Here is a 455,431-nt window from a genome sequence, read left to right as displayed (position 1 = left end):
GGTTCAGCGCGGCGGCGTCCCCGGCGCCGGGCGGTTCTCGGCGTGCCGCAGCAGCTCCGGCAGCCCGGCCAGGTCGGTGCCGATCTTGCGGAAGACGCCCGAGAGCAGCAGCTCGACGGCCCGCTCCCGGATGCCCAGCTCCTCGGCGATGCGGGTGTTCTCCCAGCCCCGCGCCGCCCGGTCGGCCACCGTCTTCTCCTGTGCGGTGAGCGAGTCCGTGCCCACCGCACGCAGCCGCAGCGGGCGCAGCCCCGACGCGGCCAGCTCGTCGCGCGCCCGGGCCGCCAGCGCGTCGGCGCCGCACAGCACCGCGCTCTCCATGCCCCGGATGAGCAGCTCCGAGGCGTCCTGGGGCAGCCCGGCCCGGCTGAGCGCCGTGCCGTGGTCGACCAGCGCGCAGGCCAGCTCGTACGCGGACGGCGAGCGCTCCAGGTGCTGCACCGCCTCCGCGAGGAGCTTGAGGCTCTTCGCGCCGGTGGCCACCTTGGCGGCGGAGTGCAGGGCCCGGCCGATGGCGCCCGCGGTGCCGAACCGGCGGGCCAGCTCGACTCCCTCGTCGGCCACCTTCTGGGCCTCCGCCGGGTCCGCCTGGGCCAGCGCCTCGGCGAGCAGCGGCCGCCAGGGGCACCACGCCGGGTTGCGCATGCCCCTGCGGTCCAGGCGCCGGCCGACCGCGCGCAGCCGCTGCTCGGCGTCGCTGCGCAGTCCCCGGGCGAGCAGCAGCTCGCTGTAGACGGTCTCGGAGTCGGGGTAGACGACGGCGTTGGGGACGACCTGGCCGTAGTTGTACCGGTCGGACAGGTCCTGCGCCTCGTCCACCCGGCCCCTGGCCAGCAGGATCTCGATCAGGATGCCGAGGGCGAACCACTGGGCCGGGATGCGCTGGCCGACCCGGTCGGCGATCCGCAGCCCGCCGTGGACCAGGTCCTCCGCCTCGGCGAGGCGGCCGCGGCAGAACCGGATGTACCCGAGCAGGGTGAGGCCGAACGAGAGGTGGGCGCCGCGCCAGCCGCGGTTCTCGCACTCCGCGATGCCCTTGCTGAACAGCTCGTCCGCGCGGCCCGGCTGGTCGCAGTACATGAAGGTGAGCGCGACCATGACGGGGACCTCGAAGCCCCAGTCCTCGTCGGTCCAGGAGAGCCCGTCGCCCAGTGCCTCCTCGGCGTAGGAGAGCGCGACGGCGGCGGGTTCGCCGCGGACCATGGCGTCCCAGGCGCGCAGCCCGAGGATGTAGCGCTCGGCCATGCCCCGGGTGGTGAGGTGGTCGGCGAGGCGGGCCAGCCTGCGCGAGCGGGCGGCCGAGTCCTCCTCGTCGGCCCGGAACGCGTTCCACTTGAAGCCCTCGGCCTGCATGCGCAGCCGGGTGCGGGGGTTGGTGGAGCTGCGGCCCTCGACGGCGACCAGCTCGGCCGCCTCGCCCATCCGGTCGGTGTGCGCCAGCGCCTGGGCGAGCCGGTAGGTGATCGCCTCGCGCAGGGCGGGGTCGAGCTCCGGCTCCTCCAGGGCCGCCTGGAGGTGGTTGACCGTGGTGGCCGGTTCGTTCAGGAGCGCCGAGCAGCCGAGCTCGAACAGCACCTCGGCCCGCTCCTCCAGGGAGGGCGGTTCGCGCAGGGCGCGGGCCAGACAGCGCCGGGCGGCCTCGGGAGCACCGGCCCGCATGCACTCGCGCGCGGCGGCCCTGAGCTGCTGGACGGCCCAGCGGTCGTCCTCGGGATGCATCTCCAGGAGGTGGCGGGCGGCGACCGTGGGGCCGAGGCCCGCCTCGGTGACGCAGACCGCGGCCTGGCCGTGCATCGCCACCCGCATCGCGGGCGGAATGGCGCGGTAGACGGCCGTACCGACCAGCGGGTGGAAGAAGTCCAGCCGGTCGGAGTCGCCCGCGCGGCCGGCCAGGATGCGGGCCTCGCGCAGCCGCTGGACCGCGTCGACCGACTCCTCGGCGCCAAGGCCGCCCACGCTGCTCGCCATGTACGGGTCGACCGCGGTGCCCAGGATGGCGACGGCCCAGGCCAGCCTGACCGGCGAGGGGCCGAGGCGCTCCAGGCGCTCGACGAGTCCGCTGCCGCGCGCCAGGGAGGCGAGCTCCCGCAGCTCGGCGGCGTTGGCGTAGTGCGGTTTGATGTTCCGCTCGCGGATCTTGGCGATCAGCTCGACCGCCTCGAACGGGTTGCCTCCCGTCAGCGCCCAGCACTCGCGTGAGAACAGGTCGTCGGCGCCGTTCTGCAGCACCTCGTGGACGAGCCTGCCCACGCCGTGCGGGGAGAGCGGCGCGAGGCTCACCGGCCGGGAGCCGTGCCGCTCGGCGAGCCTGCGGAACTCGCTCGCCTGCGCGGGCAGTTCCTCGGGCCGGTAGGCCACCACGATCAGGATCGGGAGCTCGGCGGCGCGCAGCGCGAACGAGCTCAGCCAGGTGAGGGACTCGTCGTCCGCCCAGTGCGCGTCGTCGACGATGAGCACGACCGGCGTGTGCTCGACGGCGAACCGGGTCACCAGCCAGTCGAGGCCGTCGCGCACGCCCTGCGGGTCCGGCGAGCCGCCGCCCGGGACGGCGACCAGGCCGACCGCGGGCGCCACGATGTCGTACCAGGTTCCGAGTATCCGCCGGTGTTCGCTCTCGCCGGCGGCGGCCAGCACGGGCTGCACCAGTTGGCGCACCACGTGGAAGGCCACGCGCTGCTCCTGCTCGCCGCCGCGGGCCGTCAGCAGGGTGCAGCCCCGGGCGACGGCCTCCCTGCGGACCTCTGCGAGCAGACTCGTCTTGCCGAGACCGGCCGCTCCCGAGACGGCGAGCAGCCCGCCGCTCGACGCGGCCGTATCCCCCTCGGCGCCCGCGCCGCACAGGTCGTCCAACATGCCTTCGAGGAGCAGGAGTTCATTCTCCCGCTCGAACAGTCGCCTGCGCGCACCACTGGTCCGCCGGCCTTTCATGTCCGCCACAACCGTCCCCTTTTGACAGTAGGGCCGAGCCTACGCTTTCGGACACGCACCGTGACACCGATGTGACCGTCTTGCAAACCCGGCTTGACTAACTCGTCTGGATCTGCTGGGGGGTTGACGCCGCTCCAGGGGGCGCGAAGCACCGGTCCACACGCCGCTTGTGCGGTTCCGGCCACGGGCGCACTATGAGCTTTCCGGACAGCAGCTCCGCCCAAGGCTGCTCACCCTTCGGCGCAGAGGAGGCGGAGCGATGTCGTCCCCAGCAGGCTCACCGCCCTCGGAGGACCGCACGGGGCTCATCGACATCCCGTTCCCCGCCCGCTGCCATCCGCGCCACGCCGTCGCGCGTCAGCACACGCTCGACTGGCTTCACCGGTTCGGGATGCTCTCGGGCCAGTTCGCCACGGACGAGTACGACGCGATGGGGCTCGAACGTCTGATGGCGTACTTCTACCCGGACGCCACGGACTCGGACCTCGCGCTGGCGACCGACCTCAACGCCTGGTTCTTCGTGTTCGACGACCAGTTCGACGGCCCGATCGGCCGGCAGCCGGACGCGGTGGCCCGGCAGATCGACATCATGCTGCGCACGATGAGCGACCGGGGCCCGGCTCCGGGCGACCCCGCCAACCATCTCGCGGGCACCCTCGCGGAGTTGTGGAAGCGGCTGGGCGACGGCACCCCGCTGCTGTGGCAGGAGCGCTTCCGCGACCACTGGCGGGACTATCTGACGGCCTATCACTGGGAGGCCATCAACCGCACCCGCACCGGGCCGCCGTCGCTGCCCGGGTTCCTGCGCGGCCGCCGTGACTCCATCGGCGTACAGCCCTGTCTGGATCTCGTCGAGCGGTGCGGCCGCTATACGCTCCCCGACGAGCTGCACCGCGGCAGCCCGCTGGCCGAGATGCGCTGGATCACCGCCGATGTGGTGATCTTCGTCAACGACATCGTGTCGGCGGACAAGGAGCTGGCCGCCGGGGACGTCAACAACAGCGTGATCATCCTGCACAAGGGGTCCGGGCTTTCGGTGGACCGGGCCGCCCGCGAGGTCGCCCGGCTGGCCAACTCCCGGGTGGAGCGCTTCCAGACGCTCGCGGTGGAGCTGTCCGAGGCGCTCGCGTTCGCCGGGGTCTCGGGCCAGCTGCGCGCCCATGTCGACGACTACGTGGCGGGCATGCGGGCGCTGATGAGCGGCAATCTGGCGTGGTCGCGCACGACGGCCCGGTACGGCAAGACGGGCATCGAGGCCGCGGGCCGGGGCCAGCGGCCCTGGGCGCACCTCTTCGAGGAGGTGGACGCGCTGGAAGCCTGACGCCGGACAGGCCTTACGGCTCGGAGTGGAGCTGGTGGCGCCGCTGGTGGCGGGCGACCCGGGCGCGGTTGCCGCAGGAGGGCCTGCACCACTCCTGGCGCGGGTGCTCCTTGAGGAAGTACCGCACGCACCGGGGTGCGTGGCAGGCCCGCAGCCTCTCCCGGTCGGGCCCGGCCAGGAAGTCCACGGCCGCGCGGGCGAGCGCGGCGCAGAGCGCCGTGACGGCGTCGGGGGCGCCGGTGCCGCGGTGGACGGCGTACGGGTCGCGGCCCTCGGGCCATTCCAGGCGGGGCACGGTGGGGACGGCGGCTGCGGCCGAGTTCAGCAGCTCCAGGGCCATCCCGGCGGGCAGCAGCCGCTGGGCGTCGGCGGGGCTCGGCGGGTCCGGCCGTACCGCGCGGGCGAAGAGGGCGCGCACGGCGGCCCGCAGCGCGCGCACCGCCGCGAGGGCCTCCTCGTCGGCGCTGAAGGCGTCGGCCGCGAAGCTCCCCGTACCCGTATCCGCGTCCAGCTCCAGTGCCGCCGCGTGCTCGCGCACCCACGCGGTCAGCCCCTCCGGCCCGCTCAGGTCGTCGGCGACCCCGCCGTGTCCGTCGTGGCGGACGGTGAGGGCGAGAGCGAGAACGAGGGAGTGGTCGGCCATGCGGCTAATGGTAACCACGACGGCAAGCGTTAGACCGGGGGCATCCGGGGCCCCGGGCGCTCGCCGCGCTCCGCCCGGCCCGTGGGCCGGGCGGGTGCGCGGACGCTCGCGATCGGCCGGGGCGACTCCGGCCGGCCGGTCCCTCAGGTGAGGTCGAACTCCCCGTCGCGCGCGTTCAGCACGAAGGCGCGCCACTCGGCCGGGCTGAAGATCAGCGAGGGGCTGCCGGGGCGGCCCCCGTTGCGCATCGCGATGAACCCCTCGACGAACGCGATCTGGACGTCTCCCGTCCCTTGGCTGCTCGACCTCCAGTCGGCCTTGCTGAGATCGAGATCCGGCTTGTCCCAGCCCACAAGGGTCTGCTGGGTGGTGCTCTCGGCCACGTCCCTGCTCCTCCCGGTTCCCTGTCGTCCGGGGGCCAGACTAGCGATCGCGTCCGGTCCCGGACAGGCCACGGAAGGAGTACCGCGACCCGCCCGCGACGACGGCCCGGACGGCCCCGGCGACCGGCCGCCCGCGCCCCGCGCCGAGCCCGGCCGGATCCACCGGACAGGCCCTACCGGCTCGGCGGCTCGGACCCGACCAGCCACATGGAGAAGAACTGCGAGCCGCCTCCGTAGGCGTGCCCGAGCGCCCTGCGGGCCCCCTCCACCTGGTGCTCGCCGGCCCGTCCCCGCACCTGGAGGGCCGCCTCGGCGAAGCGGATCATGCCGGAGGCGCCGATGGGGTTGGTGGAGAGCACCCCGCCCGACGGGTTCACCGGGAGGTCCCCGTCGAGCTCGGTGACGCCCGACTCGGTGAGCTTCCAGCCCTCGCCCTCCGCCGCGAACCCCAGGTTCTCCAGCCACATGGGCTCGTACCAGGAGAACGGCACGTACATCTCGACGGCGTCGATCTCGCGGCGCGGGTCGGCGATCCCCGCCTGCCGGTAGACGTCGGCGGCGCAGTCCTTGCCCGCCCGGGGCGAGACGAAGTCCTTGCCCGCGAAGAGCGTGGGCTCGCTGCGCATCGCGCCGCCGTGCACCCAGGCGGGCGGATGGGGCGAACGGGCCGCCCCCGTGCGGTCGGTGAGGACCATGGCGCACGCCCCGTCGGAGGACGGACACGTCTCGGAGTAGCGGATCGGGTCCCAGAGCATCGGGGACGCCTGCACCTTCTCCAGGGTGATGTCCCGCTCATGCAGATGCGCGTACGGGTTCAGGAGTGCGTTGCGCCGGTCCTTGTAGGCGACGAGGGAGCCCACCGTGTCGGGGGCGCCCGTGCGCCGCATGTACGCGCGCACGTGCGGCGCGAAGAAGCCGCCCGCCCCGGCGAGCAGCGGCTGCTGGAAGGGGATCGGCAGCGACAGGCCCCACATGGCGTTGGACTCGGACTGCTTCTCGAAGGCCAGGGTCAGGACCGTGCCGTGGACCCGGGCGGCCACCAGGTTGGCGGCGACCAGCGCGGTCGAGCCGCCGACCGAGCCCGCCGTGTGCACCCGCAGCATGGGCTTGCCGACGGCGCCGAGCGCGTCGGCGAGGTACAGCTCCGGCATCATCAGGCCCTCGAAGAAGTCGGGCGCCTTGCCGATGACGACCGCGTCGACGTCCGCCCACCCCAACTGGGCGTCTTCCAGGGCACGTTGGGCCGCCTCGCGGACCAGTCCGGCGATCGAGACGTCGTGCCGGGCGGCGACGTGCTTGGTCTGGCCGATTCCGACGACGGCCACGGGTTCCCTGCTCACGACGGCTCCCCCTCCAGGACGGCGACGAGGTTCTGCTGGAGGCACGGCCCCGAGGTGGCGTGGGCAAGGGCCCGGTCGGACTCGCCCCGGTGGATCGCGGCGGCCGCCTCGCCGATCCGGATCAGCCCGGCGGCCATCACGGGGTTGGCAGCGAGCGCTCCCCCGGACGGGTTGACCCGTACCGTGTCGTCCAGCCGCAGCGCCTTGCGCAGCACGACCTCCTGCGAGCTGAAGGGGGCGTGCAGTTCGGCGGTGTCGACGGGCCGTTCGAAAGCGCCGGCGCGCTCGGCGGCGAGCCGGGCCGACGGCGAGTCGGTGAGGTCGCGCACGCCCAGGCCGTGCGCCTCGATGCGGTGGTCCATGCCCCGGATCCAGGCGGGCCGCTCGCACAGGCCGCGCGCGGTGTCCCCGGCGGCGAGGATCACCGCGGCGGCCCCGTCCCCGACCGGCGGGCAGTCGCCGGTACGCAGCGGGCGTACGAGATAGTCGCCCTGGGGCCGTGAACCGCGCACCTGGGCATGGGTGTTGGCGGTGGCGGAGTCCCGGCTGCGGGCCGCGATCGCGGCGAGCGCGGGCTCGTCGGTGTCGCCCGCGTCGATCAGCGCCTGCGCCTGGAGCGCGGCCAGCGCGACGGAGTCGGGCCACAGGGGCGCCAGGTAGTACGGGTCGAGCTGGCGCGTCAGTACGTCGCGGACCTCGCCGGGCGAGGACTTGCCGTAGGAGTAGACGAGCGCGGTGTCGGCCTCGCCGGTGAGGATCTTCACCCAGGCCTCGTAGAGCGCCCAGGCGCCGTCCATCTCGACGTGCGACTCGGCGATCGGCGGCCAGGCGCCCACGCCGTCGAGGGCCATGGTGAAGGAGAAGGCGCGGCCCGCGAGGTAGTCCGAGGAGCCCGAGCAGGTGAAGCCGATGTCGCTGGTCTTCAGCCCGGTCCGCTCCAGCACCTCGTGCAGCACCGGCATCAGCATCTCGACCTCGGAGAGCTCGTCCGTGCGGCGCCGGTGGTCGGTCTGCGCGAAGGCGACGACGGCCACATCCCGTGCGGGGCGCATCAGATCAGCTCCTTGTACGTGTCGTAGTCGGCGTCGGGCTCCCCGGTGGGCCGGTAGTGGTCGGGGTGGAGGCGACCCGATGAAGACTCGGCCCACACCGGCTCGACCCGCAGCCCCATCCGCACCTGGTCGTAGGGGATGCCGCCGATCCGGCCGTGCAGGGCGAGGTCGGCGCCGTCGAGGGCGATGTGCGCGTAGACGTACGGCACTTCGATGTCGAGATTCGCCGTATGCGCAGCCTTGATGTTGACAATGCAGTACGTGGTGACAGTCCCGGCCGGGCCGACCTCCACCCGCTCGTCGGTGGCGACCCCGCACGTGGGGCAGGCCCCGCGCGGCGGCACGTACACCTTGCGGCACGCCGGGCAGCGCTCGCCGACGGTGCGGCGGTCGGCCAGGGCCTCGATGTACCGGGTCTGGGCGCGGCCCGGGCTGTAGGTGTAGTCGAGCCGGGCCGGGGCGACGATCCCGGTGACCGGATCCGCGAACTCACCGCTGTGCGGGACGGGTTGACCGGCCGCCTCGCTCTCGTACGGTTCGAAGCACGCGATGTCGGTGATCGCGCCACCGCGTTCCGCCGCCCATCGCACGCGCACCCGCATCCCGGTCCGCACGGCGTCGGGGCCCGGCGCGTCCAGGGCGTGCAGCAGCGCGGTGTCGGCGCCGTCGAGTTGGACCAGGACCCAGGCGAAGGGGTGCTCCAGAGGCTGGCCCCGGCGCGGGGACGGGTTCCAGGCCCAGGTCGTGACGGTGCCGGTGCCGGCGACCTCGACGAGGTCGCGGAGCTCTTCGGCGGTGGCCGGGTCGTACTCGACGGGTGGCACGAGCGTCCTGCCGTCGGAGGTGCGCACACCGAGGACGGTCCGCTCGCGCAGGCCAGTGAGGAAGGCGCTCTGGACGGGGCCGAGCGAGCGGGTGAACGGGAACTCGACCACCAGGGGGGCGCTGAGGACTTCGGGCATCGGGGGCTCCTTCTCGGGCGCGCGGCGGGACCGGATGTGCTCAGGCGCGCCGGTAGACGGGCGGGCGCTTCTCGGCGAAGGCGCGGGCGCCTTCCTTGGCGTCGGCGGTGTCGAAGACCGGCCAGCCGCGCCCCAGTTCGGCGGCCAGCCCCTCGGTCTCGGTCATCTCGGCGGTCTCGTACACCGAGGCCTTGACGGCCTCGACGGCGAGCGGTCCGCAGGCGTTGATCTGCTCGGCGAGGGCGAGCGCCTCCTCCAGCGCGGTGCCGTCGGCCACCACCCGCCCGACGAGCCCGATGTCCCGCGCCTCGGCCGCGCTGTAGGCCCGTCCGGTGAGCAGCATCTCCAGGGCGTGGGTGCGCGGGATCTGGCGCTGGAGCCGGACGGTCGAGCCGCCGATCGGGAAGAGCCCGCGTCGGACCTCGAAGAGCCCGAAGGTGGCGCTCTCGCCCGCGACGCGGATGTCGGTGCCCTGGAGGATCTCGGTGCCGCCCGCCACACAGGGGCCCTCGACGGCCGCGATCACGGGTTTGCGGGGGCGGTGGTGGCGCAGCATCGCCTTCCAGTGCAGGTCCGGGTCGGCCTTGAGGCGGTCCCGGTACCGCTCGCCCTCCATCCCCTTGCCCGCCAGGGCCTTGAGGTCCATGCCCGCGCAGAACGCGCCGCCGGCGCCGGTGAGGACGACCGAGCGGACCGCGTCGTCGGCATCGGCCGCCAGCCAGCCGTCGTAGAGGCCGACCAGCATCGACAGCGAGAGCGCGTTCCTGGCCTCCGGCCGGTTGAGCGTGAGTACGAGTGTGGCGCCCTCGCGCCGCACGGTGAGGTGTTCGGTGCCACCCATGCGCCTGCCTCCCGTCGTCGGACTGGAACAGGTTGCAGGAGCCGGGGGCGCAGTTCAATAGTTTCCTGACAGTCAGTCAGATTCTTTCGCCGGGGCCTCTTCACAGTTGTGGTCGGCTCTGCTCTGATGACGGCCACACGGATGGCGCCGGGGTCAGGAGGAGCGGTGGAGTACAACCTTGCCGACCTGTTCGAGTCGGTCGTCGACGTGGTCCCCGACCGCGAGGCACTGGTCTACCTCGACCACCCCGGCACGGGGGCGGAGCGCCGACTGACGTACGCGCGGCTGGACGCGGCCGCCAACCGGATCGCCCACCACCTGATCGACAGCGGCATCGAGCCGGGCGAGCACCTGGGGCTCCATCTGTACAACGGCGTCGAATACCTCCAGACCGTGCTCGGCTGCCTCAAGGCTCGGATCGTCCCGGTCAACGTCAACTACCGCTATGTCGAAGACGAGTTGGTCTACCTCTACCGGGACGCCGACCTGGCGGCGCTGGTCTTCGACGCGGAGTTCACCGGGCGCGTGGCGGGCGCGCTGCCGCACACCGAGAAGCTGCGCCACCTCGTACGGGTGGGGGAACCGCCCCATGGCGCGCCCGCGCTGGACGCGGTGCCGTTCGCCGAGGCCGAGGCGGCCGGGTCCGAGGGGCGGGGGTTCGCGCCCCGCTCGCCCGACGACCTCTTCATCATCTACACCGGCGGCACCACCGGCATGCCCAAGGGCGTGATGTGGCGCCAGGAGGACCTGTTCTTCTCCGGGCTCGGCGGCGGAGCGCCGACGGGCGAGCCGGTCGCGCGCCCCGAGGAGCTGGCCGAGCGGGTCGCGGCGGGCGGCGAGGGCATCACCTTCTTCCCCACTCCCCCGCTGATGCACGGCACCTCCACGCTCACCGCGTTCATCGGCTTCCACTTCGGCCAGCGCGTCGTCATCCACCGCAAGTTCGTGCCCGAGGAAGTCCTGCGGACGGTGGAGAAGGAGAAGGTCACCAGCATGTCGCTGGTCGGGGACGCGATGCTGCGCCCGCTCATCGACGCCCTGAGCGGCCCGATGAAGGGCACCGACTGCTCGTCGATGTTCAGCGTCTCGTCCTCCGGCGCGATCATGTCGGAGACGGTCCGCGCCCAGTTCAGCGCGCTGGTACCGACCGCGCTGCTGCTCAACAACTTCGGCTCCTCCGAGTCCGGCTTCAACGGCACCGCCACCGACGACTCCGGCCCCGACAAGGGCTTCCGGCTGCGCGTCAACTCCCGTACGGCGGTGGTCGACCCGGCGACCCACGAGCCGGTGAGGCCCGGCGAGCCCGGCCGGATCGCGCAGCGCGGCCATGTGCCGCTCGGCTACTACAACGACCCGGCGAAGACCGCCGAGACGTTCTTCCAGCGGGGCGACGAGCGCTGGGTGCTGCTCGGCGACATGGCCACGGTCGACGAGGACGGCATCGTCACGGTGCTCGGGCGGGGCTCGCAGTGCATCAACACCGGTGGCGAGAAGGTGTATCCGGAGGAGGTCGAGCAGGCGCTCAAGTCGCATCCGGACGTGTACGACGCGCTGGTCGCCGGGGTGCCGGACACCACGTGGGGCAACCGTGTGGCGGCCGTGGTGCAGGTGCGCGAGGGCGCCGAGGCACCGACCCTCGACGACATCCAGAGCCACTGCCGCACCCGGCTCGCGGGGTACAAGGTGCCGCGCCGGCTGGTGATCGCCCCGAGCATCCAGCGCTCGCCCAGCGGCAAGGCGGACTACCGCTGGGCGCGGGCGGTGGCGGCGGGGGCCGAGTCCCCCGCAGGGTGACCTCAGATCCCGAACTTCCGCAGTTCCGCGACGAATTCGTCCGGCCGGACTGCGTGGACCGAGTGGCCGGCGTCGATGGTGACGAGGCGGGCGCCGGGGATGCGGGCGGCCATCTCGGCGATCCTGGCCTGGATCTCGATGCCGCTGGACTCGCCGCCCGCGACCAGCAGGGTCGGCACGGCGAGCTCGGCGAGCCGCTCGCGCCAGGCCGGGTCGGGCGCGTTCAGCTGGGCGTTGGTGTCGGCGACCACCGGCCAGTCGAACGCGAGCTCCTCGTCGGGCCGCGCCACGAACCCGCGCGGCGGATCCAGCGGTACGAACGTGGGCGCCTCCTCCAGGACCAGCCGCCCGATCAGCTCGGGCGCGTCCTGGGCGAGCAGCAGAGCGGCCGCGCCGCCCATGGAGTGGCCTATCAGGTCGGCACCGGCGAGCCCGAGCGCTTCGAAGAAGCCGCGCAGGTCGTCGCGAAACCCCTCGAACGAGTACTGGCCGGGCCAGTCGCTGAGGCCGTGGCCGCGCAGGTCGACCGCGTACACCCGGCGCGTCGCGGCGAGTCGTTCGGCCACCTCCGTCCAGTGCGCGCCCGATCCGCCGCGCCCGTGCGCGAGCACGACGGGCGGCGCCGAGGCGTCGCCCCAGGTGCGGTAGGCGAGCCGGAGGCCGGAGGCGGTCCGGACGCTGTGGACGCCGGGCTCCAGGAACGCGGCGACCGTACGGGCGAAGTCGGGCGCGTCCATCCCCGGGAGGTGGAGCACGGGCGCCTCCACGGCCGCGAGCGCCTCGGCGGGGAGAGCGGAGGCGACCAGGACGAGCGAGCCGGTCCGGTGCGGGTGGGCGGCCGCGTAGAGCGTGGCGAGGTCGCCGGCGGCCGAGTGCCCGAGGAGGTCGACGGTCTCCAGGCCGAGGTGTTCACGCAGCGCCTCCACGTCGTCGACCAGCCGGTCGCGAGGGTACGAGGACACGCCGTCCGGCACCGCCGGGCCGCCCGTGCCCCGCTGGTCGAGCAGGACCAGCTGGCGGTGGGTGCCGAGGCCGCCCAGGTCGACCGGGTGGGCGGAGGCCGGTGCGGGCCCGCCGGGCAGACAGATCAGCGGCTTCCCCGCCCCCACCAGGTGGTAGGCGAGCTCGGTCCCGTCGTACGCGGTGAACTTCGGCATGCCGGTGATCCTCACAGCCCGTGCTGATCGGGGCCAAGGGATTTCGCCGACAGCGCGAACGGCAGCGTGGGCGACAGCGCGAACGGCACGGCGGAAGCGGGTTGTCCACAGGCCTTGACGGTGCGGTTCGGTGGCTGGATTACTGAACCCGAGCAGATCTACCGAATGATCGGTCGTCCGATTTCGGGCGGAGTGACGACCGGCGAAGACGGCGAGGACGGGAGCGGCCCATGGAACCCCTGCTGGACGCGGCGGAACGGCTGAGCCGGGCGGAGCTGGAGGCGCTCCAGCTCGACCGGCTGAGGGCTTCGCTGCGTCATGCGTACGACAACGTGGGCTTCTACCGCGAGGCGTTCGACAAGGCGGGGACACGGCCGGAGGACTGCCGTTCGCTCGCGGACCTCGCCCGCTTCCCGTTCACCACCAAGGCGGATCTGCGCGACCACTACCCGTTCGGGATGTTCGCGGTCCCCGACTCCGAGGTCCGCCGCATCCACGCCTCCAGCGGGACCACCGGCCGCCCGACGGTGGTCGGCTACACCGAGCGCGACCTGGACACCTGGGCGGACGTGGTGGCCCGCTCGATCCGCGCGGCGGGCGGCCGCCCCGGCCACAAGGTGCATGTGGCGTACGGATACGGGCTGTTCACGGGCGGCCTGGGCGCGCACTACGGGGCGGAGCGGCTCGGCTGTACGGTGATCCCCGCGTCCGGCGGCATGACGGCCCGCCAGGTCCAGCTGATCCAGGACTTCCGGCCCGAGATCATCATGGTGACCCCCTCGTACATGCTGACCATCCTCGACGAGTTCGAGCGGCAGGGCGTCGATCCCCGCTCCACCTCGCTGAAGGTCGGGGTCTTCGGCGCCGAGCCGTGGACGGAGGAGATGCGCCGCGAGATCGAGGAGCGCTTCGCCATCGACGCGGTCGACATATACGGGCTCTCGGAGGTGATCGGGCCCGGTGTGGCGCAGGAGTGCGTGGAGACCAAGGACGGGCTGCACATCTGGGAGGACCACTTCTACCCGGAGGTCGTCGACCCGCTCACCGGCGAGGTGCTGCCCGAGGGCGAGCGGGGCGAGCTGGTCTTCACCTCGCTCACCAAGGAGGCCATGCCCGTGATCCGCTACCGGACGCGGGACCTGACCCGGCTGCTGCCGGGCTCCGCGCGGGTCTTCCGGCGGATGGAGAAAGTGACCGGCCGCAGCGACGACCTGGTGATCCTGCGCGGGGTGAACCTGTTCCCCACCCAGATCGAGGAGATCGTGCTGCGCACGCCCGGCCTCGCCCCGCACTTCCAGCTGCGGCTCACCAAGGAGGGCAGGCTGGACGCGCTGACGGTACGGGTGGAGGCGCGCGCCGACACCCCGCCCGAGCAGCGTGACGCGGCCGCGCGGTCGATCGTCTCGGCGGTGAAGGACGGCATCGGGGTCTCGGTGGCGGTGGAGGTCGTCGACCCCGAGACCATCGAGCGGTCGGTGGGCAAGTTCAAACGGATCGTGGATCTGCGCCGGGGCCCTGCGGGCGGGGCGTGAGTGTTGACAGGCGTGCGCCGGGCTGACTGAGTGGCTGGCGGCACCTCGTGTGTCCTGAGCAACCACGTGTCCTGAGCAACCACCTGTGTCACCCACTGAGTTGGGAGGAACGTTGGCTCTCCGCACCCGCACCGCCGCTCGCACTCACACCCGTTCCCGCACCCGTTCCCGCACCCGGGGCAGGCGCCTCGCGCTGGTCGGCATCGCCCTGCTGACCGCCTCGGCGTCGCTGTCCCCGACGGCCTCGGCCGCGTCCGGCGACCGCGAGCACCACCCCTCCGGCGGCGGCCTGTCCGCCGTCATCCGCTACACCGAGTACGGCATCCCGCACATCCTCGCCGAGGACTACGCCGACCTCGGCTTCGGCACCGGCTACGCGCAGGCGGCCGACCAGGTGTGCACCCTCGCCGACGGGTTCGTCACGCTGCGCGGGGAGCGGTCGAAGTGGTTCGGCCCGGACGCGGCTCCCGACGGCTCGCTCTCCGCCGCCGCCAAGAACCTCTCCAGCGACCTCTATTTCACCTCGGTACGCGACTCGGGCACGGTCGAGAAACTGCTGGCCGCCCCCGCGCCCACCGGGCCGAGCCGCCAGTCGAAGGAGCTGATGCGCGGCTGGGCTGCGGGCTACAACGCCTGGCTGAAGCAGCACCGCGTCACCGATCCCGCGTGCAAGGGCGCGGCTTGGGTGCGCCCGGTGACCCTCGTCGACGTGGCCGCGCGCGGCTTCGCGATATCCGTGCTCGGCGGACAGGGGCGCGTCACCGACGGCATCACCGCCGCGCAGCCGCCCACAGCCGCTTCCACGCCCACGGCGCCCGACCCCGCCGGCAGCGCGAAGGCGGCCGAGCGGCTGTTCGCCGCCGACCAGGCCGACATGGGCTCCAACGCCGTCGCGTTCAGCGGCGCCGCCACGGCCGACGGGCGCGGTCTGCTGCTCGGCAACCCGCACTACCCGTGGCACGGCGGCCGCCGCTTCTGGCAGATGCAGCAGACCATCCCCGGCGAGCTCAACGTGTCGGGCGCGGCCCTGCTCGGCACCCCGACCATGAGCATCGGCTTCAACGACAAGGTGGCCTGGAGCCACACGGTCGCCACCGGCGTCACGCTCAACCTCCACCAGCTGACCCTCGACCCGGCCGACCCGACCGCGTACCTCGTGGACGGCACCCCGGAGCGCATGACCCGGCGCACGGTGACGGTCCCGGTGAAGGGCGGCGCGCCGGTGACGCGCACCCAGTGGTGGACGCGGTACGGGCCGGTGGTCACCGCACTCGGCCCGACGGTGCCGCTGCCCTGGTCCAGGACCACGGCGTTCGCACTGAACGACCCCAACGCCCTCAATCTGCGCGCCGCCGACACCGGTCTGGGCTTCTCCAAGGCGCGCGGCACCGACGACATCCTCAAGTCACTGCGCCGCACCCAGGGCCTGCCCTGGGTGAACACCGTGGCCGCCGACTCCCACGGGCACTCCCTGTTCACGCAGTCGCAGGTGCTCCCCCGGATCACCGACGAACTGGCCGCGCGCTGCTCGACGCCGTTGGGCAAGGCGCTCTACCCGGCGTCGGGGGTGGCCGTCCTCGACGGTTCGCGCGGCGACTGCGCCCTCGGCTCGGACCCGGACGCGGTCCAGGCCGGGGTCTTCGGGCCGGCCCGGATGCCGCTGCTCAAGGACGCCGCGTACACCGAGAACTCCAACGACAGCGCCTGGCTGGCCAACGCCGACCACCCGCTGACCGGTTACGAGCGGATCTTCGGCACCATCGCCACCCCGCGCTCGCTGCGCACGCGCGGCGCGGTCGAGGACGTCTCGGCGATGGCCGCGAAGGGCCGGCTCACCGTCGCCGACCTCCAGCGCCAGGAGTTCGCCGACCGGGCGCCCGCCGGGAACCTGGCGGCGGCCGACACGGCCAAGGCCTGCGCCGCGCTGCCGGGCGGCGCCGCGACGGACAGCACCGGCAAGGCCGTCGACGTCTCCGGGGCGTGTGCGGTGCTGGCCGGCTGGGACCGTACGGTCGACGCCGGGAGCCGGGGCGCGCTGCTCTTCGACCGCTACTGGCGCAAGCTGACGGCGGCGGTTCCGGCGGCCGAGCTGTGGAAGGTGCCGTTCTCGGCCGCCGACCCGGTGCGCACGCCGAACACCCTCAACACCGCCTCGCCCGGCGTCGCCCGTGCACTCGCCGACGCGGTGGGCGAGTTGCGCACGGCGGGCATCCCGCTCGACTCGGCGCTGGGCGACCACCAGTACGTGGTGCGCGACGGCAAGCGCCTGCCCGTCTCGGGCGGGACGGAGGCCCTGGGCATCTGGAACAAGGTGGAGGGGATCTGGGACCCGGCCCGCGGCTACGCCGAGGTGTCCACCGGGTCCAGCCACATCCAGGCGGTCGGCTGGGACGGCGGCAGGTGCCCGGTCGCCCGTACCCTCCTGACGTACTCCCAGTCGGAGAACGTCCTCTCCCCGCACTACAGCGACCAGACGAAGCTCTACTCGCAGCAGCGCTGGGTCACCTCGCGCTTCTGCGAGCGGGACATCCGCTCCTCGCCCGCCCTGCGGGTCGTGCGGGTGCGCGAGCACCGCTGACGTCCGCGCGGCCCGCCGTCGGGGCGGGCCGCGCACAGAGGTTCACGCCGGTACGTGGCCGAGCTTGTCGGGGTTGAGCACCGCGTAGATCCCGTGGATCCGGCCGTCGCGGACGTCCAGCATCGTGATCTGGGAGCGGTCGTCGAGCGAGGTGAACAGCGCGGGCGCGCCGTTGGCGTCGACCACCCGGGTGGCACCGATCGCGTACCGGTTGAGCAGGCCGGTGATGAAGGCGAGGACCTTGGCGCGGCCGATGACTCCGGTGGCTCCGGTGACTCCGGCGACGAGTCCACGCATGGGGTTCCTCCTGAGGCCGGTCCTCCGTGGCCGGTGTTCGGCCCCGGAGGAGGTTCGGCATCAGGACGGGCGGGCCCCGCCGCGCGTGACGGTCGCCTGATGTGACGTGGGGCACAGCGCGGGCGACCCGCTGCGCAGACGGCTCACATCGCCCGCTCGTGGCCCTCCCAGTACGGCTCGCGCAGCCGCCGTTTGTAGAGCTTGCCGTTGGGGTCGCGCGGCATGGCCGCGATGAAGTCGACGGACTTGGGGCGCTTGTAGCCCGCGAGCCGTTCCTCGCAGTGGGCGAGGATGTCGGTGGCGAGCGCGTCGCCCGGCTCGTGCCCGGGCGCCGCTTCCACGACCGCCTTGACCTCCTCGCCCCAGTCCGCGTGCGGGATGCCGAACGCGGCGGCGTCGGCGACGGCCGGGTGGGTGAGGAGCGCGGCCTCGATCTCGGCCGGGTAGACGTTGACCCCGCCCGAGATGATCATGTCGATCTTACGGTCGCGCAGGAAGAGGTAGCCGTCCTCGTCGAGGTAGCCGAGGTCGCCCACGGTGAAGAAGTCCCCGATGCGGTTCTTCCGCGTCTTGGTCTCGTCCTTGTGGTAGCTGAAGCCGCCCGTCGACATCTTCATGTAGACGGTGCCCAACTGGCCCGGGGGCAGCCGGTCGCCGTCGTCGTCGAAGACCGCGAGTTCGCTGATGGGCCACGCCCTGCCGACCGTGCCCGGCTTCTTGAGCCAGTCCTCGGCGGTGGCGAACGCCCCGCCGCCCTCGCTCGCCGCGTAGTACTCCTCCACGCAGCTCCCCCACCACTCGATCATCGCCCGCTTCACGTGGTCGGGGCAGGGGGCAGCGCCGTGGATGGCGTGCCGCAGCGAGCTCACGTCGTACCGCGCCCTGACCCCCTCGGGCAGCGAGAGCAACCGGTGGAACTGGGTCGGCACCATGTGCGTATGGGTGCAGCGGTACGCGTCGATCAGGCGCAGCATCTCCTCGGGCGTCCACTTGTCCATCAGGACCAGCGGGTGCCCGATGTGCAGGGACGCGCCCGCGAACTGGAGCACGGCCGTGTGGTAGAGCGGCGAGCAGACCAGATGGACGTTGTCGTCGAACGGCTTGATACCGAAGATCCCCAGGAAGCCGCCGAGGTAGGACTCCTCAGGGAGCTTGCCGGAGAGCGGGCGCCGGATGCCGCGCGGGCGGCCGGTGGTGCCCGAGGTGTAGTTCATGACCCAGCCGAGGGTGCGGCCCTCGGGCACGGATCCGGGCTGTCCGTCGAGGAGTTGGCCGTACGGGCGGAATCCCGCCACCTCGCCCACCGCGTACCGGTGGCTGCCCGGCAGCTTCGCCTCGTCGGCGGCCGCCGTCGCCGTGTCCGCGAACCGCTCGTGGGCGATGAGGACCTTGGCGCCGGAGTCCACGACGATCCAGGCGATCTCGGGCCCGACCAGATGGTGGTTGACGGGCACGAGGTAGAACCCGGCCTGGGAAGCGGCCAGATACGCGGTGAAGAACTCGACCCCGTTGGGCAGGACGACGGCGAACGCGTCGCCCTGTTCGAGTCCGGCCGCGCGCAGCCCGTGCACCAGCTGGTTGACGGCGGCGTGCAGCCGCCCCGCCGTCCAGCGCTCGCCGTCGGGCGCGGTGAGCACCACCCGGTCGGGGTCGGCTGCGGCCTGCGCCCAGAATCCGTTGGGCGGCTGCTGGGATTGGGATACGGTCATGACCCGCTCCTTCGGGCGATGCGGCTGATGCGGTCGACGGCCTGCTCGAAGCCGCGGGTGAGGTCGTCGAAGACCTCCTGGACGCTGCGTTCGGAGTTCATCCGGCCGACGATCTGGCCGACCGGCGTGCCGAGCAGCGGCGCGACCTCGTACTTCTGGATCCGCGACAGTGCCTCGGCGACCAGCAGCCCCTGCAGGGGCATGGGCAGGGTGCCCGGGCCGCTGGGGTCGTCCCAGGCGTCGGTCCACTCGGTGCGCAGCTGGCGGGCGGGCTTGCCGGTGAGGGCGCGCGAGCGGACGGTGTCGCCGGAGCCCGCGGCGAGGAGTTTGCGGGTGAGCGCGCGCGAGTGCAGATCCGCCTCGGTGGTGGTGAGCCAGAGGGAGCCGAGCCACACGCCCTGGGCGCCGAGGGCGAGTCCGGCGGCCACTTGGGCGCCGCTGCCGATGCCTCCGGCGGCGAGCACGGGCAGCGGCCCGACCGCGTCGACGACTTCGGGCACGAGCACCATGGAGGCGATCTCGCCGGTGTGGCCGCCGGCTTCGTAGCCCTGGGCGACGACGATGTCGATGCCCGCCTCGGCGTGGTGGCGGGCGTGCTTGGCGCTGCCCGCGAGGGCCGCGACCAGGACCCCGTTGGCGTGGGCCCGGTCGACGACGTCGGCGGGCGGGGAGCCGAGCGCGTTGGCGAGCAGCCTGATCGGGTAAGTGAAGGCGACGTCGAGCTGGTCGCGGGCGACCTGCTCCATCCAGCCGGTGATCCGCCAGCCGGACGCCTCGCCGTCGGCGAGCTCGGGGACGCCGTGCTTGGCGAGCGTCTCGCGCACGAACTGCCGGTGCCCCTCGGGGATCATCGCCTCGACGTCGGCCTCGGTGACGCCCTCCACCTTCCGCGCGGGCATGACGACGTCGAGGCCGTAGGGCAGCCCGTCGGTGTGGTCCTGCATCCAGTCGAGGTCGCGCGCGAGGTCGTCGGGGGCCGTGTAGCGGACCGCGCCGAGCACGCCGAATCCGCCGGCCCGGGTGATGGCGGCGGCCACCGCCGGGAACGGCGTGAAGCCGAAGATGGCGTGCTCCACTCCCAGTCTTCTGCTCAGCTCCGTCTGCATGGGGCGCAGGATGCCGCAGCCCTGGCGACGAGGGAAGAGATTTTCTGATGCTGCGTCAGATTCTTTACGTGGGCAGATTCTTTACGCGGGCGGCGCACCCGGGCCGGTTAGGCTGCCGCCATGATCCGGAGCGACGGGACGGGAGCCGTACTGCGGTACGGCAGCGCCGAGGAGGCCGGGCTGCTGCCGGGGCCGCTGGGCGAGCTGGCCGCCGTGGCCGAGCGGTTCCTGGGGCCGTCGCCGGTCCACCCCTGGTACGCGGGCGCGGTGGTGCTCGCCGGGCGCGGCTCGACGGTGGCACTGCACCACGCCGTCGGCACGGCCGTGCGCTACTCGGCGTACGACGAGCGGACGGACACCGGCGTCGAACTCCCGCCCCGGCGGCGGATCCCGATGGCCCGGGACACGGTCTTCGACCTCGCCTCCGTCTCCAAGCTGTTCACCTCGCTCCTCGTGGTGCGGCAGATCGAGCGGGGCACGCTGGAGCTGGAGGCCGAGGCGGCCGCGTACCTGCCGGAGTTCGCGGCGGCGGGCAAGGAGGCCGTCACCGTGCGCCAGTTGCTCACCCACACCTCGGGGCTGCGCGCCTGGCTCCCGCTGTACGACGAGCCGACGTACGAGGGGAAGCTGCGGCTGCTGTGGAACGAGAGGCCCGAGCGGCCGCCGGGGAGCGCGTACCGCTACTCCGACCTCAATCTCCTCGTGCTTCAACTGCTCTTGGAACGTATCACCGCTCGCACTCTGGATGCCCTGCTCCACGACGAGATCACTGCTCCACTCGGGATGCACCGCACTCGCTACAACCCGCCCGCCTCCTGGCGACCCCGGACCGCCGCGACCGAGGATGCCCGAAAGCCCTGGTCGGGGCTCGAACGGGGCTTGGTGTGGGGCGAGGTGCACGACGAGAACGCGTTCGCGCTCGGCGGGGTCGCCGGGCACGCCGGGGTGTTCTCGACCGCCTGGGACCTGGCGGTCCTCGCCCGCACGCTCCTGAACGGCGGCGCGTACGGCCCCGCCCGCATCCTGCGCCCCGCCTCCGTCGAGCTGCTCTTCACCGACTTCAACACCGCGTTCCCGGGCAACGCGCACGGCCTCGGTTTCGAGCTCGACCAGCGCTGGTACATGGGCGCGCTCACCTCCCCGCGCACGGCGGGCCACACGGGCTTCACCGGCACCAGCCTCGTCATCGCCCCGGACACCGACACGTTCCTGGTCGTCCTCGCCAACTCCGTTCACCCGGTACGGAGTTGGCGCTCAGGCTCGGCGCCGCGCGTGGCCCTGGCCGACGCCCTGGCCCGGACGATCGCACGCTGACGGCCGGTTCTACCTCCCCAGCACCGCCATCGCCGCGTTGTGGCCCGGGATGCCGCTGACCCCGCCGCCCCGGACCGCGCCCGCCCCGCACAGCAGCACGTTCGGGTGCGCGGTCTCCACGCCCCAGCGGCCCGCGGACTCCTGCGCGTACGGGAAGGCGAGCGGGCGGTGGAAGATGTTGCCGCCGGGCAGCCGCAGCTCCCGCTCCAGGTCGAGCGGGGTCTTCGCCTCGATGCAGGGCCGCCCGTCGGCGTCGATGGCCAGGCAGTCCGCGAGCGGCTCCGCCAGGTGCGCGTCCAGCTGGGCCAGCGTCGCCTCCAGCAGGACCTCGCGCGTCTTGTCGTTGTCACCGGCGAACAGCCGCGCCGGGGTGTGCAGCCCGAACAGGGTCAGCGTCTGGTAGCCGCGCCGCGCCAGGTCCGGGCCGAGGATCGAGGGGTCGGTCAGCGAGTGGCAGTAGATCTCCGACGGGGGCGCGGTGGGCAGCGCACCGGACGCGGCCTGCGCGTACGCGGCCGCCAGCTCCCCGTACCCCTCACCGATGTGGAAGGTCCCGGCGAACGCCTCGCGCGGGTCGACCGAGGTGTCCTTCAGCCGGGGCAGCCGGGTGAGCAGCATGTTGACCTTGAGCTGGGCGCCCTCGGCGTGCTCCGGGGCCGGGTCACCGGTGAGCGCGGCAAGCGCCTCGGGCGACGCGTTGACCAGGACGTGCCGGGCCGCGACCGTGCCCTCGCCCGACTCCGTACGGAAGTCGACCTCGGCCTCGCGGCCGTCGGTGCGCAGCGCGGTCGCCTCGTGCCCGGTGACGAGCTCCGCGCCGGCCGCCCGTGCGGCGCCCGCGAGCGCGTCGGTGAAGGCGCCCATCCCGCCCACCGGCACGTCCCAGTCGCCGGTGCCGCCGCCGATCACGTGGTAGAGGAAGCAGCGGTTCTGGGCGAGGGAGGGGTCGTGGGCGTCGGCGAAGGTGCCGATCAGGGCGTCGGTGAGGACGACGCCGCGCACCAGGTCGTCGTCGAACCGCTCCTCCACGGCGACGCCGATCGGCTCCTCGAAGAGCACCCGCCACGCCGTGTCGTCGCCCAGGCGCTCGCGCAGGGCCGCGCGGGTGGGCAGCGGCTCGGTCAGCGTGGGGAAGATCCGCTCGGCGGCCCGCCGGGTCGTCCCGTAGAACGCCTCCCAGGCCGTGTACGCGGCGTCGGAGCCGGTCAGACGGCGGAACGAGGCCCGGGTGCGCTCCTCGCCGCCGCCGACTAGCAGCCCGGTGGGGCGTCCGTCGCGTACCACCGGGGTGTACGAGGAGACGGTCCGCTTGCGGACGGCGAAGCGCAGCCCCAGGTCGTCCACGATCTTCCGCGGCAGCAGCGAGACGAGGTAGGAGTAGCGCGAGAGCCGGGCGTCGACGCCCGCGAAGGGGCGGGTCGAGACGGCCGCGCCGCCGGTGTGGCCGAGGCGCTCCAGGACCAGCACCGACTGGCCGGCGCAGGCGAGGTAGGCGGCGGCCACCAGGCCGTTGTGGCCGCCGCCGACGATCACGGTGTCGTACACCTGGTGTGCGGGCATGGCCCTTCCTAGCACGCGCGGATCACCGGCGGCCAGGGTGGCGCCGGTGATCCGCCGCCCGCTACCTCCCCCGTGACGCGCCCTGCTGCCGCAGGGCCGTGACCCGCCGGTACAGGGCCGCCGCCTCGGCGCCGCGCCCCAGCCGCTCCAGGCAGTGGGCCTCGTCGTTCCGGCTGGCGAGGGCGTCGGGGTGGGTGGCGCCGAGGACCCGCTCGCGGGCGTCCGCGACCTGCCGGTAGACCGTCAGGGCCTGCGCCCACCGCCCGAGCCAGCCGAGCCCGACGGCGATCTCGCGCCGGCTGACGAGGGTGTCGGGGTGGTCGGGGCCGAGGACGCGCTCGCGCAGCGCGCACACGTCGCGGGCCTCGGCCAGGGCCTCCTCCCAGCGGGCCAGGCGCCCGAGGTTGACGCCCAGGCCGTGCCGGGCGCGCAGGGTCTCGGGGCCCTCGGGGCCGTCGACGCGGGTGCGGTCGGCGACGAGCACCCGGTACAGCTCCAGCGCCTCGGCGCTGCGGCCGAGCCGGCCAAGGGCGATGCCGACCTCGTACCGGGTGGCGAGCGTGTCGGGATGGTCGGCCCCGAGCACGGTCGCGCGCGCCGAGGCGACCTCGCGGTAGAGCTGCAACGCCTCCACCCAGCGCCCCAACTGCCCCAGTACATAGGCGACTTCGGACCGGGTCACCAGGGTGTCGGGGTGCCCCGCGCCGAGCACGCGGGCGCGGTCGGCGGCGACGTCGCGCGCCATGCGGTACGCGTCCTCCAGCCGGCCCAGGCGGCCCAGGTTGAAGGCGAGGTTGTGGCGGCAGCGCAGGGTGGCCGGGTGGTCGGCCCCCATGACGCGCTCCCGGGCGGCGAGCACCGAGGCGTACACCTGGTGGGCCTCGAAGTGGCGGCCGAGGCGGCCCAGGACGTACGCGGTCTCCTGGCGGGCGTCGAGCGCGCCCGGGTCGTCGGGTCCGAGTGTGCGGGCCCGCGCCTGGGCGACCAGGCCGAACTCGCGCAGGGCGTCGGCCTCGCGCCCGGTCCGGCTCAGGGCGAAGGCCACCTCGTACTGGCTGACCAGGGTGTCGGGGTGGTCGGGGCCCAGCGCCTGGGCGCGTTCGGCGGCGACCGCGCGGTGCACCTCGCCCGCCTCCGCCCAGCGGCCGGCGCGGCCCAGGCCCAGGCCTTCGCGGTGCCGGTCGTCGAGCTCGGCGAGCAGCTCGGGCGGGGGCGGCGGCGGCCGGTCGGGTTGGGGCGGGGCGGGCGGCAGGGCGGTCGTCCAGGCGCCGGTGAGGCTGGCGTCGGGGTCGGGCGGGGCCGGGTCCGGGGGCGTGGAGCCGGTCGCCTTGTGGCCGGTGGTCATCCCGCGCGCCCAGGACGGCAGGCCGCGCGGCCGCACGGGCGGCGGCGCCGTCACGGAGGGCGCGGCCGGGGCCGGGACGAGCCCGCGTCCGGCGGCCAGCCGCCGCACCAGCTCCCTCGCGTCCTGGGGCCGCGAGCCGGGCTCCTTGGCGAGGAGGTCGAGCACGATCTCCTCGAAGAACTCGGGGAGTTCGGGGCGCCTGGCGCGCGGCGGCTCGGGCGCGGTGTCGCGGTGGCCGACGAGGATCGCCCAGGGGTCGTCGAGGTCGAACGGCGGCGCCCCGGTGGCCAGTTCGTACAGCACGCACCCCAGCGAGTACAGGTCGCTGCGGTGGTCGACGGGGGCGCCGCCGATCTGCTCGGGCGACATGTAGTGCGGAGTGCCCATGGCGATGCCGGTGCCGGTGAGCCGGGAGGTGAACCCGATGTCGGCGCCGAGGCGGGCGATCCCGAAGTCCAGGATCTTCACCGTGCCGTCCGGCAGCCGCATGATGTTGGCGGGCTTCAAGTCGCGGTGGACGATGCCCTGTTGATGGGTGTAGGCGAGGGCCGAGGACAGCTGCTCGGCGATGTCCACGACGTCCGCCACCGGCAGCGGGTGCCCCTTGCCGTCCTGGAGGAGCTGGCTCAGATTGCGGCCGTCGAGCAGCTCCATGACGAGGTAGAGCCCGCCCTCGAACTCCCCGAAGTCATGGACGACCGTGACGCCCCGGTGCTGGAGCGCGGCCGCGACCCGCGCCTCGCGCCTGAAGCGCTCGCGCAGCACCCGGGCGAACGCCTGGTCGTGCTGCGGCCCCAGCGGCTTGAGGCACTTGACGGCGACCCGCCGCCCCAGCGAGTCGTCGCGGGCCGCCCACACCTCGCCCATGCCGCCGCGCCCGATCAGCTCCAGCAGCCGGTACCGGCCGTGGATCAGCCTGGTGTCCGCCATCGCGCGATGTCGCCCCCGTCACGTCACTCCGCTGCGCCCTCCCCGGCTCCTTCCAGTATGGCCGCCTGTCTGCGGAGTGTGTACGGCGACGGGCGCGTTCCCGGCCCCATCCGGGCGACCGCGCGCAGGATGTGCTTCGGCGGCAGCTGCCAGCGCACGGTCGGCGGAATGAGCCGCAGCAGGCGCCCGGCGCCGGCGAGCCGCCGGGTGACCTCGTCCGGCGCGGGCGCGGGCCGCCCGTACAGCTCGTGGGCGTACGGGGGCAGCGCGTCGTAGGCGAGCCGCGCCACGCGCCGCCACAGCAGCGCGCGCGCCGGTGCCAGCAGCGGGGGGACGGGCGGCCGCCGCAGGAATTCGTCCACGTCGCGCGCGTCGGCACCGGCGGCGAGCTCGGGCCGTACGTCCGCGAAGTAGGCCGCGAGCTGCGCGGTGGACGCCGGGACGACGGCGGGATCGAGCCCGACGAGCCTCGCGGCCTCGCGCTGCTCGTCCACATAGCGGTCGGCCTGCGCGTCGCTGACCGGATATCCCGAGCGGCGCGCGACGTGCAGATAGCTGTCGACCTCCGCGCAGTGCACCCAGAGCAGCAGCGCGGGATCGTCGATCCGGAACCGCTCCCCGGTGACGGGGTCGTCGGCCTTCAGGAACCCGTGAATGCGCCGCACCCGCGCACCCGCCCGCTCCGCCTCGTCCTTCGTCCCGTACGAGATGGTCGCCACGAACCGGGCGGTGCGCAGCAGCCGCCCCCAGGTGTCCTTCCGGAAGTCACTGTTCTGCACGACCCCGCGCACGGCGCGCGGATGCAGCGCCTGAAGATACAGCGCCCGCACCCCGGCGACCCACATGATCGGATCCCCGTGCATCTGCCAGGTCACCGACCGGGGGCCGAAGTAGCCGGGGTCGGGCGTGTCGGATCCAGGACTGCTCTCGGGCATGCGGCGCCACCTCCTGTAGGGCCAGGCTAACGGCGCACCCGCGGCATCCCCAGACCGATCCAGGAGATGATTTCGCGCTGGATCTCGTTGTTGCCGCCGCCGAACGTGAAGATCACGGCCGAGCGGTAGCCGCGTTCCAGTTCGCCGTGGAGCACCGCGCCCGCCGAGCCCTCCTTCATGGGGCCCGCCGCACCGACGACCTCCATGAGCCAGGCGTACGCGTCGCGGCGGGCCTCCGAGCCGTACACCTTGACGGCCGAGGCGTCCTGCGGGGTGAGGGTGCCCTCCTGGACGGCGTTGACCATCTGCCAGTTGAGGAGCTTCATCGCGTCGAGCCTGGTGTGGGTGCGGGCCAGGCGGCCGCGTACCCAGCCGAGGTCGATGACGCGGCGGCCGTCGGCGAGCTTGGTGTCGGCGGCCCAGCGCTGGACGTCGCGCAGGGCGCGGATCGCCATGGTGCCGTGCGCGGCGAGCGTGACGCGTTCGTGGTTGAGCTGGTTGGTGATCAGCCGCCAGCCCTGGTTCTCCTCGCCGACGCGGCGGGAGACGGGGACGCGGATGTTCTCGTAGTAGCTGGCGGTGGTGTCGTGCGAGGCGAGCGTGTTGATGACGGTGCAGGAGTAGCCGGGGTCGGAGGTCGGTACCAGGAGCATGGAGATGCCCTTGTGCGGGGGCGCGCCGGGGTCGGTGCGCACGGCCAGCCAGACCCAGTCGGCGGTGTCGCCGTTGGTGGTCCAGATCTTCTGGCCGTTGACGATGTACGCGTCACCGTCCCGGACCGCCCTCGTCTTGAGCGCGGCCAGGTCCGTGCCCGCGTCGGGCTCGCTGTAGCCGATCGCGAAGTCGATCTCGCCGGAGAGGATCCTCGGCAGGAAGTACGCCTTCTGCTCGTCCGTGCCGAACCGCATCAGGGTCGGGCCGACCGTGTTCAGCGCCATCAGCGGCAGCGGGACCCCGCCCTGGGCGGCCTCGTCGAAGAAGATGAACTGCTCCATCGGGCTCAGCCCGCGCCCGCCGTACTCCTCGGGCCACCCCACCCCCAGCCAGCCGTCCGCGCCCAGGCGGCGCACGGTGTCGCGGTAGAAGCGCTTCTGGGTGGCGGGGTCGGCGTACCGTGCGTACGCGTTGTCGGGCACCAGCTCGGCGAAATAGGCCCGCAGGTCGATGCGGAGCCGCTGCTGCTCGGGCGTGTATTCGAGGTGCACGGGGCCCTCCAGGCTGGTCACGGTCCGTCGGTGCGCGTCGCTGTGCGTCGCGGGACGGCGCGACGTCGCGCGAGCGGGCACACAGTAGAACGTGTTCCAAGAATCTGGAAGGGCGGTGCGGCGGGGAGTGGGCCGTCACCTCGGCCGGTCACCCGTTCGTCTCCATACGGTCGCCGCGCGCCCGGGGCGCGGACAGCATGGCGAGGGCGTACCCGAGCCCAGGACCAACCCCCCTCCGGAGGCCCCCATGACCACCGCCCGCGACCTCATGACCGTTGACGTCCGCTGCATCCCGGCGAGCGAAACCCTCGACCGCGCCGCCCAGTTGATGCGGGACCACAGCATCGGCGCGCTGCCCGTGAAGGGCAGCGACGGCACGCTGACGGGCATCGTCACGGACCGCGACATCGTGGTGAAGGTGCTCGCCGCCGGGAAGGACGCGGCCGACGTGACCGCGGGCGACCTCGCCGACGGCAGACCGCGTACGGTCTCCGCCGACGCGGACGCGGCCGAGGCGGTGCGGGTGATGAGCGACGCGCGCATCCGCCGCCTCGTCGTCGTGGACGACGGCGAGCCGGTCGGTGTGATCACCGAGGCGGATCTGGCCCGGCACCTCCCTGCGGACCAGTTCGCCTCGTTCGCGAGCAGCGTCTACGCGAGGGGCTGAGCCCCGAGGGCCTGTCGTCACATTCCCGTCGTCGCCCGAAGGGCGGCCCGGCGGCGTCTGGTGCGTGCTCTGGGGGTCCCCCCTGCTCGAAGAGCTTGGGGGAGTGCCGGGCGGGAGCCCTCGTACTGGACGTACGTGGGCTTTCGCGCCGGGCAGACGGGAATGTGACGACAGGCCCTCGGGCCGGGCCTCCGCGAGCGGGTCGGGCGCGTGGGTCAGGGCAGCAGCTTGTCGATCGCCGCGGGGCCGTCCTCCGCCAGTCGGCGCTCTGCCCACGCCATGTTCTTCGGGTTGATGTCGCGCCCCGACGCGAGCACCAGGTCCTCGGCGGTGACCTCACCGCCCGCTCCTGTGTGCAGCAGCGCGTCCGGGGTGATCCCCTCCCGCTTCGGCGCGGGATCGGACTGAGCGTTCATGCCGCCTCCTCATTAGTCCGGCGTGGCTCCATTCTGGTACCCGGCCTCGCAGAACGCATCCGCCCCAGAAATGTCACCCGTCCGGCCCGTCCGGTGGCGCCCTGGCTAAGGACGCTGCCGCCGCATGCGCTCGCCGACGACGCCGCCGTCCGACTCCCACCAGGGGCGTACGAGCTCGGGCTCCTCGGTTCCGGGATCCGCGGCGGGGCCGGGCGCGGCCGGCGCGGGCACCAGCTCCGCGTCCAGGCGCCAGTCCAGCGCCGCCGTCCCGGCCCGCTCGGCCCGCACCCACTGGACGAAGACCACCATCAGGAACGGCACCCCGACCAGCTCCGCAAGCGTGACCATCGCGCCGCCGCCGAGCTGCTGGTCCGCGTGCACGTCCGGCGCCCACTCGGGGGCGTGCCGGGTGTACCAGCTGCCCGCGATCAGGCTGCCGCTGGTCATCACGACGATGCCGGGCACCGCGTCGATCAGCCCGTCCAGGAACACGAGCGCCGCCCGGACGGGGTGCCCGCACCAGGACGGGAGCAGCTCCTCCTTGGTGAGCAGCGGGAGCACGAAGAGGCTGCCCGCGAGCAGCAGCTGGAGGTACATGAGCTGGTGCAGGGCGCCGTCGCGCAGGGCCGTCTCGAAGTACGGGGTGAAGTAGACGCACAGCTCGGACGCCAGCACCAGCACCGAGCTGACCAGTGGAAACGCCAGAATGCGGGCCGCGCGGCCGGTCATGGCGCGGCGGACGGGACCGGCGGTGCGCTCCGGGAGGGCCCGCAGGGCGAGCGAGAGCGGGTCGCCGAGTGCGAGCCCCAGCGGCGCGACCAGGTCCAGCAGGACGTTCTGCACGGCGGCGGGCCAGAACAGCACGGTGTCGTAGACGGCCAGCGCCGACATGGTCGCGACCACGATCGTGCCGAGGCCGAGCAGGGCGAAGGCGGCGGTCCGGGCCACCGGCCATGACTCGCCCCGGCGGCGCAGCCGCAGCACCCCCCATCCGTACAGTCCGCCGAGCACGGCGACCAGCGCGAGCGCGGGCAGGTCGAGCTGCCACTGCGAGGGGAAGTCGCCCCAGGTCAGCCGGGGTAGCTCGGCGGCGCCGAACTGCCCTGCGGCGGTCTCGACGACGTGTTGTGCTGCGGACATCCGGCCCGGCCTCCTCACCCGGCCCGCGGGGCTGCGGCGGGCCGGGTAAACCGTAGTCCCGGCCGTTCGGCGGCCCACCGCGGGGCCCCTGGACGGGCCGCGCGGCCGCGTCCGCGAAAGTCACCACGAAAGTCACCCGTACGACACGCCGGAGCCGGGAACCAGCCGCCGCGCTCGCCGCGTTCTCCCCACAGCAACGCGGCACGAAGAGCAGCACGAAGCAGTAGAGCGCAGGACAGCGCGGCGCGGTGGCGGACCGCGGCGGGCCCGTGGACAGGTGGTGTCGATGAGCGAGCTGGTTCCCGGGGGCAACCGGCCCCTTCCGGACGGCGTTCTGACGATCGGCGTCCCGGGGCCCTTCGACCTGTCGGTGCTGATCACCGACGACACCGGAAAGGTCGGCGGGGACGCCGACTTCGTCTTCTATAACCAGCCGTCCGCGCCCGGCACCCGCCTCGACGACGACGTCATCACGGTGGACCCGAGTCGGCTGCGGGCCGGGGCGAGCCGGCTCACCGTGGTCGTCAGCCCCGCCGAGCCGGGTGTTCCGCTCGGCCGGCTGCCGGTGCCGAGCCTGCGGCTCAGCGGTCCCGGCGGCGAGGTCCTGGCCCGGTTCACACCGCTGAAGCCGGAGCGGGAGACGGTGCTGCTGCTGGCCGAGATCTACCGCCGGGGCACCGGCTGGAAGGTGCGCGCGCTGGGGCAGGGGTACGCGGACGGCCTCGCGGGAGTGGCCCGCGACTTCGGGGTGGACGTGGCGGACGAGGACCCGCCGCCGCACGCGCCCACCGTCCAAGTGCCCACCGCGGCGATACCGGTCCCCGCCGCGCGGCGGCCGGAGGCCCAACAGGGCGACGGCTTCGGCGGGGTGGTCAACGCCGAGCGGGTCCGGGCCGGGGCCCCGCCGGTGGCGATCGACGGGCGGCTGGCCTCGGCCGCCGAGTCGCACGCCGCGACCATGGCCGCCCAGGGCCGCCTCAGCGTGGAGAGCCCGGACGGCGTCTCGGTCTTCCAGCGGGTGACCACGCGGGGGTACGCGTATCTGAGCATCGCCGAGCATCTGGTGTCGGGGCCTCGCACCCCGGCCGAGTTCCTGGCGTACTGCCTGGAGGACGCCCACACCCGGCGCCCGCTGCGGGACGCCGCCTTCACGGAGGCGGGCATCGGCCGCGCCACCGACGACCGTACGGGCGAGGTGTACTGGACGGCGCTGTGGGCGAGGCCGTTCAGCGGGGACGGGCTGCACCGGACGGTGTCCGAGGTGGTCGCGCTCACCAACGGCCGCCGCGCCACGGCCGGGCTGCGCCCGCTGGCCGGCGACACCCGCCTGGCCTCGGCGGCCCAGGCGTACAGCACGGACATGGCGGCGCGCGGCTTCTACTCGCACACCTCGCCGGAGGGCCTGGAGCCGTGGGACCGGGCCCGGGCGGCCGGGGCCGCGCACCGGGGCATCGGCGAGAACATCGCGTGCGGGCAGCGCACGGCGGCCGAGGTGGTGGAGGGCTGGATGAACAGCCCGGGCCACCGCGCCAACATCCTCAAGCCCGACTTCACGCACATAGGCGTCGGCTTCGCGGGCGGCGGCCGCGCGGGCACGTACTGGACGCAGCTGTTCGGCCTGGCCTGACGGCTGTGGGCGGGGCGCTGTCCGGCTTCGCCCGGCGGCCGTGGAACGTACGGATGCGCACCCGTGGTGCGTTCGCATGCACACCGTACGGATGCGCCGCGCCTGGGTCGGCTCAGGCGCCCGTCTGCCGGGCCGCCACGTCCGCCAGGCCCACGGGGCGGTCCAGCGTGCCCAGCAGGCTGACGAAGCTGGACTCCAGGAACGCCGCCAGCTCCTCGCGCGCGCCCGGCTCCCCCAGCGGCCAGCCGGTCACCGCCTCCTCCGCGAACGCCATCCAGGCGCGGGAGGCGATGTCGAGCAGGGGCGACTCCGGCATGCCTATCCGCCGCTGGGCGTCGACGACATGGCGGGCCACCGCCTCACGGGTCTCGCCCAGGATGTCCGCGACCGCCGGGTGGCTGCCGGACGCGCCCCTGACCAAGGCGAGATAGACCTGCCGGTGCTCCAGTACGTACGCGACGAACCCATCGATGAACGACCGCAGCCAGGCGACCGGCGCCAGCGCCGGGTCCGGCTCCACGGCCTCGATGAAGCGCGCGCACTCCTTGGCGACCACCGCGCGGTAGAAGTCGCGCTTGGAGTCGAAGTAGTGGAAGAGCAGGCCCCGCGAGATCCCGGCCCGGCGGGCGACCTCGTCCGTGGACAGCTCGTCGAGCGAGCGGTCGGCGAGCATCTCCAGTCCGATGTCGACCAGCTGGGCCCTGCGTTGGTCGGGGGTCAGGCGGGTGATGCGCTTTCCGGACATGCCCGCAGTGTACGAGCGGTGGGGGCGGCGTGTGCCGAGGCGGGGCGGTGGCCGGGCAGCGCTATTGACAATCGCTCAACAGCGGTCGCAAATTTATTGAGCAGCGCTTAACAACAACCGCCCGGGCGACCCCGACCGCCGCCCACGCCTGCCGCTCGGGCGTGGGCGGCGGCGCGCGTTCCACGCCTCGTCACACGCCGAACACGAGGCGCGAAACCGGCCAGGTTTCCCGCGTGAGGGCCGCCACACCTTCGCCACCCCGGCAACAAAATCTTCACAGGATCGGCAGATTCCGCGAAGGATCTGCACTTTCGACGAGCCGGGCGGGCGCGGACAGCAAGATCATCTTCGTTCAACCTTGCACTTCGAATCTGGACATGTCCGCATTGAGCCCAACCTCTTGGGTGACGCTTTGCCGTTCCGTTGCCGGGCTGTAGGCATTTGTCACGACGGTCCCGACGGACGTCCCGGCCATGACCACGCCGGACGAACGTCCGTCAACGACCCGTCAAGCGCGTTGACAGGGCCGCGACTTCACGTCTCCGCGCCCTCGACGCCGCTGGACCACTACCGAGCAATGCCGAACCACTGGGGGTTACCCATGTCCCGACTCACCCGCCGCAGCGCGCTGGGCCTCACCGCGAGCGCGGTGGCCGGCCTCGGCCTGGCCGGTACCGCGTACGCGGCGACCGCGAGCGGACCCGCCAACGGTGTCGTCCCCGCCGCGGGCGACGGCCACACCGGTCACACGGACGGCATGGACCACACGGGGCACGACGCGCCCGCCCCGTTCGACGAGGTGTACCAGGGCCGCCGGATACAGGGCGCGCCCGCGCAGGGAGGTGCGCACGGCGGCCACCACGGGGGCTACCAGGTGCGAATAGACGGCAAGGAACTGCACGTCATGCGGAACGGTGACGGCACCTGGATCAGCGTGATCAACCACTACGAGACGTTCGCGAACCCGCGCGCCGTGGCCCGCGCGGCCGTGGTGGAGCTCCAGGGCGCCACGCTCGTCCCGCTCGCCTGATCCTTCCGCCCCCGCACACGCACCCGCGCAGCACCACCATCTGGAGCATTTCCATGACCGTACGCAAGAACCAGGCGACGCTCACCTCCGACGAGAAGAAGCGTTTCGTCAATGCCGTCCTGACGCTGAAGCGCAACGGCAAGTACGACGCCTTCGTCACCACGCACAACGCCTTCATCATGAGCGACGGCGACGACACCGACCGTGTGGGCCACCGCTCGCCGTCCTTCCTGCCGTGGCACCGCAGATTCCTCATAGAGTTCGAGCAGGCCCTCCAGTCCGTCGACTCGACCGTCGCGCTGCCCTACTGGGACTGGACCGCCGACCGCACCGCCACCTCCTCGCTGTGGGCCGCGGACTTCCTCGGCGGCACCGGCCGCAGCCGCGACGGCCAGGTGATGGACGGGCCGTTCGCCTCCTCCGGCGGCCAGTGGGCCATCAACGTCCGGGTGGACGGCCGCAACTACCTGCGCCGCGCGCTCGGCGCGGGCGTGCCCCAGCTGCCCACCAAGGCCGAGGTCGACAGCGTCCTGGCCATGACGACGTATGACGAGGCCCCCTGGAACAGCCAGTCCACCGGCGGCTTCCGCAACCACCTGGAGGGCTGGCGCGGGGTCAACCTGCACAACCGCGTGCACGTCTGGGTCGGCGGCCAGATGGGCACCGGCGTCTCCCCCAACGACCCGGTCTTCTGGATGCACCACGCGTTCGTCGACAAGCTCTGGGCGCAGTGGCAGGCGCTCCACCCCGCCTCGCCGTACCTCCCGGCCGCCGGGACGGCGAACGTGGTGGACCTGCGCGACACCATGCGCCCGTGGAACAACGTGACGCCGGCGGACATGCTGGACCACAAGAAGTTCTACACGTTCGACGCCGCGTAGTACGCGCCGGTGCGGCCCCGGGCGGCTCCACACCCCGGGGCCGCATCGGCATGTCCGGGTGCGCGCGCCTCGTAAGCTCGGCCGCATGGACGTTCACGAATCAGTGCTCGAACTCGTCGGCGGCACCCCGCTGGTACGGCTGCGCACGCCCGGGGGCGAGAAGTCGGCCGCCCTCTACGCGAAGCTCGAATACCTCAGCGCCGGCGGCAGCGTGAAGGACCGGATCGGTCTGCACATGATCGAGCAGGCGGAGCGGGACGGGCTGCTGCGCCCCGGCGGCACCGTCGTCGAGGCGACCTCCGGCAACACGGGGGCCGGGCTCGCGATGGTGGCGGCGGCCAAGGGGTACCGGGCCGTCCTCGTCGTCCCCGACAAGACGAGCACCGAGAAGATCGCCACGCTGCGGGGGTTCGGCGCGGAGGTGGTCGTGCGACGCAGCGGGCTGCCCGCCGAGGACCCGGAGAACGTGTTCAACACGGCGGCGCGGATCGCCGAGGAGACACCGGGCAGCTGGCTCGCCGGGCAGTACGACAACCCGGCCAACCCGGGGGCGCACTACGCCACGACCGGCCCCGAGATCTGGCGCCAGACGGACGGCCGGGTCACGCATCTGGTGGCGTGCGTCGGCACCGGCGGGACGATCAGCGGTACGGGCCGCTACCTCAAGGAGGTCAGCGGGGGTGCGGTGCGGGTGACCGGGGCGGATCCGGTGGCGTCGGTGTACTCGGGCGGCGACGGCCGTCCGTACTTCGTCGAGGCGACCGGGCACGTGCGCCACCCGGAGACGGTGGAGGACGTCTGGCCCACCTCGTACCACCAGGACGTGGTCGACGAGCTCGTCCCGGTGAGCGACCGCGACGCGCTGTTGACAGTACGTCAACTGGCCCGGGAGCAGGGCCTGATGGTCGGCGGCTCGGCCGGTCTCGCGGTGGCGGCCGCCCAGCGGGTGGCCGCCGGGCTCGGCCCCGAATCGCTGGTCGTGGTGATCCTGCCGGACTCGGGCCGCCAGTACCTCTCGAAGTACTTCAACGACGCGTGGCTGCTGCGGCTGGGGTTCCTGGACGGGGAGTCGGGTGTGGCGCGGGTGGGGGACGCGGTACGGGACTCCTCGCTGCCGTACGTGAACCGGCTCAGCACGGCCGCGGAGGCCCTGGCGGCGCTCCGGGCCCTGCGCGACCGCGGGCTGCCGCCGGTCGCCGCGGCCGGGCCGTGCCCGGTGGGCCCGGACCGCGCGCCGACCGTCCCGGAGCTGGCGGGCTCGCTGTCGTTGGACGCGCTGGCCGCCGCGCTGTCGGACGGCACGATGAAGCCGGACACCCCGGTACGCGACCACCTCGCCGCACCGCTGCCGCACTTCGGGGTGGGCGAGCGGGCGGAGGCGGCGCTGGCGGAGCTGGAGGGGTGCGGGGCGGAGTTGGCGGTGGTGGTGCGGGATGGGCATGGAGTGGGGGTGGTGGGCCGAGCGGGCCTGCGCGCCTTGCTGTGACCCCACCCCGCCCCTTCCCGCTGTGACATTTGCGGCTCCGCCGCGTGGCCTCCGGGGGTGGGGGTGGGTTGAGGTGGCTCTCCCGGGGGCTACGCCCCCGGACCCCCGGGCGGGGCCCGCAGGACGGTGTCCGCCGAGGCTCGCAGGTCGAGGCGGGCCGCGCGGGTGCGGCACTCGCCGTCGAGGCGGAACGTGCCGAGCAGCGTCTCCCGGAACTCCGTGCCCCGCCCGCTTACGCCAGGCCTTCCAGCACGATCCGCTCGGTCGCGGTCAGATAGGCGTCCGCCGCCGCGTGTGCGGCCCGGCCGTCGCCCGCCGCCACCGGCCTCGACGACCGGGGCGAGCCGCGTGTACGCCGCCTCCGGATCGGTGAACGGCCCGACCAGTGCGGCCCGTACGGGAAGGTAGGCGTTGAAGAGGGTGTTGGTGAGGAGGACGTACACCCGGTTGCCGGTGGCGCGGGCCAGCGCCCGGTGCACCTCGGCGTCGGCCAGCTGCACCGCGTCGCCGCCCTCCGACTCCCGTACGGCGTCCAGGAGTCGGCGCAGCTCGGTGACGGCCTCGGGGTCGGAGCGGGCCGCCGCGCGTTCGGCGATCAGGGCGCCGATGCCGCGGCGCACCTCGAAGATCTCGCCGATCCAGTCCGGGCTGTGGCGCACCAGCATCGGCAGCAGATCGGCGCCGCCCAGGCGCGCGTAGTCGCGGACCCGGGTGCCGACGCCGTGGCGGGTCTCCAGGAGCCCCCGCCTGGACCAGTCGGCCGAAGGCGTGCTTGAGGGTGGTGCGGTGACGCCGTAGCCGTCGGCGAGGCTGCGTTCGGGCGGCAGATAGCTGCCCGCCGGATGGCGGCCGGTGAGGATGTCCTCGCGCAGCCGGTGCTCCAGGACGTCGACGATGGTCTCGCGGGGCAGCGTCTCCACGAGGTCCCTCCCCAGGGTGGTGATGCCGGAGCTCGCATGTGGCTCAGTGGCTGAGCCACTGAACCAGTGGCCCGCACGGAGAGCGGGGCGATACGTCCGGAGAGGCCGATACGGACCGTTGCGACCACGAACGCTCCCCCCGTGTCCGCGCCGGATACGGCACCGCCCGTAAAGGATCAAGAGCGTTCGGGAGAGGGCAAGGTCACAGCCCTTCCCTCTGCTGCACCTTTGCGCCACTGCCCTAGCATCTGAGCATGACGGTCCTGCCTGACGACGGGCTTTCGCTGGCCGCCGAGTTCCCTGATGCAACCCATGAGCAGTGGCAGCGCCTCGTGGAAGGCGTGCTGCGCAAATCGGGTAAAGATGTCTCGGGCACGGCTGCCGAGGAGGCACTGTCCACCCCGGTCGAGGACGGGCTCACCACCCGCCCCCTGTACACCGCGCGAGACTCCGCGCCCGATGCCGGTTATCCCGGCTTTGCCCCCTTTGTCCGGGGAAGTCGGGCCGAGGGCAACGCGGCGGACGGCTGGGGCGTACGACAGCGCCATGCCGGAACCGACCCCGCCCGGGTCAACGAGGCCGTGCTGGCCGATCTGGAGAACGGCGTCACCTCGCTCTGGCTGGCCGTAGGCCGGGGCGGCGTGCCGGTCTCCGGACTCGCCCGCGCCCTCGACGGCGTCTACCTCGACCTCGCACCCGTCGTCCTGGACGCGGGCGCCGCATTCGAGCCCGCCGCACGGGAGTTGCTCCGCCTGTACGAGGAGCGCGGCGTCCCCGCCGACTCCGCGCGCGGCAACCTCGGCGCCGACCCGCTCGGCCACGAGGCCCGCACCGGCGAGGCGCTGGACGCGGCCCCCGCGGCCGGACTCGCCCGGCTCTGCGCCGAGCGGTTCCCGGGGCTGCGCGCGCTCACCGTGGACGCCCTGCCGTACCACGAGGCCGGCGGCTCGGCCGCCGAGGAGCTCGGCGCGTCGCTGGCCACCGGTGTCGCCTATCTGCGCGCGCTGACCGAGGCGGGACTGTCCGTGGAGGCGGCCTGTGCCCAGCTGGAGTTCCGCTACGCGGCCGGCGCCGACCAGTTCCTGACCATCGCCAAGCTGCGCGCCGCGCGGCGGCTGTGGGCGCGGGTCGCCGAGGCGAGCGGGGCCCCCGCCGCCGGAGCGCAGCGCCAGCACGCGGTGACCTCGCCGGTGATGATGACCCGCCGCGACCCGTGGGTGAACATGCTGCGCACCACGGTCGCCTGCCTGGGCGCGGGCGTCGGCGGCGCGGACGCCGTCACCGTGCTGCCCTTCGACCACTCGCTCGGCCTGCCCGACGCCTTCGCGCGCCGTATCGCGCGCAACACCTCCTCGATCCTCCTGGAGGAGTCGCACCTGGCCCGGGTGATCGACCCGGCGGGCGGCTCCTGGTACGTGGAGCGGCTCACCGACGAACTCGCCCACAGCGCCTGGGAGTTCTTCCGTACGATCGAGCGCGCGGGCGGCCAGGCCGCCGCGCTGCGCTCCGGGCTGGTCCGCGAGCGGCTCGCCGCGACCTGGGCCGAGCGCAGCGCCGAGCTGGCGCGGCGGCGCGAACCGGTCACCGGCGTCAGCGAGTTCCCGCACCTCGCCGAGCGTCCCGTCGAGCGCGAGGCGGCCCCCGCCGAGCCCTCCGGCGGGCTGCCGAAGGTGCGCCGCGACGAGGCGTTCGAGGAGCTGCGCGCCCGCTCGGACGCCCACCTGGCCGCGACCGGGACCCGCCCGCGGGTCTTCCTCGCCGCGCTCGGCCCGGCCGCCGCGCACACCGGCCGGGCGACCTTCGCCTCCAACCTGTTCCAGGCGGGCGGCATCGAGCCCGTGCACGACCCGGTGTCGGTGGACGCGGCCACGGCCGCCGAGGCGTTCGCCGCCAGTGGCGCCACCGTCGCGTGCCTGTGCTCCAGCGACGCGCTCTACGCCGAGCAGGCCGAGGCGGTCGCCGCCGCCCTCAGGTCGGCCGGCGCGACGCACGTCTACCTCGCCGGCCGCGGCGGGTTCACCGGTGTCGACAGTTACGTCTTCGCCGGCTGCGACGCGGTGGCCGTGCTCTCCTCCGCCCTCGACCGCATGGGAGTGGCGTCATGACGATCCCCGACTTCTCGGAGCTGCCGCTGGCTCCGGGCGCCGGCGCCGACGGCTCCGAAGACCAGTGGCGCACCGCCGTGAAGGAGTCCACCGGGAAGGCCGACGGCGATCTGCTGTGGGACACCCCGGAGGGCATCGCGGTCAAGCCGCTCTACACCGCGCGCGACCTGGAGGGCCTGGACTTCCTGGAGACGTACCCGGGCGTGGCGCCGTATCTGCGCGGCCCGTACCCGACGATGTACGTCAACCAGCCCTGGACGATCCGGCAGTACGCCGGATTCTCCACGGCCGAGGAGTCCAACGCGTTCTACCGGCGCAACCTCGCCGCCGGGCAGAAGGGCCTGTCGGTCGCCTTCGACCTGCCGACCCACCGCGGCTACGACAGCGACCACCCCCGGGTCACCGGCGACGTCGGCATGGCGGGCGTGGCCATCGACTCGATCTACGACATGCGCCAGCTCTTCGACGGCATCCCGCTGGACAAGATGACCGTGTCGATGACGATGAACGGCGCGGTGCTGCCGGTCCTCGCGCTGTACATCGTGGCGGCCGAGGAGCAGGGCGTACCGCCCGAGAAGCTGGCCGGGACCATCCAGAACGACATCCTCAAGGAGTTCATGGTCCGCAACACCTACATCTACCCGCCCAAGCCCTCGATGCGGATCATCTCCGACATCTTCGCGTACACCTCGCAGAAGATGCCGCGCTACAACTCGATCTCCATCTCCGGCTACCACATCCAGGAAGCGGGCGCGACGGCCGACCTGGAGCTGGCGTACACGCTGGCGGACGGCGTGGAGTACCTGCGGGCCGGGCAGGAGGCGGGGCTCGACGTCGACGCGTTCGCGCCCAGACTCTCCTTCTTCTGGGCGATCGGCATGAACTTCTTCATGGAGATCGCGAAGATGCGGGCGGCCCGGCTGCTGTGGGCGCGCCTGGTCAAGCAGTTCGACCCGAAGAACACCAAGTCGCTCTCGCTGCGCACCCATTCGCAGACCTCGGGCTGGTCGCTGACCGCGCAGGACGTGTTCAACAACGTCACGCGTACGTGTGTGGAGGCGATGGCCGCCACCCAGGGCCACACCCAGTCGCTGCACACCAACGCGCTCGACGAGGCGCTCGCCCTGCCGACCGACTTCTCGGCGCGGATCGCGCGCAACACCCAGCTGCTCATCCAGCAGGAGTCGGGCACCACGCGGTCCATCGACCCGTGGGGCGGCAGCGCGTACGTCGAGAAGCTCACCTACGACCTGGCGCGGCGGGCCTGGCAGCACATCCAGGAGGTCGAGGCGGCCGGCGGCATGGCGCAGGCCATCGACGCGGGCATCCCCAAGCTGCGCGTCGAGGAGGCGGCCGCCCGCACCCAGGCGCGCATCGACTCCGGGCGCCAGCCGGTGATCGGCGTCAACAAGTACCGCGTCGAGACCGACGAGCAGATCGACGTCCTCAAGGTCGACAACTCCTCGGTGCGCGCCCAGCAGATCGCCAAGCTGCGGCGGCTGCGCGAGGAGCGCGACGAGGCGGTCTGCCAGGACGCCCTGCGCGCGCTGACGAACGCCGCCGCCTCCGGCACCGGCAACCTCCTGGAGCTGGCCGTGAACGCGGCCCGCGCCAAGTCGACGGTCGGCGAGATCTCGGACGCCCTGGAGAAGGTGTACGGACGCCACGCGGCGCAGACCCGTACGATCTCCGGCGTGTACCGCAACGAGGCAGGCGAGTCCCCCTCCGTGGAGCGCACCCGCGCGCTCGTGGACCGCTTCGACGAGGCGGAGGGCCGCCGTCCGCGCATCCTGGTCGCCAAGATGGGGCAGGACGGGCACGACCGGGGCCAGAAGGTGATCGCCACCGCCTTCGCCGACCTCGGCTTCGACGTCGACGTCGGCCCGCTGTTCCAGACGCCGGGCGAGGTGGCCCGGCAGGCGGTCGAGGCGGACGTGCACATCGTCGGTGTGTCGTCGCTGGCCGCCGGTCACCTCACCCTCGTACCGGCGCTCCGCGAGGAGCTGGCCGCCGAGGGCCGGGAGGACATCATGGTCGTCGTCGGCGGTGTCATCCCGCCGCAGGACGTCCCGACCCTCCTGGAGATGGGCGCCGCGGCGGTCTTCCCGCCGGGGACGGTCATCCCGGACGCGGCGTACGACCTGGTGACGCGGCTCGGCGCGGCGCTGGGCCACGACGAGCTGTAGCCGCCCGTGCGCATCGATCTCGACAGCTACGTCAAGGGTGTGCTCGACGGGAAGCGGGCGTTCGTCGCCCGGGCGATCACCCTCGTCGAGTCCACCCGTCCCGACCACCGCACGCTCGCGCAGCAGCTCCTCACCGAGCTGCTGCCGCACACCGGCAACGCCCGGCGGATCGGCATCAGCGGGGTGCCGGGGGTGGGCAAGTCCACCTTCATCGACGCCTTCGGCACGATGCTGACGGGGCTCGGCCACCGGGTGGCGGTGCTCGCCGTCGACCCGTCCTCCACCCGTACGGGAGGCTCCATCCTCGGCGACAAGACGCGGATGGAGCGGCTCGCGGTGGACCCGGCGGCGTTCGTGCGACCCTCGCCGAGCGCCGGCACCCTGGGCGGCGTCGCCAAGGCGACCCGCGAGTCCATGGTGGTGATGGAGGCGGCGGGCTACGACGTCGTCCTGGTGGAGACCGTCGGCGTCGGCCAGTCCGAGACGACGGTCGCCGACATGGTCGACTCGTTCCTGCTGCTCACCCTGGCGCGCACGGGCGACCAGCTCCAGGGCATCAAGAAGGGCGTCCTGGAACTGGCGGACGTGATCGCCGTGAACAAGGCGGACGGGCCGCACGAGCGCGACGCGAAGTCGGCGGCGCGCGAACTGGCGGGCGCGCTGCGCCTGATGCACCCCGCCGACGCGGCCTGGACACCGCCGGTGCTGTGCTGCAGCGCCCGCGAGTCCAGCGGTCTGGACACCGTCTGGGAGCGGATCGACCAGCACCGCACGCTCCTGGACTCGACCGGGCGCCTCGCCGCCAAACGCCGTGACCAGCAGGTCGACTGGACCTGGACGATGGTCCAGGACGAGCTCCTGGACCGGCTGCGCGCGCATCCGCTGGTGCGCGAGCTCGCCCCCGCCCTTGAGCGGCGCGTCCGCGACGGCGAGCTGACGCCGACGCTGGCGGCGGAGCGGATCCTGGGCGCGTTTCAAGGGGAGCGCGGGGTGCGGTAAGGGCTTGCTCGATCGTTCGGCTGCGGACCGTGCTGGGCTGGTCGCGCCCACGCGGCGGAGCCGCACAATGACACAGCCCCGCGCCCCTGTAAGGCGGCCCGGACCGAAAGCGGTCCGGGCCGTCTGCGTACTCAGGCCGGGGCGCCCACCAGCTCCGCGCCCTCTGCCGCGTGCAGCCGCTCGATCAGTGCCTGGCGGGCCCGGGCCACCCGGGAGCGCACGGTCCCCACGGGGCAGTTGCTGACGTGGGCCGCGTCCGCGTAGGGCAGTCCGAGGAGCTGGGTGAGGACGAAGGCCTCGCGGCGCTCGTCCGGGAGCGCCGCGAGCAGGTCGGCGAGGGCCACCCCGTCGTCGAAGCCGGGCAGCCCCCGGGGCTGGGCCCGCTCGGCGGCCGACTGCCAGTCGTCCGTGTCGGACACCCGCGGCCGCGCGGCGGTGTACCGCAGGTTGTCGATCACCGCGCGGCGGGCGATCGACAGCAGCCAGGTGCGGGCGGAGGAGCGGCCCTCGAAGCGGTGCAGGCTGCCGAGGGCCCGCAGGAAGGTGTCCTGGGTCAGATCGTCGGCGGCCTGCGGATCGGCGCCGAGGTAGGTGACGTAACGGCGTACGTCACGGTGGAGCGCGCGGACGAAGTGCTCGACGGCCACGGGGTCACCGGTGCGGGCGGCGAGCGCCCAGGCCGTTATGACCTGGTCCGTCGACTCGTCGCGCGAGCGGGGCAGGGCAGGAGTGATCACCTGATGTCCTTCTCGGGAATCCGGGATCCGGAACGGCCCGCGGAGCGGGCGGGTCCGGTGAAGGGGTACGGCGGCACGGAGGCGTGCGGCCGATGCCCGGGGCGCCGGAGAGAGGACTCCGGGGACGCCGCGGGGAACCGGCTGTCGTCAGACGACAGCGGTCCCGGCGGGCGGACCCCGTGAGGTGATCGCGTGGACGAGGAAGAGCTGCCGGGGCGTGCGGACCGTACGGTCCGGGCGGGCGCGCGGGCGCGGGGGCCGCGGCGGCACGGCCGAGAGCGGGGTCGGGCGCAGCGGGGCGAAGAGCCAGCCGGCGAAGGCCCGCAGGATCCGGAAGGCCGCGCGCTCGCCGTGCGCGAGCCACAGGCCGCACAGCAGTGCGGCGAGGAGGTGGGCGGCGAGCATGCCGGTGGAGGACATCCCCAGGGGCATACCGGCCATGTCGTGGTCCATGGAGCCCATGTGGCTCATCTGCCCCATGTGCATCCCGCTCATCGACATGTCCATGGGCGGCATGGCAGGGCGCGCGGTGGCCTGGGCCCACGAGAACAGCTCGTGCAGCACCGCCTGCGCCCCCACGGCGACGGCCACGACCGCTCCGAACCCGCGCTCGCGCCCGGCCAGCGCCCACGCCGTGGCACCGGTCGCGACGAAGCCGCAGCCCAGGGCCCACCAGGGCACCGGGGCATCCGACATGAGGGCGTGCCCGAGCGCGGTGAGCAGCACACAGAGGGCCGCGAACATCGCGGCCCGCACAGTGCGGCAAGAGTCTCCGGCAGTCATGGCGCGCTCATCCTCGCATCCGCCCCGGGCGTTCCACCGGCGGGTTCGCACATTGATCCGCCGATTCCGCCCTGAAAAGGTGCGTGATCCAGGCCACACCGACTCGCCGGAACCCGATGCCCGTTCGCACCGACTACTGGGGGGAGCCCAGGGGTGTCAGCCCGACCGGTGGCCGTGCGGGATGAGGCGGCCCATCGCACGCCGGGCGGCGGGGACCAGACCGTGGGGGGTGGCGGCGGACACCGCCACCGCCCCGACCGCGGCGCGCGGGGAGGGCACGGCCGAGCCGTACCACTCGCACGGCGCGCCCGGGTGGCGCGGCCGGGCGTCGCCGTGTGCCTTCAGTGCCACGCTCACCAGACTCAGCAGCAGCTCCACGTCCGCGTCGCAGTCCAGGAGCACGGTGAGCCAGGCGGATCCGGGGGTCACCCGGATCGCGCTGCTGCGCCGGAGCTCGGGCAGCAGCCGCTCTATCGCCGTGTGGGTGAGATGCAGATCGGCGGCGTAGTCGGAGTGGAAGTGCACCACCTCGTACTCCGTCGTGCGGAAGGCTTGCCCAACGGCGCACCGGGGCGGGCCACTTACCAGATTCGGCCATGTCTCCAACTGAGCCATGGCGCGATGGGCCGCGGTCATAACCCCATCCTCGCGCACGATTCACCCGCCGGACACCCCTGTCACCCTTCTCGTGGGCCGCTTGACCAATCCGTGTCCGAAGGGGGTGGGGCGGAATCAGTCCAGGGTGACCGGACCGTCGCCGGTCCTGGCCTGCGAGGTGCCCCCGTCCGTCGACGCCCGCCCCTCTTCCTGCGCACCCTTCTCGGCCGCACCGAGGTAACTCTGCAGTTCCAGCAGCCCGCTCCCCTTGGCGGAGCCGTCGCGTCCGCCCTGCGTCTGGCCGGATCCGCTCAGGTTCTGCCGTACGGAGTCGAGGATCGTCAGGCCCTGACCGACCAGGCCCGCCGCGATCTCGCCGAGGCCGTCGGCCCCGTTGAGCACGTTGACGTTGGCGCCCGCGAGGCCGCCGGCCGCCTCCTTGACGATCTGCGGCAGCTGGTCGATCAGCATCCGGTCGAGCGCGACCCGGTCGTACGAGGCGGCCGCCTCGGCCTGGATCTTCATCCGCTCGGCCTCGGCCACGGCCAGCACCCTGATCCGCTCGGCCTCCGCCTCGGCGGGCTTGACGATCTCGGCCACCAGCTGCTGCTGGCGCAACTTGGCCTGGCGCAGCGCCAGTTCGGTCTGGGCCGCCAGGACCTCCTGCTGGGCGTGGGCCTGGGCGAGCGGGCCGGCCTGGGCGGCCTTGGCCTGGGCGCGGTCGACCTCGGCCGAGTACTCGGCCTTGACGACGGCGGTCTGGCGGGCGTATTCGGCCTGGTTGCGCGCGGCCACCTGCTCGGCCTCGACCGAGGCCTGGGTGGCCTGCGCCTGGGCGATCTGGGCCTGGCGCTGGATGGCCGCCTTGTGCGGGGCCGACATCGCCTCGATGTAGCCGGTGTCGCCGTCGTCGATCGACTGGATCTGGAGCGAGTCGACGATCAGACCGATCTTCGCCATCTCCGACTTCGAGGTGTCCAGGACCTCGGCGGCCAGCTTCTGGCGCTCGGTCACGATCTCCTCGACGGTCATCGAGCCGATGATCGCCCGCAGATGACCGGCGAAGATCCGGCCGGTCAGCACCGACATCTGGTCCTGGTCGGAGAGGAAGCGCTGACCGGCGTTGACGATGCTCTCGTTGTCGTTGCCGACCTTGAAGGCGATGACGGCCCGTACGGTGAGCGCGATGCCCTGCTTGGTCACACAGGTCTCGGTGACCTCGGACTCGCACATCGCGAGGGTGAGGAACCGGGTCTTGCGGAAGATCGGGAGCACGAACTTGCCGTGCCCGGTCACCACCCGGAACGGCGCTCCCCCGAGGCCTCGTCTGCCGCCGGAGATGAGCATCGCCTCGTCCGGGGCGGGCACGCGGTAACCGAACATCTGGGTCTCCCTTGTCTGTTGCTTGCTGTGCTGATGAGCGGTCCCGAGGGGCCGAACGGATTCAGCCGGTGCCGAGGCCCAGCTCGTCCAGCGGGTCGGCCCACTCGATGACGTCGACCTGACGCGTGCCACGGGACTCCACGACCAGGACCCTCGCCCCGCGCGGCAGGGGCTCCTCGGACCAGGCGAGGAAGGTCTCCGAACCGCCCCGGACCCGTACCAGCACCTCGCCGGGGCCACCGGAGCCGCGGGTGCCGATCAGCACTTCGCCGGTGCAGCCGATCACGGCATCGTCCTGCTCCATGGCTCGACCGCCCCCCTTGTCACCGCGGAACCGGCCCTCTACGGTCCGGGGCCGCCCACAGGTTCCGGACGCGCGACCGATCCGGACTTCTGACGATAGCTCCCCGCCCCCGCACAGCCCATCCTCGGGTGCCTGACGGAGTCTGACGTTCGGATGCCAGATGCCCTACACAACCGGCAAGTAATTTGCGAAATCTGACACAACCCTGAAACCAGAGTGTCTTGTTCGGCCAGAGGGCCGCCGGGAGACTGAGGGGCAAGATCTACTGCGTCGCGCCGGGCCCCACCCCGGAAGGGCGCCGAAGCACCATGCGACACCCCGAGGCCGAGCTTCATGAACGAGGTGGGGCTGTTCCCCGGGACTGCCGGTCAGGCGGCGGCGAGCCGATCCACTCGCCGGACCGCGTGACGGGCCGGCGGCGCCTGCGGGTGTGCCCGCACGCCGCCCGCACGATCACTGCCAGGACGCCGCGGGGGCGTCCTCAGCATGTTCTCGCTGGGAGAGTTCTTGATGATCACACGCAGAAATGCGATGAAGGCCGGCGTCGCGCTCACCGGCGCCGTGGGGGGCGCGGGACTGCTGATTCCGGCCCTGAGCAGCGAGGCGCAGGCTCAGGCGACCGACATCGACCCGACCACCATCCCCAAGTTCGCCCAGGAGATGCCGGTCCCGGAGACCCTGAAGCCGGACCGCATATCGGGCACGACGTCGTACTACAGCTTTGAGATGCAAGAGGTCCAGACCGAGATCATCCCGGGCAAGCAGACCACCGTCCGCACCTTCGACGGCCACTTCCCCGGCCCGTGGATCAAGGCCTGTTCGGGCCACCGCGTGGTGGTGACGCAGAAGAACAACCTGCCGACGCCGGTCTCGATCCACCTGCACGGCGGTCACGTCCCGGAGTCCAGCGACGGTACGCCGATGGACCTCATCCAGCCGGGCGGCGAGAAGACCTACACCTACCCGAACAGCCAGCCCAACGCGAACCTGTGGTTCCACGACCACGCGCACCACGTCGAGTCGGAGAACGTCTTCCGCGGTCTGACCGGCTTCTACACGCTGATGGACCTGCCGGAGAAGGCCCTTGGCCTGCCGTCGGGCGCGTACGACATCCCGATCGCCATCCGCGACGCCCGCTTCGACGACACCGGGCAGCTCATCTACCAGATGAACGACTTCCGGGGCCGCAACGTCATCCTCGCCAACGGCAAGGCGTGGCCGTACTTCGAGGTCGCGGCGCGCAAGTACCGCTTCCGCCTGTACAACACGGCCAACATGCGGTTCTTCACCCTGAAGCTGTCGGACGGCTCGACCGTCCAGCAGATCGGCGGGGACGGCGGCCTGCTGGAGGCCCCGGTGACCACCGACAAGATCTCGATCACGTCCGGCGAGCGCGCCGACGTCGTCATCGACTTCTCCAAGTACCCGGTGGGCACCACCCTGGAGATCGTCAACACGGAGAACGTGCCCACGGGCGTGCCCCCCACGCCGGTGCTCCAGTTCCGGGTGACCCGGACGGCCGCGGACTACAGCCGGGTCCCGGCGAAGCTGCGGACGCTGCCCGCGCTGCCGACGCCGACGGTCAACCGCGATGTGGTCCTGCGCGTGGACGAGGGCGTCGCGGACGGCATGGGGTACATCGACGGGAAGGTGTACGACGGCAACCGCGTCGACACCACCATCAAGTACGGCGACACCGAGGTGTGGACGGTCAGCAACGTCAACCAGCGGGTGCCGCACAACTTCCACATCCACCTGGTCCAGTTCCGGGTGCTGGAGCGCAACGGCGTACCGGTGACGTCCGGACCCGAGACCGGGCTCAAGGACACGGTCCGGCTGATGCCGGGCGAGAAGGTGAAGGTGCAGGCCACCTTCACCGGCTACCGCGGCAAGTACGTCTACCACTGCCACATGTTCGACCACGCGGCGATGGGCATGATGGCGACGATGGAAGTCGTCTGACGGCCCGTCACCCAGCAGCGGGGACGCTCCAGGGCCTCCCCGCCCCCCTGGTACGGCCGTGTCGCGACCCCGCCCCCTGCTGGCTCCTGCGCCCCCGCCAGGCAGCCCGGAGGGGCAGCGGGCCGCGGCGCGGTCAGGACGGCGGGCGGATCCGGTTCACCGGGTCCGCCCGCCGTCCGCCCATTTCACCTTGCTACGGCCTGAGTTGACGGTACGAGCGCAGTCGCGTGCGCAGAGCGGCGCGCGAACGCTCGCCAGTCCGTCTCCAGCCGCCACTGGAGGGCGGCCTTGGGGCTGGCGGCCAGGAACGTCCGGCATACGGCACCGGGCCGGTGGTCCGGGTCGGGGGTGTCGTTCCGGCAGGGCGCGGCGAAGGTGTCGTACCGGTCCTGCTCCCGCCACAGGTTCGCCCCCTCGACGAAGGCGTGGTCCAGCGAGGCACGCGCGGAGGTGCGCAGCTCCTCGACGCCCAGATGGTGGTCGGTGACGGCCAGTCGGAAGACGTCCGTGAGGCTGCTCCCGCTGACGCCCGGGTCGTCGGTGGCCAGGGCGAGGGGCACGCCGGCGTCGAGATAGGTGCGCAGGGCGTGCCGGTCGCCGCCCACCCGCAGGATCTGGGCGTGGCTGATCAGGGGAGCCTCGACGAGGACGTGCCGTCTGCGCATCCGGGCGGCCAGGGCCTGGTGGCGACGCTCACCGAGGAGATCGACACCGTGCCCGACGCGGTCGGCACCCGCCACGTCGACGGCCTGGGCGATGTGGAAGGTGAGATCGCGGCCGCCGACCCCGTTCAGGCCCTCGACCAGCTCACCGGCGTGCAGGCTGACGTGCACGGACGGGGCCCGGGACTTGAGGAAGCCGATCATCTTCATGTGCAGGGTGTAGTCCCGCAGGGCGATCGGGGCGTCCTCGGGCTGGACCATGTTGACGCCGACGACACGGCCGATCCGGCGACGGGCGAGTTCGAAGCCGAGGATCTGCTGGGCGAAGACATGGCGGGCGGCCTGGGCGCGGCCGACCTGGTAGTCGAACCGGATGACGACGGAGCACGCCTGCGGTGCGGGCGCGCGGTCGCAGCCGAGGAGTTCGCGGTAGTCGCGGAAGCTCTGGTCGTAGGCGGCCGCGGCCTCCTCGACGATCTCCTGGAACCGGGGATCACGCGTGAGGGCCTGGTGGAACTCCGCCAGGCCGGACGGGCCGGGGTCCGCCGGATGCACCCGGTCGGCCAGCCGCTGGAGCGGCCCGGCCGCCACGGTCACCAGCGTCTCCACATAGGCGGTCCGCTCCCGCGCGGCGTCCCGGGCCACTTCGGCCAGCATGTCGGCATCGTGGCCCGCCTCGGCCTCCGCGAACTTCCCGAAGGTGGCGAAGAAGTGGTCGTGACCGGGCTGCGGGTCGCCGTCGGGCGGCAGGACGAACCCGCGCATCGACCAGGCCCGGACGACCGCGCGACGGAACGGCCCGGGCCGCGCGGCGTCCTGGGCGGGCCGCTGCCCGGCGGCACACGGCTGGGGTCCGGGGGTGACGACGTACGTGGTGGTGTCGATGCACTTGCGGTCGCGGGCGGCGTAACCGATGAGGGATTCCGCGCGGACGGCACCGCCGAGGTGATGGTGGAGGTCACCGCCCTTGGGCAGGTCGCGCAGGAGGCGGGTGAGATCGGCAGGGGTGCGGGCGGCGCGCTCCAACTGGGTTTGGATACGGCGGGGTTGGGCCCGGCCGGGCCCGGTCCGACTCGGCTCTGCCTGGCCCTTTTCGGGCTGGCCCTGTTCGCTCCTGCTCTGGATCCGGCGTTGTTCGGTCCCGCTCTGTCCGGTGCCACCACTGACGCTCACGCGGTCCGGTCCGGCGGCAGCCGCCCCCGGCAGCACGCCCACAGCCAGCCCGAGCGCGGTCGTCCCGGCCAGCACCGACCACCGGAGCCGCAGCCTCTTCTCCATGACCTGTCCCTCTCCCTCCCCCACTTCCGGCCCCATACTCACTACGGGGGCACACCCGAACCGCCCGACGCGCGCACGACAGGCCCCCGTGTGGCCGACACGCGACAGTCGTCCCGCGCCGGGGAGCCCGGCAGTGGCTACGGTGATCCGCGTTCCCGGCCGGTGAACACCGCGCCGGCGGCCGCCGCCACTTCCGCTGACATCACCCGGAGGCACCCATGAAGATGCTGATCAACGTGGCCGAAACCGTCGTCGCCGACGCGTTGCGCGGGATGGCGGCCGCGCATCCGGAGTTGACCGTCGACGTGGAGAACCGGGTGATCGTGCGCCGGGACGCGCCGTTCGCCGGGAAGGTCGGGCTGGTGTCCGGGGGCGGGTCGGGGCACGAGCCGTTGCACGGGGGGTTCGTGGGGCGCGGGATGCTCGCCGCCGCGTGTCCCGGCGAGGTGTTCACCTCGCCCGTGCCGGACCAGATGGTGCGGGCCGCGGCCGCCGTGGACAGCGGGGCCGGGGTGCTGTTCGTCGTCAAGAACTACACCGGTGACGTGCTCAACTTCGACATGGCCGTGGAGCTCGCCGAGGACGAGGGCGTGCAGATCGCCAAGGTGCTCGTCGACGACGACGTCGCCGTGACCGACAGCCTGTACACCGCCGGGCGGCGCGGCACCGGGGCCACCCTCTTCGTGGAGAAGATCGCGGGCGCGGCGGCCGAGGAGGGCGCGCCCCTGGAGCGAGTCGAGGCGATCGCCCGCCGGGTGAACGCGAGTTCGCGCAGCTTCGGCGTCGCGCTCAGCGCCTGTACCACCCCCGCCAAGGGCGGCCCCACCTTCGATCTGCCGCCCGGCGAGCTGGAGCTCGGCGTCGGCATCCACGGCGAGCCCGGGCGCGAGCGGCGGCCCATGATGACCTCCCGGGAGATCGCGGACTTCGCCGTGGACGCCGTACTGGAGGACCTCAAGCCGTCGAGTCCCGTACTGCTCCTGGTCAACGGCATGGGGGCGACACCGCTCCTGGAGCTGTACGGGTTCAACGCCGAGGTGCACCGGGTGCTGGCCGAGCGGCGCGTCCCGGTGGCCCGCACGCTCGTGGGCAACTATGTGACCTCCCTCGACATGGCGGGCTGCTCGGTGACGCTGTGTCAGGCCGACGAGGAGCTGCTGCGGCTGTGGGACGCGCCGGTGAACACGCCCGCGCTGCGGTGGGGTTGCTGACCCCGTGGCCCCGGCTCCGCGTTCCGTCCGTACGCCTCGAGTCCCTGCACCTCAAGTCCGTACACCTCAAGGAGGGCCCGTGCTCGACGCCGCTTTCTTCCGCCGCTGGATGACCGTGACGGCCTCGGCCGTGGACCGGGAGGCTGCGCGGCTGACCGAACTGGATTCGGCCATCGGCGACGCCGACCACGGCGCCAACCTCCAGCGCGGTTTCACCGCCGTCACCGCCGTCCTGGAGAAGGAGGCCCCGGACACGCCGGGCGCCGTACTCGCCCTCGCCGGGCGGCAGTTGATCTCGACCGTGGGCGGCGCCTCCGGACCGCTGTACGGGACGCTGCTGCGCCGCACCGGAAAGGCGCTCGGCGACCGGGCCGAGGTGAGCCGCGAGGAGCTCGCCACGGCGCTGGGCGAGGGCGTGGCGGCGGTGGCCCAGCTCGGCGGGGCCGTCGCCGGGGACAAGACGATGCTGGACGCGCTGCTCCCGGCCGTCGAGGCGCTCGGGGAGTCCTTCGCGGCGGCGGGCGCGGCGGCGGAGGCCGGGGCGCTCGCGACCGTACCGCTCCGGGCCCGCAAGGGCAGGGCCAGCTATCTGGGCGAGCGCTCCATCGGCCACCAGGACCCGGGCGCGACCTCGGCGGCGCTGCTCGTCGCGGCGCTCCAGGAGGCCGCCGCGTGAGCGGGAGCGCGGGCGAGGCAGCCCGCCCGGCGCACACCGGCGAGGCCGACGGGCTCGTCGGGGTCGTGCTCGTCTCGCACAGCGCGGAGGTCGCCGCCGCCGTCGCCGCGCTCGCGACCGGTCTCGCGGGCGGGGGTGGGACCGCTCCCGTCGCGGCCGCGGGCGGCGACCCCGACGGCGGCCTCGGCACCAGCTCCGAGCTGATCGCGGAGGCGGCGGCCGCCGTCGACCGGGGCGCGGGCGTGGCGGTCCTGGTGGACCTGGGCAGCGCGGTGCTCACCGTGAAGGCGCTGCTCGCCGAGGGCGACGAGCTCCCGGCGGGGACGCGGCTCGTCGACGCCCCCTTCGTCGAGGGCGCGGTGGCGGCCGTCGTGACCGCCTCGGCCGGGGCGGACCTGGACGCGGTGGAGGCGGCGGCCTCGGAGGCGTACGGCTACCGGAAGGTGTGATCCGCGCCGCCGAGGGGGTGTGATCCGCGGCACGTGCGCGAGGGCCCGGCGGGACGTTCCCGCCGGGCCCTCGGGCGTCCGGACGGCAAGCGGTCAAGAGGCCGCCCACGACCTTTATGCAACTTGTTGCACAAGCGCGCCCCGTGCTCTACAACTGGAGCGACGACACCGCCGTACCTGGAGGCGCCCCGATGAGCGACTACCCCCACCTGCTGAGCCCCCTCGACCTCGGCTTCACCACCCTTCCCAACCGGGTACTGATGGGGTCCATGCACATCGGGCTCGAAGAGGCCGAGAACGGGTTCGAGCGGATGGCGGCGTTCTACGCCGAGCGGGCGCGCGGCGGGGTCGGCCTCATGGTCACCGGCGGCATCTCCCCGAACGACGCGGGCCGCCCGTACGAGGGTGGCGCCAAGCTCACCACCGAGGCGGAGGCCGCCCAGCACCGCACGGTCACCGACGCGGTGCACGCGGCGGGCGGCCGGATCGCGATGCAGATCCTGCACTTCGGCCGGTACGCCTACCACCAGGACCTGGTGGCGCCGAGCGCGCTCCAGGCCCCCATCAGCCCCTTCGTGCCGCACGCCCTGACCGACGACGAGGTCGAGCGGACCGTCGAGGACTTCGTCCGCGCGGCCGAGCTGGCCAAGTCCGCCGGGTACGACGGCGTCGAGATCATGGGCTCCGAGGGCTATCTGATCAACGAGTTCATCGCGGGCGCCGTCAATCGGCGCACCGACCGCTGGGGCGGCTCGTACGAGAACCGGATGCGCTTCCCCGTCGAGATCGTCCGCCGTACGCGTGAGCGGGTCGGCGCGGACTTCATCCTGATCTACCGGCTCTCCATGCTGGACCTGGTGCCCGGCGGCTCCACTCTGGAGGAGGTCGTCACGCTCGCGAAGGCCATCGAGGAGGCCGGGGCGACCCTCATCAACACCGGCATCGGCTGGCACGAGGCCCGCATCCCCACCATCGCGACCTCGGTGCCGCGCGGCGCGTACACCTGGGTGACCAAGAAGCTGATGGGGTCCGTCTCCATCCCGCTGATCACCAGCAACCGCATCAACACCCCGGAAGTGGCCGAGCGGTTGCTCGCCGAGGGCCGGGCTGACATGGTGTCGATGGCGCGGCCGTTCCTGGCCGACCCCGAGTTCGTCGCCAAGGCGGCCGCCGGGCGCTCCGAGACCATCAACACCTGCATCGGCTGCAACCAGGCCTGCCTGGACCACACCTTCAGCGGGAAGATCACCTCCTGCCTGGTCAACCCGCGCGCCTGCCACGAGACCGAGCTGGTCCTCTCCCCCACCAGGCGCCGCAAGAGCCTCGCCGTGGTCGGCGCGGGCCCGGCCGGGCTCGCCTTCGCGGTCTCGGCGGCCGAGCGCGGCCACGCGGTGACCCTCTTCGACGCGGCCGCGGAGATCGGCGGCCAGCTGAACATCGCCAAGCGGGTCCCCGGCAAGGAGGAGTTCGACGAGACGCTGCGCTACTACCGTACGCAGCTGGAACTCCGCGGCGTAGAGGTCCGGTTGAACACCACGGCGACCGCCGAGGAGCTTTCCGCGGGCGGTTACGACGAGGTCGTCGTCGCCACCGGCGTGACGCCCCGCACCCCCGAGATCCCCGGCTCCGACCACCCCAGCGTCCTCACCTACCTGGACGTGCTGCGCGACGGCGCGCCGGTCGGCGAGCGCGTGGCGATCGTCGGCGCGGGCGGCATCGGCTTCGACGTCGCCGAGTTCCTGACCGACGGCGGCGACGCGGCGAGCCTGGACCCCGAGACGTACTTCCGGCAGTGGGGCGTCGACACCTCGTACGAGGAGCGCGGCGGGCTGCGCGCGCCGGAGCGGCCCAAGCCCCCGCGCACGGTGCACCTGCTCCAGCGCAAGACCTCCAAGGTCGGCGCGGGCCTGGGCAAGACCACCGGCTGGATCCACCGCACCGAGCTCAAGCACCGGGGCGTGACGATGGTGCCGGGCGTCGGCTACGACCGGATCGACGACGCCGGGCTGCACATCACCGTCGACGGCACCTCCACCGTGCTGCCGGTGGACACCGTGGTCCTGTGCGCGGGGCAGGAGCCGCGCCGCGACCTGTACGAGGAGCTGACGGCGGCGGGCGCCACCGTGCACCTGATCGGCGGCGCGGACGTGGCCGCCGAGCTGGACGCCAAGCGCGCCATCGACCAGGGCACCAGGCTGGCGGCGGCCCTCTGACGGCACGCTGACGGCATCGGGCGGCGCGGCGGAATCTAGGATGCGGTCATGTCCCTCCCGCACGCGATCCTGACCGCCCTGCTCGAAAAGCCCTCGTCGGGGCTGGAGCTGACCCGCCGGTTCGACAGGTCGTTCGGCTTCTTCTGGTCCGCGACGCACCAGCAGATCTACCGCGAGCTGGGCAAGCTGGAGCAGTCCGGGGCCATCCGCGCACTGCCGTCCGAGGCCCCGGCGCGCGGCCAGAAGAAGGAGTACGAGGTCCTGCCCGCGGGCCGCGCGGAGCTCGCCGCGTGGGCGGCCGCCGGGCAGGACCCGCGCCCCATGCGGGACCCGCTGCTGCTGCGGATGCGGGCGGCGGCGGTGGTCGGCACGGACGGGCTCGCCGCCGAGCTGCGCCGCCATCTCGATCTGCACGAGCGGCAGTTGGAGATGTACGAGGGGATCGAGCGGCGGGACTTCCCGCCGGAGCGGGACAGCGAGCAGGACCGGCTGCGGCACCTCGTGCTGCGCGGCGGCATCGAGCTGGAGACGTTCTGGATCCGCTGGCTGACGCAGGCGCTGGATACGGTGGACGGGGAGGACGGGCCCGGCCCCGGGTGACGGACGAGCACCGCCCGCACTGGCGTTGTATTATGCAACTAGCCAGTGAGAGGACCAGTCGTGCCCAGCCGAGACCAGTCGGTCACCACCATCCAGCGGGAACTGACCGCGTTCGCCCGCCGCGCCCGGGCCGCCGCCGCGCGGATGCACCCGGAGCTGTCGCTGGTCTCCTTCACGCTGCTGTCCCACATGGAGGACCAGCGGGGGTGCCGCGCGACCGACCTCGCCGCGTACTACATGCTCGACAAGTCGACGATCAGCCGGCAGATCGCGACCCTGGAGAAGCTGGGGTTCATCGAGCGCCGCACCGACCCGGCCGACCACCGCATCCAGCTGCTCCACCTCACCGCCGCCGGCACCGAGAAGCTCGCCGAGGCGGCGGTGCTGCGGCGGCACGCCTTCCACGAGCGCCTCGCGGACTGGGAGGAGTCCGACCTCGACCGGTTCGCCGCGTACCTGCTCCGCTACAACAGCACGGCGCCCGAGGCCGGTTGACGCGCTCGGCGAGGCGCCCCATAAGGGGCGCGGGGAACTGGGCGACCAGCCACGCACGGCCCGCAGCCGAATCCCGACGCTTCCAGACGCTTCCAGCGGAGCTCAGCGCGCTCCGCCACCCGGCGTGACCAGCCCCGACTCGTACGCCAGCACCACCGCCTGGGCCCGGCTGGCGAGGTCCAGTTTGCTCATGGCCCGGTTCAGATGGGTCTTGACCGTCGCCTCGCTGATGAAGAGGTGGTCGGAGATCTCCAGGTTCGACAGGCCGCGCGCGGTGAGCTTGAGGACCTCCGTCTCGCGGGCGGTGAGCACCGCCAGATCCGCCGCGAAGTGCGGCGCATGCTCGACGGGCCGCGCGAAGGCCTCCACCAGGCGCCGGGTGACGCTCGGCGCGAAGAGGGTGTCGCCGCCGCCGACCGCCGCGACCGCCGTGAGCAGCCGCTCCGGCCCCGAGTCCTTGAGCAGGAACCCCGAGGCACCGGCCCGCAGCGCGGAGTACACGTACTCGTCGAGGTCGAACGTGGTGAGGATCAGGATGCGCGGCGCCGGGTCCTCGGCGTCCGCGAGGATCCGCTCGGTGGCGGCGATGCCGTTCATCCCGGGCATCCGGATGTCCATCAGGATCACATCGGGGCGGGTCCGCGCCGCCTGGGCGACCGCCTCCTCGCCGTCGCTCGCCTCGCCGACGACGTCGATGCCCGCCGCTCTCAGCAGCGCGACGAGACCGGCACGTACGAGGAACTGGTCGTCGACCACGAGTGCCCTGGTCATCGCAGCGCGTCTTCCCCCTGTGTCATACGGGCTGGGCCGAGGTCGGCAGGAGCAGCCGGACCTCGAAGCCTCCCTCGCTCCTCGGGCCGGTACTGATCGTGCCGCCGTAGAGCTTGGCCCGCTCCCGCATTCCGATCAACCCGTGTCCACTACCCGATCGGTTTCTGACCGGATTCACTCTCGTACCCTCGTTCACGACGGCGAGCGAGACATGGTTCCGCTCGTAAGAGACTTCCACGGTCGTCCGTGCGCCGGGCGCGTGTTTCAGGACATTGGTGAGCGCTTCCTGTGCCACCCGGTACGCGCACAGGTCGACGCCGGGCGCCAGCGTCCGCGCCTGCCCCTCGACCCGCAGTTCGACCGGCAGTCCGCCGGCCCGCAGCCGCTCCACCATGTCCGAGAGGCGCCCCAGGCCCGGCATCGGGGCCGACGGCTCGCCGTCGAGGTCCTCGGCGCGCAGGACGTGCAGCATGCGCCGCAGCTCTTCGAGGGCCTCCTGACTGGTGGCCGAGATGGTGCCGAGCGCCCCGCGCGCGGTGGGCGGATCGGACTCGAAGACGAAGCGGGCCAGACCCGACTGGACCGATATCACCGACATGTGGTGGGCGATGATGTCGTGCAACTCCCGTGCGATACGGCCGCGTTCCTCGGCCACTTCGCGCCGGGCCCGGGCCTCCTGCTCCTTGGCGAGCTGGTCGGCGAGCTTGGTGGAGCGGCGGGCCACCCGGCCGAACCGCCAGATGACGGCCGGGACGGCGAGGGCCTGGACGACCACGGACGGCATGGAGTCGCTCCCGGCCCGGAACCCCGCGAACAGCCAGATCGCGCCGAGAATCCCGGCGCAGCTGACGGAGGTGCGGGCGGGGCGGGTGGCGGCGACCGTATAACACGCGATCATCCCGCCGTACGTGCCCACGACCGGCCAATTCCCCAGCGCGATGTAGAGCGTCCACGTCGCGATGACGAAGAGGCACACGCCCACCGGCGCCTTGGAACGGAACGCGCACGCCATGTTGATGACCACGGCGAGCGCGTATCCGGCCAGGTCGAGCGGGGGCTGCCCCTGGCTGGACGCCTCGCGGCCAAGGAGCACGGCGACACACGTCTGTGCCAGCGCGATGAACACATCGGCGGCAACGGGGCGGATCCGCATTACCGCAGCTTAATTGCAGGTCAGACGAGCGGCGTCAACCAGTTGCGGTGCACGGACTACCGCAGGAGTTGTAGACGGATCCACTCCTTCCGGAGCGGTCCGAAACCCGTTTGTCACAGCCGCCCGCCGATGTTGGAGTGGGCGCATGGACAACGAAGAAGTGCTGGCCCTGTTCGACCGGCAGATGCGCGAGACCTCGCCGCCCGACGGCCCCGGCACCCGGGTCGAGCGCGCGGGCCGGGTCGTCCGGCTGGTGGGACCGGATCCCGCCTGGAACGGCATCCTCTGGTCGGACCTCGACGAGGAGTGCGCCGACCGCGAGATCGCCGAGCAGGTACGGCACTTCGCCGCGCTGGAGCGCGAGTTCGAGTGGAAGCTGTACGCGCACGACACCCCGGGCGACCTCGGCGAGCGGCTGCTGGCGGCCGGGTTCACGGCCGAGCCCGCCGAGGCCCTGATGGTCGCGGAGGCCGAGGACCAGATGGGTGCGGTGGCGCTGCCCGAGGGCGTCGAGCTGGTGCCGGTGACCGACAAGGCTGGGGTCGCGCTGATGACGGCCGTCCACGAGCAGGCGTTCGGCAAGGACTCGTCCCGGATCGCCCGGGGCATGGAGCTCCAGCTCGCCGAGGCCCCCGAGACCCTGGTCGCGGTGGTGGCGATGGCCGACGGGGTGCCGGTGTCCGCGGCCCGGATGGAGCTCATTCCGGGGACGGAGTTCGCCGGGCTGTGGGGCGGCGGCACCGCCGAGGCCTGGCGCGGCAAGGGCATCTACCGGGCGCTGGTCTCCTACCGCGCCCGCGTCGCCGTCGAGCGCGGCTACCGCTTCCTCCAGGTCGACGCCTCGGACCAGAGTGCCCCGATCCTGCACCGCCTGGGCTTCGCCCGGCTGAGCACGACCACGCCGTACGTCCACCAGCCGTAGCCGGGGCGCCCGTTGGGGTCAGCGGGCGTAGACGGCGACGAAGTCGCGGGTGGCCTGGGTGTAGTAGCGCTCCGGAGGGTTCTCGAAGTCCAGGATGTTGGTGGGCACGGGGTCGTCCGGGGTGCGGCTGCCGTCGTAGCTCATGAAGGACGGCCAGGCGCGGTTCATGTCGAGGGGCATCGCGCGGACCGCGCCCGCGCGCTCCATCAGCTCGGCGAGCGTACGGGCCGACAGGGCCTGGCCGACGACCATGATCACATCGCCCTCGGCGGTGACGCCCACGCCGGAGCGCGCCACGTACATCCTGCTCTGGTCGGTGGCGCCCCACTTGGAGTCGTTGTCGATGTCGGGCACCACCCGGCCGCCGTCGACCATCAGGTCGAGGCACTGGCGCACTCCGACGACCTCCGGCGTCATCCGCACGTCCCGGCCCCAGAGGCCGATGCGGATCGAGCCGTCGCGGTGGAAGACCTCGGAGGCGGCGCCGTCGCGGAGCTCGCCGGCGGTCTTCCCTGCGAGGTAGAAACCGCCTCGTGAGCCCCCGTCGGTGATCTTGAAGCCGCCGTTCCAGGACGCCACCAGACCGGTGCGCTGCCCCTTGGGGATGCTGGGCGGGACGGCGAAGGACCCGCCCGGCTCGCGCAGTCCGGGGTGCAGTCGGAAGCGGGAGTCCTTGGCGCTGATCCAGGCGACGGCCGCCTCGTACGAGGTGTGGGCGGCGTCGGGGCGCACATAGGTACCCTGCACGATCGGGCGGCCGTGGGCCGCGACCAGTGCGCGCCAGACGCCCTCGCCCGGCAGTGCCGGGGCGACCGGCGGCCGCATCGGGGCCCGCAGGGGCAGGCCGCCGCGCGCCGCGACCGGTGGGGCCACGGCCGCCGCGCGCATCCGCGCCAGCGACTCGCTCGGCAGCGACCCGCCGACCTTCGGCGGGTCCATCTCGTACTGGAGGTTCTCCAGCTTGTCGACGACGAAGCCCAGCTCGTGCTCGCGGGCCCAGCCCGCCAGGCGCGCCGCCGTGCCGTCGTCACCCGGATAGGTCAGCGCCTCGCCCACCGACCAGCCCGCGGTCCCGGCGCCGAGCACGCACACCGCCAGCGTGGACCGGACAGCGAGGCGGCGCCGGCGCCGCCGGGGCGGCGTCAGATCGCGGCGGTGTCTCCACGGCAGCAGCCGGCGACTGGCCATGGCGCTCCCTCTCCGAGGCGTGGTTCCGGGCGGACACGTATCCAAAATGCCCAGATAGAGGACTTCTTTCTGCTATAACCTGATCGCCCGGAGCCCAATCAGCCCGCACACTGGTCGCCATGGCCGAGAAACGCAGCGCGGGGCTCCTCCTCTACCGGACCGCACCGACCGGCGTCGAAGTGCTGATCGGGCACATGGGCGGCCCGTTCTGGTCCGGCCGCGACGAGGCGGCCTGGTCGATCCCCAAGGGCGAGTACGGCCCGGAGGAGACGCCTCAGGCGGCGGCCCTGCGCGAGTTCGAGGAGGAGCTGGGACTGCCCGCCCCCGACGGCACCCCGGTGCCGCTCGGTGAGTCGCGGCAGGCCAACGGGAAGGTGGTGACGGTCTGGGCGGTCGAGGCCGACCTCGACCTGGCGGGCGTGGTGCCCGGCACCTTCACCATGGAGTGGCCCCGGGGCTCCGGCATGCAGCGGGAGTTCCCGGAGCTGGACCGCGTCGCCTGGCTCGCGCCCGAGGACGCGTCGCCCCGGCTGGTGGCCGGGCAGCGGGTCTTCCTCGACCGGCTGGCCGCGCACCTCCAGGAGTCCGGGCGGACCTGACGGGCTCAGGCCGCGCGTGGGGCACGGCGGCGAGAGCGGTGACGGTCGCGAAGGCGGCTGCGGCTCGGAGTCCGCGCATGACGGGATCGCCCCTTTCCGGGGTTCCAGAGGTGGTGGGGTTCCAGAGCAGGTTGCGTTCAGGCCCTGAACGGACTCACGCCTTAATTTAGGACGTGGGTTAAGGCCCGAGAGAAGGTCGCGCCAAGGCCCCGCGCGACGGTATGTTGCACGCGGGGAGGGAGCCATATGGCCATGCCGAACAGACGAACCGTTCGTGACCTGCGGCGGGACAACCGGACCGCGGTATTGCACCGGTTGTATTTCGACGGTCCGACGAGCCGTCAAGAGCTCGGCCCCGCCACCGGGTTGAGTTCGGGTTCCATCAGCAACGTGGTCACCGAGCTCGCCGCCGACGGGCTCCTGGAGGACGCCGGGGTCGTCGAATCGGACGGCGGCCGACCGCGCACCCTGCTCCGGGTCACCCCCGACAGCGGCCACCTCATCGGAGTGGACGTCGGCGAGACCCGCGTCCGCGTCGAGATCTTCGACCTGGTGATGAGCGAACTGGCGCGCGCGGAGCTGCCGTTGGAGACCGGCGGCTACGACGTGGACCACATCGTCGGGCTCATCCGCGACGGGGTGGCCGCCGTGCTCCGCGACGCCGCCCTGGCGCCCGAGCGCCTGCTCGGGATCGGCGTCGGGGTCCCGGGCATCGTCGACCGCAGCGGCGCCGAGGGCGCCGTCGTGCACGGGCAGACCATCGGCTGGGACGCGGTCCCGCTGGAGGCCCTGCTGCGCACCGCGCTCGCCACCGAACTCCCGCCGGGCGTCCGCCTCTTCGTGGAGAACGGCGCCAAGACGCTCGGCCAGGCCGAGATGTGGTTCGGCGGCGGGCGCGGCGCCGAGAACGCGGTGATCGTGCTGCTCGGCTCGGGCGTCGGCGCGTGCATCGTCTCCGACGGGCAGATCTACGGGGGCGCGCACAGCAGCGCCGCGGAGTGGGGCCACACCACGGTCCATGTACGCGGCCGCCGCTGCCGGTGCGGCGCGCCGGGCTGCCTGGAGGCGTACACGGGGGCGGAGGCGCTGGTAGCGCGCTGGCGCGAGGCGGGCGCCGCCCTGCCGGACGGCATCGAGGAGGAGACGGCCGTGTCGGAGCTGGTGGCGGCGGCGTATCCGGAGGCCGTGACGGAGGGCGGCGCCGAGGCGGACGTCCCTGCCGGACGGGGCGAAGGCCGCCCCGCCCACGACCCCGTCGCGCGGGCCGTGCTCGACGAGACCGCCGAGTACCTCGGCGCCGGGCTCTCCGACCTCATCAACCTCTACAACCCCGAGCGCATCCTCATCGGCGGCTGGGCCGGGCTCCAACTCGGCCCGTACATCCTGGAGTCGGTGCGCGCGCACGCCACCGCCTATGCCCTGCGGCACCCCGCCGAGCGCGTCACCATCGAGCTCGGGCGGCTCGGCCCGGACGCGGTCACGGTCGGCGCCGCGACCCTGCCGCTGGCCGACTTCTTCGCGCGCGGCGGCCGCCGCGCACCGGCCGACGAGGGGCCCGCCATCCCCGAGCAGCCCGGCTGGCGGGCCTCGGTCGAGGAGCGCGCCGCACGCTGACCGCGGAGGACGGGCTCAGGCCGACTCCCGTACCACCAGCACCCGGCAGGCGCCCCGCGCCATCACGTCGGCGACGGCGTCCCGGCCGCGGGCCTGTTCGTCGAGCACCCGCCCTTGTGACGCGCGACCGCGCCGGAGACCGGTCGGGTCTCCGGCGCGGTCGCCACGGGGTGAGTGGTTCAGTGCCGGGCCGTGCGGCGCCGGCGCGCGGCCCAGACGATGCCGGCGCCCGCGACGAGCACCGCACCGCCCATACCGGCGACGAGCGGGGTGGAGCTCGACGAGCCGGTCTCGGCCAGGTTGGGGCTCGGCGCCGGGGCGGGGGCCGCCGGCGCGGACGTGCTGGGCGCGGGGGCGGGCTCGCTGGGCTTGGCCGACGGGGTCGGGGTCGGCTTCGAGGGCTTGGACGGCTTGCCCGACGGGGTGGGCTTGGTCGGCGGCACCGTGTCGCACACGGGGGACGTCTTGGTCTCGTCGCGCGAGTACTGGTCGCCGTCACCCGCCTTCACGATGAGGTGGAGCGTGAGCTCCTTGTCGTGGGCGGGGAGCTTGAGGTTCTTGTGGAACTCTCCCTTGAACTGCTCGGTGGGCAGCAGGTCCTTGCCGTCCGCCGTCTTGATGGTCACCGTGTTGGTGGCCTCGTCGGAGTACCTGGTCAGGTCCACCGTGACGGCCGAGCAGGTCACCTTCCACACCGGGGTGTGGGCCTGCGCGGGCACCGCGGTCAGACCGACGCCGATGAGGCCCGCAGCGGCTGCCCCTATCAGCGCTCCACGACGACGCCCCGTTCCTCTGATTACGGTCACAGAATCCTCCACTGTTCCGCACCGCCGGACTGACGGTGCGCGCACAGTACCGCTCCCGTCCCAGGGCCGAGCAGCAGTCCCCCACATCACTCACTTCACCTGTCCTGTTCGCGACGGGCCACCCCGTGCTATACACGCGCCACCGTTGTCACGCTCACCACACATGGGGACCGAATGAGACGAACATCCTTGTTTTTCAGGGCAGTTGGGGTGATCGCCGCGACGGCCGCGCTCGCCCTGGGAGTCCCGGCCGCCGGGGCGGGCGCCGCCGCACCGGCACCGGCCGCGACCGCCCTCCCGGCCCTTCCGCAGCCGAATGCGCATGGCCTGACCCTGAAGAGCTGGTCGGCCGTCGCCGGGTACGGCGGCCGGATGGCCGACGCGACCTTCACCACCGGCGCGGTCTTCACCCCGCGCGGCGGCACCCCCTGGATCAGCCCGGTCCAGGTCCCGGTCACGGTGCGGATCTATCTGCCGGCCGGGTACCGGAGCGACCCGGCGAGGCCGTACCCCGTGCTGTATCTGCTCCACGGCGGGGGCGGCGACTTCCAGCAGTGGTCGCAGTCGGACTCCGGGAACGTGGCGGCGACGCTGGCCGGGACGGCGTTCGACGGGATCGTGGTGATGCCGGAGGGCGGCCGGGCGGGCTGGTACAGCGACTGGGCCGGGCACACCGACGGGCACTTCGCCCCGCAGTGGGAGACCTTCCACGTCGAGCAGCTGCTCCCGTGGATCGACGCCAACTTCGCCACGGTGAAGGACCGTTCCGGCCGGGCGATCGCCGGGGCCTCCATGGGCGGGTACGGGGCACTGCGCTACGGCGGCCGCCACCCCGAGCTGTTCTCGGCGGTCGGCGCCTTTTCCGGGGGCACCGATCTGTATCAGGCCAACGCCCAGAAGACCATCGCGGATTCCATGTGGCAGGCGGGTGCGGCGATCGGCTGGACCGGGCTGCTGAATCCGCTGTACCGCGTCACCGGAGACACGCTGTACCGGATGGAGACGGTGTTCGGCCCGCGGAGCGGCTGGCCCTCCGTCACTCCCGCGAGTCTCGCTCTGAACGACGCGTACAGCGGCTACAACGGAAAGCTCGCCTTGTACGCGGGCGGTGCGAACGGGAGCGGTGAGACCGACATCTATGGCTGGAACCGCACGCTGCACGAGAACCTCGACAGCCGCCCCACCCGGCACCGTTACTGCACCGGGCCCGGAGAACACAGCTATCAGTACTGGACCGGGGAGCTGAAGGACTTTGTGGCACTCGCCTACGGGACCGCGCCCGCGCAGTGCCCCAATGGCTGGGGATCGCCCACACCGTAAATGGCCAGCATAAGCGGGCCTTTCAGGAGCTCATAGCGTCACCATTGGGCCATATCGCGCCTTTTCCGGGGGAGTTGAATTTCCTTCAAAGGACCCGGGAAAGGTGCCCCAATCACGCCCGGACGGTGGCCACCAGGCAGGCCGCCGAGAGAATCTCCCATTCCATTTCAGGAATCCATTGACTGAATGGACGGTTTCAGGCCGGGCGGCTCTGCGCCCCCGTCAATGGCGCCTTGTGGACCCCCCGGGGACAAGCAGACGATCGGTCCTCGTTCCTGTGCGACAGCCGTCCAGGCGGCCGACGCTCATGTCTTCGAGGAGGTTCCTGTGGTGAACGACCGGATGTCCCTCAGCCCGGATGCGGCACGGCAACTCGCGAACGCCACCAAGACCACGCCGCAGATGCGCGGCATCACTCCCCGGTATCTGTTACGCGCCCTGCCCTGGGTGGACGTCGAGTCCGGGGTGTACCGCGTCAACCGCCGCCGCACCTTCGTCCTGGGCGACGACCGGATCACCACGTACGCGGACAACGACGGCACCCACCACGTCGTCCCCGGCGACCTGCGCGAGATGCCGTATCTGCGCGACGCCGACGACGCGCTCCTGACCGAACTGGCCGGCGCCTTCACCGAGGTCTCCTTCGAGTCCGGACAGGTCCTGATGCAGAGCGGCGACCCGGCCGACCGGCTGTGGGTGATCGTGCGCGGCCGCGCCGAGAAGCGCATGACCGGCCGGTACGGCGAGGAGGCGCTGATCGAAGTCATAGGCGACGGCCAGTTCTTCGACCTCGACAGCTGGACCCGGTCCGAGCCGATGCCGTACCGCGTGCAGGCGCTCACGCCCGGCGTGGCCCTGGTCGCGGAGCGCAGCGCGCTCGCCGCCCTGACCGACCGGGACGCGGGGGTCCGGGCCGCGATGGACGACTACGCCGCCGGGAACCACATGGTGCCGGGCGCCGAGGTGCCGGTGGACCTGTCCTCGGGCCATGTGGGCGAGCCGGACCTGCCGGGGACGTTCGTCGACTACGAGGACGCGCCGCGCGAGTACCACATGACGCTCGCGCAGACGGTGCTGCGCGTCCACACCCGCGTCGCGGACCTCTACAACGGGCCCATCGACCAGACCCGCGCCCAGTCCAACCTCACCGTCCAGGCGCTGCGCGAGCGGCAGGAGGCGGCGCTCCTGAACCACCCGGAGTTCGGCCTGTTCAACAACGTCTCGGCGGGCCAGCGCGTCCAGGCCCGCACCGGCTCGCCCACTCCGGACGACCTCGACGAGCTGCTCGCCAAGGTCTGGAAGCAGCCCGGGTACTTCCTCGCGCACCCCCGGGCGATCGCCGCGTTCGGCCGTGAATGTACCCGGCGGGGCGTGCCCCCGGTCGTCGACACCCGGTTCGGCAGCCCGCTGATCACCTGGCGCGGAGTGCCGCTGCTGCCGTCGGACAAGGTCCGGTTCACGGGCGGCATGGGCTCCGGCACGACCGAGATCCTGCTGATGCGGATGGGCGAGGCCGAGCAGGGCGTGGTCGGGCTGCGCCCGTCCAGCGTCCAGGACGAGGTCGAACCCGGTCTGGCGATGCGGAACATGGGCACCGACCAGAAGGGCATCACCTCGTACCTGATGACCGCGTACTTCAACACGGCCGTCCTGGTGGAGGACGCCGTCGCCGTGCTCCAGAACGTCGAGGTGTCCAACTACCATGACTATTCCTGACCTCACACGGCAGGTGCCGTCGGTGCCGGTCACGGGGCTGCCCGCGATGCCCCAGCAGGGCGCCCCGACCGAGCAGCCGGCCGCCCCCGAACCGCCTGCGGTACCCGGACAGCCGGGGCTCCCCCGGCGGCCCTCGGTGCCGGGTGCCTACTCGGCCGAGGCGGCCCGCCAGGACTTCCCGATCCTGCACCGCACGGTCAACGGCCGCCCGCTGGTCTGGCTGGACAACGGGGCGACGACGCAGAAGCCCCGCCAGGTCATCGAGGCGCTCGGCGCGTACTACAGCGCCGCCAACTCCAACATCCACCGGGGCGCCCACACCATGGCCCGCGAGGCCACCGAGGCGTACGAGGCGGGGCGCGCGGCGGTCGCCGGGTTCCTGGGGGCGCCCGACCCCGACAGCATCGTGTTCGTGCGCGGCACCACGGAGGCGGTCAACCTGGTCGCCCAGAGCTGGGGCCGGGACAACCTCGGGCCCGGCGACGACATCCTCGTACCGGTCCTCGAACACCACTCCAACATCGTCCCCTGGCAGATGATCGCCAAGGAGACCCGGGCCCGGGTGGTGCCGGTTCCGCTGACGCCGGAGGGGGAGATCGACCAGTTCGCGTACGCGGACCTGCTCTCCTCGCGGACTCAGCTGGTCGCGCTCAGCCACGCCTCCAACGTCCTGGGCACCGTCCCGCCGGTGAAGGAGATGACCGCGCTCGCCCATCGGTACGGGGCGAAGGTGCTGGTGGACGGGGCCCAGGCGGTCGCCCACTTCCCGGTCGACGTGCAGGACCTGGACGCGGACTTCTACGCGTTCTCCGGGCACAAGCTGTTCGCCCCGACCGGCATCGGCGCCCTCTACGCCAAGCCGGAGGTGCTCGCGGAGATGCGGCCCTGGCAGGGCGGCGGCAACATGATCGACTCGGTGGACTTCGGCCTCACCACCTTCGCGCCGGTCCCGCACCGCATGGAGGCCGGCACCGGCAACATCGGCGGTGTGGTGGGGCTGCTTGCCGCCCTTGACTGGCTGGGCTCCTTCGACCGGGACGCGATCACGGCGTACGAGGAAGGGCTGATGGCGTACGCCCAGCAGGCCATGGCCACGGTGCCCGGACTGGAGCTGGTCGGGGCCGCACCCGACCGGATCGCGGTGCTGACCTTCACGCTGGCGGGCCACGACCCGGCGAGCGTCGCCGACTGGCTGGACCGCGACGGGATCGCCATCCGCGCGGGCCACCACTGCGCGCAGCCCGCGCTCGCCCACTACGGACTGGAGTCGGCGGCCCGTGCCTCGCTGGCGCTCTACAACACGTCGGAGGAGGTGGACCAGCTGGTGGCGTCGTTGCGTCAGCTCCAACTGGCGTCCGGCTGACGGACAACCGCTAACAGGTGACGGACGAGAGATTTCAGCATCTGTCGTCCGTCACCCGGACCGCCCGCCACGGCGGGCGATGCGCCTGCGGCGGGACGGTCGGCATCGGCGGCACCGGCGCGCCCGCCGCGTCGAGGCGGCGGCGCAGCAGCTGGTTCTCCACGTACAGGTCGGCCAGGACGCGGACCTTGGAGCGCACCGCCCACTGGTCCACCGGCTTCACCAGGAAGTCCGCGACGCCGAGGTGGTAGGCGCGGGCCGCGAGGTCGTCGTCGCGGCCGATGCCGGTGACCAGGATGACCGGCAGGTTCCGGGTGTGGTCCAGGCGCTTGAGGTAGTCGACCACTTCGAGTCCGTCCATCTGCGGCATCAGCACATCGAGCAGGATCACCGCTATGCCGCCGCGCAGCACGGTCTTCAGCGCCTCGTCGCCACTGCGGGCGCACACTATCGGGCGGCCCACGGGACGCAGCACACTCTCCATGGCGAAGAGGTTGTCCTCGCGGTCGTCCACTACGAGGATCTTCCACGAACTGTCCACGTCCCAACCACACTCCCCTGCAGCCGGACTTTCACAGTAGTGCGCACCGGAGCCGAGCGCAGGAGGCCCCCGGTACCTGCCAACGGCATCTGCGCCCGCGCCCGAGGGGCCCGGTGCCGGGGCGGCGAACGTCTACGGGCGTCCGCCAGCGCAAACGGAGGCCCCGCCCACGCCTCTTCGTGTCCCGGAGCTCTCCGCGTTCGAATAATTCGGCCGGTTGTGGCTCCCTCTTTTGGCTCTTCTGCATGCGTCGACGGGACAGCGGGCCGGGCCCCGGTCGCCTAGCGTGGGGACATGGACGAGGCGCGCGGGGCAGGAGCTAGAGGGTCGTCGGCGGAGCCCGACGACCCCGCGTTCCCCGCCCGCCGGGCGCCGGGCTGCCGCAGCCTCGACGCGCTGGACGCCCAGGTGATCCGCTGCCGGGCCTGTCCGCGCCTGGTGGCCTGGCGCGAGGAGGTCGCCGCGACCAAGCGGGCGGCCTTCCGGGACTGGGAGTACTGGGGACGGCCGGTGCCGGGGTTCGGCCCGCCGGACGCGGCGATGGCGGTCGTCGGCCTCGCCCCGGCCGCGCACGGCGGCAACCGGACGGGCCGGATGTTCACGGGGGACGCTTCCGGCGACTTCCTCTTCGCCGCGCTGCACGCGGTGGGCCTGGCCTCGCAGGCGGAGGCCACGCACGCCGGGGACGGCCTCGAACTGCGGGGCGTACGGCTGGCCGCGCCCGTGCACTGCGCGCCGCCGGACAACAAGCCGACGCCTCAGGAGCGCGACACCTGCCGACCGTGGCTGTCGGCCGAACTGGAGCTGCTGAGCCCGGGGTTGCGTACGGTCGTCGTGCTCGGCGCGTTCGGCTGGCAGGCGCTGCTTCCGGTGCTGGGCGCGGCCGGTTGGCAAGTCCCGCGCCCCCGGCCGAAGTTCGGGCACGGCGTCCAGGTGGCGCTGGCCGCCTCGGAAGACGGCCGCCCGCCGCTGCATCTGCTCGGCTGCTACCACCCGAGCCAGCGCAACACGTCCACGGGACGGCTCACGCTCGCCATGCTCGTCGAGGTGTTCCGCGACGCCGCGCGCCTGTCGGGGCTCTGAAACCGCCCGCTTTGGTTGAACTTTGACCGAAGGCGGGCTTCTAGTGACCGCTTCACGGGCTCCCACCTGCCCAGATCGCACCCCGCGCGGCCCGGGTGTGTGATGGAAGATGGTCACAAGGGGCGGGAGCGACGAAAGGAGCCGGTATGCACACCGGACGGATACGTCGAGCGGCCGCCGCGACCCTGTTGTCGTGCGGTCTCGCCATGGGCGGCCTCGCCACCGCGGCAGCGGCGGCCCCGGCTACCGACCAGGGCGACGGCCACGACCGCGGCCAGGGCAGCGGCTGGTCGTGGGACGTCCACATCAGCGGCTGGATCCGGGACGACCACGGCGGCGGATGGCGCTGGGACGACCACCGCGACGGCCGGAACTGGGACGACCACAACGGCGATCACTCCTGGGACCACCACGACGGCGGCCGCGTCTGGGGCACGGTCACCTCGCGCATCGAGCTGAACGTCCGCGACAACCCGAGCCTGAACGCCGGGGTCGTCGTCGCCCTCAGCCCCGGCAGCCAGGACCGCATCGAGTGCAGGACCCACGGCTCGAACGTGAACGGAACCTCCACCTGGTACTGGCTGAGCGGCGCCCACGGCTGGGCCAGCGCCGCGTTCATGCAGGCCAGCGGCAACGTACCGAACTGCTAGGAGCGATGGCGCGGCCTTCGTTGCACTCACGTGAACAGTGCGCACTCCCGGGAATAGCGACACCGGAATCGACCTTGGAGCTGCTGAGAGCGAGGAGCCAGCAGATGCCCAAGGCGTACGCGTACACCCGGAACGGCGGGCCCGAGACCGAGGCGTTCATCGAGCGGGACCGGCCGCGCCCGGGTCCCGGCCAGTTGCTGATCGCGGTCCGGGCGGCCGGGGTGAACCCGGTCGACTGGAAGCTGCGCAGCGGCCTGCGCAGGCCGGGGGCGCCGGAGCCGGAGCTGCCCGGCGTGTTCGGCAACGAGGTCGCGGGCGTGGTCGCGGAGCTGGGCCCCGGGGTGACGGGTTTCGCCGTCGGGGACGCCGTCTTCGGCAGTCCGGTGGGCGGCGGTTACGCGGAGTACACGCTGCTGCCGGTCCCGGTGGCCGCACACAAGCCGGCGGACCTGTCGTTCACGGACGCGGCGACCCTGCCGGTGGCCGGGGCGACCGCGTACGACGGCGTGCGCCAGCTGGATCTGCCCGCCGGGGCGACGCTGCTGGTCACCGGGGTCGGCGGTGGGGTGGGCGTGGCCGTCGCCCAGATAGCCCGGGCGTTCGGGGTGCGGGTGGTCGGCACGGCGAGCGAGGGCAAGAAGGAGTTCGTCGAGTCGCTGGGCGCGGTGCACGTGTCCTCGGCGGGCGACGGGCTGGCCGGGCGCGTCCGGGCGGCGGCGCCGGACGGTGTCGACGCGGTCTTCGACCTCGTCGGCGGCGAGGCCCTGGAGGCGGTCGCCGCGCTCGTCGACGACCGTACGAAACTGATCACGGCGGCCGACGCGCCGAGGGCGGCCCGGCTCGGCGGCTCACCGGTCCTACGGGCCCGCACGGCCGCGGTGCTCGACGAGGTGGCGCGGCTCGTGGTGAGCGGGGCGCTGCGCCCGTTCGTCACGGCGACGTTCCCGCTGGAGCGCGCGTCCGAGGCGCTGCGCGCGGTCGAGGAGGGCCACGCGCGCGGCAAGGTAGTGATCGAGGTGGCGTCGTGAGCGCACCGCACCCCCTCGACAACCCCGCCCGTGCCTCCCTCACCGGGCCGCACGCCCACTTCGCCGAGCGGCTGGGACGGGTGCTGCGCTATCCGCCCGAGGTGACGCCGTGGCTGGCGCTCCCGGACGACCCCGGGCCCGAGGACTGGGCCGACGTCGCCGCGCAGGCCTGGCCCGGCAACGAGGTGCCGCTGCTCGGGATGAGCCATCTGCCGCCCGCGGGCTGGGAGTTGCTGTTCGACGCGGACGGGGTGCAGCTCGTGGACGACGGGGTGGCGGCCCGTCCGTTCGACGAGGCGGTCACGCTGACCGCGGCCGACGTGCCCGAGATGATGGAGCTGGTGGAGCGGACCCGGCCGGGCCCGTTCCTGCCGCGCACCATCGAGCTGGGCACCTATCTGGGCGTGCGCAGGGACGGCGCCCTGGTGGCGATGGCGGGCGAGCGGCTGCACCCGCCCGGCTGGACGGAGATCAGCGCGGTCTGCACCGACGACGCCTTCCGCGGCCAGGGCCTGGGCACCCGGCTGATCCTGGCGGTCGCGGCGAACATCCGGGAGCGCGGCGAGCGGCCCTTCCTGCACACGGGCGCCCGCAACACCGGCGCCATCCGTCTCTACGAATCCCTGGGTTTCCGGCTCCGCCGGACCACCCGGTTCATGTCGGCCCGGGTGCCGGACGACGAACTGGCAAGCCTCACAACATCATTTCACTCGATCGAGTGATGAAACGGTCGTGTGAATTGTTTCTGCACTTTTGGCGCTCCGGCTAGCGTCTAACGTTCCCCCCGGCGGCCCAAGCCCCCGGCCGTCACACCAACGCTATCTTTGGGGGAGAGATTGTGCGCCGCGACGAATACGTCGACGACGGTCCGCTGGAGCTCGTGGCGGTTTCCCGCCCGCACTACGAGCGGCCGTTCCTGAGGGTCCACACACAGGCCGGAGTGACCGTCGCCGAGCTGCACGGCGAGATCGACATCCAAGCCGTCCAGGCGCTGCGGCCGCGCCTGGACACCCTCACCGGGGACGGGGTGGGTGCGCTGGCCGTGGATCTGCGCCCCATCCGGTTCCTGGACTGCTCGGGCCTCGCCCTGCTGGTGCGGGCCCACCGCCGGGTGACCGAGCGGGGCGGCTCCTGGGCGCTCGTCTGCGACCATCCGCTGACCCTGCGGATCCTGCGGATCACCGCCCTCACGAACGTCCTGGGGCCCGCTCCCACACTGGAGCAGGCCCTGGACTCCGTCAGGCCCCCGAACGGGACCGCGACAGCCGGAGGGTGACCAGCTCGAAGGGACGAAGCGCCAACTCCACGACCCCGCCCACCAGTTCGGGCCGCCACCCCTCGACGAGGGGCCGCTCCAGCAGGTCGGTCGCCACCACGCCGTCCGCCTCGAAGCCCGGGGTGACCCGGGCCCGGGCCCGGCCGCCCCGCGACTCGTAGAGCCGTACGACCACGTCGCCGCTGCCGTCGTCCGCGAGCTTCACCGCGCTGACGACCACCGCGTCGTCGTCGACCGACACCAGCGGCGCCACCTCCGCGCCGCCCGCGACCCGCCGCTCCGGCAGGTTGACCCGGTAGCCCTCGCGCACCGCGTCACCGATCGTCGCTCCGGGGACGATCGCGTGCCGGAAGCGGTGCAGCCCCTGGTCGGTCTCGGGGTCGGGGAAGCGCGGGGCGCGCAGCAGCGAGACGCGGACCGTGGTGGTCGTGCCCGGCCCCTCGGCGGCGTCGCGCACGGTCCGGGTCACGTCGTGCCCGTACGTGGAGTCGTTGACGAGGGCGACGCCCCAGCCCGGCTCCTCCAGATGGACGAAGCGGTGGTTGCAGGCCTCGAACTTGGCCGCCTCCCAGCTGGTGTTGGTGTGGGTCGGCCGGTGGACATGGCCGAACTGGGTCTCCGACGCGTACCGCTCGGCGTGGACGTCCAAGGGGAACGCGGCCTTCAGGAACTTCTCGGTCTCGTGCCAGTCGACCTCGGTGTCGATGTCGAGCCGCTTGGCACCGGGGGCGAGACTGACCAGCTGGGTGACCTTGGAGCCGCCGAAGCTCCGCACGATCCGGACGGCGGCCACGCCCGCGTCCTCCACGGCCACCAGCTGGTCGAGGTCCGTCAGATCGGTCACCGTGTTGCGGTAGAACGCGTCCACGTCCCACGCGTCCCACATGTTCGGGAAGTCGGGGTGGATCTGGAGCAGGTTCGCGGCCTTTCCGGGGGCGATGGTCTCGCGTCCGGCACCGATGTCGTACGCGGACACCACCAGCCCCCGGGCGTCGATCTCCACCGAGAGCAGCCCGTTGTCCAGGACGAAGCCGCCGCCCTCGCGCGGCGCGGCGCGGCTCACGCCGGTGCGGACGGCGGGTGCGGCGGCGCCCGCCGCCACTCCGTCGCGCGCGTGGGGCGCGGAGTTGAAGACCACGGTGGCGGTGCCCTCGCCCGCGAGCACGCGCTGCGAGCCGTCGATGATCGTGTTCAGCTCCTCCGCGACGGCCGCATAGGTCTTCTCCGCCTCCCGGTGCACCCAGGCGATGGAGGAGCCGGGCAGGATGTCGTGGAACTGGTGCAGCAGAACGGTCTTCCAGATCCGGTCCAACTGCTCGTACGGATAAGGGAATCCGGTCCGCACGGCCGCCGTCGCGGCCCACAGCTCGGCCTCGCGCAGCAGGTGCTCGCTGCGCCGGTTGCCCTGCTTGGTCTTCGCCTGGCTGGTCAGCGTGGCGCGGTGCAGCTCCAGATAGAGCTCGCCCACCCACACCGGCGCGTTCGGGTACTCCGCCTGCGCCTTGGCGAAGAACTCCGCGGGGCTCTCCCACTCCACGGTCGCCGAGCCCTCCAGGCTCCGCAGCCGGGCCGCCTTGGCGACCATCTCGCGGGTGGTGCCGCCGCCCCCGTCGCCCCAGCCGGTCGGGGCCAGCGAGTGCCGGGCGTGGCCCTTGTCCTTGAAGTTGCGGGCCGCGTGCGCGATCTCGCTGCCCTTCATCGAGCAGTTGTAGGTGTCGACGGGCGGGAAGTGGGTGAAGATCCGGGTGCCGTCGATGCCCTCCCACTGGAAGGTGTGGTGCGGGAACTTGTTGGTCTGGCTCCAGGAGATCTTCTGGGTGAGCAGCCACTTGGCGCCCGCCGCCTTGATGATCTGCGGGAGCCCGGCGGCGAAGCCGAAGGTGTCCGGCAGCCAGGCCTCGTCGTTCTCCACACCGAACTCTTCGAGGAAGAACCGCTTGCCGTGCACGAACTGACGGGCCATCGCCTCCGAGCCCGGCATGTTGGTGTCCGACTCCACCCACATGCCGCCCGCGGGCACGAACCGCCCGTCGGAGACGGCCTTCTTCACGCGCGCGTACACCTCGGGCCGGTGCTCCTTGATCCAGGCGAACTGCTGCGCCTGCGACATGGTGAAGACGAAGTCCGGCTCGTCCTCCAGGAGCGCCGTCATGTTCGACGTCGTACGGGCCACCTTGCGCACGGTCTCGCGCAGCGGCCACAGCCACGCCGAGTCGATGTGCGCGTGCCCCACCGCGCTGATGCGGTGGGCGGTGGGCCCGGCCGGAACGGCCAGCACACCGGCGAGCTCGGCGCGGGCCGCCACCGCACTGCCGTTCACGTCCTGGAGGTCCACCGCGTCGAGGGCGCGGCCGATGGCCCGCAGGACGTCCCAGCGCCGGGCGCCCTCGACCGGCAGCTCGTGCATCAGCTCGCCCAGCACCTCCAGGTCGAGGACGAGCTGCCACACCGTCTCGTCGAAGACCGCGAGGTCCATCCGGGCCAGCCGGTACTGCGGCTCGGTGCCCGCGGTCTCCTTGTCGCCAAGCGCGGTCGGCACGAAGGGGTGGTAGTCGAGGATGACCGGGTTGGACGCGGCCTCGATGTGCAGCCGCACCTCCTCGCCGCCCACCGCGGGCGCACCGACGCGCACCCACTGGTTGCGCGGGTTGAGGCCCTTCACCGGGGTGCCGTCGGGGCGGTAGACGAGGCCCTCGCACTGGAAGCCCGGCATGTTCTCGTCGAAGCCGAGGTCGAGGAGCGCCTCGACGGTCTTCCCGGCCCACTCGGCCGGTACGGTCCCGGTCACCCGGAACCAGCTGGTGCCCCACGGCGCGCCCCAGGCGTCCCCGACCGCGATCGGCTCGGGGACGCCGGCCAGCCCCTCGGCCACCGGGACGGGCTCGTCCGGCGCGTGCCACACCGCCACTTCCAGCGGGACGGATTCGGGGTACACGGCGGGGCGGATGCGCTCGTCGAGGACTCGCTTGAGGCGGGCTTCGACCAGGCTGCGGTCGTCATGCATGAGGGGCTGCTCCGTGGGTCGAGGGTCGAGCGGGGTGCGGATCGCCAGGAGGTGGAAGGGGTTACCAGCGGTGGACGGTGAAGGCGGGTGCGGAAGCCGTGTAGAGCTCGTCGACGGCCCGTATCTCGAACCGCGCCGACCGCTCGCCTCCTTCCGGCTCCAGTGCGGGAACGAAGAAGGCATTCCCGCACGTTCCCCCGAGGAAGCGGCGGCTTCCCCCGGGCAGCACGCGGTGCAGCTCGTAGTGGCGCACCGCGCCGGGCGCCCGGCGCCACGCGAAGCGCAGCGAGGTGCCCGCGGCGCCGGTCGCGGAAGCGGTGACGCGGAGTCGGGCCGGCGCGGTCGGCCTCGTGGCGGCCGTGTCGCGCACCGCCAGCGCGCCCAGGCGCCACTTGGCGCGGCCCTCGGCGGTGAGCCGGACGCCGAGCGAACGGACCGTCCCGGAAAGGGTGTTCAGCCGCAGGGTCGCGGTGGTCCAGTCGGCGGCGCCCGCCCGCAGCGTGCCCGCCGGGACGTAGGTGTACGGGACCGGGTCGCCGGGGTGGGCGGGCTCGCGCAGGGCGACCGCGAGCTCGACGGTGACCGTGCCCTCGTCGGCCCGGTGGGTGAGCTCGACGACCGTGGACCGGGACAGCGGCAGCCGGGTCGCGTGGAGCTCGACCGTGGCGGGCGCGTCGAAGTCGCCGTCGACCAGGAGGCTGGACCCGCCGCGCCAGGCGTCCGCGAAGTCGAAGGCGACGGCCGGGCGGCGCCCGCTCGTACGGACCACCCAGCGGCGGCCCGGGAGCCGGTCCTGGAGGCCGAGGTGGTTCCACTCGGCGGCCGAGGTCACCTCGCCGCCCTCGTACCAGCGCAGGCCGTGCCCGGTGTTGAAGGAGGTCGCGAACGGCAGCCGGTCGACCGTCGACCGGTCCGCGACCACCGTCGCCGGGGCGCGCCAGCCGTCCGTGTCGGGCTGCGAGGGGTCGAGCGAACGGCCGGTCCAGAACCGGTCGTCGGCCGCGTGGAACTGCGCCGGGGTGCGGCCCGCGGGCAGTTGGTTGCGGGTCCACTCGGGCCGGTAGAGACCGTACGAGACGATGTGCGCCCGGTCCCGGGGCACGATGGCGTCCCAGTCCACGGAACTGTCCCACCCATGGGCCTCGACGTCGACGCCCGCCCACAACTCGTAGCGGCTGCGACCGAGCCGCCCCGCGAGCTCACCGGAGGCAGCGAGGGTCTCGCCCGACCACCGAAAGTCCACGAACATCGAGTCGGCACTACGGAAGAAGTCCTGGTTCCGTTCGTTGAGCGCGCCCTGCCACCCCACAGACCCACCGACGGTCATCGCGTCGTACCAGGTGATCCGCAGCCCGGCGGCCTCGCTGCGGGCCTTGAGGTCCCGTACGAAGGCGAGCATGTCGGCGCCGAGGGCCGCGTCGCCGCCGTCGGTCTCGGCGTTGACGAACCAGCCGTCGAAGCCGTGCGCGACCGCGACCTCGACGAGCTTCGCGGCGAGCGGGAACCGGCCGAGCGAGTCGCGCCGCACCAGGTCGCGGGTCCAGCGCAGCTCGCCGCCCCACGCGGTCGGCGGCAGGAAGACGGTGCCGAGCACGGGCACGCCGTTGCCGTGGGCCGCGTCCACGACCGGCGCGTTGGGCGCCAGGATCAGCCCCTCCCCCGCCGAACCGCCCCAGAAGACCAGCTCGTCGAGGTAGGCCCAGTGGGTGAGCGCGTAGTAGTCGGCGGTGGCCGCGCCCTGGGACGGGTTGCCCGCGGTGTGCTCGAACGACACGAGCGCCTGAATACGGGCCTGCCCGGCCCGCGCGGTGCGGTTCACCGGCACCGGGGCGAACCTCCGGGCGAGCGGCACGGTAGCGGCATTGAAGGGCAGGTCCGGGTCTTCCTCGGCCCGCCAGTCCGTCAGACTCCGCCAGGTGACGCCGGGCCCGGGGCTGCCGGAGGGAAGCGAGTCCGGATACCAGTACGAGGCGTACGGCTGAAGGTCGACGGGGCCGCCCTCGACGGCCCGCGCGGGAAGGGCCGGCACGACGACAGCGGCAGCCGTCCCCGCGCCCGCGAGGACGACGGCGCGACGGGTGGGCCCGGGGAGGTGCTGGGGCATGGGGTCTCCGTTTCGGGTCGGGGATGGTGCGGGGCTGAACTAATGGCCCGGTTGGGCGCCGGGGGCGTGCCAGGCTGAACTCATCGCCCTGCCGGGCCGGGCATTCGTGCTGGGCTGAGCAGACATCGACCTGCCGGGCCGGGCATTCGTGCTGGGCTGAGCGAACATCGACCTGTCGGGCCGGGGATTCGTGCTGGGCTAATCCCATCCCCCTCAAGGGGCGCGGGGAACTGCGCGACCAGCCACGCACGGTCCGCAGCCGAACACACCGCCCCACGCCGAGCGCTCAGCTCACCTCCTCCGGGACCACAACCTCACCAATGCCGCGCAGCGCGAGGTGCTCCTGGTCAGAAGCCCGGCTCGCCAGCACCACCGCAGGCCGAACCCCCTCCGCAACAAGCCGCGCGAACGCCTCGAACACCGGCCCCCCGGGCGCGCACACAGAACGGCGCGGCGCCAAAAGCTCGTCCCCCACGTCCACGACCAGCGCGGTGGTCCGGGGCGCAGGCGCATGCACACGCCCCCGCCACTCCCGGGCCAGCCGGGCCACGACCTCCCCCGCCGGCTTCACCCGCCCGGAAGTGCTCAACAGCCCAAGGCTGTACTCCAGTTCGGGAAAGTCGGCCAGCGACCGGTCCACGTCGTGGGAGCACCACCACGTGACCCCCCACAGATCCGCGCAGTCCAGCGCGTTCACCACCGTCGCCTCGGTGAACGCCGCCGCGTGCCCGGCGGGAATCAAGGGGGCGGGCGCCCCGACCTCCTGGAGCCACACCGGCCGCCGCGGATCGTCGGCCCACGCCTTCGACAGCTCCACGAGGTACGCGGCGTGGTGCTCGGTCGCCGTACCGCTGCGCCCGTGCGCCTGGGCCGTACCGTTGAACACCCAGGAGTGCACGGTGGTCATGGCGCCGAGCCGCGCGGCGTGCGCGGGCGTGAACGGCTGGTCGTCCTGGTACCAGGCGGCGTCGTACTCGGCGTGCACATGCGGCTTGCCGGGCGCGCCCTCCTCGCACGCGGCGAGCATCCGCCCCAGCCACGCCCCGGCCTGCGCGGGCGTGATGCGGTCGGGGTCGGGGTGCGGCCCGGCCGCGAACTGGTTGATCTCGTTGCCGAGCGTCATCCCGATGAAGTTGGGCCGGTCCGCGAGCGCCCCCGCGAGGGTGCGCAGCAGCGCCGCCTGCCCGTCGAGCACCTCGGGGTCGGTGAAGAGGCTGCGCCGGTGCCAGGTCTGGGTCCAGGCGGGCAGGAAGTCGAAGCTCGACAGATGGCCCTGGAGCCCGTCGACGTTGACGTCGAGGCCGCGTTCGCCCGCCGCGTCGGCGAGCTGGACCAACTGCTCGACCGCGCGCGGCCGGATCAGGGTGCGGTTGGGCTGGAAGTACGGCCACACCGGGAAGACCCGGATGTGGTCGAGGCCGAGCGCCGCGATCGCGTCGAGGTCGGCGCGTACCGCATCGAGGTCGAAGTCGAGCCAGTGGTGGAACCACCCCTGGCCGGGCGTGTAGTTGGCGCCGAAGCGCACGGCAGCAGGCATGCGGGCCTGTTCTGAAGGCATGCGGGTCCGTTCTGTGGGCGTACTTGCGGGAGCGGAGGAGCGGTGCCGCAGGGCTCAGCCCTTGACGGCTCCCTCGCCGACGCCGCGGAAGAAGTAACGCTGCAGGCAGGCGAAGAGCACGATGAGCGGGGCGACCGCGATGACCGTGCCCGCCGCGACGAGCCGTTCGTCGTTGGCGAAGGTGCCGTGCAGATAGTTCAGGCCGATGGTGAGGGTGAAGCGGTCCGGGTCGCTGAGGACGATCAGCGGCCACAGGAAGTCGTCCCAGGCGCCCATGAAGGCGAAGATGGCGACCACGGCGAGGGTGCCCTTGACCGCGGGCAGGGCGATCCGCAGATAGCGCTGCCAGGCGTTGGCGCCGTCGACGTACGCCGCCTCCTCCACCTCGTACGGCAGGTTGAGGAAGGCGTTGCGCATCAGCAGGACGTTCATCGCGCCGATGGAGCCGGGCAGCACGACCGCGACGAGAGTGTTGTTGAGGCCGAGGTCCCGCATGGTGGTGAACTGGGCGATGATGATGCCCTCGACGGGGACCAGCATGGCGAGGATGAACGCGAGGGTGGCCGCCCGGCGGCCCCGGAAGCGCATCCGGGCCAGAGCGTACCCGGCGAGCGAGGCGCCCACGCAGTTGGTGACGACGTTGGCGGCGGCGACCTTCAGCGAGTTCAGGGCGTAGTCCCAGACCGGGATGGTGTCGGCCACGCGCGCGTAGTTGTCGAGGGTGGGCTGCCCGGGCAGGAACTTCGGCGGGGAGCTGAAGATGTCCTCGTGCGGCCCCTTGAGCGAGGTGGAGAGCTGCCAGAGGAACGGGCCCACGGTGAGGGCCAGGACCGCCAGGAGCAGCACGTACCGCAGCACGAGCTGCCAGAGGGGGACGCGTCGCCCTTCCTTGTCGGTGACGCCCGCCCGACGGCGGCGCACGGCGGTCGCCGCGCCCGTACCGCTCGCGGTACCGGTGTCGGTCTCGATGCTCACGCGTCCTCCCTCCGGTCCGCCCGCAGCACGAGCAGCATCAGCGCGACGGTGACGACGAAGACGACCACGGAGATCGCCGAGGCGTAGCCGACCCGGCCGGTCAGGCCGGTGCCGACGCGCTGGACGAGCATCACCAAGGTGGTGTCCTCGCCCGCGGGGCCGCCGCTGGGGCCCGCCATCAGATAGACCTCGGAGAAGACCTTGAAGGCCGAGACCGAGGAGAGCGCGGCGACCAGGACCATGGTGGAGCGCAGTGCGGGCACGGTGACGGTGAAGAAGCGGCGCACCGCTCCGGCCCCGTCGACCGCCGCGGCCTCGTGCAGTTCGCGCGGCACATTGGCCAGCGCCGCCAAGTAAATGATCATGTAGTAGCCGAGGCCCTTCCAGACCGTGACCGCCATCGCGCTGCCCAGCAGCAGCCACTGGTCGCTGAGGAAGCCGACCTTGCCGACGCCCACCGCCTCCAGGACCGAGTTGATCAGCCCCCGGTCGTCGAGCATCCACACCCAGATCAGGCCGACCACGACGATGGAGGCCACGACCGGGGTGTAGAACGCGGCCCGGAAGAAGGCGATGCCGGGGATGTGCCGCTGGACGAGCAGCGCGAGCAGCAGCGGCAGGACCACCAGGGCCGGGACCACGCCGAGGACGTACAGCGTGCTGTTGCGCAGGCCGGTCCAGAACATGTCGTCGTGCCACAGCTCGCGGAAGTTGGCGAGGCCCACGTAGTGGCCGGGCACCAGGGTGCGGCGGTCGGTGAAGGAGTTCACCACGGTGCTGACGAACGGGTACAGGCTGAACACGCCGACGACGAGCAGTCCGGGCGCCGCGAACAGCCAGGGGCTGGACGGCAGCTGGCGCCGGATGCGGCGGCCGGACCGGTGCGGACCGGAGCGGGGGCTCCGGTCCGCCGGGGCGGCGGCGAGGGTGCCGGACGGGTCCGCCGGGGCGGCGGTGGGGCTGTTCACGAACGGCTCAGCTCTGCTTCAGCAGCTGGTCACAGGCCTTGACAGCGTTGTCAAGCGCTTCCTTGGGGCTCTGTTTGCCCTGGAGCGCCTTGGCCACCTCGTTGCGCAGCGCAGTCTTCATCTGCTCGCTGAACAGCACGGGCGTGTAATTGACCGCCGTCTTCAGGGACTTGGCGGCGGCGATCCGCACCCGGGTGTCGTCGGTGCCGTCCTCCTTGGTGAAGTACGGGTCGTCGAGCGAGCCCGCGGTGCTCGGGAAGATGGCGACCTTCTTGGCGAACTCCATCTGGCGGGTCGCGTCGGTCACGAAGTGCGCGAAGGCGACGGCCGCGGGCTTCTGCTTGGTCCTGCTGTTCACCATGACGCCCATGACGTACATGTTGGCCTTGCCGGTGCTGGTGATCTGGTCGGTGATCCCGATGTTCTTGTAGAGCGTCGGGGCCTGCTTCTTGAAGTTGGCGAGGTCGAGGGCGCTGCCGGGGTTCATGGACACCGACTCGGTGAGGAACTTGTGGCCGGCCGACTCGGGGGTGGCGGTCAGCGCCTGCGGGTCGAGCGCCTTGGCGTCGTACAACTCCTTGTACCTGGTGAGGAGTTCGACCCCCTTGGCGTCGTTGAAGGCGAAGCCGTCGCCGCTCTTGTTCATCGGCTCGACGCCGTAGCGCCCGAAGTCCTCGATGGTGGGCACGTTGGCGAAGGTCGCGATCTTCCCGTTGCTCTTGCGGGCCATCGCAAGGCCGTCGGCGAAGACCTCGTCGTACGTCCTCGGCGGCTTGGCCGCGTCCAGCCCGGCGTCGTTGAACAGCCGCTTGTTGTAGAACAGCGGGCCGGTGTTGAGGTACCAGGGGAAGGCGTACGTGCCCTGCAGGCCGGGTATCTGGTGGCTCTGCCAGGCGCCGGGCAGATACTCCTTGCGGTACTCGGCCGCGGCCTTGTCGAGGTCGAGCGCGAGACCGGCCTTCGCGAGCGGGGCCACCAGGTCCGGCGAGACGTTGACGACGTCGGGCAGGGTGCCGCCGGCGGCGTCGGCGCTGATCTTGTCGGCGTAGCCCTCGGCGGGCCGGTCGACCCACTTCACCTCGGTGCCGGGGTACTTCTTCCGGAAGTCCGCGATCACGCCGTTGAAGTAGTCCTTGAAGTTCGCCTGGAGGTTCCAGGTCTGGAAGGTGATCTTCCCTTCGACCTTGCCGGACGCGTCGGACGAACCGGAGTCGGAGTCGGAGTCGCCGGAGCAGGCGCTCAGCGGCAGGACGGCGGCGAGGACGGCGGCAGCGGCGAATGCCCTGCGGGAGATGCGCACGGTGTACGGCTCCTTTGCTCGGACCAGACGTGCGGACGGCGGCGGCCGGCCTCGCAGGGGGCCCGGGGGCTGTCCCCCCGGAAAGGCGCGGTACCGGACGCTCACATCGGCAGACTTTGCGGTGCGAATCTTCAAAAAGTCAATAGGCAGCCCTAGTTGGATGATGTACGTGCAGGTCACCGATGTGAATCGGGGTAGTTGCGGCGATCTACTAATGCGCTTTAGGGTCGTGGTGCTCAAGCGCATTAGTACGCTGGGGCATTCACCGGCCGCAGACCGGCCGGATCCAGCGGGAAAGGGGCACGGGTGACGGACAGCCCGCCGTCCGGCAAGGACACGCAGGCGGCCCGGCGCACGGTGGCGCGCCGCCCGACGATGAAGGACATCGCCCAGCGGGCCGGGGTGTCGGAGAGCGCGGTGTCGTTCGCGCTCAACGACCGCCCCGGCGTCTCCGAGGTCACCCGGGACCGGGTCCGCCGGGTCGCCGAGCAGTTGGGCTGGCGGCCGAGCACGGCGGCCCGGGCGCTCTCCGGCGAGGGCGCGGCCACGGTCGGCCTGGTGGTGGCGCGCCCGGCGGAGACGCTCGGGGTGGACTCGTTCTTCCTCCAGTTGATCTCCGGCATCCAGGAGGTCCTGGCGGAGCGTCAACTCGGCCTGCTCTTCCAGGTGGTGGAGGACGTGCGGGCCGAGTGCGCGGTGTACCGGCGGTGGTGGGCCGAGCACCGGGTGGACGGCGTCCTGGTGGTGGACCCGCGCACCGACGACCCGCGCCCGGAGCTGCTCGACGAGCTCGGGCTGCCGGGGGTCGTGATCGGCGGGCTGCCGGGCACGCACCCGAACCTGTCGCAGGTGCGCGCCGACGACACCGGGGCGATGGCGGCGGTCGTCGGCAGGCTGTACGAGCTGGGCCACCGCAGGGTCGTGCACATCGCGGGCCTGGACTCGCTGGCCCACACCGACCGCCGCATCCGCTCCCTGCGCGCCGAGGCGGAGCGGCGCGGTCTGACCGGGGTGCGCTCGGTGACCACGGACTACTCGGACACCGAGGGCGCGGCGGTGACCCGCCGGGTGCTGGGCGGGGAGGCGGCGCCGACCGCGCTGGTCTACGACAACGACGTGATGGCGGCGGCGGGAGCCGCCGTGGTGGCGGGGCTCGGCCTCTCGGTACCGGGCGACGTCTCGATCGTGTCGTGGGAGGACTCGGTGCTGTGCCGGATGGTCCACCCGTGGCTCACCGCGCTCTCCCGGGACACCATCGCGTTCGGGCGGCTCGCCGCGCGGGAGCTGGCCGCGCTGCTCGACGGCGGCGCCGCCCGGTCGGTCCCGATGCCGCTGCCCCGGCTGATCGAGCGCGAGAGCACCGCTCCCCCGCCGCTCACCCGGGCCTGAGCAGCAGCAGCGCCACGTCGTCGCTGCGCCCCTGGGTCTCCTGGACATGGCGTACGAGGCTGTCGGCGACCTCCTCCAGGGGGCGCCCGCCCACGTCCGCGAGCCGGTCGGCGACGGCGGCCACCGACTCGTCGAGGTCGACGCCCGCGATCTCGACGAGGCCGTCGGTGTACAGCGCGAGGACGGAGCCGGGCGGCAGCGGCACCTCCGTGGTCGGGTAGACGGCGTCCGCGTCGATGCCCAGCAGCGGGCCGCCGGCCAGATCCAGTGTGCGCACTCGGCCGTCCGGGTCCCTGAGCAGCGGCTGGGGATGTCCGGCGCGGGCCAGCAGGGCGCGTCCGCGCGCGGTGTCCAGGTGCAGGTAGATGCAGCTGGCGAAGCGCTCGGTGGCGAGGTCGACGAGCAGCCGGTTGGTGGACTCCATGACCCGGCCGGGGGTCTGGCCGACGGCGGTGTAGGCGCGTACGGCGGTGCGGACCTGGCCCATCAGGCCCGCCGCGGTGACGTTGTGGCCCTGGACGTCCCCGATCACGGCGGCGGCCGCGGTGCCGACGGGCACCAGGTCGTAGAAGTCGCCGCCGATGTCCATGCCCTGGGTGCCCGGCAGATAGCGCGCGGCCACTTCCAGCCCGGGCAGGTCCGGCAGGGTGTCCGGCAGCAGGGCCTCCTGGAGGCCGTGGGCGAGCCGGTGCTTGGCGTCGTAGAGCCGCGCCCTCTCCAGGGCCTGCGCGATGAGCCCGCCCACGCTGGTCAGCACCGCGCGCTCCTCGGCCGTGAAGGTGCGCTCCTCGGCGTAGCCCAGCACACAGGTGCCCACGGCGCGGCCGGAGGCGACCAGCGGCAGATAGGCCCAGGCGGCCATGCCGTCGGGGGTGGCGTACCGGATCGGATAGAGGCGCTCCAACTGCCCGCGCGACTCGTAGAACCCCGGTACGCCGGTGAGCAGGGCGCGTACGCCCGGCGTCTGGGCGGTCAGCGGCATCCCGTCGAACCGGTCCACCACCGAGGGGTCCTCGTAGCCGCGCTGGCCCAGTACGTGCAGGCGCCCGCCGGAGGAGCCGAGCATGACGAGGGTCCGGCTGCCCACGGCCGGCATGATCTCGTCGGCGACCAGGTCGATCACGTCCCGTACGCCCACGGCCTCGGTCAGGGCGCTGGCCAGGCTCAGGACGTGCGAGATGGTCACGAGGCGGCCCGGCCCCTCCCCCGCGTCGCGCTGCGGACGGCCTCCCCGGGGCGTGGCGCGGGCCCGGGTGATGCGCACGCTGAGCCCGGTGGTGCCGGGGTAGAGCCGGAAGGAGAGCCAGTCGCCGGGCGGGCGCAGCGCCACGAACGAGGTGATCCGCTGGCTGAGCAGCGCGGCCCGGTAGCGGTCCTCGTACATCGGGTCGTTCAGCCACGGCAGGGTCACCCACGGCGCGGTGCCGAGCAGCCGCTCGACCGGGACGCCGAGCAGGTCGGCCGACGCCTGGTTGGCGTACTCGACCCGCCCGTCGAGATCGAGCGCGCACAGCCCGTACGGCAGGCGCGCGGCCATCCGGGCGGCCTCGGCGGCGCGGACCTCCCCCTGCGGCTCCACCGGGCGCGCCCCGGGCTCCGGCAGCACCGGCCTGCCCTGGCCCGCGGCCCACTCCATGTACTCGGCGAGCCGGTCGCAGGCGGCGCCGAGCCGCTCGCGCTCGTGGCGGGTGAGGTCCGCGGGGTGCGAGCCGGGCCAGGTCGCGTAGACGGCCCCGTAGACGGTGTCGGCGGTGGCCACGGGGAGCGCGGCCAGGGCGAAGGGGTAGGGCAGCACGACCGCGATCCGGGGGTAGCGGCCGGCCATCTCCTCCTCGCCGCCGACCCAGACCAGACGCCGCTCGCGGGCCGCGTCGGCGACCGGGATGGGGGCGGCGAGCCCGACCCGCTCCCAGGGCGCGGCGAACACCCTGGGCAGCCCCGCGATCGCGGTCATGACCAGGACGTTCTCCCCGGGATCGAGCACATAGACGGCGCCGGAGTGCGCCTGGACGTCGTCGAGGAGCCCGGTCAGCACCCGGGAGAGCACCGCCTGGTGCGGGGGCGCGCGGTCGGGCCGGGGCCCGGGCGCATCCCGGTCGGGCACGGCGGACCACCTCCTCCACGGCCGCGCGCGGACACCTCTGGAGGATCCAGGCTGCCCGCTCGCGGCCGTCCCCGCACGGCGAGGGGGCCCGGCGGCTGGGCCCGGGAGCGCGGGGGAGCCGACCGGGGGACAGCGCCGCCGGGGAGACGGCGATTCGCGCGGAAGATCCCTTTGCCTCCGTTATAAATCGGACGAAATAACTGACGGATCGTCCGGTCGGAAGAGGGGACTCCGAGTGCGACAAATGCCCCGGTCGGGGGCACAGCAGCCCTTATGCGAAAGGCAGTTGAACTTCGACCGGGCCAACTACTTCCGGCCTGCCGCCTCGTTCACTCATCAGTGAGAGTCACTTCATGTGGGCAGCGTGTGACGTATCAACGCAAGTCATGTCCACACCATCTAATTTTCGACGCACCTTCCCACCCACGAAGGAAGCCTCATGCGCCGAACCACCCTCGCCGCCGCGCTGTCAGCCGCCGTCGCCCTGACCGCCGCGGTCGCCATGCCGACCGCCGAGGCCGCCCCCCACGGCGCCCTCCGCCCCGCCCTCGACGCCAAGCCGTTCCGGCCGCCGCTGCCGATCACCGCACCCACCGTGACCCGGACCCTGAGCCCCGGGGTCACCCTCAGCACGTACACCTTCGGCAAGAAGAACGCGGACGACTTCTGGACCGTGCACGTGTACCTGCCCGCCGCCCCCGGCGGGCAGGTCGGCAAGGCCACGATCGAGCTGGGCCCCAAGGACACGGCGGACCAGGTCGCCCAGGCCCTGCGCGAGAAGGGCTTCCTGCCGCGGGTCGAAGAGGTCCGCTCGCCCGCGTACGCCGACCTGGAGGCGGGCACGCTGGGCTGGACGGTCCGGGTGGGCGGCTTCGCCGAGCGGCCCGAAGCGACCGCGGCGCTGGCCAAGGTGAAGGCCGCCGGGTTCACCGGCGACACGCGCTACACCGCACAGGACGGCACCGACCTCCAGGCCCCGGAGAAGGTCAACGTCATAAGAGTCGACTTCGGTAAGTTCCGGGGCAAGGTGGACACCGAGTTCGGGCCCACCCTGCACGGCACCGAGCCGGCGACCGACCTCATCGCCCGCGCGGGCGCGATCGCGGGCATCAACGGCCAGTGGTTCTACAACGACGCCCCCGGCGGGTTCTACGTCAAGGACGGCAAGGTGCTCGCCTCGGCGACCCAGGGCCGGGGCGCGATCATCATCACCAAGGGCGGCCGCAAGGTCCGCGTCGACGCCATCGAGGCGCACATCTCGCTGCAGACGCCGGGCGGCGCCATCGAGGAGATCGACGGCGTCAACCGCTTCCCCGGCGACGTCTGGAACTGCGGCGGAGTCGGCGGCGACACCCCGACCGAGGAGCCGCAGCACGACTTCGAGTGCACCGACCCGAGCGAGCTGGTGCAGTTCACCCCCGAGTGGGGCACCCCGCCCAAGGGCGCGGGCGCCGAGGCCGTCCTGGACGCCGACGGCGACGTGGTCGCGGTGAACTCCTCGCGCGGGGCCGCCGTCCCGGCCGGCGGATCCACCATCCAGGCCATCGGGGACAGCGCGGACTGGCTGCTCGACCATGTGCACGTGGGCGACGAACTCGGCATCCGCACCCTCGTCAGCGACAGCTACGGCCGCCCGGTCCCGCTCACCCGGGACACCACGATCATGCAGGTCGGCCCGACCCTGGTGCGCCGCGGCAGGGTGTCGGTGAACGCGATGGCCGACGGCATCATCCGGTTCGGCGCCGACCAGTCGTTCACGTACGACTGGACCAACCGGGCCAATCCGCGCTCGATGATGGGCGTGGACGACCGCGGCCGGCTGATGCTGGCCGTCGTCGACGGCCGCCAGGCGGGCTACAGCGAGGGGCTGAGCATCGCGCGCACCGCGGAGCTGATGCGCCAGCTCGGCGCCCGCGAGGCGCTCAACCTCGACGGCGGCGGCTCCAGCGTGATGGCCACGGCGGCCGACGGCGTCGTCAACCGCCCGTCGGACTCCTCGGGCGAGCGCTCGCTGGGCGACGCCTGGGTCATCAAGCCCTGAGCCCGTACCTCCCGTACGCGAAGGGCTGACCGGTCTGCGGGCCGGTCAGTCCTCCGGGGGCTCCTCCGGCGGGACCACCGGCCGCTCGGCCGACAGGTCCGCCTCGGTGCCCTCCGGCACGAACTCGCACCACACCGCCTTGCCGTCGCCCCTGGGCTCGACGCCCCAGCGGGCCGACACCGCCTCGATGAGCATCAGACCGCGCCCGGAGGTGGCCGCCTCGCCGGGGGTGCGACGGCGCGGGCGGACGCTGGAGCGGTCCTTGACCCACAGCCGTACGCGCCGCACCGGCTCGGGCAGCACCTCCAGGGTGAGGACGGCGCCGCCCTCGGTGTGCAGCAGCACATTGCCCAGGAGCTCGCCCGCGGCCAGCTCCACGTCGTCGACGAGCTCCGCGAAGCCCCAGTCCTCCAGGGCCCGGCGCAGGGCCACCCGGGACTCCGCGAGGCCCTCGGGGTCGGCCTGGTGGATGTACTGGTGGATGCGGGGGGCCTGCGGGGTGCCCGGGTCGGGGGCGCGGCGCAGCACGAGCAGGGCGACGTCGTCGCCGGTGCCCCAGCGCTCCCAGAGGCTGGCCGAGAGGTGGTCCGCGAGCGCGTCGGCGCCCTCGGGGCCGGTCCGGACGGCTCCCTCCAGGGCGTCCATCCCGGCCGCGATGTCCAGTCCCGGCTCCTCCACCAGCCCGTCGGTGCACATCACCATCGTCTCGCCGGGCACCAGGTCGAGCCGGGTCTCGGGGAACTCCTCGTCGTCGAACTCGGTGGCAAGGCCGAGCGGGAGTCCGCCGCGCAGGTTGGGGCGGCCCACCCGGCCGTCGGTGTGCCGGATGAACGGCCCCAAGTGGCCCGCGCGGACGGCCCGTACACCGCCGGAGGAGAGGTCCACCTGGGCGTACGTACAGGTCGCGAAGCGTTCGGTGTCGAGCTCGGCGAGGAAGCGCGAGGCGCGGGCGAGCACGGTCGCGGGCGGGTGCCCCTCCCCCGCGTAGGCGCGGATCGCGATCCGCAGCTGGCCCATGATCGCGGCGGCGTGGGTGTCGTGGCCCTGGACGTCGCCGACCACCACCCCGACCCGCCCGCGGGGCAGCGCGATCACGTCGTACCAGTCTCCGCCGACCTCCCGGCCGCCCCAGGCCGCGTGGTAGCGCACGGCGATCTCGGCGCCGGCGACCTCGGGCACGTGCCGCGGCAGCATCGACGCCTGGAGGCCGGTCGCGAACTCGCGCTCCTGGTCGAAGAGGATGGCCCGCTGGAGCGACTGGGCGACGATGCCCGCGAGCCCCAGAGAGAGGTTGCGGTCCTCGGCCGAGAAGTCGCTGCGCCCGCGGAAGAAGAGCGCGAGCCCGCCGACCGCGCGGGCCTGGGCGATCAGCGGCAGGAAGGCCGCCGCGTCCAGTTCGAGGCTCTGGATGTACGGGGCGAGCCGGGGGAAGGTGTGGCCGAGCTCGTCGAGCGAGGTGACGAACCGGGGTTGGCCGGTCAGCACGGCCTCGGCGAGCGGCAGCGAGTCGTCCAGGCGGTACAGCTTCAGCTCGTCGAGCGTCTCCGTCAGGTCGCCGGCCAGGGCGATGATCTTGAGCACGCCGCCCTCGACCATGCCGAGGACGAGGCCGTCGGCGCCGAACCGCGCCATCCCGTCGGCGCCGGTGAGGACGGCGGCGACGTCGTCGACGGTCACCGCCTTGGAGAGGGCCTCGGTGGTGCCCTGGACCATGCCGGTGATGCGTCGTCGGCCCGCCTCCAGCGGGCTGATCGAGGTGAACTCGGTGAGCTCGGTGGTGGCATTGCGGACGATCCCGAGGACGCGGTACGCGCTGCCCCGGTCGTCCCGCAGGATCCGCCCGCGCACATGGGTCCACTGGCGGTGTCCGTTGCGCCGCCGCAGCTGGAAGTAGGCGCCGTAGGAGGAGCGGCCGGTCTGCATGGCCTCGTCGATCACGGCGTTGACCCGCACGCCCTCCTCGGGGGGCACCCGGGACACCAGCGAGTCGGGGTTCCCGTCGTATTCGTCGGGCCTCAGGTCGAAGACGGCGAGACCCGCGTCATCGAACGCAAGGGTGTTGTTGTCCAGGTCCCAGTCGAAGCTGCCCATGCGGTTGAGGGCCAGCCTCTCGCCCGGCCCGATCTCCCGTCGGTCGCGTCCAGCCACTGCGTCAGCTTAACTTCGCGGGTTTTTCCTCCGCATCACGGAGTCGCGCCCAAGGGGCCCGTCGTGGTGCGGTCGGCCCACAGTCACCCGTTCGGCCGCGCCCGGAAGGCGCCGGGGGCCGGATTGTGCCGCAGCACCGCGTCGATCAGCCCCGAGGTCGCGTCGGGGAAGTCCATGGGCACGATGCCGAGTCCGGTCCGGCCCGGGAGCGCCGAACCGTTGAGGAAGTCGCGCACCCGCGGGTTGAGCCGGGCGGCGTTCCACTCGGGCGGCAGCGCGGCCGCCGTGCTCACATAGTTGACGTAGAGCTTGCCGGGCTGGTCGGCGGCCTTGCGGAACTGGGCCTCGATCTCGGGGTACTTGCCGAAGGGCTCGGCGTTGTAGTCGTCCTGGATGTCGAAGAGCGCCGGATCGCCGTAGCGCACGCCCGGCAGCCCGCCGTTGTCGCCGAGCAGCACCACCTTGCCCCGGGCCTCGCCCAGCGTGGGCAGCGCGGCGTCGAGGCGGAACAGCGGCCGCCAACCCTTCTGGTCGAGGTAGAGGTCGAAGATCCGGCGGAACTCGGCGTCGCTCACCGTCGAGTACTCCTGCTTCACGCGCATCAGCACGGTCTCGCCCGGGTGGGCGGCGAGGAAGTCCCGGCAGGCGATCAGCACGTCGCCGAACATCAGGTTCTGGTAGAAGGCGGCGTGGTGGATGGCGAAGGCGTCGCCGGTGGCCCGGCAGCGTACGTCCAAGAAGCGGATGCCGGCGTTCAACTGCGCGGCGACGACCGCGTTCTGGCACTTCACCCACAGCCCGCCGAAGCGGGCGCCGGTGTCGTGCGTGCCGGGGATCGTCAGCTGCCGCAGCGGGGTCGAGCCACCGAGACCCGCCATCCAGTCGCCGGTGCCCAGGGTGCGGGCCCGGGCGGGCGCGGCGCCCGCGTACGCGAGCAGTCCGGCGGCCGGAAGCACGGCCGCTCCTTTGAGAAAGCCCCGCCGGTCCATTCCCACCCCACGCTCCCCCTGCCGCTCAGCGGCCCCCGGTCATCGCTGTGGCATGGAAGCACAGCGGGCCGCAGGAGAACAGGCGTCGGGCGGCACGGATTACCGCCCGGTAGTCCCGGGCCGCCCGGAAAGCGTGCTACTTTCGTGAAGACGCAAATAAGGATCGGCGGTACGCGGATCCGGCGTCCTTGCCATGCCCGTGCGAGCAGAGGAGGTGTTCGGGATGAGTCCCGACCGAAGTCCTTGCCGCACGCTGCCGACCGGCTGACCCCCTGACGGTCTCCGGCTGACCGCCGCCGCACTCCGGCGCCCGTCCCCGGCTCCCACCGCGGCACGCGGCCGCACCGCGCCGCGGCCATTTTTCCGTACGCCTCCCATGTGTCCGCGTACGCCTTCATACGTTCCTGACCACTCCACGTGACCGCACGGCCGCGCCCTGCCGTCATGCCCGGAGGGAGATTTCGCCATGACCATGCTTACCCCGGAGAAGATCGCTCCGCCGGGCCGGGGACTGCCCGGCCGCCGCGAGAGGAAGGCCGCCGAGCTGGAGGCCCGCACCCGGGCCGCCGGCGAGCGGCTCGTCTCGATCAGCGCCCGGCCCGCCTCCCTGGTCCTCAAGGACCTCGACGCCGACCGCGCAGGCCTCGGCCAGGCCGAGGTCCTGGACCGCCAGGAGCGCTTCGGCCCCAATGTCGTCGCCCACGAGAAGACCCCCAACTGGCTGGTCCAGCTCGCCAGGGCGTACGCGAACCCCTTCATCGGCGTCCTGGTCTTCCTGGCCGCCGTCATGTACTGGCAGGACCCGGCCGACCCGGGCGTCCTCATCCTCTCCGTGATGGTGGGGGTCAGCGGGCTGCTGCGGTTCTGGCAGGAGTACCGCTCGGGCCGCTCGGCCGATGCCCTCAAGAAGCTGGTGACCACGACCACCGCCGTCCAGCGCAGGGCGGGCCGCAGCGCGCTGCCGACCGCCGTCGAGGTGCCGATGGACCAGGTGGTCCCGGGTGATCTGGTGAAGCTGGCGGCGGGCGACCTGATCCCGGCCGACCTGCGGATCCTGTCCGCCAAGGACCTGATGGTCTCTCAGGCCGCGCTGTCCGGCGAGTCGCTGCCGGTCGCCAAGGCCGACACCCGTACCGACGACCAGGGCCAAGCGGCCACTTCGGACCCGGTGGACGCGGACAACCTCTGTCTGATGGGCACGTCGGTGACCTCCGGCACCGCCACCGGCGTGGTCGTCGCCACCGGCGCGGACACCTACTTCGGCTCCATGGCCGGGTCGCTGGCCGGTGAGCGCCCGCAGACCAACTTCGACACCGGGGTGCGCAAGGTCAGCTTCCTGCTGATCCGGTTCATGCTGGTGATGGTCCCGGTGGTGTTCGCGATCAACGGCTTCACCAAGGGCGACTGGGACGAGGCGTTCCTGTTCGCCGTCGCCGTGGCGGTGGGGCTGACCCCCGAGATGCTGCCGATGGTCGTCTCCGCCAACCTGGCGCGCGGCGCGGTCGCCATGTCCCGGCGCAAGGTCGTGGTCAAGCGGCTCAACGCGATCCAGAACCTGGGCGCGATGGACGTGCTCTGCACGGACAAGACCGGCACGCTCACCGAGGACCGCATCGTCCTCGACCGCTACCTCGACGTGCACGGCGACGACGACAACGAGGTCCTGGAGTACGGCTACCTCAACGCGCACTTCCAGACCGGTCTGAAGAACCTGATGGACCAGGCGGTCGTCGACCGGGTCGACGAGGCCGAGGAGGTCGTCGTCGACGCCCGGTTCTCGATGGTCGACGAGATCCCCTTCGACTTCGCCCGGCGGCGGATGTCCGTGGTCCTCAGCCGCAACACCTTCCTCGACCCCGACAGCCTGATCGGGGAGAACGCGCGCCCCGAGCACGTCATGGTCACCAAGGGCGCGGTCGAGGAGGTCCTCGCGCTGTGCACCCACATGCGGAACCACGGCGAGCAGGTGGAGCTGACCGACGCGCTGCGGGCACGGGTCACGCGGACCGCCGAGGAGAACAACCGGCGGGGGCTGCGGGTCCTGGCCGTCGCCACCCGGACGATCTCCGAGCCGCGCGCCGCCTACGGCGTGGCGGACGAGTCCGGGCTCACCCTCATCGGCTACCTGGCCTTCCTCGACCCGCCGAAGGCGGACGCGGCGGCGGCCCTGCGCGGCCTCGCCGACAAGGGCATCGCGGTCAAGGTCGTCACCGGCGACAACGAGCTCGTGGCGGCGCGGGTCTGCGCCGAGGTGGGCCTGGACGTGGGCGAGGTCGTGCCCGGCTCGTCCATCGACCTGCTCGACGACGCCCAGCTGCGCGAAGTGGCCGCACGCGCAACGGTGTTCGCCAAGGTCAACCCGGTCCAGAAGGCGCGGATCGTCCGGGCGCTCCAGGCCGACGGCCACACCGTCGGCTTCCTGGGCGACGGCATCAACGACGCCGCCGCGCTGCGCGACGCCGACGTCGGCATCTCGGTCGACACCGCCGTCGACATCGCCAAGGAGTCGGCGGACATCATCCTGCTCGAAAAGGACCTCACAGTCCTGGAGCAGGGCGTCGTCCAGGGGCGCACCACCTTCGGCAACACCATCAAGTACATCAAGATGACGGCGTCGTCGAACTTCGGCAACGTCTTCTCGGTCCTGGTCGCCTCCGCCTTCATCCCGTTCCAGCCGATGCTGGCGATCCATCTGCTCATCCAGAACCTGGTGTACGACATCGCCCAGCTGGCCACGCCGTGGGACCGGATGGACGAGGAGTACCTGCGCAAGCCGCGCAACTGGGACGCCAAGGGCATCGGCCGGTTCATGGTCACCATCGGGCCGATCAGCTCGGTCTTCGACGTCACCACGTTCCTGGTGATGTGGAACGTGTTCGGCGCCGACAGCGAGGCCCACCAGGCGCTGTTCCAGTCCGGCTGGTTCGTCGAGGGGCTGCTCTCGCAGACGCTGATCGTCCACATGATCCGCACCCGCAGGATCCCGTTCGTCCAGTCCCGCGCCTCCCGGCCGGTGATGGTGATGACGCTCCTCGCGGTGGCGACCGGGCTGTTCCTGCCCTTCTCGCCGCTGGCGGCGAGCCTGGGCTTCACGGCCCTGCCGATGGCCTACTTCCCGTACCTCTTCGGCACGCTGCTCGCGTACTGCGCACTCACCCAGCTGGTGAAGACGTGGTACATCCGGAAGTTCCACACCTGGCTGTGACCGTATGCGTCACCGGTAGTCGGCGGGGTCCGCGTCCAGCCCCCGTTCGCGGTCCGCCAGGAAGCGCCAGATGTCGGGGCGGGAGCCGTCCACGTCGGTGAAGCCGTAGACGCGGGCGAGTTCGCCGGAGCTGACCGACTTCTGGTTCCAGCGGGCCCGGTCGCCGTCGGCCGCCAGGGCGGCGACCGCGCGCCCCACGAACCGCGGCGACTCCGAGAGCGCGAAGTCCGGCGGGGCCGCCGCCTCGTGCCAGTTCTCCTCGGTGACGCCGAAGGCGTCGAGCATCATCTCCGAGCGCAGCCAGCCGGGCGTGAGGGACACGGCGGTGCCTTGGTACGGCCCGAGCTCGTGGCCCTGCGAGAACGCCAGCCGGTTCACGGCGACCTTGGCCAGGTCGTAGAAGACGGAGAGCCGGTAGTGCGCCGCGTTGTAGGCGGCGGTGCCGTCGGTCACCTCGACCAGCAGACCGCCGGGCCGGGCGACGAGCAGCGGCAGCAGGTGGTGCGAGGTGATCAGATGGGTGTCGACGGCGAGCCGCAGGATGCGCAGTCCGTCGTCGAGGTCGTGCTCCCAGACCGGCGTGTTCCAGTCGGCGGGGCCGCCCTTGAGGAGCTCGGCGCCCCAGATGTCGTTGACCAGGACGTCTACGGCGCCGTGCTCCTCGGCGATCCGCTCGGCCAGCGCCTTCACCTGCGCGGGGTCGAGGTGGTCGGCGGCGACCGCGATGCCTTTGCCGCCGAGCCGGGTGACCAGTTCGGCGGTCTCCTCGACGGTCTCGCCGCGGTCGTAGTCGGACGGGAGCGGGTGCGTACGGCTGCTGCGGCCGGTGCACACCACGGTCGCGCCCGCCTCGCCCAGGGCGGCGGCGATGCCGCGACCGGCACCCCGGGTGGCCCCGGCCACCACTGCCACACGCCCGCGCAAAGCCCGCCCGGCCGGTCCGTCCACGCTCCGAGTCTGCCCGCGCCGAAGCCGCGGATTACCCCTTCGGCCCCGTATTCGACAGGATGGGCGCATGACCGAGATCCACACCCCCCGTCTGCTCCTGCGCCGCTGGGACGAGGACGACCTGCCCGCCCTGGCCGACATCAACGCGGACCCGGACGTCATGCGCTGGACCGGGGACGGCTCGGTCCTCGATCTGGAGCAGACGGCCGATGAGATCGAGCGCTGGGAGGAGGAGTGGGACGAGGAGGGCTTCGGGCTCTTCGCCGTCGAACTCCTCGGCTCGGGCGAGCTGGCCGGGTTCACCGGGCTCTTCGTTCCCGAGGACCTGCCCGAGCTGCTGCCCGCCGTGGCGATCGGCTGGCGTCTGGGGCGCCAGTTCTGGGGGCAGGGGTACGCCTCGGAGGCCGCGCACGCCTCGCTGGAGTTCGCCCTCCAGGACCGCGGGCTCGACCGGGTCCTCGCCATCGCGCGCGTGGGCGACGACGCGTCCGCGAACGTGATCCGCAAGCTGGGCATGGTCCCGGAGAAGGTCACGACGGACCCGCGGTACGGCCATCAGCTGGCGGTCCACTCGATCGACCTCACCGAGTACGCGGGATAGGGCCTGTCCGGCCCGGCGCCGAGTGGACGCCGGGCTGGTACTTGGGCAGCCGGACCGTGATCTTCATTCCGGCGCCCACCGCCGTCTCGATGACCAGGCCGTGGCCGTCCCCGTACACCTGGCGCAGCCGGTCGTCCACGTTGGACAGACCGATGCCGGCGGACGGTCCCGCCTCGCCCGCGAGGATGCGGCGCAGCCGGTCCGGCTCCATGCCGACGCCGTTGTCCTCGATGACGACCAGCGCCTCGGACCCGGCGTCCTGCGCGGTGATGCTGATGTGGCTCTTGTCGGTCTTGCCCTCCAGGCCGTGCTTGACGGCGTTCTCGACGAGCGGCTGGAGGCAGAGGAAGGGCAGCGCCACCGGCAGCACTTCGGGGGCGATCTGGAGGGTCACCGAGAGCCGCTCCCCGAAGCGGGCGCGGACAAGGGCCAAGTACTGGTCGATGGCGTGCAGTTCGTCGGCCAGGGTGGTGAAGTCGCCGTGGCTGCGGAACGAGTAGCGGGTGAAGTCGGCGAACTCCAGGAGCAGTTCGCGGGCCCGGTCCGGGTCGGTCCGCACGAACGAGGCGATCACGGCCAGCGAGTTGAAGACGAAGTGCGGGGAGATCTGCGCCCGCAGCGCCTTGATCTCGGCCTCGATCAGCCGGGTGCGGGACCGGTCGAGGTCGGCGAGCTCCAGTTGGACCGAGACCCAGCGGGCCACCTCGCCCGCCGCCCGTACGAGGACCGCCGACTCGCGCGGCGCGCAGGCGACCAGGGCGCCGTGCACCCGGTCGTCGACGGTGAGCGGGGCCACCACCGCCCAGTGCAGGGCGCAGCCGTCGTCGTCGCAGCGGATGCGGAACGCCTCGCCGCGGCCGGTCTCGCGGATGCGGCCGAGCCGCTGAAGGATCTCCGCGCTGTGGTGCTCCCCCGCCCCGTCCCAGGTCAGCACCGAGGACCCGTCGGTCAGGCACAGCGCGTCGGTGCCGAGCAGGGTGCGCAGCCCGCGGACGGCGCGGCGCGCGGTGTCGGGGGTGAGCCCGGCCCGCAGCGGGGGCGCGGCCAGGGACGCGGTGTGCAGGGTCTGGAAGGTGGCGTGCTCGACGGGCGTGCCCAGATCGCCGAGCCCCTGCGGGCGCGCGGTGCGCCGCCCGGCCCAGAAGCCGGCCGCGACCAGTGGGAGGGCCGCCGCGAACATCCCGGCCAGGAACCCGTTCACGCCTGGGCCTCACGGGGTGCGGCGGCGCGGGCCGGTCCGCCGTGCTGCCCGGCGTAGAGCGCCTCCGGCAGGTGGAAGCGGGCCAGTATCGCGGCCGTGCCCGCCGGGATCCGGGCCGCCGTCGCCAGGGACACCAGGATCATCGTCAGGAAGCCGAGCGGCACCGACCACAGGGCGGGCCAGGCGAGCAGCGCGTGCAGCGGCCCGCCGCCGGGCAGGCCCGCCATGGTGGCGGTGACCGCGAGCAGCGCCGAGCCGCCGCCCGCCACCATCCCGGCCACCGCGCCCGGCGGGGTGAGCCCGCGCCACCAGATGCCGAGCACCAGGAGCGGGCAGAACGAGGAGGCGGAGACCGCGAACGCCAGGCCCACCGCGTCGGCCACCGGAAGCCCGCCCACCAGAGCGCTGGCCGCCAGCGGCACCGCGACCGCGAGCAGGGTGGCGAGGCGGAAGTGCCGTACGGCCCGGGTCGGCAGCACGTCCTGGGTGAGGACGCCCGCGACCGCCAGGGTCAGCCCCGACGCGGTGGACAGGAACGCGGCGAAGGCGCCGCCCGCGAGCAGCGCCCCGAGCAGATTGCCGCCGACCCCGCCGATCACCAGGTGCGGCAGGACGAGCACGGCCGCGTCGGACTGTCCGGTGAGGGCGAGTTCGGGCGCGTACAGCCTGCCCAGGGCGCCGTAGACGGGCGGCAGCAGATAGAAGGCGCCGATCAGGCCGAGGACGACGACCGTGGTGCGGCGGGCGGCGACGCCGTGCGGGCTTGTGTAGAAGCGGACCACCACGTGCGGCAGGCCCATGGTGCCGAGGAAGGTGGCGACGATCAGGCCGTACGTGGCGTACAGCGGGCGTTCCTGGCGGGCGTGGGCGAGCGGGGTGGACATGCCCGCGCTGCCCGCGTCGCTGCTGGGGACCGGGTCGCCGGGGGCGAAGACGAGCCGGGTGCCGCGCTCGACTCGGTGGGTGCCGGTGGGCAGCAGGAGGCGCCGGGCGTGGTGGCGCGTGCCGTCGACGGTGCCGGTGGCGGTGACGGTGAGCGGGGCGGCGAGCCTGATGTCGAGGGTGTCGTCGACGCGTACGGTCCGCTGCTCGCGGAAGGCGGCGGGCTCGTCGAAGGCGACGCGCGGGGCGCCGTCGCCGTGCCAGGCGAGCAGCAGGAAGAGCGCGGGCACGAGGAGGGCGGTGAGTTTGAGCCAGTACTGGAAGGCCTGGACGAAGGTGATGCTGCGCATGCCGCCCGCGGCGACGGTGGCGACGACGACCACCGCGACCAGGACGCCGCCGAACCAGCGGGGCGCCCCGGTGAGCACGTGGAGGGTGAGGCCCGCGCCCTGGAGCTGCGGCAGCAGATAGAGCCAGCCGACCCCGACGACCAGGGCGGCCGCGAGCCGCCGCACGGAGCGGGATTCGAGGCGGGCCTCGGCGAAGTCGGGCAGGGTGTACGCGCCGGAGCGGCGCAGCGGGGCGGCCACGAACACCAGCAGGACGAGATAGCCGGCGGTGTAGCCCACCGGGTACCAGAGCATGTCCGGGCCCTGGACGAGGACGAGTCCGGCGATGCCGAGGAAGGAGGCGGCGGAGAGGTACTCGCCGCTGATCGCGGCCGCGTTGAGCCGGGGGCCGACGGTGCGCGAGGCCACGTAGAAGTCGGAGGTGGTCCGGGATATGCGCAGGCCGAGCGCGCCGACGAGGACCGTGGCGAGGACCACGAGGGCCACGGCCGGTACGGCGTAGTTCTGGTTCACGTTCTCACGTTCCTCGGCGGCGCCGGGCGGGCGGTCAGCGGTCCTCGACGAGGCGGGCGAAGTCCTGTTCGTTGCGCTCGGCCCGTTTCACGTACCACCGGGCGAGCAGCACGAGCGGCGGGTAGACGCCGAAGCCGAGCACGCCCCAGACGAGCCCGGGGTTCTGCGGCCGCACCGCGAACACCAGCGGCAGCGGGCCGACAAGCAGCACGAGGACGGCGAGGACGGCGAGCCCGGCGAGCAGTTGGCTGCGCATGAGGGAGCGCACATAGGTGTGACCGAGGGTGGTCTGCTCGTCGATCTCGGTCCGGGGGCGGTAGCCGGTGAGCCCGCGGGTGCGCCGGGGCACCCCGGTGACGACGACACGGCGTTCCGTCGGATCCTGCGGCACGGCTGCCTCCCCCAGAGACTCTGTGTCGCCAGAGACTAGTCGCGATGGCGCGGCAGGAGCAGCCGCGATCTGGATGGCCTCTGGACGCATACCTATGTACCCTAGGCTAAAACCTAGGATCACTAGGAACGACGACGACGGAGGTACGGGGCGCATGGCGCGTGCGGGACTGACGGCAGAGCGGGTCACGGCGGCGGCCGCCGAGCTGGCGGACGAGATCGGGTTCGACAACGTCACCCTGTCGGCCCTGGCACGGCGCTTCGGCGTGAAGGACGCGAGCCTGTACTCCCACGTCAAGAACGTGCGGGACCTGCGCACCCGGGTGGCGCTGCTGGCCGGCGGCGAGCTCATCGACGAGATCGCCGTCGCGGTGGCGGGCCGGTCGGGCCGGGACGCCCTGACGGCGTTCGCCGACGCGTACCGGGCGTACGCGCTGGCCCACCCCGGGCGTTACGCGGCGACCCAGATCCGGGTCGACCCGGCGGCCGTCGCCGACGCGCCCGCGATGCGGCGGACCGTGGAGATCACCTACGGGATGCTGCGCGGCTACGGGCTCGCCGAGCCGGACCTGACCGACGCGGTACGGCTGCTGCGCAGCACCTTCCACGGCTACATCAGCATCGAGGCCCAGGGCGGCTTCAACCACGTACGCGACGTGGAGGCCTCGTGGCGGCGGGCCGTCGAGGCCCTGCACGTCCTCCTCGAACACTGGCCGACCTCATCCACGGAGGAAGCGAACCATGCCTGAACTGCGCGTACCCGGCGCGACCCTGTACTACGAGAAGCGCGGCACCGGTCCGGTGCTGCTGATGATCCCGGGCGGGGGCGGGGACGCCGCCTCGTTCGACCTGGTGGGGGCGGACCTGGCCGACCGGTTCACCGTCGTCGCCGTCGACCCGCGCGGCAAGTCCCGCAGCGCCGCCGGCGAACGGGGCCGGGACCAGCGGGTGGAGGTGCACGGCGACGACATGCACCGGCTGCTCGCCGAGGTCTCGCCGACCGAGCCCGCCTTCGTCTTCGGCAGCAGCTCGGGCGCGGTCATCGCACTCGACCTGCTGGCCCGGCACCCGGAGCGGCTGCGGCTGGTCGTGGCCCACGAGCCGCCGTTGCTGGGGCTGCTGCCCGACGCTGACCGGTGGCGAGCGGCCTTCGCGGGCGTCGCCGAGGCGTTCGGCCGCGACGGGCTCGGAGCGGCGATGGCCGCGCTCGGCGCGGCGGCGGGCCAGGAGGGCACCGACGAGCCGGACGACGAGCGGGACGGGGACGCTTCGGCGAGCGCGGACGCCGAACGGTTCCGGCGCATGCGGGAGAACATGCCGCAGTTCCTGGAGCGCGAACTGAGCCAGTTCAGCGGCCACTTGCCGGACGTGGACGCGCTGGCGGCGCACTCAGGGCGGCTGGTCCCGGCGTGCGGGCGCGCCTCCCGGGGCCTGCTGCTCGCCCGCCCGGCGGCGGTGCTGGCCGAGCGGCTGGGCACCGGCCTTGTCGAATTCCCGGGCGGCCACGTGGGTCTGAGCACGCATCCGGTCCGGTTCGCCAAGGTGCTGCGGCGGACGCTGGCGGGGGTCATGGCCGGGGACGCGGTGTAACCGCCGGACAAGGGGCGCGAAAAAGGTCTGGACCAGACGGTTGACCGTCTGGTCCAGACCTTCTACGTTGCGCAGCGATCCGCCCTGTCCCATCCCCCACGGCACCGCAGGGAGGAACCATGTCCTCGCCCTCGTCCTTACGGGGCCCCTCGCCCCACCGGAGACTCCTCGCACTGCTCGGCGCACTGCTGCTCCCCGTCGCCCTGCTCACCGGCCTCGCCGCCACCCCCGCCCACGCGGCGAGCGGCCTCACCGCCTCCTTCAGCAGCCAGGACAACGGCTCCTGGTGGAAGGGGACATACGTCATCCGCAACACCACCTCCTCCCCCGTCACCGGCTGGACCCTGGAGTTCGACCTGCCGGCCGGGGTCACCATCAGCGGCCACTACAACGGCGACGCCACCGTCAGCGGCCGCCATGTGACGGTGAAGAACGCCTACTACAACGCGACCGTCGCGGCCAACTCGACGACGGAGCCGTACAGTTACTGGTTCGTGGCGAGCGGGCCGATCGGCGCGCCCGGCGCGTGCACGGTCAACGGCGACAAGTGCGACGGCACCCCGGACGTGCCGCCGTCCGCACCCGGCGCTCCCAAGGTCACCTCGGTCACCGCGCACAGCGTGTCGCTCTCCTGGGCCGCGGCGACGGGCGGTGACTACCCCGTGGCCTCGTACGACGTGCTGAGCGGCACCACCGTCGTCGCCACCGCGACCGCCCCCTCGGCCACGGTCACCGGCCTCACCCCGGCCACCTCCTACGGCTTCGCGGTCCGGGCCAGGGACACCCGGGGCAACACCGGTCCGCGGAGCGCGGTGGTCACCGCGACGACCACCGACCCGGCCTCCGACCCGACCCCGCCCACCGCGCCCGGCGGCCTGCGCTCCACCGGCCGGACGTCGACGAGCGTGAGCCTGGCCTGGAACGCGTCGAGCGACAACGTCGGCGTGGCCGCGTACGACGTGTACCGCGACGGGGCGCTCTCCCAGACGCTCCCCGCCGCCACCCTCACCGCGACCGTCGCCGGGCTGAGCCCCGCCACCAAGTACACGTTCACGGTGAAGGCGCGGGACGCGGCCGACAACGCCTCGCCCGCCTCCGACGCCCTGGACGTCACCACCGACGACCAGGCGGGCACCGGCAAGTACCTGAAGGTCGGCTACTTCGCCCAGTGGGGCATCTACGGCCGCCAGTACTTCGTGAAGAACCTCGACACCTCGGGCTCGGCCGCCAAGCTCGACGTCGTCAACTACGCCTTCGAGAACATCGATCCGGGCAGTCTGACGTGTCTGGCCGGGGTCACCAAGGGCGTCGGCGCCAACCCGCAGGACCCCGACCAGGGCACCGGCGCGGGCGACGCGGACGCCGACTACGCCCGGCCGTTCAGCGCCGCCCAGTCGGTGGACGGCGTCGCCGACGACGGCTACGCCAAGCTCCGGGGCAACTTCAACCAGATCAAGAAGCTCAAGGCCAAGTACCCCCACCTGAAGGTCGTCGTCTCGCTCGGCGGCTGGACGTACTCGAAGTTCTTCACGGACGCCGCCTCCACCGACGCCTCGCGCAAGAAGTTCGTCTCGTCCTGCGTCGACGTGTGGATCAAGGGCAATCTCCCCGCCTACAACGGCGCGGGCGGCCCGGGCACCGGCGCCGGGGTCTTCGACGGCATCGACCTGGACTGGGAGTGGCCCGGCTCGCCCGACGGCCACGCGGGCAACCACTACTCCACGGCCGACAAGGCCAACCTGGCCCTGCTGCTCGCCGAGTTCCGCAAGCAGCTCGACGCGCTCGGCGGCCCGCACCGGCTCCTGACCGCGTTCACCCCCGCCGACCCGGCGAAGATCCAGCAGGGCTGGGACCTCACAAAGATCTTCTCGTCCCTGGACTTCGCCAATGTGCAGGGGTACGACTTCCACGGCGCCGGAAGCGACAACTCCTGGGAGCCGAACCGCACCGGCCACCAGGCGAACCTCTACACCGACGCGCAGGACCCGTACGCCACCCACTTCAGCGTCGACGGGGCCGTGAAGACGTATCTGGACGCCGGGGTCAACCCGCGCAAGCTCACCGTCGGCTTCCCGTTCTACGGGCGCGGCTGGCAGAGCGTCGCGGACGGCGGGGCGCACGGCGAGTGGCAGTCGGCCAACGGGGCCGCGCCCGGCCAGTTCCCGGAGGAGGCGGGGGTGCGCGGCTACAGCAACATGATCGGCGGCGTGCCCGGGCTGACCGTCCACCACGACGAGCAGTCCGTCTCCACGTACGGCTACACCGGGGCCGGCGGGCAGTGGTGGACCTTCGACGACACCTGGTCGATCGGCAAGAAGACGGCCTACCTCAAGTCGAAGGGGCTGCTCGGCGCCATGGTCTGGGAGATGTCCGGCGACACGCCCGGCGGCACGCTGATGAGCGCGCTGGCCGGGGGGCTCGGCTGAGCGGTCCCGCTCGGCTCAGCCGATGCTCCGGAAGGCCAGCACCGCGTTGTGGCCGCCGAAGCCGAACGAGTCGCTGAGCGCGATGTCGCCGTCCAGCGGCAGTGAGCGCGGGCTGCGGCGCACGACGTCGAGGGCGATCCCGTCCTCGACGTCGTCGCACCCGACCGTCGGCGGGATCAGCCCGTCCCGCAGCGCCAGGACGGTGGCGACGGCCTCCACGCCGCCCGCGCCGCCCTGGAGATGGCCGAGCGCGCCCTTGTTGGCGGTGACCGGGACGTCCTGGGTGTGCGCGCCCAGGACCCGGCCGAGCGCCAGCGCCTCGGCCCGGTCGCCCTCGACCGTGGCGGTGGCGTGGGCGTTGACGTGGACCACGTCCGCCGCCGTGGCGTCCGCGTCCGCGAGGGCCGCCCGCAGCGCCGCCTCGATGCCGCGGCCGCCCGGTTCGGGGGCCGCCATGTGGAAGGCGTCGGCCGAAAGACCCCATCCGGCGGCCTCGCAGTAGATGCGCGCGCCCCGGGCCCGGGCGTGCTCCTCGGCCTCCAGGACCAGCACGCCCGCGCCCTCGCCGAGGACGAATCCGTCCCGCTTCTTGTCGAACGGGCGGGACGCGGAGGCCGGTTCGTCATTGCGGCTGGAAACGGCCCTCATCGCGGCGAAGGCGGCCAGGATCGCCGGGGTGATCACGGCTTCGGTGCCGCCCGCCACCACCAGGTCGAGGTGTCCGTCGCGGATGCGGTCCACGGCGCGCCCGATGGCCTCGGTGCCGGAGGCGCAGGCCGACACCACGGTGCTGGCCTCGCCCATGATGCCGAGGTCGATGGAGATCTGGGCGGCGGCCGATGAGGGCACCAGCATCGGCGCGGTGTGCGGCGACACCGCGCGCGGGCCCCGCTGCTCAAGGCGGTGCTGGGCGTCGACGAGCACCGGCGCACCGCCGATGATCGACCCCAGCGACACCCCGGCCCGGGCGGGCAGCAGTCCGCTCTCGCGGGCGCCCTCCAGGTCCAGGCCCGCGTCCCGCCAGGCCTCGCGCGCGGCGAGCACGGCAAGTTGCGCGGACCGGTTCATCCGCCGCGCCGCGGGCCTGGGCAGCAGGTCCGCCGGGTCGACCGCGGCCCGCGCGGCGATGCGCACCGGCAGCCCGTCGAACTCCTCGCCCTCCAGCAGCTCCACCGCCGAGCGCCCCGAGAGCAGCCCCTGCCAGAGCCCGGCGACGTCGGGGCCGAGCGGGGTGAGCGCGCCGATGCCGGTCACCACGACCCGCCGTCTGCCGCTGCCGGGGCCCTCGGGCTGGGTCACGTCGGCGGGGTCGACCCGGCCCACCCGCACCACTTGGCGCTCGCGCCGGTCGAGCAGGCGCTCCTGGTCGGGGCCGCCGCCCACCGGGCGCAGGACGAGCCGGGTCCTGGTCTCGCTGGCGGGCGCGGTGCGCATCACGACGTGCCAGCGGTCCACGCCGGTCGCGACGACGTCGCCCGGTACGAGTTCTCCGGTGGTCAGGAGCCAGCACTCCCCGCCCATGACCGACTCTTCGCTCATCGCCGCACCCAGGTTCGCATTCGTGAACGACTTCAGGCGTCACGCCAGCCTCAGGAAGTCGACAAACCGATCTGGAAACATCTTGCCCGTCCCCCCTCGCACCAGCACCTCGGCGGGCCCGGCGCGGCCCCCGGCTCCCGGCCCTCTTCCCCGCTGTCCGACCAGTCGGTACGGTCCCGGCATGCCCTCCATGACTGAGCCCGTACCGCCGGTCCACGGCCACTGCGACGCCCGCTTCGAGGCCGTCCGCACCGCCTTCGAGGAGAACTTCCGCGACCGCGCGGAGCTGGGCGCCGCCGTCAGCGTCCTGGTCGACGGCGTGAGCGTCGTCGACCTGTGGGCGGGCTGGGCCGACGGCGCCCGGACCCGCCCCTGGGAGCGGGACACCCTGGTCAACGTGTGGTCGACGACCAAGGGCCCGACCGCCCTGTGCGCCCACCTGCTCGCCGACCGCGGGCTGCTCGACCTGGACGCGCCGGTCGCCGCGTACTGGCCCGAGTTCGCGGCCGCGGGCAAGGAGTCCGTCCTCGTACGCCATCTGCTCGCGCACCGCGCCGGGCTCGCCGGGCTGCGCGAGCCGCACACCCTCGCCGACCTCTACGAATGGGAGACGACCACCGCGCGCCTGGCCGCGACCGAGCCGTGGTGGGAGCCGGGCACCCGGTCCGGGTACCACGCGCTCACCTACGGCTATCTGGTGGGCGAGGTGGTCCGGCGGGTCACCGGGGTGCTGCCCGGCGAGTTCCTGCACCGGGAGGTGACCGGGCCGCTGGGGCTCGACTTCACCATCGGGCTCGACGCGAAGGAGGCCGGGCGCGCCGCCGAGCTGGTGCACCCGCCGGTCGCCGACAGCAGCGAACTGGCCGCGCTCTTCGCCCGGTTGGAGCCGGTGGCGATCGCCGCGCTCTCCAACCCGCTCGCCGGGGCCGCCGACGCCAACACCCCCAAGTGGCGGGCCGCCGAGATCCCGGCGGCCAACGGCCACGGCACCGCCCGCGCGATCGCCGCGCTGTACGGGATCTTCGCCCGGCAGGGCCGCTGCGGCGACCGCCGGATCCTGTCGCCCGAGGCCGCCGAGCGGGTCCGCGAGGGCCAGGGCGCCTGCCGCGACCTGGTGATCGGCGCGGGCTTCGCGCACGAGACCGAGCTGGGCCTGGGCCTGTGGCTGAGCGGCCTCAACGGCTCGTACGGCCCCAACCCGCGCGCCCTCGGCCACGACGGCTTCGGCGGCTCCTGCGGTCTGGCCGACCCGGAGGCGGGGATCTCCCTCGGCTACGTCATGAACCGCATGGGCTCCCACATCGTGGACGACCCGCGCAAGATGGCGCTGGTCGAGGCCGTCTACAGCGCACTGTGAACCCCGGGTGCGGCGTTCAGGGGCGGCCCACCCCGTTGTCGAGGTGGCGGAACGCCAGCTGCGGTCGTCCTGGATGGGGTCGGCGACCGCCGGCGAGAGCACGGTCCCCCGTCGGGGGTCGGGCCCGGGGCTAACTGAACGGGTCGAGCGTGAGGTACGCCTGCCGCGGATCCCCGTCGTTCACCAGCGACTCGTGGTTGCCGACGTCGTCGAAGGCGAAGGCGTACGCCTTGCCGTCGGCCATCCGGGCATGGATCTCGCGGGCGTACTGGTTGGTCACCGCGTCCTGGTAGAAGGCGCCGGACCCGGTGTCGGGCTGGTTGGGGTTGGCCAGCAGCGTGGAGCGGTTGTAGCCCGCGCAGAGCGTGCGCGAGATCGGGCCGCGTACCAGGTCGTTCGGGGCGTCGAGCAGTTTGTAGCAGCCGAGGACGCTGTCGGAGTCGGGCTTCTGGAAGCTGGTGACGACCGCGCCCGCGCTGTTGGTGAAGTTCATCGTGGAGCCGGAGACCCGGCCGAAGTACTTGGTGTTCGGCTGGTCGGCGAAGGGCGTGACGGTCAGCGTCGAGGTGCTGTACTTCTGCCAGACCCGGTTGATGTAGTCGTCGAGCACGGTCTTCGTCAGGGCGCCCGACTCGATGCCGTGGCCGGGGGCGAGCGCGCGCAGGACCGCTCCGTCGGGCCGGGTCTGGATCAGGTTCGCCCAGCCGCCCGGCTTTCCCCTGAGCGCGGAGAAGAAGCCGTCGTAGCCGCCGGGCTTGAGGTGCCCGGTCGACTTGGTGGTGCCGTTCGCGGTCTTGACGCCGACCGCGTACGGGGCCGAGACCATGTCGACCTGGGTGCTGTTGATCCACAGTCCGGCGTCGTTGAGCGTGTACTCGGACCAGTTGAAGAGGATGTTCCGGTTCGGGTCGCTCGGATTCTGCACCGCCGGCTGCACCAGACCGCCCGTGGTGAGCTTGAAGACGAGCTTCTGGCCGTACGAGAAGTAGACGCGGCCGGAGAACTTGGGTATCCGGATGGTCGTCGACTGCCCGCCGGCGGGCCCGGCGATCGAGGCGTCGGGTGCCGGGGTGGGCGGGTTGCCCCCGGCCGGCCAGGGGTGGAAGGTGCCGTCGGCGTCGGCCCAGCCCTGCCGGCCGGTCGAGAGCAGCGTTCCGAGGTTGTAGATGTAGACCGGTTCACCGCGCCCGGAGTTGTTGGTCACGGTGAGCGGAATGGTCGGGGGCACGGCGGCCGTGGCGGGACCGGCCGTGGCGGGACCGGCCGCGCCGGTGGCCGTGATCCCCGCTGCGACGAGCAGCGCGGCGACCAGGGGCGCCAGGGGTTTTCCTAGGACAGACACGCTCCAACTCCTCATCGGATCCGTCGGGTTACGTGGGGCGCCGCGAGGAGGAACGAGTTCTTCCACCTCGTGAGAGCGCTCTCAGAATCGTCGCGGGAGGAGGGCGTGTCAATGCGCGTGCGTCAACTTCCTTGAGGAAGCAGGGGTGTTGGCGGGGCCCGACCGTTCACTTGGTGTCGCGGCCCCGCCTTCGTCTCCGTACGGCTACGGCCTCGGTGCCGCCGAGGCCACCCGGCCCCGGTCGACCCAGCCGCCGTGGCCGTCGCCGCCCGCCCAGGTGTGTACGGACGCCGCCGTGGCCGAGGGGCCCGCCAGGATGTAGTCGGCGTTGCCGTCCCCGCCGAAGTCCGCCAGCGACACCCGCGCGGCGTCGGTGGTGAAGCCGGTGGTGGTGTTGCCGAGGTCGACCCAGCTGCCCCGGCGGTCGCCGCCCCGGTTGAGGAAGCTGCGGACCGCGCCGTTCGCCGCCACCACGCTGTAGTCGGGGCGGCCGTCGTCGTCGAGGTCGGCGAACCGCACCCGGCTCGCGTCGGCGGTCACCCCGGTGGCGACCCGGCCCCAGTCCGTCCAGCCGCCGCGGCCGTCGCCGCCCCGGTTGAGCCGGACCCGTACCTCGCCGGTGGCGCCGAGGGTGACGTAGTCGGTCCGGCCGTCGCCGTCGAAGTCGGCGAACACCACATGGCCCGCGTCCGCCGTGGTGCCCCCGGTGACCTGCCCCAGCGCCTGCCAGCCGCCGTGCGGGTCGCCGCCCCGGTTGAGGTGGACGCGTACGGCGCCGTTCGCGTCCAGGGCGACGCAGTCGGCGCGGCCGTCGCCGTCGAAGTCCGCGAACCGCACCCGGGCCGGGGCCGCGGGCAGGCCCCGGACGACCCGGCCGAGCGCCTTCCAGCCGCCGTGCCCGTCGCCGCCCCGGTTGAGGCGCACGGACGCACCGCCGCGCCCGTCCAGCGCGAACCGGTCCATGCGGCGGTCGCCGTCGAAGTCCGCCCAGCGCACGGAGTTCGCCCCGCCCGCCTCGGTGCCCGCGCCGAGCGCCGGTCCCCCGCGCTCCCAGCCGCTCCGCTTCACCGTGTCGAGCGGCTTGAAGAAGGCCCAGGCCATCCGCCGGAACCCGGCGTCGTTGGGGTGGAGCTGGTCGACGAACTCGGCGTGGGTGAGCGCGGGCGGCTCCACGTACCGGAACTTCCGCCCCGCCTGGCGCTCGGTCTTCTCCAGCGCCTTGGCCCGTACGTTGAAGGCCTTGGCGGGCTCCTCCAGGCCGCTCGTGGTCGGGATGAGGCCCATCACGAGGACGGTGACGCCCGGCTTGTCCGCGTAGATCCGGTCGACCAGGGCCGCGAGGCGGTCGGGGGCGTGCGGCAGGTCGATGTCCCGGGCGATGTCGTTGATCCCGATGTGGAGCAGCACGACGTCGGGCCGGGCACCCGCCATCCACCCGTCGATGCCGTCGCGCAGCTGATTGATGACGTACCCGCTGTGGCCCTCGTTGGAGAAGTCGGCGAAGCTGCCGGAGGCCTTGGAGCCCACGAACCGTACGGTGTAGCGGCTTTCGAGCCGCATGATCTTCCACAGCGGGCGCCGGTAGGAGGAGAGGGTGGGGCTGCCGCCGCCCCAGGTGATCGAGTCGCCCAGCGGCATCACCCGGAGCACCGGGGTGCCCTTGTGGTCGGCGGCCGAGGGGCTCGCGGGCAGCGTCGCCAGGGAGAGGGCGCCCGCGAGGGCGAGGAGGGAGCGGGTCAACCGGATTCGTCTCATGATCTTCCTCCAGCCGGAAAGGCGCCGGTGACGCCTTGCCTTGACGGGGCATCAGTTGCCACGGCAGTCATGGGATCACTCCCGACCACCGTCTCGCGCGTTCTTGTACAGCAGGAGAACCCGGCCGGAGCAACGGACGGCGCCCGTGTTGACGCACGCTGGACGAAGAACGGGGCGCGGACGCCCCCTTGCCCGCGTGACGAGCCGCGCGCACGGTACTCGCAGGACGACAACGCGCGGATCCCGCGCGCCGGCCCCGACCCCCAGGAGGTGGCTTCGGATGACGGAGCCGATCAGCCCGGCCGTTGAGAAACCCGACACCGACGAATACCGCACCGGCACTTCGGGCACCACCCTGCAGACCGCGCGGAGCGGTGCGGGTCAGCCACCCGCGACCCGGGGCCGGACGACGATCGCCGGGGGCGTGGTGGAGAAGATCGCCGGGCTCGCGGCGCGCGAGGTGCCGGGCATCCACGCGCTGGGCGGCGGGTTCGCCCGTACCATCGGCGCGATGCGCGACCGGGTGCCGAGGGCACGCGGCGCGGCCGTCAGCCGGGGCGTGAAGGTCGAGGTCGGCGAGCGGCAGACCGCCATCGACCTGGACGTGGTGGTGGAGTACGGCGTGAGCATCACGGCCGTCGCGGCGGAGGTACGCGAGAACGTGATCGCGGCCGTGGAGCGGATGACCGGTCTGGAGGTCGTGGAGGTCAACATCTCGGTCGACGACGTCCACCTGCCCGACGACGGCTCCTCCGAGGCCTCCGAGGGCCGCGTGCTGTAGCGGGACCGGGCCATCGGGGCCCGGCTCATTCGTTCGGGGCCGCCGAGGTGGCCCGGCGGCCCCGGACCCGGGAGGCTGGGGAGGACTCCCACCGCCCCGAGGAGAGCCGATGGCCCCGACGCCGTACCGCTACGACGACCTGCGCGCCCTCTACGTCAACTGCACGCTCAAGCGCTCCCCCGAGGTCAGCAACACCGAGGGCCTGATCGACCGCAGCCGCGCGGTGATGGAGGGCAGCGGGGTCGGTACGGAGGTGATCCGCGCCGTCGACCACGACATCGCGACCGGGGTGTGGCCCGACATGACGGCGCACGGCTGGGCGAGCGACGACTGGCCCGCGCTGTACGAGAAGGTGATGGCGGCCGACATCCTGGTGCTCTGCGGGCCGATCTGGCTGGGCGACAACAGCTCGGTCGCCAAACGGGTGGTGGAGCGGCTCTACGCCTGCTCCAGCCTGCTGAACGAGCAGGGTCAGTACGCCTATTACGGCCGGGTCGGCGGCTGTCTGATCACCGGCAACGAGGACGGCGTCAAGCACTGCGCCATGAACCTCCTCTACAGCCTCCAGCACCTCGGCTACACCATCGCGCCGCAGGCCGACGCGGGGTGGATCGGTGAGGCGGGGCCCGGTCCGTCGTATCTGGACCCGGGCTCGGGCGGCCCCGAGAACGACTTCACCAACCGCAACACGTCGTTCATGAGCTGGAACCTGATGCACCTGGCGGCGATGCTCAAGCGGGCGGGCGGCGTCCCCGCGCACGGCAACCAGCGGTCGGCGTGGGACGCGGGCTGCCGGGAGGACTTCGCCAACCCCGAGCACCGGTGAGGGCCGGCGCCGAGGCCGCTCAGATCGTCCGAAAGGAAGCGGTGGAGCGCCGCCGGATCGCGTCGTACGCGGGCCCGTGCGGGGGTGACGCCCCCCGCACGGGACCACGGCTCAGCCGAGCCGGACCGGGATCTCCTGGTAGCCGAAGGCGATGAACGACGGCACCTGGCTCAACTCGTCGGCCTCGGCGGCGAGTCGCAGGTCCGGGAAGCGCTCGAACAGGGTCGGCAGCGCCGCCAGCGCCTCCATCCGGGCCAGCGGCGCGCCGATGCAGCGGTGCACGCCGATGCCGAAGGCCAGGTGGTCGTCGGCAGCGCGGGTGGCGTCGAAGGCCCCGGCGTCCTCGCCGTAGTGGGCCGGGTCGTGGCCGGCCGCCGCGTAGGTGGTGACGATGGCGTCGCCCGCCGGGATGGTGACCCCGTCGACCTCGATGTCGGTGACGGCGAACCGCAGCGGCAGGGTGGCGATGGACGGGTGGACCCGCAGGACCTCGTCGATCACGTTGTCCCAGCTGATCTCGCCGGCGCGGACGGCGGCGAGCTGGTCGGGGTGGTGGAGCAGGTCGACGACGGCGTTGCCGATGAGGTTGACCGTCGTCTCGAAGCCGGCGCCGATGACGAGCAGCAGCGTGTAGAGGAGCTCGTCGTTGCTGAGCCGGTCGCCGTCCTCGTCCCGGACCTTGATCAGCTCGGTGGTCATGTCGTCGCCGGGCACCTCGCTCTTGAACGCGATGAGCGAGGGCAGCACATAGGCGATCTGCTTCTGGACGGACTCGGCGTGCTCGGGGCTGGGGTCCGAGGTGTCCATGATGGCCGCGATCAGCCGGGCCATGTCCTTGACCAAGTAGCTGGGAACGCCGAAGAGTTCGCAGATCAGCCGCATCGGCAGCGGGTGCGCGTAGGCCGCCTTCAGGTCGACCGGCTCACCGGAGGCGGCCGCCTCGGCCAGCGAGTCGAGCAGCTCGGCGGTGATCTCCTCCACCCGGGCGCGCATCGCCTCGGTGCGCCGGGCCGTGAAGCTCGGGGCGACGAGCTTGCGCAGCCGGGTGTGGTCGGCCCCGTACGTGGAGAGCATGTTGATCACGCCGACCCAGCCCAGGATCCAGCCCCAGTCGGGGTGCTCGCCCAGCTCGGACCAGAGCCGCCAGTGCTGACGGGGGTCCTTGCTGACCCGGGGGTCGAGGATCAGGGACTTGAGGGTGTCGTAACCGGTGGGCGCCCAGGCGGGGATGCCCCCTGGCAGCTCGACGGGGACCACCGTGCCGAGCGCGCGCAGCCTGGCGCTCTCGGCGGGGATGTCGGCGCCGAACGGGTCGAGGGGCACACGCGTGGACGGGGTCATGCTCGTTCTCCTGGCTGGTCGGGGGTGCGCGGGGTGAAGCGGACGGGCAGCGACGTGAGCGAACGGTGGAACGGGCCGGGGCGCCAGGTCAGGCGCCCGCGCTCGGTGGTCGGGTCGAGGTCGGGCAGCCACTGGGTGAGCCGCTCGATGGCCTCGGTGGCGATCAGCAGGGTGTGCTGCTTGACCGGGCAGCCGTGGTTGCCCGCGGACCAGGACAGGTGCGAGGCGTCGTGCGGGTGGTGCGCCCCGGCGAACCGGTGCTCCGCGAAGTGGCCGATGGCGCCGTAGGAGACGACCACCGGCACGGCGGCCTGGATCCACACGCCGTGGAAGCTCAGCGACTCGCGGGCGAAGTGGATGCCGTAGTTGGAGAGCGGGGTCTCGTACCGCAGCACCTCGGCGACGGCGTCCGCGACCGGGCGCGAGCCGCTGGTCAGGGTCGAGTAGTAGGCGGGGTTGCCGAGGATGCGCGACAGCGCGTTGGAGACGAGGTTGGCGGTGGGCTCGTGGCCCGCGCCGAGGGTGAGGAACACCTGCCAGGTGACCTCCTCGGGGGTGAGCCCCGCCGGGTGGTCCAGGAGCCGGCTGGTGAGGTCGTCGCCGCGTTGCGCGCTCTTGGCGGCGACGAGTTCGAGGACGTAGCGGCCGTACTCGGCCTCGCCCTGCGCCGCCCGCTCACCGCCCTCCATCATCTGGCCCAGCGAGGCGTCGAGGCGGCCGCTCTCGCTGTCGGGCAGGCCGAACAGGTTGTTGAAGATCAGCGCCATCAGGGGCCGGGCGAACTCCGTGACGAGGTCGGCCCGCCCGGCCGGGCCGAACCGGCCCACCAGGATGTCCACCGCCCGGTGCACCCGCTCGCGCAGGTCGTGCGGCTCGACCAGGTCGAAGGCGTCGAGCAGGGTGCGCCGGTAGCGGATGTGGGCGTCGCCGTCCGCGAAGAGCGCGTTGGGCCGCCAGCGCATCATGCCGAGGATCGGCGAGTCGGCCGCGACCGTGGCCTCCCAGGGCCTCGGGTCGTGCGACCAGGTGTCGGAGTCGTGCAGCAGGTCGAGCGCGGCCCGCCGGTCGGTGACGACGTACGCGGGGACGCCCGGGGCGAGTTCGGCCCAGCCGACCGGGCCCTGGGCGCGCAGCGCCGCGTAGTAGGCGTGCGGGTCGGCGGCGAAGCCGTCCTCCCACAGCCGCACCGGCGCGGAGAGCGAGAAGGCGGCTGCGGGGGCGGGGTAGGCGGGGTGCGGGTTCACCGGGTCTCCGGGCGGTTGCGGGCGATCAGGTGCTGGACGAGCGCGAGCAGCGCGTCGATGGAGGAGTTGGTGTCGCGGGCGTCGCACGTCACCATCGGGGTGCCGGCCTCCAGGTCGAGCGCGCGGCGCAGCTGCTCCTCGGTGTACGGGCGGGAGTCGGGGAAGGTGTTGAGCGCGACCGCGTACGGCAGTCCGGTCTCCTCCACCAGGCCGAGCACGTCGAAGGAGTCGTCGATGCGCCGGGTGTCCACCAGGACGAGGGCGCCGAGCGCCCCGTAGGCGATGTCCGCCCACAGCGAGCGGAAACGCTCCTGTCCGGGGGTGCCGAAGAGGTAGAGCACCACTCCCCCGCCCAGGCTGATCCGCCCGAAGTCGATGGCGACCGTGGTGGTGGTCTTGTCCCGGACGCCGGCGAGGTCGTCCACCCGGGCGGACGCCTCGCTCAGGTGCTCTTCGGTGTGCAGCGGGCGGATCTCGGAGACCGAGTCGATCAGGGTGGTCTTGCCCACCCCGAACGGCCCCGCGACCAGGATCTTCACCAACTCGCGTGCGGTGTCGGGCAGATGGATCCCACGGGCCCCGGCGGCGCCGGTGGAGCCGGGGCTACTGCTTGAGGGCGCGGAGGCCATCGGCCACTCTCTTCAACAGATCGGGGGCGGGCAGTGCGGCGACGGGAATGGGCGGGCGGGCGCTCACCAGGCCCTCGTCGATCAGCTCGGCGGCGAGCACCCGGACGGCGGAGACCGGCAGCTCCAGGAGCGCCGCCGTCTCGACGACGGTGAGCGAGCCGCCGTCGAGCACGTCGAGCAGGGCGTGCTGGGCGGCGGGCAGTCCGGCGGGCTCCGGCCCGCCCCCGCCGGTCAGCACGGACAGCCGCTCCAGGCTGTTGCGGCTGGGCCGCGCGACACCGCCGGTGGACAGATAGGCGGGAACCAGCGGGCGGCCGCCGCGGCGGCCCGTCATGCGTGGGTGGCGCCGTCGGCTCCGCGCGGCGCGGCCGCCATGGTCTTCTCACCGAGCCGGGCCACCTGGGAGTGGACGCGGTGGGCGAGCAGGTCGAGCCGGACGTCCGGGTCGCCGTAGGCGGCCACACAGGTGCCGTGGGCGGTCGGCGCGACCAGGATGTAGCCGTGGTCCGACTCGATGACGACCTGGCGGATGCGGGCGTCCTCCTGGTCCGCGAAGGCGGCCGCCGCGGTGCGGCAGGCGCCCTGCACGGTGCTCATGATGGCGGCGGTGCGCTCGGCGGACGCCTGGGACAGCGCCTGGGTGTAGCCGGAGACGAGGCCGTCCCGGGTGAGCAGGACGGCGGCCCGGACGTGCGGGATCTCCAGGATCGCGTCGAGCACCCACGAGTTCTCGCCGGTAGTGCCGCTGGTCATCGCGGTTCGTTCCCTTCGGTGGGGGCGGCGGAGCGGGCCGCTGCGGTGCCGGACTGCAGTGCGCCGAGCGCGGCGGCCGACTCCTCGGGGGTACGGGCGGGCGCCGCGGCCGTCTCGGCGGGCAGCGCGGCCCGGGCGCGGCGGCGCCGCTGGGGCAGCGCGTCGCCGTCGGGCGCGGGCTCATGGGTGATCGCGCCGGTGTCGTACGCGGCGACGGGCTCGGGTGCGTACGGCGCGGCGGGCTCGGCCGCGTAGGGCGCGACGGGCTGCTGTGCGCTCGGCTCGGCGGCCGTGCGCGTGGAGCGCGGCGCGGCCGCGGCGGGCGGCCGCCGGACCGGGTCGATCCGGCTCAGCAGGTGGTTCTTGACCAGGAGCACCGCGCGGACGCCACCGTAGGGTGACGGCGAGGACAGGTCCACCGAGAGGTCGAACTGCCGGGTCAGCTGGCCGATCGCGGCCAGGCCCATCCGGGGCGGGTCGCCGAGTTCGGAGAGCAGGATCGGCTCGGTCCCGGCCACCATCCGCTGGGCGTAGGCGCGTTCGTCGGGGTTCATGCCGACCCCGGCGTCGTCGATGGTGACCGAGACGCCGTGGTGGGCGCGTTCGAGGTTCACCACGACCTCGGTGTCCGGGGCGGAGTGGCGCAGCGCGTTGTCGAGCAGCTCGGCCACGATGATCGCGACGGGCTCGACGGCGTGCGAGACGAGCGCGGTGCCGGTCTCCAGATGGTTGTGGACCCGGACGCGGTGGTAGCCGACGAGCCGGGACTGACCACCTGTCACCGCGTCCACCAGGTGCGACTCCTCGCGGGCCAGGCCGACCCAGGCGCCGCAGACCACGGCGGTGACCTGGGCGCGCCGCAGCGACTGCTCGTTCTCGTGGTCGAGGGCGAAGAGCGTCTGGGCCAGCTCGGGGTCGTCGTAGCGCTGCTGGAGTCCGCGCAGCTGGTCCTGGAGGCGGTAGAGCCCGGCCTGGATCTCCCGGGTGGCGCCGCGCATGCCCGCGCGGGCGGCGGCGTCGACGCGCTTGCGCTCCTGCGCCACGGCGGTCGCGACGCCCTCCAGGACGCCGTCGAGGCCCGCGCCGAGCTCGGTGCCCGCGAGGTCCGGGTGGAGCGGGCCGGGCACCTGCACGTGCGGATGCGCGGCGCGGGTCGCCTCGGCCGGGACGCGGCGCTGGGCGAGATGGGCCACCTCGGCGGCGTACGCCCGGGACACCCGGCCCGTCTCGGCACGGGCGCCCTCCCCCTGGGAGCGCAGCTCGGCGATCTCCTCCTGCTGCCGGGCTCCCCGGCGCCGGGAGCTCAGCAGACCGCCCGCCAGCACGAACGCGGACAAGGTCCCGGCCGCCAGGCCTCCGGCGGCCAGGTCCGGTATCTCAATCATCTGATGGACCTTCAGGGGAGATCGGGAGAAGGGCATGTGGACGACCGCCCCGGAAGGCGAACGTGGCCAGTACACACTGTCATTGACCGGTCCCGCACTGTTTTACACGAAGATCCTTTCGAACCTGAACGCGGGAGTCCGATTCTTTACGAAACGTCAGCGTGTCGGGAGTGGCTAGGCTGAGCGGACGCCACCGCACCGCACGGAGGAGTCTTGGAGATCAGGACCGCACAGCAGCAGGCCTGGGAGAACAAGATCGAGAAGGGGTTCAACGTCACCGACGTGCCGCTGGAGTTCGGACTGCTCACGGCCGAGGTGGGCGAGGCGTTCACGGCCTGGCGCAAGCGGCTCCCGGACTTCGGCGAGGAACTGGCCGACGTCTTCCTCTATCTGGCGGCGCTGGCCGAGATGAACGGCGTGGACCTGGACGACGAGGTCGCCCGCAAACTGGAGAAGAACCGCCGCCGCGCGTACGTGCGGGACGAGCGCGGGGTCCTGATCCGGGTGACCGAGGGCTGAGGCCTGAGTGCGGACCGGAGCGCAGTCAGCACCCCGGAAGCCCCGCACCCCTTAGGGGCGCGGGGAACTGCGCGACCAGCCACGCACGGTCCGCAGCCGAATCACTCCAGCGAATCACTCACCCGCGGGTGAACACGGCGACCGTCCGGCCCGGGACGGAAAACGTTCCCGAACTCGCCTCGTACGAGGCCGACTTCACCGTGGCATCGCCGCCGGCAGCCTGCACCGGGTGCAAGCCGTACCCATGCCCCGCCACACCCGGCACCCGCTGCACCTGCCGGTCCGGCGTCGCGTTGAAGACCACGACCAGGGAGCCGAGCCGCATCGTGATCACACCCGGTGTCTCGTCCTTGCCCGAGAGCGGGAACGAGAGCGCGGACTGCACCTCGGCCGCGCTGGCCAGCCGGAACGCCGGATCCGTCGTACGGATCTTCAGCAGGTCCCGGTAGGCGGCCGAGGCGGCCGTGATCTCCGGGCACCCCACCGTGAGCGTCGACGCCGTCAACAGGGGCTTCGCATAAGCCCACTTGGACTGGTTGTCCGCCGCCGGAGGCAGTCCGCGGCCGAAGCCGTTCCCGTCCGCGCAGTCCCAGTGGATCGCGTTGAACCAGTCCCCGCTGTCGAACGAGTTGCGGTCCAGCGACTTGGAGCGCAGCAGGTCCGTACCGGCCTGGGAGAGCGCGGGCCCCTGCGACAGCGTGGCGGTGGCCAGCGCGAGCACCTGCATCCTGGCCCGGTCGGCCGCCGGGGTGGCGCGCGGCAGCTTGAACGCGAGCGCGTCGTACAGCGACTCGTTGTCGTGCGCGTCGGTGTACGCGAGCGCGTCGCCCGGGGCGTCGGCGTACCCGGCCGGGGCGCCGTTGTAGTCGACGTCCGCTCCCTTGACCGTACGGCCGGAGGTGTCGGTGAAGGTGTACCCGGCCAGGTTGCCGGAGAGGCCGACCTTGATCAGGTCCTGGTAGTGCAGCAGCCGGGCCCGCTGCTCGGCCGGGGTGCCGTTGCCGGCCGAGGAGTTGGGGTCGGTGTAGAGGCCGGAGGCGAAGCCCTGGACGCCGGGGTCCTCGTCGAAGGGGCCGCCGCCGCGCACCGCGTCGCGCGCCCGGTCCGAGAAGGTCGCGATGCCGGTGCCCGCCATGTTCTTCTGGGTCGCCTGGACGAACCGGGCGTCGTCGGCGACCTCGCCGAAGTTCCAGCCCTCCCCGTACAGGACGATCTTCTTGCCGTCGACGCCGTCCCTCTCGGGCGTCAGCGCGTCGAGCGCCTTGCGGACGGCGAGGATGTTCGCCTTGGGGTGGTGGCCCATCAGGTCGAAGCGGAAGCCGTCGACCTTGTACTGCTTGGCCCAGGTGACCACCGAGTCCACGACGAGCTTGCCCATCATGGCGTTCTCGGGCGCGGTGTTGGCGCAGCAGGTGGAGGTGGCGACCGTGCCGTCGGCCAGCAGCCGCTGGTAGTAGCCGGGCACGATCTTGTCGAGGACGGACTTGTCGGCCTGGCCGCTCGCCACGGTGTGGTTGTAGACCACGTCCATCACCGTGCGCAGCCCGGCGCCGTTGAGGCCCTGGACCATCTGCCGGAACTCGACCGTGCGCCGGGTCCCCTCGGGGTCGCTGGCGTAGGAGCCCTCGGGCACGGTGTAGTGCAGCGGGTCGTACCCCCAGTTGTAGGCGTCCTTGGCGGCGGTCTTCGCCACGCACGCCTGCTGCTCCGGCGAGTCCGGCGCGTACACCTTGAGGTCGCAGGCGGGGACGGCCTGGTCGGACTTCTTCTCCGGGATGGTGCCGATGTCGAACGCCGGGAGGAGGTGGACGTACGAAGTCCCGGATGCGGCCAGCTCCTTGAGGTGCTTCATGCCGTCGGAGCCGGTGTCCGTGAACGCCAGGTACTGGCCGGGGTGGCGTGAGGTGCGGTCCGCGATCGAGAAGTCGCGGATGTGCAGCTCCTGGATCTGCGCGGCGCGCAGCGGCACGGCGGCGGGCTTGCGCAGGGCCGCCCAGCCCTTGGGCGCGAGCTTCGGGTCGGCGAGGTCGACGACGAGGCTGCGGGCCGAGTCGGTGGTCAGGGCCGTGGCGTACGGGTCGGTGACCAGGTTGGTGACGACCTTCTGGACGCTGGGCGCCCACACCGTCACGGCGTACCGGTACGGCTTGCCCGACCAGCTCTTGGGACCCGTCACCGACCAGACGCCGGTCGCGTCGTCGCGGCGCATCGCGACCGTACGGCCGTCGAGTTCGAGGGCGACCCGCTGGGCGGTCGGCGCCCACAGCGAGAGCGTCGGGCGCCCGCCGCTGAAGACGGGGCCGAGCGCGGTCTTGCCGGCCCGTGTGCTGTACAGGTCGTCGAGCACGCCCTGGGTCTGGACGCCGGTGGCGGCGAGCAGGGCGCCGTTGGCGAGGCGCTGGGTGGCGACGACCTGCCCGGTGAGGGCCTGTCCGACGCGGGCGCGGTCGCGCGGGTCCACGGTGAACGCCGCGTACTTCCTGAGGTGCGGGAACCTGGCCTTCTGCGCGTCCGTCAGGCCGCCCGGCACGGGAGTGAGCCGCAGCCAGTGGCCTTCGCCGGTGAGGGCGCCGTCCTTGACGGCGAGGCCGCCGTCCGGCGCGTACACCAGCTGGTGGCTCGCGGCGGTGGCGCCCGTGTCCCAGGCGACGGTGTCGCGGTCGATCCACTGCGCCCGCGACTTCGACAGGTCGAGGTCGGCGGCGGAGCCGGACGTCATGGGCAGAAGGTACTTCTCGACACCGCCGAGGAGCCACACCTCGTGCGAGTACGTCGAGAACTCCAGGGAGCGGTCGGAGCCGAACTCCTTGGTGTCGCCCTTGTGGAGGATGTAGCTCAGGCTGGACGCGCCCTCCTTGAGGGGCACCTCGAAGACCGCGCCGAAGGCGTCGGTGCGCACCGGGGGAAGCGGGCTCGACCAGTCGGTGGGCGTCGCGGCCCCCGTCCAGGTGTGGATGCCCCAGCCGCTGTAGTCGCCGTCGGCGCGCTGGTAGTGGATGACGGCCTTGGTGGTGTCCTGCGGCGGGTAGCTGCCTGCGGGCGGCGCGGTCAGGACCGCGTCCTTGCCCTGCTCGACCCAGATCTCGCCGGTCCGGCCGACGTCGACGGTGCGGTCGGCGGTGACGTCCTTGTTGCCGTCCTTGTCGATGACGAGGAACCCGACACTGGACGCACCCGGCTTGAGCTTGACGTACGCGAAGGCGCCGTAGGCGTCGCGGCCCGTGAAGGCGTGGCCAGCGGGCCAGGTGGTGGACTCGCCGTCGGCCAGGTCGCCCCAGGCGTAGAGCCGCCAGTCGGTGTAGTCGCCCGCCGGGCGCTTGTAGTGGACCACCGCGTAGTCGCGCCGGGTCGCGGTGGGCACCGGGTCGGCGGCGGGAGCGCCGCTGGTGGTCGCGGCGGTCGCGCTCGCGGTGCGCCCGGCCGAGTCGACGACGACGGCCTTGTAGCGCAGGGGCGTTCCGGCCGCGAGGGTCGCGGGCAGGTGCTGGACGACCTTGTACGGGGCGTGGTCGGCGGAGCCGAGGACCTGCCACTCGCCGGTGCCGGTCCGGGCGGCGAACACCACCCGGTTCAGCTGGCCGCCGTCGGTGTCCGCCGCGATCTCGACGTCACCGGTGGCGCCCGCCGCCGGGGCCTTGAGGGTGAGCGAGGGCCGTGCGGCGGGGGCGGCCAGGGGCTTCGCCGCCTTGTAGACGACTGCGGAGAGGGCGGGCACCCGCACCGCGACGCGGCGGTCGGCGGAGCTGGTGAGCGTGCCGGACGCGCCGTAGATCCCCGTGAAGGCGGCGTTCGCCGAGCCGGTCGCGAACTCGGCGGTCTTCTCCTCGGTCGCGTTGTTGACGGCGACGACGTACTCGGTCCCGGTCTTCGCGTCGGTGCGGGAGAAGGCGTAGACGCCCTTGCCCTGCGCCGCGTACCGCTCGGTCTGCACACCGTCGGCGAGCGCCGGGTTCTCCTTGCGTAGCTTGGAGAGAGCGGCGATCGCCTTGTAGAGCGGGTGCTCCGGATCGAAAGCACTGCTCTCGTGCGTACGGGTCGTACCGATCTGGTGGTCGTCCAGGTAGTCGGCGACCTTGGACGGGAACATCGTCTGCCGGGCGTCCTTGTCGCCGCCCGCGCCCGTGAAGCCCTGCTCGTCGCCGTAGTAGACGACGGGGTTGCCCCGGCTGAGGAACATCAGCTCGTGGGCCAGCTCGTCGCGCCGCAGCAGTTCGGCGGCGTCGGCCCGGGGGTTGTCCTGGACCAGGAAGCCGCCGATCCGGCCCATGTCGTGGTTGCCGAGGAAGGTCACCTCCTCGTAGGCGTTGGCCTTGTCGGTGGTGTAGCGGTAGTCCTGGCCGAGTGCCCCGGCCAGGTCGCCCGCGGAGCCGCCCTGCGAGACGTAACTGCGCATGGCCTGCTGGTAGGGGAAGTCCAGGGTCGCGTCGAGTCTGCCCCGGGTGACGTACGGGGAGGTCACGGACGGGTCCGCCGAGTACACCTCGCCGTACAGGAAGAAGTCCTTGCGCCCGTGCTTCGCCGCGTAGGCGTCCAGGGCGGTCGCCCACTGGGTCCAGAAGTCCATGTCGACGTGCTTGACCGTGTCGACGCGGAAGCCGTCCACGTCGAAGTCCTTCACCCACTTCTCGTAGATCTTCTCCATGCCCCGCACGACCTCGGGCCGCTCGGTCCACAGGTCGTCGAGCCCCGAGAAGTCCCCGTACTCCGCGCTCTCACCGGCGAAGGTCGAGTCGCCCCGGTTGTGGTAGAGCGCGGGGTCGTTGAGCCACGCCGGGACCTTGGCGTCCTTCTCGGCGGCGGGCACGGTCGGGGTGTACGGGAAGGAGCCGGGGCCGACGGCCGGGAAGCCCTTGCCGCCGGCCGCGTAGGCGCTGTCGTCGAACGGCACGCCGTCCTTCGTCAGATACGGGAACGCCCCCTTGGAGAGGTACCGGGAGCTCTGCCCGGTGTGGCCGATGACGTCGGCGGTGTGGTTGGTGATGACGTCGAAGAAGACCTTCATGCCCTTGGCGTGGGCCTTGTCGATCAGCCGTGCCAGGTCGGCGTTGGTGCCGAAGTGCGGGTCGACCTGGGTGAAGTCGGTGATCCAGTAGCCGTGGTACCCGGCGCTCTGGTCGGCGCCGGTGCCCTGGACCGGCTTGTTCTTGAAGATCGGCGCCAGCCAGATCGCGGTGCTGCCGAGCCCCTTGATGTAGTCCAGCTTCCGCGTCAGGCCCTTGAGGTCGCCGCCCTGGTAGAAGCCCTTGTCGGTCGGGTCGTACCCCGTCACCGAGCGGCCGCCGGTCAGACCGCCCCTGTTGTTGGCACCGTCGCCGTCCGCGAACCGGTCCGGCAGCACGAAGTAGGGCTGCTCCCGGGTGAGTTCGTGCCGGGCGGGCTCGGCGGCGAGCCGGGCGTCGGACGGCGGGGCCGGGGGCCCGGCGGGCGCCGGGTGCGCCGCGGGCGCGGCCGACGCCAGCAGCGCGAGGGCCACGGCGGCGGTGACGGCGGTTCGGCGCGGAGAGCCGATCACGGGACGTACTCCTTCTCCAGGGTGACTACGGGGTACGGGCACGGGGCACGAGGGGATCGTCGGGCCGGCCGGCCAGAGCCTGTCTTTGAACCCCCGTCGTCCGCCCGGAGGGCGGGCGCAGCGGCGGTCGGTGCGTGCGCTCGGCGTGCGTGCCGGGCGTCGGGGCGCAGACGGGGGTTCAAAGACAGGCTCTGGGTCGCGCCAGGGGGCGTTCACGTCACTTGCCGCCGCACGTCCTGGCGTCGACGTGCAGGGCGAGGGCGGTGTCCGGGGCGAGGGTCGCGGTGAACCGCCCGCTGCCGTCGACCGTGACGCTCCTACCGCTCTGCACGTCGCAGTAGCCGCCCGCGGGCAGCGACGTCTGAAAGGTGCGGGTGAGCGAGGAGCCCTCGTGGTTGATGGCCGCGTACGCCTTGGCCCCACGACCGAACGCGATCGCGTTGCCGCCGTTGTCCCACCAGTCGGTGACCGCCGCTGTACCCGCCGCATTGCGGAACTTGACCATGGAGCGGACCTCGGGCCAGGCGTGCTGGCACTTCCACCCGTCGCTGTAACAGGCGTTCACCTGGCCGTTGTCGGGCGGACCCGCGTCCTTGTCGCTGAACACATAGCCGGAGTGGACGTCCGGGGACCCGTAGGGCCAGGCCAGCATGAAGACGTGGGCCAGGGTGTACCGGGCGCCGTCGTTGTAGGTGAGCGTCTGGCCGCCGCGCTCGGTGTCGTGGTTGTCGACGAAGACCGAGGCCTTGCCCGCGCTCATATACCCCCAGCCCTCGCCGAAGTTCTTCAGGTACGCGAGCTTCTCGTTGTTGAACACCCGCTTGAGGTCCCAGGAATAACGGAACTCCTGGGCGTCGCCGGTGCCGAGGTACTCGGTGGGCTGTACGGCCTCGCCCGCGCCGTAGATCGTCTCCTGCTTCCAGTAGACGCCCGGGTTGCTCAGACGGGACTTGATGGCGGCGAGGTCGCCCTCGGGGATGTGCTTGGCCGCGTCGACGCGGAAGCCGTCGACGCCGAGCGAGAGCAGGTCGTTGAGGTATCCGGCGATGGTGCCGCGGACGTACTCCTCGCCGGTGTCGAGGTCGGCCAGGCCGACGAGCTCGCAGTGCTGGACGTTCCAGCGGTCCTGGTAGTTGGTGATCTCGGACTTGCAGTCGTCCATGTCGGCCGAGGAGTACGTGCCGGGGTAGTCGTACTTGGTATAGGCCGAACCTGCGGTACCGGTGCCGGAGCCGCTCGCCATGTGGTTGATCACCGAGTCGGCGACGACCTTGACGCCCGCCGCGTGGCAGGTGTCCACCATGGAGCGGAAGGCGGCGCGGTCGCCGAGCCGACTGCCGATCTTGTAGCTGACGGGCTGGTACGCGGTCCACCAGGCGGCGCCCTGTATACGTTCCTGGGGCGGGGAGACCTGGACGTATCCATAGCCGTCGGGGCCGAGTTCGTCGGTGCAGGCCTTGGCGACCGAGGCGAAGTTCCACTCGAAGAGGACGGCGGTCACGTCCTTGGGCCCGGGTGCGGCGGCCTGCGCCTGCGGCGCGCCGAGGACGACACCGCTCGCGGCCCCCGCGACGAGCGCGACGGCGGCGGCCAGTGGTCTGCGCGTACGGCGGCTGCGAGGGGTGCTGGCGGTACGACCGTCCATGGGGGGACCTCCGTGCGGGATGCGGGGGGACGGAGCGGGCTCCCGGGTGGCGCGGCCCGGCCGCCCCAGGAGGTGTCTGAATGTTCTTGCTGAAAAGACCGGAAAGTTGTTGCGGTCGAGACCGTAGGCGGCCCGGACGACCTGGTCAACCCTTTGGACACACCGCCGCCATGCCGCGGAAATCTCACCGCTTTCTCGCCGCAAGGTCTTTTGCAAGAGATTGCAGTGGTGTTACGTTCAACGACACCTCGGGCCCGGACGTGCCCCGCACGGGCCCCGAACGGCAGGAGCCGCCGCACCGAACGGTGCGGCGGCTCCTGGAAGTCGCAGGAACGGGGTCTCAGAAGCCGATCGCCTCGCGGACGAGCACGACGGTGCTGCGCTGCGGAACGACCTCGCGGCTGTTGATCAGGATCTTGGCGACGACACTGCGCTTGCCGTACGCGTGCTGGGCGCGGACGTCCTCCTTGGGCAGCGCGTACGTCTCGACGCGGCGCAGCGCGGTGTCCAGGTCGGCGACGACCTTCTGGGCGCCGACCACCCAGACCGCCCGGCCCGCGCCGAACGCGTACGCGGCGAGCTGGCTGCCGCTGGCGGAGGCGGTGACGAGGCGGCCGTCCTCGGTCACGGCGTGCACGCTGCCGACGACGACGTCGGGCGCGGAGCGCGTGGTGCGCATGTCGTCGTTGCGGACGCGCGGGTCCCAGTCGGCCTGCTCGGCGCGGATGCTCTTGAACCGGCCCGAGGCGTCGATGTCCTCCTGGATCCCGGAGAGCCGCAGGGTCTCGCTGGTCGAGGCGAGGATCGCCTTGTCGGTCGGCAGGGCCGCCGTGACGAGCTCGCGGGCGTCGGCGGCGGTGTCCACTATGTGCACGGCAAAGCCGTTGCCGCGCAGGGCCTCGGCGGCCCGTTCGACGCTCTCGGCGCTCGCGGCGACCGCGAAGGTCTCGTCGGCGGGCAGTGCGGTGATGGTCTTCTCGCTCATGACCGGAAAACCTAGCGCCGCTACGCGAGTCCCGTTCGAGCGTCGCTGGATCGGGCAACTGCGGCGCCCGGGCGATCGCATAGGCTCGGCCACGACATGAAGAGCAACCTCGCCCCGCTGGCGTCCAAGGCCGACAAGGACACCGTGCGGCGGCACAACCTCAGCCTGGTGCTCCGGGCGGTCCACGACGAGGGCGAGACGACCCGGGCGGGCGTCGCGGCGCGCGTCGGGCTGACCCGGGCGGCCGTGTCCTCCCTGGTCGAGCAGCTCATGGAGGGCGGCTTCCTGACGGAGTCGGGCAAGACGTTCAGCGGGCAGGCGGGGCGGCCCGGCACCGTCCTCAAGCCGGCCAGGACCGGCGCCGCCGGGGTCGGCGTCGAGATCAACGTCGACTACGTGACCGTGTGCGTGGTGGATCTGGCCGGAACCGATCGGGTGCGCCTCACCGAGCACCTGGACAACCGGGGCGCGGAACCCGCCGAGGTGCTGGCCCGCGCGGCCCGGATCGCCTCGCACGCGCTGGACTCCGCCCGGCAGCAGGAGCTGCGGCCCGCCGGGGTGACGCTCGCCCTGCCGGGCCTTGTCGCGGGCGGCACGGTCCGCCAGGCGCCGAACCTGGGCTGGAACGGCGTCCCGGCCGACGCCCTGTTCGCGCGGGCGCTCTCGGAGTGCCCCGACACCCCCGCCCTGCCGGTGAGTTCGGAGAACGAGGCCAACCTCGCGGCGCTCGCCGAGCTCTGGTTCGGCGGCCCGGGCGAGGCCCGTACGTTCCTCTACCTCTCCGGCGAGATCGGCGTGGGCGGCGCCCTCGTCGTGGACGGCGAACTCCTGCGCGGCGCGCACGGCTTCGCCGGGGAGATCGGCCACGTCCCGGTGGACCCCGCCGGGCCCGCCTGCCGCTGCGGGGCGCGCGGCTGCCTGGAGCAGTACGCGGGCCAGTCGGCGCTGCTGCGCGGCGCGGGCATCGACGAGGACGCCGGAGCGGCGGGCGTGGCCGAGCTGGAGCGCCGGGCGCGGGCGGGCGACGAGCGCGCGCTGGCGGCGCTCGGCACGGCCGGGCTGATGCTGGGCCGGGTGCTCGCGGGCGCGGTCAACCTCGTCGACCCGGAGGCCGTGGTCCTAGGCGGTGTCTACCGCGCACTGGCGCCGTGGCTCTCTCCCCCGGCCGAGGCCGAGCTCGCCGCCCGGGCGGTGTCGGGCCTGTGGCCCCGCGACGGCGGCCGTCTGCGCGCCTCGTCCCTCGCGGGCGACGCGGCCCGGGGCGCGGCGGCCCTGGTGGTGGAGGCGGTGCTCGACGACCCGGCGGGGTGGGCGGAGGGCTGAGGCGGGCGGCTCGGCCCCGGGCAGGGAGGCGGCCGCCCGACCCGGCGGCACACCCCCGTACACCCCCGGGACGCACCCCTCAGCGCACCCCCATCAAATGCTCCACCGCCAGCTGGTCCAGCTGCTCGAACGCCATGCCGCGCGCCCCCGCCGCCTCCACGTCGAAGTCCTCGAAGGCCGAGCGGTCCCCGAGCAGCCCGGCCAGGCCGTCCGCCGCCGTCGGGCGGGCGAGGTCGTCGAGGCGGGAGGCCCGCAGCGCCTCCCGTACCGCCGGGTCGGCGCGGAACGCCGCCGAACGCTCCCGCAGGATCAGGTAGTTGCGCATGTTGCCCGCCGCCGAGGCCCACACCCCGTCGGCGTCCTCCGTGCGCGGCGGCTTGAAGTCGAAGTGGCGCGGGCCCTCGTACCCCGCCGACTCCAGGAGGTCGACCAGCCAGAACGCGTCGCGCAGGTTCCCCGCGCCGAACCGCAGGTCCTGGTCGTACTTGATGCCGGACTGGCCGTTGAGGTCGATGTGGAAGAGCTTTCCGGCCCACAGCGCCTGGGCGACGCCGTGGGTGAAGTTGAGCCCGGCCATCTGCTCGTGCCCGGTCTCCGGGTTGACCCCGACCAGCTCCGGGCGCTCAAGGCGCTCGATGAAGGCGAGCGCGTGCCCGACCGTGGGCAGCAGGATGTCCCCGCGCGGCTCGTTCGGCTTGGGCTCGACCGCGAACCGCAGGTCGTACCCCTGGCTCACCACGTACTCGCCCAGCAGGTCGAAGGCCTCCTTCATCCGGTCGAGCGCCACCCGTACGTCCTTCGCGGCCCCGGACTCCGCGCCCTCGCGGCCGCCCCACGCCACGTACACCCGGGCGCCGAGCTCCACGGCCAGGTCGATGTTGCGGATCGTCTTGCGCAGCGCGTACCGGCGTACGTCCCGGTCGTTGGCGGTGAAGGCGCCGTCCTTGAAGACGGGGTGGGTGAAGAGGTTGGTGGTGGCCATCGGCACCGCGAGTCCGGTGGCGTCGAGCGCTGCCCGGAAGCGCTTGATGTGGGCGTCGCGGTCGGCGGCGGACGCGCAGAACGGGATCAGGTCGTCGTCGTGGAAGGTCACCCCGTACGCCCCGAGCTCCGCGAGCCGGTGGACCGTCGCGGCCGGGTCGAGGGCGGGGCGGGTCGCGTCGCCGAACGGGTCGCGCCCCTGCCAGCCGACGGTCCACAGACCGAAGGTGAACTTGTCCTCGGGGGTGGGAGTGAAGCGTTCCGTCATTGTCGTGTCCACCTCGGTGCGGGGCGCCCGACGGCCCCTGCGGCTATTTGTTCACTGACCTCACGAATATGACACGATCGCTGCGTCTTCCGTAACCCCGGGCCTTCATCTAATTTGTTTTGCGCACGATCAAATACGCGATCACAGGAGAAGGGGTGCCCTCGTGCCGCAGGCCCCGGTCGTCATCGGCGTGGACAGCTCCACCCAGTCCACCAAGGCGCTGCTCGCCGACGCGGAGACCGGGCAGGCGCTCGCCGTGGGCCGCGCCCCGCACCGGGTCGACGGCGCCGCCGGGGCCCGCGAGAGCGACCCCGAGCTGTGGTGGCGGGCGCTCGGCGAGGCGGTCGCGGCCGGGCTGAAGGAGGCGGGGGTGGCCGCGTCGGCCGTCACCGGCATCGCGGTCGCCGGGCAGCAGCACGGCCTGGTCGTCCTGGACCGCGCCGGACGCCCGCTGCGCCCGGCCCTGCTCTGGAACGACACCCGCTCGGCCCCGCAGGCCGCCGCCCTCACCGAGGCGCTCGGCGGGCCTGGCGCGTGGACCGCGCGCACCGGCTCGGTGCCGGTCGCCGCCGTGACCGCCGCCAAGTGGCGCTGGCTGTACGAGAACGAGCCCGCGCACGCCTCGGCCGCCGCCGGGGTGCGCCTGCCCCACGACTTCCTCACCGAGCGCCTCGCCGGAACCGCCGCGACCGACCCCGGGGACGCCTCGGGCACCGGCTGGTACTCGACGGCGACCGGCTCCTACGACCCCGCTCTGCTCGAACTCCTCGGCCTGGACGCCGAGTCGCTGCCCGAGGTCGCCGCCACCGGGGCCACCCGGGTGGGATCCCTGACGGCCTCGGCCGCCGAGGCGCTCGGGCTGCCCGCCGGGATCGCGGTCGCCGCCGGGACGGGCGACAACATGGCCGCCGCCGTGGGCCTCGGGCTCGGCGGCGCGGGCCTGCTCGACCACCCCGTCCTCAGCCTCGGCACCTCCGGCACGGTCTTCGCCGCCACCCGCGCCCGGCCCGCCTCGCCCGCGCTCTCCGGGTTCGCCGCCACCGACGGCACCTTCCTCCCGCTCGCCTGCACCCTCAACTGCACGCTCGCCGTGGACCGGGTCGCGGCGCTGCTCGGGCTCGGCCGCGACGACGCCGAACCCGGCGGCGAGGCGGTGCTCCTGCCGTACCTCGACGGCGAGCGCACCCCCGACCTGCCGGCCGCCGCCGGACTGCTCACGGGCCTGCGCCACACCACCACCGGGCCCCAACTCCTGGGCGCGGCCTACGAAGGAGCGGTCTTCACCGCCCTGCGCGCCCTCGACGACCTGCTGAGCGTCTGCGGGCTCGACGCCGCCGGGGCCGCGGCCCGCCCGCTGCGGCTGATCGGCGGCGGCGCCCGGGGCCGTACCTGGGTCGAGACCGTACGACGGCTCTCCGGGCGGCCGCTGATCGCGCCCCGGGCCACCGAGCTGGTCGCGCTCGGCGCCGCCGCACTGGCCGCGGCGGCCGTCAGCGGCGCGGACCCGGTGGCGACCGCGGCCGCGTGGGGCACGGGCGAGGGCGCCGCCCTGGAGCCGGTCGCCCGCGACACCGCGGCCTGGGAGCGCATCGCCTCCGTCCTCGACCGGGCGGCGCCGGTTCTGGGATGACCCGTTCCGACGACCGCCGCACCGATTGACGTGTCGTCAACACCCCTCTACCTTCGAGGCGTTGCCCGTCGTACGTCATATATGAGACGCGATATGTGAGAGGTGGGCCCGCCATGGCCTTCACCCCGGCCCCCATCCCCTCCCGCACCGAGTACGTGCTCGACGCGATCAAGCAGGCCATCCTCACCGGCAGGCTCTCTCCGGGGCAGGCACTCGTCGAGACCGATCTGGCCGCGCAGTTCGGCGTCTCCAAGACCCCGGTGCGGGAGGCGCTCAAGACGCTGGCGGGGACCGGGCTCGTGGTGCTGAACCAGTACAAGGGCGTGGCCGTGCGCGCCGTCGACGCGGACATGGCCCGCCAGGTCTACGACGTGCGCCTGCTGCTCGAACCCGAGGCGCTGCGCCGCACCGTCAGGCGCCTGGCGCCGCTGGACGCGGCCGAAGCCGCCCTGGACCGGGCCGACCGCGCATCCGACGCGGCCGAACGGGCCCTGGCCAACCGGCAGTTCCACCGCGCCCTGTATCTGCCCTGCGGCAACCCCCTGCTCACCCGGACGCTCGACGACATCCGCGACCAGGCCGCCCTGGTGGCGACGGCCGTCTGGGCCACCGAGCCGTCCTGGGAGCGGGAGGCCCGCGAGCACCGCGCGATCCTGCGGCTGGCGGTGGCCGGGGAGGCGGAGGGGGCGGCCGCCGCTCTGCGCGAGCACATCGGGTCCTTCGTCCGCCGCGCGTTCCCCGAAGGAGACAACGGAGTATGGCCGCACGCGAGTTCCCGGACCGCACCGCCGCTCGGAGCGCACTCGCCGATGTCGTGGCGATCCCCGTCACCCCGTTCACCGCTGACGGCGCCCTCGACACGGCCGCCCATCGCACCCTGATCCACCGGCTCCTCGACGGCGGTGTGCGCACCCTCACCCCCAACGGGAACACCGGCGAGTTCTACGCCCTCTCCCCCGACGAGCGCCGCGCCGTGACGGAGCTGACCGTCCAGGAGGCGGCGGGCCGGGCCTCGGTCCTGGCCGGGGTGGGCCTGGACGTCCCCACCGCCGTGGCCTCCGCGCGGCACGCCCGGGAGGCGGGCGCGCGGATGGTGATGGTGCACCAGCCGGTCCACCCGTACGTCTCCCCCGGCGGCTGGCTCGACTACCACCGCGCGATCGCGGACGCGGTGCCGGAGCTGGGGGTCGTGCCGTACGTCCGCGATCCCCTGCTCGACGGCGGACTCCTCGCGGAGCTGGGCGAGTCGTGCCCCAATGTGGTGGGGGTGAAGTACGCGGTGCCGGACGCGGCGCGGTTCGCCGCGGTCGCGCGGGACGCGGGCCTGGACCGCTTCGTGTGGGTGGCGGGCCTCGCCGAGCTGTACGCGCCCGCGTACTTCGCCATGGGCGCGACCGGCTTCACCTCCGGCCTGGTGAACGTGGCACCGCGCGTGTCGCTGGGGATGCTCGGCGCCCTGCGCGCCGGGGACTTCGCCGGCGCCATGAAGACCTGGGAGCGGATCCGCGGGTTCGAGGAGCTGCGCGCGGCCGCCCGCTCCGCCGACAACGTCTCGGTCGTGAAGGAGGCGCTCGCCTCGCTCGGACTGTGCCGGCGCGACGTCCGCCCGCCCGGCCGCGCCCTGCCCGAGGAGCGGCGCGCCGCGGTGGCCGCCCTGGTGGCCGGGTGGGAGCGGTGACGTTCGACCCCGAGCGGCTGCGCAGCCACCAGTGGTACGGCACCGACGGCCTGCGCTCCTTCAGCCACCGCGCCCGCACCCGCCAGCTCGGCTATCTGCCCGAGGAGCACCTGGGCAAGCCGGTGATCGCGATCCTCAACACCTGGTCGGACATCAACCCCTGCCACGTCCATCTGCGCGACCGCGCCCAGGCCGTCAAGCGCGGGGTGTGGCAGGCGGGCGGCTTCCCGCTGGAGTTCCCGGTGGCCACCCTCTCGGAGACCTTCCAGAAGCCCACGCCGATGCTCTACCGCAACCTCCTCGCCATGGAGACGGAGGAGCTCCTGCGCTCGTACCCGGTGGACGGCGCGGTGCTGATGGGCGGCTGCGACAAGTCGACGCCCGCGCTGCTGATGGGCGCGGCGAGCGCCGATCTGCCGACCGTATTCGTTCCCGCCGGGCCGATGCTGCCGGGCCACTGGCGCGACCAGGTCCTGGGCTCCGGCACGGACATGTGGAAGTACTGGGACGACAAGCGCGCCGGGCTGCTCGGCGACTGCGAACTGGCCGAGCTGGAGGGCGCCTTGGCCCGCTCCCCCGGCCACTGCATGACCATGGGCACGGCCTCCACACTGACTGCGGCCGCCGAGGCGCTGGGCATGACCGTCCCGGGCGCCTCCTCGATCCCGGCGGTCGACTCCGGGCACGACCGGATGGCCGCCGCGTCCGGGCTGCGGATCGTCGAACTCGTCCGCCGGGACGCGAAGCCGTCGAGGATCCTGACCCGCGAGGCGTACGAGGACGCCGTCACCACGGTCCTGGCGCTCGGCGGCTCCACCAACGCCGTGATCCACCTCATCGCGATGGCCGGGCGCTCCGGGGTGCGCCTCACCCTCGACGACTTCGACCGGATCGCGCGCACGGTCCCGGTGCTCGCGAACGTACGGCCCGGCGGGCGCCACCTCATGGAGGACTTCCACTTCGCGGGGGGCCTGCCGGGGCTGCTCTCCCGCCTCACCGACCTGCTCCACCTCGACCGCCCCACCGTCGCCCACACCACCCTGCGCGAGCAGCTGGCCGGGGCCCGGGTGCACGACGACGACGTGATCCGGCCGCGCGAGAGGGCCCTGGCGGCCGAGGGCGGTCTGGCGGTGCTGCGCGGGAACCTGTGCCCCGACGGCGCGGTGATCAAGCACATCGCGGCCGAGCCCCGGCTCCTGCGGCACACCGGCCCGGCCGTGGTCTTCGACGACTACCGCACGATGCAGCGCACGATCGACGACCCCGCGCTCGCGCTCACCCCCGACCACGTCCTGGTGCTGCGCGGCTCGGGCCCGCGCGGCGGCCCCGGCATGCCGGAGTACGGGATGCTGCCGATCCCGGACTATCTGCTGCGCCGGGGCGTGCGCGACATGCTGCGGATCTCCGACGCCCGGATGAGCGGCACGAGTTACGGGGCGTGCGTGCTGCACATCGCCCCCGAGTCGCATGTGGGCGGGCCGCTCGCGCTGGTGCGCACGGGCGACCCGATCACCCTCGACGTCGCGGCGCGCAGCCTCCGCGTAGAGGTGTCCGAGGCGGAGCTGGCCGGGCGCCGCGCCGCCTGGACGCCGCCCCCGCCCCGCTTCGAGCGGGGGTACGGCGCCCTCTACAGCGAGCAGATCACTCAGGCCGACACCGGCTGCGACTTCGCCTTCCTGGCCGCGCCGGGGCGGGTGCCCGACCCTTGCGCGGGCTGACGGGCCGGGTGCTCACCGGCTCTCGCGCAGCAGCTCGGCCAGAGCGCTGTCCATGTCGAGGTCCTGGTTCTCGACCTCGGCGGAGACGGCCGCGTAGGTGAGGAAGAGGAAGCGGCGCAGCGCCGCCGTGCCGAATTCGAGGAGCGCCAGGCCGTCCGGGGAGCGCAGCTCCACCATGGTCTGGGCCCGCCCGAGCGGCCATATGTGCACATCGCCGGTGCCGGCCGGGGCGCGCAGTCCCCGGTCGATGAGGTCGCGGGCGAAGACCCAGGTCACGCCCCCGTCGTGCAGGGAGACCTCGGGCGGGAAGATCATGCGGACGGCCAGGGGGTCGGAGCCGTCGTAGCTGAGGGTGACGGGGACGGGGACGCCGTGGGGTGCGTCGGTGACGAGGCGGGCCAGGACGGATTGTTCGACGGTGGTGGACATCGACTCGCTCCTTGCTGCCACTCCCGATCTGTGACCCGCATCACATCACCTCAATAGTCGCATATTCAACACCTTGCTTGGGATTTCGTGCGAAAACCCCGAATGGGGTCCCCCGGAGACGGGCCGGGGCCGGAAAGAGGGGGCCTGGCACCACCCCGGTCCGGGGCCCAGACCTCCTGACCGGGACCCCCGCCCGCACGGACGATCGTCGGCGACAGGTCGTACGAACGTGGAAGCAGGGGGCCAGGACATGAACGATCACACACGGCGGAACGTGCTGCGCGGCGCGGCGGGCGCGGCCGCGGGGGGACTGCTCGCCGCACGCGGCGGGGCGGTCGCGGCCGCCGCCGGACGCGGCACACCGCCCACACCGGCGCCGTCCGCCACGAGCCGGCCGTTCCTGCACGGGGCCTTCGCCCCCGTCACCGAAGAGCTCACCGCCTTCGACCTCCCCGTCACCGGCCGCATCCCGCGCTCGCTCAACGGGCGCTATCTGCGCACCGGCCCCAACGTGCTCGGCCTGGAGGACCCCCGGGCACACCACTGGATGCTGGGCGACGGCATGGTCCACGGGGTGCGGCTGCGGAACGGGCGGGCCGAGTGGTACCGCAACCGGTGGGTCCGCTCGGCCGCCGTCAGCGGCAAGCTGGGCGAGCCGCACCCCGGGCCCGTCCCCGAGGACGACTTCGCCTGCAACACCCACGTCATCCCGTACAAGGGCCGCATCCTCGCCCTGCAGGAGGGCGGACCGCTGCCGTACGAGCTGGACGGGGAACTGGGCACCCTGCGCCCGTACGACTTCCGCTCCACGCTGAGCGGCGCGTTCACCGCGCACACCAAGTACGACGCCCGCGCCGACGAGCTGCACGCCGTCGCCTACTACCCGACCTGGGACCACGTCCGCCATCTCGTGGTCGACCGGACCGGGCGGGTCGCCCGCACCACGCGGATCCCCGTCGCCGACAGCCCGATGATGCACGACTTCGCGCTCACCGAGCGGCACGTGGTCCTCTTCGACATCCCCGTCACCTTCGACGCGGCGGCGGCCGGGGCGGGCGCGCCCGTGCCGTACGTGTGGAACGACCGGCATCCGGCGCGGGTGGGCGTGCTGCCGCGTGCGGGCGGGGACGTGCGGTGGTTCGAGGTGGACCCGGTCTTCTACTCGCACACCCTCAACGCCTACGACGACGGGGACTCGGTGGTCGTCGACGTCACCACGTTCCCGGCGCCGTTCCTCGTCGCGGGGAAGGGCTCCGACGGGCCCACCGCGCTCGGCACCGCCTCACTGGACCGCTGGACCGTCGACCTGGCGCACGGCCGGGTCCGCACCCGGCGCCTCGACGACCGGCCGCAGGAGTTCCCGCGCGTCAACGAGGCACTGGTGTCCCGGCGCCACCGGTACGGGTACACGGCGGCCGCCGCCGAGATGTCCACCGCGTATCTGACGGCCGACAGCGTGCCACCGGACCGCTCCTTCGGCAACGCCCTGATCAAGCACGACTTCCTGCGCGGCACCTCGCAGCTGCACCGCCTGCCCCGTGGCGCCGCCGTCGGCGAGGCGGTGTTCGTGCCCGCGCACGGGCCCGACCCGGCCCCGGGGGCGGCGGAGGACGACGGCTACACACTGGCGTACGTCCACAATCCGGAGCGCGGCGCCGCCGATCTGCTGATCCTGGCGGCGCAGGACTTCACCGGCCGTCCGGTGGCCCGGGTCCATCTGCCGGGGCGGGTTCCGCTCGGTTTCCACGGCAGTTGGGTGGCGGACGCGTGAGCTCAGCCGAGCTGACTGAGCATGCCCATCACCGAGTTGACCGCACTGTGCAGTGAGGGGGCGGCGGCGGTGTCGGCGAAGTAGAAGCCGAAGGCCGCGCAGATCACGGCGTGCGAGACCTTGGTGCCGCCCTTGCGGCAGAGGAGGAACGCGCCCACGGCGAGCGCGAGCATCAGGGGAAAGTGCACGGAGGGCACGGTGTTTCACCTCGTGACCCCGAGTCTGTCGAGCACCGGCCCGCCGCGCAGGGCGGCGGCGGGCCGGTGGAAAGCACCTCCGCCACGCTACGGCCGTTGCTCACCCGTCGCCATACGGCCGGTCACCGGCCGTCATCGCCGCAGCTCGGGCGGGCCGGGGTCACACTGCGGTGGCGACGACCAGGCGGCAGCGGGGGCTGCCGTCGGGGCGCCGGCCGAGCTCGTCCAGCGCGTACAGGTCGACCCGGAACCCGGCACCGGCGAGTTCCCGCGTCACGTCCGCGAGCCCGAAGTCCCGGTAGTACATGACGAATCGGGGCCGCCACAGCGCGTTGCGCACCCGCATCGCGGTGTCGAAGCCGAGCAGCGCCCAGTAACCGAGGGAGCCGGGGCGGGCGGGCGCCGCGATCGGGAACGCGAAGCGGCCGCCGGGCGCGAGAACCGAGCGGACCTGCGAGAACAGGCCGGGCCGCTCGCCGGGCAGGAAGTGGCCGAACGCGCCGAAGCTCACGACCAGGTCGAAGGCGGCCGGTGCGAACGGCAGGGCGCGGACGTCGGCCCGGATCCAGTCGACGGCCTCGCGTGTACGGGCCCGCCCGACCGCCAGCATCCCGGCGCTGAAGTCGACCCCGGTGACCCGCTCTCGGCACACCGCGCGCAGCACCGGGATGCCCGCGCCGGTGCCGCAGCACAGGTCGAGCCCGCGCCCGAAGGGGCCGAGCTCGGAAAGGGTGCGCGTGACGGCGTCGAGGACCGGCCCCGGTGTGCGGTACGGAGTGTGGTCGAACTTCGGCGCAAGCAGGTCGTAGCCGTGCTCGACCGACGACAGCGCCTGGACGGCGAGTTCACGCAGCGTAGGGCCCTGGGAAGCGGACATCGACCTCAGCCTATAGCCTCGGAAAAGGTACCAATCGAGCGGATGGGGAGCCGCCGAGACGGGAGAAAGCCATCGTGAATTCCACTCTGACCCGCCGCTGCGCCCGGATGGCCGCGGCCGGTGCCCTGTCCGTGGCCCTGCTGGCCGGCGGATCCGCCGCGGTCGCCTCGGCCGCGAGCCCCACCCCGAAACCGTCGCCGAGCGGCAGCAAGTACGCGTCGGCGGCGCCGGGTTCGCTGACCATCAAGGCGAGCGTCACCGAGGCCAAGGTGGGTGACAAGGTCACCTTCACCGGCCGGTCCAAGGGGCTGTCCATCGGCAGCAAGGTCGTGCTCCAGCACAAGAAGGGGAGCAAGTGGACGACCCTGCGCGCCGACACCACCATCAAGCAGGGCAGCAGCTACTCCCTGGACTACAAGGTGAACACCAAGGGCAAGGAGGAGCTGCGGGTGATGGACGGCGCGACCGTCTCCCCGACGGTGACCGTCACCGTGAAGTGACGGCCACCGCGTCACCGCGGGCTAGTCGATCTTCAGCTCGCCCATCGCGCTCCACCCCGTCGCACCCTCGATCGTCGTGCTCACGATGTCGGGGGTGCGGCGCAGGAGCGGGCGCATCGTCTCCATGGCGGCCCGGAAGTGGTCGGAGTTCACGTGCGCCTCGCCCGTGCCGTCCTGGAAGGCCTCGACCAGCACATAGGTGCTCGGGTCCTCCACGCTGCGGGACCACTCGTACCAGAGGTTGCCCGGCTCGGCCCGGGTCGCGCGGGTGAAGTCCGCGACGTGCTGGGGCCACTCCTCGACGTATTCGGGCTTCACGGGGAACTTGACGACGATAAAGATCATTCCGTCATTCTATGCACGCTTTATTCGCTCGGCGGCCTGACCGGGCCGAGGGTAGGGTGGCCGCGCCCAGCTGTCATCCGGCCATGAAACCGCAGGTGAGACTCATTACCGCCCCTCCCCCCGACGCCATCGTCGCCCGGCTCCGCGCGGCCGGCTGTGTCTTCGCCGAGGACGAGGCCCAGTTGCTGGTCGCCACCGCCCGCACCCCGGCCGAGCTCGACGCCATGGTGGCGCGGCGCGCCGAGGGCCTGCCGCTCGAACACGTCCTGGGATGGGCCGAGTTCGGCGGTGTACGGGTCGCGGTGGACCCCGGCGTCTTCGTGCCCCGGCGCCGTACGGAGTTCCTGGTGGAGCAGGCCGTGGCGCTCGCTTCGGCGGGCGCGGTCGTGGTGGACCTGTGCTGCGGCTCGGGCGCGCTGGGTGCGGCCCTTGTGGCGGGGATCGGCCGGGCGGAGCTGCACGCGGCCGACATCGACCCGGCCGCCGTCGAGTGCGCCCGGCGCAATGTCGCCGCCGCCGGGGGCCGGGCCTACCGGGGCGATCTGTTCGACGCGCTCCCCGCCGGGCTGCGGGGCCGCGTGGACGTCCTGCTCGCCAATGTGCCGTACGTACCGAGCGAGGAGATCGAGCTGCTCCCCTCGGAGGCGCGCGTCCACGAGGCGCGTGTGGCGCTCGACGGCGGCGCCGACGGCCTGGACGTGCTGCGCCGGGTGACCGCCGAGGCGGCGCGGTGGCTGGCGCCCGGCGGTCGTCTGCTCTTCGAGACGAGCGAGCGCCAGGTGCCCTCGGCGCTCGCCGCGGTCACCGCGGGCGGTCTCGTCCCGCACGTGGCGACCTGCGAGGACCGGTACGCCACGGTCGTCGTCGCCACCCTGCCGGTCCCGGCCTGAGTCACGCCATCCAGAAGAAGACGGCCGTCATCCGGCTGTCCTCGACGGTGCTGCCCCAGTAGCCGGTCGCGGTGTGGATCATGTTGGCGTTGTAGAGGAGCAGCCGGTTGTAGCGGTGGGGGACGCGGACGTCCTCGGTGAAGGAGTCCGCCGGCACGAACCGGGTGCCGAGCGCCTCGACCAGGTTGGTGTGCGGGGCCGCGACCAGATTGCCGCCGAGACGGCCGCCGGGCAGGCTCTGCCGGTAGAAGCTGGTGCCGCAGTCCTTGGGCACGGCCGGGTTGAGGTAGAGCACGGCCGCGTACCGGCACAGCGCGCGCGAGTCGGTGTGCGGGCGCGGCTCGCTCTCGTCCCTGCCGACGACCTGGACGCAGTTGTGGTTGAGCGTGGCGCCGCCGGGCGCCTTCTGCAGCCACAGCTCGCGCGCCCCGGTGGCCTTCTTGACCAGCCGCTCCACCCGGGCGAGTTCGGCGGGCTCCAGGCCCGGCATGGTGCGCAGCCCCGGCCAGGTCTCGGGCTTGCGGGGGTATCCCTCGACCCAGTCGTCCTTGGCGAGGCAGCGCGCGCGGACCTCGTCGACGTTGGGCAGGACGTCGTCGAGGACCCAGTAGTCCCGGCCGCGGGTGGGTTTGCGGTACGGGAGGACCGGGAGCGCAGAGGGGTTGGGGGACATGCGGCCGAACTTACTTCCGTAACCCTGCGTCGCCGTCCGTGAGTTGGTCAACCTTGGTTCAAGGTGCGGTGAAGCCCCACTCGGTGACGAAGGGCGCATTGCGGGGACATCCCGGCGCGAGGTCCCCGCAATGGCAAAGGCCGGTCCATTTTCGTCCCAGGAGAGGGCCCCGGCGCAGGTCAGCCCTTGCGGCCGACGCCGCCGAACATGGCCACCTCGGCCGGCTCGTCCGTCGCGTCCTCGGGCCGCCAGCGCGAGCACGACAGCACGCCGGGCTCCAGGACCTCCAGGCCGTCGAAGAAGCGGGCGGTCTGCTCGGGGGTGCGCTGGGTGAGCTTGGGGGTGCCGTGCTCGTTCCAGAACGCCACCGCCTGGTCGACGTCCGGCATCTCGGGGTGGGTCACCGTGTGCGACAGGACCAGGTAGCTGCCCGGGGCCAGCTTGTCCATCAGCTTGCGCACCAGGCCGTACGCCTGGGCGTCGTCCTCGATGAAGATCACCACGCCGAGCAGCATCAGCGCGACCGGCCGGCTCAAGTCCAGCGTCTTGGCCGCGTGTTCCAGGATGCTGTCCACGTCGCGCAGGTCCGCGTCGAGGTAGTCGGTCCGCCCCTCGGGCGTGCTGGTCAGCAGCGCGCGGGCGTGGGCGAGCACCAGCGGGTCGTTGTCGACGTAGACGATCCGGGCCTCGGGCGCGATGCGCTGCGCCACCTCGTGGGTGTTGTCGGCGGTGGGCAGGCCGGTGCCGATGTCGAGGAACTGCCGGATGCCCCGGTCGGCCACCAGGTGGCGCACGGCGCGGCCGAGGAAGAGCCGGTCCGCGCGCGCGTAGTCGCCGATGCCGGGGTGGAGCTGGCGGATCTGGTCGCCGACCGCGCGGTCGACCTCGTAGTTGTCCTTGCCGCCGAGCCAGTAGTTCCAGATCCGGGCCGTGTGCGGCTGTGAGGTGTTGATTCTGCTCCGAACGTGCTCGGGAGCATCGAGGTGGGCCGGGTTCTCGGTCACGGGCGTCGTCTCCTGGGGCCTGGTGGAACTGTCAATGATCAGCCTAGATGGCCAAGTTGACCCGCGTCCCGGAACTCAGCCGTCCGGTGTCCCGGACGGGCGGGTGTCCGGATGACGTCATCGGCGCGCCTGACGCGTCCAGGGGCGAAGTCACCCCCAGTCTCATACGATCATGGCTGAACGGTTCCGCTCCTCAGCCACCCCCGTATCCAGGAGGTCAACCGTGACCAGGACGGCTCACCGTATCCGCAATCTGACCACCGCCGCAGCCGCTACGGCCGGGCTGCTGCTCGTCGCCACCGGCTGCTCGTCGGGCGGTGGTGGCGCCGGGGAGGCCGCGGGCGGGGTGCCGGTGGTCAAGAAGGGCAAGCTGACCACCTGCACCCACCTGCCGTATCCGCCGTTCCAGTCGGAGCAGAACGGCAAGGTCGTGGGCTTCGACGTGTCCCTGATCGACCTCGTCGCCAAGAACCTCAAGGTCGAACAGAAGATCCTCGACACTCCGTTCGAGAACTTCAAGACCGGTGCCTTCCTCAACTCCGGCGAGTGCGACCTCGCCGCCGCCGGCATGACCATCACCGACGAGCGCAAGAAGAACGTCGACTTCTCCGTCCCCTACTTCGACGCCACCCAGGCGCTCCTCGCCACCAAGAAGAGCGGGATCACCTCGCTGGCCGACCTCAAGGCCAAGGGCAGGAAGCTCGGCGCCCAGGCCGAGACCACCGGCGAGAGCTACGCCACGGGCAAGGGCTTCAATCCGGTCGCCTTCGAGAGCTCCGACGCGGTGATCAACGGTCTGCGCACCGGCCAGGTGGACGCCGTGGTGATCGACTACCCGGTGGTCCAGGGCTGGCTCAAGGACAAGGCCAACGCCGACCAGTTCGCCCTGGTGGAGAACATCTCGACCGGCGAGCAGTACGGCTTCTCGGTCAAGAAGGGCAACACGAAGCTGCTCGCCGCCATCGACAAGGCCATCACCGACGCCAAGGCGGACGGCACGTACAAGAAGATCTACGAACAGTGGATCGGACCGCTGCCCAAGGCCCAGTCGTGACCTCGCGCCTGACGAGGCGTCAACGAAGGCGCGTCTCGCAGGGCATCCAGTACGCGGTCTTCGTCGGGGTGCTGGTCACCATCGGGGTCCTCGCCGACTGGGACCGGCTGCAGAACCAGTTCGCGCAGACCGACCTGATCGGCAAGCTGTTCCCGGACATCATCACCATCGCCCTGCGCAACACCGTGGTGTACACGCTCTCCGGCTTCGCCTTCGGCCTGGTGCTCGGTCTGGTGGTCGCGCTGATGCGGCTCTCGTCCGTGGCGCCCTACCGCTGGGTGGCGGGCATCTACATCGAGCTGTTCCGGGGGCTGCCCGCCCTGCTGATCTTCATCTTCGTGGGCGTGGCGGTGCCGCTGGCCTTCCCCGGCACGGAGATCCCCGGCGGTACGTACGGAAAGGTCGCCCTCGGGCTCGGTCTGGTCGCCGCGGCCTACATGGCCGAGACCATCAGGGCGGGCATCCAGGCCGTGCCCAAGGGCCAGATGGAGGCGGCCCGCTCGCTGGGGTTCTCGCACGCCCGGGCCATGGTGTCGGTGATCATCCCGCAGGCGTTCCGGATCGTCATCCCGCCGCTGACCAACGAACTGGTGCTGCTCTTCAAGGACTCCTCGCTCGTGCTGTTCCTCGGGGTCACCCTGGAGGAGCGGGAGCTGACCAAGTACGGCAGGGACCTGGCCAGCCAGAGCGCCAACTCCACCCCGATCCTGGTCGCCGGGCTCTGCTACCTGATGGTGACCGTGCCCCTGAGCTTCGTGGTGCGCCGCCTCGAAGCCCGCGCCGACCGGGCGAGGTGAGGAAGCGATGCCACAGAACGAGATCGAGATCCGCGCTCTGCGCAAGTCGTTCGGGGACAACGAGGTGCTGCGCGGCATCGACCTGGAGGTCGCCCGGGGCGAGGTGGTGTGCGTCATCGGCCCCTCGGGGTCGGGCAAGTCGACGCTGCTGCGCTGTGTGAACCTCCTGGAGGAGCCGAGCGCGGGCCAGGTGTTCGTCGGCGGCACCGAGGTCACCGACCTGGACGTCGACATCGACGCGGTGCGCCGCCGCATCGGCATGGTCTTCCAGCAGTTCAACCTCTTCCCGCACATCACGGTCACCGAGAACCTGGTCCTGCCGCAGCGCCGGGTGCTGCGCCGGGACAAGGCGAAGGCGGCCGCCGTGGCCCGGGAGAACCTGGACCGGGTCGGGCTCGCCGAGAAGGCGGACGCCTATCCGGCGCAGCTCTCCGGCGGGCAGCAGCAGCGCGTCGCCATCGCCCGGGCGCTCGCCATGGGCCCCGAGGTGATGCTCTTCGACGAGCCGACCTCGGCGCTCGACCCCGAACTCGTCGGGGACGTCCTCGCGGTGATGCGGGTGCTCGCGGGCGAGGGCATGACGATGATGGTGGTCACCCATGAGATGAGCTTCGCCCGGGAGGTCGCGGACCGGGTGGTGTTCATGGACGGCGGCGTCATCGTCGAGCAGGGCCCGGCCGCGCAGGTCGTGGGCGCCCCGCGCGAGGAGCGGACCAGGAACTTCCTCAACCGCATCCTGGACCCGGCGGCGGAGGCCCGCCCGACCTCGCACCTGCCGCCGCAGGACGAACCCGGCTGACCTGTGGTGCCCGCCCCCGGCTTCCCGGGGGCGGGCACCGCGCACTCAGGGCGTCACGATGCCGCGGCCTTCATCTTGTGCGTGAAGACCCAGGTCGCGATGGACTCACCGAGCGTCAACCCGTCGCTCGCGTCCCACGGGTAGTGCACGCCGAGCCAGATCCTGCTGTCCGCGTTCTCGCGCGCGGCCTGGCTGAAGCTGGTGAACGTGCGGGTCTTGACCGGGGACTTCGGGTCGTCGGTCGAGGCGGTGAAGGCGATGTTGTCGCTCTTGAAGTACTGCCGCATGATCCCCGCCCATGCGGCACCGAACGCGGAGTGCCCCGAGGCCCAGGCCGGGAAGCACGGCGTGTTGCCCGACAGCGGCTTCCAGGCCGTGTCCCCCAGGCCCTCGCGGATCGCCGAGACGGGCCGCCAGAGGTCGATCGGCGTCTGGTACTTCACGTCCCACTCGGCGATGGCCGCGTCCGCCATGGCCACCGAGACCAGCGCGAAGAGCCGGGCGTTCTGATACGGCGTCAGGCCGCGGTCCCGCGCCACCCGCGCGGTGATGTCGAGCAGCTGCCCCGGCGGCTTGTAGGTGCCGTTGGCGTCATTGGCCCAGAACCAGGCCGCCGCCGTCTGGTCCGTGGTACGAGCGGTGGAGTTGGCCGCGCCGAGTGTGCGCACCTTCTCGACCTGGTCGGCGTAGGCCGGGCTGGCGAGCAGGCTCTCGTACGAGGCGTACTGGCCCGGTGTCGACGGCCGGAACTGCGAACCGGAGGTCAGCGCCCACGGCTTGACCTTGCCCCACTCGGGGTTCGCCGCCTGGCCGCCCTGGCTGCAGCCGGGGTCCGGCAGGTCCGGGTAGCTGGTGGGCCGCCAGGCGCCGGGCTTGCCGTCCGGGGTGTAGACGGTCTGGTCGGTGGAGCCGTCCGCGTTGCGGAAGTTCCACATGTTGGTGACCATCGTGTTGACCACGGTGACGTCGAGGAGGTCGAAGTCGGTGGGCTTGGTGCCGAACCGCTCGACGAACTTGTTGTCGAGATACGTGGTCTGGTCGGGGAAGAGCTTGAGCAGGATGTTGTAGGCGGTGCGCCCGATCACCCGCTCCTCCTCGCCCGGACCCTCCAGCCACCCCGCGTAGTTGACCGCCTGGAGATAGGGGTCGGACGTCATGGTGTGCCACTTGAGCTGGTACGAGCTCTCGGCGTCGTAGATCGCCGCGTTCATCTCGGCGGCGGCCCGGGAGAGCGGGCCCGGGGGGCCGCCGGCCGTCTTGATCGCGCCGAGCAGCACGTTGTTCCAGTACTGCACCGGGTCGCCGGTGTAGTTGGGGGCCGCGGAGGCCGACTGGGGTGTGAGCGCGAGTGCGCCGGCGGCCGTGGCGAACACCGTCGCCAGGGTCACCGCCTTGGCGCGTATGCCGCCGCGTCTTCTCTTCTCGCGAATCCGGAGCATGTGGAACAGATCCTCTCTACCGGTGCGTCCATGAGGTGGTGCGGTGGTGCTGAGGTGCTCTGCGTTCCGCGCCGCAATCTAGGGGCCGGGGGCTCGGTACCGCATCCGGCAGGCGTATGACATGGGCCGTCATCCCTGGGGCGCAGATCACGCAGACCGTAAACTCTGGCGGTATACCGCCGGTAAGGCGCCGCTCACCGCAGGGCGTGAAAGTGGGTGGATAGGTAGAATTCACCCCATGGGAGAGCGGTCTGCCGCACCGACAGCGCCCGAGCTCGTCCTGGAGACCGACACCGGCTCCACGGTGATGAGTCCGAGCCGGGACTACCACGTAGGGCGCGACCCCCTCAGCGAGATCGTCATCGACGACGCCCGTGTCTCCTGGCACCACGCGGTGCTGCGCGTGGCGGGCGGCCACTGGACGGTCGAGGACGAGGGCAGCACCAACGGCACGTACGCCGACGGCCGCCGCGTCCACGAGTGGGGCGTCGGTCCCGGCAGCGTCATCCGGTTCGGCAGCCCCGCCGACGGCCCCCGTGCCGTCCTGGTGGGCCGCGCCCCGCCGCCGGTCCGCGCCCCGGAGCGGCTGTCCGCCGTGTCCATGCCGTCCGCGACCGGCGCCTTCCGGCAGCCCACCTCGGTACGGCCGCTGCCCGCCCGTACCGTACGGATCGGCCGCGCCCCCGACAACGACCTGGTCGTCGACGATCTGGTCGTCTCGCGCCGGCACGCCGAACTGCGCGCCCTGCCCGACGGCGGCTACGAGATCGTCGACCTCGGCAGCCACAACGGCACCTTCCTCAACGGCCAGCCCGTCGCCCGCGCCCGGGTCTCCCCGGGCGACATCGTCGGCGTCGGCCACTCGGCGTTCTGCCTGGTCGGGGACGAGCTCCAGGAGTACGTCGACACCGGCGAGGTCTCGCTCGACGTCCAGGACCTCACGGTCGCCGTCGACCGGGGCCGCAAGACCCTGCTCGACCAGGTGTCGTTCCCGGTCGGCGAGAAGTGCCTGCTCGCCGTGGTGGGCCCGAGCGGCGCCGGGAAGTCCACCCTGCTCAACGCCCTGACCGGACTGCGCCCCGCCGACCGGGGCACGGTCCTCTACGACGGCCGCGACCTCTACCGGGACTACGCGGAGCTGCGCCAGCGCATCGGTCTTGTCCCCCAGGACGACATCCTGCACGCCCAGCTCACCGTGCGCCGGGCGCTCGGCTACGCCGCCGAACTGCGCTTCCCGCAGGACACCGCCAGGTCCGAGCGCCGCGCCCGGGTCGACGAGGTGATCGGCGAGCTCGGTCTCGAACAGCGCGCGGGCCAGCCCATCCACAGCCTCTCCGGCGGCCAGCGCAAACGCGTGAGCGTCGCCCTGGAGCTGCTGACCAAGCCGTCGCTGCTCTTCCTCGACGAGCCCACCTCCGGGCTCGACCCGGGCATGGACCGCTCGGTGATGCACATGCTGCGCGGCCTCGCGGACGACGGCCGCACCGTCATCGTGGTCACCCACAGCGTCCTCAGCCTCGACGTCTGCGACCGGATCCTCGTCCTGGCCCCCGGCGGGCACATCGCCTACTACGGGCCGCCCCGCGACACCCTGGGCTTCTTCGGCTTCGGGGAGTGGCCGGAGGCGTTCGAGGCCTTCGAGCGGGACCGCGAGCGGGACTGGGCGGGCGAGTACGCCCGCTCGCCCTTCCACCAGCGGTACGTGGTCGGCTCCAGCGCCCAGCCGCACCTCGACCGGGGCGCCGCCGCCCGGGTCGTGGGCCCGCCGCCCAAGGCGCAGAGCTGGGGCGCCCAGCTGGGCACCCTGGTGCGCCGGTACGCGGCCGCGCTCGGCGCCGACCGGACCTTCCTCGCCATCATGATCGCGCTGCCCTTCGTGATGGGCGCCATGGCGCGGGCGCTGGCGGGCAGCAAGCTGACCCAGGAGACGGCGATGAACGCGCTGCTGATCCTGTGCGTCGGCGGTGTGCTCACGGGCGCGGCCAACGCGGTACGGGAGCTGGTCAAGGAGCGGGTGATCTACCAGCGGGAACGGGCCGTCGGCCTGTCCAGATCGGCGTATCTGATGTCCAAGGTGGTGGTCCTGGGGACGATCACCGTGCTCCAGGCCGTCGTCCTGACGCTGGTGGCGCTGCTCGGCGTCGATCTGGGCGCTCCGGGCGGCAAGGGCGTGGTGATGCCGCCGCTGGTGGAGATCACGGTGGCGGTGGCGCTGCTCGCGTTCACGGCGATGATGCTCGGCCTGCTCGTCTCGGCGCTGGTGCGCAAGGAGGAGGTGACGATGCCGCTGCTCGTGCTGCTCGCCATCGTCCAAGTGGTGTTCTGCGGCGCGCTGTTGAAGCTGCACGGCGTCCCGGGCATCGAGCAGCTGGCCTGGCTGGTCCCGTCGCGGTGGGCGCTCGGCGGGATGGCGGGCACGATCGGGCTCTCCAGGATCGTGCCGGGCGAGCTGACGGGCGACCCGCTGTTCAAGCACGAGACGGGCGTGTGGCTGCTCAACATGGGCATGCTGGTGGCCCTTTCGGTGCTCTTCGGCTACCTGGTGGCCCGGCTGCTGCGGCGGCACGAGCCCGCCGTGATGCGGAAGTAGGCGGCCGCGATGAGCGCTCCCGTGGACTTCCGTCCCACCCATGTCGTCCCTCCCGGCGGACTGGCCGCCTGGGAGAGCCCGGACACCGGGCGCCCCACGGTGCCGCTGGACGCGCTGCTGCCGGTGCAGCTGATCGACCGGCGGGGCGACTGGGCCCGGATCCTGTGCGCCAACGCCTGGTCGGCGTGGGTCGACGGCCGCCTCCTGGTCACCGTTCCGCAGGGGCCGCCGGTGCCGGGCGCGCCCCTTGCCCGTACGGCCGACCCGCGTCCGCTCCTCGCCCGGGTCCAGGACATGCTGAGCCGCTACCGCAGCGCGGCGGAGGACCTGGCCGCGGGCCGCCTCGACGGCGGGACGTTCCGGCAGCGCACCCAGGGGCTGCGGGCCGGGATGGTCGTCGACGGCGAGGCGGTGTGGCTGTACGACGCGGAGCACGAGCGGTGGGTGTACTGCGACGGGACGCGGCTGAGCACGTTCGCGGCGTCCGGGCCGCCGTCCGGTGCGCGCGCGGGCGCGGTGCCGCCCGACGAGGGCCCCGAAGCCGCGCCGTACGACGCGACCCGGGTGGTGGGCCCGGGCGGCGACGGGCCCGGTGGCCGGCCCGGTGACGGCTGATGGCACCCGAGAGCGACCTGTACGCCGGGCGCCCCTCCGATCTGGTCGGGCGGCGGATCGCCGGGTACCGGATCGAGAGCGAGATCGGGCGCGGCGGGATGGCCGTGGTCTACCGGGCCCGCGATCTGCGCCTTGAACGGACGGTCGCGCTGAAGCTGCTCGCCCCCGAACTCGCCCGCAACGACACGTTCCGGCAGCGCTTCACGCACGAGTCGCGGGTGGCCGCCGCGATCGACCACCCGCACATCGTGCCGGTCTTCGAGGCCGGGGAGACCGACGGGGTCCTGTACATCGCCATGCGGTACGTCGCCGGGCGCGATCTGCGGGCGCTGCTCGACCAGGAGGGCCCGCTGCCGGTCGCCACGGCGGCCAGGATCGCGGCCCAGGTGGCGTCCGCGCTGGACGCCGCCCACGAGCACGACCTCGTACACCGGGACGTGAAGCCGGGCAACATCCTGGTGGCCCGGGGCACCGACAGCGACCACCCCGAGCACGTCTACCTCACCGACTTCGGGCTGACGAAGAAGTCGCTGTCGCTGACCGGGTTCACCACGGTCGGCCAGTTCGTCGGCACGCTCGACTACGTGGCGCCGGAGCAGATCTCCGGCCGCCCGGTGGACGGCCGCTGCGACGTCTACAGCCTCGCGTGCGTGGTCTACGAGACGATGGCGGGCGCCCCGCCGTTCCAGCGCGACGACGACATGGCACTGCTGTGGGCCCACCAGTACGACCAGCCGCCCGCGCTGACCGAGAAGCGCCCCGACGTCGCCGCCGGGGTCGACGCCGTGATGGCGAAGGCACTGGCCAAGCTCCCGGACGACCGGTACGACTCGTGCCTGGCGTTCGTGGCCGCACTGCGCGAGGCGGCGAAGGGCGTGGGTCCGGGAGGCCATCCCCCGACGCGGGTGGATCTGCGGGTGGCGGGCGCACCGGAGCCACCCGGACCCCCGCCCGAGCCACCGGAGTGGGCGCGGCCGGTGTTTCCGGGGGCGCGGTGAGGGGGCGGGCGGACGCTCAACCCGACGGCCGCTCCCCCTCCGGCTCCACCTCCCCGCGCCGCCTGACGCGCCGGGCGAGCAGGCTGCCGAGGAAGCCCGCGACCAGGCCCCACAGCAGGGCGAAGCCCAGCCCCGTCCACAGGCGCGGCTTGAGGGACACCTGGCCGGAGAGGCCGCCGCCGAGGTCTCCGATGCCGAGCAGCGACAGGCCGTAGTGCGCGGAGATCCGGACGAGCAGAGAGACGGCCAGCACGGTGAGCGCGAGCGCGAGGGCCATGTGCAGGGCGTGCTGCCACGCCCGTACCCGAGCGGGCGACCGGGCCGCCAGCAGGAACGCGGCGGCCAGAACCAGCACCGCGGCGACCGCGAGCAGCCACCACGCCCGCCCGTCGTAGTCCGCGAGGGTGCTCAGGTTGAGGGTGGAGAGGTCGGGGGTACGCAGCACCTGGTCCAGTACGTGCGGCATGGGCAGCCCGAACGGCCCGTCCACCCGGCCCTCCCAGGAGGCGCCGAGCCCGAGCGTGAAGGCCAGCCAGACGAGGTTCGGCAGGCCGAGCAGGATCACCGCGAAGGTCTCGGCCGTGTGCCCCTTGACCACCGCGACGACGAGTCCCACCACGATGCCGAGCGCCACGTACGCCAGCAGCAGCACGACCATCGCGAAGGCGGCCGGGCGTACCGACTCCTGGAAGCGCAGCAGCCGGGCGGGCAGCGGTGCCTTGCGGGAGACCACCAGGGCGAGGAACAGCAGCCCGGCGAGCCACAGCAGCCCGAAGAGCAGGGTGAGCGGCACATCGGTCTCGAACCCGACCTTGGGCGAGGCGCCCAGCAGATCCCCGATGTCGCCGATGGTCCCGTTCCCCAGCCCGATGGCGAACCGTTTGCGGGCGAGGAACGAGAGGCCGAGGAGCGCGAGCAGCCACAGCACGGCCACCCGGGCGGCCCAGGCCGCCAGTTCGCGGGCGCTCGCCACGGCCCGGTGCCGCAGCGGCCGCAGGAACCCGGCGGCGACGAGCAGCGCCCCGACGAGCGTGACGGAGAGCGGGAGCACGGTCAGGTCGGCGTTGGTGTCGCCGAGGAAACCGGCGTCGCCCTTGATGTCGACGGAGCCGCCGACCGCCATGACGACGACGGCCGCGACGACCTGCGGGAAGGCGTTGTCGGGCAGGTCCGCCGCACCGGCCGCGAGCAGCCCGAGAGCGGCGACGACGGCCATGGCGACCAGACCGGTCAGCACCGCCGCGAGGGCCTCGACCCAGCCGTGGCGCGCGCGTCGCCTCCCCGTGGACTCGTCGGGCGGTCTGTCCTGACTCACGTCGCTCACGTCTGTCACGCTAAGCAGCCCCGGGGCGGTCCGCCCGTCCTGGGGGGCCGACCGCGTCAGCTTGCGGGGCCGCCGGGACCCGGGCACACAATGGGCAGGTCGAGGACGCACCGGACTCGTCGCGTACGAAGCACGAAGCTCGTCGCGTACGAAGCACGAAGGACGAGCCGGACCGCCTGCCCGCGCACCGCCGCGCCCGCCCCCGCACTGCGGCGGGCACACGGTCGCGCGGGCTTCCTCGGCCGAGTGCCCCGCACCCGCGGGACCCCAACGCCGGGAAGAAGAGCTCGTGAGCGTCGAACCTCCCCCGTCCGGCCGCCCCACCGGCCCCCCGTCCGGCCCCCTCTCGGGCCCCTCGCAGCCCGGCGCGCCGACGGGCCCGCCGAGCGGCGGCGGCCAGGGCGGTACGGACCGGGGCGACGGAAGCGAGGACGACGGCCGGAGCGGGGGCGGCCACGACGAGACGATCGCGGTCGGTACGGGCGGGGGCGGCGGGCCGTCGGGCCCGGGGGGTACGGGTGGTGGAGGCGACTCGGGCGGCGGAGGCGGACCCTCCGGGTCCGGTAGCGGCCCCCAAGACCCAGGCGACCAAGGCCCCGGCGAGGGCAAGGGCGACAGCGGCACCCCCGGCAAGGACGGCGGCCCCGACCGCCCCTGGTGGCGCTCGGCCCCCCGTATCGCCCTCACCACCGGCGCGATCGTCGCGGCCGTTGCCCTCATCATCGTCTTCACCCGCCCCGACGGCTCGTCCGGCAAGAAGGGCGCGGGCAGCGAGGTCTACCTCCAGGCGGCGGGCAAGGACGGCCCGGAGCCCTTCACCTCGTCGAGCGCGCGCTACAGCTCCCCGCCCCCGTCCCCGCCGTCCCTGCCCAACGCGTCGGCACCGGCCTCGGCCAACGTGACGCGCGGCGTGGACGGTTCGGCCCCCGGCCTCTACGGCGGCACGCGGAACAGGGCGAGCTGCGACATGGAGAAGCAGATCGGCGCGCTGACGGCGGAACCGGCGAAGAACAAGGCGTTCGCGTCCGTCGAGGGCGTCGCCCCCGACGCCGTGCCCTCGTATCTGCGCTCGCTCACCCCCGTACAGCTCCGCATCGACACCAGGGTCACCAACCACGGCTACCGAAACGGTTCCGCAACCTCCTACCAGGCCGTTCTGCAGGCCGGTACGGCCGTGCTCGTGGACGACCGGGGCGTGCCGAGGGTGCGCTGCGCCTGCGGGAACCCGCTGCTGCCGGCGGTCGCCCAGCAGGGCACGCCCAAGCCGACCGGGGACGCCTGGCCCGCGTACCGGCCGTCGAACGTGGCCGTCGTCGCCCCCGCCGCCCACGCGGTCGACAGGTTCGTCGTGTTCGACCCGGACCGCGACGAGTGGTTCTCGCGCCCCAAGGGCGACACGGGCGCGGGCGACAAGAAGACCACGCCGCCGGGGACTTCGACGCCGTACGCGCCGGTGACGAGCAACACGCCCTCGGCGCCGGGCGGTTACTGATCGGGGACCGGCCCACATAGGGCAGGCCGCGGCCACCCGGCAATCCCCGTATCGAGTGCCGGTCCACTCCCGGGTGATTCGAACTACGGATCACGGCCGCCCGGTCCAGCCGCCGCAACGTTTCATCTCGACAATCGAACTTTTTCTCGACGACTCGGCCGTGACCACGTGCTGATCAGCAGCGTTGTGCATACGTCAGGTCCCGCAACCGCCGTCCGAGGAGTCGCCATGGATGCCCGTACCCACGCCTTAGACGTTCACCTGGTGTTCGATCAGACGGCTTTCGATCAGCCGGAGTTCGATCGGACGGACACGGGGAGGCGGGTGTGAGCAGCGACGCGACGCCGTCGGCGCCCCCGGTGCCGCCGCCCCCGCCCGCCGAGATCACGTTCGCGGGGCACCACGGGAAGAACCCGCTCGGCGAGGCGTCGTTCCGGCAGATGTGCGGGCGGCTGCCGTCCGTGCTGGGGCAGACCTGCCGGATGGCGTGGCGGATCGACCGGGGGTCCGTCCTCCTGCTGCTGGTCTGCCAGATCGTGATCGGGCTCGCGGCGGCGGTGCTGCTCGGCGCCACCTCCCGGGCCATGGCGCCAATCCTGGGCGAGGGCCGGGCGGCCGACCGGATCGACGCGGCGCTGCCGGCGCTGGTGGTCATCGCCGTCGCGGTCGGCGTCGCGCGCGTGACGTCCGCGCTCGCGTCGTACGCGGAGGGCAGGATCACCCCGCTGCTGACCACGGCGGCCGACGCCGACATGGTCGAGGCGGTGTGCCGCGTGGAGGCGGCCGCGTACGGCGAGGAGGGGTTCGCGGACCGCCAGGAGGCGGCCGAGATGGGCGTGATGCGCACCAACTTGATGGTCCGCGACGCCCAGCAGTTCATGGCGGCGGTGATCCGCATGGCCGCCGCGGCGGGCGTCCTCACGGTGCTGCACCCGTTGATGCTCGCCCTGCTCGTGCTCGCCGTGCTGCCCGCGGGCGCGGGCGCCGTGATGTCGGCGCGGGTCGACTACGAGACGCACTACGCCAATGTGGGCGACCGCAATGTGCGCGGGATGATGCGCTGGTGGGCGACGACGCCCAAGCTCGCGGACGAGGTGCGGGCGAACGGCATGACCGGCTATCTGATGTTCTGGTACCGCTCCCTGTCCGAGCGCATCGACCGCCGCACCCTCGCGATGGCACCCCGGCTGCTGCGGATCGCCCTGGCCACCTCGGCGCTCGGCGGGGCCTTCCTCCTCGCCACCTGGGCGACCCTGGCCTGGCTGGCCGTCACCGGCCGGGTCGAGCTGGGCGTCGCGGCGACGGCGGTGGTCGCCGTGCAGAGCTCGCTGAGCGCCCTGTCGGGGGTCGTCGTCTACGGGGCGGCGATGTTCCACACCAGCCTGTACCTGGCGGACATGCGCACGTTCCTCGACTTCGCCGCCGAACGCGCCCCGAAACGGGGCGAGTTGACCGCCCCCGAGCAGCCGGAGGAGATCCGCCTCGACGAGGTCGTCTACCAGTACCCCGACAAGGAGGCGCCCGCCGTGAACCGGGTCTCGCTCACCCTGCGCCGGGGCGAGGTCGTCGCGGTGGTCGGCGAGAACGGCTCGGGAAAGTCCACCCTCACCCGCCTGATCACCGGCCTCTACCTCCCCGACAAGGGCCGGGTGGCCTGGGACGGCGTCGACGTGGCGGCCGCCGACCCGGAGACGGTGTGGCGCCGCACCGGCCTGGTCCCGCAGTTCTTCGGCCAATGGCCGCTGGCCGTACGGGAGAACGTCACCCTGGGCCAGCCGCGCACGCACCACGACACACCGGTCTGGGACGCGGTGGACGCGGTCGGCATGCGCACGGCGGTCGAGGAACTGCCCCACGGCCTCGACACCTTGCTGGCACGCGAGCTGTGGGGCGGCAGCGAGCTCTCCGGCGGCCAGTGGCAGCGCGTCGCCTGCTCCCGCGCGCTCTACCGCCGCCCACCGGTCCTGATCCTGGACGAGCCGACGTCGGAGATGGACGCACGCGGCGAGCACCGCATGTTCACGGTCCTCAAGGGCATGGCCCGCGACCGCATCACGATCGTGGTCACCCACCGCATCGAGAACACCCGCATGGCGGACCGGATCGTGGTGATGGAAAGGGGCCGCATCACCGAACAGGGCACGTACGAGGACCTGCTGCACTCGGGGGGTCTGTTCAGCGAGCTGCACGCGCTGTCGCAGGACCGGTAGCCCAAGAGGCTCGTGAACGGCCCGGCGGACAGGGGCGTGCGGGCGCGCGGCCGGACCGCCGCGCGCCCGCACGCCCCGGCGGTGAGGGAGGTCCTCAGTCCTGGCGGTGGCCCGTCCGACGCGGCTGCCTCACCCCGCCGCCGACCAGAACTCCGACTGCTCCCGAGGCCGGAGCTCCTCCGCCCGAGGCCCCCCGGGCTGCCCCGGCGTCCCGGCCGGATACGTCATGGCCGAGTCCTGCGCGCACCCGAAACTCGCGCTGATGAACACGTTCCCCACGCTCCCCACCTGGAGCGACACGCTGAAGCCGTCCGGGCGGCTCGCGCGGAGCCACGGCATCGACTCGTCGTTCCGCACGCTCGTGACCTTGAAGCCCTGCTGCTCCCAGTGGCGCTGGACCACGCCCAGGAGGCTGCCGCGGCGGTGGGGGGCGATCACCGTCAGGATGTTGCGGCTGCGGGTGACCGTCGTCCTGCCCGTCGGCTCGTTGAGGTCGGTGCTGCACGCCCCCTGCATGGGAGCGCCGTACGCCCACTTCACCGGCGGCTGGATCGCCGCCAGCGTGTCGTCCAGGATCTTCTCCGAGCCCTCGCCCGCCTGCTGCATGTCCATCTTCGATGCCTTCTGCGTCTGCCGTACCCGCTGGTCGCCGCTCTTCGTCTGCCCGGACCCGGACCCGGCCCCGCCGGGCCCGCACGCCGCCAGCGCCGTCATCAGCACCGCGCACGCCACCACCCGTGCCCGCCTCATCGCGGCCTCGTCGTCGTGATGCGGTCGCCGTGACCCGTCACCACGCTCGCGATGTTGGGGAGGGAGTCGCCGCCCGCGTCGGGGTCGAAGTAGAGCGAGTGCGCGGGGAGGTCGCCCTTCACCAGGCCCGTCAGGCCCGTGTCCTTGCCCGGGGCCACGGCGAAGTGGTGGCCGCCGAAGTGGTTGTCCGCGGGGTCCGTACCGAACCAGTTCTTCTTCGGGCCGTACTCGCTTCCCGGTGCCACGTACTCCAGGAGGTTCGGCGACGGGAGGTAGGTGACCTGGTCGTTCTCCGCCGCGCCGATGTACACGTGGTTCGCCCCCACACCCAGGTCGGACGCCTTGTCCACACCCACACCGGGACTGCCGACCAGGACCACGTCGTCCGCCGGGATACCGCCGGGCTGCTGCGTCGCCTGGCCCACCGTGAGCGAGCCGTACGAGTGGCCGATGGCCGTCACATGCGGCGAGCCGGACTCGTGGGTGGCCCTGATGCCGCTCAGGAACCTGTCGTACGCCGGAGCTCCCGCCTTCGCGTCGTCCTTGCTCATCACGTCCGTCGCCGACCACGAGAAGCCGTCGAGCTGCGGGCAGTCGTAGCCGAGCCACACCACCGAGGCGGTCGTGGTGTCGGGGTACATCTTGTTCGCCGTGGTCGCCACGTTCCGGGCCCGGTCCACGTCCGCCGACGCGAAGTGGCCGCTCAACTTGGTGTTGAGCCCCGGTACGTACGCGGAGACGTTCTTCGACGTGTCCGGGTTGCCGAAGGAGACTATGGCCCGGCCCTTGCCCTCCGAGCCGATGCCCAGCAGGTACGGGCGCGGCTCGCCCTCCGCCGCCAGCTGCTTCTTGATACCCTGCAGCCCCTCGATCTTGTCCTTGAGGGCCTTCGCCTTGTCCCCGTCCGCTCCCGCGTACTCCGCCTCCAGGCTGTTCAGCAGCATCGGCAGATACGTCCGGTTGGCCCGGTCGCGGTCGGCGGCCGGGATGCCGTCGCGGTTGCCGATCTCCTGCGGGTAGTCCTGGATCAGCTTGGCCTGGAGGCTGGGGGACAGCTGCGCCCACCACGCCTGTACGGCGGCGGGGGAGCCCTTCTTGTCCGGCATGCCGAGCTCGTGCAGCAGCTCGCGGTTGAGCTCGTCCGCCTTCGCCAGCTCCAGGAAGCCGGTGCTCCAGTCGCCCTTCGCGCAGCGGTTGGCCGCGTCGGTGAAGAGCTTGACCGCCGCCGCGTACTCCTTGTCCGCCTTCTGCGCCGCCGCCAGGGCGTCGCCGATGCGGTCGGCGTAGCCCTGCGCGCGGGTGGCCTGGTCGCGCTGCATCATCGCCACGTCGCCGGGCTTCATCCCGCCGGTGTCGACGCTCGGCGCGGTGACCTTGCCGTCGTCCGCGACGTGGTACCCGGCCCCCGTCGCGTCCGCCACGGCGTTCGCGACCTTGCCCTGCTGCGCGGCGAACTCCTCACCGCAGGCCCTCAACACCGTTCCCACGGCGTCGAGTTCCTTCTTCGCCACCACCAGGTCGCGCTGCATCCGGGCGAGCCGGTCGGCGGCGGACTCGGCGGCGATCCCGCCCCAGTTCCCCTGCTGGAGGGGCTGGTGCAGATACTTGCCGCAGTCGGCGGTGTGCGTGGCGAACTTCTCCGCCAGCTTGTCCCAGGCGTCACCCGCGTCCGTCAGCAGAAGCGGTTTGGCGTCGCGGAGCTGCGAGACCCGCATGTGTCAGCGCCCTCCGTTCGACACCGGCGGGAGGGTCACTCCCGGGGCGTAGGGGGTGTACGGGGCGTACGGGCCGTGCGCCCCCGGGGCCGTGACGCCCGGCGCGTACGGCGTGTACGGGCCGAAGCCCAGGAAGGACTTCCCGCGCTCGTGGTCCTCCCGGGTGAAGCTCGTACTGGACGAGCCGACCGCGTCCGCCGCCCCCTCCACCATGCCCGCCAGCGAGCGCAGCGCCTTCGCCCACGCCTCCAGGCAGTCGTCGATCGCCTTGGCCGTCTCGAAACCGGCGAGCCCCGCCACCGCCGCGTCCGTCGGCTTGTACAGGGTCTTGATCTCGTCGGGGATGTCCTTGGCCACCTTGCGGGCCGAGTCGCCGGCCTTCTGGACTTCGCCTGGCGTGATCCAGAAGCCCCGTGTGGGACCACCGATCGGTGTGGACATGCCGTTCGCCCCTCCGCTTGTTGATCTTCTTTCCGGCAGGCTACAGGGCGATTTCAGGCCACCCATGAGTACGCGTACTCACTCCTGATCGTCCAAGTGCCCACAGGGCGCCATCACCATGGCCGAGGACGAGCAGAAGAACGGCAGCCACGCCGACGCGTGGAAACTCACGGGCGCGATCATCACGGCTCAGACCGCCGAGGTCGACAAGATGAACGAGATCCTCGCCCTGCTCCGACCCCACAGGTTGCGGGCCCTCACCCGCGTGAGGGCCCGCAACCTGGCCCACGTTCCTCCACCCGGAAGGCCCGCCCGTGGACGCCGTACTGCACGCCTTGTCCATCGCCGGCTCCATGACCTGGGAGATCACCTGGGCTCTGATCCTCGGCTTCGCCCTGTCCGCGGTGGTGCAGGCGGTGGTGCGCAAATCCACCGTCGTCCGCCTGCTCGGTGACGACCGTCCCCGCACCCTCGCCCTGGCCGCCGGCCTCGGTGCCGCCTCGTCCTCCTGCTCGTACGCCGCCGTCGCGCTCGCCCGCTCGCTGTTCCGCAAGGGCGCCGGCTTCACCGCGGCGATGGCCTTCGAGATCGCCTCGACCAACCTGGTCGTCGAACTCGGCGTGATCCTCGCCCTGTTGATGGGCTGGCAGTTCACCGCGGCGGAGTTCGTCGGCGGCCCGATCATGATCGTGGTCCTCGCGGTCCTCTTCCGCCTCTTCCTGCGCGACAAGCTGCTGCGTGCGGCCCGCGAGCAGGCCGAACGGGGCCTCGCCGGTTCGATGGAGGGCCATGCCGCGATGGACATGTCCGTACAGAAGGAAGGCTCCTTCGCTGGGCGGCTGTTCTCCCGTGAGGGCTTCACCTCCACCGCGCACGTCTTCGTCATGGAGTGGGCCGCGATCCTGCGCGACTTGGTCGTCGGGCTGCTGATCGCGGGGGCGATCGCCGCGTGGGTGCCGGACTCCTTCTGGCGTACGTTCTTCTTCGACGGGCACCCGCTGGCGGCCAAGCTGTGGGGGCCGTTGATCGGCCCCCTGGTCGCGATCGCCTCGTTCGTCTGCTCGATCGGCAACGTGCCGCTGGCCGTGGTCTTGTGGAAGGGCGGCATCAGCTTCGGCGGGGTGGTCGCGTTCATCTTCGCCGACCTGCTGATCCTGCCGATCCTCACCATCTACCGGAAGTACTACGGCGCACGCATGGCCGCCTTCCTGCTCGGCACGTTCTACCTGGCGATGGTCGTCGCCGGGTACGTCGTGGAGTTGACCTTCGGCGGGCTCGGCCTGATCCCCGACCAGGCCGACGCGACGATCCCCATGGAGGGCGTCACCTGGAACTACACGACCTGGCTCAACATCGCCTTCCTGGTTCTGGCAGCCGTACTGCTGGTGCGGTTCCTCCGGACCGGCGGGAGGGGGATGCTGAAGATGATGGGCGGGGCTCCCGGCGACAGCCACGACCACGGTGGGCACGGTCCCCACTAGAGCCGGGCCGACCACGACGGACACCGCCATGGACATGACCCCGCACACCCCGACTGCGGCAGCCGGGGCCCCGGCCCGCATGAAGGCGTCACCAGTTCCGATCCCGGCTCAGTACGCGGGGTGAATCCGGTGGTCGAATTACTCGTGGCTTCCTACAACCCTTACAGGGATGGGCAGTTGAATCGCACGCTCTTGGGGATGTGGCTCTCCGTGTGGAGCGGGCGCTGGCTATGATCACGGCGTGATGACAGCTTGGTCGCGTTCCGGCGATCAGTCGGCCCTTCTTCAAGTGCGTCGACTGGTCACTGCCGGGCTGGCCTTGTTGCTTCTCGGCCTGTTGGGCGTGTGCTGCTCCCTACTGGAGCACAGCAATACAGCCGCCCTGCCGGTCGCTTCCCTCTCCGCCTCGGATGCGGCAGGTCAGGCGGTCGCGTCCGCTGTGGACTGTTCCGAGGGCGAAGGCCACTCCACGGTCGAGGGTGTGCGCCGCAGCGCACCGTCGTATGCGGCGACCACGCCCGACCTCGCCGACGCGCGGGATGACCGTCGGACCGCTCCGGGTCCCTGGCGTGTGCGGGTGGCCGAACAGCTGAAGCGATCCGCTTCCGCTCCCTCAGCGCACTTCAGATCACCAGCTGTCCTCCAGGTGTAGGGCGTCGGCGTTCCACGACGACACCCCACGCGCTGCGGAACTCACGGATTTGCCCACGAGACGGCGATATGTTCAGCACGCCTCGGCTTCTGGCGCTTGAATCCCCGCTTCCCGCGCGCATCTGACCACGCCGCTTCCTCGCCCGCCGACTGAGGAAGCGACTGCCGCTCGGAGGATGTGTGCCCCGCCTGCCCCTGCCGCCCTTGACCCGCCGGGTTCCGTCCTGGCCGGGCGTTCTCCTCGCCTGTGCACTGAGCGTGCTGCTCTTGGCCGCCGCCCACTGCCCTTCGTACCCCGCCGACGACGGACACCGGCACCTCTCCCTTTCCGCGCAGGCCGCGTCGGCCGGACATGGGGAGTCCTCCCACGATCGGGAGCATCCGCAGCACGATCACGGTTCCGCCTGTGCTTCGCCCTGCATGAACACACGGGCCGCAAGCGAGGTACAGCGCCCGGCCGATGAGACCGCCGCCCTTCCTTCCTCAGGAATGTGTGCTCCGACGGCAGAGCAGGCAGCCTCGGCGGTCCTCGGCTCCAGTACATCGCCCATAGCCCGCACCGGTCGCTCCACGCTGGCCGACGTTTGCCGGTGGCGGATCTAGGCCGCTCGCCTCGCAGCCGCACGCGGCTGCCGCATGCCGTCCTCCGGACCAGGACCCCGTTCCTGATGCCCGGCCAGTGACGGCGTACCACGCGAACGAGTAGCCGACGCCATCACCGAACGAAGGCACAGTCATGCATTCTTCGACCAGCGACACATCGTCCACCGGCCGCTCGGCCCTGTCAGAGCTGGTGGGCAACACCCCGCTGCTGCACATCTCCGAACCGCTCGCGCCGCCGGGACGGGGCTTCTGGGCGAAGCTGGAGGGCTTCAACCCCGGTGGCATCAAGGACCGCCCCGGCCTGCACATGGTCGAACGGGCCCGCGCCCGCGGCGACCTGAAGCCGGGCGCGAGGATCATCGAGTCCACCAGCGGAACCCTGGGCCTCGGCCTCGCCCTGGCGGGCATGGTCTACGGACACCCCGTCACCCTGGTCACCGACCCGGGGCTCGAACCGTCCATGACCCGGCTGCTGACCGCGTACGGCGCCCAGGTCGATGTGGTGTCGGAGCCGCACCCCACCGGCGGCTGGCAGCAGGCCCGCCGCGACCGCGTCGTCGAGCTGATGGGACAGCACCCGGGCCCCTGGTGCCCGGACCAGTACAACAACCCCGACAACACCACCGCCTACACTCCGCTCGCCCTCGAACTGGCCACCGAGCTCCGGCACATCGACGTCCTGGTGTGCAGCGTCGGCACCGGCGGCCATTCGGCGGGGATCTCGCGCGTACTGCGGCAGCTCTACCCCGACCTGACGCTCGTGGGGGTGGACACCATCGGCTCGACGATCTTCGGGCAGCCGGCCCGGCCGAGGCTGATGCGCGGGCTGGGGTCCAGCATCTACCCCCGCAACGTCGCCTACGACAACTTCAGCGAGGTGCACTGGGTCTCCCCGGCGGAAGCCGTGTGGACCTGCCGCCGACTGGCCGGCTCCCACTACGCCACCGGCGGCTGGAGCGTCGGAGCGGTCGCGCTGGTCGCCGGCTGGCTCGCCCGCTCGCTCCCGAAGGACACACGCATCGCCGCGGTCTTCCCCGACGGCCCCCAGCGGTACCTCGGCACCGTCTACGACGACGCCTACTGCGCCGCCCACGGCCTGCTCGACTCCCCGCCCGCGCCGGAACCGGACCTGATCGGGAGCCTGGACGAGAAGGAGGTCACCCGCTGGACCCACTGCACCGAAGTCGTCGACCCGCTCACCCTCCACGGAGACCGCGAGACCGATGCCGTCGGTGAGACCGGCGTGAACAGCGCGACGGGACTGCGGAGGCGGACCCGGTGAAGGGCACGATCGCTCAGGCCCGCTCGTACGACCGCAGTGTCCGGCTGTTGATGGTCAACCAATTCACCATCAACCTCGGCTTCTACATGCTGATGCCCTATCTGGCCACCTACCTGGCCGGGCCGCTCGGCCTGGCGGGATGGCTGGTCGGGCTGATCCTCGGCGTACGCAACTTCAGCCAGCAGGGCATGTTCCTCATCGGCGGGACACTGGCCGACCGCCTCGGCTACAAGCCCATGATCATCGCCGGGCTCGTGCTGCGTACCGCGGGTTTCACGGCCCTGGGGCTGGTGGAATCCGTTCCCGCCCTGCTCGCCGCGTCCGCCGCGACGGGCCTGGCCGGCGCCCTGTTCAACCCCGCCTCCCGCGCCTACCTGGCGGCTGATGCGGGCGAGCGGCGCGTCGAGGCGTTCGCCCTGTTCAACGTCTTCTACCAAGCGGGCATCCTGCTCGGCCCGCTGGTCGGCATGTTCCTGACCGGCGTCGATTTCAGCGTCACCTGCCTGACAGCCGCAGGGATCTTCGCGGTCCTGAGCGTCATCCAGATCCGGGCCCTGCCGGCCCGCCGCGCGGACCACGCCGACACCGCGGACGGGAGGCGCGACGGTGTCCTGCGGCAATGGCGGGGGATCTTCACGAACCGCCCGTTCCTGCTGTTCTCCCTGGCCATGATCGGTTCGTATGTGATGTCCTTCCAGGTCTACCTGTCCCTGCCGCTGGAAGTCCGGCGGCTGGGCGGTGAAGGACGGTTCGGCACGGCTGCGGTGGCGGTCCTGTTCGCCGTTTCCGGATTGAGCACGATCGTCTTCCAGACGAAGGTCACCGCCTGGTGCACGGCCCGGATGGCACCGGGCCGGGCGCTCACCTGGGGAGTGGCCACGATGGGGGCGGCGTTCGTCCCCCTCCTCGCGGCCTCCGCCGTACCCGTACCGGACGGCGGGGCATGCCTGTGGCTGCTGGCCGCCGTGCCGCCGGCCATGTCCGCGCTGCTGCTGGCCCTCGGCACGATGATCGCCTACCCCTTCGAGATGGACACCATCGTCCACCTCTCGGGCAACCGTCTGGTGGCCACGCACTACGGCCTGTACAACACCATCTGCGGAGTCGGCATCACGCTCGGCAATCTGCTCACCGGCGTGGCGCTGGACGCCGCCCGGGAAGCCGGAGTGCCGGCACTGCCCTGGGCGGCGCTGGGTGTACTGGGCCTGGCCTGCGCGGCCGCGCTGTCCGCACTGCACCGCAGCGGTCGACTATCACCTGCCCAGGCGGAGGAGGAACGTCAGGCCGTGGCCACCTGACCGCCACCAGGGACACGGACACGGGGCGGGTCGCCACCGCAGCGTCCGGCTTACCGCGCATCCGGGCGAGGGTGGCCGGGGCGCCGGTGGCGGCGCCGACCGTTTGAGGACGTCGTCCTTGCGGGCGGTGCAACCGTGCATGGCGGTTCCTTGCGATTGCCCCGGAGGGGTATATCTCCAACGGCGGCCGCCTTCCGCTTGGAGCGGGCTTACGGCCACCTCGTCGCCCTGCGCTCCGGAGACCTCGCCCACCTCCACGTCCATCCCGAAGGCGGCGGGCGGGGACCAGGGCCCTCGGCTGCGTCTCGAAGGCCCGCCGCCGCGCGCGTACGGTGGACGTACGGCCGGACGGGTGAGCCCGTAACGGCATTGCTGACAGCCGCTGCGGGCGACCGCCCGCCGCCATGCGGTCTTCTGCTCCCCCACAGGAGGGAAAGGCGATGCTCGAGCACAAGGTCGGCACACAGGAGGAATTCGAGGCAGCCCGGCAGGAGCTGCTCGTGGAGGAGAAGGAACTCACCCGACGCGGCGACGAGCTCGCGCGGAAGCGGCGGGAGCTTCCCTGGGTGCCGGTCGAAAAGGACTACGGCTTCGAGACCGAGGACGGGACCAGGTCGCTTGGGGTGGAGCTTCGGCTGGGTCTCCCCCGTCGGCAGTGACTTCCACCGCGACCTCGGGTTCATGTACACGGAGAAGGAGCTGAGGCCGTTCCTCGAAGGCGAGGTTCCACCGATCGTGAGTCAGATGGCGAAGGCGTCCGGCACGGACGTGCTCGGGTACGTCACCGAGGGGCCCGGGCTGAGCTCCTACGCGCGATCGGACGGCACCGTCTATCGGACGTACGTCACCACCGCGCGCGGCCTTGAGCCTGCCATGGCCTACTACGGCCTCCTCGACCGTACGCCGAGGGGCCGCCAGGAGGACGGCGAGCAGACCTTCTGGCTGCGCCGCCACGACGAGTACGGGAAGACCTGAGAGGTCGCCTTCTCCGGTGGCAGGACGTGCCTCCTGGCCGACGATCAGCTGCTGCCACTGCCCGACGAGCTCGCCGAGGCACGCGACGCGGCGCGGCGTCGCTTCCAGCCCCTGCACCGCTGATCCGGGGACAGGTCGACGGGGACCGGCCGGCCGTGCTCTCGGCCGGCCTCCCAGGTTTTGGGCCTTCCGGTTCTGTGATCTGCTGGAGAGGGCAGCTCGCGTCCCTGGGAGGCGTTCCATGCCACACCCCCGCCTGGCCCCGCCGGCACCCACGCGGCCCGCATTCCTGCTGCCCGCGCGTGATCTCGCATTCGCATGGTTCCTGATGGTGCTGCTGGCCGCCCTGGCGTGGGTGCTCACCATCGGCCAGTCCCGCCACATGGGGATGGAGCCCGGCACCATGGGCCTGGCGCTCCCCCTCTTCCTCCTGCTGTGGGTGGTCATGATGGCGGCGATGATGCTGCCGTCCGTCGCACCTGTGGCCATCACCTGGGTACGCGGGATCACCCGCCGTTCGGCCGGCCCTGCCCGCGCGCTGCGGATCACCGAATTCGTCAGCGGCTACCTCCTCGCCTGGACCGCCTTCGGGCTGCTCGCTTACGGCGCCCTGGCACTCACCGGACATCTCGTGGACCGCGACCCCGGGACGGGCCGCTGGATCGGCGCCGCCGCGTTCCTCCTCGCGGCAGCTCAGCAGTTCGGGCCGCTGAAGCGGGTCTGCCTGCGGCACTGCCGCAATCCGATGTTCCAACTGCTCCAGTACTCGCGTTACCGGCCCTGGGCGAAGGACCTGCGGGTCGGGGCGCACCACGGGCTCTACTGCGTCGGATGCTGCTGGGGGCTGATGATCGTCCTGATCCCACTCGGCCTCATGAACGTGGCCGCGATGGCCGCACTGGCGGCAGTGATCTTCCTGGAAAAACTCTGGCGGCAAGGACCCTGGCTCACCTGGGCCGTCGGCCTGGCGCTTCTCGTCCTGGCCGTCCTCGCCCCCTTCCAGGACTGGCTGCTCCCCGGCCTGGACACGTCCGGTCCAGCCATGGACCAGATGACCGGCTGGACAGCATGAGCGGTCGTTTCCCACCCCGCGGGAGGCGGCCGGTACGGCGGTCACCTTCCCGCGTTCCAACGAAACCGGTTGCTGCGCGCTTGGCTCAACCCCGTCCGGTGGGCGCGCCCACGGGCTGTTCGCTGGAGAAGGCGTAGTCGGACGCCTCGCCATACGCACCCTCGAACGACAGCCCGAAGGCATGCGAACTACCGGTGGTACGGCCCAGCGTGAACTCCGGAGAGAACCCGAACATCGCGTTCTTCATCGTCGTAGGCCCTCCATCGGGCCCCCTGAGAGGCTCGAATGCGAGCTCCGTCCTCCCTCCGACGCTGAGTCGGGGCTTCTCTCCGTCGGACAGCGAGACGCTCGCCCGCTCCACGCCCAGATTCTCGCCGTAGAACTGCGAGAGTTCACCGAACGCACCGCCTTCGCCCCCGGACACGATGCGTACCACCGCATCGGTCTGTTCGTCGGTGGCCCCCTCATCGATGACCAGGCCGACCTTCCAGTTGCCGGAGGTCAGGTTGGAGGGGAAGTGGTTGTAGAGGACGAAATCCACCCCGGACAGGTTCACCTCGTCCAAGCGCCCTTCTTCCACGTGGAAGACGGCGCACCCAAGGCATTCCTCACGCCCCTGCGGGTCGTGCGGCTTCGCATCGACGGCGCAGCCGCACACCACCGCACATGAACAACCAGCCAGGTAGTTGCCGGAGATGCTCCACGTCATGATCTGCTCCCGATCGCTTGACGGTTGTCGTCGTCCGACGGTACGGACGACGCCGGCATCGAGAGCGGCCGGTGGCGAGCGCGCGGCCGGCGAAGCGGACGGAGCAGGGACCGCAAAGGCACGTCTGCCCTCGACAACGGCGGGACGGGACGCCCCGCCGTCCTTCCGTGCGGTGCAGGTCTCCATGGTCCACTCACTCCACGGGCAGGCACCCTGCCCCCAGGAGTTCTTCTCCCTTCAAGGCTAGGCCGAGCCGGCACAACATGTACAGATCACCGCCCGACCTCGATCGGTGCCCGGCCCCGGGGCTGCGCTCGCGGGCAGACCGGCTTTTGCCCACGTGGCAGCGGGAGGAGAATGGATGATGACCCGTGCGACCGAGCGCCTGTGTTGACGTCCGGCTGGGCATCCCCGACTGCGATTCCCGCCCGTGCGGGCCGTGAGGAGGCGTTGAGATGTCTGAGACGACAGCAGCTGTTCCACGATGGCACGCGGTCGGTGACTGGTTCGATACGTGCAGGTGCAATGTCCCCTGCCCCTGCTCGTTCGCCCAGCTGCCCACCTACGGTGAATGCGACGGCGTCCTGGCCTGGCACATACGCGAGGGTAACTACGGTGACGTACCGCTGGACGGCCTCAATGTGCTGATGCTCGGCTCCTTCGTCGGCAATGTGTGGGCCGAGCACACCGACACGTACGCGGCGGTCTTCCTCGACGAGCGCGCCGACGACGCGCAGCGCGGGGCCCTGCAGATGATCTTCGGGGGCCAGGCCGGCAGCTGGCCCGCCGAGATGGTGAGCATGATGGACGCCGAGATGCGGGGCATGGACTTCGCCCCCATCGAGATCGAGGTCGACGAAGACCTCGGCGGCTGGAGAGCCACGATCCCCGGCCGAGTCGAGGCGAGCGCCGTGGCGCTCACCGGACCGACCACACCGGAGGGTGCGCGGGTCCAGTCGACCAACCTCCCCGGCTCGGAGACCGGGCCGGGACAGGTCGCGACCTGGGGCCGCTCCACGGCAGACCGCGCCGACGCCTTCGGCTTCCGCTGGAGCCGGGAGGGCCAGTCCAGCAAGCACATCACCTTCGACTGGACAGGCCCTGACCAAGGTCAGCCGTCCCGCGGAAGCCACGGTTAGCGGTGGTCACCGCAGGTGCCGGGAGTAGCTCCTCGACGTGGTACCGACCGTGGACGACGCGCGATACCGGAGCGGTCGAGGAGGGCGAACTGCCGCGCCGCTTGTGGCGCGTCACCCAGATCCGACCCCTTTGACCCGGTACCCAGCCGGATCAGCCACCGGCTGCCCGCGGGCCTCATCTTCCGTGTGGAGGCCGGATCCAGTTGTCCAGTGAGCGTGTCCGTTCCGCGTGGAGCATGCGGGGGTCTGTTGTGCGGGTGGCCCAGGCGATGTGTCCGTCCGGGCGGACAAGGACTTCGGTGGTGCCGTCGAGGGCGGGGTCCTGGACGGAAGTGCGGGCGGTCACCGTCGTGACCGGGGCGGGGGCGGTGAAGTCGGTGTGCGCTGAAGACAGGTGGAGCAGGACGAAGCGGCCGTCGTGCAGTAGCTCGTAGGTTCGGGCCTGGCGTCCTCCTGGGAGGGCGAGTGGGAGGTCTGGCACGCGTCGGCCTGTCAGCGGGTGTGCGGCGGGGGTGGCAGGCGGGTAGGCGGTGTCGAGTGCGGAGAGGTGTCCGGCGAGGTACCGGTTGACCTCCACCAGGCCGAGGAGCGTGTCCAACAGTTCGCACAGAAGCGTCGCGGGACGGTGGTAGCGCTCGACCAGCGGCAGTTCGACCAGGAGGGTCTGGGCCTCGGTGCGTTCGGTGACAGCCCGGCCGACCGGGTGGCGTTCGGCGTGGTAGGTGTCGAGCAAGCCGGGTGCGGCCCACCCCCGGATGTGCGCGGCCAGTTTCCAGCCGAGGTTCATCGCGTCCTGGAGGCCGGTGTTGAGCCCTTGGGCACCGACGGGGAAGTGGATGTGCGCGGCGTCGCCGGCGAGGAGGAGACGGCCGGAGCGGTAGTGCTCGGCGAGCCGGGTGGCGTTGCCGAACCGCGACAGCCAGGTCGGGCGTCCGATGCCGCAGTCGGTGCCGCAGACGCGCAGCAGCGCGGTGCGGAACTCGTCGGGTGTGACGGGGGTGGTGGACGGCACCCTGATGCGTTCGGGGTCCATGACCACGAACCGGGTCAGGCCGGGTTCCAGCCGGGCGATGAGGACGCCGTGCCGCCTGGCACGGTCGAGGTCTGCGTGATCGGCGGTGGCGAAGTCGCCCACCATGGCGGTGAACGACTCGTCGGTGCCGGGAAAGGCGATGCCGGCGGCGCGGCGGACGATGCTGCGGGCGCCGTCGCAACCGGCCGCGTAGGCGGCCCGGACCGAGGTTGGTCCGGTCGGGCCGCGCAGGTCCACCTCGACGCTGTCGTCCTTCTGTCTCACCGCGGTCGCCTCGTGACCGCGGTGGATCCGGGCGCCGAGTTCCCGGGCCCGTTCCTCCAACAGCGCCTCGGTGTGCGACTGGGCCAGTAGCAGGGCGTGGGGGTGCGGGGAGGCCAGCGCGGAGAAGTCGAGCGGTGTCCTCAAAGTGGCGGCGAACTGCCAGCCGGGCACGGTACGGCCGACGGCCAGGAACCGGTCGGCCAGGCCGCGTTGGTCCAGCAGTTCCAGGCTGCGCGGGTGCAGGTTGAGAGCTCGTGAGTCCTGCTGCGGGCGCGTGCGGCACTCGACGACGTCCGTCCGTACGCCGGCGAGTGCGAGTTCGGCCGCGAGCAGCAGGCCGGTGGGGCCGGCGCCGACGACGAGCACCTCGGTTTCCGTCTCCATACGCCTCCTCCTCTCGTTCGTCGTGTGACGTGCCGGGCGGTGCTGGGAGCCGGTGTGTGCTCCCGCCGTCGGTCTCGGGAGGGGCGGCTCAGGTGGTTTCGGATCGTTTGCGGGCGATGGTCAGTCCGTCGGCCACCGGCAGCATGACGGACTCGACGCGCGGGTCGGCGCGTACGTGGGCGTTGAACTCGCGTACGGCGCGGGCGTTGCCGGTGGCTTCGGGTAGGTGGACCTGTCCCTGCTGGAGCACGTTGTCGGCGATCAGCAGTCCGCCGGGGCGGAGGCGGGGCACGAGGAGGTCCCAGTACTGGCGGTAGTGGGGCTTGTCGGCGTCGAGGAAGACCAGGTCGATGTCGCTCCGCGTCGGCAGGGCGGTCACCGTCTCCAGCGCGGGGCCGAGTCGGAGGTCGATGCGGTCCTCCACACCGGCTTCCCGCCAGGCGGTTCGGGCGATGGAGGTCCATTCCTCGGAGGTGTCGCAGGTGAGGACGGTTCCACCGGGGGTCAGTCCGGTCGCCAGAGCGAGGGTGGAGTAGCCGGTGAAGGTGCCCACCTCGACGATGCGTCGCGCGTTCACGAGCCGTGCGAGCAGCGTCAGCAGGGTGGCCTGTTCGTGCGGTACGCGCATGATGGCCAGAGGCCCCAGGGCGTGCGTCTGGGCCACCAGCCAACGCTGGACCGGCGTCGGGGGTTCGGCCTGGCCCAGCAGGTAGTCGTACACCTCGCGGGTGAGGGTGACGGTTTTGAGCTCGTCGTACGGGGTTTCGGTCACTTCGGTGCTCCTGTCGGCGTGGTGCACGGGGGCGTGGCGGAGCGGGCGTCGTCGAGAGCTCTGAGCATGGTGGCGAGTTTCGCCTCGGTCTCGGCGAACTCGGCTTCAGGGGTGGACCCTTGGACGATGCCCGCGCCCGCGTACAGGCGCAGTCCCGAGGGGGCGACCTCGCCGCATCGCAGGGCGATGACCCAGTGGCCGTCTCCTGCCTGGTTCATCCAGCCGATCAGGCCGGAGAAGTAGCGGCGCGGTGTGGGTTCGAGGGTGCGGATGAGGGCGGCGGCGGACGTGGTGGGGGTGCCGCAGACGGCGGGGGTCGGGTGGAGGGCGCAGGCCAGCGCGAGGGAGGACGGTGCGGGACGGCGCAGCCGGGCCCGGATCGGGGTGGCCAGGTGCCACAGACGGCTGGTGGCGTGGAGCCGGGGTTCGGCCGGGATGTCGAGCGCCTGGCACACGGGGTGCAGCCGTCGCCGGAGGGCGTCGACGACGTGTCGGTGTTCGGCGCGGTCCTTGGCCGATTGGAGGAGTGCTGTGGCTCGGGTCCGGTCCCGGGCGGGGTCGGGGTGTCGGGGGGTGGTTCCGGCGAGGGGGGTGAGGGTGAGCAGGTCGCCGGTCCGCCGTAGCAAGGTCTCCGGTGTCGCGCCGACGAAGACGGGGGCCGCGTTGTCCCGGTGCGGCAGGGTGACGGAGAAGAGGTGGGCGGCCGGCTCCTGGCGAGCGAGGGCGGTGAGGAGCGCCGATGCCAGATGCCGGTACGAGCGGCTGTCCGGGAGGGGGACACGGAGGGTGCGGGCCAGTACCACCTTGGTGACGATGCCGGTTTCGATCGCGGCCAGTGCGTCGCGGATGGCGGCGTGGTAGGCCGGGGACGGGGGTTCGGGTGCGGGCGGTGGCGGGGGTTCGGCCGCTGGGGCGACGGCCGCCGCGGATGCGGGCGCCCACCGGGGCAGGAGGACTTCCTGGACGGCGCGTACGGCTTCCGGTCGGCTGTCCGGCCGGTGGGCCGTGGCGTTCGAGTCCGGTCAGGAGCAGCTGGGCCGGGGTGCTCTCGTCGAACGGGACGGCCCCGACGACGACGGTGCTCGGCGGGCTCGCGCGCAGGGCACGTTCCGCGGCGGTGGCGAGGGCGTGGAACTGGCCTGGCCCGGTCGGCGCCGGCAGCCGGTCGCCGCCTCGGGCGGTCAGGGTCAAGCGGGGTGTCGACAGCAGCCAGTGATCCGGGCTGCCGCCGGGAGGGAGGAGCGGGGGCCGTGGTGAGGGCGGTAAGGACAACGGCGTTACGCCTCCTGACGGTTGGTCATCCGCGGGGAGTCGCTGTCGGTCATCCGTGCAAGGCGGCCCCGCCGTCCACATAGAGACTGTGTACGGCGATGTGGCGGGCCTGGTCGGAGGCGAGGAAGACGACGGCGGCGGCGATGTCGTCGGGGTCGGCGAGGCGGCCGAGGGGAATGCCGATGCGGAAGGCCGCCGGGTCACCGTGCAGCACCGCGTCCCGGGCCTGGGGGGTGGGAGCCATGCGCCGCAGCATGGGCGTATCGGTGGAGCCGGGGCAGACCACGTTGCAGCGGATGCCGAGCCGGGCGACTTCCAAGCCGAGACCGAGCGTGAGGGCACCGGCCGCCGCCTTGGAAGCGGCGTAGGCGGCCATGCCCGCACGGGGGGTGCCTGCACTGTTGGAGGCGACTGTGATGACGCTGCCTCGGCGATACGGCGCCATGCGCCGGACCACGGCCCGGCACCAGGTGAGCACGCCCGTGGTGTTGGCGGCGAACAGCTCCTGCCAGGCCGCGTCGGTCAGGTCGGTGAGGGGGCCGGTATGCAGTACCCCGGCCGCGTTGACCAGGAGCCCGACCGGCCCGTGCTCGCGCTCCACGTGGTCGAGGATGCGTTCGGCCGCCTCGGCGTCGGCGACGTCCGCCGCATGGCGGGTGACGTGCGAGCCGACGGCGTCACCGTCCTGCCCTGCAGCCTGCCGGTCGCCCGCACACGTATGGGCAGTGTCCACCGACGCCACATACGCCCCCTCGGCGGCGAGGTGTTCGACCACGCGGGATCCGATGCCACCCGCCGCGCCGGTGACGACCGCCGCGATGCCGTCCAGGCCCGTCAGATGCACATCGGCCTCCCGTGCGCCTCTCGTGCTCCCTGCGTGGCGCAGCCCCGGCACGGGCACAATCGCGGGCGGACGCCGCCGGATCCGAAAAGCCTGATGGGCCCTACGCGGGAAGTGACCCATGTCGTTGCCTCGTATCGCACCCTACGACCCACTCGACGCACGTTCTCTTCCCCTCAACCGTGTGAACTGGTCCGTCGACCCTGACAAGGCCGCACTTCTCGTCCACGACATGCAGAACTACTTCCTACGGGCGTTCGCGCCCGGCGGTCCCGCCGGGTTGGCCGTCGCCAACATCCAGCGGCTGGCCGCCGCGTGCCGCGCCGCCGGTATTCCGGTGGTCTACACGGCACAGCCGGCAAGGCAGACGGCGGCAAACCGAGGGCTGCTGATGGACTTCTGGGGGCCGGGGCTCGGCGGACAGCCCGATGACGACCGGATCGTGGCACCTCTCGCACCCGCGCCGGGTGAGGCCGTGGTCACCAAGCACCGCTACAGCGCGTTCCACCACACCGGCCTCGGCGAAGTGCTGGCGGCACACGGACGTGATCAGCTTCTGATCACCGGGGTGTACGCACATCTGGGATGCATGCTGACGGCCGTGGACGCCTTCGCGCGGGGAGTACAAGCCTTCCTCGTCGCCGACGCGGTGGCCGACTTCGACCGGGACCGACACCGCCAGGCCCTGCGTTACGTCGCCGAATCCTGCGGCATGGTGACCGTCACCGACGAAGTCCTCGGCCCGGCGACCGGATCCGGACGATGACGCGGGACACGGGGAAGCCATCGGGCACCGGTGGCCTGCCTGCGGCTTCCTCGTCCTCGACATGGCCCCACGACCGGCAAGGGGAGCCATGACGCGTGTTCTGGTGCTGGGCGAATTCCGTGCGGACCGACTCGTGCCCGCTCTCACACGGTCCGGTGCGCAGGTGACGGTATTGGGCTTCGCCGACCTCACGGGCTTCTTGGACCCTTCGGTGACGTGCGCGCCACTGCCGAAGGAGCTGACCGAGGAGTCCCTGCGCGCGCTGGTGGACGCACACCGGGCGGACACCGTCGTGGCCAGCGTGTCCTCCCCCGGCCAGGAGCAGCTGCTCACGCTGTACGCCCGCGTGGGCAGGTCCGTCGGTCCTCGGCGGATGCCGGTGCACTCCGAAGCGTTCGCCACGCTGGCGTGCGACAAGGTGGCCTTGCACCGGCAGGCGATCCGGCGCGGCTGGCCCGTACCGGCCGGGGTGGTCTGTGAGCGACCCGAGCGGCTGGGAGCGGCCGTCCGACAGGTGGGCTTCCCGCTGCTGGTCAAGGAGGCGCGCAGCGAGTCCTTCGCAGGTCGGCACTTTGTCGGTGAACCATCCCGACTCGCCGCCGTCGGCGCCGCCGTCACGTACCCGGTGCTGGTGCAACAAGCCGTCCAGGGTGAGGAATTCGCCGTCGAGCTCCTCACCCTCCCCGCCGGCACCGTCGCATGGCCCGTCGCCTCGCTCGGGCCCCTCGACAGCGCATGCGCCCCGGGACGACGGGCCCGGGTACAGCCCGCCGTCCTTCCCGAGGCAGTCCGCTTCGCGTTGAGCACCGTCGTACGGGACATCGTCGCGGCCTCCCGACCGGTGGGGCCGTGGCAGATGGACTTCGCGGTCACCCGCGCCGGGCGACTCAACGTGATCGAGATCAACGGGCGGTTCGGCGGGGTGTCCAACATGAGCTGGACCAGTACGGGCACGGATCCGCACCGAGCCCACGCAGACGCCGTCCTTTACAGCCGGCTGCCGGAGCACACCCACGCCGTCCGGGCGGTGCTGGAGGTGCCCGTACCGAACGGCATGACACTGCCGCCCGCCCCGGCGGGGACGGTGCTGTCGGCCTTCACCGCCAACCCCGGCTACCCCAACACCTCCGGTGTCCACCGCGCGGTGCTCGGTGTGACGCCCGCCCATGCCCCCGGCGCACGTGCGTGGCTGCGCCGACTGGTCCCGGGAACACTGCTGGTGCCCGTCGACTCCGCCGTCGACCGGCTTGAGCACGGCCTGGCGGCGCTCAGTGCGGAGCATGCGGTGGACGTGAGTGCGGCCGCGGCGCCTCGGGCCGCGTACCCGGTCCGGCGCACAGATCGGTGATGAGTTTGCGGGCCCGGCCTGAGGTCACCGGGGTGACGCCGTGGATCAGCTGCGCCCCGTACACCAGGGTCGCTCCGGCCGGCGGGTGGCAGATCCAGCGGGTGGCGGCGATGGCGTCGAGGGAAACCGGGCCGGACCGGGCAGTGATCTCATGCACGAACCGGGCGCCGGGCTCGAACACGCCATCGGCCTCGGCCACCCGGTCGGTCCACAGCTCCTCGCAGGCACTGGTGTCGAGGTAGAACTCCCCGCCGCTGTCGGCGTCCTGAAGGTTGAACACCACACGGGCCAGGCGGACGGGACGCTCGTCCGGATCGCCCATGCCGTGTACGTGCGAGCGGATCCTGTCTCCGGGCTTGAGGTCGTGGTACAGCCATGGAACAACGGAGTCGGCGGAGGGGAACGCCCGGCGGATGACGGGCATCGCCCGGTCGATCGCACCTGCCAGGATCTCCTGTACGGCATCGGGCGGAGTGAGTCCCTCGCTGGGGCGGGCGGGCACCCAACCGGTGGTGGCCAGATGGTCGTCGATGATCTTGGTGACCTGAGCGGTCTCGTCCGGGGTGAGGAAGTTCTCGATCGTCTGCACGGCCAGGGTCTCGGACGTGTTGATCACTTCGCTGCTCCTCTCGCAGTCCCGTCGCCGGACCATTGCAGAGCCGCCACACGCCGAAGCCAAGGGCGCCCGAACGGGCGCGCGGGCGCACTGGTCGTCCACTCCATGTACACAGCGCGGCTCCGTGAGCGGACGGGCCTCCGCGTACGCCCCCTGCCGTCGCCCGGTACGGTCGCAGTCGGTGTCCACGAGGCCCAGCGGGGCCGCAGACGCTGGCGGTGGTGTGCACGCCGGCGTCGGCGCCCAGCTCTATGCCCACGTGGGCGGCCGTGGCGTTGGGGATCATCATGGTGGGCATGTGCGGGGAGACGACGCGGGGCCGCGGTCCCACAGCCGCTCGTGCCCGGCCAGCAGGCTGGTCACTCCGCCGACCCGACACTGGGTCTCGCGCGGGGCCTGGTCCGGGCTGGTGGTCAGCCGGCCGCAGCGTGCGCGTGTCGGGCGGCGACCGCGTAGGAGTCCTCCCCGTCCTCGGCCGGGCCGACGAAAGTACAGGTGTAGACGGCGCCGAGGCCGAAGGGCCGGGCATCGAGGTCGAAGGACTTCCTGAGCTTGATCTGAGCCAGGGCGTGGTGGAGGGCCGCGCGTATCTCCCCAGACAGCCGTGCGGCGGTGTGGGCGAGGATGACCGCGAGGTTGTCCTCGATCTTCTCCGCGGCCGTGGTGGGCGCCTGGGGGCGGGAGCGGACCGGTTCCTCCTCCACCGAGCTGCCGTGCGCGGCGGCCAGGAACAACTGTTCCAGTTCCAGGCCGTAGCCGAAGCAATGGCTGTCCCGGGCGAACACCGAGGCGAGTTCTCTGCGGTAGGCGCGGGTGCCGCACACCGTGTCGGTCAGCTCGTAACCGGTCAGGGCGCGCATGAGGGCACTGAAGCCGCTGCTGGCCGTCTTGCGGTGCACATCGAGCGGCGACGCACCGCTCCCGTAACGGTTGGCCACCACCATGCCGAGCCCCGCCTGCACCTGAAGACGCTGGAGCAGGCGTTGCACCTGTTCCGGGGCTTGCTTGAGGTGAGCGTCCATCTGAACGAAGAGCTCCGCCGGCGAGTGGCGCAGGAGGTGGTCGAGCCCGCGGCGTACGGCTTCCGCCTTGCCCAGCGGCCCGGGCAGGTGCAGCGCCGACAGCGGCGCCGAGGTATGCCCGCTCAGCCTTGCCGTGCGGGCCTCGTCGACGGTTTCGTCGTTGAAGACGATGACGATGTCACCGAACAGGCCGTCCACGGCTCCCAGCAAGAGGCGCAGTTCCTCATCGGTGACCGCATAAGCGGGAATGACACATGCCGAATTACTCATTGCCGGGAGTTGTTCCTTCGCCCGTTCACACGCGTTTCAGAAAAGAGAATCCTAGCCGCGAGCACACCCATGCCCGCACGGCCCTGCGGCCTCCCGTTCGGTCGCCCGATCAGAAGCCGGGGCACGGTCTCGCTGCCGCTAGGATCATGCGGCCCAGCGACTCCCGAACCGGAGCGGATACCGGGGCTGCGCCCCGGCACATCGGGCTGCTGCCCGACGGTAACAGGCGGTGGGCCCGGCAGCAGGGACTGTCGGCAGTCGAAGGACACCGGCACGGCGCGAAGAGAGCCGCCCAATTCGCCAACTGGTGCGAGGAGTTCTCCGTACCGTTCTCTCGATCTACTTCCTCTCGGCGGCAAATATCCACAGGCCCGGTCCAGAGGTCGACAACCTTCTCGAATTGACGCTCCCCCTGGCGGAAGGCTTTTCCGCCCAAGGACGCCGCCGTGTCGAATTGTTCGGCGCCATCGATCTGCTGCGCGCCATGCACGCCGCAGCCTTGAACGGCACACCCGCCGACACCGCGGTCGCGGCCGCATCCCGCGATCTCCAACTGGCCGACCCGTACGACATCGACCTGGTGATCCGCACCTCCCCCGACCAGCGCCTGTCCGGCTTCCTGCCCTGGCAGACCGCCCACGCCGAACTCCACTTCTCCCAGGCCCTGTGGCCGGACTTCGAGCGGCACCACTTCGCCTCCCGCAACCGGCGCCGGGGACGGTAGAACGGCCAATGCCGCGCACCGGCCTGCGCGCACCCACATGCAATTCGACCCGCATCTGCTCACAGCAAAGCGTCACCGCCCCCCTTCCCAAGGCGACGCACGGCGGCCACCCTCTCACCATCCATGGCCGCCTCCGGACTCCGCGCCAAATCTGATGCTGAGTCAGCAATGGGGCAGCATCGGTCTGATCAGACCTGGTCACAGAAGGACCTCCGAGAGGATCACAACGAGGCGCGGCCTCACATGCCAGCACGGCCGACCGAGCCGATCCGAACGGACACCAACCACGCCCCGAGACAAGGCGCTCGACGAGTAAAACCCCACGCGGGCCCGGCGCAGGCTGGGCAGCGCTCCCCCTGCGGAGTCTGTTCACGGTCTTGGCTGGCCTGACAGGCGACCGCAGCCCGCGCCACACCTTCGGGGATGACGTCTGGTCTCGGCCGACGGTACAACCCTGCCCGCCCCGGATGAGAAGGCGGCGACTTCGCGCTACCGCAACCACATCGGGTTCAACGCAGCGCAGTCAGCGCGGCAACACTGAATCGTGCCTGAATGAGCAGCTCGGACAGCGCCCTGCACCGCCTCGTCGCCGCCCTCACAGATTGCGGGTTTCCATGATCCGAGCTATCGCAGTCAGCACGGAACCAGCACCGGGATCTCGATGCGCTGACCGGTACTGACCGTGCCGCATCGTGGCGCTCGCCCATGAGCCCCATAACAGTCGAAGAACGACCACAGAGCGTTCCGAACCACCTCCGCGTTCAAGCGATCCAGCATCACGGGCCCTGCACCACCGAACACCCGCACCTCACCCCACCGAGTGGTTCGGGCGGGCCCACCAACGCCTTCTGCCCGGGGCTGACGACATCTGGGCTGACACGGAGGAGCATCGAAACACCGCAGTCTCCCGCCCGCCTCTGGACCCTCGGAAGCCAGGGCTGGCATTGCCTCGGGCGTGGTCGCCGTGCGAGTCACAGGCCACTGGTGCGCCAGCCTCCTCGCCGGCGTCGGCCCAGTCCCAGCCCTGGGGCCGGCCGCCGTGGCGGACATGGAGCTGACGGTGCTCTCTTCGTCGACTCGCAGTCCGGCGCGCATACCCCACCGGGCAACCTCATCGGCACCGCTCCGCCCCCTATCCCGCGAGCCTGCCCGGCCGCACGTCACGTCACGGCCGGGCCGCCATCGCAGGACACACAGAGCTCAAGCCTGGGCCGCCCCCGGGCGGCGGGCCAGGATACCCACCGCGGCGCGGTTGAGGGTGCGGCCTCGTACGTCGAGAGTCACGTCGTCGAAGCCGGCCTCGACGAGCTCGTCCTGGAGTTGTTCGGGGGTGGTGTTCATGGTGTGGCGATGATGGACGATCACCAGGGCACCGCCGGGGCGCAGTACGCGCTGAAGTTCCTTGTAGGCGGCCTGGCGGTCCCAGAGGGTCACGTTGTTGACGGAGATCGCCGAGTCCACCGACGCGTCGGGCAGGCCGGTGTCGTCCGCGGTTCCCTCGCGCAGGGTGGCATGGCCGGTGGCCAGGTGCAGGGCGCAGCGTTCACGGGCCAGGGCGCGCATGGTGGCGGAGGGGTCGACGCCGATCGCCCGGCCGCCGGGCGCGACCGCTTCGGCGGCGAGCGCGAGTCCGACTCCGGGGCCGGGGCCGATCTCCAGCACCTGCTTGCCGGGGGCGAGATCGGCGTGCTCGACCGCCCACGCCTCCTGTTCCGCGTTGCCGCGCGACATGATCGCGCCCCCGATCAGGCCAGGTATGCCCCGCGGGCGGCCGAAGATCGGGTCAAGGATCTGCAGGAGCAGAGGCTTCATCTGGGCGGCGTCCAATCCGTGGAGAACACGACGGGAGAAGAGCTGCGTCGGATGGTCTGTGCGGGACCTTGAGGATCGCTGGAGAGCGGTGCCGGGTGCCCTCCGCTGCCCTCAGGAACCCTCAGGTGCTCCCAGGAGCCCATGTCCTCGGGAGCCCAGGAGCCCTTCAGGCTCCCGTCCGCCGCCCCGCCCGCCCCGCCCCTCAGCCGTACGTCCAGCAGAGCTCGACCGGTGGTCGAGGTCGCGCGCTGACGGTGGCGGGCACATCGACGGAAGGTGCGTTATGAGCGGGTTCACTCTCACCGAATTCCGAAGGATCGTGGAGCTCTGCTTCGACGGGGCGGACGCCGCCGCGCTGGACGAGTCGGTCCTGGAGACGGAGTTCGGCGACCTCGGCTACGACTCCCTCGTCGTGTACGAGATCGCCATGCGGGTGCAGGACGACTACCACGTCAGCATCCCGGACGAGGCGCTCGACGAACTGCGGACCCCCGCTTCGCTCATCGCCTACGTAGCCACCCGGATCCCGGTGGACCGGTGATCCTCCCCACGCCCTACGAGGAGTTGCTCCAGTGAGCCGAAGTGTCGCCATCACCGGCATCGGGGTCGTGGCCCCCGGAGGGATCGGGCGGAAGGCGTTCTGGGATCTGCTGGTCTCCGGGCGGTCGGCCAGCCGCACCATCTCGTTCTTCGATCCGTCCCGCTTCCGCTCCCAGATGGCGGCGGAAGTGGACTTCGTCCCCGAGCGGTACGGGCTGTCGCCGCGCGAGATCCGCCGGCTCGACCGCGCCGCCCAGTTCGCCGTGGTGAGCACCCGTGAGTGCCTCGCCGACAGCGGCCTGGAGTTCGCCGCGCTCGATCCCGAGCGCGTCGGTGTCAGCGTCGGCAGCGCCGTCGGCGGAACGACCAGCCTGGAGCGCGAGTACCTGGTGCTCAGCGACAGCGGGCGGCAGTGGGAGGTGGACGGCTCCTACCTCTCGCCGCACCTCTTCGACGCCTTCGTGCCCAGTTCGCTGGCGGCCGAGGTCGCCGCCCTGGTGGGCGCCGAGGGGCCGGCGGCCGTCGTCTCCACCGGCTGCACGTCCGGGCTCGACTCGGTGGGGTACGCACGCGACCTCATCGCGGAGGGCCGCGCCGACGTGATGCTCGCGGGCGGTACGGACACACCGATCTCGCCCATCGCCGCCGCCTGCTTCGACGCCATCAAGGCGACCTCGCCCCGCAACTCGGACCCGGAGCACGCCTCGCGCCCCTTCGACCGCACCCGGGACGGCTTCGTCCTGGCCGAGGGCGCCGCCATGCTCGTACTGGAAGAGCTGGAACACGCCCGGGCCCGGGACGCGCACATCTACGGGCTCGTCTCCGGATACGCGTCGCGCTGCAACGCCTACCACATGACCGGTCTCAAACCGGACGGGCGCGAGATGAGCGAGGCGATCTCGGCCGCGCTCGCCGAAGCGCGGCTGCCGGGCGGTGCCGTGGACTACATCAACGCCCACGGGTCGGGCACCAAGCAGAACGACCGCCACGAGACGGCGGCGTTCAAACGGGCCCTGGGCGAGCACGCCTACCGGACGCCGGTCAGCTCCCTCAAGTCGATGGTCGGGCACTCGCTGGGCGCGATCGGCTCGATCGAGATCGCCGCGTGCGCGCTGGCCATGGAGTTCTCGGTGGTGCCACCCACCGCCAACCTGCACGAGCGGGACCCCGAGTGCGACCTCGACTACGTGCCGAACGAGGCACGGGAGCACTCCCTCGACACCGTCCTGAGCGTCGGCAGCGGGTTCGGCGGTTTCCAGAGCGCGATGGTCCTCTCGCGGCAGGCGCGAAGCCGGTCGAGGAGCGCGGCATGACGGCCCCCGCAACCGCACCGGCACCTGCCCGGCCGCAGCTCGCGCCGGGCGAGGCCGTGGTCACCGGGATCGGGATCGTCGCCCCCAACGGGCTGGGCACCGAGGCGTGGTGGAGCGCGACACTGCGAGGTGAGAGCGGGATCCAGCCGGTCCGCGACTACGACGCCTCCCGCTACCCCTCGCCGCTGGCCGGACTCATCACCGGCTTCGACGCGGCCGAATACCTCCCGGGGCGGCTGCTTCCCCAGACGGACCGGGTCACCCGGCTCGCCCTGGCTGCCGCGGACTGGGCCCTGGAGGACTCCGGCGCCGACCCGGCGGCCCTGCCCGAGTACGCCACGGGCGTGGTGACCTCCAACGCCACTGGCGGATTCGCCTTCACCCACCGCGAGATCCGCAAGCTGTGGACCCGGGGCCCGCAGCACGTCAGTGTCTATGAGTCGTTCGCCTGGTTCTACGCCGCCAATACCGGCCAGATCTCGATACGTCACGGGCTGCGCGGCGCCAGCAGCGTCCTGGTCGCCGAACAGGCCGGGGGCCTGGACGCCCTCGGCCATGCCCGGCGCACCCTGCGCAAGGGCTCGTCGCTGGTGGTCAGCGGAGGCGTCGAGTCCGCACTCGATCCCTGGGGGCTGGTGGCGCACCACTCCAGTGGACGGCTGACGCGGTCGCGCGATCCGCGCCGCGCCTATCTGCCCTTCGACGCCGAGGCCACCGGGCACGTACCCGGCGAGGGCGGCGCGATCCTCGTCGTCGAGGACGCCGCACAGGCGCGCGCCCGAGGCGCCCACCAGGTGTACGGGCGTCTGTCGGGCCATGCGGCCACCTTCGATCCGCGCCCGGGGTCGGGCCGGTCGCCGGGACTCGCCCGGGCGGCCCGCCTGGCGCTCGACGACGCCGGGCTCGGCCCCGGCGACATCGACGTGGTGTTCGCCGACGCGGCGGGCGTGCCCGCACTCGATGACGCGGAGGCGTCGGCCATCGAGTCCGTCTTCGGCCCGTACGGCGTCCCCGTCACCGTCCCCAAGACCCTCACCGGCCGGCTCGCCGGCGGCGGTCCCCCGCTGGATGTGGCGGCGGCGCTGCTCGCCGTACGGGACGGGGTGATCCCCCCGACCGCCCACGTCGACCGGCCCGTTCCCGGCCACCGCCTGGACCTGGTGCGCGGCGGGCCCCGGGACGCCCGTGTCCGCGCGGCGCTCGTCCTGGCCCGCGGGCACGGCGGATTCAACTCGGCCCTGGTGGTGACCGCACCGCAGGACCGGCCCGATCACCGGCACCCCGACCGGCCCCAACGAGAGGCGGCCCCCGCATGAGCGAGCTGACATTCACCGAACTCAAGCACATCCTCGTCGAATGCGCCGGTGAGGAGGAGCACCTGGACCTCACCGAGCAGGCGCTCGACGCCCTGTTCACCGACCTCGGATACGACTCGCTCGCCGTCCTGGAGACGGCGGCCGAGGTCGGCCGCCGCTACGGGGCCGACCTCAGCGACGAGGACGTGGCCGGCGCGGACACCCCGCGTGCCTTCCTCCACCTGGTCAACCAGACCCTGTCCGCCGCGGCCTGAAGGGACCCTCACGATGACCGCGAACACCGCGACTCCCGCACCGGGCCCAGCGCTGGTCACCGGCGCCACCCGGGGCATCGGCCGCTCGGTGGCCCGCGCGCTCGCGCGAAGAGGGCACCCTGTCTTCCTCTGTGCCCGTGACGAGTCGGCTGTGGCCGCCGAGGTCGACCAGCTCACGGAGCACGGATTCACGGCGGCGGGCGCGGCCTGCGACGTGACCTCGCCCGCCGAGGTACGGTCGTGGGTCAAGCGGGCCGTCGAGCGGTTCGGCCCCATCCAGGTGCTCGTCAACAACGCGGGCCGCAGTGGCGGCGGCACCACCGCGGAGCTCTCCGACGAGCTGTGGCACGACGTGATCAACACCAATCTGAACAGTGTGTTCCTGGTGACCCGCGAGGCCCTGACGACCGGCGGGCTCAGCGGGCGCGCGGGCGGGCGGGTCATCAACATCGCCTCCACCGGCGGCAAGCAGGGGGTCGTGCTCGGCGCCCCCTACTCCGCCTCCAAACACGGCGTGGTGGGCTTCACCAAGGCGCTGGGCCTGGAACTGGCCCGTACGGGCGTCACGGTCAACGCGGTGTGCCCCGGCTATGTGGAGACCGAGATGGCGGGCGATGTACGCCGCCACTACGCCGCCCTGTGGAACGTCACCGAGGACGAGGTACTGGCGCGCTTCGAGGCGAAGATCCCGCTCGGCCGCTACACCCAGCCCGACGAGGTGGCGGCCTTCGTCGCCTTCCTCGTCAGCGAGCAGGCCGCCGCCATCACCGCGCAGGCCCTCAACGTCTGCGGCGGCCTTGGCAACTACTGAGGCTCAAGAGGAGTCGAGCATGTCCATCGAGTCAGCCGTCGAGCGGGCCGGTCGGCACCGCACGGCCGCACCACTGCGCAGTGCGGAGCACCAGGCGGAGCTCGCCGGGCCCGCGGACCGCGCCTATCGGCTCGTCGCCGACGTCACCCGCTGGCCGGTGCTGTTCCCGCCCTGCCTCGCGGCCCGCGTCCTGGAGAGCGACCGGGACTCCGAGCGCATCCGGCTGTGGGCCATCGTCGGCACGGACGTACGGAGTTGGACGTCACTGCGGCTGTTCGACGAGGAACGGTTGCGCATCGACTTCCGCCAGGAGGCGCCCGGCCCGCCCGTCGAGTGGATGAGCGGCCACTGGCACTTCGAGGAGACGGCCCCGGACCGGACCCGCATGGTGCTGGGCCACGAGTGGTCGGTGTCGGGAACGCCGGGGGAAGAGCGGCGTGTCGCCGAGGCCCTCGACCGCAACAGCCGCGCCGAGGGCGACGCGGTCGCGCACTGGGCCGAACTCGTCCAGCCCTTGGAGGAGTTGGTGTTCCGCGTGAGTGAGGAGACGGTCATCCACGGCTCGCCCCACCAGGTGTACGACTTTCTGTACCGGGCGGACCTGTGGCCCGCGCGGGTGCCCCACGTCTCGGCTCTGGACCTGGAAGAGAGCGCGGACGCGGATGCCGACGGGGCGCTCGTACAAACCCTCGACATGAAGACCAGGACCGACGACGGCTCGGTGCACGCCACCCAGTCGGTGCGGCTCTGCTTCTCCGACGAGCGCATCGCGTACAAGCAGACGACCGTGCCCCGCGGACTGCGCGGGCACAGCGGGGAATGGGTGCTCGCCCCCGTCGAGGGCGGCACTCGGGTCACCGCCCGCCACCTGGTGGCGCTCGATCCGTCGACGGTGGAGGAGGTGTTCGGGCCCGGTACCTCGTTGGCCGAGGCACGGCAGCGGGCCGGGGCGCTGTTGAGCGCGAACAGCATGCGCACACTCGAAAGCTGCCGCCGCCATACCGGGGGCGGGCCGGCCGCGGCGGGAGGTGGTCCGCGATGACGCGGACGACCGTGCCGCCGAGCACGCTGGCGGGAGCCCACATGCTGGAGGTCGCGGACGGCGTCCACGCCTACCTCCAGGAGCCGGGTGGCTGGTGCCTGAACAACGCGGGGGTGCTGCTCGACCGGGGCCGGGGGCCGGTGGTCGTGGACACGGCGGCCACCGAAGCCCGCGCACTCGCCCTGCGCGCCGCGATCGAACGGCTCACCCCCCGCTCGCCCCGACTGCTGGTCAACACCCATTTCCACGGCGACCACTGCTTCGGCAACGCGCTGGTCGCGGGCCCGGAGACGACGATCGTGGCGCACGAGCTCGCCCGCTCGGAGATGGCCGGTGCCGGGCTCGGACTCATGGGCCTGTGGCCGGATGTGGTGTGGGGCGGCATCGAGCTGCGGCTGCCGGACCAGACGTATGACAGCCGGGTGGTCCTCCACCTCGCCGAGCGCACCGTGGAGCTGCTGTATGTGGGCCCCGCGCACACCACCAACGACACCGTGGTGTGGCTGCCGGAGGAGCGGGTGCTGTTCGCGGGCGATGTACTGATGCCTGGCTGCACCCCCTTCCTGCTCATGGGGTCGCTGCACGGGTATCTGCGGACCATCGAGCGGCTGCGCGCTCTGGGGCCCCGGGTCGTCGTCGGCGGTCACGGGCCGGTCTGCGGGCCGGAGGTCCTGGACCAAACGGCGGATTACCTGCGGTGGCTGCGCCGCACGGCCGAGGAGACACTCGCCGCCGGCCTCGACCCGATCGAGGCGGCGCGAGGACTCGGCACCCATCCGTACGCCGAATGGCGGGACCCCGAGCGTCTGGTGGGGAATCTGCACCGGGCCTATGTGGAGCTGCGCGGTGGAGCCGAGGGGGCGACCCTCGACGCGGTGGCGGTCTTCGGGGAGATGGTGACTTTCAACGGCGGTCGTCTGCCGGCCTGTTACGCGTGATCGAGCAGCTGGTGCCCCCATGGGCGAGGGGCGCCGAGGCGCTCGGTGACCCGCCCGGCGCCGCACCCCATCCGGCCGAGCTGCGGTTTCTTCCGCCCGGCGCGATACAGGGGCGGCGCCGGGAGTTCGCCACCGGGCGAGCCTGCGCCCGCAGCGCCCTGGCGGCACTGGGCGCCCCCGCGAGCGGTCCGCTGCCGCGCGGTGCGCACGGCGCGCCCGTCTGGCCGGCCGGCACGCTCGGCAGCATCACGCACTGCGACGGGTACCGCGCGGCCGTGGCGGCCCGCACGGCGGACGGGCTGGCGCTCGGCATCGACGCCGAGAGGCCCCGGCCGCTGTCGGAGCGGGCGACCACCGCCATCGCCACACCGGAAGAACTGCACCAACTGCGTACGTTGCAGCGGACGTCCAGAGGCGTCCTACCGTGGGCGACTCTGCTGTTCAGCACCAAGGAGGCGGTCTACAAGGCGTGGCACCCGCACGCCCGGCGCCCGTTGTCCTTCCGGGACGCCGAGGTGCGGATCGAGCCGTGCGACGAGGCGCGGGGCGTGCTCACCGTCCGCCCCACCCGCCTCGCACTGCCCGCGCTCGACGGGGGCTATCGCTTCGCCGACGGGTTGCTGGTGACTGTCGTCCACCAGAGCCTCACCCGCGCGCTATCGTCAGCGCTGCCTCGAACGCCGTCAGATCCGCGAGCCCTCCCGTCTCCCGTGCCGGAGCGAGCAGCGGCACGATGAGGCTGTCGCCGGCACGTACGGCGGGGTGGTGGCGCGCGGGGGCGCTCAGGGAGCGGTCGGCGCCGGCGTCCAGGAGCAGCAGCCCCGGTGCGGTCCCCTCGGCGTCCAGGACAGCCCTGAGCGCGGGCCAGTACCGTACCGGCAGGGCGAGTTGGTCGGCCCAGAACGACGCGTCGCGGGCCTGTGCCGGGGTGACGGGCCGCGCTGTACGGGAGGAGATCACCGTGGTGTGCGGTACCCCCGGGCGCAGCCGGGCGAGCTCCGCGCCGAAACGCCGGGCCGCCCGCGTCATCGACGGACTGTGGAAGGCGTGCCCGGAGCGCAGCACCCGCACCGTGCGGCCCAGGGCGTGCAGCCGCACGCGCGCCGCCTCCAGCGAGGCGGGCGGGCCGGACAGGACCGTCTGGCGCGGCCCGTTGACGGCCGCGATGCTCACGGGTCCCAGCTCGTCGGGGAGTTCGTGCGGCGCGGCGGCGACGGCGAGCATCGCGCCGAGGCCGCTGCCGTCGAGCGCGCGCGAGCGCGCCGCCGCCACCGCCGCCAGGTCCTCGGCCCGGTAGACACCCGCCAGGCAGGCCGCGGCGAGCTCCCCGACGCTGTGCCCGAGCAGGAGGTCCGCGGGCCGGGCATGCGCGGCGACCGCCCGGCCGAGGGCGTGGCCCACGGCGAGCAGCAGCGGCTGGGCGACCTGCGCGGTGTCCATGACCGCGTTCGGCGCGGGGCGCAGCCACTGCTCGGCGAGGTGGGCCCCGGCACTGCCCGCAGCCGCGAGGAACTCGTCCATCCGGGCGGTGAACTCGGGCTGTGTTCCGTAGAGTCCGGCGGCCATGCGCTCGCGCTGGGAGCCCTGGCCGGGTAGCAGCAGCACGGTCTTGCGGTCGTTCACGGCGCCTCCTTCCGGGCCGGACCAATCGCCCGCCCGCTGGTCGTGTGGCGCAGAAGCTGTCGGCGCGCTCTCGATACGAGGTGGACCGATGCTCAAGCAGAACTCGTCGCCCCCGCCGGACAGTCGGCGCACTCACGCCCCCGACGACGCAGGAGGACGGGATGACGCAGGACCGGATGACCCGGCACCGGACGCTTTTCCAGGACGACTTCCGGCACGGGTTCGACACGGCCGGGCGGTGGCGGGTGCCGCCGCTGGAGAAGGTGCTCACGACGTGTTCGCGCGACGGCCTGACCGTAACACCGGCGGGCGTCGACCCGGAGACGGGGCAGCCGGCCTTCTCCTGCTCCGCCGATCAGGGCGGGGGTGCGCCCGGGGCCGGTGACCACATCAAGTGGGTCGCGCTGATCGGCGGTTCGGGCTCCGGACGCACGGCGTTCGAGGTGCCCGCCGTCGGCAGGCTGGAGTGCTCGATGGCCCTGTCGGCGCTGAGCCTGGGCGGAGATCGGCACCCCTTCGGCGCTGCCGTCCGCGACCCCGACAGCGATGTGCGGCTCGCGACCGCCGTCATGATCACCATGGATCCGGTCAGCCATGTCGTGTGCGACTTCGTGCTGACCAACACACGGGTCTACGCACTGTACGAGCGGGTGCCCTCGCCCGGTTCGTCGTACGCAGCGTTCTCGTACGCCGTACCGGCGGCCGTTCGTACCCCCGGGCAGTGGCACGATCTGGCCATCCTCGTCGAGAACGACGGGCGGCGGGTGCTGTGGCGGGTGGACGGCGACGAGGTACTGCGCGTCGGGAGGCTGGGCCACCGGCTGCCCGACCGGCGGCACATGCTGCTCGACCACGGCGGCGAGGAGGGCGAGCCGGTCCGGCTGGGCGCTCTGGTGTGTGGGGTCGGGATGCTCACGATGCTCGACGGCGCGGGCCCCGACGGCCGGGGTCTGGTGCGGCTGGATCCCACGCCCGGACACTACTTCTCGCCGCGCCAAGGCGCCCCGTACCAGCAGGAGTTCATGGATGGCGAGGGCCTGGCGGGGAGCAGGTCGTGGGGTGCGGGCGCGGTGCTCAACCTGCGTGAGGTGGCGGTGCGGAGGACGGTTGACAGCGCGGGCGGCGCTGCCTAGATTTGAGTTACTTTGCTTTGAAAGCAAATAGACTGACGACGGAGGCCCCCATGAGTGAACAGCAAGCGGACAGCGGCCTGAGTTGGAACGAGCGGGTCATCAAGGAATTCCGGGCGAACAACGGCCGGGTGAGCGGCATGTTCGAGGGCGCGCCGATGGTGCTGCTGACGACCATGGGCAGGAAGACCGGCAAACCCCACACCAATCCGGCCATCTACTACAAGGACGGCGACCGCTACCTCGTCTTCGCCTCCAACGCCGGCCGGGACAAGAACCCGGACTGGTACCACAACCTTCTGGAGAGCCCCCAGGTCACACTGGAGATCGGCACCGAGGAGGGCGCCGCCAAACCCTTCGCGACGCGCGCCGAAGAGCTCAAGGGCGAGGAGCGCGACCGCTACTGGGAACTCCAGTGCACCATCGACCCCGCCTTCCGCGACTACGAGGCCAAGACCGACCGCACGATCCCGGTGGTCGCCCTGCGGCCACTGGATCTCAGCGGGGACAACGAACGCAGCCGCATGATCGGCCGGCAGCTGGTCAAGCACCACAGCGATCTGCGCGCCGAACTGGCCCGTCTGCGCGGCGGGTTGGAGCAGGCCCTGGGCAGTGACGGCTCGGACGGGCCCGGCGCCGCCGAGCTCACCGAGCAGCTGCGCGCCCGCTGCCTCACCTACTGCTACGGCCTGCAGATGCACCACATCCGCGAGGACGGCTCGTTCTCCGCGTTCGAGACCAGGTTCCCCCACCTCGTCCCGGCCATCACCAAGCTCCGCGAGCAGCACCACGTGGTGGAGAGCGCCCTGGCGGAGTTCGAGGAGGTGCTGGAGAAGGGCCTCACCGGTGACGGCGGCGACCTGGAGCGGCTGCGCGGCGAGCTGGACCGCGTCGTGTCCGGCCTGGAGGCGCACTTCGCCTACGAGGAAGAGACCCTGCTGCCCGCCCTGGAGGGCTGATCCTTGCCGGACATGCGCTACACGGTCCTGGGCCGGACAGGGGTCCGCGTCTCCGAACTCGCCCTGGGCACCATGACCTTCGGCAACGACTGGGACCTGCCCGAAGAGCTCCCCGGCACCCTCCTGGACCAGTTCGCCGAGGCCGGCGGCAATGTGATCGACACGTCCAACGAGTACGGGCACGGCTCGGCGGAGACCGTCCTCGGCGAGCTGCTGCGCGGTCGCCGGGACTCCTTCCTGCTCACCACGAAGTACACGCTCCAGATCCGTCCCGGCGATGTGAACGCGGCCGGCAACCACCGCAAGAACCTCGTCGTCTCCCTGGAGGACAGTCTGCGCCGCCTCGGCACCGACCACCTCGACATACTCTGGGTGCACGCCCGCGACACCCTCACCCCGGTGCCGGAGGTGATGCGGGCCCTGGACGACCAGGTGCGCGCCGGCAAGGTGCTCTACGTGGGGGTTTCCAACTGGCCGGCCTGGGAGATCGCCCAGGCCAACACCCTCGCGGAGCTGCGGGGCTGGACCCCCTTCGCGGCCATGCAGGTCCACTACAACCTGCTGGACCGCACCGTCGAGCGGGAGTTCCTGCCGATGGCGCACGCCTTCGACCTGCCCGCCTTCGCCTGGGGCCCCCTCGCGGACGGCCGGCTGACCGGGAAGTACCTCAGGGGCGAGGCGGGCCGCCTCGACAAGGTGCCGTGGGGCAGGCCGCGCGGCGAGGGCGACGACATCGTCCGGGAGGTCGTCAGGATCGCCGAGAAGAGCGGGCGCACCCCCGCCCAGATCGCCCTCGCCTGGCTCCGCTCCCGCCCCGGCACGGTGATCCCCGTCATCGGCGCCACCTCCGAGACCCAGCTGCGGCAGAACCTCGAGAGCGTCGACGTCACCCTGGACCAGGAGCAGTTGGTGGCACTGGACGAGGTGAGCGCGGTGCCGGCCGGATATCCGACGACCATGCTCCAGTTCCCGGCGATGACCCGGATGGTCTACGGCGAGCACTGGCAGCGCGTCGACGACCGGCGCACCACCACCGCCCGCGCGGTCGCGGACGACCTGTTCTCCCTACGGCGCTGAGCTCTCTCCACACAGCGGTGCGGGCCCCGTCCTCCTGGGACGGGGCCCGCACCGCTGCCGGACCGGACCTCAGCTCGTCGTGCTGATCTTGAAGTCGCGCACCTTCAGCGTGACGCCCTGACCCCAGAGCCGGTTGGACTCCAGGCTCTTGTCGTCGTGGAACTTCTGCGGGGCGGGCGCCCCCTTGGCCGGGTCGACGTAGAACCCCGGAGTGTCCTCCAGGCGCACCAGACCGGCCTTGTCCCGGTCGCGCGCGCCGCCACCGCCGTCCAGCAGGTTGCCGGTGCCCAGGGCGCACTGCACCGACGACATCTTGACCCGCTCCGGTGTGCCACCGTGGTCGATCCGCAGGTACTTGCGGTCGAACGCCAGCGTGCCGATGCGGTCGGTGGACAGCACCTTCTTCCCGTTGACCAGCCACGTCACCCGGTCGCCGCCCTCGTCGTAGCGGACCTGGAGACGGACCGGCTGGCCGGGGGTGCGCTTGGCGACCGGCACCGAGTAGTGGAAGGACGCGTAGGTGCTGTTCTCCACGGGCAGCCGCTCGTAGATCGCGTGGACCTCGGTGTTGGTGACCGAGAAGTTCGCCACCGTGTGCGACGCGTGATCCACCGTGATCACAGTGGCGCTGGCCAGGCGCGGGTCGGACTGCGGGTCGGTCACCGCCCTGCCGAAGGGGTGGTTCTCGGTGCCCTCCGTCTTCACGGACAGATCGGTGGTGCAGCTCCAGGAACCGGCCGCGGGGATCTCGAAGCCGTTCTTGGAGGACTCTCGCGGCTGGGCCACCCACTTGAGGTGGTCACCCGTGCCGCCGCCGAAGCCGGTGGCGTCCTGTCCCGTCGTCGCGGCGAACGCGGGGTGGCCCGTGCGCGGATTGCGACCCGTCGGCACGACGGTGATCCCGTCGGCGTTGGACGTCACGATGCCGTCGCCCTGGGCGAGTTCACCGGCCGGGGTGCGGGCCCGGCCCAGCAGCCAGGTCTGCTGGGCGTCGAAGCCGGTCCCGAAGTCGTCGTGGAACAGCACCTTCTCGGACCCGGGGGCAGCACCCCGGTCGGCGGCCTGGGCACCACCGGTCAACGTGAGGGCCGTGCACGCGGTGGCCGCCGCCACCACGCCGACCGCGATCCGCCGCGACCGGGCGAAGGGCCGACGGCCCGCTCCCGTCTCTACGGGCATGAGAACTCCTCCGTACGTCCAGTGCGCAGGCCGGATCGCTCCGCGCCGGCCCACCGTCGCGGCGGGACCTCGATTCCCGCTCGAACCGCCCGGTGCCCGCGTCGACAGCGGGTCCAGCGCTCTTCGAGGTGTGCTGCGAAGCATCCCGCGAGTACGGATCAGTTCTCCCGGACGTCCACGGAAAGGGCGGGACACGCATGGACGGCATGGATCCATACCTCGACATCTCCGACGAGGTGGCCACAGCACTCGAGGAGCAGCGGCCCGTGGTCGCCCTGGAGTCCTCCCTGATCACCGCGAGCCCCACGCTGGAACTGGCCCTCGACATCGAGAAGTCGGTGCGCGACGCGGGCGCCGTACCCGCCACGGTCGGCATCGCCGACGGGCGTGTGCTGGTGGGCATGGACACGGCACGGATCGAGCAGGTCAGGAGCGCCGAGCGGGTACAGAAGGTCAGCGCCCGCGACCTCGGAGTCGCCCTCGCAGGCGGCGGGCTCGGCGCCACCACGGTCGCGGGCACCATCGTGATCGCGGAGCGGGCCGGCATCGAGGTGTTCGCGACCGCGGGCATCGGCGGCGTCCACCGCCGGGCGCAGCAGACCTTCGACATCTCCCCCGACCTGCTCCAGTTCACCCGCACCCGGATGACGGTCGTCTCGGCGGGCGCCAAGAGCATCCTGGACGCCCGGCTGACCGCCGAGTACCTGGAGACGGCGGGGGTGCCGGTGTTCGGCTACGGCACGGACCGGCTGCCGCTGTTCTACGTGCGCGGCGGCGACATCCCGGTCCAGCGCGTCGACGACCTGCGCCTGGCCGCACGGGCCGTGCGCACCCACTGGGCACTCAACGGCGGCGGTACGGTCCTGCTGACCGTGCCGGTGGCCGAGGCCGACGCGGTCGACGGGGCGCTCGTCGAGGAAGCCATCGCCCAGGCGCTGGCGGAGGCGGACCGCACCGGTGTCACCGGCAACCGGGTCAGCCCGTTCCTGATGCGCGCGGTCTCCAAGGCGACCCGCGGCCGTACGGCGGCGGCGGGCCGTTCGGTCCTGCTGGGCACCGCCAGGACAGCGGGCGAATTCGCGGTCGGCCTCAGCGCCGAGCGCGCGGCGGCGAAGGCACAGCGGTGAGCGCGGCAGCGCTGCCCGGTGTGCGCGGCCTGGTCCTCGACCTCGACGGCACCCTGGCCGACACCCCGCAGGCCATCGCGACGATCACCCTCAAGGTGCTGGCCGCCCGGGGCGTCGCCACGGACGAAAGCGCCGTGCGCCCCCTGATCGGCAGGCCGCTTGAGCAGAACTTCGCGCAGCTGCTCGGGTGCGCGCCCCAGGACGCCGAGGTGACGGCGGCGGTCGCCGAATACCAGAGCCAGTTCCGCGCGCACCTGCAGGGAATCACCCCCGAGGAGCTGGCCTACCCCGATGTGCCGGACGCCTTGCAGCATCTGCGTACCCGGGGCGTCCAGCTCGGCCTCGCCACCTCCAAGCCGCGCGGCGCGGCGGAGCGGATGCTGCGCCTGATGGGCGTGTACGACCTGTTCCATGTGGTGGCCGGGCACGACAGCGTACGGCGCGGCAAGCCCGACCCCGAGATGGCCCTGCTCGTAGCCGACGTCCTCGGCCTCGGCCCCCGCCAGTGCGTCGTCGTGGGCGACGGCGTCGCCGACGCCGAAATGGGCCGCGCCGCCGGGATGCGGGTCGTCGGGGTGTCGTACGGGGTGGCCGACGCGGCCGAGCTGACCGCGGCGGGCGCGGAGCGCGTCGTGGACTCCTTCGGCGAGCTCGCCGCCCTCGTCACTCCCCTGGCCTGACCCCGACGACCTCGTACGGATCCCGTACGTGTCCCGTACAGATGAGGAGTTGAGATGACCCAGCCCACCACGGTGGACCCCACCGTCCTGTGGCGCGACGACTTCGCGGACGGCCTGCGGGCGTCCGGACCGGCCGCGCCCTGGCGGTTCGTGCAGGCCGATGCCGAGCATGTCGCTGACGACGCGGTCGTCACCACGGACGGGGACGGTCTGCGTCTGGTGTCGCGCGGGCGCAACCCCCGCACCGGTGAGCCCGCCTTCACCCGGACCGTGCCGCGCGAGAGCGGCGAGCCGGGCTCGATCCCCGGCTTCGCCGACCACGCCAAGTGGATCGCCTACGTCAACCGCCTGTCGGCCGCCGGTTTCCAGGGCTTCGACGCCGAGCCCGGCCGCGTCCTGTCCGTCGAGGCCACAGTGTCGGGGCGGACCTACGGCACCTCGGGACACCCCTTCGGGGACGCCGTCAGCGACCCGGACGACGATCTGCGGCTCGCCGGGTCGATGCTCAACAGCATCGACCCGGAGACCTCGGTCGCCTTCGACTTCATCCTGACCAATAAGGCGGTGCACGCCTTCTACGGGCGCACCAACTTCGCCCGGCGCCACCTCGGCGGCTACGGCTCGTTCGCCAACACCGTGCCCCTCGCCCGCCGTTCACCGGGCGACCGGCACCACGTCAAGATCTCCTACGATCGCGCGGCCGGCACCGTGCGCTGGATCCTGGAGGGCGAGGTGGTCCTGACCGTGGACCGCATCGGCTACCCCCTCGGCCGGGACACCCTCACCCTCGACGAGGGCGGTACCCCGGCCCTGGTCGAGCCACGCCAGCTCAGCTTCGGCATGGGCATGCTGAGTCTGCTCGACGGCTCCTGGCCGACCGGCAAAGGACTGGTCCGCCTCTCCCGTGCCACCACGTACTACCGGCCCGACCGGGGCGCGCCGGTCGAGCAGTCCTTCGTCGACGAGGACAGCCGCGACGCCGGCCGGCTCTTCGGCCAGGGCGCCGAACTCACCGTCAGCGGCTTCACGGTGAGCAGCGCTCCGGCGCCGTAACGGTTGTCTCAGCGGTAGTACGCGAGCGGGGCCGCCGGTGTCGCACCGGCGGCCCCGCTCACCTGCGCGCCCTCACGCGTTCGTTGCGGCGCTCCGCGCGAGGGAGGCGGCTGCGAAGCGGCGGGCGGCGGGCTCCCATTGGAGGACCGCGTGCCCGGCTCCGGCGTTGGCGTCGCGCCAGAACCGCTGGAGCCGGGCATGCACGGACTGCGCACCGGTACCGCCGGTGCGCTGGAGCAGGTTGACGGCGTCGAGCAGCAGGTCCACCGCGGCGACGTGGTCGCGCTGGGCGCGTGCGCCCGCCCACGGGTCGGCGAGCAGCCCGCGGTCGGCGTCCGCCGCCGCGCGGGCGAGCAGCAGCTCGGCCGCGTCGGTGAGGGCGGTGCTTCGGGCGAGGTCGAGCTCGACCGCACCGCTGCGGTCCGGCCCGGGGCGGGCGGCCCGCTTGCGCACGACCGCCCGCGACCACGCCTCGGCCGCACCCCGCGCCGCTCCGAGGACCGGCGCCGCGAAGGTCAGGCCGCTGACGTTCTGGAGGGGCACGCACAGGCTGTCGGGCGCCGTGCCCGGTGCGCGCCCCGAGGCCAGTTCGTCGCGCAGGAAGGAGTGCTCCCGCGGGACGAACACCTCGTCGAGGACGACGGTGTCGCTTCCCGTGCCGCGCATCCCGACCGTGTCCCAGGTCCGCTCGATGTCGTACACGGACCGGGGCACGAGCAGGAAGCGCGCCTCCGGGCCGCCTGCGGGTGTCGGTACCTGGGCGGCGAGCAGGGCGAAGTCGGAGGCGTGCACGCCGCTGACATAGGGCCAGCGGCCTTTGAGGAGCCAGCCGCCGGGTGCGGCCTCGGCATGGCCGCCGGGCACGAGCGCGCCCACGACCAGCGCGTCGGGCCCGTCCGCCCAGACGGTCCGCTGCCCCTCCTCGGGCAGGAAGCCCGCCATCCGCGAGAGCGTCGCCGTGACGGAGGCACACCACCCGGCGGACGGATCCTCCTGGGCGACCTGTGCGACCGCGTCGAAGCAGGGCAGGAAGCCGCCTTCGTGGCCGCCCCAGCGGGCGGCCACGAAGTGGCGGGCGAAACCCGCGCCTCGCAGGGCCTCGTGCACCTTGGGGTGCAGACGGCTGTCCCGGTCGCCCTCGTGGGCGTGCTCGGCGGCCAGCGGCGCCACCTCGTGCGGACGGAGTGGGCCGGACTCGGCCGAACTGGACTCGGTGGCCACGGGGTTGGTGATCGTTTCGGACAACGGGGGCTCCCCTCGGGGGTGTCGCGGCACGGCCTGCGACGAACGAAGGGCCCGAGCGTCGGCCGCGCGGGTCGAAAGTGCCTTGACGAGCGCTCGACAACCGCCGACCGGCCCCGTGCGGTCCCGCCTCGCCCGCCGCCGGCGTACGCACAACGGTCTCCCCGGTCGTTGGAGGGCGACCGGGGAGACCGTACGGACCGCGTCGGGGGACGCCGCGGACCGTGTCCTTGGGTGTCAGTCCGACGCCGGGGGCGCGGTCACGCGCTGCGACCCGGCGGGCGCCGACTCGTCCTGCCCGTCGGCCTGTTGTGGGGGTTTGGGGGCGGACACAGGCCCGAAGACCAGGCGTCCGGGCGGCAGGATGAGCGCGGCCGGCGCGGCCAGCACCCAGAGGATCACCACGGTGACGAGACCGGCCACGGCCGCGTCCACGGAGTTGCCGTTGTCGTCGAGGTGTCCGAAGAAGACCGTGCCGACGACGGCGATGCCGGTCGCGACGCCGATCTGGATCGCCGTGTTGACGAGTGCGGCGGCGGCTCCCGCGTGTCGGCCCGGCGTCTTGGCCAGGACGGTGGTGACGAGTACGCCCGAGGTCATCGAGACCCCGAGGCCGGCGAGCAGCAGTCCGGGAACGATCTGCCAGGAGTGCAGGCCCGTGTCGTAGCGCTGGAACGCCGCGAGGACCAGTGCCATGCCGCCCGCGGCGAGCAGCGAGCCGACCACCGCGACCGGCCTGCCGAACTGGCGGATCTTGGGTGCGAAGGGTGTGAACAGGCCGACGCCGACCGCGAACGGCACCATGCTCAGGGCGGTGTGCAGCGGCGAGTAGCCCAGGCCGCTCTGGAGGTGCACGGTGATCACCAAGGTATAGCCGGTACCGGCGAAGAACAGTACGGCCACCAGGAGGCCGCCCAAGGGGGCACGCTCGCGCAGGAGTTGGGGGTCGATGAGCGGGGCGTGGCCGCGGCGGGTGACACCGCGTTCGTACCGCGCGAACACCCACAGCAGCGCCGGGCAGGCGGCCATCAGCGCGAAGCTCCACCAGGGCCAGCCCAGGGTGCGTCCCTCGACGAGCGGGTAGAGCAGGGCCAGGACGGCGGTGGTGGCGATGGCCAGTCCGGGGATGTCAGTGGTGGCGGCGTGCTCGGCCCGCGAGTCGCGGCACAGGTAGTGCGTGGCGATGAGCGCGGCGATGCCGATGGGGATGTTGACGAAGAAGATCGGCCGCCAATCGAGGTCGAAGAGGTCGGCGTTGAGCAGCAGGCCGCCGATCAGCGGACCACCGACGCCGCCGATGGAGAAGTTGAGCCCGAAGATCGCCGCCGCCTTGGACTGCTCGGCGGGCGGGAACTCGACGCGCAGCATGGCGAGCACCTGGGGCACCATCAGGGCCGCGGAGGCTCCCTGGGCGATCCGGGCGGCCACCAGCATCTCGGGGTTGACCGCGAGGCCGGTGAGCGCGGAGGTGACGGTGAAGGCGGCCAGGCCGAGCTGGAAGATCCGCAGTCGGCCGAACCGGTCTCCGAGGCGGGCCGCGGTGATCATTCCGGAGGCGAAGGCGAGTACGTAGCCGGCGATGGACCACTCGAGCTGGGTGCTCGACGCGTGCAGTTCCCGCCTCAGCGAGGGCAGCGCGACATTGATCACGGTGGTGTCCACCAGATCCATGAAGACCGCCGACAGCGTGACGACGAACGCCGCCCACCGCCGGGGGTTGAACTCGGGTGCGGCGGTGGTGGGAGATGAGGCTAAGGACATGGGCCATCCCTTTCCTGAGCAGGCCCGGAGCGCACGTGTCCGGTAGGGTGGACGAACAATCAGAGAGTTTGCTTTGAAAGCAAAGCTATAAGGGGGTCGGCGGGATGTCAACGGAGCGCGAGGCGGAGCGAAAGCGGCAAGCCGCCCGGGAGACCGGGATGAGCAGAGACGACGCGATCCGGGCCATGCTCGTACTGATGCCGCGTGTCGCACAGCGGCTCAAGCGCACCACCGTCCCCGAGCAACTGCGCTCGATGAACCTGGCGCCGCGTCACCTCTCCCTGCTCTCCCACCTCGTCTTCGACGGCCCGGCCCTCGTCAACGAACTCGCGGCCCGCCTGGAGGTCGCGCCCACCACGGTGAGCCTCATGGTCGCGGACCTGAACCGCCAGGGCGTCGTCGAGCGCAAGGCCGACCCCTCCGACCGGCGGCGCACGATCGTCTCCCTCACCGAGGACCCGGAGACCCGCGGAGCCATCAACAGCTGGCTCGCGCGCGGCGCCGACGCCTGGGAGAAGGCCCTGGACCCGCTCACCCCGCAGGAGCGGGCCATGTTCGTCCGCACCATGGAGGCGTACGAGAGCGGGGCCTCCGGCGTGACGGAGTGAGCCGGCCCGCCGCCCGCCCGGCCGAGCACTTCTGCGGCACGTCCGGCCGAGCCCGGCTCCGGTGCGAACGGGTCGGCGACCGAGCCGTGCTGGAGCGGGATTCGAGCCCCCGCCTCTGAGCTGTGCGCGGGAACGGGCACCGAGCCCGTTCCCCGGACCGCCGGGAGGGCGCATGGGGCACGGAGTACTGGTCACCGGGGCCACCGGGACGGTGGGCCGCCAACTCGTCGGGCGGCTGCTCGCGCACGGCGTCAGGGTCCGCGCCCTGTGCCGCGCCCCCGAACGCGCGGCGGCTCTGCTGCCCGGCTGCGTGGAGATCGTACGCGGCGACCTCACCGACAGCGCCGTCCTGGAGTCGGCGCTGCGAGGAGTGGACGCCGCCTTCGTCCTGCTCGCCGAGGACGCGGGCCAGGCGTTCGCCCGCGCCGCGCACCACGCGCCAGGGCTGCGCCAGCTCGTCGTCCTCTCCGCCGACGCCCCGCAGGGGCCGGGCTTCGACAACCCGCTCTTCGCCAAGCACATTCACGGAGAAGCCCGCCTGCGGGCCACCGCTCTGCCGCTCACCGTGCTGCGGCCCGGGCCCTTCGCCTCGCTGGCCCTCCAGTGGGCACCCGCCCTCGCGGCGGGCGACGTGGTCGGCGTCGTCCACCCCGACCTCGCCGTCCCGGTGATCGATCCGCGCGACATCGCCGACGTCGCGGCCACCGTGCTCCTCGGGCCCGCGCCTTCGGGCGTACGGATCCTGCCGCTCTCCGGACCCCAGGCACTCGACGTCCACGCGCGCGTCCACGTCCTGGGCGAGGTGCTCGGCCGCTCGCTGAAGGTGGCCCGGATCACGGAGGGGCAGTGGGTACGCCTGGCCGCCGGCCGGCTCCCCGAGACCTACGCCCGTCAGCTCATGGAGGTGGAGCGCTACTTGATCGAGCGCCGACTGCCCGTCGTGGCGAGCGTACGGGAGATCACCGGATCGGCACCGAGGTCCTTCCGCACCTGGGCCCAGGACCACGTGGCAGCATTCAGCGCCCCCGACCGGGCGACGTCATTCGAGGAGGCATCATGAACACCGCAGTACACGACACGGACACCACGGCGGCGGCAGCGGCCACCGACCCCGCCCGCTCCGGGCTCTACGCCGAGGTCCAGCTGTTCTACGCCCGCCAGGCGCACCTCCTCGACGCCGTCCGGGCGGAGCCGTTCGCCCGCACCTTCACCCAGGACGGCGTGTTCGCGCACTCCCCCGGCATCCCCCCGGCCCGCGGACACGCGGGCATCGCCCAGGAGGTGCGCGAGTACAACGAGCGGCGCTTCAAGTCGGCACCCGTCCAGCGCCGGCACTGGTTCAACATGCTGGACGTGCGGGAGCAGCCGGACGGCAGTGTGCACACCGAGTTCTACGCACTCGTCGTGACCACCCGCCCCGGTCAGCCCCAGCCGGTCATCTCGCCCAGCTGCGTGGTACGGGACGTCCTGGTCCGCGAGGACGGCGAACTCCGCACGCACAGCCGTAAAGTGACGCAGGATCAGGAACTCTTCGACTAGGGCCTGCCCCACGCACGGGGGTGGCCGGGGACGCGAGGTCCCCGGCCACCCCCGTGCCGTCCGCTCCGGCCTGCCGATCAGCCGGCTTCCCGCGGCGGCCCCGCCGCCTCGACTGCCGCGATCACCGCGTTCTGCGCCCGGTCCCGCCAGGCGGCAAGCGGCTCGTACGCATACGGGCCGAACGCCTCGTCCGCCTGTCTCAGCATCGTCTCCACCGTGAACTCGTCCACCGGGGGGTTCCCCAGACCGGCCCAACTGCGCTCCAGACCCTGGCCCAGGTGCTCCATCAGATGGCGCAGACCGCCGGGACCACCGCCGAGGTGGAAGGCGCGGAACGGGCCGGCGACCGCCCAACGGGAGCCGATGGACGCGGTGACGATCTCGTCCAGCTCCCCCACCGTGACCACGCCCTCGCGCACCAGGTGGATGCTCTCGCGCAGCAGCGCCGACTGCAGCCGGTTCGCGACGAAGCCGGGAACCGCGCGGCGCAGCACCACGGGCTTCTTCCCCAGGAAACGGTAGAAGTCCACAGCCGCCTCGATGTCCGCCGGTCGGGCGTCCTCGGCGGCGACGACCTCCACCAGCGGCACGATGTGCGGAGGGTTGAACGGATGCCCGACGATCACCCTGCCCGGCTCGTCGAGCGCGGCGCCGAGATCGGCGGGCAGCAGGGTCGAGGTGGACGAGAGTAGCAGCGCGTCGGGGGCCGCGTCGGCCACCCGGCGAAAGACGTCCTGCTTGAGCGCGAGGTCTTCCCGCACGTTCTCCTGCACGACCCGCGCCCCGGCTGCCGCCTCTTCCACCTTGCCACAGAACGTGAGCCGCTCGGCCAAACGCTCCGGCGCGACCGCGCCGCCGGGCAGGGACCGCGCGTACAGGTCGAGCGCGGCTCCCACGTGCTCGCGCGCGTCCGCTCTGGTGCTGCTGATGCGGACGTCGAGCCCTTTGGCGGCGAACAGCGCGATCCAGCCGAGGGCGATCGTCCCGGTGCCGAGGACGGCAACGGTGCCGGGTACGGCCGCCGGGCGCGGCGCGGACCCGCTCATCACGCGGCCTGCCGTCGTGGCGTCGGGCCCGAGCCCAGCACCTGCTGGTGGAGCCGCTGCACCCGTGGCGACGGCTCCACCCCCAACTCACTGACCAGCGTGGAGCGCAGCCGCTGGAAGGCCTCCAGAGCCCGCCAGGTGTGCCCGGCCCGGTGCAACGCCGTGATCAGATGGCCGCAGATGATCTCGTTGAGCGGATACTGCGCGGTCAGCATCAGGAGCTCGCCCAGGATCTCGCCGTGCCGACCGAGCCGCAGATCGGCCTCGATACGCAGCTCATGGGCGCGCGTCCGGGCCTCGTTCATCCCGATGATCTCGGTCTCCAGGATGGTGCCCGCGGGGACGTCGGCCAGTGCCGGCCCCTGCCACAGATCGAGCGCCTCACCCAGGAGCGCCGATGCCTTCGCGTCCTCCCCGGCCGCCAGGGCTCCGCTCCCCGCCGCCGACCGTTCCTGGAACGTGCCGAAGTCGAAGCCCACGACTGGCCCGTTCAGCTGATAGCTGCCGAACCGGGTGGCGAGCACGTCCTTCGCGGACAGTTCCGGCCGGTGGCGAATGGCCGTGGCGACCAGGCGGCGCAGCTGGAGCACGTAAGTCTGCAAGGTGGTCTGGGCGCTGCGCGGAATGTGCTCGCCCCAAATCTCTTCCATCAAGGTGGGTACCGGGACGATCCGCCCCGTGCGCAGCGCCAGAACCGCGAGCAACTGCCGGGGCTTTCCGGCGCTGGGCACGATCGAAACACCATCTATTTGGACGTTCAGCGGACCCAATACTTCGATTTCCATGCGAGGGCCTCCATATGGGAATTGCTGACGCCCTCAAGTGTGGCACGAGGGTTCATGGAGATCCCAGTGAGATGTTCATGGAATCACAGGAGATATTCATGGTTTGAACGGTCAACCAGCTGAATCACCTGGGGAATCGACCGGGTCGGGAGAATCACAGGAGCCCGAACTCCTGAGCCGTCCTGATGGCGTCGATGCGATTGCGCGCGTTGAGCTTGCTCACGATAGTGGTGAGGTAATTGCGCACGGTACCCACCGACAGATGCAACTGCCGGGCGATCTGACCGGCGTCATGGCCGTCGGCGGTCAGCCGCAACACCTCGGTCTCGCGCGGAGTGAGCAACCGCGCCTCCGGGTCCAGTGCGCTCAGCGCCAGCCCCGAGTCGAAAACCCGCTGGCCGGCCACGATTTTGCGGACCGCGTCGGCGAGCTCGTCCGGGGGCGCGTCCTTGAGGACCAGCCCGTCCACCCGGCCGTCCAGGGCCCGGCGCAGCACCGCGGGCCGGCCGATCCCGGTCAGGACGAGAATCCGGCATTCTGGAAGGCGTTTGCGTAATTGCTCGGCGGCGGTCAGACCATCAACACCCGGCAGCTCGACGTCGAGAACGGCCACGTCCGGAGTGCTGCGCAGCGCGGCGGGCACGATCTCATCGCCTCTGCCCATCTCGGCGACCACGGTGAAATCCTCTTCCAGCTCCAGCAGAGCGACCAGCGCTCCCCGGACCATGTGCACGTCTTCGGCCACCAGCAGGCGTATCACGAGTGCCGTCCCCCCTGTGTCGTCGTCCGCGCCCGCCCCCCGTACCGCCAGCCCACACTACTCCCGCGCCAGTGGATCACTAGGGGCGACTCTCGGCCAAAACAATCCAGCGGAGCAGGAGTTCGACCCAGCGGCGTCACCGAGTACGCCTCAAGGGCTCCTCGACCGGCCGCTCCGACGCTGAGGCGCTTCCCAATCCGACGGATACCGAACGCTGAAGTGGAGAGGGTTTGATGCGAACCGTCAGGACTGCCCCTCATGCGGATACCGGCGGCGCCGGGGGGCACAGCAGAATTCTCGGAATCGGCGGATATCGCCCCCGCCAGGTGGTCGCCAACGCTGAGCTGTGCGAGGCGATCGACTCCACCGAGGAGTGGATCGAGACCCGCTCCGGCATCCGCGAACGCCGCTTCGCGTCGAAGGACGAGACGCTGCACTCGATGGCCGTCGCAGCCGCCGAGCAGGCCCTCATGCGGGCTCGCGTCGACCCGATGCTGATCGACCTCGTCATCCTCGCCAGCATGTCCCAGCTCGACCAGACCCCACCGCTGTCGGTGCGCGTCGCCCACTCCATCGGCGCCCGGGCGGGCGCGGCACTCGACCTGTCGGCCGCGTGCGCCGGCTTCTGCCACGCCCTGGCCCTCGCCTCGGACGCGGTACGGGCGGGCAGCGCCGGACACGTCCTGGTCATCGGCGCCGAGCGCATGACCGACATCGTGGAGCGCACCGACCGGGGCAGTGCCTTTCTCTTCGCCGACGGCGCCGGAGCGGTGGTCGTCGCAGCCGCGGACGCACCCGGTATCGGCCCTGTCGTGCGGCGCGCCGACGGCGCCTACAGCGAGGCTCTGCGGATGACCGCCCCTTGGGGCGACAGTACAGGCGCACGGCCGTGGATGAGGATGGACGGCCGCAGGATCTTCCGCTGGGCGATGGACGAGGTGGCGCCGGCGGCGTCCGAGGCACTGCGCGCCGCGGGCGTGACACCCGACGGGCTCGGCGCCTTCGTCCCGCACCAGGCCAACCTGCGGATCATCGACCTCATGGCGGAACGCCTCGGCCTGGGTGCCCGTACGGCCATCGCCCGCGACGTCGTCCGCATGGGCAACACCTCCGCCGCCTCGATCCCCCTCGCCCTGGAGACCCTGCTCACCGAAGGACACGCGGCCTCCGGCGACACGGCCCTTCTCGTCGGCTTCGGTGCCGGGCTCAACTACGCCGCCCAGGTGGTGGTTCTGCCGTGACCGAGAGCAACGCGGCCGTCCGTGCCACGGCCACCGACAGCTTCCGCTCCGCCATGGCGCGCTGCGCCGCCGGAGTAGTGGTGGCGACCACGCGGGACACTGCCGGTCTGCCCTGGGGCTTCACCGCCACCTCGTTCTGCTCCGTCTCCCTCGAACCGCCGCTGATCCTGGTGTGCGTGGCACACAGCGCCAGCGGTTACGGGGCGTTCACCGAATGCGGTGAGTTCGCGGTGAGTGTCCTGCACGAGGACCAGCAGGAGGTCGCCACCCGCTTCGCCCGCAGCGGCGCCGACAAGTTCCTGCCCGAGGAAACCACGACAACCCCCGCTCTGCTACCGGCGGTTGCCGACGCGCTGTGTGGACTGGACTGCCGGGTACACGCCCGGTACGAAGCGGGTGACCACCTCATCCTGGTTGGGCAGGTCACGGATGTACGCGTACGGAACGGAGCGCCCCTGGTCCACCACGACCGCGCGTTCCGTACGCTGCGCCCCTAGGAACGGTGAGGCGCCCGCGCGTGCCACTCCTGGAGTGAGCGCACGGGCGCTCCGTCCAACGACCACCGCAGGGCGTCGATGCCTTGGACGGCGGCGGCCAGGGCCTGGACGGTGGTCAGGCAGGGGACGCTGCGGGCGACGGCGGCGGTGCGGATCTCGTAGCCGTCGAGGCGGCCGCCGGTGCCGTAGGGGGTGTTGACGATGAGGTCGACCTGGCCGTCGTGGATGAGCTGGACGATCGTCTTCTCACCACCCGGGCCCTCGCCCTCGGACTGCTTGCGCACGACGGTGGCGTTGATGCCGTTGCGCTTGAGGACCTCGGCGGTGCCGGAGGTGGCCAGGAGCTCGAAACCATGGGCCACGAGCTCACGCGCCGGGAAGATCATCGAGCGCTTGTCGCGGTTGGCGACCGAGATGAACGCACGGCCCTTGGTGGGCAGCGGGCCATAAGCACCCGCCTGCGACTTGGCATAGGCAGTCCCGAAAACCGAGTCGATACCCATGACCTCGCCGGTCGAGCGCATCTCCGGACCCAGCACGGTATCGACACCGCGGCCGTGGATGTCACGGAAGCGGCTCCAGGGCATCACCGCCTCCTTGACCGAGATCGGCGCGTCCAGCGGCAGCGTGCCGCCGTCACCCGTCTTCGGCAGCAGGCCCTCGGTCCGCAGCTCGGCGATGGTGGCACCCAGGCTGATCCGGGCGGCGGCCTTGGCCAGCGGCACCGCGGTCGCCTTCGAGGTGAAGGGCACCGTGCGCGAGGCGCGCGGGTTGGCCTCCAGCACGTAGAGGATGTCCCCGGCCATCGCGAACTGGATGTTGATCAGGCCGCGCACGCCCACACCCTTGGCGATCGCCTCGGTGGAGGCACGCAGCCGCTTGATGTCGAAGCCGCCGAGCGTGATCGGGGGCAGCGCGCACGCCGAGTCGCCGGAGTGGATGCCGGCCTCCTCGATGTGCTCCATGACACCGCCGAGGTAGAGCTCGCTGCCGTCGTAGAGGGCATCCACGTCGATCTCGATCGCGTCGTCCAGGAACCGGTCGACCAGCACCGGACGGGTCGGGGAGATCTCGGTGGACTCCGCGATGTAGGACTGCAGGCGCGCCTCGTCGTAGACGATCTCCATGCCGCGCCCGCCCAGCACATACGAGGGGCGCACCAGCACCGGGTAGCCGATCTCGTCCGCGATCGCCTTCGCACCCGCGAAGGCAGTGGCGGTGCCGTGCTTGGGAGCGGGCAGCCCGGCCTCGGCAAGGACCCGGCCGAAGGCGCCGCGGTCCTCGGCGGCGTGGATGGCCTCGGGCGGGGTGCCCACCACCGGGACGCCGTTGTCCTTGAGGGCCTGCGCCAGGCCCAGCGGGGTCTGCCCGCCGAGCTGGACGATGACGCCGGCGATCGGGCCGGCCAGCGACTCGGCGTGCACGATCTCCAGCACGTCCTCCAGAGTGAGCGGCTCGAAGTAGAGGCGGTCGGAGGTGTCGTAGTCGGTGGAGACGGTCTCCGGGTTGCAGTTGACCATCACCGTCTCGTAGCCCGCCTCGCTCAGGGCGAAGGAGGCGTGGACGCAGGAGTAGTCGAACTCGATGCCCTGGCCGATCCGGTTCGGGCCGGAGCCCAGGATGATCACCGCGGGCCTGGTGCGGGTCGCGACCTCGCACTCCTCGTCGTAGGAGGAGTAGAAGTACGGCGTCTTCGCGGCGAACTCGGCGGCGCAGGTGTCGACCGTCTTGTAGACCGGGCGCACGCCCAGGGCGTGGCGCACCTCGCGGACCACGTCCTCGCGCAGGCCCCGGATCCCGGCGATCTGGGCGTCGGAGAAGCCGTGCCGCTTGGCCTCGGCCAGCAGCTCGGGCTCCAGCTTGGCGGCGGCGGCCAGCTCGTCGGCGATCTCCTTGATCAGGAACAGCTGGTCGACGAACCACGGGTCGATCTTCGTCGCCTCGAAGACCTCCCCGGGGGTGGCGCCGGCCCGGATCGCCTGCATGACCGTGTTGATGCGGCCGTCGGTCGGGCGTACGGCGGTGCGCAGCAGCTCGTCCTTGTCGCCCGCCTCGCCGGTGAAGGTGAACTGCGAGCCCTTCTTCTCCAGGGACCGCAGGGCCTTCTGCAGCGCCTCGGTGAAGTTGCGGCCGATGGCCATCGCCTCGCCCACCGACTTCATCGTGGTGGTGAGGGTGGCGTCGGCCAGCGGGAACTTCTCGAAGGCGAAGCGCGGGGCCTTGACGACGACGTAGTCGAGGGACGGCTCGAAGGAGGCCGGGGTCTTCTCGGTGATGTCGTTGGGGACCTCGTCGAGCGTGTAGCCGATGGCCAGCTTCGCGGCGATCTTCGCGATCGGGAAGCCGGTGGCCTTCGACGCCAGCGCCGAGGAACGCGACACCCGCGGGTTCATCTCGATCACGATGATCCGGCCGTCGGCCGGGTCGATCGCGAACTGGATGTTGCAGCCGCCCGTGTCGACGCCGACCTCACGGATGATCGCGATACCGATGTCGCGCAGCCGCTGGTACTCCCGGTCGGTCAGCGTCATCGCCGGGGCCACCGTGATCGAGTCACCGGTGTGCACACCCATCGGGTCGAAGTTCTCAATCGAGCAGACGACGACCACGTTGTCCTTGGTGTCGCGCATCAGCTCCAGCTCGTACTCCTTCCAGCCCAGGATCGACTCCTCCAGGAGCACCTCGGTGGTCGGCGAGAGCGTCAGGCCCTGACCGGCGATGCGGCGCAGCTCCTCCTCATCATGCGCGAAGCCGGAACCGGCACCGCCCATGGTGAAGGAGGGACGCACCACCACCGGGTAGCCGCCCAGGGTGTCCACACCCGCCAGGACGTCGTCCATCGAGTGGCAGATCACCGAGCGGGCCGACTCGCCGTAACCGATCTTCGCCTTGACCGCCTCGACGACACCCTTGAACAGGTCGCGGTCCTCACCCTTGTTGATCGCCTCGACATTGGCACCGATCAGCTCGACACCGTACTTCTCCAGCACCCCCTGCTCATGCATGGAGATCGCGGTGTTCAGCGCGGTCTGCCCGCCCAGCGTCGGCAGCAACGCATCCGGGCGCTCCTTCGCGATGATCTTCTCGACGAACTCGGGGGTGATCGGCTCCACATACGTGGCATCCGCGATCTCCGGATCAGTCATGATCGTCGCCGGGTTCGAGTTCACCAGGATCACCCGCAGGCCCTCGGACTTGAGGACACGGCACGCCTGGGTACCCGAGTAATCGAACTCCGCAGCCTGACCGATCACAATCGGACCGGAGCCGATCACCAGGACGGACTGGATATCGGTGCGCTTAGGCACGGCGGTGGTTCCAGTAGGTTGAGGCCGACGGGTCGGGCCTGCGCTTCAGGGGATCGCGCAACAGCCGTACCGCGAGGCCGACCGGGGTGACGACCAGCAGATAGACGATGGCGAGCAGCGTCGAGGCGAACACGCGGTTTGCGGGAGCCATGGAGAGAGCCTTTCATTCGAGCTTCCAGCTTCGAGCCACGAGCTTCGATCGAGCGGAGTCGGCGAACCGTCAGTCCAGCGGGATCAGCTCGCGCCAGTCCTCCTTCTCCGACCACTTGGGCTGGGAGGTCTTCTCCAGCAGGAAGTCACCCATGGCCAATGTGTCGATATCCGTACGCATGAAGCACCGGTAGGCGTCCTCGGGTGTGGCCACGATGGGCTCGCCGCGTACATTGAAGGAGGTGTTGACCAGGACCGGACAGCCGGTGGTCGCGTGGAAGTCCGTCAGGAGCCGGTGCAGCCGCGCGTCCTGTTCGGGGGTGACCGTCTGGACCCGCGCGGAGTGGTCGACGTGGGTGACCGCCGGGATCGTGGACCGGGGGACCCGTAGCCGGTCCAGGCCTTGGGCGCTTTCCAGCGCGACGTCCAGGTCGGCGGTGCGCACGCGCTGCTGCTCGGCGATGGGGGCGACGATCAGCATGTACGGGCTCGGCTGCGTCAACTGGAAGTAGTCGGAGGCGTGTTCGGCGAGCACGATGGGGGCGAAGGGACGGAAGGACTCCCGGAACTTGATCTTCTGGTTCATCACCGACTGCATCGCGGGGTTGCGCGGGTCGCCGAGGATGGAGCGTGCACCGAGGGCGCGCGGGCCGAACTCCATACGGCCCTGGAACCAGCCGACCACCTTGCCCTCCGCCAGCTGCTCGGCCACCCGTCGTGAGAGCTCGTCCGGGCTCAGCCGCGTGTGAGGGATGGCGAGGGCGTCGAGATATGCCTGGACGCGGTCGTTGTCGAAGGACGGTCCGAGGCGGGAGCCGCGCATGGCGTCGCGGGAGGCGCGGGTCAGGGTCCGGTCCCGGGGCCGTCCACGCTGGGCGAGCAGGGCCGCACCGAGCGCGCCGCCGGCGTCACCCGCCGCGGGCTGCACCCAGACCTCGTCGAAGATCTCGCGTTCCACGATCCGGCCGTTGGCCACGCAGTTCAGGGCCACCCCGCCCGCCATGCACAGCTTGGACTCCCCCGTGAGCCGACGTGCCGTCCGGGCCAGCTTGAGCATGATCTCCTCGGTGACCAGCTGCACCGAGGCCGCCAGGTCGAACTCCCGCTGAGTGAGCGTTCCTTCGGGCTCGCGACGCGGCCCGCCGAACAGCTCTTCGAACGCCCGGCCCGTCATCACCTGCCCGTAGAGGAACTCGAAGTAGCGGGTGTCGAGCCGGAAGGAACCGTCGTCCTTCACGTCGACGAGGTTCTCGCGGATCACCCCGGCGTGGACGGGCCTGCCGTACGGGGCCAGGCCCATCAGCTTGTACTCGCCGGAGTCCACTTTGAATCCGCAGAAGTAGGTGAACGCCGAGTAGAGCATCCCGAGGGAGTGCGGGAAGGAGAGGTCGGCGACCGGCGCGACGCGCTCGCCCAGGCCGTGCCAGATGGAGGTCGTGGTCCATTCGCCCACCCCGTCCACACAGAGCACGGCCGCCGAATCGTACGGGCTGGGCAGGAAGGCCGAGGCGGCGTGCGACTCGTGGTGTTCGAAGGACTCGATCTCCGGTACGGGGCCGAGGCCCAGCCCCGACAGCTTGTCCTTGACCGTGCCGATCGTCCGCATCTTCCAGCTCAGCCAGCCCGGCATCACGTCGCGGAAGGAGGTGAAGGAGCGGGGCGCGGTACCGAGGTACGTGGCCAGGACCCGGCGGAACTTGCGGGAGGGGCGCTCGTAGTAGGCGATCCGGTCGAGGTCGGCGAGGGTCATCCCGGCCTCGTCCAGGCAGTAGCGCAGGGCGAGTTCCGGAAAGGCGGAGTCGTGGCGGCGTCGGCTGAAGCGCTCCTCCTGGGCAGCCGCCGTGATGCCGTCGCCGGTGACCAGGGCGGCGGCGCTGTCGTGGTAGAAGGCCGAGAGGCCCAGAACAGTGGTGGCCGGCGTGTTGGTGGCCATACGGAAGTCAGCTCCTCAGATCCGAGAGGTGCGGGTCGGACGGCGGGTGCGGTGGGCGCGGCGACCTCGGAGCGTCGCGTACAGCTCGGCGGCGGTGCCGCCGGGCGGGTTGAGAGAGCGGTGGCCCACCCGGATCCGGTCCCAGACGGCGTCCTGTTGGCCGGGCCCCAGTACTGCGGGGAGATCGGCGAGATAGGCGTCGATGGCGTCGGCCGCCCAGGCCGAGTGGCCGGTGGCCACGTTGTCGATCGTGTTGTGCAGATCCACGAACTGAGTGCTGAAGCCGTGGTGGCGCAGCGCCACGCGTGCGTCGCGATAGCTGCCGCCGACGCCGGAGAGCTCCATGGCGAGGTTCAGGCCGAGGATCTCCGGCATGAAGGTCTCGGGGAAGCGGGACACGCTCAGCCAGAACGCGGGCATGGCGAAGGACTCGTCGCGGAACCCGGTCCAGGCGCTGAACTCCCGGGACGCGGTGGGCGGGAGGTCGATGCCCATGTCGCGCAGCAGCGCGCGGTAGATGCGGGGATGGTTGAGCTCGGGCTCGCCGTTGCCCAACTCGTCCCAGTAGGTGCGGAACAGGAAGTGGCCCGAGCGGGACGAGGCGTGCTGGTAGTCGGTGAATCCCTGGAGCCAGCCGCCGTCGATCATGATGAGCGGGGCGAGCTGGAGCGTCGAGTCGATGAGCTCCGCGCGGGTGGGCAGGGCCGCCTCGCCGCGCTGGAAGCTCTCGGCGTGCCGGTCGTGGGCGCGGGCCAGCCACTCCCGCAGCCCGTTCTCCGGGTCCCAGCGCGCCGGAAGCTGTTCTGGTGCGCGGTCCATGGCGTAGCGGGAGCGGGCGAGCCAGCGGGTCGCATACGCGTGGGCGAAGGCGCGTAACTCGGCGGAGTCCTCGCGGCCGAGGAGGGCACGATAGGCGGTGCGGGCAGCGGCGGTGGTCAGCAAGCGCGGCGGCGCGGGTGGGAGCGGGGCCGCCCTCGCCGACTCGGCCGCCAGGTCGCTTCCCTGTGTGTGCCAGGACTCCTGGGCGCCGTGCAGGTCCTGGTGGGTGACGGAGTCGGTACCCGGCAGCGGATGGAGTACCGAGCCCGGCTCCGGCAGCAGGGCGATCCACCGGTGGAGCGTGGCGATCTCCTCCTCGGTGAAGATGCGGAACATCGGTCCCTTCGGTCCGATCAGTCGCCCCAGCAGCGGGCTCGCGTCCGGTTTCCCGGGGCGTACGAGAGGGCTCTTGGCGAGCGCCCTCAGGAAAGGGCGCGGCCCCGCGTCCACATCCGCGAACCACTCGGAGAGCGGGCGCCCGGCGAGTTTGAAGCGGGAGTGGTAGACGGCGGCCTGCCGGGCCCGGGCGTGGATCAGCCGCCAGACCCCGTAGTCGGGGTGCTGGGACAGCACGACCTCGTGACGCAACCGCTCGCTCCACACCCGTATCTCGCGCTGTGCCCAGCGGAAGCCGCCGAGCAGCCGCCGCGTGGCGGCCTCGCCGCCGGCCGGCCCTTCGAGGGCGTGCCGGTCCTCCAGGTACGCGCGTGTGGCGGCCAGCGAGAGTTCGCGGCCGGAGGCCGCGGTGCCCGGGCGCGCCCCGCCCAGGTCGAGGGCCGCCGGGTCCACGCCCTCATAGTCACCGGCGCCCAGCGCCGCCGCCAGGGGCGGGATGAGGCCCACGGTGCGCAGGCACAGGTCTGCCCCCAGGATCTCGGGCAGGAACGCGACGGGGCGTCGGCTCATGGCGAGCAGCAGCGCGGGCAGCCGGAAGCTGAACCCCTCGACGTACTCGCTGCTCGCCAGCCGCACCCCCGGCGTTTCCTCCACGATGCCGTGCCCCCGCAGCAGCGCGCGGTACTCACTGCCCCGGTCCGCCAGCGGGCGGCCCGCGCCCACGTCGGACGCGTACAGCGAGAGCACGGTGAGGACGGGTTCCGTCTCCGAGTTGCCGGGGGCGGGGATCCACTGGAGCCAGGCTCCGGCGGAGAGGGCGAGCGGGGCGCAGTTGCGCAGGATCCGGCGCAGGATCTCCTGCTGTTCGGGCTCAGCGGGTCCGGGAGCGGGCGTGGCCAGGACGGTGCGGAAGCGCGCGTTCTCCTGCGCGCTCCAGCGCCCGGCCTCCTCGATCAGAGAAGGCAGCTCCGGCCCGTCGTCACCCGTGTCACCGTCGTCCGCCGCCAGAGCGGTACGTACGTGGCGGAGATCGTCGGCGCCGAGCGACAGCGGGCCCTCGGGGGCCAGGGCGCGCAGATAGAGGCCGCGGTAGCGGGAAGACATGACAGTGGCAGACCTTCCCCTCAGAACATCGGGTAGATGGAACTGTCGTTGCTGCGCTTCTTCTTGCGCCGTTTGAACAGCGCGACAAGCTTTCGGAACATGGCTGATCACCTCGCTTTCGAGGGGTGGGGTGGCGGCGAGACTCAACGATCGAGCTCGAACTCGTCCTGGATGAGTCCGGAGACCACACGGTTTCCCTCATCGGTCAGGTGCGTCTGGTCGAGGAAGAGCCAGCGGTCGCGGTCCGGTGAGGCGTTCAACGCCCTGCTGGCGTCCAGGAACGGCACCCCGCGCTGCTTGCAGGCGGCCTCCACTTGCTCGGCGTACGCGGAGTGGACGGCCGGGTCGAGGATCTGCTTGAAGAGGTCCCACATCCGGGCGCGCTCGGTGTCGTTCTCCTCGATCAGGAGCCGCTCCTGCTCGGTGAAACGCTTCCCCGTCCAGGACGCGGTGGGCTGGAGTACGTACCGGACCCGGGCACCGGTCGGCGCCGCCAGTTCCAGGAGCCGGTCGAGGTCGCGTGCGGTGTTGCGCAGCGCGATGGTGATGCGCTCCTGCGGGTCCGCGAGCTGCGGCTTCTCCTCCGCCGCGCCGCCGCGGCCGATGCGGCGGGCCGCCTGGGCAACCCTCCCGCGTGCCCAGCCGGGCTGCTGGCCCTGGTCCACGTCGGAGGCGCCGAGCTGGCGGAAGAACTCGCCGGAGAAGAAGAACTGCCCGTAACCGGAACCTGCCATGGGCAGTCCCGCCACGACCAGGTTGTTAAGCCCGGAAAACACGACGATGTCCTGGATATCGGAGAGCAGATCGCGGTGCATCAGGAAGATGAGGACTTCCTGAGCCGAATTGAAGGCGGGGGCCGCGAGATTGAGCCAGGAAGCCGAGGACGGCCCCCTGGAAAGCAGCGAGGAAAGGGTGGCGGCGTCGCTGGTGGCCCCGAAACCGAATGCCGGGGAGGCACCCAGCAGAACGCTCACCTCACCCTCGGGAAGCCTTCCCTTGAGCGAGAACGACCCCGATCCATCCGTCGACAGACGGAATCCGCCCGCATCGGTGTTCACCACCGGGGAGCGGAAGTCGGGGCGGTTGAAGAACATGACGTACGGCAGCCAGCGGATGTCACCCGTGGCGAATTCCTCGTAATGCCTCATGTGCGGAGTCAGCTTCTTCTGCTGTTCCACTGGTTCCCCTTCGAGCCGATGGGAGCCAACGGTGGGACGGAATACGTCCGGGCATTCGGTCCCACTAATTCCGTTCGCTCGGCTGTCGACTCTCGGCACCGGAGCTCGAGCACGGCTCGAAGGCCTGCGGAGCAGAGGTGGGTTCTTGCTGCAGCAGCGGGCACTCGGCCTCAAGGCGGAACCAGTCGCCCTCCACCGAGATGCGCAGGCTGCCGTCGACGGCCTCCAGCCGGGCCGCCATGTTGTCGAGCCCGCTCCCCCGGCGCTCCGAAACGAGGGGCGTGAGCTCGCCGGACGCGCCGTCGTTGGCGACGCTGAGGCGGATGGCGCGACCGCGCAGCGTGGAGTCGCGCTCCAGGTGGATGCGGCACTGCGACGCCTGGCTGTGCCGCAGCAGATTGGTTACCGCCTCGCGCAGCACGACGGCGAGCACGCCGCTCACCCGGGGCTCCACCTTGTCGAACTCACCCTGCACACTCACCGTGAGCCCGGCGGACTCCAGCACCCGGGAGACGAGTTCGAGCTCTCTCGGCAGCAGCATTCTGCGATTTCCGTGCACGACCGATCTGATCTCGGCGAGGGTTTTGCGGGTGATCTCCAGGGACTCGGCGAGCTCACGTCGGGCTCGCTCGTCGTTGGTACCGATCAGCCGGTACGAGAGCTCGCTCTTCAGGGTGATCGCGGAGAGGCTGTAGCTGAGTACGTCGTGCAGGTCCTGGGTGAACCGCAGGCGTTCCTTGGACACCGCCACCCAGGCCGTCTCCGCGCGCCGCCGGTGCAGATCGAAGACCAGATCCCCGAGTCGGCTGAGCGCGAAGGTGATCAGGCCCACGGCGCAGGTCGCGAGCGCCATGAAAAGGGTAGTGAGGAAGTTGTCCCCCTGCTCCAGCGCGATCAGGACGACCGAACCCGTAACGACTCCGAAGACGATCCAGCCCGATCGGGGCCGGAGAATGACGGTCGCGGCCCCGGCCAGAAAGCCGCACATGATGCCCGACTGACGGCCGGCCTGCACGGGGGCGAAGGCGATGAACGCCTGTAGCCAGAGTGTCCAGCGTCCGTACCGGGACCGCAGCCGCTGGGTGTACGGACTGCAGTGGAGCATCTGTATCGCATAGCAGCAGACCATCAGCACGATGAAACTGTACGAATCGAGTGAACTGTCGGACATTTTAAGGAGGTTGGCGGTGCCGATGGCCGCGAATCCCACATAGACCGCTGCCATCAGGTAGACGGCATACCGCGGTGCCATCATCGCGGCACAGGGAGGTCGAGCGACATCCCCACCAACGGCTCAATGGAGATCTCCCGTGTACCAACCATCTGGGCACCTCGCGCTTCTGGTGGGGGGCAGCAAAAAAGACACGCGACCAACACTCCTACCCGAGCCGTTAAACGTAAAACCGGAATCTTTGCCAGCTACAAGTACGTGGCTGAAACGGCGTGGTTGCCGGTGTCCGACCCCAGGGAGGCTCCACCGCGGGTGGAGGATTCGCGCCTGTCATGCGTGTCGTGCGTGGCACGCCTGTCGCGCACGAGGATGCGCAGCCGCCACTGGAGGTGCCGAGAATGGCTGATACACATGAACTCGACCTAAGCGCAAGGGAGTTGCTGCTGTCCGTCTTCGAGAACACGCGGAGCTCGCTCGTGGCACGGGTCGGGCACCGCAGCCCGGCCGCCCGGCCCTCGACTGGCCCTTCGCGTACGGAGCCACCCGCGCCGACCGCCGGCAACCGCTACTGACCGGGCGCGAGTTCTTTCTTCACGAAATCAATCCCTGTCGCATGTAGCATCTGGGCCTTGTTCTCGGCAGTCTCCGGGGCCGCCAGCGCGGCGTACAGGGCCCTCGGGGTGATGCGCTCCCAGGTGGGACCAGTCGCGGGCGGGAAACGGGCGCGCGACCTGCTCGGGCCCCGGAAGTCCCCCTCCACCTCGGCGGTGTCGTGCAGCTGCGGCTGCTGAATCGTGACGGGAACGCCCACCCGCAAGGCTTGAGCGCGTCGTTCGGGTCCCACCAGAGCGCCGCACTCCATCACCAGCGTGTCGGCGGACAGGCTGGGATTACGCTCCAGGCCGCGTTCGTAGACGCCGAGGAGGACGCGGACAGCGCGGTCGCCATAGGCGTGGGTGCCCACCCGTTGTTTTGCACAACTTGGAGTTCGGCAACTGAAATCGACGGCAGCGCCGCCCTGCCCGAAGGACCATTCGAACAGGGCTAGGACCCGCGGGTTTCCAAGATCCCGGCCGTCGCAGTCAGCACGGACCCAGCACCGGGATCTTGGCATGCTGAGCCCGCGCCGACGAAGCCGCATCAGAAGGGTCCTCTAGGCCTGACAGCAGCAGAGGAACGATCACAGAGCGTTCCGATCCGCCTCCGTCTTCAGACTGTCCGCCATCCCGGGTCCTAAGCCACCGAACGCCGGCATCTCACCCCATTGAGTGGTCCGGGCGAGCCCGCCATCGTCCTCCGTCCCGGAGCTGGCGTCTCCCGGGCCGTGGCGGAGGAATGCGTAGGAAAATATCGAACTGCAACGGGCTGACTCCGAGCACCCCGCTTCCTGCGCGGCTTCATAGACCGCCTCGAACTCGAGCGGAAGACTCAGCTGCACCTCGCGGCTGAAGATGGAGTCCATGACGGTGCGCAAGCGCTCCGGCGCGTCGGGCATTACGTGTGCGTACGTCTGCTGCGTCGTGCGGGGGTCGCGGTGGCCGAGCCACTCGGCTATGTCCGTCACCGGGACCCTTTCGCCAGGCCGGCGAGGCAAAGTGGTACCCAAAATGACGTCCGCTCGCCCGGAAGTGACCGATATGACCGCACCCTCAGCCCCACCCCCAACTCTCCGCAACATGCGGAAAGTTGTAGCCGCGAGCCTCATAGGAACCACCGTCGACTGGTACGACAACTCATTCAGCTGAAGCTATGACCTGCGATTCCCTTCCCTGAAGGCGGCCGAGTCTGCAACGAACCAGCACCGGAGCTCAGGAGCTCCATGATCAGGGCTTGAGCAGCCCGTCGTCGCCACCGCGGCAGAGATACCGCGGGACCGACGCTGACCGCCCACCACCCGATGAACTACCCGCTCCAGCCTGCCCCCCCCCGGATGCCCGAAGCGGCGAATCGAGCGCCCATGCCCCACACCGGCATCTCGTAGCGGGTTTCATCGTGGCGGGGCAGCGGCCATGTGACGGCCTGTCCGCCGAAGAACTCGGCAGCTGGAAGCGGAGCGATTTGGTGACATGACGAGGTGTCAACCATCTGCGGAAGGGACGGGCGGGAGCGCGTTCGGCCCATCGCGCAACAGGCGTTCGCCAGGCATCGCGTTGCCGCCGAAGCGCGGATTGCGGGGGTGAGCGCGGATCCAGGCTGTACCTGTGAACTGCTTGACCTTCACTTGCAGTTGCTCGAAGCCAGTCGGTGACAGGCCTTCGTACCCGTGTACTGCGAGGTCCTGGTACAGCCGGTCGGAGAAGGCGATCACGAGGTCGGTGGCCTGCTCGTCGGTCAGGAGTGCGCGAAGCGGATCGGAGTCCAGCAGGCGGAACAGTTCCACGACCGCAGAGCCCGCGTAGCCACTGTCCGCCTCGTGAAGGACTCCGTGATGGAAGGCCGCCCGCATACGGGTGCGCAAGGGCGGCCGGTCCGGGGCACTTACGCTCTCTTCTCGGTTCACCACGGCCAGGGCGTCGGCGAGGCCGTCCATCAGACGGGGCACGACTCTCGTCTCGTCGGTGTCCGGCGGCAGCACCAGCAGATAACCGTCCCCCTGGGCTTGGCGGCCGCAGCTGTACCAGTCGACCTCTGCCCGGACACACGCGGCGCGCATGATGCGCAGCAGAGCCCGCTGCAGGCGGATCATGTCCGCGTTACGGTGGGCGCTGTACTTCTCAATGTCGACTGCAAAACACAACTGCTGCCGTCCGGGTGGCAGTTGTTCGTCTGTCGTGCCGAAGTCCTCGAAGGCGGCGAGCGCCCAGGCACCCGGTTGCGGAGCCTGTCGCGCGAGTGGCGCCCCGGTCCAAGCGTCCACTCGGGAAACCCGGAACGGCAGCTCGTCGCGTGTGTGAACCTCGGCCTCAGCCCGAGTGCCGCTCAGCAGCGGGTGCTCGATCACTCCCCGCAGCGCGAGGCGACCGGACACCCCCGAGAAGAGCGACGGCAGCCGCAGGACGGCCTGCGTCCAACGACCGTCCGGGCGCAGCGTTCCGTCTGCCTCGGGCGCCCGGAAGACCCAGCGCAGCCGGTTGCGGCCGAGGCCGAAGACCGCGACGCAGGCTCCGTTGGTCTCCTCCCCACCGGGCCGCGGGTGCAGCTCCAGGGCCAGCACGTCTGCGTCGTCGAAGCCGACGGTCAGCTCGATCTGCCGGTAGCCCCACCCTCCGGACAACTCCTCCAGGTCGAAGGGGAAGCACAACAGCACCGTACCCGGGGCGTCGACCGCTGGAGGAGAGTCGCCGATCACATCGCGGAGCACGTAGGCCAGGGGACGGCCAAGTGAGACACCGCCCCCCGGCGGTTCGCCCCTGGGGGTCAGGCCGCTGAACACCAGGTCGGTGGTGGCCAGCAGGTCGTGCGGGACCTCGCTGTGGGGACCGTCGTGCCGGTCAGGTCCGTTGCCGTTCACTGGCTCTTCCTCTCCCCGCGCTCCTCGGTCGTCGCACCCGGTTGCCGCTGTGGGGGTTCGACGGTGGTGCGCCAGTTGAACACCCGGTACCGCAGGGCCTCGGCAGTGGCATTCCGACGCGAGTCCCGTACGCCGTCGCAGACCTCGTCCAGCAACGCGCTCAAAGCAGCGGGCTCCGACCGGACGTTGCGCACGGCGGCCACGAGAGGGCTGAGGTCCAACTGGCGGTCGCCGACCAGCAGAAGGACGCTCTCCGGCCGACTGCCGTTGGCCGGTACGTCGTCGGGCCACCAGATCTCCACCGGTCCTGAATCCCACGTGACCGCGTCGGCGCCGACATCGGCATCGGGCGCGGCAGCCGACTCCAGCCGGATGCCGCTGGGCTGATCGTGGGTCACCAAGGTTGTACGGCCGCTCAGGCCTACGCCGAGCACCCAGACGTACAGCTCGTGATGCCTAGCGTTACCGGCCACCGAGACCCGGTATCGGCACCCGGCCCGCAGCCCCTCGTCGCCAGTCAGGAAGGTTCGGTAGACGCAGCTGCCAGGCGCTGTCTCCACCTCCATACGCGCCGTCAGCTCCACGTTCAGCCGACTCAGGTCCTCGGGGTCCGTCAGCTCCCGCAGCCGCTCTCCACGAGCGATCGTCTCCAGCAGTGCGACAACTTTCCCGGCACGCGCGGACGGTGTAGCCGAGCCGCTGTCGAGCGCCTTGTCCGGGTGCCGGTAGGGGAGCCCATTCCCATCGACCACCTCGGCCACCCCGTTCCGCATCCGTACAGAGGCCAGAGCCTTGTCCGCGTCTGCGGCCTCGAACAGTCGCGGCGAGGATGCGAGACGCGCGCGCAGGGCTTCGGCGAAAGCGCCCCTCGTCTCGATGTGTACGGGGTGACGGGTATGAACGCGCACGGCCAGCGCGTACGAACCGGCTGGCAGCGGTGAGGGGAACGGGATCGCCGGCGCATCCAGCAATGCGTCGGTGACCTCGATCGCCACCACCTCCGTCTCCGCCGTGGTCTCGGCTCGTGATCCGTCGGCGGGCAGCACCAGCCGTACGCGGTCCATGGCACCGAGGCCGAACAGGACGCCGCCGGGGACACGCAGCCGGCCATCGTGTGACGCGAGCGGCATCCGCTCGGGCTGGTCGGGTACGTCGAGCGTGAACGGCAGACGACCGGAAGGCCCGCCGGCTTCCGGCCGTTGCAGTACCACGCGAGGCTGAATGTGATCGCGGATTCGGGGAATCATCACCGACCAGGGGACGGGACGACCACGGAAGTCCTCCAACGCCTTGGCCAGGCCGGTGGTGAACAGGCCCTGCCGGTCGTCCTCGTACGCGAATCCGTGCCGCTGGCACGCCACCAGTCGCACCACATGGGGGTCGGGATACCGGGGTCCGGTCGCCAGCTCGACCGACCTGGCGAGGCCGGCCGCTACGGGCACCTCGGACGGCACGGATTTGATCCGCCACCCACCCATGTCACGCACCATTCCGCCGGAGTGGCAGCAGTCCAGGACGCAGGTGACATTCCGGGTGATTTTCGTGACCCGGCGGAGCACCGCGGTGAGTTCCTCGGCCAGGTATCCGCGGAAGTCGTCCGCGGTGCTGTGCCGGTGATCGACCGGCACCAGGTACTGAAGGTGATGTGGGCTGCCGGGAAGGTCACCACGATGGGCTGGAGGCACGGGGAGAAGCGAGCCGTGGCCGGAGTAGTAGACGACGACGGCGTCACCCTCCTTCGTCTCGTCCGCCAGTGTCGTCAGCGCGTCCGCCATGCCGTGGTAGCCGGCCTCGGAGTCGGCGCAGACACGGATGTCCGTGAAGCCACGGTCGGCCAGGACCCGTTCCATGAGGGCCACATCGGCGTGTACGCCGGTCAAGTCGTACGACTGGGCACCGATCAACAGGGCACGCTTCGTCATGCCGGTCTTCTCACCTTTCTCGTGCTGGGCTTGTCACGGAGTGCCGTACGCGGCGCCACCTGATGGGCCCACATGGATGAAGGGCGCCCAGTAGTAGGGGTGCTGGTCGGAGTCGGGCGGAGCGGGGCGGGGGCCGCTGTCGCGTGACCTCATCCGTGGGCCGGTGGGGTGCGGCCGGACAGCGGCCCGGTCGGCGAGCCGGGCATACTCCTCTTCCCGCTCGTCCTGGGACAGGTCCCGTATCTCACGCTGTGCAAGGGCGAGCGCGGTGCCGACGGGCGGACGTGCTGTGGACGTCAGGTGCCGGTACATGCCCGCGATCACGAGACATCCGGTGATGTCGTCGACCCGCCACAGTGACACCACCGCGTGGCGGGCGCCGCTGATGACGGCCGCCCGGGTCAGCCCGAGCACGTCACCGCCCGCGGTGGCGGTACCGCGTCCGGTGTCGCAGGCGGAAAGCACCAGGAGTTCGGGGGTCACGTCCGGGCCCAGGAGATCGTCCAGCCCCAGGTGGTCGCGGTCGGCCAGCGCGAGCCGGCTGAGGTGCGGTGACAGCTCAGGCACGTCCCCGTGTGTCGCCAGATGCAGGATGCCGCACCCGGCCGCCTGTTTCAGCACCTCCGCGCGGCTGGCTTTCCGCCCGGTCACCAACCGGCAGCGGGGCAGCAGGCGTTCGATGGCGGCGACCTCCGTCGCGGTGCCGGGCAGGTGCGCCAGGCCGCGCTCGGGGGCGATGGCCGGCGCACCGACCAGCAGCGCCGTGGCAGCCGTCCAGTCCGGCTCCGGCAGGCGGGAGCCGGGCCGGGTGAGGAGGGAGGACGCGGGCAGATAGGAGACCTCGTGGGTGAGGCCGATGACCGTCCCGGCCCAGGCAAGGGCGTGGAAGGGCACCAGCGAGAGCTGGGCCGGGGGTACGACCACGATCCTCCGATGACTGGCGAGGAGTGGGGAGCAGAAACCGAGCAGGGCATCCGCGAGCAGCCTTCCCGGCTCAGCCACGTCGCCGCCCGAGGCGCACGCAGTGTGAACACGACGGGCGGTCGCCACCAGGTCGTGAGCGGACCGGTCCTGACGCTCGGTCAGCAGCTTGTCGCGGGTGACGGCCCAGCAGACGAGGTCCTGGTCGTAGAGGTGGTACTGGAGGAGCAGAGTGTCCGGTGGCAGTACGCGCGCCACGGCGGCCGCATCGGGCACGGTGCCCGGACCCCGCCGGGAGGTGAGCGCGCTCGGGGTGAGCCGACGCACCTGGTCCTCGGCCTCGCCAAGGACCCGTTCCGCCTCGGCGATCCGGCGCCGTGCAGGCTGCTCGCCGACCGTGCTCCCCAGCACCGGGGGCGGCTGGACGGCCTGTGCCCCCTGGCCGCCGCGCATGGCCTCCGCCGCCTCCTCGAACCGCGCGGCCCAGCGGGTCTCCGCCTGGAACCAGCCTCGTACGGCTCGTACCGCATCCGGTTGTCCGGCAGCGCTGTCGAGTGCGTGTACGGCGTCGAGGAAGCCGGAACGGCTGCGCTCCGCACAGGCGAACGCCGCGGACCTGCCCCCGGGCAGCGCCCAGTGGGACAGCACGGCGGTGTGATAAGCGCGGGCTACCACGGGGTTGTCGGCCGAGGCGGCCCGCAGGCTGTCCCTCGCCAACCTCAGGCGGTGCTCCTCATAGGCGGTTACCGCCTCAAGGGCCCGGTCGGCGGCGCCCCGTGGGTCGCCCAGGGCCAGCAGCGCCTCCGCCGCTGTCGCGGGCCGTTCCCAGGGCTTGCCCGGTCCGGCAGCCTGTCCGACGCCGTCCGCGCCGATGCTTCGTTCCGCCTCGGCGGCACGCTCGGGCCGACGCAGTCGCAGCCACAGCGCCGCCGATTGCAGGGCGGTGAGGGACCCCCGTACTTCCAGCGTGTCGGCCTCCTCCCTCGCCTCGGCCGGCCTGCCCAGCTCGACCAGGAGCGCACAGCGCGCCACGGAGAGCGGTAACCGCCCTGCCAGCGCCGACGCCTTCTCGGCGGACTTCTTCGCCTCGGCGGGCAGACCTGCCGACCTGTCACGGCGCAGTCGGTACAGCGCCTCAATGGCCTCGGTCGACCGCAGATCGGCCGACAGTCCCTCCAGCGAGGTGTTCAGCGGCTCGCCCAGAGCCCCGCCCCGCCCGCGGAACAGGCGCAATCCGAGGTCGATCACGCGCGCGATCCGGGGCCGTGCGGCGGCGATGAGGTCCGGGTCGCCCAGCTCCACCGCCTCCTGGCGGAAGAGTTCGGCCACGACCACGGCGGACAGCCACTCGTTGAGCACGCCCGCCGTGGTCCCACCACTGTCTTTGCCCTCCAACTGCCGTACGTGCACGTGTAGATCGATGTCGGCGAGCACGAGGGAGGCCAGTCGGTGGCGGGCGTGGTGATACGCCTCCAACGGGCCGGTGATCGCCCCCTTTGTCACGCTCACCGCGTCCCACTCCGCTCGCCCGTCAGCCACTCCGCCAGGTCGCAGGCCTGACGGCCCCGGAGGATGTCCCCACGCCGGGCCCAGTCGCCAGCCCGGGCGTCGACCATGTCGGCCATGCCCCGGAGCCAGGAGCCGCTGCCCACGGTTGATGCCCAGCGGACGACCGGCTCCGCGTCCTGGAGGGGTAGCGGCCGCCCTGCTTCGATGACGTCCAGCATGCGGTGCACCCTGACCAGCGCGGCGCACGCCCCGTCACCGGAGGTCTCCGCCAGCGCCAGGGCACGGTCGAGGAACGCGCGGCCGTCGTCCGGCTTCCGGCGCAGCCGGGCGATGTGCGCCTGGCGCAGCGCGGCCGCTGCGCGGCCTCGGGCGGCGCCTGCCTTCCGGAACAGCGCGTCGGCCGTCGAGTAGTGCTTGGCCGCGCGGTTCATTGCCCGCCGGTTGACGGGCCCCGGCAGACAGCGTTCCGCCGCGCCGGGCACCACGAGCTCCGCGTCGCCCGCCAGCAGCGCCGACATCCCGGCGAAGGCAGGGTGCCCGGATACCTGACGGAGCGCTTCCCGCCGCAACATCTCTCCCCGGCGGCGGTCGGCCGCCCTGGCCTGCACGTCCGACGCGACCAGCAGGTGATAGGCAACCGGCGCCGCGAGGCCGCCCTCGGCGATCTCCCGCGGCAGGTCGTCGAACCACCGTACGGCCTCATGCGCCTCCTCGGCCCCTCCGACCGCTTCCACCACCTCGGCCGCCTGGGCGCCGATGACGTCCGCGTTCCCCAGGAGGGCGCGGGCCGAGAGCAGGTCGGGCAGGTACCGGCCCGCGAGGAAGGCAGCGAGCCGCAGCCCGGGGTCCCTGGCAAGGATGGTCAGCCGCGCATGCGTCCCGTCCAGAGCCTGGAGCAGTGCCGCCTCCTCCTCCGGCGGCAGGGCCCAGCCGATCAGGCCGCCGGGGCCCCAGTTGACGTCCATGGCGACGGCCGCGGTTCGCAGAGTTCGCGTCACCAGGTCGTCGTAGGTCTCCTCCGGTACGGGATCGCCCAGCACGGCCAACGCCCGCTTGGCCTCACCGGCGGCGAGGGCGGCGGCTGCCGCCAGCCAGCCCCGTACCGGCTCGGCCCAGCCCTCCGGCCTGACCACCGCCGGATCGATGCCCCGCTGCTCGGTCAGCAAGAGATGTACGAGAAGGTGGATGCCGCGCGCCGTGTGCCGTCCCTGGTTCGTCACTTGAGCTTCCTGATGGCGAATACGACCAGCACAGCGAGCACGATCACCGCGGCCGCCCTGACCAGTTGCCGGCCCAAGGCTCGTCGGGGCTGTCCGGTTTCGCTGCTGTGATGCGGTCGAGCACGGCCTGCAGATGCTCGCCCAGGGCCATCCACACGTATCCCAGCAGCACGTCCAGCGGATGCCGGCCCAGGGCCCCGGCCGAAGGCTGAGGAGACGGCGGATCGGAGCGCTGTGGCGGAGAACCGAGCGTGGGCTCCCGATGGGCGACGACCCTCAGGGGTCGTCGGAGTACTCCCTTCCGCCAGATACGGCTTCTGTTCCACGGTCGGCATGGATCGGCCGCTCGCCGGGGGGCTGAGCTCCTGGGAACGGCTCACCGGGTGGGTGACGATGTCCGCCTCGAAGAACTCCCGTACGGCCACTCCACAGCTGCGGTGGACGTCGGCGAAGAGTTCTTCCGTGGCGAGCGTCGTGGGCCGCTCCGGCTGCCTCCGGCAGACGACTCCCTCGATCAGGGGTGTCCGCCGTGGCCCACTCATCGCGTACTCGCCGTCCAGGCCCACATCGGACGCTTTGAGATACACGACCCGGTACAGCAGCCAAAGCCGCTGGGAGCCATGCCCCTGGTACTCACGTACGTAGACGACGTCGTCGGAGATGTCGCCGTCCGCCACGTCGTGGAGCAGGAACTGCCTGTCGGCGTCCACCAGGAAGTCCGGGGCGACCACGATCCGGAAGCCGGTGTTGACGGAGCGCGTGAGGGCGAACGGCCAGACCTTCTGAAGTGCGGCATGCGTCATGTCGTCGTCCATGGCGTTCCCCCCTTAATGAGGTGCGAGCCCGGGTGCTCGGCCTCGAACTCGGCCAACTTGGCGTCGAACAGCGCCACCAGAGCGGTCAGCGCGTCTTTCTGGGAAGCGACTTGGAGCATCCGGCCGCGTAACTGGGCGATGTCACGCTCGAGACGCTCGCCGTACGCGGACACTTTCCTCTCCGCATAGGCGCCAAGAGCGTCCACCATGTGGTCAGGCATCATCCGCATCAGGGGCGACTTGGCTGCCGCGGTCCGCAGGACCGCCTGTACCAGCGGTAGCTTGTCCTTGACCCCACGGACCCACTTCAGCGTCTGGCTGCGCTGGGCGATCCACTGCCCTTCGGGCGCCGCCATTTTCTCCATCTCCTTGAGCCGGGCATCGAACAGATCCACCAGCACGGCCATGAAGGGGACTTCGACGTTGAGCGGTGTCGGGAACGCACCCTTCTTGATCATCGTCCGGCCGTCCGGACCGAGAGCGGCGAAGTCCAGCCCTACGGAACTCACAGGAATGAAACGGACCCCTCCCGAGACGGGATTGTTTCGCAGTTGGGTCTCGACACCGTCCTTGAAGTCCGGGTGCTTCATGAGGCAGTCCATGACGGCCTGCAGCGTGTGCCCGGCCGCCGCGAGAACGTCCCACTTGGTGATCACGAAGTGCACGATGGCCTGGCTCTTCATCATGTGACTGAAGACGAGGAGCAGGTCGTCGGCCAGCCGGAAGTCCCCGTCGAAGAAGCGCAGAACCTTGACCCCGTCCACCAGCACGAGGAGGAACTCGGACTCCGCGATCCGGCTGTAGACGCGTTTGGCTCCTTCCACCCGCTCGTCCAACTCGGTCAGGTGCTCACCGGAGTAGTCCAGATACCTGATGGAGAAGGGGCTGAAGGTCTGGTTCCTGGCGGTGCGGACCGAGCAGGTGAACTCCCACTCGTCTATGGCGGCCGTCCTGGTGAGGTCCGGCCATGTGCCGGGGCTCGCGATCTGCTGGTAGATCCTGTTCAGCACGGTGGATTTCTCCGGTGGCAGCTGAACGTGGAATCCGATGTCCGGTCGCGGGATGGCAAGTCTGCGGAACAGACTGGCGAGATAGACGGTCTTCCCGGACTCGGCCGGTCCGAGCACGGTGACTGGTATTGCCGGCATGCAGTGCCTCGCATTGGGCTCACGTGGTGGTGATCCTGGCGCACAAGCGAGTACGGCGAATCTCACGCGACGATCCTGCCGTTCTCCTGCCGGTAGTAGAGCGTGTCCGAGGACGTCCGAACCGGTCGCAGTGCAGGTTCGGGAGAAACGGCGGAACAGAGTGTGTCGGCTTGTCGCTCACTTGTCGGCGGCGAACTCCCGCAGGGCGGAAACGGAGTGCACGGTGAGGCGGCAGCGACCGTAGCTGACGACCTGCGCGGCCGACAGCTCCTGTAACACGTGCTGCACCCGCCGCTCCCGGGCCCCGATGAGTTCGCCCCACTCGGCGTGCGTGAGCCCGGGCCGGACCGACATGCCTTCCGGTGTCGGCGTCCCGTACTGCCCTGTGAGATCCAGTACCGCGCGGCAGAGGCGGGTGATGACCGGACCACGCGCGAACTGGGTACGGCGGCGGACTGCGGTACGGCTGCGGTGCGCCAGGCTCCGGCTGACGGCCAGGCCGGCGGCCTGATATCGGACCATCCAACGCAGCCACTCGTCCTGCGAGATCCGCCGGACATACACCTGCTGAGCCGCCGTGACCGTCGCGGAACGAGGCTCGCTGTCGAAGGCCGCAGTCTCGCCGACGACATCACCGCCCGCGCGGATGTCCACCAGCACGGTTGCGCCGAGGTCGTCGGTCGTCGTGACCTTGGCGAAACCGTTCAACAGCAGCAGTACGTGCGTGTCGGTGGCGCCCGCCAGGAGCATGATCTCGCCGTGCTTGTACATGTGCGCGGTGCCGACGCGCATCAGGGCGGACCGCGCTCGGCACACCGCATCGGCTTCCGCCCCGCTCACGTCGGCCAGCTCCGACAACAGGGTGCCCCGTGGGTAGGTACCGTGCGCCGAATTCGGCCCCTCTCCCCCACCCGATGTCCTTCGACTCAGCACACCGTCCCCCTTTCGGATGCCAGCTGTCGCGAACATATTCAGCCAAGTCGGCATGCCGCACAAGGCGTGAACTGGTGTGCGGAGCTGGGACAATCAGTGCCTGATCCGCCAGATCGTGGGCACGCTGCAGATCGCCGACGTGGCCGCTCAGGTGGCGCTGAACCTGCGGACCGACTTCGCCGGATTCCGCGACTCCAAGCCGGGCCCATCGGCGGTCGTGGTCATGCACGGGGTACTGGTGCTGCTGGGCTTGTTGGCGGCGCCGTCGGGGCCGGTCCGGTTCGGGTTGTACGGCGACAGGCTGCTGCCCGCGTCGTCTCTAGTCGCGCGGACGTCCCGGGCGGCGCAGGAGTCGTTCAGGGGCGCCGGGGCGGCGGGACCGTCCATCGCGCTTCCCCAGCTTGGCGGCACGCGCTCTGCCGCGGAGCTCAACGGGTACGCTATGGGTTGATATTGGCGCTGGTACCGTGAATTCGCCCCGAGGGCAGCCGAAGGTGCCCTCGGCGAAGCAGTTCGATCATTTCTTGTTTGCCTCCTTCGAACTGATCGAACCTGGGGGCGTGTTGGAGCACTTTCCCGAGCGGTCCCTCAACCAGAGCTCGCAAAGAAGCTACCGCGCACATTTGCGCGCTGAGGGCCGGCAAGACCCCATGAAGATCCATTCTCGCTGACGCGCACGTTCCTCACGGCCATGGTCACCGCGGCGTGTGCTGCTCTGCCTGTACGCGGCTGTGTACGGGAGGAGTACCGCGACACGGTGTCCATGTGGAGCGCAGGCGGGCGAACTCGGAGGGGCTGACGCCGGCCGCCCACCTTCACCCCTCTCACCCCCCAATCCCAGCCCTTGACGCGCCTTGTCCCACAACAGGGCAAGCCAAAAGGGTTCCCCGCCCCTTGGCCCGCCGAGCGATCACCGCAGCTGCGCATCGGCGGACAGGTAGACGCGCCGGATGGCGCGGCACATCGTCGAACAACTGTTCGATTGGCCGCTGCGGGCGCTGCGGTATTGCGCCGCCTGAGGGCCGGGAAAGGACAATGGCGTGCCGCGCCCGCCGCCCTGCGGCATGTGGCATGTGGCATGTGGCATGTCGAATTCTTCATCTGCGGGTACCGCGTTCCCTGACGCTCCGGCCATGGTTGGGGGATCGCCATCCCCACCTCGGGACCGACCCAGCCGCCTCTGCGACCCGCGCGGGCCGGCATCCCCACGTTGCCTTGATCCACTGCGACGTGCGATCCGTACCGAATGTCGACAATGGCCTTGGAACCAGCACCACCCCTCATGGTGGCCCCGCGCACACCCGCCCCCCGAACTATGGCGTCCCACCACATACGCCCCTGACCTGCGCGTTCCTACGGTATGGCGACACGCAAACGTCCCCGCCGACCGCCAGGAAGTGGTGCCGATGTCCTCCCCCGCGACCGCTCCCCCACCCTCCGCCAGCCTCCCCCGCATCGTCGCCGCCAGCCTCATCGGCACGACCATCGAGTGGTACGACTTCTTCCTGTACGGGTCGGCCGCCGCGCTCGTCTTCAACAAGCTGTTCTTTCCCGGTTCCGACCCGCTCGTCGGCACGCTGCTGTCGTTCCTGACGTACGCCGTCGGGTTCGCCGCCCGGCCGCTCGGGGCGCTGGTCTTCGGGCACTTCGGGGACCGGGTCGGGCGCAAGAAGCTGCTCGTGCTGAGTCTGCTCATGATGGGCGGGGCGACCTTCTCGATCGGGCTGCTGCCGACGCACGCCACGGTCGGCTCCGCCGCGCCCGTGCTGCTCACCGCCCTGCGGCTGGTACAGGGGTTCGCGCTCGGCGGGGAGTGGGGCGGGGCCGTCCTGCTGGTGTCGGAGCACGGGGACGCGCGGCGGCGCGGGTTCTGGGCGTCGTGGCCGCAGACCGGGGCGCCCGCCGGGCAGTTGCTCGCCACCGGCGCGCTCTCGGCGCTCACCGCGCTGCTCTCCGACGACGCCTTCCTCTCCTGGGGCTGGCGGGTGCCGTTCCTGCTGTCCGGGGTGCTGGTGCTCGTCGGGCTGTGGATACGGCTCTCGGTCGATGAATCCCCCCTGTTCAAGGCCGCGTTGGAGCGTGCTCAGGCGCGGCGGGCCGCCGAGCCCGACCGGGTGGCGGAGAAGCTGCCGCTCGTCGCCGTGCTGCGCGACCACTGGCGCGACGTGCTGGTCGCGATGGGCGCCCGTATGGCGGAGAACATCAGCTACTACGTGATCACCGCGTTCATCCTCGTGTACGCGACGACCTCCGCCGGGATGGCCAAGCAGACCGCGCTCAACGCCGTACTGATCGCCTCCGCCGTGCACTTCGCGGTGATCCCGGCCTGGGGCGCGCTCTCCGACCGGATCGGGCGGCGGCCCGTCTATCTGATCGGCGCGGTGGGTGTCGGCGCCTGGATGTTCCCCTTCTTCTCGCTGATCGACACGGCCGACTTCGGGAACCTCGTCCTCGCCGTCACCGTCGGGCTGGTCTTCCACGGGGCGATGTACGCACCCCAAGCCGCCTTCTTCACCGAGATGTTCGCGACCCGGATGCGCTACTCGGGAGCCTCGATCGGCGCCCAGTTCGCCTCGGTCGCCGCCGGCGCGCCCGCCCCGCTCATCGCCACCGCCCTCCTGTCCGACTACGACAGCTCCACCCCCATCGCCCTCTATGTGATCGCGGCCGCCGTCCTCACGGTGATCGCCCTCGTCTGCGCCCAGGAGACCCGCCACCGCGACCTGGCGGAGGTCGACGCCGACAGCCGCTCCCAGGACTCCGTCAGCGTCTGACCGCCGCCGACATCAGATGGAGCCGCAGCGCCAGCTGGATCTCCAGCGCTCGGGCCGGGCACTGCCAGTCCGGCCCGAGCAGCCTGCCTATCCGCTCCAGCCGCTGAGCCACCGTGTTCACATGGACGTGCAGGTCGTCCTTGGTGCGCGCGGGGCTCATACCGCTCGCGAAGTACGCGTCGAGGGTGCGCACCAGGTCGGTGCCGCGCCTCTCGTCGTACGCCACGACCGCGCCGAGCGTCCGGTCGACGAAGCCCTCGATGTCCCGGGTGTCGGCGAGGAGCAGCCCGAGGAAGCCGAGGTCCTGGGCGGCCGCGCCCTCGCCGGGACGGCCGAGCAGCCGCAGCGCCTCCAGGCAGCGGCGCGCCTCCGCGTACGCCTCGGCTATCGCGCCGGGCCGGGCCGCCGGGGCTTCGACGGGGGCCGACGCACCCACCGTGACCCGCTCGTGCAGGGCGCCGCCGAGTTGCTTGGCCAGCTGCCGGGCGACCTCGGCCGGGGTGTCGGCCGGGCCCAGCGGCAGCAGCAGCACGGTGCCGCCGTCGCGGGTCGCGGCCAGGCCGTGCCGGGTCGCCGCCAGATGCGCGGCGGCCGAGCCCATCCGCTGCCGGTCGGCGGTCTGCCGCTCCGCCGTGCCGTCCTCGGGGCTCTCGATGCGGGCGGCGAGGACCACGTGCGGCGCGTCCAGGTCGGCCCGCAGCCGGGCGGCCCGGTCGCGCAGCAGCCGGGGGTCGCGGCCCGGCGCGTCCAGCAGGTCGTCCAGGAGCTCGCCGCGCACCCGCTGTTCGGCCTCGCCCGCCGAGCGCCGGGCGAGCAGCAGCAGTGAGGTGACCATCGCGGCCCGCTCCAGGGTGCGGCGGTCCACCGGGTCGAGCGCGGGGTGGCCGCGCAGCACCAGCGCGCCCAGCACCTCGTCGCCCGCCGCGACCGTGGCCACCCAGTCCCGTCCGTCGCGGACCGCGTGGCCGTCCGTGCCGGTCAGCTCCAGGGCGGTGAAGGCCGCCGAGTCGGCGTCGGCGAACTCGACCGTGCCGTCCAGGACTTCGGAGACCGCGCTCGCCACGTCGTGGACCCCGCCGCCGCGCAGCACCAGTTCGGTGAGCCGGTCGTGGACCTCGGAGGCGCGCTCCAGGACCGCGCTGTGGTCCCGGATGATCTCGTTGGCCCGCTCCAGCTCGGCCAGTGCCGACCTGGTCTCGGCGAGCAGGTTGGCGGTGTCGATGGCGACGGCCGCGTGCGCCGCGAAGGAGCCGAGCAGGGCGATCTCCTCGCGCGCGAAGACCCGGCTGCGCCGGTCGGCGGCGAAGAGCACGCCGATCACATTGCTGCCGAGCATCAGCGGTACGCCGAGGATCGCGACCAGGCCCTCGTCGCGCACTCCGGTGTCGATGGTCCGGGTGTGCTGGAAGCGCTCGTCGTCGAAGTAGCTCGACGTCACGTACGGTCTGGCGGTCTGGGCGACGAGGCCGCCGAGGCCCTCGCCCATGCCGAGTCGCAGCTGCTGGAAGCGCGCGGCCACCGACCCTTCGGTGACGCGCATATAAGTGTCGCCCGCCACCGGGTCGTTGAGGCTGAGGTAGGCGACCTCGGTACCTAGCAGGGAACGCGCGCGCTGCACGATCGCCCGCAGCACCGCGTCCAGGTCGCGCAGCCCCGCGAGGTCGTGGGCGGTCTCGAAGAGCGCGGACAGCTCGGCCTCCCTGCGCCGTCTGCCCTCCAGGTCGGCGCGGACCCGCAGGGCGAGCTGCCGGGCGGACTCCAGGGCGGCCAGCGCCTCGGGTCCGGCGCCGTCGGCACGGGCCAGCAGCGCGGGCCGGTCGTACGCCTCGGCCGCCGCGCCGCGCGCCAGAAGCTCCAGGTAGGGAGCCTCCGCGTACTCGGTGGACTGCGGGTGATCGTGGGACATGTTCACAGGGATACCTGCCGTACGGGCGGCCGCGCCAGCCCTGTGGACAACTGTTGGCAGGCGCCGGTCAAGCAGCGGAGGTGCGGTGGTGGTGCGTCAGTGCGCGGTCCAGCCGCCGTCCAGGGCGAGTGAGGTGCCGGTGATGAAGGAGGCCTGCGGGGCGCAGAGGTAGGCGACGGCCTCGGCGACCTCGTCCGGCTCGACCAGCCGTTTGAGCGCCGAGTCCTTGAGGAGCACCTCGGTCAGGACGCGCTCCTCGGGGATGCCGTGGGCGGCCGCCTGGTCGGCGATCTGCCGCTCGACGAGCGGGGTGCGGACGTAGCCGGGGCTGACGCAGTTCGAGGTGACGCCGTGCGGGGCGCCTTCCAGAGCGGCGGTCTTGGAGAGCCCTTCGAGGCCGTGCTTGGCCGCGACATAGGCCGACTTGTACGCGGAGGCCCGCAGCCCGTGCACCGAGGAGATGTTGACGATGCGGCCCCAGCCCTGCCCGTACATGTGCGGCAGCGACCCTCTGATCAGCCGGAACGGCGCTTCCAGCATCACCGTGAGGACGGTGTGGAACACCTCGGGCGGGAACTGCTCGATGGGGCGCACGAGTTGCAGCCCGGCGTTGTTCACCAGGACGTCGGTGCCGGTGGCGGCCTGCTCGGCGGCTTCGAGGTCGGTCAGGTCCAGGACCAGCGGCTCTACGGATCCGGCGAGGCCCGCGCCCTGTCCGGCCAGGGCGTCGAGGCCTTCGGCATCCCGGTCGACGGCCCGCACCTTGGCGCCGGCGGCCGCCAGGCGCAGGACGCAGGCCCGGCCGATGCCGCCGGCGGCCCCGGTGACCAGGGCGGTGTGGCCGCCCAGGTCGAGCTCGATGGACGGGGGGAGGGGACCAGGGGTGGTGGGCGTGGTCATGTTCTCGACCCTAGGCAGTGCGGCGGCCCACCACCCATGTGGTCCAGGCCCACACTTCAGTGCTCGGTCATAGGCGCGAACCATGTCGGTTCATCGGTCATCGCCTGTTTGATCCGGAAGAGCGAGAACTCCTCCAGGTCCGCCAGCGCGTCGACCGGGAACCAGCCGACCTCCAGGGACTCGTCGTCGTTGACCCGCGCCTCGCCGCCCACGGCCCGGCACTTGAGGCAGATGTCCATGAACTGGCAGCGGTCGCCGTTGGGGTAGGTGACCGGGCGCAGCGCGTCCACCAGGACGACCTTCTCCACGACGCACCGCACGGCGGTCTCTTCGTACACCTCGCGCACAGCGGTCTCGGCGGGCTGTTCACCTGGTTCCGGGATCCCGCCGATGATCGACCACTCGCCGGTGTCCACGCGCCGCCCGAGCAGCACCCGGCCCTCGTCGTCGAAGACGACCACGCTGACGCCCGGCAGGAACAGCAGCTGGTGGCCTGCCGAGGCCCGGATCTCGCGGATGAACTCTGGTGTCGCCATGCTCACCCTAACGAGCCTCGACGGCGTCGGTCTCCTGGTCTCGACGCGCGCGTACGGTACGGCTCACCGCCCAGCCGAGTCCCGCCGCCGCGAGCGCCACCAGGGCCCACTCGGGCGCGGTGCCGAGCCGGGTCGCCGGGGTCTCGGAGGAGCGCAGCGGCACCTTGGCGACGAGCGAGTCGGGCGTGAACATCCTGGTCTTCTGGACGACTTCCCCATCGGGCATGATCACCGCGCTGACCCCGCTGGTGACCGGGACGGTGACGGTCCGGCTGTGCTCGACCGCGCGCACGCGCGACATGGCGAGCTGCTGGTAGGTCATCTCGCTGCGGTCGAAGGTCGCGTTGTTGCTCGGTACGGAGATGATCTGCGCGCCGTGGGTGACGGTGTCGCGCACGGCCCAGTCGAACGCCGCCTCGTAGCAGGTGGCGATGCCGACCTTGGTGCCCGCCATGTCGAACACACCGGGCGCGGTGCCGCGGCTGAAGTCCTGGCGGACCATGGAGACGTAGCCCGGGCCGAACTGCTTGATGAGGCCGCGCAGCGGGATGTACTCGCCGAAGGGCTGGATCTGCCGCTTGTCGTAGGTGGCTCCGGGGCCCGTCTTCGGGTCCCACAGGACCTGCTCGTTGAAGAGCCGTCCGTCGGGGCGCTCGACGACCGCGCCCACCGAGATGGGCGCGCCGATCGCCTTGGCGGCCCGGTCGATGTCGGTGTACGCCTGGGCGTCGGTGTACGGGTCGACGTCCGAGGAGTTCTCCGGCCAGAGCACGAAGTCGGGCTTGGCGGCCTTGCCCGCCTTGACCCGGTCGGCGAGCCGCAGGGTTTCCTTCACGTGGTAGTCGAGCACCGCGCGGCGCTGCTCGTTGAAGTCCAGGCCCAGGCGCGGCACATTGCCCTGGATCACGGCGACCGTGGCGGTGCCGTTCTCGGCCGCGTCGCTGACCAGCGGGGTCGCGGCGAAGGCGGCGGCGACCGGGGCGAGCAGGGTGGCCAGGGCGGCCGCCGCGGCCCCCTTGCGTACGACACCGGTGGCGCGCAGGCGCAGCGCCTGGCGCACGCACTCGTAGAGCCCGAAGCCGCAGAGCACGACGGCGAAGCCGAGGACGGGTGTGCCGCCCAGGGCGGCGAGCGGCAGGAACACCCCGTCCGCCTGGCCGAAGGCGAGCTTGCCCCAGGGGAAGCCGCCGAACGGCACGCGCGCGCGTGCCGCCTCGGAGGCGATCCACATCGCCGCGCCCCACACCGGCCATCCGGGCAGCCGCGAGACCACCGCGATCCCGGCGCCGGCGGCGGCGACCCCGATCGCCTCGATGGCCGCCAGGGCCAGCCAGGGTCCGGGGCCGACCTCCACGCCCGTCCAGACGAGCAGCGGCAGCAGGAAGCCGAGCCCGAAGAGGTAGCCGAGGCCGAATCCGGCCTTCCAGGTACGCCCACGCAGACACCAGCCGAACAGCGCGAACGCGGGCACCGCCAGCCACCACAGGGGCCGGGGCGGGAAGCTCAGGTACAGGAGCACACCGGACAGCGCGGCCGTCGCTGGCCGTACGAGCCGGTGCAGCAGCCGACGGCCGCGCGAGGCGGTGGCGGGCTGCGGTTCGAGCTGCTCTGGCTCGGCTGTGGGGGTGGTGGTCGTGCTCACCCGGCGGAGTCTACGGGCGCGAGCTGTGCCTGCGGCAGACCGGTTCGTACAGTAACCGTCCATATGCGCACGATCACCGTCGATATGCGTCCGATCACTACGTACGCACGCGTACGTGCATCGGAGCACACCCCGCCGGAACGTTTCCGCACGATCTGTACCCAGATCGCGCCCGGCGCCACTACGGTGTGCGCAGTCCGTCAGACGGCCGGGGGGCGGGGATGAGCGCATTGACAGGCCGGTCCGCCGCACCCGAGCGCCGGGCCGGGCCCGATCTCGTCGGCGTCCTGGTGCTGGGCGCCTGCGCGGGCTGGTCACTGGTCGCGGCGGCAGGGCGGGAGGCCCGGCCGGAGGGCGTGCTCCTCGCGGTGCTCGCGGTGGCCGCCGGGTACGCGCTGGGCCGGATCAGCGGCAGTCTGGTGCCCGTGGCGGCGGCGACCTGCGCGGCGATCGCGGGCCTCCTCCTGGCATACGCCTCCAGGGACGGCGTCCCCGGCGCCACCGTCGACCCCCTCCCGGGCCACATCGGCGTCTCGGCCGCGCTCCCCGCACTCGCCGCCGGCGCGGCCTGCTGCGGCGCCTGGGCGGCCCGTACGGCTGCAGCCCGCCTCGTGCTGCGGCTGCTCGCCGTGGGGTGCGCGGGCACAGCCCTCGCGCTCGGTTCGGCGGCGGGCTGCGCGGCGGCGCTCGGCGTCCTGCTGTGCTCCCTGGCGGCGGCCCGGATGCGGCACCGGACGGTGGGCCTCGCGGGGCTCGCGGCGGTCGCCGCGCTCGTCGCGGTGGGGTCGGTCGCCGTGGCCGAGGACGTGCTGCCCGACGGGCTCACCGTCTCCCTGGAGGGCCAGCTCACGCCGGAGCGCGTGCTGCTGTGGCGGGACGCGGTGGAGCTGGCCGAGGAGCATCCCGTGCGGGGAACCGGGCCCGACCGGTTCGGCGGCCTCAGCCCGGTGGCGCGGCAGTCCCCGGTCGCCGCCGGCAAGCCGCACTCCGCGCTGCTCCAGCAGGCGGCCGAGCAGGGCGCGGTGGGAGCCACGCTGCTCGGGGCCACCTACAGCTGGATCCTGTACGCGCTGTGGCGCTCGCCCCGGCCCACACCCGTGGTCCTCACGGCGGGGGCCGCGCTCACCGCGCTGGCCGCGTTCGCCTGCGTCGGCAACGCGCTGAGCTTCACCCCGGTGACGATGGGCGCGGGCCTGCTGGCGGGCCTGGCCACGGCGCGGCCGCCCGGGGACGGGCAGCAGGGGGCGGAGCGGGATGCGGGCGTCGTGCACGCGCGTGGGTGAGGAGGCCTGGGAGAGGCGTACGCGCGCGTGGGTGAAGTTCCCGCGTCACGCGCGCGTGGGTGACGGCAGAGGGGATCAGGCCTCGGCGTGCTTCGCGGCGCCCAGCAGGCGCAGGCGGTCGCGGATGACGCGGACCGCCGCCTCGGCGTCGTCCACCGTCACGGTGAAGACGCGGCCGTCGCCGAGCCGCAGCACCAGGCCCTCACCTCGGCGTACGACGACCGCGGTGCCCTTCTCGGGGCGCCAGCGGTAGCCCCAGCCGCCCCACTGGCGCGGGGTGACGCGGGGCGCGAAGTCGGCGCCCACCACGTCGTCGAGCGAGATCCGGCGGCGCGGCAGGCCGATGTGGCCGCAGCGCACTTCGAGGGAGTCGTCGTCGACCTTCACGGCCACATGGACGAAGGCGAGCGTTCCGTAGATCACCAGGAGCCCGGCCGCGACGCAGCCGATCACCGACATCAGCAGCGGGGCGATGCCGGACGTCCAGTTGGAGTCGACGGCGAGCTCGATGCCGAGCGCCACGCACGCCGCGCCTCCGGCGGCGAGCAGCCACTGGACGCGGTTGGTCGCGCGACCGGTCCAGAGCGCCGGCCGGGGAGCGAGCGCCGGGGCACCACCGTCGTGCGCCGGGGGCTCGGGGGGAAATGCCCTCATGCCCAGCAGACTACTCAGAATCCACAGAAGCGGCAGTGACCGCACTCTCAGTGAGTGTCACCACGTTCAGTGAGCGGGGGTGACCGCCTGGAGCAGCAGGCCTTCCGGGTAGCCGAGCGCGGTGTCCGGAAGGGTGCCGGTGCGGCCGTTGAGCAACACCGTCACGCTGCCGGTGGGCGCCGCGTCGGGGGCGGCTTCCACGCCGGCCCGGCGCAGCGCCTGGGCGACGACGGCCGACGCGCTGCCGTACAGGCCGGGCGCGGACAGACCGGGCTGCCGCACGGCGGCACGCACCCGCTCGGCGACCAGTTCGTAATGGGTGCAACCCAGGACGACGCCCCTTACGTCCTGGGGGGTCCGCTCGGCCGCCGCGGCGATGGCCAGCTCGATGGCGGGCTCGTCGCCGTGCTCGATCGCGTCCGCGAGCCCGGGGCATGGCACCTCGGTGACCTCGACGCCGTCGGCGAACTCACGGATCAGCCCGCGCTGGTAGGGGCTGCCGGTGGTGGCCGGGGTGGCCCAGATGGCGACGGGTCCGCCACTGGCGGCGGCCGGCTTGATCGCCGGTACGGTCCCGATCACCGGGATCCGCGGCTCCAGTTCGGCACGCAGCGCCACGAGGGCGTGCACCGAGGCGGTGTTGCAGGCCACGATCAGGGCGTCCGGACGGAGCTCGGCGGCGGCGCGCGCCACGGCGAGCGCGCGCTCGGTGATCTCCTCGGGCGTGTGCGGGCCCCACGGCATGCTGTCGGGGGCGGAGGAGAGGACGAGGTCGGCGTCCGGCCGCAGCCGGCGCACGACGGCGGCCGCCGCCAGCAGGCCGATTCCGGAGTCCATGAGCGCGATCTTCACCCGGTCACCATAGTCGACCGCCCTCGCGCACCCACTCAGGTGGTGCAGACTGCGGCGGATGAGCGCCCTCGCATGGATCGCCGTGGTGTCACTGGCCTGCTGGCTCTGGCTGCTGCTCGGACAGGGCTTCTTCTGGCGCACCGACCAGCGTCTGCCCGCCCGTTCCGCCCCGTCCGACTGGCCGTACGTCGCCATCGTCGTACCGGCCAGGGACGAGGCCCAGGTGCTGCCCCGCAGCCTGCCCACGCTGCTCGCCCAGGACTATCCGGGCGAGGCGGAGATCTTCCTGGTCGACGACGGCAGTTCGGACGGCACGGGCGAGCTGGCGCGGGCGCTCGCCGCGCGGGAGGAGTGCGCGCTGCCGCTGACCGTGGTCCAGCCGGGCGAGCCCGAGCCCGGCTGGACCGGGAAGCTGTGGGCGCTGCGCCAGGGCATCGCACTGGCCCGCGCGCGCGAGCCCGAGTATCTGCTGCTCACCGACGCCGACATCGCCCATGAGCCGGACAGCCTGCGGGAGTTGGTGGCCGCGGCCCGGTCCAACGGGCTCGACCTGGTGTCGCAGATGGCGCGGCTGCGCGTGGCGAGCGGCTGGGAGCGGCTGGTGGTGCCGGCCTTCGTCTACTTCTTCGCGCAGCTGTACCCCTTCCGCTGGATCAACCGGCCGGGGGCGCGCACGGCGGCGGCCGCGGGCGGCTGCGTCCTGCTGCGGACGGAGGCCGCCGAGCGGGCGCGGATTCCGGAGTCGGTGCGCCAGGCGGTCATCGACGACGTGTCGGTGGCGCGCGCGGTGAGCCGCTCGGGCGGGCGGATCTGGCTCGGGCTCGCGGAGCGCGTCGACAGCGTGCGCCCCTATCCGCGCCTCGCCGACCTGTGGCGCATGGTCGCGCGCAGCGCCTACGCCCAGCTGCGGCACAGCCCGGCCCTGCTGCTCGGGACGGTGGCGGGGCTCGCGCTGATCTACCTCGTCCCCCCGGTCGCGCTCTTCGCCGGGATGGCGCGGGACGACGCCGTGGCGGGCTGGGCGGGCGGGCTCGCGTGGCTGGTGATGGCCGGGACGTACGTACCGATGCTGCGGTACTACCGGCAGCCGCTGCTGCTCGCGCCGCTGCTGCCGTTCACCGCGCTGCTGTACCTGTTGATGACGGTGGACTCCGCCGTCCAGCACTACCGGGGGCGCGGGGCCGCGTGGAAGGGGCGCACTTATGCGCGCCCGGAGGCGACCCCGGACCAGTGAGCCGGGTCGTGCCACCTCGCTTCGACCGCCCGAACCGCGGCCACGCGCGCGTCATTTGCGCCCGGGCGTCCAGTTCATGCCCCACCCGTACGCCTGGTCGATGGTGCGCTGCGGGCTGACACCGCGCGCGGGCACCAGATAGCGGGCCTCGCGCTGGACGACGAGGTCGCCCCCGTTGTTGGTGAGCAGCGCGAGGGCGCAGACCGTGGAGGGCACGGTGCACTCGTCGAGCGAGAAGTCGATCGCGGCCCCGTGCTGGGGCTGGAGGGTGACGGTGGCGTGCAGGTCGGCGAAGCTGCGCGCTCCCTCGTAGATCGTCACGAAGATCAGCACGCGGCGGAGCTGGTCCTTGCAGTCGAGGTTGACCGTGAGGTTCTCGCCGGACGTGACGGCGCCGGTGCGGTCGTCGCCGTCGAGGTGGATGTACGGGGGGCGGCTGAGCGAGCCGAAGGCGTTGCCGAGTGCCTGGACGACCCCCTTGCGGCCGTCCGCGAGCTCGTAGAGGGCGCACAGGTCGAGGTCGAGATCGGCGTGGTTGGCGACGGCACGCCCGAGCTTGGCGCCCCAGCCGCTGAACTGCTTGCGCATCTGCCAGTTGAGGTTGACCCGCAGCGCCCCCGAGCTGCCGCCCTGCTTGGCCAGCGAGACCGTGGGGGCCGCCTTGGTCAGGGTCACCTTGGACAGGCGTACGGGGGCGGGCACGGGCGGTGCGGCCGGAGGCGGCGGGGCGGTCGCCGGGAAGGCGGGCACGGTCGTCGCGGGGGCGGGGGCGGGCGGAGCCGGGGGCGCGGACCTCTGCGGGGCGGCCGCCGGGATCGGGGCCGGGGCCTGGTACGGGGCCGTCGGCGGGGCCGTGGCCGTGCCCGGCCGGTCGACCGTGATCCCGAAGTCCGTTGCCAGCCCTTCGAGTCCGGAGTCGTACCCCTGGCCCACCGCGCGGAACTTCCACGCGCCCTGGCGCCGGTAGAGCTCGCCCAGGATGAACGCCGTCTCCACGGTCGCGTCCCCGCTGTCGAAGCGGGCGAGCTCGGCGCTGCTCGCCGCGTCGAGGACCCGGATGCTCAGCCCCGGGACGCGGCCAAACGTTCCGCCGTCGGCGGAGGCGGCGAGCACCACGCGCTCCACGTCGGGCTCCACGCGCGCGAGGTCGACGAAGAGCGTGTCCGTGACGCCCTCGGCCGAGCTCCGCTTGCCCTCGTGCCGCACCGCGCCGGAGGCGTGCGCGGGCTGGTTGTAGAAGACGAAGTCCGCGTCGGAGCGGACCTTCCCGGTGGCCGACGCGATCAGCAGGGCCGAGGCGTCGGCGTCCGGCACCCCGGGACCGGAACGCCAGGCCAATTCGACGCGTACGGTCGGCGCCGGCACCGGAACATTGGACCCTTTAAGCATGGACATGCTCGCCCCCATCGCGAGTCGGGGTGCCGAAAGATTTTCCGCACCGTCAACCTAAACCCCGGCAGACGTTCCGGCACCCGCCGGTAACCCCTCCCGAGCTCGCCCTTTACAGGATCCGTACGCTCCCGGGCGACCGATTTTCCCATGTTCGCTCGCATTGGGGACGTGCGGTCACTCCGAACCCGTAAAACAACCCTCTTATCGGGCTCCACAACGACCACATCGTGGGCTTAACTTATGTGCCATGACCTCCCCCCGCTCCACCTATGGCGGCGGTTACTACTCCGCGCCGTCCTTCCCGGACACCCCCATCTACGACTCCCTCGTCGCAGAGCGGGGCACGCCTCAGATCGCCCCGATCCGAGTGCCTTCCCTGTACGACACCGGCAGCAGCTATCTGCCGGCCCTCCCGGCCGCGCTCCCCGCCCTGCCCGCCGGTCCCTCCCAGCAGCCCGCGTACGCCTCGTCGTACGGCTACCAGCAGGCGCCGCAGCCGATGCCGCTGCAGCAGGCGCCCGCGCCCTACATCCCGCAGCAGACCGGCGCCCCGCGCGGCTACCCGGGTCCGCAGGCCCAGCAGCAGCGCCCGATGGGCCCGACCGGCTACGAGGCGATGCGCCCGGCGGCCCCGCGCCCCGCGCCCGCCCCGGCGCCGTACGACGGCTACAACCAGCCGTACCAGAACACGGGGTACTGAGCGGGGCCGCCCGCAGCTCCACCGCGTTCGACCGGATGTCCGAGGCGGCTGGCAGGATTGGCTCATGGAGAGTCCGATTCAGCCCGTCGTGCGCCACATCAACGTCTACCCCGTCAAGTCGGTCGGGGGGTACCGACTCGACGAGGTGCCGGTCGAACCGTGGGGTCCGGCCGACGACCGCCGCTGGATGGTCGTCGACGCCGCCGGGAAGGCCGTGACCCAACGCGAGCAGGCGCGGCTCGCGTTGGCCGCCGCCCGTGCGCTGCCGGACGGCTCCGTCCGGCTGTCCGCGCCCGGCCGGGAGGATCTGACCGTCGCCGTGCCCGAGCCGATCGGCGCGAGCGCGGTGACGCTCTTCGGCAAGAAGGTCGAGGCGATAGCGGCCGACGAGAGCGCGCACCAGTGGTTCAGCGACTACCTCGGGGTGGAGGTCAGGCTGGTCCACCTCGACGATCCCGCGACCCGGCGGCCGATCGACCCGGACTTCGCGCTGCCGGGCGAGACGGTGAGCTTCGCCGACGGCTTCCCGCTCCTGGTCGCCACCACGGCCTCGCTGGAAGCGCTGAACTCGCTGATCGCGCAGGGCGGTCAGCCGCACGAGGGCCCGCTCCCGATGAACCGGTTCCGCCCCAACGTGGTCGTCGACGGCACCGAGGCGTGGGCCGAGGACCACTGGTCGCGGATCGCGATCGGCGAGGTCGTCTTCCGGGTCGCCAAGCCCTGCGGGCGCTGTGTCATCACCACCACCGACCAGGCGACCGCCGAGCGCGGCCGCGAGCCGCTGCGCACCCTGGGCCGCCACCGCCGCTTCGGCACCAAGCTGGTGTTCGGGCAGAACGTCGTCCCGGAGCGCACCGGCGTCATCCGCACCGGTGATCCCGTGCGCGTTCTCGCGTAAGCCGCCCGTTCGCGGGAACTCGTGGGGACAGCGGACGCGTTGTGCGGGAGGGGGCTCGGGTGACGTTGCTCTCTCTTGGGCCCGCTCACGCGTAGGGCGCGCCGCGAGGGGCCAGGACGCAAGCGGAAGGGGGTGCGATTCAGTGCGATCCGCAGTGGGGGTGTGGCGTTGGCGGCAGAACCCCTTACGCCGCCGTACGGATCTCGTCGAGGCATGGGTGGCGCTGGCCGCCCTGGTGCTGATGGTGCTGGCCTCGCCGGTGCTCGGCAGCCTGTGCGGGGCGGTCACCGACCGTGCGCTGCAGCGCACGGTGACCAGGGAGCAGCGCGAGCGCCACGCGACGACGGCCGTGGTGGTCCACCAGGCGCACGAGCGCAGTGCGCTCGCCGGCGCCGAGGGGGTGGGCGGCCGCGAGGGCCGGATCCGGGTGGTGGCCAACTGGACGGCGTACGACGGCACTCTCCGCACCGGCACCGTCGCCGCCCCCAGGCGATCGGCTCCCTCGGGCTCCACCTTCCGCATATGGACGGACGACCGGGGCATGCGCACCAGCCGCCCCCTGGACTCCACCACCGCGCACGCGCACGCGGTGTTCGCCGGTATCGGCGCGGCCGCGGCGGCGGCCGGCCTCGTCGAGGGCATACGACGGCTGGTCGTATGGCGCCTGGTGCGACGGCGGTATGCCCGTCTCGACCGCGCCTGGGCCGGATACGGTCCGGACTGGGGCCGTGCGGGAGCAGGCAGCTGACCGGTCAACTCACCGGCCCCGCGCGCGCTACGGTGGACCATCAGTCGCACGTACAGCGTTCGCACGCACGAGGTGGGGGCACAGCAGCGCCATGGCTCAGGGCACGGTCCAGGTAACCCACACCGGCACTTCGAGGTGGCGGCGCCGCACCGGCGAATACGCCTCGCTCGCCGCTGCCCTGGAGGCCGCCGCGGACGGCGACGTCCTCACGGTCGCGCCCGGCACCTACCGCGAGAACCTGGTCCTGCGGCAGGCCGTGACCCTGCGCGGCCCGGAGGGCTCGGCGGGATCGGTGCGGATCGCCCCGGTCGACGGCGTGCCGCTGACCGTGCGCGCCTCCGCCACCGTGCTGGACCTCCAGATCGAGGGGCAGGACGCGGCGGCGCCCGCCCTGCTGATCGAGGACGGCGCGCCCGAGCTGTGCGATCTGCGGGTGGTGACGCGTTCGGCGGTCGGCATCGAGGTGCGCGGCGCGGCCCGCCCCACGGTCCGGCGCTGCACGGTGGACAACCCGGGCGGGGTCGGCATCGGTGTACTGGACGGCGCGGGCGGGCTGTTCGAGGAGTGCGAGGTGGTCGCGGCCGGCCAGTCGGGCGTCTCGGTCCGCGCGGGCGCCCACCCCCGCCTTGAGCGCTGCCGGGTGCACCACGCCTCGGGCGCGGGCCTGTCGGTGACCGGCGAGGGCACCGGCCTGGAGGCGCTGGGCTGCGAGGTGTACGAGATCAAGGGCGCCGGGGTGCAGATCGCCGCGCGCGCCACCGCCCACCTCACCGACTGCACGGTGCACCGCACCTCGGCGGACGGGGTCACGCTCGACACGGACGCGGTGCTCACGCTCGCCGACTGCGACATCCACGACATCCCCGAGAACGCGGTGGACCTGCGCTCCCGGTCGGTCCTCACCCTCACCCGCTCGGCGGTGCGCGGCTTCGGCCGCAACGGCCTCTCGGTGTGGGACCCGGGCACCCGGGTGGACGCCAACCAGTGCGAGATCCACGACAGTACGGGCGACTATCCGGCGGTGTGGGTCAGCGACGGCGCCACGGCGGTCCTTGAGGCGTGCCGCGTCCACGACGTGCCGGACGCGCTGTTCGTCCTGGACCGGGGCTCGCGCGCCGACGTCGTCGACAGCGACATCTCGCAGGTGCGCAACACCGCGGTGTCGGTGAGCGACGGCGCCACCGCGCAGCTCGACGACTGCCGGATCAGGGAGGTGTCCACGGGCGCCTGGTTCCGCGACCACGGCAGCGGCGGCACGCTCGCCAACTGCACCATCGACGCGGCGCAGACCGGCGTGATCGTCACCAAGGGCGCCGACCCCCGCATCGAGCGCTGCACGGTCACCGCGCCCGCCGAGGCCGGGTTCTACGTGTCGGCCGAGGGCCGGGGCGCCTTCCACGGCTGCCGGGTGACCGGCAGCGGGGGCTACGGCTTCCACGTCGTGGACGGCTGCCGTACGACACTGACCCGCTGCCGTACGGAGCGCTGCGCGCGCGGTGGGTACGAGTTCGGTGAGGACGGGCCGGTCGCCGAGGAGTGCACCAGCGACGAGAGCGGGGTGCGCGCCGGGGCACCGGAGCCGCCCGCCGTCCAGACCGCCACCCAGACGATGGGCCTGCTCTCCACGGTCCCGGGGCAGCGGCCGACCGAAGCCGCGGCGGTGTCCGCCGAGGAGCCCGCCCGTTCCTCGCAGGACGTCCTGGGTGAACTGGACGCGCTGGTGGGCCTGGAGAGCGTCAAGCGCGAGGTGCGGGCGCTCACCGACATGATCGAGGTGGGCCGCAAGCGGCAGCGGGCCGGGCTCAAGGCCGCCTCGGTCCGCCGCCATCTGGTCTTCACCGGCTCCCCCGGCACCGGCAAGACCACGGTGGCCCGGCTCTACGGGGAGATCCTGGCGTCGCTCGGGGTCCTGGAGCGCGGGCACCTCGTCGAGGTGTCCCGGGTCGACCTGGTGGGCGAGCACATCGGGTCGACCGCGATCCGCACCCAGGAGGCGTTCGACCGGGCGCGCGGCGGAGTGCTGTTCATCGACGAGGCGTACGCGCTCTCGCCCGAGGACTCCGGACGGGACTTCGGCCGGGAGGCGATCGACACCCTGGTGAAGCTGATGGAGGACCACCGCGAGGCGGTGGTGGTGATCGTCGCGGGGTACACGGCGGAGATGGAACGCTTCCTCAGGGTCAACCCCGGTGTGGCGTCCCGTTTCTCACGGACCATCACCTTCAGCGACTACGACCCGGACGAACTGCTGCGGATCGTGGAGCAGCAGGCCGAGGAGCACGAGTACCGGCTGGGGAGCGGGACGGCCGAGGCGCTCCTGAAGTACTTCACGGCGCTGCCCAAGGGCCCGGCGTTCGGCAACGGCCGCACCGCGCGCCAGACGTTCGAGTCGATGGTGGAGCGGCACGCGGGCCGGGTCGCCCAGTTCGCCGACGCCAGCCCGGACGACCTGAGTCTCCTCTACGCGGACGATCTTCCCGAACTGCCCTGACGGACAGAGGCTGTTGACGGTGCGTCAGCGCTGGTGCGGGAGCACCGGTGCCAGTTCGTCGAGGAGTGCGGTGCGCTCCTCGGCGAAGACCGGGTCGGCCTGGTAGTCCGAGTGGGCCAGGATCGGGGCGGGCAGCGGCTGCCGCTTCGTACGGCCGAAGGCGAGCGGGTCGAGGAGCGGGCCCCGGTCCACGTTCGTGCCGGGCAGGACCGGACCGCCTATCGGGTCGGTGGCCCGCCACAGGTTGCGCCAGCAGTGCAGCTCCCGGTGGAGGGCGGTCAGCTCCGGGCGCCCGAAGTACGCCGGGAACCAGCGCCCGTACAGCCGCTCCAGGGGCGAGCCGTAGGTGAGCAGTGCGACGCTGCGGCGGGTGCGGGCGGGCAGCTGCCACACGGCGGCGGCCGCCAGGACGCTGCCCTGGGAGTGGCCGGAGATGACCAGGCGGCCGCCGGTGCGCCCGGTCCAGGTGTTCATCCGCCAGGCGAGGTCCGGCACGGCCCGCTCGGCGTAGCAGGGCGGGGCGAACGGATGGGCCGCGCGCGGCCAGAACGTGCCCACGTCCCACAGGATGCCGATGGTGCGCCGGGCCGAGGCGTCCTTGTAGGCGCGCCGCCCCCAGGTGACGAAGAGCAGGAAGCCGAGGCCGGTGAACCAGGAGCCGAGCGCCTGGGCGGTGTCGGCGGCCGAGGCGATCACGCCCGGCGCGTCGGCCGCCGCCCGCCCGGGGACCTCCCCGGTGGTCCAGGAGCCCGCGAGCGCGCCCGCGCCGAGCAGCAGCGTGGCCGCGCCGACGATGCCGAGGAAGGCGGGCGCGCGGTCGGTGAGCCCGGCCATCGCACGGGCGTTGGCGATCCGCCGGGAGCGGGCGGCGTCCGGGCGCTCGCCCGGGTAGTCCGCGAGCAGCCCCGGCTCCTCGGCGCGCGCGGTGTGCCAGGTGCGCAACGCGAACCAGGCGACGGCCGGGACGAGGAGCGCCAGCAGGACCGGGATCACCGAGGCCTGCCAAGTCAGCAGCGGCGGCGGGCCCTTGAAGACGTCGCGGGCCGCGCCGGGCGTGCCGGAGCCGTCCAGCCAGTCGGCCACGCGCTGGGCGACCCCGCCGGTCATCACTCCCCCGAGCGCGCACGCCAGGAGTGCGACGGCGGGGCCGCCGAGTCCGGACAGCGCGGTACGGGAGTCGTGCGCGCGGCGCCGCAGCAGGAGCGCGACCCCGGCGAGCAGGACGACCAGGACGCCCTGGGCGAGGGCGATGATCCCGAAGGTGCGGTCGCCCGGGAGCGTGGCGTGCGAGGCCCAGCCGGGCCGCTCCCACGACGCGTACACCATCGACAGGGCGAGCAGGCCGAGGGCGGTCGCGGGCAGGAACGCGATGACGGCCCGGTCCAGGTGCTCGTCGAGACGTGACTCGCTGCGGCCCCGGCCGCACACCACGCCCACCACGACGGCCGCCCCCACGAGGAGAGCCGCCGTCAGGAGCCAGCCCAGGACGTCGAGCGCGGTGCCCGCGGCGGCCCGGTCGCGGCGGGCGGCGGCCCCGGTGACGGCCGCGGCGACGGTGAGGAAACCGGCGGCGGTGTGCGCGGCGCGCAGCCGGGCGACCAGGCGCCGCCCGTACCAGAAGCCGGGGCGGCTCAGGGCGGGTGCGTCCGGCTCGTCGTCGTCCCCGGCGGCGCCGAGCGGCTGCTGGGACTCGTACGCGCTCCAGGTGCGGTTGGAGAGGTACCAGAGCAGTCCGGTCAGGGCGGCGGGGACCAGTGCGGCAAGCGCCAGTCGGCGGCCGGGCGGGCTCCACCAGCCGTGCCGCTCGGGCGACAGGAAGCCGAGCCAGGACTTCCCGGCGGCGCAGTCCGCCGAGCCCGCGCACTGCCAGGCGGCCAGATCGAGCGCGACCTCGCAGACGGCGGCGGTGAGCAGCACGGTCAGGCTGAGCGCGACGAGCCGCACAAGCACCCCGTAGAGCCGCACCGCGCGCGCGGCGTCCCGGGCGGGCGGGCGCATCCAGTGGGCGAGGTTGACCACCATGAACGGCAGGAGCAGCAGCCACAGGGCGCGGGCGCCGTTGCCGGAGGTGAGGTTGGCCCAGCAGTACGCCTCGGGCACGGGCCGGTCGCGGTAGCGCTCGGGGTGGTCCTCGGCGTCGGCGTCCTCGGTGCGGCGGTGGACGGCGGCGGTCTCGTCCCCGGTGACCCGGACCGTACGCGGGTCGTCGAGCATGGACTGCGGGGTGGCCCCACCGACGCCGTGGACGAGCAGTTCGAGCGCGGGTCCGCCGTCGTCGGCGGCCGGTGTGGCACGGGACACTTCTGTGACTCGCTCTCATGGTGGGAGGATCGGCGGCGGAACACGGCGGGGCGGTTCGCGGATCGTGCGGGTCGGGCGTCGTGCGGGGGCCGCGGGCCTCGGCGCGGGGGCCGCGGCGTGCGGGTTCTTCAGGATCTCGGATCGCGGGCCGGAGTGCGGTGTCCTCACGGAATCTCCCCGTGACAGGATTCGGATGTACGGCGACGACATGTACGGCGACGCGGAAGGACCGACCCGGCGGTGACCGACAACCAGAATCTGCTCGCGGAGCAGCGTCGCGCCCTGATCCTCGACGAGGTCAGACGGCGTGGCGGTGTCCGGGTCAATGAGCTCACCCGGAAGCTCAACGTCTCGGACATGACGGTGCGCCGGGACCTGGACGCGCTGGCCCGGCAGGGCGTGATCGAGAAGGTGCACGGCGGCGCGGTGCCGGTGGTCGAGGCCTCCACGCACGAGCCCGGCTTCGAGGCCAAGTCGGGTCTGGAGCTGAGCGCCAAGGAGGACATCGCGCGCGCGGCGGCCGCGATGGCCGTGCCGGGCAGCGCCATCGCGCTCTCCGGCGGTACGACGACGTACGCCCTGGCGCACCGGCTGCTCGACGTGCCGGATCTGACGGTGGTGACCAACTCGGTGCGGGTCGCGGACGTCTTCCACGCGGCGCAGCGGGCCGCGGGCAACGGCGGGAACCGGCCGGGGGCGGCGACCGTGGTGCTCACCGGCGGGGTGCGCACGCCGTCGGACTCGCTCGTGGGGCCGGTCGCGGACCAGGCGATCCGCTCGCTCCACTTCGACGTGCTCTTCCTCGGGGTGCACGGCATCTCGGTGGAGGCGGGTCTCTCCACGCCGAACCTGGCGGAGGCGGAGACCAACCGCCGGTTCGTGCAGTCCGCGCGGCGGGTGGTGGTGGTCGCGGACCACACCAAGTGGGGGACGGTGGGGCTGAGTTCGTTCGCCTCGCTGGACGAGGTGCACACGCTGGTGACGGACTCGGGGCTCTCCGACGCCGCGCGCGAGGAGATGGCCGAGCATCTGCCGGGGCTGCTCGTGGCGGGCGAGGACGACTCCGAGGTGGACGTGGCCCCCGCCGAAGACATCTGACGGACCGCCAGTTAAGGTGTGCGGGCTCGCTGTTGACCGCTCGTACCCGTCCACACCGAATCACTGGAGGTGCGGCCCGATGGCTCGCCGACTCCGTCCCGTGGAGCTCGACTTCGTCGAGACCGCGCCGCTGCGCCTGGTCTTCGCCGCCGAGGCGGCCGCGCCGGCGGACGCCCTCTACCGCGCGCTCGCCGTCGAGACCGAGACCTGGCCCGAGTGGTTCGCGGCCGTGACGCACTCGCGGGCCACCGACGGCGGCCGGGAGGTCCGGCTGAGGGGCGGCACCCGGTTCGAGGAGACGGTGATGGCCGCCGAGCCCTCCGCGCGCTACGCCTACCGGGTCGACGTCACCAACGCCCCCGGCCCGCACGCCCTGTTGGAGGAGTGGCGGCTCACCCCGACGGCCGAGGGCACCCGGGTGCAGTGGACCTTCGCCGCCGCGGGCGGCGCACCCTTCCGGTTCGCGCTGCGGATGGGCCGGCCGGGCCTGGGCCGGGCGTTCCGCGACGCGGTGACGGCGCTCGACCGGCGGCTGGCCGCGCCGGGCGGCGGCCCGAGGGCGGCGGACTCGTAGATCCGGGCCACCTGGCACCCGAGCCCGAGCCACCCGCGCCTTCCGGCCCGACTGGCCGCTTCCAGCCGCACGGCCTCCCGCCGACCGTCCTACTCCGGCCACACTCCATTGGCCAGGAACGCGTCGATCGCCGCCGTGTACGGCGCGATGTCCAGGCCCTGTTCGGCCAGCCAGGCGTCGGAGTAGTACTTGTCGAGGTAGCGGTCGCCCGGGTCGCAGAGCAGGGTGACGACGCTGCCGGTGCGCCCGGCGGCCACCATCTCGGAGATGATCTTCAGGGCGGACCACAGGCCGGTGCCGGTGGAGCCGCCCGCCTTGCGGCCGATGGCCGCTTCGAGGGCGCGCACGGCCGCGACGCTCGCCGCGTCCGGGACCTTCATCATCCGGTCGATGGCGCCGGGCAGGAAGCTCGGCTCCATCCGGGGCCGCCCGATGCCCTCGATGCGCGAGCCGCAGTCGCTGGTCGCGAGCGCGTCGCCGCGGGTCCAGCCGTCGAAGAAGCAGGAGTTCTCCGGGTCCGGGACGCAGATGCGCGTGTCGTACTGCATGTAGTGCACATAGCGGGCGATGGTCGCCGAGGTGCCGCCGGTGCCCGCGGTGGCCACGATCCAGGCGGGCTCCGGGTAGCGCTCCAGCTTCAGCTGCTGGTAAATCGATTCGGCGATGTTGTTGTTGCCGCGCCAGTCGGTGGCCCGCTCCGCGTACGTGAACTGGTCCATGTAGTGGCCGCCGGTCTCGGCGGCGAGCGCGGCCGACTCCTCGTACATCTTCATCGAGTCGTCCACGAAGTGGCACTGGCCGCCGTGGAATTCGATCAGGCGGCACTTCTCGGGGCTGGTGGTGCGGGGCATGACGGCGATGAACGGCACACCGATGAGCTTGGCGAAGTACGCCTCGGAGACGGCGGTCGAACCGCTGGAGGCCTCGATGACCGGCTTGCCGGGGCGGATCCAGCCGTTGCACAGCCCGTACAGGAAGAGCGAGCGGGCGAGCCGGTGCTTGAGGCTGCCGGTGGGGTGGGTGGACTCGTCCTTGAGGTACAGGTCTATGCCCCACCGCTCGGGCAGCGGGAAACGCAGCAGATGCGTGTCGGCGGAGCGGTTGGCGTCGGCCTGGACCTTGCGCACGGCGTCCTTGAGCCACGCCCGGTAGGCCGCGTCGCTGCGGTCCACGTCGATGGTCTCCATGCCACTCCTCCATGTCTCGGGTGCCCCGGGGACGAGGGCGCCCGGGCGGGAAACGTCGTGAAGCGGGTCGCCGAAATCGGCTGGAAAAGCACCGCTCCCTCACTTGACAATACCGCCCTCACCTGCACAAACATTCCCTTTGAGGATCCATAGGGGTGGCTTGTGGGACGCCGGTGAAGCGGCGTACGGCGGCGGGTGACGGCCGATCCTCCGCGCGCCCTGGTGCGTACGGCCATCGTTGTGCAGACTGCCCAGCAGGAACGGTACGAAGGGGGCACAGCGGCCATGACCGAGCCCGAGTTCAGCGCCAGGGGCGTACGGATCGAACGGTGGACGCGTTCGCTGACCAGGGCGGGACAAGTCCTGATCAAGGACGGTCGGCTCGCCCTGCTCACCAGCAGCGGGCGGGAGATCGACAGCGCGCCGCTGCGCGCGGTGAGCGCGGGCAAGCCGCTGCTGCCGTGGGCCGCCAAGGCCGACCGGACCGTGGCCAAGCTCAACGGCCACCGCTACCGGCTGACCATGGGCCAGCAGGCCGGCAGGCCGCGCGGGGCGGAGCTCGCCCAGCGCTTCCTTCAGGCGGTGCGCCCGGCGGGTGAACCGCGCGGCTGAGGGGGCTGGTGGGGCGCGAGTTGCGGAGCGCCGACCCCTGCGCCACCCTGGTCTCACATCACTGAGGGTTTACCGGCGGTCACGCTGCGATCCAGCCCGCCGGACCAGAAAGCTTCTTCCGGACCTCAATCGGGGAGTCGCAGCCGTGATCAGCCAGTCGAGCAGACATTGCACGGTGGAGCTCCAAGCCCTGCCGTCGCGGATCGGGCAAGTCCGCAGAATCGTTTCAGCGCAGTTGCGTTACTGGCATCTCGATCCTCTGATAGACGAGGCGGCGCTCGGCGTCACCGAGTTGCTGACCAACGTCCACCGGCACGCCCAGCCGGACAAGACCTGCACCGTGGAGATCGAGCTGTTGCGCGACCGGCTCACGGTGTCCGTCCACGACCACGACCCCCGGATGCCCACGGTGCGCAGCGCCGACCCCTTCGCCACCACCGGCCGCGGACTCGCGATGATCGCGGCGGTCAGCGAGAGCTGGGGGGTGCGCCCGCTGGGCGCCTCGGGCAAGACCGTGTGGTTCACGCTCCCCGCACCGCCGCCCGCGGTCGGTCTGCCGACCCGCCCGGCTTACGGGACGAAACCGGCCGCCCCCAAGGCGACCGGTCCCTGCCTGCACAAACGGCCCGCCCTGGTGCGTGCCGAGGGCCGGGGAGGCCATCCGCGCACTCCCGCCCGGCTGCCCGCGGTGGGCTGACCGGGCGGGATCCGCGAGCCGGGCGGAAGTCACAGACCGTGGCCGCTCACTCTGTCGCGATCGCCCGCAGTACGTCGAGCCGGGCCGCGCGGCGGGCCGGGCGCCAGCCGGCCAGGGCGCCCGCGAGCAGCCCCACCAGCGTCACGACCGCCAGCTGTACGGGCGGCAGGGCGAACGCGCCGGTCCCGTCCGCGTCGGAGGCCCGCACCAGGACCCAGCCTAGGAACGCGCCGAGCCCCAGGCCGCCCGCCGTGCCGAAGGCCGCGACCAGGACCGACTCCCAGCGGACCATGGCGCGCAGCTGCGCCCTGGTCTGGCCGACCGCCCGCAGCAGCCCGAGTTCCCGGGTCCGCTCGTGCACGGCCAGCGTCAGCGTGTTGGCGATGCCGAGCAGCGCGATGACGACGGCGAGCGCGAGGAGCGCGTAGACGAGGGTGAGCATCATGTCGATGCCGCTCGCCGACGACTTCGCGTACTCGTCGCGGGTCTGGACGTTCGGGTTCCCGTACGCGGCGGCCGTCTTCTCGACCGCCTTCTTGCCGTCGGCGACGGACACGCCGTCCTTGAAGGAGACCGCGACCAGCGAGTCGGACTCCTGCGCCCTGTGCGGCGCCCACGCCTCGCGGGTGAGCAGGTAGTCGCCCGCCAGGTCCTTGTCGGCGTACACCGCCCGTACGGTGAAGGTCCGCTCGCTCCCGTCGGTGAAGGCGAGACGGGTGGTCGAGCCGGGCCGCCAGTGGTGTTTGTCGGCCTCGTTCGCGGAGACCGCGAGGCCGTCGGAGCCCAGGCCCGCCAGCGAGCCTTCGACCTTGCCGAGGTCGAGCAGGCCGGAGAGGGCCACGGGGTCGGTGACGGTGACGTTCCGGCCGCCGCCGTCGACGTCCGCGACGCCCTTGCCGAGCCCCACGGCGGCCTCGACCTGCGGCAACCGGGCCACGGCGGGGGCCAGTCGGGGGCTGATGCCGCTGCCGCCCGCGCCGAACTGCCGGGCGCCGATGGCCACATCGCCCGCGAACGAGCGGGACACGGTCTGGTCCATCGTCGCCTTCAGGGAGGCGCCGAAGACGGTGAACAGCGACACCACGGCGACGCCGATCATCAGCGCGGTGGCGGTGGCCGCGGTGCGCCGGGGGCTGCGCAGCGCGTTGCGCCGGGCCAGGGCTCCGGTCACGCCGCGCAGCCGGTCGAGCGGCGCGCCCAGGATCCGTACGGCGTACGAGGACGCCACCGGACCGAGGACCACGAACGCGGCGACGGTGAGCAGCGCCCCGGCCCCGGCGAGCAGCAGACCGGGGCCCGCGAGCACCCCGGCGACGGTCACCCCGACGCCGACGGGCAACAGGGCCCCGCCCACCAGCTTGCGGGTGCGGGAGGCGCCCGACTGGTCGACGGCGCTCTCGCGCAGCGCGGCGAGCGGCGCGGTCCGGCCCGCCCGCAGCGCGGGCAGCAGCGCCGAGCCGAGGCAGACGAGCACGCCCACGGCGACCGGCAGTGCGACGGAGAGCCCGCTGATCACCAAGTCGCCCCCGGGGAACGGGAATCCGATGGCCGGGAAGAGCGCCTGGAGGCCCGCCGCGATGCCGATGCCCGCGAGGACTCCCGCCGCCGACGCGGCGAGCGCGACGACCGCGGCCTCGGCGAGGGTGGCCGCGCTGACCTGCCGGCGCGAGGCGCCGAGCGCGCGCAGCAGCGCGTTCTCACGGGTGCGCTGGGCGACGACGATCGCGAAGGTGTTGTGGATCGAGAAGGTGGCGACGAGCAGCGCGATGCCGGAGAACACCAGAAGCAGGGCGGTGAAGAGGTCGAGGAAGAGTCCGGCGATCATGTCGAGGCTCTCGGCGGACGCCGCCTCGCCCGTGATGGCCTCCACTCCCTTCGGGAGTACGGGAGTCAGCTCGTCGACGAGTTGCTGCTGGCTCACGCCGGGACCGGCCCGTACGGAGATGGAGGAGGCCTCCCCGGGCTTGGGCGCCAGGTACTTCTCGGCGTCGGCGAGGGTGAGCCCGGCGAAGGTGACCTGGCCCATCCCGCCCTCGCCGCCGAAGGTGGCGATGCCGACGATCCGGACCGGTACGGGGTCGGGCACGCGCAGCACGGTCGTGTCGCCGAGCTTGAGGCCGCCCTTGTCGGCGGCGCCCCGGTTGACCACGACCTCGCCCGGCGCACTCGGGGCACGTCCCTGGGCGAGCCGGTACGGGTTGAGCTCCGGGTCGGTGATCCAGTTGCCCGCCCGGGTGGGCGGACCCTGGCCGCCGATCGGCTTGCCGTCGGCGCCGACGAGCTGGCCGGAGCCCTGGAGGTCGGGGACGGCGGCGGCGACGCCCGGGGTGCCGGACAGCCGGGTGGCGAGCGCGGTGGGCACGGGCTGCCGGGTGCCCTGGCCCTCGCCCGCCACGGTGACCACGTTCGTACTGCGGACCACCGCGTCCGTACCCGCGTTGGCGTCCGCGAAGAGCGTGTCGAAACTGGCGCGCAGGGTGTCGCCCATGACGAGGGTGCCGGCGAGGAAGGCGACGCCGAGCAGGACGGCGACGAAGGTCCCGGCGAAGCGGCGCTTGTGGGAGCGCAGCGAGGTGCGGCTGAGGCGCAGTACGGCGTTCATGATGTCGCCCCCGGCGCGTCGAAGGCCTTCAGCCGGTCGAGCACGCGCTCGGCGGTCGGGTCCGGCATCCGGTCGACGAGCCGTCCGTCGGCGAGGAAGAGCACCTCGTCGGCGTGGGCGGCGGCGACCGGGTCGTGGGTGACCATCACGACCGTGCGGGCGGTGCGGCGGACGGTGCTGCCGAGCAGGCGCAGCACCTCCTCGCCCGCGCGCGAGTCGAGGTTGCCGGTCGGCTCGTCGGCGAAGACGACGTCGGGGCGACCGGCGAACGCCCGGGCCACGGCGACGCGTTGCTGCTGGCCGCCGGAGAGTTCGGCGGGCCGGTGGTGCAGCCGGTCGCGCAGCCCGACGGTGTCGACGAGCGCGTCGATCCACTCGCGGTCGCCGCGCTGCCCCGCGAGATCGAGGGGCAGTGTGATGTTCTCGGCCACGGTGAGGGTCGGGAGCAGGTTGAAGGCCTGGAAGACGAAGCCGACGCGCTCGCGGCGCAGCAGGGTGAGCCCGCGGTCGTCGAGGCCGCTCAGCTCGGTGCCGCCGATGAAGGCGGAGCCCGAGGTGAGGGTGTCGAGCCCGGCGGCGCAGTGCATCAGGGTGGACTTGCCGGAGCCCGAGGGCCCCATGATCGCGGTGAAGCGGCCGGCCGGGAAGTCGACGCTCACCCCGTCCAGGGCCCTCACTTCGGTGTCGCCCGCGCCGTAGGTCTTCACGGCGTCGACGACGCGGGCGGCGGCGGTGGCGGTGGGCCGCAGTGCGGTGGTCATGCCGCACCGCCCTTGCGGCGGCCGAACTCCTCGTCCAGGACGGAGAGCCGGCGCCAGTACTCGTCCTCGTCGATCTCCCCGGCGGCGAAACGGCGGCCGAGCACGGCGAGCGGCGAGCGCTCGTCCAGCGAGGGGCGGTCGTCGTAGGACCGGGGGCCGCCGAAGGGCGGGCGCCAGGGGCCGCGCCGTCCGCGCCACACCGTGCGGCGCAGCAGGGTGACGACCGTGAAGATCACGGCTGCCCAGATCACCGGGAAGAACAGGATCCAGGGTCCGGGTCCGTCGTAGGCCAGGGTGTTCATCGTGCTCAGCTCCTCGGTCGGGGTTCTCTCGTGGTGCTTTCGAGACTCCCGCCGAGGGGTGGTCCGGGGCGTCGTACAGCCAGCGGCACTTGCCGTACCTCCCGGGGAGTAGATCGGACCGGCGCGGCTGCTCTCGCGTCTGTACCTACTAGTATGTATAGTACAGAGTCATGAGCACCTCCGAGCGTCTGATCGAGGCCACCCGGGAGCTGCTGTGGGAGCGGGGCTACGTCGGCACCAGCCCCAAGGCGATCCAGCAGCAGGCGGGCGCGGGCCAGGGCAGCATGTACCACCACTTCGCGGGCAAGCCGGACCTGGCGCTCGCCGCCATCCGGCGCACCGCCGAGGAGCTGCGCGCGAGCGCCGAGGCCTCCTTCGGGGGCGAGGGCACCGCGTACGAACGGATCCGCGGCTATCTGCTGCGCCGGCGCGAGGTCCTGCGCGGCTGCCCGGTGGGCCGGCTGACCATGGACCCGGACGTCATCGCCGGCGACGAGCTGCGCGCGCCCGTCACCGAGACGATCGACTGGCTGCGCGGTGAGCTCGCGCGGATCGTCCAAGAGGGCCTGGACGCGGGCGAGTTCACCGTTCCCCTGGTGCCGGAGGAGATCGCGGCGACGGTGGTCGCGACCGTCCAGGGCGGCTACGTCCTGGCCCGCGCGTCCGGCTCGCCCGCCGCCTTCGACGCGGGCGTCCGCGGCCTGCTCGCCCTGCTCGCGCCCCGCACCCCCTGACCGCCAACCATTCTTAGGGAACACCCATGCACGTCACCCGTCAGCGCCCCGCCAGTGTGCGGGGCCCGGCCGAGCACTTCACGGGCACGGTCTGGCTCGACGAGATCGCCACGCCCCCGTCCCCGTCCCGACTGCGGATGGTCAGCGTCCACTTCACCCCCGGCGCGCACACGGCCTGGCACCGCCACCCGCACGGCCAGGTCCTCCACGTGACCGAGGGCGAGGGCCTGGTGCAGCGCAGGGGCGGTCCCGTCGAGCCGATCCGGGCCGGTGACACCGTCTGGATCGAGCCGGACGAATGGCACTGGCACGGCGCCGGGCCGCACACGTTCATGACCCATCTCGCGGTCGTCGAGGCGGCGCGGGACGGCACCGCGGTCGACTGGGACCGCCATGTCGCCGCCGACGCCTACCCGTCGTCCACTTCCTGAGGAGTACGCCGTGCACGCCCTGCAGTACGAGATCACCCTGCCCGCCGACTACGACATGGACATCATCCGCACCCGCGTCGCCACCCGGGGCCATCTCCTGGACGACTTCCCCGGCCTCGGCCTCAAGGCGTATCTGATCCGCGAGCGCGACGCGGGCTCGCCGGTGAACGCCTACGCGCCCTTCTACCTCTGGAACACGCCCGAGGGCATGAACTCCTTCCTCTGGGGCCCGGGCTTCCAGGGCATCGTGGACGACTTCGGCCGCCCGGAGGTCCAGCACTGGATGGGGCTCTCCTACGAGGAGGGGACGGCGGCCGGGGCCGTGCCGGTCGCCGCGACGCGCGAGCGCCTCACGGTGCCGGAGGGCGTACGGCCCGCCGACTTCGTGGCCGAGCAGTTGGCGCGGGCGACCGGCCCGGGGACGGTGGCGAGCGCGCTGGCCGTCGACCCCCGCCGCTGGGAGCTGCTGCGCTTCACGCTCTGGGAGCAGGAGGCCCCGCAGGCGCCCGGCGACCGCTTCCGGGTGCTGCACCTGTCGGCGCCGGAGCGCGGCAAGCTGACCCGGGGACGGCACTGGTGACCGGGCTGCCCGTGGTCCGTACCGTGCTCGGCGATGTGCCCGCCGACCGGCTCGGCGTGGTGGACGCGCACGACCACCTCTTCATCCGCAGCCCGCTGCTGCCGGGCCAGGAGCTCGACGACGCCGGGGAGGCGGCCGCCCGGCTCCGCGCCTTCCGCGACCTCGGGGGCGGCACGGTGGTGCAGTGGACCCCGTACGGCATGGGCCGCCGGGCGGACCAACTGGCCGTGCTCTCAAGGGAGTCGGGCGTCCAGATCGTGGCCGCCACCGGTTTGCACCAGGCGGCCCACTACACGCCCGACCTGCTCGACTCCGTACGCGACTCGCTCGCCGAGCTGTTCGTGCGCGAGATCACGGAGGGGATCGAAGGGGGCGTCCGGGCCGGGCTGATCAAGGTCGCGGGCGGGTTCCACGGGCTCGACGCGCACGCCCGGCTGACGATGGGCGCGGCCGCCGAGGCCCATCGCCGTACGGGCGCGGCCGTCGCGGTGCACCTGGAGCTCGGGACCGGCGCCCTCGACGTGCTCGACCTGCTCTGCGGGGAGCTGGGGGTCGCGCCGGACCGGGTGGTCCTCGGCCACCTCAACCGCTCCCCCGACTTCGCCGCCCACCGCCAGGCCGCCGCCGAAGGCGCCTATCTGGGCTTCGACGGGCCGTCCCGGGCCAACCACGCCACCGACTGGCGGATGCCGGAGGCGCTGAAGGCACTCGCCGACGCCGGGTTCGCGGACCGGCTGCTGCTCGGCGGCGACACGGTGACCCCGGAAACCCCGGGCATGCCGTTCCTGCTGCGCCGGGTGCGGCCCGGGCTCGAACTCGCCCTGGGAGAGGAGCTGGTGGAGCGGATCCTGGTGGGGAATCCGCCGGGGGCGTTCGCGCTGCGCGCCCCGTAAGGGGCGCGGGGAACTGCGCGACCGGCCACGAACGGTCCGCGGGCCGACCGACCACACACGCAGCCGAGTGTCACCCAAGCGCCCGCAGAGGATCGTCCAGCACCGGCTGCCATGCCAACTCGGCCGCGCCGACCAGGCTGTTGTGGTCGAGCGAGCAGGCCAGGATCGGTACGCCGCCGCTGCGCCCCCACAGGCTGCGGTCGGCCACGACGGCCCGCAGCCGGTCGGGGTCGGCCTCCAGCAGGGCCTTGTGCAGTCCGCCGAGGATGATCCGGTCGGGGTTGAGGATGTTGACGAGCCCGGCGAGGCCCAGGCCCAGGCGGTCGATGAGCTCCTCCGCGGCCCCGCGCACGGACACGTCCTCGTACTCCGTGCGCAGCAGCTCGCGGGACTGCTCCAGGAGCGAGACCTCGGGGCCCGGGTCGCGGCCCGCCGCCACCAGGAAGGCGAGCGGGTCGGTCTCCACGTCGAGGCAGCCCCGGCCACCGCAGTAGCAGGGGCGGCCCTCGGGGCTGACGGTGAGGTGGCCGACCTCCAGGGCGAGGCCCGAACTCCCCGTGTGCAGACGGCCGTCGAGGACGAGCGCGCCGCCGACGCCCCGGTGGCCGGTGGCCACGCAGAGCAGGTGCTGCGCCCCGCGCCCGGCGCCGTGGCGGTGCTCGGCGAGGGCGGCGAGGTTGACGTCGTTGCCGGTGAAGGCGGGACCCTCGATGCCCGCGGCCCGTACCCGCTCGGCGAAGATCTCGCGCACCGGGGCGCCCGCGGGCCAGGCCAGGTGCAGCGGGTTCAGCGCGGTCCCGTCCGGTTCGGCGACGGCCGACGGCACGGCCAGGCCCGCGCCGACGCAGCGCAGCCCGGTGCCGCGCAGTAGTTCGGCGCCCGCGTCGACGACCTCGCCGAGCACCTGGGCCGGGTCGGCGGAGACGGTGACGCAGCCGGGTGCGGTGGCCACGGTCCGGCCGCCCAGGCCCACCAGTGCGGCGCGGAATCCGTCCGCGTGCACCTGGGCGGCGAGGGCGACGGGGCCCGAGTCGTTGACCGCGAGGCGGTGCGAGGGGCGGCCCTGGGAACCGGCGGCGGCGCCGGGGCGGGAGTCGACCTGGATGAGGCCGAGCGCTTCGAGTTCGGCGGCGACCGCTCCGGCGGTGGCCCGGGTGACGCCCAGCTCGGCGGTGAGGACGGCGCGGGTGGGCGCGCGGCCGGTGTGGACCAGTTCGAGCGCGGGGCCGAGTGCCCCACGGCCCCTGTCCAGCCTCGTCTTGGTGTGCGTCGCCTTGCCGTTCATGGGGGCGAGTCTCCCATGATCCAGGACGGAGGCATTCCCTCCGTCGGCGGCCACCGTTCACTCACCGCTCACCCGCCGGACGTCGCGCGGGCCGACGGCCGGGGGTTTACGGGTTGTCCGCAGGGGCCGCCGCCCCCTATTCTGAGTTTGTGCCGCTACTAAACAAAGTGCGGACGGCCCTGCCGGCGGGATCCGGCGCGCACACCACCGCGCCCTCCCTGCTCCGCCTCCGCACCGCTCTGACCGTGTTCTTCGCCCTCGACGGATTCCTCTTCGCCGGCTGGGTGGTCCGCATCCCGGCCATCAAGCAGCAGACCGGCGCCTCGGCCGGTGACCTCGGCCTCGCCCTGCTCGGCGTCTCGGCGGGCGCCGTGGTGACGATGGTGCTCACCGGCCGGCTCTGCCGGCGCTTCGGCAGCCACCCCGTGACCGTGGCCTGCGGCGCGCTGATGGCGCTGGCCATCGCCCTGCCCGCGCAGACCCGTTCGGCGCTCGCGCTGGGAGCGGTACTGCTGCTCTTCGGCGCCGCGTACGGCGGCATCAACGTGGCCATGAACAGCGCGGCCGTCGATCTGGTCGCCGCCCTGCGGCGCCCGGTGATGCCCAGCTTCCACGCCGCGTTCAGCCTCGGCGGGATGCTCGGTGCGGGCGTCGGCGCGCTGGTCGCGGGCGGCCTCTCCCCCACCGCGCACCTGCTCGCGCTGACCGGGTTCGGCCTGCTGGTGACCGCCCTCGCGGGGCCGGTTCTGCTCCGCCACCCCGCTCCGGCGCACACGGCGACCCCGCACGCCCAGGGGCGGCGCCTCGACGGCCGGGCCCGGCGCCTGGTGCTCCTGTTCGGCGTGATCGCGCTGTGCACGGCGTACGGGGAAGGGGCCATGGCCGACTGGGGCGCGCTCCACCTGGAGCAGGACCTCGACGCGGCACCCGGCGTCGCGGCCATCGGCTACTCCCTGTTCGCCCTGGCCATGACGGCCGGCCGGCTCAGCGGCACCTTCCTGCTCGAACGCCTGGGCCAGACGCGCGCACTGGTCGCGGGCGGCACGACGGCCACGGCCGGGATGCTGCTCGGCGCGCTCGCGCCGACGGTGTGGCTCGCGCTCACCGGTTTCGCGGTGATGGGCCTGGGCCTCGCCAACATCTTCCCGGTCGCGGTGGCCCGCGCGGGCGCACTGGCCGGACCCGGCGGGGTCGCCGCCGCGTCGACCCTGGGCTACGGCGGTATGCTCCTCGGCCCGCCCGCGATCGGCTTCCTGGCCCAGTGGTCCTCGCTGCCGGTCGCCCTGACGACGGTGGCCGCACTGTCGGCGGCGGCGGCCGTGATCGCGTACGGGTCGCGGCGGGCGACGGCGGGGGCGTGAACGGGCCGGGCGGAGCCGGGCCTGCGACGGCGGGGCCACCGACACGGTCGCCCCGCGCCGGGCAGACGTGCGGGCACCCCGCTGATCGGCCCGGTGCCCGCGCCATGACGGACGCACGCGTATCCGGTCGGCGCGGTGCTCGCAGAGACGTACCCACGCGCGCGTAGGCGTCGATGGTCGAGGTGCGGGTGTAGCCGACGTACCCAGTAGGCACGCGTCCATGGACAGGATCACCACCCCGCCCCCACCGCTGGCAGAATCCCGGCATGGACACCGCTGAACTCATCAACGCCCTCGACCGCGAGGGCCGGTTGCTGGCCGAGGCCGCCGGCGCGGCGGGCCCCGACGCCCCCGTGCCGACCTGCCCCGACTGGCAGGTACGGGATCTGCTGCGGCACACCGGGACGGTGCACCGCTGGGCGACCGCGTACATCACCGAGGGCCACACCGCCTTCCACCCCAGCGGCGAGGAGCCCGACCTGGACGGTGACGAGCTCCTCGACTGGTTCCGCGAGGGCCACCGCGCGCTCGTCGGCGCGCTCACCGGCGCGCCCAAGGACCTGGAGTGCTGGCACTTCCTGCCCGCGGCATCCCCGCTGGCGTTCTGGGCCCGCCGCCAGGCGCACGAGACGGCGGTCCACCGGGTGGACGCCGAGTCGGCCCGGGGCGGCGACGCCACCGCGCCGGAGCCGGAGTTCGCCGTCGACGGCATCGACGAGCTGCTCCGCGCCTTCCACGCCCGGGAGCAGAGCCGGGTACGGACGCCGACGCCGCGCACCCTTCGCGCACGGGCGACGGACACGGACGCGGTGTGGACCGTCCACCTGTCGGACGGGGTACCGCGCACGGTCCGGGACGACGACGGGCCCGCCGACTGCGAGCTGAGCGGCACCGCGCACGAGCTGTATCTGACGCTGTGGAACCGTCGGCCGCTCTCGTCCGTTGCCCTTGCGGGCGACTCGTCGCTCGCCGAGCTGTGGCGGGCGAACTCGGCCATCACCTGGAGCTAGCCCCGGCACGGTCGGCACGGGTCACGGCACACGAGGCCGTGACCCGTGCCGCGTACGGCAGACGTTACGAGGGCCGGTCCGCCAGCATCCGGGAGAGCACCGCGCGTTGCAGCGGCCGCACCTCCGCGTGGCGCGCCCGGCCCTTGTCCGTGATCATGACCCGGACGCCCCGCCGGTCCTCGCTGCACATCCCGCGGGTGACCAAGGCGTCCTTCTCCAGCCTGCCGATCAGGCGGGAGAGCGCGCTCTGGCTCAGATGGACGCGCGAGGCGAGCTCCTGGACGCGGTACGCCGTACCGCCGTCCTCCGCACGCCCCTCCACGAGCACGTCGAGCACCTCGAAGTCGCTCGCTCCGATGCCGTACTGATGCAGCTCGCGATCGAGCTCGCACGTCGTGCGCGCATGCACCGCGAGGATGCCGCGCCACTCGTCCACGAGCATCCGCTCGGACTTCTTGGCCGCCATGTCCGCACGTTAGCAGAGAAGACGCTCTTTGTTGCACCGTAATTAAATGCACTTGCACTCGATGCATGTGCATGTAGTCTGCTCCGCATGACCTCTCCGCTCAACGTCCCGTCCAGCCAAGAGCGTTGGAGCCCCCGACTGTGGGGCACGCTGCTGGTGCTCTGCGCCGCGATGTTCCTCGACGCCCTTGACGTCTCCATGGTCGGCGTCGCCCTGCCCTCGATCGCGACCGATCTGGACCTCACCACCTCGACGCTCCAGTGGATCGTCAGCGGCTACATCCTGGGCTACGGCGGCCTGCTGCTCCTCGGCGGCCGCGCGGCCGACCTGATGGGCCGCCGCCAGGTGTTCCTCATCGCACTGGGCGTCTTCGCGCTGGCCTCGCTGCTCGGCGGGCTCGTCGACTCGGGGCCGCTGCTGATCGCCAGCCGGTTCATCAAGGGCCTCAGCGCCGCGTTCACCGCGCCCGCCGGCCTGTCGATCATCACCACGACCTTCAAGGAGGGCCCGCAGCGCAACCGCGCGCTCTCCATCTACACCACCTGCGCCGCCACCGGCTTCTCCATGGGCCTGGTCCTGTCCGGTCTGCTCACCGAGCTGAGCTGGCGCTGGACCATGCTGCTCCCGGCGCCGGTCGCCCTGATCGCCCTGGTCGCGGGCCTCAAGCTCATCCCGCACAGCGACCGCCCGGAGGGCAAGCGCCACTACGACGTGCCCGGCGCCATCACCGGCACCGGCTCGATGCTGCTCCTCGTCTACACCGTCGTCCAGGCACCCGAGGCCGGCTGGGCCTCCGCCCGTACGCTGCTGTCCTTCCTCGCCGTCGCCGTCCTGCTCACCCTGTTCGTACGGATCGAGCAGCGCACCGCGAGCCCGCTCATCCGCCTCGGCGTGCTCCGCTCCGGCACCCAGGTCCGCACCCAGCTGGGCGCCGCCGCCTTCTTCGGCTCGTACGTCGGCTTCCAGTTCATGGTCACCCAGTACATGCAGTCGGTGCTCGAATGGACCGCGCTCCAGACCGCGCTGGCGTTCCTGCCCGCCGGTGTGCTCGTCGCCCTCTCCTCGACGATGATCGGGCCGGTCGTCGACCGCTTCGGCACCCCGCGCATCATCGCCATCGGCTTCGCGGCCCTGGTGCTCGCGTACGCCCTGTTCCTGCGCATCAGCCTCACCCCGCAGTACGCCGCGGTGATCCTGCCGTCGATGCTGCTGCTCGGCGCGGCCTGCGCGCTGGTCTTCCCCTCGCTCAACATCCAGGCCACCGCCGGTGTGGACGACAACGAGCAGGGCATGGTCTCGGGTCTGCTCAACACCTCGATCCAGGTGGGCGGCGCGATCTTCCTGGCCGTGGTGACGGCCGTGATCACCGCGGGCGACCGGGGCGACTCCCCGCAGGACCTGCTCGACAGCTTCCGGCCGGGGCTGATCGTGGTGACGGGCATCGCGCTCGCCGGTCTCCTCATCACCCTGACCGGGCTGCGCACCAGGACCGACCGGCAGACGCTGGTCGTCGCGGGATCGGCCCAGGACGCGGCCGCCGCACCGGAGCCCGCGAAGGTCGCCGTCCGCGACTGACGCCGCCACGGGGGAGGGTGCGGCCGACGGGTGCTTCTTGCCCGTCGGCCGCATCTGTGCGGAGACTGCTCCCATGGGCAACCGGAGCCAGGGCGAACGCGACGCCGTCACCGTGGAGATCATGTACGCCGTGGTGACCGCCTCGCTGGCCGCCCTGCTCGCCTTCGGCGCGGTCGCCGGACCCGCGTTCTTCTTCGAACTGCGCCATCCCGCCCGGGGCTTACTGCTCCTGGCCGGGTCGGCCGCCGCCGTGCTCGCCTTCGTCAGCAGGACCGTGCACGTCCTGTGGCGCTTCTCGTACGCGGGCGACGACGGCCGCCGTCAGCCGAGCCAGCCGGGCCGCACCAGGCCCGACTCATAGGCCAGAACCACCAGTTGGGCCCGGTCGCGGGCGCCGAGCTTGACCATGGTGCGGCTGACGTGGGTCTTGGCGGTGAGCGGGCTGACGACCAGGCGGCGCGCGATCTCCTCGTTGGAGAGCCCGATCCCGACCAGGGCCATCACCTCCCGCTCCCGCTCGGTCAGTTGGCCCAGGCTCTCGGCCGTGGCCGGCTCCTTGGAGCGGGCGGCGAACTCGGCGATCAGCCGCCGGGTCACCCCGGGCGAGAGCAGCGCGTCCCCGTCCACCACGGCCCGTACCGCCCGCAGCAGCTCCTCCGGCTCGGTGTCCTTGACCAGGAACCCGGAGGCCCCGGCGCGGATCGCCTCGAAGACGTACTCGTCCAGCTCGAAGGTGGTCAGCATCACCACCTTCACACCGTCCAGCTCCCCGTCGCCGGTGATCCGGCGAGTGGCGGCGAGCCCGTCGAGGTGCGGCATGCGGATGTCCATCAGGACGACGTCGGGCCGCAGTTCGCGCACCAGGCGCACCGCCTCCTCGCCGTCGGCGGCCTCGCCCGCGACCTCGATGTCCGGCTGGGCGTCGAGCAGCGCCCGGAAACCGGCCCGTACGAGCAACTGGTCGTCGGCGAGCAGTACGCGGATCACGGGGTCTCCCTCGGTGCGGTGGGTGCGGTGCGGGTGAGCGGGAGCCGGGCGACCACCCGGAAGCCGCCGTCCGGGCGCGGGCCCGCCTCGATGGTGCCACCGAGCGCGGCGGCCCGCTCCCGCATGCCGATCAGGCCGTTCCCGCTGCCGCCCGCGTCCCCGGAACCGGCCGGTCCGTCGTCGTCCACCCTCAGTTCGAGCACGTCCAGCGCGTAGTCGAGCACCACGCGCGCGGTACGGGAGCCGGAGTGGCGCACCACGTTGGTGAGCGCCTCCTGGACGATGCGGAAGGCGGCGAGATCGGCCCCGGGCGGGAGCGCCCTGGGCGAGCCGGTCGTCGCCGTCCCGACGGTGAGCCCGGCCGCCGCGGCCTGCTCGACGAGTTCGGGCAGCCGGTCGAGGCCGGGCGCGGGCGAGCGGGGCGCGTCGCCCGGGGTGCGCAGGGTGTCGAGCACCTGGCGCACCTCGCCCAGCGCCTCCTTGCTGGCGGACTTGATGGTGGTCAGCGCGGTACGCGCCTGCTCCGGGTCGGAGTCGAGCAGCGCCAGGCCCACGCCCGCCTGGACGTTGATGACCGAGATGCTGTGCGCCAGCACGTCGTGCAGCTCGCGCGCGATCCGCAGCCGCTCCTCGTCGGCGCGCCGCCGGTCGGCGGCGGCCCGCTCGGCCCCCGCCCTGGCCCACTGCTCCCGGCGTACGCGGGTGAGCTCGGCGATCGCCACGATGGCCAGCACCCAGGCGGCGACGGCCAGTTCCTGCCCCCAGGGCGCGGCCCGGTCACCGCTCGGGGGCAGCCAGCGGTAGAGCCAGTGGGCGACGAGGACATGGCCGAGCCAGAGCATCCCGACCGCCGACCAGGCGGCCCGGCGGTGTCCGGCGACGATCGCCGCGAAGCAGCCGACGGCCACCGCGAGGAAGATCGGCCCGTACGGGTACCCGGCGCCGAGGTAGACCATGGCCGCGCCCGCCGAGCCGAACACGGCGAGCACCGGGTGGCGATGGCGCAGCAGCAGCACCGCGCAGCTCGCGACGAGCAGCAGCCGGGCGAAGGCGTCGAGGGAGGCGCGCTGGGTCTGGTCGTGCGCGGCGAAGGTGGAGCCGGCCACCACGAAGACGGTCAGCACGAGGGTCGACGCCCACGGCAGCCGCGAGCGCCCCCGGGGATCCACGCCGCCGCCCGCGCCCGGGGCCCACATCCGCGCCCAGGGCGGGAACGGCGGCGGCCCCTGCCGCGCCCAGGGGGGACCGTCGCCGCGGGCGGGGCGCGCCGAGTGCTGCTCTTCCATACCGGCCACGCTAGCCCCGGGCACGGCGCCCGGGCGTCAGCCCGGCGTGGTGATCACGACTACTCCCCGGGGAGTACCAGTCCCACCGAGGAGGCCAGCCCGGCGGCCGCGTGCGCGAAGAAGGCGTCCCGCTCCTCGACGACGCGGTGGAACTGGCCGAACAGCTCGAACGAGATCAGCCCGAAGAGCTGCGCCCACGCGGCGACCAGCGCGGGACCGGCCGCCGGCGGCAGCCCGGGCGCGAAGTCGGCGGCCATCCGCTCGGCCTCCGCGCGCAGCTCCGGGGCGATCCGGGGAACGGCGATGCCCCGGGCCTGGTGCGCCTCGCGCACGATCCCGATGAGCACGAGCCCGACGCGCGAGGCGGGGCCGACGGTGGCCTGGGGCGCGGTGTAGCCGGGCACGGGCGAGCCGTAGATCAGCGCGTACTCGTGCGGGTGGGCCAGCGCCCAGGCCCGTACGGCCCGGCAGACGGCGACCCAGCGCTCGGCGGGCGCGTCGGCGGGCGCGGCCTGCGCGAGCGCCCGCTCGGCGGCCTCGCCCACGGCGTCGTAGGCGTCCACGATCAGCGCGGTGAGCAGGTCGTCGCGGCTCGGGAAGTAGCGGTAGAGGGCGGAGGAGACCATGCCGAGCTCGCGGGCGACGGCGCGCAGCGACAGCTTCGCGGCGCCTTCGGCGGCGAGCTGCTTTCTCGCCTCGTCCTTGATGGCCGCGGTGATCTCGGTACGCGCGCGGGCTCGGGCGCCCTGAACGGTGCTCATGAGGCCATTCTGCCATCACCGAGAGCGGCGCCCCGGAACGAGAGCACTGATCCGGCCAGTGAGCCGTGAATAAATTCGAGAGCACTGCTCTTGCTTTGGAGCACCAGTCCCGTGCACACTGCTCTTAAGCGAGAGCAGTGCTCTCGAAACCGAAGTCACCACCCACAGGGAGTCCCGATGCCGTCGCAGCCGTACTACCTCCAGGGCAGCCGCTTCACCATCAAGATGAACAGCGTCATCGGCTGGCTCGCCCGCCACGGCCTCAGCCTGGCCGGCACCGCCGAGCTCTCGGTGCGCGGCCGCAAGAGCGGCAAGATGCAGCGCGTGCCGGTCAACCCGCACACGTACGAGGGCGCGCAGTACCTCATCTCGGCCCGCGGGCACTCGCAGTGGGTGCGCAACATGCGGGCGGCGGGCGGCGGTGAGCTGCGGGTCGGCCGCAAGGTCCGCGCCTTCACGGCCGTGGAGGTCCCGGACAGCGAGAAGACCGCCCTCCTGCGCACCTACCTGGAGCGCTGGGGGTGGGAGGTGAACCAGTACTTCAAGGGCGTCACCGCGAAGTCGAGCGACGACGAGCTGCTCGCCGCCGCGCCCGACCACCCGGTCTTCCGTATAACCATCGATGCCTGAGCAGTCCTGTGGAAGTCCAGTGCGGCACCGGGCGCCCCAGAGGGGCGCGGGGAACTGCGCGATCAGCCCCCACCGGCCCGCAGACGACGCACTCCACTCCCCGCGAAGCGCTAGCCGCGCCGGTCCACCGCGTCCAGGACCCGCCGCGCCATCGGGTGCGTGCGCACCATGCCCGCCAGGGTCGTCGAGCCTCGGGTGATGTCCGCGAAGGCCTTCCAGGCCGGGCGGAAGCCGGTGATCGCGGCGTGCAGCATCGTCGGGCGCTTCTCGAACAGGGCCAGCATCCGGCGGCCCACGCCCATCTCGACGCCGAGGCCCGCCTTGATGGCGAACGCGTAGTTCAGCGCCTGGCGGCGGGCGTCCACGGCGTCCTGGGACTCCGCGATCCGCACCGCCCACTCGCCCGCGAGCCGCCCCGAGCGCAGCGCGAACGAGATGCCCTCCCGGGTCCACGGCTCCAGCAGCCCCGCCGCGTCCCCGCACACCAGGACCCGGCCGCGGGACAGCGGCGAGTCGTCGCTGCGGCACCGGGTCAGATGCCCCGACGAGATCGCGGGCTCGAAGCCGGCCAGGCCGAGCCGGGCGATGAAGTCCTCCAGGTACCGCTTGGTCCCGGCGCCCTCGCCGCGCGCCGAGATCACCCCGACGGTGAGCGTGTCGCCCTTGGGGAAGACCCAGCCGTAACTGCCGGGGATCGGCCCCCAGTCGATGAGCACCCGGCCCGCCCAGTCCTCGGCGACCGTCGCGGGCACCGGGATCTCCGCCTCCAGGCCGAGGTCCACCTGGTCGAGCTTGACGCCGACATGGGCTCCTATCCGGCTCGCGCTGCCGTCGGCGCCGACCACCGCGCGCGCCAGGACGGTCTCGCCGCCGGCCAGGACCACCGCCACCGTACGCCGGTCGGGCACCGCCGAGCCGTGCTGCTCGACGCGCTGGACGGTCACTCCGGTGCGCAGCTCGGCGCCCGCCTTCTGGGCCGTCTCGACCAGCGCGGCGTCGAACTCCGCCCGGTTGATCAGGCCGAAGAGCGTCTGCCGGGAGCGGCGGGTGCGCGTCAGTTTTCCGTTGAGGGAGAAGGTGACCGCGTGCACCCGCTCCTTCAGGGGCAGTTCGAACCCGGGCGGCAGGGCGTCCCGCGACGGTCCGATGATGCCGCCGCCGCACGTCTTGTAGCGGGGCAGCTCGGCCTTCTCCAGGAGGAGCACCCGCCGGCCCGCGACCGCCGCCGCGTAGGCCGCCGAGGCCCCCGCGGGTCCGGCGCCGACCACGACGACATCCCACACCGACGAGGCCCCCGGCTCGTCGTGCTGCGTCCCGGCATCTGCGTTCTCGCTGCTCACGATGTGCTTCTGCTCCTGATCCGACCCGTGGTCAAGCTGACGACGGCATCCTACGGCGCGGTAGGGACCGCCCACCCTGTGGGAGGATCGGCCCTACCTTCGTCCTACATTCACGTGCACTTGCGTACACGTACATCAACGTCGCACCCACGAGGAGCGTGCCCATGACCGCGAATCCGATCGCCGAGACCGTCGCCTCCCTGATGCCCCGCGCACAGGCGGAGCTCACGGAACTGGTGGCGTTCCGTTCGGTGGCGGACGAGGCGGTGGCGCCGAGGAGCGAGTGCGAGGCGGCCGCGGAGTGGGTGGCCGGGGCGCTGCGCGCCGAGGGCTTCCAGGACGTGGCCCTCCTCGACACCCCCGACGGCTCCCAGTCGGTCTACGGCTTCCTGCCCGGCCCGGCGGACGCGCCCACCGTGCTGCTGTACGCGCACTACGACGTCCAGCCGATGCTGGACGAGTCCGCGTGGCTGAGCCCGCCGTTCGAGCTGACCGAGCGCGACGGCCGCTGGTACGGGCGCGGGGCCGCCGACTGCAAGGGCGGCTTCATCATGCACCTGCTTGCGCTGCGCGCCCTGAAGGCGAACGGCGGCGTCCCGGTCTCCGTGAAGGTGATCGTCGAGGGCTCCGAGGAGCAGGGCACCGGCGGTCTGGAGCGGTACGCCGAGGCGCACCCCGAGCTGCTGACGGCCGACGCGATCGTCATCGGGGACACGGGCAACTTCCGGGTCGGTCTGCCGACGGTCACCGCGACCCTGCGCGGCATGACGATGATCCGGGTGCGGATCGACACGCTCGAAGGCAACCTGCACTCGGGCCAGTTCGGCGGCGCGGCGCCCGACGCGCTGGCCGCGCTGATCCGCGTACTGGACTCGCTGCGGGACGAGAACGGGCAGACGGCCGTCGAGGGGCTGCCCGCCGACGCCTCGTGGGACGGGCTGCAGTACCCGGAGGGCGAGTTCCGCAAGGACGCCAGGGTCCTGGACGGGGTGGGGCTGCCCGGCACGGGCACGGTGGCCGACCGCATCTGGGCGCGTCCGGCCGTCACCGTGATCGGCATCGACTGCCACCCGGTGGCGGGCGCGACCCCGTCCGTCCCGGCGAGCGCGCGGGCGCAGATCAGCCTGCGGGTGCCGCCCGGCCAGGACGCGGCCGAGGCGACCAAGCTGCTGTTCGCCCACATCGAGAAGCACACCCCGTGGAACGCGCGGGTCTCCTTCGAGCAGGTCGGGCAGGGCCAGCCGTTCCGCGCGGACATCGCCAGCCCCGCGTACACCTCGATGGCCGAGGCGATGCGGATCGCGTACCCGGGCGAGGAGATGCAGTCCTCCGGCATGGGCGGCTCCATCCCGCTCTGCAACACCCTGGCCGCGCTCTACCCGCAGGCCGAGATCCTGCTGATCGGGCTGAGCGAGCCGGAGGCGCAGATCCACGCGGTGAACGAGAGCGTGTCGCCGCAGGAGCTGGAGCGGCTCTCGGTCGCGGAGGCGCACTTCCTGGTCAACTACGCGGCTTCCAAGCAGGCGTGACGAAACGTCACGCCCCCTCGGGGGCGTGACGGACCGCCTCACGCTCTGGGCGGAATCGCGCAGAGCGTAGATCCGTGCGGCGGACGCCACCGCCGCCGTACGTTCGCCGCATGGATCTCGTACGGGTCACGCCCGAACTGCACATGTTCCGCTTCCCGATCGGCCAGGCGTATCTGTGGCGCGACGGGGACGAGTTGACGCTGGTGGACGCGGGTGACGTGGACGCGGCCGCGCCCATCGAGAAGGCGATACGCGGCCTGGGTCTCGACCCGGCCGCCATCCGCCGGATCGTGATCACCCACGGCCACCGCGACCACTACGGCGCGGCCGGGGAGCTGGCCGGGCGGTACGGGGCCGAGGTGGTCGCCCACCGGCTCGACGCGCCGGTGATCCGGGGCGAGCGGCCGGTACCGGAGCCGGATCTGCTGGAGTGGGAACTTCCGCTGTACGAGCACGCGTTGACGGTGCCGGAGGCACCCCCGACGCGGGTCGACCGCGAGGTCGAGGACGGGGAGGTGCTCGACTTCGGCGGCGGCGCGGTGGTGGTCCACTCCCCCGGCCACACCGACGGCTCGATCGGCATCCATCTGCCGCGCCACGGCGTGCTCTTCACCGGCGACTGCGTGGCCGGGGTCGGCCAGGTGATGCTGGGCGTCTTCAACGTGGACCGGGCCCGCGCGCAGGCCTCCTTCCGCCGTCTCGCCGCGCTCGCCCCGTCGGTGGCGTGCTTCGGGCACGGGGACCCGCTGACGCGGAACGCGGCGAAGGTGCTGCGGGAGACGGCAGAACTGGGCTGACGGGCGGTCGGGCTGGACCGACGGGCCGCCGACGGAGCTGGACCACGCGCGGCGGCCTCAGCCCACCGGCACCCCCGCCTCCAGGTTGAGCACCGTCGACTTCTCCCGGGCCCGCAGCGCCCAGCGCAGCCGCTCGTAGCGGGCGGGCGGCAGCAGTCGGGACGCCTCCTCCTCGCCGACGAACCGCCAGTCGCGCAGTTCGGAGCCCGGCAGCAGGACCTGCCCGGCCCCGGCGCTGTCGAGCCGGCCGCCGTCGAAGAGCAGCCGAAGCCCGCCGTAGCCGGGCGGGGCGGGCGGCTCCCAGTCGACGACCAGGAGCCGGGGCACCCGGTCGAGCCGTATGCCTATCTCCTCCTCGACCTCGCGCATGCCCGCCCGGGCGGGCGCCTCGCCGCGCTCCACCACGCCGCCGGGGAACTCCCAGCCCGGCTTGTACGTCGGATCCACCAGGAGCACCCGGTCGCTCTCGTCGAAGAGCAGCACCCCGGCGGCGAGCGTCTCGGCGGTCGGCTCCGGGGTCTGGACGATCTCGCTGACGGGAGCGGCTCCGGTGCGTACGGCCTCGGCGATGCGCTCGGCGGTCTCGCGCGGGGTGAGGGCGCCGTTGTCGACGGTGTGGGCGTCCCCAGCCAGCCAGCCGAGGGCCGCCCGGTAGGGCCCGATGTGCTCGTACGCCCACTGGCGGCAGCGCTCGCCGGCCTCGGGGTCGTCGGGGACTTCGACACGGGCGGCGATCCGGGCGCGCAGGATCGTTTCCTCATGCGTCAGGAGCACATGCCGCACCGGTATACGGCGGGAGGCGAGGCCGCCGAAGATCTCGTCGCGGTACTCCTGCCGCAGCAGTGTCATGGGCACCACGAGCACCCCGCCGACCTCGGCCAGCAGCGCGGCCGCGCCGTCCACCACGAGCCGCCGCCACATCGGCAGGTCCTGGTAGTCGCCGACCTCGGCGAGCCGCTTCTGCGGCAGCAGGTACCGGAGCGCGCCGCCGATCACCTCGGGGTCGTACAAGGTGCTGTTCGGGATCAGGTCGACCAGTTCGCGCGCGGTGCTGGTCTTGCCCGCGCCGAACGCACCGTTGATCCAGACGATCACGGTTTCCCCCTCTTCCATAGCCCCCAGTGGATTGCCCGCAACAGAGTGCCACGGAAACCCCGGGGCGGAACCGGGCGTCCTGATCTTGCGCACAACTGTGGCGACCCTGTTGCACGTTGCCCGAGCCTTTCCGGCCGCGCGACGCGTCCTTCTCCATGAGCACCGGCCACGGGGGGCCGTAACGCATCCGATGGGAACATCGTTGTGCGAGTGCCGGAAGAGAGTGAGGGGGTGCGACGGATGCGTCGTACTGTGCTGGAGCGCTTTCCCGCGGGCGGCCCGCGCGGCAGCTGGCCCGCCGAGGAGTTCGCGCGCGACCGCCGCGACGAGGGCGTGCCGGCGGAGGTCGTGATGGACCTGGAGTCGGACGCGTTCCTGGTGGTGGTGCGTCAGTACACCCCGGAGACGGCGCGCTGACGCCCGCCCCCGGGTACCGACGGATCGGGGCTACCCCTTGCTCGACCCCAGCGTCAGCCCCGCGATGAAGTGCCTCTGGAGCAGCAGGAACACCAGCAGGGTCGGCAGGGCCACGATCACCGAGCCCGCCGCCAGCAGGTTGTAGTCGGTGAAGAACTGGCCGCGCAGGTTGTTGAGGGCCGAGGTGACCGGGAGTTTGTCGCCGTCGGACATGAAGACCAGGGCCCACAGGAAGTCGTTGTACATCCAGGTGAACTGGAGCGTGGCCAGGGCCGCCAGGGCCGGGCGGCACAGGGGCAGGGTGATGCGCCAGTACTGGGTCCACACGCCCGCGCCGTCGACGATCGCCGCCTCCAGGATCTCCTGCGGCAGGGTGCGCATGAAATTGGCCAGGACGAAGACGCAGAAGCCGATCTGGAAGCCGATCTGGACGACGATGACGGCCCAGTACGAGTCGAACATCGTCATCGAGTCGGACATCCAGTACGGCAGCGGGATGCGGTTGAACAGCACGTACAGCGGGGTGACGATGACCTGTTGGGGCAGCAGGTTCCCGGCCGTGAACAGCATCAGCAGCACGATGCCGCCGCGCAGCTTGAGGCGGGAGACCGCGAAGGCCACGAACGAGGCGAGGAAGAGCGTCACCAGTACGCCCGGCACCGCGATGATCAGCGTGTTGACGAAGTACTTCGTCATGCCGGAGTCGCTGAAGGCCTGTTTGTAGTAGTCGAAGGAGAGGTGCTTGGGGAGCGAGAAGTAGCCGTACTCGGCCGTCTCGTCGTACGGGCGCAGCGACGCGTAGACCGCGAGCAGCAGCGGTGCCAGGAAGGCCAGCGAGACGGCCATCAGGAAGGCGTGCACGCCCAGGCTGCCGGGGCGCACCCGGCGGCGCCGGGCCGGGGGCGGCGCGGGCGGGGCGGCGACGGGGGCGGCGGGTGCGGTGTCCACGGTCATCGGCTCTTCTCCCCTCGGATCTCCTGGACCAGGTACGTCACGACGAACCCGAGGGAGACGGTCAGCAGCACGACGGCGATGGCGGAGCCGAAGCCGATGCGGCTGGCCTCGCCGATGATGTTGTCGGTGACGAGCACGGAGAGCACTTCGAGGCCGTTGCGGCCGTGGTTGACCGCGTACACGATGTCGAAGGCCCGCAGCGACTCGATCACGGTGATCACGCCCACGATCACATTGACCGGGCGCAGGGTCGGCAGCACGACCCGGAAGAACGTCTGGGCCTCGCCCGCGCCGTCGATCGCCGCCGCTTCCTTGAGCGTGGGGTCCACGGCCTTCAGCCCGGCGAGGTAGAGGATCATCACATAGCCCGTGTGCCGCCAGGCCGCCGCCAGCAGGATCATCCAGATGTTGAGGTCCGGGTCGCCCAGCCAGTCGGTCGGGTTCTGCTTGTCGCCGACGAGCGCGTTCAGCGCGCCCTGGTCGCGGGAGAAGACCAGTTGGGCGATGAAGCCGACGACGGCGAGCGACAGCACGACCGGCATGTAGAGCGTCGACTGGTAGAAGCGGCTGAAGCGGACGCCCCGGTCGATCAGCACGGCGAGCAGCAGCCCGAACGGGACGGCGACGAGGCCGAGGAAGGCCAGCCACATCAGGTTGTGGCGGACCGCCGGCCAGAACGGCGGGTAGTTGGTGAAGATGTTGGTGTAGTTCTCCGTACCGACCCATTTGACGTCGCCGATCCCGTCCCAGCTGGTGAACGAGAGGACGACGGAGGCGAGGGTCGGGCCCCACACGATGGCGAGGTCGAGCAGGACGGGTATGCCCAGCAGCACGCCGAGGACGACGAGGTCGCGGGCGGTGAACCGCCGCGGTCCTCGTCGTCCGGCGCGCCGTGCGGAGATGAGCGCCACGGCTGAGTACTCCAAGTCGGTGCGGGGCGAGCCGGTCGGGACGGTCGCGTCGGACGGCCGCGTCAGTCCGCGGCGAAGATCGTCTTCCGCTGCCGCTCGATGTCGTTGACCAGCCCGTCCACGTCGTTCGGGTTGCCGATGAACTTCTGCAGTGCCGGGATCATCACGGTGGAGGAGAAGTCCGGCCGGGTGTCGCGGTCCATGAACTGCGAGATCTGCTTGGCGCCGGAGATCAGCTCCACGGACTTCTTCTGGAGCGCGCTGTACTTGGAGGTGTCCGCCCCGCTGTTGACCGCGATGTTGTTGGGGTCGCTGGCGAGGTAGATGTCCTCGGCCTTCGGGGTCGCGAGCCACTTCAGGAGGTCCTTGGCGCTCTCCATGTTCTTCGCGTTCTTCAGGTTCTTGGAGTTCTTGGCGAGCAGGAACCCGTCGATGGGCGCCTCGACCGCGTCCTGTCCGTGCTCCGGGTTGATGACGGGGAACGGGAAGAAGTCGATGTCGTCCTGCTCGGACACCGGGAACTGCTGTCCCGCGTGCGGCAGTCCGAACACCGCCATGCCCGTCTCCTTCTTCTGCACGCTCTGCGCGGCCTCCTGCCAGGTGCGGCCGTTGGCGCCCTTCTGGCAGTACGGAAGGATCCTGCGCCAGGTGTCGAAGACCTCCTTGACCCGCTTGTCCGTCCAGGCCTCCTTGCCCGCCATCAGATCGCGGTGGAAGTCGTAACCGTTGGTGCGCATGTTGATGTAGTCGAACGTGCCCATCACGGGCCAGCCGTCCTTGTCGCAGAACGCGATCGGTACGAGCTTGTCCTTCTGCATCTGCCTGGCGAGTGCGATGTACTCGTCGAGCGTCTTGGGCGCCTGGTACCCGTGCTCCTTGAAGACGCTTTTGCGGTGGAAGACCGCCCACGGGTAGTAGTAGTACGGCGTGAGGTACTGCTTGCCGTCCTCGCCCGTCGACTGCGCCTTCAGCGCCGGCGAGAAGCCCTGGAAGCCCTGCCACAGGTCGCTGATGTCGTGCAGCAGCCCCTTCTTGGCGAAGAACTGCATACGGTTCCCGGCGAACCACATGAAGACGTCGTCGGGCTTGCCCTGGAGATAGCGGTTGATGTTCTCCTGGAAGGTGTTGTGGTCGACGGTGTTGACCTTGACCGTGCGCCCTTCCTCGGACTGCTGCCCGTACGCCTTGAAGGCGTCCGCGAACGCCTTCTTCGGCACCGCGTCCGAGGAGTTGGAGCCCAGCCGGATCGTCTTGGCGTCGCCCCCGGGCCCGCTGTCGCAGGCGGAGAGCAGTGAGGGGAGGGTGACCGCCCCGGCGCCGAACGCGGCGCTCCGCAGGAGACCGCGTCGGGACATCCGATGTCCCGCCACGCTCCCGGGCACAGCAGGACCTTTGAACGATGACTGCGCCATGTCCCCCTCCTTCGGGGTGCAACCCAACACAACCGAACGCGTGGCTTGGATCACACCCCCAAGTGAGGGGGACGTCAAGGGTTTTGACGCGACTCCGGGTAACCGTTACCAGTTCTATTCCAACAGACTCCAACAAGCTCTACCGCAAACGCGCGTCGACGGATGGGCGGAAGTTGGGGCGCAGAATCGGTTTATCTGGTGTGGATCCGGAGGAAGGTGACGAGGGGTCACCTTCCCGCACGCACCGCCCGGCGAGGAGTCGTCGGAGCGCTGGCCGCGGCGGCCGCGGCGCCTACCAGGCCCGCGTCCGTGCCCATCAGGGCGGGGGCGACCTTGAGGCCCTGGACGAAGGAGAGCGTGGCGTAGTCGTGGAGGGCGCGGCGCAGCGGCGCGAACAGGACGTCGCCCGCTCCGGCCACTCCCCCGCCGATCACCGCGATCTCGATCTCCGCCAGGGTCGCGGTGGCCGCGATCCCCGCCGCGAGCGCCTGGGCGGCCCGCTCGAACGAGGCCAGCGCGACCGGGTGCCCGGCGCGGGCGGCGGCGGCCACGGCGGCGGCCGAGATGTCGCCGTCGGGCCCCGGCGTCCAGCCGCCCTCAAGCGCGCGGCGGGCGATGTTCGGCCCGCTGGCGATCCGCTCCACACAGCCGCGCGCCCCGCACGGACAGGGATCGCCGTCGAGGTCGACGCTGATGTGGCCGATGTGACCCGCGTTGCCGGTGGGGCCCGGGTGGAGGCGGCCGCCGAGGACGAGACCGCCGCCGACGCCGGTGGAGACGACCATGCACAGCGCGTTGTCGTAGCCGCGGGCCGCGCCCAGCCAGTGCTCGGCGGCGGTCATCGCCACCCCGTCGCCGACGAGCTCGACGGGGAGCCCGCCGGTCGCCGTCCGTACCCGCGCCACCAGCGGAAACCCGCGCCAGCCGGGGATGTTGACCGGGCTGACCGTCCCGTTGGAGGCATCGACCGGGCCCGCGCTGCCGATCCCGAGCGCCGTGACCCGCCCCCACAGCGCGGATCCGGCCAGCTCCGCGAGGACCTCGTCGACGGCTCGCGCCACCGTCTCGCCGTCCTCCCGCGCGGGGGTCGCCCGCTGGGTCCGTACGAGCAGTCGTCCTTCGGCGTCCACCAGCGCTCCGGCGATCTTGGTGCCGCCGATGTCGAGCGCGGCGACGAGGTCGGTCTGCATCGGTGTCGGATCTCCTGGTGGGCGAGGGTGCCAAGCCGGTCGGATGAACAGTCTCCATTCACCTGACAACGTTGTCCAGGGCCTATGCTCGACGCCACACCACGATCCACTCGGATCCGCCCCGGACACCCCGCGCACAGCGCCCCGGGCCCGCTGAGCCCCCGACGACGACAGGACACCGCACGTGGCCGAGACCGCCCGCCACCATGAGCCCCGCTACGGCATCCGGCCCACCATGAAGGATGTCGCCGCCCGCGCCGGTGTCGGGCTCAAAACGGTCTCCCGGGTGGTCAACGGCGAGGCCGGGGTCACCCCGGACACCGAGCGCCGGGTCATGGAGGCCATCGACGCGCTGGGATTCCGCCGCAACGACAGCGCGCGCGTGCTGCGCAAGGGGCGCACCGCCTCGATCGGGCTGGTCCTGGAGGATCTGGCCGACCCGTTCTACGGGCCGCTCAGCCGCGCGATCGAGGAGGTCGCCCGGGCGCACGGGGCGCTGCTGATCAACGGCTCCAGCGCCGAGGACGCCGACCGCGAGCAGGAGCTGGTGCTCGCGTTCTGCGCCCGCCGGGTCGACGGGCTGATCGTGATCCCGGCGGGCGGCGACCACCGCTATCTGGAGCCCGAGATAAAGGCCGGGGTCGCGACCGTGTTCGTGGACCGTCCGGCCGGGCGGATCGACGCCGACGCGGTGCTCTCCGACAGCTTCGGCGGCGCGCGCGAGGGCGTCGCGCACCTGGTGGCCCACGGCCACCGCAGGATCGGCTTCATCGGCGACCAGCCGCGCATCCACACCGCCACCGAGCGCCTGCGCGGCTACCGGGCGGCGATGGAGGAGGCGGGGCTGCCGGTCGCGGACGCCTGGGTCGCGCTCGGCTCCACCGAGCCGGAGCGCGTCCGCGCGGCCGCCGAGTCGATGCTGAGCGGCCCCGACCCCGTCACCGCGATCTTCGCGGGCAACAACCGGGTGACCGTGACGGCGGTACGGGTCCTGGCGGGCCGGGAGCACCCGGTGGCGCTGGTCGGCTTCGACGACATCGAGCTGGCCGATCTCCTCGGCATCACCGTCATCTCGCAGGACTCCGCGACGCTGGGCCGCACGGCGGCGGAACGGCTCTTCCGCCGCCTCGACGGCGCCGACGAGGCCCCCGCGCGCGTGGTGCTGCCCACCACGCTCATCGCGCGGGGCTCGGGCGAGATCCCGCCGCCGCCCGGCAGCTGAGCGGACTTGTGGAAGCCCGGTGCGGTACCGCGCCCCTTCAGGGGCGCGGGGAACTGCGCGACCAGCCACAGACGGCCCGCAGTCGACGAACCCCATGTCCAGCGGAGCCCTCAGCCCCGGTCAGCACACCGGCAGCCCCGGCACCGGTGCGTTGTTGGCGCCGCCCTTGAGGTAGACGACGCTCACGTAGACGTTGGTGTTGCCGCTGTCGTCGTCGGTGCGCGCCCAGTACGTGTTGGTCCAGTTCCCGTACGTCTCGCGGCGGCCCAGGTCGACCTGGCAGTAGAAGTAGTTGGTGCCCGCGTTGAGCACGCCCATCTCGCCGCCGTCGTGCCGGTAGCTCTTCGCGGTGCGCCACACCTGGCAGTTGAACTTGCCCGCGCCGATGGAGTGGCAGGACGGGGCGGGCGTCGAGCCGGTGCCGCCGCCCGCCGTGCCTCCGGCGCCGCCCGGGGTCGCCGTGGCATGGCCGCCCGTCGGTGCCTTGCCCGGGGTGGCGCCGCCCTTCTCGCCGGATCCCTTGCCGCCCGTACCGCCCTTGCCGCCCTTGGCGGGGCGGCTCGCACCCGGTGAGGCGGACGTACGGCCGTCCTTGCCGGTCGGACCGGGGCTCGCGGTACTCGCCCCGCCGCCGTCCCACGCGCCGCCCGTGCCGTCCTGGGCCCCGGACGCCGACGGGCTCGCGCCGGACGCCGAGCCGACGGCCTGCTGCCGGGTGCCGTCGTCGTCCCCGGTGCCGACCAGGGCGTAGGTGACACCGGCGCCCGCGAGGACGACGGCCGCGACGGCCGCCGCGACCAGGGCGCGCCCGCGTCCCCGGGGCGGCTCCACGGTCGTCGTCGGCTGCTGGGTGACCACCGGACCGAAGCCCTGGGGCCGGTGCGGCAGCACGTCCCGTACGGTCGCCTCGCGCGGCGGCGCGACGGGCTGCGGCGCGGGCGCGGACGGCACCCGCGGAACACCCGGGTCCCGGCCCTCGGCCACCGCCGCCAGCATCCGGGCCGCCGTGTCCGCGTCGGGACGGCGGGCCGGGTCCTTGTGCATCAGCTCGCGCAGTACGGGCGCGAGCGGCCCCGCCCGTACCGGCTCGGGCAGCGGCTCCGCCACGATCGCGGAGAGCGTCGACCAGGTGGAGGTGCGGCGGAACGGCGAGGAGCCCTCCACCGCCGCGTACAGCGTGGCGCCCAGCGCCCAGACGTCGGAGGCGGGGCCCGGGTCCTGGCCCTGGGCGCGCTCGGGCGCCAGGTAGTCGAGGGAGCCGACCAGTTCGCCGCTGCGGGTCAGATGCGTGGCGGAGCCGTCGCCCGGGTCGTCCATGGCGGCGATGCCGAAGTCGGTGAGCACCACGCGGCCGCCGTGCTCCAGGAGGATGTTGCCGGGCTTGACGTCCCGGTGCAGCACGCCCGCGCGGTGGGCGGCGCCCAGGGCTTCGAGGACCCGGGCCCCTATGGCCGCCGCCTCGCGCGCGTCCAGCGCGCCGCGCTCGGCCAGCACACCGTCGAGCGAGGGCCCCTCGACGAGCTCCATGACGATCACCGGGCGGCCCTGGTGCTCGGTGACGTCGTGCACGGCGACGACTCCGGGGTGGCGCACGCGCGCGGCGGCGCGGGCCTCGCGCTGCATGCGCAGCCGCAGATCGCCCAGTTCGGGCGCGGACATGTCCGTGTACGTACGCAGTTCCTTGACCGCGACCTCGCGGCCCAGCACCTCGTCGACGGCGCGCCAGACGACGCCCATGCCGCCCCGGCCCAGCTGCTCGATCACGCGGTAGCGGCCCGCGAGCCGGTCGTTCTCCCCCGAAGACACCGCTGCCCCGTTCCCTGTGGCGATTGTGGTCGCGTACAGGGTAAGGGGCGGCGGTGACAGCGCCCGGGCTACGGGGCGGTGACGGTGAGGGCCGCGCGGCGCGGGGAGGCGAAGCCGTCGAGGTCGGCGCGGGTGAGGCCGGTGAGACGGGCGACCTCCTCGTTGTCGAGGGCGCCGCAGTCCAGGCCGCGCAGCAGGAACCCGCTGAGCGCCTTGGCGGTGGCGGGCTCGTCCATGACGTCGCCGCCGGCCTTGGCCACATAGGCGGCGAGGCGGGCCGCGGCCTGCTCCAGGCCCTCGCGGTAGAAGGCGTACACGGCCGCGTACCGGGTCGGCAGATGGCCCGGGTGCATGTCCCAGCCCTGGTAGTAGGCGCGGGCCAGGGCCCGGCGGGTCAGGCCGTAGTGGAGCCGCCAGGCCTCGTGGACGTGCGCGGTGGAGCCGATCGGCAGGACGTTGGTGGAGCCGTCGGAGACCCGTACGCCGGTGCCCGCGGCCGCGACCTGCATCACGGCCTTGGCGTGGTCGGCGGCGGGGTGGTCGCTGGCCTGGTAGGCGGCGGAGACGCCCACGCACGCGCTGTAGTCGAAGGTGCCGTAGTGCAGGCCGGTCGCGCGGCCCTCGGCGGCGTCGATCATCCGGGCCACCGCGGCGGTGCCGTCGGCGGCCAGGATCGACTGGCTGGTCTCGATCTGGATCTCGAAGCCGAGCCGCCCGGCGGGCAGGCCGTGGGCCTTCTCGAAGGCCTCCAGGAGCCGTACGAAGGCGGAGACCTGCTCGGGGTAGGTGACCTTCGGCAGGGTCAGGACGAGGCCGTCGGGCAGGCCGCCGTGCTCCATCAGGCCGGTGAGGAAGACGTCGGTGGTGCGGATGCCGCGGTCGCGTACCGCCGCCTCCATGCACTTCATCCGGATGCCCATGTACGGGGCGGCCGTGCCGTTCGCGTACGCCTCGGCGATCAACCGGGCGGCGCGGGCGGCGGCCGCGTCCTCCTCGGCGTCCGGGCGCGGGCCGTAGCCGTCCTCGAAGTCGACGCGCAGGTCTTCCACCGGCTCGCGCTCCAGCTTGGCGCGCACCCGCTCGTACACGGGCGCGGCGAGCTCGTCGGCGATGCCGAGGACCTTCGCGAAGGAGGCGGCGTCGGGGGCGTGCTCGTCGAGGGCGGCCAGCGCCTGGTCGCCCCAGCCGCGCAGGGTGTCGGCGTCGAAGAGGTCGCCGGGTACGTAGACGGTGTGCACGGGCTGGCGGGTGCCGGGGTCTCCCGGGTAGCGGCGGGCGAGCTCCTCGTCCACGGCCACCAGCGAGGCGCTGATCTCCTCGCTGACCGCGCCCGCGAGGCTCGTCGCCACCTTCTCCTGCTGACCCATCCTGCACCCTCCGCACGTTCAGTTTTCCACTGACTGTTTTCCACTGGCCGGAATCATCGATCCGCATAGCAGAATTTAGTTATGGGCTTCCTTCGCGTCAATGGTTGCCCGAAACGGCCGGGGGCCGCGCGGTGAAGATCACCACGCGGCCCCCGGGGCAGTACGAACGAGCAGGTCAGCCCTTGCGCGCCTGAACCTCTTCGGTCAGCTGCGGGACGACGTCGAAGAGGTCGCCCACCACGCCGTAGTCGACCAGGTCGAAGATCGGGGCCTCGGCGTCCTTGTTGATCGCCACGATCGTCTTCGAGGTCTGCATGCCGGCGCGGTGCTGGATGGCACCGGAGATGCCGGACGCGATGTACAGCTGCGGCGAGACCGACTTGCCGGTCTGGCCGACCTGGTTCGAGTGCGGGTACCAGCCGGCGTCGACGGCGGCGCGGGAGGCGCCGACGGCGGCACCGAGCGAATCGGCCAGCGCCTCGATGATCGCGAAGTTCTCGGCGCCGTTGACGCCGCGGCCGCCGGAGACCACGATCGCGGCCTCGGTCAGCTCGGGGCGGCCGGTCGACTCGCGCGGGGTGCGGGAGACGACCTTGGTGCCGGTGGCCTGGGCGGAGAAGGTGACGGCCAGGGCCTCGACGGCGCCCGCGGCCGGGGCGGCCTCCACGGCGGCCGAGTTCGGCTTGACCGTGATGACCGGGGTGCCCTTGGAGACGCGGGACTTGGTGGTGAAGGAGGCGGCGAACGCCGACTGGGTGGCCACCGGGCCGCTGTCGCCGGCCTCCAGGTCGACGGCGTCGGTGATGATGCCGGAGCCGATGCGGACCGCGAGGCGGGCCGCGATCTCCTTGCCCTCGGCGGAGGACGGGACGAGCACGGCGGCCGGGGAGACGGCCTCGTACGCGGCCTGGAGCGCGTCCACCTTCGGCACGACGAGGTAGTCGGCGAACTCCGGGGCGTCGGCGGTCAGCACACGGGTGGCGCCGTGCTCGGCGAGCGCGGGCGCGGTGGCCTCGGCGCCGGCACCGACGGCGACCGCGACCGGCTCGCCGATGCGGCGGGCCAGCGTCAGCAGCTCCAGGGTCGGCTTGCGGACGGCGCCGTCGACGTGGTCGACGTAGACGAGAACTTCAGCCATGGGACTCAATCTCCTGCGAAGTACGAAGAATCTGGGGGCGGTTGGGCGCTACGAGTCTGTCGACGAGCCCTAGATGAACTTCTGGCTCGCGAGGAACTCGGCCAGCTGCTTGCCGCCCTCGCCCTCGTCCTTGACGATCGTGCCGGCGGTACGGGCCGGACGCTCGGCGGCCGAGTCGACCGCGGTCCAGGCGCCCTCGAGGCCGACCTCGTCGGCGTCGAGGTCCAGGTCGCCCAGGTCCAGCGACTCCACCGGCTTCTTCTTGGCGGCCATGATGCCCTTGAAGGACGGGTAGCGGGCCTCGCCCGACTGGTCCGTCACGGACACGACGGCCGGCAGGGACGCCTCCAGCTGCTCCGACGCGGTGTCGCCGTCACGGCGGCCCTTCACGAGGCCGTCCTCGACCGAGACCTCGGAAAGGAGCGTGACCTGCGGAACGTTCAGACGCTCGGCGAGCAGCGCCGGCAGCACGCCCATGGTGCCGTCGGTCGAGGCCATGCCGCAGACGACCAGGTCGTAACCGGTCTTCTCGATGGCCTTGGCGAGCACCAGCGAGGTGCCGACGACATCGGTGCCGTGCAGGTCGTCGTCCTCGACGTGGACGGCCTTGTCGGCGCCCATGGAGAGCGCCTTGCGCAGCGCGTCCTTGGCGTCCTCGGGGCCGACGGTCAGCACGGTGATCTCCGCGTCGTCCGCCTCGTCGGCGATCTGCAGTGCCTGCTCGACCGCGTACTCGTCGAGTTCCGAAAGGAGGCCGTCGACGTCGTCGCGGTCGACGGTCAGGTCATCGGCGAAGTGCCGGTCGCCGGTGGCGTCGGGCACGTACTTCACACAGACAACGATCCTCAAGCTCACGCCGGCTCTCCTACTGCATCGTCATTTCTGGGCTGCCTTGTTGCACGCAGCATAGGCGCCTGATGGGGCGGTTTCCGGTCGGGGCGACCGACGCTCCGAAGGGAATATTACTCGCCAGTACACCCACTGTGTTCCCCGTAAGCAAGCGCTTTGAACTGTGACGTTGCCAACGCTGAGTAACCGGCGAGTACGGAGACGATTCAGTCACGCAGAGCGTTGAAGCGACCCTGGTGGTAGAGGAGCGGACGGCCCGCGCCCGCGGGCTCGCCGAAGACCGCCTCGCCGACCACGATGCGGTGGTCCCCGGCCGGGATGCGCGCGACCACGCGGCACACCAGCCAGGCGAGGACGCCGTCGAGGACCGGTACGCCCTCGGGTCCCGGTTGCCAGCGGGTGGCACCGCCGAAGCGGTCGGCGCCGCTGCGGGCGAAGGTCGCGGCGAGGTCTTCCTGGTGTTCGCCGAGTATGTGGACGCCTATGTGCTCGGCCTCGGAGACGACGGGCCAGCTGGAGGAGCCGGTGCCGATGCCGAACGAGAGCAACGGGGGCTCGGCGGCGACGGAGTTGAGGGAGGTGGCGGTGAAGCCGACGGGCCGGCCGTCACGCTGCGCGGTGATCACCGCCACACCGGCGGCGTGCTGGCGGAAGACCGCGCGGAACAGCTGGGGGGAGGCGGGGCGTGCGGTGCCGAGCTCGGGCGAAGCCGTCATGGAGTTGTCCTTCTGCGGTGGGTGCGAGGGGGCTGGGGACTGCTCAGCAGCCCGGACAGCGCGCACTTGCGTTGCGGGCGAGGTCCACATGGACGCGCCCGAAGAGAAGGATTCTGGTCGGCACATCGTCAGATTGACGATTGCCGGTGGCCGCAGTCAAGTGGCTTCTACGATGTGGGAGATCCGTCACGGCCCGCTCCGCCCTGCTCACAGCGCCCCTCACACCGCTTCTCCCAGCGCGGCGATCACATCGGCCCGGCGCGGCTGACCGGCCGCGCGGCGCACGATCCGGCCGGTCCGGTCCAGGACCAGGACGGTCGGCGTGGCCCGGATGCCCAGGGCGCGCACCAGCGCCAGGTGCTCCTCGGCGTCGATCTCCACGTGCGCGACCCCCTCCACCATCGCGGCAACGTCCGCGAGGGTGCGCCGAGTTGCCCGGCAGGGCTGGCAGAAGGCGCTGGAGAACTGCACCAGGGTCGCCCGCTCGCCCAGCTCGGTGCCCAACTGGGCTGCTCCCAGCCTCGGCCCGTCCTCGCGCACCGCGCTTCCTCTCGTTCTTCCGGCCATCCCGCCTGTTCAGCACCGAAGGCCGCCCGGAAGATTCCCGCCCGTCCCCACCTGGGCGCACGTGATGAGAATCTCCCCGCCCGAAGGCCCCAGGACTGGCCACCACGGCGCGTATCGGGCACGATCTGCCCAACGCCGAAAACCTACGGCTGCGTAACTTCCACCGGGAGAACCCTCCCCGGGAACAGAAGGGTCTCCCCCAGATGGCAGAACTCGTCTATCGGCCGGTCGTCGGCGCCGCCCTCACGATGTTCAAGGCGCTCGACCTGAAGATCGACACCCAGGGTTCGGAGAACATCCCCCGTTCCGGCGGCGCGGTGCTCGTCAGCAACCACATCAGCTATCTGGACTTCATCTTCACCGGGCTCGCCGCCCTGCCCCAGAAGCGCCTGGTGCGCTTCATGGCCAAGGAGTCGGTCTTCCGGCACAGGATCTCGGGCCCGCTGATGCGCGGCATGAAGCACATCCCGGTCGACCGCAAGCAGGGCGAGGCCGCGTACGCGCACGCCCTGGACTCGCTGCGCTCCGGCGAGATCGTCGGCGTCTTCCCCGAGGCGACCATCTCGCAGTCGTTCACGCTGAAGAGCTTCAAGTCGGGCGCGGCCCGGCTCGCCCAGGAGGCCGGGGTCCCGCTGATCCCGATGGCGCTGTGGGGCACCCAGCGGGTGTGGACCAAGGGCCGTCCGCGCAACTTCAAGCGCAGCCACATCCCCGTCACCATCCGGGTCGGCGAGCCGGTCGAGGCCCCTGCCGACCAGTACGCGGGAGCGATCACCCGGCGGCTGCGCGAGCGGTGCCAGGAGCTCCTGGAGGCCGCTCAGCGCGCCTATCCCGTACGCCCCAAGGACGCCGCGGACACCTGGTGGATCCCGGCCCACCTCGGCGGCACCGCGCCCACGCCCGAAGAGGTGCGCGAGCGCGAGGCCAGCCGCTGAGTCGGCGCGGGGGCCGCTGAATCGTCACGCCCCGGCGGCGACCGGGGCGTGGACGGTGATCCGCGCCCCGGGGCTCACCTTCTCCAGGAGCTCGGCGAGCTCCGCCGCCGCCTCTTCCAGGCCGCGGTGCGCGGCCATGCCCTCCAGCAGGAAGAGCGCGCTGACGGACTCCTCGGTGAGCCGGGTCCGCACGCCCTGACGCCAGTTCCAGCGGCGGCAGGTCACGCCCTCGTCGTCGCACCACACCACCTCGCCCGCGTCCGGGTGCTCGACGGCCGCCTCGCCGCCCGCGACGGTGTGGAACGGCTCGTCGCCGGTGGCCCGCACCAGCCGCATCGACCCCACGATGCGGTCGGTGTCCTCGCCGCCGACCGGGATCAGGTGGGCGACGCTGATCGCGTTGTAGACGTCGACGAGCCGGTTGATGCGCGGCAGGCCGCCGTCGGCGAGCGCGCGCCTGGCGAGCGCCTCGGCCGAGTTGCGGGTGCGCGAGGGCTTGGCGCCGAACGCGGTGTACGCGTCGCGCCAGGCGGCCATGTGCGGGTCCTCGTGCGGGGCGAGCGCGCCGAGCCGCTCGCGCAGCCGCCGGGCGGCCTCGTCGAGCAGCGCCGAACTCGCCTCGTCGCTGGGGCCGTTGACGAGTCCGCGGGCTTCCACGGCGACATGGGTGAAGCCGGGCGCGAGCGCGCGCACCTCGTCGGACACGGTGAGCGTGAGCGTCATGGTCGGTCGTGCCTCACAGTTCGGTCGGGAGCGTCCGCCAGAGGTGCGGACGGTCGGGCGCGGCCTTCAGAGCGGCCAGCACCACCGGATGCGGTACATCATAGAGTACTGGATAGTCCACCTCGCTGAACTCCGGACGGACCTTCCAGGCCAGCCGCTCCTCCCCCAGGGAGAACCGGGCGTCGACCCCGGGCTTGTTCCCGCGCACGTCCTGCCGCGCCCACTCCGGCTCGCCGGGCAGCTTCAGGGCGACCAGACCGTGCAGGACGGGGTTGGAGCCGTCGTCGTCCGCGAGCCGCTGATAGCAGAGGGCGGCCGGTATCCCCTCGGCCCGCAGCAGCGCGGCGTAGGCGTGGGACTTGGCGTAGCAGATGCCGGTGCCCTGCTCCAGGACGTCGGAGGCCCGCCAGGTGACGCGGGGGTCGCCCGCGTCCTGGGAGTGCGGGATGGTGTCGCGGACGAATTCATAGGCGGCCTTGGCGTATGAGTATGCGTCGGGTGCGACGCTCGCGAGTTTCGCCGCCAGGTCGCGTACGAGCGGGTGCTCGTGATCGACGACCTCGTCCGCTACGAGATAGGCCGCGATTTCAGGGTTCCGCCGGATGAGTCGCATGGCACGCGAGCGTACGAAAGCGGCCGACCGCAAGTCAATGACTTTGCGATCGGCCGCATGTATATGCACGTTCGGCTAGCGGGACATCTCTTCCTTGAGCGCCGTGAGGAAGCCGTCCACGTCGTCCTCGGTCGTGTCGTACGAGCACATCCAGCGGACGTCGCCGGCCGCCTCGTCCCAGAAGTAGAAGCGGTAGCGCTTCTGCAGCCGCTCGCTCACGTCGTGCGGCAGCCGGGCGAAGACCGCGTTCGCCTGGACCGGGTAGAGGATCTCGACCCCGTCGACCGAGCGGACGCCCTCCGCGAGGCGCTGCGCCATCGCGTTGGCGTGGCGCGCGTTGCGCAGCCACAGGTCCTTGGCGAGCAGCGCCTCCAACTGCACCGAGACGAACCGCATCTTGGACGCGAGCTGCATCGACATCTTGCGGATGTGCTTCATCCGGCGCACCGCGTCCGGGTTGAGCACCACGACGGCCTCGCCGAAGAGCATGCCGTTCTTGGTGCCGCCGTACGAGATCACGTCGACGCCCGCGGCGTTGGTGAACGCGCGCATCGGCACGTTCAGGGACGCGGCCGCGTTGGCTATCCGGGCACCGTCGAGGTGCACCTTCATGCCGTGCTGGTGGGCGTGGTCGCAGATCGCGCGGATCTCGTCCGGCGTGTAGACCGTGCCCAGCTCGGTGTTCTGGGCGAGCGAGACGACCTGCGGCATCGCGCGGTGCTCGTCCTCCCAGCCCCAGGCCTGCCGGTCGATGAGCTCGGGGGTGAGCTTGCCGTCCGGCGTCGGCACGGTGAGCAGCTTCAGGCCCGCCATGCGCTCCGGCGCGCCGCCCTCGTCCACGTTGATGTGCGCGGACTCGGCGCAGATCACCGAGCCCCAGCGGTCGGTCAGCGCCTGGAGGGCGACGACGTTGGCGCCCGTCCCGTTGAAGACCGGGAACGCCTCGGCGCTCGCGCCGAAGTGGCTGTGGATGACGCGCTGGAGGTGGTCGGTGTAGTCGTCCTCTCCGTACGCGATCTGGTGCCCGCCGTTGGCGAGGGCGATGGCGGCCAGGACCTCGGGGTGCACGCCCGCGTAGTTGTCGCTGGCGAAGCCGCGCACCTCGGGATCGTGGTGCCGTCGCGCGTCCGTCTTCACGGCTTGGGGGTCAGCCACAGGCGCTGTCCATTCACTTCCACGGCGGGCCGGTCCCAGACTCCGGCGATGGCCTCGGCCAGCTCCTTGACGTCGGTGAAGCCCGCGAACTTCGCATTCGGGCGCTCGGCGCGCATCGCGTCGTGCACCAGTGCCTTGATCACCAGGATGGCAGCAGCGGCGCCGGGCCCCTCCTCGCCCCCCGCCTTGCGGAAGGCGTCGGCGAGCGAGAGGGTCCACGCCTCGGCCGCGGCCTTGCCCGCGTTGTACGCGGCGTTGTTCGCGGTGGGCTTGTGCGCCCCGGACTGGCTCACCAGCACGTAACGGCCGCGGTCGCTGCGCAGCAGCCCGTCGTGGAAGGCCAGCGAGGTGTGCTGCACGGTCTTGATGAGCAGCTTCTCCAGGAGCTCCCAGTCGGCGAGGTCGGTCTCCGGGAAGGAGGCGCTGCCGCGCCAGCCGCCCACGAGGTGGACCAGGCCGTCGATCCGGCCGAACTCCTTCTCGGTCCTGGCCGCCCACTCACGGGTCGCGTCCAGGTCGAGCAGGTCGACCGTGTCGCCCACGACGGTCGCCCCGCCGTGTGCGTAGCGGGCCGCGTCGACGGCCTCGGCCAGCCGTGCCGCGTCCGCGTCGGACGCCACCACGGTGGCACCCGCCTCGGCGAGCCTGAGCAGGGCGGCGCGGCCCGCCGGGCCCGCGGCCCCTGCCACCGCGACCACGGCGCCGCTCAGCGGCCCGTTGCCATTCCCGTTGCCGTTCATGATCGTCTCCTCCGTACGAGTGCTCACGCGGCAGCTCGCTCGGCGTTCGCCGCGGTGATCCCCTGGGTGGAGGCAATCACGTCCTTCAGCTTCTTGGCGAGCGCCTCATAGAACATGCTCAGGGGAAACTCGTCCGCGAGCACGTCGTCGACCAGTTTGCGCGGCGGCAGCGAGAGGTCCAGGGCGTCCGGGCCCTTGGCCCAGCGGGATCCCGGGTGCGGCGCGAGGTAGGTGGAGACCAGGTCGTACGCGGCGAACCAGTGCACCAGCTTCGGGCGGTCGATGCCGTCCCGGTAGAGCTTCTCGATCTCGGCGCAGAGCTGGTTGGTGACCCGGGGGGCCTGCTCCCAGTCGATGTGCAGCTTGTTGTCGGTCCAGCGCACCACGTCGTGCTTGTGCAGGTACGCGAAGAGCAGCTGGCCGCCGAGGCCGTCGTAGTTGCGGTTGCGGTCGCCGGAGACCGGGAAGCGGAACATCCGGTCGAAGAGCACCGCGTACTGCACGTCGCGGCCGTGGTGGTTGCCCTCGGCCTCCAGCTTCACGGCCTCCTTGAAGGCGGTGAGGTCGCAGCGCAGCTCCTCCAGGCCGTACATCCAGAACGGCTGGCGCTGCTTGATCATGAACGGGTCGAAGGGCAGGTCGCCGTGGCTGTGGGTGCGGTCGTGGACCATGTCCCAGAGCACGAAGGCCTCTTCGCAGCGCTTCTGGTCGTGGACCATCGCGGCGATGTCCTCGGGCAGCTCCAGGCCCAGGATGCCGACGGCCGCGTCGGTGACCCGGCGGAAGCGGGCGGCCTCGCGGTCGCAGAAGATGCCGCCCCAGGTGAAGCGCTCGGGCGCCTCGCGCACGGCGATGGTCTCCGGGAAGAGGACGGCCGAGTTGGTGTCGTACCCGGCGGTGAAGTCCTCGAAGGCGATGCCGCAGAAGAGCGGGTTGTCGTAGCGGGTGGCCTCGAGCTCGGCCAGCCAGTCGGGCCACACCATGCGCAGCACGACCGCTTCGAAGTTGCGGTCCGGGTTGCCGTTCTGCGTGTACATGGGGAAGAGGACGAGACGCTGGAGCCCGTCGGCGCGGTCCGCGGCCGGGTGGAAGGCGAGCAGCGAGTCAAGGAAGTCCGGCACGTCGAAGGCGCTGTCGGCCCACTTGCGCAGGTCCGCGACGAGCGCGCGGTGGTACGCGGCGTCGTGCGGCACCAGCGGGGAGAGCTCCTCGACCGCGCCCGCGATCCGCTCGACCACGGCCTCGACGGCGGCGCGGGCCGGTGCGCCCTCGGCGTCGAAGTCGATGGATCCGTCCTTGGACTGCCAGGGCCGGATCTCCTCGACGGAGCTCTTGAGCACGGTCCAGGCAGGGTGCTCGACCACGGGCCGGTCGGCGATCGCGCCACCGGCAGCCACGTCCTGCACAAGAATTTCCGTCATGTCACTTCCTCCACAGGAGAACCTCGCGTTAAGACACCGTATCCGTGTTCGGTTCTCCCGCTCAAGAGGGATCCCAGCAAATTATCCTGTGCGCCGTCACACCGGCCGCTGTTCTTCCTGTAATGCTCCGCCGGGGCGCTCGGTTCTGCCACGGCGCGGACGTAGTGCTCCCCCGTGTCAAGGGCCCGGGGACTCGCCCACCTCCGGGTGACCCGTCAGGCCCTCGCACGCCCCGTGGCGACCGGGCGAACGCCTCCACTGCCTCGCGCGAGCCGGGGTCCGACGCGCGCCTTGGCCGTTAGGCTGCGGCACTGCCGCGTGCGCACGGGACTGCGCCGCGCGCAAACCGCCGTCGACGGAAGCGAGGCCTGTCTTGACGTTCCTCACCATCGGTCATCGCGGGGTCATGGGTGTCGAGCCGGAGAACACCCTGCGTTCCTTCGTCCGGGCCGAACGCTCGGGCATGGACGTCATCGAACTGGATCTGCACCTCAGCAAGGACGGCGCGCTCGTCGTGCTGCACGACGCCGAGGTCGACCGCACCACGGACGGGAAGGGCCCGGTGGCCGACAAGACGGTCGCCGAGCTGCGGGAGCTCGACGCGGGCCAGGGCGAGCGCATCCCGCTGTTCGAGGAGGTCCTGGACGCGGTCGCCTCACCGCTCCAGGCCGAGATCAAGGACGCCCGGGCCGCCGACGAGCTCGCGCGCGTCATCCACGCGCGCGATGCCGTCGGCCGCGTCACGGTCTCCTCGTTCCACGAGGAGGCGCTCGCGCGGATGTCCTCGCTGGTGCCGGGGGTACGGACGGTCCTGGTCGCGAGCCACTGGGACAGCGGCATCGCGGACCGGGCCACGGCGGTGGGCGCGCACGCCCTCTCGCTCGACATCCGCCGCCTCACGCTGGAGGACGTCGAACGGGCGCACTCCCTGTCCGTGCAGGTCATCGGGTGGGTGGTGAACACCCAGGACCATCTGCGGCTGGTGCGCGCGCTGGGCCTGGACGGCGCGACGACCGACTACCCGGAAATCCGCCGCACCGGCCGTTTCACGGCGTGAACGGCTTCGCGCTCCGCTAGACCAGTTCCTTCACCAGGAGCTCGAAGGCCAGGTCCGCGCGCTGCGGGATGCCGAAGCGCTCGTCGCCGTACGGGAAGGGCGTCAGCTCTCCCGTACGGCGGTAGCCGCGCCGCTCGTACCAGGCGATCAGCTCGTCCCGCACCGAGATCACCGTCATGTGCATCTCGGTGACGCCCCAGCTCTCGCGCGCGGTGCGCTCGGCCTCGGCGATGATCTCCTTGCCGAGGCCGCCGCCCTGGAGGCCGGGGCGGACCGCGAACATCCCGAAGTACGCGGCATCGCCGCGGTGTTCGAGCTGGCAGCAGGCGACGATGGCGCCGTCCCGCTCCACCGTGAGCAGCCGGCTGCCGGGCGTGGTGATCACCTCGCGCACCCCCTCGGGGTCGGTGCGCTGCCCTTCGAGGATGTCCGCCTCGGTGGTCCAGCCGTTCCGGCTGGCGTCCCCGCGGTACGCCGACTCGATGAGCGGCACCAGCTCCTCGACATCGGCCTCGGTGGCGTCCCGGTAGCTCAGCTCTCCGGCGCGGGTGGTGTCCATGGCGAGCGTTCTCCCAACTGCATCATGACGTGGCGGGCGCACCGAGCGTAACCCCGCCCCTAAGCTGCTTCGGCATGGTGCATGTGCTGAGCAGCAGGACCCTGCTGCGCCCCGCCGACCCCGACCGCTCGCGCGCCTTCTACGGCGGGCAGTTGGGGCTCGCGATCTACCGCGAGTTCGGCACCGGGCCGGAACGCGGCACGGTCTACTTCCTCGGCGGCGGCTTCCTGGAAGTGTCCGGCCGCGCCGAGGCGCCTCCCGCGCCCGGTCTGCGGCTGTGGCTCCAGGTCGCGGACGCGGCCCAGGCGTACGAGGAGCTGACCGGGCGCGGGGTGGAGATCCCGCGGCCTCCGGTGCGCGAGCCGTGGGGGCTCATCGAGATGTGGCTCCAGGACCCGGACGGGGTGCCGATCGTCGTGGTCGAGGTGCCCGCCGACCATCCGCTGCGCTTCCGCCCATGACGTAGGCAACCCCGCCACGAAGAGCCCGGCGGCACGCGAGCTCCCCACGCGCCCCCCTGTGTGTCCTTGCGCCCGCGTGCGCCACGGCCCGTACGGGCATCGACCCCTCGGCAGGGCGACATGTCGAGCGGGGAGGTGTGCCATGCACGGAACCGCGCTGTCCGGCTGGCTGCTCGTGGCGGTGTGCGCGGCCACCGGCGCGTACTGCGTCATACGGCTGCGCAGCGACTGCGCACGGGCGCGCAGTTCGGCCGGGGGCGAGGCGGTGATGGGCTTCGGCATGGCCGCGATGGCCGTCCCGGCGGCGTTCGCCACCCCGCCGTCGTGGATCTTCGCCGCGTACGCGGGGGTCTTCGGCGCCGTGGCCCTGCGGGCGGGCTGGCTCGCGCGCGCACGCGGGAACGGCGGCGGCCACCATCTGCACCATGTGATCGGCTCGCTCGCGATGGTCTACATGGCGCTGGCGATGAGCGCCCCGGGCGGGCACGCGCACGGGGAACACACGGGGCCCGCGGGCGGGATCCCGCTGGTCACCGGCGTACTGCTCGTCTACTACGTGGGGTATGTGCTCACGACGGGCGCACGGCTGCTGCCCGTGGCGGGACCGGTCGGCGACGGCGGTGCGCGCGGCTGGGGCGCGCGCCCCGAACTGACGCTGGCGTGCCGGTTGTCGATGGGGATCGCCATGCTGGCGATGCTGCTCGCCCTCTGACGTCCGCCCGGGGTTCGTCCGGGGCCCGTCCACGGTTCTCCTGGCGTCCACCCCGCGACGCCCGCCGAAGATCGTGATCAAAACGTGGCGTGCGTCACTTGGTGTGCAAGGTCGTACCTATGGGGAGGGCCCCGCTCATAGGCTGAGGCCATGATGGTCTCCCTCGCGCTGCTGGCGCTCGGCGTCGTGTCCGCCGTGGTGGCCCCGCGGCTGTTCGCGCGCGCCCACTGGGCCGAGCGCGAGCCGGTGGTGGCGCTGTGGGTCTGGCAGTGCGTGGTGGCGGCGGTGCTGCTGTGCTTCGCCCTGGCGATGGTCTTCAGCGCGGCGGCGGCCTGGCAGACGGTACGGGGGCAGGTGTTCGCGACCGCCCCGCGCGCGGTGGTCGACGCGTACGCGCTGGGCCCGTACGGCCCGTGGTCGGCGGCGCTCGCGGTCCTGCTCTTCTGCGGCGGCGCCTGGACGGCCGCGATGCTCACCCGGGAGGTCCGCGACGCGCGGGCACGGCGCCGGGCCCGGCGTTCGGAACTGCTGGTGCGGGCGCCGCTGCTGCCCGGCGAGGAGCCCGGCGCGGCGCCGCTGGTGGTCCTGGAGGCCCAGCGCCCGGACGCCTGGTGGCTGCCGGGACCCAGCCCCCAACTGGTCATCACCACCGCGGCACTTCGGCGCCTGAAGGGCCGTCAGCTCGATGCGGTGCTCGCCCATGAGCAGGGCCACGCGCGCGCCCGTCACCACTGGCTGCTGAACTGCTCGGCCGCGCTGGCCAACGGGTTCCCGAAGATCCCGGTGTTCGCGGCCTTCCGGGACGAGATGCACCGGCTGGTCGAGCTGGCCGCGGACGACGTCGCCTCGCGGCGGTACGGGCGGCTGACGATCGCGCTCGCCCTGGTCGAACTCAACGAGGACCGGGGCCTGTTCGGCCCCTGCCCGGCCCCGCACGGCGAGGTCCCGCAGCGGGTGAAGCGCCTGCTCGCCGCCTCGCCCCGGCTCACCGCGGGCCACCGGCTCCGGCTGACGGCGGCGGCCGCCCTGGTCCCGGTCGTCCCCCTGCTCGTGGCCTTCGTCCCGGGCCTGCGCGCCCTGGGTTAGCCTCCGCCTCGAACGCCCCGTCGGCACCTCAGCGAGGATCGAACCCATGCCCATCGCACCCGCGCCGACGCGCGCCCTCGCCGCCGCCACCGGTCCTGCCCGCGCGGGCGCGGCCCTGGCGGCCCTCTCCGGCCTCCTGCTGGCCCTTGTGGCGGCCGAGTGGGGGCCGCTGATGGTCCTGGACCGCACGGTCGCCGACGGGCTCCACAGGAGGGCCGTGGCCGAGCCGGGGCTCACCCACGTCAACCGGGTGCTCACCGACTGGGTCTGGGACACCTGGACGATGCGCGCCCTGCTGGCCGTGGTGGTCGTCGCCCTCTTCGTACGCGGCGGACGGCGCCTCGCGCTGTGGGCGGCGGCGACGAGCGCGCTCGGCACCTTCGTCCAGCAGAGCCTGAAGGCGGCGCTCGGGCGGGAGCGGCCCAGCTGGCCGGATCCCGTCGATTCCGCGTCGTACTCGGCCTTCCCGTCGGGCCACGCGCTCACCGTGACGGTGACATTCGGACTCCTGCTGTGGCTGGCCGTCGCCCGTGGCGCCCGCCCGGCGGTGTGGCGGGCGGTGGCCGCGGCGGGCGCCGTCTCGGTGCTCGGGGTGGGCTTCACCCGGGTCTATCTCGGCGTCCACTGGCTCTCGGACGTGGTCGGCGGCTGGCTGATCGGCGCGGCTCTGGTGGCGCTGTCGGCGGCGGCGTACGGGAGATGCGGCGCGAACCGGCCGCAGCCTGCCGACGGGGCTTGAATCGGCCGGGGCCGGCGGGGAAGGATCGCGGCCATGGCGATCAAGGGTGTGCTGTTCGACTTCTCCGGGACGCTGTTCCGCGTCGAGTCCACGCGGGACTGGCTGCGCGCCGTCCTCGACGAGCGGGGCATCGCGGTCCCAGAGGAGCAACTCACCCGGCATGCCGAGGAGTTGACCGAGGCGGGGGCGCTGCCCGGCGGCGCGGACCCCTCGTACCTGCCGCCGCACCTGGCGGAGCTGTGGGCGACCCGCGACCGCAGCGCCGAGCTCCACCGGGCCGCGTACACCGGGCTCGCGAAGCGGGTGACATTGCCGGATCCGCAGTTGTACACCGCGCTCTACGAACGGCACATGACCCCCGCCGCCTGGCACCCCTATCCCGACGCGCGGGCGGTCCTGATGGGGCTGCGCGAGCGGGGCGCGCGCGTGGCGGTGGTGAGCAACATCGGCTGGGACCTGCGCCCGGTGTTCCGCGCCCACGGCCTGGACGGCCTGGTGGACGCGTACGTCCTGTCGTACGAGCACGGGGTGCAGAAGCCGGACGCGCGGCTGTTCCGGGCGGCCTGCGAGGCGATCGGGCGGGAGCCGGGCGAGGTGCTGATGGTGGGCGACGACCGCCGGGCGGACGGCGGCGCCGCGGCACTCGGCTGCGCCGTCCACTTCGTGGACCATCTGCCGGTCGGGGAGCGGCCGGCCGGGCTGGTCCCCGTCCTCGACGTCGTCGACCGGGACGCAGAGCAGGGCAAAGAAGGGCCGCCCCTCCTGGGTGATCCCCCGCGTCACCCAGAAAGGGCAGCAAATCCGCAGGCCAGAACCCCCGGGAGGGGTTCCCGCATACGGTGACCTGAGTATATTGGCTCAGAGCCAGTCAACGCAGGAGTTACAGCATGTCCCCGCGCAGCGCATCGGTCAATGAAGAGTTGCGCCGACGTTCCCGTGAACGGCTGCTCCAGGCGACGGTCGAGCTGGTGGCGGAGCGCGGCTACGAGGCGACGACCCTCGGCGACATCGCCGACCGGGCCGGTTCGGCGCGCGGTCTCGTCTCGTACTACTTCCCCGGCAAGCGCCAGCTGCTCCAGTCGGCCGTCCACCGGGTCATGCACCTGACCCTGGAGGCGGGCCTGGAGCAGGAGCCGCGCACCGACGACGGCCGGGAGCGGCTGGCCCGCGCCATCGACGCCATACTGGGCCTCACCAAGGTCCACCCCGTGCTGATGCGCGCCCACATGGCCGGGATCCTCCAGGCCGAGGGGTTCGTGCAGTGCCCCGAGCAGCAGCGCCTGTCCTGGCTGCTGCGGGACACCATGGAGCGGTACGGCTCGACGGACGTGGACGCCGACTACCCGATGCTGCGGGCGCTCCTGATGGGCGCGGTCTTCGCGGCGCTGCTGCCCGGCGCGCCCATGGAGGTGCCCCGGCTGCGGGCCGAGCTGTTCCAGCGGTTCGGGCTCGACTGGGAGCTCGGCAACCCGCCGCCGCAGGGGAAACCCGTCGCCGTCCCCTGACGTCGCGCCCGCCCCGGTGCGATGCTGGAGTCCCTGGTGGGATCCTCCTGCGGGAAGGGAGCACCCTTCGTGCTGCGCATCGCCGTCGTCGGTTCCGGGCCGAGCGGGGTCTACACCGCCCAGTCCCTGGTCGCCCAGAGCGCGGTACCGGGGCTGCGGGTCGACGTCCTGGACCGGCTGCCCTGCCCGTACGGCCTGGTGCGCTACGGGGTGGCGCCCGACCACGAGAAGATCAAGTCGCTCCAGAACAACCTGCGGACCGTCCTGGAGGACGAGCGCATCAACTTCCTCGGGCACGTCGAGATCGGGCCCGGGGGCGTGTCGCCGGAGCGGCTGCTGCGGCTCTACCACGCGGTGGTGTACTGCGTGGGCGCGTCCGCCGACCGCCGGCTCGGCATTCCCGGCGAGGACCTGCCGGGCAGTTGCTCGGCCACCGACTTCGTCTCCTGGTACAGCGCCCACCCCGACGCGGGAGCGGGCGGCTTCTCCCTCGAATGGCTGACCGCCCGCTCGGCCGTCGTCATCGGCGCGGGCAACGTGGCGGTCGACGTGGCCCGCATCCTGTCGCGCGGCGCCGACGAGCTGCGCCCCACCGACGTGCCGCACTCGGCGCTGGGCGCGCTGGCGGCGAGCCGGGTGCGCGAGGTGCACATGGTGGCCCGGCGCGGCCCCTCGCAGGCGAAGTTCACCACGAAGGAGCTGCGCGAGCTGGGCTCGCTGCCGGGCGCCGAGGCCGTGGCGGACGCCGCCGAACTGGCCCTGGACCCGGCCTGTTCGGACCCCTCCGCGCTGCCCGCCGCCGTCCGCCGCAACGTCGAGGTGCTGCGCGGCTGGGCGGCGCCGGACCGCGAGCCGCGCGGCGTGGAGCGCACGCTGCGGCTGCGGTTCTTCCTGCGTCCGGTGGAGATCCTGGAGCGGGACGGGCGGGTGGGCGGCGTCCGGTTCGAGCACACCGCCCCGGACGGTGCCGGGGGCGTGCGCGGCACCGGCACGTACGAGGAGATCGAGGCGCAGCTGGTGCTGCGGGCGGTCGGCTATCTGGGCGTGCCGCTCGCGGGCCTGCCGTTCGACCCGGCGACGGGGACCGTCCCGCACGCGGCCGGACGCGTCCTGCGCGACGGCGTGCCGTCGCCCGGCGAGTACGTGGCGGGGTGGATCAAGCGCGGCCCGACGGGCGTCATCGGCACCAACCGCCCGTGCGCCAAGGAGACGGTGACCTCGCTCCTTCAGGACGCGGACGCCCTCGCGCGGCGGCCCGTGGAGGGCGAACCGGTGGACGCCATGCGGGAGTCGGGGCTGCGGCCCGTCCGGTGGCGGGGCTGGCTGGACATCGAGGCGGCGGAGGCGGAGCTCGGGCGCTCGCTGGGCCGGGGCCCGGTGAAGATCGCCGACTGGGACGGTCTGCTGACGGCGGCGCTGGGCACGCGCGAAGGCTGAGCGCTGCTCAGCCGCCGAGCCGCGCCCCCTGGAGGGCCGCTGCCTCCAGGATCCGGTCGAACAGGCCGGGGAAGAGCTCCTCCAGGTCCGTGCGGCGCAGGCCGTTCATCTTGGCGGTGCCCCGGTAGGTCTGCTGGATGACGCCGCTCTCGCGCAGCACGCGGAAGTGGTGCGTGGTCGTGGACTTGGTGACGGGCAGGTCGAAGTACGAGCAGGAGAGCTCGCCGTCGGCGGTCGCCAGATCGCGCACCACCCGTAGCCGGACGGGGTCGGAGAGCGCGTGCAGCACGGCCTCCAGACGGATCTCGTCGCGCGCCGGGTGGTCGAGTTCGCGCTTGCTCGTTGCTGTGGACACCCACTCATTGTACGAGAGTCATCGTAGTTTGACATCTCCCGTACTACGATGCGTATCGTACGAAGCGGACCCGGCGCCGCCCCGTGGCGCCGCGGCCGTCCTGAATGGAGTCTGCCGTGCCTGCTGCGAGTGCCCTGTTCGAGCCCTGGACCCTGCGGTCGCTGACCGTCCCGAACCGCATCTGGATGGCGCCGATGTGCCAGTACAGCGCCGAGGTGTTCGGGCCGAACGCGGGCGTGGCGAACGACTGGCACTTCGCCCACTACGCGGCCCGCGCGGCCGGCGGCACGGGCCTGATCCTCGTCGAGGCCACCGCGGTGGCCCCCGAGGGCCGGATCTCCCCGGCCGACCTCGGCATCTGGAACGACACCCAGGTCGAGGCGTTCCGCCGGATCACCCGCTTCCTGGAGGAGCGGGGCACGGTGCCCGGCATCCAGATAGCCCACGCCGGACGGAAGGCCTCGACCGACCGACCCTGGCGGGGCGGCGCGCCGATCGCCCCGGGCGCGGAAGAGGGCTGGCAGCCGGTCGGGCCGAGCCCGGTGCCGTTCAGCGAGCGGCACGCCGTACCGACCGAGCTGACGATCGATCAGATCAAGGAGGTCGTCGGGCAGTTCGCGGACGCGGCCCGGCGTGCGCGGGAAGCCGGGTTCAAGGTCGTCGAGATCCACGGCGCCCACGGCTATCTGATCGGCGAGTTCCTCTCCCCGCACTCCAACAGGCGCACCGACGCGTACGGCGGCTCGTTCGAGAACCGCACCCGCTTCGCGCTCGAAGTCACCGACGCCGTACGGGCGGTGTGGCCCGAGGAGCTGCCGCTGTTCTTCCGGATCTCGGCCACCGACTGGCTGGACGAGGGCGGCTGGACCGTCGACGACACCGTGCGCTTCGCCGGGCTGCTCAAGGAGCACGGCGTGGACCTCCTCGACGTGTCGAGCGGCGCCAACGTCTCGGGCATCCGCATTCCGACGGGGCCCGGCTACCAGGTTCCCTTCGCGGCCCGGGTCAAGAAGGAGACCCCGCTGCCCGTCGCCGCCGTCGGTCTGATCACCGAGCCCGCCCAGGCCGAGAAGATCCTGGCCAACGGCGAGGCGGACGCGATCCTGCTCGGCCGGGAGCTGCTGCGCAACCCGTCCTGGGCCCTCCAGGCGGCCCGTGAGCTGGGCGGCGAGGTGCGGGTGCCGGACCAGTACGGCTGGGCGATCTGAGCCCGACTCCGGCCGCCTGGTCGCATGGTCACTCCGCTCTCGTACGGGTGAAATGCGGACGGGGCGGCCGGACCGGTGTCCCGGAGGGCCCCGCGAGGCCCGTCCACGCGCTCCGACCTGCGCGGACGCCGTCTGCGGGGGCCGCTGTCAGTGGTCGGGTGCAGACTGGCCACTATCCGGGACAACGGCGTTTTGGAGGGGTCGGGATGACCGACGTACTGCTCACCGTGGGGACGCGCAAGGGACTGTTCATCGGCCGCAGGCACGGCGGCGACTGGCGGTTCGACGGTCCGCACTTCAATGCCCAGGCGGTCTACTCGATCGCGATCGACACCCGGCGCACGGTCCCCCGGCTGCTCGTCGGCGGGGACAGCGCGCACTGGGGCCCCTCCGTCTTCCGCTCGGACGACCTGGGCGAGACCTGGGTGGAGCCGCCCCGACCGGCCGTGAAGTTCCCCGAGTTCACCGGGAGGTCGCTGGAGCGGGTGTGGCAGCTGCACCCGGCGGGCCCGGAGGCGCCCGACGTGGTCTACGCGGGGACGGAACCGGCCGCGCTCTTCCGCTCCGAGGACGGCGGCGAGAGCTTCGCCCTGGTGCGCCCGCTGTGGGAGCACCCGACGCGCTCGCAGTGGGTTCCGGGAGGCGGCGGCGAGGGCCTGCACACCATCGTCACCGACCCCCGGGACGCCCGGGCGGTGACCGTCGCGGTGTCCACGGCCGGGGTCTTCCGCACCCGGGACGGCGGCGAGAGCTGGGCGCCCGCCAACAAGGGCGTGTCGGCGGTGTTCCTGCCCGACCAGCACCCCGAGTTCGGCCAGTGCGTGCACAAGATCGCGCAGGACGCGGCCGACCCCGACCGGCTGTTCCTGCAGAACCACTGGGGCGTCTACCGCAGCGACGACGGCGGCGAGCGGTGGCAGGACATCGGCGAGGGCCTGCCGTCCACGTTCGGGTTCGCCGCCGCGACCCACCCCCGCCGCCCCGGCACCGCCTACGTCTTCCCGATCACGGCCGACTCGGACCGGGTCCCGGCCGAGAACAGGTGCCGGGTCTTCCGGACCGAGGACGGCGGCCGCACCTGGGACCCGCTGTCGGCCGGACTGCCCTCGGAGGCGCACTACGGCACGGTGCTGCGCGACGCCCTGTGCACCGACGACGCCGACCCGGCGGGCGTGTACTTCGGAAACCGCAACGGCGAGGTGTACGCGAGCGCGGACGACGGCGACACCTGGCACCTGCTCGCCTCGCACCTGCCCGACGTCCTGTGCGTACGGGCGGCGGTGATCCGCCAGTAGAGTGACGGCCGTGGCAGCACGACCGTTGAAAGAGATCGTCGAGCCCGGGTGGGCGGACGCTCTGGAGCCTGTGGCCGGACGGATCGCCTCGATGGGCGACTTCCTCCGCCAGGAGATCGCGCAGGGGCGCACCTACCTCCCGGCAGGACAGCACGTCCTGCGGGCCTTCCAGCAGCCGTTCCAGGACGTCCGGGTGCTGATCGTGGGCCAGGACCCGTATCCGACGCCGGGGCACGCCGTGGGGCTCTCCTTCTCGGTCGCCCCCGAGGTGCGTCCGCTGCCGGGCAGCCTGGAGAACATCTTCCGCGAGATGCACACCGACCTGGGGCTGCCCAGGCCCTCCAACGGGGACCTGACGCCCTGGACGCGGCAGGGCGTCCTGCTCCTGAACAGGGCGCTGACCACCGCGCCCCGCAAGCCCGCCGCGCACCGCGGCAAGGGCTGGGAGGAGGTGACCGAGCAGGCCATCCGCGCGCTGACCGCGCGCGGGACCCCGCTGGTCTCGGTGCTGTGGGGGCGCGACGCCCGCAATCTGCGCCCGCTGCTCGGCGAGCTCCCGGCGATCGAGTCCGCGCACCCCTCGCCGATGTCGGCCGACCGGGGCTTCTTCGGGTCGCGGCCGTTCAGCCGCGCCAACGACCTCCTGGTCCGGCAGGGCGCGCAGCCGGTCGACTGGCGCCTGCCGTGACAGTCGGCGGCGACGCCTGGGTGCTCGGGGTCGACTCGGGCGGGTCCGGAGTGCGGTTCGCGCTCGGCCGGGCCGAAGCGGGCGCCCCGGCCGAGGTGTTGGCGTCGGACGAGCCGGTACGGACCGGCCCCGCCGGGATCGACGCCGGGCATCTGCTCGGGCAACTGGTGCCCGCCGCCCAGGAGTTGCTGGCCCGGACCGGCGCGGACCGGGTGGCGGCGGTGGCCGTGGGCGCCGCCGGGATGGCCTCGCTCGGCGACGACCTGCGGGCCAAGCTGCCCGCCGCCCTCGCCGGTGCGCTGGGGGTGCGGCGCCTCGCGCTGGCCGCCGACGGCGTGACGGCGTACGCGGGAGCGCTCGGCCAGCGCCCCGGCGCGGTGGTGGCCGCGGGCACCGGAATGATCGCGCTCGGCACGGATCTGACGCGGTGGCGGCGGGCCGACGGCTGGGGCCATCTGCTCGGCGACTGCGGCGGCGGCGCCTGGATCGGCCGCGCGGGGCTGGAGGCGGCGATGCGCGCCCACGACGGCCGGCGCGGTGGCTCGGCCGCGCTGCGCGAGCGGGCCGAGGCGCTGTTCGGCCCGGCGGCGGAGCTGCCCGGACTGCTGTATCCGCGCACCGACCGGCCCGCCGTGCTGGCGTCGTTCGCGCCCGAAGTGGCGCGCTGCGCGGCGTTCGACCCCATCGCGGCGTCGATCCTGCGGGAGGCGGCCCGGAACATCGCCGAGTCGGCGGCCGCGGTGTGCCCCGAGGCCGGTCCGGCAGACGGCCACAGCGCTCACGGGACCGTGAACGAAAGTGTGAGCGAATGCGAAGTGGCGCTCACCGGTGGCCTGTTCCACATCGGCGACGCGCTGCTCGTTCCCGTACGGCAGGAGCTCGCGTCCCTGGCGCCGCACGCGCGGACGGTCCCCGCGGCGGGAGATCCGCTCGCCGGAGCCCTGCTGATCGCCTCCGCGCTGGCCCGCGAGGAGCTGCGACTGCCGCACCATCCGCGCATGTTGCGGGTGACGACAGAGCGGGACGGTTGAGGACAATGTCACTCAGGGGATAAATACGGACAGATACCGCTCACCTGCCCCCTCCCCGAACACCCGCGCCCGCAAAGCCAGTAGCATGCGGCGCCATGAGCTCCCCCACTGGGCCCGCATCCGGCCTGCCTGTACGAATGCCGCGACCCCGCCAGCCAGGGCGGCACCGCCGCCCGGAGCCGGTGGTCGCTCCCGAGGGTGCGCCCGCGCTCGTCCTCGCCGTTCCCGGTACTCCTTCCCCCGCCGTGCGCGCCCTGGCGGAGGAAGTCATCAGCATCGCGCGCTCCGAGCTGCCCGGCCTCGACGCCCGGATCGGCTACCTGGACGCCGACGCCGCGTCCGTGGAGTTCCCCCCGCTCGACGCCGTGCTCGCGCACACCGCCGCCGAGCGCACCGCCCGCTACGAGCAGGCCCGTGCCGCCGGCCAGGACGTGGCCGCCCCCGACGGCCCCGTCGCCGTCGTCGTGCCGCTGCTCGCGGGCCCCGACAGCGCGATGGTCCGCCGGGTGCGCCAGGCCGTCATGGACAGCCGCGCCGCCGCCGAGCTGACCGACGTCCTCGGCCCGCACCCGCTGCTCGCCGAGGCCCTGCACGTGCGCCTCTCCGAGGCCGGTCTGGCCCGCGCCGACCGCGCCCGGCTGTTCACGGTGGCCACCGCCGCCGACGGCATCATCCTGGCGACGGTCGGCGGCGAGGAGGCCGTGCAGGCCGCCGGGATCACCGGCATGCTGCTGGCCGCCCGGCTCGCCGTGCCCGTGATGGCCGCCGCGCTCGACCAGGAGGGCTCGATCGCCGCCATGGCCGAGCAGCTGCGCGGCTCCGGCTCGGCGCAGCTCGCGGTCGCCCCGTACCTGATCGGCCCCGAGGTCGCGGACGGGCTGCTCGACGCCGCCGCCAAGGAGGCCGGCTGCCCGGCGGCCGAGCCGCTGGGCGCCTACCCGGCGATCGGCAAGCTCGTGCTGTCGCAGTACGCGGCCGCGCTGGGCATCACGCCGCAGCCGCAGGGCTCCCCGGTGCACTGACGTACCCGGTACTCGTACGCGTACATGTGACGCGAAAGGGCCCGCACCCGATGACGGTGCGGGCCCTTCGCGTGCGCGCGGCGGGAGGCGTCGGCTCAGCCGAAGACGACGCACGAGGCCGCGGGGGCGGGCACGGAGCCGGCCCGGCGCGGGATGCCGCTCTCCTCGTACAGGTCGAACCAGGTGACGTCGCCGGAGCGCTCGTTGGCCGCGTAGAGGCGGCGGCCCGCGGGGTCGAGGGTCAGATGGCGCGGCCAGCGCCCGCCGCAGTCCACGGTGGCCACCAGGGCGGCGCGCTCGCCGTCCGGGTCGAGCGCGAGCGTCGCGAGGGAGTCGTGGCCCCGGTTGGCGACCCAGAGGAAGCGTCCGTCGCGCGCGACGACGACCTCGGAGGGGAACGTCCCGGTCGTCACGCCGTCGTGGATCACCCGGGTCTCCCCCAGCGGCTCCAGGGTGCCCGTGGCGGCGTCCCAGCGGCAGACGACGAGCGTGGGCTCCAGCTCGTTCAGGACGTACGCGTGCCGGCCGTCGGGGTGGAAGGCCAGGTGGCGCGGGCCGCTGCCGGGGCGCAGCGCGGTCTCGGCGTGCGGGCGCGGGACGCCGGTCGCCGGGTCGAGCGCGCAGACGCGCACGGAGTCGGTGCCGAGGTCGACGCTCAGCAGCCAGCGCCCGCTCGGGTCCGGCAGCACCTGGTGGGCGTGCGGGCCGCTCTGGCGCTCGGGGTCGGGGCCGGAGCCGTGGTGCTTGAGGACGTACGCGGCGGGGCCCAAGCGGCCGTCGGGGCGCACCGGGAGCGTGCTGACGCTGCCCGACGTGTAGTTGGCGGTCACCAGGTGGCCGGCGGCGAGCGCGAGGTGGGTCGGGGCGGCGCCGTCCACCGGCACCGGCTCGCCGAGCAGGACCGGGGTGTCGCCGGTGACGTCGAAGGCGGCGGCCGTGCCGTGCTCGCTCTCGCCCACCGCGTACAGCACGGCCGCGTCGGCCGACAGGACCAGGAACGAGGGGTCGGGCAGGGCGTCGGTGGCGCCGAGCGGGGTGAGCGCGCCGGTCAGCGCGTCCACGGCGGCGACGGTCACGCCCCTCCCGCCCGCCGTGGTGAACGACCCGATGAATGCCCGCCCGGCGCTGCTCTCGGCCACCGTGCTACCCCTCTCCGCGCGACTGCGCGCCGGGGCTGGGCCCCGGCGCCGACTGCGGCGACCGTAGCAGGCGGTCTAGACCAACTGGGGGGTGCGGGTGGCCCGCCGTGTCGCGGGCGTCGCCGACGGGTCAGGCCGTGAGGGCCGGGGCTCGCGGTGACGTGCGCAGCGGCGTGGCCAGGGCGGCCAGGGCGTGCTCCAGGGCGTGCAGATGGCGCAGGGCCGCCTCGGCCGCCGGGTGGTGGTGCGGGTGGGGCTCAGGAGCGGGCGCCGGTGCCGCCGCGCACGCGCGCGCCGCCGGGGTCACCAGGGCCTCCACCGCCGCCTCGACGCGGTCGCACGCCGCCGTCAGCCGGGCGTCGTGCGAGGCGGTCGGGTCGGATGCCACGGCGGCCAGGCCGCGCACCTCGCGGGCGCAGTCGTCCAGCAGGGCGATCACCTGCCGGGCCCGCGACCTGCGGCCCTTCAGCGGGCTGAGCGGGTGGACCAGCGGCGCGAGGGCGAGGCGGACGCGGCCGAGCAGCAGCTCCAGCTCGGCGGCGTGCGGCGCGGGGTCGGCGCCGTCGTCCCCGGCGAGCCGTCGGGTCGCCGCGCTGGTGCAGCCGCGCACACAGTGCAGCGCGCGCTGGATCCAGGCGTTCGTCGCCGCGTGCGTGGTGACCGGCAGGACGAGCGCGACGGCCGCCGCCGCGCCGAGGGCGCCCACCGCGGTCTCCTCGAAGCGCAGCAGCAGGAGGCCGGGGTGGAGCACGCCGAGCAGCCCGTAGAGCAGTCCGGCCATGACGGTGACGAAGAACATCATCCAGCTGTACGACGGCGCCGCCGTGTAGAAGATCCCGAAGACGCAGACCGCGACCAGCGCGGCCGTCGGCGCGGGCGCGCCGTGCAGCGGCAGGGCGACGAGCAGACCGGCGGCGATGCCCGCGACCGTGCCAAGGACCCGGCGGAAGCCGCGGACCAGGGTCTCGCCCCGCGACGCGGTGTTCACGAAGATCCACCAGGCCGTGCCGACGGCCCAGTACCAGCGCTCGTGCGACAGGAACTGGCCCGCCGCGACCGCGATGGCACAGGCGGCCGTGGCCTGGAAGGCCTGGCGGGTGGTGGGCCGGGCCAGCCCCCGGCCGCTGAGCGGGGCCGGGGCGGCGGGCGGCGGGGTGCGCCGCTCGATGCACCACACGCCGAAGCGGACCAGCGCCGAGGCGGCGATCGCCAGCGCGATCGCCCCGTACAGCTCGGGCAGCTGCGCCGGGACGGCGTGCAGGAACTGGGTCGTGAAGAACATCATGAAGCCGAAGATGCCGAGCGCGTGGCCGCGTGGGCCCCAGCGGCGGGCGTAGACCCCCGCGAAGACCACGGCGAGCCAGGCGGTGTCGCGCAGCAACGGAGTGCCGTGCAGCGCCGTGGCCAGGGCGAGCACGGGGAAGCCCACGGCCGGGAGGAGCGCGGTGGTGAGCGCCTGGCCCCGGACGGTGGCGTCGCCGACGGTGAAGAGCGCGAGGAGCGCGGCCAGGCCCGCGGTGATGGAGGCGGGCAGGGACATCCCGCAGAGCTCGGCGGCGGTGACCGCCAGGCCGATGCCCAGGACGGCCCGTACGGAGACCCTCAGTCGCAACAGCCCCGGATCCGGAGCCACAAACATCCTCTTCACGGCGGTCGCCGCGCCCCCCTTCGCTGGAGCAGACACCCTCTTCGGCTTGCCGGTGCGCGGGGCACAACGGCTGCACAACGGCCTCGGACATGGCAAAGGCGCCGCGGTCCGGGACCGGCGTCGTCGCCGCCCGGCGCTGCGCAGCGCCATCTACTTGCTACATACAGAGGAAAGCACCCGCAGTGACACTGGCTCAACTGCTCTCGTCCCGACTGGGCCATTGGTACAGTTGAATCGCGTACGACAGGACCAGGAAGGGACCAACGGACCATGGCGGTGGACGCGCTCGACACCCGGATCCTGCGGCTCCTCATCGAACGGCCGCGCACCAGCGTGCGGGAGTACGCACGGCTGCTCGGCATCGCGCGCGGCACGCTCCAGGCGCGGCTCGACCGCCTGGAGCGGGACGGGGTGATCACCGGGACGGGCCCGTTCCTCTCCCCCGCGGCCCTCGGCCACCCCGTCCTCGCCTTCGTCCACGTCGAGGTCACCCAGGGCCATCTCGACGAGGTGGGCGACGCCCTCGCGGCCGTTCCGGAGATCGTCGAGGCGTTCTCGATCACAGGCGGCGGCGATCTGCTGACCCGTGTCGTGGCCCGGGACGCCGGTCATCTCGAAGACGTCATCCAGCGCCTGATCCAGCTCCCGGGCGTGGTGCGCACCCGCACCGAGGTGGCCCTGCGCGAGCGGGTGGCGCACCGGCTGCTGCCGCTGGTGGAGGCGGTGGGGCGGGCCGCCGGAGCACCGCAGGAGAGCGGCACCGGCGCGCATTCCCGCTGACCCATCGGATTTCCCATGGCTGCCATGCGGTTCTCCATTGGCCGCCCAACGAAGACGGGTCTACGTTCGAGGACATCGGCGCGACGGCCCACCAAGCCCTCGGCGCCGCAGCCCGCACCTTCCCCGGGCCGCCCCGGCATCCCGGCGCGGCCCGACTCCCTCGGAGACATCTGACATGGCAAAGATCCTTTTCGTGATGACCGGCGCCGACCAGTGGACGCTCGCCGACGGCACCCTGCACCCGACCGGCTTCTGGGCGGAGGAGGCCGTGGCGCCGTACGAGGCGTTCACCGGCGCGGGCCACGAGATCGTGGTCGCCACGCCCGGCGGGGTCGTCCCGCCCGTCGACAAGGGCAGCCTGGCCGCCGAGGTCAACGGCGGCCAGGAGAACGCCGACCGCGTCGCCGAGACGCTGGCCTCGATGGACGAGCTCCGGCGCCCGGTGAAGCTGGAGGAGGTCGACCTCGACGCGTACGACGCGGTGTTCTACCCCGGCGGCCACGGCCCGATGGAGGACCTGGCGGTCGACGCCGACTCCGGCAGGCTGCTGACCGGCGCGCTCGCCTCGGGCAAGCCGCTCGGCGTGGTGTGCCACGCCCCGGCCGCACTGCTCGCCGCGACCGGCGAGGACGGCTCCAACGCGTTCGCGGGCTACCGGCTGACCGGCTTCACCAACGCCGAGGAGACCCAGGCGGGCCTCGCGGACAAGGCGAAGTGGCTGCTCCAGGACCGTCTGGTGGAGTTCGGCGCCGACTTCCAGGAGGGCGAGCCGTGGGCCCCGCACGTGGTCGTCGACCGCAATCTGGTGACCGGGCAGAACCCGGCGTCCGCCGGTCCGCTGGCCGCCGAGCTCCTGAAGCGGCTGGCCGCCTGACGCCCAGGGCCTGTCCGGCCCCCGAGTTGCGTCCCGCCCGGGAGCCGGAAGGCTTGGGAGCGACGCCCGTACGGAAGACGCCCGTAGGGAAGAGGCCCGTACAGAAGACGCCTGTACGGAATCGGAGCACAGCCGCCCGGCTCAGCAAGGGGACAGATCCATGCAGGACCTCGCAGCGCTCGCGGAGGAGCACCTGGCCAAGGCACGCCTCGCCTCGCACGGCCGCAGCGCCCATCTCATCGTGCACGACGGCGCGCTGCGGCAGAGCGTGATCGCGCTGACCTCGGACTCCGAGCTCGACGAGCACAACGCGCCGCTCTCGGCCACCCTCCAGGTGCTGCGCGGCCATGTGCGGCTGACGTCGAACAGCGGCAACAAGGAGCTGCGCACCGGCGAGCTCTGCGAGATCCCCAAGGAGCGCCACGGCCTGCTGGCCCTGGAGGACTCGGCGGTGCTCCTCACCGCCGTCACGGCGGTCGCGTAGCGGCCGGGCCCGCGGCGGTCACCGGGGCGCCGCCTCCCCGCGCCGCCCCGCTCCCACCCGGGTCACCAGGAAACCGGCCAGCGTCAGCACCCAGGCCGCCACCGCGACCCACAAGAGCACCACGCCCAATGTGTGCAGCCCCTTGACGTGGGCGGCGGCGCCGGTGGAGAGCGTGGCCACGGCCGCCATGCCCAGCGGGAAGACGGTCGCCCAGCGCCGTACGTCGTAGTGCGGCCGGGGTCTGGCCACCTCCGCCGTCAGCAGAATGGCGTACCAGGCGAGAGCGAGGCCGAGCAGGACCAGGGTGGCCGTGCGCAGGGCCTGATGGGCGCCCCCGGTCCACAGCGGGGACGCGGTCAGCTTCGAGCCGGCCAGCGCGGAGATCGCCAGCGCGCCGCCCGCGATCCACTGGTCGCCCGCCCCGGTCCACACCTGGCGGAAGTCGAACCGGACCAGCGCCTCCCCGTAGAGCAGCACCCCGAAGCAGAAGACGACGAGGGCCGCCCGCGCGAGCCACTCGCCCTCGCCCGCCGCCGCCAGCACGGCTGCGAGGACCGCCAACCCCTGGGTGGCGACGCACACCAGGAACGCCCCGCCCGGCATCCGCCGCTTCCCGTGGCGTACGACCGAGTACAGCAGCCCGGGCCAGAGCACCGTGGCCAGCGCCAGCAGCGCGGCGGCGGCCGTCTGCCGGCCGAGCAGGGAGAGCCGGGTGCCGAGCACGGCCGTGGCCGTGACGGCGGTGAGCGCGGGCGGGGTGTCGGCCTCCGCGTGCCAGCGCGGGCGGTCGCGCAGGAACCGGGCCGAGAAATCGGCGGCGAGCACCAGCCACACCGCGCCGGCCAGCGCCAGCGCGGCGCGCGAGAAGGTCTCGTGGCCGACGAGGTGCAGGCCGACGGAGACGATGCCGGTCGCCATGACGGCGGAGCCGGCCGCCGGGGGGAGTTCGGCCCACCAGGAGCCGGGAGGACGGGTCACCGTGCCATCGGTACGCGGCGGCCGCCGGGCCCGCCACTTCGGCTGCGCCAAGGGGACCACCGGGAACACTCGCCCCCGGCTTGGTCCAGACCTATTGACGGAAGGTCTGGACCACTTTACGGTGTGGCGCAGCCGGACCCCGTACCGCAACCGGACCCGTACGTCTCCAGGTTCCCCACAGCCCAGGAGGTACCCCCATGCTCGGTCGGATGTTACGTCTCGCGGGAGCCGGCCTGACGCTGGCCCTCGCCGCGCAGTTGCCCGCCGCGGCCGCGCCCGCCGCGCCCCAGGGCGACACCTGCGCGGTCAAGTCCAAGCCCGCGGGCAAGGTGCTCCAGGGCTACTGGGAGAACTGGGACGGCTCCTCCAACGGCGTCCACCCGCCGTTCGGCTGGACCCCGATCACCGACTCCCGTATCGCCGCGCACGGTTACAACGTCGTCAACGCGGCCTTCCCCGTCATCCGCTCCGACGGCACCGCGCTGTGGGAGGACGGGATGGACGCGACCGTGAAGGTCGCCACCCCGGCGGAGATGTGCGCGGCCAAGGCGGCCGGGCAGACGATCCTGCTGTCCATCGGCGGCGCGGCGGCCGGGATCGACCTGAACTCCGGCGCGGTCGCGGACCGGTTCGTCGCGACGATCGTGCCCATCCTCAAGAAGTACAACTTCGACGGAATCGACATCGACATCGAAACCGGTCTCGTCGGCAGCGGAAACATCGGCCGACTCTCCACTTCCCAGGCGAACCTGGTCCGCATCATCGACGGCGTCCTCGCCCAAATGCCCTCGAACTTCGGACTCACGATGGCACCGGAAACGGCGTACGTGACGGGCGGCAGCGTCACATACGGGTCGATCTGGGGCGCATATCTGCCCATCGTGAAGAAATACGCGGACAACGGCCGGCTGTGGTGGCTGAACATGCAGTACTACAACGGCAACATGTACGGCTGCTCCGGCGACTCGTACTCGGCGGGCACCGTCCAGGGCTTCACCGCCCAGACCGACTGCCTCAACAAGGGCCTGGTCGTCCAGGGCACCACCGTCAAGGTCCCCTACGACAAGCAGGTCCCGGGGCTGCCCGCGCAGCCGGGCGCCGGGGGCGGCTATATGTCGCCGAGCCTGGTGGCGCAGGCGTGGAACCGCTACGGCGGCGCGCTGAAGGGCCTGATGACCTGGTCGATCAACTGGGACGGGTCGAAGGGCTGGACGTTCGGCAACAACGTGAAGGCGCTGCAAGGGCGCTGATTGTGTTACTCCACTCCGGAACCTCGCCTTCCGCAAACCTGCACACCGCATGCCCAGACCGGTCACGTCCGGCCCGCCCGGGCCGGATCCGCACCCGGCGGGAGGGCGCCTTAAGGGCCGGAGTGTCCCACTTGGGAGAAAGGGCGCCCTCCCGAACGGAATTCATGAAGTGAAGCTCGTGAAGAAGCTGCCACCGATTCCTCAACGGACCTGCACGGGGAGGTAATCCAGCACCGGAGAAGGCCTGATCAGGCCCGGTGGGATTGGCTGGGCGCCGCGTCGGCGTGCTTTGATCCAGCCCCATGCGGAGCCCCCTGACGGGCCCTCTCCGCAGGGATTCCCCCCACACCATTCCCCCCAACACGAAGGGCAGTTTCCCCATGAACGTCACCCCCCAGGTCGAGACCCGCGAGATCTCCGACGCCGACCTCGACAACGTGTCCGGCGGCCTCGTCGGCACCGCGCTCGGCAACGTGACCGGCACCGCCGACTCGCTCCTCCCGGTCTCGGGCATCGTGGGCTCGGTCACGGGTCTGGTCGAGTCGACCACCGGTGTGAACACCGGCGCGGTCACCGGCCTGGCCTCCGGCCTCGTCGCCGGTCTCTGAGACTGCGCGCGAGCCCCGGAACCCGCTCGGTTCCGGGGCTCCCCGCATTCGTTCCCAGGTGAGGGCAGCGTCCCGTGCAATTCCGTCAACAGGCCCTTTCCAAGCTCCAGTCACCGGAGGAACTCGACCTGCCGGTGCGTTTCGCGCGCCCGCAGGGGCGGCTCGTCCTCGCCGTCACCGTGGCCGTCATGGCCGCCGCCTGCTTCTGGGCGGTGACCGGATCGGTCTCCTCCACCCTGAGCGCGCCCGGCATCCTCACCCACGCCCAGGGCAGTTACGTCCTGCAGAGCCCCGTGGCCGGACAGGTCACCGGTGTGCTCGCCAAGGAGGGCCAGGCCCTCCCCGCCGGAGCACCGCTCCTCAAGGTCCGCACCGAGCACGGCGACCGGGTCGTGCGCGCCATCGCGGCGGGCCGGCTGACCGCGCTCCGGGCCGCCATCGGCGCGGTCGTCGCCACCGGGGCGGACGTGGCGAGCGTCGAGCGGACCGACGGCGCCGACGACCCGCTGATGGCGATGCTGTACGTACCGGGCGCCGGTGGCGCCTCCGTCCGGGTGGGCGCGCCGGTCGACCTCACCGTCCAGTCCGTGCCCAGCGGGCAGTACGGGGTGCTGCGGGGCAAGGTGGCGGCCGTCGGCCGCAGCGCCCAGACCCGCGAGCGGATCGCCGCCTTCCTCGGCGACGCCCAACTCGGCGAGCAGTTCTCGCGGCACGGCAGGCCGGTCGCGGTCCTGGTGGAGCTCGACCGCTCGGCCGCCACGAAGTCGGGCTACCGCTGGTCCTCCGCCCAGGGCCCGCCGTACGCGGTCGACTCCATGACCCCGGCCACCGGCTCCGTCCATCTGGCCGACCAGCGCCCCCTCGATTGGCTCCTCCCGTGACCGCACCGACCGCCTCCTCCGCACCCCCGCAGCTCCCGCCCCCCGGCCGCGGCCGCCACCGCCCCGAGAGCGCCCCCGCGGGCAGGCGCCGGGCGCGGCCGGCGCCGAGGGCGAAGCGGGCGAGGACCGTGCGCAGCCCCACCGTCCTCCAGATGGAGGCCCTGGAGTGCGGCGCCGCCTCGCTCGCGATGGTGCTCGCGCACCACGGCCGCCATGTGCCCCTTGAGGAGCTGCGCATCGCGTGCGGCGTCTCGCGCGACGGCTCGCGGGCCAGCAACGTGCTCAAAGCCGCCCGTAGTTACGGGCTCACGGCCAAGGGCATGCAGATGGAGCCCGCCGCCCTTGCGGAGGTGCGCGCGCCCGCCATCCTGTTCTGGGAGTTCAACCACTACGTCGTCTACGACGGCGCCGGCCGCCGCTTCGGACGGCGCGGCGTGTACATCAACGACCCCGACAAGGGCCGCCGGTTCGTGCCCGCCGAGGACTTCGACACCAGCTTCACCGGAGTCGTCCTGGTCCTCGAACCCGGTGACGGATTCCGGCGCGGCGGGCGCAGGCCCGGGGTGCTCGGCGCGCTGCCCGCGCGGCTGCGCGGCACCACCGGCACGATGCTGGTCGCGCTCCTCGCCAGCCTGCTGCTCGTGGCGGTCGGCGCGACGCTGCCCGCGCTGAGCCGGACGTACATCGACAACTTCCTGATAGGCGATCAGACCTCGCTGCTCGGCGTGCTGTTCGCGGCCATGGGCACCATGGTGGCGCTCACCGCCGCGCTGACCTGGCTCCAGCAGGCCAATCTGCTGCGCGGGCGCATGATCTCGTCCACGCTCGGCGGCGCCCGCTTCTTCCGTCACCTGCTCCGGCTGCCGGTGACGTTCTTCGCCCAGCGCAGCCCCGCCGACCTCGTCCAGCGCCTCCAGTCCAACGACGCGGTGGCCGAGACGCTGGCCCGCGACCTCACGGCGGCGGGCGTCGACGGCGTCGTGGTGCTGCTCTACGCCTTCCTGCTGTGGACCTACGACCCGCAGCTCACCGTCATCGGGGTGGGCATCGCGCTGCTCAACGTGGTCGCGATGCGCGTGGTGGTACGCCTGCGGGCCACCCGTACGCAGAAGCTGCGGGCCGACAGCGCCCGGCTGACCAACACCTCGTACACCGGCCTCCAGCTGATCGAGACGATGAAGGCGACCGGCGGCGAGGACGGGTACTTCCGCCGCTGGGCGGGGCAGCACGCGACCACCCTGGAGGAGCAGCAGCGGCTCGGGGTGCCGAGCGCGTGGCTGGGTGTCGTCGCCCCGCTGCTCGCCACGCTCAACAGCGCGCTGATCCTGTGGATCGGCGGGCTGCGGGCGGTCGAGGGGCACCTCTCGATCGGGCTGCTCGTCGCGTTCCAGGCGCTGGTGACCCGCTTCACCGCGCCGGTCACCCGGCTCAACTCGGTGGCGGGCCGGATCCAGGACTTCGCGGCCGACGTGGCCCGCCTCAAGGACGTGGAGAACTTCCCGGTGGACGCGCTGTACACGCGCGACGAGCCGGAGGCGAGCACCCGCAGGCTCAAGGGCCATGTGACGCTCGACGACATCACCTTCGGCTACAGCCCGCTGGACGCGCCGCTGCTCACCGGTTTCTCGCTGTCCGTGGGGCCGGGCCAGCAGGTGGCGCTGGTCGGCGGCTCCGGCAGCGGCAAGTCGACGGTTTCGAGGCTCATCTCGGGGCTCTACACCCCGTGGGAGGGCACGATCCGCATCGACGGGCAGCGCCTGGAGGACATCCCGCGCAGCGCGCTCGCCGCCTCGGTCTCCTTCGTCGACCAGGACGTGTTCCTCTTCGAGGGCACCGTGCGGGACAACGTGGCGCTGTGGGACCCCTCGATCCCGGACGACGCGGTCGTCGCCGCTCTCCAGGACGCGGCCCTGTACGAGGTCGTAGCCCGCCGCCCCGGAGGCATCCACGGCCGGGTCGAGCAGGACGGCCGCAACTTCTCCGGCGGGCAGCGCCAGCGGCTGGAGATCGCCCGCGCCCTGGTGCGCCGCCCCAGCATCCTGGTGCTCGACGAGGTCACCAGCGCCCTGGACGCGGAGACCGAGCAGGTCATCATCGACAATCTGCGCCGGCGCGGCTGCGCCTGCGTCGTGATCGCCCACCGGCTGAGCACCGTCCGCGACAGCGACGAGATCGTGGTCCTGGACCACGGCGCCGTGGTGGAGCGCGGACGCCACGAGGAGCTGCTCGCGGCGGGCGGGCCGTACGCCGAGCTGGTCAAGGAGCACTGAGGTGACGTCCGTACACGGTCTCGCGGGCCCCGGCGCGCTCGGGCACGACCCGGTCCTGGCGGCGCTCGGCGGCCTCGGCCAGGAGGTCGACTGCACCGGTCTGCGCGGCTTCTCCCTGGAGGGGCCGCAGGTGCTGTGGCTCGTGGTGGGCGGCGCCCTCGACCTGTTCGCGGTGGACGCGGCCGCGCAGGGCCACTGGCACTTCCTCGGCCGCCTGGAACCCGGCACGCTGCTGCTCGGCCCGGTGGAGGGGACGCAGCACACCCTCGTCGGCAGGCCCCTGCGCGAGTGCGTGCTGCGCCGGATCCCGCTGCGGGAGCTGTACCGGACCGCGTACGCCGACTCGATGGCGTACGAGGGCGGCTACGGCAGCCACTACGACACCGGGGACGCGGCCCTCAGCCTGCTCGAACACGCCTTCTCGCTCGGCGTCGGGCGCGGCCAGCGCGTGCTGTTCGAGGCGCCGCTGGACGGCCGGACGACCGTCGACGAGCCGGTGGCCGACGACGACGTGCTGTGGCTGCCGGTCTCCCCCGGCAGCGTCCAGTACGGCTCCGCGTTCAGCGCCGAGGCGGCCGGGGACCTGCTGGTCGACGGGGCGCTGTGGCAGGGCATGGTCAACCGGCAGCACCGGCTGCTCGCCGCCCTCGACCGCTGGATCGAGCGCGTGGAGCGCGCGCACGAGGACCGCACGGCGGCCGGCATCAAGGCGGGCGAGGCCGTCCGCGACGAGGCCGACCGGGCCCTGCTGACCTCCATCGGCCGCCCCGGCAGGGCTCCTTCGCGCACGGCCGGGGCGAGCGACGACGCCACGTACGCGGTGTGCTCCCTCGTCGCCCGCGCGGCCGGGATCACCCTCACCGAGCCGTCCAGGAGCGGCGCGGTCAGCGAGCGGATCGACCCCGTCGAGCAGGTGGCGGTCGCCTCCCGGATCCGGACCCGCCCGGTGCGGCTCGACGGGAGCTGGTGGAGCGAGAACGCCGGTCCCCTGGTGGGCCGCCGGGCGGCGAGCGGAACGCCGGTCGCCCTGCTGTGGCGGCGCGGCGGGTACGAGGCGGTGAACCCGGCGACCGGGCGGCGCACCCGGGTCGGCGCGGCCAACGCCGAGGAGTTCGAGCAGCGGGCCGTGATGTTCTACCGGCCGCTGCCCGATACGCCGCTGGGCATGTGGGGGCTGCTGCGGTTCGGGCTCCGCGGCACCCGCGCCGATCTGCGCAACCTGGTCCTCGCGGGGCTGGTCACGGTAGGGCTCGGCGCGCTGGTGCCGCTCGCCACCGGCCAGGTGCTCGGGGTGTACGTCCCCCGGGCCGAGACCGGCCCGATCGCCCAGGTGTCGCTGGCGATCATCGTCAGCGGCGTCGTCGCGGCGGCCTTCTCGCTGCTGCAGAACCTGACCCTGCTGCGGATGGAGGGGCGCATCGAGAGTACCCTCCAACCGGCCGTGTGGGACCGGCTGTTGAGGCTGCCGACGAAGTTCTTCACCGAGCGCTCCACCGGCGAGCTGGCGAGCGCGGCGATGGGCGTGAGCGCCATTCGCCGGGTGCTGTCCGGGCTGACCCCGGTGGTGGTCCAGGCGGGCACGGTCGGCGTGATGAACCTGGTGCTGCTGCTCTGCTTCAGTGTCCCGCTCGCCCTGGCCGCGCTCGGGATGCTCGCCGTGATCGCGGCGGTGTTCCTCGCCCTGGGCCTCTGGGAGCTGCGCTGGCAGCGCCGTCTGGTCGAGCTCGGCAACAAGCTCAACAACCAGGCGTTCCAGACCCTGCGCGGACTGCCCAAGCTGCGGGTCGCCGCGGCGGAGAGCTTCGCGTACGGGGCGTGGGCGCGGGAGTTCGCCCGCAGCCGGGAGCTCCAGCAGCGCGCCGACCGGATCAAGAACCTGACGACCGTGCTCAACGCCGTCTATCTGCCGCTGTGTTCCCTGGTGATGTTCGTGCTGCTCGCGGGCCCGGCGCGCGGGTCGCTGTCGGCCAGCGCCTTCCTGACGTTCAACACCGCCGTGACCATGCTGCTGACCTCGGTCACCCAGCTCACCGGGGCGTTCCTGTCGGCCGCCGCCGCGCTGCCGATGTTCGAACAGATCAAGCCGGTGCTCGACGAGGCGCCCGAGGTGCGCGGCAGCGGCACCCAGCCCGGCGCGCTGTCCGGGGAGATCGAGGCCCGGGGCCTGTCCTTCCGCTACACCGACGACGGGCCGCTGGTCCTGGACGACGTGTCCCTGAAGGTGCGGCCCGGCGAGTTCGTGGCGATCGTCGGCCCCAGCGGCTGCGGCAAGTCGACCCTGCTGAGGCTGCTCATCGGCTTCGACCGGCCGGTCGCGGGCAGCGTCCTGTACGACGGGCAGGACCTGGCGGCGCTCGACCGGGCGGCCGTGCGCCGCCAGTGCGGCGTGGTCCTCCAGCACGCCCAGCCGCTCAGCGGGTCGATCCTGGAGTGCGTCTGCGGCGCGGAGGCGTTCACGCAGGAAGAGGTGTGGGAGGCGGCCGCGATGGCGGGGCTCGCCGAGGACATCAAGCGGATGCCGATGGGCCTGCACACGATGATCGCCAATGGCGGCGCGGTCTCCGGCGGCCAGCGCCAGCGGCTGATGATCGCTCAGGCCCTGGTCCGGCGCCCCCGGATCCTCTTCTTCGACGAGGCGACCAGCGCGCTCGACAACGAGACCCAGCGCGTCGTCATCGAGAGCACCCGCGCCCTGGACGCCACACGCGTCGTGATCGCCCACCGGCTCTCCACGGTGCTGGACGCCGACCGCGTGATCGTGATGTCCGAGGGCCGCGTCGTCCAGCAGGGGCCGCCCGCCGAGCTCCTGGCGGACACGGGCGGGCGGCTCCACGAGCTGGTGCGGCGGCAGCTGTCCGGGACTCGCTGATCCGTCAGAAGCTGGCCTGCGCCCGGACGTCGGCGCGGCCGACCGACTCCAGCTCGTACATCGTGCAGTACAGCCCGCGGATGTACTCGATGTCGCGGTCGCGGGCGCGGGCCTCCTGGACGGGATACAGCACCGTCAGCTCGTACGAGCGCTCCCGGTTGATGTCGCCGTCCTTGTCGCGCCACTGGCCGCGCCCCTCCTGGAGGGTGAGGCCGGAGGGGAAGCGCGGGGTGACCGCGTCGGCGACGAACTTCATGAACTCCTCTTCTGTGATGGGTGGTTTGCCGCCGTGGCGGCCCGTGCCGAAGTAGAGGTGCGTGGAGATGTACGGGCTGCCGCGCCCTTCGGTGCTCTGCTCGGCGCTCCGCGCGGTCGCGGCTGCGGGCGCGGCCGTCCCGTAGGCGACCTCGGAGACCGGCCCCCCGGTGGCGAAGAGGAGCGCGATCGCCACGAGGGCGGCGGCCGCGGGCGTCGAAATCCGAATGTGCAGCATGCGGGTCCTGTCTGTCGACGGGCGGTGGGGGTGGTTCTCGGAACGGGTGGTTCTCGGAACAAGGAGCGCTCGGAACCGGTGGTTCTCAGGCCGGGTGGTTCCGAGGGACGAGGGGGTCCGGGCCGCCGGACCCGGCGGGCAGCGACTCCAGCAGGAAGGCGGCCGCCTCCCGCAGGTTCGGCGGGGCCCCGGGGCTCGCGAGCAGCCGGACCGCCGTGGCGCCGAGCGTCTCGGTGGTGCGTACGGAGCCGATCCCGGCGGCCCGGGGCGCGACGTCCGCGATGAGCTCCTCCGCCTCTCGCCAGGCCCGCGCCCGGACCAGCGCGGACAGGAGCTCGGCGGTGAACAGGTGGCGGTAGGAGGGGCCGGGTGCGGTGGTCGCCTCGTACAGCAGGGGGACGGCCCGGCCCCAGGCGCGCAGCCGGGACAGCACCCAGCCCTCGTGGCCGAGGAGTTCGGTGCGGTCGATCCACCAGGCCCACGGCGGGTCGTTCGGGGACGCGCCGTCGAGGAACCGGCTCCGGGCGCGGGAGATCAGCGCCACGGCTTCCCGGCTCCCGCCCAGCATGGCGGTGGCGTGCGCCCGGCGGACCAGGACGAGGCTGCCCACCAGGGCGGGCAGGGGCCGGGGCCCGGCCACCCGGGCGGCGGTTTCCAGTGCGGCCTTCGGGCGGCCGGTGTGGGCCTCCAGCATGCTGTGGTTGAGCAGCGTCAGCCGGGCCGTGGCGCGGTCGCCGCAGAGCTCCGCGAGGGCGAGGGCCCGGGCGTTCATCCGGCGCGCCCGGCGGTAGTGGCCCGCGTCGAAGAGGATCCAGCCGATCACCTCGCTCAACTCGGCGAGGGCGGCGAGCAGATCGCGGTCGTGGCCGCGCAGCCGGGCGGGGTCGGCCGACAGCCGCGGGATGCGGCGCAGGACCTCGCGTACGGCGGGCACCGCGGCCGTGGCGCCGCGCGAGGCGTCGAGGGCGACCAGGCGCTGGATCGCGCCCAGGGCCGCGGGGATCAGGGCGGCGGGCTCCTCCTCGTCGCACGCCTCCGCGCGGGCCGAGGGGGCCCGCGACGTCCGTCCGCTCATGAGGTGACCCGGGCCCCGGCGCGCGGGGGGCGGCTCTGGGCGAGGGCGGTGAACGAGGAGGCCACCTCGGTCAGCCACTGCACCTCGTCGCGGAAGTCCTCGTACGGCGGCCGTGCGGGGATGTCGGACGCGTCGGCCTGCTCGGCCCGCTCCTCGGGCGGACGGCTCAGCACGGCCCGCACCTGGAGTGCCTCGCCAAGCGGCGAGGTGGGGTCCTCGGGCAGGTCGAGGGAGCGGGCCTCGCGCGCGAAGTCGGCCAGGGAGAGCGAGGTGCGCAGGGTCAGCTGGCCGTCGCGGATCTCGATGACGCGCCGGTAGAGGCTGTAGTGCGGATCGCGGGGCGGGATGAGGTCGCGCGGCCAGGAGCGCGGCGGGTCGAGCGCGATGTCCGGCGACGCCTGGTACAGCGCCCACCACAGCGGCCGCAGGCGCAGATACGAGCGGTAGCTGCGCAGCCAGCCGAGCGCGCGGGTGATGTGGATGCCCCAGGACGGGATGGTCCAGCCGGTGATCTGGAGCAGGGCCCCGATGCTGCCGCAGGACCACTGCACGGGGTCGAGGGCGGAGCCGTCGAAGTGCAGCCTGGTGCCGGCGATCTGGATGCTGCGCGTGACGCAGTAGACCAGGATCAGGCTCGCGCCCAGCGTCACCGTCCGCATGCCGACCTTGAGCCATTGCCGGTTCGCCATCTTGGTGAACCGCAGGGAAAGCCGGACTGTCTCGAATTGGCCAATCGCGCAAATCACCAAATAGAATGACATGTACAGCGCGTATTCGCCGTGCTGAATACTGAGCAGGATCGTCGACGTGGCCGTTTTCGACTTTGTCACCGGGCTGACGGCGATGGACGCGGCCACCAGTACGCAGAGCGCGGCGCCGAAGAACAGCACCCGGCGCCGGGCCCTGCGCCGCGCCTCTTCGGGCGGGCACGACCAGTACACGAGGACGACCTGCTGCGCCGCGGTGAGCACGACCACCGCCACCTGCACGATCAGCGAGGTGACGTTGGGGCGGCCGAAGAGGGCCGAGATGTGCACCCGCAGGGCGTCCAGATCGACCAGGAAGCTGATCCCGGAGCAGAGGAAATAGGTGCACAGCGCCCACAGGGCCGTGTCGTGCTTTCTGCGCAGCAGATCGGGCAGCCGGTACGCGAACGCCGCGAGGCCGCCGATGGCGCAGGTCCACGCCAGGAGTCCGTAGACCGTGTTCATCTGTTGTCGTTCATCCGTTGTCCGGCTTCCCCACACCGTTCTCGATCCGGGCGACGACCTCCGCGGCCTCCTCCGGGACGCCCCAGGCGGGTTCGAGCCATCGCTTGGTGGCCCTGGCCAGGATCAACGAGGCCATCGTCTCGGCCTCCTGCTCCTCGTCGTCGCTGTAGCGCGAGCGCATCAGCATGCTCTGCACGACCCCGGGTTCGACGTCGGTGAACAGCTGTCCCGCGTCACCGCGGTCGAAATTCACAGAGCCGCGGTGCTGGAAGGCGATATGCGCCAGCTCATGGGCGATGATGTGTTCCTTGTGTGACTGCGATGCGGCCTTCTCGTAAGCGATGACATCGAAGTCGTCCATTTTCAGCCAAAGACCGAAGAGATGGCGCTCGGGGAACGGCATCGGAATCAGATGGATCGGCCGCCGGTTCTGGACGCTGAGAAAGCGGTGCAGTTCCTCGATGCCGCAGCCGTGCTCCATGCCCCACTTCGCGAGCAGCGCCTCACAGGTGTGGCGGACCTTTTTCAGGCGGCGCCTGCGCCGACGGTCCTCCGCTGACGGTAACGCTGAGTCAGGCAGCACGGAATTGACCTCACTGATTCAACGAGCCCGTGATTCAGGGCCCCTGATCCCCGCGGACAATGCGGCCATGATGCCATACGCTCAACTCGCGAAAGATTGACGTGAGTTCCATTCGGCCGCGTGGGGCAGAACCGCGCCGGTGCCCCTTTCGTCCGGGTCATGATGAATGGGTGTGTGCGACCCCGTCAGCGGAACTCCGCTCCCGCCGCGCCGCGCGGCGACGATCTCCGCGGCGATGGACAGGGCGGTCTCCTCGGGCGTACGGGCGCCGAGGTCGAGGCCGATCGGCGAGCGCAGCCGGGCCAGTTCGCGCTCGGTGAGGCCGATCTCGCGCAGCCTGCGGTCGCGGTCCTCGTGGGTGCGGCGCGAGCCCATCGCGCCGACGAACGCGACGGGCAGCCGCAGGGCCGTCTCCAGGAGCGGGACGTCGAACTTGGCGTCGTGGGTCAGCACGCACAGCACCGTGCGCCCGTCGGTCTCCGTGCCCCGCAGATACCGGTGCGGCCAGTCGACCACGACCTCGTCGGCCTCCGGGAAGCGCTCCCGGGTGGCGAAGACGGGGCGCGCGTCGCACACCGTCACGCGGTAGCCGAGGAACTTGCCCGTGCGCACCAGGGCCGCCGCGAAGTCCACGGCGCCGAAGACGATCATGCGGGGCGGCGGCACGCTCGCTTCGACGAACACGGTGATCCCGCCCGCCCCGCAGCGCTCCCCGGTCTCCGCGAGGCCGAACTCCCCGGTGCGCCCCGCCTCCAGGAGGGCGCGGGCCTCGGCCGCGGCGGCGCGGTCGAGGCCCGGAAGCCCGCCGAGGCTCCCTTCGTACGATCCGTCGGGGCGTACGAGCAGGGCCCGGCCGAGCCGTCCGGCCGGGGCCTCGACCACCCGGGCCAGGGCGGCGGCCCCGCCCCCGGCGGCGGCCGCGAGCGCCGCCGCGACCACCGCCCGGTCCGGCGCGTCCCCGCGTACCGGCGTGACCAGCACGTCGACGACCCCGCCGCAGGTCAGCCCGACCGCGAAGGCGTCCTCGTCGCTGTAGCCGAACCGCCGGCGGACCGCCTCGCGGTCCTGGAGCGCCTGGACGCACAGGTCGTAGACCGCCGCCTCCACACAGCCTCCGGAGACCGAGCCGATGGCGGTGCCGTGGCCGTCCACGGCGAGCGCGGCGCCCGGGCCGCGCGGCGCGCTGCCGCCCACGGCCACCACGGTGGCCACGGCGAAGTCCCGGCCCTCGCGCGCCCACCGGTCAAGCTCCTCGGCGATGTCAAGCACGTCGGCTCCCGTCGGGCCCGTTCCCGGCCAGCAGGACGCGGTCGGGGCGGATCGGGAGGTCGCGGTGGCGGACGCCGGTCGCGTGCCAGACGGCGTTGGCGACCGCTGCCGCGGCCCCGACGATCCCGATCTCCCCGATGCCCTTGATCCCGACCGGGTCGTCCGCGTCCGGGTCGTCGACCCAGTCCGCCTCGATCCGCGGCACATCGGCGTGCGCGGCGAAGTGGTAGCCCGCGAGGTCCGGCCCGACGTGGGCGCCCGAGGCCCGGTCGCGGACCGCCTCCTCGTGCAGCGCCATGGAGATGCCCCAGGTCATGCCGCCGACGAACTGCCCGCGTGCGGTGAGCGGGTTGACGATCCGGCCCGCGGCGAAGATGCCGAGCATGCGCCGGACCCGGACCTCTCCGCTGGCGGTGTCCACGGCCACCTCCGCGAACTGCGCCCCGTACGAGTGCCGCTCCTTCTCGGGCAGCGCGGCGATCGCGGCAGAGGTGTCCGACCGTGCCGTGACGCCCTCGGGCGGGATGTCGCCGCCCAGGGCCAGTTGTTCGCGCAGGTCCGCCGCAGCCGCCATGATCGCCCAGGCCCAGGAGCGGGTGCCCGTCGAGCCGCCGGCGACCATCGCGGGGCCGAAGTCGCTGTCCCCGATGCGCACCTGGACGCGGCCGGGCTCGACCGCCAGCGCGTCCGCCGCGATCAGGGTCAGCGCGGTGCGCGCGCCCGTCCCGATGTCGGCCGCGGTGATCCGTACGGTGAAGGTGCCGTCCGCCTGCGCCGTCACGGCCGCGGTGGAGGGGGCGGCGCCCGCCGGGAAGGTGGCCGCCGCCGTGCCGGTCCCCAGCAGCCAGCGCCCCTCGCGGCGCACTCCCGGACGCGGGTCGCGCTCCGCCCAGCCGAACCTGCGGGCGCCCTCCTCGAAGCAGGCGAGCAGATTGCGGCCGGCGAACGGCAGCCCGGAGACGGGTCCGGCGGCCGGTTCGTTGCGGGCCCGCAGCGCGATCGGGTCGATGCCGCACCGCTCGGCGAGCTCGTCGAGCGCGGACTCCACGGCGAAGGAGCCGGGTGCCTCGCCCGGCGCGCGCATCCAGGTCGGCGTCGGCACGTCGAGCCGCACCAGCCGGTTGGCGGTGCGGTGCGCGTCGGCGTCGTACATCACCCGGCCGAACGCGGCGCTCTGCTCGACGAATTCATGGACGGTCGAGGTGAGGTTCTGGGCCTCGTGGCCGAAGGCGCGCAGCCGTCCGTCGGCGTCGGCGCCCAGCCTGACCCGGTGGGCGGTGGGGCTGCGGTAGCCGATGAGGGAGAACATCTGACGGCGGGTCAGTACGACGCGGACCGGGCGGTGCAGCACGGTCGCGGCCATCGCGGCGGCCACCTGGTGGGGGCGCACCCCCTTGGAGCCGAAGCCGCCGCCGATGTGCTCGGACAGCACCCGTACGGAGGCCGGGTCGAGCGAGAACAGCTTGGCGAGCTCGTCGGCCACCCACTTGCTGCCCTGGTTGGAGTCGTGGACCTCAAGGCGGCCGCCGTCCCAGCGGACCGTGGCCGCGTGCGGCTCCATGGGGTGGTGGTGCTCCTCCGGCGTGCTGTACCGCGCGTCCACGACGACGGCGGACGCGGCGAGCTCGCGCTCCAGGTCCCCCTTGTCCGTCTCCATCGTGTCGCGTGGCTCCGGTGTGTACGTACCGGGCCGGTCCGGGGCGAACTCGACGTCGTGCGGCTCCGTTTCGTACCGTACGACCAGCGCCTCGGCGGCCTCCCTGGCCTGTTCGGAGGTCTCGGCGACGACCAGCGCGACCGGCCAGCCCGCGCACGGCACCCGGTCGTTCTGGAAGAGCCCGACGATCGGGTCGGGCCGCCCCAGCAGGCCCGTGTAGTCGGCGTCGACGCGCGGGGCGTTGCCGTGGTGCAGCACGGTGAGAACGCCCGGCATGGCGAGGACCGGGTCGGTCTCCACCGAGCGGACGCTGCCGCGCGCGACGGTGGACACCACGAGCCAGCCGTGGGCCAGGTCGGCGAAGGGGATCTCCCCGGCGTAGCGGGCCGCCCCGGTGACCTTGTCGCGGCCCTCGATGCGGGTGTGGGCGGTGCCCACGGCGCCGGTGACCCGGGTGGGTCCGGTGGTCGTGGTCATCGGGCGGCCTCCTCGGCGAGTTCGGTGAGCACGGCCACGACGAGATTGCGCAGCAGCGTCACCTTGTATCCGTTGTGGGGCAGCGCCTCGGCGGCCGCGAGCTCGGCGTCGGCCGCGGCGGCGAAGGCGTCGGCGCTCGCCGGGCCCCCGGTCAGCGCCCGCTCGGCGGTGCGGGCCCGCCACGGCCGGGACGCGACGGCCCCGAAGGCCAGGCGCACTTCGTGGACGACGCCGTCGCGTACGTCCAGGGCGGCGGCGATCGAGCCGATCGCGAAGGCGTACGAGGCGCGCTCGCGCACCTTGCGGTAGCGCGAGAGGGCGGCGACCGGCGCGGGCGGCAGCGTCACCGCGGTGATCAGCGCGCCCGGTGGCAGCGCGGTCTCCCGGTGCGGGGTGTCGCCGACCGGCAGGTAGAACGCGTCGAGCGGCAACTCGCCGGGCCCGTCTGCCGTTTCGTAGGAGACGACGGCGTCGAAGGCGGCGAGCGCCACCCCCATGTCGGAGGGGTGGACGGCCACGCAGTGCGCGGAGGCGCCGAGGATCGCGTGGTTGTGGTGCTCGCCCTCGACGGCGGAGCAGCCGCTGCCGGGGGCGCGCTTGTTGCAGGGGGCGGCGAGGTCGGTGAAGTAGCCGCAGCGGGTGCGCTGGAGGAGGTTGCCGCCGACCGTGGCCATGTTGCGCAGCTGGCCCGACGCGCCCGCCAGGACCGCCTGCGCCAACGCCGGGTAGCGGCGGCGCACTTCGGGGTGGGCGGCGAGGTCGCTGTTGGTGACGGTCGCGCCGATGCGCAGCCCGCCGTCCTCGGTCGCCTCGATCCGGTCGAGGGGGAGTTCGCGTACGTCGACGAGGAGCGCGGGCCGCTCCACGCCGGACTTCATCAGGTCGACGAGGTTGGTGCCGCCGCCGAGGAAGCGCGCCTCGGGGTCGGCGCCGAGCAGCGCCACCGCGCCGGGGACGTCGACGGCGCGCCGGTAGCCGAACTCCCTCATGCCGCCGCCTCCGTCCCGGCCGACGGGCCCTGAGCGGCCTCGGCCGCTTGGACTTGGGCCGCCCGCGCCACGGCTTCGACGATCGACACATAGGCTCCGCAGCGGCACAGGTTGCCGCTCATCCGCTCGCGGATCTCCTCGGCGGTCAGCTGCGGCACGCCCGCCTCCGGCCGTACGTCGGCGGTCACGGCGCTCGGCCAGCCCGCCGCGTGCTCCTCGATCACGGCGAGGGCCGAACAGATCTGCCCGGGCGTGCAGTAGCCGCACTGGTAGCCGTCGAGGTCGAGAAAGGCCTGCTGCACGGGGTGGAGCCGCTCGCCGTCCGCGACGCCCTCGATGGTGGTGATCTCGCGCCCCTCGGCGGCCACCGCTAGCTGGAGGCAGGAGACGGCGCGGCGCCCGTCCATCAGTACGGTGCACGCCCCGCACTGCCCCTGGTCGCACCCCTTCTTCGTACCGGTCAGATCGAGCCGCTCGCGCAGGGCGTCGAGCAGGGTGGTGCGGTGGTCGACGGGCAGCGTGTGCTTCTCGCCGTTGATGTTCAAGGTGATGGCGCTGGACGTCGATGGGGTCATGAGCAGCCTTCTCTCGCGTGGGTGTGCGAAGCGCCGTCCATCGGAAACCTGCGGCGGGCGCGCCGGGCGAGAGGCCGGTCGGGCGTGCACCGGCCGTCCACTCCGGCCGCGTCTGCCGTTATGGTGGACCTAAACGGACAGTTGTCCGTTATCCATGAATCTAACGGACAGCTGTCCGTTTAACAAGAGCCGAATCCGCCGGGTCCCCCCGGCGGCCGGTGTCCGCGCCTGCGGAAGGAGGACGAGTGCAGCAGAAGAAGGACGGGCCGTTGCGCTCGGACGCGCAGCGGAACCGCGAGCGCATCCTGGAGGTGGCGCTCGCCGAGCTGACCTGCTCGGCCGACGCCCCGCTGAGCACGATCGCCAAGAAGGCGGGGGTCGGGCAGGGGACGTTCTACCGCCACTTCCCCAACCGCGAGGCCCTGGTCCTGGAGGTCTACCGGTACGAGGTGCAGCAGGTCGCCGACACCGCGGCCCAGCTCCTCGCGACCCGCGCCCCGGACCGCGCCCTGCGGGAATGGATGGACCGCCTCGCCCAGTACGCGATGGCCAAGGCGGGCCTCGCCGACGCGATGCGCAAGGCCACCGCCCGGGGCACCCTGGCCGGGCTCGGCCACGGGCCGGTGACCGCGGCCGTCACGCTGCTCCTGAACGCCAACGAAGAGGCGGGCACCATCCGCCCGGGCGTGACCCCCGACGACTTCGTCCTCGCCATAGCCGGGCTCTGGCAGATCGACCCGCACGGCGACTGGCAGGCCCGCGCCGGCCGGCTCCTCGACCTCGTCATGGACGGGCTGCGGGCGGGGGCGCCGGGCGCCGGAGCGCACCACTAAGGCCTATCCGAGGAAGCTCAGCCGCACCTGCCGGTCGGGGTTGTCCTTGTTCGTGTCGACCAGGCACACCGACTGCCAGGTCCCCAGCTCCAGCCGCCCCGCGACCACCGGCAGCGTCGCGTGCGGGGGCACGAGGGCGGGCAGCACGTGGTCGCGGCCGTGGCCGGGGCTGCCGTGGCGGTGCTGCCAGCGGTCGTCGGCCGGGAGGAGCACGTGCAGGGCGGCCAGCAGGTCGTCGTCGCTGCCCGCGCCGGTCTCGATGACCGCGATCCCGGCCGTGGCGTGGGGCACGAAGACATTCAGGAGGCCGTCGCCGCCGCCGGCCGCCTCGCGGAGGAACCGCTCGCACTCCCCGGTCAGATCGGTGACGGTCTCGGACGTTCCGGTGGTGAGGCGCAGGACGCGCGTGGTGAAGACGGACATGGCCCCATCTTCACGCCCATCCGGCGAGATCGCGCGTCCGGCCGGCGAGACGGCATTGACCGGGTCCTGGCCGGTCGCTACGTTCGGCGCCATGGTGCGTACAGCTCTGCTCACCACGCGCGGTCACATCGACCTGCTGCGGGTGGCCTCCGCCGCGTGTCCTCGCGGCTGCTGACGCCCTTTCAGCGCCTTCGCACCCTCGCCGCACCCGGCTGAGCCCTGACGTACGCGCGCCCCGCTGACGCAACCCTTCCCGGGACCGTCCGGCCTGCGTACGCGCCCGCTCCCCCGACCACCGCCCACACGGCACCCGCTCTGGAGCGCCCCGCACCTACGGAAAGGCCGCCTCATGACCGTCCGTCTGCACTGGTTCCTGCCCACCGGCGGCGACGGCCGCACCCTGGTCGACCGCCACGCGTACACCGACGGGGGGATCAAGCGCTCCCGCATCGCCCCGGTCAGCGGGGTCCGCGCGCCCGACGTCGGCTATCTCGTCCAGATCGCCAAGGCCGCCGAGCAGTTGGGGTTCGAGGCCGTCCTCACGCCGACCGGGACCTGGTGCGAGGACGCCTGGCTGACCACGGTCGCCCTCTCCCAGCACACCGAGCGGCTGAAGTTCCTGGTGGCGTTCCGCCCGGGCGTGATCTCGCCGGTGCTCGCCGCGCAGATGGCCGCGACCTACCAGCGCATCACCCGGGGGCGGCTGCTCCTGAACGTCGTCACCGGCGGCGACTCCACCGAACAGCGGCGCTTCGGCGACCACTTGGACCACGACCGCCGCTACGCCCGTACGTCGGAGTTCCTCTCGGTGGTACGGGGCGTCTGGCGCGGGCAGCCGTACGACTTCGACGGCGAGCACTTCCAGGTGGCGGGCGGGCTCACCGCGCTGCCGCCGGACCCGCTGCCGGAGATCTTCTTCGGCGGCTCGTCCGCCGCCGCCGGGCCGGTCGCGGCCGATCACGCCGATGTCTACCTCACCTGGGGCGAGCCGCCCGCGCAGGTCAAGGAGAAGATCGACTGGATCCGCGGGCTGGCCGAGGAGCGGGGCCGGACCGTCCGGTTCGGCATCCGGCTGCACACCCTCTCGCGCGACTCGGCGCGCGAGGCGTGGGCGACGGCGCACCGGCTGCTCGACGACCTCGCCCCCGAGACGGTCGCCGCCGCCCAGCAGGCGCTCGGCAAGAGCGAGTCGGTCGGCCAGCAGCGAATGCTGGCGCTGCACGGCGGCGGCTCGCTGGAGCGCGACAAGCTGGAGATCTCCCCGAACCTGTGGGCGGGCGTGGGCCTGGTGCGCGGCGGCGCGGGCACCGCGCTCGTGGGCAGCCACGGCGAGGTGGCGGACCGGATCGAGGAGTACCACGACCTGGGCATCGAGCACTTCGTGCTCTCGGGCTACCCGCATCTGGAGGAGGCGTACTGGTTCGGCGAGGGCGTCACCCCCGAGCTCGCCGCGCGGGGCCTGCTGCCGACGATCCCGGCCTCCCCGCTCCTCGGCGTACCGGCGGCCAACGGACGCCCGGCCTCGGCGCCCGGCGGGGCTCCGCTGCTGGTCGGAGGGGGTCTATAGGGCAGGCGTCGCCCTCCGGGAAGATCCGTGCGCCCCCCTTGGTTGGTAGAATCGTGAACGACTTCGGGGCACAGGACGTGGACGTGGTGGTCATCGGCGCCGGACAGGCGGGTCTGTCCGGCGCCTACCATCTGCGCCGGGCGGGGCTTGAGCCGGACCGCGACTTCGTGGTCCTCGACCACGCGCCCCGGCCGGGCGGCGCCTGGCAGTTCCGCTGGCCCTCGCTGACGTACGGCAAGGTGCACGGGATGCACGCGCTGCCCGGCATGGAGCTGACCGGCGCGGACCCGGCCCGGCCCTCCTCGGAGGTGATCGGGGAGTACTTCACCGACTACGAGGACGCCTTCGGGCTGCGGGTGCACCGGCCCGTGGACGTGAGCGCCGTACGGGAGGGCGAGGGCGGGCGGCTGCGCGTCGAGACGTCCGAGGGTGTGTATGCCACGCGTGCGCTGATCAACGCCACCGGCACCTGGGACCGGCCGTTCTGGCCCCGCTACCCGGGCCAGGAGACGTTCCGGGGGCGCCAGCTGCACACCGCGAACTACCCCGGGCCCGAGGAGTTCGCGGGTCAGCGCGTGGTCGTGGTCGGCGGTGGCGCCTCCGGCACCCAGCATCTGATGGAGATCGCCGACTACGCGGCCGCCACGACCTGGGTGACCCGGCGCCCGCCGGTCTTCCGGGAGGGCCCGTTCACCGAGGAGTGGGGGCGGGCGGCGGTCGCGATGGTCGAGGAGCGCGTACGCCAGGGGCTGGCGCCCAGGAGCGTGGTGTCGGTGACCGGTCTGCCGGTGAACGAGGCGATCCTGGCGGCCCGCGAGAAGGGCGTCCTGGACCGGCTTCCGATGTTCGACCGGATCACGCCGAGTGGGGTGGCGTGGGACGACGGGCGGGTCGTGGACGCGGACGTCATCCTCTGGGCCACCGGGTTTCGGCCCGTGATCGACCATTTGGCGCCGCTGAAGCTGCGCACCCCGGGCGGCGGCATCCAGATCGAGGGCACCCGGGCCGTCAGGGACGAGCGGATCCATCTGGTCGGCTACGGGCCTTCGGCGTCCACGATCGGCGCGAATCGCGCTGGGCGCGCGGCTGTTCGGGCGATCCGGAAGTTGCTGGACGCGCCGCTGGAAGTGGCGTGATGCGTCTGCGGACGGCCGGACCCAACGGACAGGCCCTAGCCCGCTGAGCTGCTCCGGAGCCTGTTGAACTCCCTGACGTTCCGCTGCTGTTCCGCATAGTCCGCCGTGAAGCGCGTGTCCCCCGGGGCCACCGTGACGAAGTAGAGCCAGTCCCCCGGCGGCGGGGCGATCGCCGCGTCCAGCGCCTGCTGTCCCGGGTTGCCGATCGGCGTCGGCGGCAGCCCGCCGCGCTCATAGGTGTTGTACGGGCTGTCGGTGCGGGTGTCGGCGTGGGTGGTGGTCAGGGTGGAGCGGTTGAGCGCGTAGTTGAGCGTCGAGTCCATCTGCAGCGGCATGCCCTTGGCCAGCCGGTTGAAGACGACCCGGGCGACCTTGCCCATGTCGGCGGTGGTGTCGGCCTCGGCCTGCACGATGCTGGCGACGACCACGGTCTGATAGACCGTCATGCCCTGCCGCCGGGCTCCGGCGCCGATGTGGTCCTTGCCGAACCGCTTGTTGGCGGTGTCGACCATATAGGCGAGCAGTCCGCGCGGAGTGGTCTTCCCGGTCACCGGATAGGTGGCCGGGAAGAGATAGCCCTCGGGGTTGCCCCGGGCGTCGGCCGGGAGGGCGAGCCCGGCCTCGGACGCCGCCCGACGGGTGGTGCCCGCCGCCACCCCGAGGCTCTTGTCGACCGCCGCGTACACCTGCCCGGCCCGCCAGCCCTCCGGGACGACCAGGGACTTCACCTTGCCGCCGGTCTCCCGCAGCAGGAGGACCAGCACCGCTCCTCCCACCACGAGCAGCAGGGCGAGGAGGCCCAGGAGCAGCCGGCCGCGCCGGGTGAGCCGGGTTCGGGATCCGGAACCACGCGTGGACTCCGTCATACGGCCACGCTATCCCGACGGGCCCCGTCAGGAGGCGACCGGCGCCAGCCGTGCGTCACGGCGCACCAGCGCGGCGTACTTGCCGTCCTGGTCGAGCAGTTGCTCGTGGGTGCCGCGCTCGGCTATCCGGCCGCCGTCCAGGACGACGATCTGGTCGGCGTCGCGGACGGTGGAGAGCCGGTGCGCGATGGTGAGCGTGGTGCGGCCCGCCGAGAGCGCGTCGATGGCCTGCTGCACCGCGTGTTCCGTACGGGTGTCGAGCGCGCTGGTCGCCTCGTCGAGGATGAGGACGGGCGGGTCGCGCAGGATCGTCCGGGCGATGGCGAGCCGCTGCTTCTCGCCCCCGGAGAAGCGGTAGCCGCGCTCGCCGACCACCGTGTCGTAGCCGTCGGGCAGGGAGGCGATGTGGTCGTGGATCTGGGCCGTGCGGGCGGCCGCCTCCAGCTCCTCGTCGGTGGCGTCGGGCTTGGCGAAGCGCAGGTTGTCGGCGACGGAGGCGTGGAAGAGGTAGGTCTCCTGGGAGACCACGCCGACCGCGCGCGCGAGGGTGTCGAAGTCCAGGTCGCGCACGTCGACGCCGTCGAGCGTGACCCGCCCGCCCGTCACGTCGTACAGCCGCGGCACCAGATAGCTGAGCGTGGACTTCCCGGAGCCGGTGGGGCCGACGACGGCGAGGCTGCCGCCGGCCGGGACGGCCAGGTCGACCCCGCTGAGGGTGGGGCCGCTCTTCTCGTCGTAACCGAAGTCGACCGACTCGAAGCGGATCTCGCCGCGGACCTTCTCCAGGCGGACCGGGTGCTCGGTCTCGGTGATGTCGACCGGGAGGTCGAGGTATTCGAAGATGCGCTGGAAGAGGGCGAGCGAGGTCTGCATCTGCACGCCGGTGGAGAGCAGGCTCACGGCGGGCCGGAACAGGCCCTGCTGGAGCGAGACGAACGCGACGAGCGTGCCGATGGAGATCGAGGGGCCGCCGGACTGCAGGGCGAGGCCCGCGGCCCAGTAGATGACGGCGGGCATGGCGGCCATGACGATGCCTATCGTCGACATCCGCCACCGCCCGGCCATGCTGGAGCGCACTTCGAGGTCGACCAGGCGCTCGGACTCGGCCGCGAAGGACTTGGTGAGCGAGTCGGCGCGGCCCATGGTGCGGCCGAGCAGGATGCCGCTGACCGACAGCGACTCGGTGACCTCGGCGGCCATCGCGGCCATCTGCTTCTGGCGCTGGGTCGTGATCCTCTTGCGCTCGCGCCCGACCTTGCGGCTGATCCAGACGAAGACCGGCAGCAGGAGCAGCGAGACGGCGGTCAGCCGCCAGTCGAGCGCCAGCATGGCGACGACGGTGGCGACCACGGCCGTGAGGTTGGAGACGAGCGAGGTGGCGGTGGAGGTGACGGTCGCCTGCATGCCGCCGATGTCGTTGGCGATGCGGGACTGGACCTCGCCGGTCCGGGTCCGGGTGAAGAAGGCGAGCGGCATCCGCTGGAGCTGTGCGTAGACACCGGTGCGCAGGTCGTGCATGACGCGCTGGCCGACGGTCGTCGAGATCAGCGTCTGCAGGACGCCGAAGACACCGGTGACGACGGCGGTCGCGAGCATGCCCAGGGCGAGCAGGCTGAGCAGCCCGGTGCGGCCCTGCGGGATGGCGACGTCCAGGATCTCGCGCAGCAGGAACGGCGAGGCGACCGAGACGAGTGAGGACGCGGCGACCAGCAGGCCGACGACGGCCAGCCGGCCGCGGTAGGGGCGGAACAGCCGCAGGATGCGCCGCGTCTGGGCGGGCGGCTGCTCGTGGTCACGGGGCGGGGGCGTCCAGGAGGATTCCTCGGGGTGCATGGGCTCCTTCGAAGGGGTGAGACGACAGGACGACGGCGTCGCCACGGCCGCTGCGACTCGCGGCCACCGCGGTGACGCCACTGACAAGACTTTGTGGAGCATAGCTCACTGTTACCTATACTCACAATGCACAAGGTCCTGATATTGTTCCCGTATGAGCACCACCGACGCCGACGGCGTGCTGGCCGAGCAGCTGCTCCGGCTGACCCGCCGACTCCACCGCATCCACAAGCAGCATCTGGAGCCGGTCGGCATCACCCCCGCCCAGTCCCGGCTGCTGCGGACGGTCGCGCACTACGAGAGCCCGCCCCGCATGGCCGATCTCGCCGCCCGTCTGGAGGTGGTCCCGCGCGCCGTGACCACCCTGGTCGACGGGCTGGAGGAGAGTGGCAACGTGCGCCGGGTCCCCGACCCGACCAACCGCCGCGTGGTGCGCATCGAGCTCACCGACACCGGCCGGGCGACGCTGCGCTCACTGCGCGGCGCGCGCCGGGGCGCGGCGGAGGAGATCCTGGCGCCGCTGACCGCCGACCAGCGCGAGGTGCTCGGCGGACTGCTGTCCGCTCTGGTCGACGGAGTGCCGGAGCGCCGCTGCTGAGGGGATCCGCCGCATGCCGCTCCTGGAGCCGAAGCCGCAAGCCCTGCGCCTCTCCGGGCGGCGCACCGCGTCCCCGGACCGGGTCCCGGACCGGCTCGCGGGCGGCACCCCGGAGCCGCTGCGCGGCGAGCTGACCGCCCTGCTCGGCGCCGACAAGGTGCTGTGGAAGGTCTCCGACCTGGTGCGGTACGCCTCGGACGCCAGCCCGTACCGCTTCGTCCCCCAGGTCGTGGTGGTCGCCGAGGACATCGACGACGTCTCGGCCGTGCTGTCGTACGCGCACGGCAAGGGCCGCGAGGTCGTCTTCCGGGCGGCCGGGACCAGCCTCAACGGCCAGGCGCAGGGCGAGGACATCCTGGTGGACGTGCGCCGCCACTGGGCCGGTGTCGAGGTCATGGACGGCGGCGCCCGCGCCCGGGTCCGGCCCGGCACGACCGTCGCGCGGGCCAACGCGGCGCTCGCCCGGCACGGCCGCGTCCTCGGCCCCGACCCGGCCAGCGCGCTCGCCTGCACGATCGGCGGGGTCGTCGCCAACAACGCCTCCGGGATGACGGCGGGCACGACCCGCAACTCGTACCGCACGGTCGCCTCGCTCACCTTCGTCCTGCCGAGCGGCACCGCGGTCGACACCGGCGACCCGCGCGCCGACGAGGACCTGGCGCACGCCGAACCCCGCCTGTGCGCGGGCCTGCTGGCGCTGAAGGCGGAGATCGAGGCGGACCCGGAGCTCACCGCCCGGATCCGCGCCAAGTACACGATCAAGAACACCAACGGCTACCGGCTCGACGCGTTCCTCGACGGCTCGACGCCGGTGGAGATCCTGCGCGGGCTGATGGTCGGCTCCGAGGGCACCTTCGGGTTCATCTCGGAGGTCGTCTTCGACACCCTGCCGCTGGAGCGCCACCTCAGCACGGCGCTGCTCTTCTTCCCCACCCTCCCGGCAGCCGCCGCGGCGGTGCCGCTCTTCAACGAGGCCGGGGCGCTCGCCGTGGAGCTGATCGACGGCAACACCCTGCGCGCCTCGGTGAGCGTGGCGGGCGTCCCCGCCGACTGGGCCGCGCTGCCCAAGGAGACGGCCGCGCTCCTTGTGGAGTTCCGCGCGCCGGACGAGGCGGGCCGCGAGGCGTACGAGGAGGCGGCCGCCCGGGTGCTCGCCGGGCTCGACCTGGTGGCCCCGGTCGCCTCGGTGACCAACGCGTTCACCCGGGACGCCGGGGCGATCGCCGGGTACTGGAAGGCCCGCAAGGCGTTCGTGACGGCGGTCGGCGGCTCCCGCCCGGCCGGGACGACCCTGATCACCGAGGACTTCGCGGTGCCGCCGCCGCGGCTCGCCGAGGCCTGCGAGGCGCTGCTCGCGCTCCAGGAGACCCATGGCTTCGACGCGGCCGTCGCGGGCCACGCGGCCCACGGCAACCTCCACTTCCTGCTGGCGTTCGACGCGGCCGAGCCGTCCGACGTCGAGCGGTACGCCGCGTTCATGGCCGACTTCTGCCGCCTCGCCGTGGAGCGCTTCGACGGCTCGCTGAAGGCCGAGCACGCCACCGGCCGCAACATCGCGCCGTTCCTGGAGCTGGAGTGGGGGCCGAGGGCCACCGAGCTGATGTGGCGGACCAAGCAGGTCATCGACCCGGACGGGGTGCTCGCGCCGCGGATCGTGCTCGACCGCGACCCGCGCGCCCATCTGCGCGGCCTCAAGACCATCCCGAAGGTGGAGCGGATCGCGGACCCGTGCATCGAGTGCGGCTTCTGCGAGCCCACCTGCCCCAGCCGCGACCTGACCACCACACCCCGGCAACGGATCGTGCTGCGGCGGGAGATGATGCGCCAGGGCGACGGCTCGCCCGTCCAGGACGCGCTGCTCGACGCGTACGGATACGACGCCGTGGACACCTGCGCGGGCGACTCGACCTGTGCGCTCGACTGCCCGGTGGGCATCGACACCGGCGCCCTGATGAAGCACTTCCGCCATCTGCGGCACAGCCCGCGCGAGGAGCGGGCCGCCGCCCTCACCGCCCGGCACTTCAAGGCCGTCGAGGCCTCGGCGCGCCTCGCGGTGGCCGCCGCCCGCGCCCTCGGGGACCGCATCGGCGACCGCGCCCTCGCGCGCGTGACGGGCCTCGCCCGCAAGGCCGTGCGCCCCGATCTGGTGCCCGAGTGGCTGCCCGAGATCCCGGGCGCCGCCGCCCGCGCCCTGCCCCGTACGGCGCGGGTCGGCGCGAGCGCCGTGTACTACCCGGCGTGCGTCAACCGGATCTTCGGGGAGCCGGAGGGCCATCGTGGCCCGTCGCTGCCGCAGGCCGTGGTGGCCCTCGCCACGCGCGCGGGGAAGCCGGTGTGGATCCCCGAGGACGTGACGGGCACCTGCTGCGCCACCATCTGGCACTCGAAGGGGTACGAGCTGGGCAACGCGGTGATGGCCAACCGGATCGTCGAGGCCGCCTGGGGCTGGACGGCCGGCGGCACGCTCCCGCTGGTCGTCGACGCCTCCTCCTGCACCCTGGGCATCGCGCACGAGGTGGTGCCGTATCTCAGCGCGGACAACCGGGAGTTGCACGCCGAGCTGACGGTCGTGGACTCGGTGGTGTGGGCCGCCGAGGAGCTGCTGCCGCATCTGACCGTGCTGCGCAGGGCGCGCTCGGCCGTGCTCCATCCGACCTGCTCCATGCGGCATTTGGGCGACGAGGCGCAGCTGCGCGCGGTCGCCGGGGCCTGCGCCGAGGAGGTCGTGGTGCCGGACGACGCGGGGTGCTGCGCCTTCGCGGGCGACCGGGGGATGCTCCACCAGGAGCTCACCGGGGCGGCGACCGCACGGGAGGCCGCCGAGGTGACGGATCGTCACTTCGACGCGCATCTCTCCGCGAACCGGATGTGCGAGATCGGGATGGAGCGGGCGACCGGCCGCGCCTATGTCTCCGTCCTGCTGGAGCTTGAGCGCGCCACCCGGCCCGGCCCGGAGTATCTGCGGCGCACCTGAGCCGCACGCAGGCAGACGATGACTGACGGACCGTCAACGACCCGTCCGCGCCCTTTCCCCGCGCCTCCCACGGCCCGGGCGTATCCGGACGTACCGTGACGTGGTGCAGCGGTGTACCTTCCCGGGGCGGCCCCGAGCGTCGACAGGCCCCCTTGCGCGGCAGCAGCCCCAACAACCATGGTCCTTACCGAGGTTCGTGTAACGCCGCGCAGAAATCAGCTCCCTCTCTTTCCAGGAGACTCGATGAACGACGCAGCTCCGCAGAACCACGACATCAGCCGACGCGACGTCCTGTGGACGGCGGGGGTCGCGGGCGCCGGGATCGGAATCGGCGGCCTGGGCACGGGCAGCGCCTCCGCCGCCGAACAGGCCCCGGCCCAGCCCCAGGAGCCGCCCGCGCCGAAGCGCCAGGGCAAGACCATGATCGGGGTGCCGTTCCAGCGGCGCTCCACGGTCCGGGTGGGCCTGATCGGCCTCGGCAACCGCGGCGGGAGCATGATCGACCTGTATCTCGCCGTCCCCGGGGTGCGGGTCGTGGCGCTCTGCGACCCGGTGAAGGCCAAGACGGAGAGAGCCGCCGCCAAGGTGACCGCGGCGGGCCAGCCCGCGCCCGCCGTCTACGTCAACGGCGACCACGACTACGAACAGCTCCTGGGGCGCGGCGACATCGACTTCGTGCACATCGCGACGCCCTGGGACTCCCACTTCGACATCACCAAGGCGGCGCTCCTCAACGGCGTGCACGCGGGCGTGGAGTGTCCGGCCTCGATGCGCATGGACCAGCTGTGGGAGCTGGTCGACCTCTCCGAGCGCACCAGACGCCACTGCATGCAGCTGGAGAACTGCTGTTACGGCAGGAACGAGATGCGGGTGCTGCGGATGGCGCACGCGGGCAGGTTCGGCGACCTGCTGCACGGCGCGGGCGCGTACATCCACGATCTGCGCGGCCTGATGTTCGACCCGAAGTACTACGAGGGGCCCTGGCGGCGCCTGTGGCACACCCGGCTGCGCGGCGACCTCTACCCCACCCACGGCTTCGGCCCGGTCGCCAACTACATGGACGTCAACCGCGGCGACCGCGTGGTGTCCATCGTCAGCGTCGGCACGCCCGCGCTCGGCCTCGCCGAGTACCGCGCTGCCCACATGCCCGCGGGCGACCCCAGCTTCAAGGAGTCGTACATCGAGAGCGACCGGACGATCAGTCTGGTGCAGACGGCCAAGGGCCGGGTGATCCGCCTGGAGCACGACGTGTCGACGCCGCACCCCTACAGCCGCATCAACAGCCTCGGCGGCACCAAGGGCCTCTTCGAGGACTACCCCGCGCGGATCTACATCGAGCCGGACCACCACGACGACAACTGGGGCGACTTCTCGAAGTACGCCGACTGGGACCACTGGCTCTGGAAGGAGCACGCCAACCCGCCCGGCGGGCACGGCGGCATGGACTACATGCTGGTGTTCCGGCTGATGCAGTGCGTGCGCCTCGGGCTCGTCCCGGACTTCGACGTGTACGACGCGGCCACCTGGTCGGCGCCGGTGCCGCTGAGCCACCTCTCGCTCAAGGCGAAGGGCGCGCCCCAGCGGATCCCCGACTTCACCCGCGGCGAGTGGCACAGGTCCCGCCCGGGAATGGACTCCGAGAAGCCGGCGGAGGCCTGAGACCGCGGGGCCCGTGCTTGGCGGCGAGCACGGGCCCCGCACCTGCCGTTCAGCAGCGCCGCAGGTCCTCGGTGAGGGTGCCCTGGGCGGTCTTCAGGCTGCGGTCGTAGCAGCCGTCGGAGCCGAGCAGGCGGTAGCGCTCGGCGGAGGTGCCGGTCGCGTGCCGCTGGTCGCGCGGGACGTTCAGGGTCCAGGAGGCGTCGCCCCGGTAGGTGTCGTCCAGGCGCGACCACGAGACGGCCCGGCCGCCGCGCAGGGTGGCGGTGTCCGCGCGGTCCCCGAGGGTGATCACGGTCCGCAGCCGGTCGTCCGCGCCGATGGTGATGGTGCCGTCCATCGTGTACGTACGGTGCACGCGCGCGGTGACGGCCGGGCCGCGCCCGTCCGTGGTGACCGCGCTGTCGTCGGTCCAACTCCCCTTCAGGGCGTCGGTGTTCTCGCCCTCGGTCCAGCGGTGGACCGTGTCGGCGGCGACGCTGCGGGCGACGGTGGTGGCGACCCGGCCGTGCGAGGTGTCCAGATAGCCCGCCGTGGTCAGCCGGTGGCCCGCCTTCGCGTCGAGGCGCGGCTCGGTTCCGGGCGTGTAGGTGGTGGAGTCGGCGGGCGCGCTCTCGTCGTGGCGGGTGAGCGCCCCGGTGACGACCTCGCTGCCGCGGTCCTGCCAGACCAGTACGTTGACCGGCGTCGACCAGCCGGACTGCCCCTCGGGGACCCCGGCCACCGACACCTCCACGCGGTGCGCGCGGCCGTCGTTGAGCAGCGCCGCGTACGGCGTCAGGTCGTACTCGATGGGCCGTACGTCGAAGGCGTGGGGCGCCGGGACGACGTACCAGAGGAACGGGTTGGACCAGCCGCCGGTCCACACGTTCGGGAACGGCGAGGCGATTCCGGCGAGTTGGCCGTCCACCTTGATCCGCACCTCGCGGTTGGGGCCCGCGGCCGCCTTGCAGGAGTAGGGCGCGGGGTCCGGCACCGCGAGGTACCAGAACTCCTCGCAGCCGCCGCCCGAGCCGGTCGCGTACACCTCGGCGACGATCCGCTCGGAGTTGCGCGGCGTCGTCAGCGCGGTGCCGTCGAGCGGCAGCACCTTGTCCGGTGTCGCGGCGGGCTTCACCCGGCCCTCGGCGGCGTAGAACGTCAGCGTGACCTTGACGTCGATCACACCGGTGTACGTCTCGTCGACGACGTTGCCGATCAGCATCTCGACGGGCTGCGCGGAGCGGAAGGTGTCGCTGTAGCGGGTGACGTCCTTCTCGACGTTCCAGGCGATGCCGTCCGGCGACGGCTCGGGGGTCGACGTCCGCAGCACCTCGACGCCGCCGACGTGGAGATAGCCGAGGCGGTCGTACTGCCTGCCCTTGACGGTGCCGTCGAGCCGCAGCACCACCTTGCTCCACCGGTCGCCGCACCCCTCGGGCGGCGCGTAACTCCCCTTGTACGGCGTGAAGTCGCGGAACTGCGCCTGCACCAGGGTCACTTGGCAGCTACGGGTGTGCGGCACCGCGACCGGCGGCACGGCGGTGACCGGGTCGTGCCAGTCGGTGCCGAACTCGGCAGGAGGATCGGCCGGCTGTGCGGCGGACGCCGCCGGGCCCGCACCGAGCAGCGCTCCGGCGGCGAGCACCGCCCCGCTGATCATGGACATGATCTTTCGTGGTCTCATGCGTCAGGAGTGAAGCGCGAGCGGGCCGCGCGCGCCAGGGCCTGTCGTCACATTCCCGTCGTCGCCCGAAGGGCGGCCCCGCGGCGTCTGGTGCGTGCTCTGGGGGTCCCCCCTGCTCGAAGAGCTTGGGGGAGTGCCGGGCGAGAGCCCTCGTACTGGATGTACGTGGGCTTTCGCCCGGTGCGGCGAGTGGGGGTCCCCCCTGCTCGAAGAGCTTGGGGGAGCGTGCCAGACGCCGCGGGGCAGACGGGAATGTGACGACAGGCCCTAGGGCGGGCCGGCGGTCTTGGCGCGTTCCGGTCGCCCGGGCGGGAAAATCGATTGCCCCGGGGCCCGTCGGAAGGCGAACCTTGCACGGTTTGAACCACTCTTTCCGATCCTTGGGACGTCATGCAGATTCGCGATCTTCCTTATACGGATCCAGGCGAACCGGACGTCCGCTCGGGTCCCCGCTTCCTGCTGTGGCTGGGCCGTCAGCAGCTCGCCGGGCAGCTCAGATCGACGGCCTGGGGGCTGCTGCACCAGTGCGGCATCGCCGGGCTTCCGCTCGGCGTGGGCATCGCCGTACAGGCCGTGATCGACCGCTCGGGGACACGGCTCGCGCTCGCGGGCGGCCTCATCGCGCTCGTCGGCGCGGCCATCGCCGTCGGCGCCACCATGCTGCACCGCACCGCGGTGACCAACTGGATCACCGCCGCCGCGCGCGTGCAGCAACTGCTCGCGCGCAAGACCGCCGAGCTCGGCTCGGTGCTCACGCGCCGGGTCGCGGCGGGCGAGGTCGTCGCGGTCTCCACCGGGGACGTCGAGAAGATCGGCTGGTTCGTGGAGGCCCTGTCGCGGTTCGCGGCGGCGGCCACCACACTGGTGATCATCTGTGTCGGCCTGGTGCTGTACCAGCCCGCGCTCGGCGTCGTCGTCGCGATCGGCGTGCCCGTACTGGCCCTGGCCGTCCTGCCGTTGCTGCCGCCCGCCACCCGGCGGGCCGACGTCCAGCGCGAGAAGGCGGGCCGGGCGACCGAGCTGGCCTCGGACACCGTGGCCGGGCTGCGGGTGCTGCGCGGCATCGGCGGCGAGGAGCTCTTCCTCGGCCGCTACCGCGAGGCCTCCCAGGAGGTCCGCAGGGCAGCCGTGCGCAGTGCCCGCATGTGGTCGCTGATCTCGGCGGTCCAGGTGCTGCTGCCGGGCGTCCTGCTGATCGTGGTGGTCTGGTACGGGGCGGCGCTGGCCCGCGACGGCCGGATCCAGGTCGGTGAACTGGTCACCGTGTACAGCGCGGTGACGCTGATGCTGTACCCGCTGAGCCACTTCGAGGAGATCGCCATGGCGTACTCCTTCTCGCGGCCCTCGGCCAAGCGCGCGGCCCGCGTGCTGGCGCTGCGCCGGGCCACGGACCCGTCCGGGACGGACACGGGGGTGCCGTCCCGGACGTCCGGCGCGCGGGAGGCACGGTCCGAGGGCCCGTCCGGCGACCTGTACGACCCGGCGACCGGACTGCTGGCGCCCGAGGGCCGGTTCACGGCCGTCGTGTGCGGCGACCCGGACGCGGCCGGACGGCTGGCCGAGCGCCTGGGCGGGCACGCCGCCGAGGCCGACGCGCTGCCGTCCGCCCTGCTCGGCGGGGTCGCGCTCGACGGGCTCCCGCTGGACGCGGCCCGGGCCGCCGTCCTCGTCCAGGACAAGGACCCGGTGCTGCTCTCCGGCACGCTCCACGAGCTCCTGGACGTGCCCTCGTCCGGGAAGGTCGCGCCCGACGAGGCGCTGGCGGCGGCGCAGTGCGGCGACGTCCTGGACGCGCTCGCCCAGGCGTCGGTGGACACCGACGGCGACCCGATGCGCACCCGCATCACCGAGCGCGGCCGGTCCCTCTCCGGCGGCCAGCGCCAACGCCTCGCCCTGGCACGGTCGTTGGTGACGGACCCGGAGGTGCTCGTCCTGGACGAGCCGACCTCGGCGGTCGACTCGCACACCGAGTCACGGGTCGCGGGCGGCATCAAACGGCTGCGCACGGGCCGTACGACGGTCGTGTTCTCGTCGTCGCCGCTGCTGCTCGACCTGGCGGACCGGGTCGTCCTCGTGCACGACGGCGAGGTCGCCTCGGTCGGGGTGCACCGCGACCTGATGCACACCGACACCCGCTACCGCGCGGTGGTCACCCGGGAGACCGACGAGTCGGCGCGGACCGAAGAGACACAGGCACTTCAGACATGGGAGGAGACGGCATGATCGGCGTGGCGGCACCCGAGTACGACCCGGCGGCCCCGCAGTCGGCCACCACCCTGCCCGTCGGCACCCCGGCGACCGTCCGGGCGTACGTACGTCAGCTGATGCGGCGCCACCGCAAGGCGTTCGCGCTGCTCATCGGGGTCAACGCGGTCGCGGTGATCTCCTCGATGGTCGGCCCGTACCTGCTGGGCGGGATCGTCGAGGACCTCTCCAACGACGTCCAGGACCTCCATCTGGAGCGCACGGCCGCGCTGTTCGCGGGCGCGCTGATCATACAGACCGTGTTCGTCCGCCTGGTGCGGCTGCGCGGCGGGATGCTCGGCGAGGAGATGCTGGCCGATCTGCGCGAGGACTTCCTGGTGCGGTCGGTCGGGCTGCCGCCGGGCGTCCTGGAGCGCGCGGGCACCGGCGATCTGCTGTCCCGGATCACCACGGACATCGACCGGCTGGCCAACGCGATGCGCGAGGCCGTGCCGCAGCTGGCCATCGGTGTGGTGTGGGTGCTGCTGCTCATGGTCGCGCTCGGGGTCACCGCGCCGCCGCTGGCCCTGGCGGTGCTCGTGGCACTGCCGCTGCTCGTGGCGGGGTGCCGCTGGTACTTCAAGCGGGCGCCCTCGGCGTACCGCTCGGAGGCGGCCGGGTACGCGGCGGTCGCGGCCGTGCTGGCCGAGACCGTCGACGCGGGCCGGACCGTCGAGGCGCACCGCCTGGGCGAGCGCCGCATCGCACTCTCCGACCGGCGGATCACCGAGTGGACGGCCTGGGAGCGGTACACGCTGTGGCTGCGGTCGGTCCTTTTCCCCGTCATCAACCTCACCCACATCACCATCCTGCTGGCCGTCCTGATGATCGGCGGAACCTTCGTCCTGAACGACTGGCTCACCGTCGGGCAGCTGACGACCGGCGCGATGCTCGCGATGATGATGGTCGAGCCGGTCGAGCTGATCCTGCGCTGGTACGACGAGCTCCAGGTGGCCCAGGTCTCGCTGGCCCGGCTCGTCGGCGTCCGCGACATCGAGCCGGAGGCGGGCGACGCCGAGGTGCTCCCGGACGGCCGGGACGTCGAGGCGGACGGGGTGCACTTCGGCTACCGCGAGGGCGTGGACGTACTGCACCAGGTCTCCCTGTCGGTGGCGCCGGGCACCCGGCTTGCGCTGGTGGGTCCGTCCGGTGCGGGCAAGTCCACGCTCGGGCGGCTCCTCGCGGGCATCTACGCCCCGCGCGAGGGCAGGGTCACGCTCGGCGAGGCCGAGCTGTCGCGGATGCCCGCCGAGCGGGTGCGCGAGCACGTGGCGCTGGTCAACCAGGAGCACCACGTCTTCGTGGGCGCGCTGCGGGACAACCTGCTGCTCGCCCGGCAGGGCGCCGGGGACGCCGAGCTGTGGGCGGCCCTGGGCGCGGTCGACGCCGACGGCTGGGCGCGGGCGCTCGACGACGGCCTGGACACCGAGGTCGGCTCCGGCGGGCTCTCCCTCACCCCGGCCCAGGCCCAGCAGATCGCGCTGGCCCGCCTCGTCCTGGCGGACCCGCACACACTGGTACTGGACGAGGCGACCTCGCTCCTGGACCCGCGCGCGGCACGCCACCTGGAGCGCTCGCTGGCGCGGGTGCTGGACGGCCGCACCGTCGTGGCGATCGCCCACCGGCTGCACACCGCGCACGACGCGGACGTGATCGCGGTGGTCGAGAACGGCCGCATCACAGAACTGGGCAGCCATGACGCCCTGGTCGAGGCGGACGGGGCGTACGCGGCGCTGTGGCGGTCCTGGCACGGGTGAGGCCCTGCCGTCGAGCGGCGGTCAGTCCGGGGGTGCGGCCCCCGGACCGGCCGCGCTGTCCGTCTGCGGACCGGCCTGGGTTTCCGCACCCGCCCCTCGCGGCAGCCACTTCTCGATCGTGGTCAGCAGCGCGTCGGTGTCGACCGGCTTGGTCAGATACGCGGAGGCGCCCGCCTCGATGCTGCGCTCGCGGTCGCCCGCCATCGCCTTGGCGGTGAGCGCGACGACCGGCAGCGCCTCGTAGCCCGGCATCCGCCGGATCCGCGCCATCGTCTCGTTGCCGTCCATCTCCGGCATCATCACGTCCATCAGGACGAGTGCGACGCCGGGTTGGCGTCCGAGCAGGTCGATCGCCTCCTGGCCGCTCTCCGCGTACCAGACGGTCAGCCCGTTCTGTTCGAGGACCGTGGTGAGGGCGAAGACATTGCGTACGTCGTCGTCCACGACGAGGACCTGCTCGCCGCCGAACGCGCCGTTGAACTCCGGGAGTCGGGCGGGCCGCGCGACGATGGGGGGCCGGGGCGCCGGATCCGGATCCGCGACCTCGGGAGCCTGCGGCAGGGTGAGGGTGAACGTCGAGCCCCGGCCGACCTCGCTCTCACAGACGATCTTGCCGCCGAGCAGCCCGGCGATCTCCCGGCTGATGGACAGGCCGAGTCCCGTACCGCCGTATCTGCGGCTGGTCGTGCCGTCGGCCTGCTTGAACGCGTCGAAGATCATCTGGATCTTGTCGGGGAGGATCCCGATCCCGGTGTCCACGACCGAGAACGCCAGCCCCTGGCCCGCGCGATGGATGCGCAGCTCCACCGCCCCCACGTCGGTGAACTTCACCGCGTTGGAGAGCAGATTGCGCAGTACCTGGAGCAGCCGCTGCTCGTCCGTGTACAGGCTGGCGGACACCCCGGGCGCCAGGCTCACGGAGAAGTCCAGCCCCTTGTCCTCCATCAGTGGGCGGAACATCGCTTCCACGTGGTCCACCAGCGGGGCCAGGGCGATCCAGGACGGCGCGACGTTCATCCGGCCCGCCTCGATCCGGGAGAGGTCGAGGACGTCGTTGATCAGCTGGAGCAGGTCGGAGCCCGCGTGGTGGATCGTCTCGGCGAACTCGATCTGCCGCTGCGAGAGGGTTCCTTCGACGTTGTCGGCGAGCAGCTTGGCGAGGATCAGCATGGAGTTGAGCGGGGTGCGCAGCTCGTGCGACATGTTCGCCAGGAACTCGGACCGGAAGCGCATCGAGACCGCCAGCAGCTCCGCCCGCTCCTCCAGGGCCCGACGTGCCTCCTCGATCTCGAAGTTCTTCCTCTCGACGTCCCGGTTGACGCGCGCGAGGAGCTCGGCCTTCTCCGCCAGCTCCGCGTTGGCCGCCTGGAGCTCCTTCATCTGCCGCTCGGTGCGCTCCTGTTCGAGCAGGACCGCGAGGCTCCTGCGCATCAGCGCCCCGACCTCCGGCGGAATGTCGTCAGGGCGTTCGTCCAGCCACCGCTGCGCCTCCGCGACCCGAGGAGCCGACAGCAGGTCGTCCTCCGCCGCGCGCTCCTCGGCGACCGCCAGCCACTGCTGGAAGTCGGCGTCCTCGTCGACCCAGCCGGCCAGCCGCTGCCAGCCCCGGATCAGCGCCTCGTGGGCGATCTCCGCGGTGCCGGGCCCCTCCGGACCCAGGACGACCAGGCGCCGCTCGGGGTCGGCCATCAGCTGGGCCACGTACCAGTCCGCGCCGAGGTGGACGCGCCGGGCCGCGACCCGTACCGCGCTGGCCGCGCCGCCCCGGGCCCGGATCATGGAGAGCAGGACGCGCCGGATCCGGGCCTCGTCCAGGGTCTCGGTCAGGAAGCGGTAGACCTGCTCGGCATGGCGGTTGAGGGCGCCCGAGACGCCGCCGAGGCCGTGGTAGCTGTCGAAGCTGATCCGGCGTTCGCGCTGCATCGGCCAGAGCTCGGTCAGGGCGAACTCCAGCAGCGGCAGTCCGCCCGGCCCCTTGCTCGCCTCGGCCGCCACGGCCTCGGCCAGCCCCTCGGTGAAGGTCACCCCGGCGAGCGCGGCCGGTTCGACGATCACCCGGGTCAGCGCCGCCTCGTCGAGCGGGGACACGTTCAGCTGCCGGTCCTGCAGCCGCGGCCCGATGTCCGCCAGCTCCAGCAGATCGGGCAGGAAGTCGGAGCGCAGGGTGCAGACCAGGCGCACGTCGGGGCTCTGCACCGTCTCGGGCGGCGGGAAGGTCTGCTGGAGGAAGCGCACCGGGTCCACCCCGTCCGCGCCCGCGCTGAACACCTCCTCGAACTGGTCGCCGATGAGCGCGAGGCGGCGGCCCGAGAGCACCGACACCCGGGTCGCCACCGGCCAGAAGCCCTCCTCGCGCAGGGCGCGGCAGCGGTTCTCCAGCTGTTCGAGCGAGTGGTCGCCGCCGGGGCACTCCAGATCCAGCAGCGCCCGGGCCAGCGTGTCGTACGGCGTGGCGCCCGGGCGGAAGGAGGCGACCGACCAGCCGTCCGCGAGCAGCCCCGGTTCGAGCCCGGCCGCCACCAGCGAGGACTTGCCCACTCCGGAGGGGCCGGTGACCACGACCAGCGGCCGGTCCTTCACCATCGCGCGCAGCCCGGCGATCTCCCGCTCGCGGCCGACGAAGAGCCCGGCCCGGGCGTCGGCGGCGGTGAAGGACCGCAGGCCCCGGTAGGGGCAGGGCGGCAGCATGCTGTCGCCGAGGACCTCGGGCCAGGCGGCCGACACCTCGGTCATGGGCACCGCGTACGCGTCGTCGGTGCGGCCGTCCCGCCCGGCGACGGCCAGCATCCCGACGACCGCGTCGCCCCACGCGTCGCCCACGATCACCGGGGCGCCGCTGAAGCCGGGCTGGGCGCGCAGCGCCGACTCGCTCTCGGCGTCGAGCTGGACCAGTCCCCCGCCGACCGCGCCCCGCAGCCGGCAGGAGGACCAGGCGCCGTTGGCGGTACGGGACGGGCTCGCCGGATAGCCGAAGACCCCGGCCTGGACGTCCTCGGCCCCGCCGCCCCGCACCGCGACCAGCCGGGCGGGACCGGCGCCGACCGGCAGCGTGTCGCCCACCACGACGAGCCCGGCCGTGTCGCGTCCGCCGAGCCCGGGCGCCGCGGGCGGGTCCCAGGCGGCGACCCGGCATTCGCGCAGCGGCGCGCCCTCCGCGTCCCCCAGGAGCGGGAAGTCGACGCGGATCCTGGCGCTGTCCGGCGGCCGCTCGCGACTGGCCTTGTCCCGGCCGAGCGCCGCGTTGATCACATGGGCGCAGGTCACGATGTGCTTCTCGCCCACCACACAGCCGACGCCCGCCGCCACCGGCGGCTCGGCCGTGGCGTGCCGGATCCTGACGACGAACCCCTCCCGCCGGGTCATGGTCAGGCGCGGTTCCAGACGAGCCGGACGGCGAAGTTCACCTCGGCCGTCCCCTTGGCGATGATCACGCCCGTCTCGCCGCCCGCCTTGAGGCCGAACTCGATCTCGACCTCGTCGGGCCCGAGCCCTCGTACCGTCTCGACGACGCGGGACAGCGCGGGCCGCACCTGGTCCATCGCCTCCGCGAGCGACACCCTGGCCCGGGCCACCGTGCCGGTGCCGCCCGCGGCCGGCTCCAGATCGCCGCCGGTCCCGTCCTCGCCGATCTCGAACACGGCCAGCACATCGCCGCCGCGCTCCAGCGGCATCGTCAGAATCTGCCCCATGCGGTCGCCCCGCCGCCCTCACTGCCGTACGAGCGCGGCGCGTCCGCCCGGAAGGCGGGAGCCGCCGCGATGACGGGTCCCATCGTCGGCCACGGCGGGCCGCGGGCGCAGGCGGTTCACGGAAACCCGTCCACCCGGTGGGGCGGGCCCGGAGGGACGCGGCGGGCTCAGATGAAGTTGAGCGCCCCCGCCGCCCCGACCCCGCCGAGCACCATGAACGCGGGCATCAGCACCTTCAGCTCGACCCAGCTCCCGGCCCGGAACCGCATCGCCTTCGGCGGGCCCACCGGGTACCAGCGCTTGCGGCCCAGCGGGATCGGCCACAGGATCGGGCAGCCGGAGACGGTCAGCGCGTCCCCGATGTCGTGGACCAGGGCGCCGAGCACGATCGGCAGGCCCAGCCACAGGTACTCCTGGCCGGAGCCGGTGAAGAGCCAGTCCGAGCCGTTGCCGGGCTTGTCGAGGACCCCGGCCATGATCCAGGCGCCGGCCGCGCCGAGCAGCCACACCAGGACGTCGCTGGACATCCGCGCGGCCCGCCACAGCAGGCCCTCCACGGCGAGGACGACGTGCACGAAGAGGATGCCCAGGACCGCCCAGCGGCCGCCGAACACCGCCGCGGCCGAGGCGCCCGCCCCGATCAGGACGGCCCACAGCCAGGTGTGGGTGAGCGTGCGGTGGCCGCCGTTGCGGCGCGGGTCGCCGGGGCCCCGGGTCGCCTTGTAGACGGTGTGCGAGAGCTCGTCGACGATGCCGCACAGGGCCCGGGAGACCGGTCCGAAGGCGCGCGAGATGGTCGCGGACTTGTGGTCGAGGTCGGGCGCGAGCGCCGCTCCGGCGCTGATCAGCGCGCCGACGACGAGCACCGGCCAGGGCATGGCGTGCCCCGCGGCCGCGGTCGCGGCCCCCACCCCCAGCCAGGCTGCCGCTCCTGACAGTGAGTGCGCAGGTCCCATCATGACCGTGCCCCGCCCCATTTCCTGTTGTCCCGTGGCCCAGTTGACATGGCAGCCTATCGCTCATGATCTTGCTGCCCCTCCTCCGGTTCCCTCTCATGGGGTGAAGCCAGGCAAGATGGGGGCGTGACCCTTATCGATCAGCTGCCGCCGAGTGCCGACCCCGATGCCCTTTTCGAGGCCTTCTCCACCTGGGCCGAGGAGCGGGGCATCTCCCTGTACCCGGCCCAGGAGGAGGCGCTGATCGAGGTGGTGTCGGGCGCGAACGTGATCCTTTCCACCCCGACCGGCTCCGGAAAGAGCCTGGTGGCGGCGGGTGCGCACTTCGCGGCGCTGGCCCGGGACGAGGTCACGTTCTACACCGCGCCGATCAAGGCGCTGGTCTCCGAGAAGTTCTTCGACCTCTGCAAGCTCTTCGGCACCGAGAACGTCGGCATGCTCACCGGCGACGCGTCCGTGAACGCCGACGCCCCGGTCATCTGCTGCACCGCCGAGGTCCTCGCCTCCATCGCGCTGCGCGACGGCAAGCACGCCGACATCGGCCAGGTCGTGATGGACGAGTTCCACTTCTACGCCGAGGCGGACCGCGGCTGGGCCTGGCAGATCCCGATCCTGGAACTGCCCCAGGCCCAGTTCGTCCTGATGTCGGCCACCCTCGGCGACGTCTCGATGTTCGAGAAGGACCTGACCCGGCGCACCGGCCGGGAGACCGCGGTGGTCCGCTCGGCGACCCGCCCGGTCCCGCTCTCGTACGAGTACGTCACGACGCCCATCACCGAGACCCTGACCGAGCTGCTCGAAACCAAGCAGTCGCCGGTCTACATCGTGCACTTCACCCAGGCCCAGGCGGTCGAGCGGGCGCAGTCGCTGATGAGCATCAACATGTGCTCGCGCGAGGAGAAGGACGCGATCGCGGAGCTGATCGGCAACTTCCGCTTCACCACCAAGTTCGGCCAGAACCTCTCCCGTTACGTACGCCACGGCATCGGTGTGCACCACGCGGGCATGCTGCCCAAGTACCGCCGTCTGGTGGAGAAACTGGCGCAGGCGGGCCTGCTGAAGGTGATCTGCGGTACGGACACGCTGGGCGTCGGCGTCAACGTGCCCATCCGCACCGTGCTGTTCACCGCGCTCACCAAGTACGACGGCAACCGGGTGCGCACCCTGCGCGCCCGTGAGTTCCACCAGATCGCGGGCCGGGCCGGGCGGGCCGGGTTCGACACCGCCGGGTTCGTGGTCGCCCAGGCGCCCGAGCACGTCATCGAGAACGAGAAGGCGCTCGCCAAGGCGGGCGACGACCCTAAGAAGCGCCGCAAGGTGGTCCGCAAGAAGGCCCCCGAGGGCTTCGTGGCCTGGTCGGACACCACCTTCGAGAAGCTGATCGCCGCCGAGCCCGAGCCGCTGACCTCGCGCTTCCGGGTCACCAACATCATGCTGCTCTCGGTGATCGCCCGGCCGGGCAACGCCTTCGAGGCGATGCGCCATCTCCTGGAGGACAACCACGAGCCGCGCAAGGCGCAGCTGCGGCACATCCGCCGCGCCATCGCCATCTACCGCTCGCTGCTCGACGGCGGTGTGGTGGAGCAGCTGGACACCCCGGACGCCGAGGGCCGCACCATCCGCCTCACCGTCGACCTCCAGCAGGACTTCGCGCTCAACCAGCCGCTGTCCACGTTCGCCCTGGCGGCCTTCGACCTGCTCGACCCCGAGTCGCCCTCGTACGCGCTCGACATGGTCTCGGTGGTCGAGTCGACGCTCGACGACCCGCGCCAGATCCTCGCCGCCATGCAGAACAAGGCGCGCGGCGAGGCCGTCGGGCAGATGAAGGCGGACGGCGTCGAGTACGAGGAGCGCATGGAGCGGCTCCAGGACATCTCGTACCCGAAGCCGCTGGAAGAGCTGCTGTGGCACGCGTACAACGTCTACAAGAAGTCGCACCCGTGGGTGGGCGACCACCCGGTCTCGCCGAAGTCCGTCATCCGTGACATGTACGAACGGGCGCTCACCTTCACGGAGTTCACCTCCTGGTACGAGCTGGCGCGCACCGAGGGCATCGTCCTGCGCTATCTGGCGAGCGCGTACAAGGCGCTCGACCACACCATCCCGGACGACCTCAAGACCGAGGACCTGGAGGACCTGATCGCCTGGCTCGGCGAGATGGTCCGCCAGGTCGACTCCAGCCTGCTCGACGAGTGGGAGCAGCTCGCCAACCCGGAGATCCAGACCGCCGAGGAGGCCCAGGAGAAGGCCGACGAGGTCAAGCCGGTCACCGCGAACGCCCGCGCCTTCCGCGTCCTGGTGCGCAACGCGATGTTCCGCCGGGTGGAGCTGGCCGCGCTCGACAACGTGGACGCGCTCGGCGAACTGGACGCGGAGTCCGGCTGGGACGCGGACGCGTGGGGCGAGGCGATGGACAAGTACTGGGACGAGTACGAGGACCTGGGCACCGGCCCCGACGCGCGCGGCCCCAAGCTGCTGGCGATCGAGGAGGACGCGGCGCACGGCCTGTGGCGCGTGCGGCAGACCTTCGCCGACCCGAACGGCGACCACGGCTGGGGCATCAGCGCGGAGGTCGACCTCGCGGCCTCCGACGAGGAGGGCCGCGCGGTGATCCGGGTGACGGACGTAGGCGAGCTGTAATCACGAGAGTGGAGACGGACCCATGACGAACCCCGCCGAAAGACTCGTCGATCTGCTCGACCTGGAGCAGATCGAGGTCGACATCTTCCGCGGCCGCAGCCCGCAGGAGTCCCTGCAGCGCGTCTTCGGCGGCCAGGTGGCCGGCCAGGCGCTGGTGGCGGCCGGGCGCACCACGGACGGCGAGCGCCCGGTGCACTCGCTGCACGCCTACTTCCTGCGCCCCGGCCGCCCCGGCGTCCCGATCGTCTACCAGGTCGAGCGGGTGCGGGACGGCCGGTCGTTCACCACCCGCCGGGTCACCGCGGTCCAGCAGGGCCGCACGATCTTCAATCTGACGGCGTCCTTCCACCGGCCGGAGCCGGGCAGCATCGAGCACCAGCTGCCGCCGCGCCTGGACTTCCCGGAGCCGGAGTCGCTGCCGACGGTCGCGGACGAGATCCGCGAGCACCTGGGCACCCTGCCGGAGGCCCTGGAGCGGATGGCGCGCCGCCAGCCCTTCGACATCCGGTACGTGGACCGGCTGCGCTGGACGCCGGACGAGATCAAGGACGCGGACCCGCGCAGCGCGGTGTGGATGCGCGCGGTCGGCCCGCTGGGCGACGACCCGCTGGTGCACACCTGCGCGCTGACGTACGCGTCCGACATGACGCTGCTCGACGCGGTCCGCATCCCGGTGGAGCCGCTGTGGGGCCCCCGGGGCTTCGACATGGCCTCGCTCGACCACGCGATGTGGTTCCACCGCCCGTTCCGGGCCGACGAGTGGTTCCTGTACGACCAGGAGTCCCCGATCGCGACCGGCGGCCGGGGCCTGGCCCGCGGCCGCATCTACGACCGCGAGGGCCGGCTGCTGGTGTCCGTGGTCCAGGAGGGCCTGTTCCGCCCCCTGCCGGCCCGCGACTGACCAGTCCACACCCCTGTTACGAGGAGTCTGCTGATGAGCCTGTACGACATCCCGCTGCGCACCCTGTCCGGCGAGCCCACCTCGCTGGCCGACTACAAGGGCAAGGCGGTGCTGGTCGTGAACGTGGCGTCCAAGTGCGGTCTGACCCCGCAGTACGCCGGTCTGGAGCGCCTCCAGGCGCTGTACGGCGAGCGCGGCTTCACCGTGCTCGGCGTGCCCTGCAACCAGTTCGGCGCCCAGGAGCCCGGCAGCGCGGAGGAGATCCGGACGTTCTGCTCGGCGACGTACGGAGTGACGTTTCCGCTCCTGGAGAAGACGGACGTCAACGGCGACGGCCGCCACCCGCTGTACCAGCGCCTCACGGAGGTCGCGGACGCGGAGGGCGAGGCCGGCGACATCCAGTGGAACTTCGAGAAGTTCCTGATCTCCCCCGCAGGCGAGGTGGTCGCCCGGATCCGTCCGCGCACCGAGCCGGAGGCCCCGGAGGTCGTCGCGGCGATCGAGGCGCAGCTGGCGGTCTGATCCACCGGAGAAACAGTGCGGCTCCGTTCCCGCCACACGGGAACGGAGCCGGTTTCCTGGCCGGTGGAGGCTAAGCGCTCCGCTGGAAGTGCGGGTATTCGACTGCAGGCCGTCTGTGGCTGGTCGCGCAGTTCCCCGCGCCCCTTCGGGGCACGCGGCACCGCACCGGACTTCCACAAGACCATTTAGCGGATCGGCATGCCCGAGAGCGTGCGGGCGATCACCAGGCGCTGGATCTCGCTGGTCCCCTCGAAGATCGTGTAGATCGCCGCATCGCGGTGCATGCGCTCCACCGGGTACTCGCGGGTGTAGCCGTTGCCGCCGAGGATCTGGATCGCCTGCGCGGTGACCTTCTTGGCGGTCTCGCTCGCGAACAGCTTGGACATCGAGCCCTCGGCGGAGGTGAAGGGCCGGCCCGCGGTGGCCATCCAGGAGGCGCGCCACACCAGCAGCCGGGCCGCGTCGATCTGCGTGCGCATGTCGGCGAGCTGGAACGCGACGCCCTGGTTGTCGATGATCGGGCGGCCGAACTGCTCGCGGCCCTTGGCGTATTCGAGCGCGTAGTCGTACGCGGCGCGGGCCGTGCCGACCGCCATGGCGCCGACGGCCGGGCGGGAGGCCTCGAAGGTGGCCATGGCGGCGTTCTTCACCCGCTCGCCGCCGCCCGCCTTCGCCTTCTCGTGGGCCCGGGCGAGCCGCTCGTCGAGCTTCTCCTTGCCGCCGAGCAGGCAGTGCCCGGGCACGCGGACGTCTTCGAGCACGACCTCGGCGGTGTGCGAGGCGCGGATGCCGTGCTTCTTGAACTTCTGGCCCTGGGACAGGCCGGGGGTGTTCGGCGGGACGATGAAGGAGGCGTGGCCCTTCGAGCCGAGGTCGGGGTCGACGACGGCCACGACGACGTGCACATTGGCGATGCCGCCGTTGGTGGCCCAGGTCTTGGTGCCGTTGAGCACCCACTCGTCCTTGACCTCGTCGTACACGGCCTTGGTCCGCATGGAGGCGACGTCGGACCCCGCGTCCGGCTCGGAGGAGCAGAAGGCGGCGACCTTCACGTCGTCCGCGTCGCCGTACATCTGGGGTATCCAGGTGCCGATCTGCTCCTCGGTGCCGTTGGCGAGGACGCCGACGGCGGCGAGACCGGTGCCGACGATCGACAGGGCGATGCCCGCGTCGCCCCAGAACAGCTCCTCCATGGCGACCGGGATGCCGAGACCGGTCGGGTCGAAGAACTGCTGGGCGTAGAAGTCCAGGGAGTAGATTCCGACCTTGGCGGCCTCCTGGATCACCGGCCAGGGGGTCTCCTCACGCTCGTCCCACTCCGCGGCGGCGGGCCGGATGACGTCCTTCGCGAACCCGTGCAACCAGTCCCTGACCTGCTTCTGGTCGTCGTTGAGCTCCATCGTGAACTCAGCCATGTCCCCTCCACCACTTCCCGTGCCACAGACAAGCGTTACTTACGGTAACAGCAGTATGTTACTGGCCGGTAGAGCCTGTCAACCGGCCACCACTCGCTCAGCGCGAGACCTGGCCGGAGTGTTACGTTGCGCAGGCATTCCGGATGGCGGAACAACGCAAGACGCGGTACGAGTACGGGCGGGGAGACGGAGCCATGGAGACCACACACCAGGCCGAGCAGCAGCGGACGTCGACGGAGAGCCGCCGGCGGGAACTGCTGGAGGCGGCGGACCGGGTGGTTCTCCGGGACGGCCCCAAGGCGTCGATGAACGCGATCGCCGCGGAAGCGGGGATCACCAAGCCGATCCTGTACCGGCACTTCGGGGACAAGGGCGGCCTTTACCGGGCGCTGGCGCAGCGCCACACGGACGCGCTGCTCGCCGCGCTGCGGGCGGCGCTGGACGCGCCCGCGGAGCGCCGCGAGCGCGTCGAGGCGACGCTGGAGACGTACCTCGTGGCGATCGAGGCGCGGCCGCAGGTGTACCGCTTCCTGATGCACCCCGCGGAGGAGACCGGCAGCGGTGAGCACGCCGGGTTCGACGTGGGCCGGCACTCCGCGCCGCTGCTGCGGCGGATGGGCGAGGAGCTGGGCGTGGTGATCGCCGAGCGGATCGACCTGGGGCCGGGGAGCGAGGCGCTGGCGCGGGTGTGGGGCCACGGGATCGTCGGCATGATGCACGCGGCGGGCGACTGGTGGCTGGGCGAACGCCCCTGCTCGCGGGCGGAGTTGGTACGGGGCCTGGCGGACCTGCTGTGGGGCCGCCTCGCCGCGGCGGCGGACCGCGCGGGCGGCCCGGGGTTCTAAGCCCCACCCCGCCCCTTCGCCTAAACCCTCCGGGGGTGGGTGGGGGTGAAGGTGGGTTTTCCGGGGGCTACGCCCCCGGACCCCTTTGGCGGGGGCCTGCGGCCCCTGCACCCCGCTGTGTTCGTCTGCGGGCCGTCTGTGGCTGGTCGCGCAGTTCCCCGCGCCCCTAACCCCCTAGGGGCGCGGGGAACTGCGCGAGCAACCCAGCACGGTCCGCAGCCAAACGAGGGGGTCTAGGGGCGCAGCCCCCAGCAAGCCTCCTCAGCCTCCCACCCGGCCGCCCGCCCAGGGCTTAAGGGAACGGCGGGGTGGGGGCTGAACCCCCCGGTCACCCCACCGCGCGCGCCGCACCGCCCTCCCCAGCCGCGCCTTGCGCCACCCCGTCAAGCGGTCCGCGTACACCACCCCCTCCAGGTGGTCCATCTCGTGCTGGAGGCACCGCGCGAAGAACCCGGTGCCGGAGATCCGCACGGGGGCACCCGAGACCGTCGACCCCTCCACCACCGCCGAGTCGTACCGCTCCGTCCCCGCCTCGAGGCCCGGCAGGGACAGACACCCCTCCGGCCCCCGCAGCACGAGCCCGTCCGCCGACACAAGCCGCGGGTTGACGACGTGTCCGAGGTGGCGGACGTCCTCGTCGTCGGGGCAGTCGTAGACGAACACCCGCAGCCCCACGCCGATCTGATTGGCCGCGAGCCCCACCCCCCGCGCCGCGTACATCGTCGCGAAGAGGTCCTCGACCAGCCGGCCGAGGGACGGACCGAAGTCGGTGACGGGCTCGCAGGGGGCGTGCAGAGCGGGGTCGCCGAGGAGAGACATCTCTCTTACGGAGCCGGAACTGCCGGGAATGGGACGGTGACGCATGGCCGTAAGCGTACGTTCCAGGGGGCTCGCGGCCGCGCCGGTGGTGGCGCGGTTCGGGCCGCTGTCCGGATCTCGATAGGCTGAGGTCCGACCCAGGCGCAAGGAGGATCAAGGACGATGGCAGGCAACGCGGAGCCGCTGTCACCGCGGGCCAAGCTCGCCGTGACGGCGGGCAAGGCCGCTGCGGCGGTGTCGCGCGCGGCGGGGCGGGGCAGTGGATCGGTGATCGGCGGCCGGGTGGCGCTCAAGCTGGACCCCGATCTGCTGGGGCGGCTGGCGAACCACCTGGACGTGGTCCTGGTCTCGGCGACGAACGGCAAGACGACGACGACCCGGCTCATCGCCGAGGCGCTGCGGGCCAGCGGCCCGGTGGTGTCCAACGCGCTGGGCGCCAACATGCCCGCGGGCATCACCTCGGCGCTGGCGGGCGGCTCGGACGCCCGCTACGGCGTGATCGAGGTGGACGAGAAGTACCTCGCGGGTGTCGCGCGCGATGTGACGCCCAAGGCGATCGCGCTGCTCAACCTGAGCCGCGACCAGCTCGACCGGGCCGCCGAGACCCGGATGCTCGCCGAGAAGTGGCGCGAGGGGCTGCAGGGCACCAAGGCCGTGGTGATCGCCAACGCCGACGACCCGCTGGTCGTGTGGGCGGCGTCGTCCTCCCCCAACGTGGTGTGGGTGGCGGCGGGCCAGGAGTGGAAGGACGACGCCTGGTCGTGCCCCGCCTGCGGCGGTGTGATGCAGCGCCCGGGCGACGACTGGTTCTGCGGTGAGTGCGGCTTCCGCCGCCCCGCCCCGAGCTGGGTGCTCAACGGCGACTACGTCCTGGACCCGCACGGTTCGGCCTGGCCGATCCACCTCCAGCTGCCCGGCCGCGCCAACAAGGCCAACGCCGCCACCTCCGCCGCGGTCGCCGCGGTCTTCGGGGTGCCGCCGCAGGTCGCCCTGGAGCGGATGTACCAGGTGCAGGCGGTCGCGGGGCGCTACGACGTGGTGTCCTTCCAGGGACGCGAGCTGCGGCTGCTGCTGGCCAAGAACCCGGCGGGCTGGCTCGAAACGTTTTCCCTCATCGACCCGCCGCCCACGCCGGTGATCCTCTCCGTCAACGCCCGCGGCGCCGACGGCACGGACACCTCGTGGCTGTGGGACGTCGACTACACCCGGCTCGCCGGTCACCCGATCTTCGTGATCGGCGACCGCAAGCTGGACCTGGCGGTCCGCCTGGAGGTCGCGAACCTGGACTTCCGGGTCTGCGAGAGCCTGGCGGAGTGCGTCCAGCTCGCGCCGCCCGGCCAGATCGAGCTGATCGCCAACTACACCGCCTTCCAGGACGTACGCCGCACGGTCGGCAACTGAGACCCCCTAAGGAGCAAGCGAGCATGAGCGACAACAGCCTGCGCCTCGTGTGGGTCTACCCCGACCTGCTGAGCACCTACGGCGACCAGGGCAACGCGCTGGTCGTGGAGCGCCGGGCCCGTCAGCGCGGCCTCGACGTGGCCCGCCTCGACGTCCGCAGCGACCAGCCGGTGCCGTCGTCGGGCGACATCTATCTGATCGGCGGCGGCGAGGACCGGCCGCAGCGGCTCGCGGCCGAGCGGCTGCGCCGCGACGGCGGCCTGCAGCGCGCCGCCGCCAACGGCGCGATCATCTTCTCGGTCTGCGCCGGGTACCAGATCCTGGGCCACGAGTTCATCAACGACCTCGGTGAGCGCGAGCCTGGCCTCGGCCTGCTCGACGTGGTCTCCACCCGGGGCGAGGGCGAGCGGTGCGTCGGCGACGTGCTGGGCGACATCGACGAGCGGCTCGGCCTGCCGCAGTTGACCGGTTTCGAGAACCACCAGGGCGTCACGCACCTGGGCCCGACCGCCCGCCCGTTCGCCCGGGTCCGCCTGGGCCGGGGCAACGGCACCGGCGACGGCACCGAGGGCGCGTACAACGAGACGGTCTTCGGCACGTACATGCACGGTCCCGTCCTTGCGCGGAACCCGCAGATCGCGGACCTGCTCCTGAAGCTGGCCCTCGACGTGAACGCGCTGCCGCCGACCGACGACCGCTGGTACGAGGCGCTGCGCGCCGAGCGCATCGCCTCGGCGAGCCAGCCCGCCTGACCCGGGTTCAACCCCGGAAGGCGGCGTTCGTACGTTCGTAAGACGTCCATCAGTCGGACGTCTGATTCGGCCCCGCCACCCTGCGCCGGTAGGGTGGCGGGGATCCAACCGGACGACGTGGTCCGGTCGTCGGCCCACGTTGCAAAGGTTTTCCGGGCAATGCGAATTGGTGTGCTCACCTCCGGCGGCGACTGCCCCGGCCTGAACGCCGTCATCCGTTCCGTCGTGCACCGCGCGGTGGTCGACCACGGCGACGAGGTCATCGGCTTCCACGACGGCTGGAAGGGTCTCCTGGAGGCCGACTACCGCAAGCTGGACCTGGACGCGGTCGGCGGCATCCTCGCCCTCGGCGGCACGATCCTCGGCTCCTCCCGCGTCCAGCCCGCGCATCTGCGCGACGGCGTCGAGCGCGCCAAGGGCCACGTCGCCGACCTCGGCCTCGACGCGATCATCCCGATCGGCGGCGAGGGCACGCTCAAGGCCGCCCATCTGCTCTCCGAGGCGGGCCTGCCCATCGTCGGCGTGCCGAAGACCATCGACAACGACATCGCCTCGACCGACGTCACGTTCGGCTTCGACACGGCCGTCGGCGTCGCGACCGAGGCCCTCGACCGCCTCAAGACCACCGCCGAGTCGCACCAGCGCGTGCTGATCGTCGAGGTCATGGGCCGCCACACCGGCTGGATCGCCCTGCACTCCGGCATGGCCGCCGGCGCCCACGCGATCGTGGTGCCGGAGCGCCCCTTCGACATCGACGAGCTGACCGAGCTGGTCGGCCGCCGGTTCTCGGCGGGCAAGAAGTTCGCGATCGTGGTCGTCGCCGAGGGCGCCAAGCCGCGCGAGGGCTCGATGCGCTTCGACGTGGGCGGCACCGACATCTACGGCCACGAGCGCTTCGCGGGCGTCGCCAGCCAGCTCTCCGTGGAGCTGGAGCGGCGCCTGGGCAAGGAGGCCCGCGCGGTCATCCTCGGCCACGTCCAGCGCGGCGGCACCCCGACCGCGTACGACCGCGTCCTGGCCACCCGGTTCGGCTGGCACGCCGTGGAGGCCGTGCACCGCCGCGAGTTCGGGATGCTGACCGCGCTGCGCGGCACCGACATCACCATGGTCCCGCTCGCCGAGGCGACGGCGACGCTCAAGACCGTCCCGGCCGAGCGGTACGCCGAGGCGGAGTGCGTCCTGTAGCACCCCGATTGTTCTGTACTCGAAGAGCCGCCCCCGGTCGCGATCGCAACCGGGGGCGGCTCTACTCTGGGTGCGGACAACCGGTACGAAATCAGGAGTCAGCGGATGGATCACAGCGGGCACGGCATGAACATGGATCTGCCGCCGTTCACGCTGGGGCGCGGCCTCGAATGGTCCACGGACCCGTTCTTCCTGATCGGCTGTGTCGCGGGGCTCGGTCTGTACGGCTGGGCGGTGCTGCGGCTGCGCAGGCGCGGCGACTCCTGGCCGGTGAGCCGGATGGTCTTCTGGACCCTGGGCGTGCTGAGCATCGCCCTGGTGATGTGCACCAAGCTCAATGACTACGGCATGGTCATGTTTAGCGTGCACATGGTCCAGCACATGGTCATCAGCATGCTCTCGCCGATCCTGCTGCTGCTCGGCGCGCCGGTGACGCTGACGCTGCGCGCGCTGCCGGTCGCCGGGCGCGGCCGCAAGGGCCCGCGCGAGCTGCTGCTCGCCCTGCTGCACAGCCGCTATCTGAAGATCATCACGCACCCCGCGTTCACGATCCCGATGTTCATCGCGAGCCTCTACGCGCTCTACTTCACCCCGCTCTTCGACTTCCTGATGGGCTCGAAGACCGGCCACATCGCGATGATGGTCCACTTCCTGGCGGTCGGCCTGATCTTCTTCTGGCCGATCATGGGCGTCGACCCGGGCCCGCACCGCCCCGGCTACATCATGCGGATGCTGGAGCTCTTCGCGGGCATGCCGTTCCACGCCTTCTTCGGCATCGCCCTGATGATGGCGACCCAGCCGATGATCGGCACGTACAAGAACCCGCCCTCCTCGCTCGGCATCGACGCGCTCGCCGACCAGGAGGCGGCCGGCGGCATCGCCTGGGCGTTCAGCGAGATCCCGTCCGTGGTGGTCCTGATCGCGCTGGTCTTCCAGTGGTACGCGACCGAGAAGCGCGAGGCGAAGCGGCAGGACCGGGCCGCCGACCGCGACGGCGACAAGGAGCTGGCCGCCTACAACGCCTATCTGGCCTCGCTGAACGCACGCGGGCAGTAACACGCGGTGCGCCGGTATGGCGCGGCGGGCCCTCGCGGGGCGACCATGGACTTCACGGCAGCGGCCGGGAGGAAGGGGACCCCAATGCCCGGCACGACGAAGGCGATGGTGGTGCTCACCGTCGTGGCGCTGGTGATGATCACTGCGTACACGGTGGCGCTCGGCAGCAGCGGCTGGCTCTGGTTCGGCTGGGTGGTCCTCGGCCTGGCGACGGTGGGCATGGCGGCTTCGCGCAGCGCCTAGGTCCCGTCCGGCGGACCTGAGCGGCGGCCCGGCGGGCGGGCCGAGTGAGGAGCTGGTGCGTTGCTGTACTACGTGCTCAAGTACGCCCTTCTGGGACCGCTCCTGCGGCTGCTGTTCCGGCCCAGGATCGAGGGTCTGGAGCACATTCCGGACGAGGGGCCGGCGATCGTCGCGGGCAACCACCTGTCGTTCTCCGACCACTTCCTGATGCCGGTGATGCTCAAGCGCCGCATCACCTTCCTCGCCAAGCAGGAGTACTTCACCGGGCCCGGCATCAAGGGCCGGCTCACCGCCGCCTTCTTCCGCGCGGTCGGGCAGATCCCGGTGGACCGCTCCGGCAAGGAGGCCGGGCAGGCGGCGATCCGCGAGGGCCTCGGAGTGCTGCGCAAGAACGAGCTCCTGGGCATCTACCCGGAGGGCACCCGCTCGCACGACGGAAAGCTCTACAAGGGCAAGGTCGGGGTCGCGGTGATGGCGCTGAAGGCTCAGGTGCCGGTGATCCCGTGCGCGATGGTCGGCACTTTCGAGATCCAGCCGCCCGGCCAGGTCATGCCGAAGATCAAGAGGGTCACCATCCGGTTCGGCGAACCGCTCGACTTCTCCCGCTACACCGGCATGGAGAACGAGAAGGCCGTGCTGCGGGCCGCCACCGACGAGCTGATGTACAAGATCCTGGAGCTGTCGGGGCAGGAGTACGTGGACCGGTACGCGGCCGAGGTGAAGGCCGAGGAGGCCGGAAAGTTCCCCAGGATCCTCGGCTGACAGCGGATCCGCGCACGGCGCAACTCCCTGGCCCCGGTGATCACGTGGTCGTAGCGTCCCGTGCATGGGCAAGGGAACAGCGTTCGTCATAGGGGCCACGGGGCAGATCGGGCGGGCCGCCGTGCGCGCGCTCGCCGAGGACGGCTGGGAGGTGCGGGCCGCCTCGCGCGGCGGCGGGAGCGATCCGGGCTGGCCGGACGGGGTGCGCCCGCTCGCCCTCGACCGGGACGCGGAGGGGGAGCTGGCCACGGCCCTCGGGAACGGCTGCGACGTCCTGGTGGACATGGTGGCGTACGACGGCGGGCACGCCCGGCAGCTGGCCGGGCTCGGGGACCGGATCGGCTCGGCCGTGGTGATCTCCAGCGGGGCGGTGTACGAGGACGACCGGGGCCGCAGCTTCGACACCCAGGCGGAGCCGGACGGCTCGCCCCGCTACCCGGTGCCGATCCCCGAGACGCTGGCCACGGTCGCGCCGGGCGATCGGACGTACGGTACGCGCAAGATCCGGCTGGAGCGGGAGCTGCTCGACTCGGCGCTGCCCTCGACGCTGCTGCGCGCGGGCGCGATCCACGGCCCGCACTGCCGCAGCCCGCGCGAGCTGTTCTTCGTGAAGCGGGCGCTGGACGGGCGGCCGGTGCGGGTGCTCGCCCACGGCGGGGCGAGCCGCTTCCATCCGGCGCACGTCGCCAACATCGCCGAGCTGATCCGGCTGGCCGCGCTGCGGCCCGGCTCGCGGGTGCTCAACGCGGCCGATCCTGAGGCGCCGACCGTCGCCGAGATCAGCGCGGCCGTCGACGAGGTGCTCGGGGTCCGCAGCGAGACGGTGCTCTTCGAGGGGCGCCGGAGGAGGGCCTGGTGGGCCTCACCCCGTGGGGCGGCCCGCACCCGATCGTCTACGACATGTCGGCGGCCGAGCGGGAGCTGGGCTACCGGCCGGTGACCGGGTACGTGGAGTCGCTGCCCGAGACGGTCGCCTCGATCGCGGACCGGCTCGGCGGCGGGGACTGGCGGGAGGCGTTCCCCGGCATGGCCAAGTACCCGGACCTGTTCGACTACGCGGCCGAGGACGCCTGGCTGGCCGGGCGGGGCTGACGCGCGAAGGGGGCGGCCGCAGTGGCGGCCGCCCCCTCCTTCATGCGCTCTCGGCCGTTACGGCTTCGGCGTGGCGTGCGGGGTGCACGTCACATCGGCGCTGTCGACCTTGCCGGAGAGGAAGTAGGCCTCCACCCGGGTGTTGATGCACGGGTTGACCAGACCGGTCACACCGTGCGAACCCGCGTCCTTCTCGGTGATCAGACGCGAGCCCTTGAAGCGCTGGTGCAGCGAGACGGCGCCCTGGTACGGCGTGGCCGCGTCCCGGGTGCTCTGGACGATCAGCACCGGCGGCAGGCCCTTGCCGGTCTTCACCTCGACCGGGGTCTGCTGCTTGGTCGACCAGGTGGCGCACGGCAGGTTCATCCACGCGTTCGCCCAGGTCATGAACGGGTTGTCGCGGTGGAGCCGGGTGTTGTCCCGGTCCCACTTCTTCCAGCTGGTGGGCCACTTGGCGTCCGCGCACTCGACGGCGGTGTAGACCGCGTTGCCGTTCTCGGCGCTGATGTTGCCCTTGGTGTCCGACATGTCGGGAGCGGCCGCGTCGACCAGCGCCTTGGTGTCGCCCGCCACGTACTTGCTCCAGGTCTGGGCGGTGGGCGCCCAGGACGAGTCGTAGTACGGGGCGTTCTGGAAGTAGGCGATGAGCTCGGCCGGGCCGACCACGCCGCCGAGGGGGCTCTTCTTGGCCTGGGCGCGCAGCTTGAGCCACTGCGCCTCGACCTTGGCCCGGGTGTCGCCGAGGTGGAAGGCGGCGTCGTTCTTGGCGACCCAGTCCTCCCAGTCGTTCCAGCGGCCCTGGAAGGCGACGTCCTGGTTCAGGTTGGCCTGGTACCAGATGTTGTCGCGCGCCGGGTCGACGACGCTGTCCACCAGCATGCGGCGCACGTGCGACGGGAAGAGCGTGCCGTAGACCGCGCCCAGGTAGGTGCCGTAGGAGACGCCCAGGTAGTTGAGCTTCTTCTCACCGAGCGCGGCGCGGATGACGTCCAGGTCGCGGGCGGTGTTCGGGGTGGTCATGAACGGCAGCATCCAGCCGCTGCGCTCGGCGCACCCGTCCGCGTACTCGGCGGCGAGCTTGCGCTGGGCGCGCTTGTCGGCCTCGCTGTCCGGGACCGGGTCGGCCTTCGGCGCCTTGACGTACTCCTGCGGGTCGACACAGGAGATCGGCGTCGAGTGGCCCACGCCGCGCGGGTCGAAGCCCACGAAGTCGTACGCCTTGGCAGTGTTGACCCACAGGGGGTTCTTGTTGGTCACCCGGGTCGGGAACCGCATGCCGGAGGCGCCGGGGCCGCCCGGGTTGTAGATGAGCGCGCCCTGGCGCTCGGCCGGGGTGCCGGTCGAGCCGACGCGGTCCACGGCGAGCTTGATCTGCTGGCCGTACGGGTGGGCGTAGTCGAGCGGAACGCTGACGTAACCGCACTGGATCGGCTTGGCGAAGCCCCAGTCGGCCGGGCAGTCGGTCCAGTCGATGCCCTTCTTGGCGGCCCGCTCGGCGGCGAGCTGCACGCCGCGCGCCTCGGACGTGCCGTGGTGACGGCTTTCGGCGGTGGCCGCCGGTGCCGCGATCGCGCCCGCTATGAGCGTGCCCGCGATCAGAGTGCCGGCCGAGCCGAGCACTGCGGTGCGTCTCAAGTGGTTCCTCCCCCTGCTGAAGTGCGCCGCGTCGGAGCGGCGCGTTCCATGGTCTCGGGGGATCCTCGCGCCTCGATGGCCGTCGAGAACAGGTCGTACTGGTGTTTCTTTACCGAACCGATAGCCGGGGCACGAAGTCCCGCTGAGCGGTGCCGACGTCGTCGAGGACGCGCCGCAGCAGCCGGGCGTCCGGCGCGAGCGCGGTCACCAGGAACGCGGGCCCGGCCAGCGGCGTCAGCACCGCGCTCTCCCCGAGCATCCGCGCCTCGACGGGCTTCTCCCCCAACTCCGGGTCGACGACGAGGAGTTGCCCCACCGCCCGGTGCCCGCCCAGGACCGCCGAACCGTTCCAGCCACCGGGCGCGCCGGGACCGTACGACAGCGCCTGGTCGAGGAGCGGGCGGCCCGCGCGGTGCACGGTGAGCCGGGTGGCGAGCGTACCGGGTTCCTCGCCGTGGCGCCCGAGGATCTGCTCCTCGCGCAGCACGAGCCGCGCGTCCGCCGCGAGCTCGACGCGGGTGCGCATCCGCAGATCGCTGCCGCGCGCCGAGATCAGCTGCTCGGGCAGCCAGTGCAGTTCGCCGCCGGAGCCGACGCTCAGCCGTACGTCGTAGTGCGCGGGCTCGCCGGTCCGCCCGGGCAGGGCGATGGTGGCGGCGGCCGAGTCCACGGTGAGCCGGGCCCCCGCCCGCACCTCGGCCTCGACGGCGATGCGGTCGCCGCCGAGCGGGGCGCTCATCGCCCCGACGACGGTGACGCGGTGGCGCTCGCCGGTGGCCCGGGTGCGGCGCAGCGCCAGCGGGCCCTCGCCCGCCAGTACGGGCAGGCCTTCGGGGGTGGCGACGATCCGGGCGGTGGCGCGCACCCCCGCGCCGGGGGTCAGCCCGTCCATGCGGCGAGCCGCTCCCGCACCCACTCGGCGACCGCGTCCACGCCGTCCTCGGACCTCAACGACTGGAAGACGACGGGCAGTTCGGCCCGCTGCTCCTCGGCGTCGCGGGCCATCCGGTCCAGGTCCGAGCCGACGTACGGGGCGAGGTCGGTCTTGTTGACGACGAGCAGGTCGGCCGTGGTGACTCCGGGCCCGCCCTTGCGCGGGATGTCGTCGCCGCCCGCCACGTCGATGACGAAGATCTGGGCGTCGACCAGCCCCTTGGAGAAGGTGGCGGTGAGGTTGTCGCCGCCGGACTCGACCAGGATCAGATCGAGCGGCCCGACCGCCTCCTCCAGGTCCTCGACCGCTTCGAGGTTGGCGGAGATGTCGTCCCTGATGGCGGTGTGCGGGCAGGCACCGGTCTCCACGGCCTGGATGCGCTCGGGCGGCAGCACGGCGTTGCGCAGCAGGAACTCGGCGTCCTCGCGGGTGTAGATGTCGTTGGTGACGACGGCGAGCGAGAACCGGTCCCGCAGGGCCCGGCAGAGCGCGGCCACGGTAGCGGTCTTCCCGGACCCGACGGGCCCCCCGAGCCCGACGCGCAGGGCCCGCCGCGTCCCGTCGGGCCGATGGGCGTCGGCGCTGACGGCGGCGGGGCCGCTGTGGGAGTGGTCGAGGTGCATGGTTGCGGCTCCAGTTGGTCGGCTTGGTCGGCCCGGGGGCTGCTTCCAGCCCGGGCGGGCGGTTGGTCTTTCGGTTCGGGGTGGGTGCTGGTCTTTCAGCGGGCGGGCGGTGGTCCTTCGGTTCAGGGTGGGTGCTGGTCTTTCAGCGGGCGGGCGGTGGTCCTTCGGTTCAGGGCGAGTGCTGGTCTTTCAGCCCGTCCGGCGTTTGAGGACGAGCCCGTTCAGGGCGATCGGGGGTCCGGGGGCGGAGCCCCCGGTTTCGGGAAGGGGCGGGGCTGGGGAGAAAAACACCTCCTACGACGCGAACAGCCGGACCGGCCACGCCGCATGCGCCTCCGCCATGACATCGAGCAGCGGCGCCGACCCAGCGGGCAACACGGACAGCCCCTCCACCACGGCCTCGCTCGCGGCGAGCGCGGCCGAAGCCGCCACCGCGTCCAGCTCCGGCGCGAGCCCCGCCAGCACCCGAGTCGCGTCGAACGGATCGAGACTGAGCAACCGGACCGCCGCGGTGGCGGGCCCGCTGACCGTCTCGTACGCGACACAGTGCGCCGCGTCCGACGCGGAGAGCCCACCCGCCCGGGCGGCGAGCCCGAGCACGACGGGCTGGTGGGCCCCCCGCGGCCGAGCCGTCGCCAGCGCGTCCAGCGACGCGCTCGGCCAGGCGGCCCGAGCCGCCCGCATCATCTGGCGCCCCAGCTTGCGCGCGGTCGCCCGCAGCGCCGGGGACGGGGTGCGCGCGTCGGCCGCCTCGTCGAGCGCGAGCGGGTCGAGGCCGAGGACGGCCGCCGCGGCGAGCGAGGCCGACACCAGGCCCGCCGTGTGCAGCCGCCCCCGGCAGAACTCCGCCAGGGAGGCCGCGTCATGGACCCGGCCCGCCTTGACCGCCGGTTCGACGCCGCCCGAGTGGGCGTGCCCACCGGCCGGGAACCGGCCGTCGGCGAGGACGAGCAGGGCTGCACGGGACATGGGACAACTGCTTTCCGAGGTGATCGGGGCCGCGTTCAGAACAGGAAGTACCGCTGAGCCATGGGCAGTTCGGCGGCGGGCGCGGGCTCGACCGCCTCCCCGTCGATGGTCACCGTGAAGGTGTCCGGGTCGACCCTGACGTCGGGCAGCGCGTCGTTCTCCCGCATGTCCGCCTTGCCCACCCGCCGGGTGCTCTTGATGGCGGTGAACTGCTTGTCCAGGCCCAGCCGTTCGGGCAGCCCGTCGTCGAGGGCGGCCTGCGCCACGAAGGTGAGCGAGTTGGCCGCCGGGGCCTTCCCGTGCGCGCCGAACATCGGGCGGGGCAGGACCGGCTGGGGCGTGGGGATGGACGCGTTGGCGTCGCCCATCTGCGCGTACGCGATCTGGCCGCCCTTGATGACGAGCTGCGGCTTGACGCCGAAGAACGCGGGCTCCCACAGCACCAGGTCCGCGAGCTTGCCCGGCTCGACCGAGCCGATCTCGCCGTCGAGGCCCTGTGCGACCGCCGGGTTGATCGTGTACTTGGCGACATAGCGGCGCGCCCGGCGGTTGTCGGCGCGCCCGTCGCCCGCGAGTGCCCCCCGGCGCACCTTCATGACGTGCGCGGTCTGCCACGTACGCAGGATGACCTCGCCGATCCGGCCCATCGCCTGGGAGTCGGAGGAGAGGATCGAGATGGCGCCCAGGTCGTGCAGGATGTCCTCGGCGGCGATGGTCGAGGGCCGGATGCGGGACTCGGCGAACGCCAGGTCCTCCGGCACGGCCGGGTTGAGGTGGTGACAGACCATCAGCATGTCGAGGTGTTCCTCGATGGTGTTGACGGTGTGCGGCCGGGTCGGATTGGTGGAGCTGGGCAGGACGTACGGCTCGGAGACCACGGTGATGATGTCCGGGGCGTGCCCGCCGCCCGCGCCCTCGGTGTGGTACGCGTGGATGGAGCGGCCCGCGATGGCGGCGAGGGTGTCGCCGACGAAGCCCGCCTCGTTCAACGTGTCGGTGTGGATGGCGAGTTGGGCGCCGGTCTCGTCGCAGACGCTCAGACAGGCGTCGATCACCGCCGGGGTCGCGCCCCAGTCCTCGTGGATCTTGAATCCGAGGGCGCCGCCGCGCAGTTGGGAGTGCATGGCCTCGCGCGACATGGTGTTGCCCTTGCCGAGCAGACCGATGTTGACGGGCGCGTTCTCCAGCGCCGCGAACATCCGGGCGAGGTGCCAGGGGCCGGGGGTGACGGTGGTGGCCTTGGTGCCCTCGGCGGGGCCGGTGCCACCGCCGACGAGGGTGGTGATGCCCGAGGAGAGCGCCTGGTCGATCAGGGTCGGCGAGATGAAGTGGACATGGGTGTCCACCGCGCCCGCCGTGAGTATCTTCCCGTTGCCCGCGATGATCTCGGTCTCGGGGCCGATGACGAGGTCCGGGTGGACGCCGTCCATGGTGTCGGGGTTGCCCGCCTTGCCGAGCGCGGTGATCCGGCCGTCCCGGATGCCGAGGTCCGCCTTGACGACGCCCCAGTGGTCGAGGACGACGACGCCGGTGATCACGGTGTCGGGCGCACCCTCGGCGCGGGTGGTGCGGGCCTGGCCCATCGACTCGCGGATCACCTTGCCGCCGCCGAACACCGCCTCGTCGCCCGCGCGTCCGGGTCCGCCGCAGCGGTCCTCCTCGATCTCCACGAGCAGATCGGTGTCGGCGAGCCGGATGCGGTCGCCGGTGGTGGGGCCGAACAGGTCGGCGTAGACGGCACGGTGGAGCTCAGCCATCGAGGGAACCTCCGGTCTCGCCGCGCAGCCCGCTGACGATCCGGCGGCCGGTGAGGGGTACGAGCTCGACGTCGACGGGGATGCCCGGCTCGAAGCGCACGGCGGTGCCCGCGGCGATGTTCAGCCGCAGCCCGCGAGCGGCGGCGCGGTCGAAGTCCAGGCCGGGGTTGGCCTCGGCGAAGTGGTAGTGCGAGCCGACCTGGACGGGCCGGTCGGCGGCGTTGAGGACGGTCATCGTGGTGATCGCGCGGCCCTCGTTGAGGGCGACCGGCTCGTCCGCGAACAGGATCTCTCCGGGAATCATGGCGGCGCTCCCCCCGTCAGACGATGGGCTCGTGGACGGTGACGAGCTTGGTGCCGTCCGGGAAGGTCGCCTCGACCTGCACGTCGTGGATCATCTCCGGGATGCCCGGCATGACGTCGTCGCGGGAGAGCACCTTGCGTCCGGACGCCATGAGTTCGGCCACCGTCCGGCCGTCGCGGGCGCCTTCGAGGATGTGCGAGGTGATGAGCGCGACGGCTTCGGGGTGATTGAGCCTCACCCCGCGGGCGCGGCGCTTGTCCGCGACGTCCGCGGCCACATGGATGAGCAGTCTCTCCTGCTCGTGCGGCGTCAGTTGCACGCTTCCCACCTCACAGTCGTGCCCGGAACGGGAGAATCCCGCCTCGACGCTGCGGGACCCTATCCAAGTTCAACACTCTGTTGACCTGGGGTTCCCTGCTCCGCAGCCAGGCATTGCACGTTACGGCGGAAGTTTTTCCGGCTCGTTAACTGACGCTTTGCATATCCATGGCCAATGCATCCATCACCGGCCACGGCGATCCGGAATCCGTCAGTCACCCACCGGCGGCCGCCGGTGCTCGGCGGCGATGCCGAACCGGCGCCGTTCGCCGGGAGCGGACGGGACCTGGCGCACCGACGACACGGAGCTGATCACCTGCTCCTCGGCCGGCTCCGCCGCGCCTTCGAGTCGTTCCAGGTCAGCGGCGGACACCAGGGCGACGAGCGGCTTGCCGTGCCGGGTCACGACGACGCGCTCCCCGCCGTACACCACGCGGTTGATCAGCTCGGCGAGCTCGGCTCGGGCTTGCGTCACCGGAATTTCATAGGCCATGCTCCCATCATAACGGCCTGTACGTCCTGTACATTTTTCACAGAAGCACCGCAGAAGCATCGGCACGAAGCACCGGCACGAGAAGGAGGTACGTCATGCACGGCCCGTCCGCCCGCTACGTCCTGCCCGAGTTCTCCGAGCGCACCGCGACCGGGATCCGCACCCTCGATCCGTACTCCAAGCTCCTGGAGGAGCGGATCGTCTTCCTCGGCACCCCCGTCGACGACACCGCGGCCAACGACGTGATGGCGCAGTTCATGCACCTGGAGCACGCCGACCCGGACCGCGACATCTCGCTGTACATCAACTCCCCCGGCGGCTCGCTCACCGCGATGACGGCGATCTACGACACCATGCGGTTCGTCACCTGCGACGTGGAGACGGTGTGCATGGGCCAGGCCGCCTCGGCCGCGGCCGTACTGCTGGCCGCGGGCGCCCCGGGCAAGCGGCTCGCGCTGCCCGGCTCCCGGATCCTGATCCATCAGCCCGCGGTCGCCGAGCCGATCCAGGGCCAGCCGTCCGACCTGGAGATCTACGCCGGTGAACTCCAGCGCGGACGCGAGCTGTTGACCGGGCTGCTGGCCCGGCACACCGGGAAGTCCATCGAGCGGATCGGCGCCGACATCGAGCGGGACACCATCCTCGACGCCACCGCCGCCGCCGAGTACGGGCTCGTCGACCACGTCGTCACCAGCCGCAAGACCTCGGCCCCGGCGCAAGGGAGGTAGCGCCGTGCTGCCCGAACTGCCGCCGCTGCCCGCGCTGACGCGCGCCGAGGGCGAGTTCATCGACGCGTACCTCGACGCCCTCGACAAGCTGGGCCGGATCAACCCGGCCCGGCACCGCGACACCTACGGCGCGCTGCGGGCCGCGCAGGCGCTCGTGGGGCGGGCCGTGGCGCTGCGGGACGCGCTGGCGACCATGCACCGGCGCGGCGAGAGCGAGCTGCACTCCGAGACGCTGGCGCGGGCCCTGCGGACCCTCGACGGGGAGCGCCGGGCGGGCCGGCTGACGGTGCCGCCGCCGTCAGCCGCGAGTTGACGCTCCGGCGTCCGCACACCCCCGCGCCGGTACGAGTCCGCGTCCCCCGTTCGCACCATCCGATGGTCCGAACGACGTACCGCAGGTGTTGCTCCGAATGCGCAGACACCGAACGGAATGAATCGTTCCATCGCCGGTGCGACGCAGGTCGGACACGCCGTCAGGGGCGTTGAAACATGGATGTCCACCCGAACGGGTCAGTCGTGAGGAGCCTCACAAAACGCCGTTTCGGCTCGGAAATCCGACACCTCGTGGGTCAAGATCCCTTCCGACGACAAGCCCCCGCCACCGCGGCGGGGCGGTCCGGGCGGACGCCGAGTCCTGCCGCCGTACCCGGATGACTGGTCGACTGAGTGGATCGGCAGGAGTGGAGGACCCAAGCAGTGCGGGCCCACCGGGAGACCGGGAGGCCCTTGGGGTGAAGCCGCGTGAGCGGCCGGGCATCTTCGCCAGTCCGAACCCGACAGGTCATCCTTCGCAGGCGGTTTGACGAAGGGTTGCGCATGACTGCGCAGAATCATGTCCCGTCCCTGCTGACCCGTGTCGGCGCGGTCTCCGCCCTCACCCTCGCCGCCGTCGGCGGCACCATGCTGGCGCCGGGCGCCGGCAGTGAGGCGAGCGCCGCGACACTCGCGACGAAGGCGCTCAATGTCGCCGCGTCCAAGAAGGGATCGCCTTACAAGTACGGGGCCACCGGCCCGTACCGGTTCGACTGCTCGGGGCTCACCCTCTACTCGTTCAAGCAGGCGGGCAAGAAGCTGCCCCGCACCACCCAGCAGCAGTACAACAGCACCCGGCACATCTCGTCGTCCGCGCGCCAACGCGGGGACCTGGTGTTCTTCCACTCCGGCTCGAACGTCTACCACGTGGGGATCTACGCCGGGGACGGCAAGATCTGGCACTCCCCCAAGACCGGGTCCGTGGTCCGGCTGGAGAAGATCTGGTCGAAGAGCGTCTGGTACGGACGCGTGCGCTGACGCACGCGGCACAAGCGGTGCAAGGGGCCGGTGAGCGCGGGCGCCCGCGCTCACCGGCCCGCGACCCGGGGCCGTCCGCCCCGGCTCAGCTCTGGACGGGCGCCGTCCACGGCAGCGCGATCCAGACGGTCTTGCCGCCCTCCGGCGTCGGGGTGACCGACAGCCGCCCCCCGCACTCGGCGGCGAGCCAGCGGATGATCACCATGCCGCGCCCGTTGTCCTGCTGGACGGCGGCGGGAAGACGTTTCGGCCAGCGGGGATGGCTGTCGGTGACACCGATGTGGAGCTGCTCCTCGCGCTCCAGACGCAGGTCCACGGTGAAGGTGGGCGACTGGCCGAACGTATGCTGCACGGCGTTGGTCGCGAGCTCGGAGACGATCAGGCGGATCGTATCGGCGGTGTCGGCGTCCGTCGGAAGACCCCATTCGGTGAGTACGCCGACGACGTGTCTGCGGGCGGCGGAGACCGAGGCGGGATCGCTCGGCAGAGTGACGGTTGATTCTTGGTGGTCTGCCATGGCGACGCTGTCCCTTTCCCACCCGGGCCGGTCTGCTGGACGCGTAGCGAGCGGACAAACGCGAGGACGGCCCGGACTTGTGCTTCGCGCCAGAGTGCCACTCATCGTGCCGCCGGATGCGCCGATCCACCAAGATGTGCATATATCTGTCGCTCAAAGCGGTGAACTCTGCGACGAAGGACCGTATTTGGGCGCCACACTTGCCCATCGCCCGAATCCCGGCCGGGTGGAAGGAGACGACATGTGGCACGGGCCCGCGGTACGCCGCCGCAAACTCGGCGAGGAACTGCGCCGGCTGCGCTGCGCGGCCGACCTCACGAGCGGCGAGGTCGCCGGGCACCTGGGCTGGCACCAGTCCAAGGTGAGCCGGATCGAGACCGGCCGCAGCGGGGTGAAGCCCGCCGACGTGGCCCGGCTCCTTGAGGTGTACGGGGTGGACGACCCCGCGCTGCGGGCGCTGCTCGCGGCGCTGGCGGGGGCGGCGGACGAGCGCGGCGGCCAGTGGTGGCAGGCCTACCGGGGGCTGCTGCCGCCGCAGTACCGGGACTTCATCAGCCTGGAGTCACAGGCGTCGGCGGCGCGCACCCTGGAGACGTCCGTGGTGCCGGGGCTGCTCCAGACGCCCGAGTACGCCCGCGCGGTGACCCGGGCGGCGCTGGGCGGCCTTGACGCGGCGCGGGTGGACTCGCTGGTGGAGGTGCGCCTGGCGCGCCAGGAGGTGCTGCGGGCCGATCCGCCGCTGGAGCTGAGCGCGGTGGTCGACGAGGCGGCGCTGCACCGCGAGGTGGGCGGGGCGGCCTCGATGCGGCGGCAGTTGCGCCATCTCCTGGAGGCGGCTCAGCTGCCGCAGGTCCGGTTGCGGGTGCTGCCTTTCAGCTGCGGTGGCCATATCGGTCTCACCGGGCCTTTCATTATCTTCTCCTTTCCGCAAATTTCCGATCTGGACGTTGTTGTTATCGACCACTTGACGAGTAGCCTCTATCTCGAACGGAGAGAAGACCTTGAGGCGTACAGCGCCGCGTTCCACATGGCCGAGGCGCAGGCCCTCTCGTTCAAGGAATCATTGAATCTCATCGCCGGGATGGCTGACGGCGTGTAAGGGAGGCATGATGCCCGCACCCCCCGCGCATGTACCTTCCAGCACTTCTCTGAACGGTGCGCAGTGGCGGCGCAGCAGCCGTAGTACAGGAATGAACAATTGCGTCGAGGCCGCATTCCTCGACGCCGGACTGCTCGCCGTCCGCGATTCCAAGCGGACCGCCGGACCCGCGCTGCTCTTCGGAGCACGGGCCTGGCACAGCTTCCTTTCCGGTCTGCCGGTCGAGCCCGACGAGGCGCCCGACAGCAGGAGTTGACAATGCCAACGGGGGACCAGGGCAAGCCCTAGGCGGTGGGCGCGGTCCGCAGGATCGTGTCCGCCGCCCACTGGACCTGAGCATCCGTCAGGTCCGCCCGGGCGGTCAGCCGCAGCCGGGAGATGCCGTCCGGTACCGACGGCGGCCGGAAGCACCCCACCGCGAGACCCGCGCCCCGGCAGTCGGCCGCCCAGGCCACCGCCAGCTCCGGCGAGGGCGCCCGCACCGAGACCACGGCCGCGTCCGGGCGCGCCGCCTGAAGGCCCGCCGCCGTCAGCCGTTCGTGCAGCTCGGCCGCCACGGCCCGGGCCCGGCCCGCCCGCTCCGGCTCGGCCTCGATCAGCCGCAGCGCCGCGAGCGCGCCGCCCACCGCCGCGGGCGCGAGGCCGGTGTCGAAGATGAACGTACGGGCGGCGTTGACCAGGTGCCGGATGACCCGGGCGGGGCCCAGGACCGCGCCGCCCTGGCTGCCCAGCGACTTCGACAGGGTGAGGGTGGCCACCACGTCGTCCGCGCCCGCGAGCCCGGCGGCGTACAGCCCGCCCCGGCCGCCCTCGCCCAGGACGCCGAGGCCGTGGGCGTCGTCCACCACGAGCGCCGCGCCGAACTCCCGGCAGGCGGCGGCGAGGCCGGGCAGCGGGGCCGCGTCGCCGTCCACCGAGAAGACCGAGTCGCTCACCGCGAGCGCGGGCCCGCCGTGCGCGTCCAGCGCCTTGCGCACGGCCTCGGGGTCGGCGTGCGGGACCACCTCGGTGTCCGCGCGCGACAGCCGGCACCCGTCGACGATCGAGGCGTGGTTGCCCGCGTCGGAGACGATCAGCGTGTCCCGCTCGCCGAGGGCGGTCAGCGCCGCGAGGTTGGCCGCGTACCCGGAGGAGAAGACGAGCGCCGCCTCGAACCCGCAGAACCGGGCCAGCGCCTCCTCCAGCTCGGTGTGGAGCGCGGTGGTGCCGGTGACCAGGCGCGATCCGGTGGATCCGGCGCCCCAGCGCAGCGCCGCGTCGGCGGCGCCCCGGGTGACCGCCGGATGCCGGGTGAGTCCCAGGTAGTCGTTGCTCGCCAGGTCCAGGAGGTCCTGGTCGGCGGCGCGCGGCCGCAGCACCCGTACGAGACCGGCGCGCTCGCGCCGCTCGGTCGCTCCGTCGATCCAGTCGAATGGCGCTCGGGGCATGGTGAAGATCCCTTTTGTAGGCAGCGGACAGACCCTATTCCTGGACGGGCGAGGTCAGGGTGTGGCAATACACACACCTTCCAGGCGCCCAGTTGTACGATCCCTCCTTGGCTGGAAGCGGGGTCTTCGGCGAGGATCTGCGCCATGGACCTGCTGAACACGCTGGTGGACAAGGGGCTGCGGCGCGAGCTGCCGAGCCGCGAAGAGGCGCTCGCCGTACTGGCGACCTCCGACGAGGAACTGCTCGATGTGGTGGCCGCGGCCGGCAAGGTGCGCCGTCAGTGGTTCGGGCGCCGGGTGAAGCTGAACTACCTGGTGAACCTGAAGTCCGGGCTGTGCCCCGAGGACTGCTCGTACTGCTCGCAGCGGCTCGGCTCGAAGGCCGAGATCCTCAAGTACACCTGGCTGAAGCCCGACGAGGCGTCCAAGGCGGCCGCCGCCGGTGTCGCGGGCGGCGCCAAGCGCGTCTGCCTGGTGGCCAGCGGCCGCGGCCCGACCGACCGCGACGTGGACCGCGTCTCGCAGACCATCGAGGCGATCAAGGAGCAGAACGAGGGCGTCGAGGTGTGCGCCTGCCTCGGTCTGCTCTCGGACGGCCAGGCCGAGCGGCTGCGCGCGGCGGGCGCCGACGCGTACAACCACAACCTCAACACGTCCGAGGGGACGTACGGGGACATCACGACCACCCACACCTACGCCGACCGCGTCGACACCGTGCAGAAGGCGCACTCCGCCGGGCTCTCCGCCTGCTCCGGGCTGATCGCGGGCATGGGCGAGAGCGACGAGGACCTGGTCGACGTCGTCTACGCGCTGCGCGAGCTCGACCCGGACTCGGTGCCGGTCAACTTCCTCATCCCGTTCGAGGGCACCCCGCTCGCCAAGGAGTGGAACCTCACCCCGCAGCGCTGTCTGCGCATCCTGGCGATGGTCCGGTTCGTCTGCCCGGACGTCGAGGTGCGGCTCGCGGGCGGCCGCGAGGTGCATCTGCGCTCGATGCAGCCGCTCGCCCTCAACCTGGTCAACTCGATCTTCCTCGGCGACTACCTCACCAGTGAGGGCCAGGAGGGCAAGGCCGACCTGGAGATGATCGCGGACGCCGGCTTCGAGGTGGAGGGCGCGGGCACGACCACGCTGCCCGCGCACCGCGCCGACGCGGTGGCCGCCGCGGGCTGCGGCTCGCACGCGCAGAGCGGCTGCGGCTCGCACGAGGGCGGCGCCTGCGGCCCGTGCGGCTCCGAGAGCGTGCCGGCCGCCGCGGCCGAGGTCCCCGAGGCGCGTACGGACCTGGTGGCGGTGCGCCGCCGCGGCGCGGGCACGGATCTGGCCCCCAATGCCTGATCGGACACCCGGTTACGACGTCGCCGAGCTGCGCGCCCTGGACCGGCAGCACGTCTGGCACCCGTACGGCCCCATGCCGGGCCGTCAGGAGCCGCTGGTCGTGGAGTCCGCGTCCGGGGTGCGGCTGCGCCTCGCCGAGGAGGCCCACGGGCAGCGCGAGCTGGTCGACGGCATGGCGTCCTGGTGGTCGGCGCTGCACGGCTACGGCCACCCGGTCCTGGACGAGGCCGCGCGCGACCAGCTGGGGCGGATGAGCCATGTGATGTTCGGCGGGCTCACCCACGAGCCCGCCGTCCGGCTCGCCGTGAAGCTCGTGGAGATCACCCCCGAGCCGCTCCAGCACGTCTTCCTCAGCGACTCCGGCTCGGTGTCGGTCGAGGTCGCCATCAAGATGTGCCTGCAGTACTGGAAGTCGGTCGGGCAGCCGCGCAAGCAGCGGCTGCTGACCTGGCGCGGCGGCTACCACGGCGACACCTGGCAGCCGATGTCGGTGTGCGACCCGGACGGCGGCATGCACTCGCTGTGGTCGGGCCGGCTGCCCGAGCAGGTCTTCGCGGACGCGCCCCCCACGGGGTACGACGCGGAGCCGGACGAGGCGTACGTACGCCATCTGCGGGAGACGATCGCCCGGCACGCGGACGAGGTGGCCGCGGTCATCGTCGAGCCGGTGGTGCAGAACGCGGGCGGGATGCGGTTCCACTCCCCCGGCTATCTGCGGGTGCTGCGCGAGGCGTGCGACGAGCACGGCGTGCTGCTCGTGTTCGACGAGATCGCCACCGGCTTCGGCCGCACCGGCACGCTCTTCGCCTCCGAGCACGCCGCCGTGTCGCCCGACGTGCTGTGCGTGGGCAAGGCGATGACCGGCGGCTACCTCTCGATGGCGGCGACGCTGTGCACCACCCGGGTGGCCGAGGGCATCTCCTCGGGCGAGGTCCCGGTCCTGGCGCACGGCCCGACGTACATGGGCAATCCGCTGGCCGCCTCCGTCGCCTGCGCCTCGATCGACCTGCTGCTCTCCCAGGACTGGCAGGGCGAGATCAAGCGCCTGGAGACGGGGATGCGGGAGGGCCTGGGCGAGTTCGCCGGGGCCCCCGGGGTCAAGGACGTCCGCGTCCTCGGCGGCATCGGCGTCGTCCAGCTCGACCATGATGTGGACATGGCGGCGGCGACCCGGGCGGCGGTCCGCGAGGGCGTGTGGCTGCGCCCGTTCCGCGACCTCGTCTACACGATGCCGCCGTACGTGACGAACGACGAGGACCTGGCGCGCATCTGCCGTGCCGTGGGCGCTGCGGCTCGGGAGGGCTGAGATGACGGTGCTGGTAGTGAGCGGTACGGGGACGGAGATCGGCAAGACGGTCGTCACGGCGGCCGTCGCCGCGCTGGCGCGCGCCGCCGGACGCACCGTCGCCGTCCTCAAGCCGGCCCAGACCGGCCTCGCCCCCGGCGAGCACGGCGACGTGGCGGAGGTGCGGCGCCTGGCGGGCGACGACATCACCGGCGCCGAGCTCGCCCGCTTCCCCGAGCCGCTGGCCCCCGGCACGGCCGCCCGGCGGGCCGGGATGGCGGCCGTGCGCCCCGAGGAGGTCGCCGAGGCGGCCGAGAAGCTGGCCGCCGAGCACGACCTGGTCCTCGTGGAGGGCGCGGGCGGGCTCCTGGTCCGCCTCGACGACGAGGGCGGCACGCTCGCGGACGTGGCCCGGCTGCTCGGCGCGCCCGTCCTGGTCGTCGCCCCGGCCGGGCTCGGCACGCTGAACATGGCGGCGCTGACCGGCGAGGCGCTGCGGGCCCGGGGCCTTGAGTGCGCGGGCGTGGTCGTGGGCAGCTGGCCCGCCGAGCCGGACCTGGCGTCCCGCTGCAACCTGGCGGACCTGCCGGAGTCCGCGGGCTCGCCGCTGGTCGGCCTGGTGCCGGAGGGGGCCGGGCGGCTCTCGGGCGCCGACTTCCGTGCGGCGGCGCCGGGTTGGCTCGGCCCTGAGCTCGGCGGCGACTGGAGCCTGTGATGGCGGTCTTACGGGCACGGATGCGCCAGATCGTCGTCGACTGCGCCGCGCCGGACCGCCTGGCGCGGTTCTGGGCGGCGCTGCTCGGCGGCGCCCCGGTGGTCCGCGACGCGGGCTGGGCGTACCTCGACGCACCCGGCACACCGCGGCTCGCCTTCCAGCGGGTGCCGGAGGCGAAGGCGGGCAAGAACCGGCTCCACCTCGACCTCGCGGTGGAGGACGTCGCCCGCGCCCGGGCCGCCGCCGTGCGCCTCGGCGCGCGGTCGGTGGGCGCGATCGTGACGGACGCCCAGGGCGCCTTCCAGGTGATGCGCGACCCGGAGGGGAACGAGTTCTGCTTCGTGAGCGGCTGACGGCCGTCCCATGACGTGAGGGGACGGGGCCGCGTACGGGTGACGTGGAGGCGGGGCGGGGACAATCACTGTGTCCGCCCCGCCCGTTCTCCCGCCCGTCGTTGGAGGGTTCCCCCATGGAGAAGCGCGCCAAGATCGCCCCGGACGCCGTGCACCACCCCCTGTTCGCCCGCTTCTACGGCCGGTACAGCGAGGCGGCCGACCTGAGGGCGGGCGTCGCCGCGCACCGCCGCGAGCTGCTGGCCGGGCTCTCCGGCCGGGTCATCGAGATCGGCGCGGGCAACGGCCTGAACTTCCCGCACTATCCGGGCGGCGTGTCCGAAGTGGTCGCCATCGAGCCCGAGCGCGGGCTGCGCGCGCTGGCCGCCCGGGCGGCGCTGCGCGCGGAGGTGCCGGTCGACGTGGTGCCGGGGGCGGCCGAGGCGCTGCCGGTCAAGAGCGAGGCGTTCGACGCGGCCGTGGTCTCGCTGGTGCTGTGTTCCGTACGCGATGTGGACCGCTCGCTGGGCGAGATCCGCCGGGTCCTGCGCCCCGGCGGCGAGCTGCGGTTCTACGAGCACGTACGGGCCGAGGGCCGGGTCCTCGCGGCCGTCCAGCGCGTGGCGGACCGGACCCTGTGGCCGCTGCTCCTCGGCGGGTGCCACACCTCGCGCGACCCGCTCGCGGCGATCGAGGCGGCGGGCTTCGAACTGGTCGCGTTCCGCCGGCTGCGGGTGCCCGAGAAGGGTCCGCGGCACCCGGCGTCGCCCCATGTGCTCGGCACGGCACGGCGCCCGGATCCCGCCTGATCCCCTCCCGGGATCTCCTGCTTCCGCCGGATGGCCCGGGGCCGGTCCGCGCCTCTACTCTCGTATGCCGTACGGGAGTCGGTCCAGCCATGACGCCACGACCCGGGAGGCGGCCTTGTCCACAGCTGCAGCGGCAACGGAACGGGGCGCCGCGCGGGCCCGGGCGCTGACCAAGGCGTACGGCACGGGCGAGACGGCGGTCCTGGCGCTCGACTCGGTCGACGTGGACATCGCGCGCGGCCGGTTCACCGCGGTCATGGGCCCGTCGGGCTCGGGCAAGTCCACCCTGATGCACTGCCTGGCCGGGCTCGACTCGGTCTCGGCGGGCCAGGTGTGGCTCGGCGACACCGAGATCACCGGGCTCAAGGAGCGCGAGCTGACACGGCTGCGGCGGGACCGGATCGGCTTTATGTTCCAGGCGTTCAACCTGCTGCCGACGCTCACCGCCGCCGAGAACATCACGCTGCCGATGGACATCGCCGGGCGCAAACCCGACCGGGACTGGCTGGAACAGGTCATCGACACGCTCGGGCTGCGCGACCGGCTGAAGCACCGGCCCGCCCAGCTCTCCGGCGGCCAGCAGCAGCGGGTGGCGTGCGCGCGGGCGCTGGCGTCCCGCCCGGAGCTGATCTTCGCGGACGAGCCGACCGGCAACCTCGACTCGCGGGCCGGGGCCGAGGTGCTCACGTTCCTGCGGGAGGCGGTGGACCGGCTGGGGCAGACGGTGGTCATGGTCACCCACGACCCGGTCGCGGCGGGCCGGTCCGACCTGGTGCTGTTCCTGGCCGACGGACGGATCGTCGACGAGATGCCCCGCCCGACGGCGGAGGCGGTCCTGGACCGGCTGCGGCTCTTCTCCGGCGGGCCGGGTACGGACGCGGCCGCCGCGGAAGACGGCACCCCCGGCTTCGACCCGCTGCGCAAGGGCTGAGCGGCCGTGCTGAAGGCGACCCTGCGCAGCTTCCTCGCCCACAAGGGACGGCTGCTGCTGTCCGCGCTCGCGGTGATCCTCTCGGTGGCGTTCGTCGCCGGTTCGCTGATCTTCTCGGACACCGTGGCCCGTACCTTCGACCGGCTCTTCGCCTCGACGTCCGCCGACGTGACGGTCGGCCCGCCCAAGGGGCTCGACGAGCGCGTGTCGTCCGGCGTGACCCGGACGGTCCCGGCCTCGCTCGCGGCGCGGATCGCGGGCGTCGACGGCGTGGCCGCCACGCACGTCGACACGGCCGTCGAGAACATCACCGTCGTCGACCGCGCCAACGACTCGGTCGGGCCGACCACCGGCGCCCCGACCATCGCCACCAACTGGTACGTCACCGAACGCAGTCCGGTGAAGCTGACCAGCGGCCACGAGCCGCACGGCCCCGGCGAGGCGCTGCTCGACAAGGACACCGCCGACAAGAAGCACGTCCGCATCGGGGACCCACTGACCGTCCTGGCCCAGCCCGGCTCCTTCAAGGTCGAGGTCGTCGGCATCGCCACCTTCACCACCACCAACCCCGGTGCGGCGCTGGTGTTCCTGGACACCCCGACCGCGCAGACCCGGCTCCTGGGCACGGCGGACGCGGCCACCGCCATCTCGGTGGACGCGGCCGCCGGGGTGTCGGACGAGGTGCTCAAGCAGCGCGTCACGGCGGCCGTCGGCGGCTCGTACGAGATCAAGACGGCTGCCCAGCAGGCCAAGTCGGCCGCCGACGAACTGGGCGGATTCCTCGACGTCATCAAATATGTGATGTTGGGATTTGCCGGGGTGGCGACACTCGTCGGCATTTTCCTGATCGTCAACACCTTCTCGATGCTGATCGCCCAGCGCACCCGGGAGCTGGGCCTGTTGCGGGCGCTCGGAGCGGACCGGCGGCAGGTGCGCCGGTCGGTGCTGCTCGAAGCGCTGCTGCTCGGCCTGGTCGGCTCCACGCTGGGCCTCGGCGCGGGGATCGGGCTGGCCGCCGGGCTGATGGCGCTGATGGGCGTGTTCGGGATGAAGCTCAGCACCGCCGAGATGGTGATCGGCTGGGGGACGCCGGTGGCGGCGTACGCGGTGGGCGTCGGTGTGACGTTCGTGGCCGCGTATCTGCCCGCGCGCCGGGCCGCCCGGGTCTCCCCGATGGCGGCGCTCGCGGACGCCGAAGTCTCCGGCATCGGGCGGCCGTTGAAGGTGCGGGCCGCGGTGGGCACGGTGCTGACGGTCGCGGGAGCGGCGGCGCTCACGGGATGCGCCACGTCCACGAAGACCGCGACCTCGTCCTCGCTGCTCGGACTCGGCGTGGTGCTCACGCTGATCGCGACCGTGGTGGCCGGACCGCTGCTGGTCCGGCCGGTGATCCGGGTCCTCGGCGCCGCCTTCCCGCGCCTTTACGGTCCGGTGGGCCGGATGAGCCAGCGCAACGCGCTGCGCAACCCGCGCCGCACGGGCGCGACCGCGTCCGCCCTGATGGTGGGCATCGCCCTGGTGGCCGGGCTCTCGGTGGCCAGCGCCTCCATGACCAAGTCGTTCGACCAGGAGATCGACAAGACGCTGGGCGCCGACTTCGTCGTACAGAACGGCAACTTCCAGCCGTTCCCGCAGGAGATCACCGACAAGGTGCGCGCGGTGAAGGGCACGGAGACCGTCGTCCGCCAGCGGTTCGCGCCCCTGCGGCTGACGCTGCCCGACGGGAAGAGGCCCGAGACGACCGCGTCCGGCTACGACCCCCAGCTCGACGACGTCGCCCACATCACCTACGCGGCGGGCGGTTCGGCCGAGGCACTCGCCCCCGGCAGTCTGGCGATGGACCGCGACTACGCGCGCGACCACCGCGTCCGCCTCGGCGACACCCTCCCCGTCACCTTCTCCACCGGCGGCGAGGCACGGCTGCGGGTGGCCGCCCTGACCGACATGGACACCTCGGGCGGCTTCGGCGTGGAGGGCGGGGTGTTCATGGGCCTGGCCACCGTGGAGCGCTATCTTCCGGGCGGCCAAGACGCGGCGGTGTACGTCAACGCGAGCGGTGGCACCAGTGCGGACGAGCTGCGGGCCGCGCTGGAGAAGGCCCTGGACCCGTATCCGCAGGTGCAGGTGAGGAACCAGGCGGACTACAAGAAACTGATCCGCGACCAGATCGCCGTGATGCTCTACCTGGTGTACGCGCTGCTCGGCCTGGCGATCGTCATCGCGGTGCTCGGTGTGGTCAACACACTGGCCCTGTCGGTGGTGGAGCGCACCCGCGAGATCGGGCTGCTGCGCGCGATCGGGCTCTCTCGGGTCCAGCTGCGGCGCATGATCCGGCTGGAGTCGGTGGTGATCGCGGTGTTCGGGGCGCTCCTGGGTCTGGTGCTCGGCATGGTGTGGGGCGTGGGCATCCAGCAGGTGCTGGCGCTCCAGGGCCTCAAGGCGTTCGCCGTGCCCTGGTCCACGGTGATCGCGGTCGCGGTGGGCGCGGCGGCCGTGGGCCTGGTGGCGGCGCTGCTCCCGGCGCTGCGCGCGTCGCGGATGAACGTGCTTGCGGCGATCGCGCACGAGTAGGGGACGCGTGCGCCGTTGGTAGAGGGGCGCGTGCGCCGTCTCGGATGAGTGCGTTGACCTGGGTTTTTCCCGGCCCCCGACGCCTCCCCGAACCGCCATTTTGCCAATGCTTTACCATGGGTGCACCTACCCACGACTGAAAGGTGTGAGCGTCCGCCCATGGGCGAGCCTCCCAGTACCCGTCCCCGTACCGGTACGCGACATCGCGCGATCCTCCTGGCCCTGCCCGATCATGGGACGGAGGTGAACCGATGACCGAAGTGCTTCTGCTCGTGGTGGCCGTGCTGCTGTCGCTGGCCTGCGGGGCCTTCGTGGCGGCCGAATTCTCCCTCACCACCGTGGAGCGCGGCGACCTGGAACGGGCCGTCGAGAACGGCGAGCGCGGCGCGAGCAGCGCCCTCAGGGCCGTCCGCAGCCTCACCTTCCAGCTCTCCGGAGCGCAGCTCGGCATCACCGTCACCAATCTGGTGATCGGCATGCTCGCCGAGCCCTCGATCGCCAAGCTGATCAGCGGCCCGCTCGGCTCCCTCGGCCTGTCCGACGGCGCCTCCCACTCGGCGGCGCTGGTCCTCGGCACCGCCCTGTCGACCGTCTTCCTGATGGTCGTCGGCGAGCTCGTCCCCAAGAACTGGGCCATCTCCTCGCCGCTGGCGGTCGCGAAGGTCGTCGCCACGCCGCAGCGCGCCTTCAGCGCGGCCTTCCGCCCCTTCATCAGCCACCTCAACAACACCGCCAACCACATGGTGCGCCGCCTGGGCCTGGAGCCCGCCGAGGAGCTGGCCTCCGCCCGCACCCCCCAGGAGCTGGTCGCGCTGGCCCGCCACTCCGCCAAGGAGGGCGCCCTCGAAGCGGACACCGCCGAGCTCTTCGTCCGTACGCTCAACCTGGCGGAGCTCGACGCCGAGAACGTGATGACGCCCCGCGTGCAGGTCACCGCGCTGGAGGTGCACGCCACCGCTGAGGACGTCGCGAACGCCACGCGCGCGACGGGCCTGTCCCGCTTCCCCGTCTACCGGGGCAGCCTCGACACCGTCGTCGGCATCGCCCACATCAAGGACGTCCTCGCCATCCCCGCCGAGCAGCGGCCCCGCCACCCGGTCACCGAGCTGCTGCGCGAGCCTCTGCTCGTACCGGAGACGCTGACCGTGGACCGGCTCCTGGACCAGCTGTACGGGCGGCGGACGATGGCCGTGGTCATCGACGAGTACGGCGGTACGGCCGGGGTCGTCACCCTGGAGGACATCGTCGAGGAGGTCGTCGGCGAGGTGCGGGACGAGCACGACCCGCACGAGACGTCCGACCTGGCCCGGGCCGGCGAGGACGCCGACGGGCGCGCGCTCTACTCGGCCGACGGCGCCGCCCGCACCGACCAGCTGGAGGCCATCGGGCTGCGCGTCCCGGAGGGCCCGTACGAGACGCTGGCGGGCCTGATGGCCACCGGGCTCGGCCGGATCCCGGCCCTCGGCGACAGCGTGGAGCTGGGCGGCTGGCGGCTCGACGTCGTCGACGCGTCCGGCCGCCGCGCCGCCCGCGTCCTGCTGCACGCACCGCTGCCCGGCGACGGGGACGCGGAGGGCGAGGGCCAGGAGGACGGCTCCCGGCGCCGCAGGGAGCACCGGGGCGCGGGGCGTCGCGGGCACGACGGACACGGCGGGCGCCGGGGTGCGCGGCGTGGCAGGAGCGCGCGGCGCGAGGGCCAGGACGGTCTTGAGGAGCCCACGGGTTCCGACGGTCCCACGGGTTCCGATGGGTCCGCCGGTTTCGACGGTTCCAACGGGTCCAACGGGTCCGATGACGAGGAGACCGGCCGATGACCGTCATCCAGTTGCTGATCGGTCTGGCGACGCTGGTCGTCAACGCCTTCTTCGTCGGCGCCGAGTTCGCGCTGATCTCGGTGCGCCGCAGCCAGGTCGAACCGCTCGCCGAGCAGGGCAACCGCCGTGCGCGCAGCGTGATCTGGGGCCTGGAGCACGTCTCCGCGCTGATGGCGGCGGCACAGCTGGGCATCACGCTGTGCACCCTGGTGCTCGGTGTGGTCGCCGAGCCCGCCATCGAGCACCTCCTGGAGCCGGTGTTCCACCTGGTCGGGGTGCCCGACGGCGCGGCGCGCCCGATCTCCTTCTTCATCGCGCTGGCGCTCGCCACCTACTTCCACATGCTGCTCGGCGAAATGGTGCCCAAGAACATCGCGCTGGCCGAGCCGGCCAGGACCGCGCTGCTGCTCGGCCCGCCGCTGGTGACGCTCGCCCGGGCGCTGCGCCCGGTGATCTTCGCGATCAACGCCTTCGCCAACGCCCTGCTCAAGCTGTTGCGGGTGGAGACCAAGGACGAGGTCGCGGCGACGTTCTCCGACGACGAGCTGGCCCGGATGGTCCGGGACGCGGGGGACGCCGGGCTGCTCGACGACCGGGCCGCCGAGCGGCTGCACGACGCCCTGGAGCTGGGGCGGCGCCCCGTCCGGGACGTGGTGGTCCCGCTGGAGAAGGTCGTGCACACCCCGGTCGGCACGACCCCGGAGGAGCTGGAGCGGCTCGCCGCCCTGTCGGGCTTCTCCCGCTTCCCGGTGGTGGACACGGGCAACCGCATCCTCGGCTATCTGCACGTCAAGGACGCGCTCGACGCGATGCCGCGCGACGTGCCGTTCCCGGTGACGGCGCTGTGGCCGATCGCCCGGGTCCGCACCTCGACGCCGCTCGACGACGTACTGACCGCCATGCGCCGCAGCCGTACGCACCTCGCGGCGGTGCTCGGCGAGGACGGACGGCTGTCGGGCCTGGTCACGATGGAGGACGTCCTGCGCGAGCTGGTCGGCAGACCGGACACCGCGTAGGACGGACGCACCCGGGGGCGGCGGGGCGCCGCCTATACAACGGGCTTGGCGGCGCTTTCGGTTCCCGGAGTGGTCGCCGGCTTGGCGGGGGCGTCGGGTCCCGTGGTCTCGGTGAGGCCCGGGCCCGGCCGCCCCAGGCCCGACGAGCCGAGGGCCATCAGCACGGAGAGCAGCGTCGCCAGGCCCGCAGTGGCGAGCGCCGCCTTCCAGTCCACGTCGAACAGATTGGTCGCCCCGGCCGTCAGGACCGCCGCGAGCGACTGGGCGAAGGTACGGATGGCCCGCTCGGCGGTGGCCTTCCAGAAGGCTTTGGTGAACATGGAACGCTCGCTCTCTCGTGCGTGATCGATATGCGGCCAAGTGGTCTGGATACAGGGGGAGTTGAGGTGCGGGGAGTTGGAGTGTTCCTGGCATACCGCGGAACACCCCGCGCCGACAGGGCCCGCGCGGCGGGGATCGGGTGAGTTCGGTCCAGGTCGGTCGAGGTCGGTTGAGTTCGCCCAGGGCATGTCATGGGCGGCCGTCGTCGCGGGCGGCTTCGGGGACCGGCTACGGGCGGCTGGGGCAGAGCGCCGTCGCGGCCAGCCACGCGTCGAGCACCTCGCGCTCGCCCGTGACCGTGAACTCCTCGTCGCCGGGCGCCCGGCGCCCGTACACGAGCAGCAGCAGTTCGCCCGCCGCACCCTCGACGGTGACGGTGGCATCGCCCACGGGGACGGCGGACCCGCGCGCGCCGCCAGCGGCGTTCTCCCACCGGAAGCCGCTCCCGCCGCCGAGGACGACCGTCCAGGCGGCGCCCGTGTCGGTGGCGCGCAGCCGCAGGGACGCGCCGTCACGGCCCAGCGCGGCGCCGGACTCCGCGAGCCGCCCGAGGAACGGCAGGTTCTCCAGGAACTCCTCGACGCCGTCGGCCGCCGTACACGCCTCGTCGAGCCCGAAGCCGTCCCCGACCTTGAGGAGGTCGTCGCGCCAGGGCCCGGCCGGTTCGCGCAGCGCGGCCGCCCGGAACAGCGCGGCGAGCCGCCGCCGGTCCGCGGGGGCGAGCCGGTCCAGGACGTACGCGCTGCCCTCCAGCCACTTCACGGCGGTGTCGGGGTCGAGCACGTCGTCCTCGCAGGTGTCCACCGCGGTGACCAGCCCCGCCAGCGCCTCCGACAGCGCCTGTTCCAGCGCCTCGCTCATCCGCTTCCCCCTCGCCGTCTCCACCCGGACCGCGTGACACTACCGCGCGGTACGATCGCTCCGCCATGGAGATGAATGCCAGCTACACAAGCTTTGTCGCAATCGGCGATTCCTTTACCGAGGGCATGTCCGACCTCCTGCCCGACGGCTCCTACCGCGGCTGGGCGGATCTGCTCGCGGCCCGGCTCGCCGCCCGGACGCCCGGCTTCCGTTACGCCAATCTCGCCGTACGCGGAAAGCTCATCGGCCAGATCGTCGACGAGCAGGTCGAGCCCGCCGCCGCGATGCGCGCGGACGTGGTGACCCTGGTGGGCGGCCTCAACGACACCCTGCGGCCCAAGTGCGACATGGGCAGGGTGCGCGGGCTCCTCACCGAGGCCGTCGAGAAGCTGGCGCCGTCCTGCGGCCAACTCGTCCTGATGCGCAGCCCCGGCCGCAACGGCCCGGTGATGGAACGCTTCCGCCCCCGTATGGAAGAGCTCTTCTCCCACATCGAGGACCTCGCCGCCAAGCACGACGCGCTCGTCGTCGACCTGTACGGCGCGGCCGTGCTCGGCGATCCGCGCCTGTGGGACGTGGACCGGCTCCATCTGACCGGCGAGGGGCACCGCCGGGTGGCCGAGGCGGTCTGGCAGAAGCTCGGGCTCCCGGCCGAGGACGACTGGCTCGCCCCGCTGCCGCACGGGCCGCGGCCGCGCTGGGCGACGCGCCGCGTGGCCGACGCGCGGTTCGCCCGGCAGCACCTCGCCCCGTGGATCGCCCGCCGCCTCACCGGCAGGTCCTCGGGCGACGGCCGCCCGGCGAAGCGCCCGGAGCTCCTGCCGTACGACACGACCCCGCCGGCCGACGGGGCACCGGGCACGGCGTCCGGCGACGTGACCGCGCTCTCGTAGCAAGCCACGAGCCGGACCGGGGCGCTGGCCTGCAGAAAACGCCAGTAGAATCTGGACACGTGACTGCTGTGTCTGCGAAGCCTCGCATCCCCAATGTCCTGGCCGGCCGCTACGCCTCCACGGAGCTGGCCGTCCTCTGGTCCCCCGAGCAGAAGGTGAAGCTGGAGCGTCAGCTCTGGCTCGCCGTGCTGCGCGCGCAGAAGGACCTCGGGATCGAGGTGCCGGACGCCGCGCTCGCCGACTACGAGCGCGTGCTCGACCAGGTCGACCTCGCGTCGATCGCCGAGCGCGAGAAGGTCACGCGCCACGACGTGAAGGCCCGGATCGAGGAGTTCAACGCCCTCGCCGGACACGAGCAGGTCCACAAGGGCATGACCTCCCGCGACCTGACCGAGAACGTCGAGCAGCTCCAGATCCGGCTCTCCCTTGAGCTGATGCGCGACCGGACCGTGGCGGTCCTGGCCCGGCTCGGCAAGCTCTCCGGCGAGTACGCGGAGCTGGTCATGGCGGGCCGCTCGCACAACGTCGCCGCGCAGGCCACCACCCTGGGCAAGCGCTTCGCCACCGCCGCCGACGAGCTGCTCGTCGCCTACGGCCGCCTGGAGGAGCTGCTCGCGCGCTACCCGCTGCGCGGCATCAAGGGCCCGGTCGGCACCGCCCAGGACATGCTCGACCTGCTCGGCGGCGACGCCTCGAAGCTCGCCGAGCTCGAACAGCGCATCGCCGGGCACCTCGGCTTCGCCCACGCCTTCACCTCCGTCGGTCAGGTCTACCCGCGCTCGCTCGACTACGACGTCGTCACCGCCCTGGTGCAGCTCGCCGCCGCACCCTCCTCGGTCGCCAAGACGATCCGGCTGATGGCCGGACACGAGCTGGTCACCGAGGGCTTCAAGCCCGGCCAGGTCGGCTCGTCCGCGATGCCGCACAAGATGAACACCCGTTCCTGCGAGCGCGTCAACGGCCTGATGGTCATCCTGCGCGGCTACGCCTCGATGACCGGCGAGCTCGCCGGCGACCAGTGGAACGAGGGCGACGTCTCCTGCTCTGTCGTCCGCCGGGTCGCGCTGCCCGACGCGTTCTTCGCCTTCGACGGCCTGCTCGAGACCTTCCTCACCGTGCTCGACGAGTTCGGCGCCTTCCCCGCCGTCGTGGCCCGCGAGCTGGACCGCTACCTGCCCTTCCTCGCCACCACCAAGGTGCTGATGGCGGCGGTACGCGCCGGAGTCGGCCGCGAGGCCGCGCACGAGGTCATCAAGGAGCACGCCGTCGCGTCCGCGCTGGCCATGCGCGAGCAGGGCGCCGAGCGCAACGAGCTCCTCGACAAGCTGGCCGCCGACGACCGCATGCCGCTCGACCGCGCCCAGCTCGACGCCCTGATGGCCGACAAGCTGTCCTTCACCGGCGCCGCGGGCGACCAGGTCGCCGCTCTGGTCTCCCGTATCGAGGAGATCGCCAAGCAGCACCCGGCCGCCGCCGGATACACCCCCGGCTCGATCCTCTGACCGGGCCCACCCCTTCCCACGGGTCCTCCCGATGACTCCCGAGGAACTCCAGGCCGCCCGCGACAACGTCATCCCCGACGTGTCCGCGGGCGGTCTGTCCGTGCTCTTCTGCGGCATCAACCCGAGCCTGATGTCCGGCGCCACCGGCCACCACTTCGCCCGCCCGGGCAACCGCTTCTGGCCGGTCCTGCACCTCTCGGGCTTCACCCCGCGCCAGTTGAAGCCCTGGGAGCAGAACGAGTTGCTCACCTACGGCCTCGGCATCACCAACGTCGTCGCCCGCGCCACCGCCCGAGCCGACGAGCTGAGCGCCGAGGAGTTCCGCGAGGGCGGCCGTCTCCTCACGGCCAAGGTCGAACAACTCCGCCCGCGCTACCTCGCCGTGGTCGGCGTCACCGCCTACCGCACCGCCTTCGACGACCGCAAGGCCCGGATAGGCCCCCAGACCCGCACCATCGGCGAGACCCGCCTCTGGGCCCTCCCCAACCCCAGCGGCCTCAACGCCCACTGGACGGCCCAGACGATGGCCGAGGAGTACGCCCGCCTCCGAGCAGCAGCGGAAGCAGACACGGACACCGCCACCGCCTGACTACCTGAACCGGCAGCCCGGAGTATCGGGGCCTCGTCCCCGGCCTAGAGCGTGCGCCCCCAGATCCTGGCCCAGCGCTCCTGGCCCGCCCGGAGCACCACGGGGTCGGGCTCGGCATCACACGAGTCCAGCGCGACCCCGCACACCCGGCAGAGCTCGTACACCTCCCGCCCGTTGAACCACCGCACCACCCCGTTGTCCCCCACACACGCCCGGCACGCCGTCGCTTCCCCGGGGATGAGCGTGGAGCCGAGGACACGCTCCACCACGACCGGCAGGGGTTCGATGGGATGGAACCCGGGGTCGGGACAGTGGACAAGGCTCCCTCCGCTCCCACATCCGACGTCCCGCCAACTCCCGTCCGCCCGAATCTCCCGCCGCCCGGACGCCTTCTCCCTCCGCCGCCGCGCTATGTACGCGGCCTCGTCCGCCAGCCACAGCGCCCGGGCCGTCTGCAACTCCTCGACCGCCCGCACCAGCGCACCCGGATCGGACTCCAGCCGTGCGGGCACTCCCGCACTGCGGCACAGATGGTGGTAGGTCGCCCGGAACCCGTACGGCGCGAACATCACCACACACGTCCGCAGGCTCGCGTGCCGCGCACGCGCCGACAGCCCCGTGTCATGCACCCGTTGGCGATGTGTCGCAAAACCGCTCATCCGGCGAGATTACGTACCCGCCCGATCGGGCCGCATCCGACTTACTCCGGCTTGGGCGGCACAGCCACCGAGTCGCCGCCCGACACCGCCGAGCCCCAAACCTCGCCGTGCCTACACCCCCTTCCTTCACCCCGCCGCTTCCGGCCCCCGCCTCCGCAGACGGATGTCCGTGTCCATGGCATAGCTCTGCGTCCACGTACGGCCCGCGTCCGACTTCCAGGTGACGTGCGCCGTCGAGATGGCCTCGTCCACCTTGACCCGGTCCACGGTCATCGACCGGTCGCCGTCCCGTACGTCCCCCCGCCGCAGTTCCTGCGCCTTGACCGACACCGGCTCGCTCGATGCCAGGTTCTCCGCCTCGTTCGCCGCCCGCACCAGCGCCGCCGCCAGCTCCCGGGCCTGTACGGGGGTGAACTCGGCGACCGACGCCTCACCACCGCCCGCGTAGCCGGTCATCTGCACCACGCCGTCCGCGACGACGGACACTTCCGTCGTACCGCCGCCCAGATCCGCCACTGCGTACGTCATCACGATCTCCTCACCCGCCGGCAAGAGACGGCGACGCCCCAGGACGTTACGCCACACCGGCCCACCGGCCCGTCACCCGGCGGCCCCGCCCTCACCTCCTACTTCCCAGAAGTCCTCGCTGGTGCTGAGCTCCACCAGGCGGTAGCCGGGGCCGCTGGTGGTCGCCCCCGACCTGCCGCGCTCCGCGGGGAAGTCGCGGACGCGCGGCAGATCGATGACTTCGAGATGCCGTGCGGTGGTCATGCGGTCAGTAAACCCGCCGCCACTGACAATTGGCCTCTCAGGCGTCCCGCCGCCGCAGCGCCCACCAGCCCGCCCCCACGGTCAGCCCGCTCCACGCCATGAGCACCGCCATGCCGCTCCAGTGCCCCAACGGCCCTTCCGGGTGGAGCAGCAGGATCTGCCGGCCCGCCCGGTCCGGCAGGAAGTCCGCGGCGCTACCGCCCTGCGACACGTCCCCGACCACGAAGGGCACGATCAGGAACATCGGTACGAGCACGCTCATGGCGCCGGTGACACTGCGCAGCAGAGCCGCGAGGCCCGCAGCCAGCAGGCTGAGCAGGGCGAGGTAGAGGGCGCAGCCGACCACCGCGCGAAGTGCCCCCGGATCACCGATGCCTATGCCGAACCCCTTGTCCATGAGCGCCTGGCCGGACAGGAACGAGGTCAGACTGGTGACGAGCCCGACGACGAAGACAAGACCGCCGATCACGGCCAGCTTCGCCCCGTAGAACAGCCCCCGGTTGGGCACGGCGCCGAGCGAGACGCGTATCCCTCCGTTCTTGTACTCCGCGGCCATCGCTATCGCCCCGAAGGTGAGCGCCGCCATCTGCCCGAAGTTCAGGCCGTAGTACGAGAACAGAATGGGGTCGAAGTCGGTGCTGTCGGGCTCCGGGCGTCCCAGCGTGGCGCAGACGAGGATGGTCAGACCGGCCGTCGCCAGGAACACCGATATCAGCGAGCCGACGAGGGACCGCAGCGAGCGGACCTTGATCCACTCGGCGTGAAGAACTGCGGGGAACGACACGGCTCATACCTCCTGGTCGTTGGTCGAACGGACAGAGCGGATGGAACGGTCAGAACGGTTTGAACGGTTCGAATCGCGGGATGAGTTGGGAGGGGTGGGACGGTTGGGGCCGGCGGACGAGACGGACGCGAACTCCGCCTCGTCTGCCGTGAGGTCGAGATAGGCCTGCTCCAGCGTCGCCTCCTCCGTCGCGAGTTCGAGGATCGGGATGCCTTCCGCCGCAGCGAGCGGACCCACGTCCTCGACCCGTGCGCCCTCGACGATCCAGCGGCCGTCCTCGCCCTCGACGGGCGCGAAGCCCCGGGACGTCAGGACGGTGCGAAGGCGGCCGCCTTCGGTGGTCCGAAGACGCACCCGCGGCTGAATGCGCGAGTCGATGAAGTCCTGCATGGGCGTGTCGGCCAGTAGCCGTCCTCGGCCGAGGACGACCAGATGGTCGGCGAACGATGCCGTCTCGTTCATCAGATGACTGGAGACCAGGACGGCTCGGCCCTCGCGGGCAAGCCCTCGCATCAACTCCCTTATCCAGATGATCCCTTCCGGGTCGAGGCCGTTGGACGGCTCGTCAAGGATCAGCACAGAGGGGTCGCCGAGCAGGGCCGCGGCGATCCCGAGCCGCTGGCGCATACCGAGGGAGAAGGTCTTGATGCGTCGGCCCGCGACACGGGCGATACCCGCCTCTTCCAGCACCTCGTCCACGCGTCGGGCCGGTATTCGGTTGCTGGCGGCCAGGGCCCGCAGATGGTTCCGTGCGGTGCGCGAGCCGTGCGCGGCCTGGGCGTCGAGCAGCGCGCCGACGTGGCGCAGCGGCTCGTCGTATTCCGCGTACGGGCGGCCGCCGAGCGTGGCGGTGCCCGACGTCGGCCGGTCCAGGCCCAGGACGAGCCGCATGGTGGTGGACTTGCCGGCGCCGTTGGGGCCGAGGAAGCCGGTGACCTGGCCGGGCCGCACGCTGAATGTCAGGCGGTCCACGGCGCGGGTGGTTCCGTACTCCTTGGTGAGCTCTTGGACGTCGATGCTGGTCATGTCTCAACATTCGCCGTCGCGGCAGGTCCCGGGCCTCCCCCGTGCGTGGGGATCGTCTCCCCCGCGCGGGGGAGCCGCGGCGATCCTGACGCTGGCACGATGGCGACATGATCCGCTTTCTCCGCCCGCTGGGCCGCTCCGTGACGTACACGCGATGGCTGCATCTGTCGATGCCCGTCGCGGTGTACGGCATTTGGCTGTTCATCGATATGGAAAAGCCTTATGTCCCCTTTATCGCCCTGCTGTTGATAGGGCTGATACCGGCCGTGCGCCTGGCAGAAGGGATACAGGTCCAGTTGCTCGTCGTGCCGAAGGAGCGGGGCCGACACGACGCGACCGTCTCCGCGGCGCCGTCGGCCAGTTGGGCCGAGCGCGGGCGGACGGTCATGTGGCTGGAGATACGACTGGCGCTCGCGCTGGTGACCATGGCGATCTCGGCATGGCTCCCCATAGTCGCCTACGAGCTGGTCAGCGCCTCCATGGGCCACGGGACGAGCGACCTTCCCGTCCTGCGCGACGCGGCACCGCACTGGTGGTGGTCAGCGCTGGCTCCGCTGCCCGTTCTCCTCATGCTCTGCTGTGTCGCGCCCCTCGGAGAGCTGGACGCCGCCATCGCCCGGCGGCTGCTCGGCCCGTCGAAAGAGGAGCGGCTGACCGCGCTGGAGGAGCGGACGGAGCGGCTACTCGAACGCAATCGGATCGCTCGCGAGATCCACGACTCGATCGGGCACGCACTGACCGTCGCCGTGGTGCAGGCCGGCGCTGCCCGGGCGGCGGGTGACCCGGCGTTCACGGCCCGTGCACTGGCCGCGATCGAGGAGACGGGCCGGGCGGCGCTGGACGACCTGGAGCGCGTTCTGCTCGTCCTGCGCGAGAGCGGGGGCCCGGTGGGGCAGCGGCCGACGCTCGACGAGGCCGACCGGCTTCTCGAATCGGCGCGGGCATCGGGGGCGAAGGTGGACTCCGAGCTGAGCGGACCGCTGGCGTTGGTGCCGGGTCCGGTCTCCCGGGAGGGATACCGGATCCTCCAGGAGGCACTGACCAATGTGCTGCGGCACTCGGGTCCGGTGCCTGTGCGGGTGCGGATAGCCGTGTTGGGAGAGCGATTGGAGCTCGATGTGACGAATCCGCTGGCGGGTTCGATGACCAGGACGCAGGGCGGCAGCGGCCTGCGCGGGATACGTGAACGGGCGGCACTGCTGGGCGGCGAGGCCCGGTCGGGTCCGCAGGAGGGGGAATGGAGGGTGCGCGTCCGACTGCCGCTGGACGGCCTACGCTGACCGGATGCCGGTTACCGTTCTTCTCGTCGACGACGAACCCCTGGTCCGTGCGGGTCTGCGTGCCGTACTGGAGGCCCAGCCCGACATCGAGGTGGTGGGTGAGGCCGCCGATGGCGCCGCCGTCATCCCGCTGGTGCGCCAGCTGCGCCCCGATGTGGTGGCGATGGATGTCCGGATGCCGTTGCTCGACGGGATAGAGGCCACTCGGGCGGTGCTGCGCACGGTGCAAGACCCGCCGAAGATCCTGGTGGTCACGACGTTCGAGAACGACGAGTACGTGTACGAGGCGCTGCGGGCCGGTGCCGACGGGTTTCTGCTGAAGCGGGCCCGGCCCGCCGAGATCGTGCACGCGGTGCGGCTCGTCGCGGAGGGCGAATCGCTGCTGTTCCCGGCAGCGGTCCGGTCGCTCGCGGCCGAGTACGGCAACCGGGACGCCCGGGCGGCGCTGGACAAGGCGGCGCTCACCGAGCGTGAGGCGGCCGTTCTGCGGCTGATGGCGCGCGGGCTCTCCAACGCGGAGATCGCCGCCCGGCTGATCGTCGGCACCGAGACGGTGAAGACGCATGTCAGCGCCGTCCTGGCCAAGTTGGGCGCCCGGGACCGGACCCAGGCGGTGATCGCGGCGTACGAGTCGGGATTCGTGGCTCCGAGCTGATGCGTCTCCGTGACCATCCGCCACTCGCCGTATACCTGACCAGCGAGTACGATCCGGCAGACACGCGTACGAGCTGGGAGGACACACGTTGGGGCGGCTGACCGGCGGGGATCCCTCTCTGCTGCGGCGGATCAATTCCGCGGTGGTTCTCCATGCACTGCGTGGGGCGGAATCTCCCACATTGACCGATCTGACCCGGATCACCGGCCTGTCGAGGCCGACGGTCGAGGGTGTGGTCGAAGGACTCATGGAGGGCGGACTCGTCGTCGAGTCGGCTCCCGAGGAGGGCGAGGCGCGCCGTCAGGGACGCCCCGCGCGCCGGTTCAGGTTCCGGGCCGAGGCGGGCCATCTGCTGGGCATCGAGATCGGCCCGCACCGGGTGGCGGCGCTGCTGTCCGGGCTCGACGGGCGGATCGTGGGCGCCGGATCGCGCGAGGTGTCGGAGACGGCCTCCGCCGATGAGCGCCTGGAGCGGGTCAGGGCGACGGTGGCCGATCTGCTGCGGCGGGCCGGGGTGGCGCGCAGCTCGCTCCGCGCGGTCGGTGTCGGCAGCCCCGGCATAGTGGAGGCCGACGGCACCGTGCGGCTCGGGACGGCGCTGCCCGAGTGGACCGGTCTGCCCCTGGGCGAGCGGCTGCGGCGGTCGTTCCGCTGCCCGGTGCTGGTCGAGAACGACGCCAACGCGGCGGCCGTGGCCGAGCACTGGAAGGGTGCGGCGACCGACTCCGACGACATCGTCTTCGTACTGGCCGGGCTGAGCCCGGGAGCCGGGTCGCTGATAGGCGGACGGCTGCACCGGGGGTTCGGCGGCGCGGCGGGCGAGATCGGCGCGCTGCATCTGCTGGGCCGCGACGTGACGCCGGAGAAGCTGCTGTCGACGACCGGGGAGCCGCTGCACCCGCTGGACGAGCAGGCGGTCGCCGATGTGTTCGCGCTGGCCAAGCGGGGCGACAGCGGTGCGCAGGAGGCGGTCGAGCGGTTCATCCAGCGGCTGGTCCACGATGTGGCGGCCCTGGTGCTCGCGCTCGACCCGGAGCTGGTGGTCGTCGGCGGCTGGGCGGCGGGGATCGACGGCGTGCTGGATCCCTTGCGGCAGGAGCTCGCGCGGTACTGCCTGCGGCCACCGCGTGTGGCCCTCTCCCTGCTCGGGGAGGCGGCGGTGGCGACCGGTGCGCTGCGGCTCGCGCTCGACCATGTCGAGGAGCAGCTGTTCGCGGTCGAGGGCACGGTGACGGCTCGGCGGTGAGCGGGCGGGGGCGCCCACGGCCCGGGAGCCCGACGGGGCTGGGCCCCGCCGTCCCGGGCGATGAAGCAGAGCCGCGCCCCGGCCCGCGAGGGCCGGCCCCTCAGACCACGCCGCACCAGGCATACGCCGGCTGACTCGGCCCCAGCCCCAACGTGAACGGCCCCGCCGCTGACCAAGCGGCGGGGCCGTGTCAAAAGCGAGGCGGGCAGGCCTCAGGAAGCCTGGCGGTGGCCGTCGTGACTGATCTGCAGGTCACCCGAATCGCCGAAGGTGAGGCGGCAGGTGTCGGCGCGGTAGGTCGCCACCGAGACCGCGACGGTCCGGCCGAGGGAGAAGTAGCGCGTCGTCACGACGAGGACGGGCGCGCCCGGCAGCCGGTCGAGCTCCTTCGCGTCGTCGGCGCGGGCCGAGCCGAGCTCGACCGCACGGTCCTGGCCCTCCAGGTCGAGGCGCTGGAGCTCGCGCAGCACGCTGCGCGCGCGGGCCGGTCCGGACGGCGCGTCGATCGCGGTGAGGTCCGGTACGGAGGACGCCGGCACGTAGAGGAGCTCGGCGGCGACGGGCTGGCCGTGCGTGGTGCGGATCCGGCGGACGGTGTGCACCTCTTCGAGCGGCTCGGTGTCGAAGAGCCGGGCCACCGCGAGCGGCGGGGCGCCGACGGCGCAGTCGGCGGCCTGCCAGGCGTCACCGGCGGTGCCGGGCCAGTCGTGCTGCTCGGCGCCGACGGAGACGCCCACGCGCGGCGGGGCGACGGTCGTGCCGACGCCACGGCGGCGCTGCAGCCTGCCTTCGAGTTCGAGCTGCTCCAGAGCCTGGCGGAGCGTGGCGCGCGCGACGCCGAAACGGGCGGCGAGTTCACGCTCGTTGGGCAGGATCTCTCCCACCGCGAAGTCCGAGTCGAGCGCCTCGCTCAGCACGGTCTTGAGGTGCCAGTACTTCGGCTCCGGCACCGTTTCCAGCTGCGTGGTCCCCACCCTGTCCTCCGCAATCGCCGTGCCCCGGCGGCTTTTCTGCGCCCTTGTTTATTAAAGGTTCCTGCACTAACTCTGCGACCATAGGGCGGCACACCCCCTTGGTCAAGACCAATCCTCGTTCCGTTACGGAACGAATCCGACCCCTGGCCCAGAGCGTTCACACGACGTTCGCGGTCCCGTGAGCAGGGCGCAGCAAACTACCCCGTGCCCGGATCCGGGCACGGGGTCGTGACTGCTGGGGCGAGTGGGGCTAACAGGGCGACTGGTCCACGTACGCCTCGCGCTCCTCGCGGGCAAGTGCGGTCAGTTTGTCCGGGTTCCGTACGACGTAGACGCAGTGGATGCGGCCGTCGAGGACGTCGAGCTGCAGGACGCTGTCCGGCTCGCCGTCGTAGAGGACCAGCACCGCGGGACCGCCGTTGATCTCCGTGATGCGGAAGTCACCCTCGGGCCCGCCCTCCTGCGACACCGCGTACAGGAAGCGACCGACCTTGTCGGCGGACTCGATGATCCGTGTCGGGGCCTTGGACTTGCCGCCGCTGTCGCCGATGAAACGTACGTCGGGGGCGAGCAGGGAGAGCATGGAGTCCAGGTCGCCGCCGCCCGCGGCGGCCATGAACCGCTCGGTGAGGTCGCGGCGGTGGGCGGGGTCGACGTCGTAGCGCGGCTTGCGCTCGTCGACGTGGCGCCGGGCGCGCCCCGCGAGCTGGCGCACGGCGGGCTCCGTACGGTCCAGGGTGGCCGCGATCTCCGCGAACGGAAAGCCGAACGCCTCGCGCAGGACGAACACCGCCCGCTCCAGCGGCGACAGCGATTCGAGGACGACCAGGACGGCGAGCGAGACGGAATCGGCCAGCATGGCCTGTTCGACCGTATCCGGTACGACGGGCCCGAAATCGGTCGCGATCAGCTCGGGCAGCCAGGGCCCGACGTATGCCTCGCACCGCGCCTGGATCTGTCTGAGCCGGTCGATCGCGAGCCGGGTGGCGATCCGTACGAGGAACGCGCGCGGGTCGCGCACGCCGTCGCGGTCCTGCGCCGACCAGCGCAGCCATGCCTCCTGCACCACGTCCTCGGCGTCGGTCACGCGGCCCAGCATGCGGTAGGCCACGCCCGTGAGGACGGACCTGTGGTCTTCGAAGAGTTCGGCGGCGGTGGGGGCAGTCACCGCTCCATCCCAGCCGACCGGCAACCGGCTGTCCAGAAGGAGAACCCGCGCTGTTCGATTCTTCGCCCCTTGCGCGGTGTCCGGGACCCGCCCCTTGAACTCCAAGCTACCGAAGGGTAATTGTTGCTGACAGGGTGTCTACCGTCGCTCGCGCGGCGCCGTCCGTCCACGACCGGGAGCAGCAGCATGGCCGAAGAGGTCTCTTTCACGATCGGCTCCCCCCGGGGCAGCCGCACCGTCACCGTCTCCTACCGGCGGGCCGGTTCCGGCGATCCGCTGCTCCTGCTGCACGGCATCGGGCACCACCGCCAGGCGTGGGATCCGGTGTTCGACCTGCTGGCCGCCGAGCGCGACGTCATCGCCGTGGACCTGCCCGGGTTCGGCGCGTCCCCGGCGCTGCCCGAGGGCGTCTCGTACGACCTGTCGACGGTCGTGCCGACGCTGGGCGCGCTCTGCGAGGAGCTGGGCGTGGAGCGGCCGCACGTGGCGGGCAACTCCCTCGGCGGGCTGCTGGCCCTGGGGCTGGGGCGCGAGAAGCTCGTACGGTCGGTGACGGCCCTCTCCCCCGCCGGGTTCTGGACCGAGGCGGAGCGCCGCTACGCCTTCGCGACGCTGACCGCGATGCGGCGGGGGGCGAAGCTGCTGCCGCTGCCGGTCATCGAGCGGTTGTCCAGGAGCGCGGCCGGGCGCGCGGCGCTGACGAGCACCATCTACGCGCGCCCCGGGCGCCGTTCACCCGAGGCCGTCGTCGCCGAGACGCTCGCGCTGCGCGAGGCCACCGGCTTCGACGAGACCCTGGCCGCCGGAGTCGGGGTCCGGTTCACCGACGACGTGCCCGGAGTTCCGGTCACCGTCGCCTGGGGCTCCAAGGACCGGCTGCTGCTGCGCCGCCAGGGGATCCGCGCCAAGCACACCCTCCCGGGCGCCCGACTGGTGCGGCTGCCCGGCTGCGGCCACGTTCCTATGGCTGATGACCCCGCGCTGGTGGCCCGCGTCATCCTCGACACGAGCCGCTGAGGACGCCGGTCGCGTCCCACGCCCGTGACCTGGCTTTTCAGGTTTGCGGATGGTGGGAACCCGCGACCACGTCCCGATGAACGACGACCCCGCCCTCGTCGCGCGCGTCATCCTCGGCACCAGCCGCTGAGCGGGCGCGCTCGGGGCGCCGGCCCAGCACCCCGGCACCCAGCGCGACCCCGGCACCGACCAGCGCACTGCCCGCGGCCTGCGCCGTGCCGTACGCCCCGGCGCCGACCAGCGGCGCGGTGAGCGCGGCCGACACCGGGATGAGGCCGGAGAAGAGCGTCGCCCGTTCGGCGCCGATCCGCTGCACGCCCACGTACCAGCAGACGAACCCGACCACGGTGACGACGGCGGCCTGCCAGACCAGGGCCGCCGTCTCGGTCGCGTCGGGCAGCCGCAGCGCCGCACGGCCGTCCAGTACGAGGGCGAGCGCGGCGGACTCGACGGCCGCGACGCCGCACACGGCCGCCGAGAGCAGCTTGGGGCCGAGCGGCCGCAGCACCGGAACCGCCAGCACCGCGAACCCCACCTCGCCCACCAGCGCGCCTGCCGACCAAGCAATGCCCACCGCGTCGGTCCGGCCCCACCCCTGCACGGTGAAGGCCCCGGCCGCCACCAGGAGCGCTCCGTAGAGCACCGGCCGGGTGGGCCGCCGCCCGTCGAGCAGCGGCACGAGGACCGCCACCACGACCGGCGCGCACCCGACGAAGACCCCGGGGACGGCGGGCTCGGCCGTCCGCTCGGCGGCCAGCACCGCCATGTTGAAGCCCACCATCCCGACGGCCGAGACCAGCGCGAGCCGACCCCACTGGGCCCCGCCGAGGCCGCGCAGCGGGGCGGTGCCGCCCCGGCCGAGCAGCGGGAGCAGCACTAGGCAGGCGAGGCCGTAGCGGAGGGCCTGGCCGCCCGCGTGCGGATAGTCGCCGAGGACGCTGTTGGCGGTGAAGGAGCCGCCGACGAGAAAGCAGGCGACGGCGGCGAACGCCGCGCCCCGCAGCTGTGACACGTTCATGGGCCCGACGCTAGGCAGCACGGTGGTCTTGTTTAAGGTCCACTTCCATGACGCCATCGGGGACCACTTCGCCCTCCGCGCCGCAGGGCGGCGACGCGCCGCCGTCGTGGAACGCGGCCTGGGAACTGCTGCTTCCGGCCGCCGCCGCGCCGGCCCGGCAGCGGGGCAGGGCGCTCCAGTCGGCGTTCCGCGAGGCCGTGCGGTCGGGGCGGCTCGCGGCCGGGACGCGGCTGCCGTCGAGCCGTGAGCTCGCCGCCGACCTCGGGGTTTCGCGCGGCCTTGTCACCGAGGCGTACGAGCAGCTCACCGCCGAGGGCTATCTGCGCAGCGACCGGGGCTCGGGCACCTGGGTGGGCGGGGCGGCACGCGCCGCCGACGCACCACGCGCGCGTGATCTGGCTCCGCGCGACCCGGGCGCGCTCGTCGACTTCCTGCCCGGCACCCCGGACCTGTCGCTGTTCCCGCGTGCCGCCTGGGCCGCCGCGCACAAGGGCGTCCTGGAGCGGCTGCCGCACCGGTCGCTGGGCTATCCCGATCCGCGCGGGCTGCCCGAGCTGCGGACCGCGCTGGCCGCGCTGCTCGCCCGGCGGCGCGGAGTGGTCGCCGACCCCGAGCGGATCGTGGTGTGCTCCGGGGTGGCCCAGGCGACGACGCTGCTCGGCTTCGCGCTCGGGGAGCGGGGCGAGCGGACCGTAGGTGTCGAGGACCCGGGCAGCCCCGAGCACACCGCGCTGTTCGCGGCCACCGGTGTACGGACCCGACTGCTGCCGCTCGACGGGGAGGGCCTGGCTACGGGCCCGCTGTACGCGAGCGGGGTACGGGTCGCGGTGACGACTCCGGCACATCAGTTCCCGTCCGGAATCGCCTACTCCGCGCGTCGGCGGGCCGAACTCCTGGACTGGGCGCGGGCGGTGGACGGGCTGATCGTCGAGGACGACTACGACGGCGACTTCCGCTACGACAGGGCTCCGGTCGGGGCCCTCCAGGGGCTGGACCCGGAACACGTGGCGTACACCGGGTCGGTGAGCAAGTCGCTCGCTCCCGGACTGCGGCTCGGCTGGCTGCTCGCGCCGGAGCGGCTGACCGGCTCGATCGTCACCCGCAAGCGCACCATGGACCTGGGCAACCCCGCCCTCGACCAGGCGCTGCTCGCGGACTTCCTCACCAGCGGCGCGTACGACCGTCAGCTGCGGCGGTGCCAACGCGCCTACCGGGAGCGGCGGGACGCGCTGGTCGGCGCGTTGCGCGAGCACTTCCCGGGCACCGAGGTGAGCGGCATCGCGGCCGGGCTGCACATCATCGCCCGGCTGCCCGCGCGGTACGGCCCGGAGTCCCGCCTCCTCGAACGCGCCGCCCACGCGCGCGTGGCCGTGCGCCCGCTCTCGTACTACAGCTCACGCGGGACCGAAACAGGATCAGGAGCGGGATCAGGAACAGGAGCGGGAACGGACACCGAAGCGGGCGGCGGCGTGGCGCTGGTGCTGGGGTACGCCCATCTGACGCCGTCCGACATCGCGCGCGGGGTGCGGCTCCTCGCCGGGGCCGTACAAGCACGTAACGCCTAGGAGTTCGACCAGCCCCGTATGCAGAGCACCAACCGGTACCCGTCCGGGTCCTCGATCGTCACGCCCCACTCGTTCCAGTACGGGTTGGGCGACTGCACCCGCTTGCCGCCGTGGGCCTCCAGGCGGGCCACCAGTTCCTGCGGAACTTCTTCGTCCGCGTAAATGACCAGCAGGTCTTCTTCGGTCGGCCGGGGCTCGACGGGAGCGGCCGGCTCGTGGACCAGCTCCAGATGCCAGTCGGCGTCGGGCCAGCCGACCATCAGCAGCGCGTGCTCGCCGGAGGCGGCGCTCTCCGCGTCGTGCCGCCACACGACGTCGAGGCCCAGGCCCTCGACCCAGAAGCGCTCCGCCGCCGCCAGATCGCGCGAGGGGCGGGCGATGCGGATGTGTGAACGGCCTCCGACCGGCATGGGAGCTCCTTGTGCTTTCGCTGTCGCTGTCTCCGGGGCCGCCTCGACGGCGGCCCGTACCGGCAACGTACTCAACGAAGATCACCCGGTCGATGGTTCCTTGGTCCCCGGCCACTTGCCCTAGTCCGACCGCCCTAGGGCCCCGGTCCGGGCACCCTCGACCCATCGGCCCAGGGCCGACATCCCGTTGTTCACCTGGGGTTCGCGCCCGCGCCGCAGCCGGGCAGTAGGCATGGCACGGATCCGCACGCACCGGACCACCGTCCCACCCCACCACGCCGCCCCTGGAGGCGCCTCGATGTCGTACCGCCCTCGGATCCCCTCGCCCGACCGCCGTACCGTACTGAAGGGTTCGCTCGCCGTGTCGGCGGGGCTCGCCCTGCCCGCCGGGCTCGCCACGGCCGCGCCCGCGCTGGCGCTCTCCGGGCGGCCGAGCGCCCACTGGGGTGTGCAGGCCGGTGACATCACGGCGTCGTCGGGGCTCGTGTGGGCCCGGTCCGACCGGCCCGCCCGGATGGTCGTGGAGACCTCCGCCACCGAATCGTTCCGCCGCGCCCGCAGATGGCAGGGCCCGCTGCTCGGACCGGGCACCGACTTCACCGGTACGACGCAGCTGCGCGGCCTGCCCGCCGGTGAGCAGATCCACTACCGGGTCACGCTCGCCGACCCCGACGACCCGCGCCGTACCGGCAAGCCGGTGTACGGCACGTTCCGCACGGCGCCCGCCTCGCGCCACCAGGACGTGCGTTTCCTGTGGTCCGGCGACATCGCCGGGCAGGGCTGGGGCATCAACCCGGACATCGGCGGCTTCCGCGTCTACGACGAGATGCGGCGGCTCAACCCGGACTTCTTCCTGTCCAGCGGCGACAACATCTACGCGGACGGGGTGATCCTGCCCAGCGTCACGCTGCCCGACGGCCGGGTCTGGCGGAACATCACGACCGAGGAGAAGTCCAAGGTCGCCGAGACGCTGGCCGAGTACCGGGGCAACTTCCGCTACAACCTGCTCGACGAGAACGTACGGCGGTTCAACGCGCAGGTGCCCTCGATCGTCCAGTGGGACGATCATGAGGTACGGAACAACTGGTACCCCGGGCAGATCCTGGACGACGCCCGTTACACCGAGAAGAACATCGACGTGCTGGCCGCCCGTTCGCTGCGGGCCTTCAGCGAGTACTTCCCCGTCTCCACGCTGCGGCCGGGCAGCCGGGAGGGGCGCGTGCACCGGGTGGTGCGCCACGGGCCGCTCCTCGACGTGTTCGTGCTCGACATGCGCACGTACCGCAATGCCAACTCGCCCGGGCGGCAGGCCGACGACACCGTGGGCATCCTCGGCGCGGAGCAGCTGGAGTGGCTGAAGCGGGAACTCGCGCGCTCCCGCGCGGTGTGGAAGGTGATCGCCGCCGACATGCCGCTCGGTCTGGTCGTCACCGACGGCCCGGCGAACTTCGAGGCCGTGGCGCAGGGCGACCCGGGGGCGCCGCTCGGGCGCGAGCTCCAGATCGCCGAGCTGCTGCGGTTCATCAAGCACCGCCGGATCACCGGCACGCTGTGGCTGACGGCCGATGTGCACTACACGGCGGCCCAGCACTACGAGCCGTCGCGGGCCGCGTTCAAGGACTTCGCCCCGTTCTGGGAGTTCGTGTCGGGGCCGCTCGCCGCGGGCGGGTTCCCGGCGAACAAGCTCGACGCGACCTTCGGCCCCGACCAGGTCTTCGTCCACGCACCGGCCCGGGCCAACGCCTCCCCCATGGAGACCCCGCCGAACTTCGGCGAGATCGAGATCGACGGCGGCAGCGGAGAACTGACGGTGCGGCTGCGCGCCCAGGGCGGTTCGGTACTCTTCACCAAGGTCCTCAGGCCGGGTCTTGTGGGCCAGTAGCGACGTACGGCAGTGATGGTGCGGTCGGAAGCGACGTACGGACTGCGGCACCGAGCCGGTCATTCCACGCCACAAGCCGTAAGAAACGGCCAGAAAAGCACCAGAATCACACTTAACCCATCAGTCACAAAGCGTTCGTGATCACGCAACACCGCTCGGCCACAGTGAGGGCATGACTGAGATGCCTGAGTCGACTGCCCGCAAGAGCGCCCGCCGCCACCACTGGCGGCGGGACATGATCGAGCTGGCCGCGCTGTTCACGGCCGTGGCGGTGGCCGACGGGCTGGCGAACACGGTCGCCCACGGTCCGGACGGACCGTTCCTGCTGATCGCCTCGGCGGTCGCCCTGGTGGCCACGGCGGCGTTCCACACCTGGTGGGCCCACCGCCACAGCCACGCGCCCCCGGCCGACACGCCGGCCGATACGGACGCGGCGCCCGCCACAGCCGGCGCCGCGTCCACCGACGGGTCCGCCGGAGCGGAGACGGCGCCCCGCGAGACCTCGCTGTGGCGGATGCGGGCCACCGTGCGGGACGAGCCGGGCAGCCTGGCCGCCCTGTGCACCGCGCTCGCCCACAGCCGGGTCGACATCCTCACCCTCCAGACGCACCCGCTGGCCGACGGCACGGTCGACGAGTTCCTGCTGCGGGCCCCCGCCGAGCTGGCGGGCGCCCGGCTCACCCAGGAGATCGCGGCCGCGGGCGGCGGCGACATCTGGCTGGAGCGCGCGGACGCGCACGACCTGGTGGACGCACCCACCCGGGTGCTCGGACTCGCCACCCGGACCGCGCTCGACGCGGCCGAACTTCCGCTCGCGCTGCGGCAGTTGCTGGGCCGGTGCACGATCCACTCGCTGCCCGCCGTGTCCCTGTCCGGCCGTCCGACCGGTGAGACGGCGCCGGTCGAGGGCGTACTCGAATCGACCACCATGCGGCTGCGCGACCCCAACGGCGGGGCCATCACGATCGAGCGGCCCTATCTCCCGTTCACTCCGACCGAGTTCGCGCGGGCGCGCGCGCTGGTCGAGCTGGACGCGCGGCTCGGCCCGCGCATCCCGCGCAGCCAGGACGTCCTCACCCTGCCCGAGGGCAACGAGATCGCCGTCCGCCGGGCCGGCCAGGACGACGTCGAGGCCGCCAAGGCCATGCACGAGCGCTGCTCCGACCGCACGCTGAGCCTGCGCTACCACGGCCCCGTCGGCGACGCCGACCGCTACCTCAACCACCTGCTCAGCCCCCGCTACGGGCGCACCCTCGCCGCCCAGACCGCCTCGGGGCGGCTCGTCGCCCTCGGCCATCTGCTGTGGGACGGCGACGAGACCGAGGTGGCGCTGCTCGTCGAGGACGACTGGCAGCGCCGGGGCATCGGCTCCGAGCTCCTGGAGCGCCTGGTGGCGCTGGCGGTCGAGGCGGGCTGCGAGAGCGTGTACGCGGTGACGCAGTCCTCCAACACCGGGATGGTGGCGGCGATGCGCGGCCTCGGCCTGCCGCTGGACTACCAGATCGAGGAGGGCACCCTAGTGGTCACCGCCCGGCTGCCGAAGGCTCGGGTACCGGCGCGTCCGTCGTTCGAGCAGCAGCAGACGTCGATGGGGCAGGCGCCGTTCGAGCAGGCGTCGCGGGCGGAGCGCTGAGCGCCCGGCTCAGATCGCTCCACAGGTCCTCGACGTCCTCCAGACCGACCGAGAGCCGCAGCAGGCGGTCGCTCACCCCGGCGGAGCGCCGGTCTCCCTCGGCCACGATGCGGTGGCTGATGGAGGCGGGGTGCTGGATGAGGGTGTCGACGCTGCCGAGGCTGACGGCCGGGGTGATGAGCCGGACGGCCGCGATGACGCGGTGCGGATCGCCGTTCACCTCGAAGGACACCATCGCCCCGCCCACCTTCGGATAGTGGACGCGGGCCACCCGCGGATCGGCGGCCAGTCTGCGGGCCAGCTCCGCGGCGCTGCCCGCGGCCGCGCGCATCCGTACCGGAAGCGTCGCCAGGCCCCGCAGCAGCAGATAGCCCGCGAGCGGGTGCAGGACGCCGCCGGTGGCGAACCGCACCTGGCGCAGCTGCCGGGCGAACGCGTCGTCGCAGGCCACGACCCCGCCCATGACGTCGCCGTGGCCGCCCAGGTACTTGGTGGCACTGTGCAGCACGATCCGCGCGCCCTGTTCGAGCGGCCGCTGGAGCACGGGCGTGGCGAAGGTGTTGTCGACGAGCAGCGGCACCGAGCCGCAGGCGTGGGCGACGGCCCGGACGTCGACCTCGGCGAGGGTCGGGTTGGCCGGGGTCTCCACGATCACCAGGCCGGTGTCGGGCCGCAGGGCGTCGGCGATGCCCGCCGGGTCCACCCAGGTCACCTCCGTACCGAGGAGTCCGGCGTCCAGGAGGTGGTCGCTGCAGCCGTACAGCGGCCGGACCGCGACCACGTGCCGCAGGCCCGCCGAGGCCCGGGCGAGCAGCACGGCGGTCAGGGCGGCCATGCCGCTGGCGAACGCGACGGCGTCGGCGGCCCCTTCCAGCCGCGCGAGCGCTGTCTCGAAACGGCCCACGGTGGGGTTGTCGAGGCGGGCGTACACCGGGGGTCCGTCGGGCAGCAGTCCGGTGGCCGCGAAGGCGTCGATCCGGGCGGCCTCGGCCGCGCTGTCGTACGAGGGGTAGGTCGTCGAAAGGTCGATCGGCGGGGCGTGCAGGCCGAGTCCCGCGAGGTCGTCGCGGCCGGCGTGGACGGCTTCGGTGGCCAGGGCACGGGGTGCGGCCTGGGCGCGGTCCTGCGTGTCGGTGTCCATGGCGGCACTGTGATGACGTGACCGGAAATGAGCGGTGAGGTCCGTGCTACGTTCGGCCAATGGCCGATTCTGTCGCACTGGACCCGGTGGATCTGGACATTCTGCGCCTCCTGCAGAACGACGCCCGGACCACCTACCGTGATCTGGCCGCGCAGGTGGGCGTGGCGCCTTCCACCTGCCTGGACCGGGTGACCAGGCTGCGCCGCTCCGGAGTCATCCTGGGCCACCAGCTCCGTCTCGACCCGGCCAGAATGGGCCGTGGCCTGGAGGCACTCCTCTCCGTACAGGTGCGACCACATCGGCGTGAACTGATCGGTCCGTTCGTCGAGCGCATCCGGGCGCTGCCGGAGTCCCGCGCCCTGTTCCACCTCACCGGCCCGGACGACTACCTGGTCCACGTGGCCGTGACGGGCACGGCCGACCTTCAGCGGCTGGTCATCGACGAATTCACCTCGCGGCGCGAAGTCGCCCGGGTGGAGACGCGGTTGATCTTCCAGCAGTGGGAGTGCGGTCCTCTGCTGCCACCCTCGTCGACATCGGTGTCACCTTCCGCTTCGTCCCCTCCCTCCCCTTCCGCCTCCGGTGGCTGAAGGTCGCCTGTTGGTGACGCGGAGCCTCCGCTCGTACGAGTATGTGGTCCATGCCAGACACTTCCAGCAGCGTGCTGCCCCGCCAGGTCGCCGACGCCCATGTCGACGCACTCATCGAACTCGACCCCATCACCGGTACCTATCTGGGCGTGCGCAAGAGCGCCCGGCTGCTTCCGGACTTCACACCCGCCGGGCAGGCGGCCGTGGCCGACCTGGCCCGCGCGACGCTGGCGCGGCTCGACGAAGCGGAGCGGCTGCCGGGTGCGGACAGCGACTCCGAGCGGCGCTGCGCCAGACTGCTGCGGGAGCGCCTGACGTCCGAACTCGCCGTCCACGAGGCGCAGGAGGGCCTGCGCTGCATCAGCAATCTGCGCTCGCCCGTCCACTCGGTGCGCCAGGTGTTCACCATGATGCCGGTCGCCGACGAGGCGGACTGGGCGGACGTCGCGGCCCGGCTCGACGCCGTCCCCGCGGCCCTCGACGGCTACCGCGCGGCGCTGCGACTGGGGCTCGACCGCGAGCTGTTCGCCGGGCCCCGCGCCACGGCCACCTTCATCGGCCAGCTCACCGAGTGGATCGGCACGGACCGCAACTGGTTCGAGGAGTTCGTCGCTCCGGGCCCCGAGGCCCTGTGCCCCGAACTGGACGCGGCCGCGCGCGTGGCGGGCGACGCGCTGGTCGCCCTGCGCGACTGGCTGCGCGAGGTGTACGCGCCCGCGATCGCCGGGGCGCCCGACACCGTGGGCCGCGAGCGGTACGCCCGCTGGGTGCGCTACTTCAACGGGACGACCCTGGACCTCGACGAGGCGTACGCGTACGGCTGGTCCGAGTACCACCGCATCCTCGGTGAGATGAAGACCGAGGCCGACAAGATCCTGCCGGGCGCGGGCCCTTGGGAGGCCCTTTCCCACCTCGACGAGCACGGCGTCCACATCGAGGGCGTGGACGAGGTCCGCGAGTGGCTCCAGGCCCTGATGGACGAGGCGATCGAAGCCCTGGACGGCACGCACTTCGAACTCGCCGAGCGGGTACGGAAGGTGGAGTCGCACATCGCGCCCCCCGGCAGCGCCGCCGCGCCCTACTACACGGGCCCCTCGGAGGACTTCTCGCGCCCCGGCCGCACCTGGCTGCCGACCATGGGCGAGACCCGCTTCCCGGTGTACGACCTGGTCTCGACCTGGTACCACGAGGGCGTTCCGGGCCACCACCTGCAGATCGCGCAGTGGCGGCACGTGGCGGACCGGCTCTCGCGCTACCAGGCGACCATCGGCACGGTGAGCGCCAACGCCGAGGGCTGGGCGCTCTACGCCGAGCGGCTCATGGACGAGCTGGGCTTCCTGCCCGACCCGGAGCGGCGGCTGGGGTACCTGGACGCGCAGATGATGCGCGCCTGCCGGGTCATCGTCGACATCGGCATGCACCTGGAGCTGGAGATTCCGGACCACTCGCCGTTCCGTCCCGGCGAGCGGTGGACGCCGGAGCTGGCGCAGGAGTTCTTCGGCAGCCACAGCGGGCGCCCGGCGGACTTCGTGGAGAGCGAGCTCACCCGGTATCTGTCCGTGCCCGCCCAGGCGATCGGCTACAAACTGGGCGAGCGGGCCTGGCTGATGGGCCGGGAGAACGCGAAGAAGCACCACGGCGACGCGTTCGACGCCCGGGCCTGGCACATGGCGGCGCTCTCGCAGGGGCCGCTGGGCCTGGACGACCTGGTGGACGAGCTGTCCAAGCTCTGACGCGACGGGGTGGCGGGTTCCGACCCTGCGGGTGGCGGGTCCCGGCCCGCCACCCACGGCCCGCCACCGCGGCCCGGCCGTCAGCAGCCGCAGTTCTCCGCGCCGACGGGCGCGGTCAGCGGGTCGGCCTCGCGCTTCTCGCGGCCCTCCCAGGTCTCGAACTCGAAGCCCTCGCGCACCCAGTACTCGAAGCCGCCGAGCATCTCCTTGACCTGGTAGCCGAGTTCGGCCAGGGCGAGGGCGGCGCGGGTGGCGCCGTTGCAGCCGGGGCCCCAGCAGTAGGTGACGACCGGCACGGACTTGTCGAGCAGCTGCTCGGCCTGCTCCGCGATGAGCGCCGTCGGCAGGTGCACGGCGCCGGGCACGTGGCCCTGGTCCCAGGCCTCCGTGGAGCGCGAGTCCAGCACGACGAAGCCCGGCTCGCCGCCCTGGGCCAGCACCGATGCCACGTCGGAGACATCGGCGTGGAAGACCAGGCTGGCGCGGAAGTACGCGGCGGCGTCGGCGGGCGCGGCCGGGGCGACGCGCAGGACGGGGTTGGCGGCGGTGGCGAGCTGCGTTGTTGTCATGGCCAGAAATCTACGGCCCTTGATCATCGGCTGGAAGATGCGATCCCCGGAACATCTCTTGATTCGCCGGGGATTTCACTGTTGTCTGGCAGCCATGACCGAGTATTCCCCGGACGCCACCGACTGGCGCATCCTGGACGCCCTCCAGCAGGACGGCCGGGCCACCTTCGCGGAGCTGGCCCGCGCCGTCGCCATGTCGCCGAGCGCCGTGACGGAACGGGTGCGGCGCCTCGAAGAGGCGGGGGTGATCTCGGGCTATACGGCGGTCGTCGACCAGGAGCGGCTCGGCCGGGGCATCCTCGCCTTCGTACGGCTGCGGTACCCGAACGGCAACTACAAGCCGTTCCACGATCTCCTTGAAGCGACTCCGGAGATCATGGAGGCGCACCACGTCACGGGCGACGACTGCTTCGTGATCAAGGTCGGTGCGCGGTCGATGAGCCACCTGGAGGAGATCTCCGGGAAGATCGGCGCCCTGGGGTCGGTCACGACCAGCGTCGTCTACTCCTCGCCGCTGCCCCGGCGGGCGATAGGCCGCTGAGCAGCGGCCGGGGGTGCTCACTCCCCGGCGTCCGCCGACCGGTGGCGCACCTCCGACCCGCTCCGCTCCTTGACGATCTCCAGCTGGGTCGGGATGCGGCGGCGCAAATCGCCGACGTGGCTGACGATGCCGACGCTGCGGTCCCGCTCGCGCAGCGCGTCCAGTACGTCCAGGACCTCGTCCAGCGCCTGGTCGTCGAGGCTGCCGAAGCCCTCGTCGATGAACAACGTGTCGAGCCGTACGCCCCCGGCCTCGTCGGTGACCACGTCGGCCAGGCCCAGTGCCAGCGCGAGCGACGCGAAGAACGTCTCGCCGCCCGAGAGCGTGGCGGTGTCCCGCTCCCGGCCCGTCCAGGCGTCGACCACGTGCAACCCCAGGCCGGAGCGGCCGCGTCCGCCCCGGGCGTCGGAGTGCACCAGGGTGTACCGCCCGCCGGACATCCGGCTCAGCCGGGCCGTCGCGGCGGCCGCCACCTGCTCAAGGCGCGCGGCCAGTACGTACGACTCCAGGCGCATCTTGCGCTCGTTGTCGGCGGAGGTGCCCGCCGTGAGCCCGGCGAGGCGGGCCACCCGGTCGTACTCCTCGCGCAGCGGCCCGATCCGGCGCGTCTCCGCGGTGGCCTCGCGCCCCAGCCGGACGAGCTCGGCGCAGCGGGCGCGCGCGGCGGCGAGCACCGAGGCGGCCTCCCGCAGCGCGCGCTCCACGCGCGCGTGGGCGGCCTCGGCCTGCTCGGTGCGCGCGGCCGGGCGCGCGGATGCCGCGACCGTGGCGGGCTCGGCGAGGCGGTCGGCGACGGCGGCCTCCTCGCGCTGCCACTCGTCGAGCCGGTGCTGGAGCTCGCGCTGCTGCCGGTCGTCGAGGAAGGCCTCCGCCGCCGCCCGCGGGGTGTCGAAACCGGCCCGGAAGGCCGCCTCGGAGAGCCGCCCGTCGGCGTCCTTGAGCCGCTGGGCGGTCGCCTCGACCTCACGGACGGCCTCGGCGGCCCCGGCGAGCAGCCCGGCCCGGTGCTCAAGCAGCGCCGCCTGCTCGGCGACGCTGCGCGCCTCGCCCCGGGCCGCCGCCAACTCCCGTTCCAGGGCGGCCTGTTCCCGGTCGATCTCCTCGCGCCGTGCGGTACGGGCCGACACGCGCTTGTCCGCCTCACGCTGCTGCGCCAAGCGCCGCGCGTGCTCGCGCTCCGCGCTCTCGAAGGCCTCCCGGGCGGCGTGCAGCCCGGCGGCGAGCGCACGACTGTCGCGGTACTCGGCGTCCCACGCGCGCACTTGGCCGTCGAGCGCGGCGAGGGTCTCCGTGCCCGCTTCCGCGCTCGCCGCCGCGAACCGCTCGCGTACGGAGGCGAGGGCGCGCTCGGCTTCGGCGCGGGCCGCTTCGGCCTGCCGGTGCGCCTCGTGGGCGGCCTCCTCCGTCGCCCGGTCCACCTGGCCGGTCGTGGCGCGCGCGGGGGCGGGGTGCTCGGGCGAGCCGCAGACGGCGCACGCCTCTCCGTCGCGCAGCCCGGCCGCGAGCTCGGCCGCGATGCCGCGCAGCCGCTCCTCGCGCAGGGCGAGCCAGTGCTCATGGGCGGCGTTGACCCGCTCCCGGGCGGCGCTCTGCCGCTCCTCGGCCGCGGCCACGCGCGCGTGGAGAGCGTCGCGCTCGCGGGCCGCCGCCAGCCGGCGCCGGGCCGGTTCGAGCCGTCCCGCCAGCTGTTCGGTGCGGGCGGTGGCCTGGTGGGCGGCGTCGATGCGCTCCTGGTGGCGCCGGCGGTCGCCCTCCCAGGAGGCGAGCCAGCCGGCCGCGTCGAGGAGCAGCTGCTCGTCGGCCCTGGCCTGGCGGTCGAGCTCGGCGCGCTCGGCGGTGATCTCGGCGCTGCGTGCCTCGGCCCTGCGGGCGGCGTCGAGCGCGCCGAGCTCCTGGCGCATCTGCCGCTCCAGCGCGCCGAGTTGATCCGCCCCGGCCTCGGCCAGATCGGGGGGCAGCAGCGCGCGGGAGCGCTCGTGGGCCGTGGCCGCCGCCTGGTGCTCGCGCTCGGTCTCCGCGCGCAGCACGAGGGCGGGGGCGACGAGGTCGGCCTTGCGGGCCCGGTCGAGCCGGTCCCGTACGGCGGCGCGGCGGGGCTCGGCGGCGGCCAGGTCGTCGGCGCGGCGGCGGGCGTCCGCGTACCGGCGCTGCAGCTCGGCGAGGCGGCGCTCGTCGTCGAGCGCGATACGGGCGGCGGCCTGCCGGCTCTCGGCGGCGGTGACCGCGCACTCCGCGACGGCGAGGCGCTCGCGGGCCCCCACACGCGCGACGGCGGCCCACTCCAGGACGGCCTCGGCGAGGCCGGGCTCCCCCGGGCGGTGGTCGGGCAGGGGCCAGTCGCGCGCGTCCGCGCCGTCCCCGGCGGCCTGCGCCATCCGCTGGGCGAGCGCGAGCAGCCGCTCGTCACCGGTCCTGACCTGCTGTTCGGCGGCGCGGCGCAGCTCGGCCAGACGCTCTTCGACAGCGGCGAAGCGGCCGGTGTCGAAGAGCCGCCCGAGCAGCTTGCCGCGCGCCTCGGCGTCGGAGCGCAGGAACTTGGCGAAGTCGCCCTGCGGCAGCAGGACGACCTGGCAGAACTGCTCGCGGCTCATGCCGACGAGCTGCCCGATCTCCTCCCCCACCTCCTGGTGGGAGCGGCTGAGCGCCTCCCAGACGCCGTCGCGCGCGTCGTACTCGCGCAGCCAGGTCTGCGCCTTCTCGGCGGTGAAGCCGGTGCCGCGCTTCTTCGGCCGGTTCTGCTGCGGCCGCCGGGTGATCTCCAACCGCCGTCCGCCGACGGTCAGGTCGAGCAGGACCTCGGTGACGGTGTCGGGCGCGGCGTGGTCGCTGCGCAGGGTGGCGCCGGGGCTCTGGCGGGCGCCGGGCACCGCCCCGTACAGCGCGTAGCAGACAGCGTCGAGCACGGAGGTCTTGCCCGCGCCGGTGGCGCCGTGGAGCAGGAAGAGCCCGGCGGCCGAGAGCGCGTCGAAGTCGACTTCCTGGGTGCCGCCGAAGGGGCCGAAGGCGGTGACGCGCAGCCGGTGCAGCCTCATCGGGCCCCCTCCCGCCCGGCGCCCCGCGCGGCCGCGGCAGCGCCCTCGCGCGCGTGGTCCTGGGCGAGCGCCGACTCCACCCGTACGTCGTCGAAGGCGCCGCGCAGCACCGTCCGCTCCCGCTCGTCCGGGCCGCTGCCGCCGCGCACATGGGCCACGAAGTCCTCCGCGATCTCCTGGTCGCTACGGCCCTGGAGGCGTCGCGCGTACGAGGCGAGCGGGTCCTCGGGGGCGCGGTCCGGCTCGAAGACCAGGCTGAGCGCGTGCGGGAAGCGGACGGCGACGCGGGCCATCGCGTCGTCGGGGCGCACCGGGTCGGTGAGCGTCGCCTCGACCCACGCGTCCTCGTGGGGCTCAAGGGCGGGATCTTCGAGCAGGTCGTCGAGCCGGCCCCGGACGCGGGCGAGCGGGCGCGGGACCGGGCAGTCGATCCGCTCGGCGGCCACGGCCCCGTCGGCGGCCAGGTCGACGAGCCACATCGACTTGCGGTGGGTGGTCTCGGAGAACGAGTACGCCAGCGGGGAGCCCGAGTAGCGCACGCGGTCGGTGAGGGTCTGGCTGCCGTGCAGATGGCCGAGCGCCACATAGTCGACGCCGTCGAAGACTCCCGCGGGCACGGCGGCGACCCCGCCGACCGTGATGTCCCGCTCGCTGTCGCTCGGCTCCCCGCCCGCCACGAAGGCGTGGGCGAGGACGACGGACCGGGTGCCTCGCGCGCGTGCCGCGAGATCCGCCCGGACGCGCTCCATGGCCGCGCCGAGGACCTGCTCGTGCCCGGCCTTGTCGGTCTTGAACTCGTCGCGGACCAGGGCCGGTTCGAGATAGGGCAGCCCGTAGAGGGCCACCTCCCCGTGGGCGTCGGACAGCAGCACCGGGGTGCCGCACCCGGCCGGGTCGGTGCGCAGATGGATGCCCGCCCGCTCGATGAGGCCCGCGCCGACGCCGAGCCGCCGCGCCGAGTCGTGGTTCCCGGAGATCATGACCGTCGGCACGCCCTCGTCGGCGAGCCGGTGGATGGCGCGGTCGAAGAGCCCCACGGCCGCCAGCGGCGGCACGGCCCGGTCGTAGACATCCCCTGCCACCAGGACCGCGTCCACGTCGCGCTCGCGCACCGTCGCCACCAGGTGGTCGAGGAACGCGGCCTGGGCGTCGAGCAGGGCGACCCGGTGGAACGACCGTCCCAGGTGCCAGTCCGACGTGTGCAGGAATCTCATGATCCCCGAGGGTAACGGTGGGGTCGGACATCCCGGGCGGCAACGGCCTTACCGGTACGGCGCAGAGCTGTCACGCGTCCCCGTACGCCTCTCCGCCGAGCTCCAGCGCCGCGGTGCCCGCGGTGACGTCCGCGAGCCAGCGCCGCAGGGACTCCACGTCGGCCTCCGGGATGCCGATCTCGATCGTCACGGCCTCGGCATAGCGCACCTCTCGCACGGCGCGGCCGGTGGCCCGCAGATCGTTCTCCAGCTTGCCCGCGCGCTGGTGGTCGACGGTGACGGTGGCGAGGCGGAACCGCTGGCGCACCACGGTGCCGAGCGCGTCGAGGGCTTCGCCGACCGCTCCGCCGTACGCGCGGATGAGCCCGCCGGCGCCGAGCTTCACGCCGCCGTAGTAGCGGGTGACGACGGCGACGGCGTACCGCACCTCGCGGCGGGTCAGCATCTGGAGCATCGGGACTCCGGCGGTGCCTCCCGGCTCGCCGTCGTCGCTGGCCTTCTGCACCGAGGCGTCGGCGCCGATGACGTAGGCGAAGCAGTTGTGGGTCGCCGTCGGGTGCTCCCTGCGGACGCGCGCGATGAAGTCCTGCGCCTCCTGCTCGGTCGCGGCGGGCGCGAGCGCGCAGATGAACCGCGATCGGTTGATCTCGGTCTCGTGCACGCCCTCGCGGGCGATCGTCCGGTACTGCTCCTGCATACGGCCACCCTATGCGGTGCCGCGCCCGTGACCTGCTGGTCACCCGGGCGGCCGGGCCCCGGGGACGGAGATCCCCGGCCCGCGCCGGAGGTACGGGTGACGGATGTCACCCGGCCCGGCGCGACAGCGGGCCCGGGTCGACGCCCGACGGCACACCCGGGCGACGACCGGGTGGACGCCAGTTGAACCTTCACCCGCTCCTCCCTCTTGATCCTCAACTCTCCCTATAGGCACCTCCCCCAGGCTGCGGGGAGGAGTCGTGCCACAGCAGAGAGTGCGCCGGTTCGTAAGGAGCAACCCGATATGTCATCAAACCTCCCGTTATTCTCCGTCCTCCTGGGAGGCGATTACGCGGGCAAGTCATCGGCGATGTCCCGGCTCGCCGGAGGCCCGGAGCCGGTCCGTGTCGTCTCGGTCGACGATCACTTCCTCACCGACCGGCACGCCCTGATCGGCCGGCTGCGGCGGGACGTGGTCAAGGACGTGGCCGCCCCGGACGGCGCCTACTCGCCGGACTTCATGGCCAGCATGCTCCAGACCGCCGTGGTGCACCTGCGCGACCAGCTCCTCACGGCCGCGGACGCCGCCGACGGACGGCCGCTCCTCGTCGACTCGTACTACTACAAGATCCTCGCGAAGTGCCGCCTCGCGGGGGTGCGCGAGAACCCCATGTACGACTGGTGGCGCTCGTTCCCGCAGCCGCGCCACGTCGTCTACCTCAAGGTCTCGCCGCACGAGGCCTGGCGCCGCAGCCGCCGCGGGACCCGGCTCAACTCCCTTGAGCACTACGGCGAGCGGCCGAACCGGACGTCGTTCGAGCGGTACCAGACCGACCTGGAGAAGCTGATGTGGGACGAGATCCGGTCTCTCCCGGTGACGGTCCTGGAGCAGCAGAACTCCCCCGAGCGGACCGCCGACGCCGTACGGGAGGTGGTCTGCCATGACTACGTCTGAGACGCGTCAGGACGGCCCGTCCTGGTCGGATCCTGAGCGGGTCGAGCGGTACCGGTCGCGGGTGTTCGCCGAGCGGGCCCGGCTGCGGGCCGCGTTCGCGGACCCGGCCGGACACCAGCAGCGGGTCCTGGAGGACTTGGTGGCCTTCAACGCCGACACGGCGTACGGGCGCGCCCGCGGATTCGCCCGGATCCGTACGTCGGACGACTGGCGCAAGGCCGTACCCGTCCAGGACTACAGCGGACTCGCCCCCTGGATCGAACGCGCCGCGGCAGGCGAGGACAACGTCCTCACCGCCGACAGACCCGCCGTCTTCTTCACCAGCAGCGGCAGCACCGGCGCCCACAAGAAGATCCCCGTCACCCCTCAGTTCATGCGCACCACCTTCTTTCCGTTCTACTACGCCGCGTGGGCGCCTTTGATCGAGCACTTCCCCGACGTCCTGGCCCGCCCGGACGCCGTACTGAACCTCAAGCACGACCCGATCGCCGCCCCGCCGACCACGGCCTCCGGCAAGCCCCATGTGGGCGCCAGCCAGGTCGACTTCGGCGCCAAGTTCGGTGAGCCGCTCTCCGCGGAGCCCGGCACGAGCGCGCCCTGGGCCACGCTGCCGGTGCCGGTGGCGGCCGACGCGCATCTGGAGAAGATGTACCTGCGGCTGCGCCTCGCCGTCGAGAGCGATGTGCGCTGTGTCATCGGCATCAACCCGGCGATGGTCGCCGCCCTCCCCCACCAGCTGAACCTGTGGTGGGAGCGCATCGTCCAAGAGGTGCGCGACGGCACCCTCGGCGGACACCCCTACCGCTCCCCCAACCCCGAGCGCGCCCGCGAGCTCGACCGCCTCGCCGCGCGCTTCGGGCGGGTCCGGCCCGCGCACGTCTGGCCGCGCATGCGGGCCCTGTTCTGCTGGACCACCGGCCTCGCCTCGCTCTACCTCCCCCGGCTGCGCGAAGAGTTCGGGCCGGGGGTCACCCTCCTGCCCGCCCCGGTCGCCGCCTCCGAGGGCCCCACCGGCGTCGCCCTCGACCGCCACCCGACCGCCGGAAGCCTCGTCGTCACCGCCTCCCTGTACGAGTTCGCCGACGCCGACCAGGACCTCACCCCGGACACGCCCACCCTTCAGCCCCACGAGCTTGAGGTGGGCCGCGACTACCACACCGTTTTCAGCCACATCGGCGGTCTCTACCGCTATGCCGTCGGCGATGTCGTACGGGTCGTCGACCGCGAGGACGGCGTGCCCCGCCTCGAATACACCGGCCGCAACACGCTCTCCAACGCCGCCGGGGAGCGTCTGCGCGACGCCCACGTCCTGCGCGCCCTCACCACCGCCCTGGCCGCAGGCGGCCTCGAACTGCGCAACACCGCCTGCCGCGTCATCCACGACCAACACGGCACCCCCTCCTACCAGTTCGCCCTGGCCTCAGCCACCTTCTGGAGCGGGGACGAGACCGACGCGTTCCTGTCGCGCCTCGACCGCGCCCTCGCCCATGAATCCCCCGGCTATCACCACGCCCGCACCCAGCACCGGCTGGGCGCCCCCACCGCCCTCCATCTGCACCCCGACGCCTTCCTCGACGACTGGCACGCCGCCGTCGCCACCGGCGTCCGCCCCACCCAGGTCAAAGACCGGCTCTTCCGCCAAGACCCGGCGCAATGGCAACGACTCACCGACGGGAACGGTTCCTGACCGGCACTCCTCCATGCGCGGCCCCGCCCCCCAGCGCGGCCCCGCACTCCACCCATCCGACCGAAGGAGACGAGAACCCGTGACCGAGTTGCTCGACGCCGTCGAACGCACCGCCCTGCTCACCGCCGCCCTGCGTGCCGCCGAGACGCGCCGGCCCGACCGCATCTACCAGGATCCGTACGCGGACGCGCTCTGCGGTGAGACCGGGCCGGAGCTGCTGGCGGAGATCCGGAAGGCGACGTTCCCGGCGAACGCCTCGCGTACGCTCCCCAGCACTCCCGACTACAACGCCATCCGCACCCGGTTCTTCGACGACTACCTCCAAGAGGCCGCCCGCGAGCCCGGGATGCGGCAGATCGTGCTCGCCCCGGCCGGGATGGACTCGCGCGCCTACCGGCTGGACTGGCCCGAGGGGCTGCGCTACTACGAGGTCGACCGGCCCGCGGTGCTCGCCTACAAGAAGGACCGGCTGGAGGGCGTCAGCCCGCGGACGGACCACCGTACGGTCGCCGTGGACCTCACCTCTCCTAACTGGGAGGACGACCTCCGGGAGGCGGGGTACGACCCGGCCCTGCCGTCCACCTGGCTGCTCGAAGGGCTGCTGTACTACATCCCCGAGCAGGACACCCACCGCATCCTGCGCCGCGTCGCCGAGTTCTCCGCGCCCGGCAGCCGGATCGCCGCCGACCTGGTCAACGCCGCCGCGCTGACACTCCCTCATATGCGCGGCCTGCTGGACATCTTCGCGGAGTGGGGCTGCCCCTGGCTGTTCGGGACCGACGAGCCCGAGGCGCTCTTCGAGAGCCTCGGGTTCTCCGTCGAGGCGCTGCAACCCGGCGAACCGGGCGCCGACTTCGGGCGCTGGCCGGACCCGGTGCCGCCGCGGCACGAGGCGAACGTGCGCCGGGTGTTCTTCATCCACGGTCGGCGGCGCTGAGATGTCGACAGCTTTGGTCGTGGGAGGCAGTGTCGCGGGTCTGGCCTCCGCGCTCGCACTGGCCGGTTCCGGGCGGCGGGTCGTCGTCCTGGAGCGCTCCGCCCCGCCGCCCCGGGGCGCGATGGCCGACCTGCACAGCCGCTGGCAGCGCCCGACCGTGCCGCAGGCCCAGCAGTCCCACACGCTGACCTCGCTCGGCGTGCGCACGCTGCGCACGCGCGCGCCCGAGGTCCTGGAGCGTCTTGTCGCCGCCGGTGCCCCGCTGTTCGACCTCACGCGCGCGTTGCCGCAGGGTGCGACCGACCGGGCGCGCGAGGTGGGCGACGACGAACTGGTCGCGCTGGGCTGTCGCCGCACCACGCTCGAACTCGTCCTGTACCGGACGGTCGAGGCCCTGCCCCAGGTGGAGATCCGGCACGGCACGACGGTGCGCGGGCTGCGGCTGAGCGACGACCGGCGGTCCGTGCGCGGCGCGGTCACGACGGACGGCGCGCACCTGCCCGCCGATGTGGTCGTGGACGCCACCGGCCGCCGCGCGGCCGCCCGAGGCTGGCTCTCGGACGCCGGGATTCCGGTGGCGGGGGACCTGACCGGCCCGTCCGGGCTGCGCGGCTTCACCCGGTTCTACCGGCTCAGGAGCAGTTCGCTGCCCGGGCCGCTGAACCGGGGCCACGCCGCCGGGGACATCTTCGACCACTACGCGGGCGTGCTGCACCCCGGCGACGCGGGCACCTTCGCGATCGCCCTGGGCACCCTGCCCGGCGACACGGAACTGGACCGGCTGCGGCACTCCGACGCCTTCACCGCCGTCGCGCGCGCCACTCCGGGCCTGACCGCCTGGCTGGACGACGCCGTCAGCGCGCCCATCTCCGCCGTCCATGTGATCGGCGGCCCGGCCAACGCGCTGCGCGCCACCGCCGTGCACCCGCCCGTGGCGGGTCTGTTCCCGGTCGGGGACGCCGCCTGTGTCACCAACCCGCTCTACGGGCGCGGGATGTCGCTGGCACTCGCGCAGGCCTTCGGCCTCGCCGACGTGCTGGCCGAGCAACCCGCCGCGGAACGGACCGAGGCCGCGGCCGGATTCGCCGACGCGCTCCTGGGGCCGTGGTACGAGCACGCGGCGAGCACCGACCGGGAGCGGATCGGGCGCTGGAGCGCCGTCGTGCACGGCCGCCCCCTGCCGCCCGCCTACGCCGGCTGCCCCGACACGTCCATACGGGCCGCCGCCGCCCAGGACGGGACGGTGTGGCGGGGGCTGATGCGGGTCCTGATGGGGCTGAGCACCCCGGACGAGGTGTTCGGGGACGAGAAGTTCCGGCACCGGGTGGCCCAAGCGCCCCGTGGCGCGGTCCCCGCGAGCACGGCGACCCAGCCCCGCCAGGACCTCCTCCGCGCCCTCGTGACGGCCGAAGGAGACCCGTCGTGACGCCCGTCGCAGCGCCGTCCTCCCCCCGCGCCCCCGCCGTGGCGGAAGGAGCGCGCCGCCGGGTGCTGCTGGCTCCGATCACGATCACCCCGTCGAAACCGCTCGCCCCGTCCCACCTGAAGGGTTTGTTCTGGACGGACGTGATGTACCGGGCGACCGCGTGTCTGGCGGACGTCGACTACCGCTACAGCCACAGCACGTACCACCTCACCGAACAGACCCTGGGGTTCTGGGAGTTCCTCGACCGCACCCACGGAGACACGGGTTACGCGGATCTGACGGAGGACGACATCGGCGCGCTGTACGTGCGCCACCGCGCGGCGGCGGAACGGGTTCCGGCCGCCGCGCTGCGCCCGTACGCCGACGCCGTCGAGCACCACGGGTGGGTGCACCCGGCCGCCACCCGGGTCCTCGAACTGTGGCGGGGGCACTACGCCCGCCTCGGCCTGTACGACCCCGGGCTCCTCGCCCATCAGCCGCCCGGCTTCGGCCTGGAGGAGATGCTGGAGCAGTTGCGCGCGCGTGGCCTGTGCCTGGACCACCGCGGGCTCGGCGGACCGGTCTACCTCGACCTGACCCGGCACGGCCTGCCGCTGCGGCAGATCGTCACCGCCGACGGCCGCCCCAACTACCTCGCCTGCGCGCTGCGCGAACTCCTGCCGCTCGCGCCGCGGTACGACGAGGTGGTGTTCCTGTACGACCCTGAGCTCGACCCGGACTACCAGCTCCTCGCGCGCGTGCTCGCGCCGCTGGGGCCGGTCGTGCACCGGGTTCCGGTCGGGCGCGTCCCGGTGGACGGCGAGATCCGCTCGGCCCGCGAAGGCGGCTGGCGGGGCCTGGACGCGGCCTCGCTGATCGACGCGGCGTCCGCCGACCACGACGAGGCGGCGCTCCGGCTCGGCATGCGGCTCTACTTCATCGCGACGCTCGGGCCGGGTCAGGGCCAGTCCCATCGGCCCGATCTGCTGCACCAATGTCTCAAGCGCGCCGCCCGCCTGCTGGCCGGTGCGCCCGCCACCGCCGAGCCGGGTCTGCCCGAGCGGCTGGGCGTCCACCGTCGCGGCCACGCCCATGTGGACCCGTACCGGCTCACCACGAGCCTGCTCGCCCGGCGCCGAGCCGCGCCGGCGCGCGATCTGCTTGCGGAGGTGTTCCTGTGCCGCTGACCGGGCAGCGACACCCCGCGAACGGTCCCGTGCCCCTGACCCAGCAGCGGCTCCACGCCGAGGCGTTCCGGCGGTTGCGGGAGGCGCGGCCCGAACTCGCCCCCGCCAAGGGCGAGTCGGATCTCGCCGCGCTGCTGGCGGCGCGCACCCGGGTCGCCGAGCGGCCGGACGCCGACGCCGTCCAGGCGGTGGCGGTGGTGCGCCACTTCGACCCCGCGGCCTGGATCCGTGACGCGGCCGCCTTCGCGCTCGGGCTCGCGCCCGACACGGCGGCGGCCTGGAGGCGCTCATTCACCCGAACGGTGTACCTGGCCGGGAACCCCGCGAACCTGCTGGGCCGTTACTCCTTCGACCGCCTGGCCGAGGACGGGTCGGTCGGCTGGTGCGGCCCGGCACCGGCCGAGAGCAGCGCGGGGCTGCGCCGCCTGCTCAAGCTGTTCCTGTCCACGGCCGCGTTCCCGGTGGGTCTGCCGAGAACGGTCACGGTCCCGGCCCCGACCGCCAGTCGGGGTGACTCCGGGACACCACGGCAGGCCCCGACGCCGGGGCCCGGCGCCGAACCGCCGCCGCGCGGCGCCGCCCCGCCGCGACCAGCCATGCCGCGACCCGGCCCCCCGCCGACGGCCGGGGTCCATCGCGACCTCTATGTGGCCGCTTCGGGTGTTCCCGTGCCCGAGGCGCTCGTCCACCTCAACCACCTGGTGGTCGAGGCGGCCCTGGACGGCCTGATCACGCCGGGAGACCGGCTGACCCTGCGCTCCGTCCCGAGCCTGACCGGCGCGACCGCGCCCTTCGCCGCGCTCCGCGTCGATGTCGACCGCACCCGTCCCGACCGGCTCCGCGCTTTCGCCGCACTGACCGAGGAGACTCCCGATGACTGACCGCACCACCGTTCCCGACGGCAGCGTCCCGGGCACGCCGCCCGTCCGCCTGGGCATCCACGGCTCGCCCGATCTGGCCACCGCGATCGTCCGCGCGGCGGGCCGCACCGAGAGCGACGTCGAGCTGGTCGGGTACGACGTGGCCGACCCGTTCCGCGGGCTGCGGGCCAAGGAGCTGGACGTCATGATCGTCAAGTACGGGCTGCGGGAGCCGGACCTGGCGGTGAGCGACCCCGTGGCACTCGACCCGCGCGCGGTGATCGTCGGCGCCCACCACCCGCTCGCCACGCACACGTCCGTTTCGGTGGAGGAGCTGGCCGCGTACGAGGGCTTCCGCTGCCCCGGCTCCTTCCCGGAGTACGTGTGGGACGAGGTGGTGCCGCCCCGCACCCCGAAGGGCCGCCGGATCCGGCGCGCGTACGACATGGGCACGGTGAAGGGCCTGATGGGGACGCTCTCGGGGACCGACGCCGTCCATCTGACGTTCCAGTCCCTGGAAGCCATCGCGCCCGCGCGGATGAAGGTGATCCCGATCTCCGACCTGCCGCCCGCGCCGGTCGCCCTGGCGTGGCTGCGGGATCCCGAACCGGCCGCGCACATAGCCCGGTTCGTCGCGGACGCCGAGAACGGGAGCACGGCGCGATGACGGCGGCGGCGAACGGCCCGGTCCCGGTGGTCCTGCTGCACGCGCTCTCCCTCGACTCGTCGATGTGGGACGCGCAGCGGGAGGCCCTGGAGCGGCGTGGCCACCTGGTCGTCGCTCCCGACCAGCGCGGCTTCGGCGCCACTCCGCTCGGCGACGAGCCGCCGTCGCTGGACGCGGTCGCGGACGACCTGGCCCGCGAGCTGGACGGGCGCGGCATCGAGCGCGCGGTGCTGGTCGGGGTGTCAATGGGCGGCTATGCGGCGATGGCGTTCCTGCGCCGACACCCCGGGCGGGCGCTGGCGCTCGCCCTGCTGTCCACACGGGCGGACGCGGACGACCAGGCCGCGCGCACGGCACGGGAGGGCTTCGCGGCCCTGATGGAGGACCCCGTGAAGGGCCCGGCGGTCATCGAGTCGACCGCGCCCCTCCTCGTCGGCGCCACCACGCGCGCCGAGCGCCCGCAGGTGCTGGCCCGGATCCGTACGACTGCGGCCGGGGCCTCTCCCGCGTCGCTGGCCTGGGCCCAGCGGGCGATCGCGGCTCGGGAGGACGCGGTGGACGTCCTGAAGGCCACCGACATCCCGGCCGTGGTGATCGTCGGCGAGGAGGACGAGCTGGTCTCGGAGGCGGACACGCGCGCGACGGTCGAGGCCCTGCCCCGGGGGCGCCTCGTGGTCGTCCCGGGCTCGGGACATCTGCCGCCGCTGGAGACACCGGAGGCGGTCCAGGCCGAACTGGACGCCCTCCTGACCGAACTGGACGCGTTCACGGCCGAAGTGGATCCGCGCTGATGCTGACCGACGACCACCGGGCCTGGGGGTTCACCACCTCCACCGGGCTCGGCTTCACCCACCACACCATCGTCGACGCCCACTTCGACGCGTGCCGGGACGCCTATCTCGGCCTGCTCGGGCAGGCGGGCATCCGGCCCGGCGCGCATGTGCTGGACGCGGGCTGCGGCGGCGGGGACTTCCTGCCGTGGCTGGCCGACCTGGTCGGCCCCGAGGGCCGGGTCTCGGCGGTGGACCTGGCCGAGGAGAACGCCGCGCTGGCCGCCGAACGGCTGGCGCGGTGGTCCCCCGCCTGCCCGGTGGACGTCCGCCGCGCCGATCTGCTGGAACTCCCCTTCCCGGACGCCACGTTCGACGCGGTCTGGTGCGCGAACACCGTTCAGTACCTCAGCGACTCCGAACTGGCCCTCGCGCTACGGGAGTTGCGGCGAGTGGTGCGGCCCGGCGGCACGATAGCGGTGAAGGACCTGGACGCCCAGCTGATCACGGCCCGGCCGACGGACCCGTATCTCTTCGCGGACTTCTTCCGCACGGCGGGACGGACTCCCGGATACGCGGCCCAGCTCCTGCGCACCCGTGATCTCTACCGCCACCTGAAGGCCGCGGGCCTGACCGAGGTACGGCAACGGACCGTCCTGATCGAGCACTTCGCCCCGCTCACCCCGCAGGCCAGGGCGTTCTACGCCCCGACCTGCGCCCGCCTCGCCGAACAGGCCCTGGCGCTCGGGCTGAGCGAGGAGTGGCGCCGCTTCGCGGACCCGGACGCCGCGGACCACCCGCTGGACGGGCCCGACGGGTACATCAGCGAGGGCAATGTGCTGGCCGTCGGCACGGTGCCCGGCGAGCGGGAATTCCCGGAGCCCGTCGCTCGTTCTGCGGGAGAGGAGCACATCTAACGGACCTGCGGTCCGCAGGAGGCACGGAGTGAACAGCGAGCAGGACACCATCCGCGGGATCCTGACCGAGACCGGGGACACCTGGGCGGTCGTGGGTCTGTCGTCCAACGAGCGCCGCGCGGCGTACGGGGTGGCGGCGGTGCTTCAGCGGTACGGGAAGCGGATCGTGCCCGTGCACCCCAAGGCCGAGACGGTCCACGGCGAGCAGGGCTATCCGTCGCTGGACGCGATTCCGTTCAAGGTCGATGTGGTGGATGTGTTCGTGAACAGCGAGCTGGCCGGGGACATAGCCGACCAGGCCGTGGCGGCCGGGGCCAAGGCGGTCTGGTTCCAGCTCGGGGTGATCGACGACGCGGCGTACGAGCGGACGCGGGCGGCGGGGCTCGACATGGTCATGGACCGGTGCCCGGCGATCGAGATACCCCGGCTGGGCTGAAGCCCGCCCGGGGGCCGCACACCACGCTGTACCGGCCGTGCCGCACCCCCGTCGGCCCTCTTCGCCCCCTGCCGTCCGCTGTACCGGCCGTCCCGGCGCGCTCATACTGGCGCCGTCCCCCAGCCCCCGAACGGACCCACGGGAGGCGCTCCTTGCTCAAGTTCGTCCGTACCCCGGACGGCCGGAACCTGGCCGTCGAGAGCCGGGGGCACCCGCTGGGCAGGCCGGTGTTCCTGCTGCACGGCACGCCGGGGAGCCGGCACGGTCCGGCCCCCCGCAGCACCGTGCTCTACCGGATGGGCGTCCGCCTCATCACCTTCGACCGGCCTGGGTACGGCGACTCGGACCGGCGACCGGGGCGCCGCGTGGTGCACGCGGCGGAGGACGTGGCGGCGATCGCCGACGCCCTGGGCCTGGGCGAGTTCGCCGTGGTGGGGCGCTCCGGCGGTGCGCCGCACGCGCTGTCGTGTGCCGCGCGGCTTCCGGGACGTACGGCCAGGGCGGTGGCACTCGTACCGCTCGCGCCGCGCGACGCGGACGGCCTCGACTGGTTCGACGGCATGACCGAGGACAACGTCCGGGCGTACACGATCGCGGCGGGTGGCCCGGAGGCGGTGACCGCCGCGTTCGAGCTGCGGGCGGAGGAGATACGGGCCGATCCGAGGGCGACGGTCACCGCGATGCACGGCATGGTGCCGGAGCCGGACCGGGAGGTGCTGACGGACGCCGCGATCCGGGCGCTGCTCGTCCGCAACTTCGCGGAGGGGCTGCGCTGTTCGGCCGACGGATGGGTCGACGACGTGCTGGCGCTGAGCTCGCCCTGGCAGTTCCGGCCGGAGGACATCCGTACGCCGGTGCTGCTGTGGCACGGCGAGCAGGACGTCTTCGCGCCCGCGCAGCACACCCGGTGGCTGGCCGAGCGGATCCCGGGGGCACGCCTGGAAGTGCCCCCGGACGCGGCGCACTTCGGCGCGCTCGCGGTGTTCACCCGCGCCCTGCGCTGGGCGGTCCGCTAGGCCGACCGATCGCGCGAGGCACAAGCGGGTCCACCCGTCCCTAGACCGGCTGGATTTCGATGTCCCGGTCCAGCCGCTGCCAGGCGCGGGCCGCCTCCGCGATCGGGTGGTCCACGCCCAGGCGTTCGGCGGCCGGTTCGATCACCGCCGCGCGCATCCCGGCCGCGTCCTCGCCCCGGTCCGCCGCCCGCAGGGTGACCGCCAGGTTCGACCGGCAGACCAGCACGTCCGGATGCCACGGGCCGAGCTTGTCGAGCAGTCCCTCAAGGGCCACGTACTCCCACCGCTCGGCGAGGTCCACCCGGCCCAGGTCGCCGTACACGTTCGCCAGGTTGACGGCCGCGCAGAGCGTGAAGGGGTGCTGGGGGCCGAGCGCCTGCTCCAGCCGGTCGCGGACCTCCTCGGCGTCCGCGACCGCCTCCTCGGCGCCGCCGGTCGCCCGCAGATGGACGACGACGTTGGCCCCGCAGGCCAGGCTGTAGGGGTGGGACTCGCCCAGCGTCCCCCGGTAGCCGTGCAGCATCTGCCGCGCCAGGTCGAGGGCGTGCGCCGGGTCGCCGGTGGCCGCGAGGTCGGCGGCCAGGCTGACCCCGCAGGCCAGGGTGTCGGGCGACGCGGGCCCGTACCGGTCGCGGAACCGCTCGTACGTCTCGCCCGTCAGCCGCATCGCCTCGTGCGGATGCCCGGCCCTGCGCAGCGAGACGGCCAGGCTCTTGGCGGCGCGCAGCACCTCGGGCGCGTGCGGGTCCAGGACCCGGCGCAGACCGTCGACGACCTCCCGCAGGACCTCCACCGACACCGCGTACTCGCCGGTCTCCCGCAGGTCCCCGGCGAGGTTCATCTTGGTGACCAGGGTGTAGGGGTGGTCGTCGCCGAGCAGCATGCCGCGGCGCTCCACGGTCCGCTCGTCGAGCCGCCGCGCGGCCTCGCTGTCGCCGGTGAGCCGGTAGTCGATCGCGAGGTTGTTCGCGGCGATCAGGGTGCGCCGGTGGGCCTCCCCGAAGAGGCGGCGCATGCCCCGGTAGACCCACAGGTCGCGTTCGAGCGCCTCGGTGAACCTGCCGACGGCACGCAGATCGGCGGCCAGGCTGCCGGTGACGATCAGCACGCTGGGGTGGTCGTCGGCGGGATGGTCGTCGTGGAACAGGCGCAGCTGGCGGTCGAGGGTGTCCTCGTCCATCGTCAGGGCTTCCTGGTAGCGGCCCTGCGCCCGCAGGGCGTTGGCCAGCTCGAAGCGGATGTTGAGGGTCTGCAGCGCGTCGTCGCCGAGCCGGCGGGTCCAGATCCGGTCCAGCTGGGCGCCGAAGACCCGGGCGCTCTCCAGTTCGCCGCGCCGCAGGAGGTAGCGGATCCGGTCGACCATCAGGTCGCGGGCCTTGGCGTCGTCGCTGTCCGCGATGCCGGACGCGTTCAGATGGGGCCAGATCAGCTCGAAGGCGGGCCAGCTCTTGGGGTCGTTGACCGGGTCGTCCCGGTCGACGCCCTCGGTCGGCCGCGCCTGCGCCAGGATGCGGTGGACCACGCTCTTGGTCTCGGTCTGCTCCTCGGGACTCAGCGCGTCGCGCACGGCCGCCTGGACGAGGCGGTGCACCTGGATGCTGCTGTCCGCCGGGTCGACCTTGGCCAGGGCGAACCGGTTCAGCGTCTGGATGACCCGGCCCAGCATGTACCGCTCGCGCAGATCGGCGTCGTACGGGAGCAGCGCGTCGAACATCGCGTCGCTGCCGATGAGCCGCATGGAGACGGGTTCGGCGGAGAAGAACGAGCAGATCTCCAACAGGCGCACCGCGGCCCTGGACTCCTCGCGCAGCCTGCTGATGGAGATGGCCCAGGTGGCGCTGAACCGCAGCCCGTACCCCTCCGGTGTACTGAGCGAGAGGACCGTGGTGCTCTGCTCCGCGAGCTGGCGCAGATAGGCGTCCACGGGCGTCGCCGTCTCGGCGAGCCAGGCCGCGGCCACCTCCACGGCCAGCGGCAGGTCGCCCACCGCGTCGGCGACCAGGTCGGCGTCCTCGGGCGGCAGGCCCGCGACCCGCCAGGTCAGGTGCTCCACGCTCTCGAAGCGGGTGAAGACCTCGACCTGGGTGGTCTCCACCCGGTTCGTGGCCGGTTTGTTGCGGCAGGTGGCGAGCAGGTGCCCGTAGACGGGGCCGGGAAGCGGCCCGATGGCCGGGGGCAGCCGGCGCAGCGCCTCGTCCGGGTCCTCCACGTTGTCGAAGATCAGCAGCCAGCGCGGGTAGCGCTCGCCGCGCCACAGCTCCTGGAGGGCCGCCAGGGCCGCCTCGGCCACCACGTCCCCCGTCCGCAGGCCCATCTCCGCGGCGAGCTGCGCCAGCGAGGCCACCACCAGGTCGGGCCGCTCCGCCTCGATCCACCACACCAGGTCGTAGTCGGCCCGGAAGCGATGCGCGTATTCGAGCGCCACCTGTGTCTTGCCGACGCCGCCGAGTCCGTACAGCACCTGGGGCAGCCGCTGTGCGGAGCGGCTGTCGCCGCGCAGCTGGTCGCGCACCCGGTCGAGGAGGTCGGTGCGGCCGGTGAACCAGCTGTTGCGCGGCCGTACGTTCCAGATCCGCGGCGCGTTCCCGGGGAAGCGCGGCCGGTCGGGGGCGCACGGGAGCGCGGCGGCGGCCTCGGCCCGGCCCAGGGCGCCGAGCAGCGCGGCCGCCGCCTCGGCCTCGTCGACGCGCACCAGGTCCACCGCGCGCAGCCCGCCCGGCGGCGGGGTGAGCCGTACGTCGCCGACGCGCACGGGCAGCACCTGACGGCGGCCGCCGGCCCGGTCGGGGGCGGGACCGCTGTCCCACAGACCGCGCCCCGCACGGGACTTGAGGTAGGGCGGGGAGGCGATGTGCAGGACGCGGTGGGCGCCGTCGTCGCCGGCCTCCGGCGCCATCGGGTCGGAGTGGGGGTCGCGGACGTCCACCGGGAAGGTGCGGAAGCCCGCCGCGCCGAGCACGGCGGACAGCCAGTCCACCCACATCCGGTCCTCGGACACGTGGTTGAGCACGATGTTCGCGGGCGAGGCGGGCCTGCGCCGGGTGAAGGCGGCGACATGGGCGAGCCGCAGCGACTCGTCGATCGGCGGCAGCCCGGTGACCTGCCCGTGGGTGAGCACCGAGGTGAGCCGCTCGCAGGCGGCGAGCAGGGAGCTGCCGAGGTTGGGCGGGTCGCCGAAGGTCGCCAAAACCTCCTCGTAGGCGTAGAAGGGCCGGTACGGGATCTCCACCGTGCCCCAGTAGCTGTCGGCGGACTCGCCCGTCAGGCCGCTGGGGAGGCCCTCGAAGTACTCCCGGGCGAGCGCCCGTCCGGCGTCGGCCTTCTCCTTCTCGCCCTCGTCGATACGGGTCGGCACGGGCAGGATGCGGATGTTCCGCTCCTGGTAGCGCTCCTCGATGTACCGGGCGACGGCCGAGGCGCCGTCGATGCTCTGGTCGCTCAGGGTGAAGCAGACGACGAGGACCTGGGGCATCTGGACCGTGCAGATGTCGGCGATGTCGCTCAGTCCGGTCCGGCTGTCGATCAGGGTGAAGTCGTAGTGGCGGCGCATGTCGTCGCCCATGGCGTCGAAGAACTGGCCGCCGCCGGAGTGCTCGTAGAAGTGGTCCCAGTCCATCCGTCCCACGACCGAGGAGTAGTCGCGGTTGCGGCGGCCCGCCGAGAGGAAGTCCAGGCTGCCGCCGCTGGGGAAGGACCAGTCGAGGGTGACGGCGTGCGGACGCACGCGCGCGTAGGCGCGGTGCCAGTCCGGGGCGCGCTCGCCGGGCCTGCGGGCCTCCTCCTGGTACTCGGTGATCAGGTTGATCAGGCCCGGGGTGGCCTCCAGGTCGCGCAGGTTGAGGAAGGGGTGGAAGAACCGGTGCAGACCGGGCGCCTCCAGGTCCCAGTCGACGGCCAGTACCCGGTAGCCGTTGGCCGCCAGGATCCAGGCGCAGTTGGCGAGCGCCATCGTGCGTCCGGTGCCGCCCTTGTACGAGTAGAACGTGATGACGGTCCCGTCACGGTTCTCGGCCATCTGGGGGGCCCTCCACCTGCTCGGCCTTGCTCTTCCCGGCGGCGCGCTGTTCTCGCTGGTCCCCGGGGCGGCCGCGGACCGCCCGGCCGAGCCCGACCCCGTCCGGCAGGACGTGGGGCAGCGGGCTGCCGGGCCCGGCCGGCAGGCCCGTGCGCGCGGCGCTCTCGTAGTGCCTGACCGCCGACCGGACCGCCCTGGGGAGCTCCTGGCTGAAGGCTTCCAGAGTAGGCAGCCCGCCGCCCTGCGTCAGGTGGCCGGGGCTCTGCCGCAGCCGTGTCGCGAGCACTTCGTCGGCGACATGGCGCAACTCGGCCTCGCGCGGGCGCGATTCGGGGTCCGCGCGGTTCCAGGGGACCATCACGCTGAGCCACGGTCGGGGCTCGGCGCAGAGCAGCCGCACCAGCTCCCGGTGGCGCGGCGAGTCCAGCGCCCAGCGGTCGAGCAGCAGCAGCCCGGGGGCGTCGGGCGGCCCCGGGCGCAGCAGCCGGTCGGCGCTGTCCTCGAACTCCGCGAGGTGCACGGTGTAGTTGAGGTTGACGACGAGGTCGGCGGTGTGGCGGGCCAGCGGCCGTGCGGACAGCGGGTGGTACGGGTTCCAGTCGCTGGGCCGGGGGCCGTAGCAGTCGGGGCCGCGCCCGCGCGGCAGTCCGTCGCGGGAGCAGGCGAGGACGGTCACCTCCAGGTCGCGCCCGGGCCCGGGGGCCGTCCCGAAGGCGGAGGTGAGCGTCGCGTAGTCCTGGAGCGGGTCGCCGTCGGCCACCCGGGTCCGCTCGGCGACGCTGACGATGCGCTTGGCAAGCTGGTAGACGGCGTGTTCGTAGTGGTCGCGCAGATAGGTGAGCTTGATCATCCCGTAGAAGCCCTCGTCGGCGTACTCGTCGCCGAAGTCCGCGTGGTCGAACCGCAACCTGCGGGCGGGCTCGGGGAGTTGGTGCGGCAGGACCGGGATCCAGAGCGCGGGGATGATCGCCGGGGGCGCGCGGTGCTCGCTGCGCGACTGGTGGAGGGCGTCGCGCCCGGCGAACGCGAACCACTCCCGGCCGCACTGCTCGCTCAGGAAGTAGCGCGGCGAGTAGAGCGGGACGAAGACCCGGCAGTGCGCGAGCGCCTCGGTGATCTGCCCCTGCCAGTCCTCGCCCGGGCGCACGTGCTCGTCCATGAACCCGGCGGGCACCCCGGCCGGGAGCGCGGTCAACTGCATCACGTGCGCGGACAGGTCGCGGAAGAAGCGCTGCACCCAGAGGTTGGGATCCTTGTCCCGGGGATCGTTCTTCGGCGTGTGCGCGTAACTCAGGAAGAAGTACGGCCTCGGCTCGTGCCCCCCGCCCCGCGCGGCTCCGTGCAGCACCGCTCCCTCCCGGTCCGAGTGGGTGGGTCCCCAGTGTAGAAAGCGAGCGAGCCGCGGTGGAACCGCCTGTACGCGCCGATTCGGGGGCGCCGGTCACCCGCGCGGCGCGTTGCGGGCCCGCCAGGCGTCCCGGTGGCGCCGGGCGGAGTTCGCGGCCGCGGCGAGCGCCTCGGGTGCGACCCGCTCCTCGCGCCAGGCCGCGGCGGTCTCTCCCATCCCGGCGACGAAGCGCTTGCCCGGGCCGGTGAGCGCGCCGCAGCGGGCGAGCGTGTCGATCGCCTCCGACGTCTGCCGGCGCCAGCGCGCGAACTCCGACTCGGCCCTGCCGCGCGCCGCCGGGGTGTCCGCGGTGGTGCGCCGCACCCGCCAGAAGTCGGTGACCGCCAGGTGCGCGTACGCCCCTTGCAGCAGGGCGCCCAGCGGTCTCGGGTCGTCGCGCCAGGGGGCGTAGTAGCGGCCGGTGTCCTCCGGGTCGTACAGGTCGCAGCTGTCGAGCACCGCGCCCAGCTTCACGTGCTGGAACTCGTGGACGATCAGGAGGGCCAGGAGCGCCGGAGCGGCCGGGCGGGCGGCGCCCACGGCCCCGAAGGCGTCCCGGCAGGTGGCGCTGGTGTCGCTGCCCGCCCGGGGGGCAAGCGGGGTGATGGACCGCAGCCCGGCCGCGATTCCCGGTGCGTACGACGGCAGATGACGCTGGATCAGGGACCAGGCCCCGGCGAGCGCGTCGGCCCAGGCGCGCGCCCCGGACGCCGGGAGCCGCTCCTCGGCAGGCCACGGGTAGCGGTCGCGCAGCGGGTCGGTGTCCTCCAGGGCGACGGTCCAGCCGCTCGCCTCGAAGAGCCGTACGGGCTGCCAGTGCGGGGTGCGGCCGTCCAGGCCCTCGCCCCAGCCCATCTCGATCCTGCGCCCCCCGGCCCGTACGGTGAACCCGTAGGCCTGCGCGGTCAGTTCGGCCTCCTCGGCGCCGCCCGGCAGCAGGGCCCGGCCGATGCCGGGCAGCCGCAGGGTGCCCTCGCGCAGCGGTACGACGACGGTGTCGGCGCGCCTGGCGCGCAGCGCCGCCGACGCCGCGAGCTCCGCGAGACCGCCCGCGAGCGCGCCGGGTTCGCGGCCGCCGAGGACGCCGAGCGCCCAGGGCCGGAAGTAGGGGTGGGCGAGGGCCGCCTCCAGGGCGTGCGGCGCCGCCGCGTCCAGGTCGAGCAGCAGCTCCCAGGCGGCGGCCGCGCGGCGGTCCGCCGGGTCGGCCCGGCCGCCGAGGGCGGCCAGCAGACCGCGGTTGAGGTCGAGCTGGGCGAGGGCGAGGCGGGCCACGGTGTCGGCGCCGCCGAGACCGGCGGCCAGCTCCTCGAAGTCGGCCGGTTCCAGGGCCTGTTCGGCCTCGGGCCGGACGGGCTCACCGGCCCGGGCGTGCGCCGGGCGCTCGGGGAGCGACTCGTGCGTGCGGATGTTCATGATCAGCGCCATCAGGTCGGGGCAGAACACGGACGGATTGTCGAAGCCGGTTCCGGTCCGGTAGCGGTGGGCGTAGAGGCCGCCGCCGCAGGACGCGACCACGGGACAGGCGGTGCACTGCGCGCACAGCGCCTCGATGCCCTTCTGGCGGGCCAGCATCCCGGGGTGGGTGAGCACGTCGTCGAGGCTGTGCTCGAAGACGTTCATCCCGGTGGCCGGGGCGCCGTCGTAGGACGTCTTGAGGCTGTCGGCCTGCTCGAAGGTGCCGTCGGTCTCGACGACCACCAGGTCGGCCGGGGCCAGCCCCAGGGACTCGGTGAGGCTGCTGCCGCCGCGCAGGGTGCGCTGCACGGATTCGAAGAGCCGTACGGGGACCGGGCGCCCCTGTCCGTCCCAGCGCCGGTACACGGCGTCGAGCCAGTCCGCGTACGGCGTCGGCGAGCCCCCGGGGCGCGGCGGCGGGTGGTCCCAGGTGGCGTGCGGCAGCAGGAAGTCGATGCGCGGCGGGTCCAGCGCGGCCAGCGCGTCGTACACCGCGACCGGGTCGTTCTCCAGGTCGATGGTGCACAGCAGCCCGGCGAACAGCTCCCGGTAGCGGGGGCGGCCGAGCAGGGCGACCGCGTCGAGGACCCGGGCGTGGCTGCTGCGGCCGTCGGCGTAGCGGCGGTGGCGGTCGTTGGCCGCCTTGTCGCCGTCGAGCGAGATGCCGACGTGGATGCCGAGTTCGCGGAAGAGCTCGCAGAACTCCTCGTCGAGCAGGACCCCGTTGGTGTGGATGCGCAGATCGAGGGCGCTGACGCCGCGCAGGGCGCGCCGCAGCTCCTCGGCGGCGCGCCTGAGGAGCGCGGGCCCGGCGAGCAGCGGCTCGCCGCCGTGCAGCACCACATGGACGGCGGGCAGCCGGTGGGCCCGGGCGTGGGCGGCGATCCCGGCCGCCGTGGCGGCCAGGATCTCGTGCGAGACCGCCCTGGGCCGGCCGCGCCAGCTGGTGTCGGCGTGTTCGTACACATAGCAGTGGTCACACGCCAGGTCGCAGCGGCTGTGCATCTTCAGTACGACCTGCGACACCACCGGAGGCGACCGGTCCATGGCGCGTGGCCTCCGGCTAGAGCGCAGACTGGAAGGCGGCGACCGGAACCGTCGAGGCGTTCTCGGCGGCGATCAGGCGCTGTACCGCCGCGGGGAGTTCCCCGCCGCGCGCCTTGGCGGCCTGTGTGTGCAGTGATGGCCGTTCACGGCCCTGGCGGTCGGTCGCCGGACAAGGTCGTTCGGCGGCCGTGACGAGATGTCCCATGGATCCCCCCACCGGCGGGCGTGCGTCGTTGCGGGAGGGCTTTTCCCTCTCCGCACTTGTCTTCCCCGCTTCGGCCACTCTCGCACAGGTTCGCGCCGGATCGGTCCGACTCCCGTGTATGGATGGCCGGTTCGCGCCACCCGCCGGATTCCGACGGTACGCATCCTGAGCCCCTCCGGCACCACGGGCCACCCGCGTCGGAGCGGTCAGCGTTCGAACGGGACCGAGATCGCCATGGTCATCTCCACCGGCTCGGCGCCGTCGTTGCGGTAGGTGTGGCTCGTACTGGCCTCGAAGGAGACCGAGTGGCCCGCCGGGACGGGGTGTTCGGCGCCGTCCACGACGAGGGTGAGGGTGCCCGCCGTCACGTGGATGAGCTCGAAGGTGCCCACCGGGTGCGGGTCGGAGGAGCTGCCGTCGCCGGGCATCAGGTGCCAGCGCCACATCTCCAGCGGGCCGGGGGCCTCGGTGCCCGCGAGCAGCGTGCTGGAGCTTCCCCGCTCGGTGGACCAGAGCCGGACGGCCTGGTCCGGCGGCACGATCCGCACGCTGGGCCCGCTCTCGTAGTCGAGCAGGGTCGTGATGCTCACGCCGAGGGCGTCGGCGATCTTCACCACGGTGCCGACGCTGGGGTTGGTCCGGGCCTGCTCGATCTGGATGAGCATGCCGCGGCTGACCCCCGCGCGGGAGGCGAGCGCGTCCAGGGTGAAGCCGCGCTCGGTGCGCCAGCGCTTGACGTTGCGGGCCAGGGACTGGGTCAGCAGATCGAGGTCCGACACATTCCGTCCATGATGGGGGCCGCCGAGGGCGACCGGCTAATATTTTGGATGACAAGTTCAGTATAGTGAACTACGGTCCGGTGCACCGAACCGTTCACCGCACTGTACTGCGAGGCGCTCTCATGACGGCACTCTTCGCCCTGGCCACCAGCCTCCTGTGGGGGCTGGCCGACTTCGGCGGCGGGCTGCTCACCCGGCGTACGCCCGCGCTGACCGTGGTCGCCGTCTCGCAGACCATCGCCGTCGCCGTCCTCGGCGCGGTCGTCGTGGCCACCGGCGCGTGGCACGAGGCCGGGCCGCAGCTCTGGTTCGCGGTGGCGGCGGGCGCGGTCGGCCCGGTCGCGATGCTCAGCTTCTACAAGGCGCTGGCGCTCGGCCCGATGGGCGTGGTCTCCCCGCTCGGCTCGCTCGGAGTGGCCGTGCCGGTCGGGGTCGGCCTGTTCCTCGGCGAGCGGCCGGGCCTGTTCCAGTTCGCCGGGATCGCCGTCGCGGTGGTCGGCATCCTCATGGCGGGCGGCCCGGAGTTCCGGGGCGCGCCGGTCCAGCGGCAGGCGATCGCGCTCACACTGCTCGCCGCATTCGGCTTCGGTGCGGTGATGGCGCTGATCGCGGAGGCGTCGACCACGGTCACCGGCCTGTTCCTCGCACTGTTCGTCCAGCGCGTCACGAATGTCGCGGTCGGCGGGACGGCGTTGTACGTGTCCGTGAAGCGGGGCGGCGCGGCGCTGCCGGAGGGCGGCTGGTCCGTCGTCGTGACCGCGCTGCCCGCGCTCGCCTTCGTGGGGCTGGCCGATGTGGCGGCGAACGGTACGTACGCGATCGCCGCGCAGCAGGGGCCGGTCACGGTTGCGGCCGTGCTCGCCTCTCTGTACCCGGTGATCACCGCGCTGGCCGCGCGGGGCGTCCTCAAGGAACGGCTGCGCGGGGTGCAGGCGGCGGGGGCGGGTATCGCGTTGGTGGGTACGTTGCTGTTGGCGACGGGATGATGTGCCTGATGTTCGTCTGCGGGCCGGTGGGGGCTGGTCGCGCCCACGCGGCGGAGCCGCACAATGTCACAGCCCCGCGCCCCTTAGGGGGTTGCGCCTCAGCAAGGCAGCAACCACGCCCCCTTTGAAGACGCCGGGGACGCCCCCTCTTACACCTCGTCCGGCGCCAACTCCGCCACCGCCAGCAGTTGTTCCGGCGTGACGCCCTCGGGGATCGGCACCGGGGCCGGTGTGCGCAGTGGAGGCTGCCAGCCGTTCTCGTGGTCCCAGGTTCGTACGACCCTCGCGGGCGCCCCGGCGACCACGGCGTGGTCGGGGACCTCGCCCCGGACCACCGCGCCCGCCGCGACCACCACGTTGCGGCCGAGCCGGGCGCCGGGCAGGACGACCGCGCCGGTGCCGAGCCAGCAGCCCGGTCCGATCTCCACCGGCTCCATCCGGGGCCACTGCTTGCCGACCGGCTGATGCGGGTCGTCGTAGCTGTGGTTGGTGGAGGTGATGTAGACGTACGGGCCGCAGTACGTGTTCGAGCCGATGGTCACCGTCGTGTCCGCGATGACGTGGCTGCCCCGGCCGAGCACCACGCCGTCCCCGAGCGTCAGGATCGGCTCGGAGCCGAGGTCGAGGCCCGGCATCATTCCGGCCGTCAGCGTGACCTGCTCGCCGATGATGCAGTGGTCGCCGAGCTCGATCCAGGGCTCGCCGAAGACCGTGCCCTGCGGGAACGCGAGCCGGGTGCCGGAGCCGATCCGGCGGAACCGCAGCCGCCCGGGGTGCTCGGCGGTGATCGCCCCCGCCTGCTGCACCCACTGCCAGCCGCGCTGGACCGCGCCCGCGGCCAGCCGGCGCCGCCAGGCGGTCAGCGATGAGAACGTGTTTCTGTTCTTCGGCACCCGCACACGGTACTCACCGCCGACTGCGCTGGTCAGCGCCGGGACCTGTGATCTTCCGCTCAGCCCGGGCCCCGGAGGTCAGCCGCCGTGCGCCTCGCGGTGGTCCTTGGCCAGGCCCAGATACATCAGCGCGTTGACCTTGATGCCCTCGCGCTCCTCGTCGGTGAGCTCGCGCCTGACCTTGGCGGGCACGCCCGCGACGAGCGAGCCGGGCGGTACGACCATCCCCTGCGGCACCAGCGCCTGCGCGGCGACCAGCGAACCGGCGCCGATCACGGCCCCGTTGAGGACGGTCGCCCCCATGCCGATGAGCACGTCGTCCTCGACCGTGCAGCCGTGCAGCACGGCGTTGTGCCCGACCGAGACGCGCTCGCCGACCGTCACCGGGAAGCCGGGGTCCACGTGGACCGTGCAGTTGTCCTGAATGTTGCTGTCGGCGCCGAGCACGATCGGGCCGCAGTCGGCCCGCAGCACCGTGTGGTACCAGACGCTCGCCCCGGCGGCGAGGGTCACCTCGCCGAGCACCACGGCGGTGGGTGCGGTGAACGCCGCCGGGTCGACCTGCGGCTTCTTCCCGCCCACAGCCACGACCAACGCCTGCTCTGCCATGCGCCACTCCTTCGTACGGATCTCATCGCGCCCAGGGGCACGGTAGGCGACGGATCGCCGGGGCGTGCGCCCGGGTGGCCCGTACGATCGCCGGATGGCACTCTTCCGGATCGACCGGCGTACGGAGGCGGGCCCCGCCGAGGTCTGGCGGCGGCTCACCGACTGGAGCCGCCACTCGGGGAGCGTCCCGCTGACCCGGATCACCGTCACCACTCACCCGCCCACCGGCGTCGGCACGGTCTTCGTGGCCCGCACCGGCATCGGGCGCCTCGCGTTCGAGGACCCGATGGAGGTCGTGGTGTGGGAGCCGCCCGAGCGGGGGCGGCCGGGGCGCTGCCGGATGGAGAAGCGCGGGCGGGTGGTCACCGGCTGGGCCGAGATCGAGGTGCGCCCCAGCCCCCGAGGATCTGCGGCCGGGGCGCTGCTCGTGTGGCGGGAGGACCTGCGGGTGTGGGGGCTGCCGCGCGCCCTCGACCCGTTGGTGTCGCGCGCGGGCCGTTATGTGTTCGGCCGCGCGCTCACGGTCCTGCTCAAGGGCTGAGTCAGTCGGCGGCGGGCACGTTCTCGGCCGGGGCCGACTCGATCTCGGCCGACGCCTTCTTCGCGCGGTTCTTGACGACCAGCATCGAGACCACGCCGAGGACGGCCGCGAGGCCCAGACCCACGTACGAGAAGTTCTTCAGCCACGACTCGGCGACCACGCCGATGTAGTAGATCGCGGCCGTGGTGCCGCCCGCCCAGCAGATGCCGCCGAGCACGTTGGCGATGAGGAACTTCCAGTACGGCATGTGCAGCACGCCCGCCAGCGGGCCCGCGAAGATGCGCAGCAGTGCGATGAAGCGGCCGAAGAAGACCGCCCACATGCCCCACTTCTGGAAGGACTTCTCGGCCATGGCGACATGGCCCTCGCTGAAGTGCTTGGGGAACTTGGCGCCGAGCCAGGCCAGCAGCCCTCTGCCGCCCTTGCGGCCGATCGCGTAGCCGATCGAGTCGCCGACGACCGCGCCCACCACGGCGGCGGCGCCGAGGATCACCGGGTTGATGTGGCCCTGCTGGGACGCCAGCAGCGCGGAGCTGACGAGGACGATCTCGCCCGGCAGCGGAATGCCGAGGCTCTCCAAGCCGATGACCAGCCCCACCAGGAGGTAGACACTGACGGCGGGGATGTTCTCCAGCCACTCCTGGATGTGCAACGCCCGTTTCCTCCCGATCGCGACGGGCCGACGCCCGGCGTGCGCCCCCCTTGGCGCACGCCGGGAAGCCTACCCGCTCACGCCGCGTCGGCGGCGTCCCAGAAGCCGCACCGGTGCGCCCGGGCGACCGTGGTGACCACGGCGTTACCGTCCGCCGACGCCGTGCGCAGCCGCAGCACCCGGCCCGGGGAGTCGTCGCCCGACCAGTCCGGCATCGCGGGCTGCCCGGCCGCCCGGGGCGGGTTCCCGTGCAGGAAGGAGCCCCAGTAGGCGGTCATCTGCCGGGCCAGCGCCCGCTGTTCGGCGTCGAAGGGCGCGTCGAGCCCGAAGTGCCGGAAGAGGTACTGGACCTCGTTCACGTGCGTCGCCCCGAAGTCGAAGTCGGTGTGCAGGGCGCGCAGCGAGGCGAACGGGGGCGAGGTGCGGTCGGCGAACTCGTACGCGTAGACCGGCCCCCGGGCCGCCAGCGCCCGGTCGAGCCGCAGCGCGGGGCAGGCCATCAGCTGGTCGCCGATGGCGGTGGCGTAGGCGAGCGTGGCCGAGGGGAAGCCGCTCAGCGGGTAGTGGGCGAGGACCTCGGGGGCGCGGGCCGCCCCGAAGTACCCGGCGACCGCCCCGGGGTAGTCGGCCGCCGCGAGCGGGTAGCGGGAGAAGGCGAAGAGCCGCCCCTCGTCCTCGTTGGCCCCGTTGAGCACGGGCACCCGGGCGGACCGGCCGGTCGCGAAGGCGGTGGCGGGCTGCTCGGGCAGGAAGGCGCCGCCGGTGACCGGCCCCCAGCCGAGGCCGGACTGCGCGGCGAGCAGCTCGGCGGCGGGCTTGCGGCGCAGACAGGCGAGGGCGGTGGCCCGCTCACCGCATCCGGCCCGGCGGGCGAAGGCGGCGCCGTCGGCCGCCGCCCGCGAGCGGGTCCTGGCCGCGCAGTCGCCGTACGCGCCGCTCTGGATCACGGCGGCGCGGAACAGGCCACGGGCGGTGGGCGAGGCGAGCTGGGTGCAGACCGAGCGGCCGCCGGCCGACTCCCCGGCGACGGTGACCCGGCCCGGGTCGCCGCCGAAGGCGCCGATCTCGGAGCGCACCCAGCGCAGCGCGGCCTGCTGGTCGAGCATGCCGTAGTTGCCGGAGACGCCGTCCCGGGCCTCCGCGTCCAGACCGGGCAGGGCCAGGAAGCCGAGGGAGCCGAGGCGGTAGTTGACGGTGACGACGACGGAGCCGGTGCTGCGGGCGAACGCGTCCGGGACGACGTCGGAACCCGCGCCCGCGGTGAGCCCGCCCCCGTGCAGCCAGACGAGGACCGGCAGCGCACCCCGCCGGTGCCCGGGCACGTACACATTGAGGGCGAGGCAGTCCTCGGTGAGGGTGGCCCGCTCGTATCCCGGGTCCCAACTGGCGCCCTGGACACAGCGGTCGGCGAACCGGGTCGCGTCCCGTACGCCCCGCCAGGGCGCGGCCGGGCGCGGCGCCGTCCAGCGCAGCGCGCCGACCGGCTGCTCGGCATAGGGAATTCCCAGGAACTGCCGCCCCTCGTCGGTCGTTTCCCCTTTGAGCAGACCGGAGTGGGTGCGTACGAGGGTGGGGCCGGGGGTGAGCGCCCCGGCCGGGACGGGGGTGAGCAGGGCCGCCGCGCAGGCGGTCGTGAGCAGCAGGGCCGTGCGGATCCGGGCCGTGAGCCGGCCCCGTATCCCGCCGCCGCTCATCGCCGGACCTCCCCGTGGCCGGTGAGCCGGATGTCGCGCGCGGAGGCGCCCACCTCCACGCGGCGGCGGCCGGTGCCCAGGACCCAGCCGTGCCGGGCCGGGTCCCAGGACGAGAGCGTGCGGGCGGGGAGCGTGACGGTGACCCGGCGTGCGCCGCCCGGGGGCAGCTCCAGGCGCCGGTAGCCCGCGAGCGCGCGCTCGGCCTGGTCGAGGCGGAGGTGCGGCGAGCGGCCGACGTAGACCTGCGCGACCGTGGTGCCGGTGCGGCGGCCGGTGTTGCGGACGGTGAAGGTCACCGAGAGCCCGCCGTGCTCGGCGCGCACGGACAGGTCGTCGTAGAGGAAAGCCGTGTACGACAGGCCGTGGCCGAAGGGGAAGAGCGGTGCGACGCCCGCCTGGTCGTACCAGCGGTAGCCGAGGTGGATGCCCTCGCTGTACTCCTCGACGCCGTCGACGCCCGGGTAGCGGCGCGGGTCGCCCGCCACCGGGTGGCGCTCGTCGGAGACCGGGAAGGACTGGGTGAGCCGCCCGCCCGGGTCGCAGTCGCCGAAGAGCACGGCGGCCGTGGCCGGCGCGCCCTCCTGGCCGGGGTAGTACATCTGGAGCACCGCGGCGGTCCGCTCCAGCCAGGGCATGGTGGTACTGGAAGAGGTGTTGAGGACCACGGTGGTACGGGAGTTGACGGCGGTGACCGCGTCGATCAGCGCGTTCTGGTGGCCCGGGAGGGCGAGGGTGGTGCGGTCGGCGCCCTCGGTGGCGTCCTCATAGGCGAAGAGGACGACGCTCTCGGCCGCGCGCGCCACGCGTACCGCCTCGGCGACGTCGGCGGCCCGGGTCGCCCCGGTGATCCGGCGCAGCCGGAACAGCTGCCCGTCGGCGCCGCCCTTCGCGGTGATCTTCAGCGTGTGCGGACCGGCCGCGAGCCGCACGGTGGCCCGGCGCACGGAGAGCCCGTCGGGGGCGGCGCTGACCAGGCCGCCCGCGAAGTACTCGCCGTAGCCCGGGGCGAGCGGGAAGAGCTCGGTGCCGTCGAGCAGGACGACGGGCCGCTCGCGCCCGGAGTAGTGGATGACCAGGGTCCACTCGTCGGCCTCGGCGGCGGTGAGGGTGCCGTCGTACGTCCAGGTCGCGCCCGCGGCGACGTGCTGTCCCTCGAAGTCGGCGCCGGGCGAGACGGCTCCGGCGGGCAGGGCCCGGCCGAACAGGTCCTCGCCGAGCGCGTAGCGCACCCGCGCGCCCTCGCCCGCCCGCTCCCTGATGGCGTCCAGGGGGCTCGCGGCCCGGTCCGGCACCACATGGGCGCTGCCGCCGCCGCTGACGAAGGGGAGCGAGCCGGTCGGGCCGATCACCGCGACGGAGCGGGCGGCGGCGCCGGTGAGCGGCAGGGCGCGACGCTCGTTGCGCAGCAGCGTGGCACCGGCCTTGGCCACCTTGAGGGCGGTGCGGGCACCGGCGGCCGGGTCGCGGTCGGGGCGGGCCGGAGCGCTGCCGTCGAGCAGCCCGAAGCGCTCCATGACGGTCAGGACGCGGCGCACCGAGCGGTCCACCAGCGCCTGGGGGACGCTGCCGTCCCGGACCGCCTGCTTGAGAGCGGCGCCGAAGTAGGTGCCGCCCGGCATCTCCATGTCGAGCCCGGCGCGGATCGAGGCGACGGTGGAGTGGGCGGCGAACCAGTCGGTCATCACCCACCCGTCGAAGCCCCAGGTGTCCCGCAGCACCCCGGTGAGCAGGTCCGCGTTCTCGCAGGCGAAGGTGGAGTCGACCTTGTTGTACGCGCCCATGACGGCCCCGGCGCGCGCGGAGACCGCCGCCTCGAAGCCGCGCAGCTCCGCCTCGTGCAGGGTCTGCTCGTCGGCCCGTACGTCGATGGACATGCGGTCCTTCTCCTGGTTGTTCAGGGCGAAGTGCTTGACCGTGGCGATCAGGCCCTGCGCCTGGATGCCGCTCACCTCCTCGGCGACGAGGTCGGCCGAGAGCAGCGGGTCCTCGGAGAAGGTCTCGAAGTTGCGGCCCGCGTACGGGGTGCGGATCAGGTTGACCATCGGCGAGAGCAGCACGTCCTGGCCGAGCGCGCGGCCCTCGCGGCCGATGACCTCCCCGTACTCCCGGGCGAGCGCGGGGTCGAAGGCGGAGGCGAGCAGCACCGGGGCGGGCAGCGCGGTCGCGTGCTGGGTGACGCGGACCCCGGCGGGCCCGTCCGCGAGCCGCAGGGGCGGGATGCCGAGCCGGGGCACGCCGGGGACGTACCCGGCCTGGCCGAGGCTCTGGGGGTCGTCGGCGCCGTGCAGGAGGGTCAGCTTCTCGTCGAGGGTGAGGCGGCGGATCAGCGACTCGACGCGGGGGCTGGCGGCGGGGGCCGCGGCGGCCCCGGTTCCGGTGGCACGGGTTCCGGCGGCCCCGGCGGGCCGGGCGCTCCAGCCGGTCGCGGCCGCGGCGACCGTGACGGCGCCGCCGAGCAGCCACAGGGCGGACCTGCGGGAAACGGTGTCGGACATGACCGTCACTCCTTTGTGTGCGGGCACGGCGAGGTGACACGTGCAAACGCCAGGACGTGCTTCGGCTTCTGAACACACCATGCGGCAGAACCCCGTTGACACACCGTCAGACGCCACGTGTTGTCCGAGAAAGCTAGGACCGGCCCGGAACGGAGTCAATAAGTTGAACAAGAAACGGATCCGGCCCCGAGCGCAGAGGCGCTCGGGGCCGGATCCGTTCGGGAACCGCGTGGATCAGCTGTGCGGACGCAGGGTCCAGACGACGGTCATCTCGCCGGTGACGGCGCCGTCCTCACGGGTGATCGCGATGGCGACCGGGAACTCGGGGCGCTCCCCCGCGTCCAGCTCCGCGACGACGTCCGCGATCGGGCGGCCCAGCGTGGCGGTGGCGGTGACCACGCCCATGGCAAGCTTCTTGTAGCCGATCTCCGCCTTGACGGCGAGCGGCACGGCACGGTTCATCTGGTCGCCGAAGGCGGCGATCACGATGGCACCGCTGGCGGACTCGGCAAGCGTGAACATCGCGCCGGCGTGCGGTCCGCCCACGTGGTTGTGGTACTCGGCCTGGTCGGGCAACCGGACCACGGCCCGCTCGGGGGTGGTCTCCAGGAACTCCAGCTTGAGGGTCCTGGCCATGGGAACGGTCGCGGCGAGCATCTCGCCGACGGACATCTGATCAGCGCTCATGGCATCGGATGTTACCCGCGAGTAGTAGACCTTGACCATCCCCTCACAGGGGCGGACGTTGGAGCGGCGCCCCCTCCCCTCTATGGTTACTCGCCATGTGGCAAGGACAGCAGCCGCCCGGGGGCGAGCAGAATCCGCAGGACCCGAACCAGAACCCGTACCAGCAGCCGGGCTACCAACAGCCCAACCCGTACCAGCAGCCGACGCAGCCGGGGTACCAGGCACCGCCGCCCCAGGCACCGCCGCCCCAGGCACCGCCCGGCGGCTACCAGCAGCCCGGATACGGCTATCCGCAGCAGCAGCCCAACCCGTACCAGCAGCCGACCGTGCCGCAGTACCCGGTGGGGGCGCCGCCCGGACCGCCGATGCCGCCGCAGGACGGTGACGGGGGCAAGAAGAAGACGACCCTGATCGCCATCGTCGCGGCGACCGCGGTCGTGGTCGCGGCGGTCGTCACCGGCGTCGTGGTCATGAAGGACGACGGCAAGAAGGACACCAAGGCCGACGACAACAAGCCGTCGAAGAGCTCCTCGGTTCCGGCGCAGGCCTCGCCGCCCGCCGCCAACCCGCGCGGCGGCTCCACCGAGGAGCAGAAGCCGACCATCGAGGGCTGGAAGGTCATCACCAACCCCAAGTGGGGCACGGCCTTCGACGTCCCGTCGGACTGGGAGTTCAAGGGCCCGGGCTGGACCGGCGGTTTCGAGGACCACGCCAACCCGACCGGGAAGCCGATCGTCATGCAGTCGGCACCCGCGTACTACAAGCCCAAGTGGTGCACCGAGGACTCCAACCACGACGGCAACACCGAGGACACCGGGCTCGCGGGCACCGGCACCAAGGGCGCCGACGGCGCCAAGAACACCGACGAGGTGGCCGAGCAGGTGCCGTGGTGGGTGTACGGCGCGTACACCCAGCCGGACAAGAAGATCATCAAGATCGTCAAGCCCGTCCCGTACACCACCAAGTCGGGCATCACGGGCAGTGTCGCCCGCGCCTCGGCGACCGGGGTCAAGAAGACCAGCAAGTGCGACACCGACGGCCAGGCGATCACCTTCGGCTTCAAGAACGCCAAGGGCGACTTCGTGGCCTGGAACCTCTACTCGGCCACCGGCGTCAGCGGCGCGGTCACCGATGAGACCATCCAGAAGATCCTCAGCACGGTGCGCCTGGCCGGTCAGCCCACCGGCTGACCCCGCCCGTACGCGGTGACACCCCCGGCACCGCGTACGCGACGGCAATCGGTTTGGCACATCGAGGCGGCGGCGGCGATAGTCCACAGGTGACATCTGCCGCCGCCGTCCCCCGTTTCCGCCGCCCCACCTGGGCGGGCCGCAACTACTCGCTGCTCACCGCCGCCGCGATCGTGACCAATCTGGGCAGTCAGGGCGCCCTGATCGCCTCGGCGTTCGCGGTGCTGCAGGCGGGCGGCGACGGCGGCGACGTGGGTCTGGTGGCGGCGGCCCGTACCGTTCCGCTCGTCCTCTTCCTGCTGGTCGGCGGCGCGCTCGCGGACCGAATACCCCGGCACCGGGTGATGGTCGCCGCCAACAGCCTCAACTTCCTCTCCCAGGGCGCCTTCGCGCTGCTCGTCCTGACCGGCAGCCCCCAGCTGTGGCAGATGCTGGCGCTCAGCGCGCTTGGCGGCGTGGGCCAGGCGTTCTTCGGCCCCGCGTCCGAGGGCATGCTGATGTCCAGCGTGCAAGGCGAGGAGGCGGGGCGCGCGTTCGCGCTGTACCGGATGGCGATGCAGGGCGCGGGCATCGGCGGCGCCGCCCTCGGCGGGGCGCTGATCGCCGCCGTCGGACCCGGCTGGGTGCTCGCCGTCGACGCGGCCGCCTTCGCCGTGGCGGGCGCGCTGCGCGCCTTCATCGACGTGCGCCACGTCCCGCCGCGCGAGCCCGGCGGCGGCATGGTGGCCGATCTGCGCGACGGCTGGCGGGAGTTCATCGGCCGCCCCTGGCTCTGGGCGATCGTGGCGCAGTTCTCGATCGTCAACGCCGTCGTGGTGGCAGCCGACGCGGTGTACGGGCCGCTGGTCGCCCGGGACCATCTGGGCGGGCCGGGGCCGTGGGGCCTGGCGCTCGCCGCGTTCGGGGCGGGCACGGTCGGCGGCGCCCTGGTGATGATGCGCTGGAAGCCGCGCCGCCTGCTGTTCGTCGGCTCGCTCTGCGTCTTCCCCCTCGCACTGCCCTCCGCCGCGCTCGCCGTGCCGGTGCCGATCGGGGTGCTGGTCGCGGTGATGTTCCTGACCGGTGTGTCGATCGAGGTGTTCGGCGTCTCCTGGATGACCGCGATGCACCAGGAGATACCCGAGGAGAAGCTGTCCCGGGTCTCCGCCTACGACTGGCTCGGCTCGCTCGCCGTGGTGCCGCTGGCCACCGCGCTCGCGGGCCCCGCCGAGAGCGCCTTCGGCCGGACCTCCGCGCTGTGGGGCTGCGCGGTGGTGATCGTCGTCCTGACGGCCGCGGTGCTGACCGTCCCGGACGTACGGAACCTGACGCGCCGCACCGCGCCGGTGACCGGGGCTTCGGCGGATGCGGACACGGCAGTTCCGCCCGTCTCAGCCGATGCCGAACGCCCCGTCGGGGGGCTCGGGTGACGGCTGCGCCTCGCTGTCCGGTACGGGCCTCGCGCCGCCGGTGAACCGCCGCACCGCGTCGCCGTGCTCGACCCGGGCGGGGAAGGCGTCCCCGGCGGTCAGCCGGGCGAGGGGGGCGATCGGCAGCGGCCCGTGCGAGGCGAGCAGCACCACGTTGCCGAACCGGCGCCCGCGCAGCACCGAGGGCTCCGCGATCAGCGCGACCTGCTCGAACACCGCCCGGAAGGTGGCCAGCTGGGGGCGGAGGAAGTCGAAGGGCGCGCCGTCGGCGAGGTTGGCCGCGTAGAGCCCGCCGGGCCGCAGCACCCGCTCGGCGGTCCGCGCGTACTCGACCGAGGTGAGGTGCGCGGGCACCCGGGAGCCGCCGAAGACGTCCGCGACGAGCAGATCGGCCGAGTCCGCCGGAGCCGCCTCGGCCCAGGCGCGGGCGTCGGCCGCGTGCACCCGGATCCCGCTGCCGTCGGGCAGCGGGAGATGCTCGGTGACCAGGGCGAGCAGCCCCCGGTCGGCCTCCACCACGTCCTGGCGCGAGCCCGGCCGGGTCGCCGCCAGATAGCGCGGCAGGGTGAGCGCGCCGCCGCCGAGGTGCAGCACGTCGAGCGGTGCGCCCGGCTCGCCCGCGCAGTCGACGACATGGGCGAGCCTGCGGGCGTACTCGAACTCGATGTACGTGGGGTCGTCGAGGTCGACGTACGACTGGGGCGCGCCGTTCACGGTGAGCAGCCAGGCCCGCTCGCGGTCGACATCGGGCATCAGCTTGGCGGTGCCCCAGTCCACTGTCCGGCTGACCGGTATCTGCTCGTTCACCGTCCCATTGTGCGGGAGCGCTTCGCTGGAGGTGAAGTGCGTGGTCTGCGGGCCGGTGGGGGCTGGTCGCGCAGTTCCCCGCGCCCCTTTGGGGCACGGGTCATCGCACCGGACTTCCACGAAACCACTTATGACCACAACTTCCGTACCGCCGCCGCGTGGGCGGCCGCCTGAGTGCGGCCCGCTCGCGCGGCCGGGGCGCGGCGGGACGGCTCCAGGGAGTTGCGGCCGAAGGCGCGGCGGGCGGCGGAGTCCGGGGTGATGAGCTCGACGCGCGTGCCCGCGGCGGACAGCGCGGCCACCTGGGTGCGCGGCGAGTCCAGCGGGCCGCCGCCGAGCGCCAGCGGCGCGAGCACCAGCACCCGGTCGTATCCGGCGGCGAGCTGGGCGTTGGCCGGGGAGTGCACTCCCCCGTCGATCCAGCGGCGGCCCTCGACGGTGACGGCGGGCCACACCCCGGGCACCGCGCAGCTGGCGGCGACCGCGTCCACCAGTTCCACGCCGCTCTCCCGGTCGAAGATCCGCAGTTCGCCGCTGTCCGCCGCGACCGCAGTGATCCTCAACCGCCGCGCCGGCCACTCGTGCGACACCAGCCGTCCGGCGATCACCTCGCGCCGGGCGGCCTCCTGGCCGGTGCCCCCGGCGAGCGCGACCCGGCCCAGTTTCCTGCCGTACTCCTCGGGGGTACGGGAGGTCAGCGCCGCGCGGGCGAACCGGAACACCGCGGCCGGGCCCAGGTTCGCCGGGACCTCGCCGGCGGGCCGGGCGAGCTGACGCTCGTACAGCTGCGGCAGCCCTATCCGGCCCGAGGTGATCTGCGCGGCGACCACCGAGCCCGCCGAGCTGCCGACCACCAGGTCCGCGCCGGTCACGTCGACACCCGCCTCGGCGAGCCCGTACAGCATGCCGATCTCCCAGCCCACGCCGGTGATTCCGCCCGCGCCGAGCACCAGTGCCGTGTCTCCCATGCCCGAAGCATGACGGAACGCGGCGGGCCCGCCTCCGCCGGGGGTGCCGGAGGAGGCGGGCCCGCCGGGCCGCCGGTCAGAGGAGACCGGTGACCGTCCCGGCGCCGACCGTGCGGCCGCCCTCGCGGATCGCGAAGCCGAGCCCGGGCTCCAGCGGCGTGTCCCGGCCCAGCTCGACGGTCATGGTGACCGTGTCGCCGGGGCGCGCCACCGCCGTCCCGCCGAGGTCGACGTCCCCGACCACGTCCGCGGTGCGGATGTAGAACTGCGGCCGGTAGCCGGTGGCGACCGGGGTGGTCCGGCCGCCCTCGCGCGCCGACAGGACGTACACCTGCGCGGTGAAGCGGCGGCTCGGCGTGACGCTGCCGGGCGCCGCGACCACATGGCCGCGCCGCACCGCGTCACGGGGCACCCCGCGCAGCAGCAGCGCCACGTTGTCCCCGGCCTCGGCGGACTCCATCGGCTTGCCGAAGGTCTCCAGGCCGGTGACGACCGTCTCCACGTCCGCGCCGAGCACCTCGATCCGGTCGCCGACCCGGACCGTGCCGCGCTCGACGGCGCCGGTGACGACCGTGCCGCGGCCGGTGATGGTCAGCACGTTCTCCACCGGCAGCAGGAACGGCGCGTCGGTGTAGCGGACCGGCATCGGCACATAGGTGTCGACCGCGTCGAGCAGCGCCTCGATCGCCGCCGTCCAGCGCGGGTCGCCCTCCAGCGCCTTCAGCCCGGAGACCCGGACGACCGGCACCGAGTCGCCGCCGTACCCGTGCGCCGAGAGCAGGTCGCGGACCTCCAGCTCGACCAGGTCGGTCAGCTCCTCGTCCCCCGCGTCGGCCTTGTTGAGCGCGACCACGATGTGGTCGACGCCGACCTGGCGGGCGAGCAGGACGTGCTCGGCGGTCTGCGGCATGATCCCGTCGAGCGCGGAGACGACGAGGATCGCCCCGTCCAGCTGGGCGGCGCCGGTGACCATGTTCTTGACGTAGTCGGCGTGCCCGGGCATGTCGACGTGGGCGTAGTGGCGGGTGTCGGTCTCGTACTCGACGTGCGCGATGTTGATGGTGATGCCCCGCGCGGCCTCCTCCGGCGCCCGGTCGATCCGGTCGAACGGAACGAACGTGCCGGTGCCGCGCGCGGCGAGGACCTTGGTGATGGCGGCGGTCAACGTGGTCTTGCCGTGGTCGACATGGCCCATCGTGCCGATGTTGAGGTGGGGCTTGGTGCGTACGTATGCCGTCTTGGGCATGGCTGTGTCCCTCGGATGCTGAATGGCTCGAAGCCGCGACGGGACCCCTGGATCCGGCCGACCCTCCCCCTGCGGGGTCCGCCGGTCTCTCCGGGAAGGGTCAGCTTCGGGCGCCGTCGAGGGGCGCCGCGGCAGCGAGGGCAGCCTTCGGCGCGTCCGCGACTGCGGACGGCGCTGCGGGGAAGGCGTGCCGGAACATGCCGCCGATCATGCCCCGGCGCCGGGCGGGCGTCGAATGGTTTTCGGGGGCGGGGAGTTTGGGGCGGGGCGGGGCGGTCGCCGGGCTCTTCGGTCTCGGGTGCGGGCGCACGGGGGCCTCGGGGCCGTGGGGGGCGCGGCGCCTGGCGGGGCGGCGCCAGTGCCTGGGAGCGGGCGCATCGGCCCCGGGCGCGGGCGCACGAGGGCCTCCGTACCGTGGCGGGTGCGGTGCCCGGCGCGGCGGCGCCATTGCCCGGGAGCGGGTGCGTCGACCTCGGGCGCGGGCGCACGGGGGCCTCTGTACCGTGGCGGGTGCGGTGCCCGGCGGGGCGGCGCCATTGGCCGGGGGCGAGTGCGTCGGCCTCGGGCACGGGCGCTGTTCGCCCCGCGTACGGCCGTAAGGCGACGTCCGTTACGGCGATCACATGCCCGGGTCGGTTAGTCTCCCGGGATGCTCGACGACCCCGTCGCCCGACCGTCCGCCGGGCTCGCCGTGCGCTGCACCAGGGCCCTGCTCTCGCCCTGGTCGCGGCTGGCCCTCCTGGTGCTCGTACTCGTGGCGGCCGCCACGACCGTGCTGCTGCTGGAGCCGCAGCGGCTGATCGCGGACGGCTGGCCGCACCGGCTGAGCGGCGGCGGCGCGGTGGTCCTGTTCGGGGTGGCGTACGGCCTGTGCACCGCGGCGTTCGTACCGCGCCCGCTGCTCAACCTGGCCGCGGGCGCGATCTTCGGGTCGCAGGCGGGCCTGCCGTCCGCGCTCGCCGGGACGGTGCTCGGCGCCGGGATCTCGTTCGGGCTCGGCCGGGTGCTCGGCCAGGACGCGCTGCGTCCGCTGCTGCGGGGCCGCTGGCTCAAGGCGGCGGACGGCCAGCTCAGCCGGCACGGATTCCGGTCGATGATGGCGATCCGGCTCTTCCCCGGCGTGCCGTTCGCGGCGGCCAACTACTGCGCGGCGGTCTCCCGGATGGGCTGGCTGCCGTTCCTGCTCGCGACGGGTCTCGGCTCGGTGCCCAACACGGCGGCGTACGTGGTCGCGGGCAGCCGCGCCGCGTCCCCGACCTCGCCGGTGTTCCTGATCGCGATGGCGTTCATCGCGGTGTCGGGCCTGGGCGCGGCGGCGGTGGCGTGGCGCAAGCGGCACCGGTTGAGCGGGCGGGCGGAGGCGGATGGGGCATCCACCGTGTCCGGGGCGCCCGCCGGGCCTGGGGCGCCTGCGCCCCAGGCGACCGGCACCCCACCCACGCCCGACCGGACCGCATAGCTCCCGCTTCATCTCCGGCCTGTACGCTGCCCTCCGACCGGCCGTCGATCACACCATCACACCGGCCGTCGGATCGTCGTGCCCGCAACCGTCTTCAGCACCCGGGATGGCCCACGCCCCATGTCTTGGTTCGAATCGTTCATACTCGGGCTTGTCCAGGGGCTGACGGAGTTCCTGCCGATCTCCTCCAGCGCGCACCTCCGCCTCACCGCGGCCTTCGCCGACTGGCAGGACCCGGGACCGGCGTTCACCGCGATCACGCAGATCGGCACCGAGACGGCCGTCCTCATCTACTTCCGCAAGGACATCGTCCGGATCGTCTCGGCGTGGTTCCGCTCGCTCACGGACCGGGGGATGCGCGGCGACCAGGACGCCCGGATGGGCTGGCTGGTCATCGTCGGCTCGATCCCGATCGGCGTGCTCGGCATCGTCCTCAAGGACCAGATCGACACCACCTTCCGCGATCTGCGGGTCATCGCGACCACGCTGGTCGTGATGGGCGTCGTCCTCGGCATCGCCGACCGCCGCGCCGCCCGGGACGAGGCGGGCGGCCGCCACCGCGCGGCCAAGCAGCGCAAGTCGCTCCAGGACCTGAGCGTCAAGGACGGCCTGGTCTACGGCATGTGCCAGGCCATGGCCCTGATCCCGGGCGTCTCCCGCTCGGGCGCCACCATCAGCGGCGGCCTGCTGATGGGCTACACCCGTGAGTCCGCGGCCCGCTACTCGTTCCTGCTCGCCATCCCCGCGGTGCTGGCGTCCGGCGTCTTCGAGCTGAAGGACGCGGGCGGCGAAGGCCAGGCCCCGATGGCCGAGACGCTCTTCGCCACGGTGATCGCGTTCGGCGTCGGATACGTCGTCATCGCGTGGTTCATGAAGTTCATCTCCAGCAAGAGCTTCATGCCGTTCGTGGTCTACCGCATCCTGCTCGGCATCGTCCTGTTCTTCCTGGTCGGCGCCGACGTCCTCAGCCCGCATGCGGGGGAGGTCACGGGCGGCTGAGCGCTCCGCTGGACATGGGGTTCGTCGGCTGCGGGCTGTCTGTGGCTGGTCGCGCAGTTCCCCGCGCCCCTGAAAGGGGCGCGCCTCACTCCCCGAACACCCCGTGCCGCCCCGCACCTCCCGCGAACCGAGCCGCCCCCTCCCCCGCCCGCTCCAGCGACCGCAGGCCGTGCGCGAGTTCGTTGCGCAGGGCCTCCGGCTCGGGCAGGGCCTCCTGTTCCAGGAGGGAGAGGCGGTCCTCGCGCAGGCACAGCTGGGGGAACGCGGCGATCTCCGACGCCAGCTTCTCCGCCGCCGCGCGGGCCGTCCCGGTCGGCACCACCCGGTCGGCCAGGCCGATCGCGAGCGCCTCGGACGCCTCCACCGGGCGGCCGGTCAGGACCAGGTCCATCGCGCGGCCCGCGCCGATCAGCCGGGGCAGCCGTACCGTACCGCCGTCGATCAGCGGCACTCCCCAGCGGCGGCAGAAGACGCCGAGGACCGCGTCCTGTTCGGCCACCCGCAGGTCGCACCAGAGCGCGAGCTCCAGGCCGCCCGCCACGGCGTGGCCGGAGATCGCCGCGATCACCGGCTTGGTCAGCCGCATCCGGGTCGGGCCCATCGGGCCGTCGCCGTCCTCGGTCACCGCGTTGCCGTGCTCGGTACCGATCGCCTTGAGGTCGGCGCCCGCGCAGAAGGTGCCGCCCTCGCCCCAGAGCACCGCGACCGCCGCCTCGTCGTCGGCCTCGAAGGCGCGGAAGGCGTCGGCGAGGGCGAGGGCGGTCGGCCCGTCCACCGCGTTGCGCGCGTGGGGGCGGGAGAGCACCACGGTCGTGACGGGGCCGCTGCGCTCGCTGCGGACGGAGGCGGCGGAAGCGGCGGCGGATTCGCTCGGTGCGGTCATGGCGCACAGCGGTAGCACGCGCCCCCGCGCGCCCACAAGAGCGGGGCCGTCCGCGTTGTCGGCCGTCGGGGCTCTTGGCCCTTCGCGCCCGCTGCCGGACACTGAGGCGATGACCCAGCGTGTGGAACTCTCGACCGTGATGGACCGGCTCGCCATCGATGACATCGTCACCGGCTACGCGGCCGCCGTGGACGACGCCGACTGGTCCGCGTACGGCGAGCTGTTCACGCCCGACGGACGCGCCGACTACCGCGCGGCGGGCGGTGTGGAGGGGCCGGCGGCCGAGGTCGCGGCCTGGCTCGCGGAGACCATGCGGCTCTTCCCGGTCCGCCAGCACCTGATCGTCAACCGGCTGCTCACCCTCCAGGACCTCGGCGGCTACCCGGGCGACCGGGCCCGGGTGCGGGCCGACTACCTCAATCCGATGCGGTTCGGCGCGCGGGACAACGGCGACGGCGGGCCGGTGGAGCCCAACTTCGTCTCCGGCGGCCGGTACGCGTTCTCGCTGCTGCGCACCGACGCGGGCTGGCGGCTGCACGAGGTGACCGTGCACGAGAAGTGGCGGCATGTGTCGGGGGCGCTCGGCACGGGCTGAACCGGCGTACGGGCGCGCGGAGGGGCGGACTCGCCGGGCGCGCGGGCCATCTGGGCGCCGCCGCCCCGCTGTCGCACACTGAGGGCGCACACTGGGGACACGCTCGGGCACGAACCACTGCTCACGGGCAGGGCGAGGAGGCGCGGCATGCGGGTTCCGGTCGGGCTGCGGCACACCCTCACGGGGCTGCGCCACCGTCTGATGGTGTCGCGGTGGTGGCGGGGCGCGGCGGCGCTGCTCGCCGGGGCGCTCCCGGCGCTGGCGTTCCCGGCGCCGGCCCTGTGGTGGTTCGCGTACGTCGCGCTGGTGCCGTGGCTGCTGCTGATCCGCTCGGCCCGCGACGGGCGGCGGGCCGCGCTCGACGGCTGGCTGGGCGGCACCGGCTTCATGCTCGCGGTGCACCACTGGCTGATGCCGAGCCTGACCGTGTTCATCGTCGTCCTGGCCGCGCTCCTGGGGCTGCTGTGGGCGCCGTGGGGCGTTCTGGTGCGCTCGACGCTCGGCGGGCCCGGCGCGGGCAGGCCCTCGCCGCAGCGCGCGACGGCCGCGCTCGCCGTGCTGCCCGCGGGCTGGCTGACGGTCGAACTGGTCCGCTCCTGGCAGGGGTTGGGCGGCCCGTGGGGGCTGCTCGGCTCCAGCCAGTGGCAGGTGGTTCCGGCGCTGCGCCTCGCCTCGGTCGGCGGGGTCTGGCTGGTGAGCCTGTTCGTGGTGGCCGCCAACGTCGCGGTGACGGTGCTGCTCGTCTCCCGCCCGGCGCGTACGCCCGTGGTGGCCGCGGTGCTCGCCGGGGCCGTCGCCGCCGGGGCCGTGTGGGCGTGGGCGCCGCGTCCCGAACGGGCGGGCCGGGTGCGGGTCGCCGTCGTCCAGCCGGGCCTGCACGAGAGCGGCGAATCCCGCTTCGCCCGCAGCGAGGCCCTGACCCGGTCGCTGGCCGGGCGGGACGTGGACCTGGTGGTGTGGGGCGAGAGCAGCGTCGGCTCCGACCTGACGGCCCGGCCGGACCTCGCGGCCAGGGTCGCCGCGCTCTCGCGGGCGGTGGGCGCGGACGTCCTGGTGAACGTGGACGCCCGCCGCGCCGACCGGCCGGGGATCTTCAAGAGCTCGGTCCTGGTCGGGCCGGACGGGCCGACGGGCGACCGCTACGACAAGATGCGCCTGGTGCCGTTCGGCGAGTACGTCCCGGCCCGCTCGCTGCTCGGCTGGGCCACCTCCGTCGGCAAGGCCGCGGGCGAGGACCGGCGCCGGGGCTCGACGCCGGTGGTGATGACGCTGCCGGACGGGCTGCGGTTCGGCCCAGTGATCTGCTTCGAGTCGGCGTTCCCGGACATGAGCCGCCATCTGGTGCGCGAGGGCGCCCGGTTGATCGTCGCCCAGTCGTCGACGTCGTCGTTCCAGCACAGCTGGGCGCCCGCGCAGCACGCCTCGCTGGCCGCGCTGCGCGCCGCCGAGACGGGCCGCCCGGCCGTGCACGCCACGCTCACCGGGATCAGCGCGGTGTACGGCCCGGACGGCGAGCGGATCGGCCACCGGCTCGGCACCGGGCGCAGCACGGCCGAGGTCTACGACGTGCCGCTCGCCGACGGCACCACGCTCTACGTCCGGTTCGGCGACTGGGCGGTGTACGCGGCGCTGCTGGTCCTCGCCGCGTACTGCGCCTTCACGGGGCGGCGCTCGCTCAGGAGGCCTGCTCCAGAGCCTCCCGTACCACCCGCTCGCACAGCTCATGAGTCGCGAGAGCGTCCCGTGCACTGAGAAGCTTTCCGGCCCGTACGGCGTCGAGGAAGGAGTACACGGCCTGCTCGATGCCGCGCTGGCGGGCCACCGGCACCCAGTCGCCGCGCCGGCGCACGGTCGGCTGGCCCTTGTGGTCGACGACGTCGGCCAGGTTGAGCACCTGCCGCTTGGTGTCCTGGCCGGAGACCTCCAGGATCTCCTCGGTGGAGCCGTTCATCCGGTTCATCGTGCCGATGGCGGTGAAGCCGTCGCCGGAGAGCTGGAGGACGACGTGCTCCATCAGGCCCTCGCGCACCCGGGCCCGTACGACCGTGTGCTCGATCGGCCCCGGCGCCAGGAAGCGCAGGGTGTCCACGACGTGGATGAAGTCGTCCAAGACCAGCGTGCGCGGGTCCTCGGGGAGACCGACGCGGTTCTTCTGCATCAGGATGAGCTCGCGCGGGTGCTCGGCGCACTGCGCGTAGCCGGGCGCGAGCCGCCGGTTGAAGCCGACGGCCAGGCTCACGCCGCGCTCCTCGGCGAGCTCCACGAGCCGCTGGGAGTCGGCGAGTTCGTACGCCAGCGGCTTGTCGACGTAGGTCGCCACGCCCGCTTCGAGCAGCCGGGCCACGATCGTCGGGTGCACGGCGGTCGGCGCGTGCACGAAGGCGGCGTCGAGGCCCTGCGCGAGGAGCGCGTCGAGCTCGGTGTGGCGCTGCGCGAGCGGGACGTGATGGGTGTCGGCGACCCGCGCGAGGGTGGCGGGGGTACGGGTCTGCAGATGCAGCTCCACCCCCGGCAGGGTGGTCAGGACCGGCAGATAGGCCTTCTGCGCGATGTCCCCGAGTCCGATGCAGCCGACCTTCACGAAGTCTCCTGTCGCCGTCCGGCTTCTTGCTCCTTGCCTGGTCAGCATACGTGGGTCGGGACGGCCCCGATCGGCGCCGGATATCTTGTGGCGGGGGCGGGGGCGATCCGTGAGGATGGCCGCCATGACGACGACCGAGATGCCCGAACGCCAGGAGCCCGCCCTCGACGCCGACGAGCTGTCGATGCTCGTGGGCTGGCTGGACTACCACCGCGAGACGTTGGCCGCGAAGTGTTCCGGCCTCACCGACGAACAGCTCAGGACGGCCTCCATGCCGCCCTCCTCGCTCACCCTCATGGGTCTGGTGCGGCACATGTCCGAGGTCGAGCAGCACTGGTTCAGCAATGTCTTCGGCGGCGAGCAGGGCGCGCCGCACTACTACACCGACGAGGACCCGGACGGCGACTTCCACGCGGGCCCCGAGGACACGTACGAGGAGGCGCTCGCCACCTGGCGCGGCGAGATCGCCAAGGCCCGCGCCCACGCCGACGGACACGCCCTCGACGACCTGAGCGCCGGCACCTCGCGCGGCGGGCAGCACTTCAACCTGCGCTGGGTCTACACCCACATGATCGAGGAGTACGCGCGCCACAACGGCCACGCCGACCTGCTGCGCGAGGGCGTCGACGGCGCGACGGGCGACTGACCCCGGCGTCGGCGGCACGGTCGGCCGTCACCCTGCGCCGTCACTCGTGCGGGCCAATCCCGGCCCGCACGCGCGCACAACGGGCCCCGCACCCAGCAGAGTTGAGCGGGTGCACCGAACACGAACCGCAGCGAGGCTCCTCGTCGGGGTGGCCGCCCTGGCCGTTTCCGGATGTGTCACGGTCCCGCGCGGACCCGCCCCGGGACCGCCCGCACCGCCGCCGCGCCAGACGAGCGAGCAGGCCGACCGCAACGTCCGGCCCCAGATCGTCCAGGCCCCCGTCCGCGAGGCCCTGGAGGCGGCGCTGCCGCCCGTCCCGGCACCCCGGGCCCCGGCCGCGCGCCCCTCCCCGGCCCCGCGTCCGCACCCGCACGCCCATCCGGCGCCGCCGCGCCCCGCGCCGCACCCGGCCGTGCCGCACCTGCCGCACGTGCCGAGTCCCGCGCCGCTCATCGGGGACGACGTCTGCGACCTGGGCAGGTCGCTGGGCGGCTGGCGTCCGGACAGCCCCGAGGCACGCATCTGCGAGGGGACGTACGGGAAGTAGCGAAGGCCGCGGCGACAGGCCCGCAGGGCCGCGCCTGAGCCTCAGCCCGATTGTCGGTGCGGGCGGCTAGCGTCGGGGCGACCGGATGCGTACAAAAGGCTCGCGGAGGCCGCAGTGGTGGAGCAGCAGGAGGCGTCGGAGGACGTCGTCATGACCCGGATCGGGCAGGCGCTGATGCTCCTGCACGGCGGCGACCGGGAGGAGGCGCGCAACCGCTTCGGCGTCATCTGGGCGGAGATCGGCGAGCACGGCGACCCGCTGCACCGCTGCACGCTGGCGCACTACATGGCGGACGCGCAGGACGACGCGGGCGACGAACTGGCCTGGGACCTGCGGGCGTTGGCCGCCGCCGACGGGCTCGGCCAGGACCGGCTCGACGCGCACCAGGCCTCGCTCGCGGTCCGGGCCTTCTACCCCTCGCTCCATCTGAACCTGGCGGCGGACTATGTGAAGCTGCACCGCCCGGACGCCGCCCGCATCCATCTGGACCGGGCGCACGCCGCCCTGGACGCGCTCGCGGACGACGCGTACGGGAACGGGATCCGGGCGGCGCTCGACCGGCTGGAGCGGCGGCTCGAAGGCGCCTGAGCGCCCGCGCGACGGGCCCGCGGAGCCCGTCGCGCAGACGCCCCGGGACGGGTCAGCCCAGGTTCGGGATGCGCCAGTCGATCGGCTCGTGGCCCTGCGCCGCGACCGCCTCGTTGATCTGGGTGAAGGGCCGCGAGCCGAAGAACCGCTTGGCCGACAGCGGCGAGGGGTGGGCGCCCTTCACCACCACGTGCCGCTCCTCGTCGATCAGGGGGAGCTTCTTCTGCGCGTAGTTCCCCCACAGCACGAAGACCGCCGGGTCCGGGCGGGTGGCGACCGCGCGGATCACCGCGTCGGTGAACTTCTCCCAGCCCTTGGCCTTGTGCGAGTTGGCCTCGCCCTCGCGGACCGTCAGCACCGCGTTGAGCAGCAGGACGCCCTGCTCGGCCCACGGCATCAGATAGCCGTTGTCCGGCACCGGGTGGCCGAGCTCCTCCTGCATCTCCTTGTAGATGTTGCGCAGCGACGGCGGCGTCTTCACGCCCGGCCGCACCGAGAAGCACAGCCCATGGCCCTGGCCCGCGCCGTGGTACGGGTCCTGGCCGAGGACCAGGACCTTCACCTTCTCGTACGGAGTCGCGTCCAGGGCGGCGAAGACCTCCTCGCGCGGCGGATAGACGGGACCCTTCGCCCGCTCCTCCTCGATGAAGTCGGTGAGCTCCTTGAAGTACGGCTTCTGGAGCTCCTCGCCGAGGACGCCGCGCCAGGACTCGGGCAGCATGGCGATGTCGGTCACGTCAACAACCTCCGTGGGACGTTCGGTTCCCGCACCCTGCGGTGCGAGGTACCGAAAAACCTACCGGCCGCCACTGACAACGCCCGCCGCGCCCGCCCCGCCGGGCCTCCTACCAGCTGGTCTTGCGGTGCAGCTCCCACATGCACATGACCGTCTGGGGGTCGATGGCCCGCTCGCCGCCCGCGATCTCGTCGCTGGCCGCCACGTACAGCTTGCCCTGCCACAGCGGCAGCAGCCGCACGTCGTCGGAGAGCACGTCCTGGGCCCGCTCGAACTTCTTGCTCACCGCGCCCCGGTCGGAGACCTCACGGGTCTGCGGGATCAGCTGGTCGACGATCTCCTTGGGCTCGTACGGGGTGCCGACCGCGTTCTCCTTGCCCACGAAGGGCGCGATGAAGTTGTCCGGGTCCGGGAAGTCGGGGAACCAGCCGCGCCCGAAGACGGGGTACTCGCCGGACTGCATCCCCTGGGTGTACGCCTTCCAGGGGCGGCTCTGCAGGGTCACCTGGAACAGCCCCGAGTCCTCCAGCTGCCGCTTGATCTCGGCGAACTCCAGCGCCGTGGACGAGCCGTACCGGTCGGTCGTGTACCAGAACGTGAGCGGCACCGGGTCGGTGATCCCGGCCTTGCGCAGGACGGCCTTGGCCTTGGGGACGCTGGGCGCGCCGAAGGTGTCGAAGAAGCTCACCGTGTGCCCGGCCACGCCCTTGGGCACCATCGAGAACAGCGGCTCGGCCGTGCCCTTGTAGACCTTGGCCACCAGCGCGTCCCGGTCGACGAGCTGGGCGACGGCCCTGCGTACGGCCGGGTTGGCGGCGAGGGGGTCCTTGGGGTTGAAGACCAGGAAGCGGATCTCGGTGCCGACCGTCTCGACCAGCTGGAGCGGCTTGCCGGCTGCCTTGTCGTTCTGGACGTCCACGACCTCGTCGGCGGTCAGGCCCCGGTAGGTGACGTCGATCTGCTTCTTCTTGAGGGAGTCCACCATGGCGGCGGAGTCCTTGAAGTAGCGGATCGAGACGGCGTCGTTCTTGAGCTGCGCGAACCCGGCGTAGTGGGAGTTCTTCTTCAGCTCGGCCCGGTCGCCCGCGTGGTACGACTCCAGGGTGTACGGGCCGGAGCCGGTGAGGCCGCCGTCCTCGCGCAGCGCGTTCGCCGGGTAGGACTTGGGGTCCACGATGGACATGGCGGGCGCGCCGAGCACGAAGGGGAAGGTCGCGTCCGGCTTGTTCAGATGGAAGGTGACCGTCCGCTCGTTGTCGGCGGTGACCCGGTCCAGGCTGGTGAGCAGGCCCTTGGGGCCCGCCTTCACATTGATCTTCACAATGCGGTCGATCGAGTACTTCACGGCGGCGGCGTCGATCCTGTCGCCGTTGGAGAACTCCAGGCCCTTGCGGAGCGTGCACTGGTACGTACGGCTGCCCGAGCCCTTGAACTGGCAGTTCTCCGCCGCGTCCGGCTGGGGCGTGTTGCTGCCGGTCGGGAAGGACAGCAGCGTCTGGAAGACGTTACGGAACAGTTCCCAGGAGCCGTCCCAGGAGGCGGCCGGATCGAGGGTGCTCGGCTCGCTCACCGTGCCGACCTTGATCGCCTGGTCGGTCTCCGAACCGCTCCCGGAGAGCAGTCCGCAGCCGCTCAGCAGGGACATCGCCGATATGGACGCAAGGGCCGCGGTGGTGCGCAGGCATATGGTCCGGTTGAACACGTGCACGCTCCTCGTTCAGCCATGAGTCGGCAGACCATACCGCAGCGCCCCGCCCGGTCAACTGGAGGACCGGACGGGGCACTTGGGTGGATTGAGGTGCAAACCGGGCCACTACTCACCGGTACGAAGATCACCCTACGCGACGCACGCGCGCGTACGCGCGGCGGCGCACCCGCGCGTCAGTGCACGCCCGCGCCGAGGAACAGCCCTCCGTCGACCACCAGCGTCTGCCCGGTCACCCAGGCGGACTGCTCGGAGGTGAGGAACGCGGCCGCTCCCCCGATGTCGGAGGGCACCCCGAGGCGCTTGAGGGGGTAGGCCGCGGCGGCCTCCTCCTCGCGGCCCTCGTAGAGCGCCTGGGCGAACTTGGTCTTGATCACCGCGGGGGCGATGGCGTTGACCCGCACGTCCGGCGCGAACTCGTGCGCCAGCTGGAGGGTCAGATTGACCATGGCCGCCTTGCTCATCCCGTACGCGCCGATGAAGGGCGAGGGGGCGAGGCCGGCGACGGAGGCGATGTTCACGATCGCGCCGCCGTTCTCCTTCTGCCAGGCCTTCCAGGTCTGCTGGGCGAAGCCGAGCGCCGAGATCACATTGGTCTCGTACACCTTGCGCGCCACGTTCAGGTCGAGCTCCGCCATCGGGGAGTAGACCGGGTTGGTGCCCGCGTTGTTGACCAGGAAGTCGACCCGGCCGAAGGCCTCCATGGCGCGCTCCACCGCGACGGCCTGGTGGGCCTCGTCGTGGGCCTTCCCGGCGACGCCGATGACCCGGTCCGCGCCGAGCCGCTCGACGGCCTCCTTGAGGGCGTCCTCGTTGCGGCCGGTGATGCAGACGCGGTCGCCGCGGGCGACCAGCGCCTCGGCGACGCCGTAGCCGATGCCCCGGCTCGCGCCGGTGACCAGGGCGGCCCTGCCGGAGGGCGCCGGGAGCTGAGTGTCCGTCATGATGTGTTCTCCCGGCTTCAGTTGAGGGGTCCGCCGGCCACGTACAGCACCTGGCCGGAGACGAAGCCCGCGTCGTCGCCGGTGAAGAAGGCGATGGCGTTGGCGATGTCGTCGGGCCTGCCGACGCGCTGCACGGGGATCTGGGTGGCGGCCGCGGCCTGGAAGTCCTCGAAGCCCATGCCGACCCGGGCGGCGGTCTGCGCGGTCATCTCGGTGACGATGAAGCCGGGGGCCACCGCGTTGGCGGTGACGCCGAACTTGCCGAGCTCGATGGCGAGGGTCTTGGTGAAGCCCTGGAGGCCCGCCTTGACGGCGGAGTAGTTGGCCTGGCCGCGGTTGCCGAGCGCGGAGGACGAGGAGAGCGAGACGATACGGCCCCAGCCGGCGTCCACCATGTGCTTCTGGACGGCCTTGGCCATCAGGAACGCGCCCTTGAGGTGCACGTTCATCACGGTGTCCCAGTCGGACTCGCTCATCTTGAAGAGCAGGTTGTCGCGCAGGACGCCCGCGTTGTTGACGAGGATGGTGGGCGCCCCGAGCTCGGCGGCGACGCGCGCCACGGCGGCCTCCACCTGGGCGCTGTCGGAGACGTCGCAGCCGACGGCGATCGCCCGGCCGCCCGCCGCCGTGATCTTCTCGACGGTGTCCTTGCAGGCCGCCTCGTCGAGGTCGAGTACGGCGACCGCGCGGCCCTCGGCCGCGAGCCGGACGGCGGTCGCGGCGCCGATGCCCCGGGCCGCCCCGGTCACGATGGCAACGCGCTGCTCGGTGGTGGACATGCTGTTCTCCTCGCCCTGGGGATCCGCGGCTCCTCGTCCCTGAGCAACCGCTTAGTAGCTTCAGCAGACGAGACGCTAGAAGCCCTGGCACCCGGTGTCAACGGCCCACGGATCCCCCGGCGAAGGTCACACCCGCCCGGCGCGCCCTCAGCGGACCAGCAGGTCGAGCAGCCGCTCGGTCTCCGCCGCCGGATCCGCGGTGAGCCCGGTGTGCACCGGCCCCGGCTGCACCACCGTCGAGCGCGGTGCGATCAGCCAGCGGAAGCGGCGCCCGGCGTCGTCGCCCGCCGCCTGCCCGGCCGCCTCGCCGCCGCCGCAGACCCCCTCGACGGCCCGCAGCGCCGCCCGCACCCCGATGACGTCCGCGTGCGGGTCGAGCGCCCTCAGCTTGGCCTCGTCCAGATGCGTACGGGCCGCGACGAACGACTTGGCCCGGCAGTAGACCAGCACTCCGGCGTTGAAGCACTCCCCGCGCTCGACGCGCGGCACCACGCGCAGCAGCGCGTACTCGAAGACGTCGCGGTCGCTCACTTGCCGTCCTTCTCGCCGGGCTGGCCGGCCTTGCTGTCCTTGGTGGGGTGCGGCCAGGGCTTGAGGTGGTCGGTGAGCCAGCCGGGGGCCTGCGAGGGAGCGGCCTTGGCGGGCGCGTCCAGCGTGATCCGCTCGTGGATGTCGGCGGCGCGGGCGAGCAGCGGCGCCACGTACGCCCGGCGCAGCGCGTCCGTCGTGTCGAAGCCGGGCTCGTCCACCAGCCACTCGTCGGGCACCAGCGCGGTGACCTCGGTCAGCAGCTCCTCGGTCACCAGCGGCGCCAACTCGGCGGCCGCGGCGGCCACATCGGGCCCGAACGGGGCGAGCGCGTGGTCCGAGGCGTTGTAAGGCTTGGCGGCCGAGGCCTGCGCGCCCGGCCAGTTGTGGTGCCAGATCATCGTGGCGCCGTGGTCGATGAGCCAGAGATCACCGTGCCAGACGAGCATGTTAGGGTTCCGCCACGAACGGTCGACGTTGTTGATCAACGCGTCGAACCAGACGACCTTGCCCGCCTCCGCCGAGCTCACCTGGTAGGCGAGCGGGTCGAACCCGATCGAACCGGGCAAGTAGTCCATTCCGAGATTCAGCCCGCCGCTCGCCTTCAGCAGCTCCTGCACCTCCTGGTCCGGCTCCGAGAGCCCGATGACGGGGTCGAGCTGAATGGTGACCAGTTCGGGGACGCGCAGAGCGAGCCGTCTGGCGAGCTCCCCGCAGATCACCTCCGCCACCAGGGTCTTGCGACCCTGCCCGGCGCCGGTGAACTTCATGACGTACGTACCGAGATCGTCGGCCTCGACGATCCCCGGGAGCGAGCCGCCCTCACGCAAAGGCGTGACATAGCGGGTCGCTGTCACTTCATTAAGCATCTGTCCAGGCTACTGGGACGGATGCGACTGTTCGATCACTCAACCGCCCGATGAACCCCTGAAAGGGACGCTTCGCCATGCCCTCAGAAGAGAAGACCGCCCAGGCCCCGGCCGCCGAGGACCTGCCCCTCCAGTTCGCCCGCACCAGGCGCTTCTCGCTCGGCGCGCCCCGCGGCCTCACGGTCTCCCCCGACGGCGAGCGGGTGCTGTTCGTCCGCAGCGCCGACGGGCGCTCCCCGCTCAGCTCGCTGTGGCTGTTCGAGGACGGCGAGGAGCGCGTCCTCGTCGACCCGCTCGCGCTCGCGCTCGGCGAGGAGGGCGAGGTGCCCGAGGCGGAGCTCATCCGCCGCGAGCGGGCGCGCGAGACGAGCGGCGGCATCGTCGGGTACGCCACCGACGCGGCCGTCCGCACGGTCGTCTTCGCCGTCTCCGGCGCGCTCTGGCTGGCCGGGACGGACGGGAGCGCCCCGCGCCGGATCCCGACGGCGGGCCCGGCCGTCGACCCGCGCCTCTCCCCCGACGGCACGCTCGTCTCGTACGTGACCGGGCGCGCCCTGCACGTCGTACGCGCCGACGGCACGGGCGGGCGCCAACTGGCCGCGCCGGAGGGCCCGGAGGTGTCCTACGGCCTTTCCGACCACGTCTCGGCCGAGTCCATCGGCCGCGCCCGCAGCTCCTGGTGGTCCCCGGACGGCTCCGCGCTCCTGGTGGTCCGCGTGGACAACTCGCCGGTCCAGCGGTGGTACCTGAGCGATCCGTCGGACC

400 protein-coding genes, 5 pseudogenes and 1 riboswitch (1 of these 406 only partly in view) are annotated in these 455,431 nt (G+C 72.6%); of the genes and pseudogenes, 204 read left to right on the top strand and 201 right to left on the bottom strand.

The genetic code is table 11. The features are described 5' to 3' along the window. Nucleotides 1-3: 3 nt before the first annotated feature. The gene (locus QIY60_RS27265; protein WP_283146091.1) at nt 4-2,928 is read right to left on the bottom strand and encodes an AAA family ATPase; all 2,925 of its coding nucleotides are present in this window, start codon (nt 2,926-2,928) and stop codon (nt 4-6) included. Between the two features lie 259 nt (nt 2,929-3,187). On the opposite strand from QIY60_RS27265, the gene QIY60_RS27260 reads away from it, so the two are divergent. Continuing rightward, complete coding sequence (locus QIY60_RS27260) at nt 3,188-4,249, top strand: isoafricanol synthase (RefSeq protein WP_283144821.1); 1,062 nt, start codon at nt 3,188-3,190, stop codon at nt 4,247-4,249. 13 nt (nt 4,250-4,262) lie between these two features. On the opposite strand, the gene QIY60_RS27255 is transcribed toward QIY60_RS27260, so the two are convergent. The 6 genes from QIY60_RS27255 to QIY60_RS27230 all read right to left on the bottom strand — a co-directional run bounded on the left by QIY60_RS27255 (nt 4,263) and on the right by QIY60_RS27230 (nt 9,470). Then, entirely contained in the window at nt 4,263-4,892 is a 630-nt protein-coding gene (locus tag QIY60_RS27255; protein WP_283144820.1) for a CGNR zinc finger domain-containing protein, read from the bottom strand. A 143-nt stretch (nt 4,893-5,035) separates the two neighbouring features. Next, nucleotides 5,036-5,275, bottom strand: a complete 240-nt coding sequence (locus QIY60_RS27250) for a DUF397 domain-containing protein (RefSeq protein ID WP_101386816.1) — start codon at nt 5,273-5,275, stop codon at nt 5,036-5,038. 173 nt (nt 5,276-5,448) lie between these two features. Beyond that, a complete protein-coding gene (locus tag QIY60_RS27245; protein ID WP_283144819.1) occupies nt 5,449-6,615 on the bottom strand; it encodes a thiolase domain-containing protein in 1,167 nt (388 codons plus the stop codon). Beyond that, a complete protein-coding gene (locus QIY60_RS27240; RefSeq protein ID WP_283144818.1) occupies nt 6,612-7,667 on the bottom strand; it encodes a thiolase domain-containing protein in 1,056 nt (351 codons plus the stop codon). The genes QIY60_RS27245 and QIY60_RS27240 overlap by 4 nt, the downstream gene beginning before the upstream one ends. Next, entirely contained in the window at nt 7,667-8,629 is a 963-nt protein-coding gene (locus QIY60_RS27235; RefSeq protein ID WP_283144817.1) for an OB-fold nucleic acid binding domain-containing protein, read from the bottom strand. The genes QIY60_RS27240 and QIY60_RS27235 overlap by 1 nt, the downstream gene beginning before the upstream one ends. 40 nt (nt 8,630-8,669) lie before the next feature. Continuing rightward, nucleotides 8,670-9,470, bottom strand: coding sequence for a crotonase/enoyl-CoA hydratase family protein (locus QIY60_RS27230; RefSeq protein WP_283144816.1), 801 nt, complete (start codon nt 9,468-9,470; stop codon nt 8,670-8,672). A gap of 165 nt (nt 9,471-9,635) precedes the next feature. On the opposite strand from QIY60_RS27230, the gene QIY60_RS27225 reads away from it, so the two are divergent. Then, nucleotides 9,636-11,264: an acyl-CoA synthetase gene (locus tag QIY60_RS27225; RefSeq protein WP_283144815.1), complete on the top strand. Its 1,629-nt coding sequence runs from the start codon at nt 9,636-9,638 to the stop codon at nt 11,262-11,264. Nucleotides 11,265-11,266: 2 nt separating this feature from the next. Here the strand turns inward: QIY60_RS27225 and QIY60_RS27220 are convergent, their stop codons facing one another. Continuing rightward, complete coding sequence (locus tag QIY60_RS27220; RefSeq protein WP_283144814.1) at nt 11,267-12,421, bottom strand: alpha/beta hydrolase; 1,155 nt, start codon at nt 12,419-12,421, stop codon at nt 11,267-11,269. 230 nt (nt 12,422-12,651) lie between these two features. Here QIY60_RS27220 and paaK point away from each other — a divergent pair, with 230 nt between their 5' ends. Next, nucleotides 12,652-13,953, top strand: coding sequence for a phenylacetate--CoA ligase PaaK (paaK, locus tag QIY60_RS27215; protein ID WP_283144813.1), 1,302 nt, complete (start codon nt 12,652-12,654; stop codon nt 13,951-13,953). A gap of 193 nt (nt 13,954-14,146) precedes the next feature. After that, nucleotides 14,147-16,531 carry a penicillin acylase family protein gene (locus tag QIY60_RS27210; RefSeq protein ID WP_349253990.1) on the top strand — a complete coding sequence of 795 codons (2,385 nt, stop codon included), beginning with the start codon at nt 14,147-14,149 and terminating at the stop codon, nt 16,529-16,531. A 42-nt stretch (nt 16,532-16,573) separates the two neighbouring features. Here QIY60_RS27210 and QIY60_RS27205 read toward each other — a convergent pair whose 3' ends face one another. From QIY60_RS27205 to QIY60_RS27195, 3 genes are all read right to left on the bottom strand, one after another. Then, nucleotides 16,574-16,828: a hypothetical protein gene (locus QIY60_RS27205; RefSeq protein ID WP_283144811.1), complete on the bottom strand. Its 255-nt coding sequence runs from the start codon at nt 16,826-16,828 to the stop codon at nt 16,574-16,576. 143 nt (nt 16,829-16,971) lie between these two features. Further along, nucleotides 16,972-18,537 carry an acyl-CoA synthetase gene (locus QIY60_RS27200; RefSeq protein WP_283144810.1) on the bottom strand — a complete coding sequence of 522 codons (1,566 nt, stop codon included), beginning with the start codon at nt 18,535-18,537 and terminating at the stop codon, nt 16,972-16,974. Further along, complete coding sequence (locus QIY60_RS27195; RefSeq protein WP_283144809.1) at nt 18,534-19,643, bottom strand: nitronate monooxygenase family protein; 1,110 nt, start codon at nt 19,641-19,643, stop codon at nt 18,534-18,536. The genes QIY60_RS27200 and QIY60_RS27195 overlap by 4 nt, the downstream gene beginning before the upstream one ends. Nucleotides 19,644-19,653: 10 nt before the next feature. Between QIY60_RS27195 and QIY60_RS27190 the strand changes: the two are divergent. Then, a pseudogene (locus QIY60_RS27190) lies at nt 19,654-20,948 on the top strand (serine hydrolase domain-containing protein); the annotation flags it as partial. Between the two features lie 18 nt (nt 20,949-20,966). On the opposite strand, the gene QIY60_RS27185 reads toward QIY60_RS27190, so the two are convergent. The 4 genes from QIY60_RS27185 to QIY60_RS27170 form a co-directional block, all read right to left on the bottom strand. Further along, a complete protein-coding gene (locus tag QIY60_RS27185; protein ID WP_283144808.1) occupies nt 20,967-22,517 on the bottom strand; it encodes an NAD(P)/FAD-dependent oxidoreductase in 1,551 nt (516 codons plus the stop codon). Nucleotides 22,518-22,578: 61 nt separating this feature from the next. Next, nucleotides 22,579-24,792 (bottom strand): serine/threonine-protein kinase, encoded by a 2,214-nt coding sequence (locus QIY60_RS27180; RefSeq protein WP_283144807.1) that lies wholly within the window; start codon nt 24,790-24,792, stop codon nt 22,579-22,581. A 23-nt stretch (nt 24,793-24,815) separates the two neighbouring features. Continuing rightward, nucleotides 24,816-25,727, bottom strand: coding sequence for an oxygenase MpaB family protein (locus tag QIY60_RS27175; RefSeq protein ID WP_283144806.1), 912 nt, complete (start codon nt 25,725-25,727; stop codon nt 24,816-24,818). A 26-nt stretch (nt 25,728-25,753) separates the two neighbouring features. Beyond that, on the bottom strand, nt 25,754-26,932 hold the full coding sequence (locus QIY60_RS27170; RefSeq protein WP_283146090.1) for an acyl-CoA dehydrogenase family protein: 1,179 nt from the start codon (nt 26,930-26,932) through the stop codon (nt 25,754-25,756). A 247-nt stretch (nt 26,933-27,179) separates the two neighbouring features. On the opposite strand from QIY60_RS27170, the gene QIY60_RS27165 reads away from it, so the two are divergent. Further along, nucleotides 27,180-27,599, top strand: a complete 420-nt coding sequence (locus QIY60_RS27165) for a CBS domain-containing protein (protein ID WP_283144805.1) — start codon at nt 27,180-27,182, stop codon at nt 27,597-27,599. Between the two features lie 215 nt (nt 27,600-27,814). Here the strand turns inward: QIY60_RS27165 and QIY60_RS27160 are convergent, their stop codons facing one another. Beyond that, nucleotides 27,815-28,015 carry a hypothetical protein gene (locus tag QIY60_RS27160; protein WP_101386832.1) on the bottom strand — a complete coding sequence of 67 codons (201 nt, stop codon included), beginning with the start codon at nt 28,013-28,015 and terminating at the stop codon, nt 27,815-27,817. Nucleotides 28,016-28,120: 105 nt separating this feature from the next. Next, nucleotides 28,121-29,155 carry a cytochrome c oxidase assembly protein gene (locus QIY60_RS27155; RefSeq protein WP_283144804.1) on the bottom strand — a complete coding sequence of 345 codons (1,035 nt, stop codon included), beginning with the start codon at nt 29,153-29,155 and terminating at the stop codon, nt 28,121-28,123. 286 nt (nt 29,156-29,441) lie between these two features. Here QIY60_RS27155 and QIY60_RS27150 point away from each other — a divergent pair, with 286 nt between their 5' ends. Beyond that, nucleotides 29,442-30,782: a CAP domain-containing protein gene (locus QIY60_RS27150; protein WP_283144803.1), complete on the top strand. Its 1,341-nt coding sequence runs from the start codon at nt 29,442-29,444 to the stop codon at nt 30,780-30,782. A 112-nt stretch (nt 30,783-30,894) separates the two neighbouring features. Here QIY60_RS27150 and QIY60_RS27145 read toward each other — a convergent pair whose 3' ends face one another. Then, nucleotides 30,895-31,527, bottom strand: coding sequence for a TetR/AcrR family transcriptional regulator (locus tag QIY60_RS27145; RefSeq protein ID WP_283144802.1), 633 nt, complete (start codon nt 31,525-31,527; stop codon nt 30,895-30,897). Between the two features lie 601 nt (nt 31,528-32,128). Here QIY60_RS27145 and QIY60_RS27140 point away from each other — a divergent pair. The 3 genes from QIY60_RS27140 to QIY60_RS27130 all read left to right on the top strand — a co-directional run bounded on the left by QIY60_RS27140 (nt 32,129) and on the right by QIY60_RS27130 (nt 34,924). Continuing rightward, the gene (locus tag QIY60_RS27140; RefSeq protein WP_283144801.1) at nt 32,129-32,557 is read left to right on the top strand and encodes a tyrosinase cofactor; all 429 of its coding nucleotides are present in this window, start codon (nt 32,129-32,131) and stop codon (nt 32,555-32,557) included. A 53-nt stretch (nt 32,558-32,610) separates the two neighbouring features. After that, nucleotides 32,611-33,438, top strand: a complete 828-nt coding sequence (locus QIY60_RS27135; protein ID WP_283144800.1) for a tyrosinase family protein — start codon at nt 32,611-32,613, stop codon at nt 33,436-33,438. 85 nt (nt 33,439-33,523) lie between these two features. Then, nucleotides 33,524-34,924 (top strand): pyridoxal-phosphate dependent enzyme, encoded by a 1,401-nt coding sequence (locus QIY60_RS27130; protein WP_283144799.1) that lies wholly within the window; start codon nt 33,524-33,526, stop codon nt 34,922-34,924. 89 nt (nt 34,925-35,013) lie between these two features. Here the strand turns inward: QIY60_RS27130 and QIY60_RS27125 are convergent, their stop codons facing one another. Next, complete coding sequence (locus QIY60_RS27125; RefSeq protein ID WP_283144798.1) at nt 35,014-35,844, bottom strand: FCD domain-containing protein; 831 nt, start codon at nt 35,842-35,844, stop codon at nt 35,014-35,016. Nucleotides 35,845-36,098: 254 nt separating this feature from the next. On the opposite strand from QIY60_RS27125, the gene mutA reads away from it, so the two are divergent. Genes mutA through meaB form a run of 3 tightly spaced genes read left to right on the top strand, consistent with a single transcriptional unit; the run spans nt 36,099 to nt 41,134 of the window. Further along, nucleotides 36,099-37,949, top strand: coding sequence for a methylmalonyl-CoA mutase small subunit (mutA, locus tag QIY60_RS27120; RefSeq protein ID WP_283144797.1), 1,851 nt, complete (start codon nt 36,099-36,101; stop codon nt 37,947-37,949). Further along, nucleotides 37,946-40,135 (top strand): methylmalonyl-CoA mutase, encoded by a 2,190-nt coding sequence (gene scpA / locus QIY60_RS27115; RefSeq protein WP_283144796.1) that lies wholly within the window; start codon nt 37,946-37,948, stop codon nt 40,133-40,135. The genes mutA and scpA overlap by 4 nt, the downstream gene beginning before the upstream one ends. A 6-nt stretch (nt 40,136-40,141) precedes the next feature. Beyond that, on the top strand, nt 40,142-41,134 hold the full coding sequence (gene meaB / locus QIY60_RS27110) for a methylmalonyl Co-A mutase-associated GTPase MeaB (protein ID WP_283144795.1): 993 nt from the start codon (nt 40,142-40,144) through the stop codon (nt 41,132-41,134). A 131-nt stretch (nt 41,135-41,265) separates the two neighbouring features. Here the strand turns inward: meaB and QIY60_RS27105 are convergent, their stop codons facing one another. From QIY60_RS27105 to QIY60_RS27085, 5 genes are all read right to left on the bottom strand, one after another. Then, nucleotides 41,266-41,871 (bottom strand): sigma-70 family RNA polymerase sigma factor, encoded by a 606-nt coding sequence (locus tag QIY60_RS27105; protein ID WP_283144794.1) that lies wholly within the window; start codon nt 41,869-41,871, stop codon nt 41,266-41,268. A 147-nt stretch (nt 41,872-42,018) separates the two neighbouring features. Further along, nucleotides 42,019-42,654 carry a hypothetical protein gene (locus QIY60_RS27100; protein WP_283144793.1) on the bottom strand — a complete coding sequence of 212 codons (636 nt, stop codon included), beginning with the start codon at nt 42,652-42,654 and terminating at the stop codon, nt 42,019-42,021. Between the two features lie 156 nt (nt 42,655-42,810). Continuing rightward, nucleotides 42,811-43,269 carry a luciferase family protein gene (locus QIY60_RS27095; RefSeq protein ID WP_283146089.1) on the bottom strand — a complete coding sequence of 153 codons (459 nt, stop codon included), beginning with the start codon at nt 43,267-43,269 and terminating at the stop codon, nt 42,811-42,813. 117 nt (nt 43,270-43,386) lie between these two features. Beyond that, complete coding sequence (locus QIY60_RS27090) at nt 43,387-44,634, bottom strand: flotillin family protein (protein WP_283144792.1); 1,248 nt, start codon at nt 44,632-44,634, stop codon at nt 43,387-43,389. Between the two features lie 61 nt (nt 44,635-44,695). Beyond that, nucleotides 44,696-44,938 carry a hypothetical protein gene (locus QIY60_RS27085; protein WP_283144791.1) on the bottom strand — a complete coding sequence of 81 codons (243 nt, stop codon included), beginning with the start codon at nt 44,936-44,938 and terminating at the stop codon, nt 44,696-44,698. A gap of 510 nt (nt 44,939-45,448) precedes the next feature. Between QIY60_RS27085 and QIY60_RS27080 the strand changes: the two genes are divergently transcribed. After that, nucleotides 45,449-46,900 (top strand): multicopper oxidase domain-containing protein, encoded by a 1,452-nt coding sequence (locus QIY60_RS27080; protein WP_283144790.1) that lies wholly within the window; start codon nt 45,449-45,451, stop codon nt 46,898-46,900. A gap of 185 nt (nt 46,901-47,085) precedes the next feature. Here the strand turns inward: QIY60_RS27080 and QIY60_RS27075 are convergent, their stop codons facing one another. Further along, nucleotides 47,086-48,840, bottom strand: coding sequence for an adenosine deaminase (locus QIY60_RS27075; RefSeq protein ID WP_283144789.1), 1,755 nt, complete (start codon nt 48,838-48,840; stop codon nt 47,086-47,088). A 218-nt stretch (nt 48,841-49,058) separates the two neighbouring features. Between QIY60_RS27075 and dhaK the strand changes: the two genes are divergently transcribed. The 6 genes from dhaK to QIY60_RS27045 all read left to right on the top strand — a co-directional run bounded on the left by dhaK (nt 49,059) and on the right by QIY60_RS27045 (nt 54,484). Further along, a complete protein-coding gene (gene dhaK / locus QIY60_RS27070; protein WP_283144788.1) occupies nt 49,059-50,051 on the top strand; it encodes a dihydroxyacetone kinase subunit DhaK in 993 nt (330 codons plus the stop codon). 79 nt (nt 50,052-50,130) lie between these two features. Further along, a complete protein-coding gene (gene dhaL, locus QIY60_RS27065; RefSeq protein ID WP_283144787.1) occupies nt 50,131-50,727 on the top strand; it encodes a dihydroxyacetone kinase subunit DhaL in 597 nt (198 codons plus the stop codon). Further along, nucleotides 50,724-51,176: a PTS fructose transporter subunit IIA gene (locus tag QIY60_RS27060; RefSeq protein WP_283144786.1), complete on the top strand. Its 453-nt coding sequence runs from the start codon at nt 50,724-50,726 to the stop codon at nt 51,174-51,176. The genes dhaL and QIY60_RS27060 overlap by 4 nt, the downstream gene beginning before the upstream one ends. Nucleotides 51,177-51,367: 191 nt before the next feature. Further along, nucleotides 51,368-53,389 (top strand): NADPH-dependent 2,4-dienoyl-CoA reductase, encoded by a 2,022-nt coding sequence (locus QIY60_RS27055; RefSeq protein ID WP_283144785.1) that lies wholly within the window; start codon nt 51,368-51,370, stop codon nt 53,387-53,389. A gap of 48 nt (nt 53,390-53,437) precedes the next feature. Continuing rightward, nucleotides 53,438-53,989, top strand: a complete 552-nt coding sequence (locus QIY60_RS27050; RefSeq protein WP_283144784.1) for a PadR family transcriptional regulator — start codon at nt 53,438-53,440, stop codon at nt 53,987-53,989. A gap of 60 nt (nt 53,990-54,049) precedes the next feature. After that, on the top strand, nt 54,050-54,484 hold the full coding sequence (locus QIY60_RS27045; protein ID WP_283144783.1) for a MarR family transcriptional regulator: 435 nt from the start codon (nt 54,050-54,052) through the stop codon (nt 54,482-54,484). Between the two features lie 102 nt (nt 54,485-54,586). On the opposite strand, the gene QIY60_RS27040 is transcribed toward QIY60_RS27045, so the two are convergent. Then, nucleotides 54,587-55,255: a response regulator transcription factor gene (locus tag QIY60_RS27040; protein ID WP_283144782.1), complete on the bottom strand. Its 669-nt coding sequence runs from the start codon at nt 55,253-55,255 to the stop codon at nt 54,587-54,589. A gap of 22 nt (nt 55,256-55,277) precedes the next feature. Next, on the bottom strand, nt 55,278-56,408 hold the full coding sequence (locus tag QIY60_RS27035; protein ID WP_283144781.1) for a sensor histidine kinase: 1,131 nt from the start codon (nt 56,406-56,408) through the stop codon (nt 55,278-55,280). A 145-nt stretch (nt 56,409-56,553) separates the two neighbouring features. On the opposite strand from QIY60_RS27035, the gene QIY60_RS27030 reads away from it, so the two are divergent. Then, a complete protein-coding gene (locus QIY60_RS27030; protein WP_283144780.1) occupies nt 56,554-57,330 on the top strand; it encodes a GNAT family N-acetyltransferase in 777 nt (258 codons plus the stop codon). 18 nt (nt 57,331-57,348) lie between these two features. Here QIY60_RS27030 and QIY60_RS27025 read toward each other — a convergent pair whose 3' ends face one another. After that, nucleotides 57,349-58,518, bottom strand: coding sequence for a phosphodiester glycosidase family protein (locus QIY60_RS27025; protein WP_283144779.1), 1,170 nt, complete (start codon nt 58,516-58,518; stop codon nt 57,349-57,351). Nucleotides 58,519-58,637: 119 nt separating this feature from the next. On the opposite strand from QIY60_RS27025, the gene QIY60_RS27020 reads away from it, so the two are divergent. Together QIY60_RS27020 and QIY60_RS27015 are read left to right on the top strand one after the other, a co-directional pair. Continuing rightward, nucleotides 58,638-59,117 carry an NUDIX domain-containing protein gene (locus QIY60_RS27020; RefSeq protein ID WP_283144778.1) on the top strand — a complete coding sequence of 160 codons (480 nt, stop codon included), beginning with the start codon at nt 58,638-58,640 and terminating at the stop codon, nt 59,115-59,117. Nucleotides 59,118-59,363: 246 nt separating this feature from the next. Beyond that, the gene (locus QIY60_RS27015; protein ID WP_283144777.1) at nt 59,364-60,731 is read left to right on the top strand and encodes an ROK family transcriptional regulator; all 1,368 of its coding nucleotides are present in this window, start codon (nt 59,364-59,366) and stop codon (nt 60,729-60,731) included. Nucleotides 60,732-60,910: 179 nt separating this feature from the next. Here the strand turns inward: QIY60_RS27015 and QIY60_RS27010 are convergent, their stop codons facing one another. Then, the gene (locus QIY60_RS27010; RefSeq protein WP_283144776.1) at nt 60,911-61,537 is read right to left on the bottom strand and encodes an LAETG motif-containing sortase-dependent surface protein; all 627 of its coding nucleotides are present in this window, start codon (nt 61,535-61,537) and stop codon (nt 60,911-60,913) included. Between the two features lie 210 nt (nt 61,538-61,747). Between QIY60_RS27010 and QIY60_RS27005 the strand changes: the two genes are divergently transcribed. The 3 genes from QIY60_RS27005 (at nt 61,748) to QIY60_RS26995 (ending at nt 65,936) form a co-directional block, all read left to right on the top strand. Next, the gene (locus tag QIY60_RS27005) at nt 61,748-62,857 is read left to right on the top strand and encodes an alpha/beta hydrolase family protein (protein WP_283144775.1); all 1,110 of its coding nucleotides are present in this window, start codon (nt 61,748-61,750) and stop codon (nt 62,855-62,857) included. A gap of 330 nt (nt 62,858-63,187) precedes the next feature. Next, nucleotides 63,188-64,573 (top strand): family 2B encapsulin nanocompartment shell protein, encoded by a 1,386-nt coding sequence (locus QIY60_RS27000; RefSeq protein ID WP_283144774.1) that lies wholly within the window; start codon nt 63,188-63,190, stop codon nt 64,571-64,573. Then, entirely contained in the window at nt 64,560-65,936 is a 1,377-nt protein-coding gene (locus QIY60_RS26995) for a cysteine desulfurase (protein ID WP_283144773.1), read from the top strand. Before QIY60_RS27000 ends, QIY60_RS26995 begins: the two co-directional genes overlap by 14 nt. A 34-nt stretch (nt 65,937-65,970) precedes the next feature. Here QIY60_RS26995 and QIY60_RS26990 read toward each other — a convergent pair whose 3' ends face one another. Further along, nucleotides 65,971-66,477: a response regulator gene (locus tag QIY60_RS26990; RefSeq protein ID WP_283144772.1), complete on the bottom strand. Its 507-nt coding sequence runs from the start codon at nt 66,475-66,477 to the stop codon at nt 65,971-65,973. A gap of 294 nt (nt 66,478-66,771) precedes the next feature. On the opposite strand from QIY60_RS26990, the gene QIY60_RS26985 reads away from it, so the two are divergent. The 5 genes from QIY60_RS26985 (at nt 66,772) to QIY60_RS26965 (ending at nt 70,514) form a co-directional block, all read left to right on the top strand. After that, nucleotides 66,772-67,560, top strand: a complete 789-nt coding sequence (locus QIY60_RS26985) for a uracil-DNA glycosylase (protein WP_283144771.1) — start codon at nt 66,772-66,774, stop codon at nt 67,558-67,560. Between the two features lie 146 nt (nt 67,561-67,706). Next, nucleotides 67,707-68,210, top strand: coding sequence for a hypothetical protein (locus QIY60_RS26980; protein ID WP_283144770.1), 504 nt, complete (start codon nt 67,707-67,709; stop codon nt 68,208-68,210). 104 nt (nt 68,211-68,314) lie between these two features. Further along, entirely contained in the window at nt 68,315-69,238 is a 924-nt protein-coding gene (locus QIY60_RS26975; protein WP_283144769.1) for an NADP-dependent oxidoreductase, read from the top strand. Continuing rightward, entirely contained in the window at nt 69,235-69,960 is a 726-nt protein-coding gene (locus QIY60_RS26970) for a GNAT family N-acetyltransferase (RefSeq protein ID WP_283144768.1), read from the top strand. The genes QIY60_RS26975 and QIY60_RS26970 overlap by 4 nt, the downstream gene beginning before the upstream one ends. 116 nt (nt 69,961-70,076) lie before the next feature. Next, nucleotides 70,077-70,514 (top strand): STAS domain-containing protein, encoded by a 438-nt coding sequence (locus tag QIY60_RS26965; RefSeq protein ID WP_283144767.1) that lies wholly within the window; start codon nt 70,077-70,079, stop codon nt 70,512-70,514. Here the strand turns inward: QIY60_RS26965 and QIY60_RS26960 are convergent. From QIY60_RS26960 to QIY60_RS26935, 6 genes are all read right to left on the bottom strand, one after another. Next, the gene (locus QIY60_RS26960; RefSeq protein ID WP_283144766.1) at nt 70,477-73,518 is read right to left on the bottom strand and encodes a glycoside hydrolase family 38 C-terminal domain-containing protein; all 3,042 of its coding nucleotides are present in this window, start codon (nt 73,516-73,518) and stop codon (nt 70,477-70,479) included. The genes QIY60_RS26965 and QIY60_RS26960 overlap by 38 nt on opposite strands. 61 nt (nt 73,519-73,579) lie before the next feature. Next, nucleotides 73,580-75,622 (bottom strand): endo-beta-N-acetylglucosaminidase, encoded by a 2,043-nt coding sequence (locus QIY60_RS26955; RefSeq protein ID WP_283144765.1) that lies wholly within the window; start codon nt 75,620-75,622, stop codon nt 73,580-73,582. A 286-nt stretch (nt 75,623-75,908) separates the two neighbouring features. Continuing rightward, nucleotides 75,909-77,159, bottom strand: a complete 1,251-nt coding sequence (locus QIY60_RS26950) for a glycosyl hydrolase (protein ID WP_283144764.1) — start codon at nt 77,157-77,159, stop codon at nt 75,909-75,911. A 75-nt stretch (nt 77,160-77,234) separates the two neighbouring features. Beyond that, nucleotides 77,235-78,101, bottom strand: coding sequence for a carbohydrate ABC transporter permease (locus tag QIY60_RS26945; RefSeq protein ID WP_283146088.1), 867 nt, complete (start codon nt 78,099-78,101; stop codon nt 77,235-77,237). A 50-nt stretch (nt 78,102-78,151) separates the two neighbouring features. Then, nucleotides 78,152-79,021, bottom strand: a complete 870-nt coding sequence (locus QIY60_RS26940) for a sugar ABC transporter permease (RefSeq protein WP_283146087.1) — start codon at nt 79,019-79,021, stop codon at nt 78,152-78,154. A gap of 109 nt (nt 79,022-79,130) precedes the next feature. Then, nucleotides 79,131-80,423: an extracellular solute-binding protein gene (locus tag QIY60_RS26935; protein ID WP_283144763.1), complete on the bottom strand. Its 1,293-nt coding sequence runs from the start codon at nt 80,421-80,423 to the stop codon at nt 79,131-79,133. Between the two features lie 375 nt (nt 80,424-80,798). On the opposite strand from QIY60_RS26935, the gene QIY60_RS26930 reads away from it, so the two are divergent. Further along, entirely contained in the window at nt 80,799-81,812 is a 1,014-nt protein-coding gene (locus tag QIY60_RS26930) for a LacI family DNA-binding transcriptional regulator (RefSeq protein ID WP_283146086.1), read from the top strand. Here the strand turns inward: QIY60_RS26930 and QIY60_RS26925 are convergent. Next, entirely contained in the window at nt 81,799-83,916 is a 2,118-nt protein-coding gene (locus tag QIY60_RS26925) for a SpoIIE family protein phosphatase (RefSeq protein ID WP_283144762.1), read from the bottom strand. The two genes, QIY60_RS26930 and QIY60_RS26925, sit on opposite strands and share 14 nt — an antisense overlap. A 439-nt stretch (nt 83,917-84,355) precedes the next feature. Here QIY60_RS26925 and QIY60_RS26920 point away from each other — a divergent pair, with 439 nt between their 5' ends. Continuing rightward, nucleotides 84,356-85,957 (top strand): phosphodiester glycosidase family protein, encoded by a 1,602-nt coding sequence (locus QIY60_RS26920; RefSeq protein WP_283144761.1) that lies wholly within the window; start codon nt 84,356-84,358, stop codon nt 85,955-85,957. A gap of 45 nt (nt 85,958-86,002) precedes the next feature. On the opposite strand, the gene QIY60_RS26915 is transcribed toward QIY60_RS26920, so the two are convergent. Together QIY60_RS26915 and QIY60_RS26910 are read right to left on the bottom strand one after the other, a co-directional pair. Next, a complete protein-coding gene (locus tag QIY60_RS26915) occupies nt 86,003-88,048 on the bottom strand; it encodes a SpoIIE family protein phosphatase (protein WP_283146085.1) in 2,046 nt (681 codons plus the stop codon). A 140-nt stretch (nt 88,049-88,188) separates the two neighbouring features. Next, nucleotides 88,189-89,094 (bottom strand): phosphatidylinositol-specific phospholipase C, encoded by a 906-nt coding sequence (locus QIY60_RS26910; RefSeq protein ID WP_283146084.1) that lies wholly within the window; start codon nt 89,092-89,094, stop codon nt 88,189-88,191. Between the two features lie 466 nt (nt 89,095-89,560). Here QIY60_RS26910 and mgtA point away from each other — a divergent pair, with 466 nt between their 5' ends. Next, the gene (gene mgtA, locus QIY60_RS26905; protein ID WP_283144760.1) at nt 89,561-92,299 is read left to right on the top strand and encodes a magnesium-translocating P-type ATPase; all 2,739 of its coding nucleotides are present in this window, start codon (nt 89,561-89,563) and stop codon (nt 92,297-92,299) included. A 9-nt stretch (nt 92,300-92,308) separates the two neighbouring features. Here mgtA and QIY60_RS26900 read toward each other — a convergent pair whose 3' ends face one another. Further along, complete coding sequence (locus QIY60_RS26900) at nt 92,309-93,247, bottom strand: SDR family oxidoreductase (protein ID WP_283144759.1); 939 nt, start codon at nt 93,245-93,247, stop codon at nt 92,309-92,311. A 67-nt stretch (nt 93,248-93,314) separates the two neighbouring features. Here QIY60_RS26900 and QIY60_RS26895 point away from each other — a divergent pair, with 67 nt between their 5' ends. After that, nucleotides 93,315-93,848: a GNAT family N-acetyltransferase gene (locus QIY60_RS26895; protein WP_283144758.1), complete on the top strand. Its 534-nt coding sequence runs from the start codon at nt 93,315-93,317 to the stop codon at nt 93,846-93,848. On the opposite strand, the gene QIY60_RS26890 is transcribed toward QIY60_RS26895, so the two are convergent. Genes QIY60_RS26890 through QIY60_RS26880 form a run of 3 tightly spaced genes read right to left on the bottom strand, consistent with a single transcriptional unit; the run spans nt 93,829 to nt 97,185 of the window. Then, complete coding sequence (locus tag QIY60_RS26890) at nt 93,829-95,049, bottom strand: histidine kinase (RefSeq protein ID WP_283144757.1); 1,221 nt, start codon at nt 95,047-95,049, stop codon at nt 93,829-93,831. The genes QIY60_RS26895 and QIY60_RS26890 overlap by 20 nt on opposite strands. Continuing rightward, complete coding sequence (locus QIY60_RS26885) at nt 95,046-96,794, bottom strand: cation acetate symporter (protein ID WP_283144756.1); 1,749 nt, start codon at nt 96,792-96,794, stop codon at nt 95,046-95,048. Before QIY60_RS26885 ends, QIY60_RS26890 begins: the two co-directional genes overlap by 4 nt. Before the next feature lie 34 nt (nt 96,795-96,828). Beyond that, on the bottom strand, nt 96,829-97,185 hold the full coding sequence (locus QIY60_RS26880) for a hypothetical protein (protein WP_283144755.1): 357 nt from the start codon (nt 97,183-97,185) through the stop codon (nt 96,829-96,831). Between the two features lie 154 nt (nt 97,186-97,339). Here QIY60_RS26880 and QIY60_RS26875 point away from each other — a divergent pair, with 154 nt between their 5' ends. The 3 genes from QIY60_RS26875 (at nt 97,340) to QIY60_RS26865 (ending at nt 101,200) form a co-directional block, all read left to right on the top strand. Continuing rightward, nucleotides 97,340-97,933 (top strand): TetR/AcrR family transcriptional regulator, encoded by a 594-nt coding sequence (locus QIY60_RS26875; protein ID WP_283144754.1) that lies wholly within the window; start codon nt 97,340-97,342, stop codon nt 97,931-97,933. Beyond that, nucleotides 97,926-98,774, top strand: a complete 849-nt coding sequence (locus tag QIY60_RS26870) for an alpha/beta hydrolase (protein WP_283144753.1) — start codon at nt 97,926-97,928, stop codon at nt 98,772-98,774. Before QIY60_RS26875 ends, QIY60_RS26870 begins: the two co-directional genes overlap by 8 nt. Before the next feature lie 119 nt (nt 98,775-98,893). Next, nucleotides 98,894-101,200, top strand: coding sequence for a glycosyl hydrolase family 18 protein (locus QIY60_RS26865; protein ID WP_283144752.1), 2,307 nt, complete (start codon nt 98,894-98,896; stop codon nt 101,198-101,200). Between the two features lie 15 nt (nt 101,201-101,215). On the opposite strand, the gene QIY60_RS26860 is transcribed toward QIY60_RS26865, so the two are convergent. Continuing rightward, complete coding sequence (locus QIY60_RS26860) at nt 101,216-102,739, bottom strand: beta-ketoacyl-[acyl-carrier-protein] synthase family protein (protein ID WP_283144751.1); 1,524 nt, start codon at nt 102,737-102,739, stop codon at nt 101,216-101,218. 190 nt (nt 102,740-102,929) lie between these two features. Between QIY60_RS26860 and QIY60_RS26855 the strand changes: the two genes are divergently transcribed. After that, nucleotides 102,930-104,096, top strand: a complete 1,167-nt coding sequence (locus tag QIY60_RS26855) for a serine hydrolase domain-containing protein (protein WP_283146083.1) — start codon at nt 102,930-102,932, stop codon at nt 104,094-104,096. A 130-nt stretch (nt 104,097-104,226) separates the two neighbouring features. Here QIY60_RS26855 and QIY60_RS26850 read toward each other — a convergent pair whose 3' ends face one another. Together QIY60_RS26850 and QIY60_RS26845 are read right to left on the bottom strand one after the other, a co-directional pair. After that, nucleotides 104,227-105,453: a glycoside hydrolase family 64 protein gene (locus QIY60_RS26850; RefSeq protein WP_283144750.1), complete on the bottom strand. Its 1,227-nt coding sequence runs from the start codon at nt 105,451-105,453 to the stop codon at nt 104,227-104,229. A gap of 189 nt (nt 105,454-105,642) precedes the next feature. Then, the gene (locus tag QIY60_RS26845; protein WP_283144749.1) at nt 105,643-107,193 is read right to left on the bottom strand and encodes an FG-GAP-like repeat-containing protein; all 1,551 of its coding nucleotides are present in this window, start codon (nt 107,191-107,193) and stop codon (nt 105,643-105,645) included. Nucleotides 107,194-107,473: 280 nt separating this feature from the next. Here QIY60_RS26845 and QIY60_RS26840 point away from each other — a divergent pair, with 280 nt between their 5' ends. Then, a complete protein-coding gene (locus QIY60_RS26840) occupies nt 107,474-107,974 on the top strand; it encodes an Asp23/Gls24 family envelope stress response protein (RefSeq protein WP_283144748.1) in 501 nt (166 codons plus the stop codon). Nucleotides 107,975-108,083: 109 nt separating this feature from the next. Next, nucleotides 108,084-108,800: a flavodoxin family protein gene (locus tag QIY60_RS26835; RefSeq protein WP_283144747.1), complete on the top strand. Its 717-nt coding sequence runs from the start codon at nt 108,084-108,086 to the stop codon at nt 108,798-108,800. A gap of 111 nt (nt 108,801-108,911) precedes the next feature. On the opposite strand, the gene QIY60_RS26830 is transcribed toward QIY60_RS26835, so the two are convergent. The 6 genes from QIY60_RS26830 to QIY60_RS26805 are packed head-to-tail and all read right to left on the bottom strand — an operon-like array spanning nt 108,912 to nt 114,152. Next, nucleotides 108,912-110,141, bottom strand: coding sequence for a cytochrome P450 (locus tag QIY60_RS26830; protein ID WP_283144746.1), 1,230 nt, complete (start codon nt 110,139-110,141; stop codon nt 108,912-108,914). Continuing rightward, nucleotides 110,138-111,385: a cytochrome P450 gene (locus QIY60_RS26825; protein ID WP_283144745.1), complete on the bottom strand. Its 1,248-nt coding sequence runs from the start codon at nt 111,383-111,385 to the stop codon at nt 110,138-110,140. Before QIY60_RS26825 ends, QIY60_RS26830 begins: the two co-directional genes overlap by 4 nt. Beyond that, nucleotides 111,382-112,014, bottom strand: a complete 633-nt coding sequence (locus QIY60_RS26820) for an ATP/GTP-binding protein (RefSeq protein WP_283144744.1) — start codon at nt 112,012-112,014, stop codon at nt 111,382-111,384. Before QIY60_RS26820 ends, QIY60_RS26825 begins: the two co-directional genes overlap by 4 nt. Continuing rightward, nucleotides 111,989-112,348: a DUF742 domain-containing protein gene (locus tag QIY60_RS26815; RefSeq protein ID WP_283144743.1), complete on the bottom strand. Its 360-nt coding sequence runs from the start codon at nt 112,346-112,348 to the stop codon at nt 111,989-111,991. Before QIY60_RS26815 ends, QIY60_RS26820 begins: the two co-directional genes overlap by 26 nt. Continuing rightward, a complete protein-coding gene (locus QIY60_RS26810; protein WP_190091196.1) occupies nt 112,345-112,767 on the bottom strand; it encodes a roadblock/LC7 domain-containing protein in 423 nt (140 codons plus the stop codon). Before QIY60_RS26810 ends, QIY60_RS26815 begins: the two co-directional genes overlap by 4 nt. Further along, nucleotides 112,764-114,152 carry an ATP-binding protein gene (locus QIY60_RS26805; RefSeq protein WP_283144742.1) on the bottom strand — a complete coding sequence of 463 codons (1,389 nt, stop codon included), beginning with the start codon at nt 114,150-114,152 and terminating at the stop codon, nt 112,764-112,766. The genes QIY60_RS26810 and QIY60_RS26805 overlap by 4 nt, the downstream gene beginning before the upstream one ends. A gap of 213 nt (nt 114,153-114,365) precedes the next feature. Between QIY60_RS26805 and QIY60_RS26800 the strand changes: the two genes are divergently transcribed. Then, a complete protein-coding gene (locus QIY60_RS26800; protein WP_283144741.1) occupies nt 114,366-114,671 on the top strand; it encodes a MazG-like family protein in 306 nt (101 codons plus the stop codon). 118 nt (nt 114,672-114,789) lie between these two features. Here QIY60_RS26800 and pulA read toward each other — a convergent pair whose 3' ends face one another. From pulA to QIY60_RS26785, 3 genes and pseudogenes are all read right to left on the bottom strand, one after another. Next, nucleotides 114,790-120,144, bottom strand: a complete 5,355-nt coding sequence (gene pulA, locus QIY60_RS26795; RefSeq protein WP_283146082.1) for a pullulanase-type alpha-1,6-glucosidase — start codon at nt 120,142-120,144, stop codon at nt 114,790-114,792. A 262-nt stretch (nt 120,145-120,406) separates the two neighbouring features. Then, nucleotides 120,407-121,828: pseudogene (locus QIY60_RS26790) on the bottom strand (alpha-amylase family protein); the annotation flags it as partial. 340 nt (nt 121,829-122,168) lie between these two features. Continuing rightward, nucleotides 122,169-122,813 (bottom strand): LUD domain-containing protein, encoded by a 645-nt coding sequence (locus QIY60_RS26785; RefSeq protein WP_283144740.1) that lies wholly within the window; start codon nt 122,811-122,813, stop codon nt 122,169-122,171. A 96-nt stretch (nt 122,814-122,909) separates the two neighbouring features. On the opposite strand from QIY60_RS26785, the gene QIY60_RS26780 reads away from it, so the two are divergent. Further along, nucleotides 122,910-124,136 carry an ROK family transcriptional regulator gene (locus QIY60_RS26780; protein WP_283144739.1) on the top strand — a complete coding sequence of 409 codons (1,227 nt, stop codon included), beginning with the start codon at nt 122,910-122,912 and terminating at the stop codon, nt 124,134-124,136. 79 nt (nt 124,137-124,215) lie between these two features. Here the strand turns inward: QIY60_RS26780 and xylA are convergent, their stop codons facing one another. Beyond that, on the bottom strand, nt 124,216-125,385 hold the full coding sequence (gene xylA, locus QIY60_RS26775; RefSeq protein WP_283144738.1) for a xylose isomerase: 1,170 nt from the start codon (nt 125,383-125,385) through the stop codon (nt 124,216-124,218). 163 nt (nt 125,386-125,548) lie between these two features. On the opposite strand from xylA, the gene xylB reads away from it, so the two are divergent. The 4 genes from xylB to araD all read left to right on the top strand — a co-directional run bounded on the left by xylB (nt 125,549) and on the right by araD (nt 130,411). Beyond that, nucleotides 125,549-127,015 carry a xylulokinase gene (gene xylB, locus QIY60_RS26770; RefSeq protein WP_283144737.1) on the top strand — a complete coding sequence of 489 codons (1,467 nt, stop codon included), beginning with the start codon at nt 125,549-125,551 and terminating at the stop codon, nt 127,013-127,015. A 113-nt stretch (nt 127,016-127,128) separates the two neighbouring features. Continuing rightward, a complete protein-coding gene (locus tag QIY60_RS26765) occupies nt 127,129-127,896 on the top strand; it encodes a GntR family transcriptional regulator (protein ID WP_283144736.1) in 768 nt (255 codons plus the stop codon). Continuing rightward, complete coding sequence (locus QIY60_RS26760) at nt 127,830-128,693, top strand: dihydrodipicolinate synthase family protein (protein WP_283146081.1); 864 nt, start codon at nt 127,830-127,832, stop codon at nt 128,691-128,693. Before QIY60_RS26765 ends, QIY60_RS26760 begins: the two co-directional genes overlap by 67 nt. Then, entirely contained in the window at nt 128,690-130,411 is a 1,722-nt protein-coding gene (gene araD, locus QIY60_RS26755; RefSeq protein ID WP_283144735.1) for an L-arabinonate dehydratase, read from the top strand. The genes QIY60_RS26760 and araD overlap by 4 nt, the downstream gene beginning before the upstream one ends. Nucleotides 130,412-130,423: 12 nt before the next feature. On the opposite strand, the gene QIY60_RS26750 is transcribed toward araD, so the two are convergent. Beyond that, the gene (locus QIY60_RS26750) at nt 130,424-130,840 is read right to left on the bottom strand and encodes an SsgA family sporulation/cell division regulator (protein WP_283144734.1); all 417 of its coding nucleotides are present in this window, start codon (nt 130,838-130,840) and stop codon (nt 130,424-130,426) included. Between the two features lie 250 nt (nt 130,841-131,090). Here QIY60_RS26750 and QIY60_RS26745 point away from each other — a divergent pair, with 250 nt between their 5' ends. Further along, nucleotides 131,091-132,611 (top strand): carotenoid oxygenase family protein, encoded by a 1,521-nt coding sequence (locus QIY60_RS26745; RefSeq protein WP_283144733.1) that lies wholly within the window; start codon nt 131,091-131,093, stop codon nt 132,609-132,611. Between the two features lie 2 nt (nt 132,612-132,613). Here the strand turns inward: QIY60_RS26745 and QIY60_RS26740 are convergent, their stop codons facing one another. Then, entirely contained in the window at nt 132,614-132,784 is a 171-nt protein-coding gene (locus QIY60_RS26740; RefSeq protein ID WP_349253989.1) for a DUF2304 domain-containing protein, read from the bottom strand. Nucleotides 132,785-132,968: 184 nt separating this feature from the next. Continuing rightward, entirely contained in the window at nt 132,969-133,685 is a 717-nt protein-coding gene (locus QIY60_RS26735) for a class I SAM-dependent methyltransferase (protein WP_283144731.1), read from the bottom strand. 74 nt (nt 133,686-133,759) lie between these two features. Between QIY60_RS26735 and QIY60_RS26730 the strand changes: the two genes are divergently transcribed. Next, on the top strand, nt 133,760-134,185 hold the full coding sequence (locus QIY60_RS26730; RefSeq protein ID WP_283144730.1) for a hypothetical protein: 426 nt from the start codon (nt 133,760-133,762) through the stop codon (nt 134,183-134,185). 21 nt (nt 134,186-134,206) lie between these two features. Here QIY60_RS26730 and QIY60_RS26725 read toward each other — a convergent pair whose 3' ends face one another. Then, a complete protein-coding gene (locus QIY60_RS26725) occupies nt 134,207-134,530 on the bottom strand; it encodes a putative quinol monooxygenase (RefSeq protein WP_283144729.1) in 324 nt (107 codons plus the stop codon). Nucleotides 134,531-134,625: 95 nt separating this feature from the next. Between QIY60_RS26725 and QIY60_RS26720 the strand changes: the two genes are divergently transcribed. Next, complete coding sequence (locus QIY60_RS26720) at nt 134,626-135,420, top strand: putative protein N(5)-glutamine methyltransferase (protein WP_283144728.1); 795 nt, start codon at nt 134,626-134,628, stop codon at nt 135,418-135,420. Between the two features lies 1 nt (nt 135,421). Here QIY60_RS26720 and QIY60_RS26715 read toward each other — a convergent pair whose 3' ends face one another. Beyond that, a complete protein-coding gene (locus tag QIY60_RS26715; RefSeq protein WP_283144727.1) occupies nt 135,422-136,093 on the bottom strand; it encodes a DUF6445 family protein in 672 nt (223 codons plus the stop codon). Between the two features lie 179 nt (nt 136,094-136,272). Then, the gene (locus tag QIY60_RS26710) at nt 136,273-137,097 is read right to left on the bottom strand and encodes an SAM-dependent methyltransferase (protein ID WP_283144726.1); all 825 of its coding nucleotides are present in this window, start codon (nt 137,095-137,097) and stop codon (nt 136,273-136,275) included. A 223-nt stretch (nt 137,098-137,320) separates the two neighbouring features. On the opposite strand from QIY60_RS26710, the gene QIY60_RS26705 reads away from it, so the two are divergent. Genes QIY60_RS26705 through QIY60_RS26695 form a run of 3 tightly spaced genes read left to right on the top strand, consistent with a single transcriptional unit; the run spans nt 137,321 to nt 139,747 of the window. Then, nucleotides 137,321-138,151 carry a transporter substrate-binding domain-containing protein gene (locus tag QIY60_RS26705; RefSeq protein WP_283144725.1) on the top strand — a complete coding sequence of 277 codons (831 nt, stop codon included), beginning with the start codon at nt 137,321-137,323 and terminating at the stop codon, nt 138,149-138,151. Continuing rightward, nucleotides 138,148-138,948 (top strand): amino acid ABC transporter permease, encoded by an 801-nt coding sequence (locus QIY60_RS26700; RefSeq protein WP_229848722.1) that lies wholly within the window; start codon nt 138,148-138,150, stop codon nt 138,946-138,948. The genes QIY60_RS26705 and QIY60_RS26700 overlap by 4 nt, the downstream gene beginning before the upstream one ends. 7 nt (nt 138,949-138,955) lie before the next feature. Beyond that, nucleotides 138,956-139,747, top strand: coding sequence for an amino acid ABC transporter ATP-binding protein (locus tag QIY60_RS26695; protein WP_283144724.1), 792 nt, complete (start codon nt 138,956-138,958; stop codon nt 139,745-139,747). Nucleotides 139,748-139,800: 53 nt separating this feature from the next. Here the strand turns inward: QIY60_RS26695 and QIY60_RS26690 are convergent, their stop codons facing one another. Beyond that, entirely contained in the window at nt 139,801-141,186 is a 1,386-nt protein-coding gene (locus QIY60_RS26690) for a vanadium-dependent haloperoxidase (protein ID WP_283144723.1), read from the bottom strand. Nucleotides 141,187-141,424: 238 nt separating this feature from the next. Here QIY60_RS26690 and QIY60_RS26685 point away from each other — a divergent pair, with 238 nt between their 5' ends. From QIY60_RS26685 to QIY60_RS26675, 3 genes are read left to right on the top strand one after another with little or no spacing between them, the layout of a single operon-like run. Next, nucleotides 141,425-143,776 (top strand): FHA domain-containing protein, encoded by a 2,352-nt coding sequence (locus QIY60_RS26685; RefSeq protein ID WP_283144722.1) that lies wholly within the window; start codon nt 141,425-141,427, stop codon nt 143,774-143,776. 9 nt (nt 143,777-143,785) lie between these two features. Next, the gene (locus tag QIY60_RS26680) at nt 143,786-144,391 is read left to right on the top strand and encodes a hypothetical protein (RefSeq protein ID WP_283144721.1); all 606 of its coding nucleotides are present in this window, start codon (nt 143,786-143,788) and stop codon (nt 144,389-144,391) included. Further along, nucleotides 144,391-145,389 (top strand): serine/threonine-protein kinase, encoded by a 999-nt coding sequence (locus QIY60_RS26675; protein ID WP_283144720.1) that lies wholly within the window; start codon nt 144,391-144,393, stop codon nt 145,387-145,389. The genes QIY60_RS26680 and QIY60_RS26675 overlap by 1 nt, the downstream gene beginning before the upstream one ends. A 16-nt stretch (nt 145,390-145,405) precedes the next feature. Here QIY60_RS26675 and QIY60_RS26670 read toward each other — a convergent pair whose 3' ends face one another. Beyond that, nucleotides 145,406-146,605: a streptophobe family protein gene (locus QIY60_RS26670; RefSeq protein ID WP_283146080.1), complete on the bottom strand. Its 1,200-nt coding sequence runs from the start codon at nt 146,603-146,605 to the stop codon at nt 145,406-145,408. 397 nt (nt 146,606-147,002) lie between these two features. Between QIY60_RS26670 and QIY60_RS26665 the strand changes: the two are divergent. Beyond that, nucleotides 147,003-148,187, top strand: a pseudogene (locus QIY60_RS26665) (DUF6777 domain-containing protein); the annotation flags it as partial. Between the two features lie 344 nt (nt 148,188-148,531). Continuing rightward, entirely contained in the window at nt 148,532-150,415 is a 1,884-nt protein-coding gene (locus QIY60_RS26660) for an ABC transporter ATP-binding protein (RefSeq protein ID WP_283144719.1), read from the top strand. Between the two features lie 129 nt (nt 150,416-150,544). Here QIY60_RS26660 and QIY60_RS26655 read toward each other — a convergent pair whose 3' ends face one another. From QIY60_RS26655 to QIY60_RS26645, 3 genes are read right to left on the bottom strand one after another with little or no spacing between them, the layout of a single operon-like run. Continuing rightward, nucleotides 150,545-151,165 (bottom strand): hypothetical protein, encoded by a 621-nt coding sequence (locus QIY60_RS26655; RefSeq protein WP_283144718.1) that lies wholly within the window; start codon nt 151,163-151,165, stop codon nt 150,545-150,547. Next, nucleotides 151,162-152,880, bottom strand: coding sequence for an alpha/beta hydrolase (locus QIY60_RS26650; RefSeq protein WP_283144717.1), 1,719 nt, complete (start codon nt 152,878-152,880; stop codon nt 151,162-151,164). The genes QIY60_RS26655 and QIY60_RS26650 overlap by 4 nt, the downstream gene beginning before the upstream one ends. A 3-nt stretch (nt 152,881-152,883) precedes the next feature. Further along, nucleotides 152,884-153,321, bottom strand: coding sequence for a type VII secretion target (locus tag QIY60_RS26645; RefSeq protein WP_283144716.1), 438 nt, complete (start codon nt 153,319-153,321; stop codon nt 152,884-152,886). Nucleotides 153,322-153,433: 112 nt separating this feature from the next. Here QIY60_RS26645 and QIY60_RS26640 point away from each other — a divergent pair, with 112 nt between their 5' ends. From QIY60_RS26640 to QIY60_RS26610, 7 genes are all read left to right on the top strand, one after another. Beyond that, nucleotides 153,434-153,775, top strand: a complete 342-nt coding sequence (locus QIY60_RS26640; protein WP_283146079.1) for a DUF305 domain-containing protein — start codon at nt 153,434-153,436, stop codon at nt 153,773-153,775. Beyond that, complete coding sequence (locus QIY60_RS26635; protein ID WP_283146078.1) at nt 153,657-154,802, top strand: permease; 1,146 nt, start codon at nt 153,657-153,659, stop codon at nt 154,800-154,802. The genes QIY60_RS26640 and QIY60_RS26635 overlap by 119 nt, the downstream gene beginning before the upstream one ends. 1,387 nt (nt 154,803-156,189) lie before the next feature. Beyond that, nucleotides 156,190-157,338, top strand: a complete 1,149-nt coding sequence (locus QIY60_RS26630) for a PLP-dependent cysteine synthase family protein (protein WP_283144715.1) — start codon at nt 156,190-156,192, stop codon at nt 157,336-157,338. Then, nucleotides 157,335-158,636 (top strand): MFS transporter, encoded by a 1,302-nt coding sequence (locus QIY60_RS26625; protein ID WP_283144714.1) that lies wholly within the window; start codon nt 157,335-157,337, stop codon nt 158,634-158,636. The genes QIY60_RS26630 and QIY60_RS26625 overlap by 4 nt, the downstream gene beginning before the upstream one ends. A gap of 440 nt (nt 158,637-159,076) precedes the next feature. After that, complete coding sequence (locus QIY60_RS26620) at nt 159,077-159,295, top strand: DUF899 family protein (protein ID WP_283144713.1); 219 nt, start codon at nt 159,077-159,079, stop codon at nt 159,293-159,295. Nucleotides 159,296-159,317: 22 nt separating this feature from the next. Further along, entirely contained in the window at nt 159,318-159,611 is a 294-nt protein-coding gene (locus QIY60_RS26615) for a DUF899 family protein (protein WP_349253993.1), read from the top strand. A gap of 241 nt (nt 159,612-159,852) precedes the next feature. Continuing rightward, the gene (locus QIY60_RS26610) at nt 159,853-160,683 is read left to right on the top strand and encodes a DUF2182 domain-containing protein (protein WP_283144712.1); all 831 of its coding nucleotides are present in this window, start codon (nt 159,853-159,855) and stop codon (nt 160,681-160,683) included. A gap of 85 nt (nt 160,684-160,768) precedes the next feature. On the opposite strand, the gene QIY60_RS26605 is transcribed toward QIY60_RS26610, so the two are convergent. Then, nucleotides 160,769-161,392 carry a DUF1326 domain-containing protein gene (locus QIY60_RS26605; protein WP_283144711.1) on the bottom strand — a complete coding sequence of 208 codons (624 nt, stop codon included), beginning with the start codon at nt 161,390-161,392 and terminating at the stop codon, nt 160,769-160,771. A 455-nt stretch (nt 161,393-161,847) separates the two neighbouring features. On the opposite strand from QIY60_RS26605, the gene QIY60_RS26600 reads away from it, so the two are divergent. Next, a complete protein-coding gene (locus QIY60_RS26600) occupies nt 161,848-162,531 on the top strand; it encodes a DUF1326 domain-containing protein (RefSeq protein ID WP_283144710.1) in 684 nt (227 codons plus the stop codon). A gap of 175 nt (nt 162,532-162,706) precedes the next feature. On the opposite strand, the gene QIY60_RS26595 is transcribed toward QIY60_RS26600, so the two are convergent. From QIY60_RS26595 to QIY60_RS26580, 4 genes are all read right to left on the bottom strand, one after another. Next, nucleotides 162,707-164,212, bottom strand: a complete 1,506-nt coding sequence (locus QIY60_RS26595; protein ID WP_283144709.1) for an FAD-dependent monooxygenase — start codon at nt 164,210-164,212, stop codon at nt 162,707-162,709. Between the two features lie 88 nt (nt 164,213-164,300). Beyond that, nucleotides 164,301-164,984 carry an O-methyltransferase gene (locus QIY60_RS26590; protein ID WP_283144708.1) on the bottom strand — a complete coding sequence of 228 codons (684 nt, stop codon included), beginning with the start codon at nt 164,982-164,984 and terminating at the stop codon, nt 164,301-164,303. Continuing rightward, on the bottom strand, nt 164,981-165,934 hold the full coding sequence (locus tag QIY60_RS26585; protein WP_283146076.1) for an isochorismate synthase: 954 nt from the start codon (nt 165,932-165,934) through the stop codon (nt 164,981-164,983). Before QIY60_RS26585 ends, QIY60_RS26590 begins: the two co-directional genes overlap by 4 nt. 371 nt (nt 165,935-166,305) lie before the next feature. Beyond that, nucleotides 166,306-167,100: an SDR family oxidoreductase gene (locus QIY60_RS26580; RefSeq protein ID WP_283144707.1), complete on the bottom strand. Its 795-nt coding sequence runs from the start codon at nt 167,098-167,100 to the stop codon at nt 166,306-166,308. 181 nt (nt 167,101-167,281) lie between these two features. Here QIY60_RS26580 and QIY60_RS26575 point away from each other — a divergent pair, with 181 nt between their 5' ends. Beyond that, entirely contained in the window at nt 167,282-167,863 is a 582-nt protein-coding gene (locus QIY60_RS26575; RefSeq protein WP_349253949.1) for an isochorismatase family protein, read from the top strand. Between the two features lie 163 nt (nt 167,864-168,026). Then, on the top strand, nt 168,027-169,211 hold the full coding sequence (locus QIY60_RS26570) for a hypothetical protein (RefSeq protein ID WP_283144705.1): 1,185 nt from the start codon (nt 168,027-168,029) through the stop codon (nt 169,209-169,211). Here the strand turns inward: QIY60_RS26570 and QIY60_RS26565 are convergent. Continuing rightward, nucleotides 169,132-169,827 carry a hypothetical protein gene (locus QIY60_RS26565; RefSeq protein WP_283144704.1) on the bottom strand — a complete coding sequence of 232 codons (696 nt, stop codon included), beginning with the start codon at nt 169,825-169,827 and terminating at the stop codon, nt 169,132-169,134. The genes QIY60_RS26570 and QIY60_RS26565 overlap by 80 nt on opposite strands. Before the next feature lie 413 nt (nt 169,828-170,240). After that, complete coding sequence (locus QIY60_RS26560) at nt 170,241-171,059, bottom strand: glycosyltransferase family 2 protein (protein WP_283144703.1); 819 nt, start codon at nt 171,057-171,059, stop codon at nt 170,241-170,243. Nucleotides 171,060-171,603: 544 nt separating this feature from the next. Here QIY60_RS26560 and QIY60_RS32800 point away from each other — a divergent pair. Beyond that, nucleotides 171,604-171,843, top strand: coding sequence for an undecaprenyl diphosphate synthase family protein (locus QIY60_RS32800; protein ID WP_349253948.1), 240 nt, complete (start codon nt 171,604-171,606; stop codon nt 171,841-171,843). Between the two features lie 1,200 nt (nt 171,844-173,043). Here the strand turns inward: QIY60_RS32800 and QIY60_RS26550 are convergent. Continuing rightward, on the bottom strand, nt 173,044-173,655 hold the full coding sequence (locus QIY60_RS26550; protein ID WP_283144702.1) for a methyltransferase domain-containing protein: 612 nt from the start codon (nt 173,653-173,655) through the stop codon (nt 173,044-173,046). Nucleotides 173,656-173,938: 283 nt separating this feature from the next. Between QIY60_RS26550 and QIY60_RS26545 the strand changes: the two genes are divergently transcribed. Genes QIY60_RS26545 through QIY60_RS26510 form a run of 8 tightly spaced genes read left to right on the top strand, consistent with a single transcriptional unit; the run spans nt 173,939 to nt 180,606 of the window. Then, nucleotides 173,939-174,196 (top strand): acyl carrier protein, encoded by a 258-nt coding sequence (locus QIY60_RS26545; protein WP_283144701.1) that lies wholly within the window; start codon nt 173,939-173,941, stop codon nt 174,194-174,196. 31 nt (nt 174,197-174,227) lie between these two features. Further along, nucleotides 174,228-175,508: a beta-ketoacyl-[acyl-carrier-protein] synthase family protein gene (locus QIY60_RS26540; RefSeq protein WP_283144700.1), complete on the top strand. Its 1,281-nt coding sequence runs from the start codon at nt 174,228-174,230 to the stop codon at nt 175,506-175,508. After that, on the top strand, nt 175,505-176,824 hold the full coding sequence (locus tag QIY60_RS26535; RefSeq protein WP_283144699.1) for a ketosynthase chain-length factor: 1,320 nt from the start codon (nt 175,505-175,507) through the stop codon (nt 176,822-176,824). Before QIY60_RS26540 ends, QIY60_RS26535 begins: the two co-directional genes overlap by 4 nt. Further along, a complete protein-coding gene (locus tag QIY60_RS26530; RefSeq protein WP_283144698.1) occupies nt 176,821-177,078 on the top strand; it encodes an acyl carrier protein in 258 nt (85 codons plus the stop codon). Before QIY60_RS26535 ends, QIY60_RS26530 begins: the two co-directional genes overlap by 4 nt. Before the next feature lie 13 nt (nt 177,079-177,091). Continuing rightward, nucleotides 177,092-177,889 (top strand): 3-oxoacyl-ACP reductase FabG, encoded by a 798-nt coding sequence (gene fabG, locus QIY60_RS26525; protein WP_283144697.1) that lies wholly within the window; start codon nt 177,092-177,094, stop codon nt 177,887-177,889. Nucleotides 177,890-177,908: 19 nt separating this feature from the next. Continuing rightward, nucleotides 177,909-178,931 carry an SRPBCC family protein gene (locus tag QIY60_RS26520; RefSeq protein ID WP_283144696.1) on the top strand — a complete coding sequence of 341 codons (1,023 nt, stop codon included), beginning with the start codon at nt 177,909-177,911 and terminating at the stop codon, nt 178,929-178,931. After that, nucleotides 178,928-179,869, top strand: coding sequence for an MBL fold metallo-hydrolase (locus tag QIY60_RS26515; protein ID WP_283144695.1), 942 nt, complete (start codon nt 178,928-178,930; stop codon nt 179,867-179,869). The genes QIY60_RS26520 and QIY60_RS26515 overlap by 4 nt, the downstream gene beginning before the upstream one ends. Beyond that, nucleotides 179,866-180,606 carry a 4'-phosphopantetheinyl transferase superfamily protein gene (locus QIY60_RS26510; RefSeq protein ID WP_283144694.1) on the top strand — a complete coding sequence of 247 codons (741 nt, stop codon included), beginning with the start codon at nt 179,866-179,868 and terminating at the stop codon, nt 180,604-180,606. Before QIY60_RS26515 ends, QIY60_RS26510 begins: the two co-directional genes overlap by 4 nt. Here QIY60_RS26510 and QIY60_RS26505 read toward each other — a convergent pair. Continuing rightward, a complete protein-coding gene (locus QIY60_RS26505; RefSeq protein WP_283144693.1) occupies nt 180,515-181,492 on the bottom strand; it encodes an acyltransferase domain-containing protein in 978 nt (325 codons plus the stop codon). The genes QIY60_RS26510 and QIY60_RS26505 overlap by 92 nt on opposite strands. A 161-nt stretch (nt 181,493-181,653) precedes the next feature. Here QIY60_RS26505 and QIY60_RS26500 point away from each other — a divergent pair, with 161 nt between their 5' ends. The 3 genes from QIY60_RS26500 to QIY60_RS26490 are packed head-to-tail and all read left to right on the top strand — an operon-like array spanning nt 181,654 to nt 184,658. After that, a complete protein-coding gene (locus tag QIY60_RS26500) occupies nt 181,654-182,625 on the top strand; it encodes a DUF6081 family protein (protein WP_283144692.1) in 972 nt (323 codons plus the stop codon). 50 nt (nt 182,626-182,675) lie between these two features. Beyond that, on the top strand, nt 182,676-183,581 hold the full coding sequence (locus QIY60_RS26495; protein WP_283144691.1) for a nitroreductase/quinone reductase family protein: 906 nt from the start codon (nt 182,676-182,678) through the stop codon (nt 183,579-183,581). A gap of 12 nt (nt 183,582-183,593) precedes the next feature. Continuing rightward, nucleotides 183,594-184,658, top strand: coding sequence for an aldo/keto reductase (locus tag QIY60_RS26490; RefSeq protein ID WP_283144690.1), 1,065 nt, complete (start codon nt 183,594-183,596; stop codon nt 184,656-184,658). Between the two features lie 69 nt (nt 184,659-184,727). Here QIY60_RS26490 and QIY60_RS26485 read toward each other — a convergent pair whose 3' ends face one another. Next, entirely contained in the window at nt 184,728-185,837 is a 1,110-nt protein-coding gene (locus tag QIY60_RS26485; RefSeq protein WP_283144689.1) for a DUF6081 family protein, read from the bottom strand. A gap of 206 nt (nt 185,838-186,043) precedes the next feature. On the opposite strand from QIY60_RS26485, the gene QIY60_RS26480 reads away from it, so the two are divergent. Genes QIY60_RS26480 through QIY60_RS26470 form a run of 3 tightly spaced genes read left to right on the top strand, consistent with a single transcriptional unit; the run spans nt 186,044 to nt 188,697 of the window. Then, a complete protein-coding gene (locus QIY60_RS26480; protein WP_283144688.1) occupies nt 186,044-186,964 on the top strand; it encodes a pseudouridine-5'-phosphate glycosidase in 921 nt (306 codons plus the stop codon). Next, nucleotides 186,961-187,644: an HAD family hydrolase gene (locus QIY60_RS26475; RefSeq protein WP_283144687.1), complete on the top strand. Its 684-nt coding sequence runs from the start codon at nt 186,961-186,963 to the stop codon at nt 187,642-187,644. The genes QIY60_RS26480 and QIY60_RS26475 overlap by 4 nt, the downstream gene beginning before the upstream one ends. Nucleotides 187,645-187,698: 54 nt before the next feature. After that, nucleotides 187,699-188,697: a DUF6081 family protein gene (locus QIY60_RS26470; protein ID WP_283144686.1), complete on the top strand. Its 999-nt coding sequence runs from the start codon at nt 187,699-187,701 to the stop codon at nt 188,695-188,697. A 72-nt stretch (nt 188,698-188,769) separates the two neighbouring features. Here the strand turns inward: QIY60_RS26470 and QIY60_RS26465 are convergent, their stop codons facing one another. Next, complete coding sequence (locus tag QIY60_RS26465) at nt 188,770-189,942, bottom strand: hydrolase (RefSeq protein ID WP_283144685.1); 1,173 nt, start codon at nt 189,940-189,942, stop codon at nt 188,770-188,772. Between the two features lie 234 nt (nt 189,943-190,176). Beyond that, on the bottom strand, nt 190,177-191,700 hold the full coding sequence (locus tag QIY60_RS26460; RefSeq protein ID WP_283144684.1) for an MFS transporter: 1,524 nt from the start codon (nt 191,698-191,700) through the stop codon (nt 190,177-190,179). 158 nt (nt 191,701-191,858) lie between these two features. Here QIY60_RS26460 and QIY60_RS26455 point away from each other — a divergent pair, with 158 nt between their 5' ends. From QIY60_RS26455 to QIY60_RS26445, 3 genes are all read left to right on the top strand, one after another. Beyond that, nucleotides 191,859-192,308 (top strand): MarR family winged helix-turn-helix transcriptional regulator, encoded by a 450-nt coding sequence (locus QIY60_RS26455; protein ID WP_283144683.1) that lies wholly within the window; start codon nt 191,859-191,861, stop codon nt 192,306-192,308. Nucleotides 192,309-192,480: 172 nt separating this feature from the next. Further along, nucleotides 192,481-193,368, top strand: a complete 888-nt coding sequence (locus tag QIY60_RS26450) for an NAD(P)H-binding protein (protein ID WP_283144682.1) — start codon at nt 192,481-192,483, stop codon at nt 193,366-193,368. Next, nucleotides 193,365-193,847, top strand: a complete 483-nt coding sequence (locus tag QIY60_RS26445) for a nuclear transport factor 2 family protein (RefSeq protein ID WP_283144681.1) — start codon at nt 193,365-193,367, stop codon at nt 193,845-193,847. Before QIY60_RS26450 ends, QIY60_RS26445 begins: the two co-directional genes overlap by 4 nt. Before the next feature lie 77 nt (nt 193,848-193,924). Here QIY60_RS26445 and QIY60_RS26440 read toward each other — a convergent pair whose 3' ends face one another. From QIY60_RS26440 to QIY60_RS26430, 3 genes are all read right to left on the bottom strand, one after another. Continuing rightward, a complete protein-coding gene (locus QIY60_RS26440; protein WP_283144680.1) occupies nt 193,925-194,893 on the bottom strand; it encodes a 3-hydroxyacyl-CoA dehydrogenase NAD-binding domain-containing protein in 969 nt (322 codons plus the stop codon). Next, complete coding sequence (locus QIY60_RS26435; RefSeq protein WP_283144679.1) at nt 194,893-195,678, bottom strand: AfsR/SARP family transcriptional regulator; 786 nt, start codon at nt 195,676-195,678, stop codon at nt 194,893-194,895. The genes QIY60_RS26440 and QIY60_RS26435 overlap by 1 nt, the downstream gene beginning before the upstream one ends. A gap of 154 nt (nt 195,679-195,832) precedes the next feature. After that, nucleotides 195,833-196,438, bottom strand: coding sequence for a response regulator transcription factor (locus QIY60_RS26430; protein ID WP_283144678.1), 606 nt, complete (start codon nt 196,436-196,438; stop codon nt 195,833-195,835). A 233-nt stretch (nt 196,439-196,671) separates the two neighbouring features. Here QIY60_RS26430 and QIY60_RS26425 point away from each other — a divergent pair, with 233 nt between their 5' ends. Both QIY60_RS26425 and QIY60_RS26420 read left to right on the top strand, forming a co-directional pair. Continuing rightward, on the top strand, nt 196,672-197,679 hold the full coding sequence (locus QIY60_RS26425) for a beta-ketoacyl-ACP synthase 3 (protein ID WP_283144677.1): 1,008 nt from the start codon (nt 196,672-196,674) through the stop codon (nt 197,677-197,679). Continuing rightward, the gene (locus QIY60_RS26420) at nt 197,676-198,176 is read left to right on the top strand and encodes a flavin reductase family protein (RefSeq protein WP_283144676.1); all 501 of its coding nucleotides are present in this window, start codon (nt 197,676-197,678) and stop codon (nt 198,174-198,176) included. Before QIY60_RS26425 ends, QIY60_RS26420 begins: the two co-directional genes overlap by 4 nt. On the opposite strand, the gene carB is transcribed toward QIY60_RS26420, so the two are convergent. The 15 genes from carB to QIY60_RS26345 form a co-directional block, all read right to left on the bottom strand. Next, entirely contained in the window at nt 198,173-201,484 is a 3,312-nt protein-coding gene (carB, locus tag QIY60_RS26415) for a carbamoyl-phosphate synthase large subunit (protein WP_283144675.1), read from the bottom strand. The genes QIY60_RS26420 and carB overlap by 4 nt on opposite strands. Next, nucleotides 201,477-201,635 carry a hypothetical protein gene (locus tag QIY60_RS26410; RefSeq protein ID WP_283144674.1) on the bottom strand — a complete coding sequence of 53 codons (159 nt, stop codon included), beginning with the start codon at nt 201,633-201,635 and terminating at the stop codon, nt 201,477-201,479. Before QIY60_RS26410 ends, carB begins: the two co-directional genes overlap by 8 nt. Nucleotides 201,636-201,704: 69 nt before the next feature. After that, nucleotides 201,705-203,567: a carbamoyltransferase gene (locus QIY60_RS26405; protein ID WP_283144673.1), complete on the bottom strand. Its 1,863-nt coding sequence runs from the start codon at nt 203,565-203,567 to the stop codon at nt 201,705-201,707. Between the two features lie 15 nt (nt 203,568-203,582). Further along, entirely contained in the window at nt 203,583-205,826 is a 2,244-nt protein-coding gene (locus QIY60_RS26400) for an iron-containing redox enzyme family protein (protein ID WP_283144672.1), read from the bottom strand. A 143-nt stretch (nt 205,827-205,969) separates the two neighbouring features. Then, a complete protein-coding gene (locus QIY60_RS26395) occupies nt 205,970-207,004 on the bottom strand; it encodes an SGNH/GDSL hydrolase family protein (RefSeq protein WP_283144671.1) in 1,035 nt (344 codons plus the stop codon). Nucleotides 207,005-207,068: 64 nt separating this feature from the next. After that, the gene (locus QIY60_RS26390) at nt 207,069-208,229 is read right to left on the bottom strand and encodes a histidine kinase (protein ID WP_283144670.1); all 1,161 of its coding nucleotides are present in this window, start codon (nt 208,227-208,229) and stop codon (nt 207,069-207,071) included. A gap of 511 nt (nt 208,230-208,740) precedes the next feature. Further along, nucleotides 208,741-209,139, bottom strand: coding sequence for a hypothetical protein (locus QIY60_RS26385; protein WP_283144669.1), 399 nt, complete (start codon nt 209,137-209,139; stop codon nt 208,741-208,743). A gap of 216 nt (nt 209,140-209,355) precedes the next feature. Continuing rightward, nucleotides 209,356-209,670 (bottom strand): hypothetical protein, encoded by a 315-nt coding sequence (locus QIY60_RS26380; RefSeq protein ID WP_283144668.1) that lies wholly within the window; start codon nt 209,668-209,670, stop codon nt 209,356-209,358. Nucleotides 209,671-210,252: 582 nt separating this feature from the next. Beyond that, nucleotides 210,253-211,626 (bottom strand): hypothetical protein, encoded by a 1,374-nt coding sequence (locus tag QIY60_RS26375; protein ID WP_283144667.1) that lies wholly within the window; start codon nt 211,624-211,626, stop codon nt 210,253-210,255. Then, nucleotides 211,623-213,548 (bottom strand): caspase family protein, encoded by a 1,926-nt coding sequence (locus QIY60_RS26370; RefSeq protein WP_283144666.1) that lies wholly within the window; start codon nt 213,546-213,548, stop codon nt 211,623-211,625. The genes QIY60_RS26375 and QIY60_RS26370 overlap by 4 nt, the downstream gene beginning before the upstream one ends. A 33-nt stretch (nt 213,549-213,581) precedes the next feature. Further along, nucleotides 213,582-215,978 carry a CHAT domain-containing protein gene (locus QIY60_RS26365; protein WP_283144665.1) on the bottom strand — a complete coding sequence of 799 codons (2,397 nt, stop codon included), beginning with the start codon at nt 215,976-215,978 and terminating at the stop codon, nt 213,582-213,584. Then, nucleotides 215,975-217,198: a hypothetical protein gene (locus tag QIY60_RS26360; RefSeq protein ID WP_283144664.1), complete on the bottom strand. Its 1,224-nt coding sequence runs from the start codon at nt 217,196-217,198 to the stop codon at nt 215,975-215,977. Before QIY60_RS26360 ends, QIY60_RS26365 begins: the two co-directional genes overlap by 4 nt. Then, the gene (locus QIY60_RS26355; RefSeq protein WP_283144663.1) at nt 217,195-218,013 is read right to left on the bottom strand and encodes a hypothetical protein; all 819 of its coding nucleotides are present in this window, start codon (nt 218,011-218,013) and stop codon (nt 217,195-217,197) included. The genes QIY60_RS26360 and QIY60_RS26355 overlap by 4 nt, the downstream gene beginning before the upstream one ends. Continuing rightward, the gene (locus tag QIY60_RS26350) at nt 217,998-219,140 is read right to left on the bottom strand and encodes a hypothetical protein (RefSeq protein WP_283144662.1); all 1,143 of its coding nucleotides are present in this window, start codon (nt 219,138-219,140) and stop codon (nt 217,998-218,000) included. Before QIY60_RS26350 ends, QIY60_RS26355 begins: the two co-directional genes overlap by 16 nt. Before the next feature lie 198 nt (nt 219,141-219,338). After that, nucleotides 219,339-220,019 (bottom strand): Crp/Fnr family transcriptional regulator, encoded by a 681-nt coding sequence (locus QIY60_RS26345; protein WP_283144661.1) that lies wholly within the window; start codon nt 220,017-220,019, stop codon nt 219,339-219,341. Nucleotides 220,020-220,170: 151 nt separating this feature from the next. Between QIY60_RS26345 and QIY60_RS26340 the strand changes: the two genes are divergently transcribed. Beyond that, a complete protein-coding gene (locus QIY60_RS26340; RefSeq protein ID WP_283144660.1) occupies nt 220,171-220,545 on the top strand; it encodes a hypothetical protein in 375 nt (124 codons plus the stop codon). Nucleotides 220,546-221,500: 955 nt separating this feature from the next. Next, nucleotides 221,501-222,868 carry an MFS transporter gene (locus tag QIY60_RS26335; RefSeq protein WP_283144659.1) on the top strand — a complete coding sequence of 456 codons (1,368 nt, stop codon included), beginning with the start codon at nt 221,501-221,503 and terminating at the stop codon, nt 222,866-222,868. Here the strand turns inward: QIY60_RS26335 and QIY60_RS26330 are convergent. The 4 genes from QIY60_RS26330 to lnt (QIY60_RS26315) all read right to left on the bottom strand — a co-directional run bounded on the left by QIY60_RS26330 (nt 222,858) and on the right by lnt (QIY60_RS26315) (nt 227,852). Beyond that, on the bottom strand, nt 222,858-224,774 hold the full coding sequence (locus tag QIY60_RS26330; RefSeq protein WP_283144658.1) for a GAF domain-containing protein: 1,917 nt from the start codon (nt 224,772-224,774) through the stop codon (nt 222,858-222,860). The two genes, QIY60_RS26335 and QIY60_RS26330, sit on opposite strands and share 11 nt — an antisense overlap. 96 nt (nt 224,775-224,870) lie before the next feature. Beyond that, entirely contained in the window at nt 224,871-225,674 is an 804-nt protein-coding gene (locus tag QIY60_RS26325; RefSeq protein ID WP_283144657.1) for a 3-hydroxybutyrate dehydrogenase, read from the bottom strand. A gap of 56 nt (nt 225,675-225,730) precedes the next feature. Next, nucleotides 225,731-226,210 (bottom strand): NUDIX domain-containing protein, encoded by a 480-nt coding sequence (locus QIY60_RS26320; protein ID WP_283144656.1) that lies wholly within the window; start codon nt 226,208-226,210, stop codon nt 225,731-225,733. A 7-nt stretch (nt 226,211-226,217) separates the two neighbouring features. Continuing rightward, nucleotides 226,218-227,852 (bottom strand): apolipoprotein N-acyltransferase, encoded by a 1,635-nt coding sequence (gene lnt / locus QIY60_RS26315; RefSeq protein WP_283144655.1) that lies wholly within the window; start codon nt 227,850-227,852, stop codon nt 226,218-226,220. A 221-nt stretch (nt 227,853-228,073) separates the two neighbouring features. Here lnt (QIY60_RS26315) and QIY60_RS26310 point away from each other — a divergent pair, with 221 nt between their 5' ends. Continuing rightward, nucleotides 228,074-229,135 (top strand): O-antigen ligase family protein, encoded by a 1,062-nt coding sequence (locus tag QIY60_RS26310; protein ID WP_283144654.1) that lies wholly within the window; start codon nt 228,074-228,076, stop codon nt 229,133-229,135. Between the two features lie 75 nt (nt 229,136-229,210). Here QIY60_RS26310 and QIY60_RS26305 read toward each other — a convergent pair whose 3' ends face one another. Further along, nucleotides 229,211-229,789, bottom strand: coding sequence for a hypothetical protein (locus QIY60_RS26305; protein ID WP_283144653.1), 579 nt, complete (start codon nt 229,787-229,789; stop codon nt 229,211-229,213). Between the two features lie 66 nt (nt 229,790-229,855). Next, on the bottom strand, nt 229,856-230,641 hold the full coding sequence (locus tag QIY60_RS26300) for an aspartate/glutamate racemase family protein (protein WP_283144652.1): 786 nt from the start codon (nt 230,639-230,641) through the stop codon (nt 229,856-229,858). A 58-nt stretch (nt 230,642-230,699) separates the two neighbouring features. On the opposite strand from QIY60_RS26300, the gene QIY60_RS26295 reads away from it, so the two are divergent. Further along, nucleotides 230,700-231,875, top strand: coding sequence for a glycosyltransferase (locus tag QIY60_RS26295; protein WP_283144651.1), 1,176 nt, complete (start codon nt 230,700-230,702; stop codon nt 231,873-231,875). Between the two features lie 51 nt (nt 231,876-231,926). Here the strand turns inward: QIY60_RS26295 and QIY60_RS26290 are convergent, their stop codons facing one another. After that, nucleotides 231,927-233,282, bottom strand: coding sequence for a TerD family protein (locus tag QIY60_RS26290; protein WP_283144650.1), 1,356 nt, complete (start codon nt 233,280-233,282; stop codon nt 231,927-231,929). Between the two features lie 232 nt (nt 233,283-233,514). On the opposite strand from QIY60_RS26290, the gene QIY60_RS26285 reads away from it, so the two are divergent. From QIY60_RS26285 to QIY60_RS26270, 4 genes are all read left to right on the top strand, one after another. Beyond that, nucleotides 233,515-233,967, top strand: coding sequence for a DUF6643 family protein (locus QIY60_RS26285; RefSeq protein ID WP_283144649.1), 453 nt, complete (start codon nt 233,515-233,517; stop codon nt 233,965-233,967). A 64-nt stretch (nt 233,968-234,031) separates the two neighbouring features. Then, on the top strand, nt 234,032-234,865 hold the full coding sequence (locus QIY60_RS26280; protein ID WP_283144648.1) for an MOSC N-terminal beta barrel domain-containing protein: 834 nt from the start codon (nt 234,032-234,034) through the stop codon (nt 234,863-234,865). A 142-nt stretch (nt 234,866-235,007) separates the two neighbouring features. Next, nucleotides 235,008-235,613 carry a hypothetical protein gene (locus QIY60_RS26275; protein ID WP_283144647.1) on the top strand — a complete coding sequence of 202 codons (606 nt, stop codon included), beginning with the start codon at nt 235,008-235,010 and terminating at the stop codon, nt 235,611-235,613. A gap of 91 nt (nt 235,614-235,704) precedes the next feature. Further along, nucleotides 235,705-238,104 (top strand): right-handed parallel beta-helix repeat-containing protein, encoded by a 2,400-nt coding sequence (locus QIY60_RS26270; RefSeq protein WP_283144646.1) that lies wholly within the window; start codon nt 235,705-235,707, stop codon nt 238,102-238,104. 24 nt (nt 238,105-238,128) lie between these two features. Here the strand turns inward: QIY60_RS26270 and QIY60_RS26265 are convergent, their stop codons facing one another. Then, complete coding sequence (locus QIY60_RS26265) at nt 238,129-240,405, bottom strand: hypothetical protein (RefSeq protein ID WP_283144645.1); 2,277 nt, start codon at nt 240,403-240,405, stop codon at nt 238,129-238,131. Between the two features lie 240 nt (nt 240,406-240,645). Here QIY60_RS26265 and QIY60_RS26260 point away from each other — a divergent pair, with 240 nt between their 5' ends. Further along, nucleotides 240,646-241,503 (top strand): DeoR/GlpR family DNA-binding transcription regulator, encoded by an 858-nt coding sequence (locus tag QIY60_RS26260; protein WP_283144644.1) that lies wholly within the window; start codon nt 240,646-240,648, stop codon nt 241,501-241,503. 79 nt (nt 241,504-241,582) lie between these two features. After that, nucleotides 241,583-242,077 (top strand): SRPBCC family protein, encoded by a 495-nt coding sequence (locus QIY60_RS26255; RefSeq protein WP_283144643.1) that lies wholly within the window; start codon nt 241,583-241,585, stop codon nt 242,075-242,077. 89 nt (nt 242,078-242,166) lie between these two features. On the opposite strand, the gene QIY60_RS26250 is transcribed toward QIY60_RS26255, so the two are convergent. Further along, entirely contained in the window at nt 242,167-243,264 is a 1,098-nt protein-coding gene (locus QIY60_RS26250; protein ID WP_283144642.1) for a PLP-dependent cysteine synthase family protein, read from the bottom strand. Between the two features lie 285 nt (nt 243,265-243,549). Between QIY60_RS26250 and QIY60_RS26245 the strand changes: the two genes are divergently transcribed. Both QIY60_RS26245 and QIY60_RS26240 read left to right on the top strand, forming a co-directional pair. Then, the gene (locus QIY60_RS26245) at nt 243,550-243,876 is read left to right on the top strand and encodes a hypothetical protein (protein WP_283144641.1); all 327 of its coding nucleotides are present in this window, start codon (nt 243,550-243,552) and stop codon (nt 243,874-243,876) included. 145 nt (nt 243,877-244,021) lie between these two features. Then, the gene (locus QIY60_RS26240) at nt 244,022-244,573 is read left to right on the top strand and encodes an ATP-binding protein (protein WP_283144640.1); all 552 of its coding nucleotides are present in this window, start codon (nt 244,022-244,024) and stop codon (nt 244,571-244,573) included. Between the two features lie 46 nt (nt 244,574-244,619). Here the strand turns inward: QIY60_RS26240 and QIY60_RS26235 are convergent, their stop codons facing one another. From QIY60_RS26235 to QIY60_RS26225, 3 genes are read right to left on the bottom strand one after another with little or no spacing between them, the layout of a single operon-like run. Further along, nucleotides 244,620-247,175: an ABC transporter permease gene (locus QIY60_RS26235; protein WP_283144639.1), complete on the bottom strand. Its 2,556-nt coding sequence runs from the start codon at nt 247,173-247,175 to the stop codon at nt 244,620-244,622. Beyond that, a complete protein-coding gene (locus QIY60_RS26230) occupies nt 247,172-247,936 on the bottom strand; it encodes an ABC transporter ATP-binding protein (protein ID WP_283144638.1) in 765 nt (254 codons plus the stop codon). Before QIY60_RS26230 ends, QIY60_RS26235 begins: the two co-directional genes overlap by 4 nt. Next, nucleotides 247,933-248,238 (bottom strand): SHOCT domain-containing protein, encoded by a 306-nt coding sequence (locus QIY60_RS26225; protein WP_283144637.1) that lies wholly within the window; start codon nt 248,236-248,238, stop codon nt 247,933-247,935. The genes QIY60_RS26230 and QIY60_RS26225 overlap by 4 nt, the downstream gene beginning before the upstream one ends. Before the next feature lie 170 nt (nt 248,239-248,408). Here QIY60_RS26225 and QIY60_RS26220 point away from each other — a divergent pair, with 170 nt between their 5' ends. The 4 genes from QIY60_RS26220 to QIY60_RS26205 are packed head-to-tail and all read left to right on the top strand — an operon-like array spanning nt 248,409 to nt 250,876. Continuing rightward, nucleotides 248,409-248,972, top strand: a complete 564-nt coding sequence (locus tag QIY60_RS26220; protein ID WP_283144636.1) for a TetR/AcrR family transcriptional regulator — start codon at nt 248,409-248,411, stop codon at nt 248,970-248,972. A gap of 26 nt (nt 248,973-248,998) precedes the next feature. Then, nucleotides 248,999-249,403 carry a cupin domain-containing protein gene (locus tag QIY60_RS26215; RefSeq protein ID WP_283144635.1) on the top strand — a complete coding sequence of 135 codons (405 nt, stop codon included), beginning with the start codon at nt 248,999-249,001 and terminating at the stop codon, nt 249,401-249,403. A gap of 10 nt (nt 249,404-249,413) precedes the next feature. Continuing rightward, nucleotides 249,414-249,983, top strand: coding sequence for a DUF4865 family protein (locus tag QIY60_RS26210; protein ID WP_283144634.1), 570 nt, complete (start codon nt 249,414-249,416; stop codon nt 249,981-249,983). Between the two features lie 5 nt (nt 249,984-249,988). After that, a complete protein-coding gene (locus QIY60_RS26205; RefSeq protein ID WP_283146075.1) occupies nt 249,989-250,876 on the top strand; it encodes a phosphotriesterase in 888 nt (295 codons plus the stop codon). A 70-nt stretch (nt 250,877-250,946) separates the two neighbouring features. On the opposite strand, the gene QIY60_RS26200 is transcribed toward QIY60_RS26205, so the two are convergent. Then, complete coding sequence (locus QIY60_RS26200; RefSeq protein WP_283144633.1) at nt 250,947-252,161, bottom strand: ROK family protein; 1,215 nt, start codon at nt 252,159-252,161, stop codon at nt 250,947-250,949. A gap of 149 nt (nt 252,162-252,310) precedes the next feature. On the opposite strand from QIY60_RS26200, the gene QIY60_RS26195 reads away from it, so the two are divergent. Then, complete coding sequence (locus QIY60_RS26195; RefSeq protein WP_283144632.1) at nt 252,311-253,522, top strand: MFS transporter; 1,212 nt, start codon at nt 252,311-252,313, stop codon at nt 253,520-253,522. A 266-nt stretch (nt 253,523-253,788) separates the two neighbouring features. Then, nucleotides 253,789-254,532, top strand: a complete 744-nt coding sequence (locus QIY60_RS26190) for a maleylpyruvate isomerase family mycothiol-dependent enzyme (protein ID WP_283144631.1) — start codon at nt 253,789-253,791, stop codon at nt 254,530-254,532. Nucleotides 254,533-254,596: 64 nt separating this feature from the next. On the opposite strand, the gene QIY60_RS26185 is transcribed toward QIY60_RS26190, so the two are convergent. After that, nucleotides 254,597-254,998, bottom strand: a complete 402-nt coding sequence (locus QIY60_RS26185; RefSeq protein WP_283144630.1) for a MarR family transcriptional regulator — start codon at nt 254,996-254,998, stop codon at nt 254,597-254,599. Between the two features lie 87 nt (nt 254,999-255,085). Here QIY60_RS26185 and QIY60_RS26180 point away from each other — a divergent pair, with 87 nt between their 5' ends. Both QIY60_RS26180 and QIY60_RS26175 read left to right on the top strand, forming a co-directional pair. Next, nucleotides 255,086-256,573, top strand: a complete 1,488-nt coding sequence (locus tag QIY60_RS26180; RefSeq protein WP_283144629.1) for an MFS transporter — start codon at nt 255,086-255,088, stop codon at nt 256,571-256,573. 73 nt (nt 256,574-256,646) lie between these two features. Further along, on the top strand, nt 256,647-256,934 hold the full coding sequence (locus tag QIY60_RS26175; protein WP_283144628.1) for a DUF6332 family protein: 288 nt from the start codon (nt 256,647-256,649) through the stop codon (nt 256,932-256,934). Here QIY60_RS26175 and QIY60_RS26170 read toward each other — a convergent pair. From QIY60_RS26170 to QIY60_RS26160, 3 genes are all read right to left on the bottom strand, one after another. After that, nucleotides 256,895-257,560, bottom strand: coding sequence for a response regulator transcription factor (locus tag QIY60_RS26170; RefSeq protein WP_283144627.1), 666 nt, complete (start codon nt 257,558-257,560; stop codon nt 256,895-256,897). The two genes, QIY60_RS26175 and QIY60_RS26170, sit on opposite strands and share 40 nt — an antisense overlap. After that, nucleotides 257,557-258,756, bottom strand: a complete 1,200-nt coding sequence (locus QIY60_RS26165) for a sensor histidine kinase (RefSeq protein ID WP_283146074.1) — start codon at nt 258,754-258,756, stop codon at nt 257,557-257,559. The genes QIY60_RS26170 and QIY60_RS26165 overlap by 4 nt, the downstream gene beginning before the upstream one ends. A 149-nt stretch (nt 258,757-258,905) precedes the next feature. Beyond that, nucleotides 258,906-259,607: a TetR/AcrR family transcriptional regulator gene (locus QIY60_RS26160; RefSeq protein WP_283144626.1), complete on the bottom strand. Its 702-nt coding sequence runs from the start codon at nt 259,605-259,607 to the stop codon at nt 258,906-258,908. 177 nt (nt 259,608-259,784) lie between these two features. On the opposite strand from QIY60_RS26160, the gene QIY60_RS26155 reads away from it, so the two are divergent. Further along, nucleotides 259,785-260,237 (top strand): nitroreductase family deazaflavin-dependent oxidoreductase, encoded by a 453-nt coding sequence (locus tag QIY60_RS26155; protein ID WP_283144625.1) that lies wholly within the window; start codon nt 259,785-259,787, stop codon nt 260,235-260,237. A 110-nt stretch (nt 260,238-260,347) separates the two neighbouring features. On the opposite strand, the gene QIY60_RS26150 is transcribed toward QIY60_RS26155, so the two are convergent. After that, nucleotides 260,348-261,577, bottom strand: a complete 1,230-nt coding sequence (locus tag QIY60_RS26150; RefSeq protein ID WP_283144624.1) for a geranylgeranyl reductase family protein — start codon at nt 261,575-261,577, stop codon at nt 260,348-260,350. 164 nt (nt 261,578-261,741) lie between these two features. Here QIY60_RS26150 and QIY60_RS26145 point away from each other — a divergent pair, with 164 nt between their 5' ends. Both QIY60_RS26145 and QIY60_RS26140 read left to right on the top strand, forming a co-directional pair. After that, nucleotides 261,742-263,106, top strand: a complete 1,365-nt coding sequence (locus QIY60_RS26145) for a dipeptidase (RefSeq protein WP_283144623.1) — start codon at nt 261,742-261,744, stop codon at nt 263,104-263,106. Between the two features lie 110 nt (nt 263,107-263,216). Next, a complete protein-coding gene (locus QIY60_RS26140) occupies nt 263,217-263,903 on the top strand; it encodes an MBL fold metallo-hydrolase (protein WP_283144622.1) in 687 nt (228 codons plus the stop codon). A 57-nt stretch (nt 263,904-263,960) separates the two neighbouring features. On the opposite strand, the gene QIY60_RS26135 is transcribed toward QIY60_RS26140, so the two are convergent. After that, a complete protein-coding gene (locus tag QIY60_RS26135) occupies nt 263,961-264,998 on the bottom strand; it encodes an NUDIX domain-containing protein (protein ID WP_283146073.1) in 1,038 nt (345 codons plus the stop codon). Nucleotides 264,999-265,238: 240 nt separating this feature from the next. On the opposite strand from QIY60_RS26135, the gene QIY60_RS26130 reads away from it, so the two are divergent. Continuing rightward, nucleotides 265,239-265,415: a hypothetical protein gene (locus QIY60_RS26130; protein ID WP_283144621.1), complete on the top strand. Its 177-nt coding sequence runs from the start codon at nt 265,239-265,241 to the stop codon at nt 265,413-265,415. Between the two features lie 30 nt (nt 265,416-265,445). Here QIY60_RS26130 and QIY60_RS26125 read toward each other — a convergent pair whose 3' ends face one another. From QIY60_RS26125 to QIY60_RS26110, 4 genes are all read right to left on the bottom strand, one after another. Next, nucleotides 265,446-266,369 carry a carbohydrate ABC transporter permease gene (locus QIY60_RS26125; protein ID WP_283144620.1) on the bottom strand — a complete coding sequence of 308 codons (924 nt, stop codon included), beginning with the start codon at nt 266,367-266,369 and terminating at the stop codon, nt 265,446-265,448. Continuing rightward, complete coding sequence (locus tag QIY60_RS26120) at nt 266,366-267,280, bottom strand: sugar ABC transporter permease (protein WP_283144619.1); 915 nt, start codon at nt 267,278-267,280, stop codon at nt 266,366-266,368. Before QIY60_RS26120 ends, QIY60_RS26125 begins: the two co-directional genes overlap by 4 nt. A 62-nt stretch (nt 267,281-267,342) precedes the next feature. Then, nucleotides 267,343-268,635 (bottom strand): ABC transporter substrate-binding protein, encoded by a 1,293-nt coding sequence (locus QIY60_RS26115; protein WP_283144618.1) that lies wholly within the window; start codon nt 268,633-268,635, stop codon nt 267,343-267,345. Between the two features lie 284 nt (nt 268,636-268,919). After that, nucleotides 268,920-269,882 (bottom strand): ROK family protein, encoded by a 963-nt coding sequence (locus tag QIY60_RS26110; protein ID WP_283144617.1) that lies wholly within the window; start codon nt 269,880-269,882, stop codon nt 268,920-268,922. Between the two features lie 184 nt (nt 269,883-270,066). Between QIY60_RS26110 and QIY60_RS26105 the strand changes: the two genes are divergently transcribed. Continuing rightward, nucleotides 270,067-271,104: a LacI family DNA-binding transcriptional regulator gene (locus QIY60_RS26105; protein ID WP_283144616.1), complete on the top strand. Its 1,038-nt coding sequence runs from the start codon at nt 270,067-270,069 to the stop codon at nt 271,102-271,104. Between the two features lie 120 nt (nt 271,105-271,224). Here the strand turns inward: QIY60_RS26105 and QIY60_RS26100 are convergent, their stop codons facing one another. The 6 genes from QIY60_RS26100 to QIY60_RS26075 form a co-directional block, all read right to left on the bottom strand. Next, nucleotides 271,225-272,910, bottom strand: a complete 1,686-nt coding sequence (locus tag QIY60_RS26100) for a serine/threonine-protein kinase (RefSeq protein ID WP_283144615.1) — start codon at nt 272,908-272,910, stop codon at nt 271,225-271,227. A 68-nt stretch (nt 272,911-272,978) separates the two neighbouring features. Then, nucleotides 272,979-274,277 (bottom strand): aldolase/citrate lyase family protein, encoded by a 1,299-nt coding sequence (locus QIY60_RS26095; protein WP_283144614.1) that lies wholly within the window; start codon nt 274,275-274,277, stop codon nt 272,979-272,981. Nucleotides 274,278-274,452: 175 nt separating this feature from the next. Next, complete coding sequence (locus QIY60_RS26090) at nt 274,453-275,415, bottom strand: electron transfer flavoprotein subunit alpha/FixB family protein (RefSeq protein ID WP_283144613.1); 963 nt, start codon at nt 275,413-275,415, stop codon at nt 274,453-274,455. A 69-nt stretch (nt 275,416-275,484) separates the two neighbouring features. Further along, the gene (locus tag QIY60_RS26085) at nt 275,485-276,270 is read right to left on the bottom strand and encodes an electron transfer flavoprotein subunit beta/FixA family protein (RefSeq protein WP_283144612.1); all 786 of its coding nucleotides are present in this window, start codon (nt 276,268-276,270) and stop codon (nt 275,485-275,487) included. A 200-nt stretch (nt 276,271-276,470) separates the two neighbouring features. Next, nucleotides 276,471-276,980 carry a flavin reductase family protein gene (locus QIY60_RS26080; protein ID WP_283144611.1) on the bottom strand — a complete coding sequence of 170 codons (510 nt, stop codon included), beginning with the start codon at nt 276,978-276,980 and terminating at the stop codon, nt 276,471-276,473. A 219-nt stretch (nt 276,981-277,199) separates the two neighbouring features. Beyond that, complete coding sequence (locus QIY60_RS26075; protein ID WP_283144610.1) at nt 277,200-277,547, bottom strand: thioredoxin family protein; 348 nt, start codon at nt 277,545-277,547, stop codon at nt 277,200-277,202. Between the two features lie 203 nt (nt 277,548-277,750). On the opposite strand from QIY60_RS26075, the gene QIY60_RS26070 reads away from it, so the two are divergent. After that, a complete protein-coding gene (locus tag QIY60_RS26070) occupies nt 277,751-278,482 on the top strand; it encodes a lysophospholipid acyltransferase family protein (RefSeq protein WP_190091271.1) in 732 nt (243 codons plus the stop codon). Between the two features lie 24 nt (nt 278,483-278,506). On the opposite strand, the gene QIY60_RS26065 is transcribed toward QIY60_RS26070, so the two are convergent. From QIY60_RS26065 to QIY60_RS26045, 5 genes are all read right to left on the bottom strand, one after another. Next, entirely contained in the window at nt 278,507-279,205 is a 699-nt protein-coding gene (locus QIY60_RS26065; protein WP_283144609.1) for a phenylalanine--tRNA ligase beta subunit-related protein, read from the bottom strand. 13 nt (nt 279,206-279,218) lie between these two features. After that, entirely contained in the window at nt 279,219-279,818 is a 600-nt protein-coding gene (locus QIY60_RS26060) for a transglutaminase family protein (protein WP_283144608.1), read from the bottom strand. 75 nt (nt 279,819-279,893) lie between these two features. Beyond that, nucleotides 279,894-280,955 carry a low specificity L-threonine aldolase gene (locus QIY60_RS26055; RefSeq protein WP_190091423.1) on the bottom strand — a complete coding sequence of 354 codons (1,062 nt, stop codon included), beginning with the start codon at nt 280,953-280,955 and terminating at the stop codon, nt 279,894-279,896. Continuing rightward, the gene (locus tag QIY60_RS26050) at nt 280,952-281,713 is read right to left on the bottom strand and encodes an SDR family oxidoreductase (RefSeq protein WP_283146072.1); all 762 of its coding nucleotides are present in this window, start codon (nt 281,711-281,713) and stop codon (nt 280,952-280,954) included. The genes QIY60_RS26055 and QIY60_RS26050 overlap by 4 nt, the downstream gene beginning before the upstream one ends. A 23-nt stretch (nt 281,714-281,736) precedes the next feature. After that, nucleotides 281,737-283,134 carry a DUF6421 family protein gene (locus tag QIY60_RS26045; RefSeq protein WP_283144607.1) on the bottom strand — a complete coding sequence of 466 codons (1,398 nt, stop codon included), beginning with the start codon at nt 283,132-283,134 and terminating at the stop codon, nt 281,737-281,739. Nucleotides 283,135-283,507: 373 nt separating this feature from the next. Between QIY60_RS26045 and QIY60_RS26040 the strand changes: the two genes are divergently transcribed. Then, the gene (locus QIY60_RS26040) at nt 283,508-284,191 is read left to right on the top strand and encodes a glycerophosphodiester phosphodiesterase family protein (RefSeq protein WP_283144606.1); all 684 of its coding nucleotides are present in this window, start codon (nt 283,508-283,510) and stop codon (nt 284,189-284,191) included. Nucleotides 284,192-284,207: 16 nt separating this feature from the next. Here QIY60_RS26040 and QIY60_RS26035 read toward each other — a convergent pair whose 3' ends face one another. Then, the gene (locus QIY60_RS26035) at nt 284,208-284,750 is read right to left on the bottom strand and encodes a GNAT family N-acetyltransferase (RefSeq protein WP_283144605.1); all 543 of its coding nucleotides are present in this window, start codon (nt 284,748-284,750) and stop codon (nt 284,208-284,210) included. 74 nt (nt 284,751-284,824) lie between these two features. Here QIY60_RS26035 and QIY60_RS26030 point away from each other — a divergent pair, with 74 nt between their 5' ends. The 7 genes and pseudogenes from QIY60_RS26030 (at nt 284,825) to QIY60_RS26000 (ending at nt 290,690) form a co-directional block, all read left to right on the top strand. Continuing rightward, entirely contained in the window at nt 284,825-285,211 is a 387-nt protein-coding gene (locus QIY60_RS26030; RefSeq protein ID WP_283144604.1) for a VOC family protein, read from the top strand. A gap of 142 nt (nt 285,212-285,353) precedes the next feature. Further along, nucleotides 285,354-285,923 carry a DUF5134 domain-containing protein gene (locus QIY60_RS26025; protein ID WP_283144603.1) on the top strand — a complete coding sequence of 190 codons (570 nt, stop codon included), beginning with the start codon at nt 285,354-285,356 and terminating at the stop codon, nt 285,921-285,923. Nucleotides 285,924-286,073: 150 nt separating this feature from the next. Then, nucleotides 286,074-287,009, top strand: coding sequence for a M56 family metallopeptidase (locus QIY60_RS26020; RefSeq protein ID WP_283144602.1), 936 nt, complete (start codon nt 286,074-286,076; stop codon nt 287,007-287,009). Between the two features lie 46 nt (nt 287,010-287,055). Next, on the top strand, nt 287,056-287,748 hold the full coding sequence (locus tag QIY60_RS26015; protein WP_283144601.1) for a phosphatase PAP2 family protein: 693 nt from the start codon (nt 287,056-287,058) through the stop codon (nt 287,746-287,748). Nucleotides 287,749-287,781: 33 nt separating this feature from the next. Next, nucleotides 287,782-288,471: pseudogene (locus QIY60_RS26010) on the top strand (HAD-IA family hydrolase); the annotation flags it as partial. Between the two features lie 164 nt (nt 288,472-288,635). Beyond that, nucleotides 288,636-289,253, top strand: coding sequence for a TetR/AcrR family transcriptional regulator (locus QIY60_RS26005; RefSeq protein ID WP_283144600.1), 618 nt, complete (start codon nt 288,636-288,638; stop codon nt 289,251-289,253). Between the two features lie 69 nt (nt 289,254-289,322). Further along, entirely contained in the window at nt 289,323-290,690 is a 1,368-nt protein-coding gene (locus tag QIY60_RS26000) for an FAD-dependent oxidoreductase (RefSeq protein WP_283144599.1), read from the top strand. A 7-nt stretch (nt 290,691-290,697) separates the two neighbouring features. Here QIY60_RS26000 and QIY60_RS25995 read toward each other — a convergent pair whose 3' ends face one another. After that, nucleotides 290,698-291,045 (bottom strand): helix-turn-helix domain-containing protein, encoded by a 348-nt coding sequence (locus QIY60_RS25995; RefSeq protein ID WP_283144598.1) that lies wholly within the window; start codon nt 291,043-291,045, stop codon nt 290,698-290,700. Between the two features lie 104 nt (nt 291,046-291,149). Here QIY60_RS25995 and QIY60_RS25990 point away from each other — a divergent pair, with 104 nt between their 5' ends. The 5 genes from QIY60_RS25990 (at nt 291,150) to QIY60_RS25970 (ending at nt 296,289) form a co-directional block, all read left to right on the top strand. Next, nucleotides 291,150-292,253: an NADH:flavin oxidoreductase/NADH oxidase gene (locus QIY60_RS25990; RefSeq protein ID WP_283144597.1), complete on the top strand. Its 1,104-nt coding sequence runs from the start codon at nt 291,150-291,152 to the stop codon at nt 292,251-292,253. A gap of 206 nt (nt 292,254-292,459) precedes the next feature. Next, nucleotides 292,460-293,548 carry a sialidase family protein gene (locus QIY60_RS25985; RefSeq protein ID WP_283144596.1) on the top strand — a complete coding sequence of 363 codons (1,089 nt, stop codon included), beginning with the start codon at nt 292,460-292,462 and terminating at the stop codon, nt 293,546-293,548. 10 nt (nt 293,549-293,558) lie between these two features. Beyond that, entirely contained in the window at nt 293,559-294,236 is a 678-nt protein-coding gene (locus tag QIY60_RS25980) for a uracil-DNA glycosylase (protein WP_101392222.1), read from the top strand. After that, on the top strand, nt 294,233-295,267 hold the full coding sequence (locus tag QIY60_RS25975) for a BadF/BadG/BcrA/BcrD ATPase family protein (protein ID WP_283144595.1): 1,035 nt from the start codon (nt 294,233-294,235) through the stop codon (nt 295,265-295,267). The genes QIY60_RS25980 and QIY60_RS25975 overlap by 4 nt, the downstream gene beginning before the upstream one ends. Nucleotides 295,268-295,362: 95 nt before the next feature. After that, entirely contained in the window at nt 295,363-296,289 is a 927-nt protein-coding gene (locus tag QIY60_RS25970) for a hypothetical protein (RefSeq protein ID WP_283144594.1), read from the top strand. Nucleotides 296,290-296,384: 95 nt separating this feature from the next. Here the strand turns inward: QIY60_RS25970 and QIY60_RS25965 are convergent, their stop codons facing one another. Continuing rightward, nucleotides 296,385-297,428, bottom strand: coding sequence for a lactonase family protein (locus QIY60_RS25965; RefSeq protein ID WP_283144593.1), 1,044 nt, complete (start codon nt 297,426-297,428; stop codon nt 296,385-296,387). A 130-nt stretch (nt 297,429-297,558) separates the two neighbouring features. Then, nucleotides 297,559-299,067 (bottom strand): FUSC family protein, encoded by a 1,509-nt coding sequence (locus QIY60_RS25960; protein WP_283146071.1) that lies wholly within the window; start codon nt 299,065-299,067, stop codon nt 297,559-297,561. 279 nt (nt 299,068-299,346) lie between these two features. Between QIY60_RS25960 and QIY60_RS25955 the strand changes: the two genes are divergently transcribed. The 3 genes from QIY60_RS25955 to QIY60_RS25945 all read left to right on the top strand — a co-directional run bounded on the left by QIY60_RS25955 (nt 299,347) and on the right by QIY60_RS25945 (nt 301,214). Then, the gene (locus QIY60_RS25955; RefSeq protein WP_283144592.1) at nt 299,347-299,856 is read left to right on the top strand and encodes an Lrp/AsnC family transcriptional regulator; all 510 of its coding nucleotides are present in this window, start codon (nt 299,347-299,349) and stop codon (nt 299,854-299,856) included. Between the two features lie 175 nt (nt 299,857-300,031). Next, nucleotides 300,032-300,730: a type 1 glutamine amidotransferase domain-containing protein gene (locus tag QIY60_RS25950; protein ID WP_283144591.1), complete on the top strand. Its 699-nt coding sequence runs from the start codon at nt 300,032-300,034 to the stop codon at nt 300,728-300,730. Between the two features lie 160 nt (nt 300,731-300,890). Then, the gene (locus QIY60_RS25945; RefSeq protein WP_283144590.1) at nt 300,891-301,214 is read left to right on the top strand and encodes a cupin; all 324 of its coding nucleotides are present in this window, start codon (nt 300,891-300,893) and stop codon (nt 301,212-301,214) included. A gap of 18 nt (nt 301,215-301,232) precedes the next feature. Here the strand turns inward: QIY60_RS25945 and QIY60_RS25940 are convergent, their stop codons facing one another. Further along, nucleotides 301,233-302,192 carry a tellurite resistance/C4-dicarboxylate transporter family protein gene (locus tag QIY60_RS25940; protein ID WP_283144589.1) on the bottom strand — a complete coding sequence of 320 codons (960 nt, stop codon included), beginning with the start codon at nt 302,190-302,192 and terminating at the stop codon, nt 301,233-301,235. 197 nt (nt 302,193-302,389) lie between these two features. Between QIY60_RS25940 and QIY60_RS25935 the strand changes: the two genes are divergently transcribed. The 5 genes from QIY60_RS25935 (at nt 302,390) to QIY60_RS25915 (ending at nt 310,070) form a co-directional block, all read left to right on the top strand. Beyond that, nucleotides 302,390-303,442 (top strand): chitinase, encoded by a 1,053-nt coding sequence (locus tag QIY60_RS25935; protein WP_283144588.1) that lies wholly within the window; start codon nt 302,390-302,392, stop codon nt 303,440-303,442. A gap of 380 nt (nt 303,443-303,822) precedes the next feature. Next, entirely contained in the window at nt 303,823-304,050 is a 228-nt protein-coding gene (locus tag QIY60_RS25930) for a type A2 lantipeptide (RefSeq protein ID WP_283144587.1), read from the top strand. A gap of 74 nt (nt 304,051-304,124) precedes the next feature. Next, a complete protein-coding gene (locus tag QIY60_RS25925) occupies nt 304,125-304,931 on the top strand; it encodes an HlyD family efflux transporter periplasmic adaptor subunit (RefSeq protein ID WP_283144586.1) in 807 nt (268 codons plus the stop codon). After that, nucleotides 304,928-307,201: an NHLP family bacteriocin export ABC transporter peptidase/permease/ATPase subunit gene (locus QIY60_RS25920; RefSeq protein WP_283144585.1), complete on the top strand. Its 2,274-nt coding sequence runs from the start codon at nt 304,928-304,930 to the stop codon at nt 307,199-307,201. The genes QIY60_RS25925 and QIY60_RS25920 overlap by 4 nt, the downstream gene beginning before the upstream one ends. A 1-nt stretch (nt 307,202) precedes the next feature. Continuing rightward, entirely contained in the window at nt 307,203-310,070 is a 2,868-nt protein-coding gene (locus tag QIY60_RS25915; RefSeq protein ID WP_283144584.1) for an NHLP bacteriocin export ABC transporter permease/ATPase subunit, read from the top strand. Nucleotides 310,071-310,074: 4 nt separating this feature from the next. On the opposite strand, the gene QIY60_RS25910 is transcribed toward QIY60_RS25915, so the two are convergent. The 8 genes from QIY60_RS25910 to QIY60_RS25875 all read right to left on the bottom strand — a co-directional run bounded on the left by QIY60_RS25910 (nt 310,075) and on the right by QIY60_RS25875 (nt 318,399). Further along, complete coding sequence (locus QIY60_RS25910) at nt 310,075-310,563, bottom strand: DUF3574 domain-containing protein (protein WP_283144583.1); 489 nt, start codon at nt 310,561-310,563, stop codon at nt 310,075-310,077. Nucleotides 310,564-310,648: 85 nt separating this feature from the next. Then, nucleotides 310,649-311,638, bottom strand: coding sequence for a DNA-binding protein (locus QIY60_RS25905; RefSeq protein ID WP_283144582.1), 990 nt, complete (start codon nt 311,636-311,638; stop codon nt 310,649-310,651). Beyond that, entirely contained in the window at nt 311,635-312,849 is a 1,215-nt protein-coding gene (locus QIY60_RS25900; RefSeq protein WP_283144581.1) for an MAB_1171c family putative transporter, read from the bottom strand. The genes QIY60_RS25905 and QIY60_RS25900 overlap by 4 nt, the downstream gene beginning before the upstream one ends. Before the next feature lie 10 nt (nt 312,850-312,859). After that, nucleotides 312,860-313,432 carry a toxin gene (locus QIY60_RS25895; RefSeq protein ID WP_283144580.1) on the bottom strand — a complete coding sequence of 191 codons (573 nt, stop codon included), beginning with the start codon at nt 313,430-313,432 and terminating at the stop codon, nt 312,860-312,862. An 81-nt stretch (nt 313,433-313,513) separates the two neighbouring features. After that, the gene (locus tag QIY60_RS25890) at nt 313,514-314,701 is read right to left on the bottom strand and encodes an XdhC/CoxI family protein (protein ID WP_283144579.1); all 1,188 of its coding nucleotides are present in this window, start codon (nt 314,699-314,701) and stop codon (nt 313,514-313,516) included. Beyond that, nucleotides 314,694-316,835, bottom strand: a complete 2,142-nt coding sequence (locus QIY60_RS25885) for a xanthine dehydrogenase family protein molybdopterin-binding subunit (RefSeq protein ID WP_283144578.1) — start codon at nt 316,833-316,835, stop codon at nt 314,694-314,696. Before QIY60_RS25885 ends, QIY60_RS25890 begins: the two co-directional genes overlap by 8 nt. Further along, the gene (locus tag QIY60_RS25880; protein WP_283144577.1) at nt 316,832-317,824 is read right to left on the bottom strand and encodes a xanthine dehydrogenase family protein subunit M; all 993 of its coding nucleotides are present in this window, start codon (nt 317,822-317,824) and stop codon (nt 316,832-316,834) included. The genes QIY60_RS25885 and QIY60_RS25880 overlap by 4 nt, the downstream gene beginning before the upstream one ends. Further along, nucleotides 317,821-318,399 carry a 2Fe-2S iron-sulfur cluster-binding protein gene (locus tag QIY60_RS25875; protein WP_283144576.1) on the bottom strand — a complete coding sequence of 193 codons (579 nt, stop codon included), beginning with the start codon at nt 318,397-318,399 and terminating at the stop codon, nt 317,821-317,823. The genes QIY60_RS25880 and QIY60_RS25875 overlap by 4 nt, the downstream gene beginning before the upstream one ends. A gap of 245 nt (nt 318,400-318,644) precedes the next feature. On the opposite strand from QIY60_RS25875, the gene QIY60_RS25870 reads away from it, so the two are divergent. After that, a complete protein-coding gene (locus QIY60_RS25870) occupies nt 318,645-319,232 on the top strand; it encodes a TetR/AcrR family transcriptional regulator (protein WP_283144575.1) in 588 nt (195 codons plus the stop codon). Between the two features lie 3 nt (nt 319,233-319,235). Here QIY60_RS25870 and QIY60_RS25865 read toward each other — a convergent pair whose 3' ends face one another. Continuing rightward, on the bottom strand, nt 319,236-319,655 hold the full coding sequence (locus QIY60_RS25865) for a YjbQ family protein (RefSeq protein WP_283144574.1): 420 nt from the start codon (nt 319,653-319,655) through the stop codon (nt 319,236-319,238). 349 nt (nt 319,656-320,004) lie between these two features. On the opposite strand from QIY60_RS25865, the gene QIY60_RS25860 reads away from it, so the two are divergent. Together QIY60_RS25860 and QIY60_RS25855 are read left to right on the top strand one after the other, a co-directional pair. Beyond that, nucleotides 320,005-321,222 (top strand): LLM class flavin-dependent oxidoreductase, encoded by a 1,218-nt coding sequence (locus QIY60_RS25860; protein ID WP_283144573.1) that lies wholly within the window; start codon nt 320,005-320,007, stop codon nt 321,220-321,222. A gap of 53 nt (nt 321,223-321,275) precedes the next feature. Continuing rightward, complete coding sequence (locus tag QIY60_RS25855; protein ID WP_283144572.1) at nt 321,276-322,358, top strand: NAD(P)-binding domain-containing protein; 1,083 nt, start codon at nt 321,276-321,278, stop codon at nt 322,356-322,358. Between the two features lie 35 nt (nt 322,359-322,393). Here QIY60_RS25855 and mltG read toward each other — a convergent pair whose 3' ends face one another. Both mltG and QIY60_RS25845 read right to left on the bottom strand, forming a co-directional pair. Next, the gene (mltG, locus tag QIY60_RS25850) at nt 322,394-323,224 is read right to left on the bottom strand and encodes an endolytic transglycosylase MltG (protein WP_283144571.1); all 831 of its coding nucleotides are present in this window, start codon (nt 323,222-323,224) and stop codon (nt 322,394-322,396) included. 27 nt (nt 323,225-323,251) lie between these two features. Continuing rightward, a complete protein-coding gene (locus tag QIY60_RS25845) occupies nt 323,252-325,057 on the bottom strand; it encodes an ABC transporter ATP-binding protein (protein WP_283144570.1) in 1,806 nt (601 codons plus the stop codon). Between the two features lie 154 nt (nt 325,058-325,211). On the opposite strand from QIY60_RS25845, the gene QIY60_RS25840 reads away from it, so the two are divergent. The 3 genes from QIY60_RS25840 to QIY60_RS25830 all read left to right on the top strand — a co-directional run bounded on the left by QIY60_RS25840 (nt 325,212) and on the right by QIY60_RS25830 (nt 330,288). After that, nucleotides 325,212-325,655 (top strand): MarR family transcriptional regulator, encoded by a 444-nt coding sequence (locus QIY60_RS25840; protein WP_190091316.1) that lies wholly within the window; start codon nt 325,212-325,214, stop codon nt 325,653-325,655. A 13-nt stretch (nt 325,656-325,668) separates the two neighbouring features. Beyond that, nucleotides 325,669-328,629, top strand: coding sequence for an FAD-binding and (Fe-S)-binding domain-containing protein (locus QIY60_RS25835; protein WP_283144569.1), 2,961 nt, complete (start codon nt 325,669-325,671; stop codon nt 328,627-328,629). A 243-nt stretch (nt 328,630-328,872) separates the two neighbouring features. After that, the gene (locus tag QIY60_RS25830) at nt 328,873-330,288 is read left to right on the top strand and encodes a Gfo/Idh/MocA family oxidoreductase (RefSeq protein ID WP_283144568.1); all 1,416 of its coding nucleotides are present in this window, start codon (nt 328,873-328,875) and stop codon (nt 330,286-330,288) included. A gap of 49 nt (nt 330,289-330,337) precedes the next feature. Here the strand turns inward: QIY60_RS25830 and QIY60_RS25825 are convergent, their stop codons facing one another. Beyond that, complete coding sequence (locus tag QIY60_RS25825; protein ID WP_349253947.1) at nt 330,338-331,951, bottom strand: peptide-N4-asparagine amidase; 1,614 nt, start codon at nt 331,949-331,951, stop codon at nt 330,338-330,340. Nucleotides 331,952-332,341: 390 nt separating this feature from the next. Between QIY60_RS25825 and QIY60_RS25820 the strand changes: the two genes are divergently transcribed. Further along, complete coding sequence (locus tag QIY60_RS25820; RefSeq protein ID WP_283144567.1) at nt 332,342-334,174, top strand: ABC transporter ATP-binding protein; 1,833 nt, start codon at nt 332,342-332,344, stop codon at nt 334,172-334,174. Beyond that, nucleotides 334,171-335,952, top strand: coding sequence for an ABC transporter ATP-binding protein (locus QIY60_RS25815; RefSeq protein ID WP_283144566.1), 1,782 nt, complete (start codon nt 334,171-334,173; stop codon nt 335,950-335,952). Before QIY60_RS25820 ends, QIY60_RS25815 begins: the two co-directional genes overlap by 4 nt. A gap of 21 nt (nt 335,953-335,973) precedes the next feature. On the opposite strand, the gene QIY60_RS25810 is transcribed toward QIY60_RS25815, so the two are convergent. The 3 genes from QIY60_RS25810 to QIY60_RS25800 form a co-directional block, all read right to left on the bottom strand. Beyond that, a complete protein-coding gene (locus QIY60_RS25810) occupies nt 335,974-339,315 on the bottom strand; it encodes an ATP-binding protein (RefSeq protein WP_283144565.1) in 3,342 nt (1,113 codons plus the stop codon). Between the two features lie 2 nt (nt 339,316-339,317). Beyond that, entirely contained in the window at nt 339,318-339,641 is a 324-nt protein-coding gene (locus QIY60_RS25805) for a CU044_2847 family protein (RefSeq protein ID WP_283144564.1), read from the bottom strand. Nucleotides 339,642-339,808: 167 nt separating this feature from the next. After that, nucleotides 339,809-340,600, bottom strand: coding sequence for a metal-dependent hydrolase (locus QIY60_RS25800; RefSeq protein ID WP_283144563.1), 792 nt, complete (start codon nt 340,598-340,600; stop codon nt 339,809-339,811). Nucleotides 340,601-340,723: 123 nt separating this feature from the next. On the opposite strand from QIY60_RS25800, the gene QIY60_RS25795 reads away from it, so the two are divergent. Genes QIY60_RS25795 through QIY60_RS25785 form a run of 3 tightly spaced genes read left to right on the top strand, consistent with a single transcriptional unit; the run spans nt 340,724 to nt 344,660 of the window. After that, nucleotides 340,724-343,237, top strand: coding sequence for a DEAD/DEAH box helicase (locus QIY60_RS25795; RefSeq protein ID WP_283144562.1), 2,514 nt, complete (start codon nt 340,724-340,726; stop codon nt 343,235-343,237). A 22-nt stretch (nt 343,238-343,259) separates the two neighbouring features. Then, nucleotides 343,260-344,138 carry an acyl-CoA thioesterase II gene (locus tag QIY60_RS25790; RefSeq protein WP_283144561.1) on the top strand — a complete coding sequence of 293 codons (879 nt, stop codon included), beginning with the start codon at nt 343,260-343,262 and terminating at the stop codon, nt 344,136-344,138. 33 nt (nt 344,139-344,171) lie between these two features. Then, nucleotides 344,172-344,660: a glutathione peroxidase gene (locus tag QIY60_RS25785; RefSeq protein WP_283144560.1), complete on the top strand. Its 489-nt coding sequence runs from the start codon at nt 344,172-344,174 to the stop codon at nt 344,658-344,660. Nucleotides 344,661-344,845: 185 nt separating this feature from the next. Here the strand turns inward: QIY60_RS25785 and QIY60_RS25780 are convergent, their stop codons facing one another. Next, nucleotides 344,846-346,075, bottom strand: a complete 1,230-nt coding sequence (locus QIY60_RS25780) for an acyl-CoA dehydrogenase family protein (RefSeq protein ID WP_283144559.1) — start codon at nt 346,073-346,075, stop codon at nt 344,846-344,848. Between the two features lie 194 nt (nt 346,076-346,269). Here QIY60_RS25780 and QIY60_RS25775 point away from each other — a divergent pair, with 194 nt between their 5' ends. Beyond that, nucleotides 346,270-346,920: a TetR family transcriptional regulator gene (locus QIY60_RS25775; RefSeq protein WP_283144558.1), complete on the top strand. Its 651-nt coding sequence runs from the start codon at nt 346,270-346,272 to the stop codon at nt 346,918-346,920. A 261-nt stretch (nt 346,921-347,181) separates the two neighbouring features. Here QIY60_RS25775 and def read toward each other — a convergent pair whose 3' ends face one another. Next, the gene (gene def / locus QIY60_RS25770; RefSeq protein WP_283144557.1) at nt 347,182-347,784 is read right to left on the bottom strand and encodes a peptide deformylase; all 603 of its coding nucleotides are present in this window, start codon (nt 347,782-347,784) and stop codon (nt 347,182-347,184) included. 117 nt (nt 347,785-347,901) lie between these two features. Here def and QIY60_RS25765 point away from each other — a divergent pair, with 117 nt between their 5' ends. From QIY60_RS25765 to QIY60_RS25735, 7 genes and pseudogenes are all read left to right on the top strand, one after another. Further along, nucleotides 347,902-349,140, top strand: coding sequence for a MurT ligase domain-containing protein (locus QIY60_RS25765; RefSeq protein ID WP_283144556.1), 1,239 nt, complete (start codon nt 347,902-347,904; stop codon nt 349,138-349,140). Between the two features lie 23 nt (nt 349,141-349,163). Further along, entirely contained in the window at nt 349,164-349,892 is a 729-nt protein-coding gene (locus tag QIY60_RS25760; protein WP_283144555.1) for a glutamine amidotransferase, read from the top strand. A 159-nt stretch (nt 349,893-350,051) separates the two neighbouring features. Continuing rightward, a complete protein-coding gene (locus QIY60_RS25755; protein ID WP_283144554.1) occupies nt 350,052-351,077 on the top strand; it encodes a 6-phosphofructokinase in 1,026 nt (341 codons plus the stop codon). 105 nt (nt 351,078-351,182) lie between these two features. Continuing rightward, entirely contained in the window at nt 351,183-352,133 is a 951-nt protein-coding gene (locus QIY60_RS25750) for a cytochrome c oxidase assembly protein (protein ID WP_283144553.1), read from the top strand. Between the two features lie 84 nt (nt 352,134-352,217). Beyond that, a complete protein-coding gene (locus QIY60_RS25745) occupies nt 352,218-352,376 on the top strand; it encodes a hypothetical protein (protein ID WP_180357116.1) in 159 nt (52 codons plus the stop codon). A gap of 60 nt (nt 352,377-352,436) precedes the next feature. After that, complete coding sequence (locus QIY60_RS25740; protein WP_283144552.1) at nt 352,437-353,138, top strand: lysophospholipid acyltransferase family protein; 702 nt, start codon at nt 352,437-352,439, stop codon at nt 353,136-353,138. A gap of 64 nt (nt 353,139-353,202) precedes the next feature. Next, nucleotides 353,203-354,230: pseudogene (locus QIY60_RS25735) on the top strand (NAD-dependent epimerase/dehydratase family protein). 57 nt (nt 354,231-354,287) lie between these two features. Here the strand turns inward: QIY60_RS25735 and QIY60_RS25730 are convergent. The 8 genes from QIY60_RS25730 to QIY60_RS25695 all read right to left on the bottom strand — a co-directional run bounded on the left by QIY60_RS25730 (nt 354,288) and on the right by QIY60_RS25695 (nt 361,263). Continuing rightward, entirely contained in the window at nt 354,288-355,865 is a 1,578-nt protein-coding gene (locus tag QIY60_RS25730; protein WP_283144551.1) for an alpha/beta hydrolase, read from the bottom strand. A 109-nt stretch (nt 355,866-355,974) separates the two neighbouring features. Continuing rightward, on the bottom strand, nt 355,975-356,757 hold the full coding sequence (locus tag QIY60_RS25725; protein WP_283144550.1) for an urease accessory protein UreD: 783 nt from the start codon (nt 356,755-356,757) through the stop codon (nt 355,975-355,977). Beyond that, nucleotides 356,745-357,422: an urease accessory protein UreG gene (ureG, locus tag QIY60_RS25720; protein WP_283144549.1), complete on the bottom strand. Its 678-nt coding sequence runs from the start codon at nt 357,420-357,422 to the stop codon at nt 356,745-356,747. The genes QIY60_RS25725 and ureG overlap by 13 nt, the downstream gene beginning before the upstream one ends. A 294-nt stretch (nt 357,423-357,716) precedes the next feature. Continuing rightward, nucleotides 357,717-358,391, bottom strand: a complete 675-nt coding sequence (locus tag QIY60_RS25715; protein ID WP_283144548.1) for an urease accessory UreF family protein — start codon at nt 358,389-358,391, stop codon at nt 357,717-357,719. Between the two features lie 35 nt (nt 358,392-358,426). Then, complete coding sequence (locus QIY60_RS25710) at nt 358,427-360,148, bottom strand: urease subunit alpha (protein WP_283144547.1); 1,722 nt, start codon at nt 360,146-360,148, stop codon at nt 358,427-358,429. Next, nucleotides 360,141-360,452, bottom strand: coding sequence for an urease subunit beta (locus tag QIY60_RS25705; RefSeq protein WP_283144546.1), 312 nt, complete (start codon nt 360,450-360,452; stop codon nt 360,141-360,143). Before QIY60_RS25705 ends, QIY60_RS25710 begins: the two co-directional genes overlap by 8 nt. A 16-nt stretch (nt 360,453-360,468) precedes the next feature. Continuing rightward, on the bottom strand, nt 360,469-360,771 hold the full coding sequence (locus QIY60_RS25700; protein WP_283144545.1) for an urease subunit gamma: 303 nt from the start codon (nt 360,769-360,771) through the stop codon (nt 360,469-360,471). 210 nt (nt 360,772-360,981) lie between these two features. Then, the gene (locus QIY60_RS25695; RefSeq protein WP_283144544.1) at nt 360,982-361,263 is read right to left on the bottom strand and encodes a type II toxin-antitoxin system Phd/YefM family antitoxin; all 282 of its coding nucleotides are present in this window, start codon (nt 361,261-361,263) and stop codon (nt 360,982-360,984) included. Between the two features lie 95 nt (nt 361,264-361,358). Here QIY60_RS25695 and QIY60_RS25690 point away from each other — a divergent pair, with 95 nt between their 5' ends. From QIY60_RS25690 to QIY60_RS25680, 3 genes are all read left to right on the top strand, one after another. Continuing rightward, nucleotides 361,359-361,991, top strand: coding sequence for an ATP-dependent Clp protease proteolytic subunit (locus QIY60_RS25690; protein WP_283144543.1), 633 nt, complete (start codon nt 361,359-361,361; stop codon nt 361,989-361,991). Nucleotides 361,992-361,995: 4 nt separating this feature from the next. After that, a complete protein-coding gene (locus QIY60_RS25685; protein WP_283144542.1) occupies nt 361,996-362,304 on the top strand; it encodes a hypothetical protein in 309 nt (102 codons plus the stop codon). A 315-nt stretch (nt 362,305-362,619) separates the two neighbouring features. Further along, nucleotides 362,620-362,803, top strand: a riboswitch (cyclic di-AMP (ydaO/yuaA leader). Nucleotides 362,804-362,807: 4 nt separating this feature from the next. Next, complete coding sequence (locus QIY60_RS25680; RefSeq protein ID WP_283144541.1) at nt 362,808-363,281, top strand: C40 family peptidase; 474 nt, start codon at nt 362,808-362,810, stop codon at nt 363,279-363,281. 85 nt (nt 363,282-363,366) lie between these two features. On the opposite strand, the gene QIY60_RS25675 is transcribed toward QIY60_RS25680, so the two are convergent. Further along, nucleotides 363,367-363,798: an ATP-binding protein gene (locus QIY60_RS25675; protein WP_283144540.1), complete on the bottom strand. Its 432-nt coding sequence runs from the start codon at nt 363,796-363,798 to the stop codon at nt 363,367-363,369. Between the two features lie 241 nt (nt 363,799-364,039). On the opposite strand from QIY60_RS25675, the gene QIY60_RS25670 reads away from it, so the two are divergent. Together QIY60_RS25670 and QIY60_RS25665 are read left to right on the top strand one after the other, a co-directional pair. Beyond that, entirely contained in the window at nt 364,040-364,897 is an 858-nt protein-coding gene (locus QIY60_RS25670) for a helix-turn-helix transcriptional regulator (protein ID WP_283144539.1), read from the top strand. A 10-nt stretch (nt 364,898-364,907) separates the two neighbouring features. After that, nucleotides 364,908-365,153, top strand: coding sequence for a DUF397 domain-containing protein (locus tag QIY60_RS25665; RefSeq protein WP_283146069.1), 246 nt, complete (start codon nt 364,908-364,910; stop codon nt 365,151-365,153). A 28-nt stretch (nt 365,154-365,181) separates the two neighbouring features. On the opposite strand, the gene QIY60_RS25660 is transcribed toward QIY60_RS25665, so the two are convergent. Continuing rightward, nucleotides 365,182-366,324, bottom strand: coding sequence for an 8-amino-7-oxononanoate synthase (locus QIY60_RS25660; protein WP_283144538.1), 1,143 nt, complete (start codon nt 366,322-366,324; stop codon nt 365,182-365,184). 144 nt (nt 366,325-366,468) lie between these two features. Between QIY60_RS25660 and bioB the strand changes: the two genes are divergently transcribed. The 9 genes from bioB (at nt 366,469) to QIY60_RS25615 (ending at nt 377,135) form a co-directional block, all read left to right on the top strand. Then, nucleotides 366,469-367,662, top strand: coding sequence for a biotin synthase BioB (bioB, locus tag QIY60_RS25655; protein ID WP_283144537.1), 1,194 nt, complete (start codon nt 366,469-366,471; stop codon nt 367,660-367,662). Next, nucleotides 367,655-368,968, top strand: a complete 1,314-nt coding sequence (locus QIY60_RS25650; protein ID WP_283144536.1) for an adenosylmethionine--8-amino-7-oxononanoate transaminase — start codon at nt 367,655-367,657, stop codon at nt 368,966-368,968. The genes bioB and QIY60_RS25650 overlap by 8 nt, the downstream gene beginning before the upstream one ends. A gap of 1 nt (nt 368,969) precedes the next feature. After that, on the top strand, nt 368,970-369,662 hold the full coding sequence (gene bioD / locus QIY60_RS25645; RefSeq protein ID WP_283144535.1) for a dethiobiotin synthase: 693 nt from the start codon (nt 368,970-368,972) through the stop codon (nt 369,660-369,662). Then, a complete protein-coding gene (locus tag QIY60_RS25640; RefSeq protein WP_283144534.1) occupies nt 369,662-370,015 on the top strand; it encodes a VOC family protein in 354 nt (117 codons plus the stop codon). Before bioD ends, QIY60_RS25640 begins: the two co-directional genes overlap by 1 nt. Before the next feature lie 116 nt (nt 370,016-370,131). Next, nucleotides 370,132-370,803, top strand: coding sequence for a class I SAM-dependent methyltransferase (locus QIY60_RS25635; protein ID WP_283144533.1), 672 nt, complete (start codon nt 370,132-370,134; stop codon nt 370,801-370,803). Nucleotides 370,804-370,867: 64 nt separating this feature from the next. Further along, the gene (locus QIY60_RS25630) at nt 370,868-371,734 is read left to right on the top strand and encodes an ABC transporter ATP-binding protein (RefSeq protein ID WP_283144532.1); all 867 of its coding nucleotides are present in this window, start codon (nt 370,868-370,870) and stop codon (nt 371,732-371,734) included. A 6-nt stretch (nt 371,735-371,740) separates the two neighbouring features. Next, a complete protein-coding gene (locus QIY60_RS25625; RefSeq protein WP_283144531.1) occupies nt 371,741-374,305 on the top strand; it encodes an ABC transporter permease in 2,565 nt (854 codons plus the stop codon). Between the two features lie 251 nt (nt 374,306-374,556). Beyond that, nucleotides 374,557-376,119, top strand: coding sequence for a hemolysin family protein (locus tag QIY60_RS25620; RefSeq protein ID WP_283144530.1), 1,563 nt, complete (start codon nt 374,557-374,559; stop codon nt 376,117-376,119). Further along, nucleotides 376,116-377,135 (top strand): hemolysin family protein, encoded by a 1,020-nt coding sequence (locus QIY60_RS25615; protein WP_283144529.1) that lies wholly within the window; start codon nt 376,116-376,118, stop codon nt 377,133-377,135. Before QIY60_RS25620 ends, QIY60_RS25615 begins: the two co-directional genes overlap by 4 nt. 32 nt (nt 377,136-377,167) lie before the next feature. On the opposite strand, the gene QIY60_RS25610 is transcribed toward QIY60_RS25615, so the two are convergent. Further along, entirely contained in the window at nt 377,168-377,455 is a 288-nt protein-coding gene (locus QIY60_RS25610) for a holin (protein ID WP_283144528.1), read from the bottom strand. A 229-nt stretch (nt 377,456-377,684) separates the two neighbouring features. Further along, nucleotides 377,685-378,317, bottom strand: a complete 633-nt coding sequence (locus QIY60_RS25605; protein WP_283144527.1) for a hypothetical protein — start codon at nt 378,315-378,317, stop codon at nt 377,685-377,687. 65 nt (nt 378,318-378,382) lie between these two features. Here QIY60_RS25605 and QIY60_RS25600 point away from each other — a divergent pair, with 65 nt between their 5' ends. Genes QIY60_RS25600 through mug form a run of 3 tightly spaced genes read left to right on the top strand, consistent with a single transcriptional unit; the run spans nt 378,383 to nt 381,301 of the window. Next, entirely contained in the window at nt 378,383-379,210 is an 828-nt protein-coding gene (locus QIY60_RS25600) for an SGNH/GDSL hydrolase family protein (RefSeq protein WP_283144526.1), read from the top strand. 59 nt (nt 379,211-379,269) lie between these two features. Further along, on the top strand, nt 379,270-380,712 hold the full coding sequence (gene purB / locus QIY60_RS25595; RefSeq protein ID WP_283144525.1) for an adenylosuccinate lyase: 1,443 nt from the start codon (nt 379,270-379,272) through the stop codon (nt 380,710-380,712). A gap of 31 nt (nt 380,713-380,743) precedes the next feature. After that, a complete protein-coding gene (mug, locus tag QIY60_RS25590) occupies nt 380,744-381,301 on the top strand; it encodes a G/U mismatch-specific DNA glycosylase (RefSeq protein WP_283144524.1) in 558 nt (185 codons plus the stop codon). A gap of 44 nt (nt 381,302-381,345) precedes the next feature. Here mug and QIY60_RS25585 read toward each other — a convergent pair whose 3' ends face one another. The 5 genes from QIY60_RS25585 to QIY60_RS25565 all read right to left on the bottom strand — a co-directional run bounded on the left by QIY60_RS25585 (nt 381,346) and on the right by QIY60_RS25565 (nt 384,541). Then, on the bottom strand, nt 381,346-381,930 hold the full coding sequence (locus QIY60_RS25585) for a hypothetical protein (RefSeq protein WP_283144523.1): 585 nt from the start codon (nt 381,928-381,930) through the stop codon (nt 381,346-381,348). A 156-nt stretch (nt 381,931-382,086) separates the two neighbouring features. Continuing rightward, nucleotides 382,087-382,488, bottom strand: a complete 402-nt coding sequence (locus tag QIY60_RS25580; RefSeq protein WP_283144522.1) for a hypothetical protein — start codon at nt 382,486-382,488, stop codon at nt 382,087-382,089. Nucleotides 382,489-382,560: 72 nt separating this feature from the next. Then, complete coding sequence (locus tag QIY60_RS25575) at nt 382,561-382,731, bottom strand: hypothetical protein (protein ID WP_283144521.1); 171 nt, start codon at nt 382,729-382,731, stop codon at nt 382,561-382,563. Nucleotides 382,732-382,768: 37 nt separating this feature from the next. Further along, nucleotides 382,769-383,515, bottom strand: coding sequence for an ABC transporter permease (locus QIY60_RS25570; RefSeq protein WP_283144520.1), 747 nt, complete (start codon nt 383,513-383,515; stop codon nt 382,769-382,771). 3 nt (nt 383,516-383,518) lie between these two features. Beyond that, nucleotides 383,519-384,541: an ATP-binding cassette domain-containing protein gene (locus QIY60_RS25565; RefSeq protein ID WP_283144519.1), complete on the bottom strand. Its 1,023-nt coding sequence runs from the start codon at nt 384,539-384,541 to the stop codon at nt 383,519-383,521. A gap of 107 nt (nt 384,542-384,648) precedes the next feature. On the opposite strand from QIY60_RS25565, the gene QIY60_RS25560 reads away from it, so the two are divergent. The 3 genes from QIY60_RS25560 (at nt 384,649) to QIY60_RS25550 (ending at nt 387,722) form a co-directional block, all read left to right on the top strand. Beyond that, entirely contained in the window at nt 384,649-385,821 is a 1,173-nt protein-coding gene (locus QIY60_RS25560) for a histidine kinase (protein ID WP_283144518.1), read from the top strand. 4 nt (nt 385,822-385,825) lie between these two features. Beyond that, on the top strand, nt 385,826-386,476 hold the full coding sequence (locus QIY60_RS25555; protein ID WP_101387208.1) for a response regulator transcription factor: 651 nt from the start codon (nt 385,826-385,828) through the stop codon (nt 386,474-386,476). 88 nt (nt 386,477-386,564) lie between these two features. Beyond that, a complete protein-coding gene (locus tag QIY60_RS25550) occupies nt 386,565-387,722 on the top strand; it encodes an ROK family transcriptional regulator (RefSeq protein WP_283144517.1) in 1,158 nt (385 codons plus the stop codon). Nucleotides 387,723-387,934: 212 nt separating this feature from the next. Here the strand turns inward: QIY60_RS25550 and QIY60_RS25545 are convergent, their stop codons facing one another. Next, nucleotides 387,935-388,696: a GntR family transcriptional regulator gene (locus QIY60_RS25545; RefSeq protein ID WP_283144516.1), complete on the bottom strand. Its 762-nt coding sequence runs from the start codon at nt 388,694-388,696 to the stop codon at nt 387,935-387,937. Nucleotides 388,697-388,946: 250 nt separating this feature from the next. Beyond that, complete coding sequence (sigJ, locus tag QIY60_RS25540) at nt 388,947-389,864, bottom strand: RNA polymerase sigma factor SigJ (RefSeq protein WP_283144515.1); 918 nt, start codon at nt 389,862-389,864, stop codon at nt 388,947-388,949. A gap of 186 nt (nt 389,865-390,050) precedes the next feature. Here sigJ and QIY60_RS25535 point away from each other — a divergent pair, with 186 nt between their 5' ends. Next, complete coding sequence (locus QIY60_RS25535) at nt 390,051-390,881, top strand: alpha/beta fold hydrolase (RefSeq protein ID WP_283144514.1); 831 nt, start codon at nt 390,051-390,053, stop codon at nt 390,879-390,881. Nucleotides 390,882-390,918: 37 nt separating this feature from the next. Here QIY60_RS25535 and QIY60_RS25530 read toward each other — a convergent pair whose 3' ends face one another. Further along, the gene (locus tag QIY60_RS25530; RefSeq protein ID WP_283144513.1) at nt 390,919-391,899 is read right to left on the bottom strand and encodes a DMT family transporter; all 981 of its coding nucleotides are present in this window, start codon (nt 391,897-391,899) and stop codon (nt 390,919-390,921) included. A gap of 47 nt (nt 391,900-391,946) precedes the next feature. On the opposite strand from QIY60_RS25530, the gene QIY60_RS25525 reads away from it, so the two are divergent. After that, nucleotides 391,947-393,464, top strand: coding sequence for a PLP-dependent aminotransferase family protein (locus QIY60_RS25525; protein WP_283144512.1), 1,518 nt, complete (start codon nt 391,947-391,949; stop codon nt 393,462-393,464). Here the strand turns inward: QIY60_RS25525 and QIY60_RS25520 are convergent. Beyond that, nucleotides 393,461-393,874, bottom strand: coding sequence for a VOC family protein (locus QIY60_RS25520; RefSeq protein WP_283144511.1), 414 nt, complete (start codon nt 393,872-393,874; stop codon nt 393,461-393,463). The two genes, QIY60_RS25525 and QIY60_RS25520, sit on opposite strands and share 4 nt — an antisense overlap. Before the next feature lie 298 nt (nt 393,875-394,172). On the opposite strand from QIY60_RS25520, the gene QIY60_RS25515 reads away from it, so the two are divergent. Both QIY60_RS25515 and QIY60_RS25510 read left to right on the top strand, forming a co-directional pair. Continuing rightward, nucleotides 394,173-395,756 carry an alkaline phosphatase D family protein gene (locus QIY60_RS25515; protein WP_283144510.1) on the top strand — a complete coding sequence of 528 codons (1,584 nt, stop codon included), beginning with the start codon at nt 394,173-394,175 and terminating at the stop codon, nt 395,754-395,756. A gap of 181 nt (nt 395,757-395,937) precedes the next feature. After that, on the top strand, nt 395,938-397,389 hold the full coding sequence (locus QIY60_RS25510; RefSeq protein ID WP_283146068.1) for a GNAT family N-acetyltransferase: 1,452 nt from the start codon (nt 395,938-395,940) through the stop codon (nt 397,387-397,389). Here the strand turns inward: QIY60_RS25510 and QIY60_RS25505 are convergent. Next, nucleotides 397,280-398,530 (bottom strand): PLP-dependent transferase, encoded by a 1,251-nt coding sequence (locus QIY60_RS25505; RefSeq protein WP_283144509.1) that lies wholly within the window; start codon nt 398,528-398,530, stop codon nt 397,280-397,282. The two genes, QIY60_RS25510 and QIY60_RS25505, sit on opposite strands and share 110 nt — an antisense overlap. A gap of 59 nt (nt 398,531-398,589) precedes the next feature. On the opposite strand from QIY60_RS25505, the gene QIY60_RS25500 reads away from it, so the two are divergent. Further along, nucleotides 398,590-399,120 carry an Lrp/AsnC family transcriptional regulator gene (locus QIY60_RS25500; RefSeq protein WP_283144508.1) on the top strand — a complete coding sequence of 177 codons (531 nt, stop codon included), beginning with the start codon at nt 398,590-398,592 and terminating at the stop codon, nt 399,118-399,120. 50 nt (nt 399,121-399,170) lie between these two features. Further along, nucleotides 399,171-400,853: a DUF885 domain-containing protein gene (locus QIY60_RS25495; protein ID WP_283144507.1), complete on the top strand. Its 1,683-nt coding sequence runs from the start codon at nt 399,171-399,173 to the stop codon at nt 400,851-400,853. 80 nt (nt 400,854-400,933) lie between these two features. On the opposite strand, the gene QIY60_RS25490 is transcribed toward QIY60_RS25495, so the two are convergent. Beyond that, a complete protein-coding gene (locus QIY60_RS25490; RefSeq protein ID WP_283144506.1) occupies nt 400,934-401,422 on the bottom strand; it encodes a rhodanese-like domain-containing protein in 489 nt (162 codons plus the stop codon). A 94-nt stretch (nt 401,423-401,516) separates the two neighbouring features. On the opposite strand from QIY60_RS25490, the gene QIY60_RS25485 reads away from it, so the two are divergent. Beyond that, the gene (locus tag QIY60_RS25485; protein WP_101387220.1) at nt 401,517-401,963 is read left to right on the top strand and encodes an Lrp/AsnC family transcriptional regulator; all 447 of its coding nucleotides are present in this window, start codon (nt 401,517-401,519) and stop codon (nt 401,961-401,963) included. Nucleotides 401,964-401,980: 17 nt separating this feature from the next. Here QIY60_RS25485 and QIY60_RS25480 read toward each other — a convergent pair whose 3' ends face one another. From QIY60_RS25480 to QIY60_RS25470, 3 genes are all read right to left on the bottom strand, one after another. Further along, complete coding sequence (locus QIY60_RS25480; RefSeq protein ID WP_283144505.1) at nt 401,981-404,995, bottom strand: SMC family ATPase; 3,015 nt, start codon at nt 404,993-404,995, stop codon at nt 401,981-401,983. Beyond that, nucleotides 404,992-406,209, bottom strand: coding sequence for an exonuclease SbcCD subunit D (locus tag QIY60_RS25475; protein ID WP_283144504.1), 1,218 nt, complete (start codon nt 406,207-406,209; stop codon nt 404,992-404,994). Before QIY60_RS25475 ends, QIY60_RS25480 begins: the two co-directional genes overlap by 4 nt. 70 nt (nt 406,210-406,279) lie before the next feature. Next, nucleotides 406,280-406,906: a YigZ family protein gene (locus QIY60_RS25470; RefSeq protein ID WP_283144503.1), complete on the bottom strand. Its 627-nt coding sequence runs from the start codon at nt 406,904-406,906 to the stop codon at nt 406,280-406,282. A 369-nt stretch (nt 406,907-407,275) separates the two neighbouring features. On the opposite strand from QIY60_RS25470, the gene QIY60_RS25465 reads away from it, so the two are divergent. The 11 genes from QIY60_RS25465 (at nt 407,276) to QIY60_RS25415 (ending at nt 417,742) form a co-directional block, all read left to right on the top strand. Then, on the top strand, nt 407,276-407,860 hold the full coding sequence (locus QIY60_RS25465) for a hypothetical protein (RefSeq protein WP_283144502.1): 585 nt from the start codon (nt 407,276-407,278) through the stop codon (nt 407,858-407,860). Further along, nucleotides 407,847-409,547, top strand: coding sequence for a GH3 auxin-responsive promoter family protein (locus tag QIY60_RS25460; protein WP_283144501.1), 1,701 nt, complete (start codon nt 407,847-407,849; stop codon nt 409,545-409,547). Before QIY60_RS25465 ends, QIY60_RS25460 begins: the two co-directional genes overlap by 14 nt. Nucleotides 409,548-409,626: 79 nt before the next feature. Continuing rightward, nucleotides 409,627-410,484 carry an SAM-dependent methyltransferase gene (locus QIY60_RS25455; RefSeq protein WP_283144500.1) on the top strand — a complete coding sequence of 286 codons (858 nt, stop codon included), beginning with the start codon at nt 409,627-409,629 and terminating at the stop codon, nt 410,482-410,484. A 19-nt stretch (nt 410,485-410,503) separates the two neighbouring features. After that, complete coding sequence (locus tag QIY60_RS25450; protein WP_283144499.1) at nt 410,504-411,910, top strand: hypothetical protein; 1,407 nt, start codon at nt 410,504-410,506, stop codon at nt 411,908-411,910. Continuing rightward, a complete protein-coding gene (locus QIY60_RS25445) occupies nt 411,907-413,076 on the top strand; it encodes a hypothetical protein (protein WP_283144498.1) in 1,170 nt (389 codons plus the stop codon). Before QIY60_RS25450 ends, QIY60_RS25445 begins: the two co-directional genes overlap by 4 nt. A 29-nt stretch (nt 413,077-413,105) precedes the next feature. Further along, nucleotides 413,106-413,957, top strand: a complete 852-nt coding sequence (locus QIY60_RS25440) for a DUF6182 family protein (RefSeq protein WP_283144497.1) — start codon at nt 413,106-413,108, stop codon at nt 413,955-413,957. Continuing rightward, complete coding sequence (locus QIY60_RS25435) at nt 413,950-414,603, top strand: LysR substrate-binding domain-containing protein (protein WP_283144496.1); 654 nt, start codon at nt 413,950-413,952, stop codon at nt 414,601-414,603. Before QIY60_RS25440 ends, QIY60_RS25435 begins: the two co-directional genes overlap by 8 nt. Next, a complete protein-coding gene (locus QIY60_RS25430) occupies nt 414,600-415,394 on the top strand; it encodes an alpha/beta hydrolase (protein WP_283144495.1) in 795 nt (264 codons plus the stop codon). The genes QIY60_RS25435 and QIY60_RS25430 overlap by 4 nt, the downstream gene beginning before the upstream one ends. Further along, nucleotides 415,394-416,290 carry a class I SAM-dependent methyltransferase gene (locus QIY60_RS25425; protein WP_283144494.1) on the top strand — a complete coding sequence of 299 codons (897 nt, stop codon included), beginning with the start codon at nt 415,394-415,396 and terminating at the stop codon, nt 416,288-416,290. Before QIY60_RS25430 ends, QIY60_RS25425 begins: the two co-directional genes overlap by 1 nt. Nucleotides 416,291-416,318: 28 nt before the next feature. After that, the gene (locus QIY60_RS25420) at nt 416,319-416,726 is read left to right on the top strand and encodes a CoA-binding protein (RefSeq protein WP_283144493.1); all 408 of its coding nucleotides are present in this window, start codon (nt 416,319-416,321) and stop codon (nt 416,724-416,726) included. Nucleotides 416,727-416,878: 152 nt separating this feature from the next. Beyond that, nucleotides 416,879-417,742: an alpha/beta hydrolase gene (locus QIY60_RS25415; RefSeq protein WP_283144492.1), complete on the top strand. Its 864-nt coding sequence runs from the start codon at nt 416,879-416,881 to the stop codon at nt 417,740-417,742. Nucleotides 417,743-417,782: 40 nt separating this feature from the next. Here the strand turns inward: QIY60_RS25415 and fxsT are convergent, their stop codons facing one another. The 5 genes from fxsT to QIY60_RS25390 form a co-directional block, all read right to left on the bottom strand. Continuing rightward, nucleotides 417,783-421,757: an FxSxx-COOH system tetratricopeptide repeat protein gene (gene fxsT, locus QIY60_RS25410; RefSeq protein WP_283144491.1), complete on the bottom strand. Its 3,975-nt coding sequence runs from the start codon at nt 421,755-421,757 to the stop codon at nt 417,783-417,785. Beyond that, entirely contained in the window at nt 421,741-423,105 is a 1,365-nt protein-coding gene (locus tag QIY60_RS25405; protein WP_283144490.1) for a TIR-like protein FxsC, read from the bottom strand. The genes fxsT and QIY60_RS25405 overlap by 17 nt, the downstream gene beginning before the upstream one ends. Before the next feature lie 93 nt (nt 423,106-423,198). Beyond that, nucleotides 423,199-425,646, bottom strand: coding sequence for an FxsB family cyclophane-forming radical SAM/SPASM peptide maturase (locus QIY60_RS25400; RefSeq protein ID WP_283144489.1), 2,448 nt, complete (start codon nt 425,644-425,646; stop codon nt 423,199-423,201). Between the two features lie 16 nt (nt 425,647-425,662). Beyond that, the gene (locus tag QIY60_RS25395; protein ID WP_266990954.1) at nt 425,663-425,851 is read right to left on the bottom strand and encodes a hypothetical protein; all 189 of its coding nucleotides are present in this window, start codon (nt 425,849-425,851) and stop codon (nt 425,663-425,665) included. Nucleotides 425,852-426,057: 206 nt separating this feature from the next. Beyond that, nucleotides 426,058-426,630 carry an XRE family transcriptional regulator gene (locus tag QIY60_RS25390; protein WP_283144488.1) on the bottom strand — a complete coding sequence of 191 codons (573 nt, stop codon included), beginning with the start codon at nt 426,628-426,630 and terminating at the stop codon, nt 426,058-426,060. A gap of 122 nt (nt 426,631-426,752) precedes the next feature. Here QIY60_RS25390 and QIY60_RS25385 point away from each other — a divergent pair, with 122 nt between their 5' ends. Then, complete coding sequence (locus QIY60_RS25385) at nt 426,753-427,616, top strand: DMT family transporter (RefSeq protein WP_283144487.1); 864 nt, start codon at nt 426,753-426,755, stop codon at nt 427,614-427,616. Nucleotides 427,617-427,765: 149 nt separating this feature from the next. On the opposite strand, the gene QIY60_RS25380 is transcribed toward QIY60_RS25385, so the two are convergent. Together QIY60_RS25380 and QIY60_RS25375 are read right to left on the bottom strand one after the other, a co-directional pair. After that, nucleotides 427,766-428,509 (bottom strand): acyltransferase, encoded by a 744-nt coding sequence (locus QIY60_RS25380; RefSeq protein ID WP_283144486.1) that lies wholly within the window; start codon nt 428,507-428,509, stop codon nt 427,766-427,768. A gap of 78 nt (nt 428,510-428,587) precedes the next feature. Further along, nucleotides 428,588-429,118 (bottom strand): gamma carbonic anhydrase family protein, encoded by a 531-nt coding sequence (locus QIY60_RS25375; protein ID WP_266990962.1) that lies wholly within the window; start codon nt 429,116-429,118, stop codon nt 428,588-428,590. 94 nt (nt 429,119-429,212) lie between these two features. Here QIY60_RS25375 and QIY60_RS25370 point away from each other — a divergent pair, with 94 nt between their 5' ends. Then, a complete protein-coding gene (locus tag QIY60_RS25370; protein WP_283144485.1) occupies nt 429,213-429,659 on the top strand; it encodes an SRPBCC family protein in 447 nt (148 codons plus the stop codon). Between the two features lies 1 nt (nt 429,660). On the opposite strand, the gene QIY60_RS25365 is transcribed toward QIY60_RS25370, so the two are convergent. The 4 genes from QIY60_RS25365 to QIY60_RS25350 form a co-directional block, all read right to left on the bottom strand. Next, a complete protein-coding gene (locus QIY60_RS25365) occupies nt 429,661-430,311 on the bottom strand; it encodes a DedA family protein (protein WP_283144484.1) in 651 nt (216 codons plus the stop codon). 77 nt (nt 430,312-430,388) lie between these two features. Further along, nucleotides 430,389-432,005 (bottom strand): carboxylesterase family protein, encoded by a 1,617-nt coding sequence (locus QIY60_RS25360; RefSeq protein WP_283144483.1) that lies wholly within the window; start codon nt 432,003-432,005, stop codon nt 430,389-430,391. Further along, entirely contained in the window at nt 432,002-434,500 is a 2,499-nt protein-coding gene (locus tag QIY60_RS25355; RefSeq protein WP_283144482.1) for a glycoside hydrolase family 3 C-terminal domain-containing protein, read from the bottom strand. Before QIY60_RS25355 ends, QIY60_RS25360 begins: the two co-directional genes overlap by 4 nt. Before the next feature lie 234 nt (nt 434,501-434,734). Next, a complete protein-coding gene (locus QIY60_RS25350) occupies nt 434,735-435,172 on the bottom strand; it encodes a DUF4442 domain-containing protein (protein ID WP_283146067.1) in 438 nt (145 codons plus the stop codon). Between the two features lie 110 nt (nt 435,173-435,282). On the opposite strand from QIY60_RS25350, the gene QIY60_RS25345 reads away from it, so the two are divergent. Then, on the top strand, nt 435,283-436,377 hold the full coding sequence (locus QIY60_RS25345; RefSeq protein ID WP_283144481.1) for a hypothetical protein: 1,095 nt from the start codon (nt 435,283-435,285) through the stop codon (nt 436,375-436,377). Nucleotides 436,378-436,466: 89 nt separating this feature from the next. Then, nucleotides 436,467-437,786: an MFS transporter gene (locus QIY60_RS25340; RefSeq protein WP_283144480.1), complete on the top strand. Its 1,320-nt coding sequence runs from the start codon at nt 436,467-436,469 to the stop codon at nt 437,784-437,786. Here QIY60_RS25340 and QIY60_RS25335 read toward each other — a convergent pair. The 3 genes from QIY60_RS25335 to tuf all read right to left on the bottom strand — a co-directional run bounded on the left by QIY60_RS25335 (nt 437,748) and on the right by tuf (nt 440,807). Continuing rightward, nucleotides 437,748-438,593 (bottom strand): fused MFS/spermidine synthase, encoded by an 846-nt coding sequence (locus QIY60_RS25335; RefSeq protein WP_283144479.1) that lies wholly within the window; start codon nt 438,591-438,593, stop codon nt 437,748-437,750. The genes QIY60_RS25340 and QIY60_RS25335 overlap by 39 nt on opposite strands. A 128-nt stretch (nt 438,594-438,721) precedes the next feature. Then, nucleotides 438,722-439,561 carry a patatin-like phospholipase family protein gene (locus tag QIY60_RS25330; RefSeq protein WP_283144478.1) on the bottom strand — a complete coding sequence of 280 codons (840 nt, stop codon included), beginning with the start codon at nt 439,559-439,561 and terminating at the stop codon, nt 438,722-438,724. Nucleotides 439,562-439,637: 76 nt separating this feature from the next. Beyond that, nucleotides 439,638-440,807, bottom strand: coding sequence for an elongation factor Tu (gene tuf, locus QIY60_RS25325; RefSeq protein WP_283144477.1), 1,170 nt, complete (start codon nt 440,805-440,807; stop codon nt 439,638-439,640). A gap of 649 nt (nt 440,808-441,456) precedes the next feature. Between tuf and QIY60_RS25320 the strand changes: the two genes are divergently transcribed. Further along, nucleotides 441,457-442,266, top strand: a complete 810-nt coding sequence (locus QIY60_RS25320) for a TVP38/TMEM64 family protein (protein ID WP_283144476.1) — start codon at nt 441,457-441,459, stop codon at nt 442,264-442,266. 120 nt (nt 442,267-442,386) lie between these two features. Next, complete coding sequence (locus tag QIY60_RS25315) at nt 442,387-443,265, top strand: undecaprenyl-diphosphate phosphatase (RefSeq protein ID WP_283144475.1); 879 nt, start codon at nt 442,387-442,389, stop codon at nt 443,263-443,265. A gap of 85 nt (nt 443,266-443,350) precedes the next feature. On the opposite strand, the gene QIY60_RS25310 is transcribed toward QIY60_RS25315, so the two are convergent. Continuing rightward, a complete protein-coding gene (locus tag QIY60_RS25310; protein WP_283144474.1) occupies nt 443,351-444,148 on the bottom strand; it encodes a crotonase/enoyl-CoA hydratase family protein in 798 nt (265 codons plus the stop codon). Between the two features lie 109 nt (nt 444,149-444,257). Between QIY60_RS25310 and QIY60_RS25305 the strand changes: the two genes are divergently transcribed. Both QIY60_RS25305 and lnt (QIY60_RS25300) read left to right on the top strand, forming a co-directional pair. After that, nucleotides 444,258-444,743, top strand: a complete 486-nt coding sequence (locus QIY60_RS25305; protein ID WP_283144473.1) for a nuclear transport factor 2 family protein — start codon at nt 444,258-444,260, stop codon at nt 444,741-444,743. Nucleotides 444,744-444,890: 147 nt separating this feature from the next. Beyond that, on the top strand, nt 444,891-446,495 hold the full coding sequence (lnt, locus tag QIY60_RS25300; RefSeq protein ID WP_283144472.1) for an apolipoprotein N-acyltransferase: 1,605 nt from the start codon (nt 444,891-444,893) through the stop codon (nt 446,493-446,495). Here lnt (QIY60_RS25300) and QIY60_RS25295 read toward each other — a convergent pair. Further along, a complete protein-coding gene (locus QIY60_RS25295; RefSeq protein WP_283144471.1) occupies nt 446,419-447,324 on the bottom strand; it encodes a Gfo/Idh/MocA family oxidoreductase in 906 nt (301 codons plus the stop codon). The genes lnt (QIY60_RS25300) and QIY60_RS25295 overlap by 77 nt on opposite strands. Nucleotides 447,325-447,448: 124 nt before the next feature. Between QIY60_RS25295 and QIY60_RS25290 the strand changes: the two genes are divergently transcribed. The 3 genes from QIY60_RS25290 (at nt 447,449) to QIY60_RS25280 (ending at nt 449,105) form a co-directional block, all read left to right on the top strand. Then, the gene (locus QIY60_RS25290; protein WP_283144470.1) at nt 447,449-447,970 is read left to right on the top strand and encodes a DinB family protein; all 522 of its coding nucleotides are present in this window, start codon (nt 447,449-447,451) and stop codon (nt 447,968-447,970) included. A 109-nt stretch (nt 447,971-448,079) separates the two neighbouring features. Then, nucleotides 448,080-448,517 carry a hypothetical protein gene (locus tag QIY60_RS25285; protein WP_283144469.1) on the top strand — a complete coding sequence of 146 codons (438 nt, stop codon included), beginning with the start codon at nt 448,080-448,082 and terminating at the stop codon, nt 448,515-448,517. A gap of 114 nt (nt 448,518-448,631) precedes the next feature. Beyond that, nucleotides 448,632-449,105, top strand: coding sequence for a hypothetical protein (locus QIY60_RS25280; protein ID WP_283144468.1), 474 nt, complete (start codon nt 448,632-448,634; stop codon nt 449,103-449,105). Between the two features lie 52 nt (nt 449,106-449,157). On the opposite strand, the gene QIY60_RS25275 is transcribed toward QIY60_RS25280, so the two are convergent. The 6 genes from QIY60_RS25275 to QIY60_RS25250 form a co-directional block, all read right to left on the bottom strand. After that, a complete protein-coding gene (locus QIY60_RS25275) occupies nt 449,158-449,841 on the bottom strand; it encodes a uracil-DNA glycosylase (RefSeq protein WP_283144467.1) in 684 nt (227 codons plus the stop codon). Between the two features lie 109 nt (nt 449,842-449,950). After that, a complete protein-coding gene (locus tag QIY60_RS25270) occupies nt 449,951-451,486 on the bottom strand; it encodes an ABC transporter substrate-binding protein (RefSeq protein WP_283146066.1) in 1,536 nt (511 codons plus the stop codon). Nucleotides 451,487-451,722: 236 nt separating this feature from the next. After that, complete coding sequence (locus tag QIY60_RS25265; RefSeq protein ID WP_283144466.1) at nt 451,723-452,490, bottom strand: SDR family oxidoreductase; 768 nt, start codon at nt 452,488-452,490, stop codon at nt 451,723-451,725. Between the two features lie 17 nt (nt 452,491-452,507). Next, the gene (gene fabG, locus QIY60_RS25260) at nt 452,508-453,269 is read right to left on the bottom strand and encodes a 3-oxoacyl-ACP reductase FabG (protein WP_283144465.1); all 762 of its coding nucleotides are present in this window, start codon (nt 453,267-453,269) and stop codon (nt 452,508-452,510) included. Between the two features lie 147 nt (nt 453,270-453,416). Next, complete coding sequence (locus tag QIY60_RS25255; RefSeq protein ID WP_283144464.1) at nt 453,417-453,800, bottom strand: DUF3037 domain-containing protein; 384 nt, start codon at nt 453,798-453,800, stop codon at nt 453,417-453,419. Further along, entirely contained in the window at nt 453,797-454,666 is an 870-nt protein-coding gene (locus QIY60_RS25250) for a HipA family kinase (protein ID WP_283144463.1), read from the bottom strand. The genes QIY60_RS25255 and QIY60_RS25250 overlap by 4 nt, the downstream gene beginning before the upstream one ends. Nucleotides 454,667-454,743: 77 nt before the next feature. Here QIY60_RS25250 and QIY60_RS25245 point away from each other — a divergent pair, with 77 nt between their 5' ends. Then, nucleotides 454,744-455,431 carry the 5' portion of a prolyl oligopeptidase family serine peptidase gene (locus QIY60_RS25245; protein ID WP_283144462.1) on the top strand. The gene runs 1,412 nt beyond the window's last position, so 688 of the gene's 2,100 nt are visible here — the first part of the coding sequence; the start codon lies at nt 454,744-454,746; its stop codon lies beyond the right edge, outside the window.

The organism is Streptomyces sp. BPTC-684, from assembly GCF_030028635.1.
Lineage (GTDB): Bacteria > Actinomycetota > Actinomycetes > Streptomycetales > Streptomycetaceae > Streptomyces > Streptomyces noboritoensis.
The sequence above is the reverse complement of the archived record's forward strand: the minus strand, read 5'-3'. Positions and strand labels throughout refer to the sequence as shown.

What these genes read in the sequence shown, in the direction of transcription:
- QIY60_RS27265 (WP_283146091.1), bottom strand. Translation starts at nt 2,928, where the DNA reads ATGAAAGGCCGGCGGACCAGTGGTGCGCGCAGGCGACTGTTCGAGCGG.
- QIY60_RS27260 (WP_283144821.1), top strand. Translation starts at nt 3,188, where the DNA reads ATGTCGTCCCCAGCAGGCTCACCGCCCTCGGAGGACCGCACGGGGCTC.
- QIY60_RS27255 (WP_283144820.1), bottom strand. Translation starts at nt 4,892, where the DNA reads ATGGCCGACCACTCCCTCGTTCTCGCTCTCGCCCTCACCGTCCGCCAC.
- QIY60_RS27240 (WP_283144818.1), bottom strand. Translation starts at nt 7,667, where the DNA reads ATGCGCCCCGCACGGGATGTGGCCGTCGTCGCCTTCGCGCAGACCGAC.
- QIY60_RS27235 (WP_283144817.1), bottom strand. Translation starts at nt 8,629, where the DNA reads ATGCCCGAAGTCCTCAGCGCCCCCCTGGTGGTCGAGTTCCCGTTCACC.
- QIY60_RS27230 (WP_283144816.1), bottom strand. Translation starts at nt 9,470, where the DNA reads ATGGGTGGCACCGAACACCTCACCGTGCGGCGCGAGGGCGCCACACTC.
- QIY60_RS27220 (WP_283144814.1), bottom strand. Translation starts at nt 12,421, where the DNA reads ATGCCGAAGTTCACCGCGTACGACGGGACCGAGCTCGCCTACCACCTG.
- paaK (WP_283144813.1), top strand. Translation starts at nt 12,652, where the DNA reads ATGGAACCCCTGCTGGACGCGGCGGAACGGCTGAGCCGGGCGGAGCTG.
- QIY60_RS27205 (WP_283144811.1), bottom strand. Translation starts at nt 16,828, where the DNA reads ATGCGTGGACTCGTCGCCGGAGTCACCGGAGCCACCGGAGTCATCGGC.
- QIY60_RS27200 (WP_283144810.1), bottom strand. Translation starts at nt 18,537, where the DNA reads ATGACCGTATCCCAATCCCAGCAGCCGCCCAACGGATTCTGGGCGCAG.
- QIY60_RS27195 (WP_283144809.1), bottom strand. Translation starts at nt 19,643, where the DNA reads ATGCAGACGGAGCTGAGCAGAAGACTGGGAGTGGAGCACGCCATCTTC.
- QIY60_RS27185 (WP_283144808.1), bottom strand. Translation starts at nt 22,517, where the DNA reads ATGCCCGCACACCAGGTGTACGACACCGTGATCGTCGGCGGCGGCCAC.
- QIY60_RS27180 (WP_283144807.1), bottom strand. Translation starts at nt 24,792, where the DNA reads ATGGCGGACACCAGGCTGATCCACGGCCGGTACCGGCTGCTGGAGCTG.
- QIY60_RS27175 (WP_283144806.1), bottom strand. Translation starts at nt 25,727, where the DNA reads ATGCCCGAGAGCAGTCCTGGATCCGACACGCCCGACCCCGGCTACTTC.
- QIY60_RS27165 (WP_283144805.1), top strand. Translation starts at nt 27,180, where the DNA reads ATGACCACCGCCCGCGACCTCATGACCGTTGACGTCCGCTGCATCCCG.
- QIY60_RS27160 (WP_101386832.1), bottom strand. Translation starts at nt 28,015, where the DNA reads ATGAACGCTCAGTCCGATCCCGCGCCGAAGCGGGAGGGGATCACCCCG.
- QIY60_RS27155 (WP_283144804.1), bottom strand. Translation starts at nt 29,155, where the DNA reads ATGTCCGCAGCACAACACGTCGTCGAGACCGCCGCAGGGCAGTTCGGC.
- QIY60_RS27150 (WP_283144803.1), top strand. Translation starts at nt 29,442, where the DNA reads ATGAGCGAGCTGGTTCCCGGGGGCAACCGGCCCCTTCCGGACGGCGTT.
- QIY60_RS27145 (WP_283144802.1), bottom strand. Translation starts at nt 31,527, where the DNA reads ATGTCCGGAAAGCGCATCACCCGCCTGACCCCCGACCAACGCAGGGCC.
- QIY60_RS27140 (WP_283144801.1), top strand. Translation starts at nt 32,129, where the DNA reads ATGTCCCGACTCACCCGCCGCAGCGCGCTGGGCCTCACCGCGAGCGCG.
- QIY60_RS27135 (WP_283144800.1), top strand. Translation starts at nt 32,611, where the DNA reads ATGACCGTACGCAAGAACCAGGCGACGCTCACCTCCGACGAGAAGAAG.
- QIY60_RS27130 (WP_283144799.1), top strand. Translation starts at nt 33,524, where the DNA reads ATGGACGTTCACGAATCAGTGCTCGAACTCGTCGGCGGCACCCCGCTG.
- mutA (WP_283144797.1), top strand. Translation starts at nt 36,099, where the DNA reads ATGACGGTCCTGCCTGACGACGGGCTTTCGCTGGCCGCCGAGTTCCCT.
- scpA (WP_283144796.1), top strand. Translation starts at nt 37,946, where the DNA reads ATGACGATCCCCGACTTCTCGGAGCTGCCGCTGGCTCCGGGCGCCGGC.
- QIY60_RS27100 (WP_283144793.1), bottom strand. Translation starts at nt 42,654, where the DNA reads ATGACTGCCGGAGACTCTTGCCGCACTGTGCGGGCCGCGATGTTCGCG.
- QIY60_RS27095 (WP_283146089.1), bottom strand. Translation starts at nt 43,269, where the DNA reads ATGGCTCAGTTGGAGACATGGCCGAATCTGGTAAGTGGCCCGCCCCGG.
- QIY60_RS27090 (WP_283144792.1), bottom strand. Translation starts at nt 44,634, where the DNA reads ATGTTCGGTTACCGCGTGCCCGCCCCGGACGAGGCGATGCTCATCTCC.
- QIY60_RS27085 (WP_283144791.1), bottom strand. Translation starts at nt 44,938, where the DNA reads ATGGAGCAGGACGATGCCGTGATCGGCTGCACCGGCGAAGTGCTGATC.
- QIY60_RS27080 (WP_283144790.1), top strand. Translation starts at nt 45,449, where the DNA reads ATGATCACACGCAGAAATGCGATGAAGGCCGGCGTCGCGCTCACCGGC.
- QIY60_RS27075 (WP_283144789.1), bottom strand. Translation starts at nt 48,840, where the DNA reads ATGGAGAAGAGGCTGCGGCTCCGGTGGTCGGTGCTGGCCGGGACGACC.
- dhaK (WP_283144788.1), top strand. Translation starts at nt 49,059, where the DNA reads ATGAAGATGCTGATCAACGTGGCCGAAACCGTCGTCGCCGACGCGTTG.
- QIY60_RS27055 (WP_283144785.1), top strand. Translation starts at nt 51,368, where the DNA reads ATGAGCGACTACCCCCACCTGCTGAGCCCCCTCGACCTCGGCTTCACC.
- QIY60_RS27050 (WP_283144784.1), top strand. Translation starts at nt 53,438, where the DNA reads ATGTCCCTCCCGCACGCGATCCTGACCGCCCTGCTCGAAAAGCCCTCG.
- QIY60_RS27040 (WP_283144782.1), bottom strand. Translation starts at nt 55,255, where the DNA reads ATGACCAGGGCACTCGTGGTCGACGACCAGTTCCTCGTACGTGCCGGT.
- QIY60_RS27035 (WP_283144781.1), bottom strand. Translation starts at nt 56,408, where the DNA reads ATGCGGATCCGCCCCGTTGCCGCCGATGTGTTCATCGCGCTGGCACAG.
- QIY60_RS27030 (WP_283144780.1), top strand. Translation starts at nt 56,554, where the DNA reads ATGGACAACGAAGAAGTGCTGGCCCTGTTCGACCGGCAGATGCGCGAG.
- QIY60_RS27025 (WP_283144779.1), bottom strand. Translation starts at nt 58,518, where the DNA reads ATGGCCAGTCGCCGGCTGCTGCCGTGGAGACACCGCCGCGATCTGACG.
- QIY60_RS27020 (WP_283144778.1), top strand. Translation starts at nt 58,638, where the DNA reads ATGGCCGAGAAACGCAGCGCGGGGCTCCTCCTCTACCGGACCGCACCG.
- QIY60_RS27015 (WP_283144777.1), top strand. Translation starts at nt 59,364, where the DNA reads ATGGCCATGCCGAACAGACGAACCGTTCGTGACCTGCGGCGGGACAAC.
- QIY60_RS26995 (WP_283144773.1), top strand. Translation starts at nt 64,560, where the DNA reads ATGACTATTCCTGACCTCACACGGCAGGTGCCGTCGGTGCCGGTCACG.
- QIY60_RS26985 (WP_283144771.1), top strand. Translation starts at nt 66,772, where the DNA reads ATGGACGAGGCGCGCGGGGCAGGAGCTAGAGGGTCGTCGGCGGAGCCC.
- QIY60_RS26980 (WP_283144770.1), top strand. Translation starts at nt 67,707, where the DNA reads ATGCACACCGGACGGATACGTCGAGCGGCCGCCGCGACCCTGTTGTCG.
- QIY60_RS26975 (WP_283144769.1), top strand. Translation starts at nt 68,315, where the DNA reads ATGCCCAAGGCGTACGCGTACACCCGGAACGGCGGGCCCGAGACCGAG.
- QIY60_RS26960 (WP_283144766.1), bottom strand. Translation starts at nt 73,518, where the DNA reads ATGCATGACGACCGCAGCCTGGTCGAAGCCCGCCTCAAGCGAGTCCTC.
- QIY60_RS26955 (WP_283144765.1), bottom strand. Translation starts at nt 75,622, where the DNA reads ATGCCCCAGCACCTCCCCGGGCCCACCCGTCGCGCCGTCGTCCTCGCG.
- QIY60_RS26950 (WP_283144764.1), bottom strand. Translation starts at nt 77,159, where the DNA reads ATGCCTGCTGCCGTGCGCTTCGGCGCCAACTACACGCCCGGCCAGGGG.
- QIY60_RS26930 (WP_283146086.1), top strand. Translation starts at nt 80,799, where the DNA reads ATGAAGGACATCGCCCAGCGGGCCGGGGTGTCGGAGAGCGCGGTGTCG.
- QIY60_RS26920 (WP_283144761.1), top strand. Translation starts at nt 84,356, where the DNA reads ATGCGCCGAACCACCCTCGCCGCCGCGCTGTCAGCCGCCGTCGCCCTG.
- QIY60_RS26915 (WP_283146085.1), bottom strand. Translation starts at nt 88,048, where the DNA reads ATGGGCAGCTTCGACTGGGACCTGGACAACAACACCCTTGCGTTCGAT.
- QIY60_RS26910 (WP_283146084.1), bottom strand. Translation starts at nt 89,094, where the DNA reads ATGGACCGGCGGGGCTTTCTCAAAGGAGCGGCCGTGCTTCCGGCCGCC.
- mgtA (WP_283144760.1), top strand. Translation starts at nt 89,561, where the DNA reads ATGACCATGCTTACCCCGGAGAAGATCGCTCCGCCGGGCCGGGGACTG.
- QIY60_RS26895 (WP_283144758.1), top strand. Translation starts at nt 93,315, where the DNA reads ATGACCGAGATCCACACCCCCCGTCTGCTCCTGCGCCGCTGGGACGAG.
- QIY60_RS26875 (WP_283144754.1), top strand. Translation starts at nt 97,340, where the DNA reads ATGGCGCGTGCGGGACTGACGGCAGAGCGGGTCACGGCGGCGGCCGCC.
- QIY60_RS26870 (WP_283144753.1), top strand. Translation starts at nt 97,926, where the DNA reads ATGCCTGAACTGCGCGTACCCGGCGCGACCCTGTACTACGAGAAGCGC.
- QIY60_RS26865 (WP_283144752.1), top strand. Translation starts at nt 98,894, where the DNA reads ATGTCCTCGCCCTCGTCCTTACGGGGCCCCTCGCCCCACCGGAGACTC.
- QIY60_RS26860 (WP_283144751.1), bottom strand. Translation starts at nt 102,739, where the DNA reads ATGAGCGAAGAGTCGGTCATGGGCGGGGAGTGCTGGCTCCTGACCACC.
- QIY60_RS26855 (WP_283146083.1), top strand. Translation starts at nt 102,930, where the DNA reads ATGACTGAGCCCGTACCGCCGGTCCACGGCCACTGCGACGCCCGCTTC.
- QIY60_RS26850 (WP_283144750.1), bottom strand. Translation starts at nt 105,453, where the DNA reads ATGAGGAGTTGGAGCGTGTCTGTCCTAGGAAAACCCCTGGCGCCCCTG.
- QIY60_RS26845 (WP_283144749.1), bottom strand. Translation starts at nt 107,193, where the DNA reads ATGAGACGAATCCGGTTGACCCGCTCCCTCCTCGCCCTCGCGGGCGCC.
- QIY60_RS26840 (WP_283144748.1), top strand. Translation starts at nt 107,474, where the DNA reads ATGACGGAGCCGATCAGCCCGGCCGTTGAGAAACCCGACACCGACGAA.
- QIY60_RS26835 (WP_283144747.1), top strand. Translation starts at nt 108,084, where the DNA reads ATGGCCCCGACGCCGTACCGCTACGACGACCTGCGCGCCCTCTACGTC.
- QIY60_RS26830 (WP_283144746.1), bottom strand. Translation starts at nt 110,141, where the DNA reads ATGACCCCGTCCACGCGTGTGCCCCTCGACCCGTTCGGCGCCGACATC.
- QIY60_RS26820 (WP_283144744.1), bottom strand. Translation starts at nt 112,014, where the DNA reads ATGGCCTCCGCGCCCTCAAGCAGTAGCCCCGGCTCCACCGGCGCCGCC.
- QIY60_RS26815 (WP_283144743.1), bottom strand. Translation starts at nt 112,348, where the DNA reads ATGACGGGCCGCCGCGGCGGCCGCCCGCTGGTTCCCGCCTATCTGTCC.
- QIY60_RS26810 (WP_190091196.1), bottom strand. Translation starts at nt 112,767, where the DNA reads ATGACCAGCGGCACTACCGGCGAGAACTCGTGGGTGCTCGACGCGATC.
- QIY60_RS26805 (WP_283144742.1), bottom strand. Translation starts at nt 114,152, where the DNA reads ATGATTGAGATACCGGACCTGGCCGCCGGAGGCCTGGCGGCCGGGACC.
- QIY60_RS26785 (WP_283144740.1), bottom strand. Translation starts at nt 122,813, where the DNA reads ATGAGCGAGAAGACCATCACCGCACTGCCCGCCGACGAGACCTTCGCG.
- QIY60_RS26780 (WP_283144739.1), top strand. Translation starts at nt 122,910, where the DNA reads ATGAAGAGCAACCTCGCCCCGCTGGCGTCCAAGGCCGACAAGGACACC.
- xylA (WP_283144738.1), bottom strand. Translation starts at nt 125,385, where the DNA reads ATGACGGAACGCTTCACTCCCACCCCCGAGGACAAGTTCACCTTCGGT.
- QIY60_RS26765 (WP_283144736.1), top strand. Translation starts at nt 127,129, where the DNA reads ATGGCCTTCACCCCGGCCCCCATCCCCTCCCGCACCGAGTACGTGCTC.
- QIY60_RS26750 (WP_283144734.1), bottom strand. Translation starts at nt 130,840, where the DNA reads ATGTCCACCACCGTCGAACAATCCGTCCTGGCCCGCCTCGTCACCGAC.
- QIY60_RS26745 (WP_283144733.1), top strand. Translation starts at nt 131,091, where the DNA reads ATGAACGATCACACACGGCGGAACGTGCTGCGCGGCGCGGCGGGCGCG.
- QIY60_RS26740 (WP_349253989.1), bottom strand. Translation starts at nt 132,784, where the DNA reads ATGCTCGCGCTCGCCGTGGGCGCGTTCCTCCTCTGCCGCAAGGGCGGC.
- QIY60_RS26735 (WP_283144731.1), bottom strand. Translation starts at nt 133,685, where the DNA reads ATGTCCGCTTCCCAGGGCCCTACGCTGCGTGAACTCGCCGTCCAGGCG.
- QIY60_RS26725 (WP_283144729.1), bottom strand. Translation starts at nt 134,530, where the DNA reads ATGATCTTTATCGTCGTCAAGTTCCCCGTGAAGCCCGAATACGTCGAG.
- QIY60_RS26715 (WP_283144727.1), bottom strand. Translation starts at nt 136,093, where the DNA reads ATGTCCCCCAACCCCTCTGCGCTCCCGGTCCTCCCGTACCGCAAACCC.
- QIY60_RS26695 (WP_283144724.1), top strand. Translation starts at nt 138,956, where the DNA reads ATGCCACAGAACGAGATCGAGATCCGCGCTCTGCGCAAGTCGTTCGGG.
- QIY60_RS26690 (WP_283144723.1), bottom strand. Translation starts at nt 141,186, where the DNA reads ATGCTCCGGATTCGCGAGAAGAGAAGACGCGGCGGCATACGCGCCAAG.
- QIY60_RS26685 (WP_283144722.1), top strand. Translation starts at nt 141,425, where the DNA reads ATGGGAGAGCGGTCTGCCGCACCGACAGCGCCCGAGCTCGTCCTGGAG.
- QIY60_RS26680 (WP_283144721.1), top strand. Translation starts at nt 143,786, where the DNA reads ATGAGCGCTCCCGTGGACTTCCGTCCCACCCATGTCGTCCCTCCCGGC.
- QIY60_RS26675 (WP_283144720.1), top strand. Translation starts at nt 144,391, where the DNA reads ATGGCACCCGAGAGCGACCTGTACGCCGGGCGCCCCTCCGATCTGGTC.
- QIY60_RS26670 (WP_283146080.1), bottom strand. Translation starts at nt 146,605, where the DNA reads ATGGCCGTCGTCGCCGCTCTCGGGCTGCTCGCGGCCGGTGCGGCGGAC.
- QIY60_RS26655 (WP_283144718.1), bottom strand. Translation starts at nt 151,165, where the DNA reads ATGAGGCGGGCACGGGTGGTGGCGTGCGCGGTGCTGATGACGGCGCTG.
- QIY60_RS26650 (WP_283144717.1), bottom strand. Translation starts at nt 152,880, where the DNA reads ATGCGGGTCTCGCAGCTCCGCGACGCCAAACCGCTTCTGCTGACGGAC.
- QIY60_RS26645 (WP_283144716.1), bottom strand. Translation starts at nt 153,321, where the DNA reads ATGTCCACACCGATCGGTGGTCCCACACGGGGCTTCTGGATCACGCCA.
- QIY60_RS26630 (WP_283144715.1), top strand. Translation starts at nt 156,190, where the DNA reads ATGCATTCTTCGACCAGCGACACATCGTCCACCGGCCGCTCGGCCCTG.
- QIY60_RS26620 (WP_283144713.1), top strand. Translation starts at nt 159,077, where the DNA reads ATGCTCGAGCACAAGGTCGGCACACAGGAGGAATTCGAGGCAGCCCGG.
- QIY60_RS26615 (WP_349253993.1), top strand. Translation starts at nt 159,318, where the DNA reads ATGTACACGGAGAAGGAGCTGAGGCCGTTCCTCGAAGGCGAGGTTCCA.
- QIY60_RS26610 (WP_283144712.1), top strand. Translation starts at nt 159,853, where the DNA reads ATGCCACACCCCCGCCTGGCCCCGCCGGCACCCACGCGGCCCGCATTC.
- QIY60_RS26605 (WP_283144711.1), bottom strand. Translation starts at nt 161,392, where the DNA reads ATGACGTGGAGCATCTCCGGCAACTACCTGGCTGGTTGTTCATGTGCG.
- QIY60_RS26600 (WP_283144710.1), top strand. Translation starts at nt 161,848, where the DNA reads ATGTCTGAGACGACAGCAGCTGTTCCACGATGGCACGCGGTCGGTGAC.
- QIY60_RS26595 (WP_283144709.1), bottom strand. Translation starts at nt 164,212, where the DNA reads ATGGAGACGGAAACCGAGGTGCTCGTCGTCGGCGCCGGCCCCACCGGC.
- QIY60_RS32800 (WP_349253948.1), top strand. Translation starts at nt 171,604, where the DNA reads ATGCACGCCGCAGCCTTGAACGGCACACCCGCCGACACCGCGGTCGCG.
- QIY60_RS26550 (WP_283144702.1), bottom strand. Translation starts at nt 173,655, where the DNA reads ATGAAGCCTCTGCTCCTGCAGATCCTTGACCCGATCTTCGGCCGCCCG.
- QIY60_RS26545 (WP_283144701.1), top strand. Translation starts at nt 173,939, where the DNA reads ATGAGCGGGTTCACTCTCACCGAATTCCGAAGGATCGTGGAGCTCTGC.
- QIY60_RS26535 (WP_283144699.1), top strand. Translation starts at nt 175,505, where the DNA reads ATGACGGCCCCCGCAACCGCACCGGCACCTGCCCGGCCGCAGCTCGCG.
- QIY60_RS26530 (WP_283144698.1), top strand. Translation starts at nt 176,821, where the DNA reads ATGAGCGAGCTGACATTCACCGAACTCAAGCACATCCTCGTCGAATGC.
- fabG (WP_283144697.1), top strand. Translation starts at nt 177,092, where the DNA reads ATGACCGCGAACACCGCGACTCCCGCACCGGGCCCAGCGCTGGTCACC.
- QIY60_RS26520 (WP_283144696.1), top strand. Translation starts at nt 177,909, where the DNA reads ATGTCCATCGAGTCAGCCGTCGAGCGGGCCGGTCGGCACCGCACGGCC.
- QIY60_RS26515 (WP_283144695.1), top strand. Translation starts at nt 178,928, where the DNA reads ATGACGCGGACGACCGTGCCGCCGAGCACGCTGGCGGGAGCCCACATG.
- QIY60_RS26500 (WP_283144692.1), top strand. Translation starts at nt 181,654, where the DNA reads ATGACGCAGGACCGGATGACCCGGCACCGGACGCTTTTCCAGGACGAC.
- QIY60_RS26495 (WP_283144691.1), top strand. Translation starts at nt 182,676, where the DNA reads ATGAGTGAACAGCAAGCGGACAGCGGCCTGAGTTGGAACGAGCGGGTC.
- QIY60_RS26490 (WP_283144690.1), top strand. Translation starts at nt 183,594, where the DNA reads ATGCGCTACACGGTCCTGGGCCGGACAGGGGTCCGCGTCTCCGAACTC.
- QIY60_RS26485 (WP_283144689.1), bottom strand. Translation starts at nt 185,837, where the DNA reads ATGCCCGTAGAGACGGGAGCGGGCCGTCGGCCCTTCGCCCGGTCGCGG.
- QIY60_RS26480 (WP_283144688.1), top strand. Translation starts at nt 186,044, where the DNA reads ATGGATCCATACCTCGACATCTCCGACGAGGTGGCCACAGCACTCGAG.
- QIY60_RS26470 (WP_283144686.1), top strand. Translation starts at nt 187,699, where the DNA reads ATGACCCAGCCCACCACGGTGGACCCCACCGTCCTGTGGCGCGACGAC.
- QIY60_RS26460 (WP_283144684.1), bottom strand. Translation starts at nt 191,700, where the DNA reads ATGTCCTTAGCCTCATCTCCCACCACCGCCGCACCCGAGTTCAACCCC.
- QIY60_RS26455 (WP_283144683.1), top strand. Translation starts at nt 191,859, where the DNA reads ATGAGCAGAGACGACGCGATCCGGGCCATGCTCGTACTGATGCCGCGT.
- QIY60_RS26450 (WP_283144682.1), top strand. Translation starts at nt 192,481, where the DNA reads ATGGGGCACGGAGTACTGGTCACCGGGGCCACCGGGACGGTGGGCCGC.
- QIY60_RS26445 (WP_283144681.1), top strand. Translation starts at nt 193,365, where the DNA reads ATGAACACCGCAGTACACGACACGGACACCACGGCGGCGGCAGCGGCC.
- QIY60_RS26440 (WP_283144680.1), bottom strand. Translation starts at nt 194,893, where the DNA reads ATGAGCGGGTCCGCGCCGCGCCCGGCGGCCGTACCCGGCACCGTTGCC.
- QIY60_RS26435 (WP_283144679.1), bottom strand. Translation starts at nt 195,678, where the DNA reads ATGGAAATCGAAGTATTGGGTCCGCTGAACGTCCAAATAGATGGTGTT.
- QIY60_RS26425 (WP_283144677.1), top strand. Translation starts at nt 196,672, where the DNA reads ATGCGAACCGTCAGGACTGCCCCTCATGCGGATACCGGCGGCGCCGGG.
- QIY60_RS26410 (WP_283144674.1), bottom strand. Translation starts at nt 201,635, where the DNA reads ATGGCTCCCGCAAACCGCGTGTTCGCCTCGACGCTGCTCGCCATCGTC.
- QIY60_RS26405 (WP_283144673.1), bottom strand. Translation starts at nt 203,567, where the DNA reads ATGGCCACCAACACGCCGGCCACCACTGTTCTGGGCCTCTCGGCCTTC.
- QIY60_RS26400 (WP_283144672.1), bottom strand. Translation starts at nt 205,826, where the DNA reads ATGTCTTCCCGCTACCGCGGCCTCTATCTGCGCGCCCTGGCCCCCGAG.
- QIY60_RS26390 (WP_283144670.1), bottom strand. Translation starts at nt 208,229, where the DNA reads ATGGCAGCGGTCTATGTGGGATTCGCGGCCATCGGCACCGCCAACCTC.
- QIY60_RS26380 (WP_283144668.1), bottom strand. Translation starts at nt 209,670, where the DNA reads ATGCCCGACGCGCCGGAGCGCTTGCGCACCGTCATGGACTCCATCTTC.
- QIY60_RS26370 (WP_283144666.1), bottom strand. Translation starts at nt 213,548, where the DNA reads ATGACGAAGCGTGCCCTGTTGATCGGTGCCCAGTCGTACGACTTGACC.
- QIY60_RS26355 (WP_283144663.1), bottom strand. Translation starts at nt 218,013, where the DNA reads ATGGACGACGACATGACGCATGCCGCACTTCAGAAGGTCTGGCCGTTC.
- QIY60_RS26335 (WP_283144659.1), top strand. Translation starts at nt 221,501, where the DNA reads ATGTCCTCCCCCGCGACCGCTCCCCCACCCTCCGCCAGCCTCCCCCGC.
- QIY60_RS26330 (WP_283144658.1), bottom strand. Translation starts at nt 224,774, where the DNA reads ATGTCCCACGATCACCCGCAGTCCACCGAGTACGCGGAGGCTCCCTAC.
- QIY60_RS26325 (WP_283144657.1), bottom strand. Translation starts at nt 225,674, where the DNA reads ATGACCACGCCCACCACCCCTGGTCCCCTCCCCCCGTCCATCGAGCTC.
- QIY60_RS26320 (WP_283144656.1), bottom strand. Translation starts at nt 226,210, where the DNA reads ATGGCGACACCAGAGTTCATCCGCGAGATCCGGGCCTCGGCAGGCCAC.
- QIY60_RS26310 (WP_283144654.1), top strand. Translation starts at nt 228,074, where the DNA reads ATGAGCGCATTGACAGGCCGGTCCGCCGCACCCGAGCGCCGGGCCGGG.
- QIY60_RS26305 (WP_283144653.1), bottom strand. Translation starts at nt 229,789, where the DNA reads ATGAGGGCATTTCCCCCCGAGCCCCCGGCGCACGACGGTGGTGCCCCG.
- QIY60_RS26295 (WP_283144651.1), top strand. Translation starts at nt 230,700, where the DNA reads ATGAGCGCCCTCGCATGGATCGCCGTGGTGTCACTGGCCTGCTGGCTC.
- QIY60_RS26290 (WP_283144650.1), bottom strand. Translation starts at nt 233,282, where the DNA reads ATGGGGGCGAGCATGTCCATGCTTAAAGGGTCCAATGTTCCGGTGCCG.
- QIY60_RS26285 (WP_283144649.1), top strand. Translation starts at nt 233,515, where the DNA reads ATGACCTCCCCCCGCTCCACCTATGGCGGCGGTTACTACTCCGCGCCG.
- QIY60_RS26280 (WP_283144648.1), top strand. Translation starts at nt 234,032, where the DNA reads ATGGAGAGTCCGATTCAGCCCGTCGTGCGCCACATCAACGTCTACCCC.
- QIY60_RS26270 (WP_283144646.1), top strand. Translation starts at nt 235,705, where the DNA reads ATGGCTCAGGGCACGGTCCAGGTAACCCACACCGGCACTTCGAGGTGG.
- QIY60_RS26255 (WP_283144643.1), top strand. Translation starts at nt 241,583, where the DNA reads ATGGCTCGCCGACTCCGTCCCGTGGAGCTCGACTTCGTCGAGACCGCG.
- QIY60_RS26250 (WP_283144642.1), bottom strand. Translation starts at nt 243,264, where the DNA reads ATGGAGACCATCGACGTGGACCGCAGCGACGCGGCCTACCGGGCGTGG.
- QIY60_RS26245 (WP_283144641.1), top strand. Translation starts at nt 243,550, where the DNA reads ATGACCGAGCCCGAGTTCAGCGCCAGGGGCGTACGGATCGAACGGTGG.
- QIY60_RS26235 (WP_283144639.1), bottom strand. Translation starts at nt 247,175, where the DNA reads ATGAACGCCGTACTGCGCCTCAGCCGCACCTCGCTGCGCTCCCACAAG.
- QIY60_RS26230 (WP_283144638.1), bottom strand. Translation starts at nt 247,936, where the DNA reads ATGACCACCGCACTGCGGCCCACCGCCACCGCCGCCGCCCGCGTCGTC.
- QIY60_RS26225 (WP_283144637.1), bottom strand. Translation starts at nt 248,238, where the DNA reads ATGAACACCCTGGCCTACGACGGACCCGGACCCTGGATCCTGTTCTTC.
- QIY60_RS26220 (WP_283144636.1), top strand. Translation starts at nt 248,409, where the DNA reads ATGAGCACCTCCGAGCGTCTGATCGAGGCCACCCGGGAGCTGCTGTGG.
- QIY60_RS26215 (WP_283144635.1), top strand. Translation starts at nt 248,999, where the DNA reads ATGCACGTCACCCGTCAGCGCCCCGCCAGTGTGCGGGGCCCGGCCGAG.
- QIY60_RS26200 (WP_283144633.1), bottom strand. Translation starts at nt 252,161, where the DNA reads ATGAACGGCAAGGCGACGCACACCAAGACGAGGCTGGACAGGGGCCGT.
- QIY60_RS26190 (WP_283144631.1), top strand. Translation starts at nt 253,789, where the DNA reads ATGGACACCGCTGAACTCATCAACGCCCTCGACCGCGAGGGCCGGTTG.
- QIY60_RS26185 (WP_283144630.1), bottom strand. Translation starts at nt 254,998, where the DNA reads ATGGCGGCCAAGAAGTCCGAGCGGATGCTCGTGGACGAGTGGCGCGGC.
- QIY60_RS26180 (WP_283144629.1), top strand. Translation starts at nt 255,086, where the DNA reads ATGACCTCTCCGCTCAACGTCCCGTCCAGCCAAGAGCGTTGGAGCCCC.
- QIY60_RS26175 (WP_283144628.1), top strand. Translation starts at nt 256,647, where the DNA reads ATGGGCAACCGGAGCCAGGGCGAACGCGACGCCGTCACCGTGGAGATC.
- QIY60_RS26165 (WP_283146074.1), bottom strand. Translation starts at nt 258,756, where the DNA reads ATGTGGGCCCCGGGCGCGGGCGGCGGCGTGGATCCCCGGGGGCGCTCG.
- QIY60_RS26160 (WP_283144626.1), bottom strand. Translation starts at nt 259,607, where the DNA reads ATGAGCACCGTTCAGGGCGCCCGAGCCCGCGCGCGTACCGAGATCACC.
- QIY60_RS26155 (WP_283144625.1), top strand. Translation starts at nt 259,785, where the DNA reads ATGCCGTCGCAGCCGTACTACCTCCAGGGCAGCCGCTTCACCATCAAG.
- QIY60_RS26145 (WP_283144623.1), top strand. Translation starts at nt 261,742, where the DNA reads ATGACCGCGAATCCGATCGCCGAGACCGTCGCCTCCCTGATGCCCCGC.
- QIY60_RS26140 (WP_283144622.1), top strand. Translation starts at nt 263,217, where the DNA reads ATGGATCTCGTACGGGTCACGCCCGAACTGCACATGTTCCGCTTCCCG.
- QIY60_RS26130 (WP_283144621.1), top strand. Translation starts at nt 265,239, where the DNA reads ATGCGTCGTACTGTGCTGGAGCGCTTTCCCGCGGGCGGCCCGCGCGGC.
- QIY60_RS26125 (WP_283144620.1), bottom strand. Translation starts at nt 266,369, where the DNA reads ATGACCGTGGACACCGCACCCGCCGCCCCCGTCGCCGCCCCGCCCGCG.
- QIY60_RS26115 (WP_283144618.1), bottom strand. Translation starts at nt 268,635, where the DNA reads ATGTCCCGACGCGGTCTCCTGCGGAGCGCCGCGTTCGGCGCCGGGGCG.
- QIY60_RS26110 (WP_283144617.1), bottom strand. Translation starts at nt 269,882, where the DNA reads ATGCAGACCGACCTCGTCGCCGCGCTCGACATCGGCGGCACCAAGATC.
- QIY60_RS26095 (WP_283144614.1), bottom strand. Translation starts at nt 274,277, where the DNA reads ATGGGTCAGCAGGAGAAGGTGGCGACGAGCCTCGCGGGCGCGGTCAGC.
- QIY60_RS26090 (WP_283144613.1), bottom strand. Translation starts at nt 275,415, where the DNA reads ATGGCTGAAGTTCTCGTCTACGTCGACCACGTCGACGGCGCCGTCCGC.
- QIY60_RS26080 (WP_283144611.1), bottom strand. Translation starts at nt 276,980, where the DNA reads ATGACGGCTTCGCCCGAGCTCGGCACCGCACGCCCCGCCTCCCCCCAG.
- QIY60_RS26075 (WP_283144610.1), bottom strand. Translation starts at nt 277,547, where the DNA reads ATGGCCGGAAGAACGAGAGGAAGCGCGGTGCGCGAGGACGGGCCGAGG.
- QIY60_RS26070 (WP_190091271.1), top strand. Translation starts at nt 277,751, where the DNA reads ATGGCAGAACTCGTCTATCGGCCGGTCGTCGGCGCCGCCCTCACGATG.
- QIY60_RS26065 (WP_283144609.1), bottom strand. Translation starts at nt 279,205, where the DNA reads ATGACGCTCACGCTCACCGTGTCCGACGAGGTGCGCGCGCTCGCGCCC.
- QIY60_RS26060 (WP_283144608.1), bottom strand. Translation starts at nt 279,818, where the DNA reads ATGCGACTCATCCGGCGGAACCCTGAAATCGCGGCCTATCTCGTAGCG.
- QIY60_RS26050 (WP_283146072.1), bottom strand. Translation starts at nt 281,713, where the DNA reads ATGAACGGCAACGGGAATGGCAACGGGCCGCTGAGCGGCGCCGTGGTC.
- QIY60_RS26045 (WP_283144607.1), bottom strand. Translation starts at nt 283,134, where the DNA reads ATGACGGAAATTCTTGTGCAGGACGTGGCTGCCGGTGGCGCGATCGCC.
- QIY60_RS26035 (WP_283144605.1), bottom strand. Translation starts at nt 284,750, where the DNA reads ATGGACACCACCCGCGCCGGAGAGCTGAGCTACCGGGACGCCACCGAG.
- QIY60_RS26030 (WP_283144604.1), top strand. Translation starts at nt 284,825, where the DNA reads ATGGTGCATGTGCTGAGCAGCAGGACCCTGCTGCGCCCCGCCGACCCC.
- QIY60_RS26025 (WP_283144603.1), top strand. Translation starts at nt 285,354, where the DNA reads ATGCACGGAACCGCGCTGTCCGGCTGGCTGCTCGTGGCGGTGTGCGCG.
- QIY60_RS26020 (WP_283144602.1), top strand. Translation starts at nt 286,074, where the DNA reads ATGATGGTCTCCCTCGCGCTGCTGGCGCTCGGCGTCGTGTCCGCCGTG.
- QIY60_RS26015 (WP_283144601.1), top strand. Translation starts at nt 287,056, where the DNA reads ATGCCCATCGCACCCGCGCCGACGCGCGCCCTCGCCGCCGCCACCGGT.
- QIY60_RS26005 (WP_283144600.1), top strand. Translation starts at nt 288,636, where the DNA reads ATGTCCCCGCGCAGCGCATCGGTCAATGAAGAGTTGCGCCGACGTTCC.
- QIY60_RS25990 (WP_283144597.1), top strand. Translation starts at nt 291,150, where the DNA reads ATGGAGTCTGCCGTGCCTGCTGCGAGTGCCCTGTTCGAGCCCTGGACC.
- QIY60_RS25985 (WP_283144596.1), top strand. Translation starts at nt 292,460, where the DNA reads ATGACCGACGTACTGCTCACCGTGGGGACGCGCAAGGGACTGTTCATC.
- QIY60_RS25970 (WP_283144594.1), top strand. Translation starts at nt 295,363, where the DNA reads ATGAGCTCCCCCACTGGGCCCGCATCCGGCCTGCCTGTACGAATGCCG.
- QIY60_RS25960 (WP_283146071.1), bottom strand. Translation starts at nt 299,067, where the DNA reads ATGTTTGTGGCTCCGGATCCGGGGCTGTTGCGACTGAGGGTCTCCGTA.
- QIY60_RS25955 (WP_283144592.1), top strand. Translation starts at nt 299,347, where the DNA reads ATGGCGGTGGACGCGCTCGACACCCGGATCCTGCGGCTCCTCATCGAA.
- QIY60_RS25950 (WP_283144591.1), top strand. Translation starts at nt 300,032, where the DNA reads ATGGCAAAGATCCTTTTCGTGATGACCGGCGCCGACCAGTGGACGCTC.
- QIY60_RS25945 (WP_283144590.1), top strand. Translation starts at nt 300,891, where the DNA reads ATGCAGGACCTCGCAGCGCTCGCGGAGGAGCACCTGGCCAAGGCACGC.
- QIY60_RS25935 (WP_283144588.1), top strand. Translation starts at nt 302,390, where the DNA reads ATGCTCGGTCGGATGTTACGTCTCGCGGGAGCCGGCCTGACGCTGGCC.
- QIY60_RS25930 (WP_283144587.1), top strand. Translation starts at nt 303,823, where the DNA reads ATGAACGTCACCCCCCAGGTCGAGACCCGCGAGATCTCCGACGCCGAC.
- QIY60_RS25910 (WP_283144583.1), bottom strand. Translation starts at nt 310,563, where the DNA reads ATGCTGCACATTCGGATTTCGACGCCCGCGGCCGCCGCCCTCGTGGCG.
- QIY60_RS25905 (WP_283144582.1), bottom strand. Translation starts at nt 311,638, where the DNA reads ATGAGCGGACGGACGTCGCGGGCCCCCTCGGCCCGCGCGGAGGCGTGC.
- QIY60_RS25900 (WP_283144581.1), bottom strand. Translation starts at nt 312,849, where the DNA reads ATGAACACGGTCTACGGACTCCTGGCGTGGACCTGCGCCATCGGCGGC.
- QIY60_RS25885 (WP_283144578.1), bottom strand. Translation starts at nt 316,835, where the DNA reads ATGACCACGACCACCGGACCCACCCGGGTCACCGGCGCCGTGGGCACC.
- QIY60_RS25880 (WP_283144577.1), bottom strand. Translation starts at nt 317,824, where the DNA reads ATGAGGGAGTTCGGCTACCGGCGCGCCGTCGACGTCCCCGGCGCGGTG.
- QIY60_RS25875 (WP_283144576.1), bottom strand. Translation starts at nt 318,399, where the DNA reads ATGACCCCATCGACGTCCAGCGCCATCACCTTGAACATCAACGGCGAG.
- QIY60_RS25865 (WP_283144574.1), bottom strand. Translation starts at nt 319,655, where the DNA reads ATGTCCGTCTTCACCACGCGCGTCCTGCGCCTCACCACCGGAACGTCC.
- QIY60_RS25860 (WP_283144573.1), top strand. Translation starts at nt 320,005, where the DNA reads ATGACCGTCCGTCTGCACTGGTTCCTGCCCACCGGCGGCGACGGCCGC.
- mltG (WP_283144571.1), bottom strand. Translation starts at nt 323,224, where the DNA reads ATGACGGAGTCCACGCGTGGTTCCGGATCCCGAACCCGGCTCACCCGG.
- QIY60_RS25845 (WP_283144570.1), bottom strand. Translation starts at nt 325,057, where the DNA reads ATGCACCCCGAGGAATCCTCCTGGACGCCCCCGCCCCGTGACCACGAG.
- QIY60_RS25840 (WP_190091316.1), top strand. Translation starts at nt 325,212, where the DNA reads ATGAGCACCACCGACGCCGACGGCGTGCTGGCCGAGCAGCTGCTCCGG.
- QIY60_RS25835 (WP_283144569.1), top strand. Translation starts at nt 325,669, where the DNA reads ATGCCGCTCCTGGAGCCGAAGCCGCAAGCCCTGCGCCTCTCCGGGCGG.
- QIY60_RS25830 (WP_283144568.1), top strand. Translation starts at nt 328,873, where the DNA reads ATGAACGACGCAGCTCCGCAGAACCACGACATCAGCCGACGCGACGTC.
- QIY60_RS25825 (WP_349253947.1), bottom strand. Translation starts at nt 331,951, where the DNA reads ATGAGACCACGAAAGATCATGTCCATGATCAGCGGGGCGGTGCTCGCC.
- QIY60_RS25820 (WP_283144567.1), top strand. Translation starts at nt 332,342, where the DNA reads ATGCAGATTCGCGATCTTCCTTATACGGATCCAGGCGAACCGGACGTC.
- QIY60_RS25815 (WP_283144566.1), top strand. Translation starts at nt 334,171, where the DNA reads ATGATCGGCGTGGCGGCACCCGAGTACGACCCGGCGGCCCCGCAGTCG.
- QIY60_RS25810 (WP_283144565.1), bottom strand. Translation starts at nt 339,315, where the DNA reads ATGACCCGGCGGGAGGGGTTCGTCGTCAGGATCCGGCACGCCACGGCC.
- QIY60_RS25805 (WP_283144564.1), bottom strand. Translation starts at nt 339,641, where the DNA reads ATGGGGCAGATTCTGACGATGCCGCTGGAGCGCGGCGGCGATGTGCTG.
- QIY60_RS25800 (WP_283144563.1), bottom strand. Translation starts at nt 340,600, where the DNA reads ATGATGGGACCTGCGCACTCACTGTCAGGAGCGGCAGCCTGGCTGGGG.
- QIY60_RS25790 (WP_283144561.1), top strand. Translation starts at nt 343,260, where the DNA reads ATGACGAACCCCGCCGAAAGACTCGTCGATCTGCTCGACCTGGAGCAG.
- QIY60_RS25785 (WP_283144560.1), top strand. Translation starts at nt 344,172, where the DNA reads ATGAGCCTGTACGACATCCCGCTGCGCACCCTGTCCGGCGAGCCCACC.
- QIY60_RS25780 (WP_283144559.1), bottom strand. Translation starts at nt 346,075, where the DNA reads ATGGCTGAGTTCACGATGGAGCTCAACGACGACCAGAAGCAGGTCAGG.
- QIY60_RS25775 (WP_283144558.1), top strand. Translation starts at nt 346,270, where the DNA reads ATGGAGACCACACACCAGGCCGAGCAGCAGCGGACGTCGACGGAGAGC.
- def (WP_283144557.1), bottom strand. Translation starts at nt 347,784, where the DNA reads ATGCGTCACCGTCCCATTCCCGGCAGTTCCGGCTCCGTAAGAGAGATG.
- QIY60_RS25765 (WP_283144556.1), top strand. Translation starts at nt 347,902, where the DNA reads ATGGCAGGCAACGCGGAGCCGCTGTCACCGCGGGCCAAGCTCGCCGTG.
- QIY60_RS25760 (WP_283144555.1), top strand. Translation starts at nt 349,164, where the DNA reads ATGAGCGACAACAGCCTGCGCCTCGTGTGGGTCTACCCCGACCTGCTG.
- QIY60_RS25755 (WP_283144554.1), top strand. Translation starts at nt 350,052, where the DNA reads ATGCGAATTGGTGTGCTCACCTCCGGCGGCGACTGCCCCGGCCTGAAC.
- QIY60_RS25750 (WP_283144553.1), top strand. Translation starts at nt 351,183, where the DNA reads ATGGATCACAGCGGGCACGGCATGAACATGGATCTGCCGCCGTTCACG.
- QIY60_RS25745 (WP_180357116.1), top strand. Translation starts at nt 352,218, where the DNA reads ATGCCCGGCACGACGAAGGCGATGGTGGTGCTCACCGTCGTGGCGCTG.
- QIY60_RS25725 (WP_283144550.1), bottom strand. Translation starts at nt 356,757, where the DNA reads ATGGACGGGCTGACCCCCGGCGCGGGGGTGCGCGCCACCGCCCGGATC.
- ureG (WP_283144549.1), bottom strand. Translation starts at nt 357,422, where the DNA reads ATGCACCTCGACCACTCCCACAGCGGCCCCGCCGCCGTCAGCGCCGAC.
- QIY60_RS25715 (WP_283144548.1), bottom strand. Translation starts at nt 358,391, where the DNA reads ATGTCCCGTGCAGCCCTGCTCGTCCTCGCCGACGGCCGGTTCCCGGCC.
- QIY60_RS25710 (WP_283144547.1), bottom strand. Translation starts at nt 360,148, where the DNA reads ATGGCTGAGCTCCACCGTGCCGTCTACGCCGACCTGTTCGGCCCCACC.
- QIY60_RS25705 (WP_283144546.1), bottom strand. Translation starts at nt 360,452, where the DNA reads ATGATTCCCGGAGAGATCCTGTTCGCGGACGAGCCGGTCGCCCTCAAC.
- QIY60_RS25695 (WP_283144544.1), bottom strand. Translation starts at nt 361,263, where the DNA reads ATGGCCTATGAAATTCCGGTGACGCAAGCCCGAGCCGAGCTCGCCGAG.
- QIY60_RS25690 (WP_283144543.1), top strand. Translation starts at nt 361,359, where the DNA reads ATGCACGGCCCGTCCGCCCGCTACGTCCTGCCCGAGTTCTCCGAGCGC.
- QIY60_RS25680 (WP_283144541.1), top strand. Translation starts at nt 362,808, where the DNA reads ATGACTGCGCAGAATCATGTCCCGTCCCTGCTGACCCGTGTCGGCGCG.
- QIY60_RS25675 (WP_283144540.1), bottom strand. Translation starts at nt 363,798, where the DNA reads ATGGCAGACCACCAAGAATCAACCGTCACTCTGCCGAGCGATCCCGCC.
- QIY60_RS25670 (WP_283144539.1), top strand. Translation starts at nt 364,040, where the DNA reads ATGTGGCACGGGCCCGCGGTACGCCGCCGCAAACTCGGCGAGGAACTG.
- QIY60_RS25665 (WP_283146069.1), top strand. Translation starts at nt 364,908, where the DNA reads ATGCCCGCACCCCCCGCGCATGTACCTTCCAGCACTTCTCTGAACGGT.
- QIY60_RS25660 (WP_283144538.1), bottom strand. Translation starts at nt 366,324, where the DNA reads ATGCCCCGAGCGCCATTCGACTGGATCGACGGAGCGACCGAGCGGCGC.
- bioB (WP_283144537.1), top strand. Translation starts at nt 366,469, where the DNA reads ATGGACCTGCTGAACACGCTGGTGGACAAGGGGCTGCGGCGCGAGCTG.
- QIY60_RS25650 (WP_283144536.1), top strand. Translation starts at nt 367,655, where the DNA reads ATGCCTGATCGGACACCCGGTTACGACGTCGCCGAGCTGCGCGCCCTG.
- bioD (WP_283144535.1), top strand. Translation starts at nt 368,970, where the DNA reads ATGACGGTGCTGGTAGTGAGCGGTACGGGGACGGAGATCGGCAAGACG.
- QIY60_RS25640 (WP_283144534.1), top strand. Translation starts at nt 369,662, where the DNA reads ATGGCGGTCTTACGGGCACGGATGCGCCAGATCGTCGTCGACTGCGCC.
- QIY60_RS25635 (WP_283144533.1), top strand. Translation starts at nt 370,132, where the DNA reads ATGGAGAAGCGCGCCAAGATCGCCCCGGACGCCGTGCACCACCCCCTG.
- QIY60_RS25630 (WP_283144532.1), top strand. Translation starts at nt 370,868, where the DNA reads ATGCCGTACGGGAGTCGGTCCAGCCATGACGCCACGACCCGGGAGGCG.
- QIY60_RS25620 (WP_283144530.1), top strand. Translation starts at nt 374,557, where the DNA reads ATGACCGAAGTGCTTCTGCTCGTGGTGGCCGTGCTGCTGTCGCTGGCC.
- QIY60_RS25615 (WP_283144529.1), top strand. Translation starts at nt 376,116, where the DNA reads ATGACCGTCATCCAGTTGCTGATCGGTCTGGCGACGCTGGTCGTCAAC.
- QIY60_RS25610 (WP_283144528.1), bottom strand. Translation starts at nt 377,455, where the DNA reads ATGTTCACCAAAGCCTTCTGGAAGGCCACCGCCGAGCGGGCCATCCGT.
- QIY60_RS25605 (WP_283144527.1), bottom strand. Translation starts at nt 378,317, where the DNA reads ATGAGCGAGGCGCTGGAACAGGCGCTGTCGGAGGCGCTGGCGGGGCTG.
- QIY60_RS25600 (WP_283144526.1), top strand. Translation starts at nt 378,383, where the DNA reads ATGGAGATGAATGCCAGCTACACAAGCTTTGTCGCAATCGGCGATTCC.
- mug (WP_283144524.1), top strand. Translation starts at nt 380,744, where the DNA reads ATGACTCCCGAGGAACTCCAGGCCGCCCGCGACAACGTCATCCCCGAC.
- QIY60_RS25580 (WP_283144522.1), bottom strand. Translation starts at nt 382,488, where the DNA reads ATGACGTACGCAGTGGCGGATCTGGGCGGCGGTACGACGGAAGTGTCC.
- QIY60_RS25575 (WP_283144521.1), bottom strand. Translation starts at nt 382,731, where the DNA reads ATGACCACCGCACGGCATCTCGAAGTCATCGATCTGCCGCGCGTCCGC.
- QIY60_RS25565 (WP_283144519.1), bottom strand. Translation starts at nt 384,541, where the DNA reads ATGACCAGCATCGACGTCCAAGAGCTCACCAAGGAGTACGGAACCACC.
- QIY60_RS25560 (WP_283144518.1), top strand. Translation starts at nt 384,649, where the DNA reads ATGATCCGCTTTCTCCGCCCGCTGGGCCGCTCCGTGACGTACACGCGA.
- QIY60_RS25555 (WP_101387208.1), top strand. Translation starts at nt 385,826, where the DNA reads ATGCCGGTTACCGTTCTTCTCGTCGACGACGAACCCCTGGTCCGTGCG.
- QIY60_RS25535 (WP_283144514.1), top strand. Translation starts at nt 390,051, where the DNA reads ATGGCCGAAGAGGTCTCTTTCACGATCGGCTCCCCCCGGGGCAGCCGC.
- QIY60_RS25530 (WP_283144513.1), bottom strand. Translation starts at nt 391,899, where the DNA reads ATGAACGTGTCACAGCTGCGGGGCGCGGCGTTCGCCGCCGTCGCCTGC.
- QIY60_RS25525 (WP_283144512.1), top strand. Translation starts at nt 391,947, where the DNA reads ATGACGCCATCGGGGACCACTTCGCCCTCCGCGCCGCAGGGCGGCGAC.
- QIY60_RS25520 (WP_283144511.1), bottom strand. Translation starts at nt 393,874, where the DNA reads ATGCCGGTCGGAGGCCGTTCACACATCCGCATCGCCCGCCCCTCGCGC.
- QIY60_RS25515 (WP_283144510.1), top strand. Translation starts at nt 394,173, where the DNA reads ATGTCGTACCGCCCTCGGATCCCCTCGCCCGACCGCCGTACCGTACTG.
- QIY60_RS25510 (WP_283146068.1), top strand. Translation starts at nt 395,938, where the DNA reads ATGCCTGAGTCGACTGCCCGCAAGAGCGCCCGCCGCCACCACTGGCGG.
- QIY60_RS25505 (WP_283144509.1), bottom strand. Translation starts at nt 398,530, where the DNA reads ATGGACACCGACACGCAGGACCGCGCCCAGGCCGCACCCCGTGCCCTG.
- QIY60_RS25500 (WP_283144508.1), top strand. Translation starts at nt 398,590, where the DNA reads ATGGCCGATTCTGTCGCACTGGACCCGGTGGATCTGGACATTCTGCGC.
- QIY60_RS25495 (WP_283144507.1), top strand. Translation starts at nt 399,171, where the DNA reads ATGCCAGACACTTCCAGCAGCGTGCTGCCCCGCCAGGTCGCCGACGCC.
- QIY60_RS25490 (WP_283144506.1), bottom strand. Translation starts at nt 401,422, where the DNA reads ATGACAACAACGCAGCTCGCCACCGCCGCCAACCCCGTCCTGCGCGTC.
- QIY60_RS25485 (WP_101387220.1), top strand. Translation starts at nt 401,517, where the DNA reads ATGACCGAGTATTCCCCGGACGCCACCGACTGGCGCATCCTGGACGCC.
- QIY60_RS25480 (WP_283144505.1), bottom strand. Translation starts at nt 404,995, where the DNA reads ATGAGGCTGCACCGGCTGCGCGTCACCGCCTTCGGCCCCTTCGGCGGC.
- QIY60_RS25475 (WP_283144504.1), bottom strand. Translation starts at nt 406,209, where the DNA reads ATGAGATTCCTGCACACGTCGGACTGGCACCTGGGACGGTCGTTCCAC.
- QIY60_RS25470 (WP_283144503.1), bottom strand. Translation starts at nt 406,906, where the DNA reads ATGCAGGAGCAGTACCGGACGATCGCCCGCGAGGGCGTGCACGAGACC.
- QIY60_RS25465 (WP_283144502.1), top strand. Translation starts at nt 407,276, where the DNA reads ATGTCCCGGCTCGCCGGAGGCCCGGAGCCGGTCCGTGTCGTCTCGGTC.
- QIY60_RS25460 (WP_283144501.1), top strand. Translation starts at nt 407,847, where the DNA reads ATGACTACGTCTGAGACGCGTCAGGACGGCCCGTCCTGGTCGGATCCT.
- QIY60_RS25435 (WP_283144496.1), top strand. Translation starts at nt 413,950, where the DNA reads ATGACTGACCGCACCACCGTTCCCGACGGCAGCGTCCCGGGCACGCCG.
- QIY60_RS25430 (WP_283144495.1), top strand. Translation starts at nt 414,600, where the DNA reads ATGACGGCGGCGGCGAACGGCCCGGTCCCGGTGGTCCTGCTGCACGCG.
- QIY60_RS25425 (WP_283144494.1), top strand. Translation starts at nt 415,394, where the DNA reads ATGCTGACCGACGACCACCGGGCCTGGGGGTTCACCACCTCCACCGGG.
- fxsT (WP_283144491.1), bottom strand. Translation starts at nt 421,757, where the DNA reads ATGGCCGAGAACCGTGACGGGACCGTCATCACGTTCTACTCGTACAAG.
- QIY60_RS25400 (WP_283144489.1), bottom strand. Translation starts at nt 425,646, where the DNA reads ATGGACCGGTCGCCTCCGGTGGTGTCGCAGGTCGTACTGAAGATGCAC.
- QIY60_RS25395 (WP_266990954.1), bottom strand. Translation starts at nt 425,851, where the DNA reads ATGGGACATCTCGTCACGGCCGCCGAACGACCTTGTCCGGCGACCGAC.
- QIY60_RS25385 (WP_283144487.1), top strand. Translation starts at nt 426,753, where the DNA reads ATGACGGCACTCTTCGCCCTGGCCACCAGCCTCCTGTGGGGGCTGGCC.
- QIY60_RS25375 (WP_266990962.1), bottom strand. Translation starts at nt 429,118, where the DNA reads ATGGCAGAGCAGGCGTTGGTCGTGGCTGTGGGCGGGAAGAAGCCGCAG.
- QIY60_RS25370 (WP_283144485.1), top strand. Translation starts at nt 429,213, where the DNA reads ATGGCACTCTTCCGGATCGACCGGCGTACGGAGGCGGGCCCCGCCGAG.
- QIY60_RS25360 (WP_283144483.1), bottom strand. Translation starts at nt 432,005, where the DNA reads ATGAGCGGCGGCGGGATACGGGGCCGGCTCACGGCCCGGATCCGCACG.
- QIY60_RS25355 (WP_283144482.1), bottom strand. Translation starts at nt 434,500, where the DNA reads ATGTCCGACACCGTTTCCCGCAGGTCCGCCCTGTGGCTGCTCGGCGGC.
- QIY60_RS25350 (WP_283146067.1), bottom strand. Translation starts at nt 435,172, where the DNA reads ATGTCCGTCGGCGAGATGCTCGCCGCGACCGTTCCCATGGCCAGGACC.
- QIY60_RS25345 (WP_283144481.1), top strand. Translation starts at nt 435,283, where the DNA reads ATGTGGCAAGGACAGCAGCCGCCCGGGGGCGAGCAGAATCCGCAGGAC.
- QIY60_RS25330 (WP_283144478.1), bottom strand. Translation starts at nt 439,561, where the DNA reads ATGGGAGACACGGCACTGGTGCTCGGCGCGGGCGGAATCACCGGCGTG.
- tuf (WP_283144477.1), bottom strand. Translation starts at nt 440,807, where the DNA reads ATGCCCAAGACGGCATACGTACGCACCAAGCCCCACCTCAACATCGGC.
- QIY60_RS25320 (WP_283144476.1), top strand. Translation starts at nt 441,457, where the DNA reads ATGCTCGACGACCCCGTCGCCCGACCGTCCGCCGGGCTCGCCGTGCGC.
- QIY60_RS25315 (WP_283144475.1), top strand. Translation starts at nt 442,387, where the DNA reads ATGTCTTGGTTCGAATCGTTCATACTCGGGCTTGTCCAGGGGCTGACG.
- QIY60_RS25310 (WP_283144474.1), bottom strand. Translation starts at nt 444,148, where the DNA reads ATGACCGCACCGAGCGAATCCGCCGCCGCTTCCGCCGCCTCCGTCCGC.
- QIY60_RS25305 (WP_283144473.1), top strand. Translation starts at nt 444,258, where the DNA reads ATGACCCAGCGTGTGGAACTCTCGACCGTGATGGACCGGCTCGCCATC.
- lnt (WP_283144472.1), top strand. Translation starts at nt 444,891, where the DNA reads ATGCGGGTTCCGGTCGGGCTGCGGCACACCCTCACGGGGCTGCGCCAC.
- QIY60_RS25290 (WP_283144470.1), top strand. Translation starts at nt 447,449, where the DNA reads ATGACGACGACCGAGATGCCCGAACGCCAGGAGCCCGCCCTCGACGCC.
- QIY60_RS25270 (WP_283146066.1), bottom strand. Translation starts at nt 451,486, where the DNA reads ATGTCCCTGCTGAGCGGCTGCGGACTGCTCTCCGGGAGCGGTTCGGAG.
- QIY60_RS25265 (WP_283144466.1), bottom strand. Translation starts at nt 452,490, where the DNA reads ATGACGGACACTCAGCTCCCGGCGCCCTCCGGCAGGGCCGCCCTGGTC.
- fabG (WP_283144465.1), bottom strand. Translation starts at nt 453,269, where the DNA reads ATGTCCACCACCGAGCAGCGCGTTGCCATCGTGACCGGGGCGGCCCGG.
- QIY60_RS25250 (WP_283144463.1), bottom strand. Translation starts at nt 454,666, where the DNA reads ATGCTTAATGAAGTGACAGCGACCCGCTATGTCACGCCTTTGCGTGAG.